This window comes from Bacillus sp. 41-22 (assembly GCF_025809295.1).
GTDB classification, from domain to species: domain Bacteria; phylum Bacillota; class Bacilli; order Bacillales; family Bacillaceae_G; genus Bacillus_A; species Bacillus_A mycoides.
This window is the reverse complement of sequence record NZ_CP084035.1, coordinates 4,874,117-5,262,101: the sequence shown is the minus strand read 5'-3', so window position 1 is coordinate 5,262,101 and position 387,985 is coordinate 4,874,117. Positions and strand designations below refer to the sequence as shown.

Sequence of the window (387,985 nt, the reverse complement as noted above, 5' to 3'; positions counted from 1 at the left end):
AGGTGTCCCTCCTTTACAAAGATGGTAAAAGAATAAGGTTGCGCAACAATTGTACAACCTGTAAATATTTCTAATGCATATTTATACGAAACGTATTTTAAAATATAAAAACGTCGTTAGTATCCGAGATAGAGTTTTCGACAAAATAACACATGTGGACAACTATTTACTCACATGTGATTTAAACTATCCACATGTTATACACAAATTGTGGATAAAATAAAGGTGTGGAAAACTTATTCAAAGTGAAAACACAACTATAATATCAAAAAAAAGCAGCTATAGCAATGAATTTAAGAAAGTTATCCACAAAATCAATACCTTGTGGAATAAACTTGTCCACAATACGATATACTGTGTAAAAGTAAAAAAAGAGTTTGTGGATACAAAAAAGAGAAAATATATTTATCCACAAGGAAATATAGGGACTGTGAAAAAGTGTGTGAATAGGTTAAAAATGAATATTTGATGAAAATTTCGAGAACCATTGACATTTTCCTATTTGATTTACTATAATTTATTAGACTGTCTTTAACAGATATTCCTCAGGGAGGTGTCATATAATGAAAAGAACTTACCAACCAAATAAACGTAAGCGCAGCAAAGTACATGGTTTCCGCAGCCGTATGAGCACAGCAAACGGACGTAAAGTGCTAGCAGCTCGTCGTCGTAAAGGAAGAAAAGTATTATCTGCGTAGACCACTGATCGTTCAGTGGTCTTTTTTTCTAATAATAATGAGTTTCCGCTGATGAAATACAGGAGTGTCAAATGATATGAAGAAAAAAAATCGTATAAAAAAGAATGATGAATTCCAGGCTGTTTTCCAAAAAGGACAATCGAATGCCAATCGCCAGTTTGTTGTATACAAATTAGATAAAGAAAAACAGCCGCATTTTCGCATTGGTCTTTCTGTTAGTAAGAAAATAGGAAATGCAGTAGTGCGTAATCGAATTAAGCGTATGATTCGCCAATCGATTATAGAATTAAAAGATGAGATAGATTCTGGAAAAGATTTTGTTATAATAGCAAGGAAGCCTTGTGCAGAGATGACATATGAAGAGTTAAAGAAAAGCTTAATTCATGTCTTTAAACGCTCTGGTATGAAAAGAATAAAAAAGTAGCGTAAGGAAATGAATTACACTATATACATACCGAAACAAGGAGGAGCAGGCTTTGAAAAAGAAAATAGGTTTATTAGCCATGGTTATTATGCTAATGGCAATTGCTACCGGCTGTAGTGAAACAAATCAACCGATTACACCGAAAAGCACTGGGATTTGGAATGAATATTTCGTATACCCGCTTTCTCAGTTAATCACGTATTTTGCAGAATTATTTGGTAGTAATTACGGTTTAGCAATCGTTGTTACAACTCTTATCATTCGTTTTGCATTATTACCATTAATGATTAAACAAACGAAGAGTACGAAAGCAATGCAGGCGTTACAACCAGAAATGGTGAAATTAAAAGAGAAATATAGTTCTAAAGATCAAGCAACACAGCAAAAACTACAACAAGAAATGATGCAGTTATATCAAAAGAATGGTGTAAACCCATTAGCAGGATGTTTACCAATATTTGTTCAGATGCCTATTTTATTCGCGTTTTATCATGCGATTATGAGAACAACAGCAATTAGTGAACATACATTTTTATGGTTCGATTTAGGACAGGCGGATCCTTTCTATATCCTTCCAGTTGTTGCAGCTATTACGACGTTTATTCAGCAAAAGCTTGCAATGGCAGGAACGGCTGGACAAAATCCGCAAATGGCAATGATGATTTGGCTTATGCCAATTATGATTTTAGTCTTTGCAATTAACTTCCCAGCAGCACTATCATTGTACTGGGTAGTTGGTAATATCTTTGGTATCGCTCAAATGTATATGATCAAAGGGCCTGAAATTAAGGCTAGTAAGGCAGGAGGATCAAGCAAGTGAGTATGATTACTGCTAAAGGACAAACAGTCGAGCTGGCAGTACAAGATGCTTTAAGACAATTAAATGCTTCGAAAGATCGAGTAGATATAAATATTATCGATGAGGGTAAGAGGGGATTCCTGGGTTTATTTGGGAATCGCCCCGCTGTTGTAGAAGTTGTATTGAAAAAAGATCCAATCCAAGAATGTGAAGAATATTTAAAAAATGTTATTCAAAATATGGGTGTGGAAGTTGAGATTAGAAAAATTGTAAAAGGACGCGAAGTTGAATTTACAATTTCTGGCGAAAATATTGGTGTTTTAATTGGTAAAAGAGGTAATACGTTGAATTCTTTACAGTATTTAACAAAGCTTGTTGCGAACCGTAATACAAAGCAATATATTGGTATTACACTGGATGCTGAAAACTATCGTAGTAAAAGAAAAAATACGTTAGAAACTCTTTCCTATCGATTAGCAAAACAAGTAGTGAGTACGAAAAAAAGAGTTGTTCTAGAACCAATGCCTTCTTTCGAACGAAAAATTATTCACCAAGCATTATCTAATCATCAAAATATCATTACAACTTCTGAAGGGAAAGAACCACATCGGTATGTTGTAATATCTTCCAAGTGACCGGTTACTCAATTGAGTGCCGGTTTTTTTGAGGAGAAAATAAATGTGGATAACTAAAAAACACTAAACTTATCCACTGTGAATAAGTTTAGTGTTTTTTACATAAGGACATAATAAAATGAGTTATTATTCTTTTGTAGATAGGTTCGTTATGGTATCCTAATAATTTAGTGACGGAAAAAATTCATGTTGAAATAGAGATAAATAAGCAAGTGAGGTGAAAGGACATGGAATTTGATACAATTGCCGCAATTTCCACAGCACTTGGGGAAGGTGCAATTGCCATTGTTCGAGTAAGTGGGGATGATGCGATTGAGAAAGTCGATCGTATTTTTAAAGGGAAGGATTTAACACAGGTTTCTTCTCATACAATTCATTATGGTCATATTGTCGATTTAGATACAAATCAAGTTATTGAAGAAGTTATGGTGTCCATTATGCGTGCACCAAGGACTTTTACGCGTGAAAATATAGTAGAAATTAACTGTCATGGTGGACTTGTTTCGGTAAATAAAGTATTACAGCTTATTTTAGCGCAAGGAGTACGACTGGCAGAGCCTGGTGAATTTACAAAACGTGCTTTTTTAAATGGACGTATTGATTTATCACAAGCAGAAGCTGTTATGGACTTAATCCGTGCGAAAACAGATCGTGCTATGAATGTAGCGATTAACCAAATGGAAGGACGATTATCTAAATTAATCGGCCATCTGCGTCAAGAAATATTAGAAACATTAGCTCATATTGAGGTGAATATAGATTACCCAGAATATGATGATGTAGAAGAGATGACGCATAATATTTTAATTGAGAAAGCTACACATGTCCGTGCTGAAATTGCAAAGATATTAGAAACATCGAAGCAAGGAAAGATTTTACGTGAAGGCATTTCTACCGCGATTATCGGTAGACCTAACGTTGGGAAATCATCGCTATTAAATAGTCTTGTTCAGGAGAAAAAGGCAATTGTAACTGATATTGCAGGAACAACTCGTGATGTTATTGAAGAGTACGTTAATGTGCGTGGTGTACCACTTAAACTTATAGATACAGCCGGAATTCGTGAAACGGAAGATATTGTTGAACGAATTGGTGTAGAGCGTTCGAAGGAAATGATGAGCCAAGCAGACTTAGTGTTAATTGTAGTGAACTATAGCGAGGCTTTAACAAATGAAGATGAGGATCTATTCCGTGCTGTACAAGGAAAAGATTTCATTGTCATTGTAAATAAGACAGATTTACCGCAAGGAATTGATATGGAACGTGTTACAGATTTAGCGGTAGGCAATCGTGTTATTACAACATCTTTAATTGAGGAGCAAGGAATAGATGAGCTTGAAAAGGCAATAGCTGATTTATTCTTTGAAGGAACAATTGATTCTGCGGATATGACATACGTGTCTAATGCGAGACATATCGGATTATTAACACAAGCAGGAAGAACAATTAACGATGCAATTGAAGCGATAGAAAATGGTGTTCCGATTGATATGGTTCAAATTGATTTAACAAGAGCGTGGGAAATACTTGGTGAAATTACTGGTGATACTGTCCATGAAAGTTTAATTGACCAATTGTTCTCTCAATTTTGTTTAGGAAAATAAAGTAAAACTTTAATCAGAGATGATTTAGTAAGATAGAGGTTATTAGGAGGAATAAACAATGGGATACAATGCCGGTTCATATGATGTCATAGTAATCGGTGCAGGTCATGCAGGATGTGAAGCTGGTCTTGCGGCAGCACGAATGGGCTCAAAAACATTAATGTTAACAATTAACTTAGATATGGTAGCGTTCATGCCATGTAACCCTTCTGTTGGTGGACCAGCAAAAGGGATTGTTGTTCGTGAAATTGATGCATTAGGCGGAGAAATGGGACGCAATATTGATAAAACACATATTCAAATGCGTATGTTAAATACGGGTAAAGGACCAGCTGTACGCGCGCTTCGTGCACAAGCTGATAAATTCTCTTACCAGCATGAATTAAAGAAAACAATTGAAGAAACACCAAACTTAACGTTGTTTCAAGGTCTGGTAGAGCGTTTAATTATTGAAGATGGTGTATGTAAAGGGGTAATTACGCAAGCTGGTGCTGAATACACAGCGAAAACAGTTGTAATTACAACGGGAACATTTTTACGTGGTGAGATTATTATGGGAGATTTAAAATATTCAAGTGGTCCAAATAATCAGCAACCATCTATTACATTATCTGAACACTTAGAGGAACTTGGTTTTGATCTTGTTAGATTTAAAACAGGTACACCTCCGCGTGTAAACAGTAATACGATTGATTATAGTAAAACAGAAATTCAACCAGGTGATGATAAGCCACGTGCTTTCTCTTTTGAAACGACAAAATTTATTATGGATCAAATTCCATGTTGGTTAACGTATACAAGTACAGAAACACATCGTTTAATAGATGAAAACTTACATCGCTCAGCTATGTATTCTGGTATGATTAAAGGAACAGGGCCTAGATATTGCCCTTCAATTGAAGACAAGGTAGTAAGATTTAATGATAAACCACGTCATCAAATTTTCTTAGAGCCAGAAGGACGTAATACACAAGAAGTATATGTACAAGGCTTATCGACGAGCTTACCAGAAGATGTACAGCGTGCAATGCTTAGAACAATTCCTGGCCTAGAAAATGTTGAAATGATGCGTACGGGTTATGCAATTGAATATGATGCGATCGTACCAACTCAACTATGGCCAACACTTGAAACGAAAAAAATTAAAAATTTATATACAGCAGGACAAATTAACGGAACTTCTGGTTACGAAGAAGCAGCAGGACAAGGGCTTATGGCTGGGATTAATGCAGCGTGTCGTTCTTTAGGTAAAAAAGAAGTTATTTTAGGTCGTGCTGATGCTTATATTGGTGTCTTAATTGATGACCTTGTAACGAAAGGTACAAATGAACCATATCGTTTATTAACGTCTCGTGCAGAATATCGCCTATTATTACGCCATGATAATGCTGACCTTCGTTTAACTGAAGTTGGTCGTGAAATTGGCTTAATTAAAGAAGATCGCTATGAGCGATTTACAAATAAAAAGTTACAAATTGAACAGGAGAAGGAACGGTTAGAGAGTATTTTTATTAAACCGCGTCCTGAAGTTCAAGAATTAATTCGTAGTATTGGCGGAAGTGAATTGAAAGATGGAATACGTGCAAGTGACTTATTACGTCGTCCAGAGGTGACATATGAGCATATTCATCTTTTAGTACCAAGTGAAGTACCATTAAGTGATGAAATTACGGAACAAGTTGAAATTCAGACCAAGTACGAAGGATACATTGAAAAATCTTTACAGCAAGTAGAACGTATGAAGAAAATGGAAAACAAAAAAATTCCTGTGGATATTGATTATGATGCGATTTCTAGCCTTGCCTCAGAAGCGAGACAGAAATTGAAAGATGTTCGTCCGCTTTCAATGGGGCAAGCTTCACGTATTTCTGGCGTAAATCCAGCTGATGTTTCCATTTTGCTTATTTACATTGAACAAGGAAAAATTGCACGAGTATCGAACCAATAACATAGTAAGGAGATATTGCTAGATGAACATAGAACAATTTCAATCTATGCTAGAAGAGAAGGGTATTTCCCTCTCTTCTAGACAGTTAGAGCAGTTCGGAATCTATTTTGAAACATTAGTAGAGTGGAATGAAAAAATGAACTTAACGGCTATTACGGAGAAAGAAGAAGTATACTTAAAACACTTTTTTGATTCTGTTACAGCGGCTTTTTATTATGATTTTTCGAAACCATTTTCTATTTGTGATGTTGGAGCAGGAGCTGGATTCCCAAGTATCCCTTTAAAAATCTGTTTCCCACACTTAAAAGTAACAATTGTAGATTCATTACAAAAACGTATTAATTTCTTAAATCACTTAGCGCAAAAGTTAGAATTAAGTGATGTTGCATTTTGTCATGATCGTGCTGAAACATTTGGAAAAAAAGAAGGTGTACGTGAAGCATACGATATTGTAATGGCACGTGCAGTTGCACGTCTTTCTGTATTAAGTGAGCTATGTTTACCACTTGTAAAAGTAGGGGGAACATTCATTGCAATGAAAGGTGCAGCGGCGAACGAAGAAATCGAAAATGGCAAATATGCTTTAGAGGTACTTGGCGGAGAATTGAAAGAAATGTCTACGTTCCAATTACCGTTTGAAGAAAGCGAGCGTAATATTTTATTAATCGAGAAAAAGCGCAAGACACCAAAGAAATATCCACGCAAACCGGGAACGCCCAATAAATTACCTATTGAAAAATAAATCTTATTAGACGTAAGATTAAATTATATAAATGAAAACGTAAATGTTTCATAGGAAACATTTTATGTAGAACAGTCAATAGGCCTAAAAGGTGGTGGAATATGTATGAAAAATACGTTTTCTCGTTTATTTGGCTTTGGAGATAAAGAGAGCGAATTCGAATTACAAGACGAAAGCCATGAAGAAATAGCTAAAAAGGTATATGAAGAAATACAGGAAATTCCGATAGTAAACATTACCCCTAACCGTTATCAACCACGAACAGTTTTTGACGATGCACGTATTGAGGAGCTAGCATTAACGATTCGTACACATGGGCTTATCCAGCCGATTGTTGTGAGACAGTATGAGGATGATAAGTACGAGATTATTGCCGGGGAAAGGCGTTTCCGCGCAGCAACAAAGTTAGGGTGGGAAAAAGTTCCTGCAATAATAAAGAATTTAAATGATACTGAGACAGCTTCTGTAGCGTTAATTGAAAATTTGCAACGTGAGGAATTAACAGCAATTGAGGAAGCTGTGGCATATCAAAAGCTGATTGAGTTACATAATTTAACACAAGAAGCATTGGCACAACGACTTGGAAAAGGACAATCGACAGTCGCAAATAAATTGCGATTATTAAAATTGCCTGAAGAAATCAAAAGTGCATTATTAGAAAAAAGTATTACAGAACGGCATGCTCGCGCCCTTATTCCTTTGAAGAATGAGGAATTACAACTGAAGGTTTTACAAGAGATTGTGGAGAAGCAATTGAATGTAAAGCAAACAGAAGAACGAATTGCAAAGTTATTAGAAGAAGTAAAACCAAAGCGCAAAGCGAAGCAAAAAGCAGTAAGTCGAGATGCGAGAATTGCTATGAACACGATTAGACAATCATTACAAATGGTTGCTAATAGTGGTTTGAATGTTAATTCTGCGGAAGAAGAGTTTGATGAATACTATCAAATTACGATTAAAATTCCGAAGAAAAAATAATTACGTGCTAGAGACCTTATCCTATTGGAGAGGTCTCTTTTACTATATTTTCTTGTTAAAGCAAGAAGGAGTTTAGAAATAAATTTTGAAGTTTAATAAGGACGTAAAAGAAAAACTTTTATTTCATGTTACAATAAACGTAATTGTTTCTAGAATAAGAAAGAAAGGTTGAAAGTAGGTGACATCATGGGAAAAATCATTGCTATTGCTAATCAAAAAGGCGGTGTTGGAAAAACAACAACATCCGTTAATTTAGGGGCTGGATTGGCACAAGTAGGAAAAAAAGTCCTTCTCGTAGATATTGATGCTCAAGGAAATGCAACGACTGGTGTAGGGATTGAAAAGTCTGAATTAGATCAATGTATTTATAATGTTCTTGTAGAAGATGCAGATGTTCAAGGTGCCATACGGAAAACCGCAACTGAAAACTTAGATGTTCTACCCGCTACAATTCAATTGGCTGGTGCTGAAATTGAATTGGTACCAACCATTTCCCGGGAAGTACGCTTGCAAAGAGCGTTACAGCCAATTCGTGATGAATATGAGTATATTATTATTGACTGTCCCCCATCCTTAGGGTTATTAACGATCAATGCATTAACCGCAGCAGATTCTGTTATTATTCCTGTACAGTGTGAATATTACGCGCTGGAAGGGTTAAGTCAGCTATTAAATACAGTTCGACTTGTGCAAAAGCATTTAAATAAAAATTTAGCAATTCAAGGTGTATTGTTAACGATGTTGGATGCTCGTACAAATTTAGGAATTCAAGTTATAGATGAAGTGAAAAAATACTTTAGAGATAAAGTATATCGTTCGATTATTCCTCGTAATGTTCGCTTAAGTGAGGCACCAAGTCATGGAAAACCAATTATGCAGTATGACGCTAAATCAAGAGGAGCAGAAGTATATTTAGATTTAGCAGAGGAAGTGATTGCAGGTGGCTAAGGGATTAGGAAGAGGAATCAACGTGTTTTTTCCAGATTTAGATGTGAAAGAAGAAGAAACAATTCAGGAGATTATAGTAACTGAATTAAGGCCGAATCCATATCAACCACGTAAATATTTCAATAAAGAAGCGATTCAGGAATTAGCGGCTTCTATTAAAGAGCACGGTATATTGCAACCTTTAATTGCTCGAAAGAGTATTAAAGGATATGAAATAGTTGCAGGTGAAAGAAGATATCGTGCTGCTAAAGAGGCCGGACTTGAGAAAGTGCCTGCTGTCGTAAGGCAATTAAATGAGCAGCAAATGATGGAATTTGCTTTGCTTGAAAACTTACAACGAGAAGATTTAAATCCTATGGAAGAGGCAATGGCATATCAGATGTTAATGAACGAGCTAAATGTAACACAAGAACAATTAGCAAAACGTCTTGGTAAAAGCAGGCCTTATATCGCAAATTATACTCGTTTGTTAAGCCTCCCTTCATTCGTTCAAGATATGATTGCAAACGGTCAACTTTCAATGGCTCATGGAAGAACTTTACTTACAATAAAAGATGAAGAACAGTTGAAATCTTTATTGAAGCGAATTGAAAAAGAAGGACTGAATGTTCGCCAATTGGAACAAATTGTCCAGGAAATTAATCAACGTGTTTCACGTGAAACACAACAAGTGAAAAAAGAAAGAAATATATTTTTTGTAGAGCGCGAAACGTTCTTAAGAGAAAAGTTTGGTACAGATGTAAAAATTAAAGAAACAAAAAAAGAAAAAGGTAAAATTGAAATTGAATTTTTCAATAAAGAAGATTTAAATCGTATTTTAGAATTATTATCACAGAAAAACTAAAAAGCAAACCATCTTATTATTTATAGATGGTTTGCTTTTTTTAACGCAGATAATTTTTGATCCGTTTCTTTTATACTTTGTGCAATTACATCAGCCATTTTCATGACTAAACTTAATCTTGTATTTTGAAGAACAAAAAACTCCATAAAACCATTTAGATTGACGATGCCGTGTATATGCAAATCACCAACTGCAGGTAATTTCTTATTCATCGCAGCTCCAGGTTTACTAGGTCCCTTTCCAGTAGTGATTGAACCGATACTTTGAGATTTTCCTAAGCATGCATCAACAGCAATTATAAAAGAAGTAGGATTTTCTTTCTGTATATTCTGAATTTTCTCTTCTAAATTTAACGCATGTATTGGTTCATCTAGTGTGCCGAATACTTGGAAGTTTTTAATTTCTACTTGTTCTAGTTTAGTGCCAACTAATGGGCCGAGTGCATCACCGGTGGAACGATCTGTTCCGATGCAAACGAGAATGAGTGGTATGTTAGTTTTAATGGGAATATGGGAAAGTAAAAAGTTACTGATTGTCTCGGAGGCTTCTAAGTCTTGGTGCATAACATTTTGAGTTTCTTTTTCGAAAAAAGGTAAGCGAAAACTTCCAATATTCATGAAGCACCCATCCTTTTAATAAATTTTCAAAATATGTTATACGTTGAGTAAAATGGAAAACTATAAGTGCGTACTTTTTGCAAAATGTGAGTGAAAACGGAAATAATAGTACTAGTATATATATATTCGCTCCATTTTATACCTGGATAGAAGTTAACAAATGGAATTAAAGTCATAAAATTTTTTCAGAAATCAGAGAGACTTCTGATACAATGAGAAGGATAACTAAAAAGAAATTTTAGCTGGAGAGGTAGAGGTACATGGATTTAGCGTTGAAATGGTTTGAGTCCATTGATTGGACGAATATAGGTGTAAAAACACTAAAAATAGTCGTTATTTTAATACTTGGTGCAATCATTGTGCGAGTTGCAAGGGCAGTTGTACGAAATGCGTTTCGCATGGGAAGTCGTTCGCCAATTCAAATTTCAGAACGTCGTACAGTTACAGTAGCGAAGTTACTTGAAAATATTGTGGCATACGTTGTTATATTTATTATGTTGATTGCGATTTTAGGCGTGTTCAATATTAATGCATCAGGTCTATTAGCTGGTGCCGGGGTTATTGGTTTAGCAGTCGGATTTGGTGCACAAAGTTTAGTGAAAGATGTCATTACAGGACTATTTATTTTGCTAGAAGATCAGTTTTCAGTTGGTGACTATGTAAGAATTGGTCAGTTTGAGGGAGTTGTTTTAGAAATTGGACTTCGTACAACGAAACTAAAGAGCTGGACAGGGGAAATTCATACTTTACCAAACGGAAGTATTATTCAAGTTACTAATTTTTCGGTTAGTAATAGTGTAGCATTCGTTGATGTATCTATTTCGTATGAGGCCGATATAGCAAAAGCAGAGCAAGTAATTGAAGAGTTATTAGTAGAATTACCTGCAAAGTACGAGAAGATGGTAACAACGCCTCAATTGTTAGGTGTACAAACATTAGCTGCATCAGAAGTTATATTACGTGTTATTGCTGAAGTGGAGCCGATGCAACATGCAGTTATTGCAAGAGCTCTTCGTAAAGAGATTAAAACTCGTCTGGATTTACATGGAATTGAAATTCCATATCCACGTATGGTTTTATATAATCGTGAAGAATTGGTTAGTGGAAAAGCAATTTAGTATGGAGAGGGGTTTGGAGAGTGGAGCAAAAGCAATATAACTTGTACGATGTTGTGGAAATGAAGAAAGCCCATCCATGTGGTGAAAATCGCTGGAAGATTATTCGTATGGGAATGGATATCCGCGTTAAGTGCGAGGGATGTGACCATTCGGTAATGATTCCTCGAAGAGAGTTTGATCGTAAGGTAAAAAAAATACTTGTGAAGCATGAAGAATAGTGAAAAAGCAACAGCTGCAGTAGACAGCCGTTGCTTTTTTTCATTTGGTGGAAACTTGTCATTTTTTTCGTTACTATCTATAATGATGAAAGATTGAGACATAGGAGTGAAAAATATGGGATTAACGGCTGGAATTGTTGGATTACCTAACGTAGGGAAGTCCACTTTATTTAATGCAATTACACAAGCAGGAGCAGAATCTGCGAACTATCCATTCTGTACAATCGATCCAAACGTAGGGATTGTAGAAGTACCAGATGAGCGCTTAAATAAATTAACGGAATTAGTAGAACCGAAAAAAACTGTTCCGACTGTATTCGAATTTACTGATATCGCAGGTATCGTAAAAGGTGCGAGTAAAGGTGAAGGATTAGGAAATAAATTCTTATCTCACATTCGCCAAGTAGATGCAATTTGCCAAGTTGTTCGTTGTTTTGAAGATGAAAATATTACACACGTTTCAGGGAAAGTAGATCCAATTGATGATATTGAAACAATCAACTTAGAACTAATCTTAGCGGATTTAGAATCAGTTGATAAACGTATCGAGCGTGTTGCGAAATTAGCAAGACAAAAAGATAAAGAAGCAGTATATGAGCATGAAATTTTAGTGCGTTTAAAAGAAGCTTTCGAAGAGGGAAAACCAGCTCGTACTGTTGAATTTACAGAAGAGCAAATGAAGATTGTTAAAGGCCTTCATTTACTTACAACGAAAGAAATGCTATACGTAGCAAACGTAAGTGAAGATGATATTATGGATCCTTCTGAAAATAAATATGTACAAATGGTAAAAGAATTTGCTGCAAATGAAAATTCTCAAGTTATCGTTGTATGTGCAAAAATCGAAGAAGAAATCGCTGAGTTAGACGAAGAAGAGAAAAAAGTATTCCTGGAAGAATTAGGTATTGAAGAATCTGGTTTAGATCAGTTAATTCGTGCTGCATATGACTTATTAGGACTTGCTACTTACTTCACAGCTGGTGTGCAAGAAGTGCGTGCATGGACGTTTAAACAAGGTATGAAAGCACCACAATGTGCTGGCGTAATTCATACAGACTTTGAGCGTGGATTTATTCGCGCAGAAACAGTTTCTTATGATGATTTAATGACAAACGGTTCTATGACAGCTGCAAAAGAAGCTGGAAAAGTACGTTTAGAAGGAAAAGAGTATATCGTAAAAGACGGAGATGTTATGCACTTCCGCTTTAACGTTTAATTTAATATTTCCTAGGAAAAATAAAGATATGAACTTGGCAAATATATTATGTGTTTGCCAAGTTTTTTACGTATTGGTGAGTTGATTCATATAACTTACTATGATATAATCTAAACTCGTGAGTAATTACTATAAATTAATTGCTCCTTGCCCATTATGGGCCGTTTAGACCAAAAGGAGGTGAAAGTGTAATGAGAAAGTACGAAATTATGTACATCATTCGTCCTGGCGTTGAAGAAGAAGCTCAAAAAGCTTTAGTTGAACGTTTCGCAGGTGTTTTAACAAACAATGGTGCAGAAATCATTAACACAAAAGAGTGGGGTAAGCGTCGTTTAGCTTACGAAATCAACGACTTACGTGAAGGTTTCTACATGATCTTAAACGTGAACTCTAACTCAGAGGCGATTAACGAATTCGACCGTTTAGCTAAGATCAACGAAGATATCCTTCGTCATATCGTTGTTAAAGAAGAAGAAAAATAATTGATATATAAGGGAGAGTGGTTCGATTGATGAATCGTGTTATCCTCGTTGGTCGTTTAACTAAGGACCCTGACTTACGTTACACGCCCAATGGTGTTGCAGTAGCTACTTTTACGTTAGCTGTGAATCGCGCATTTGCGAATCAACAAGGTGAGCGTGAAGCTGACTTTATTAATTGTGTAATATGGCGTAAACAAGCAGAAAACGTGGCAAATTATTTGAAAAAAGGTAGCTTAGCAGGCGTAGACGGACGTCTTCAAACTCGTAATTACGATGGACAAGATGGTAAACGTGTATATGTAACAGAAGTTCTTGCGGAGAGCGTACAATTTTTAGAGCCGCGTAATGGCGGTGGGGAGCAACGTGGTTCATTCAATCAGCAACCATCAGGAGCTGGTTTCGGTAACCAAAGCTCTAACCCATTTGGTCAATCTAGTAATTCAGGTAACCAAGGTAATCAAGGTAACTCTGGATTTACGAAGAATGACGATCCATTTTCGAATGTTGGTCAACCGATTGACATTTCGGACGACGATTTACCATTTTAATGGTGTGAATCGGCTATTTTTAACAAAGAATGGAGGGAATAGACATGGCAGGACGCAAAGGTGGACGTGCGAAGCGTCGTAAGGTGTGTTTCTTCACATCTAACGGCATCACTCGCATTGACTATAAAGATGTTGATTTATTAAAACGTTTCGTTTCTGAGCGCGGTAAAATTTTACCTCGTCGTGTAACAGGAACAAGCGCGAAATACCAACGCAAACTTACAGTTGCAATTAAACGTGCTCGTCAAATGGCACTTTTACCATATGTTGGTGAATAATAGCGTATGAAATGCACAGTAGAGTCGGACTCTACTGTGCATTTTGCTATGCTTTTCTTTTTTTGAAAGAGAGGTTAGATGATGAAGAATACGAAATTTATTACTGAGGGTGCAGCACTGTTAGCGATATATGCAATGTTATTGCTTATATCTATGTATGTTCCAATTTTAGGTACAGTTGTAACGTTTGCGTTGCCATTGCCATTTATATTGCTAACGATAAGATATAGATTATCTAACGCCTTTATAGTTTTTACTGCGGCGCTTTTTATTACTGTTATTGTCAGTCAGCCGATGAACCTAGTAAAGACAACTATGTTTGGATTGATAGGTATCGTTTTAGGATATATGTATAAAAAACGAAAAAAGCCGGTAGAAACTTTAATGGCGGGGACGCTTGCGTACTTAATTGGTATTATGCTCATTTATGTTGCGAGTATAAAGTTTTTTAACATAGATTTAATGAAGCAAATGCAAAATATGTTTAATGAAAGTATGGCGCAAAGTGAAAAGATAGTTACTGCTGCGGGTATGCCTATTAGTAAAGAGCAAAAAGAATTATTTGCACAATTTAATGATGTGTTACAAACGTTATTCCCAAGTTTGCTTGTGATGGTTTCTGTATGTTTTTCTTGGATTACAGTTATGATATCAGGTAGTGTTTTGAGAAAACTAAAGCATGACGTTATACCTTGGCCTAAATTTAAAGATATACAATTACCAAAGAGTATTGTTTGGTATTACGTTATATTTATTTTGCTATCAACTTTTATAAAAGTAGAACCGACATCATATTTACATATGGTATTTTCTAATTTATATGTCATATTTGCTTTACTACTAGTACTGCAAGGTCTGACATTTATCGCTTTTATAGCGCATAGCAAAGGTTTTACGAAAGGTGTTCCTATTATTAGTTTTATTGTCTGCATGTTTATTCCGATGATGTTTCCTCTTGTAACAATCTTAGGTATAATTGATTTAGGGATTTCATTGCGTTCTAAAATAGGGGAATAAAATAATATTCCTTACACTATTTTAATTTGTTTAACTAACTGGAAAGTGAGTTAGTTTTACTTTATAGGAGTTGTATACATGCCTGAATTTTATAAGAAACAGTGGTTTTTATATCCTGTTTACGTATTGGCATTTTTTGTATTCGTGCTAATTTCACTCCTCTGTTACTTTCATTTAATTATGGGGATATCAGCCTTTTTTATCTTTTGTATTGTACTTTTTTTCGTTATACGATTCGAACTTACTTTTCAAAGGAATTTTGAAAAACATACGACAGATATGATTACAAGGGTAAAGAAAGTGAGTAATGAAGCATTTAACCAAATGCCAATTGGTATTTTGTTATACAATAAGGATTATGGAATTGATTGGGCGAATCCTTATTTATCATCATGTTTGGGGCAGCATGCATTAGCTGGTTGGCACCTTTACGATGTATCAGAAACATTACTCCTTTTTATTAAGGGGGAAACTTCTGACGATATAGTTTCTTTAAATAATCGAAAGTTTCGTGTTTTTGTAAGGAAAGAAGAAAAGCTAATTTATTTCTTTGATGTAACGGAACAAACAGAAATTGAAAAGATGTATGAAGATCAACGCACTGTTTTAGCTGTTATTTATTTAGATAACTATGATGAAGTTACACAAGGATTAGATGACCAATTACGTACGAATATAACAAGTCTTGTGACGTCACGTCTAAATGAATGGGCCGTTAAGTATGGTGCATATTTGAAACGTGCATCTTCAGAAAGATTCTTCGTTGTACTAAATGAAAGTATTTTAGCGCAAATGGAGAAAGGGAAATTTAGTATTTTGGATCAAGTGCGTGAAGAAACATCAAAAAGGAATATACCACTTACATTAAGTGTTGGTGTTGGCTCAGGTGATTTACCTTTATCAGAGCTTGGAGCGATGGCTCAATCTGGTTTAGACCTTGCATTAGGACGAGGAGGAGACCAAGTAGCTATTAAACAAGCAACGGGTAAAGTTAAGTTTTACGGTGGTAAGACGAATCCGGTTGAAAAGCGTACTCGTGTACGTGCTAGGGTTATTTCGCATGCATTAAAGGATTTAGTATTAGAAAGCAGTAATGTCATTATAATGGGGCATAGAGCTCCTGATATGGATGCGATTGGTGCAGCGATTGGTATTTTAAAGGTAGCTCAATTAAATGAGCGCAAAGGATATATTGTATTAGATGAAAATGATTCTGATAAAGGAATCAAACGTTTGATGGATAAAGTGAAACAAAATGAAGAGTTATGGTCACATTTTATTACACCAGGGCAAGCGATGGAATTTGCAAATGATGATTCATTACTTGTTGTTGTTGACACACATAAACCTTCAATGGTGATGGAGGAAAAACTGTTACACAAGATTGAAAATGTAGTAGTTATTGACCATCATCGCCGCGGGGAAGATTTCATTGAAGATCCATTACTTGTTTATATGGAGCCATACGCTTCTTCAACGGCAGAGCTTGTTACAGAATTACTTGAGTATCAACCGAAAAATTTAAAGATGACAATGTTAGAAGCAACGGCATTGTTAGCTGGTATTATTGTTGATACGAAAAGTTTTACATTCCGTACAGGCGCTCGTACATTTGATGCCGCTTCTTATTTACGCTCGCATGGCGCAGACACTGTACTTGTACAAGAACTTTTAAAAGAAGATATGGGTCAGTATTTACGAGTTGCAAAAGCCATTAAAAATGCGTACATTTATAAAAATGGAATTGCGATTGCTAAAGTTGATGGTGATGAATATTATGACCAAGTACTTATTGCACAATCAGCAGACACATTATTGACAATGACAGGTATCATTGCATCGTTTGTTATTGCAAAACGCGGAGAAAATTTCATTGGAATTAGTGGTAGATCTTTAGGTGAATTGAATGTACAGCTAATTATGGAGAATTTAGGAGGTGGCGGGCACTTAACAAATGCAGCCACACAAATGAAAAATGTTACAGTAGATGAAGCGGAGGAGAAGCTTCGATTTGTTATTGATGACTATTTACAGGGAGGCACACAATCATGAAAGTAATTTTTCTAAAAGACGTAAAAGGTAAAGGTAAAAAAGGAGAAATAAAAAACGTACCAGACGGTTATGCAAATAATTTCTTACTAAAACAGGGGTTAGCTGCCGAAGCGACAAACAGCAGTATGAAAACTTTAGATGCTCAAAAGCGCAAAGAGGAAAAAGATGCAGCAGCAGAAGTTGAGAATGCAAAAGAGCTGAAAGAAACATTAGAGAAATTAACTGTAGAAGTAAAGGCGAAATCTGGAGAAGGTGGCCGCTTATTTGGTTCTATCACGAGTAAACAAATTGTAGATGTAATGCAAAAGTCACACAAGATTAAACTTGATAAACGTAAATTTGAAATGGATGATGCAATCCGTGCATTAGGTTATACAAACGTCAATGTGAAATTGCATCCGCAAGTAACAGCAACAGTAAAAGTTCATGTTAGTGAACAATAAAAATAAATTAAGCAAGGAGGATTGCGCATGAGTGATGTAATGGCTGATCGTACCCCTCCGCATAATATAGAAGCTGAGCAGGCAGTCTTAGGTGCCATATTAATTGATCAGGATGCGTTAACGTCAGCATCGGAACTATTGGTACCTGACTCATTTTATCGAACGAAACATCAAAAGATTTTTGAAGTCATGCTTGGGTTGTCTGATAAGGGAGAACCAATCGACTTAGTAATAATGACATCAGCGATGGCTGATCAAGGATTACTAGAAGAAGTTGGTGGGGTTTCTTATCTAGCAGAGTTAGCAGAAGTTGTTCCAACAGCTGCTAATGTAGAATATTATGCACGCATCATCGCTGAAAAGGCACTTTTACGTCGTTTAATTCGAACGGCGACTCATATTGTATCGGATGGATACGAGCGAGAAGATGATGTGGATGGCCTTTTAAACGAGGCTGAGAAAAAAATATTAGAAGTATCTCACCAAACAAATGCAAAAGCATTCCAAAACATTAAAGATGTTCTTGTAGATGCTTATGATAAAATTGAACTTTTGCATAATCAAAAGGGTGAAGTTACCGGGATACCAACTGGATTTACTGAATTAGATAAGATGACCGCAGGTTTTCAGCGAAATGATTTAATCATCGTGGCGGCGCGTCCATCGGTAGGAAAAACTGCATTTTCACTAAATATCGCACAAAACGTAGCGACGAAAACTGATGAAAATGTAGCGATTTTTAGTTTAGAGATGGGCTCTGATCAGCTTGTTATGCGTATGCTTTGTGCAGAAGGAAATATTGATGCACAAAGACTTCGTACCGGTTCATTAACTTCTGATGATTGGGCGAAATTAACAATGGCGATGGGTAGCCTTTCTAATGCTGGTATATATATTGATGATACACCAGGGATTAAAGTAAATGAGATTCGAGCAAAATGTCGTAGATTAAAGCAAGAGCAAGGTCTTGGGATGGTTTTGATTGACTATTTACAGCTTATTCAAGGAAGTGGGAAATCAGGAGAAAACCGTCAGCAGGAAGTATCTGAGATTTCTCGTACATTAAAAGGGATTGCACGTGAATTACAAGTACCTGTCATCGCCTTGTCGCAGTTATCTCGTGGTGTAGAATCCCGTCAAGATAAACGTCCGATGATGTCTGACATTCGTGAATCAGGAAGTATCGAGCAGGATGCTGACATTGTAGCCTTCCTATATCGTGAAGATTACTATGACCGTGAAACAGAAAATAAAAATACAATTGAAATTATCATTGCAAAACAACGTAATGGTCCGGTAGGTTCAGTAGAGCTTGCGTTTGTTAAGGAATTTAATAAATTCGTCAACTTAGAACGCCGCTTTGAGGATGGACATGCACCGCATGCATAAAGGCAGTATAAAAAAGAAACACATTTCTTATAATAAGATGTGTTTCTTTTTTTTTATATAAAAGATAGGGCTTTCATAAGGTGAATATGTAATTCTTACGAACGAAAACGTTTTTCGGTAAAAAAATGTTCGCTTTTTGGTTGACTTCTCTTTCTGTTTTGGTACAATTATATTGTTTGAATAGATCGTTTGAAAATTGCGGAGGTGCTTTAATAATGTCTTCAGTAGTAGTTGTAGGAACACAATGGGGCGACGAAGGAAAAGGTAAAATCACTGATTTTCTTTCTGAGCATGCGGAAGTAGTTGCAAGATATCAAGGTGGAAATAACGCGGGACATACAATTGTTTTCGGCGGAGTTAAATATAAATTACACTTAATTCCATCTGGTATTTTCTATAAAGAGAAAATTTGTGTAATCGGAAATGGCTTAGTAGTAGATCCGAAAGCATTACTTGAAGAGTTGAAATACTTACACGATCGTGGTGTAAGTACTGATAATTTACGTGTAAGTAACCGTGCGCACGTTATTTTACCTTATCACTTAAAACAAGATGAATTAGAAGAAGCGAGTAAAGGTGATAACAAGATTGGTACAACGAAAAAAGGTATCGGTCCTGCATATATGGATAAAGCTGCTCGTATTGGTATCCGTATGGCTGATCTTTTAGACCGTGAAGCATTTAAAGAGAAGCTTGAGCGTAATTTAGTGGAGAAAAATCGTTTGTTTGAAAAAATGTACGATACAGAAGGTTTCAGCGTAGAAGAAATCTTTGAAGAGTACTTCCAATACGGACAACAAATCGCACATTACGTATGCGATACATCTGTCGTATTAAATGATGCACTAGATAACAATAATCGTGTATTATTTGAAGGTGCACAAGGTGTTATGCTTGATATCGACCACGGTACGTACCCGTTCGTTACATCTTCTAACCCAATTGCTGGTGGTGTAACAGTTGGAACTGGAGTCGGTCCTGCGAAAGTTACTCGCGTTGTAGGTGTATGTAAAGCATATACAAGCCGTGTTGGTGATGGTCCATTCCCTACTGAACTTAATGATGAAATCGGTCACCAAATTCGTGAAGTTGGTCGTGAATACGGAACAACAACGGGTCGTCCACGCCGTGTAGGTTGGTTCGATAGCGTTGTTGTAAGACATGCACGTCGTGTTAGTGGTTTAACAGATTTATCATTAAACTCTATCGATGTATTAACAGGTATTCCAACTGTTAAAATTTGTGTTGCTTACAAATACAATGGCGAAGTTATCGATGAAGTTCCAGCTAACTTAAACATTTTAGCGAAATGTGAGCCTGTATATGAAGAGCTTCCAGGTTGGACAGAAGATGTTACTGCTGTGAAATCATTGGATGAGCTTCCTGAAAATGCAAGAAAATACGTAGAGCGTGTTTCTGAATTAACAGGAATCCAATTATCTATGTTCTCGGTTGGACCAGATCGTAATCAAACAAATATCGTTCGTAACGTATACGAAGCTTAATTGATATAAAAAATTGATTTTTTTAAGAAAAAACTCATATTTTTATGAGTTTTTTCTTATTTTTTATAAAAAAATAAAAAAAGGTATTGCAAAAATGAAAGATAGCATGTTATGATATGTCTTGTCGTCACGAAAATATGACGTTGGTGAGTATGAGCCATTAGCTCAGTTGGTAGAGCATCTGACTTTTAATCAGAGGGTCGAAGGTTCGAATCCTTCATGGCTCACCATTTTATTTTTCGTGGCCCGTTGGTCAAGTGGTTAAGACACCGCCCTTTCACGGCGGTAACACGGGTTCGAATCCCGTACGGGTCATGTTTTTTTTATGTTCATTTTTGGTCCCGTGGTGTAGTGGTTAACATGCCTGCCTGTCACGCAGGAGATCGCCGGTTCGACCCCGGTCGGGACCGCCACTTTTGTTTATACCACCATTAGTGGTTTTATATATAGTTTTGGCTCGGTAGCTCAGTCGGTAGAGCAGAGGACTGAAAATCCTCGTGTCGGCGGTTCGATTCCGTCCCGAGCCACTCTCAGGATATTAAGTGGGCCCACTTAATATCCTTTTTATTTTGTCCAGTTTTACAAATGTGGGTAGTTATTTTACAATAGAATGAGGAGCCTCTAGCAGTTGAAGCTAGAGGTTTTTCTATAGATCGTATAGGATTCTGTGTAAAAGTGGATGATACATGAGTCTATGAGAATAGAGGAGAAATACTTAGACTAAGATTGTTGTCATATAGGAACATACTATAGAAACACCAATATGTTTGAGGATTATTGATCATATTTTTATAAGGAGGAAATAGACGATGATGGGAAAGAAAATTTTAGTAGTTGATGATGAAAAGCCAATTGCGGATATTTTGAAGTTCAACCTAGAAAAAGAAGGTTTTGAAATTGTAATGGCGCATGATGGTGATGAGGCGATTGAAAAAGCAAATGAAGAACAGCCAGATATGGTTTTATTAGATATTATGTTACCGGGAAAAGACGGTTTAGAGGTATGTCGTGAAATACGTAAAAGCTCAGAAATGCCAATTATTATGCTTACAGCAAAAGACTCTGAAATTGATAAAGTATTAGGGCTTGAGCTTGGGGCAGATGATTATGTAACGAAGCCATTTAGTACGAGGGAGCTACTTGCTCGTGTGAAAGCGAATTTACGTCGCCATCAGCAGGGTGGTGCTGCAGAGAAAGAAGAAAATACCGAAATGGTTATTGGACCAATCGTTATCAATTCGAACGCTTATAGTGTAACAAAGCGTGAAGAAAGCATTGAGCTTACACATCGTGAATTTGAATTACTACATTATTTAGCGAAGCATTTAGGTCAAGTTATGACTCGTGAACATTTATTACAAACAGTTTGGGGTTATGATTATTTTGGAGATGTACGTACAGTAGACGTAACAGTACGTCGTTTACGCGAAAAAATTGAAGATAATCCAAGTCATCCTACTTTAATTGTAACTAGACGTGGAGTAGGGTATTACTTGCGTGACCCAGAACAGGAATAGTATATGAAGAAAGTTGGTTTTTTTCAATCTATTCATTTAAAATTTGTGCTCATATATATGCTGTTAATATTAATAGCAATGCAAGTAATTGGTGTATATTTCGTCAGGGAATTAGAAAAAAGCCTTGTAAAAGGCTTTCAAGATTCCTTAACGCAGCAAACAAATCTACTTTCTTATAACCTGAAGCAAGAGTTTGTAAAAGAACGTCCTAAAACAGAATCAGTAGATAAAGCTATTAATGACTCGATTCAAAAATTCGCATCAGATCGTAAGAAAGATATTCAAGAAGTAAGTGTAATTGATGCTACTAAAAAATTAATGGCAATTTCAGACGGGTCTAAGCAAAATAAGGTAGGAAGAACGTCAGCAGATACAGCTGTACAACGGGTAATGGTACAAAAGAAACCAGAGTCAAAGATTGAGAAAGATGGAAATACAGGTCATCGAGTTCAAGTTATGATTACCCCTATTCTAAAAGAGCCTGGCGGAGAGGTACTTGGTGTCATTCATATCGTTGCATCTATGGAAGATGTGTATAAACAAATGAAGGACATCAACCAAATTTTTGCAACGGGGACAGTAATTGCTTTATTAGTAACAGCTGTACTTGGAATTTTATTGGCTCAAACAATTACGAGACCAATTTCAGATATGCGAAGACAAGCAATTGAAATGGCGAAAGGAAATTATTCGCGAAAAGTAAAGGTGCATAGTCACGATGAGATTGGACAATTAGCATTATCTTTTAACAATTTATCTAAAAAATTACAACAAGCTCGTTCCTCCACAGAAAGTGAAAGACGAAAATTATCATCCGTTTTATCACATATGACAGATGGAGTAATTGCTACTGATCGAAAAGGGGATATCATTTTATTAAATGATCCTGCGGAAAAGATGTTAAATGTTTCGCGTGAAACGGCGCTAGATCAATCAGTGTTAGAAGTGCTAGGAATACAAGAAGAATTTACACTGGATCATTTATATGAAGAGCCTGATTCAGTTTTATTAGATTTTAGTACGAGAAATGAACCATATATTTTACGTGCTAGTTTCTCTGTTATTCAAAAAGAAACAGGGAAGGCAAATGGTTTAATTGCTGTATTATATGATGTAACAGAGCAGGAGCGGATAGAACAAGAGCGCCGTGAGTTTGTTGCGAACGTATCTCATGAGTTAAGAACGCCGTTAACAACGATGCGCAGTTACTTAGAAGCACTTACTGATGGAGCATGGCAAGATCCAAATATTGCACCGCAATTTTTAACGGTTACACAAGAGGAAACGGAAAGAATGATCAGGCTTGTAAATGCATTGTTACAACTATCTAAACTAGATAGTACAGAACATCGCTTAATGAAGGAATGGGTCGACTTTACGGATTTCTTTAATAACGTTATCGATCGTTTTGAAATGTCTAAAGAGCAAAATGTAAGCTTCAAACGATCTTTCTCTAAAAAATCTCGATTTATTGATATGGATACAGACAAAATTACACAAGTTTTATATAACATTATTTCCAATGCACTAAAATATTCGCCAGAAGGTGGTACAGTAACATATCGCCTACGTGACCGCGGGGAGTTATTAGAGATTAGTGTGAGTGATCAAGGAATGGGAATTCCGAAAGAAAATGTAGATAAAATATTTGAACGTTTTTATCGTGTAGATAAAGCGCGTTCGAGACAAATGGGTGGTACAGGTCTTGGGTTAGCCATTGCGAAAGAAATGATTGAGGCACATGGCGGCTCGGTTTGGGCGAAAAGTGAGGAAGGAAAAGGGACAACTATTTATTTCACATTGCCAATGGCGACAGATGAAGAGGACGATTGGGAATGAGTATGGAAAACTTTAAAACGATAGTTCTAATTAATTTGGTTGTCATTAGTCTATTTCTTACTTTTAACTTGTGGACATATGTTCCTGATTCTACTTCTATGCAAAATACAAAGTTCGTTCAAGGTAACGAAGAGATAAATACGATAAAGATTTCGGAGGTTGTTCGCCCATCCTCTGTCGTTATTCATAAAGAGAAAAATCATTATGTAAGCGAAAAGAAGGAAAATGTGGATTCGATTTATAAAATTCTTGAAAACGGAGAATTACATAATTTCGAGGAAATAACGTGGACAGTCCCTAAAGGTGATTTTCTGTCTTATGTACACGGAGAAGAAAAAATTGAATTTGTTTTTCCTACAAATATCCCGTTAGATACGATTAAAAATATGTTTAATATTAAAGATAAAAACATAGAAAGTAACAGAAGTTTTAATCGTATTATAATTGATCCTTCTAGAAGTAAGGATCAAGAAATTAAAGTTAGCTTTGTTTCCTATGATACTCCTCATAAAATATATCAAGCAACATTAAGTGGTGCTTATATAAAGGATATTATAAATGCTCAAAATCAACTTATAACAGTAGCAAGACCATATTTTGAGTATCAAATAAATGATACAAAAAAACTTTTTTTACCAGAGGGGATTACGGAATTAAGTAAGGCAGAGTATATTACAGCTAAACTAGAAGTGGATCCATTTAAAAATGCCTTATTTAGTGATCCACGTTATTTAAGTCCTATTTCTGAGAAAACAAAGGAAACATTTACAGATGGCATCCGTTCTATGGAAATTGATAAGTCGGATGCAATGTTGAAATATAAAAATTCCGCTGTACATGGTGATAAATCTACGGATAATGCGGTAATTTTACAAAAAAGTTTTGACTTTGTAAGTGGGCATAGTGGATCCTTGAAGTCCTATCGTTTTGATTATATTAATGGGAGGAAAACTTCATTCCGTTTATATGAGGATGGTTTGCCTGTATTTAATGCAAATGGAATAGCGGAATTAAAACAAGTATGGGGTTCAGGTGAAATTATGCAGTATGAAAGACCCTTTTTTGAGTTCAGTATTCCTTTGCCTAGTAAACAACAAACAACTTCTCTAGCATCAGGTCGTACAGTGATGACATCACTAGAGAATAATCCAGAAATTGATAAAAAATCAATTCAGGATGTTGGTATTGGTTATAAAATGTCATTGGAACCGTCCATCAGTGATGTGAGAATCGCTGTCTTACAGCCGATATGGTATGTAAAATGTGAAGAAGATGGTAAGCAACAAATATATGAGTGGAGTGAGGGGGGACTAAATGGATTGGGATCGAATTAAGACCATATTTATTGTGACCTTTTTTGTTTTAGACCTCTTTCTTATCTTTCAGTTCATTCAAAAGCAAGATAGTAATCAATTAGAACTTGTGACGGAAACGAAAATTGATCAACAATTAAAAGCTGAAAAAATTACTATGGGAAATTTTCCTAAAGAACCGAAAAAAGAGTCATTTATAATGGCGAAAAATAAGGGTTTCAAAGAAGAAGATGTGGAATCTTTAAAAAATCAGACAGCGCATGTGCAAGACGAATATCAAATAGAGGGTAAATTAAAAGAGCCTTTTTTAAATACAAAATCATTGTCAAAAGATAAGTATAATGAGTTTTTGAAAAATTATGTGCTGGATGGACAAAAATATGAGTTTGGAGCAATAAAGGACTCAAAAATTTACTTCTTTCAAAAGTATAAAGATAAACCAATCTTCTACAATAATCGTGCGATGATTGTTGTAGATTTAAATGAAAAAAATGAGCTTATTTCATATACACAAACAATGTTAACGGATTTGAAGGAAATGGGCGAAAGCGAAAAGACGAAAGAACAAGAAATTATTACTGCTCAAACAGCTTTAGAAAATATATATTTGAAAAATAAAATTGCAGAAAATACGCACGTGAAAGAGGCGCAGATTGGATATGCGACTCTTGCGGAGTCTTCTTCTAATATACAAGTGCTTGCTCCAACATGGAACTTAAAGACAGAACAAAAAAAGGATTTTTTTGTGAATGCAATTGAAGGACAAGTTATGGAATTAGGGGAAACTCAAGTGCCGGAAGAACATAATGGAGTGAGAAAGAATGAGCATGCATTTTAGTGTACTTGCAAGTGGAAGTACAGGGAATATGCTATATGTAGGAACAGATGAAAAAAAACTGCTTGTCGATGCAGGTTTAAGTGGTAAAGCGACAGAGGCTTTATTTAAACAAGCTGAACTGAATATAAATGACATATCAGGTATTCTTGTAACACATGAGCATAGTGATCACATTAAAGGATTAGGTGTATTGGCGCGTAAATATGATTTACCTGTTTATGCGAACGAGAAAACATGGAATGCAATGGAACATTTAATAGGTAATATCCCAACTGATCAAAAATTCATTTTCTCAGTAGGAGACGTGAAAACATTTGGGGATATTGAAGTTGAATCATTTGGTGTTTCTCATGATGCGGCGGAACCGATGTTTTACGCTTTTCATAACAATAATAGAAAGTTAGCTCTTATTACAGATACGGGCTACGTAAGTGACCGTATGAAAGGTGTTATTAAGGGAGCAAATGCTTTCGTGTTTGAAAGCAATCATGATGTGGAAATGCTTCGTATGGGACGCTATCCATGGAGCATTAAGCGACGTATTTTAAGCGACGTTGGCCACGTTTGTAATGAGGACGCTGCATTAGCGATGGCTGATGTTATTACAGATGAGACAAAACACATTTATTTAGCACATTTAAGCTTAGATAATAACATGAAAGAATTAGCGCGTATGTCTGTATCACAAGTATTAGAAGAAAAAGGTTTTGGGGTTGGAAAATCCTTTGAAATACATGATACGGATCAAAAAATGCCTACGAAAATTCAATACGTATAATTCTTCATTTTAGTAAACAATAAAGGTGAATATAGTTGTTTTCAGGAAGATAGGTGAACAAATATGTCCTTTATTGATGAAGAAAAATATCGTATTAAACGTGCAGGCAAAAAGAAACATAAAGGTATTGTCATTTCTAGCATAGCGGGGACAATTGTAGGGGCTTCATTATTTGCATTTGGAGCTCCTTTATTTTCAAATCATGCAGGTAAGCTTCCGCAAGCTGAAGCAAGTGAAAAAAATATGGCTGAAGCTCAAAGTGGAAATGTTCCTGTTAAACAGATTAGCTTTGTAGACGCTGTGGATCGTGCTTCAGAGGCTGTTGTTGGTGTTATTAATATTCAACGAGACAATTTTTCGGAGGCTGATTCGGAAGCTGGTACAGGCTCTGGTGTGATTTATAAGAGAACAGATGGACATGCGTATATTGTAACGAATAACCACGTTGTTGCTGGGGCGAATCGTATTGAAGTGAGCTTAAGTGACGGTAAGAAAATTCCGGGTAAAGTATTAGGAACCGATGTAGTCACGGACTTAGCTGTACTAGAAATAGATGCGAAGCATGTGAAGAAAGTGATTGAAATTGGCGACTCTAATACCGTTCGTAGAGGAGAACCAGTTATTGCGATTGGAAATCCACTAGGGTTACAATTTTCCGGAACTGTCACACAAGGTATTATTTCGGCTAATGAGCGTATTGTTCCTGTAGATTTAGATCAAGATGGACATTACGATTGGCAAGTAGAAGTATTGCAAACAGATGCGGCAATTAATCCAGGTAATAGTGGTGGAGCGCTTGTAAATGTAGCGGGACAATTAATAGGTATTAACTCAATGAAAATTGCAGCAAAAGAAGTAGAAGGAATTGGATTAGCTATTCCAGTTACGAGAGCTGTTCCTATTATGAATGAACTAGAAAAGTACGGTAAAGTAAGAAGACCTTACGTTGGGATTGAACTAAGATCATTAAATGAGATTCCGAGTTACTATTGGTCAAAAACATTACACTTACCAGGTAACGTAACAGAAGGAGTCTGCATTTTAGATGTGAAAAGTCCTTCGCCAGGTACGGATGCGGGTCTTAGAGAACATGATGTTATTGTGGCGGTAGATGGAAAAGCGGTGCACGATATTATTGGGTTCCGCACGGCCTTATATAATAAAAAAATTAATGATAAAATGACTCTTACGTTTTATCGTGGTACAAAACGAGCGACAACAACGGTGAAATTAGGCATTCAAAAGTATTAAAAACAGGAGGGCCTACCTCCTGTTTTCTATTGTAGAAAAGTGAGGTGAGGAATATGAATTTACCTTGTTGTTTAGAACATGTTGAATTAGCATTAGATATTATTGTGGATGAGTGTGAAGTCGCACCGGTTATTAACAATGTGGATAACTCTAAAGAAGAGAAAAAAACATGTGAATTTTGTCAAAATGAGGCGACATATGTTGTATCGAACACAGATTCTCACACAATATGTGGGTAACATTTGTGGATATGTGGATAAGTCCTGTGGATAACGTGTTTGTAAGGTGGGGAATAAATGTGAATATCTCGATTATTTCAATCGGAAAATTAAAAGAAAAATACTTAAAACAAGGTATAGCAGAATACTTAAAACGATTATCTTCTTACGCAAAAGTAGAAGTAATTGAATTGCCAGATGAAAAGGCACCAGAAAATTTAAGTGCAGCAGAAATGTTAATTGTAAAAGAAAAAGAAGGTATTCGTATACTGGATAAAATTTCTGATGATACGCATGTCATTGCGTTAGCTATAGAAGGAAAACAAAAATCATCAGAAGAATTTGCGGTAAGTATAGATCGCCTTGCTACATATGGAAAGAGCAAGATTACATTTGTAATTGGTGGATCACTGGGGCTTAGTTCTGAAGTAATGAAGCGTTCAAACGAATCTCTTTCTTTTTCGAAGATGACATTACCACATCAATTAATGCGATTAGTATTGCTTGAGCAGGTGTATAGAGCGTTTCGGATTAATCGTGGTGAACCGTATCATAAATAAATTTTTCATTTGTATATAAAGAGTAAAAAAGACCATTGGACAAAAATCACCGATGGTCTTTTAAACATTAATAGATGGTATGTAGATTTCCTAAAATAAGTATGTTTCTATTTCTAAAAAAATATGCTGTAATATGAAGAGGGAAAAAGTATAAGTAGTCATAGAAGTGAGGAATTAAAGGTGAAGAAGTTTAAGAAGTTTTACTTGGAGATTACGAGTGTATGTAATCTTGCGTGCAGCTTTTGTCCGCCGACGGAAAGGCAGAAGCAATTCATTTCTGTAGAGGATTTTGCTAAAAGATTAGACCAAATTAAACCTCACACAGACTACATTTATTTGCACGTGAAGGGTGAGCCGTTGCTCCATCCGAAAATAGATCAACTATTAGATTTAAGCCATGAAAAAGGGTTTAAAGTTAATATTACAACGAACGGAACGTTAATTAATAAGAGAAGGCATAGACTGTTAAATAAGCCTGCGTTAAGACAAATGAATTTTTCACTGCACAGTTTTGATGGACACCCAGGTTCGCAAGATAAAGAGGGCTATGTAAGGAGTATACTTTCTTTCATTAGAGAGGCAACAAGTCAATCGGATTTAATCGTTTCACTAAGATTATGGAATTTAACTCAGGATAATAAAACAAATGCTGAAATCCAAAAAAATAGGGATTTATTATCTATAATTGAAAATGAATTTGATCTATCTTATCAAATTGAAGAGAAGCTTACACCGGGAAAAGGTATAAAAATTGCGGAACGTGTCTTTATTAATCAAGACTATGAATTCCAGTGGCCGGCATTGCATGAAGAAGAGGATGATGGAAAAGGATTCTGTCATGGTCTTCGAAATCAGGCTGGAATCTTAGCGAACGGAACGGTTATTCCTTGTTGTCTAGATGGTGAGGGAATTATTAATCTTGGAAATATTAATAATGATTCATTCTCTAATATTATTGAAGGTGAAAGAGCGAACAATATTGTAGATGGATTTTCAAAAAGGGTTGCAGTAGAAGAACTATGTAGAAAGTGCGGATACCGCAAAAGATTTGGAAAGTAAATATAGAATAAGCCCTCATAAAGCGAGGGCTTATTTTTATTCTTGATAAGAACGTTCTAATTCATCAATTAAGGAACCGACGTAAGAAACGGCTTTACGGATTGCATCTGGTTTTGACATGTCTACTCCAGCGTGTTTCATTAATTCCAGTGGTTTCATTGTACCGCCTGCACGGAGTACATCAAGCCAGCGATCAACAGCAGGTTGTCCCTCTTCTTTAATCATTTGAGCTACAGCGGTAGAAGCAGTTAGTCCCGCAGAATATGTGTAAGAATATAAGCCCATATAATAGTGAGGTTGACGCATCCATGTTAAACCGGCGCCTTCATCAATTTCTACGGAATCTCCCCAGAATGTCGAAAGGACCTTCGTTTTTATTTCAGTTAAAGTTGTAGCTGTGAGTGCTTGCCCTTCTTCTGCTAGAGCGTATACTCTTCTTTGATATTCTCCCTCAAGTAGATGGGTAACGAAGTTGTGGTAATATGTGCCGAGTAGTTGCAGAATAACCCATCTGCGCATTCTCTTATCTTCAGTAGTCGCAAGTAAATGCTGGGCTAATAGTAATTCATTCATTGTTGATGGAGCTTCAACGAAGTACATAGATGGACGCACATTCATAATACGCTGATTTTTATTTGCTAAATAAAAATGACCAGCATGTCCAAATTCATGAGCTAATGTGAAACACCCGCGCATCGTACCCTGCCATGTAATTAAAATATAAGGGTGAGAACCGTATGGGCTAGAGCAGAAGGCACCTGTTGATTTTCCTACGTTATCTGCAAGGTCTACCCATCTTTCTTTGAAGCCCTTTTCGATAATGGAACTATATTCATTTCCTAATACTTTTAAAGAATCTTGAATGAGTTTGCCAGCTTCTTCGTAAGTGATTGTTGGATTAAATTCAGGATCTAACGGTGCATGTAAGTCACAGAAAAGCATTTGATCAAGCCCTAATACATTCTTTTTTAAATCTGCAAAACGGCGCATATGAGGCGCTAATTCGTTATAAATAATATCTAGTTGGTTGTTATACATTTCAAGTGGAACTTTTTGAGGCTCTAAAAGCATATGGGTAACGGACTCGTACTTGCGCAAACGAGAAAGCGCCACTTGTTTTTTTACTTCAGTAGCATATGTTGTTGCAACTGTATTTTTATATCGTTTCAATGTGGAAACAAATGATGAATATGCTTTTTTACGTATATATGCGCTTGGAGAAAATTCATATTTGCTTTCGAATAATGCAAACGATACAGGCAAATCATTTCCCTGTTCATCTTGTATAGAAGGGAAATCCATATCGGCTAATTTAGTCATGCCGTAAATTTTGTAGGGTGAACTATGAACTTCGCCGAGTGCAGCAAGAGCTTCTTCTGTTTCAGGAGAGAGAGTGTACTGCCTCTTTTTGAGTATCTCTAGTAATGATTTACGGAAAGGTTCAAGTTTTATTTCCTCAGTTAAATATTTTTCAATTATTCCCTCCTCAAATGAGAGAATTTCGTTATGAATAAAGGAAAGTGCGGTATGTACATTCGTTCCTAGAGCGGAAATTTTGGAAGAATTCGCTTGAATAACTGAATCTGTACGATCAACGGATTCTTTTAAGTTTGCATATGCGCCGAGTTTTGTTAACTTCATTAAAAGCTCTTCTTCTAAAAGTAGGCAATTTAATAAGGTAGCGGGGCTAGTGTGTAATTGTCCTTTAAATGCATCAAGTTTTTTTATATCGTCTGTTAATACAAGTAATGCAGTTTCCCACTCTTTATCAGATTCGTATAAATCAGAAAGGTCCCATGTCAATTCAGTAGAGACTTCCGCGCGAATAAGGCGTTTCTCAATTACATTTTTCATTTGTTATATCCCCCTTATTATAAGTATCTAAAAACATGATACTAGAAAATTCAGTGAAATGAAAATATTTTACATTTTTATACATGAAAAAGAAGGACAAGCATAAAAAATGCTTGTCCTTCTAGTTAAATTTATAAATTAATATACTTTGTCACCGTTGAAAATAGAGTTTTTCACGACTACATAATCTACAGTACGAATTGCGTCTAATTTTGTTCCACCAGCGTAAGAGATAGAAGATTGAAGATCTTGTTCCATTTCGATTAAAGTGTCTTCTAAAGAACCTTTATGCTCAACGAACATTTTCTTACCTTCAACGTTTTTCTTCTCACCTTTTTGGAATTCAGAAGCTGAACCGAAGTACTCTTTATAAAGTTTGCCATCTTTTTCGATTGTTTCCCCTGGAGACTCTTCATGACCTGCGAATAGAGAACCGACCATAACCATAGTTGCTCCAAATCGAATTGATTTAGCTACGTCGCCATGTGTACGAATACCACCGTCAGCGATAATTGGCTTACTTGCAGCTTTTGCACACCAGCGAAGTGCAGCTAGCTGCCAACCGCCAGTTCCAAAGCCTGTTTTAATTTTAGTAATACAAACTTTACCAGGTCCAATGCCAACTTTTGTTGCATCAGCACCAGCGTTTTCTAATTCTCTTACCGCTTCTGGAGTTCCAACGTTTCCAGCGATAACGAAGCTTTCTGGTAAATGTTTTTTAATATGTTGAATCATGTTGATCACAGCGTTAGAGTGACCATGTGCGATATCGATTGTAATGTATTCAGGTGAAAGTTGCTCAGCAGCTAATTGTTGTACGAATTCGTACTCGTCTTCTTTAACACCAACGCTGATTGAAGCAATTAATCCACGTGATTGCATATCTCTAATGAATGAAATTCGTTTCTCTGGTTGGAAACGATGCATGATATAGAAGTAATTATTTTCAGCTAAATAAGTTGCGATTCTTTCATCAATAATCGTTTGCATATTTGCAGGTACGACAGGTAATTTAAATTTATGTTTTCCTAAAGTGACAGTTGTATCACATTCAGATCGGCTATTTACAATACATTTTGCAGGAATTAATTGAATATCTTCATAGTCAAATACGTTTTCCATCATTTACACCCCTAAAATACGAATATTTTACATAGTTCACTTAAAAACGTTCGTCCAAATGATAATTTACAGTATTTTTAGTAATAAGTCAAAGGTTTTAATGTTTAATTTTAAAAAATAAAGCTTATTTAATATTTTTGGATTTATATGGCTACAATGTATTTTAATGTGTAATCGATTACTGTAGAATTATGTAGGGAGAATAATAGAGAAATATATTAATTTAGGGGAGATTTTATGGGACGATTAGTGTATATGGATTGGCTACGTGTATTAGCGACAATTGCGGTCGTTACAATTCACGTTGCTGCTGGTTATGTTTCTACGTTAGATTCAAATAACGTGTCGCGTTGGCTGGCTGGTAATTTTTACGACTCACTTTCGCGTGCTAGTGTACCAATTTTTGTAATGATTAGTGGAGCCCTATTATTAAAGGGAACAAAAGATACTTCTATTGGGGAATTTTTAAAGAAACGTGCAAGTAAAGTGATTATACCTTTTATAGGTTGGAGTGCTATATTTTACATCTATGGGGCTTGCGTAGGATATTTTCCGGCTTCTTTAAAGCAAGGGATAAAGTACTTTTTAACAAATAGTATCGGGTTACATCTATGGTTCTTATATATGATTGTAGGAATATATTTAATCGCACCTTTACTGAAAGTATTTGTGAAAAATGCTAAGAAGAGAGAGATAGAATATTTTTTAATTTTATGGCTATATGCATCTGTAATAGTTAAACTAGTAAACTATTATTATCCTATCAACTTTAATATTGAATTATTTTATGTTACAAATTATGTAGGATATTTTCTACTTGGTTATTACTTATCAAATTATGATATTGCGAAAAAATGGCGTAATATTTCTTATATTGGGGGAGTTGTAGGATGTATTGGTACATTCTTTATGACATACCATTATACATTGAAAGCAAATGGACAGCTGGATCAATATTGGTATGAATATTTTGCGCCAGGTGTTGTACTTATGGCAATTGGGTTATTTGTCTTTTTTAAATATGCTTTCCAAAATTCAGAAAGGCAATTGCCATTTTTATTACGTGGCATAAACCAAGCAAGTCTTGGGATTTATATTCTTCACTTTTTCTTATTAAATAATTATCTATACATAGTCATTCCAAAGGTGAATGCACATGTACATGCAATATTGGCAATACCTATAAATGTAATTATTACACTTGTCCTTAGTATGTTAATAACTTTAGTATTGCAAAGAATACCGGTTGTAAAAAGGCTAGTTCCGTAAAGGAAAAATCTGAAAATAAAATATTTTTCGTTATGTAGGTGGACAGGCTTATTATTAAGACTGTCCTTTATTATGTTGTTTTAAAAAACAATATAAAAAGAGTTATACTTAGGTTAAGTTGATATTTTAGCGAATTAAAAATATTAGTTTGATATATCCTCTTAGTATAATTAAATGTAGGGGAATAAAAAATATAATTATTAAATACAGAATAAAATGAGGTTATTACATGAGTAAAAGAAGTTTTACCGATTATGCATTAAGTAAAGAAATTGTAAGAGCACTTACTGGTTTAGGATATGAACATCCAACGGAAGTGCAAGGAGAGGTTATTCCAGTTGCCTTGCAAAAGAAAGACCTTGTCGTGAAATCACAGACTGGAAGTGGAAAAACCGCTTCATTTGGCATACCACTTTGTGAAATGGTGGAGTGGGAAGAGAATAAGCCACAAGCTTTAGTTTTAACACCGACGAGAGAGCTTGCGGTGCAAGTAAAAGAAGATATTACGAATATAGGTCGTTTCAAAAGAATTAAGGCCGCTGCAGTTTATGGTAAATCTCCATTTGCACGTCAAAAATTAGAGTTAAAGCAAAAAACACATATTGTAGTTGGGACTCCTGGCCGTGTGTTAGATCATATTGAAAAAGGTACCCTTTCTTTAGAGTGTTTGAAGTATTTAGTTATTGATGAAGCGGATGAAATGCTGAATATGGGTTTTATCGATCAAGTAGAGGCAATTATTGACGAATTACCTAAAAAACGAATGACAATGCTATTTTCAGCAACACTTCCAAAAGATGTTGAAAAGTTATCTCGTACGTATATGGATTCGCCAACGCATATTGAAATTAAGGCTACCGGGATTACAACAGATAAAATTGAACATACACTTTTTGAGATGAGAGAAGAGGAGAAGCTTTCACTTCTTAAAGATGTAACAACGATTGAGAATCCAGATAGTTGTATTATTTTTTGCCGTACGCAAGAAAATGTAGATCACGTATTTCAGCAGTTAAAGCGGGTTAACTATCCTTGTGACAAAATACATGGTGGTATGGTACAAGAAGATCGTTTTGAAGTTATGGACGATTTTAGAAAAGGAAAGTTCCGTTATTTAGTAGCGACAGACGTAGCTGCTAGAGGAATTGATATTGATAATATTACACATGTTATTAACTATGATATTCCATTAGAAAAAGAAAGTTATGTACATCGTACGGGAAGAACGGGACGAGCTGGTAATAACGGGAAAGCTATTACATTCATGACGCCGTATGAAAATAGATTTTTAGAAGAGATTGAGGAGTACATTGGCTTTGAAATTCCAAAGGCACTTGCACCTTCAAAAGAAGAAGTTATGAAAGGGAAAGCAGTATTTGAGGAAAAGATACATGCTAAACCAATTATAAAGAAAGATAAAAATGCAGACCTAAACAAAGGAATTATGAAATTGTACTTTAATGGCGGGAAGAAAAAGAAAATTAGGGCGGTAGATTTCGTCGGTACAATTGCTAAAATTAAAGGTGTTACAGCAGAAGATATAGGAATTATTACAATACAAGACAATGTTTCTTACGTTGAAATATTAAATGGAAAAGGACCACTTGTTTTAAAAAATATGAAAAACACAACGATTAAAGGGAAACAATTAAAGGTTCATGAAGCAATTAAGTAAACAAAAAAACTATCCACCTCTAACAGGTGGATAGTTTTTTTGTTTAAGTTTCTTTGAGGTCATCAACTAGTTTCTCTGCTAAACGTCTATACATATTACTCATAGTCACGAAGGATGTTAGTAATAAAAACTTTTCTAGCTTTGGATCTTCTAAGGAAGAAACCTCGTTTACTTCCTTAACACGGTTATTCACGTCTTGCTTAAAGCTTTCCACATTGGTGTCAGTAAGAGAAAGGTAATCTTTATATAGAGTGTTTAATTCGAATGTAGCATCGTTTATTAACGGTGCATTTATATTTTCTAAGGAGCTTTTTATATCATTAATGGAAAGAGCTCCTTTTAATTGATAAATTAAGCTGATTAAAATCATATGTTCTTTTGAATACTTTTTATTTTTGATAGGGATGAATAATTTCCCTTTTGCGTAATTGTTAATCATTGTTTTTGTTAATACTTTTTCATCATCAGTTCTCGTTGTATCCGCATAAGTATTCTCAAATAGTTGGACAACTTGGTCTACATATAAGTCGACATTTGGGATATCCTCAAGTTTAATACTTTTTTCTAAATGTAATGATTCAAGTAATTTATTTATATTTTCCACGTAGAACCCCTCACTTTTATAACTTAGTGGAACTTAATGTTTAGTATATCTTTAAATATGGTATTACGAAACAAATGAATTGTAAATGTTGACCCGCACGGATAATATGTATATAATTACATGTAGTTATGAAAACTACATGTAATTATATGAGGGGTGTTTATATGAATGTTTATGTAAGAGAACCGGTTAATGCATTTACTCACTTAGGAGGAGCTGTATTATCATTTATTGCATTATTAGCTATGCTTGTGAAAGTTTCTGTTAAGATGCCATCTGTTGCTGCAATTACAGCTGTTATTTTATTCGGTATCGGGATGATGGTCCTTTATATGGCATCAGCTGTGTATCATAGTGTCGTAGCCAGTGAACGTGTTATTTATTTCTTTAGGAAGCTAGATCATTCTATGATTTTCATATTAATTGCAGGTACATATGCACCCTTTTGCTTAATTACATTAAATTCGGCAAATGGTTTACTATTATTTTGTTTAGTTTATGCAACGGCAATTTGTGGTATTGCTTTTAAAATGTTTTGGTTTAATTGTCCAAGATGGTTATCGACAGCAATTTATCTTCTGATGGGTTGGTTAATTGTTCTATTCTTTGCACCGCTAGCTGAGAATCTAAGTACAGGAGGTATTATTTTCTTAGTACTTGGAGGCATTTTTTATACAATTGGTGGGTTTATTTACGGTGCGAAGCCAAAATGGTTGGAGTTTAAATATATGGGACACCATGAAATTTTTCATGTTTTTGTATTGTTAGGTAGTCTTGCACATTTTCTAAGTGTATATTGTTACGTAATTTGATCAAAAAACGCCACGCGATGTCTGTTATGTGGCGTTTTTTTATTACCTGATTTGAATCGTGTATTGTACTAAAAATCATGGGATAAAATGTAAGTTTCTGTGTTCGCATAATAAACATATGATAAGAAATATGTGATATACTTTGAGAAGTTTATAATGAATGAAATATGGAGGACTATAATTATGGCAATACTTGTAACAGGTGGAGCAGGATATATTGGTAGTCATACATGCGTAGAATTACTAAAAAACGGTTACGAAATTATAGTAGTAGATAATCTTTCGAATAGCTCAGTAGAGTCTATAAATCGAGTGACAGAGATAACAGGAAAACAGTTTAAATTTTATAAAGAAGATATTTTAAATCGAGAAGCACTTGATATGATTTTTGAAGAAAATACAATTGAAGCTGTTATTCACTTTGCAGGCTTTAAGGCTGTAGGGGAATCAGTAGAAATTCCGTTAACGTATTATCATAACAACATTACAAGCACACTAGTGCTATGTGAAGTGATGCAGAAGCATAATGTGAAGAAGATGATCTTCAGTTCATCTGCAACAGTGTATGGTATTCCAGAAATATCACCAATTACGGAGGAGTTTCCATTAAGTGCAACAAATCCATATGGTCAAACGAAATTAATGATTGAGCAAATTATGCGTGATGTAGCATTTGCGGATGCAGAATGGAGTATCACATTACTTCGTTATTTCAACCCATTTGGTGCACATGAAAGTGGACGTATTGGAGAAGATCCAAACGGAATTCCAAATAACTTAATGCCATATGTAACACAAGTAGCAGTAGGGAAGTTAAAGGAATTAAGTGTATTTGGAAATGACTATCCAACAAAAGATGGCACGGGTGTCCGTGATTATATTCATGTTGTAGACTTAGCAAATGGCCATGTAAAGGCGCTTGAAAAGGTACTTGGCACTACTGGGATAGATGCATACAATCTCGGTACAGGTACTGGTTATAGTGTGTTGGAAATGGTTGAAGCATTTGAAAAGGTTTCGGGCAAAGAAGTTCCTTATAAAATTACGGAGCGTCGACCTGGTGATGTGGCAGTATGTTTTGCAGATGCATCGAAAGCGAAGCGTGAATTAGGATGGGAAGCAAAACGCGGATTAGAAGAGATGTGTGCAGACTCTTGGAGATGGCAATCAAATAACAAAAATGGCTATCTAGAAGTTTAATAAACAGATAAAAAAATGACCTTTTGCGGGAGCAAAAGGTCATTTTTATTTATTTATTTCCATTAAGTTTATTAGCAAATTTAGTAAAGAAAGTTCGCCGTTTTATAGGAGTATTTGACTGACAAAACGTATAGTAATCAATATCTTTAATGTAAGTAAAGAGTCTAGAAATAGCATATAAGAATGTAATAGAAGATCCAAGTGCAAAACTAATACCGTAACCATTGAACCCAAATGGAAGTAGAAGAAGACTTAATAACAAATTTGCAGAAAAGAACAGGGCTGATGTTCGAAATGCCCCTTTACGATCTTCAAAATATAAGAGTAGTAACGTGATAACAAGGACCATCCCGTTTGCATAAGCACCAATTATAGTCAGCTGCAAAATAGAGTATTCAAGTGTTACGTTCCCAGATTGTGAACTAAACATCCATATTATAAAAATAATAAGTAAAGAAAAAATACCTTGATTACGAAGTATTCGTTCCATTTCTTGCTTTAGGACAAAGTTCATTGATTCTTTTAATTGTAAAATTGTATTTAATGTCGCCCCATTGTTAACTGAACCGAAGAACTTCTTATACCGTTCATAAAACCTTGTTTCAATGGATACTACGAAGAAAATATAGGTTGGGATAATGCTTAAATAAGCCCAGAAAACAGATGTATCATAAATTTGATGATAAATAAACGTGTTTTCAATATTTCCTCGCCCTTCTCCGAACCAAATAACAAAGTTACATACCCAAATGCCAATATTGTAAAGTAAGCTTGACCAAAATAGTTCTGGATATTTATCTAAATAAGAAAGAAAGGTAAATTGTTCAGTAGCATCACTATTTGGAAACATTCGTACAATAACTATACTTAACCACACTAATGTAATGAAAGTCCCGATTGTAAAAGAAATTAAAAGTAATAGGGCCAATCCGTGTTCTATTCCAAGTGTTGGATGCCAGTAAGCGATAAGCGCAATTCCAGATAAGGAGAAAATGGAACCAATTAAAAATGCAAGAGCGATGGACTGATAATCTTTAGCTGCTGTTAAATAAATGGATTGAATCCAAATGATGTTTAAAGCTAAAAATAAAAATAGCATCACGATTTTATAATACAAGGCTAATGGCGTAAAAATTGCAAACAAAAGCCATAAGATAATAGCTAAAAAAAGTGTGATTTTCGTCATTCCTAAAAAGGAAGAAAATACTTTATCAGCTTGTTGCTCATATAAAAGGTCGGCCACATATCTAGTTACGATGAGCTGCAAGGCACCATATATGATTTGAGAAAAAATGAAGCAGTATGAAATTGAAATTGTAAAAAGGCGCTGTTCCTCAATTGAAATAGAATGGAACAAACTTAAAATGTATCGAATAGCTGTTACTGCTAAAATAACGACTAACCAAGGACCAGCTGTAACAAATAATGAAAATCCGTACGCTTTTATTCTGGAAGAATAGTAGTCTTCTTGGAATAATTTTTGTAAACGAAATCCTATCCCTGCCATGTTTTTTTACCTCTTTCTAAGTAAAGCTTACGATAACTATCAACGACACCTGATAATTGATAGTGCGCTTCAATACGATTGCGCCCGTTATCCCCAAATTGTTGAATGGATTCAGGGTGACGATAATACCACTCTAAATGAATGGCAACTTGTTCAGGGGATACAGGTGGTACAACAAATCCACATTGTCCGTAAGGATCTTCATCTTGTCCGTAAATTAATTCCTTACAAGAGCCGACATCTGTAACAACCCATGGTAATCCTGCTGCCATTCCTTCTAACATAGCTAATGGTTGTCCTTCAGATATACTTGTTAATACGAGAATATCTGTTTGTTTTAAGTAATCTTTAATATTTACTTTGCCGGTCATTATTACATGCTCTTCTAATCCTAATTGTTGAATTAAATCACGACATTCCTGAGCATATTCTGCTTCTTCCGTATCAGGACCTAGTAAGTAAAATATAAATGGAATATCTTTTTCTAATAATAATTTAGCTGCATAAATCATTGTTTTTACATCTTTAATTGGCACAACTCGTATAATAGCGGAAATGATGAGTTTATCCGAATTGTATTTTGGTTTACGTAACCCTTTATAGTCAGATAAAGTAACGCCATTTGGAACGATTTTTAGTTTATGGGCCGGAGCACCTAATTCTTTTTGATATGCACTATTTCGGCCGAACAACGTAATTACATCAGCGGCTTGTTCATATGCTTGATGAGACAAGTGATGAAAGAAAGAAACCCATCTTTTTTTATATTCAATTGGTATCCAAGTAGATTGTAGTATTTCTTCTTCACGCTCCCGAGAATAAATACCGTGTTCAGTTAGAATAAATGGTATATCGGACTTGGCACTAATTGCAGCACCGAGCAATCCACCATACCCTGTCGATACAGAATGAATAAGATCTAATTCAGGAAAATCAATTTGTAAAATTTGAATGATTGGTGTGAACATAGATCTCCACATCCAAAAGTAATTTAAGAAGGATCCACTACTTTCTTCATATAAATAGCTTTCTTTAATGATTGCATAAAACTCACGGCTTTCGAAGAAGGAATGGAGTGTTCCTAGCTTTTGTTTATTTCCTAATATTTGTAATGCTGTTGTATCGTTAGCTTGAAATGTAAACCATTTTTGAAGTGTCTGTACTTCTTGTTTAGTTAAATTGGTTTTTATATATTTTGCTTCATTTTCTGATTGCAAAGGAATCAGAATGATGTCTTTTACATTGCTTGGAATTTCATATTGATATTCATCTTCTGTTTTTACTTGAGGGACTATCGCGAAAATCGTAAATTCATGTTCTTTAAACTGCTGGATAATCATTTGAACCCAGCTTGCTACCCCTCCACTTACAAAGGGATAGCTGCCTTCAACGACCAAACCTATTCTCATCTGTTATGCTCCTTTAATTGGAATCGTAGCGCTGGCTTTCGTTAACGTAACGCTATAAATTTGGGAATCAAGCTTTTTAACTGTACCGTAAGAGAATGAGCCAGGTTGTATTTTCTTACCTTCTTCTACACGTATAATTGTTGAAGTATGGTTTGGTAACCCTTTATATGCAATGTGAACAGCATCATCTTCATAAGAAACATCTAGGTCACCAGTTTGATAAATTTTCATAGAAGCAGTTGCTTCACTTTGGGTCATACTTTTTATATAAGGATATCTTTCTCGTATTTCTTTAATTGTCTTTTTATAAGCTTTAAATAATTCTTCCCATGTTAAATTACCTGAGCGTTTTTCATCAAGGATATCATCTGGATGGACGAAATGTGAGATAACCCCTAAATTTGCGGTAACATCAGTTAAGATAAATTGCTCTTCATCTGTGATAGCATAGCCGCTCGTAATGCGCGGGAAGTGATAAATGTTTTTATTATGTTCATCTGGTCCAAATTCTTGAATTAAACTACCGTTACTTTTACTTCCCACATATAGAGAAGCAACTGTTTCCATAGTTGGAACCGCGTCGTTTAATGCACTTAATCCAGTTGTATTTATAATATTGGATGGTGGTACATAGGTTTTTAATTTTTCGTTTGGAAAGAAGTTATACACGAGTTTTTGCAGAGCATCTAAGGAGCTCTCCATATCCTCTTTTGAATTCCATGGAACATATTCAAGTGCTTTATCTACTGGATCTGGTGGTAATAATAAAGGTTGATGGTTATAGCCATGAATGCCTATTTCCCCGCCGTGACTTAGTAATTCTCTCCCAAATAATAAATAGGTATTTCTATTTTTACCTGTGAAATCTTCAAAGGGTGGCGTTACTTTATTTTGGTACGTCCCAATGGCAACACCCGTATATTTAATATCAAGATCTTCAGAGATATCCTTCATATTTTTCCACCAATGTTTTTTATAAAATTCTTCAACAGAAATTTTTTCTTTCGTTAAGTTTTTTAGTTCTCCACTTGGAATCGGAGATGGGAAGTCATCGATATACATAATCTCCGCTCCAAGTTGTGCTGTAGCGAAATTTGGGAAAATAGTACCCAGTGATTGAACGAACATACCTCTACCTAATTTATCGTTCAATGCTGTTGTATTCCAATATAAGACTTTTCCTTCACCGTAGTCATTGGTCCAAAGGATGGGAGTATCTTCTGCTGTAATCCAAGTATTAGTTGTATTCTCATCTAGCGTAATATTCAGTGAGCTATGAGTAAACAGTGGAGAAGAACTTGAGAGATCTGGATAACCAGGGAATAAAACTTCTTCAAAGGTTAATCCTTTCGCATCTTTGAAACCTTCTTTTTTGGTAATACCAAATAATGTGTTCCAGGAAGGATCTGAATCAAATCGGTTTGCGATAATAATTCTTCCGCCCATTTGTACAAAATTTTGAATATCAGCTTGTGGAAGTTGCTCCATTATTTCACCTGTAATAATAATCCCTGTATAGGGAGAGGGAGTAAGTCCCTTAATTTCATTAGCTGTAATATCTTTATAGTGTAGGTGTGCGTAATCCATTGCTTTCTTCGTATTAAATTCGACTTGTTGCCCTAAGGTATTATCCGTTTTTAAAACGTATAATTGCATTTTTTGTCCATTTTGAGCTACATCTTTTGCTTTGAGTGTTTTAACAGTATCTGTTTCTTTAGTTTTAGGAACAGAAAACTTTTGATAAAAATTTTCTGTTCGATATATAAGGATGGATAAAATTAAGAGAAATAAAATGATACTAATAATCCCGATATATATATTAATCCCCTTTTTCAATGTGTGCGCCTCCAAACTGCCTTACAAATAATTGATATTTACGCGGTAGTATATGAACTCTTTTTGCATCTGTTAGATTATTGATTAAGTTATAGAGCTCGTCCCATAACTGTTGCTCATAATATATTTCAAGTAAACCAACGTAACCGTAATATGATTCAGGATAGAAATGAATAAGATTTAAAAATTGTTCTTCAGACTTTGCATATTGTTTTGTGTGTAGAAACAGATTTCCAAGATGGAAAGGGTAAAGAGGTTCGTTAGGGAATAGTTCTACACCTTGTGTAATAAAATTCGTAAATTCAGCGATTATTTTTTCTTTTTGCTGATTAGAAAGAAGACCACTGTTTATATATCTTAAATAGTTAGAAACCAATTCTTTTGCAATTTCATTTTGTGGATTTTGTAGAAATTGCTTATTTAAGTATTCGATTTGTTTTTCGTACCGTTCATTTAGTAAATTAATAGTAGTTGCTGCGTAATGCACAGTTTCAGGATCTTTATGGTGAATGGCTTCTTTCAATAAGCCTCCTTCATTAGCAATAGAGGAGGAGCTTAACTGTACAATGAGTTGTTTATGTAATTCAGGCTTATCTAGTTCTAATCCAGAAGAAAATGAAATTAAGTCCATATCTTGTTTTGCTGATTCCAAAATATCTTCGTAATTATCAACGTGAAAGGCAACATAATCAGAGTATTGCTGTAACCACTCGGTTTTGGAACGTCTTATATTAAGTAATAACATGATTGCTGATACAATAAGTCCGATAAGCGGGAAAAGAAGAGATAGAATCAAGCAAAATTCAATAATTCCTTTTTTATCTTTAGTAATCAAACTTTTCGTAAATCGAAATAAAAGAAAAACCAAAATAACATAAATAAAATAAAGAAGGAGTAAAATCATTAGACTATCACTCCTTTAGAAGAAAGAGCGTTTTGTATACGAGTTTGAACTTGTATACAAAACTGTTCTTCAGTGCCAGGTAATAAAATCATGATTTTCTGCTCGGTTGTACTATAACCGAATATATCGATATCTCGCAAATGGTCTTTTAAAATAGAATTTATCATTCCTAAATAATTTTGTGGAGCATTGAACTCAAAATAGGAATATGGATAAGATAGTGTTTCGTAACGTTTCTTTTCTATTTTTAGTAAATGTTCAAATTCATCTTCATAATAAATGCTTGTTTTAGGGAATGTGCGATCCTCTTGACTGGATAGCCAAAGATTAGAAGCGTTTTGTAAACGATCACCCATCCAGCGTAAATACCATGTGAAAAGTTCGAATTGCTCAGAAGTTACTTTTGAAAATTCGATTTCGTCTAATATAATGACGTATTGTACATCATCTTGGAATAGGACGGGACCAACTAAAAGTGGAGCGTCTTGAAAATCCTCATCTGTACGGAAAAAAGGTCGATTATGCGCTAGCGCATTTTTGATGACTAAGGAAGCGTTTTTAACGAAAATAGATTGAGATAATGTATTTTTACCAGTTTCAGCTCTTAATTTAATACGAAGCGATTGTTTATTGTTATCAACGTGATAGATACCAATTTTTTTTGCTCCAAAATACATTTTTAATACATTCATTCCTTCATCGAGTACAATTTCAGGATGTGTATGATTTAAAGCTTTAAACATATGATACATTTTAGATAAGTGGTTATTTGACTCAAGTACACGAGAACGTAGTGTAATACGTGTTTCATCCAATTGTTTCACGACATATTTTAATTCTTTATTTTCAGCTTTCAACTCATTATTTATCATATGTACATCTTCATAACGTTCTTTTTGTGCAGTGCTCATCAGTCCACAGCATAAACTAATAACAAGTAAGAAAATCCAACTTATCCAGTAATCTAATGAATAAAAGTACAGTAATACATCATTTTCTTTATATATACCGCTTATAAAAATATAAATCATTGCTTCCAGAAAGGCGAAAAGGGCAATAGATATGCCATACCGGCTAGAAATAATTAATGTAATAAATAAGAGTAGGAAGTATTCATACGTTGGTGTAAGAAAATCGGTTAGTATTGATAGAAAAAATAGTGCAATAAAGAGAATCGTAGGTTCAATCATCTTTTGGAATATATTAGATTGTCTATAGTGCATAAAAAACCCCTTCTTTCGTTTGCAAATTTAATTTTGAGGAATAGTACACTGAAATAAAATACATAATTTAAAAGAATTATTTTAAGATATATAATATATAAAGCCCAAATCATTTTATCAACAGAGATGTAGTAAATTCAAGTGAAATAAATTCTAATTTCTGTTAATGTATTGAATTTATTGGGATTTTTATAAAAAATCGAGTTTGAAAAAATGTAGAATGTTATGGTATTACTATATTTGTATTAACATTTAAAACAATAGAAAATTACAGTTGTATAGGGGGTAATATTATTATGGAGTGGAAACGTTCCGTATGCTTTTTAGCTATATTTTCTTTTATTTTTTCCTCAAGTACATCCGCACAAGCAAATGTTGTGGAACCAGTTTTAAAAAATGTACGAAGTTATAAAATTTATTATGGTGAAGCAAATGAGCAAGTAATTGAGAGACTTTCAAAGTATGACATGGTCATTATAGAGCCATATGCATTTACGAAAGAACAGGTTCAGCAATTAAAAAAATCAGGAACGGTAGTTCTTGGCTATGTTAGTGTTTTAGAATTAGAATCGTGGCATAAATCGCAAGTAGTTGAATCAGACTATTATTATAGAGATGGTAAGAAAATGAAGATTGAGCAGTGGGATACATATATTATGAATTTAGCTGATGAACACTACCGTGGGATTGTTGTGAATAAGGTGAAACAGCAAGTTATTGGAAAAGGAATAGATGGGGTGTTTTTAGATACAGCTGGTGATATTGATGACTATTTTTATGATCAGCCGTCTACCCAAGGGAAATTTCGAGAAGCATATGTAAATTTATTAAAAGAAATTAAAAGTGTTGATTCCAACCTGCTTCTTATACAGAATTGGGGATTTGACACAATCAAAAATACATCCTTGAATTTTATACATGGTGTATTGTGGGAAGACTTCAATAAACAAGTTATTGCGAAAGATGAATGGAGTCAAAAGTGGATGCGTTATTTTAAACAACAAAGCAATAAAATTGTAACGTTTACCGTGACCCCAGATAATGTATCTAAAAAATATAGTTCTACAAATGGATTTGTTCCTACAATAAATCCGAATGATATTTATGATAAATAGCAAGTGTTCAAAATGAGATACTATCAAGATTGACTATCACGCTTTAGGTCAGTAATACGATTATCTTATAAAGATAAATGTATTACTGACCAGCCCCTTTCACATAATAGGGGAGATTAAATGAATTCGAACGAGTTGTTTATGGTATACTGTATTACCTTCTTGGCTTGTATATGGCGGGATACTTCGCCCAAAACAATTTGCAACAATATTGGAGTGGCCAGGATAAGAAATACGAATTTCATACAAATCAATAGAGTCATCTAAATCAGCATAAAAAACTGCTAAGTGGTTGCCTTGTAAAATATATGGGAATGCTACTTCCGTATTTTCACCAATTAGTACAGGTAATTTTACAGGATTAGAATAGTTAGACCAATCCCAAACCTCTATAGTTACATGGTGTGTGTAATATGCATCTAAATTTACAATGTTTACTACTGCTGAAACAGTTGCAGGCTCTCTTGTTAATACACCTGTGGAGTGAAAAACAAAATGATTTGGATAATGAAGAGGCATAAATATCAAACCTTTCTAAATTAATATGAGTGTACGATATTCTATGCAAATAATTAATAGAATGAGATAGGGAAAATGTATCATTCTACTAATTTTTTATAGAAATTCAAAACGTAGTATTGAAAAGTATTCCAACACTTGTATCATTGTTAGAGTACGTTTATAATCAAGGAATCCTATTTCATGTTTTGATAGGGTTATTTATTATTGAAAGCGTTTTAAATTTGTTATTTTTTAAGGTAGGAAGTCTAACTTATTTAGGTTAAAAATTATGTATGTAGTTTTAAATAGGAAGAAAAATAATAAAGTGAAACTTTAATCAGTGGGTGGGGGTTGTTCATCCCCACTGATTATTAGCCTTCACCAATCGGGCTTTACGGGCAGTTGATCTCCCACTTAACTTCTTTGCTCTAGCTGAATTTTGAGGTGGGAGTTTTACTGCTCGTTAATGCGGGATAAAGCATCACTTTATATTGTGGGGAGGTTAAAAGTGTGAAAGGGAAAGATTTTCACACGAATATATATGGGTTACGTAGGATTATTACTTTCAGGTGCAGCTTTATTTTTAAATAGTCTTGTCATATTAGGCAAAGTAGAGATGAAAAGTGCAGGTGTCTTTAATTTATTTGTGGGGGCATTACAAATTATCATTCCGTTCTATTTGATTATGATTTCTGATCAAAGTAATTGGACGGTATATTCATATGCGGCTACTTTTTTATTTGGTTTAACTTATTTATATGTAGGCGTTACTTTTATTAAAGGAATGGATAGTAGTGGACTAGGCTGGTTCTGTATTTGGGTAGCAATTATTGCTTTATTTTATATGATTGTTTCATTTGTTCAATTCCACGATGTTGTTAATGCGTTAACATGGTTTATGTGGGCATTACTTTGGTATTTATTCTTTGTATTAAATGCACAAAAAAAGAATATCAATCAATATCTTGGCAGAATTGCCTTTGTACAATCATGGGTAACATTGACGTTGCCTTCACTCTTTTATTTTATGGGAGTATGGGGCGAGGGATTCATATATGAACTATGGGTTTATGTATCAGTAATTTCTATTTTATATTGCTGCTATTGTATTTTTAAATATCGAGTACGTTAATGTATCGTGTGTAGAAAAAACATGGAATCGTTAAACTGATTCCATGTTTTTTTATTTTAGCGTTTATAATAATAGAGGTAGTATTTTACAATTTGTAAAAACGGGGATGATGAAGGTGAAAAAAGTATTGGTGCTAGGGGGAACAAGATTTTTTGGTAAACATTTAGTAGAAGTACTGTTGCAAGCTGGACATGATGTAACGATTGCGACGAGGGGAGTTACTGAAGATTCCTTTGGAAGTGCAGTAAAAAGACTGATTGTAGATAGAGAAGATGAGAGGCTACTAGAAGAGCATTTTGAAGGTAAAAGTTATGATATCGTATACGATAATTTATGCTATAGCTCGAATGCAGCGAAGATAATATGTGAAGTGCTAAAAGGAAAAACGAAGAAATACATTATGACATCTTCAATGGCTGTCTATGAGCCTGCGTTAGGCCTATTAGAAGAAAACTTCAATCCGTACGAGTATACAATTACGTATGGAGGTAGGAATGATTTCAATTATAGTGAAGGTAAGCGATTAGCTGAAGCAGTTTTATTTCAACATGCAACATTCCCAGTCGTTGCGGTAAGATTTCCCGTCGTTATTGGAGAAAACGATTATACGAAAAGATTACAATTTTACGTTGAACATGTTGTGAAACAAGAGTCTATCGTTGTGGATCATGTAGATGGAGAGTTGTCATTTATACATGAAAAGGAAGCAGGACAGTTTTTAGCTTGGTGCGGGATGGAAAACATAGAAGGGCCAATTAATGCTTGTAGTAACGGGGTGGTTTCTACCAGAGAAGTTATTCGTTTCATAGAAGAGAATACCGGGATAAAAGCGCTCATTCAAGAAGTAGGAGATAATATTGCTCCTTATAATGGAGTGATTAATTGTACGTTACATAATGGAAAGGCTCGTGAATTAGGGTTCCCGTTCCGAGAGTTGAAATTAGAGATGGAAAAAGTTTTACGTTATTACATAAATACAATGAAATAATCATAAATCCCCCGGTGGCAATCCGGGGGATTCTGGAGGATTTCGACAATACTAATTTTACATTACCAAATTTACCTTATACGCATGACTAATGTGTTTGTGATTGAATTGCTTGTAAATACTTTTCATTTACCCGGTCCCAGTTCACCGTATGCCACCAGTTGGTAACAAATTCTGGACGCCGATTTTGATACTTTAAATAATAGGCGTGTTCCCATACATCGATGACGAGTAATGGAATTTTACCTTCTTGCAAAGGTGTATCTTGATTGGGTGTACTCATAACGGAAAGTTCCTCACCGTCCAGAACAAGCCATCCATAGCCACTTCCAAAACGACTAATAGCTGCTTTGGAAAGTTGATCTTTTAAGTTGTCAAAGGTATTGAAATAATAATCAATTACTTTTGCAACGTCTCCATTAGGCTCACCGCCACCTCGCGGGCTCATTAATTCCCAAAAAAGACTATGACAATAATGTCCACCACCGTTATTTCTGACAGCTGTAACAATTTCTTTTGGTAAAGTTTCTAAATTACATAGTAACTCTTCTAAAGATTTATTATGTAATTCCGTATAGTTTTCTAAAGCGGCATTCAAGTTATTTACGTATGTCGCATGGTGCTTTCCATGATGAATAGAAAGCGTGTTGCTATCGATATATGGCTCTAGTTCATCATAGTCATATGAAAGCTTTGGCAATTGAAATGAAGACATAACATTCCCTCCTTTCTTATTAAAAAAAGTTGGTCTAGGTAAAAATAATTTACCTGAGTCAAAAATACACCTATTTTTTATACAAGTCAATAGTAATCTCTTTAATTTTCTGAAAAATATTACAATAAAAGTAACACTTCGACTTTCATTTGTGACTCTTATTCTTTTTGCTTATACTGTAAAGTAGTAACGTTTTGTTGAAATAGAAGGAGATCGTTTATGAGTAAAACGAAACAATTAATAGAGGAAGCGAGTCATTTTATTACGGTTTGCTATAAAGAGCTTAATAAAGAACAATTCATAGAAGAGAGAATAAAAGAAATTCAAGTTGAGATAGAGAAGACGGGGACGTATGAGCATACATTTGAAGAACTTGTTCATGGATCACGAATGGCATGGCGCAATAGTAATCGATGTATCGGAAGACTATTTTGGAGTAAGATGCACATATTAGATGCACGTGAAGTAAATGATGAGGAAGGTGTATACAATGCATTAATTCATCATATTAAATATGCAACGAACGATGGGAAAGTTAAACCGACAATTACAATTTTTAAGCAATATCAAGGTGAAGAAAATAATATACGAATTTATAATCACCAATTGATTCGATATGCAGGATATAAAACAGAAATGGGAGTGATTGGTGACTCTCATTCCACTGCGTTTACAGATTTTTGTCAGGAACTTGGCTGGCAAGGAGAAGGTACGAATTTCGATGTATTGCCACTTGTGTTTTCTATAAACGGGAAGGCACCTATATATAAAGAAATTCCGAGAGAAGAAGTAAAAGAAGTGCCAATTGAACACCCAGAATACCCGATTTCGTCACTTGGAGCAAAATGGTATGGGGTTCCAATGATTTCAGATATGTGCTTAGAAATTGGCGGTATTTCTTATACGGCAGCCCCGTTCAATGGATGGTATATGGGAACGGAAATTGGGGCTCGTAACTTAGCGGATCATGATCGCTATAATTTACTTCCGGCTGTTGCGGAGATGATGAAGCTCGATACATCGAGAAACGGTACGTTATGGAAAGACAAGGCGCTAATTGAATTAAACGTGGCTGTTTTACATTCTTTTAAAAAACAAGGAGTTAGTATTGTGGATCACCATACAGCTGCACAACAATTTCAACAATTTGAGAAGCAGGAAGCGGCATGTGGACGGGTTGTAACAGGTAATTGGGTGTGGCTCATTCCACCGTTGTCGCCAGCTACCACTCATATTTATCATAAACCGTATCCAAATGAAATTTTGAAGCCGAATTTCTTTCATAAATAATAGCTAGTATAGTTTTTTTTCTGCAAAATATAATTTTTTTAATTACTGTTACGTAGCAAATGGAAGCCTTTACTATCAGTTATTTTTGGAAAGGACTTTTTGAACCAAGGAGTTCCTTATGTTATAATCAAATTTCTGTTTCGAAGACCTTATAGAAATATAAGGTCTTTTGTTTTGCTTTTTTATGTAATAGGAATAGAGATTTTCTTTTAAATAAGGGATTTAGCATATTTTTAGGGACAACATAAGTGTGTAGGAAATTGATGAATTATTATACTTATATAATCATTGTGTTTTGGGTGTAAACAAGAAAACATAATAAAGTTGTTTTTTTAGATTGCTGAGGAAGGAGGAAGTGTAAATGAGGATGAAGAGTCGAAAAACGGATTGGCCTGTATTTCTTATTAGTGGTGGCTCACTTTTATTATTTGTAATTGCAGTTATTTTAAATAAAAGTTACGTAGAGGGAGCCATTAATAGCAGTTTTGCAGCTTCAATTAAATATTTTGGTGCCTTTTGGCAGGTTTTATTAATTGGTACATTTGTTGTTGCAATGTGTATGGCGTTTTCAAAATATGGGAGAGTTAAACTTGGGGGGCTAGAAAAACCTGAGATTAGTACGACAAAATGGCTCGCTATTATTATGTCTACATTACTTGCTGGAGGTGGCGTTTTTTGGGCAGCCGCAGAGCCGATGTACCATTTGATGACGGTGCCACCAATACATGAAGGTATAACTGCTGGAACGAAAGAAGCGGTAATGCCGGCTTTAGCACAAAGTTATATGCACTGGGGTTTCCTGGCTTGGACGATTTTAGGTACAATTAGTGCGGTAGTTATGATGTACGGGCATTATCATAAAGATATGCCTTTAAAACCTCGAACGCTTTTATATCCTATTTTTGGAGAGAAATTGCGAAAGAGTTGGCTTGGAACAATAATCGATGTATTTGCCATTATTGCGGTAGCTGCAGGGACGATTGGTCCAATCGGATTTTTAGGACTACAAGCAAGTTATGGGTTACAAGCATTGTTTAACATTCCTGATGTGTTTACTACTCAATTAGCCATTATTGTTTGTGTAGTAGCTGTTTCTACTATATCTGCGGTAACAGGAATTGATAAAGGGATTCAAATTATAAGTAATTTAAATGTTAGGTTAGCAGTTCTATTAATGGTATTTGTATTACTATTTGGACCAGGTGGATTTATTATCGATTCATTTGTTTCTTCGTTTGGATTTTATATAAATGAATTTATTCCAATGAGCACATATCGTGGTGATACAGCTTGGTTAGGATCGTGGACAATCTTTTTCTGGGGATGGTTTATTGGATATGGACCGATGATGGCAATTTTAGTGAGCCGAATTTCAAGAGGAAGAACAATCCGAGAAATCATCGTTGCAATTGGAATTATTGCACCTATTATTACAACGTTTTGGTTTACTATACTAGGGGGATCAGGTGTGTTTTATGAGTTAATGAATCCTGGTTCTATCTCGACCGCATTAAGTGAATCTGGTATGCCAGCGGCTATGATTGCAATTACAGAGCAACTGCCACTATCTAATATTATTGGACCTGCATTTCTTTTATTAACAATTTTATTTGTAGTGACAACAGGAGATTCAATGGCTTATTCGATTTCAATGGCAGTGACTGGAGATGGAGATCCTAGAATTAGTTTGCGAGTTTTTTGGTCGCTTATTATGGGCGCAGTTGCGGCGATTCTTTTATATATGGGTGAGGGAAGTATTAACGCCTTACAATCCTTCATTGTAGTGACGGCTGTTCCGGTATCTATTCTGTTATTCCCAATGCTATGGCTAGCGCCTAAAGTTGCAGGGGAATTAGCGTTAAAACAAGGTATTGTAAAAGAAGAAGATAAAACTAGCTTCTTGTTCCAAAAAGCTAGTAAATCAAAATAAATAATTGTATTTATATAAGAAGAGGAAGCATTTCATTTGAGATGCTTCCTCTTTGCTATTTATCCAAATACTTTTCCTGAGGGGACAGTATTTGGATAAACATTTCGTACAGTTTCAATCTATTCTAATACTTTATCTTTCGTCTCTGGGACACATAATAGCATTGTAACTAAACCGATTGGATAGATAATGAAGATGAGAGATAATGCTCCCATTAAATTACCACCTGCAGCAAGTAAGCCGATAATAACAGGTCCAAATCCAGCTAACCCACGTCCTGTACCGAAAATAAAGTTCTCTGCTGTCGAGCGAGCTTCAGCAGGATAGTTTTCAGCTAAAACTGCTCCGAATCCCCCCATCATGCCATTGGCAAAGAATCCAAGCAGTGCACTTCCCCATAACAATGATGTTGAGTCTGTGAATAAGAAGAAGTAAATGAGACAGTATATAGTACCACCGACGTAATAGATTGTAAAAGTTTTACGGCGGCCAATTTTATCGGCTAGAATACCAAAAGTTGCAATTCCAATTAGCATGCCGATTGTAGAGATGAACATCCAACCGCTCGCTTTTGCTAACGTGTAATTATATTTATTTGCTAAAATAGTTGGCATCCAAGTGAAAATTCCATAATATCCGAAGTTCTGGATAAATGACATAATAATAAGACCAATGGTTGTTATCGTTACTTTTTTATTGGCAAATAACTTTCGAAGTGGGAACTTTTTTATTTGCTTTAGTTGTTCTGCTTCAGTGGTTGTTAAATTACCTTCAGCTTCTTTTTGTAACAATTCTTTTTTGTATCGTTGTTTTTGTTCCCATATTTTCGGTTCACTTAAACTTTTGCGGACGTAAACAGCTAATAGAGCGGGAATGAGTCCAAATAAGAAAACAGCTCTCCATCCAAAATGCGGGACGATAAATGCCGGAAGGAGTGAAGCGACTAGTACGCCAAATTGCCATCCAAGTGCAACAACGGATGTCGCCTTAGCGCGCATTTCTTTAGACCATGTTTCAGTTACGATGGCCATTCCAATTCCGAATTCACCACCAACCCCCATTCCAACTAAAAAGCGAAGAATTAATAATTGCCAATAATCTGTTGCAAAATAAATAAGTGCTGTTGCTAGTGAGAATAGTAAGATTGTGAAGGCCATCGTACGGATACGCCCAAATAAATCAGCAATAAATCCAAATAAATAAGACCCGGTTAGCATTCCTATTGTGGTAGCTAATGTTAAGTTTCCACCTTCAACAGGGCTTAAATGAAATTCTTTTAAAATGTAGACGAGTACGAAAGATAAGAGCAACATATCTAAACCTTCTGCTGCATATCCTAGCGCAGAACCAAACAATGTTTTATATCTTTTCTCCTTCGTTTCCTCTGTTGTTGATTGTACATCAGTAGTGACGTTCATCATTACTCCTCCTTATTTTCTTCTACAGTCGCTATGGAAGAATAACAAAAGGCCTTCTCACCTGATATGATGAGAAGGCCAAAAAAGCATACGTATCCCTAAAAAAGACCATACGTATAGTATATTCCGACTTCCTTCTCAACCTCACGGGGTTGGGTTAAAGGACTGTATTATATTACTTTATTTTTAGCACTCTTCTGTTAGATTGTCAAATAAAGAGGGGATAGTTATGTGTAAAATATTTCAAAAGATATTGCATTCTTCTTGACGCCCACTTCATTATTTTCCCATAATAAAACTAACTAATATAAAAAGGAATGAATCACAGATGCTAAATTTAGTACTTATGATGATTGAACGTGTCGGACTTATTGTTATTTTAGGATTTTTACTTTCTCATATTAAAACGTTCAGGCGCCTTCTTCATAGACAAGATGGGTATGTAGATAAGCTTAAGCTTATTTGTATTTTTTCAGTGTTTACAATTGTCAGCAATTACACAGGAATTGAAATTGCCGGGAATACAATTATGAAAGAAAATTGGCTACAAGGTGTTTCGTCATCTAGTACAATTGCGAATACACGTATTATGGGTGTTGGAATTAGTGGATTGCTTGGTGGTCCTATCGTCGGTATTGGAGTGGGATCGATTGCGGGTATTCACCGTTATATGCTTGGCGGGACGACAGCGCTCAGTTGTGCAATCTCATCAATTTTAGCAGGTGTTATAACGGGGTATATTGGATACATTTTCAAAAAATATAATCGTGTAATTACGCCTAAATTTTCTGCGATTTTAAGTGTTTTTATCGTTACTTTAGAAATGCTTATGATTCTATTAATTATAGAAGATGGACTTAGTGTTGTAAAAACAATTGCGCTACCGATGATTCTTGTAAATAGTTTTGGCAGTTTCATTTTACTTTCGATGATACTAGCTATTTTACGACAAGAAGAAAACGCAAAAGCTTTGCAAACGCATAAAGTATTACGAATTGCTGATAAGACGTTACCATATTTCCGCCAAGGGTTAACAGAAGAGTCTTGTAAACATGTGGCACAAATTATTCACCGCTTTACGGGAACAGATGCGGTATCCTTAACAGATACAGAGGAAATCTTAGCTCACGTTGGATTAGCATCAGATCATCATATTCCTTCACACAGTTTAATAACAGGTTTATCAAAAGAAGTATTAAAAACAGGGAAAATAATGAAGGCAAAATCACGTGAGATTATTAATTGTCAACATGAAGGGTGTCCATTACAAGCGGCAGTTGTTATTCCATTAACTTCACATGGAAATACGATAGGAACATTAAAACTTTATTTTAAAAACCCTAATCAATTAAGTCGTGTTGAAGAAGAGTTAGCGGAAGGGCTAGCGAAAATATTCTCCACACAGCTTGAGTTAGGTGAAGCTGAGTTACAAAGTAAGTTATTGCAAGATGCCGAAATAAAAGCGTTGCAAGCACAAATCAATCCGCATTTTTTATTTAATGCAATTAATACAGTATCAGCTTTATGCCGAACAGATGTAGAGAAAGCGAGAAAATTATTATTGCAGCTTAGCGTTTATTTTCGTTGTAATTTGCAAGGGGCACGACAATTACTTATTCCATTAGAACAAGAGTTGAATCATGTACATGCATATTTATCGTTAGAGCAAGCGAGGTTTCCGAATAAGTATGAAGTGAAGATGTACATTGAAGAGGAACTAAAGGTGACTTTAGTTCCACCATTTGTGCTTCAGCTATTAGTTGAAAATGCATTGCGCCATGCTTTTCCGAAAAAGCAGCCAGTGTGCCAAGTCGAGGTACATGTGTTTGAAAAAGAAGGGATGGTTCACTTTGAAGTAAAGGATAATGGACAAGGGATTGAGAGTGAACGTCTAGAGCAATTAGGAAAAATGGTAGTTCCATCAAAGAAAGGGACGGGAACAGCCTTATATAATATTAATGAACGACTTATCGGGTTATTTGGGAAAGAGACAATGCTTCAAATTGAAAGTGAATTAGAGCAAGGGACAAAGATCCTCTTTGTGATTCCGAAAAAAGTAGAGGAGGAAAAACGGAGTGTTAAAAGTATTAGTAGTTGATGATGAAATGTTAGCACGGGATGAATTGAAATATTTATTAGAGAAAACAAAAGAAGTAGAGATAATTGGTGAGGCGGATTGTGTAGAGGATGCATTAGAAGAATTAATGAAAAACAAACCAGATATTGTTTTTCTAGATATTCAGTTATCTGATGATAATGGATTTGAAATCGCAAATATATTAAAGAAAATGAAAAATCCACCTTCAATTGTGTTTGCTACTGCCTATGATCAATATGCATTGCAAGCATTTGAAGTAGATGCGTTAGACTACATTTTAAAGCCATTTGATGAAGAACGTATCGTACAGACATTAAAGAAATATAAAAAACAAAAGCAAATAAAGTTAGAAACAAAGCAAGATGTAAAGAGTGTAGATGTAACGGCCGAGATGCATAAATTAGCATTACCAATTGAGGAATCAATTGTACTTGTTAACATTGAAGATATTATTTATGTAGGGCTTGTAGATGGGAAAGTAACTGTAAAAACAATGAAAGAAACATATGTAACACATGATACGCTTGTCATTTTGGAAAAGAAATTACCACAAACAATTTTTATGCGTGTTCATCGTAGTTTCGTTGCTAATATTAATCATATTTCTGAGATACAGCCGTGGTTTAATTCGACTTATAACTTAATTATGAAAGAGGGATCCAAAGTCCCGGTTAGCCGTACATATGCAAAAGAACTTAAAAAGCTGCTTCGTATTTAAGAAGCAGCTTTTTGTATTTCGTCTGCCTATTTTTGTAACTAATTTTGTATATTTGACGTTCTGTTATGTAAACGCTTACAGTTTTATTTTTATCTTATACAATAAAGGTACCAAATCGAAAGAGGTGGCCAAAATGAGTACGAAAAAAGTATATAGTTTCTTATCACAAGCATTCATATTTTCAGCTATTATGTTAGTTTCTAATATTATTGCAACGCATTTACCAATTCCGATGCCTTCATCGGTGATCGGATTAGTTATTTTATTTAGCCTATTATGTTTAAAAGTTATTAAATTGGAACAAGTTGAATCATTCGGAACGGCTTTAACAGGTATTATCGGATTCCTTTTCGTTCCATCAGGTATTTCGGTTATTAATTCTCTCGGTGTAATGGGACAATATTTTATACAAATTTTAACTGTAATTGTTGTCGCAACAATTATTTTACTCGCTGTAACAGGATTATTTGCACAATTTATTTTAGGAAAAGACGATAAAGAAATAGAAGATACGAAAGAATTGAAAGTAGTAAATAAAGGACGCAAGCACGGAAAAGTTGCGTAACCAATTTAGTATATATTGTTAGGAGGGAATGAACATGGCAAGCACAATGACTCCATATTTCGGAATCGTCGTTTCATTAATCGCATACGGAATCGGAACATTATTATTTAAGCATTCAAAAGGATTCTTCTTATTCACACCATTATTCGTAGCGATGGTATTAGGGATTGTCTTTCTAAAAGTAGGTAACTTTACTTTTGAAGAATATAATACTGGCGGAAAAATGATTAGCTTCTTCTTAGAACCAGCAACAATCGCGTTTGCAATTCCATTATATAAACAAGTTGATAAGTTAAAAAAATATTGGTGGCAAATTTTATCGGCTATTGTGGTTGGATCTATTTGTTCAGTGGTTGTTGTGTTCATTGTCGCAAAAGCAATTGGTCTAGATACAGCTGTAATGAACTCAATGTTACCGCAGGCAGCAACAACAGCAATTGCATTACCAATCTCTGAAAGTATCGGTGGTATTCCAGCAATTACATCATTTGCAGTTATTTTTAATGCTGTTATCGTATACGCATTAGGTGCGTTATTCTTAAAAACATTTAGAGTGAAACACCCGATTGCTAAAGGTTTAGCGCTTGGAACAGCAGGACATGCGTTAGGGGTTGCAGTAGGTATCGAAATGGGTGAAGTAGAAGCAGCTATGGCCAGTATCGCTGTGACAGTGGTTGGTGTCGTAACGGTGGTGGTTATTCCAATGTTCATGCCGTTTATTGGATGATAAAACTTACTAAAAAAAATATAAAAGCAAGTTATTTGTAGGACGGATTTCTACTGATAGCTTGCTTTTTATGTTACAGTAGTGGTAAGACCTATTGAAGGATAAAAGTTTCCTTAAATCTTCATTAATACTACGTATAATGCGTTCTGAAATAGGTCATTGTATTGTAAAATAAGAAGTAACATAATATATAGCACAATTAACGGGTGGTTAGGGTTGAATATAAATTGCTCGCAATGGCTTTAATATTAAAGGATAATTATAAGTAGAGAATAGAGAGAGATCTACTTGTTAACGTTTTACTTTATAGGACAGGAGAGAGTACTCGTCGATTATGCAAATAAAAAACCTGTTTCAAAGCAAAGGATTTCAGAGGTTAATCGTATTAGTATTACTTGCTCTCATATTGTATGGGATGCAAAGTATGTTAAATTTAATTTTAATTACGTTTATGTTGACGTATTTAATGGATCGATTCCAAAAGTTTATTTCTCGTAAATTAGATCATTTCATGCCAATTAATCGAAAAATTATTATAGCGCTTTTATATGTAATGTTAGTGGCAGGAATTGCCATTACGCTATTTAAATATTTACCGGTATTAACAATACAAATTTCACAATTGATTTATCAATTTAATGTATTTTTAAGAAATCCACCTGATAGTGAATTAATTAAGTATGCAGTTAATGCTGTTAATCATATGGAGCTTTCTAAATATGTGGGGCAAGGCGTAGACATTTTGTATAAATCTATTACGAATGTTGGGAAATTTGGCCTTCAAGTTTTACTTTCTGTAATTTTAAGCTTATTTTTCTTACTTGAAAAAGCACGTATCGTTGCTTTTACTTCAAAATTTAAAGAAAGCCGACTTGCAATTTTCTATAACGAAATAGAGTATTTCGGAAAGAAATTTGCACGTTCATTTGGAAAAGTAATCGAAGCACAATTTTTAATTGCAATTGTTAACTGTGTTTTATCTGTTATTGCATTATGGATATTAGGATTCCCGCAATTACTAGGTTTAGCGTTAATGATTTTCTTGCTTGGTTTAATTCCAGTGGCGGGTGTTATTATCTCGTTATTCCCACTCTGTATGATTGCTTACAATATTGGCGGTATTATGTATGTCGTTTATATTGTAGTTATCGTAACAGTAATTCATGCACTTGAGAGTTATGTATTAAATCCGAAGTTTATGTCTCAAAAAACAAACTTACCAATCTTCTACACATTTATGATATTAATTTTCTCTGAGCATTTCTTAGGTGTGTGGGGACTTATTATCGGTATTCCAATCTTCATTTTCTTATTAGATGTCTTAGATGTGACAAGTGATGAAATGGAGAAGGACGTTGGAAAAAAATAAAGTGAAGTAAAGAAAAAGCATCGATGTTCGATGCTTTTTCTTTTATAACATGACGTTCCTTATGCCATACTGTAAGGAGAAGATAGAATAGGGGTGAAATAATGGCTGTAAATGAAAAGATAGGGTTAGCTACGTTTGCCGGAGGGTGTTTCTGGTGTATGGTTTCGCCATTTGAAGAGATGGAAGGGATTATACAGGTTGTTTCAGGCTATACAGGTGGCCATAAAGAGGATCCAACGTATAAAGAAGTGTGCTCGGAAACAACTGGGCATTATGAAGCAGTACAAATTACATTTGATGCAAATAAAATGCCGTATGAAGAGTTGTTAAATATATATTGGAGACAAATTGACCCGACTGATATAGGGGGACAATTCCACGACCGTGGACAGTCTTATGAAACGGTGATTTTTTATCATAATGAAGAACAACATAAAAAGGCAGAGGCTTCAAAAGAAGAGCTCGAGAAAAGTGGGAATTTTTCGAAGCCAATTGCGACAAAAATATTGCCAGCTGCTACGTTTTATCCAGCTGAAGAATATCACCAAGGATATTATAAGAAGAATACATTTCGCTATGAGTTATATCGTAAAGGCTCAGGTCGAGATGCTTTTATTAAACAACATTGGCCAAAGAATAATGCTCATTTAAAAGAAAGATTAAACGAGATGCAGTTTTATGTAACACAGGAAAATGGGACAGAACCGCCTTTTCAAAATGAGTATTGGAATCATAAAGAAGAAGGGCTTTATGTAGATATTGTTTCGGGGGAACCATTATTTACTTCTTTCGATAAGTTCGATAGCGGCTGTGGATGGCCGAGTTTTACGAAACCAGTTATGTCAGCTAGTGTGAAAGAAAAAATGGATGTTAGCCATAATATGACGCGTACGGAAGTGAGAAGTAAAGAAGGAGATTCACATCTTGGGCATGTATTTCCAGACGGCCCAGGACAAAACGGCCTTCGTTATTGTATTAATTCGGCAGCGCTACGCTTTATTCAAAAAGAAGATTTAGAAAAAGAAGGATATGGTGATTTCCTAATCTTGTTTGGGAATAAAAAATAACCTCGCAGTCAGCGAGGTTATTTTTTTATTTTACTTTTTTCTTTTTAAATTTGCTTAATGCTTCATAAACGATTGGAACAATAAGAAGTGTTAATAACGTTGAACTTGTTAATCCACCAATTACTGTTACGCCAAGTCCTTTAGAAATTAAGCCGCTACCTTCAAATCCTAATGCAAGCGGGATAAGAGCCCCGATTGTTGCAATTGCAGTCATTAAGATAGGACGCAGGCGTGTTGTACCAGCTTCTAATAATGCTTCACGTGTTGATAGGCCGTCATTTTCTTTATGAATAACACGGTCAATGAGCACGATTGCGTTCGTTACAACGATACCAATTAGCATAAGAGCCCCAATCATCGCAGATACGCTTAACGTTTCGCCAGAGATTAATAAGGCAACGAGTGCACCAATGATTGTGAATGGTAGCGAGAATAAAATTGCGAATGGTGCAAGGGCACCGCCAAATGTAACAACAAGAACGAAGTATACAATGGCAATCGCAGCTAACATCGCTAAGCCAAGTTGTTTGAATGATTCTTGAATATCTTGTGTAACACCACCCATAGAAACATCTATACCAGAAGGAAGATCCATTTTATCTACTTCTTTTTGAACAGCGGCAGATGCTTTTGAAACGTCATCAGATGTTAGTTTTGCACTAACTTCCGCATAAACACGGCCATCACGATGTGTTACTGTGTTAGAAGTTTCACCTTCTTTTACAGTCATAACATCTTTAACAGCAACTTCATTACCAAGTGGTGTTGTAATTTTACGATTTGTTAAGTCATCGATCGTTTCATAGTTTTGTTTTTCAGTTTCTACATATACATTTATATCTTTATTATCTTTTTTAATTGTTGTAAGAACAGGGCGATCATGTTGATTAGAAAGTCCCATTCCAATTTGAGCAGCAGTTAGCCCCATTTTACTTAACTTTTCTTGATCAGCGACTAAAGTATATTCTGCATATGTTTTTGCAACACTAGAGTCTATGTCTTTTAAATCTTTATTTTTCTTCATGATATTTTGAATGTCTTTCACGACAGGCTTAATTTCTTCAGAGCTATCTCCATAAACGTATAGCTTAATTTCGTTACTACCGCCACCTGCTCCGAAATCTTGGTTTTTCCATTCACCTTTTCCAGACATCTTTTGTAAATCTTTAACGACTTGTTCTTTCTCTTTTTCAAAGTTTTTCGTATCGTCATCATATTGAACGAAGAACATCGCTTGATTTGTTTGACCAGGGCTCATTGGGTTTTCGCCGCCTAATGAGAATTGAATCGTTTTGACGTCTTTTTTATCTTGGAAATGCTTTTCAGCTTTCGTTGCAATTTTTTCAACGTCGTCTAACGTTTGACCTGGCTCAGGTTTGTACGTTGCGATAATCATTTTTTCTTCTTCAGATGGTAAGAAACTGACACCGATGATTGGTACAAGTGCAAGGCTGCCTACTAATAGGAGGACTGTGATACTTGATGTAATAATTTTATGGTTTAACGCCCATTCAAGTATACGTTTATAGCCGTTTGCTAATTTGCTTGGTTTTTCCTCATGATGTACTTCTTTTTCTCTCATGCTTTCCTTCTTAAATAAGGAATGTGCTAGCATCGGCACAATTGTAACTGCCACAAGTAAGGAAGCAAGTAGGGCAAAAACAATTGTTAAAGCAAATGGTAAGAACATTTCACCAATCATACCCTTTACAAGCCCAAGAGGTAAGAATACAGCGATTGTTACAATTGTAGAAGACATAATCGGGATAAACATTTCTTTCGTAGCTTCACGAATTAAATCTTTCCCACGTAATTTCTCTTCTGATAAAGACATACGTCGGTAAATATTTTCAATAACAACAATTGAGTCATCAACAACGCGTCCAATAGCAACTGTCATTGCTCCAAGTGTCATAATGTTAAGGGTAATATCCATTTGTTTTATTACTAAAACTGCAATTAATAAAGAAAGTGGTATAGAAACGACAGAGATTAGTGTTGTTCGAATGTTTCGCAGGAACAACATAATAATAACAATCGCAAAGATAGCACCGAAAATAGCTTTGCTAAGCATTGTTTCGACTGATTTTTCAATAGGCGCACCTTGATCGAATGTTGAAATAATCTCTAAGTCTTTATATTTTTTCTCAAGGTCTTTTACTTTATCTTTAACTGCATTTACAACATCAACTGTATTCGCATCAGCAGCCTTCACAATTTGAATACCGATTGCTTCTTTTCCATTCGTTCGAGAAATGGATTCCGCTTTTCCAACTTCTTTAATATCAGCAATCTCTTCTAATGTAACCGTTGGTATGCCATTCATAGCGGCCGGATTCATCTGTGGTGCTTGTGTTCCAGCACCAGCGTTTTGGCTACCTTGACCATTCGGTGATGAAGGGATAGCTGGAATTTTTAATTCTTTTAATGCTTTAATTGTTGTAATGTTACCATCGACAACAACTGATTTTTCCGTATCTTTAAATGTATATAAGCCAAGTGGTAACGATACGTCCGAACCTTTAACCATATTTTTTACAGTATCTTCACTTAAACCTAATTCTTTCATCTTATCTTTTTTGAAGACAAGCTGTACTTCGTCTACTTGTTGACCTGCGATTTGAACAGATGCGACACCATCAAGTCCTTTTAATCCAGGAACAACATTTTTTTCTACATTTTCTGTTAAGGCAGCTAAAGATTCATTTTTACTCGCTACGCTTAATGAAATAACAGGAAAGGCATTAAAGTTTACTCGTGAGACTTTCGGGTCTTTCACACCTTCTGGCAGTTTCACGTTTGCGAGCGATTCTTTAATTTCCGTTTCGGCTTTTTCCATATTTTTATCAAAATCATATTCTACCTGAATAGAAGATGCGTTTTGATAAGATGATGAACTAACAACGTTTACACCGCTTAAATTTTGGAGTTGCTCTTCCATTGGTTTTGAAATTTTATCAGCTACTTCTTCTGGTGTAGCACCAGGATAAACCGTGGTTACTGTTACAATCGGTGTTGTAATATCAGGAATTGTCTCCAGCTTCATATTGAGTCCAGAATAAATACCCGCAATAGTAACAATAATGGTTAGTAGCCAAACTGCGAACTTATTTTTTAACGTGAAATTGATGATTTTGTTCATGTTTGCGCTCCCTTTTTATTATATTGACCAATTGGTCAGTCTAATACATAATATAACTGACCGATTGGTCAGTCGTCAATGAAAAGAGATGGTATAATAAAATCAAACTGTAAGTAGTCGGTTTCCTATTCTTTTTCTGATCATTGGCTTTTACTAACCGAATTTTATAGATGGAGAGGCTTCTATATAAACCATTTACTCCATTAAATTTTAGATGGGGAGTTTTATTTTCAGTTAATGTGGAATAAAATCAAGTTTGAATTTACATAAGATGCGAGATTAAATTTAGGAGAGAGAATATGAAAGAAAAAGAGCGCTTAATTATAGAGATGGCTATGAGGTTATTTGCAACTAAGGGTGTAAATGCAACGTCAGTACAAGAAATCGTAACCGCATGTGGTATATCAAAAGGAGCTTTTTATTTATATTTCAAATCAAAAGACGAGTTATTATTGGCCACACTTCGATATTATTATGACAAGATTCAGAAGAAAATGCTGGATATTGAAAAAGAATCTTTATTACCACGTGAAAAATTTGAAAAACAATTATATTGTCAGTTTACTGATGTGCAAAAACATAAAGAATTTATTATTATGCATGCAAGAGAAAATGCAATTCCGTTTAATAAAGAAGTAGAAGAGTTTATGATGAGGATGAAATTAGAGTCTCATGCATTTTATCGGAATAGCTTACTGTCCATTTATGGTGAAAAGGTTATTCCATACTTGTTAGATCTAGTAATTATGGTGGAAGGGATATGCCGTGGGTATTTAGAATTAATTATTTTAAATGCACCAGAAATTGATTTGTCCTATGTCTCAGCTTTTATTTTAAAAAGGATAGACAATTTAGTAGAGGGGCTTCTAGAATCTTCGGAGGAACCTGTCCTACATGAAGAGAGACTAGGAGAATTTCTTTGTAGTTCCGAGCTTATTAAGGAACAGGTGAAGGAACATTTTCTAAGTGAAATTATTGCATTTAAACGAACATTAACTGATCAATTAGAAAATGATGAGTTACTTGTAACTTTAGATGTTTTAGAAGCAGAAATGAGATTGCAAAATCCAAGAATTCCAGTCATTAGAGGTATGCTTGCTAATTTAGCGGTATATCCTAGTTTAAATGAGTTTCGATTGAGGCTTACGGCATACTATAATATAAAAAATCCTTGCATATAGAACGCAAGGATTTTCTATTATAATTAAGAATTATTTTGTGACCATTCTTCAACATTCCAAGTTTTTGTAATCCAGCCTTCATAAAATTCTGGTTCGTGACATACAAGAAGGATTGTCCCTTTATATGCCTTCAGAGCTTTTTGAAGTTCTTCCTTTGCTGTAACATCAAGATGGTTTGTTGGCTCATCAAATAGGATCCAGTTACTTTCTTCACCCATTAACTTACATAAACGAACTTTTGCTTGTTCGCCACCACTTAATTGATTTAGCGGGCGAGAGATATGCTCATTTTTTAATCCGCATTTCGCTAACATTGCACGAACTTGATGTTGGTCCATGCTAGGGAATGTGTTCCAAACATCATCAATTGGTGTTATATTATCCGCTTTTACTTCTTGCTCGAAGTATGCAGGCTCTAAGAAGTCACCAAGGCTCGTTTTACCGCTTAAAGGTTTAATTTTTCCTAAAATCGTTTTTAGTAATGTTGATTTACCAACACCATTACAACCAACGATGGCAATTTTTTCACCGCGTTCAATTGTCATTGTTAGTTTTGGTAATAACGGATGTGTATATCCGATTTCTACATCTTCACCTTCAAAGACGAAACGGCTACTTGCACGACACTCTTTAAATGAGAACTCTGGCTTAATTGCTGTTTCAGGACGATCAATACGCTCCATGCGATCAAGTTGTTTTTGACGACTTTTTGCACGACCTGTCGTTGAATAACGAGCTTTGTTCTTTGCAATAAAGTCTTCCTGCTTTTTAATAAACTCTTTCTGTTTTTCATAAGCATTTATATGTTGATTTTTATTAATTTCGGCTAACTCTAGGAATTTTTCGTATGTCGCTGTATAGCGCGTCATTTTTGTAAATTCTAGATGGAAAATAACATCAACGCATTTGTTCATAAATTCCGTATCATGAGAAATTAATAAGAATGCATGTGGATATTCTTTTAAATAATTAGTTAACCAATGAATATGTTCAACGTCTAAATAGTTAGTAGGCTCATCGAGTAATAACACTTCTGGTTGCTCAAGTAATAGCTTTGCAAGTAATACTTTTGTACGTTGTCCACCACTTAGTGCTGAAACATCACGATCTAAACCGATTGCATCAATTCCAAGACCTCTTGCTGCCTCTTCGATTTTCATATCTAGTAAATAGAAACCACCTGCTTCGAGAGCATCTTGGATTTCTGCCATCTGCTCAAGAAGGTCCTCTAATTCTTCCGGTGTTGCCGTTCCCATTTTTTCTGCAACTTCATTTAAAGCTTTTTCTTTTTCAAATAAAGGTAAAAACGCGTCAGCTAATACATCACGAATTGTGCGACCAGGTGTTAAAATTGTATGCTGGTCTAAGTAACTGTAATTTGTACCAGGTGTCCATTCTACACGGCCTTCATCATGGATAAGTTGACCAGTAATAATATTCATAAATGTTGATTTACCAACACCGTTTGCACCGACTAATCCGACATGTTCTCCTGCTAGTAAACGCATGGATACATCTTTAAATAATGTGCGATCGCCAAATGTATGGCCTAGTTTTTCTACTGTTAATAAGCTCATAGTATCCTCCGTCCAACTTGAAATAGTACCTTGAATCATGATACTAAATTATTGAGTATAATGCTATCCTTTCAAAATGTATCTTTTTGTAAGAAACTAATTGTATTTTTTTGGGGAAAGGTTATAATATTAATTGAACAGTGGTCAGTTAAATTGTGAGGTATGAAAAATGTCGCCAAGAAGGGCAGTTAAACAAGAATTAACGAGAAAAATGATTATGAATGTAGCAAGAGACTTATTTATAAAATTAGGTTATCAGCATACTTCAATGCGTAAAATTGCAACAGAACTAGGATATAGCCATGGTGCCATCTATTATCATTTTAAAAATAAAGCAGAGCTTTTCTATGCGATGGTAGAGCAAGATTTTCAATTGCTAAATCAAAAATTAGATGAGATTAATGATCAAAATTTACCACAAGAGGAACAATTGAAAGCTGTTTTATTTGGTTTTATTGAATTTGGTTTGCAAAATCAAAGTCATTATGAAATCATGTTTTTAATTAGAGATGATGAGTTAAAAGAATGTTTAGCAGATGGCCCAAATGTTAGTTACGAAAAATTTGCTACTGTTGTATCTTCTTTGTGTAATGAGAAGGTAAATGTAATGACAATATGGTCTGTTTTTCTATCATTACATGGGTTTGTGGCACACTATTGTGGGAATGATCAAACATTTGAAGAAGTAAAAGGATTAGCTAAAGTACACGTGGAGTTTATTTCAAAATCACTTCTTATGTAAGTGATTTTCTTTTTAATATTAATTGAACAGCGGTTAATTAATTTAGGGGGGATATATAATGAAAAAAGCTTTAGTGCTAGGAGCATCTGGATCAATGGGGTATGCAATTGTAAAAGAATTATGTAGCAGAGGAATTCATGTAGTGGCCTTTGCGAGGAATAAAGAGAAATTAGAGATATTATTTTCTGGAGAAGAAAATGTGAAAGTTGTAGCGGGAGATGTATTTATACAGGAGGATATAATGGAAGCCGCGAAAGGCGTTGATATTATATTTCATGCTGTAAACATTCCATATTCAGATTGGGAGAAGAAGCAACCAAAATTATTAAAAAATATATTAGAAGTAGCAATGTATTACGACAGTAAGTTAGGGATAGTTGATAATATTTATGCGTATGGGAGGCAAGGGGAAGAACTTGTAGTGGAAGAAGTTAAAAAGGCACCACATACGAAGAAAGGGAAAATTCGGTTACAGCTAGAAATGATGGCAAAACAGGCTCGTGTACAAATGTTTATTGCACATTTTCCTGATTTTTATGGTCCAAATGCAGAAAGTACACTTGTTCATCATACTTTAAATGGGGTACTTGCAAATAAGTTATCAAGCTTTGTTGGAGATAAAAAGATTGCTCGTGAATATATTTTCACACCAGACGGTGCAAAAGCAATGGTTGAATTAGCTTTACGTGATGAGGCCTATGGACAAAATTGGAACATACCGGGTTGTGGTGTCATTACAGGTGAAGAGATGATTCAACATATACAAGAATTAACGGGATATACAAAACCAGTAATGACAGTAAAAAAAGGTATGATAAATTTAATCGGACTATTTGATAAGCAGATGAAAGAATTTGTGGAAATGCTATATTTGACAGAAAATCCTGTTGTATTAAGCGGAGAGAAATATGAGAGGTATATTGGTGAGATACCTAAAACTTCTTATTATAGCGGGCTAAAAGAAACGATTATATCTATGCAAAAAAAGGTATGTAAATATTAGTATAAAAAAAGTTACTTCTACCTACAGAAGTAACTTTTTTATTATGCTTTTTGTTTGACTTCACTAACTTTCTTTTCAGCTACAATAAAATGTGGTCTACGTTTTGTTTCATAATAAATGCGACCGATGTATTCACCCATAACACCTAGGAAAATGAGTTGAATACCACCAATAAATAATATAGCGGAAATTAAAGTGAAGTATCCTGGGACTTCAACACCACCAACAATAATTTGAATAAATGTAGTAATTACGTATAAAATCCCTAAAATAGTTGTTAATAATCCAAGATATATAGATAGTCTTAATGGTTTATTATTGAATGAGATAACACCATCTATTCCGTAATTTAACAATTTAGAAAAAGTCCACTTACTTTCTCCATCAGAACGTAATACATTTTCATATCCAATAATTAGTTCATTAAATCCAATCCAGGAGAATAAACCTTTTGAGAAGCGATTGTATTCGCTTAAAGATAATAGAGAATCAACAGCTCTTCTACTTAAAAGTCTAAAATCTCCAATGCCGTCTACTAGTTCAATATCTACAAACTTATTCATCACTTTATAGTATAGACGAGAAACGAAAGAGCGAACGGGTGAATCACCTGTTCTTGTTCTTTTTGCAATAACTTGGTCGTAACCTTCGTTATATCCTTCTAACATTTCTTTTATTAGTGTAGGAGGATGTTGCAAATCGGCGTCCATAATAACAACTGCATCACCTGTAGCGTATTTTAAACCAGCTAACATAGCGGCTTCTTTGCCGAAATTCCGACTAAATGATATATAATGAACAGCTGCATCTGAATTTGCCAAATCACGTAGAATATTTAATGTATCATCTTTACTACCATCATTTACAAAAACAAATTCATAATCGGTAGTTAATTTATGAATTTCTAGAGAAGTCTCTGAATAAAAGGCTCGAAGCATCTTTTCTTCATTGTAGCATGGTACGACTATTGAAAGAGTCATTTTTGACCCTCCTTGTTTATAATGGTTAAAACGTTATTTAATATTTTTTATGAAGCTATCCGCTTTGGATAGCTTCATGATTTATTGAGTGCTCATTGCTGCTTTTTAAAAGGCAATTTTCGGCGTCCTTTTTGATTTGTAAAAACTAGTAAGGCTACACAAATAATTAGTGAAATAATTGATATAATCATACCTAATTTAAAGTAAGGTGTAACATAAGTCATTTCGATTACATGTGCTCCTTTTGTAATTGGTACGCCAATAAAGGCAGAATTTGCTTTCGTGAATTCTGTTTCTTTTCCATCAACTTTTATAGTCCAACCTTTACTATATGGAACAGATAAATATAGTAATCCATCTTTTTTTGAGTTGATTTCACCTTTTAAATAGTTGTTTTTATAATAAATATTTTGAAGTCTATTTTCAGTTAGTTTTTTTGTTTCTTTTTGTACACCTTCGTAATTTACGATATTTGCTTGTAAGTCTTCAAGTTCGTATTCACCTGGCGCATCAATAGAAATAGTTAGTTGGTCTGGGCGATCGTCTTTACCTAAATTATAAACAAATCTTTCTAAAGGATATGAGTATGCACCAGTGTCTTCACCTTTCCCCATATCTTTCCCGTTAACTACTGCATGGAATGAACCTTTATTTTTTATCTTTAATTCTACAATTAAATCTCCAGGAGTATTAGGATAATTTATAGGTACAATCATATTTCCATTGCCGTGGACAATGAGTTTATTATTCTCTTTTTCCATATTTTCTAGTTGTACTTTTTCCATATTGATAGATACCGCTTTTGAATTAAGGTTCTTTTTATCAAAATGAGTTAATGAAAAGTCTTTTCCATTATTAACGACTACAGCATGTAATAATAATTGGTCACGCTGAGCGAAGTTTAATTTAGAAAATTCTTCTTCACTTATACTAGAATCATATACATACCCTAACGGTAAAGCATAGTCATTTTTGTAAATATTATATGGTCCTACTTGTTTTAATAGTTTATATCCATATGGGATATTTTTTTGATCTGTATCAGCGCTTAGTACACGATATTTTACACCTAACATATTTTCAAGTAGTAGTCGACTATCAACTTGGAAGAACATCGAAGGAGTGTCGAACCCTTGGAATACGTTGTATTTATTTTTCATAAAGTCATGAACATAATAATTAATCAAGCTTTGGTACGTACTTGTACCATGATAACCTTGTAACATTGGTGTGTTATGGGCGCTACCTGGGTTAAGAATACGATAAAAGTCCTTATCATATTCTTGTATATAACGAATGGCAGCAATCTCATCTTTGTTATCATAGCCAGATACATGTAAAGCTTCTTTTGTAGCATTGCTTTGTCCGAAAGCGGTACTAAGTATATTATTAGCATACATGTAATTCATGGAAATTGTACTAACGAGTACGTTCACTACAACTAAAAATTGTATGAAAGGTTTAGAAAGATAACGCCATAAACATACTGTAATGAGAGAAAGAACGATAGTTCCGATTAAAATATTGTCAACTACCTGTAAAGGTTTATCACTTACATTTATATTTACTTTTCTATAAAATGCATAAATGAATAATCCTATTGATACTAATGAACTCATTATATAAGGTAATTTATGTTCTTTCTTATGAACAATCATCCAATCTAAGATGTATGCTATAGTTTGAGCAATTACAAATACAAATAAATAAAGCCATCTATATTGCATTGCTGAGAAACCATTAAATACAGAGTATGTATACGGAAGCATAAACAGAATGAACATGAAAAATGTAAAGAATACTTTATTTTTAACAAGTTTATCACGTATAAACATTCCAAATATGATTAGGAATAAAATTAAAGCTGGTAAAGCTAATTGATGATTTTCAGCATCATATACGAAGAAGATAGTTTCCATTAGATCTTTATAAAATGTATCTTCAAAGAATAAAGGTATATCAAATTTCTTCGTTAACCGATCCGCACTAAATACCGCATTGACTGATGGAATAAAGCAAACTGCAGCCAAGCCAAGTGATAGACCGTATAATAATCCAATTTTAATATAATAGGTTAGAAAAGAGACGATTGTTTTATTTTGCTGTGTGGCAAAGTATTGGAAAAATGCGTAAATGAAAATGAAAATACTTGTGATAAAAGCAAAATAAAAGTTCGATGCTAACATTAAAGTAGCAGCTACTAAGAAAAGTCCACGTTTCTTTTCTATAATATATTTATCAAGTCCCCATATTACTAATGGTAAAAATACGATGGCATCAGCCATGAAATCCCAAAGTAATGAATGGCGCATAAAAGTAATACATCCACCATACATAATAGCAGCAATAAAAGATGAGAAGATTGTTTTATTATGATAACGTAAAGAACCATACATGAATAACATAGCTAAAAAGTTTTTTAAAATACTCATGTATAATTTCATATCATAGATTTGTTCAATATTTAATTTAGGAAGTAACAGCGTAATCCAGAAGAACGGCGCTGTACTGTAATAATAACTAAACTCTCCAAATAAATCTCCACCTAATCCATAATCAAAAGACCAAAAAAGATTACCATCTTTAAAGGCATGTTGCAGGAGAAATGTAAAGAAACCAAATTGGCTTAATGCATCACCTGTACCAGAAAAGATTTGATTAGATGTTAAAAAGAAATAATGAAAAGCAAAAGCACACAATAATAATATCGGAATAATCATTATAGTTTTCTTTGAGAAAATCTTATTGTTCGGCTTTATGCTCATAAAAATTTATAATCCTCCTTCGAAAGTTGTTACATATAAAAACACACCAATTATGAAGGTGTGTTTTTTAGTTTTAGCATAAAAAATATATATTTTTGTTGTATCATATATATTTTACAAGCATTGAGTTTCATAGTTTACTTGTAATTTAGTATAAAGCATTCTCAGAAAGTAAGTCAATTTGACATGGAATATATAGCATTTTTAACCACTGAAAATTCGAGAATAATGAAGTGCAGTCTTCAGAATTTATGTTCTGTAAATGATGGTATATAAAAAGCCAAAAGCTTTTCCATTCTTAATAGGAAAAGCTTTTGGCTTTTAAGCGTTTTTACGAACTAATTTTTTATTTACAAATCCTAAAATCAACCCGCGTATTTGTGGATCAATTGCAAGGCCAATAATACCGTACAATATACCAGTAAGTGTTAGAGCTACCAGTGGTGGTAAGTTAATTAATACTGTTCGGTATAGGGCGTAACTGATTATAAATGCTAGTGTATTAAATACAATCCCTTTGAATAGTAAAGTAAATCCTTTACGAACGAATAAAGTAAATCCGATTAATAAAGTAACCTCAGTAATGATAGCAGCGACCGCAGCTCCCATCATTCCAAATTGGCTGCCTAATACGATGTAACTTACGATAGCGACAGCTAATCCAATTCCCATCGTTGTCGCACGCTTCCACTGTTGACCAATAGTTGTTAAATTATCAGCAAGTGGATAGTTGATAGATTGTAAAATAACCATAAAGGCTAAAATTGCAAGAGCATCACCGGCTGGTGCATATTGTTCACCTAATAAAGTAACAATCCAAAAACTTGGATCGGCGATAAATGGGATGGAAATTCCCATTCCTAAGAAAGACATAAGTTTTAATTCGAACTGAGATAGTTTTCTATGTTCATCAATATTCTTTTCATTTCCAAAAGCAAATAACTTTGGATAAAAGGCTGCTGCAATTACGCCCGGTATTTGATAAAGTACAGCAGGTATTTTCGATGCAGCGCCAAAGAATCCAACTTGCTCATATGTTGAGACTTTTTCTAATATAATAGGCCCTAACTGTGGTAAGAGCATAATGATAATGCCATTGATTGTGAAAATGAGCAATTGATCTAAAATGCCTTTATCCCAGCCCTTATGAACTGTTGTATGGCGAATTACCATTATAAAGGCGATAAGTCCTGTTACAAGACTAGATATCCCGTACATGGCAGCAACCATCATAAGTGACCATTTAAAGGACATTCCTAGTAGAAGAGCAGCTGCGGCTGTTACACCTTGTATTACAGAAATAATCGCTGTAAATTGCATGCGTTCTGTTACTTGGAAGTAAGCCATCCCAACACCTTGTAAAGTGGCTCCAAACATTGTCGGCAGTACAACCCAATATACCATCGCACGTAAGTAAGCATCGGGATAGAAGAACTGAGCGAAAATAGCGAAGAGCACAGAAATTACGATAGCTAATACTAAACGAATACGTAAATAACTACTAATTAGTACGCTAATGTTAGCGTTGCTTCTCGTTCCTTCACGCATAAACGTATGTGTCAAACCTGCATCTGTAAAATAACAAATAACAGCGGAAACTGCTAATGCAGTTGTAAACATCCCATAATCCTTTGGTGAAACATATCTTGCAAAGAAAATCGTCGCAATAGCAAGTACAAATCGAACAGTAATATTTCCTACAAATAGGTAGGAGGCGTTTTTAAGGATTTTATTTGTTTTCATGGAACAAGACCTTTCTATTTTTCAGGACGCACTTCGTCCTATTTGTAAATTTGATTTGTTTATGGAAAGTATGTTTAAAAGCGTATTCTTTATTTAAGAAAATATAAACTTTATTCGTACAAACCAAAGCATCGCGTATAGCTTTTTGCTTCGTTTTCCATTTTTTGAATAAATTTTGCGACAATATTTATTTATATCGCCCTTGATTAATTGAACTTGTGATTTATCTAACTTAGGGCTTCCTTTAATGTATATACAAGCATTGTTAATGACTGTATATGGGAATAGATAAGTTTCAAGGATTTCAATAAGTTCTGTAGAATCATTCACGATTAAGTCTTTTGATTTATTATGAACCCAATCTTTCATTCGATTAAACACTTCTAATTCTTTTGCTGTTTTTAATTCATAATCTTTATACTTTGAAGAAAGATTTCCTTCTGATAAGATTCGATAATATGTTAAATATTCATCTACATAGCATACATTTGTAACGCTCATTAATTTAAATAGAAATTCTAAGTCTTCTCCCCAGCTACATCCTGGTGTGAAACGAATATTATGATCCATCACGATAGATCTTTTGAAAATCCAAGTGCTCGTCTGAGCAACAACTTGATGCGTTAAGAAAGCTTTTGTCATATCACCTTTAATAAAGTTTGTCGTGTGCTCAATTTTTTCACCAGTCTCTTCGTAAAAGTTCATATAGCCACAATAACAAGCGTTCATGTTGTTTTTATGCATGCTTTCAACTTGTTTTTCGATTTTTGTTGGATTCCATAAATCATCACTATCAAGAAAAGCAACATATTCTCCGCTAGCATTTTCAATTCCTGTATTACGAGCAACAGAAACACCTTGATTTTCTTGAGGGACGTATTTTATTTGTCCTGGGTACTTTTGTACAAGATTTTTTACGATAGAAGGTGATTGATCTTTGCTTCCATCATCTACAATTACAATTTCAATGTTTTTATATGTTTGATCTAGTATTGATTGCATCGTTTCTTCAATATATTTTTCCGTATTATACAGAGGTATGACAACGGAAACGAGTTGTTTTTGTTCCATCATAGAGTTTTTATCTCCTCAAATTTTTTATGTTTTGTACCATATATACAAGCCTTTTGAAAGGAAGAAGACTACAAGAACATCTGTATAAGTTTAACGCATATAAACTTTGTAAATCAACTTTCTATTGTGGTATCTCTTATAATTAGAAAGAAATAATTTGAAATGATAAAAGCTCCTGAATTTTTCAAGCAAAATTCAGGAGCTTTTATATATTAGTATTTAGTTAGGAAGTTATTCTTTATCTGTTATCTTTAATTTTTGTTTTAATAATGCATAATCTTGCGTTAATGTTACAAGTTGATGGTGTAATTTGGAGATTTTTCTCGTCAGGTCAAAAATTAAGATAAAACAGAATAATAGTCCGAATAAGAATAAAATGGATGGAGGATATTCTACTTTTAATAGTTTTCCAATCCAATTTATAATTTTATCCGTAGAACTTAAAATAGCCATTGCAACACAAACGAAAATCCATAAAATAGCATATTTTGTTTCTAAAGTCCCACGACGAATGGAATTAATAATTAAGAAGAATAGTAATAAAATAAAGATAAATGAAAAGGTAATTATATGCATTTATTATCAACCTTTCACGATTTTTTGCATCAATATAGCAAGACTTACCTTCACCATGTAATATGCAGATTTAAGGGGAGTGATGGAAGATTGTCCACCTTGTCGCTCTTGCATATTTACAGATATTTCATTAATGCGGAGTTTTTTCTTTTTTAAATGAATAAGGACTTCTGGCTCCGGATAATCTTTTGGATAATTGTGTGCAAAAATCTTAATTACTTCTCGATTGATAGCACGATACCCAGAAGTTGGATCCATAAATGTTTGTTTTGTTAGTACTTTCAATAGAGCGGTAAAATAAAAAATACCGATTCTTCGGGAAATACTACCTTTATATGCTGTTTTTTCTGTAAAACGTGAACCAAGCACCATATCGCATTGATCCTCGGCAATAGGCTGTATGATTTTGTATAAATCATCAGGATTATGTTGTCCATCAGCATCGAACTGAATCGCAATATCATATCCGTTCTCATAAGCGTATTTATATCCAGTTTGTACAGCTGAACCGATACCTAGATTATATGGTAAATTAACAAGATGAACAGGGAAATCTTTTACGATTTGAGCTGTTTTATCTTTTGATCCATCATTAATAACGCAAATGCTTAATGCTGTAAAATGCTGTTTTAGTTCTAATAATCTTGTTAATGTATCTGCAATTGCTTCTTCCTCGTTATACGCTGGAATAATAATTAACGTTTTTGGTATTGAAATTGGTACCTCAATAGACATTACCGCACCATCCCTTATATACTTAATCGTATTATGGTTATTTTTAAACGAACATTATTTAATATACCATTAATAGTATAACAAAATAAAGGAAAAGCTGATGGGTGATTTTAGGGAACAGGCATAGAATAAAAATGCTAAGGCTTAACACTTTATTATAATAAAAAATACATGCAAGGAAGAAAAAACCTGTGCATGTATAAGATAAAATCCTAATGTTACATATTCCAAGGCTTACTTAAAGTTAACACTTCAGCCATTTCTTTACTTTTTAAACGTCCTTTTTTTCTATTTTCGGCACGCTCTGAACCAGTTGTATGTAGCCAATGTTCTTCCTCTGTTTCAGGAATTACTTGTGGTACAGATGAAGGCTTTCCGTCTTTTAATGCGACAAATGTAATGAAACACGTTGCGGCCATTCTACGCTCGCCTGCTAGTAGATCCTCTGCAATTACTTTTACGAAAACTTCCATTGAAGATTTTCCTGTATAACATACGAATGCTTCATAACAAACAGAATCTGCTTGGTGAATTGGAGTTAAAAAATCAACGGAATCGATAGATGCTGTTACGCAATGTTTGCGGCTGTGTCTCGCAGCTGCAATTGAAGCTATACTATCAATTTCTGCTAATAATTTCCCCCCGAAAAGTGTTTGGTGATTATTTAAATCGTTAGGAAAAACACGTGTTGTTTTAATTGCTTTTGATTCTCGCATGAATTTCTTTTCCATATATTCATCCCCTATTTTCTGTTTTCAATCAGAGTGACATGTGTAAGTGGAGTACCCATATTAGATATTTAATGAAGTAAAGTGTTCCAAAAGAGGATTATCCCACTATTTGCGGGCTAATAGTCAGTGGGGGATGAACAAAACCCCCGTGGATTAAAGTTTCACTTTATTGAAATTTCTGTATTTGTATTCATGTAACTGAAAGAAAATTTATCATATATAAAATGTAGTGTAAAAGAGGATTCGCTTACATTGCAAGTGAAAAAGTAATGACTATGTATTTGTCATAGAAATTCCCTATTAACCTTGTGCTTATTCATGATAGAATCATTTTGTTATGAATGGAAGTAGAGGTGCAATGGACATATGAATCATATAAGAACAAATTTTTCGTCTTTCTTCAGTAAAATAATGATTGGTGCGATGCTCGCATTTTTTGTCTATAGTTGTTGGTCGGCTTTTGAAACAAGTAAGCAATTTTTTGGAGGAAGTACAACAAGTATAACAATTGTATTAGTGATTTTTGTTATTCTTATTTTGTTAGTAGCATCAATTTTGCAATATCGTTTTACAGATAAACAATTTCTTGTTTTTCTTATGAGCATATCTACAGTTGTAAGACTTATCACAGTTCTATTTGTAGATGTTCCAATGATAGGTGATATGAAAGCTATGTATGAGTCTGCAAAGCAGATTGCAATTGGCAATAATATAGAAAATATAGCACAGTTACCTTTTATTATTTATGAATCAATCATCATTCGTATATTTGGTGATACGGTATTCGCTTTACAATTATTTAATATTTTATTTTGTACAGGAACTGCATTTTTCATTTATCGCATTGCGTCAATGGTCTTTGGAGAAGAGTGTGGTCGTATTGCATCAATGTTTTACGCTTTATATATTCCAAATATATTTATGAGTTCTGTATTAACGGCGGAATCACTCGCAATATTTTTATTTTATTGTGCTTGTTACATATTTTTATATAAGGGATTAGACCATCCTTATATGTGGGTAATTTCAGCCATTTTATTTGCGCTTAGCAATATGATTTTCCCAATGGGGTTATTTTTACCTATTTTTATAGTTGTATATGTGCTGTTAATTGAATTATTTCAATCAGCAACGAAACAAAAATTACTATTAAAAATGATGGGAATACTTATTCTGTTTTATAGTACTCATTTTGGTGTGAGCTATGGTATCAAGATGATGGGAATGTCACAGTATACGATTTCTAATCAGACTTATGTTCAATCTGTTTTAATTGGAAAAAGTCAAAATGAAGAAAAAACATCCAAAAATAAAAGTGTAAAAGAGCACATTGATCAAGAGTTAAAAGAAATGGAAGTAGAAAGATTTAAACTGTTAAAACCAGTTATTAACCAGCTTTCAGACGAGGGAATAAATTCTATTATTTTTAAATGTGAAAAGCTTATATATATAGTGGTGACATTATTTATGGCCATAGCTTTATTACATTTTCTAATTAAGAAACAGCAAAATGAAGGATATATGTTGTTTGTATTATTAATTACCGGATACGTGTCGTTAAGGCTCTTCCGAGTAGATATGGCATATTATAATATTATTATGCCAGCTTTGTTTATTTTACAAAGCTTTGGTGTTTATATGAGTTATTTTTATTGCCAAAAAATATTTTTCAGAAAATAAAAGAATCCATTTTGGATTCTTTTTTTGTAGATGGATGATAAGGATGAATGCAAAGCGGAGATGACGAATCTCCACTTTGTATCGATTTGTCTTATCGGTTTAGTTCTAGTTGTAAATTATCCGCTGTTAAGGCCATTGTTGAGGAATCGTCTTGAATACTCTTCATTACTTGTGAGATAGTCTCTAATTCATTTTCAATTTTTTTATTTTGTTCTTTAGAGTTAGACATATCTTTTACGATTTCTTGGAAATATTGATCTGTCGCATGCATACTATCTGTCCCTTCAGATACGAGAGAGCTTATTTGTTCCACGGAAGAAGAGACGTGTATAATTTGTTCATTAGTTTTTTCAACGAGTTTTGTAACGTTGGAAATTGATTCTTTCGTTTGCTCTGATAACTTTCGGATTTCTCCCGCTACGACTGAAAAACCCTTACCAAATTCGCCAGCACGTGCAGATTCAATAGCAGCATTTAATGCTAGTAAATTTGTTTGCTCGGCGATTGATTTTACAATATCAATGATTTCGTTAATTTTGTTAGAAATATCAAGAAGTTCATGAGTATCAGTAATGATAGTTTCCATATTCGTTTGGATGCTTTCCATTCGTTTGTTTTGCAGATTTAATTGTTCTTTTCCTTTATTGGCCTTTTCTTCTGATGTCGTAGCTAATGATGTACCTGTTTTTGCAATTCCTACGATACTTTCTGATTTAGATGTTAACTGTTGAATAGAAGAGCTTGTTTTTTCAGATACTGCCGCTAGTTCTGTTGCAATATGTGTAATCGTCATAGTTGTCAGTTCTTTTTCTTTTTCATGTTCTTTTTGGATTCTTTCATATTCGGATTCATAAGCCGCAATAACAAGTTCTTGTTCTAATGTGAATAATTTATTTATTACGTTTATAGAATAAGAAAAATCGTCTATCGTTGAAATTTTCGTTTGCAAAATCTTTATGACGGAGCGGAATAATTCTTGATAAGCAGCGGTATACCATTTTCTATGTAAACCAATTTGTACGTGCCTTTTTGCAATTCTAACACGTTGTTCAATAAAATCTTCATTCATATTCCCGCTGAACAATTCTTTAATATGTGTCTTTAAAGTTTGTTTTAATTTGGGAATAGAGCTGTAGCGTTCAATAACAGCAATTAAATTAGGTTGTTTTGTGATGTTGGTGTAGAATTTTTCTGTTATCCAATCTATTTCCTCATAAATAAATGGCTGTAATACTTTAACAATTTGTAAATCTTCCTTTGAAATATGTAGCATATCCATTTGAGTTTTTAGTTCAGAATTAGCAGGCACGTTAAATATGATTTGTTGGCCTTTGCTTAATTCAATTATACTGGTGTTTGTTTTATTTTTTTTAAAAACCCCAAGCATCATTCTTCCCCCTGTTTATAAAACGTTTTCATTTTTTTGTTCTAATGTAATTATATATTTTTATATACAATTACTCTATAGTATATGGAATTGCATATAAATTAAGAGAATTCTATGTAGAATTCTCTTAATGGCCTTTATTAATTTTTGCATGTGTTTTAAAGAAAACTGGGAAATGTACATTATATATTACGGTGACTACACGAATAACGAATGTTATTAATAAACAGACATAGAAAGCTAATATGTGTGCCCCCATTGCATGTGTAATTAAGAAACTAACTGCTCCTAGAATAGAAGCAATTGCATATATCTCTTTTCGGAATACATACGGGATATCTTGAGCGCAAATGTCACGTAAAATACCGCCCCCAATACCTGTAATAACTCCCATTGAAACGACTAAAAACGAGGCGTCAACGTGATGTGACATTGCTGCATTTGCACCAATAGCTGTAAATACCCCTAAACCAACAGCATCAGAAAGCATAATAACGACTTGAAGTTTATTAATGCGCTCGAAAAACATACATGTGAATAATGCTGATAGTACACTTACGAAAAAGTAAATGGGTTTTACAAATGCGACAGGAGGCAGGTTACCAATCATAATATCACGAATAATACCGCCGCCGAGCGCAGTAGCTACAGCTAAACAAAGGACACCAAATAAATCTAGATCTTTTTTTAAACCAACTAATGTACCAGAAATGGCAGCGGCGATAATGCCAAGAAACGTAAATATATCGATTAATAACATGGCTTTAATTCCTTCCTCTTAAAGATGTTCCAGAGAAAAAATATACACTAAAGTTTTGGAAATAACAATTACTTTTCGCTACATGTAGAAAAATGGATGAAATAGCTAAAGAAAGCGTTTGAAAATGCTTGATAAGTAGCAATAAAGTAAAGCGAAAAAGTGTGGAAAGATTAATAGTATAGTTTTTTGATGTAGCTTAGTTGGAGGGATGGTACAATAAGATAAGTCCGCTTTGTACATTTGTATAAAATGATAAAAAAATATTTCTGTACGGTCGAAAATAAGTGCATATGTGTTAGATAGTTTTTATAGGGATAGGGAAGGATAGCTAAAGGACAATGTTTTCGGTTACTAATAATGCTGGATTTGACTAGTTTCGGCATGAAAAATAGTTCTCAATTTAAATATGAGTTATGTTATAATTGCTAGGTGTGTTTAAACAGTAGAAAACTATGATTAAAAGATAATGTGAAGATTTTGTATGGAGGTCTTGGAATGTTAGCAAATCAAGCTAGGGTTAGATTTGAGCATTTTTTGCTCTTTTTTATTATTTTACAGCCTGTTTTAGATTTATTAACGTCTCTTAGCATCGTTTTATTAAAGTCAAATGCCACTGTTGGAATTTTGGTAAGATTTCTTATTATGGCTGTTGGTGGTATTTACATTTTAATTCAGGCAAAAGAGAAGGAAAATAGGAAGTTTTTAATTTACTTAATACTATTAGCAGTAGTTTTAGGGATAGGGTTTATTAATAATAAACTAGTTAAGAATCCTATTGTACTTGGTGAAGAAGTTAAGTTTGTTGCGAAGGCATTATATATATATATCATGCTAGGATCATACATTTTAGCTTTAAAATCATTGAAAAAGAAAGTAAATATTAGTGACAAAGTCAGAAATAGTATTGTGTATTCAACATTAATCATTAACGCTATTATGGTTATTTCTATTTCGACATCTACAGACTTTGGTAGTTATCAATGGATGAAAGTTGGTTCCCGAGGGTGGTTCTATGCAGGTAATGAACTAGGGTCAATCTTAGCTATTATTTTCCCTATTGTGGTACTATATTCTATTCAAAAAACAAAGAGCGTGAAACACGTTTTATATTGGATTCCATCGCTTCTAATGATTTACTCGTTAATTCAAGTCGGTACGAAAGTAGGGATGGGCTCAATTGGTGCTACGTTAGCAGCAGCAATCGGGATTATCGTACTACAATTATTATTTGATAGAAGAAATCCAAACAAAATGTCTCTTGTACTTAATGGATTAATTGCTATTGTCCTATTGGCTGGTGTTGTTGGAACGTTTAAAATGACGCCATTAGCACAAAATATGGGTATTCATAACAACTATTTATCAGAACAAAATGTAGCGCAGCAAGGTCAAAAAGAAAAAGAAATTAAAGAGAAAATTAAAAAAGAAGAAAAACAACATAAAGTTGAAAAACCAGAAGAAAAGGCGAAGGTAGAAGCTGAAGTTAAGAAAGAGCTTGAGAAAGAGCAAAAGAAAGAAAATCAAGAAAATCTTATTTTCAGTGGACGTCAAGTATATGAAGAGAGACATAAGCAGTTCTTTAAAGAAGCACCAATGTCACAAAAATTATTTGGAATGGGTTACGCAGGTAACTTTAAGTATAATGAACAAAAAGAGCCAGATCCGAAGCTAATCGAAATGGACTTCCATGATTGGTTTTATGATTTCGGAATTATTGGTTTTGCGTTAATGATGATTCCATTTATTTATTACGGCGTAAGAATCCTACTAGCATTTGTTACAAGATTTAAGGAAATATTTAATGTGAAATATGGAATGATTACAGCAAGCTTAGTATTAGCATTAGGTATTGCATATATTGCAGGACATATTTTGACAGCACCAGGAGTAGGGATTTACTTTGTAGTGGTGTTAGCTTGTCTAATTGTAGATTTAGAAATTGAATGATAAAAATAAAAGCTAACTTTTGTTAGCTTTTATTTTTTAGTACAGTAAAATAAAGATAGATGGAAATGTAGCGAGGATTTAAAGGAGGAAAAAATATGAGGATATTGCATATGAATGCAGGGGCAGAAGATGGTGGAGGAAAAACACATATTATTTCACTGCTCGATCAGTTTCCGGATGGTGAAGTAGAATTAGCAGTATTTGAAGATGGAATTGTTGCGAAAGAAGCAAGAGAGCTAGGAATAAAAGTTCATGTGTTTTCACAAAAATCTCGCTATGATTTATCCATTTTAAAGAACATAAGTGAATTCATTAATAAAGAAAAATTTGATGTAGTTCATACACACGGTCCTAGGGCGAATTTCTTTGTTTCTCTAATGAAGAAGAAATTCGTGGCAAAATGGGTTACGACAATTCATAGTGATCCATTTCAAGACTTTACTAAACAAGGCTTAAAAGGCTGGATTTTTACTAAATTAAATTTGAAAGCTTTAAAAAATATAGATTTATTTTTTGTTGTAACGAATAGGTTGAAAAAAAGCTTAGCCGCATTAGGTATTTCAAATGAAAAGATGCATGTTATCTATAACGGGATTGAATATGATCAGGAAAAAGCAGATGGCTATAATAAAAAGGAAATGTTTAATATTGATGAAGATGTGTTTACGGCAATCCAAGTAGCGCGTTTGCATCCTGTTAAAGGACATGAAGTTTTATTCGATGCGTTACAACAAACAAAATTGGAGAAAATTAAAGTGTTATTAGTTGGTGACGGGCCGTTAGAAAGAGAACTAAAGGCGTTAGCTACTGAAAAAGGGATTAATGATAAAGTTGAATTTTTAGGGCATCGTCAAGATGTGAAACAATTATTTGCTTCATCACATGTCAATTTGTTAACTTCCCATAGTGAAGGATTTCCATTAGTTTTATTAGAAGCGGCAAATCAACGTGTACCATCAATTGTGACTAGAGCTGGAGAAATCGAACCGTTAATTGCAGATGAAACTTATGGGTGGATTGTACCAACTGGTGATGGAAAAGCATTGGCATCGGCATTAGAAGAGGCGTATGATAAGTGGAAAACTGGAGAGTTATCAGTAATGGGCAAGCATATTTATGAGCATGCTACTATGAACTTCTCACTTCAAAAATTATATGAAGATACGAAAGAAACATATAAGCAATTAATAGCAAAAAACCTTTAATGATAGAGAGGATAGTTAATTATGGCAGTACAAACGGTTGATATTCTAGGTGTTCCTTTCTCTACAATGACAATGGATGAAACGGTCCAATATTTAAAGGAACAACTAGAATTGGAGCAAACTCATACTTTTCAGGTAGTAACAGCAAATCCTGAAATTGTTATGTGTGCAAAAAAGGATGAAGAGTTCCATAAAACATTACTAAATACCGATTTAATTACACCTGATGGTATTGGGGTTGTAAAAGCAAGTGGTATGCTTGGTACACCTGTAAAAGAACGTGTAGCAGGTTTTGATTTAATGTGTAATTTATTTGCGAAGTTATCAGAAGAGAATAAACCAGTATCTGTTTTCTTATTAGGTGCAAAACCACATGTTGTACAAGCCGCGGCTGATCATTTAACGAAGACATATTCGGCTGCATCTATCGTGGGGATACAAGATGGATATTTTAAACAAGAAGAAGAAGAGAATATTGTTTCACGTATTCAAGAGGCAAAACCAGATCTATTACTTGTTGCACTTGGCTTTCCAAGACAAGAAAACTTTATCCAAAACAATAAGCATCGTTTAGAAACGAAAATGGCTGTTGGAGTAGGCGGTAGTTTAGATGTGTGGGCTGGAGAGGTAAAGCGTGCGCCAAAATGGATTCAATCTATTCATTTAGAGTGGTTTTACAGATTATGTAGTAATCCAACACGTTGGCGTCGTCAGTTAGTATTAGCTGAATTTTTAAAAGAAGTAATGCGTTCAAAAAAGTAGCGGAACATCGCTACTTTTTTTTATTTGTTTATTTCTGATAAACATTTTACTTTTTGGGAATGATGAAGGAGAATTTTTATAAGAAAGTATTTTACTTATGCAATACACACATGTAAAATTATGTGTAAAGACACCTGTGTAAGGAGGACTTCTTGTGAGCAAGGTAAAAGAAATTTCGAAGCGAAAGCTACTGGGTATAGCAGGGCTTGGCTGGCTATTTGATGCAATGGATGTTGGAATGCTTTCATTTGTAATCGTAGCACTCCAAAAAGATTGGGGATTAAGTACTCAAGAAATGGGTTGGATAGGTAGCGTTAATTCAATTGGTATGGCAGTAGGAGCGCTCCTTTTTGGGATACTATCAGATAAAATAGGACGGAAATCGGTCTTTATTATTACATTATTACTATTTTCTATCGGTAGTGGTTTAACTGCTTTAACGACGACATTCGCGATGTTCCTCGTTTTACGCTTTTTAATTGGTATGGGACTTGGCGGGGAACTTCCAGTTGCATCTACTCTTGTATCAGAAAGTGTTGAAGCGCACGAACGTGGAAAAATAGTTGTACTATTAGAAAGCTTTTGGGCTGGTGGTTGGTTAATCGCAGCTCTTATCTCATATTTTGTTATTCCTAAATACGGTTGGGAAGTTGCTATGGTATTAAGTGCAGTTCCAGCGTTATATGCTTTATATTTAAGATGGAATTTACCCGATTCTCCAAGATTCCAAAAGGTTGCAAAAAGGCCATCTGTTATTGAAAATATAAAATCGGTTTGGTCTGGAGAATATCGTAAAGCAACAATTATGTTATGGATTCTATGGTTTTGTGTGGTCTTTTCCTATTATGGAATGTTCCTTTGGTTACCTAGTGTAATGGTACTGAAAGGCTTTAGTTTAATAAAAAGTTTTCAGTACGTGCTCATTATGACTTTAGCTCAACTTCCAGGATATTTCACAGCTGCATGGTTTATTGAACGTCTTGGTCGTAAATTTGTATTGGTTACGTATTTAATTGGTACAGCATGTAGTGCTTATGTGTTCGGAATTGCGGATTCATTAACAGCATTAATAGTGGCGGGTATGTTACTATCCTTCTTTAATTTAGGTGCTTGGGGTGCATTATACGCTTATACACCGGAACAGTATCCAACAACTATTCGCGGTACAGGTGCAGGAATGGCAGCTGCATTTGGGCGTATTGGTGGTATTCTTGGACCACTATTAGTAGGGTATTTAGTTGCTTCACAAGCTTCACTATCGCTAATATTTACGATTTTCTGTGGATCAATTTTAATTGGGGCACTTGCTGTAGTTATACTTGGTCAAGAAACGAAACAGAGGGAATTAGTATAAAGAGAAACCTTAATCAGTGGTGTTTTGTCCATCAACCACTGATTATTAGCCCGCACCAATCGGGATAAAAGAAAAGGGGAACCAAAGTGGTTTCCTTTTTTCTGTTTTTTTAGATAAATAATGGTATAGTAAGAAAAAGGGAATGTTTCTTACTAAAGCGAATGTATACAACAAGACATATGGACAAAGGAATTAGGTGGCTGGATAAATGAAAATCTTACTTATCATGGAAGAAACAGAAGAGCGAAGAAAATTAGTTGAGAACTTTACTGAAAACATTCGAAATGTAGAATGTTTTGAAGCGAAAACTGGAACAGAATCTTTGCTAATAATGAAAAAACATACACCTGATTTTGTTTTTTTAAATTCGCAATTAATGGATGGTACTGGTTTTGAATATTCGAGTTTGTTACGAGAAGTGAATTGTTATACGAAATTTATTTTTATTGGTGAGGATATAGAAGAGGCAATTACAGCTTTTCGTTTCCAAGCGTTTTATTATTTATTACGACCATTTCGTGAAGAAGATTTACAATTCATTTTATATAAAATGGGAAAAGAACAAGGTGAGAAAGCAAAGAGTCATCTGCGTAAACTGCCGATAGAAGGCCATGAGGGGATTAGATATATTCTCCCGGAGGATATTGTATATATTAGTAAAAATAAGGAAAATAAAACCGTTTCAATTTATACAACGAATAATCAGTATATTTCAACATACACACTCCAGGAATTAGAAAATAAACTAAATGCATATGATTTTTTACGTGTACATAAAAGCTATTTAATTAATATGTCATATGTACAAGAACTTAAACCTTATTATAATGGCACGTATAATTTGCATTTAGACAGGTACGATGAGCAACCGATTCCAGTAAGCCGTAATTATGTAAAACGGCTTCGAAATAAAATTGAGCTATGACAAGTAATGAGAGAATTTTAACATAATAGCCTAGAAATCCTTCATGATAAGGAGGATTCAAATTAAATATTCAGAAAATTTAGTACAATCTCCTCTAAGAAGTAGTAATGGGGGGATTGTACGTGAAAACATTGAAATCAATTTTACTTTGGGGAGTTATTGCAGCAGTAGGAGCATCTGCTTTTGGTGTAATAGCTTTATCACAAGGTGAGACAATTAATGCTGTATGGCTATTAGTTGCGGCTGTATCAGTGTATGCGATTGCTTATCGCTTTTATAGTAGATTTATAGCAAGGAAAGTTTTTGGCCTAGATAATAATAGGCAAACGCCTGCTCATACGTTAAATGATGGGAAGGATTATGTTCCAACAAATAAATGGGTTTTATTCGGACATCACTTCGCTGCGATTGCAGGGGCAGGTCCTTTAGTAGGACCAATTTTGGCGGCGCAGATGGGATATTTACCTGGGACTATTTGGATTATTGTTGGGGTAGTTATTGCCGGAGCTGTACAAGATTTTGTAATTTTATTTGCTTCAATGAGACGTAATGGTAAATCATTAGGAGAAATGATTAAAGATGAAATTGGTCCTGTTACAGGATTAATTGCGATGATTGGTATTTTAGGTATTATGATAATTTTATTAGCAGTATTAGCTTTAGTAGTTGTGAAGGCACTTGTTGGAAGCCCATGGGGAATGTTTACAATCGCAGCAACAATTCCAATTGCTATTTTAATGGGAGTTTACATGCGTTACATTAGACCAGGGCGAGTAGGGGAAGGATCAGTAATCGGTATTGTTCTACTAGTCCTATCGCTTATTGGTGGACAGTATGTAGCAGAAAATCCAACACTTGCAAGTATGTTTACTTTTAGTGGTGAAACAATTGCTATTATGCTTATCGTATATGGATTCATTGCATCGGCATTACCAGTTTGGATGCTCCTTGCACCACGTGATTATTTAAGTACATTTTTAAAAATAGGAACGATACTTGGATTAGCAATTGGTATTTTAATTGTAGCTCCAGATTTGAAGATGCCGGCAGTATCTAAGTTTATTGATGGAACAGGCCCTGTCTTCTCCGGGAATTTATTTCCGTTCTTATTTATTACAATAGCTTGCGGTGCTGTCTCTGGATTCCACGCTCTCGTTTCATCAGGTACGACGCCGAAAATGATTGAGCAAGAAGGTCATGCACAGCCAATTGGTTATGGGGCAATGTTAATGGAATCATTTGTAGCAGCGATGGCTATGATTGCAGCTTGTGTATTAACACCAGGAACTTATTTTGCAATTAATAGTCCAGCAGCGCTGATCGGAACAGATGTATCACAAGCGGCTCAAGTTATTTCTTCGTGGGGATTTGCTATTACACCGAATGAATTAAAAGAACTTGCTGTTAACGTCGGAGAACAGACCATTTTATCACGTACAGGTGGCGCACCAACATTAGCAATTGGTATGGCACATATATTTTCACAAGTAATAGGTGGAACGGCGATGATGGCATTTTGGTACCATTTTGCCATTCTTTTTGAAGCACTATTTATTTTAACAACGATTGATGCTGGAACACGTGTAGGACGATTTATGATTCAAGATATTTTAGGGCATGTGTACAAGCCGTTTGCGAAAACAGATTCCACAATAGCGAATGTGGTTGCTACAACGTTATGCGTATTAGGCTGGGGGTACTTCTTATATCAAGGGGTGGTTGACCCTCTCGGTGGAATTAATACGCTATGGCCACTTTTCGGTATTGCAAATCAAATGTTAGCGGGGATTGCACTATTACTTGGAACGACAATTTTATTCAAAATGGGGAAAAAGGCATACGTTTGGGTAACGCTTATTCCGACTATAGGATTACTTATTGTAACGATGACAGCTGGTTATCAAAAGTTATTTCATGAAAATCCTAAAATAGGATTTCTATCACATGCGAAAGTATTTCAGGGAGCATTAGATGATGGTAAGGTATTAGCTCCAGCTAAAAATGTTGCGCAAATGAAACAAATTATTTTTAATGACTATATTGATGCGGCACTTTGTGGAATTTTTATGATAGTTGTAATTGCTGTATTAATTTCTGCACTTCGAATTTGGATTCAAGTATTAAGAAATAAGCCAATGCCGTTAAAAGAGGCACCATATATTCCAAAAGATGAAAGTGAGTCGAGGAACTATGCTTAAAAATTTACGGAACGTATGGGGAAAGAGAAAGCAATTTATTAGTTTACTTGTCGGAGTTCCAAGTTATGAAACGTATGTAAATCACATGAAAATAAATCATCCAGAAGAGAAAATTCTATGTCAAAAGCAATTTTTTGCTGAGGCACAAGAAGCTAGATTTAATGCAAAAGGCGGAAAGATATCACGATGTTGTTAATGGAGGAGACGAAATTTCGTCTCCTTTTTTATTTTGCTGTTCCACGTGGAACAATAAAATAAAAAGTTTGGGAATTATAGGGATTTCGTAATACAATAACATATAGAAAGGGATAGAAGGAAAAGAAAAAGTAGGGAGATTATTTTATGTTTAGAGATCTATTTGTAAATATGACAATCATTCTGTCCTTTATCTTTGTAGGTGCTCAGCTTTTAAGAGATAAGCCATTAAAAGAAGGATTCTCTTTTTGGCAGAAATGTTTGGTCGGTATTTTAACTGGGATATTAAGTATATTATTGATGCATTTTGGTGTACATATTGAAGATATTATGTTGGATTTACGTTATTTAGCTGTTGTTTTGGCGATTATAATCGGTGGCCCGATAGCTAGTAGTATAACAGTTATGATCACTTTAATAACACGGGTATTTTTTACTGAGTATTCTTTAGCCTCTGAATTGGCTTGCTATACTATCGTGGCAATAGGGATTGGTGTTACTCTCATTTGGCGGATGAAGATTTCTATATTTACAAAATGGATATGGTTTAATGTATATAGTTTATCTATTTTAATACTACCACTTTATATTTTATTTAAGGATATATATGTAGTGGCATTATATTTAGTTTGTTGTATTGTAGCGGCATACGTCACATTTGTAAGTGCAAGTTATGTATTGCAATCCAATGAATTATTTCAAACGATGAAGCATTATGCAACGATAGATGCATTAACGAATCTAGGAAATGTAAGACAGTTTGATTTCGAGATGAATCGTCATATTGGTAGCAAGCATATGAAAAATGATTCACTTTGTTTATTACTTATCGATATTGATCACTTTAAGTATGTAAATGATACGTACGGTCATCCTGCTGGAGATGAAGTGTTAAAACAACTAGGGCGTATTTTGTTAGAAAATGCACCATTCCCAAATTTAGTCTTTCGAAAGGGTGGCGAAGAGTTTGCTCTGTTGTTACCAAAAAAGAGAGTAGCATTTGGAACTCGTATAGGGGAACAAATTCGACTAGCAGTTGAAAAGCATTCATTTCAACTGCAAAATGGGGAAAAAATTAAAATTACAGTTTCTGTTGGGCTTTCAGAATATAAAAAATCACCTGAGCAATTTATTCAATCAGCGGATGATGCGTTATATTATTCAAAAAGAAATGGTAGAAACAAGGTTAGTTCAGCATCATAGGAATTCGGGGAGTACTTTAAAAGATTTCTGTAAAGTAATTAAAACCCACAGAACAATAAATGTTCTATGGGTTTTAATCTATTTTTAAATTTATTAATAAAAAGCGTTATGTTAGACAAGTTCTTTCGGTGCAACGAATTTGCGGTATGCACCGTGATGTGTTGGTCCTACATATTCGTTAATCTTAAATGAATGACGAATTGCAGCTGTGATGAATTCTTTCGCAGTTTTTACTGCTTCTTTCACCGTTTTTCCTTTTGCAAGTTCTGCTGTAATTGCAGCAGAATATGTACAACCTGCACCATGTGTATTTGTCGTATCAATCTTTTCTGATTCTAGAAGATCGAATGTTTCGCCGTCATATAACACATCAATAGCAGTTTCTGTGCCTAGTTTGCTACCACCTTTAATCAGTACGTATTTAGCGCCTAAAGCATGGATTTTTTTTGCAGCTTCTTTCATGTCCTCAAGAGAATTAATTTTCACACCACTTAATTGATATGCTTCAAATAAGTTTGGCGTTACGACTAATGCCTTTGGAACAAGAACGTCACGTAAGCAGTCATTTGTTTCAGGATGTAACGCTTCATCCGCTCCTTTACATACCATAACAGGATCAACTACTACATTTTCGAAATTGTGCTTTTCAATTGTTTCCGCAACCATTTCGATAATTTCTACTGATCCAAGCATACCCGTTTTTAAAGCATCTACGCCAACGCCTTCAATTGTCGTTTCTAATTGTGGTTTTAATGTAGAAGCTGGGATTGGGAATACGTTATGTGCCCAACCGTTATGTGGATCCATCGTTACGATTGTCGTAAGAGATGTCATTCCGTATACACCAAGTTCTTGGAATGTTTTTAAATCTGCTTGTATACCAGCACCGCCACTTGTGTCAGAACCAGCGATAGTAAGTGCCTTATTCAATGTCATTATGAAAGCCCCCTCAAGTGATATAATGAAAACTATGTTTTCACCATTATATCAATGTTACGAATAAGTACAAAGTGAAAAGTAGATGATTTATGTTAAGTACTATTTAAAATCTTGTATGTAGGAGACGAATTATGTTTCAAGAGAATCGTACAAATGAATTAGTTATATTAAAAGAGATTGCAGAAACGTTGAATACCTCAAATGATACATATCACGTACTTCAAGCTGTGCTGGAAAAGCTGTTGAATGTAACTGGTTTAACGACAGGGTGGATTTTCCTTGCGGATGAAAATGGTAGATATACAAAATTAATTGATTACCAATTACCAGAGGGATTGAAATTCGAAAATAAACGACCGATGTGTGAGGGGAATTGCTGGTGCTTACACCGCTTTGTGGAAGGAAAACTAGAGCGAGCAGTTAATATTATTGAATGTAAGAGAATTAATAATGCGATTGAATACAACTGGGGAGATACAGAAGGGATTGTACATCATGCGACAGTACCGCTAAAAGCGGGAGAAGATGAATTTGGCGTGTTAAATGTAGCTAGCCCAGGTAAAACGCATTTTTCGGAAGAAGAATTAGTACTATTACAATCAGTTGCCTTTCAAATTGGAACGGCATTAAAGCGTACAAAACTGTATGAAAATGAAAAGAGAAGAGCTCATTATTATGTAAAGTTAGAACGCTTTATTCAAGCTTTAAGGACAATTCATAAATTTAATGCATTACCAGAAGAGATTGTAATGCAAATAGGGAGCTTATTTCTATGGGAGCAAGTTGTATTCTTTATTAGAGAAGAAAATGAACTAGCTGTGAGAGCTTCTTATAAGAAAGGTGAACTACAAGATGATTTGAGGGCAGTAGCACAGGAAGCGTTGGAAAAAGAAGAGTCTGTCTTGTCGAAGCGTCAGGTTGGTAATATAGAGCATCCCAATAGGACAGTTATCGCTATTCCGATACATATTCAAGATCATATATTTGGAGTATTAAGTGTAAGTTCTAATAATGGAGAATTTGATATAAATACGATAGATGTAGTACAAGCGTTAGCAAATCATATTTCATTAATGATAGAGAACTTAAGATTAAATGAAAAACGCCGCGAACTTGTACGAATGGAAGAGCGTAATCGTTTAGCTAGAGATTTACATGATTCTGTTTCACAAAAGTTGTTTTCATTAACGTTTATGACGAAAGGCGCTGAAGCTGTCTTAAAGGGTCAAAATGAAAAGGTAGATCAGTCTTTGTATGAGATGCGTGAATTAGCACAAGGTGCCTTAAAAGAAATGAGGACATTAATTTGGCAGCTCCGTCCGGCTGGATTAGAGAAAGGGTTATTACCAGCTTTAAAGCAATATGGTGAAAGTTTAGGATTGAAAATTCGGGAACAAGTTACAGGTGTACGTGATTTGCCGCGTGTAGTAGAAGAAGCGCTATGGCGAATTGGACAAGAAGCTTTAAATAACGTAAGTAAGCATGCGAATGTAAGAGAAGCGACGATTTATTTCAAAGTGACGGAGAAAAATGTATCATTAGAAATAGTCGATCAAGGAAATGGGTTTGTAGAAAAGGATATAAAAGAGAAGAAATCACTCGGTATGACTACGATGCGTGAAAGAGTAGAATTAGTTGGTGGAACAATTAAAATTGTAAGTAGTAAGAAACGAACGAGTATAAAAGTAAACGTACCATTATGATGTGAAAATGAGGGAAGTTTGTGAAAATAAAAGTATTGTTAGTTGATGATCATACAGTTGTTTTAAAAGGATTAGCATTTTTTCTAAGCACACAGGAAGATTTTGAATTAGTTGGTGAAGCAAATAATGGGAAAGAGGCGCTAGTGAAAGTAGGCGAAACGAGTCCAGATGTCGTATTAATGGATTTATATATGCCTGAGATGGATGGAATTGAGGCAACAGCTTGTATTAAAAAAGAATATCCAAACGTGAAAGTAATTGTATTGACTAGTTTTTCTGATCAAGCTCATGTATTGCCGGCACTAAAAGCTGGGGCGAGCGGTTATATTTTAAAAGATATCGAACCAGATCAGCTTGTTGAAGCTATTCGAAGCGCGTATAAAGGTAATATTCAATTACATCCAGATATAGCAAATGCCCTTCTTTCTCAAACATTACCACAGGAAGAGAAAGAAGAAGAACCTTCCGTTCAAGTGGATGTATTAACAGCGAGAGAAAATGAAGTATTGCAGTTATTGGCGAAAGGGATGAGTAATAAAGAAATTGCTTCTGTTTTAGTTATTACAGAAAAAACGGTAAAAGCTCATATGAGTAGTATTTTGAGTAAGTTACATTTATCCGATCGCACACAAGCAGCATTATATGCAGTGAAAAATGGAATTGTATAAGACAAAAGTCGTAAGACCTAGTTCGCCTTTAGAAGGTGGACTTTTTTTATGGAAAAATACGTCTATGTGAGGACGTAATTGTCTTGATATAAAGATAAAATGTATTTGTAAGCAACAATAATTATAAGGGAGTACCCTTTTTCGTAAGTGATATATAACAACATAAGAGTGAGTAGTAGGAGGAAAAACAATGGCAACAGTTTTATTTGTAAAAGCAAACAACCGCCCAGCGGAACAAGCAGTTAGTGTGAAATTATACGAGGCATTTTTAGCAAACTATAAAGAAGCGCATCCAAATGATACAGTGGTAGAACTTGATTTATATAAAGAAGAATTACCATATGTAGGCGTAGATATGATTAATGGTACATTCAAAGCAGGTAGAGGATTTGATTTAACAGAAGAAGAAGCAAAAGTGGTAGCAGTTGCTGATAAGTATTTAAATCAATTTCTAGAAGCTGATAAAGTAGTTTTCGGTTTCCCATTATGGAACTTAACGATTCCAGCCGTATTACACACGTATATTGATTATTTAAACCGTGCTGGTAAAACGTTTAAATATACACCAGAAGGTCCAGTTGGGCTTATTGGAGATAAGAAGATTGCGTTATTAAATGCACGCGGCGGCGTATATTCTGAAGGACCAGCAGCTGAAATGGAAATGGCTGTAAAATATGTAGCGAGCATGATGGGCTTCTTCGGCGCAACAAATATGGAAACGGTAGTTATTGAAGGACATAACCAATTCCCAGATAAAGCAGAAGAGATCATTGCAGCAGGTCTTGAAGAAGCGGCTAAAGTAGCAAGTAAATTTTAATTAAAAATATAATCGTCACTCGAAAAAACAGCATTAACATTTACATGTTAATGCTGTTTTTTTATATTAATTTGTAGTTTCGTTATGTTTAGGAAGCGGAAATGCATTCCCAATCGCTGCTGCCCCGAGCATCGGTAATAATAAATTGAGCGGGAAAAACATGAGTAATAGTAATGTTATAGCTATTGGTTTTCTTAATGCATAGCTTGAAATAGCTGTCGTGACGATGGCTACAGAAGCTATTGGATCTATAGGGATAATAGAAGCTATAGCATATCCGATACTTGATCCAGCAAATATAATTGGGAAAATATGTCCGCCGCGCCAACCCGTATTTAAACAAACGGCAGTAAGACATAATTTTAAAACTCCTGAAAGAAGTAGTACCCAAAAGGATAAATGGCTCCATTCAACGACTAAATCTTTTAATTGATGTTCCCCTGAAAATAACGTGTACGGGAGAAAAGTTCCTGTAACCCCTAATAAAATACCGCCTATAATTCCAAGTGATACCTTGTATTCCCTGAAGGGGTGGATTAATTTCTCTAATGTGAATTCTAATTTGAAGTAAAAGAAACCAACTATAGCACCAATGCTAGCAAGTGGTAGAAAGGCGATCCATTCATTAAGAGCAAGAGACCCTTCCCCAAAATCAACAATAAAGGATCCACGATTATCGAGTTTACTAAGCAATAAATAAACGGAAAAACCAGCAAAAGTGGTAGCTAAATATACGATTGCTTTTTTTCCTTTCGAAAATTCATTAATTTGCTTATCCTCATTTTCATTGGGAGCTAAATAACCGAATAATGGTGCATTAAAAATAACACTTAAAGTGGCACCAATTCCAACCTCTGTTAGTTCATTCATTCCCTTTAAAGCAAATTTAAAGCGATCTCCTACCCATGTACAAAGTCCACCGATAATTCCAACAAGTGCAGCTTCTGGTCCTAAACTAGCTCCAAATATTAAAACGATAATCGCAGTTAAAGTAGCTTTATGTACAAAACGGTATTCAATTCTACCTGTTTTTTTATATTCAGCCATCACTTCCGGCATAAGACGTGGATATGTACCGAAGTATTTTTGTGTTAAACCAACGAGGATACCACCGATGATTGTTACACAAATGGTGTAATAAGGGGGAGAAGAGAAAAGAGTAGGTAAGTATCCCCAAATAAAGTGAATTCCGATATTTATTGTGACTAAAAATGACCAGACCGTGACTCCTACTATAGAGCCTAAAAGAATGCCATATAGGACGAGTATATGGTGCATGTCTTTTTTATTTTTCATGTTCTACCTCCGTTATGTAAGTTTTCATGTAGAAAAGATTAAATATGCTAGTGTGAAATGAATTGAATATATATAGTATCTTTTTGAGAGGGTGGCTTATTCAATATATTGGGATCTCATGAAAATTTGAAACCAACGCGGTTAAACCACCTATTTAATTCTATATATGGATTGGAGTTTTTAAAAGGTCTTTTTCAAATGAATATGGAATATATTTCTTTTATTGTTTGTATTAAATTCCTTGCATTTAATTTAGAACATTCAGAAAAACTATTTGACATCAGGAAATTATTGCTATAAAATCAACGGTAATTGCATAGTCTTATCAAGAAAAGGTGGAGGGACAGGCCCGATGAAACCTTGGCAACAGCCGTATAACGGAATTGTGCCAAATCCTGCAGGTAATAATCCTGAGAGATAAGAAAGAGCCTTAGAGCGTGTTTTCAAACTGCTCCTTTCTTGTTTTCAGGGAAGGGGCAGTTTTTTATTTTGGATAAAGTGAAACTTTAATCAGTGGGGGTTTTGCCCCTCCCCCGCTAATTATTAGCCTTCATCAATCGGGCAGTTATCTCCCGCCTAACTTCCTCGCATTTGCCGAATTTGGAGGTGGGAGTCTTACTACCCGCAAATAGCGGGAGAAAAGAAAGGAGAATGAGAGATGGGAGAGTCATGGGGGAAAGGAACGATTTGTGTGCAAGGTGGCTATACGCCAAAAAATGGTGAACCGCGTGTTTTGCCACTTTATCAAAGTACAACGTATAAATACGATACGTCAGATGATTTAGCGGCACTATTTAATTTAGAGGCAGAAGGATATATATATACGCGTATTGGAAATCCTACTCTAGCTGCATTTGAGCAGAAGTTATCAGATTTAGAAGGCGGTGTAGGGGCTGTTGCAACAGCTTCTGGGCAGGCAGCCATTATGCTTGCGGTTTTAAATATTTGCAGTAGTGGAGACCATTTGCTTTGTTCTTCAACTGTTTACGGAGGAACGTTTAATTTATTTGGAGTGAGTTTGCGAAAGCTGGGCATAGATGTTACGTTCTTTAATCCTAATTTAACGGCAGATGAAATTGCGGCACTTGCTAATGATAAGACAAAACTCGTTTATGCAGAGTCGTTAGGAAATCCAGCAATGAACGTTTTGAATTTCAAAGAACTTTCAGCAGCAGCAAAAGAATTAGAAGTACCTTTTATCGTTGATAATACATTAGCGACGCCTTATTTATGCCAGGCGTTTGAACATGGGGCAAATATCATTGTCCATTCTACAACGAAATATATTGATGGCCATGCAAGTTCTCTAGGCGGGATTGTAATAGATGGAGGGAACTTCGATTGGACAAATGGAAAATACCCTGAGCTTGTCGAACCTGACCCGAGTTATCATGGCGTAAGCTATGTTCAAAATTTTGGAGCAGCAGCGTATATTGTGAAAGCACGCGTTCAGTTATTAAGAGACTACGGAAACTGTATGAGCCCATTCAATGCATATATTAGCAACATTGGCCTGGAAACATTGCATTTACGAATGGAGCGTCATAGTGAAAATGCTCTCGAAGTTGCTAAGTGGCTTGCTAATCATGATCGCATTGAATGGGTGAATTATCCAGGATTAGATAGTAATGAAAATTACTCGTTAGCACAAAAGTATTTGAAAAAAGGTGCTAGTGGAGTTTTAACATTTGGTATTAAGGGCGGATTAGAAGCAGCAAAAGAATTTATCGCAAATGTAAAGCTTGCAACTCTTGTAACGCATGTAGCTGATGCAAGAACTTGTGTAATACATCCTGCTAGTACGACGCACAGACAATTAAGCGCAGAAAATCAGCGTTTAGCTGGCGTTACATCTGATTTAATCCGTTTATCGGTCGGTATAGAAGATGTTTCTGATATTATTGCAGATTTAGAAGCGGCGCTAGTCGGAGGCAAACAACATGCCGATCATAATTGATAAAGATTTACCAGCTCGCAAAGTATTGCAGAAGGAAAATATTTTTGTAATGACGAAGGAGCGAGCAGTAACACAAGATATACGTGCTTTGAAAATTGCTATATTAAATTTAATGCCCACAAAGCAAGAAACAGAGGCGCAATTACTTCGTTTAATTGGAAATACGCCGTTGCAATTAGATGTGCATTTACTTCATATGGAATCGCATCTGTCTCGCAATGTAGCGCAGGACCATTTAACGAGCTTCTATAAAACATTTCGTGATATTGAGGATGAAAAATTTGATGGACTCATTATTACAGGAGCACCAGTTGAAACTCTTTCTTTTGAAGAGGTAGATTATTGGGAAGAGCTTGGACGTATTATGGAGTATTCAAAAACGAATGTAACATCTACGCTTCATATTTGCTGGGGGGCACAAGCAGGTTTGTATTATCACTATGGTGTGCCGAAGTATCCTCTTGCGGAAAAAATGTTTGGTGTATTTGAACATGAGGTTCGCGAGCAACATGTGAAATTGTTACAAGGGTTTGATGAAGTGTTTTTTGCTCCGCATTCTCGTCATACAGAAGTAAGAGAGAGTGATATTGAAAAGGTGAAAGAATTAACGTTATTAGCCAATTCTGAAGAAGCAGGTGTTCATCTTGCTATTGGGCAAGAGGGAAGGCAAGTTTTCGCACTCGGACATAGTGAATACAGTTGTGATACGTTAAAGCAAGAATACGAACGGGACTGCCAAAGAGGGTTAAATATTGATGTGCCAAAAAATTATTTTAAACATAATAATCCAGATGAGAAGCCACTTGTTAGGTGGAGGAGTCATGGGAATTTATTATTCTCTAATTGGCTGAATTATTATGTGTATCAAGAAACCCCTTATATATTGTAAATAATGATTGTATAACACGTGGTAGCGTTTTATTTGTAAAGATTAACCTTTATTTTTCTTAATATTCAAAATACATTGTTTTTCAGATTTTTTGTCTATATAATGGCATCTAAACACAATTTTTGAGGGGTGGACAGTATTATGAAAGACATTCAAGTGGGGTTATTAGGTCTTGGGACAGTTGGTAGTGGTGTAGTTCGTATTATTACAGATCATCAAGAACGACTTATACACCAAGTAGGTTGTCCAGTGAAAGTAACGAAAGTATTGGTGCAAAACATTGAGAAAGAGAGAGAAGTAGACGTGCCTTCTACTCTATTAACACAAGATGTGAATGAAATTTTAGATAATCCTAATATTGATGTTGTCATTGAAGTAATGGGCGGCATTGATGATGCAAAAGCATATATTTTACAAGCTTTAAAAAGCGGGAAGCACGTTGTGACTGCAAATAAAGATTTAATGGCGTTACACGGAGCGGAACTCTTAGCGGTAGCAAAAGATAATAAGGCTGATTTATTTTACGAAGCAAGTGTAGCTGGAGGGATTCCAATTTTACGAAGCATCGTAGAAGGACTTTCCTCAGATCTTATTACGAAAGTAATGGGAATTGTAAATGGAACGACAAATTTTATTTTGACGAAAATGTCAGACGAAGGGAGAGCATATAACGACGTGTTAAAAGAAGCTCAGCAGCTTGGATTTGCAGAAGCAGATCCAACATCAGACGTAGAAGGTTTAGATGCAGCAAGAAAAATGACGATTTTGGCTACCCTCGGTTTCTCTACAAATGTAGAGCTTGGAGATGTGAAGGTAAAAGGAATTACTTCTATTACAGCAGAAGATATTGAATATAGTAAGAGCTTAGGCTATACAATTAAATTAATTGGTCTTGCAAAGCGAGATGGCGAGAAATTAGAGGTTACAGTTGAGCCAACTTTACTTCCAAATGCACACCCTCTTGCGGCAGTGCAAAATGAATATAATGCTGTCTATGTGTATGGTGAAGCGGTAGGAGAAACGATGTTTTATGGACCGGGAGCAGGAAGTTTACCGACAGCGACAGCTGTTGTTTCTGACCTAGTTGCTGTAATGCAAAATATTAGGCTTGGTGTAAACGGAAATAGTGCGGTAGTCCCGCAATATCAAAAGGTACTAAAAGAGCCAGATGAAATTGTTGTGAAAAAGTTTTTAAGACTTCATGTGAAAGACGAAATTGGTGTGTTTGCAAAAATCACATCATTGTTCTCTGAGCGCGGTGTTAGTTTTGAAAAGATTATTCAAATGCCACTTGAAGAGAAAGGGAAAGCAGAAATCGTAATCGTAACGCATCGTGCTTCTCTTGCGGATTATGAGTACATTCTACATACATTGCAATCGTATGAAGAAATAGATTGTGTGAAAGCAAATTATCGAATTGAAGGAGATGCTAAGTAGTATCTCTTCTAATAAAACGAAAAAACCTATTAAGCGGCTTGCTTAATAGGTTTTTTTCTATTTAAAATTTGCGTACCAACTTGAATAAAAGCTTGAATAATCCAACCTGTTGTAAAGGATAAGATAATTGTTCCAAAATAGATTGGCCCATCTAATAAGAAGCTTAATGTTAAAAATAAAAAAGCTAATGAAATTTCTGTTCTTCTAAATGTCCATTTCTTTTTCTCAGCAACAGTTAAAACGAAAGCCTCTTGAGGTGCTGCGCAAAGGTTAGTAGAGACGTAAAGACCAATTCCGGCTCCGACGAATAGATTTCCGCAAACAAGTGTTATATATTTTGGAAGAGAGCGGATAATGTCCATAATAGTCGTAATAGAACCAACCCAATCAACAAAAAGAGAAATAAGAATCATTGTGACAATTGTGCCGATTGTAATTTGTTTTTTGTCCCAAAAGAGTACGATCAGGGTAAAAACAAAGTTAATCATGAAAATCCAAAAACCAATACTTATCCCAAAATTTTGATATAGTGCAATAAAGAAGGAATCATAAGGGCTAAGTCCAAAGGAAGTAATTGTCGTCATCATATTAATACCGATGGCGAGAATGAGTAAACCGCCAATGAAAAATATATATTCTAGTTTGAATCGAAGCATAGTTGTATATCCTTTCAAAATGTATTTGCTAAGAAAGGATATACTGTGGAAAGCTTACCAGGTCAAGCGAGAATTTTTGAGGGGAAGGGGAGAATGAGATGACTAATATAAGAAAGATTGCTGAACTTGCTGGTGTATCTGTTTCAACTGTTTCACGTGTACTCAATAATCATCCGTATGTGAATGAACAGAAACGAAAAGAGATTTTAGCGATTATTGAAGAATTAAATTATACGCAAAATGTGAATGCGATTCATTTAGTGAAAGGAAAAACGAATGTAATTGGCGTGTTATTGCCGCACGTAAATGATCAATATTACAGTGCCATTATTGGGGGGATATCAAAGGAAACCGCAAAGAACAATTATAATATGATGCTTTGCCAGACAAATTATAGCGAGGAAAAAGAGCTTGAAATTTTACATATGTTAAAAATGAAAAAGCTTGATGGAGTAATTATATGTTCACGGACAAATAGTAAGGAAAAACTTGAAGAGTATACGAAGTTTGGTCCAATTGTGATGTGTGAAGAAATAGATTCAAAATTCATTTCGAGTGTACATATTGATTACTACAAAGTATTTTTGCGCGGGATGAAAAGCTTAATAGATGCTGGTCATACACGTATCGGATATTGCATTGGAAGAAGTAATAGTATTAATAGCCAGAGGCGAAAAAAGGCGTATGAAGATTCACTTCAACAGATTGTTGTAACACCGTTAGATGCCTGGAAGTTTAAGGGCTGTTTTACGGTGGAAGATGGGCGCAATGTAGTCAGGGAATGGGCTCGTATGTCTGTAAAACCGACGGCTTTTCTTGTATCTTGCAATCATATTGCTGCAGGAATGGTAACGGAGGCGAAAAAACAAGGAATTCGTATCCCAGAGGATATTACGATTATCGGATGTGATGATCAAGAGGTGGCAAATATATTAGGTATTACGACGATTTCGCATTCTAGTAAAAATGTTGGTGTAAAGGCATTTGAATTATTATATGAAAAGATTAATGATGAGGAAATAGATGTGAAACATGTAGAGTTATTACCAGGTTTGGTAGATAGGGAAACGACATAATAGAGAAGGTGTGAAAATCGCTTTTCGAAAATTCGTTTGGTATAATTATGGACAATCTATAGGGGCTAAAAGGGGTTTTGATATGAGATCAAAATTAGTAAAAGTAATTCTACTCATTACAATTGCGTCTTTCTGTTTATTTGCATACGGTTTTGTTTCGGGTGTAAATGATGTATTAAATCCGAAAGCTTCAAAATTAATTACGAAGACTGACGTATTGGAAAAAGAGAAAAAGAAAACAGGAACGTTACAAGTAGTTAGTTTAGGTGATTCGTTAACGCGCGGCGTTGGTGATAAAGAAGGAATTGGCTATATTGGACGAATGAAAGAGAATTTACAAAAAGATTATAAACAAAAAGTTGCACTAAGCAATTTGGCAGTTAGTGGTGCGAAAATGCCTGATTTATTAAAACAAATCGAAAGCAGCGGAGCTCAATATTCAATTAAGCAAGCAGATGTAATTGTTTTAACAATTGGAGGAAATGATTTATTCCCAGGATGGGAATCGCTCGGAAAGATAGATTTAGAGACGTATCGTCCTGATACGGAAACGTTTCAAAATGAAGCGAAGAAAATTATAGAAGAAATTCGTAAATTAAACACAGATAGTCCTATTTTTTGGCTAGGTTTATACAATCCTTTTGAGGATGTAGAAGATTTAAGAGGTTCATCAAATATTGTTGTTGATTGGAATGCTTCTTTAGAGAAGTTAGCATTAAATGATAAAAATGTATATATTACACCGACATTTGATTTATTCCAAAATCGTGGGAAAGATTTATTATACTCCGATCATTTTCATCCGAATGAAGTAGGCTACACATATATGGCAGAGCGATTAGTCCAAAACGTCGTAAGTAAATTAAAACTAGAGCAAGGAGGGATAAAATGACGACGATACTTTCTGTACGAGACTTGAAGAAGGTAATTGGAAAGAAGACGCTTGTAGAGGACATTTCATTTGATGTAAAACAAGGAGAAGTATTTGGCTTTTTAGGACCGAACGGAGCCGGGAAAACGACAACAATTCGAATGTTAGTCGGACTGATTAAAGCGACAGAAGGTACTATTTCTATCGGTGGTTATTCTATTAAGGAAAATTTCAGAGAAGCGATGCGTCAAATTGGAAGTATAGTTGAAAACCCAGAGCTTTATACATATTTAACGGGATGGGAAAACTTAAAGCAATTTGCGCGCATGCTTGGTGATATATCAGATGAACGTATTATTGAAATTGCAAAAATGGTTCATTTAGATGAGCGTATTCACGATAAGGTAAAAACATATTCCCTTGGTATGAAGCAGCGTCTTGGAATTGCACAGGCGCTGCTTGGAAACCCGAAATTGCTCATATTAGATGAACCGACGAATGGTTTAGATCCAGCTGGGATTAGAGAACTTAGGGAATTTATACATAAGCTTGTAAAAGAAGAAAATATGAGTGTATTTATTTCGAGTCACTTGCTAAGTGAAGTGCAACTGATATGCGACCGTGTTGCTATTATTCATAAAGGAAAAATGATAACAGTTGCACCTATTGAAGAGTTGATCAAAACAGCGAGTGATCGTGTGGAATGGGTCGTTACACCGATTTCCAAAGCGAAAGACATGTTAGACGCTGCTGAAGAGATAGAGGAAGTTAGTGTAGAAGATGATCGTTTATTATGTCGTATGGATGTTGCGTCTATTAATGTTTGGAATAAGCATTTTGTAGAAAACGGGATAGATGTACATAGCGTCAAAGAGCTTGTATTTACGCTAGAAGATTTATTTATTGAACTCACAAGGGGTGAGCAACATGCGTGAATTTGCGAATCTAGTTTTAAATGAATCAGAAAAGATTTATCGTAAGAAACGAATTGTTGTTGTCATGCTTATTTTAGCAATCTTGATTCCACTTTTTGTGTATGCTCAGTATCGTGAAATAGAAACGACGCAAAAAAGGCTTGGTACGACCGATTGGAAAGTATCATTACAGCAACAAATTGTTGATTCACAAAACCGCTTGAACAATTCTAGATTGCCAGAAGAATGGCGGGATTGGTTAAAAGTAAGAGTGGAACAACAACAATATTATTTAGATCATAATATTAATCCGACTGCGCCAGGAGCACCGACATTTGTGAGGGCGTTTATTGAACAAGGAATAACGTTATTTATTCCATTGCTCGTTATGATTGTCGCCATTGATATTGTTTCAGGAGAACGAAGCGATGGTACGATGAAAATGCTTCTGACGAGGCCAATTCGGCGCTGGAAAATACTCCTTAGTAAATATGTGACGATGTTATTTTTCATTTCGCTCATATTGCTTCTTGTCGGTTTGTTTGCTTACGCATTATCAGGGCTTGTATTTGGATACTCTGGATGGAATTTACCTGTGTTAACAGGATTCGTCATTGATAAGGAAACGTTAAATACGAACTTTGTCCACCTTATTCCGCAGTGGCAATACATTTTAATGGCGTACGGACTAGCTTGGTTTGTTGCTATCGTTGTTGGAACTATATCATTTATGGTCTCTGTTTTAATTCGTAATACACCAGCTGGTATGGGCGTTATGTTAGCTGCGTTAATTGCAGGCGGCATTTTAAGTTCATTCGCAACGTCTTGGGAAGGTGCGAAATACATTTTTAGTGTCAACTTATCGCTAACGGATTATTTATCAGGAAAACTGCCTGCATTACAAGGATTATCAATGGGATTTTCTTTAATAAATTTAACGGTTTGGGCAGTAGTATCTCTTATCATTTCGTTTGTAGTATTTACAAGGCAGGATATGGTGAATTAATTGGATAGGAAGTGAAGGCATGGAAAACATTTTGCAGAATGATTGGGGACCATTACTGGGGCCAGAATTTGAGAAAGAATACTATCAAAATTTAGCTAACTTTTTAAAAGAAGAGTATGAGGAGCATGTGATTTATCCAAAGGTAGAAGATATTTTTAACGCTCTAGAGTATACAAGTTATGAAAATACAAAGGTCGTTATTTTAGGACAAGACCCATATCATGGACCGAATCAAGCGCATGGTTTAAGCTTTTCGGTACAACCTGATATTAAAACGCCGCCATCATTGCTAAATATGTATAAAGAACTTCGAGATGAATATGGTTATGAAATTCCGAATAACGGTTATTTAGTAAAGTGGGCGGAGCAAGGAGTTTTATTATTAAATACTGTGTTAACGGTTCGTCAAGGTGAAGCAAATTCTCATAAAGGAAAAGGATGGGAACATTTCACAGATCGTGTAATCGAGTTATTAAATGATCGTAAAAAACCAGTTATTTTCATATTATGGGGACGTCATGCACAGGCGAAGAAAAAGTTAATTACGAATACGAATCATTATATTATCGAGTCCGTACATCCAAGTCCATTATCAGCAAGACGAGGTTTCTTTGGAAGTAAGCCGTACTCTAAAGTAAATACGATTTTAGTTAATATGGGCGAAAGAGAAATTGATTGGGAAATTCCAAATTTATAAATAGAAAAGGTAGTTAACAGTTGTTAACTACCTTTTTATTATTGTTGTTCGTTCTTTAGTTTTGCATCTAGTACAAAAGTACCAAATGGGATAACTGATGAAACGAATGCCCCAAGTGCCCATAAAATTGATTTACGGTGTACGATTGTTACTTGAATTACCGCAAAGATGAATAGAATAAATAAAACGCCATGAGCCATGCCTGTAATTTTAACAGCTGTTGCAAAACCTGCAAAATATTTTAATGGCATTGCTACAAATAATAGTAATAGGAAAGAAATCCCCTCAATTAAGCCGATTGCTCTTAATCTTCCGATTGGTGTAGATAACATGAAGTAGCCTCCTTTAATGTATGCTTTTATATAGTAAATTTGTATTCTTTTTCAAAATGAAATAGTCTATTTTGTTTAATTATATACAAAAAGAAAGTTTACACTACGAGAATAGTGCAAAGTTCAAAATATAGTCACAAAAGCATTGCAATTTAAATAAAAACCTATTTGAAGTATTTGACTTCAAATAGGTTTTATGAATGAAAATATTAAACAAGCGCTTCGCTTTTTAGTACAAATTTCTCTACAACTTTAGCAACACCATCGTTCATATTTGTATCTGTCACATAGTTTGCGATTTCTTTAATATCATCGGGTGCATTGCCCATCGCAACGCCAAGACCAGCAAATTCAATCATCGCTTGATCGTTATAGCTATCGCCCATTGCGATAACTTCTTCGCGTTTAATACCAAGTTTTTGGATTAGTTGGTTTAGGCTTGTTCCTTTTGTAACACCATGTTCAGTAAATTCTAAGAAGAATGGTTTAGAACGCATAACGCTTAATTGGCCTTCTAGTTGTTTTTGTAGTTTCTTTTCTACTTCAACAAGACGTTCAGCTTCTTTGTTCATTAATACTTTTACTACAGGCTCTGTTACAGCGGCTTTAAAATCATCTACTACAACGATTGGCATACCAGTAATGTCGCCCTCAATTTCAGTATACGGATTATTTTCTTCCGTTACGATATCATCGCCAATATAAGTATGAATCCATACGTCTTCAGTTTTACTAATTTCAAATAGGTTGTGAACGATTTCAGGAGATAGCGTACTACTGAAGATTTCTTCATTTGTTTTACAATTAATAATTTTTGCGCCGTTAAAAGATAGAATGAAGCTACCGTATTCCTCTAAACGAAGTTCTTTTGCAACATTGCGCATACCAAACGTTGGGCGCCCAGAAGCAAGTACAACTTTAACTCCTTGCTCTTGTGCTGTCATTAAAGCCTCTTTCGTACGAGGTGAAATTGTATGGTCGTCGCGTAATAAAGTATCATCTAAATCTAAAACAATCATTTTATAAGTCATATAGAAAATTCCTTTCTTTGTTGAAATAGAAATAAATTTTTATGAAGATAGTGGGGAATATATAGTAAGACATCGAACTTCTTTGCATGAAACTAGGAGAAGTTCTGCATTATTAGTATAAATTATCATGAGCGTGTTGCCCATGATAATTTATCATTATCGTAACAACTCTAAAGATAGAGTGCAATAATGGAAGTTTTCCAATTTACGATGGTTGTTTTTCGTGCGAACGAGAAAATAATATTTCCAGCAAGATAGCCATTACAGATCCAAGAACAAGACCGTTACTTAAAAATGATGCTAAAAATGGTGGTAGCGTAGAAAACGCTCCAGCTGGAACGAACATAACGCCGACTCCTGTAAAGATTGAAAGACCCGCTACTTTAAATAATTGTTCTTTATTTTGTACAGTGTCATATTCGCGGAAAGCGAGACCAATCATGCTTGCAAATACAGGATAAATCGCAGCATACCCAACTGCAACGGGGATGGCTGCAAAGAATGAAGTAATCTTTGGGAATATACTAACAAGAATGATAAAGCTTGACCCTAACATAAATGGAAGGCGCTTATAAATATTTGTCGTTGCAATAAATCCTGCGGATCCAGAAATGGCAACAGGACCAATGGCTGAAAATAGACCGCCTAGCAATTGATTTATTCCTGTTATAATGCCAGCTTGTTTGAAGCGATTCTCCGCAGCATCTTCTTCATACTTAGAAACAACCTTTTGTACAACGCGAATACTTGCTAACATATTTGTTAGAAGTAGTAGTGTGACGAAAACTACCGTAATTGCCATGTTCCATTCAATGCGAGGCATTCCGAAAACAAACAGAGATGGAAGACGAATTATATCTGTCACAGGTGTTACTGGATTAGATAATCCGAAGCACGCAAATAATATCCAGCCGCAGACGATACTGAAAAGAACGGAATATTGTCCAATAATAGGTAGCTTCATAATGAAAAAAGATAGTAAAATAACAATGAGTGAAAGAATAAATACCTTTGGCTGTACTTCTGTATGTTGTCCATCAAGGCCAAACATGCCTTTTAAGAAGGAGCCACTAAGTTGTGCGACCAAAAGGAATAAATACGTTCCAATTACTGTCGGTGTAAAGTAACGAACTAGTTTATCAATAAGTCCAAAAACACTAAGAATAATACAAATGATGCCACTTAATAGGAAAGCGTACTGAAGGACCTTAAGTGTTTCATTGCTTGATCCAAATAATACGACGCCTAAACTTGCATACAAGGAGAAAATTCCCCACCAAAGGCCTGCAGGACCTTCTTGGATAGGAAGTTTATGACCAAATATAGCTTGCAAGAGACCAGCAAAACCGAGAACAAATAATGTTCTTTGTACAAACGCGATAGCTTCAGCGCCATCAAGGCCGTAACTAGTTGCGACACTAATTGGTACAATAAGACTTCCAGCTAAAATAAATAGTGCCCATTGTAAGGCAGAAAGAAATAGCTTCATTATATCAACCTCTTTCATAGATTCCGTTTTCTAGTATATACGTATTTCATTTCCTCTGGCAAAGATTGTAGATAGAGAAAAGAGTTGAAACATAATATGAATGTACGGAAGCAATTATGGATAGCGATTATATGTATGACTTTTGTTGTAATTCTAGGAATGCTATGATTTATGACAATTGAAGAGATTAGCCTGTTTCAAGCATTTTGGATGACGATGATTACTGTATTAACGGTTGGATATTGCGAATCCGTTAACAGTGCATTATATTGATACAGTATTGTATGGAATAGAGCAATCATTTGTAATTGAAGAAATTCAAGTTGGTAAAGGTTCTAACTTAGCTAGTAAATCGTTATTAGAGAGTAATGTGAGAAATCAATTTGGTGTAACAATTTTAGCGATTTTAAGAGATGGGTATATTATCCATAATCCAACGGGGCAGGAAAAACTGCAAGAACATGATATGATAATAGTATTTGGTTCAGTGGAGAAACTGAGGCAATTTGAGAAAGAACTACAAAGTAAGAGGTGACAAGGAATGCAAGTATCTAGCGATAAGGTTTTAAATAAAATGGCGAGTGAAATTGCAAAGGCAAAAAGTAGTGAAGGACAAAAATCAAAAGAGCATTTATTAGTTGTGCGTGCACTATGTGATTTATTATTAGATGAACAAGTTGAGCCTTCTACGTATAGAGAACCACAAGTTCAATCACAAATAATCGGATCTCAGCCTATAACAACAGTTCAACCGGTTATGCCAGTTTCTGGAGAACCTGTGTATATAAAAGAAGAAGGTGCAAATGGTAATTCTTTATTTGATTTTTAGGGATTAAATCGTTTGGATTATATGTGAAAATTGCTTATGATAAAAATAAAAAGGGGAATTAAGATGAAAATTTTCTTTTTACTAGGTTGTATTGCAGCGGGGCTATCTGTTGCATTAGGGGCTTTTGGAGCACATGGTTTAGAAAATAAAATTTCTGCAAAAATGTTAGAAGTGTGGAAGACGGGCGTTACATATCAAATGTTTCATGCAGGTGGCTTATTCGTAATTGCTCTATTAATGGACAAAATGCAATCATCACTTTTAAACACTGCAGGTTGGCTTATGGTAGCTGGGATTATTATGTTCTCAGGCAGTCTTTATGCATTAAGTACAACAGGTATTAAATTCTTTGGCCCAATTACACCCCTTGGTGGTGTAGCGTTTATTGTGGCGTGGATTTTAGTCGGAACTGCAGTTGTAAAAGGGTTATAAAAAACAAAAGCTGGCATTCGCCAGCTTTTTTTTATGGTCTTGGAGCATAAGTTGCTTGTTGACCAGGTAAATACGTAATTTCTCCTGGGAATTCTACATAATCTAAATAAATCATTAGTAGTAAAAAGCGTTTTCCAGATTTCGGCTCACTAATTACGATATGATCACGGCCAGCTGCCTCGATGATCCCTGTATAAGATTGTGTACCAAGCGAACTACCGCGTTCATAAGTCATTACAACTGTAGCTGGCTTACCCTTATTTAAACGAAGGATGTTTTCAATATACGATTGCTCTAGTGGTAACATACCTTGAGAAACTGCAAGTTGAGCCTGAGCAGCTTGTTGTTGCATCGCTTGCTGTTGTTGCTGTTGCTGCTGTTGCTGTGGGGTCATTTGTTGTGGTTGCACATAAGTTCCGGATGGTTGATAAAAACCTGTTCCATAGTATGGGTTTTGTTGCTGTGCCATTCAAAAATCCCTCCTCATTTTCATTCCTTAATATACGCCAGGACAATCTTCACCAGATGGTTGGAAGAAGCAGTGCTTTTTAAAACGTCCTGAATTTTGTTGGTTATACCAAGTTGGCGGGCAAGGACCTTCAGGCCTAAAGAACCATAAGGAAAAGTTGGCGGGCCAAAAACGTTGTCCCTGAATTGTCCGGCGGGCTAAGGCGATATCTTGTTCTCTCGCTCGTTGATAAAAATACCCTTTTTGAGTTGCTTCAAAACCACCAGGATTTTGATAAACCATCTGACGTAAATTTCGGACTTTTTTAAAGTCTAAGCAATCTCCGCGGACACGATTTACGCCGACATTTCCAACCATTAACATGCCTTGTTGTCCTTCTCCTTCAGCTTCGGCACGCATGAGTCTAGCTAATAACTTTACATCTTCTTCTGTATGCGCGATAACACCCATTATGTGTCACCTCTCTTTTTGGAATACCCTTCGGAAAGAGGTTTTTTCTAGATGAAGTGTGGAACAATTACTAGTTCATACGTATGAGAAAAAGGACGCAGATATGACAACCAAACGAAGTTTTACATCTAGAGGGGAAAATAAAAAAAGCTAGCGTGAGCTAGCTTTTCATCATTAAAATACTTTAGACCATAAATTTGAGAAGAAATCGCCAATTGAACGCATTGTTAATACGAACCAATTTGCTTTTTCTACTTCTTCAGTCGTTTTTGCAATAACTTTTATACTTTTATTTCCGTCTAAGAAACCATATTTATCAGATGGTTCTAAGACGATTGAACCTACCTTTGCATCTTTCTTAATAGGAGCAACTAAATGCTCATCTTCAGCAAGTGATTTATCTGCTTCAGTAGAAATTTTGTAAGGGGATTTGCTACCTTTTGCAGTAACTACTGTCACTTCTTTTTCTGGTGCAACTGTTACGTAGTCTTCTTTTCCTTTTACTACAGAAATTTTGTTGTTTTTATCTATTTTTAATTTCTGTTTTTCGAAGTTATTAAATCCATATTCAATTAATGCGCGAGATTCTGTGAAACGTTCGTCCATTGATTTCGTTTTAATAATAACAGATATAAGACGTAAATCACCGCGTTTTGCTGTAATGGTAAAACCATACCCAGCTGTATCGGAACTTCCTGTTTTTAAACCATCTGCTCCTTCATAAGAGAAAGCAGCACCTGGTAACATCCAGTTCCAATTTTCCATACGAATTGGTTTTGGATGATTATCTGGGAAGTTTCTAAATCTTTGTTTTGTATCCTCTAGCATTTCTGGATACTTTGTAATAATTGTTTTTGAGAGAATACCCATATCGCGAGCTGACATGGAGTTTTCTCCATTCGGATCAGTTCCTTCAGGATGTTTTCCTTTTAAATCAGCGTTATTTAACCCAGTAGCGTTTACAAATTTATATTTCTTTAACCCTAGTTTTTTCGCATGTTCATTTGCGAGATTTAAGAAGTTCTTTTCACTTCCTGCAAGTAATTCTGCTAAAGCAATACTAGATCCATTTGCAGAGAAGATAACGATAGAATGGTATAATTCTCTTACAGTATATTGACGTCCTTTTTCGAACGGCACGTTAGAGAATTCATTATTACGTGAAACTTCATAAGCGTAATCAGAAATAGTTACTTTCGTATCCCAAGTGATTTTTCCTTCTTTAATTGCTCCTAATACGGCATAAATAACAATTAATTTTGACATACTAGCGATAGCTAGTAATTCATCTGGATTTTGTTCATGCAGTATTTTTCCTGTATCCGCATCAAATAGCAGTGCAGCAGCTGCCTCTATATGTATTTTTTCTTCTGCATGGGATGTTGTTACTCCTAAGGAAGAAATTGACAATAGAGACGCTAGTAAAATAGACAAGATTTTCTTCATATACATTATCACCTTCGCATCGTTATTAGCATATAGCTCGTACCATTTTAGCATAAATTTGGATATAGAAAGGTTACAATTTTGTAAGGAAATTGAAAAGAATTTGTCGATTTTTGTTCAAATTCGCAGAGAAAAGAAGTTTTTTGTGGGTAAATATAGAGGATAATAAAAAAAGGAACGAAATTCGTTCCTTTTTCATTATTATATGTGTAAAAATTTCTCTACTTTTTCGTCTGGTAAAATGTTCCCAACGAAGAATGTACCGAATTCACCGTAACGGGCACTTACTTCATCGAAGCGCATTTCATATATAAGCTTCTTAAATTGAAGAACATCGTCAGCGAATAATGTTACGCCCCACTCGAAATCGTCGAATCCGACTGATCCTGAAATTACTTGGCGTACTTTCCCTGCGTATTGGCGACCGATTTTACTGTGACTGTACATCATTTTTTTACGTTCTTCCATAGGAAGCATGTACCAGTTGTCATCACCTTGGCGACGCTTGTCCATTGGATAGAAGCAAATATGATTTGCTTTTGGTAACTCAGGATATAAGCGAGCTAAGATTTGTGGGTTTTGGTATGGATCTTCATCAGCTGGAAGGTAGTTGCTTAGTTCAACAACAGATACGTAAGAATATGCAGGAACTAAATATTCAGCTAATGTTGTTTTATTTAATTCTGTTTCGATTTCATTTAACTCTTCCATTGTTGGACGTAAGATCATAAGCATAATATCTGCTTTTTGACCAACAACTGTATACATTGCATGACTGCCTTTTTTTGCAGTAGCTACTTCGTTCCATTTTTCAACGACATTTAAAAATTCAGACACTGCTTGTCCGCGTTCGTCACTAGATAATGTTTTCCATGCTGCCCAATCAATAGAACGTAAATCATGTAAACAATACCAGCCATCTAACGTTGTTGTTGCTTCACTCATTCTATTCACCTCAGTTAATGATATTTTACACGTTAACTATAGCATATATAGGATTAAAAACATCTACATAAAGTTTCAGCGCATAAAATTGTCACATTTAAATTTACTTGAAAATAGGAGGAGATAAGGCTTAAAGGGGCTTTATTTCTATGCTGAATTTTATGAAAATATAATCATTTTCATTTTATCTATTTTTTGGGAGCTATAAGTTTAAAATATAGAGGAAAAGCAGTATTCTTAAAGATAGAGTTTTTTAACATATGTAGGAGGGTTTATTCGTGAGCAACTTATTTACAACAGTAAAAGAAAAAGTTCAAGGAAAAGGCATTTCTATCGTACTTCCTGAAGGAACTGATGAAAGAATTTTAGGCGCTGCAGAGCGTTTAGCAAAAGAAGAGTTAGTAAAACCAATCTTAGTTGGTAATAAAGAAGAAATTAGCGCAAAAGCAGCTAGCATGAACTTAACATTAGCAGGCGTTGATATTTATGACCCAGCTACATACGAAGAAATGGATGCAATGGTAGCATCTTTCGTTGAACGCCGTAAAGGTAAAGCAACAGAAGAAGATGCTCGCAAAATCCTTAAAGACGAAAACTACTTCGGTACGATGCTTGTATACATGGGCAAAGCACAAGGTTTAGTAAGTGGTGCAGCTCACTCTACAGCTGATACAGTTCGTCCAGCACTTCAAATTATTAAAACAAAACCAGGAGTTACAAAAACTTCAGGCGTATTCATCATGGTACGTGAAGAAGAGAAGTATGTATTCGCTGATTGCGCAATTAACATTGCACCAAACAGCCAAGATTTAGCTGAAATTGGTATCGAAAGTGCGAAAACTGCTGAACTATTCGGTATTGACCCACGCGTTGCTATGTTAAGCTTCTCTACAAAAGGTTCTGCGAAATCTCCAGAAACAGAAAAAGTTGTAGAAGCAACTCGCATTGCAAAAGAAATGGCTCCTGAATTAACTTTAGATGGAGAATTCCAATTCGATGCTGCATTCGTACCATCTGTAGCTGAGAAGAAAGCTCCAGGTTCTACAATTAAAGGTGATGCTAACGTATTCGTATTCCCAAGCTTAGAAGCTGGTAATATCGGCTACAAAATCGCTCAACGCTTAGGTAACTTCGAAGCAGTAGGACCAATCTTACAAGGTTTAAATATGCCTGTAAATGATCTGTCTCGTGGATGTAACGAAGAAGAAGTGTACAAGTTAGCTTTAATTACAGCAGCTCAAGCACTTTAATTCTATAACGAATTAATATGAAAAAAGACCATCCTATTTCTTTTGAAATGAGGGTGGTCTTTTTGGTTTCTATTTTTCTAAACCAAGTGCCTTATTATTACGGTCAATAATACGTTGTAAATTCGTCTCATATAAAGGAACTTCATCTACTGTTAGCTGAGATGGTGTTAACTTTGGCGCGAATTGTTGCAACGTTTTTAAAAGGCGCATCATTAAATCTTGCACTGTAATTGTTTCGCCAAGTAATTCAGATAGTGAAGCCATCGTACTCGGTACAATTTCAGGATACGTAAATCTTGTTTCTTCGCCTTGAATTGCTACGTTGTAAAAATCACGAACGAGTGCGGCACGCTCAGATCCGCTTCCTGTCGCACATAAGTAAATTTGTACAGCAACGCCTCCGCGAATACGACGCTGAGAAATACCAGCAAATTTTTGATCGCGAATGCTCAAATCGTAGCTACCAGGACAATAAGAACCAACAATTTCTTTTGCTTCGATAGTAACATCGTAATCTTTTAACATTTCCTTAATTAAATGCCACATCGTATCGTATCCAAGGTCGATATCGATACCCTTTTCTGTTTCTTGGAATAAAAGTGATACGTTTAAAACACCTTCATCAAGTACGACAGCAAGTCCACCAGAATTACGAACGATAACATTGAAGTCGTTTTCTTTTAAAAAGGAAATACCTTCTTCTAAATGTGGTAGGCGTGAATCTTGAATGCCAAGAACAATTGTATTGTGATGAACCCAAGAGCGCATTGTTGCAGCGGATAGACCATTTCCAATACTTGTGCATAACGTGTCATCCATTGCGAATGACTGAAGTGCATGGAAAGTTGGTCCTAAACTAGACTGATCTACAATACGCCACTTTGGCTGAGATAAAATCGAACGGGAATTGCTCATATAACTAACCCCTTATTTTTAAAATGACAATCTCTATTATAGCAAAAAATGTAGAAAGGGGTTTTCTCATATATAAAGGGAAGTTTAGAGGTGAAAGAATAAAAAGGATGCATTGCATGCATCCTTTTTATTCTGCAATTTTTTCTAAGTTACCGTTTCGATCCATGCGGAAAGATGTTTGTGAGCGTTCCTCATCATCCATTACTGCTAATTTACGAGCACGGTTCATAATATTCATAAGTGTTTCGTAATCCTCTTGTACAGTATGAGATTGTTGTTCTAATTTTTCTAGTTTCTTTTCTAGTTCTTCATTTCGCAGGATTTGCGTTTTAATTTCTTGTTTCAATCTCGTATTCTCGTTTTCAAGAGCTGTTACTTTTATATTTGAAGATCCAACTGTTTGTAAAAAGTAAATAACATCTTGCATTGTTATTGAGCTTTTTGGAGCAGGGACAGTCGGCTTTTGATATGGAGTAGCTTCTGTATATTGAACAGCTGTTTCATACGGTACGTGTTCTTCATAATCAGTTATCGCCGCCGCTGAAGCTGGTGGTGTGTAAAGCAAACGTTTTTTTGTCTGTTCACCGCCCGCAGCACGCATTTTATCTTTACGATGTTTTTTTGCTAGTTGAAGAGCTTGTTCATAGCTATAGCGAACAACAGCATTCCAGCGGAAACCACAAGCAGCAGATGTGCGATTTAACTGATCTCCTACTTCTTCAAAAGCATTTAATTGAGTACTTCCTTCTCGAACATGGCGAAGCACCGTTTCAGCAAGTAATAAATCGTCCTCGTCTGTCCAAGCATCTTGTCTTACTTTCATAGATTCAACTCCCTTTCTTTTTATGAACTTCCTATTTTTATAATGGGCAAAAAAATGAGCTTTTATACAAAGCTTTTAAAAATATGGTAGATTTCAATGAAGAGAAGAAATGTGGCTATGAATGATGAAAGCTTTTGAAGGAGAAAATATAAAAAATAGGTGGCTTTATATAGGAATAGAGCTACGCCCGGAGACTTGCAACAAGCTTCAAAGAGCGGTAAAATACCATTTAGTGTTTATTTTTAAATGTACTTGTGAAAAGTTTAAAATAGAGGAAGTGTTATATATAATGGGAAACGAATTTCGTGTGTGTGATGATTGTCAGGCAACGAACGTTAAAACGTTGATTCCGAAGTTGAAAAAAGTAGATTCATGTGCAACGATTGAGGTTGCATGTCAGTCTTACTGTGGCCCTGGTCGTAAAAAATCATTCGCGTTTGTAAATAATCGTCCAGTTGCGGCTCCAACAGAAGACGAATTAATTGTAAAAATTGAAGCAAAATTAAATAAGTAAGAAAAAGAAGAGTGAACAGATTACTCTTCTTTTTTTATGTCCATAAGATAGCGTTTTGTATGAATTCGTATTTCAAAATAATGGTTGACAGTCTTTTGACGTGGTAGGTAGAATAGAAAGTGTCTGATTCTGATAATCATTATCACGAAAAAGGTCAATTCACCTAATTTTTTTATTATTATTTGAGAATAAATTTCATTTTATTAAATATATGTTGTTGGTTAGGATGGTTGAGGGATGGAAGCGAGCGCAAGGAGTATAGAACAGCAAGATGTGAATGTTAAAGAGATTAAGAGCAGACCGCTCGTTGCTTCTATTATTTTAATAGCAGGCACAATTTTGTTAGCTTTAAGTATGGCAGTTTCTATTTCGTTTGGTGCAGCAGATATTAGTTTAAAGACCGTTTGGCAAGCTGTATTTCAGTTTGATGGTTCCATAACGCACCATAACGTAATTCAAGAACTTCGCATGCCTAGAGCAATAGGGGGCGTAGTTGCAGGTGCTTTTTTAGCGGTATCAGGTGCAATTATGCAAGGTATGACACGAAATCCACTTGCATCTCCATCGTTAATGGGGATTACAGATGGTGCTGTATTCGGAATTGCAATTATGTATGCATTCTTCCCTAATTCACCTTATTTAATGTTTGTTATCGCATCTTTTATTGGAGCTGCGTTTGGAGCGAGCATTGTATATGGTATTGGGTCTTCTTCACCAGGTGGATTAACGCCTGTAAAATTAGCTTTAGCAGGTGCAGCAATTAGTGCTTTATTAGGGGCAATTTCATCTGGAATTGCATTGTATTTCAACCTTGCCCAAGAGGTAAGTATGTGGAATGCAGGCGGTGTTGCCGGAGTGAAATGGCAAAGTATTAATATGTTAGTACCGATTGGTCTTGTTTGTCTCATTATAGCAATTATGATGTCGAGATATATCACAATTTTAAGCTTTGGTGAAGAAATTGCGATTGGACTTGGTCAAAATACGACATTAATTAAATTTATCGGAACAGTACTTGTTCTTGTATTAACAGGTTCTGCGGTTTCTATGGCAGGATCAGTTGGATTTGTTGGACTTGTAATTCCGCATATGACTCGTTTCCTTGTAGGCTCAGATTATAGATGGGTTATTCCATGTTCTGCGGTCTTAGGTGGATTGCTAATTGAATGTGCAGATATGTTATCTCGCGTTATTAATCCACCATTTGAAACGCCAATTGGAGCAATTACAGCGCTAATTGGGGTGCCATTCTTCCTCTACTTAGCACGTAATGAAGGGAGAGGAAAGATGTGAGGACGAGCGTCTTAACAAAAAAGAACGTTTCTATTTTAACGATTTTAGTAGGATTAATTGTTGCTGTATTTTTAATAAGTTTAAATACAGGAACATTTAAAATTCCTCCAATAGATGTATTAAAGTCACTAGTTGGATTGGGTGCAGAAGATCAATCTGTTATTTTATTTGAATTTCGTATGCCGCGTATGGTTATTGCTATATTAGTTGGTTCTGCATTAGCTATGTCAGGTGCAATTTTGCAAGGGCTATCACGAAACCCACTTGCTGATCCAGGTATTATAGGTATTAACGCCGGAGCGGGATTAACAGTTGTTGTATTCGTCTACTTTTTCTTTGGAAAAGTTGGAACTGGTACATTTTTATCTGTATTTATCCTTCCATTCTTCGCGTTAGTTGGTGCGATATTAGCAGCGGTTATTATTTATTTACTAGCATGGAAAGACGGTGTTTCATCAACTCGATTAATTCTTGTTGGTATCGCTGTTGCAGCCGGATTTGGTGCGGTTAGTTTAATTTTCTCTATGAAGATGACATCTAACGACTTCCGTTTTGCAACGATTTGGTTGGCAGGAAGTTTATGGGGAACAGATTGGAAGTTCGTACTAAGTGTACTCCCATGGATGATTATTTTCTTACCACTTGCCATTAGTAAAGCGCACATATTAAATGTAATGAATTTAGGCGACTCTACAGCAGTTGGCCTTGGTGTAAACGTAGAAAAGGAAAGACGTAAATTATTATTTATTGCAGTTTGTTTAGCTGGTGCATCTGTTGCGGTGGCGGGAGGCATTGGTTTTATCGGTTTAATGGCTCCGCATTTAGCGAGACGCCTCGTTGGTGGTAAACATCAAATTATGTTACCAACGGCTGCATTAATAGGAACGTTCTTGCTTTTATTTGCAGATGTAATTTCAAGAAGTGTGTTACCAACTTCAGAAATACCGGTCGGTCTTGTTATTTCTGTAATTGGTGCACCATATTTCATATATTTACTTATGAGGACAAAATAAAGGGAGGCTTTTTGTATGGCAACTTTAGCAGTTGATGCGGTATCTGTTGGGTATAATGAAGGGTTAATTATAGATGGATTAACAGTTGAAATTCCGGAAGGACAAATTACAACGATTATTGGACCAAATGGTTGTGGGAAATCCACATTATTAAAAACGGCTTCTCGTATTTTGAAAGCAAAACGAGGTACTGTTTATCTTGATGGAAAAGCAATTGAGAAACAGCCAACGAAAGAAATCGCAAAGAAAATGGCGATTTTACCACAAACTGCAGAAGTGCCAACAGGCCTTACTGTGTTTGAACTTGTTTCATATGGACGTTTTCCTCATCAAAAAGGATTTGGAACATTGAAAGAAGAGGATTATCGCTACATTCATTGGGCACTTGAAGTGACGGGGATGACAGAATTCGCAAATCGTCCAGCAGAAGCTTTATCAGGTGGTCAACGTCAACGTGTATGGATTGCGATGGCTCTTGCACAAGGAACAGATTTACTTGTGTTAGATGAACCAACAACATACTTAGATATGGCTCATCAACTTGAAGTATTAAACTTACTGAAGAAATTAAACAAAGAAGAAGGCAGAACGATTGTTATGGTTATTCACGATTTAAATCATGCTTCTCGTTTCTCTGATCATATGATTGCATTAAAAGCAGGTAAGTTAATGAAACAAGGAACGCCAGATGAAGTTATGACGAGTGAAACACTTCGTAACGTATTTGAGATTGAAGCGCAAATCGTTCCATGTCCAGTAAACTGTAAACCAATTTGTTTAACATACGATTTAGCGATGATTAATAATCAATTGCGTAAAAAAGTATAATTAATAGAATTTCCCCCTCTTAAAGAGGTGAGAGGGGGAGTTCTAATGGACGTTGAGCTTCTTACCCACGGATGGGAAGTTGAACGCCCGTTAGAACGGGTTATAAACAACAATTAATAAATATATATTAATTAATTGTTGTTTTGTTTCTTATAGTTACATGCAAATTATAAGAGAAATACAGCTAGAAGGAGTCGGAATATGAAGAATTTTAAAATGGCACTATTAGCAATGGTACTAGTTGTTACTTCTGTACTATTTGCAGCTTGTTCTAACAAAGAAGAAGAAAAGAAAGCAGATGCGAAAACTGAAGAGCGCACTGTACAACACGCAAAAGGGGAAATTAAAATCCCTGCAAATCCAAAGAAAATTGCTGACCTTAGTGGTTCAACAGAAGAATTATTAATTTTCGGTATGAAACCGATTATTACTGCAAATACAACACAAGAAAAAATTGATTCACATATTGAGAAGAAATTGAAAGATGTAAAACCGGTTGGTTCTGCGTGGGGCGATAAAATTAACATCGAAGCAGTGGCTGCTGCAAAACCAGATTTAATTATTGTAAACAATCGTCAAGAAAAGATTTATGATCAATTATCTAAAATTGCACCAACAGTTATGTTAAAAACTCCATTAGACCAATGGCGTCCAAAATTCGAAGAAGTAGGTCAAATCTTCGGTAAAGAGAAAGAAACAAAAGAATGGTTCAAAAAGTATGATGAAAAAGCAAGCAAATTACATGACAAAATCGTTGCTAAAACTGGCGATGCAACATTCATGAAAATGGCTGCATATCCAAATGCATTCCGTGTATACGGTGACTACGGTTACGGTAGCGTAATCTTTGGTGATTTAAAATTACCAGCAGTTAAAGGTACACCAACTGATAAACCGTTAGTACAAATACAAAAAGAAGCTTTAATTGATTACAACCCAGATTACTTATTCGTATTTACAACTGGTGACGGTTCTCAGCGTCTAAAAGAATTCCAAGAAGAATCAATTTGGAAAAATATGAACGCTGTTAAAAACAACCATGTATTTACAATCAGTAATGAAGATGTAAACAAAGGATACTTCCCACTAGGTAAAGAAATGATCCTAGACGAAGTTACTGAGTTCATTTTAGGAAAATAATATATAAAGAAAAATCACCTTTGTTTTGGTAAAGGTGATTTTTCTTTATATAACAGGAATTAATATAGTCTTTCATTTCTTTCTGTTTCCTATATCGTTTATAATATATAGTAAGAATGCAGTAAAGAAAGGGGGATGTCGGAAAGTGGTATATTTAAACGACAAACTCAGCGAAACAAAAGTGTTTAAAGACCCAGTACATAAATATGTACACGTGCGTGATCGCGTTATTTGGGATTTAATCGGAACGAAAGAATTTCAACGCTTGCGCCGTATTAAGCAGCTTGGTACGACATTTTTTACATTTCACGGTGCTGAGCATAGTCGCTTTACTCATTCGTTAGGTGTATATGAAATTATTCGTCGTATGATTGATGATGTGTTTGATGGCAGACCGAACTGGAATGCTGAAGATAGATTGTTATGTTTATGTGCGTCATTACTTCATGATGTCGGTCACGGCCCATTTTCTCACTCGTTTGAAAAAGTATTTTCGTTAGATCATGAGAAATTTACGCAAAAGATTATCGTTGGTGATACGGAAATTAATCGTGTGTTAAGCCGTGTGGATAAGGATTTCCCGCAAAAGGTAGCAGATGTAATTGCGAAAACATCTACTAATAAATTAGCGATTAGTATGATTTCGAGCCAAATTGATGCCGATCGTATGGATTATTTATTAAGAGATGCATATTTTACTGGTGTAAAGTATGGGAACTTTGATATGGAACGTATACTGCGTGTCATGCGCCCGTACGGTAATCAAGTTGTCATTAAAAATAGTGGTATGCATGCTGTAGAGCATTATATTATGAGCCGTTATCAAATGTATTGGCAAGTATATTTTCATCCGGTAACACGTAGTGCAGAAGTAATTTTAACGAAGATTTTACACCGAGCTAAATCACTGCATGAGAAGTATTATGCGTTTAAAAATCATCCTGTTCATTTCTATTCTTTATTTGAAGAAGAAGTGACAGTAGAGGATTATTTAAAGTTAGACGAGAACGTAATGTATTATTACTTCCAAGTATGGCAAGAGGAAGAAGATCCGATTTTAAGTGACTTATGCCGTCGTTTTATGAATCGAAATCTATTTAAATATGTGGAGTTTACAGATAAGCACGGTTTAGATAATTGGATGGAGCTAAGTAGCTTATTTAAAAAGATTGGACTCGATCCAGAGTATTACTTAGTTGTGGATTCAACATCGGATTTACCGTATGACTTTTACCGCGCAGGAGAAGAAGAAGAGCGTCTGCCAATCTTACTTCTTATGCCGAACGGGGAACTTAGAGAGCTTTCGCGTGAATCGGATATTGTTGAGGCAATTACAGGTAAGAAGCGAACGGATCAAAAGCTATTCTATCCGCATGATTTAATCTATGAAGATGGAAGAAAAGGAAAATATAAAGAGAGAATTATCGAGTTGTTAGAAGGAAAGAAATAAGAAGCAGCAAAGAGCTGCTTCTTATGAAAAAACTTGAAATTATTTGTCGCTTAAGCGTTTTCCGCCAACTGCATAATGGTTTTTAGACATTTCTTCGATGAAAACAACGATGTTTTCTTCAGGAGCACCAGTTGTTTCGCTTACTGCTGCTGTTACTTTCTCAGCAAGAGCTTTCTTTTGTTCTTCTGTGCGTCCTTCTAGCATTTTCACTGTTACGTATGGCATGTATAATCGCTCCTTTTATGTAAGTTACACTCTTATTATAGCGGATTATGAGGAAGAACAATCGGAAAAACAAATAATTTCTTTTTTTGACATATGGAAGAGGAGATGAGTTATGGATCAGTTATTTAGATACCCATTGCAACAAATTCCATTGGTAGCAATGGCGATTATTATTGCGCTATCTGTGCATGAATTTGCACATGCGTATGTTGCATATAAATTTGGAGACGATACAGCGAAAAAGCAAGGACGTTTAACATTATCACCGATGGCTCATTTAGATCCTATCGGTATGATTGCTGTACTAATTCTTGGATTCGGTTGGGCAAGACCAGTACCTGTTAATCCGTATAACTTTAAAAGACCGCGTCTTGCGGGAATATTAGTTTCTATTGCGGGACCGATAAGTAATCTTATCTTAAGTGCAATAGGTTTAATTATTTGGTATAGCTTAATAACGTTTGGTGTGTTAGATGCGATGCCACTTGCAGTAGCAGATACGCTGGATCAATTTTTCCAAATTTTTATTATGCTTAATATTGTTTTACTTGTATTTAATTTATTACCAATCCCGCCACTTGATGGGTATCGCGTTGTGGAAGATTTAGCACCAGCAAATATTCGTGCGAAAATGACACAGTATGAAAAGTATGGATCAATTGCGTTATTAATTCTTGTTATTACACCGCTTAGCAATTACACAATTCAACCTATTTTCAATGTTGTTATTCCATATGTATTAGTATTTTTACAAAATATCATTGCGCCTATTTTCAGGCTTTTTTAATCATTAAGCGAGGAGGAGTTTACATATGACAGAGAAAAAGAAAAAAATCGGTTTTAATATCGTGAAAAATGATTCAACAGATGGACATGGTGGTTTTGGCGTTGGGGCATTAAGTTTAGAAAATATTTCTCCTGTATTTGTTGATGTATTAGAGAAAACTGCGTTCGTTGATATCGGTGCGATGCATGCGCGTAGTACAGTAGAAAAAGGAATTAAGTTTTTAACAAATAAAGATGAAGTTCCAAACGGAAAACCGTTTTGGCTTGTTTGGGTAACAATTGAAAGAACACCAAACGGTGCTTATTACGCAGGTGCAACAGCCTGTGAAATGACAGTTGATCGTGAAATTCGCCGCGGATATAAATCACTTCCAGAGCATGTAAATAAAATGGATAAATCCCTAAAGCGTCACATCATGATTGATCATATGGATGAATCATCTAAAAAAGTACTTGGTACATTCTTAAAAGAGCATAATGAAGCAATTTGGAACGAATCTAGTGAAGAATTGCGCCACGCATTATTAGGCGAATAAAAATAGCTGACGGATTTCCGTCAGCTATTTTTTTACCACGGGAGATATTTTTTCCACCAACCCGTCTTTTTCTTCTCTTCACTAACCTTTTCGAACTCTTCCTTATCATCAACGTGATCCATACAATACTCTGTTGGCTCTGTACCTTTTGCGAAATACATTTTCACAGAAATGGGACAATTTTTTGTAGCAATCTTACCGTTTTCAGGATTAACATCGACTGCAACAACATCTGCTGGTTGTTTAAACTCTTGTTTAGGCTGTCCATCTAATCCTTTTTCCATTGTATCGGTCCATATTTTTTTTGCGTATCCTTGTTCTGCTACGTTTGAAATGGATTTAGGTTGATCGTATCCAATCCAAACCCCTGTTACAAGTTGTGGGGTAAATCCAATCATCCAACTATCAGTTTCTGTAGAACCAGACTTTCCAGCATATGTTCTTGATAGTTTTGATAACATCGATTGACCGGTCACAGCGGCATAACTGCTTAGTTTTTTATTAAACATACCTGCCATCATTTCTTCCATCACAAAGGCTTTGCTTTTATCTAGAACTTGTTTACTTTCTAAATGAGCGTCGTATAGCATATTTCCTTCATGATCAACGATGCGCCTTATAAAGATTGGTTTTACTTCTTTCCCGCCGTTTGCAAACATGCTATAAGCATTGACCATTTCAATTGGTTTTACAGGAGATGTGCCGAGAGCAAGAGACGGAACATCTTTTAATGCGCTAGTAATACCGAATTGCTTCGCTGTTTTTGTAAGAATGTCTTCGCCTAAAAATAGATTTGTCTTCACAGCATATACGTTATCAGAAACAGCGAGTGCTTGTGCCATTGTCACAAAGTCGTCTGCATAATAGTTTTTATAATTTTTCGGTTTATATTTGGAAACACCGTCACCTAAAGTGAATACAGTATATTCGCTTTTTAAGCGCGTAGCAGGGGTGAATCCTCGTTCTAAGGCTGCGTAATATAGGAATGGCTTAAATGTAGAGCCGGGCTGACGAGCGGCTTGTGTAGCTCTGTTAAATTGACTCGTATTATAATCAGTTCCACCAACAAGGGCAGCCACTTCACCCGTTTTTGGATTCATAGAGACGAGGGCAGTTTGGATGTTTGTTGTTTCAGGTATATGATTTTTTACAGCTTGCTCTGCTACAGATTGTAATTTAGGGTCTAGCGTTGTATAAATACGTAAGCCACCTCGCTGTAAGGCTTGCTCATCTAATCCGATATCCCGAAGAAGAGAAGCTTGTACAGCATCTTGGAAATAAGGTGCGACCTCTGCAACTTTTTTCGTATCCAATGAAGCAAAAGTAAGTGTTTCCTTTTTTGCTGAGGTAGCTTGCTGTTTTGTAATATAACCTTGTTCTACCATTTCATCTAGTATGAGAGATTGACGCCCTTTAGCACGCTCCTCTTTTAAAAAGGGAGAGTAGAAGCTAGGTCCTTTCGGAATACCTGCGAGCATACTAGCTTCTGCTAATGTTAATTCTTTTGCAGTTTTATCGAAATACAGGCGAGAAGCAGCTTCGATTCCGTAAGCACCATGCCCGTAATAAATTGTATTTAAATATCCTTCTAAAATATGATTTTTATTATAGTTCACTTCAAGGCGAACGGTATACATTGCCTCTAATAGTTTACGCTTCCACGTTTTATCATGATCTAAGTATAGGTTACGAGCATACTGTTGTGTAATAGTACTAGCACCTTGTACTTTTGCCATTGCTTTTAAATCGGCAACAATGGCACCAACAATGCGCTTTATATCAAATCCATGATGTTTGTAGAATCGTTGATCTTCAATAGATAGTGTTGCCTCTTTTACATAAGGAGAAATTTCATCAAGAGATACATTATAGCGCTTTTGTGTTTCATTACTTTGTCCTATAACAGTGTCATCATTAGCGTAAAAGACACTCGTTTGCGGCACTGCAACAGGGGGAGGCCCCATAATTTTTGCAGCTATAATGATAATAAAAAAGGAAAAAACGAAAAAAAGAACACAAGAAAACATTACGGTGAAGAAAAGACGTTTATATTTTTTAAGTTTTGGATTCATAGTTTGATCCATCTTTTTCAGCCCCTCATTAATACAAGCATTATTGTATTAGTATTGAGGGTTTTCGTTTATTTTAAACAATGAAATTTTGAAAACAAAAAAGCCCCTTCAATTAAGAAAGGAGCTCAAAGGCACGTGCTGGCCAATCGGTAATGATGACATCTACACCATAGTCAATCATAGTTTGTAAATCTTTATATTCATTAATAGTGTAAGGACGAAAAACGTATCCTTGCCCCTGTGCTAATTGGACAAACTCTTTCGTTAATAATTGAAAGTTTGGATGTAATCCAGTCGCCTCGCGCCTTTTTGCTTCAGCAATAGGATCTGCAAGTGGTGTATCGTACAAAATCGCTCTTGGAATTTCTGGAGCAATTTCTGCTAATAATGAAACGGAATCGTGGTTAAATGATGAAAATACAATTTGATTGGATAGATGATATTCACGAACAAGAGCAACAACTTTTTCTTCAATATTTGGATAATGAAGAACATCTGTTTTTAATTCAATGTTAAGTTGTAAATTTGTTGTAGAGAGCCAAATAAATACTTCTCGTAATGTTGGGATTTTCGCCTCATGGAAAGAAGGATCTTTATGGCTACCAGCATCTAAAGCTTGTAATTCCTCTACAGTTTTCTCAGAAACAAGTCCCACGCCATTTGTTGTGCGGTCCACCGTTTCATCATGAATAACAACTAGTTCACCATCTTTTGATAGATGAACATCAAGTTCAATTCCGTGAGCCCCAATGCGTTCAGCCTCTTGGAAGGCAATCATCGTATTTTCTGGGTGTGTTCCTTTTACCCCGCGATGAGCGAAAATAAGTGTTTTATTCATGTGGAAATCTCCTTATCATCTCTTTTCTTTTATTATGAAACTGCTTTGAGAAAAATACAATTCATATGACAAACATTTACAAAAGTATAACAGTTGCACAAAAGTTAACGTTAACGTAAAATGTAATAATCGGTGAAGGGAGGAATACACATGTATAAAATCGATGAAGTAACAAAGCAAGTTGGTTTAACAAAGCGTACACTTCGTTATTATGAGGAAATTGGTTTAATTCATCCCCCAGAACGCAGTGAAGGGAATATTCGCCTGTATACAGACGAGGACATTGCGAGAATTAAAAGGATTGTGGAAGCGAAAGAAGTACTAGGAATTACGCTTCAAGAAATGCAACATTTCTTATCGTTAAAAGAAAGAATGGAACAAAGAAGAAATAGTGAGAATCCGCGTGACCGTGAAGTGATTCAAGAAATTAAAGAGATGCTTGAAAAACAAGTGCAAACGTTAGACGAAAAAATGGAGCAAATGCAGCGTGTTAAGGCAGAGCTAGAGGATAGTTTAAGCCGTGCAGTTACATTTTTAGAGAATACAAAAGGAGAGTAATCAAAATGGAGAGCAAACAAAAATTAGGGAGATTGATTACAGTGGTGGCTACCTTCCTTGCCTTTTCAGGTATAGGAGTAGTCGACCCAATTTTACCAAGTATTGCTGAACAAATTGGTGCTTCGCATTGGCAAGTCGAGATGTTATTTACAGCATATATTTTAACGATGGCAATTATGATGTTACCAGCTGGAATATTTGCATCAAGATTTGGTGATAAACGAATGATGACGATCGGTCTTGCGATTGTAACTGTATTTGCATTTATATGTGGTATATCGCAAACGATTGCTCAATTATCTCTTTTCCGCGCGGGGTGGGGATTAGGAAACGCGATGTTCTTTGCAACGGCGATGACATTATTAATTGCATTAAGTAAAGAAGTTCATGAAGCAGTAGGATTATATGAAGCAGCTATCGGTTTAGGGATGGCAGGTGGCCCATTGTTAGGTGGTATATTAGGTGGACATTCTTGGCGTTACCCATTTTTTGCGACGAGTATTTTAATTTCTTTAGCATTTATTTTAGTTTTCTTTTTTGTAAAAGAACCGGAGCGAAAAGTGAAGCGTAAAGCAGCAGGCGTAGGGGAATTACTTAACCTGGTGAAATATAAACCGTTTATGCAAGGTGCCATTTCCGGGATGTTATATTACTACGGATTTTTCGTCGTGTTAGCATATTCACCACTTATTATGCATTTATCTGCTATTCAATTAGGATTTGTATTTTGCGGATGGGGATTAGCATTAGCTTACGGATCAGCAATTTTAGCGCATAAGCTAGAAGGTAAATATGAACCAAAAACATTGTTAAAAGGTAGTTTACTTGTATTTGCGATTTTCTTAATTGCACTATTCTTCGTTAAAATCATGTGGTTACAAATCGTGTTAATCGTTCTATCAGGATTAGCATCAGGCTTAAATAACGCGTTATTTACAAGTTATGTAATGGATATTTCACCTTATGAAAGATCTGTTACATCAGGTGTTTATAACTTCGTTCGTTGGTTAGGGGGTGCGATTGCTCCAATTTTATCAGGAGTCATCGGTCATACAGTTTCACCACAAAGTCCGTTTTTAGTCGGTGGAATTGTTGTGTTAGTTGGTTGCGTAATGATCTTAATTCCGATTCGTAAACCGGTAGAAATAGAGACAAAAACCCTTTCTTAAGAAAGGGTTTTCTTTCCTATTACAGAGCAATCCCTTTTCACATATATGTTAGAACCCTCTGACTAAAATATATTTTCGGTATTTTTTTACTTTTAACTATACTTTTTGGATGTTTTGTTTTATTTTTGTTAGGGGACATTAATGATGTCCCTATTATAAATTTGCATTGAAAGGCGTGATTGTACGATGGAACTATGGTTCACTGAAAAACAAACAAAGCATTTTGGAATTACGGCGCGTATTAACCGCACATTACATACGGAGCAAACAGAATTCCAAAAACTTGATATGGTTGAAACGGAAGAGTTCGGAAACATGCTTATTTTAGATGGCATGGTTATGACAACAGAAAAGGACGAGTTCGTTTATCATGAAATGGTAGCGCACGTACCTTTATTTACACATCCAAACCCTGAAAACGTATTAGTAGTAGGCGGTGGCGATGGTGGTGTTATTCGTGAAGTATTAAAACACCCAAGCGTAAAGAAAGCAACTCTTGTTGAAATTGATGGAAAAGTAATTGAGTACTCTAAACAATACTTACCATCAATTGCAGGCGCATTAGATGATGAGCGTGTAGAAGTAAAAGTAGGAGACGGTTTCCTACACATCGCAGAAAGCGAAAACGAATATGACGTAATTATGGTAGATTCTACTGAGCCAGTAGGTCCAGCAGTAAACCTATTTACAAAAGGCTTCTACGCTGGAATTTCAAAAGCGTTAAAAGAAGATGGTATTTTCGTTGCCCAAACGGACAACCCTTGGTTTACACCAGAACTAATTACAACTGTGTTTAAAGACGTAAAAGAGATTTTCCCAATTACTCGTCTATACACAGCAAACATTCCGACGTATCCAAGTGGACTTTGGACGTTCACAATCGGATCTAAAAAACATGATCCATTAGAAGTAAGTGAAGAGCGTTTCCACGAAATCGAAACGAAATACTACACAAAAGAATTACACAATGCAGCATTCGCATTACCGAAATTTGTTGGCGATTTAATTAAGTAAGAGCGTTAAATTGAAATAAATAAAGTGTAAGTAACTCATTTAAGGTGTTTGTCTAGAAGGCTTGAACATGCTAGTTACTTACACTGCTACAAATGAAGTAGTCTTCTTGTGATAACAAGAAGGCCCAGGTAAATCGAGAAAGAGGAGCAATGCGCTCCAAATTTGAGAAATAGTGAAAGGTTGGGATACCTTAAGTTCCACATAAGGAGGAAAAGAATATGCGTTTTGATGAAGCTTATTCAGGTAAAGTATTTATTAAAAGTCATCCAAGTTTTGAAGAGTCAGAGGCAGTTATTTACGGGATGCCTATGGATTGGACAGTAAGTTTCCGTCCAGGATCTCGCTTTGGCCCTGCACGTATTCGTGAAGTATCAATCGGTCTTGAAGAATATAGTCCGTATTTAGATCGTGAACTAGAAGAGGTAAAATATTTTGATGCGGGTGATATCCCATTACCATTTGGGAATCCACAGCGCAGCATAGACATGATTGAAGAATATGTAACAAAACTATTAGATGCCGGTAAGTTTCCACTAGGTCTCGGCGGAGAGCACTTAGTGTCTTGGCCAATTTTTAAGGCAATGGCAAAAAAATATCCGGATTTAGCAATCATCCATATGGATGCTCATACTGACTTACGTGAGTCATATGAGGGAGAGCCTTTATCCCACTCTACACCAATTCGTAAAGTGTGCGATTTAATTGGTCCGGAAAACGTATATTCTTTCGGTATTCGTTCTGGAATGAAGGAAGAATTCGAATGGGCAAAAGAAGTAGGTATGAACTTATATAAATTTGACGTATTAGAACCGTTAAAGGAAGTATTACCGAAACTTGCAGGACGCCCAGTCTATGTCACAATCGACATCGACGTATTAGACCCAGCTCACGCTCCTGGAACAGGAACATTAGAAGCTGGAGGTATCACATCTAAAGAACTATTAGAGTCCATCGTAGCAATTGCAAATTCAAATATAAAAGTAGTCGGAGCAGACTTAGTAGAAGTAGCTCCAGTCTACGATCATAGTGATCAAACACCAATCGCAGCAAGCAAATTCGTGCGGGAAATGCTGCTCGGTTGGGTTAAATAAAAGCGTAGGCAGCTCGCTCAGAATCGCAGGTCATTGGAACGCTCGACCGAGAAGCGCTTTTGGCTTCGAACGAGAGTGTGAAATGGCCGGAGATTCTAGTTGCCGTAGCTGGATAAAATAAAAGCGCAAGCGGCTCGCTCAGAATGTGAGGGGGATGGAGCTTCAGACGTAGAGGCGTTTTTTGCCTCGAAGGAAGAAGCGAAGCCACCGATCATTCTAGCCGCTGTAGCTGGATAAAGTAAAAGTGAAGCCGACTCAAAAAGTATTTTGAGCCGGCTTCTTTTATTAATAGGTAGGTTATTATTGTCTTATTTAGTAGTTAAGTCGATATCCTTTGTCGAAACGTCGATATATGCGGAGTTGTGTTCGATATAATTTCACTTACCGTCACGCGACATAAAAAAGAGCTATTCTCAAACGATGAGAATAGCTCCCTTTCTTTACGCAACTTTCTCTTCCGAAGTAATTCCGCGAATTTCATCAGCAGAACGGATTGGATATTTGCGGAACACAATAGAACCGACGTATCCAACAATAGTGGTAACGATTCCACATAATACGGCAGCAATCGTTACTTTTATTACATCATTAAATCCGAACAGTACGAGAAGTCCTGGAATTGGTGATGCTGTCCCTGGTGCATTATTAACGAGCTGGAATAGCGACGTAATAATACCGGCAAGCGCACCGCCAACAAAGTTTGTCATATAGATAGGAATTGGATTTGCTGAGACAACATCGGCCTGTGTTAACGGCTCGATTGCCACGGCGATTGTATCTTTCTTTGAACAGATTTTTAGTCGTTTAAAGAAAATGAAGTTCATTGGGGCAGAAGCTGCTACGGCAAGACTACCAATTGCCATTGGTAAACCAGTTAATCCAAGCATTGCAGTTAGTGCCATAGAACTTAATGGAGATGTAGAAATAACTGTTATTAATCCACCAAGCATAATACCCATAATGATAGGACTTTCTGTAGTTGCAACTGAAATCATAGAACCGATTTTACCAAGTGTTGCGTTAACGAGTGGATCCATAAGCATGGCCATTCCGCGTGAAATTGGTGCAGCGATAAATAGGATTGCTAAAAACTCTACACCAGCTGGTAATTTCTTTTCGAGAAACTTCACGACGAAGGCACAAACGTATCCAGCGAAAAATCCTGGTAAAATACCGAATCCGCTAGTAGCGATACCGATTAAAACAGCGTATACGGGTGAGACACCGATTGCTAATGCGACTAAAATTGCCGCTGCGACACCGCTCATGCTACCAGAAGCTACTCCTACTGATTGTAAAAAGTCATTATGAAACATTTCTCCACCAATATAACGGTGAAATGCTTCAATAAGAAAACTTGCGATTGCTGCATTAGCTAAAGCGCCCATTGCTTTCATTCCGTAAGGCGCACGGTAACTGAAAAGTGTAAATAGACAAAGTACAACAAGTAATAGTGCTAAACCTTGCAAGATAGCCATTTGAAAATTGTCTCCTTTGATTTTTGTAATAAAAATTTGTATCATTCAATAATAATATAAAAGTTTGTTAAACGGAAAAATTTTTTATTGGGAAATCGCTGTAAGGTGAAAAACTCTTACAATAATGTAAGGAAAGTGTAAGGCATTTCGATAGAGTATAGTATGCCTTTTTTCGTATAATACAGGTATAGACATACGGCTAGTGAGAAAGCAGTGCAAACAGGAGGCGCATTTATGAAATTGGTAATTAAAGTTTTAGCTGTGTTCGCCATTATTTTAGGTGGAACAGCATATTATTTAAACACGAAAACAGAAGGTGTGCATGCTTTTGTAGACAACTTCTTTTCAAATAAAGAAATACAAGATTATTATGCTGTTATAGATAAAAGTGAGAAAAAAGACGATGAATATTTGTATACATTTAAAGGGTATACAGAAGATGGAAAGCTACAAGTTATTAAAAGAATGGTGAACCGTGAATTGCATACGGGTGCTTTTATAAAAATTTATGCAAAAGGTATGCAGGGAAAAGGATGGGCTGAAATCTCGAAAGAATCAATCCCGCAAAAAGCGTTGCAAAAAATAGAAAAACCATAAAAGGAGCGAATCGTTCGCTCCTTTTTTAGTGCGTTAAAATGGTGATAGCTGAACTTTCTTTATTAGAAATGATTTTTGCCCTTCCGCCAATTGGGAAAGTAAAGATTGGAGTTGTATGTCCGAAACTGGCATTCGCAATAATAGGGATATGAGCAAGTTCAGGCTTTGAAGCAATCATTTCTTGAATGTCCTCTATCATACATTCTGTTCCTTTTTGCATTCTTCCTATAACGATGCCTTTTACGTATTCAAAATCAGTTTGCTGCATAAGAGAATGTAAATATCGATCGAAAGTTTTAAGTGTAGCTTTTCCCGTTAAACTATCTTCTTCAAGAAATAAAACTTTATTTCTTAAGCTTGGCATATATGGTGTACCTTGTAGTAAATTCAAAGTGCTCATATTTCCGCCGATAATATCCCCTGTAGCTTCTCCTTCTTGAATCGAAACATATCCTTCATTTTTAATAAATTCTCGATTTTCTTGATCCATATACCAAGAGTCATCGCTCCAAGTTTCAGCTGGTAGTATTTCAATAGGTTCATGAGAAGTTAAGCACTTTAAAAAGTAATCGGTCGTATAATCGAGCCCTTTCTCCATTCCAAATGAAGAGAAGTGAGGACCTGAATATGTAACTAAGCCTGTTTTAGCATAAATCGCGTTACTTAAAGCGGTAATATCAGAATAACCGCAGAAAATTTTCGGATTTTCTCGAATTAAATCATAATCGAGATGTTTCAATAAACCATTAGAGTTGTATCCGCCAAGTGTCGTCAAAATGGCTTTTACATTAGGATCTCTAAATGCTTCGTGGAGGTCTTGAACTCGTGAAGAAATAGAAGAGGAAGCGAATCGATCTATCTCATCAGCATATTTTGAGAATGTAACTTGAAAGCCTATGTCGGTTAATCTTTTTATAGCAAGGTCTCTGTTTTCATTTGAGACAATACTTAAACTACAAGATGGTGAAATAACCCTTATTTCATCACCTTTTTTTAATTTTGTTAGTAGCACCAAATTCCCCCCTTTAAATGAAAGAATATTTAGATTTAAAAAATATTTTAACATATGAAATAAAGTGAAGGTGAATTATTTTTTGAAAAGGAGTTTTCCTGATTTTTCAGCAGACAGACAGAGTCTTTTTTTGATATGATAGGAAAAGTGATTTATTATAAGTAGTATTTAATATCTATAACATTTGAAGGGTGTGCAAGACGTGAAGAAACAACTTGCAGGCTTGCCGGTACACGTTCATTTCGTAACAGAAATCCGTGAAGGGGCGAGGAAGGAAACCGTTGCTTTTGAAGCAAATGGTCAATACTATGTAAAAGGTCAAGGTACATATATAACATTCCAAGAGCCGAACGAACAAGGCGAAGTGAAAACAATTATTAAAATTCAAGATGAACAAGTTCTCATTATGCGTTCAGGTGCTATTTCTATGCGTCAGACGCATGTGAAAGGTGAATGGACAACTGGTACGTATACGAGTGAACTTGGTACGTTTGCATTGCAAACGAAAACTGATAACGTTCTTTTTAAATGGTCGGATGAAAAGAAAAAAGGACAACTCTTCTTAACGTACGCATTGCTTCTAAGTGAACAAGAAGCTGGCAGATATACAATTACACTTAATTTGAAGGAGGCAAAATAATGAATTCTTTAGAACAAGTAAAAGGATTGATTAAAGAAGAAATTCAAGCTGCTGTATTAAAGGCAGAACTAGCGACAGAAGAACAAATTCCAAACGTTGTATTAGAATCTCCAAAAGATAAAACAAATGGTGACTTCTCTACAAATATGGCAATGCAACTTGCACGCGTTGCGAAAAAAGCACCTCGTATGATTGCAGAAGAATTAGTTGCAAACTTCGATAAAGCAAAAGCTTCTATTGAAAAAATTGAAATCGCTGGTCCTGGTTTCATTAACTTCTACATGGATAATAGCTACTTAACAGACTTAATCCCAACAATCGTTAATGCTGGTGAAGCATACGGTGAAACGAATACTGGTAAAGGTGAAAAAGTACAAATTGAGTTCGTATCTGCGAATCCAACAGGCGATCTTCACTTAGGACATGCACGTGGTGCGGCAGTAGGTGACACTTTATGTAACGTATTAGCAAAAGCAGGATATGATGTATCTCGTGAGTACTACATTAATGATGCTGGTAACCAAATTCATAACTTAGCTCTTTCTGTTGAAGCTCGTTACATGCAAGCTTTAGGTTTAGAGAAAGAAATGCCAGAAGACGGTTACCATGGTGCGGACATCATTGGAATTGGTAAACGCTTAGCTGAAGAGTTTGGCGATCGTTATGCAAAAGCTGATGCAGAAGAAAGTTATGAATTCTATCGTTCATACGGTTTAAAATATGAGTTAGCAAAACTTCAAAAAGATTTAGCAAGCTTCCGTGTTAACTTCGATGTGTGGTTCTCAGAAACATCATTATACAAAAACGGAAAAATTGATCAGGCTCTTGCTGTATTAAAAGAGCGTGACGAAATCTTTGAAGAAGGCGGAGCAACTTGGTTCCGTTCAATGACTTACGGTGACGACAAAAACCGTGTATTAATTAAAAATGACGGTTCTTACACATACTTAACGCCAGATATCGCTTATCACCGTGATAAATTAGAGCGTGGTTTCGATAAGCTAATCAACATTTGGGGTGCTGACCACCACGGTTACATTCCTCGTATGAAAGCTGCTATTCAAGCACTAGGTTACGATAAAGAAACACTTGAAGTAGAAATCATCCAAATGGTACAACTGTACCAAAATGGTGAAAAAATGAAAATGAGTAAGCGTACAGGTAAAGCAGTTACACTTCGTGAGCTTATGGAAGAAGTAGGCGTGGACGCAATGCGATACTTCTTCGCAATGCGTAGCGGTGATTCTCATTTAGACTTCGATATGGACTTAGCTGTATCAAAATCTAATGAAAACCCAGTATACTATGCACAATATGCACATGCTCGTGTATGCAGTATCCTTCGTCAAGGTGAAGAGTTAGGATTAGCTACAGGCGGAGACGTAAATTACAAACTTGTTACTTCTGAGAAAGAAGTAGAGTTACTGAAAAAACTTGGTGAATTCCCAGCTGTAGTTGCGGATGCAGCGCAAAAACGTCTGCCACACCGCATTACAAGCTATGCATTTGAATTAGCTGCAGCATTACACAGCTTCTACAATGCAGAAAAAGTATTAAACCAAGATAACTTAGAATTAAGTAAAGCTCGTTACGAATTAATGAAAGCAGTACGCACGACACTTCAAAATGCATTAGCAATCGTAGGAGTATCTGCACCAGAAAAAATGTAATAAAGAAAAGATGTCTATTTTTGTTTAGAATTGATATACAAGTTGATATATAAACTTCTGATCAGTCTATAGACTGATCAGAAGTCAAAGAAAGAAGAGCACCGAAAAGTCGTGTGGCTTGATAAGGGGAAGTTGAAACAGAAAAAGAGATGGCAAAGCTATCTCTTTTTCTGTGCCAATTTTCTAATCTAAATACATGTGACAAATATATGTTATGGTGATGGAGTGAAAATAGTAAAATACCAATTAACTATTGATTTTTAGGAACGATTCTAGAATAATAGACTGTTGGGGGTAAGATTATCAAAAATCCATATATGTATTATTAGTTGGTGGAATGTTACTAGAAAATGGTGTGATTGTTGTAAAAAACATTGTTACAGCTATGCCAAATACTAAAAGAACAATTCATCTAACCAAGTATTTAAACAATTAGTAATTAATCTTGAAAACTTCCAACTTAGTCAAGAAACTAGGGGTGGTATGTTTAAAATAGTACATATAGTACAATTAAAGGTTTCATGATTTGATCAAAAATAATGAAAGGATATAAATTTCTCGGTTTTGATATTATCATCATATATAAGCTCATTTTAATTCTTCGACATAGCCATGGAACCCATTAGGAAAAGGGTTTTTTCTCGACACTCATTTATATACTCCAAAAATGAAAAGGCTGAATTTCGTATTTCTATACGATTTACATGAAATCAGTTGACAATCATACTCTTTTTTAGTTACCCCCAAATTCGGTCCACTGTATTCAAATTTGGAGAATATGACTATCATCTTGCATAGGCAAACAATACTTCATCCAGAGCGTTTTTAATTATATAATGCTGGCGGTGGAACGCTTCTTGTTCTACTTGTTTCGGTGTGTAGGTCGGCTGTGTAACTAAACACAAAATGTTTTAACATATGGCCAATTTCACCTCAACTCATAATGGCAGAAAATGCATCTTCAATAACATCTTTTAGAATACGAGTATCCTAGCATGTTTCACAGTCGTAACCTTCTTCGGCTGATATGCTAAATTCGATTATAGATTGTACTTCTTGTTATTATTTATGAGGATAAGTAAGGAAGTTGACCAAATGCATATTTACTGTGAAGTAGCTCTTCCATACTTGTCGACAATGAAATTTTTGCATTTATAGAGCAAACGTTTGCGTTGGTATGGAGAAATTTCGGAAACTCTACAGCATAATAAGACAATGACCGTCATGAGTTTTATCGTGAGTGCTTGTTGAGTGGTCTTCTTCTGACTTTGAAGTTGTTTGTTCGTTCATGGGTATTTGTAATTTGAATTCCTTTATCAAAATTTGTCCTGTATCTGTTTTTGTTAAACAGTATATACGATAAATAAAATGTCGGAGAAATTAGATGAATCTATATAAAAGTCAAACTGCAATTTTTTAAGTAGTAGAAGGATTGAAAAAGAGAAAAAGATGATAATAGCTGTCAAACAAGTTTTAGTAAAGTGGCTTAATGACATTGAATAGTAGAATCTTTGTCATAGTATGCTTGTACCAGGATCTATCTATTTTTAATTTTATAGGAGGATAACATAAAATATGTATTTAAAAAGAGTTACTTCGATTTTTTCGATTATAATGATTTTTATGTTTACTATAGGTCAAAGTCTTTTACCTATAGTAGCAAATGCACAAGAGCTAAACACAGCAGGACTTGTGGATAGTTTTCAGATTGGTAAAACAAATCTAAGTACCACAGAAAGGACTAAAGTAACTGTAAACTTCAGTGAAAAAGATGGACTTAGGCTGAAGCCTGGAGACACACTAACATTAACACTGCCTCCAGAGTTAAAAGGATTAAATAGCGAGTTTCTATTAAATGACTATGGTACTTGTAAAGTTATAGCAGGTACTGTGGTATGTACATTTAATGATAAAGTGGATACATATGAAAATATTCAAGGGTATTTAAACTTTTTCGTGGAAGCTACTAATGTAGGAACGGATCAAAAGAAAGAGATTGAAACTAATTTTGGTACAACTGTAGATAAGCAGTCTGTAACAATTACCGGTCCAAGTAGTGGTGGTGGCACAGATCCTGGAAAGCCACCGTTTTTTTATAAAACTGGTGATATGAACTCAGGTAAGGACAATGAAGTACGTTGGTTCTTGAATATAAATTTAAATAAAGAAGAGTTAAGTCGTGATATTGTTGTGACTGATAATTTACAGGAAGGTCAAACACTTAATAAGGATAGTTTCTATATAAGTGTAGATGATTATCTAGGTCGTCGATCTTTAACGCTACAAGAGTTTGAAAAGCAAGGTTACGGAACGATTACCTTTACTGGAGACAGATCATTTAAAGTTATGCTTAATAAGGATAAAGCACGTCTTGCTGCCTTTACGATTGGTTATACATCTACTATAACGGAAGCTGGGAAGAAGCAAGAGTTTTTTAAGAATGATTATACGATTGATTACCAAGTCCTAAACAAAGAACCAGTTACTGAATCGGGTACTCATCCAGTCGAAAATATGACAGCTGGTGGTGGTGCTACTGGTAACAAGGTTCCAAAAGGAAAGCTGAAAATTGTTAAACATATTGAAGGAAATAAAGAAAAAGTAATTCCGAATGTTTCGTTTAAGTTGTATAAAGAGTCTGGTGAACAAGTTGGGGGCGAATATAAAACAAATGAAAAAGGGATAGTTGAAACTCCTCAATTATCACCAGGTAAATATTATGTACAAGAGGTTTCAGCTCCAGACTATATTGATTTCGATCCTCAGAAAAAAGTAGAGTTTGAAATAAAATCAGATGATGAAAATGGAGTCGAACTGGATATTCCAAATAAAGTGAAAACTACATCTGTTTCAGGAACGAAGATGTGGAAAGGCGATAACGAGAAAGATCGTCCAAGTTCAATCAAAGTAGAATTACTACAAAATGAGAAAATAGTAGACACAAAAGAAGTAACAGCGGCAGATGGTTGGAAATACAAATTTGACAACCTAGCAGTCTATGATGCAAATGGAGTGGCGTACAAGTATGAAGTAAAAGAACAACCGATAGATGGATACACAACAGAAGTAAATGGTTATGACATTACAAATACAAAAGTGGTACAAACAACCAAAGTAGAAGGAACGAAAACATGGAAGGACGGAAATGCGGAAAATCGTCCGAATATGATTAAAGTAGACTTACTACAAAATGGCCAAGTAATCGCAACGCAAGAAGTAACAGAAGCAAGCGGTTGGAAGTATGAGTTCAAAGATTTAGCGGCATATGATGCCGAAGGTAAGGCATATAAGTATGAAGTGAAAGAACAAGCAGTAGATGGATATCAAACAGAAGTAAAAGGTTATGACATCACGAATACAAAAGTAGGCAAGACGAAAGTAGAAGGAACGAAAACGTGGAAGGATGATAATGCGAAAGATCGTCCGACGATGATTAAAGTAGACTTACTACAAAATGGCCAAGTAATCGCAACACAAGAAGTAACAGAAGCAACAGGTTGGAAATATGAATTCAAAGATTTAGCGGCATACGATGCCGAAGGTAAGGCATACAAGTATGAAGTGAAAGAACAAGCAGTAGACGGATATCAATACGAAGTAAAAGGTTATGACATTACAAATACAAAAGTAGGTCAAACAAAAGTAGAAGGAACGAAAACGTGGAAGGATAACAATTCACCGGATCGTCCGAAAACAATCAAAGTAGACTTACTACAAAACGATAAAGTAATCGCAACGCAAGAAGTAACAGAAGCAAGCGGTTGGAAGTATGAATTCAAAGATTTAGCGGCATATGATGCCGAAGGAAAAGCGTACAAGTATGAAGTGAAAGAACAAGCAGTAGATGGATATCAATCCGAAGTAAAAGGATATGACATTACGAATACAAAAGATGCAAAAACAACAGTAGCAGGAACGAAAACTTGGAATGACAACAATGCATCAGATCGACCAACAACAATCAAAGTAGACTTATTGCAAAATGGCAATGTAATTCAAACACAAGATGTAACAGAAGCAACCAGTTGGAATTATACATTTGCAGACTTAGCACGATATGATGCAAATGGTGTTCCTTATACGTACACAGTAAAAGAGCATCCAGTAGCGGGATACAAATCGGAAGTAAATGGCTACAACATTACAAACACAAAAGTAGCAAAATTGACAGTAGAAGGAACAAAGACGTGGAAAGACGGAAATGCAATAGACCGTCCGGCAATGATCAAAGTAGACTTACTACAAAACGGTAACGTAATCAAAACACAAGATGTACTAGCAGTAATGGGTTGGAAATATATATTTGCAGATTTAGAAGCATACGATGCGAATGGAGTAGCTTATCAGTATGAAGTGAAAGAACAACCGATTGCGGGATATAAATCTAGCGTAAGCAGTTATGACATCACGAATACAAAAGTAGGCGAAACGAAAGTAGAAGGAACAAAGACTTGGAACGATAACAACGCAACAGATCGTCCGACGATGATTAAAGTAGATTTACTACAAAACGGTAAAGTAGTAGACACAAAAGAAGTAACAGAAGCAACAAATTGGAAGTACACATTTGAAAACCTACAAGCATACGATGCAAACGGAGTAGCTTACGAGTATAAAGTGAAAGAACAAACAGTAGATGGATATAAATCGGAAGTCAAAGGTAATGACATCACAAATACAAAAGTAGGCGAAACGAAAGTAGAAGGAACGAAAACGTGGAAGGATGATAATGCGAAAGATCGTCCGACGATGATTAAAGTAGACTTACTACAAAATGGTAAAGTAGTAGACACAAAAGAAGTAACAGAAGTAACAAATTGGAAGTACACATTTGAAAACCTACAAGCATACGATGCAAACGGAGTAGCTTACGAGTATAAAGTGAAAGAACAAGCAGTAGACGGATATCAATCGGAAGTAAACGGTAATGACATCACGAATACAAAAGTAGGCAAAACAAAAGTAGAAGGAACGAAAACGTGGAAGGATGATAATGCGAAAGATCGTCCGACGATGATTAAAGTAGACTTACTACAAAATGGCCAAGTAATCGCAACGCAAGAAGTAACAGCGGAAAAAGGTTGGAAATATGAATTCAAAGATTTAGCGGCATATGATGCCGAAGGTAAGGCATACAAGTATGAAGTGAAAGAACAAGCAGTAGACGGATATCGAACAGAAGTCAAAGGTTATGACATCACGAATACAAAGGTTGGTCAAACAAAAGTAGAAGGAACGAAGGTATGGAAGGACGGAAACGGTGAAGGGCGTCCAGAAACAATCAAAGTAGACCTACTACAAAATGGCAAGTTAATCGATACAAAAGAAGTGAGCGCAGCAAGCGAATGGAAATATGCGTTTACAGATTTAGCGGCATATGATGCCGAAGGTAAGGCATATAAGTATGAAGTAAAAGAGCAACCAGTAGACGGATATCAATCCGAAGTAAAAGGTTATGACATTACAAATACAAAAGTGGCGCAAACAAAAGTAGAAGGAACGAAAACATGGAAAGACGATAATGCGAAAAATCGTCCGAATATGATTAAAGTAGACTTACTACAAAATGGCCAAGTAATCGCAACGCAAGAAGTAACAGCGGAAAAAGGTTGGAAGTATGAATTCAAAGATTTAGCGGCATACGATGCCGAAGGTAAGGCATATAAGTATGAAGTGAAAGAACAAGCAGTAGACGGATATCAAACAGAAGTAAAAGGTTATGACATCACGAATACTAAAGTTGGTCAAACAAAAGTAGAAGGAACGAAAACGTGGAAAGACGATAATGCGAAAGATCGTCCGACGATGATTAAAGTAGACTTACTACAAAATGGCCAAGTAATCGCAACACAAGAAGTAACAGAAGCAAGCGGTTGGAAGTATGAATTCAAAGATTTAGCGGCATACGATGCCGAAGGCAAGGCATATAAGTATGAAGTAAAAGAACAAGGGATAGATGGATATCAATCCAAAGTAAAAGGTTATGACATTACAAATACAAAAGTAGGTCAAACAAAAGTAGAAGGAACGAAAACATGGAAAGACGATAATGCGAAAGATCGTCCGAATATGATTAAAGTAGACTTACTACAAAATGGCAAGGTAATCGATACAAAAGAAGTAAGCGCAGCAAGCGAATGGAAATATGCGTTTACAGATTTAGCGGCATATGATGCCGAAGGTAAGGCATATAAGTATGAAGTAAAAGAACAAGCAGTAGACGGATATCAAACAGAAGTAAAAGGTTATGACATCACGAATACTAAAGTCGGTCAAACAAAAGTAGAAGGAACGAAAACGTGGAAAGACGATAATGCGAAAGATCGTCCAAATATGATTAAAGTAGACTTACTACAAAATGGCCAAGTAATCGCAACACAAGAAGTAAGCGCAGCAAGCGAATGGAAATATGCGTTTACAGATTTAGCGGCATATGATGCCGAAGGTAAGGCATATAAGTATGAAGTAAAAGAACAAGCAGTAGACGGATATCAATCCGAAGTAAAAGGTTATGACATCACGAATACAAAGGTTGGCAAAACAAAAGTAGAAGGAACGAAAACATGGAAAGACGATAATTCATCAGAACGTCTGACGATGATTAAAGTAGACTTACTACAAAATGGCAAGGTAATCGATACAAAAGAAGTAAGCGCAGCAAGCGAATGGAAATATGCGTTTACAGATTTAGCGGCATATGATGCCGAAGGTAAGGCATATAAGTATGAAGTAAAAGAGCAACCAGTAGACGGATATCAATCCGAAGTAAAAGGTTATGACATTACAAATACAAAAGTGGCGCAAACAAAAGTAGAAGGAACGAAAACATGGAAAGACGATAATGCGAAAAATCGTCCGAATATGATTAAAGTAGACTTACTACAAAATGGCCAAGTAATCGCAACGCAAGAAGTAACAGCGGAAAAAGATTGGAAGTATGAATTCAAAGATTTAGCGGCATACGATGCCGAAGGCAAGGCATATAAGTATGAAGTGAAAGAACAAGCAGTAGACGGATATCAAACAGAAGTACATGGTTATGACATCACGAATACTAAAGTTGGTCAAACAAAAGTAGAAGGAACGAAAACGTGGAAAGACGATAATGCGAAAGATCGTCCAAATATGATTAAAGTAGACTTACTACAAAATGGCCAAGTAATCGCAACACAAGAAGTAACAGAAGCAAGCGGTTGGAAATATGAATTCAAAGATTTAGCGGCATATGATGCCGAAGGTAAGGCATACAAGTATGAAGTGAAAGAACAAGCAGTAGACGGATATCAAACAGAAGTAAAAGGTTATGACATCACGAATACAAAGGTTGGTCAAACAAAAGTAGAAGGAACGAAGGTGTGGAAGGATGGAAACGGTGAAGGGCGTCCAGAAACAATCAAAGTCGACCTACTACAGAATGGCAAGGTAATCGATACAAAAGAAGTAAGCGCAGCAAGCGAATGGAAATATGCGTTTACAGATTTAGCGGCATACGATGCCGAAGGCAAGGCATATAAGTATGAAGTGAAAGAACAAGCAGTAGACGGATATCAAACAGAAGTAAAAGGTTATGACATCACGAATACAAAGGTTGGCAAAACAAAAGTAGAAGGAACGAAAACATGGAAAGACGATAATGCGAAAGATCGTCCGGAAATGATTAAAGTAGACCTACTACAAAATGGTACAGTGATTGCGACGCAAGAAGTAAGTAAAGCAACAGGCTGGAAATACGAATACAAAGATTTAGCGGCATATGATGCCGAAGGTAAGGCATACAAGTATGAAGTGAAAGAACAACCAATCGACGGATACAAATCCGAAGTGAAAGGTTATGACATCACGAATACAAAGATTGGTCAAACAAAAGTAGAAGGAACGAAGGTATGGAAGGACGGAAACGGTGAAGGGCGTCCAGAAACAATCAAAGTCGACCTACTACAAAATGGCAAGGTAATCGATACAAAAGAAGTAAGCGCAGCAAGCGAATGGAAATATGCGTTTACAGATTTAGTGGCATACGATGCCGAAGGTAAGGCATATAAGTATGAAGTAAAAGAACAACCAGTAGACGGATATCAATCCGCAGTCAAAGGATATGACATTACGAATACAAAAGTAAGCAAGACGAAAGTAGAAGGAACGAAAACATGGAAAGACGATAATGCGAAAGATCGTCCAACAATGATTAAAGTAGATTTACTACAAAATGGTAAAGTAGTAGACACAAAAGAAGTAAGCAAAGCAACAAATTGGAAGTACACATTTGAAAACCTACAAGCATACGATGCAAACGGAGTAGCATACAAGTATGAAGTAAAAGAACAAGCAGTAGACGGATATCAAACAGGAGTACATGGTTATGACATCACGAATACTAAAGTTGGTCAAACAAAAGTAGAAGGAACGAAAACGTGGAAAGACGATAATGCGAAAGATCGTCCGACGATGATTAAAGTAGACTTACTACAAAATGGCCAAGTAATCGCAACACAAGAAGTAACAGAAGTGACAGGCTGGAAATATGAATTCAAAGATTTAGCGGCATACGATGCTGAAGGTAAGGCATATAAGTATGAAGTGAAAGAACAAGCAGTAGATGGATATCAATCCGCAGTCAAAGGATATGACATCACAAATACAAAAGTAGGCGAAACGAAAGTAGAAGGAACAAAGACTTGGAACGATAACAACGCAACAGATCGTCCGAAAGCAATTAAAGTAGACTTACTACAAAATGGTAAAGTAGTAAACACAAAAGAAGTAACAGCAGCAACAAATTGGAAGTACACATTTGAAAACCTACAAGCATACGATACAAACGGTGTAGCTTACGAGTATAAAGTGAAAGAACAACCGGTAGACGGATACAAATCTAAGGTAAACGGTAATGACATCACAAATACAAAAGTAGGCCAAACAGAAGTAGAAGGAACGAAGACATGGAAAGACGATAATGCGAAAGATCGTCCTTCAATGATCAAAGTAGACTTACTACAAAATGGCCAAGTAATCGCAACACAAGAAGTGAGCGCAGCAAGCGAATGGAAATATGCGTTTAAAGATTTAGCAGCATATGATGAGAATGGTGTAGCTTACAAGTATGAAGTGAAAGAACAAGCAGTAGACGGATATCAATCAAAAGTCAAAGGTAATGACATCACAAATACAAAAGTAGGCCAAACAAAAGTAGAAGGAACGAAGACATGGAAAGACGATAATGCGAAAGATCGTCCTTCAATGATTAAAGTAGACTTACTACAAAATGGCCAAGTAATCGCAACACAAGAAGTGAGCGCAGCAAGCGAATGGAAATATGTGTTTACAGATTTAGTGGCATATGATGCTGAAGGAAAAGCATATAAGTATGAAGTGAAAGAGCAACCAGTAGATGGATATCAATCCGAAGTCAAAGGATATGACATCACGAATACAAAAGTAAGCCAAACAAAAGTAGAAGGAACAAAAATGTGGAAAGACGATAATGCGAAAGATCGTCCGAAAGCAATTAAAGTAGACTTACTACAAAGCGGTAAAGTGATTGCGACGCAAGAAGTAAGCAAAGCAACAGGCTGGAAATATGAATTTAAAGATTTAGCAGCATATGATGCAGACGGAAAAGCATACAAGTATGAAGTGAAAGAACAAGCAGTAGACGGATATCAAACAGAAGTACATGGTTATGACATCACGAATACAAAGGTTGGTCAAACAAAAGTAGAAGGAACGAAAACGTGGAAAGACGATAATGCGAAAGAACGTCCTTCAATGATTAAAGTAGACTTACTACAAAGTGGCCAAGTAATCGCAACACAAGAAGTGAGTACAGAAAGTGATTGGAAATATGAATTTAAAGATTTAGCAGCATATGATGCTGAAGGTAAGGCGTACAAGTATGAAGTGAAAGAACAACCAGTAGCGGGATACAAATCCGAAGTAAATGGTTATGACATCACGAATACAAAAATCAAGGACGAACCAGGTGTAGATCCAAAAGATCCAAGCACAGATCCAAAAGATCCAAGCACAGATCCAAACACAAATACAGACAAAAATAGCGATTCAAAAGTTCCACCTAATAAAGAAAATGATAAGCCAACATTACTTCCTAACACAGGAGGAACATCAGCAGAAATGATTTCAATTCTTGGAGGTATGGTATTGTTCCTTTTAGGTGGAATTCTATTCGCTCGTCAGCGAATAGAATAATAAAAAAGCTTTAGATTATTGATTACATCGTAATCTGAGTAGCAGATAAATTAAAAAATTACTATTGATATTGCTCCCTTTAGGTAAGTATTCAAAAACACTTCACGATAAAGTGAAGGGAAGAATGCAACCTGAAGGGTTTTTTTTATAGAAAAAAGAGAACAGTTTCAAGTTGGACTCAATCAGCGGCCCAATAATATGGTCAGCTTTCATAGAGATAAGCGGCTCTAAAGCGATAATAAAACTGCAAGAATAATTTTTTCATAATGGAAGAGCCTCTTTATTAGATGTACTCACTATTATTACAATTTTTATTCTACATGGTAGTACCATGTAATGGATATTTTATTATGAGTATATTGCAATTTTTATTATACATGATAAGTTGTGTAATAAATATGTTATTATGCATATATTTGAATTTTTTATTCTATATGGTAATGCCATGTAATAAATATGCCTTTTTACATATTTATTTTTCCTTAATAAAAAGCTACCGATTAATCGGTAGCTTGAAATAGTGTTAAGCGGCTTTTTGTCCTGTTTTCACGGTAGGTTGAAGGCTATTATAGACACCTGTACCAATGACCTCTAATGCCATTTTCATACGTTCTGGTGAAATGTTCTCAAATACGTTATCTTGAGGCGTGTGATATACCTTTTCGATATGATAGATTAATGGATTCCAACTATCGACGCCCATCCAAATAAATAGTGCAGAAGGGATACCCACTTCAGCAAATGGTACGTGATCACTAGAGCCAAATTTTCCTTGAAGAACGAGGTTATTATTTAATTGTTTACCTGCTTGTAAGGCAGCATCTGTTACAAGGTTTGTAGAACCATCAGGAGTCATAGCATATAAATTTTTTGCTTTATCATAATTTGTTGCAACCATGTCTGCGTTAAAGACACCTAAAATTCGATCACGTTCCTTTTGGGACAGACTATTAACATAATAATCAGAGCCAAGTAAGCCAGTTTCCTCAGAACCAAAAGCAATAAAACGAATTTCTTTATCAGTTTCTACATTTTGAAAAGTACGAGCCAGTTCTAATACTAATCCTGTACCAGAAGCATTATCATTTGCCCCAGGTGCTCCAACGACACTATCGTAGTGTGAACTTACAACGACGGCCTCTTCATTACCTGTACTATTTTTTGGTTTCTTTTTAGCGATGACATTTAAGGATGTTAAATTAGATTCATGTCTCGCTTTTAGGGAAAGAATTGTTGTCTCTTTTTTAGCGATTTCTTCTTTAAATGCATTTCCTTGAGCATAAGCAAGACCGAAGACAGGGATAGCCTGTTTTTTAGTTAAGCGAGGATTGAAAGTTTGTCCATAGTTTCCGCGTCCGCCAATTAAGCTGTATAAAAGAACACCTTTTGCCCCTTTACTAACAGCATTTTCAACCTGTTTATTATAATCTGCTACTGTTGCACCTCTTTCGAATAAAACAATTTTTCCGTTTACCTCATTTGGAATATCGTCTAATTTTGTACCACCTTGAACAAAGATAAGTGGAGCTGTAACAGCTTCTGTAGAAATTAGTGCATTTGGAGCAGCACCAGCTTGCCAATTACGCTTTGTCCCTAATGGTGATTCGATAAATCCAACGTATTGATCCGGCACTTGAAAGGGCTGATACTCTACTTCATATCCCATTGATTTAAGCTTCATACCAACATAGCGAGAAGCCCATTCTTCTGATTTTGTACCACCCGGACGGGGACCGATTGTTTCGGATAAGAAACGGATATGCTCGATGGCGCGGTTTGCATCAACTTGTTTTGTAATAGGTGGAGTCTGTGTAATTTCTGACGTGGAATCAGCTTTTGCTTGCCCGATTGGAGCTAAGCTAACGGCGAGTGATACAGCAAGCAAGGAGCTTACTATTTTTTGTTTCAGTAATTTTCTCATTTTTTCCTCTCCCATTCTTCTATTCTCTCTGACTGACAAAAGAAGACGGATAACGACTATATTTTACCTTTATATATTTGAATTTTCAATAAATATATGTTGAGAAATAAAAAACGCTATATGTACATTTGCATATTTTTAGCGGATGTATGTATGCTATCATTTTAAATGAAGGATCGCTTTCTGTTTGGAAGGCTCCTACATTGCATGAATCTAGTGTACCCAAACTTTAGATTATGTAGGGAAAAGAGATCCGTTATAGGATTTCTTTTCTTTTGTTTGAATCATGTGATGATAACTATGTTTCCGCATTTCATAATTATCATCAGTGATATATGTAAGGCATCCATATGAAAATACGAGGCTGTTCAAGAGTTTTCCGTACTTTTGGACAGCCTCACCCCGTTAAAAAGGTGATACTTTGATGTATCACCTTTTTATTTTTATAAGCTTTCTGTTTATGGGGATGTTACATAATCAAAAACAGCCGCTTTAGTAGAAGGAATCTACAAAACGGCTATTTTTGATTATAGTTGAGTTAAAATAATTGGCTCGCCACGAGTGACGACAACTGTATGTTCACATTGTGCAACAAGGCTTTTATCTGGTGTAACGAATGTCCAACCATCATCACCGCGCTCAATGATATGATCAGCTTTCATAGAGATGAATGGTTCTACAGCGATAACAAGACCGTCTTTTAGAAGCGCATTATCCATTGGATCATAGTAGCTTAAGATGTGGTTTGGAGCTTCGTGTAAGCTAAGACCAATACCGTGACCAGTTAAGTTTTGAATAACGTTATATCCACTTTTATGTGCAAAGTTAGAAACAGCACGACCAATTTGATTTTGTTTTGAGCCAGCTTTTACTTTTTTCATTGCTTCCCAAAATGAGTCTACTGCTGCTTGGCAAAGTTTTTCTTTTTCTTCATCGTCACCAAGAACAAATGAGATACCTGTATCTGCATAATATCCGTCAAGTGCTGCCGATACGTCTACGTTTACTAAATCGCCTTCTTTTAATACGCGATCGCTTGGAATACCGTGAGCAACTTCTTCGTTTACACTAATGCAAGTTACACCTGGGAATTTATATTCTTTTTCAGGCGCTGAAATAGCACCGTTCTCGTCTAATACTTTTTTACCAATTAAATCAAGCTCTTTCGTTGTCATACCTGGCTTCGCTTGTTTTTTCATTTCTTCGCGTGCAAGTGCAACGATGCGGCCGATTTTTCGTAAACCTTCTAAATCTTGTTCATTACGAATAATCATGAAAACCACTGTCCTTCCTCGAATATATGTCTTATCCGATTGTATCATGTTTGTTTTTGTACTGCTACTCGCATGCGGTATGCAGGCTGATTCCTCTCATAAAGAATACATGACAATTGTCATATGGATGTCATGACGCATCATACTGTTTCCTAACTTTTCCAACGCATACAATGTAAATATAAGAAATGGCGGGGGTGGAGAGATGGAAAAGATTATTGAAGTAAATGGTGTTTCTAAAACATTTAAACATAAAAAAGCAGTAAATAACGTTTCATTTCATGTAAATAAAGGGCAAATAGTAGCATTACTCGGCCCAAATGGTGCGGGGAAAACAACGACAATTTCAATGATGCTCGGATTAAAAGATCCGACAGAAGGGAATGTTTCGATATTTGGAAAGAGCCCGAAGCATAGAGATGTTCGTAATAGCCTCGGTGCGATGTTGCAAGAAGTAAGCGTTATTGACAGCATCACAGTAGAAGAGGCAATTGAGTTATTCCGTAGTTATTATACGAATCCAGTAGCGAAAGAAACATTACTTCAGCTATCGAATTTAGAATCAGAGCGAAAGCAAAGATGTGAAAAGTTATCAGGTGGTCAAAAGAGAAGGTTGAATTTTGCACTCGCACTTGCGGGAAATCCAGATTTATTATTTTTAGATGAACCAACTGTAGGGATGGACATTACGTCTCGAAAAGTGTTTTGGGAAACGATTCGAAAGTTAGCAAGTGAAGGGAAAACGATTATTTTAACGACGCACTATTTAGAAGAAGCAGATGCGTTAGCGGACCGTATTTTATTATTCGCAAACGGAAAAATTATCGCAGATGGTACGCCGGATGAAATGAAAGCGACGATTTCTCGAAAAACGATCTCGTTTTATTCAAAAGAAAGTATCCCTACGGGCCTGCTAAAGGAATTGCCGAATGTAACAGGAGTACAGTCAAATGAAGGGCGGATTATTTTAACAACGGAGGATACCGATGCCACGTTACAAGCAATTTATCAAAAGAACTTACCTGTAACAGATATTTCAGTTGAACGTGGAAGTCTCGATGAAGCATTTGAACAGTTTGTCGCAAATCAGAAGGGGGAAATCGCATGAGAGCACTATGGATGCAATGTAAAATAGAGGTTTTACGTACGTTCCGCAATAAATTATTCATCTTTTTCTCATTATTAATGCCAGTTATGTTTTACTACATCTTTACAAATGTTGTTCAAGTCCCGCAAAACGGAGATGCATGGAAAGCACATTATTTAATTTCAATGGCGACTTTCAGTATTGTAGGGACTGCCCTTTTTAGTTTCGGTGTGAGACTTTCTCAGGAAAAAGGGCAAGGATGGACACATTTGTTAAAAATTACACCGCTTCCAGAGGGAGCATATTTAGCAGCTAAAATTATTGCTCAAACAGTAGTGAATGCTTTTTCAATCTTAGTTATTTTTATGGCAGGAATATTAATTAATAATGTTGAGTTGACGATAGGCCAATGGATTGGTGCAGGATTATGGCTATTACTAGGCGTGACACCATTTTTAGCCCTTGGAACAGTAATAGGTTCAATTAAGAAGGCGGATGCAGCAGCTGGTTTAGCCAATATTTTAAATATGAGTCTAGCTGTAATTGGCGGGTTATGGATGCCAATTGAAGTGTTCCCGAAAATATTAAGATCTATCGGTGAATGGACACCAACATACCACTTTGGAAGCGGTGCATGGGACATTGTAGCTGGAAAATCGATTGGGTGGGAAAATATCGCGGTACTAGGAGGTTATTTCCTTATATTTGTTGTAATATCAATATATATAAGAAAAAGACAGGAAGCGGTATAAATGATAGAGAAGAAGAGGTTTGAAGTTTTTCCGAAACAGATGGGTTTCTTCCCATATATGTGGCTCGTGTATTTATTATTTCCAATCTATAATTTAACGCAAGTATCAGGATGGAAGCTTGTAATAGGGATCGGTATGTTGATAGTCTTCACCGTCACATACCGTCAACTTTATTTTGTTAACAAAACGTTCATTTTGTGGGCGTGTATTCAAATGGTGCTCACATTCTCATTTGCTTTATTTTATAATCCCTTCATGATATTGTTCGGATATTTTACGGCGAGTGCGATGGGATTTGCGCCAAGTAAGAAGGCATTTCGTGTGTTGTTATGTTTATTAGTTGTAATGCTTGGAGCTTTTATATTTGTAAATGTTAATCAACTAACAATCCCGAGTTTAGTGAATATCGTTCCGATGTTTATTTTAATGCTTCTTACGCCATTTGGAATGCGTAATTTTAATCAAAAAAAGATGTTAAAGAATCAATTAAATGAAGCGAACGAGCAAATTAAAGACTTAGTAAAACGTGAAGAGCGCCAGCGAATTGCAAGAGATCTTCATGACACGTTAGGACACACATTATCTCTTATTACTTTGAAAAGTCAGCTCGTGGAGAAGTTAATTGTGAAAAATCCAGATCGTGCAAGTATGGAAGCGAAGGAAATTACACAAACATCTCGTACCGCTTTAAAACAGTTGCGAGAGTTAATTTCTGATATGCGTATGATTACAGTGGAAGAAGAACTTGAGCAAATAAAAGCGATTTTGCAAGCTGCCAATATTGAATTAGAAGTAAAACAGGAGGCTAATTCTAGCTCGTTATCACCAATTGAACAAAATATTTTAGGTATGTGTTTACGTGAAGCTGTTACGAATGTCGTGAAACATAGTAAGGCAAAGGCATGTACAGTTTCTATATTAGAATCACAAGGTGAATTGATTTTAAAAGTAGAAGATAATGGCGTCGGTTTAGAGGAGCGAAATCATAATGGAAACGGCATTCGTGGTATGAAGGAACGAATTGCCTTAATTGACGGTCTCGTGGAACTAGATACGGTTAATCCAGGGACACTGTTAACAGTGAAAGTTCCAATTGTAATTAGAACAGGAAAAGATGAGGTGAGGGCATGATTCGAATTATTATTGCAGAAGATCAACGAATGCTTCGTGGTGCATTAGGAGCCCTGCTTGATCTAGAAGATGATATTGAAGTGGTTGGGCAAGCGGCGAATGGTGAAGAGGCGTTAAAATTAATTGAATCGCTAAAGCCCGATATAAGTATTATGGATATTGAAATGCCAATCCAAAGTGGTTTAGATGTTGCTGAAATTTTAAAGAAAGAAAAATCATCTTGTAAAGTAATGATTTTAACAACATTTGCGCGTCCTGGTTATTTTGAAAGGGCAATGAAAGCTGGTGTGCACGGATATTTATTAAAAGATAGTCCAAGTGAGGATTTAGCTTCGGCAATTCGTAACGTAATGAAAGGGAAACGAGAGATTTCTCAAGAGTTAATGTTTGGCTTATGGCAAGAGCAAAATCCATTATCGGATCGCGAAAAAGAAGTGCTGTTACTTGCGAAAGAAGGAAAGACTGCAAATGAAATTGCGAAGGCACTTTATCTTTCACCTGGCACAGTTCGTAATTACATTTCTGAAGTATTAACGAAGCTCGATGCAAAAAATAGAATTGAGGCAATTACAATTGCGGAAGAAAAGGGATGGATGTGAAAAAGAAGTTTACCTATAATCGGTAAACTTCTTTTTTGCTTATTTTCCTTGTTGTACTTCTACTACTTTACTAATTTTTGCTAGAGCCTTATATCCATGTGCTTGGAAAGCCTTTTCGAATTCTGTTGCTGTCATATTACCATATAAGTCTTTTGCAGCTTGTACAATGTGAGATTGAAGTGATTCAAAATCTTCTGCTGAAGTTGCGTAGTTTTGCAATGCACGCATAACAACTTTACTTACTTTTTCATTTCCTTGTCTTTGAACAGATATACCGTTATACGTTTTACCTTCAGCTAATTGATATAATACATGGCTGATAATTCCAGAATTCACGTGAGATTCTTGATCATTTCCATCATTATAGAAATCTTTTAAGTTTGTGTATAGTTTGTTGCCGCCGTCACCAATTTCCCCTGGGATGTCACGAATTGTTAGACCACCTAACGTATCACCCATAATCCAATTTCCTTTATCTTTCTTTACGTAATATTCTATTTGTGTACCCCAAAAATCTGCTAGACCTTCATTTAGCGCAGATGTTTCAGCACTTGGATATCGCACAATTTTATTTTTCGTCGTACCACTAAATACAGCATGTCCAAATTCATGAGCTGTTACGTCAAGAGCAGAGGTTAATTTTCCATTTAGCCCGTCACCAAAGACCATTTGATTCCAACCTGGATGCCAAAATGCATTTACATAGTTTTCTTTTACACCATCACTAACTTCAGTAGAATCAAATCCGTGGACGCTAGCAACAACTTTTGAGTCTTTATTATCGTAACTTTTCAGATTATGTTCTTTCTTAAAATAGTCGTAAATATCACTCATATTTTTCATAACACCAGCTGCTTCTTTATCTAAGAAGTTAGAGTTATCGCTTGAAATAAGTGTCCCTGGATAACCAGCTTGGCTATCGCCACCAAGGGAATCAGCGTAGTTTGCGTTGTAAATATAAATACCATTTCCGCGGGATAAATCAGCTAAATAAAATTTTCCATCAGAGCCTTTCGCAATATTAAATAATACATTTTCTTGTAGCGCATTTTTCCCAGTTCCTTGTTCTTTCGCTGGTGATAGTTTAGGTGCTGTTACTTGATTAATAGTTTTATTCTCTTTATTTTTAATAAACTTTTCTTGGAAAAGTACTTCACCAGTTTGTAAGTCCATGATTGCATTTCCGTTTATAACTTGTTCATTGTTTTCATAAGTAAATGTAAGGACCGTTGCGTATGTATAGTAGCCATCTTTTTTCTTATAAACTACCGTTTCGCTAGAAAATTCTGTTTCTGTCGCATCACTTGGAATTTGAAGTATATTGCGTAATTTAGATTTTACTTCATTTTTCGACAAAAAATTTGTTATAGTAAGATTAAGTTGTTGGTCTAAATTTTGGGCAACTTTACCACTAACAGTTGTAATTACTCCATTTTTATCTACTTTTACAATGAGATCTTGACCATATACTTTATAATTTTTGTATGTTTGTGCAAGGCGTAATTCGGTTTGATTTTCTTTTGTTTCTTTATTTGTAGGTTGAAAATCGACATTCTTTTCAGTAGTAACTTGCTCTTGTTGAGCTTTAGCCCCATTTACCTCACCTTTTAAATACTTTTTAGCAATATTCTCTTTTGTATCGTTTTGAGGTTGTGTTAATTTTCCGATTGTTAAACCAGGCTGAGCAATTTCAACTTTCACTTCATTTTTATCTAATTCTTGAGCGTGAATAGCTTCTGTTGATAAAGGACAAAGAAGACCGAATGTAACGAAAGCACTAGCAAGTTTTCTATAATTCATCTATAACACTCCTAATCTTGTATTGTGTATGTGAGATGAATTGTATGAGGAATTTGCCGAATTTTATATATATTATGCATTATTTCATATCAAAAATTGTCGAATTCACATTATTGTAGTGGTATGACAACTTAAAAAAATTAGATTGTTATAATGGGATGGTGAGTAAGTATGCACGCAGAAAAATTAGGAAGTGAAATAAAGAAAATTAGGGTAATGAGAGGATTAACACAGAAACAACTCTCCGATAATGTATGTCATCAATCGGAAGTGAGCCGAATTGAATCGGGCGCGGTATACCCAAGTATGGATATACTGCAAGGTATAGCAGCAAAATTACAAGTTCCCATTATTCATTTTTATGAGGTACTCATTTATTCCGATATTGAGAGGAAAAAGCTATTTAAAGATAGAATTCAAATGTTGAGTAAGAAGAAACAATATGCTGAAATTTATAGCATTGTTTCAAATGAATTAAAAAAAGAAAAGTTTCATCCAGAATTTAATCAGTTTCTTCTTTGGTACTATTACTTATCTGCATATGTTTTACAGAAAATTAATTTTGAATATTGCATTTTAGAGTTAAAAAAAATTGTACATCAATCATACGGAGGGATAGATGTATTTCAAAATTTATATATTGAAAATTCTATTGCAAGTATTTGTGCAGAAAATAATCAATTAGATAGGGCAATAACTTCATTTCGAGCTATTTTAGAACGGTTAGAATCGCTACATAATAATGAGGCATTCACAGTTAAGGTTCGATACAATTATGCAAAAGCTTTATATTTGAGTGATCAGTTTGAAGAGGCATTGTATCAAGTAAATGAAGCGATTGAAGCTTCTCGGTATATGGGAAGTATGGAATTAATCGGTCAATTGTATTATCAAAAGGGCGAGTGTCTTGAGAAATTAGAGTATTCATCAGATGATATTAAAGAAGTGTATAAAAAAGCGTCTTTCTTCTTTGATTTATTAGATTTACATTCTTACAAAGAGACGTTATTAAAAAAAAAGAAGTATTTAAATTAAAATGATTTGGAATATGTATAGTGGTATATTTTGTAAGTTGCATCCACAAAAAGTAATTAAATATCCAAAAAATGGGTATGCATAATTGCATAAGTTGTGGATAAATTTTCATGATATATTAAAAGAAAACGATGTGGGTGATGGAATATGAAAAAACTACTTATTGGTAGTCTATTAACGTTAGCAATGGCATGGGGTATTTCATTAACAGATACAGCTTTAGAGAAAAGCCAAGTAATTTCTCATAATGATCAAGAGGTACAATTAGCTTCAGATTTACCATTTGAACATTAAAAAAACAACCGTCTTACTTAGACGGTTGTTTTTTTGTGGAGTAACCTCCAAACGTCTTTACTAGAAACAGGTTTGCTAAAGAGGAATCCTTGAATGTGGTCACAGTTTTGCTCGTGTAAAAACTTCCATTGTTCTTCTGTTTCTACACCTTCCGCAATAACCTCTAAATTTAATTCTTTTGATAGCGTAATAATGGAAGCGATAATGGCTTCTTCTAAAGGGCTATTTGTAATTCCACAAATAAATTCTCGAGCAATTTTTAATGTATTGATTGGATATTTCGTTAAATAAGCTAAAGAACTATAACCAGTTCCAAAATCATCAATTGAAATTTGAATACCGAGATTTTGAAGTTCTTCTAGTTTAGCAATTACAGAATGATTTTGATTAATCGCGATACTTTCCGTAATCTCAATATCTAGTGCTTCCGGTTTTAGTTCGGTTTCTTCCAAGACTTTTGAAATAGTTGGGATTAAATCTGAACGGTTAAATTGAACAACAGATAAATTCACACCAACCTTTAAGTGAGAAAACCCTTGGTTATGCCACTTCTTTGCTTCTAAGCAGGCTGTACGTAAAATCCAATTACCAAGTTCAATAATAAATCCTGTCTCCTCTGCTAGAGGGATGAATTGGGCAGGTGATACAATTCCGAGTTTTGGGTGTTTCCAACGAATTAACGCCTCGAAACCGATAATTTGTTTTGTTTTTGTGTTTACTTGTGGCTGGTATTCAAGGAAAAATTCATTTTGTTGTAGTGCTTTTGAAAGCTCACCTTCTAGGAAGTGTATTTCATTTTGCGCAATACTCATTTCTTTTGAGAAGAAAACGAATCTGTTTTTTCCATTTGCTTTTGCTCGATACATAGCCATATCTGCATTTTTCATTAATTCGGTTACATCGGTTCCATAGTCAGGGTACATTGCAATTCCGATACTCGGCGTAACAGAAAGTTCTTCATCTTTAATGAAGTAAGGTTTATTTAATATAGTTAAAATTTGTTCGGCTATAAAAGCAGCACTTTTTTCAGAGTACATATCTGGTAATAAGATTGTAAACTCGTCTCCTCCTTGGCGGGCAACGATATCTTTTGAACGCAAACATCCACGTAATCTTTTTGCTACTTCAATTAATAATAAATCCCCGACATCATGGCCGAGTCGATCGTTAATTTTTTTAAATCGATCTAGGTCGAGGAACATAACCGCAACGTCATTAGTGTTGTTTTGAGCTAGATTTAAAATCGTTTTTAAATCTTTTTCGAATTTCCGTCGATTCGGTAGTCCTGTAAGTGCATCATGGAAAGCCATATGCTCTACTTGCTTTTGTTTTTCATATAAAGTTGTAATATCACGTGCGATACCAAACATCCCAACAACTTCTTTATTTATAAAAATAGGGATGAATGTAATGTGAAGGTGATAATAATAGCCTTCTTTTTCTTTTGTACGAATTTCTAGAGTTTGTGGTCTACCTTCTTTTGTAATTTGTAAAGATTTCTTCAATAATTCATGATCTTGTGGATCAATGAAGTGTTGAAGAGAATAGCTTGTTACTTCACAATAATAGGCTGTAAATAAACTTTCACAAGCCTTATTAGATTGTTGAAAAATCCCGTTCATATTTAAAGAAAAAACAGCATCAGGATGATCTTCGAATAAAGATTTATAACGTTGTTCACTTTTTGATAGTGCAGATGCGCCTTCTTCAACTTTACCTTCTAGTTGTGTAGTCAACTGTTCGTACGTATCGATTAATACTTGATTATCTTTCCACATGTAAAGTTGTCGTAGGAATAATAAGATAAGTGATAATACGAGACCGATTAACATGAACTTATCATCCCAAGGTTGAATGACAATAAAGGAAAAAGTAATGATTATACTAAAATAAGGTAATATAAAGCGTACATAATCGAATCGATAATATTTAGTCTTAGTTTCATGTTGCATTGGTTTATCTAAAATGTATAGTATGGACGATAAACCGATTAATAAAATTGAAGCAGTATGTATTAAATAAGAGACTTCAGAAGAAGTTTCCATTCCTGATCTTAACTGGAACAGGTGTATATATCCGTAAACAAGTATGATAGTGAAGCCGACAATTAATGAGATTCTACTAGAAGAATACTGTTCTCTTCTATATAAGCTAATAACGGCGTAAATTACTAATGATTGTGCAATGAAATATCCAATTAAAACCCATGTATCTGTTGTTAACATACGAAAGCTTGAAATGTCTAAAATAAAGGTTAAGGTAAAGTAAATATTCATAATGACAATAAAGATGCTATCGAATGAAAATTGAGCAAGGCCTCTAATAGAGTAATGTTTTATAAACTTTATAGCAAAGCCAGAAAAGAGCAAAATATATTGTATGATGAAGAAAGGCAATGCCTTATATGAGAATATGACTTGATCATATATAGAAAGTGAATGAAGAAATAAAGTTATCTCCATAGCTAATCCACATATACAAGTGCATAGTACTAGAACCCAAAATAGTTTGTCACCGTGCTTCATCTTCTTAATTGCTTTATATAAGCAATAGCAAGAAAAGAGTGCAGCAAAACAAAATAAGAAGAGAATTCCAATTTCTTTTATATTCAAGTCCTTAGGGATAAGGAATATCCAAAGAGAAAATATAATAATATACATCATGACAAATTGTACATATTTTTTTTGATTGATCATATAATGGCTCCGTTTCAATAAAGTTGAATCACAGGGGGAAAATGCTAATTTAAATAATAGCATATAAAACAGGAGCTTTTTTACTATAAGAAATACTTTTTGAAAAAAATAGCGCAACGTTACAATTTACCATTGTATTGTTGCGCCTTTTATTCTTTTCACTCCCCTTATAGAAGAGATTTCATCTATTAACTGAAGAAGTGCTAAATCCTTTTGTTTACTTTCAATCATAATATCGAAATCATGGTCAATTTTTTTTGTAATGTGTAAAAAGGGTTTAATAAACTCTAAATCAATATAATTTGCGTGAGCCCTAAATTCTTTTACGGATTTAGGAGAAGAAATATGAACTTTAGGAAGGACATTTGTATGTGACCAAGTTTTAAATATCATAGGAAGTAATTCTTCTAGCGGTTCATTACAAAGGTTCGCTATGTGGTGATGATAATCGAACACGAAAGGGATTTGCTCTTTTTGACAAATAGCCAAAGTTTCAGAAGTTGTATATGTTTTATCGTCATTTTCAAGAGTCATTTGTCTTTTTACATGGTATGGAAGTTTTTGTATGTTTTCATGAAAACGTTCGATTGCCTTTTCCTTATTTCCATACGCGCCACCTACATGGATATTAATGTAGGAAGAATCTGCAATTCCCATAGCATTTAACACGTTATAATGATAGGTCATATCTGTAATTGCATTAGTTGTAATATGTGGTTTGTCGCTTGTAAATAGTGTGAATTGGTTTGGGTGAAAACTTACGCGTAAATTGTGTTCTTGAATTAATGCTCCTATTTTACGCCATAGTGGAGCAAATATTTGAATGTAATCAAATTCAACTTCAGGATGTGTTGCAAGCGGGACGATAGAAGATGATAAACGATATAATGGAATTTCGTGTGCAATATTGTAATGAAGGATGCGTATTGTGTGTTCTAGATTTTGCAGTGTAACATTATATAATTTATCTTCACGCTCTTGTTTTTTTAGCTTTTTCCAGCTTGTAAATGTCATTGTTTTGGCAGGCGAACAGTCCCATAATGCCGTAGCATGTGAGACATATCCAAATCGAATTATCATATGTAATGCACCTCCTTGGCCCTTGAAATTTCTCTATAAAAAGAACGCGAGTATCGTTCCTATCCATTCCTTTCCTCTATCGATAATGGAGAGGGGATTGACATCTTCAAAGGAAAGTAATAAGGAGCGTTCCAAATCTTCTTCGAATTTACGTTTTACTTCTTGTATGAAATGTTTATCGTATAAAAGGCAATTGATTTCATGGTTAATATATATACTTCTCATATCGAAATTAGCAGTTCCGATATCACAAGTATGATCGTCTACTATAATAATTTTTGCGTGGAAAAATCCTTGCTGAAAAGCGTAAATATTACAACCAGCTTGTATTAACTTTCGGCAATATGGGAATTTTGCTTCTCGAACGAGGGCGTGATCAGCTTTTTGTGGAACGAGAATAGTTATTTGAACCCCACGTTTTCGCGCTTTTAATAATGCATTCATAATTTTTTTTCCAGGAATAAAATATGGTGTACCGATAAAGAGTTCTTTTTTCGCGCTTTCGATTAAATGTAAAAATGTATTTTGTAAATAGGCACCATCAGTAGGGATGAAACGATGTAGAATGGTCCCTGGTTGTTGCATAGGAAAATAAAGAGATGAATCTAATAAATTTTGGTCTGTATCGTCGAGCCAATCATGTAAAAATTGTTTTTGTAAATCTTGTATCCCTTCTCCTGTAAGACGTAAATGATAATCTCGCCATAACCCTAACCTTTGATTATGCCCTAAATATTCTTCGCCAATGTTAAATCCACCAATATAACCAATTTTCCCGTCAATAACTGTAATTTTTCTATGGTTTCTTTGATTTGCAGAAAAGAAAGGAAAAGGAAATTTCACTTTATGACAAAATGAAAAAGAGACACCATGCTTTTGTAGCGAGTAAATCGCTTCTTTTGATAAATAATGACTTCCAAACCGGTCGAGTAAAAGTCTTACTTCAATTCCTTCTTGTGCTTTATCGATAAGTAACTTTAAAAATGTACGACTTATATCATCGTTTTTTACAATAAAAAATAAAACGTGCACATGGTGTTTAGCTTGTTTTATATCAGTAAAGAGAGCATCGTATAGATCATTTCCGTATGTATAAAGGCGAAAATCACTTTGACGTAAAGGGAAAGAACGAGAACGTACACGCTTTAAATGAACAATTCTCCCATATGAAAGGTCGATTGTAATCCAGAGAGCGCTGCCTAATAACAAGAGAGATAAGAAAAACATAAGTAAATTCCCTCCTTCACGGTCTTTTCACCATCAATTTTTTACAAATCAAAATTTCACTGTATCCCGCTATTTGCGGGCAGTAAGACTCCCACCTCGAAATTGGGTTAAAGCAAAGAAGTTGGTTTGGATTCGGACCGCCCGTAAAATCCCGATTGGTGAGGGCTAATAATCAGTAGGGAATAAACAGCTCCCTACTGATTAAAGTTTCACTTTATAGTTTCACCGAAATAAACAGCTTTATTAAAAAATGTGTTGTTGTATAACAAAAAACTGTTGACTGAATGCTCACTCATTATATAATGGGAATAGGGGATATAATTCAGAAAATTATATATTTTCGAAGATTCTAAAAAAGAAAGAGAGCTTACAAAGAGAGGGGTAGCATAAAATGAATAGCTTACTAATCATTAATTGGCTGGCTGCCATTGCTGTTATTGCTTATGCGGGGTATTTGTTTGTATATCTTATACGAACAAGGATGGCCTACATACAATTAGGAAAAAAGATTGAATTTGACCGTCGTTTTAAAGAGCGTTGGGATCTTCTTAAGGTCAATGTTTTCGGTCAGAAAAAGCTGCTGAAAGATAAAAAGAGCGGCATCATTCACGTTATGTTCTTTTACGGATTTATTCTTGTCCAATTTGGAGCAATTGACTTCGTTTGGAAAGGACTTGCACCAGGATCGCATCTTCCACTTGGACCACTATACCCTGCATTTACATTCTTCCAGGAAATTGTCACACTCGTTATTTTAATTGCAGTCTTTTGGGCTTTTCATAGACGCTATATTGAAAAGCTTGTTCGTTTGAAACGTAATTTTAAATCAGGCCTTGTTCTTATCTTTATTGGTGGCTTAATGATTTCTGTGCTACTTGGTAATGGGATGGGAATTATATGGCACGGCGAGGAGCTTTCATGGAGTGAACCTATCGCTTCTGCAATCGCTTACGTTTTCTCGGGATTAAATGAAACCGTAGCCATTTCAGTGTTCTATTTCTCTTGGTGGGTGCATTTACTAATTTTGTTAACGTTTTTAGTTTATGTTCCACAATCAAAACATGCGCATTTAATTGCTGGACCAGTTAACGTGTTTTTTGGTCGTCTTTCAAATCCGGGAAAACTTGAAAAAATTGATTTTGAAGATGAAACACAAGAAACATTCGGTGTTGGTAAAATTGAAGACTTTAGACAAAATCAACTTATCGACTTATATTCCTGCGTCGAATGTGGTCGTTGTACAAATATGTGTCCGGCAACAGGAACAGGGAAAATGTTATCACCGATGGATTTAATTTTAAAACTTCGTGATCATTTAACTGATAAAGGAGCAGCGGTAACATCAAAAGCACCGTGGGTTCCAGTTGTTGCTTTTAATAATACACAAGGAAATCAGTTAGCGATGATGGCAGCTGGAAAAGGACAACAAGAATCAGCGGCTACAGCGCTAGCGTACGACCCAAGTTTAATCGGAGACGTTATTACAGAAGAAGAGATTTGGGCATGTACAACGTGTCGTAACTGTGAGGACCAGTGCCCAGTTATGAATGAGCATGTTGACAAAATTATTGATTTACGCCGCTATCTCGTTTTAACAGAAGGAAAAATGGACGCGGAAGCGCAGCGTGCAATGACAAACATTGAGCGTCAAGGTAATCCGTGGGGACTGAACCGTAAAGAGCGTGAAACATGGCGCCAAGGTGACGATGAAGTAACAGTTCCAACTGTAAAGGAGAAATCAAAAGCTGGCGAAGAGTTTGAATACTTATTCTGGGTCGGATCAATGGGTTCGTATGACAATCGCAGTCAGAAGATTGCGATATCATTTGCGAAGCTAATGAATGAAGCAGGCATTTCATTCGCAATTCTTGGTAATAAGGAAAAGAACTCTGGTGATACACCGCGCCGCCTTGGAAATGAATTTGTATTCCAGGAAATGGCGACTAAAAATATTGAAGAATTTGAAAAAGCAGGAGTGAAGAAAATCGTTACGATTGACCCTCATGCTTATAACACTTTTAAAAATGAGTACCCGGACTTTGGCTTACAAGCAGAAGTCTATCATCATACAGAATTACTAGCCCAGTGGGTGAAGGAAGGTCGTTTAAAACCTGTCCATTCTATTGAAGAGACAGTTACGTACCATGATTCCTGTTACTTAGGAAGATACAACGAAGTATACGAAGCGCCGCGCGATATTCTAAAAGCAATTCCAGGTGTAAACCTTGTAGAAATGGCGCGTAACCGTGAAACGGGAATGTGCTGTGGTGCGGGTGGCGGCCTAATGTGGATGGAAGAAACGACAGGTTCTCGTATTAACGTTGCTCGTACAGAACAAGCGCTAGCTGTACAGCCGTCAATTATCGGTACAGGATGCCCGTATTGCTTAACGATGATTAGTGACGGCACGAAAGCAAAAGAAGTTGAAGAAACAGTTCAAACTTTGGACGTAACAGAGATTTTAGAACGCTCAGTTATCGGACAGAAGAAAGAAGCAATGTAGTTTGTAGGAATGCATTCAAATTTAGAAAGAGGTGCAATAATTGCACCTCTTCTAGGCGCAAGGATACCGAGCGAGCGCTCGGTGCTAAAAAAAGAAATGGGGGAAAGAAACATGAGTAAAACAGTTATTTTAAGTGCTGCAAGAACACCGGTTGGAAAATTTGGAGGAACTTTAAAAGACGTGAAAGCAACAGAGCTTGGAGGAATCGCAATTAAGGCAGCGCTTGAAAGAGCGAATGTTTCCTCTAGTGATGTTGAAGAAGTTATATTTGGAACGGTTATCCAAGGAGGGCAAGGACAAATTCCATCACGCCAAGCAGCAAGAGCGGCCGGCATTCCTTGGGAAGTGCAGACAGAAACAATAAATAAAGTTTGTGCATCAGGGCTTCGCGCAGTTACGTTAGCAGATCAAATTATTCGTACTGGTGATCAATCACTGATTGTAGCTGGTGGAATGGAATCGATGAGTAACAGCCCTTACATTTTACGAGGGGCAAGATGGGGATACAGAATGGGTAACAACGAAGTTATTGATTTAAACGTTGCAGACGGTTTAACATGCGCATTTTCAGGTATACACATGGGTGTTTATGGCGGAGAAGTTGCGAAGGAAGATGGAATCTCTCGCGAAGCACAAGATGAATGGGCATATCGTAGCCATCAACGTGCGGTTTCGGCACATAAAGAAGGGCGTTTTGAAGAGGAGATTGTACCAGTAACAATTCAGCAAAGAAAAGGCGATCCTATCGTCGTGGCTAAGGATGAAGCACCACGCGCGGATACAACGATTGAAAAATTAGCGAAATTAAAGCCTGTATTTGATAAGACGTCAGCGGTGACAGCAGGTAATGCTCCGGGACTAAATGATGGCGGTGCTGCACTTGTATTAATGAGCGAGGACAGAGCGAAACAAGAAGGAAGAAAACCATTAGCGACAATTTTGGCGCATACGGCGATTGCGGTAGAATCGAAGGATTTCCCAAGAACGCCAGGTTATGCAATTAATGAATTGCTGAAAAAGACAGGTAAGACAATTGAAGACATAGATCTATTTGAAATCAATGAGGCATTTGCGGCTGTAGCAATTGCAAGTACAGAAATCGCAGGGATCGATCCGGAAAAATTGAATGTAAATGGCGGTGCTGTAGCAATGGGGCATCCAATTGGAGCGAGCGGAGCACGTATTATCGTTACACTTATCCATGCACTGAAGCAGCGCGGCGGCGGAATTGGAATTGCTTCTATTTGTAGCGGTGGCGGTCAAGGTGATGCAGTGATGATTGAAGTTCACTAATTAAGATTAGAAGATATATAGTTTATTAACAATTAAGGGGGAAGAAAAAATGAGTGTACAAAAGATTGTTGTAATTGGTGCAGGGCAAATGGGTTCAGGTATCGCACAAGTGTGTGCAATGGCAGGCTATGATGTGAAAGTGCAAGATTTAAAGCAAGAGCAATTAGATAGAGGGCTAGCTGTTATTTCAAAAAATTTAGCCCGCCAAGTAGAAAAAGGCCGTATGAAGGAAGAAGAGAAAGATGCGACTTTAAATCGTCTTACATGGACGCTCGATTTAAATAGTGTCAAAGAAGCTGATCTTATTATTGAAGCAGCTGTTGAAAAAATGGATATTAAAAAGAAAATTTTTGCGAATTTAGATGAAATCGCTCCAGAACACGCAATTTTAGCGACGAATACGTCATCGTTACCAATTACGGAAATTGCAGCGGTAACGAAACGTCCTGAGAAAGTAATCGGCATGCACTTTATGAATCCAGTTCCAGTTATGAAACTCGTTGAAATTATTCGTGGTTTAGCTACAGATGATGCAGTGTACGAAACGATTGAGGATATTACGAAAAAAATCGGGAAAGTGCCAGTTGAAGTAAATGATTTCCCAGGGTTTGTATCGAACCGTATTTTATTACCGATGATTAACGAAGCGATTTATACGTTATACGAAGGAGTAGCGACGAAAGAAGCGATTGATGAAGTAATGAAACTCGGTATGAATCATCCGATGGGACCTCTTACGTTAGCTGACTTTATCGGTTTAGATACTTGTTTATACATTATGGAAGTGTTGCATGAAGGATTAGGAGATAGTAAATATCGCCCATGTCCATTATTACGTAAGTATGTGAATGCAGGATGGTTAGGACGTAAAACGGGTCGTGGTTTCTACGTTTACGAATAAAGGCCTCCCTTTATTGAAGTAGTGGTCTTACCAGATTGTTAAAAAGATATATAGCAAACGGAGGCGAAGTACATGAATTTTCACTTTACTGAAGAGCAACAAATGATGAGGAAAATGGTTCGAGATTTTGCACAGAAGGAAATAGCTCCCTTTGTTCCTAGTATGGAACAAGGGGTGTTCCCGAAAGAGATTTTGCAAAAGATGGGTGAGCTTGGACTAATGGGTATTCCAGCGCCTGCAAAATATGGCGGGGCAGAAATGGATTTTATTTCTTACATTCTAGCAATTGAGGAAATTTCAAAGGTAAGTGCAACGGTTGGTGTAATTTTAGCTGTACATACGTCAGTTGGAATGAATCCGATTTTATACTTCGGAACAGAAGAACAGAAGCAGAAATATGTTTCTAAATTGGCGACGGGTGAATATTTAGGCGCATTTGCTCTAACAGAACCGAATGCAGGATCAGATGCAGGTAGTTTGAAATCAAGAGCTGTAAAGAAAGACGATCACTACATCATTAATGGATCGAAAGTCTTTATTACAAATGGTGGTGAAGCAAGTACATATATCGTCTTCGCGTCTACAAATCCAGATGCGGGGAAAAGCGGGATTTCAGCATTTATAGTAGAGAAAGATACACCAGGCTTAATCATTGGAAAAGATGAGCATAAGATGGGTCTTCTTGGTTCTCGTACAGTGCAACTTACGTTTGAAGATATGAAAGTGCCGGCCGAGAATTTACTTGGTGAAGAAGGACAAGGATTTAAGGTGGCAATGGCGAATTTAGATGTTGGGCGAATTGGGATCGGAGCGCAGGCATTAGGAATCGCGGAAGCGGCGCTTGCATGTGCGATTGATTATGCGAAAGAGCGCGAGCAATTCGGCAAGCCAATTGCGGCGCAGCAAGGAATCGGATTCAAACTTGCAGATATGGCGACTAGCGTAGAAGCAGCGCGATTACTTGTATACAGAGCGGCATCGCTAAGAGCACAAGGGTTACCATGCGGTAAAGAAGCTTCTATTGCGAAATTATTTGCTTCTAAGACGGCCGTTGAAGTTGCGATTGAAGCGGTGCAAGTATTTGGCGGTTACGGTTATACGAAAGATTATCCAGTAGAAAGATTTTTCCGTGATGCGAAGATCACGCAAATATATGAAGGAACGAGCGAAATACAAAAGCTTGTAATTAGTCGAGCTTTATAAAAAGGCAGAGGGGGAGACGGGAATGCATTTTAAATTATCAGAAGAACATGAAATGATAAGAAAAATGGTTCGGGATTTTGCGAGGAATGAAGTAGCACCGACAGCAGCAGAGCGTGATGAGGAAGAGCGATTTGATCGCGCTTTATTTGATCAAATGGCAGAGCTTGGTTTAACCGGTATTCCGTGGCCTGAAGAATACGGCGGAATTGGAAGCGATTACTTGGCGTATGTAATTGCCGTTGAAGAATTATCCCGCGTTTGTGCTTCTACAGGTGTAACGTTGTCTGCACATACTTCACTTGCTGGATGGCCAATTTTTAAATTTGGAACGGAAGAGCAAAAACAAAAGTTTTTGCGCCCAATGGCTGAAGGGAAGAAAATTGGTGCATATGGCTTAACAGAACCAAGCTCTGGATCAGATGCTGGTGGAATGAGGACGACTGCAAAACGAGATGGAGACCATTACATTTTAAATGGTTCGAAAATTTTTATTACAAATGGCGGTATTGCTGATATTTATGTTGTTTTTGCATTAACAGATCCTGATTCGAAGCAGCGCGGCACGAGTGCATTTATTGTGGAGAGTGATACGCTAGGATTTTCGGTTGGGAAGAAGGAAAGCAAGCTAGGAATTCGTTCTTCGCCAACAACTGAAATTATATTTGAAGACTGCCGTATTCCTGTAGAGAATTTACTAGGGGAAGAGGGCCAAGGATTTAAAGTTGCGATGCAGACATTAGATGGTGGCCGTAATGGTATTGCGGCACAAGCAGTCGGTATTGCACAATCCGCTTTAGATGCTTCTGTAGAATATGCAAGAGAACGTCATCAGTTTGGGAAGCCAATTGCGGCGCAACAAGGAATTGGCTTTAAACTTGCGGATATGGCAACGGATGTAGAGGCAGCGCGTCTTTTAACATATCAAGCGGCTTGGCTTGAATCTGAAGGGCTTCCGTATGGGAAAGAGTCAGCGATGTCAAAAGTATTTGCAGGTGATACAGCGATGAAGGTAACGACTGAAGCGGTACAAGTATTTGGTGGTTATGGTTATACGAAAGATTATCCAGTAGAGCGTTATATGCGCGATGCAAAGATTACACAAATATATGAGGGAACACAAGAGATTCAAAGGCTTGTAATTTCTCGTATGTTAACGAAGTAGGAACAAAAGCGTAGGTATTTTCCTACGCTTTTTACTTCCAAAAATAATAGAGAGAGGTGAAGGGATGGTTAAACATAATGTACATGCGTCAGTGAAAGATGAAAAATTAGTTGCGTTAAGACGTGAACAAATGATTAAAGGTGCGGTGCAGCTGTTTAAGCAAAAAGGATTCCCACGTACAACAACGAGAGAAATTGCGAAAGCGGCTGGATTTAGTATCGGAACACTTTATGAGTATATTCGCACAAAAGATGATGTATTATATTTAGTTTGTGATAGTATTTATGAACATGTAAAAGAGCGGTTAGAGGAAGTAGTGTGTACAGAGAAGGGAAGTATAGAAAGCTTAAAGATAGCGATAATGAATTATTTTAAAGTGATGGATGAATTGCAAGAAGAAGTATTAATTATGTATCAAGAGGTACGTTTTTTACCGAAAGAATCACTCCCATATGTATTAGAAAAAGAGTTTCAAATGGTCGGGATGTTTGAGGATATTTTAGAGCAGTGTACGGAAAATGGGACATTTACACTAAATAAAAAGGAAATACAGCTTCTTGCACATAATATTTTCATACAAGGACAAATGTGGGGATTTAGACGTTGGGCCCTGCAAAAACTGTATACTCTCGAAGAATATACAGAAATGCAAATTAGGTATGTACTGCAAGGAGCACATATGTCTCCGAAATAAAGAATGGACAAATTATAATTTTATTGCCCGTAAATAGCGGGATAAAAGTTTCCCGTTTTTTTTGTAGCATATTTGTGCGACTTTTGTTTATAATGAATAGTATGGATTTTTTTAAGCAGACCGTTATATATAAGCTTATATTTGAAGAAAGGAAGTGCCGCATAAGTGGGTTTTAAGCAATATTCACCAGAAGAGCTAAAAGAATGTTCAATGATTGAAGTTGTACATAGTGTTTTAGGGAATAAAAGACAAGCAACGACATTCAACGAGTTGGTTCAAGAAATCGCTCAAGTGCTGGGACTATCTCAAGGGCAAGTTAATACGAAACTCGCACAATTTTATACAGATTTAAACATCGATGGACGTTTCATTAATTTAGGAGAAAATCGTTGGGGGCTACGTAGCTGGTACCCATATGAGCAAATTGATGAAGAAATTCTGCCTCAGCCAAAACCGAAGAAGAAACGCAAAGTTGAAGAAGACGGTTTTGACGACTACATTGAAGAAGATGATGTAGAAGAAGAAGCAGAAGAAGTAGAAGAAGATGTAGTAGATTTGGACAAAGTTCTTGAAGACGAAGACGCAGACGATGAAGATGATGATCTTGATGATTTAGAAGAAGATAATGAAGACTTCGCAGAAGAAGAACTTGAGTATGATGAAACTGAAGAAGAAGAAGAGGAAGAGCGGTAGTTCTTGACTTTTCATTATCGTCCATGTAGAATCATTTTTGGGCTCTTTAAAAAAAGACGATAATACTTTTAAAGTGTAAATATAAAAGAAAATTGCTCCCTACTTATTACTTTATGTGATGAGGGGAGCAATTTTCTTTTTTGTTTTTTGTTTAGAAAATAAAAAGAGCCTAACAATAAGATAGATACAGTGTTATCTACATACGTTGCGCTTTGCAACGGTGATTATATAACAACGAAGTAGAAGGGAGTATTTTCATGACTAAGTATATTTTTGTAACAGGCGGTGTAGTATCGTCTTTAGGTAAAGGTATTACAGCAGCATCTCTTGGAAGACTTTTAAAGAATCGTGGTTTAAACGTAACTATTCAAAAGTTTGATCCATACATTAACGTAGACCCAGGGACTATGAGCCCCTACCAACACGGTGAGGTATTCGTAACAGATGATGGTGCAGAAACGGACTTAGACCTAGGTCACTATGAGCGTTTTATCGACATCAACTTAAACAAATACAGCAACGTAACAACAGGTAAAATTTACTCTTCAGTTCTTCAAAAAGAGCGTCGTGGTGAATATTTAGGAGGAACAGTTCAAGTTATTCCTCACATTACTAACGAAATTAAAGAACGTGTATATCGTTCTGGTCGCGAAACAAATGCCGACGTTGTTATTACAGAAATCGGTGGAACTGTTGGTGATATCGAGTCTTTACCATTCTTAGAAGCAATTCGTCAAATTAAGAGCGACATCGGTCGTGACAATGTAATGTACATTCACTGTACGTTAATCCCGTACTTAAAAGCAGCGGGTGAAATGAAAACAAAACCAACGCAACATAGCGTTAAAGAGCTTCGCAGCTTAGGTATTCAACCAAATATTATCGTTGTTCGTACAGAGCTACCTGTTTCTCAGGACATGAAAGACAAGCTTGCATTATTCTGTGACATCGATACAAAAGCAGTTATCGAAGCACGCGATGCAGATACTTTATATGCGGTTCCATTATCTCTTCAAGAACAAAACATGGACCAAATCGTTTGTGATCACTTGAAGTTAGACAATCCAGCTGCAGATATGACAGATTGGACTGCGCTAGTTAATAAAGTACGTAACCTTTCTAAGAAAACAAAAATCGCTCTTGTTGGTAAATACGTAGAGCTTCAAGATGCATACATTTCTGTTGTAGAAGCGCTTCGTCATGCAGGTTATTCATTCGACACAGATGTAGAAGTGAAATGGGTAAATGCTGAGCACGTAACAGCAGAGAACGTAAAAGAATTAGTTGGCGACACAGATGGTATCCTTGTACCAGGTGGCTTCGGCGATCGTGGTGTAGAAGGTAAAATCGTTGCAATTCAATATGCTCGTGAAAACAAAGTTCCATTCTTAGGAATTTGCCTAGGTATGCAACTTGCATCAATCGAATTTGCACGTAACGTATTAGGATTAGAAGGAGCTAACTCTTCTGAAATTAATCCTGACACACCTTATGCAATTATCGATTTATTACCAGAACAAAAAGATGTAGAAGATTTAGGTGGTACACTTCGTCTTGGTCTATACCCATGTAAGCTTGCTGAAGAAACAAATGCTTACAATGCTTACAATGAGCCGGTTGTATATGAGCGTCATCGTCATCGTTATGAGTTCAACAATCAATTCCGTCCAGATATGGAAAAAGCAGGATTTGTATTCTCTGGTACAAGCCCAGACGGTCGTCTAGTGGAAATTATTGAATTACAAGATCACCCTTGGTTCGTGGCAGCACAGTTCCATCCAGAACTTGTATCTCGTCCAAACCGTCCACAACCATTGTTCCATGACTTCGTAAGTGCTTCTATTACGAATAAAGAGAGCAAGTAATAAAAAAAAGCGCCTGAAATAGGGCGCTTTTTTTAATATTCGTTTAACATTTCATCAATTGTAAATTTCAATCCGTGATAAGCAAATAAAGCTATAATTAAACTTGGGAACCCATAGCGGTTACCTTCATCATCTGGAATAAGACCTTTTAACAGCTTTGTATCAATATGTACATCTGTATATTGTTCCAGTGATTCAACACCTTCTTGAATAGCCGAGATTCCAACGATAGATTGGCCTTCTTCATGAAGTTTTTTCGCGGTTTTTATAATTTCTTCATCTGTCGAAAAACGACTAATAAGAAGTACGCGGTCCGCAGAAGTCACTGCCGCCGGTTCACCGTTTTCTATTAAACGTTTTGCTTGTTTCATTGGTTCGGCGCCAAATAATGCTTCTGAAACAATACCTTCCATTTCGTTTGTACCATGCAAGTAAATGAAGCCATCGCCAACTAACGCCTGGGCAAGTAGACGAGCGCTATCTTCTATATTCATTTCCTCTTTTTGAGAAATTTTGGAGAAATATCCACTTAATTGAGTCGAGAAAATTTTTAACATGTTGTTGCTCCTTTCTTTCGTGTTAGCTGGTTCTCATTATAGCTTATTTTTTTTGGAAAGGGGAAATAGTAGGGTGGCATAACAAAATAGGAAACGGTAAAATAAGAAAGAATAGGAAGGGATTTGGCAAAGAGTAGCGAAAATAAACCGATAAGATATAAGAAGCTTTAAATCTTGTACTTACACAGAAAGGTTGGGAGTTATGGAAGGGAAAATTTTAATCGTTGATGATCAATATGGCATTCGTGTTTTATTGCATGAAGTGTTCCAAAAAGAAGGTTATCAGACGTTCCAAGCAGCGAATGGATTTCAAGCTTTAGATATCGTGAAAAAAGATAATCCGGATTTAGTAGTGTTAGATATGAAAATCCCAGGTATGGATGGTATAGAGATTTTAAAACATGTAAAAGAAATTGATGAGAGTATTAAAGTGATTTTAATGACTGCTTATGGAGAATTGGATATGATTCAAGAAGCGAAAGATTTAGGAGCTTTAATGCACTTTGCTAAACCGTTTGATATTGATGAGATTCGTCAAGCAGTGAGAGATCAGCTTGCTGTAGAGGCGTAAAAAATGAATTTTTTATAAAAAATATGGAAAAAAGCGTTTACATGGACTATTGAGCAGGTGAATACAGTTGAGTTTTTGAGTACAAGTTGTTATCCTATTGAGTGTAGAAAGAAGTCCGGTATGTAAATATACATATTTTACCTTATTCTGGTCATACTACCAGCGATAAGAATTTATCGGATACAAAAAACGTTTTTTAGGAGGATTCACCATGCCTTTAGTTTCTATGAAAGAAATGCTAAACACAGCACTAGAAGGAAAATACGCAGTTGGTCAATTCAACATGAACAACTTAGAGTGGACTCAAGCTATCTTAGCTGCTGCGGAAGAAGAAAAATCTCCTGTAATCTTAGGTGTATCTGAGGGTGCAGCTCGTCATATGACTGGTTTCAAAACAGTTGTAGCTATGGTTAAAGCTTTAATCGAAGAAATGAACATTTCTGTTCCTGTAGCGATTCACCTTGACCATGGTTCAAGCTTCGAAAAATGTAAAGAAGCAATTGATGCAGGTTTCACATCTGTAATGATCGACGCTTCTCACCACCCATTCGATGAAAACGTTGAAACTACTAAAAAAGTGGTAGAATACGCACACGCTCGTAACGTATCTGTTGAAGCTGAGCTTGGAACAGTTGGCGGACAAGAAGACGACATCATCGCTGAAGGCGTAATTTACGCTGATCCAGCAGAGTGTAAGCACCTTGTTGAAGCAACAGGTATCGATTGCCTAGCTCCAGCTTTAGGTTCTGTACACGGTCCTTACAAAGGTGAGCCTAACTTAGGATTCGCTGAAATGGAACAAGTTCGTGACTTCACTGGCGTACCTTTAGTATTACACGGTGGTACTGGTATCCCAACTGCTGATATCGTAAAAGCTATTTCTCTAGGTACTTCAAAAATTAACGTAAACACTGAGAACCAAATTGAGTTTACAAAAGCTGTTCGTGAAGCATTAAACAAAGACCAAGAAGTTTACGATCCTCGTAAATATATTGGACCTGGCCGCGACGCTATCAAAGCAACTGTTGCTGGTAAAATGCGTGAGTTCGGTTCTAACGGTAAAGCGTAAGAATAAAATTCCGTTTTGGAAACCGTCTAGTCTTTTAGACGGTTTCCTTTCGTTGTATAATGAAAGCGCGAACAAGTCTAAAGATTTTATAAAGTGAATTTTTGGTTTGCAAATATAGAAAATAATGTGCATAGTCCTATTAATAAATGTGGTAAGTATCTGAATTGAGTAATTTGATTCGATGAATAGTTAATCTTCATCTATTTGTACAGCAGGGGAGCTACAGGTGATGGTTTTCTACTTATTGAGTTTCAGGATGGAAAGAGTGATTGAGATTCTTAAGGGGGAATCTTCTACTTCTTATAAAGAAGTAGAAGATAAATACATTCACAAGAAGGGAGCTCAATATGGAAAAGTTGCTAATTGAAGGCGGAAGAGCTTTAAATGGAACGATTCGTGTGAGTGGTGCAAAGAACAGTGCTGTTGCACTAATTCCAGCGACAATTTTAGCAGATACTCCAGTAACTATTGGCGGTGTTCCTAATATTTCGGACGTGAAAATGTTAGGAGACTTACTAGAGGAAATTGGAGGGAAAGTAACTTATGGGCAGGAAGAAGAGATGGTAGTCGATCCTTCTAACATGGTTGCGATGCCTTTACCAAATGGAAAAGTGAAAAAATTGCGCGCCTCTTATTATTTAATGGGTGCAATGCTTGGCCGTTTTAAAAAAGCTGTTATTGGGCTTCCAGGTGGATGTCATTTAGGGCCACGACCGATTGATCAGCATATTAAAGGGTTTGAAGCGTTAGGGGCATATGTTACAAATGAACAAGGTGCCATTTATTTAAGAGCAGACGAACTACGTGGGGCACGTATTTATTTAGATGTTGTTAGTGTAGGAGCTACGATTAATATTATGCTAGCGGCTGTACGAGCGAAAGGTAGAACTGTTATTGAAAATGCAGCGAAAGAACCAGAGATTATTGATGTAGCTACATTGTTAACGAGTATGGGAGCACGTATTAAAGGCGCTGGTACAGACGTAATCCGAATTGATGGTGTGGATTCACTGCACGGTTGTCACCACACTATTATTCCAGACCGTATTGAAGCTGGTACGTATATGATTTTAGGGGCTGCGTCAGGAGGAGAAGTAACAGTTGATAATGTTATTCCTCAGCATTTAGAATCCGTTACTGCGAAGCTAAGAGAAGCTGGTGTTCAAATTGAAACGAACGATGACCAAATTACAGTGAACGGCAATAGAAGGTTAAAAGTAGTTGATGTAAAAACGCTTGTATATCCAGGGTTTCCAACGGATTTACAACAGCCGTTTACAACGCTTTTAACAAAAGCGCATGGAACAGGAGTTGTAACTGATACAATTTACAGCGCACGTTTCAAGCATATTGATGAATTGCGCCGTATGAACGCGCAAATTAAAGTAGAAGGCCGTTCAGCAATTGTGACTGGACCGGTTTTATTGCAAGGTGCGAAGGTGAAAGCGAGTGACCTACGAGCTGGTGCGTCCCTTGTTATTGCGGGTTTAATGGCAGATGGCATTACAGAAGTAACGGGACTTGATCATATTGATCGAGGTTACGAAAATATAGTAGACAAGCTTAAAGGGCTTGGTGCAAACATTTGGCGAGAACAAATGACAAAGCAAGAAATTGAAGAAATGAAGAATGCATAAAGTGAAACTTTAATCAGTATGGGGTATCCCACGCCGATTATTAACCCTCACCAATCGGGATAAGGTGGTGATACTTCCGTTAATGGGGAGCGAAGAATCACTACTAACGGAAGTATACTTTATAGAAAAACAAGGTTCACAAAATACGGCAGAAATATAAAGACTTAAAGGAGAGGGATTATCGTGGAAAGAAGTTTATCTATGGAGTTAGTACGTGTAACAGAGGCTGCAGCATTATCATCAGCGCGTTGGATGGGGCGCGGAAAAAAAGATGAGGCAGATGGTGCAGCAACATCAGCTATGCGTGATGTATTTGATACAATTCCGATGAAAGGTACAGTTGTAATTGGCGAAGGTGAAATGGATGAAGCGCCAATGCTATATATCGGAGAAAAATTGGGTACAGGATATGGACCACGCGTAGACGTTGCAGTTGATCCTTTAGAAGGGACAAATATCGTAGCGGCTGGCGGCTGGAATGCGCTTGCTGTTATTGCAATTGCAGATCACGGCAATTTGTTACATGCTCCTGACATGTACATGGATAAAATAGCGGTTGGTCCAGAAGCAGTTGGTGCAGTTGATATTGACGCACCTATTATCGACAACTTACGTGCAGTTGCGAAAGCGAAAAATAAAGATATCGAAGATGTTGTAGCGACAGTTTTAAACCGTCCACGTCATCAAGCAATTATCGAAGAAATTCGTAAAGCTGGTGCTCGTATTAAATTAATTAACGATGGAGATGTAGCTGGAGCAATCAATACAGCATTTGACCGTACTGGTGTAGATATTCTATTCGGTTCTGGTGGAGCACCTGAAGGTGTATTAGCTGCGGTCGCATTAAAATGCTTAGGTGGAGAAATTCACGGGAAGCTCTTACCTCAAAACGAAGCTGAACTAGCTCGTTGTAAAAGAATGGGTATTGAAGATATCAATCGTATCCTTCGTATGGAAGACTTAGTAAAAGGTGACGATGCAATCTTTGCAGCAACAGGTGTAACAGACGGAGAACTATTACGAGGCGTTCAATTTAAAGGTAGCGTCGGAACAACACAATCCCTTGTTATGCGTGCAAAATCAGGCACAGTACGCTTCGTAGACGGCCGCCATAGCTTAAATAAAAAACCGAATTTGGTTATTAAATAAAAAGCGTAAGCGGCTCGTTTAGAATCGCAGGGCATTGGAGCTCTCGACCTTGAAGCGCTCTTTGCTTCGAGTGAGAGAGCGAAATGACCGGAGATTCTAGCCGCTGAAGCTGGATTAAATAAAAAGCGTAAGCGGCTCGTTTAGAATCGCAGGACACTTCAAACTCCTGACGAAGAGGCGCTTTTTGCCTCGCAGGAAGAAGCGAAACCACCGACCATTCTAGCCGCTGGAACTGGATTAAATAAAAGCAGAAATGCCTTATCTATTCTGCCTTAAAATCAGGTGAGTAGAAAAAAGAAAGAAATATGAAAAGGCGAAGACAAATTTTCTTGTCTTCGCTTCTTGTATTTGTGTTTCAACGTATTGATTAAAACTAGATAAAAGGGTTACAATAGTGAATATTATCCTACTTGAACTTATTGCCTTTCATTATTATTTATTTGCCTTCCGTATTTTTCCCTTTACCCATGTGAAAAGAGAATAAAGTTAAAGTGTGGTGTCTGAATGAATTTGTCAATTGCAGCATTAGAAAACATGAAATTAAAAGAGTTATACGAGCTTGCGAAGGAATTTAAGATTTCGTATTACAGCAAGTTAACGAAAAAAGAGCTAATCTTCTCTATCTTAAAAGCTCGAGCAGAAAAAGAAGGTTTCTTTTTCATGGAAGGCGTATTAGAAATTATTCAATCAGAAGGATTTGGATTCTTACGTCCTATCAATTATTCTCCAAGCTCAGAAGATATTTATATCTCGGCTTCGCAAATTCGTCGTTTCGATTTACGTAATGGAGATAAGGTTTCTGGTAAAGTACGACCTCCGAAAGAAAATGAGCGCTATTTTGGATTGCTACAAGTTGAAGCTGTAAATGGAGATGATCCAGACTCAGCAAAAGAGCGTGTACATTTCCCTGCATTAACACCGTTATACCCAGATCGCCAAATGAAATTGGAGACGGAAACGAAAAAGTTACCGACACGCATCATGGATTTAATCGCACCAGTTGGATTTGGACAACGTGGTTTAATTGTTGCGCCTCCAAAGGCTGGTAAAACAAGTCTGTTAAAAGAAATTGCACACAGTGTCACAACAAATCATCCGGAAGCAGAATTAATTGTACTTTTAATTGATGAGCGTCCAGAGGAAGTAACAGATATTGAACGTTCTGTTAAAGGTGATGTTGTAAGTTCTACTTTTGATGAAGTGCCAGAGAATCATATTAAAGTAGCGGAGCTTGTATTAGAGCGTGCAATGCGTCTTGTAGAACATAAAAGGGACGTTGTCATTTTAATGGATAGTATTACCCGTTTAGCGCGTGCTTACAACCTTGTTATTCCGCCAAGTGGTAGAACCTTATCGGGTGGTATTGATCCTGCTGCTTTTCATAGACCGAAGCGTTTCTTTGGGGCTGCGCGTAATATCGAAGAGGGCGGTAGCCTAACGATTTTAGCAACAGCGCTTGTTGATACAGGGTCTCGTATGGATGATGTAATTTACGAGGAGTTTAAAGGAACTGGAAATATGGAACTTCACTTAGATCGCTCATTAGCTGAGCGCCGTATCTTCCCAGCGATTGATATTCGTCGCTCTGGTACGCGTAAAGAAGACCTATTAATTCCGAAAGAACATTTAGACAAGCTGTGGGGTATTCGTAAAACAATGCGTGATACACCAGACTTTGTTGAAGGCTTCTTACGTAAACTTCGTCAAACAAAGACAAATGAAGAATTTTTACAAAACATTGTTGCAGACTCAAAAAGGTATGTAACCACTAAGTAAAGGGAAAAGATGGGGACTCGCTTATTTCGTAGTAAGCGAGTTTTTTATGTTTTTAAGGGAATATTAGAGAGAGTAATATATGGAAAAATTTGTTTTTTGAGATGGAAATCATATTTGTATTGAGAGCTTGAAGTGTCCTGCGATTCTGAACGAGCCGCTTGCGCTTTTAATTGATATCCAGTTCCGGCGGCTAGAATCTCCGGCCATTTCGCTCTCTCGGTCGAAGCAAAAAGCGCTTCTTGGTCGAGAGCTTGAAGTGACCTGGATTCTGAACGAGCCGCTTGTGCTTTTAATTGATATCCAGTTCCGGCGGCTAGCTCTTCGTGTCTAAGAACCTCCGCTACTCAAGGTAAAAAGCACCTTTTGTGCGAGAGAACCTTAGCCAGTCAGAGCTGAGCGAGCCGCCTCCACTTTTAATTTTAAAAAGACAAAAACAGGTAGTTGCAAAATGGAGTTAGCCTTGTTATAATTTCATCATATGTGTTTCATCAATATAGTTGTGTAAGCAGCTGAAGATGAAAAACTCTGTTTCGAAAATGATTCAGGGCGGAAGGAGATGAAAAGAATGAAAGCAGGAATCCATCCAAATTACAATAAAGTTGTATTTATGGACACGAACACTGGCTTCAAATTCTTAAGCGGGTCTACAAAAGGCTCTAGCGAAACTGTTGAGTGGGAAGATGGTAACACTTATCCATTACTAAAAATTGAGATCAGTTCTGATTCTCACCCATTCTACACTGGACGTCAGAAGTTTGCTACTGCAGACGGACGTGTTGACCGCTTCAATAAGAAATACGGCATCAAGTAATAAAGAACATAAAACAGGCAAGTGTATGTATTCGCTTGTCTGTTTTTTTTGCGAAAATATTAAACCTTTACCCTACTTTGGATTAGGAAAGTAGATGAAAGGAGAGCTCAATGTACTTAATGAATCAAAATGGTTGGATTGAAGTGATTTGCGGGAGTATGTTTTCTGGGAAATCAGAAGAGCTCATCCGCCGTATACGCCGTACACAATTTGCGAAACAACATGCGATTGTATTTAAACCATGTATTGATAATCGTTATAGTGAAGAAGATGTTGTATCACATAATGGATTAAAGGTTAAAGCAGTTCCTGTTTCAGCTTCAAAAGATATATTTAACCATGTAACAGAAGAAATGGATGTTATTGCAATCGATGAGGTACAATTTTTTGATGGGGACATTGTGGAAGTGGTGCAAGTATTGGCAAATCGTGGCTATCGTGTCATTGTAGCTGGATTAGACCAAGATTTCCGTGGTCTACCATTTGGACAAGTTCCTCAGCTGATGGCGATTGCTGAACATGTAACTAAATTGCAGGCAGTTTGTTCTGAATGTGGATCTCCTGCAAGTCGTACGCAACGTTTAATCGATGGAGAACCAGCGGCATTTGATGATCCAATTATTTTAGTTGGGGCTTCAGAATCGTATGAACCACGTTGTCGTCATTGTCATGCAGTACCTACAAAACAAAGATAAGTGAAACTCGCTATGTAGAGCGGGTTTTTTTCGAAAATAGATGAAGATTGGTGGCAAGCTCTTCGTGTCTAAGAACCGCCGCTACTCAAGGTGAAAAGCACCTTTTGTGCGAGAGAACCTTAGCCAGTCAGAGCTGAGCGAGCCGCTTGCGCTTTTAAATATTATCTAGCTCCAGCGGCTAGAATGGTCGGTGGTTTCGCTTCTTCCTGCGAGGCAAAGAGCGCCTCTCTGTCAGAAGCTCCAACCTCCTCCCATTCTGAGCGAGCCGCTTGCGCTTTAAATATTATCTAGCTCCAGCGGCTAGAATCTCCGGCCATTTCACTCTCTCGCTCGAAGCAAAAAGCGCTTCAAGGTCGAGAGTTCCAAATAGCCTGCGATCCTGAGCAAGCCGCTTACGCTTTTAAATATAATTTGCGTTTTTTTGATTAAGTACCATATACTATTTGTATTAGATACTAGGATGTAGAGGTGAATGGTGTGTTAGATCGTTTGCAAGCTGTAGAAGATCGTTATGAGAAGTTGAATGAGTTGTTAAGTGACCCAGAGGTTATTAGCGATACAAATAAGCTTCGTGAGTATTCAAAAGAGCAATCTGATATTCAGGACACGGTAGAGGTGTACCGTGAGTATAAAGATGTTCGTGAGCAATTACGAGATGCAAAAGCAATGTTAGAAGATAAGTTAGACGCTGATATGCGTGATATGGTAAAAGAAGAGGTTTCTGAATTAGAAGGACAAGAGAAAACATTATCAGAACGTCTGAAAATTTTACTTGTTCCAAAAGACCCTAATGATGATAAAAACGTTATCGTTGAGGTTCGTGGCGCTGCTGGTGGTGACGAGGCAGCTTTATTTGCTGGTGATTTATATCGTATGTATAGCCGTTATGCTGAGGTGCAAGGTTGGAAAACTGAAATTATCGAAGCGAGCTATACAGAGTTAGGCGGATATAAAGAGATTATCTTTATGATTAACGGTAAAGGTGCTTTCGCGAAGCTGAAATTCGAGAATGGTGCTCACCGTGTACAACGTGTTCCTGAAACGGAATCTGGCGGACGTATTCATACATCTACAGCAACTGTAGCTGTACTACCAGAGGCAGAAGAAGTAGAAATTAATATTCATGAAAAAGATGTTCGTGTTGATACGTTTGCTTCTAGTGGTCCTGGTGGACAAAGCGTTAATACAACGATGTCAGCGGTACGTTTAACGCATTTACCGACTGGTGTAGTTGTATCTTGTCAGGATGAGAAATCACAAATTAAGAATAAAGAAAAAGCGATGAAAGTATTACGCGCACGTGTTTATGATAAATTTAGACAAGAAGCGCAAGCTGAGTATGATCAAAACCGTAAACAAGCTGTTGGTACGGGAGATCGTTCAGAGCGTATTCGTACGTATAACTTCCCGCAAAACCGTGTTACAGACCATCGAATCGGTTTAACGATTCAAAAGCTAGATCAAATCCTACAAGGTAAGTTAGATGATTTCATCAATGCCTTAGTGATGGAAGATCAGGCGCAAAAGATGGAGGCAGCTGAGTAATGCGTGTCTATGAAGCCCTGAAATGGGCTTCTTCTTTTTTACAGGAAAATGGACGAGATGAAAATGCGGGAGAAATTGTCCTTTGTCATGTATTAAAGACGAACAGAACCGGAATGCTCATGAATATGCGTGAAGAAATAACTGCGGAACAAGAGGAAAGTTTTGCAGAATTTATCCACAAGCATGTAGAAGGTATTCCGATCCAATATATGCTCGGTTATGAAATGTTTTATGGCCGATCATTCTTTGTAAATGAAGAGGTATTGATACCAAGACCGGAAACAGAGGAACTTATAGTTGGAGTACTAGAGAGAATTGAGCGCCATTTCGGTAATGAGGAGCTTCACATAGCGGATATTGGAACAGGTAGTGGAGCGATTTCTATTACGCTCGCTTTAGAAAATAAAAATCTTCATGTGTATACAGTAGATATCGCACAGGAGTCGATTGAAGTTGCAAAAGAAAATGCAAAAACTTTAGGGGCGGATGTAACATTCTATCACGGCGATTTACTGTCTCCGTTTTATGAAACAGGTCAGAAGTTAGATGTTGTTGTTTCCAATCCTCCGTACATACCAGAGGAAGATTGGCGTGGTCTTTCTACTGTTGTGAAGGAGCATGAGCCGAAGCGTGCGCTTGTTGGTGGGGAAGATGGACTAGATTTCTATCGTCGTTTTATGGAGGAATTGCCGAATGTATTACAGAACAAGGCGATTGTGGCGTTTGAAATTGGTGTAGGGCAAGGTGAAGATGTGAAAGCATTATTACAGCAAACTTTCCCGCGCGCTCAAGTTGAAGTTGTATTTGATATTAATGGAAAAGATCGCATGGTATTTGCAGAGATGGAGTAAGGCATAAGCCTTACTCTATTTTTTGTATGAAAAATTCGCAACTACTCAGCCATACATTTTATTTAGAATTTTGGTAAGGGGAATTATTTCAGCGAAAATACGCACCTTATTACCTATACATAGCCAGTTCCTCTCGCCAATTAAAAAAATGCTTTTCTATCGGTTTTTTATATAGATTTTGAATTTAATAGTTTAGAAAGATGAAAGTCTGTCCACACTGTTTCTAGAGGGGACGGTGGAGGAAATGAAAAAACAAGTTATTGCTTACTTTCTTTTATTATTAATTGGTGCACAGTTACTTGTGCAGTTTGGATATATGAAAGCTGATGCAAAAGGGCCTACTGTTATTCCGAAAGAGGCCGTTCGATTACGTATTTTAGCTAATAGTGATTCCGATAAAGATCAGGCGTTAAAGCGTAAAGTACGCGATGAAGTAAAAGCGCAAATTGATGGATGGGTAGCGGATTTAACGTCATTTGAAGAAGCTCGAAAAGTAATTCAAAATCATATTCCTGAAATTGAAAAGACAGTGGCAAATACACTGAAAAGAGAAGGAAGTAAAGAGGCGTTTCAAGTGAAATTCGGTAAGAATGTGAAGTTTCCTACAAAGGTATATGGGAATTTTATTTATCCGGCAGGAGAATATGAAGCGGTACTTATTACAATTGGAAAAGGTGAAGGTGCAAACTGGTGGTGTGTATTATTTCCACCGATGTGTTTCTTAGATTTTTCAAGTGGTACAGCTGTAAGGAAAGAAGAACATGTTGTGAAAGCTGAATCTCCTGAAGAGGAGCAAGTGAGACAATTAGATGAGGAAGTAGTGGATGTACCGGAGAAGAAAGAGGATAAGGTGAAAGAAAAGAAAGTAGTAAAGCCGGAAAAAGCTGAAAAAGTAACAGCACAGGAAAAGAAAGTAGTAAAACACGAAACACAAGTAGAAGAACAGCCTGTAAAAAAAGTAGAAACAAAAACTGTGGAAAAAGTGGAGAAACCTGTGGAGCAAAAACAAGAAAAGCAAAATGAGTATGTAACAGTAGAAGAGGAAGAGAAACCAGAGGTTAAATTATTTATCGTCGAAGCTTTTACATCTTTATTCTCTAAATAGTGCTATTAATAAATCCTTCCTCATATATATCAATGAGGAGGGATTTATTATGAAGAACGTGTATTTTGCTACGAAAGCAGATGTAGAAAGATTACATTCTTTTTTCGGACAAGCTAATAAAAAAGATGATAAAATAAATGAGTTGTACGCACAATTTATGATCTTGGAAGAGGCGGGAGAAATACGAGCGGTAATTGGATATGAACAAAGTGGAGAAAATGCACTTATCCGTTCTTGTTTATTCACACCCAATGTGGATAAACAGACTTTCTTATATTTTTTCGAGATGTTTTTGCAGTATATGAAAGAAAAAGATATTCGACAATTGTACTTACTCACAAATCATCCACAATCTGTGACCATCTTTCAGTTTTTTAACTTTGTCATTATAGAGAAAGAGGAAGTGCCAGAGGAAATTCGACAGTTAGAACACTTTTGTAAAAATATAAAAGAGCTAAATGCAATAATACTAAATTGTCAGCTATTCACAAAGTTATCCACGGATTAACAAGGTTTATCCACATTTTGTGGATAAACCTTGTTTGTCTTTTGGATAAATCTCATAGTAAACTAAAAATAGACAAGTATTTCATGGTAGAAAAGGACGTGGGAAAAAATGCATACAAATATGTGGGTTGTGGATAATGTTGTGGAAAGAAAAAAATATTATCCACAATTAAAAGAAGCAGCGAGATTATTAAGAGAAAATGAAGCGGTGGCCTTCCCAACGGAAACGGTATATGGGTTAGGAGCAAACGCAATGGATGATGAAGCGATAGCGAAAATTTTTGAAGCGAAAGGGAGACCGAGCGATAATCCACTGATTGTCCACATAGGAACAAAATCTCAGTTAGATGGTATCGTAAGAGAAATTCCGCCGGTTGCAGAAAAGTTAATGGAGCATTTTTGGCCAGGACCATTAACAATCATTTTACCGAGAAAAAAAGGGATTTCAGAGAGGGTTACGGCAGGACTTAATACAGTCGGAGTGAGGATGCCGGATCATCCAGTAGCGCTCGCCCTTATTGAAGAGGCAAACGTGCCTGTTGCGGCACCGAGTGCGAATCGTTCAGGACGCCCAAGTCCAACGTTAGCTTCTCATGTGTATGAAGATTTAAATGGGAAAATTGCTGGTATTGTTGATGGCGGGGCAACAGGAGTAGGCGTTGAATCAACTGTAATTGATTGTACGAGCGAGGTTCCGACGATTTTACGTCCAGGTGGGATTACGAAGGAGCAATTAGAGGCCGTGATAGGAAATGTTTCTTTAGATCCAGCTTTAAAGGATGAGAAAGAAAAACCAAAATCACCTGGAATGAAATATACACATTATGCACCGAAAGCGCCACTTAGTATTGTTGAAGGGTCCCGTGAGTTTATTCAACGTATGGTGGATGAGAAAAAGAAAGAAGGATTTAAAGTAGGTGTATTAACGACAGAAGAGTATCAGCATGTGTATAGTGCAGATGTTGTATTGTCTTGTGGTGTGCGAAGCGATTTAGCCAGCGTTGCGACTAAGTTATATGATGTGCTTAGAACGTTTGATGCAAGTGAAGTAGATGTTATTTTTAGTGAATCATTCCCGAATGAAGGCATAGGAAATGCAATTATGAATCGTTTAACAAAAGCTGCGGGACATCAGATTATTATTGAATGATAATGTACCTTTAGCAAACAGAATATTTCTCCTCGGATAAGCATATTGTGAAGTAGCACGTCCGAGGGGGGATATGAATGACACTTGAACAATTAATACCTTTAATAATTATGGCATTTGCCCTGGGGATGGATGCATTTTCAGTGAGCCTCGGTATGGGGATGGTAACATTAAAGTTAAGACAAATCCTTTATATAGGTATGACGATTGGGATATTTCATATTATTATGCCATTTATCGGAATGGTACTAGGACGTTTTCTATCAGAGAGGTATGGGGATGTCGCAAATTTTGCAGGAGCTATTTTATTAATTGGGCTAGGGTTCTATATCGTATATTCGTCTATTTTAGAAGGGGAAGAGACTAGAACTGCTCCAATTGGAATTAGTTTATTTGTATTTGCATTTGGTGTCAGTATAGATAGTTTTTCAGTAGGTCTTAGTCTTGGAATTTACGGAGCAGAGACAATTATTACGATATTATTGTTCGGACTAATAAGTATGCTACTGGCTTGGATGGGTTTATTGCTTGGTAGCCATGCCAAAAATATACTTGGCACATACGGTGAAATAGTAGGTGGTATTATTCTTGTTGGGTTTGGATTGTATCTCCTTTTTCCTATATAATTTTATGTAGGAGGGAATTATGAACAAGCTATTGGAATGGTATGTTAAGCTTTTAACCTTCTTTCCTCGATGGCTAAGAAGACTTATAATATTGGGTGTTATTTTGCAAATTTCGATGTTAGGTTGGATTAAGTTAATTCGTGAATGGTGAGATAGTTCCTTTCTGTGCATAGTTTCGTTTGTACTATATTGATCACACTAAAAAATTACAAATATAGAAAGGATGAGATGAATGACGAGATTAAAGCAAGTTTTTGGTATTATTATTAGTTTTTTTGTTTTTTGGTTCAGTATGCTCGGTGTACAAATGTTTGCTGAGTTTTTAGATATTGAGTCATTGAAGTTTGTTGCAGGAAAATCGGAGGCGGCGCGTACTTTTTATTCTCCGTATCCGTTTTTAATTGTTTTCCTTATTACGTTACTTTCCTTATATTTCTTTGTAATAAAGCTTAGTAGATCTAAAAAAGAGAAATTCCCGTCATTAGAGGAGAAGAACGAAGAATTACGATAAAAAATTCCCCGCTTTCAGCGGGGGTTATGTTTAGATGATGGAAGTGAACGGGCCCCTTGCGCTTTTAGGGGATATATCCAGTTCCAGTGGCCAGCTAAGAACCTTCCCCACGAGAAGATAAAAAGCATCTTCTGTGAGGAAGGTTCTTAGCCACCGGGCCTGGGCAGTCGGTTCCGCTTTTAAATGTATCCAGCTCCAGCGGCTAGAATGGTCGGTGGCTTCGCGCCTTCCTGCGAGGCAAAAAGCGCCTCTACGTCAGGAGCTCCATCCCCCTCTCATTCTGAACGAGCCGCTTCCGCCTTTAGGGTGTGATATCCAGTTCCGGCGACTAGCTCTTCGCATCTAAGAACCTTCCGCCCGAAAGGCAAAAAGCGCCTTTAGGACGAAAGAACCTTAGCTGGTCAGAGCTGAACGAGTCGCCTCCACTTTTAGATAGGCCTCACTAATTCAAATTGTTCTCCTAGTTTTGCGTAGTTGTGTCCTGCTAGGCGGCTTATTGGTTTTAGTTCTTCGGCGTGAATTCGACCGTTTTCGTATAAGTGTTCAGCGACGTGAAAGCGAACGACGCGGCCGATTAGTAGGTCACAAGCTGGCGAGTCTTCGGTTCCGCCGAGTGGGATAGCGCGTTCTAATATGCACTCCATTCGAATGTTTGCTTCTTTAACCCCTGGTACTGAAATGACATCACTGTCAATCGGTGTTAGTTTTGCTAATTCGATTTCACTTTCATTAGGAGGTAGGTTCGCTGCTGTTTCGTTGATCGCTTCTACGTAAGATTCATCAGAAATATGTACGACAAATTCCCCTTTTTCTATTGCGTTTCTGGAAGTGTCTTTCGGTTTTCCTTCTTTGCGTTGTACTGAAACTGAGATAAGTGGTGGATTGGCAGCGACGATATTGAAATAACTATATGGCGCACCGTTCAATACGCCATCTTTAGTTACAGAAGTAACGAATGCAACAGGACGTGGAATGATACTTCCTGTTAGTAATTTGTAATTATCTTTTTCGGTTTGTTCGTTTGGATTAATGGATAACATGTTGTAATCCCCTTTCTAAATATGAATACTTATTGTTCCTTTACAAGATATCAATGGGAATCTCCTGCTGAAAATAATATTTTTTTGATGATGTAAAAAAAAGAGATTACCTCGATTGTACTGAAGTAATCTCTTTTTTGGTAAATATCTTGAAATAGAGATAAATATTAAAGTAAAACGTAAGCGCCAGGTCCAATTAAAGCTACACCGATAGCGACAGCGATTAACATTAAATTATATTCGAATCCGTTTTGTGTTACCCAGTAACCATTTTTTCCGTGAACTGTGAAAATTGCTACTAACATTGTTCCTACGATAAATAAAGAACCAACTACAGTGAAAATACCTGCTGCGAATAAGAAACCACCTAATAGTTCAGTTGCGCCAGCCATAAATGCCATAAATACACCAGGACGTAAGCCAATTGACTCCATCCAGCCGCCAGTTCCCTTTAAGCCGTAACCGCCGAACCAACCAAATAATTTTTGAGCACCATGACCCATGAATGTAATTCCTATAATAAGACGAATAATAAGAAGACCGATATCCATCATTTTAAAAAACCTCCTAAAAGTTATTAACTTACCTTATGTAAGTAATAATAAAATAGTTACTTACTTTAGTCAAGTAGATTTTAACGAAAATTTGAAAGGAATTTTACAAATTAACAACAAAAAATAAAATGTAGTAAAGACCTCTAGACAAGTAAGTGAAAAAAAGAGAAAATATAAGTAGAAGTTAACTTCTCATTGTTATTCAGACAATCAGAATTGACTGGAATTTTGTGAAGCGCTACAATAAGAGTCTAGTAGTAATGACATGATTTATTTCGAAAGAGTTTTTACAGTATAACATTCGAAGTATGAAGTCTTACGTGTATTTCGATCTTGAATAGAGATTGCCCTATAAACTTTTAGGTAAATTATAAGGAGGACTATCCTATGTTTAAAAAATTATTCGGTTTTGGTTCAAAAACAAATGAAGAAACAATCGTAGCTCCATTAACTGGAGCAGTGAAAAATATTGAAGAAGTACCAGATCCAGTATTCGCTGGTCGTATGATGGGTGACGGTGTTGCGATCGATCCTACTGAAGGTGTAGTTGTATCTCCAGTTGATGGTGAAATCGTACAATTATTCCACACGAAACATGCTATTGGAATTAAAGCGAAAAACGGTACAGAAATTTTAATCCACGTTGGATTAGAAACTGTAAAAATGGAAGGTGAAGGTTTCGAAGCTCACGTTTCTGAAGGACAAGCTGTAAAAGCTGGAGATAAATTAATCTCATTCGACTTAGAATTAATTCGTGAAAAAGCGAAAAGCACAATTACTCCAATCGTTATTACAAACACAGATGCAGCTGAGTCTATTAAGACAACTGTAGGTGTAACAGCTACAAAAGGTTCAACAGAAGTAATGAAAGTTACAATGAAATAATTATTTGATAGAAGGAATCCGTTTCATATGAAATGGATTCCTTATTTTGTTTCGTAGTGTGTTCATTATGTATGGTAAAATACTTTGGGCACTTGGAAATAGGGTTTCATATATGTGGATAAGGCGCATTTTTCTTAGAAAAAATATAAGAGAAATGCGCCTTTCGTATATTCACATTCCTTTTGTTCTATTCTAATGTACGCTATGATAAAGTGAAACTTTAATGAGTGGAGGGTGTTCATCCCCCGCTGATTATTAGCCTTCACCAATCGGGATAAATGTAGGAAACAGAAAAAAAGGGGTGGGTTTAGATGAAACGGGTGTTATTTGTTTGCACTGGAAATACATGCCGTAGTCCGATGGCTGAGGCTTTGCTTCGTCATTATGGAGAAGGTAAATTTGAAGTGCAATCTGCTGGTGTTTTCGCCTATCCTGGAAGCGATGTGTCGATACATGCAAAGGAAGCTTTAGCTGAAAAAGGAATTGTAATCGATCATGCCGCGCAGCAGGTAAACGATACTTTGGTTGATTGGGCGGATATTGTAGTAACAATGACGGAAAACCATAAGCAAATTGTACTTGGGTATTATCCGAGCGTGGAAAAGAAATTGGATACATTATATGGATTAACTGAGGGTGTAAGTAAGGATATTTCAGATCCATTTGGCGGATCGCTTTCTATTTATAAAGAAACGTTAGAAGAGATGGAAAAACTTGTACAAACTTTACTGAAAAAACATTCAGAAGGTTGATGTTTCGTGTATAATACGATATTGGAGATCACTTTGTTCCATTAAGGTAGCGAGTGTGAAATGAAGATAATTGATTGAAACTTCGGAGGGGTAAAAATGAAAGTAGTAGTAGCATCTGATCACGGCGGTATGAATATCCGTAAAGAACTTGTAAGTTTATTAGAAGAGTTAAATATTGAATATATTGATTTAGGTTGTGAATGTGAAGCTGGTTCTGTTGATTACCCTGATTTTGCGTTTCCAGCAGCAGAAATGGTCGCGAATGGTGAAGTGGATCGTGGTATTTTAGTTTGCGGGACAGGCATTGGCATGTCAATCGCAGCAAACAAAGTAAATGGTATTCGTTGTGCATTAGTTCATGATACTTTCAGTGCGAAAGCGACGAGAGAGCATAATGACACTAACATGTTAGCGATGGGCGAGCGTGTAATTGGAGCTGGTCTAGCGCGTGATATCGCGAAAATTTGGCTAACAACTGACTATGAAGGTGGCCGTCACGAAAACCGCGTAGGAAAAATTAAAACGTACGAAACAAAGTAATAGATTCTAACTATAAGTAGTATGAAATATAATTTGGTGAACCAACCTGTGAAAGGAAGAGGCGTAATGACAGAAATCGTAAAGGTAAGAGAACAGCTACAAATGTCGCTTTCTGATTTCCAAGAACAAGCCACGCTGCAAAATGGTCAAATTTTTGTAGTGGGGTGTAGCACGAGCGAAGTGCTAGGTGAAAGAATTGGAACATCAGGAACGATGGAAGTGGCAGAGGCGATTTTTTCTGAATTAAAACAATTTCAAGAGAGAACAGGTATTGAATTGGCGTTTCAATGTTGTGAGCATTTAAATCGTGCTTTAGTAGTTGAGAGAGATGTAGCGATGAAATATCAATTTGAAATTGTAACAGTTACGCCTGTTAGATCAGCAGGTGGTGCATTAGCGACGTATGCGTATCACAATTTTAAAGATCCGGTAGTAATTGAGTTTATTAAAGCAGATGCAGGAATGGATATCGGCGATACATTTATCGGTATGCATTTAAAGCATGTAGCTGTACCGGTTCGTACAAGTGTGAAGGAAATAGGAAGTGCGCATGTAACGATGGCGAAAACACGTGGGAAACTAATAGGTGGAGCGCGTGCTGTTTATGCGGCAAACGAAGAAGCTATTCCTTGCCGTTAAACATGAAAAATTATAAAGTCTTATAACAGCTTTATATCGAAAGGTAAAAGGTATGTAGTCTGACCTTATAATAGAAGAAAGAAAAGACCAATTTTGGTCTTTTTTTTTCTTTTATGATATAGAAAGTCATGTTAGAATGTAGTTGAAAACATGAAGGTTCGAAAGAATTACAACCTGAATTTTCGTTTTTTCTGAATAAATGAGAAAAAACTATTGGGAATTGATGTAATTCGTTCAGAAAAGGGGGATTTTGGTGAATCATTTAAAACGTCAAGATGAAAAGGTATTTGCTGCAATTGAGGCAGAACTAGGAAGACAGCGTTCAAAGATTGAGCTAATTGCTTCGGAAAACTTCGTAAGTGAAGCGGTAATGGAGGCGCAAGGTTCTGTTTTAACGAATAAGTATGCTGAAGGATATCCTGGAAAACGTTACTATGGTGGTTGTGAACACGTAGACGTAGTAGAAGATATCGCACGTGATCGCGCGAAAGAAATTTTTGGCGCAGAGCATGTAAATGTTCAACCACATTCTGGTGCACAAGCGAACATGGCAGTATACTTTACGATTTTAGAGCAAGGCGATACAGTACTTGGTATGAATTTATCTCATGGTGGTCACTTAACACACGGAAGCCCTGTTAACTTCAGTGGAGTACAATATAATTTCGTAGAATATGGCGTGGATGCTGAATCTCACCGTATTAATTACGATGATGTATTAGCAAAAGCGAAAGAACATAAACCAAAATTAATCGTTGCAGGTGCAAGTGCATATCCTCGTGTTATCGATTTCAAACGATTCCGTGAGATTGCAGATGAAGTGGGTGCATACTTTATGGTTGATATGGCACATATCGCTGGTTTAGTAGCTGCTGGTTTACATCCAAACCCAGTACCACATGCACATTTCGTTACAACGACAACACATAAAACATTACGTGGTCCACGTGGTGGTATGATTTTATGTGAAGAGCAATTTGCAAAACAAATTGATAAATCAATCTTCCCTGGTATTCAAGGTGGCCCACTTATGCACGTAATTGCTGCAAAAGCTGTTGCATTTGGTGAGACACTACAAGATGAGTTTAAAACATATGCACAACATATCATTAATAATTCGAACCGCTTAGCTGAAGGTCTTCAAAAAGAAGGACTTACACTTGTTTCTGGTGGAACAGACAATCATTTAATCTTGATTGATGTTCGTAACTTAGAAATTACAGGTAAAGTAGCAGAGCACGTATTAGATGAAGTTGGTATTACAGTGAACAAAAATACAATTCCATTTGAAACAGCAAGCCCATTTGTAACAAGCGGCGTACGTATCGGTACAGCAGCTGTAACATCTCGTGGTTTCGGTTTAGAAGAAATGGATGAAATTGCGGCACTTATTGCTTATACATTAAAAAATCATGAGAATGAAGTTGCATTAGAAGAAGCAAGTAAGCGTGTAGAAGCGTTAACGAGCAAATTCCCAATGTATACAGATCTATAATAGATTGAAAAAGACTGCTGAAACGTAATTGTTTTGGCAGTCTTTTTTGTGGACATATATTATTTTTAAAGTATGTATACAAATGATGAATAAATTTTGGCGATATAATGAAGGATACAGCTCCCATAATTGGTAAAGATACTAGATAGATTCATCGCAAAATCATGATTTTGCCAAATTTGCCCTTGAATATTAGTAGCGTTTTCTTTACAATCGTAAATAGTGTAAAGAAGCGTGTAAACGCATGAATATCATCTAAAGGAGAGATTCACATGGGAAAACTGTATGTATTTGATCACCCTTTAATTCAACATAAGATTACATATATTCGCGATAAGAATACAGGTACGAAAGATTTTCGTGAATTAGTGGACGAAGTAGCAAGCTTAATGGCTTTCGAGATTACTCGTGACCTTCCACTTGAAGACATTGAAATTGAAACGCCTGTAAGCAAAGCGACAACAAAAGTGATCGCTGGTAAAAAACTTGGTTTAATTCCGATTTTACGTGCAGGTTTAGGAATGGTTGATGGAATTCTGAAATTAATTCCAGCAGCAAAAGTAGGACACGTTGGTTTATACCGTGACCCTGAAACATTGCAACCGGTAGAATACTATGTGAAACTTCCAACGGATGTAGAAGAGCGTGACTTTATCGTACTAGATCCGATGCTAGCAACAGGTGGTTCTGCGGCTGAAGCAATTAATTCTCTGAAAAAGCGCGGTGCAAAGCAAATTAAATTAATGTGTATCGTAGCTGCTCCAGAAGGAGTAAAAGTAGTGCAGGAAGAGCATCCTGATGTTGATATTTATGTAGCGGCATTAGATGAGAAGTTAAATGACCATGGTTATGTAGTTCCAGGTCTTGGTGATGCTGGTGACCGTTTATTCGGAACGAAGTAAGACAACAGACGAGAGGGGGATTCCCCGCTCGTTTTTTTTTCGCCCTCAGCGCACGGGGGAGGGGGAGATAAATATACAGGGTATATACAACATAAGTTATATACACATCACATATAATATAGAAGTCTTACGTCTCGGGGACACTATATTATGGAAGAAAAGCGCTATATCTTAAAAATATAATAGTGACAAACTTGTGAACATTTTCTTCTATTATAAAGAGAAAACTGTTAGAAATTGCATATCTCTAACCAGTATTTAGAAGGGGAACGTTTTCATTTTTGGGAGGAAATGCCTAATACTCAAATTTTTTGATTTTTTACGATTTCTCGTTGACACTGTTAATACCCTATTGTATGCTAACAACGGGGATAGATGGTAGGGCTTTCAGTGACAAAAATGCATCTATTCCGTGACGAAAATGTAAACTTTTTATTTTGTATAGAATTTATGCAGAAAAATGAGTTATTATTAACACATCGTGAATGAGGGTTACATATTGGAGGGATGAATCCTTGCAAAAAAACGATCGCAGCCATATAAAAGCGTATGCTTTAATGTCAGGAATACTTGCTCAGTTAGTTGGTTCTATTCTTATCGGAATCTTTGGTGGGCAATGGATTGATAATAAGGTTGGAACGTTTCCGTTGTTTCTTATTATAGGGTTATTACTCGGGTTAGGAACAGGGGTATACGCAATGATTCGACTCATTCAACATTACTATTCGGGAGAGCAATGATGATAGACGTACATGGACTTGTCCAAAGACAAAAGAAATATATGTACTACTTGCTTGCGCTTCTAGTGCTAGGATGGGGAATTACCTCTTACAAGGATGTATTTCTTGGGCTGATTATCGGAACGATTTTCAGTTTTCTTAGTTTGCGCATCATTGCACGTAGAACAGACAAGCTATTAGATCGCGTAACAAATGGAGAAAACGTGAAGTTTAAGGCGACAGCGGTAAGTACATATTCAAGATTCGCCACGATTGGGTTATTAATTTTATTTGCAGCCAAATATCAAGAGTTAATTGCGATGTGGGGCTTAGGTGTAGGATTGCTGACAGGATACCTTGTCATGATCATAGATTTTCTTTATTTAGAGTATACGAGCAGGGAAGAGAGGTGAATTACTAGTGGAACACGGTAAATTAGTTGAATTTCTAGGTTTAACGTTCGATTTGTCATCAGTTATGATGGTTACTGTAGCAGCAGTTATTGTTTTCTTAATCGCTGTTATCGGAACTCGCAGCTTAGCGCTTCGCCCAACCGGGATGCAAAACTTCATGGAATGGGTGTTTGACTTCGTGAAAGGGATTATCAATAGTACGATGGATTGGAAAACAGGTGGACGTTTCTTAACGCTTGGCGTTACGCTTATCATGTTTATCATCGTATCGAACTTCCTTGGTTTACCATTCATGTATTCAACAGTTGAGGCTGGCGAACATATTGCATGGTGGAGATCACCAACGTCTGATCCAGCAGTTGCATTAACATTAGCCGTGATGGTAGTTACCCTCACCCATTATTATGGAATTAAGATGAAGGGTACGAAAGAATATGTTAAAGGTTATTTCCAACCTATGAAATTCTTATTCCCATTAAAGGTTATTGAGGAGTTTGCTAACACATTAACGTTAGGTCTTCGTTTATTTGGTAACATTTACGCAGGTGAAATCTTATTAGGATTACTTGCTAAGTTAGGCGGGGCATCATTCTTAGGAGCATTAGGTGCACTTGTACCGATGTTAGCATGGATGGGATTCAGCGTATTCGTTGGTTCAATCCAGTCATTTATTTTCGTAATGTTAACGATGGTTTATATGGCTCATAAAGTAAGCCATGACCATTAATATAATTTAAGTAAGAAAAAATTTATTTTTTTATAATACAAAGGAGGACAAATTAAATGAGTTTAGGTGTAATCGCAGCTGCAATTGCAATTGGTTTATCAGCATTAGGTGCAGGTATTGGTAACGGTCTTATCGTATCACGTACAATCGAAGGTGTTGCTCGTCAACCAGAATTAAAAGGCGCACTTCAAACAATTATGTTCATCGGGGTTGCATTAGTTGAGGCACTTCCAATTATCGGTGTAGTTATTGCTTTCATCGTAATGAACAAATAAGGGAGACTCCCCTTACATAGATGGCGAAGAGTGTTTTTCCGAACTTTCTTCGCCATTGCTTTATGAACGAAACGTATGTCTTTTTTTTTCATATGATCAATTTAGATATTTTGAAGGGAGTGAATCCTTGTGCCAACTTTATTATTAGGGGCTTCCATTCCATTTGGAACGATTGCTTATACATTGTTCATTTTCTTACTTCTATTAGTAATGCTACGCAAATTCGCGTGGGGTCCTTTAATGGGAATTATGAAAGAACGTGAAGAGCATGTTACTAATGAAATCGACGCTGCAGAAAGAAGTAATGCTGAAGCGAAGAAATTAGTAGAAGAACAACGTGAAATGTTAAAACAATCGCGTGTTGAAGCACAAGAGTTAATCGAAAGAGCGAAGAAACAAGCTGTAGATCAAAAGGATGTTATTGTTGCTGCTGCGAAAGAAGAAGCAGAATCAATTAAAACATCTGCTGTACAAGAAATTCAACGCGAAAAAGAGCAAGCGATTGCTGCTTTACAAGAACAAGTTGCTTCTTTATCTGTTCATATTGCTTCTAAAGTAATTGAAAAAGAATTAAAAGAAGAAGATCAAGTGAAGTTAATTCGCGATTATATTAAAGAAGTAGGAGAAGCGCGATGAGCAATGGGATTGTAGCAAAACGTTATGCTGTCGCTCTTTTCAAAATTGCAAAAGAAAAACACGTATTAGAAATGTTTGAAGAGGAATTACGCCTTGTACAAAACGTTTTTACAAAGAACGGAGAACTACATAGCTTTTTAACGCAACCGAACATTTCAAAAGAGCAGAAGAAAACGTTTCTTGCAAACGTATTCGCATCTGTTTCTGAATCTATTTTAAATACGTTATATATTTTAATTGATAACAAGCGTATTGATATCCTACCTGAAATTGCAAATGAATATGTTGTTCTTGCTAATGAAGAACGTAACGTAGCGGATGCAACTGTATATTCTATTCGTCTTCTATCGGAAGAAGAAAAACTTAACATTGCAGAAGCATTTGCAAAAAAAACAGGAAAAGATGCAATTCGCGTGAAAAATGTTGTGGATGAAGATTTACTAGGCGGCATTAAAGTACGTATTGGAAATCGCATTTACGACGGAAGCTTACAAGGAAAATTAGCACGTATTCAGCGTGAATTAATGAAGAATAGATAGGGGTGAAGCACATGAGCATCAGAGCTGAAGAAATTAGCGCACTGATAAAGCAACAAATCGAGAACTATCAGTCTGAAATCGAAGTTAGTGATGTTGGTACAGTTATCCAAGTTGGTGACGGTATTGCGCGTGCTCATGGTCTTGATAACGTTATGGCTGGTGAACTTGTAGAGTTCTCTAATGGCGTTATGGGACTAGCACAAAACTTAGAGGAAAACAACGTAGGTATCATTATTTTAGGACCTTACACAGAAATCCGTGAAGGTGACGAAGTTCGTCGTACTGGTCGCATCATGCAAGTACCAGTAGGAAAAGAACTAATCGGTCGTGTTGTAAACCCATTAGGTCAACCAGTTGATGGTTTAGGCCCAATCAATACAACAAACACTCGTCCAATCGAAAGTCCAGCACCAGGTGTAATGGATCGTAAATCTGTTCATGAACCACTTCAAACAGGTATTAAAGCGATCGATGCTCTTGTACCAATTGGCCGTGGTCAACGTGAGTTAATCATCGGTGACCGCCAAACAGGTAAAACAGCAGTTGCACTTGATACGATCATTAACCAAAAAGATGAAGATATGATTTGTATCTATGTAGCTATCGGACAAAAAGAATCAACAGTACGTAACGTAGTAGAAACACTACGTAAGCACGGTGCATTAGATTACACAATCGTTGTAACTGCATCGGCTTCTCAACCAGCTCCATTATTATACCTAGCTCCTTACGCTGGTGTAACAATGGGTGAAGAGTTCATGTACAATGGTAAACACGTATTAGTAGTATATGATGACTTATCAAAACAAGCAGCGGCTTACCGTGAGCTTTCATTACTATTACGTCGTCCTCCAGGTCGTGAAGCATATCCAGGGGATGTATTCTACTTACATTCTCGCTTATTAGAGCGTGCAGCAAAATTAAGTGATGCAAGAGGCGGCGGTTCTTTAACTGCACTACCTTTCATCGAAACACAAGCAGGGGACGTATCAGCTTACATCCCAACAAACGTAATTTCTATTACGGATGGACAAATCTTCTTACAATCTGACCTATTCTTCTCTGGCGTACGTCCAGCAATCGATGCGGGTACTTCTGTATCTCGTGTAGGTGGATCAGCTCAGATTAAAGCGATGAGTAAAGTATCAGGTACACTTCGTCTTGACCTTGCATCTTATCGTGAGTTAGAAGCGTTCGCTCAGTTCGGTTCTGACCTTGATAAAGCAACACAAGCGAAATTAAACCGTGGTGCTCGTACAGTTGAGGTATTAAAACAAGGATTACACAAACCGTTACGTGTAGAGAAACAAGTTATCATTCTTTACGCTTTAACACGTGGATTCCTAGATGATATCCCAGTAGTAGATATCACTCGTTTCGAAGAAGAATTCCATGCTTGGTTAGATTCAAATGCAACTGACTTATTAAGCGAAATTCGCACAACTAAGAAACTTGCGGATGACGACAAATTTGCAGCAGCAATTAACGGATTTAAAAAAGTATTCGTAGCTTCTGAATAATAAATAAAAGCGGAAGCGGCTCGTTCTGAATGTGAGGGGGATGGAGCTTCTGACGAAGAGGCGGTCTTTGCCTCGTAGGAAGAAGTGAAGTCACCGAGCATTCAAGCCGCTGGAGCTAGATAATATAAAGGCATCTCAAACTTTGAGATTGCTGACGGTTATGTAAAGGAAAAGAGTAGGTGCACCTATTCTTTTCCTTCAATCATGAGCAAGAATATCTTGCAACGTAGATTAGGAAGAGGATTCTTACTAATCGTGCCAACTTCCGGAAAAAAGGTGGTGAAAACCTGTGGCATCTTTACGCGATATAAAAGCGAAGATTAACTCGACAAAGAAAACGAGTCAAATTACGAAAGCGATGGAGATGGTATCTGCATCTAAGTTAAACCGTGCAGAACAAAATGCTAAATCTTTCGTTCCGTATATGGAAAAGATTCAAGAAGTAGTAGCGAGCATTGCGCAAGGAAGTAAAGGGATTAATCATCCAATGCTAAATGCGCGTCCTGTAAAGCGTACAGGGTACATCGTTATTACATCTGATCGCGGACTAGCAGGTGGTTATAACAGTAACGTATTACGTACAGTAAGTAACGTAATTCGTGAACGTCATAATATGGATTCAAACCAATATTCAATTATTGTGCTTGGACGACTAGGACGTGATTATTTAAAACGTCGCGGCTTTAACATTATTGATGAAGTAGTTGGATTATCTGACCACCCATCATTTACTGATATTAAAGATATTGCTTCTCGAGCAATTGCGATGTTCGCAGATGGTGCTTATGATGAGCTGTATATTTACTACAATCATTATGTAAGTAAAATTTCACAAGAAGTAACGGAAAATAAAATTTTACCGCTTACGGATGTGGCGTCTGATAAACCGACGACAGCTTATGAATTCGAACCTTCTGAAGAAGAAATTTTAAAAGTATTATTGCCACAATACGCAGAAAGCTTAGTGTACGGTGCATTACTAGACGGTAAAGCAAGTGAGCACGCGGCGCGTATGACAGCAATGAAGAGTGCTACAGACAACGCAATGGAAGTTATCGATTCACTTACACTTTCATTCAACCGTGCGCGTCAAGCAGCGATTACGCAAGAAATTACGGAAATCGTTGGTGGAGTAGCAGCGTTAGAATAGTATTAAAAAGCGTAGGTGGCTTGCTCAGAAGGGGAGGGCATTGGAACTCCTGACAAAGAGGCGTTCTTTGCCTCGTAGGAAGGGGTGAAATGACCGACCCTTCTAGCCACCGGAACTAGATTCAATAAAAAGCGGAAGCGGTTCGTCCAGAACAGGAGAGTCGCGTAAGCTATAAACTAATAAAAATTAAAAGCCGACTTCTCTTAGAAAGCTGGCTAATTAAAAGAAAGCTAGGAGGGAACCCGATGAATAAAGGGCGCGTTACGCAAATCATGGGTCCGGTTGTAGACGTTAAGTTTGATGGCGGAAAGCTACCAGAAATCTACAACGCCCTTACGGTAAAACAAAGCAACGAAAACGGAGCAAGCATTAACTTAACATTTGAAGTTGCACTTCATTTAGGTGATGACACAGTTCGTACAGTTGCAATGTCTTCCACAGATGGACTTGTTCGTGGCACAGAAGTAGAAGATACTGGTAAAGCAATCTCTGTACCAGTTGGTGATGTAACACTTGGTCGTGTATTTAACGTATTAGGTGATGCAATTGACTTAGATGGTGATGTTCCTGCGGATGTACGTCGTGATCCAATTCACCGTCAAGCGCCTGCATTCGAAGAGTTATCTACTAAAGTAGAAATTCTTGAAACTGGTATTAAAGTAGTAGACTTACTTGCTCCTTACATTAAGGGTGGTAAGATCGGTCTATTCGGTGGTGCCGGTGTAGGTAAAACAGTATTAATTCAGGAATTAATTAACAACATCGCACAAGAGCACGGTGGTATCTCTGTATTCGCTGGTGTAGGTGAGCGTACTCGTGAAGGTAACGACTTATACCACGAAATGAGCGATTCTGGCGTAATTAAGAAAACTGCGATGGTATTCGGACAAATGAACGAGCCACCTGGAGCACGTCAACGTGTTGCATTAACAGGTTTAACAATGGCTGAACATTTCCGTGATGAGCAAGGACAAGACGTACTATTGTTCATCGATAACATCTTCCGTTTCACGCAAGCGGGTTCTGAAGTATCTGCCCTTCTTGGTCGTATGCCATCTGCGGTAGGTTACCAGCCAACACTTGCAACAGAAATGGGTCAATTACAAGAGCGTATTACATCTACAAATAAAGGATCTATCACGTCTATCCAAGCGGTATACGTACCAGCCGATGACTATACGGATCCAGCACCAGCTACAACGTTCGCTCACTTAGATGCAACAACAAACTTAGAGCGTCGTTTAACACAAATGGGTATTTACCCAGCCGTAGATCCATTAGCATCTACATCTCGTGCGCTTTCTCCAGAAATCGTAGGAGAAGAGCATTATGGAGTAGCTCGTCAAGTACAGCAAACTTTACAGCGTTATAAAGAGCTTCAAGATATCATCGCTATCTTAGGTATGGATGAGTTATCTGAAGAAGATAAGTTAGTTGTACATCGTGCTCGTCGTATTCAATTCTTCTTATCACAAAACTTCCACGTAGCTGAACAGTTTACAGGTCAAAAAGGTTCTTACGTACCTGTAAAAAATACAGTTAGTGGTTTCAAAGAAATTCTAGAAGGAAAATATGATGACCTTCCAGAAGATGCGTTCCGTCTTGTTGGTAGCATTGAAGAAGTTATTGAAAACGCGAAGAAAATGATGGCGTAAGGCCTTAGGAGGGACGAATTATGAAGACATTTCCAGTCAGTATTGTAACTCCTGATGGACCGGTTTACGAAAAAGAAGTAGAAATGGTAAGCGTAAAAGCAGAGAGTGGGGAAATGGGGATCTTACCAGGTCACATTCCAACTGTTGCACCTTTAAAAATTAGTGCGGTCCGTCTGAAAAATGGTGGGCACACTGATTATGTAGCAGTAAGCGGTGGCTTTATCGAAGTTCGTCCAGATAAAGTAACTGTGTTATCATCATCTGCTGAAGAAGCAAACCATATCGATATCCATCGTGCAAATGAATCGAAACGTCGCGCTGAGCAACGTATGCAAGATAAACAAGCGCATGTTGACTTTAGACGTGCAGAAATGGCTTTGCAGCGTGCTGTGAACCGTTTAAACGTTTCAGATATGAAGTAAAAAAATCCGTAAGGGCTCTTGCCTTTACGGATTTTTTGTTATGGATATAAATAAAAAGGGGAAAAAATGCCTCTCTTTAGGTAGGAGAGAGCATTTAGCCGTCAGAGCCTTTTTTTGCCCGATGCCAAGTGAAAATCAAGAAATAAAAAGAACTGCAGGTTCGTTTTTTGTTATGCATAGATGTGTTTTATTTAAATGTCGAAACTGAAACTCAATTTAATAGATAGAATAAACTTACAAAATTGGTATAATTATATTGTTGTTTGTATAAGTAGAAAATATATAACAATTTATATTTCATAAAGGAGATGAACAAATGATCGGTGAAATGAAACGAGAAGCATTGTACTCTTTAAAGGGAAAATGGGGACTAGGTGTTGGATCAACGATTTTACATATTATTTTAAGTTATGTTGTTTCAATGGCTGCAATGCTTATACTTTTAATTCCAGGAATTATTATATTTTTCTTAGTTGTTGGTTTAGCGGGTTCAATTGAAGAGGAAGCGATATCAGTCGGGGCAGGTATTACATTTGGAATTTTTTATTGCATAATAATCATTTTGAGTAATGCATCTTATGGTATTACATCATACGGTTATACGAATGTGTTGCTACAAATTAGTAAACGAGAAGATGCTAGAGTAGATTATTTATTTGAAGGATTTCGTGGCTTTAAAAGAATGATGAAAACAATGTGGGCTATGCTTGCGATTTTGTTATATACAGGTACGTGGATTCCGATGTTGTTACTAGGTGTATTCGCGTTTTTTGGTGAGGAAGGGAATGTATCGTTAACAATTGCTTTCTTTGTACTATTAGCTATTTCGATTGTTGTAATGATTGTGATGTATTTTTCTTATGCGATGACGTATTATGTTATAGTTGAAAATCCAGATTATAGCGTTTCACAGGCGATGAAAGAAAGTAAGAACTTTATGAAGGGGCATAAACTAGATTTATTTCTTTTATGGCTTAGCTTCATAGGATGGGCTATTTTAGCAATTCTTACTCTTGGAATAGGATTTCTTTGGCTTAGTCCATATGTAGGTACAACGACAGCACATTTTTATCGCTATATTGCAAAAGGTGAATTGCAGTAGGAACATGCTATACTAATAGAATTATTACGTATTGGAGGCTAATTATGATTAGTGATTTAAAAGGAGAAGCACTAGATTCACTAGAAGGAAAATGGGGCTTAGCTGTTGGGGCAACATTACTTATTTCGATTCTTATTTCAGCTTTTAGTTTTAGTGTTGATTTCATTTTCTCTCAGGTTTGGGATTGGAAAGAAGTAGATAACTCACTTTCAGTAGATGTTATTACAATATTGATGGTAGGTCCATTAACGCTAGGTGGTTATTGTTTAGCACTATATATAATTCGTGAAAAAGAAGCGCGTATTGGGCATATATTCAGATGGTTTACGGAAGGAAGTAAGTTTATAAAGTCATTTTTATTATATATAGTAGTAAACATTTATATTTTCTTATGGTGCTTACTATTTATTATTCCGGGCATTATTAAATCATTTTCTTATGCGATGACGTATTTTATTATAAATGATCATCCTGAGTATTCAATAAATCAAGCTATTACAGAAAGTCGTCGTATGATGGCTGGACATAAGATGGAGTATTTCATTTTATGTTTAAGTTTTATTGGTTGGTTTATATTAAGTTGTATTACATTAGGGATTGGATTTTTATGGTTGATTCCATATTTTTATACAACGACAGCAGCTTTTTACGAAGAGATTGCAGAAGAATATTACGAAAAAAGAATTCCGACACTTTAAAAAACACCCAGTGTGAACTATTGGTTCATACTGGGTGTTTTTTGTAGGAATTTTATAAACTGTTTACTTGTTAGAGGTTTACTGAAATAGTAACCTTGCATGTATTTACAGTTGTTTTTTTGTAGAAACTTAAGCTGTTTTTCTGTTTCAATTCCTTCAGCAACGACAGAGAGATTTAAAGTATTTGCAAGGGAAAGGATAGTGGAAACGATGGCTCTTTCTTCAGGCCGATGATCGGCTAGTTGTGTAAATTCTTTTGGTACTTTTAATGTATCAATAGGGAAAATTGATAAATAAGCAAGAGAAGAGTAGCCGGTACCGAAGTCATCAATGGACGTTTGAATACCATATTCTTTTAATTGCTTTAGTCTCGATAATGTTTCTTTTTCATCAATCATCGCAATTCGTTCTGTTAGTTCAAGTGTTACATCTTTCGGGTCAATTTTAACGTCCTTTAGTATTTGTGAAATATTTTCGATTAATTGATTTTGTTGAAATTCTTTCGCTGATAAATTGACACTCATTTTTAAGTTTGTGTATCCAAAACTTTGCCATATTTTTAGTTGACGACAAGACTCTCGTAGCACCCAATGCCCAAGTGGGATGACCTGCGGAGTCTCTTCCACAATTGGAATGAACTCACATGGTGAAATGTCACCTAATAGTGGATGTTTCCAACGGATTAAAGCTTCGGCACCGATGATTTTATTCGTTGTAATGTCAACTTGTGGTTGATAGACGAGAAAGAATTCTTTATTTACTAAAGCAAGTGGTAAATCTTTTTCAATTCGAGCTTTTCGCTCCATTTTTTTATATAACTCTTTCGTATAAAGTGAGCTACCATTCTTTCCTTTATTTTTGGTTTCGTACATGGCCATATCAGCATGTTGTAAAATAGATAACGGATCTTCGCCTGCTTCTGGGTATATTGCAATCCCGATACTTGGCGAGATTTGTAAATGTTGATTTTCAATTTCGAATGGCTCATTCATAGATAGTACAATCATATCAGCTATTTTTTGTACATCTCTATCTTCTTTATAATCTTCTATAAGAATTGTGAACTCATCCCCAGCTAACCGAGCAAGTTTCATATTTGACGTCGATATTCGTTCTAGTCTTTTTGCTACAGCAATTAAAAGAAGATCTCCTACCCGGTGACCGAGAGTATCGTTAATAACTTTAAAACGGTCTAAATCGAGAAACATAACAGCAAAAGGTCTTTTTGATATTTTTGCTCGTGCAATTGCCTTTTCTAAATGTTGATGAAATGAACGGCGATTCGCAAGTTCCGTTAAAGTATCGTGATATGCTAGGAAATTAATTTGCTCTTGTTGCTGCTTGCTTTCTGTAATATCTTTAATCATTAAATAGGCCCCAGAAATATGTTCCTTTAAAAAGATGGGAACAGCTGTAACATGTAAGTAGTAAATATCTCTATTTTTATGATATGCCCGTATTTCTAAAGAAATAGATTTCCCTTTTTTCACGTGATGAAAGGCAGTAATGATTTCTTCTAAATCTTCTTCATACATAAGTGAATAGTATGGTTGGTTTAATAATTCATTCGTTTGATAACCGAGTAAAGTAGTTCCAGCGTTGTTCACATTGAGAAAATTACCGTACAAATCTAATGTGAAAATTGGATCTGGATGATGCTCGTATAAAGATTTAAACATTTGTTGGTTATGATATAACTCATTTTTTTGTTCTACTAAATCTTCTGTACGTAGTTCGATTTGTTTCTCGAGTTCTAAGCTGAATTGCATTTGTGCTAGCAATAATATTTTATTTTGTCTTCGAACTAACGTATGGCGTATGAGAACGAAGGCGAAAGTTACCATAAGTCCAATTACTACGATAGGTGCAAAAACATTTTCGACCAATATAAAAACAATAAGCATCACGACAGAAATATACGGTAATGATAATCGGATTGATTCACCAAATTGAGGCGTTAGTAATATTTGTTCTTGTTTTTCGGGCTCTTTTGTGTGAAGTATACAAGCGATTGCTACCAATAATAAGGTTACTTGATATAATGGAGCAACTGTGAACATAGAGTGCTCAGGCTGGAAGTATTTTATATAAGCATAAATAGAATCCGTAGTAGCATACAAAATTAAAGCACTGCCAAGAAGAGCACCAACTTGCTTTGGTAGTAAGGATAATGGTCTGAACAAAAGGTTGATTCCTATTAAAAGAAAGAGTAGATCAGCCATTGGATACGTGAGTTGAACAAACATGTCGATATATGATGTTGTAAAAATATGAATGGTTCTTTCAATAAGTAAATAGTAGCTTAAAGTAAATTGAGCAGTAACAATAATACAAATATCACATATCGTAAAAAGCTGTTCCAATAAATCTCGGCCATAAATAATTTCATATAGAAAGGCAAATGCAAAGCTAATTAAAAATAATAAGTAAAAAAAGTCTGATGGATCAACGAATGTATAGTAGTCATGCAGAATTAAGCGTTGATAAGCAACTACTATATCGCCGATGAAATAAGAGAAGGATCCGATAGTTAATGTTATCCAAAACAAACGAGATAACCCTTGTTTTATATTTGAAAAATAAAATATATAACTGCAAATTGTAATATCAATTAATATGGTACTTATTCCAGTTAATATTTGAAATGGGAGTGCGTACTCATATAAAACGGACATTGATACGTAATGAATAGCTATATACAACAATGAAATGCTTATAAGAATACTTACATGTGTTTGTTTTTTCATTTATATCACCCACTGTATATACATAAGAACCACCTTTTTGTAGTTTATGTTTTTTATGATTGCTTGAAAACATATAGAATTTCTATATTTATTTTACACATTTATAATGAGTTGTAAAAATAGATTTGCTCAGCAAGTATTAATTGTTGTTTCTGTTCCCAATATATCGACATAGGAATTTGAAGTTTGCTATAATGAATTGAATAGTTGCATTATTTAGAAAAATTTAAAAATAATAAATAATGCAAGTAAGACATATTGTTTACTATGTGAACTTGTTCTTAATTCAGGGGGGAGGGTTTCACAATGGCAAGTGTATATGAAAATAGTTATATGATCGTTTTGATTTTCTTGCTATTAGGTATATTGCTGCCGGTAGTGGCTCTTACATTAGGGAAAATGCTGCGTCCAAACAAACCGAGTGCAGCGAAAGCGACGACGTATGAGAGTGGAATTGAGCCTTTTCATGATGCAAATATTCGGTTTCATGCTCGTTATTACATTTTCGCTTTATTGTTCGTCATCTTTGATGTAGAAACTTTATTTTTATACCCATGGGCTGTTGCATATGACAAGCTTGGTTTATTTGCACTGATTGAAATGCTCATTTTTGTTGTGATGTTGCTAGTTGGATTAGCGTATGCTTGGAAAAAGAAGGTGTTACAATGGTTATAAATTTTGAGGAATTACACCCACAGGAGCGAGCGGAATTAGAAAGGAATATCTTTTTTTCTACATTGGAACAGTTGAAGGGATGGGCGCGGAGCAACTCTTTATGGCCGATGACATTTGGACTGGCATGCTGTGCGATTGAAATGATGGGAGTAGGCTCATCACATTACGATTTAGATCGATTTGGGTCATTTTTTCGGACTTCACCAAGACAATCGGACGTCATGATTGTGTCAGGAACGGTAACGAAGAAAATGGCACCTATTGTTCGGCGCCTATATGATCAAATGCCTGAACCGAAGTGGGTAATTGCGATGGGATCTTGTGCAACGGCCGGTGGTCCGTATGTGAATTCGTATGCTGTTGTGAAAGGTGTAGATCAAATTGTACCAGTTGATGTGTATATTCCTGGATGCCCTCCAAATCCTGCTGCTTTAATTTATGGAATTAATAAATTAAAAGAAAAAATTCGTTACGAGGCGAGGACCGGGAAGCAGGTGACGAATAAATGAGTGATCCAAATAAAGACTTAGAAAGTATGAAAAGAGAAGCAGCCCGTCATGCGAAAGAGGAAGCGCGAAAACGTCTTGCTGCGAAACATGGGGCGGAAATGTCTAAACTTGAAGGAGAACATCGAGAAAAAGAGAAAGCGTTACCAAAAGATAAGGGGATTAATGTAGAAGAAGCGAAGGTGGAGGCCGCAGCAGCTGCAAAAGCAAAAGCAGCGGTATTAGCGAAGCAAAAGCGAGAAGGATCAGAAGAAGTAACGGACGAAGAAAAAGCCAAAGCGAAGGCAAAGGCCGCAGCAGCTGCAAAAGCAAAAGCAGCGGCATTAGCGAAGCAGAAGCGAGAAGGATCAGAAGAAGTAACGGACGAGGAAAAAGTTAAAGCAAAGGCGAAAGCTGCAGCAGCTGCAAAAGCAAAAGCAGCGGCATTAGCGAAGCAAAAGCGAGAAGGATCAGAAGAAGTAAAGGACGAAGAAAAAGCCAAAGCGAAGGCAAAGGCCGCAGCAGCTGCAAAAGCAAAAGCAGCGGTATTAGCGAAGCAGAGGCGAGAAGGATCAGAAGAAGTAACGGACGAAGAAAAAGCTAAAGCGAAAGCTGCAGCAGCTGCAAAAGCAAAAGCAGCGGTATTAGCGAAGAAAAAGCGAGAAGGATCAGAAGAAGTAAAGGACGAAGAAAAAGCTAAAGCGAAGGCCGTAGCAGCTGCAAAAGCAAAAGCAGCAGCGTTAGCGAAGCAGAAAGCCTCACAAGGTGAGGGGGATTCTGGAGATGAGAAAGCAAAGGCAATTGCAGCCGCGAAAGCGAAAGCCGCTGCTGCTGCAAGGGCAAAGGGATCTGTAAATAAGATAGAAGACGAACTGCAGCAGGAAGAACCATCAGTTAACCAACCATATTTAAATCGCTATGTGGAGGTTGTTAAGGAGAGGGTAGGAGGATATGCATTAGTAGATTCCTATATTAATAAGCTTTCAAAAGATGTTCCAACTCTTGTGGCGGAGCCTTCGAAATATTATGAAGTGATGGAATTAATGCGATTCCATGAGGGGCTTGCTTTTGATTATATGTCAGAGCTACATGCGACAGATTTTGTGACACATATGGAAGTATACGTTCATTTATTTTCATATGGAAAGAAACAGTCAGTAGCAGTGAAGGTAAAGCTGGATAGGGAAGCGCCGCAAGTAAAATCGGTGACGCCGCTTTGGAAAGGGGCAGATTGGCCGGAGCGTGAAGCGTATGATTTGCTCGGTATTGTATTTGAAGGTCATCCTAATTTATCTCGCATTTTAATGCCGGATGATTGGGTGGGGTATCCGCTTAGGAAGGATTATGAACCGTATGATGTGGAGGTGTAGCTTGTGATCCGTACGGAAGAGATGCTCTTAAATGTAGGGCCGCAGCATCCGAGTACACATGGTGTGTTTCGGCTTGTGATTAAGATTGACGGGGAAATTATTAAAGAGGCTACACCGGTTATCGGATATTTGCATCGCGGAACAGAAAAGATAGCTGAGAGCTTGCAATATACACAAATTATCCCGTATACAGATCGAATGGACTATTTATCAGCAATGACGAATAATTACGTCCTTTGCCACGCTGTAGAGACGATGATGGATCTTGAGATTCCAGAGCGTGCTGAATATTTACGGGTGCTTGCGATGGAGCTTGGGAGAGTTGCGAGCCATCTCGTCTGGTGGGGAACGAACCTGCTTGATATAGGAGCGGTTAGTCCATTTTTATATGCCTTTCGTGAACGAGAGATGATTATAAATTTATTAAGTGAATTGTGCGGTGCAAGGCTTACTTTCAACTATATGAGAGTCGGCGGCGTGAAGTGGGATGCACCAGACGGCTGGATTGAAAAGGTGAAAGAGTTTGTTCCGTATATGAGAGAGCAGTTGGAAGGGTATCACGACCTTGTTAGCGGAAATGAAATTTTCTTAAATCGTGTGAAAGGCGTTGGCGTATATAGCGCGGAAGAGGCGATCTCGTATTCTTTAAGTGGCGCAAATTTGCGGTGCACGGGAGTCCACTGGGATCTTCGCAAAGATGAGCCGTATTCTATTTATGATCGTTTTGACTTTGATATTCCTGTTGGGATCTCGGGAGATGCTTGGGATCGCTACGTTTGCCGGATGGAGGAAATTGAGGAGTCATTGAAAATTATTGAGCAAGCAGCCGAGCAGTTCCCGAAAGACGGCGCTGTGCTGGCGAAAGTGCCGAAAATTATTAAAGCACCTAAGGGAGAAGCGTTCGTCCGTATAGAGTCACCGCGGGGAGAGATTGGCTGTTATATTGCTAGTGATGGAAAGAAAGAGCCGTACCGCTTGAAATTTCGTAGACCGTCTTTTTATAATTTGCAAATCTTACCGAAGTTATTGAAAGGTGAAAACATCGCCAATTTAATTACGATTTTAGGTGGGGTTGATATTGTACTTGGGGAGGTTGACGGCTAATGATTGAGACGCTCTTACAATCACCTTCAAGCTGGACGAATTTCTTCATTTTTTTCGGATTAGCGGTGCTTCTATTATTTGCAGTCCTTGGCTTCGTTACATACGGTATTTTGGCAGAACGGAAAGTGATGGGATTTATGCAAGGGCGGATTGGACCAAACCAAGTTGGGGGCCGGTTCGGTTTACTCCAAACGGTAGCTGATGTTTTGAAATTATTATTAAAAGAAGATAGTATTCCGAAAGCTGCAGATAAACCGTTGTTTATATTAGCACCTGTTATTGCATTCGCACCAGCATTTATGGTGCTTGCGGTTATCCCGTTTACTGATAAATTTCAGTTCGCGGATATTGGTGTAGGGTTACTGTATTACATTGCTGTTTCTGGGATTACGACGATCGGCGTCGTAACTGGGGGATGGGCATCAAATAATAAATATTCCCTTTTAGGAGGGATGCGTGCGGCAGCGCAAATGATTTCTTATGAGATTCCACTTGTGATGAGTGTAATTGGCGTCGTTTTGTTAGCTGGTAGTCTTAACTTGAATGAAATTGTAGCGGCGCAGGAAAAGGTATGGTACATTTTCGCACAGCCAATCGGTTTCGTCATTTTCTTAATCGCTGCAGTTGCAGAGTTAAATAGGACACCGTTTGATTTACCCGAAGCGGAGTCAGAACTTGTTTCAGGATACCATACGGAATACTCAGGTTTTCGCTGGGCGTTTTTCATGCTTTCAGAGTATGTGTATTTCTTCGGGATGTCATCTTTAATTACAGTACTCTTTTTAGGAGGCTGGAATCCAGTTATGTTCCTTGGGTTTATTCCAGGAGCCGTATGGTTTGCTTTGAAATTCAGCAGTGTGGTCTTTCTATTGATTTGGTTCCGCGTTACGTTCCCGCGCATAAGAGGTGACCAGTTAATGGAGTTTGGCTGGAAAGTATTATTACCAATCGCACTTGCAAATATTTTCTTAACGGCATTGATTAAGGAGCTATTCTTCTAATCTATAAAGGGGGTGCCAGTAAGAGATGAAAGGACTATTTAAAGGGTTAAAATATACGCTTAGTAATTTGAGTAAGAAAAAGGTGACGTATGATTATCCAAATCAACCGTTGCCATTACCAGACCGATTTCGAGGTATTCAAAAGTTTTATCCAGAGAAATGTATTGTTTGTAATCAGTGTTCCAACATTTGTCCGACAGATTGCATTCAATTAACAGGAAAAAAACATCCTGATCCTACGAAAAAAGGGAAAATTATCGACACGTATGATATTAATTTTGAAATTTGTATTCTTTGCGATTTATGTACAGAAGTTTGCCCGACAGAGGCGATTGTAATGACAAATAACTTTGAACTTGCAGAGTATTCACGTGATGATTTATTTAAAAATTTGCAGTGGCTTGACGAGAACGACGAGAACATCAGGAAGGAGAATAAAGCATGAACGGCGAGTTTGTAGCTTTCTTTATATTATCCTTGTCTGCGATTATCGGTGGCGTTCTTATGCTGAATTTAACGAAAGTAATGCATATGATGCTGGCCCTTGTGCTTACGTTCCTTAGCATTGCGGGTTTGTACTTTCTCTTATCAGCCGAATTTATCGGAGTGGCACAAATTTTACTTTACTCTGGTGCAATCACTATTATTATGATTTTTGGCATTATGTTAACGAAACATAACGCGGAAAATGAATCGCGCCTTACTCTTCGAAAATGGATTATCTTCTTTGCGGTTGTAGCATTTGGAGCAGTTATGTATTTCGCTGTTAATAGTATCGATTTTTCAAATCAAAGCACACAAGGAAGTTTACCTCTCCATGAAAATAACACACTTCAAATCGGTACACTTCTCTATTCAAAATATATTATTCCATTCGAATTAACCTCAGTTATTTTACTTGTAGCACTTGTAGGAGCGATTATCCTTGCGAAGAAGGATGAGGGAGAGGAGGATTCCCATGAGTAGCGTTCCGGCTTCTGCGTATTTAACACTTGCGATTATTTTGTTTTGCATCGGCTTATTTGGAGCTTTAACAAAGCGAAATACAGTAATTGTACTAGTTTGTATCGAATTGATGTTAAACGCCGCCAATTTAAATCTAGTAGCGTTTAGTAAATTAGGCTTGTTTCCGAATTTAACAGGACAAATTTTTTCGCTGTTTACGATGTCTGTAGCGGCAGCGGAGGCAGCGGTAGGTCTTGCAATTTTGATTGCTTTGTACCGTAATCGCCCGACAGTTCATGTAGATGAGATGGATACGCTCAAAGGATAGCATTGTGACCGAAAAGGGGGAAGGAAACAATGATCGATTATGCATGGCTCATACCGCTTTTCCCGCTTGTTTCGTTTTTGATACTTATTATGTTCGGGAAGAAAATTAGAGAGGGAAGTAGTGTACTAGGTATTTTCTTTACCTTTCTCTCCTTTATATCCGCGATAGTGGTACTAATAGAACGATTTTCATCCGAGGCAGTGAAGCATAAGTGGGTATGGCTTAGGGTAGGAGATATAGATATATCATTTGGTTTTGAAGTTACCGCATTAGGGGCTTTAATGTTGTTTATCGTTACACTTGTGAGTTTTCTTGTACATGTGTACTCAAAAGGTTATATGAAAGGTGACACCAGATTACCAACCTTTTATGCATATTTAGGGCTCTTTACCTTTGCGATGCTTGGGCTAGTTATATCGACGAATTTATTACAGCTTTATATATTTTGGGAGTTAGTCGGCCTTGGTTCGTTTTTACTCATCGGTTTTTATTTCTTTAAAGAAGAAGCGAAGGCTGCTGCGAAAAAGGCTTTTATTATGACACGCATTGGGGATGTTGGGCTATTTATTGGGATGATATTAATTTTTTGGCACGCAGGTAGTTTTGAATATGACGCGATTTTTAAAGCGATTCATACGGGCGACCTCTCTCCTTCTATGATTACAATAACGGCGATATTAATTTTTATCGGTGCGATGGGGAAATCGGGTCAGTTCCCGCTTCATACATGGTTGCCAGATGCAATGGAAGGACCGACGCCTGTTTCGGCGCTTATTCACGCGGCAACGATGGTTGCAGCCGGCGTATATTTAGTAGCGACGATGTTCCCGCTATTTTCAGCAAGTGCGGTAGCGATGCAAACTGTGGCAATCGTTGGGGCTTTCACCGCAATCTTTGCGGCCTCTATCGGTCTAGTGCAAACTGATATTAAGAGGGTTCTTGCTTACTCTACAGTTAGTCAGCTCGGGTATATGATGCTTGCGCTAGGCTCGGCTGGTTATGTAGCTGGTATCTTTCACTTAACGACACACGCCTTTTTTAAAGCATTATTGTTCCTGGCAGCAGGAAGTGTAATTCATGCAGTCCATACGCAAAACATTAATAAAATGGGCGGTTTACAGAAAAAGATGAAAGTAACCGGTGCACTATTTTTAATAGGCACACTTGCAATTAGTGGTGTTCCTCTTCTTTCCGGATTTTTTAGTAAAGATGAAATTTTAGCGGCGGCTTGGATGAATGGCAATTACTTTCTATTCGTTTTAGCAGTAATTGCGGCATTTCTAACAGCATTTTATATGTTCCGTCTATACTTTCTTGTCTTTACAGGGGAAACGAAGACGGAGGAAGAGGTGCATGAATCACCTCGCACCATGACGTATCCGATGATTGTCCTTGGTGTTCTTGCGGTAGTGGCAGGTTATATAAATACACCGTGGTTCGGGACGTTTCTTGGGGATTGGCTTACGAAAGATATAGGATTCCAGGTGAAGGAAGTGCATGGACCTGTTTGGATTATGGTTGTTGCGACGCTCGTTTCATTTGCGGGAATTGCCCTCGCATATTTCATATATGGCAAGAAATCTATCTCTAGAGATTGGGCCGGCGGAGAAGGGACGTCTTTTTATAACCTTTTGAAAGAAAAATATTATGTGGATGAACTATACAATGCGGCAGTACTTCCTATTACGAAAGGAATCGCTCATGTGCTTCGCTTATTTGAAGTATACGTTGTAGAAGGAATCGCAGTTTTAATTGCTGGACTCGTTAAAGGTATGAGTGGACTAGGATCGCGGCTTCAAAACGGGAATGTACAAGTGTATGGAACTGTAACAGCAGTTTCGCTCGCAGTGCTCCTAATTATTTTGTTATATACGGGAGGGGATTTACGGTGAATGGATTGCTATTAACGTTCTTCATTTTTTCCCCGCTTTTAGGAATTCTCTTGCTTTTATTAACGCCGAAACGAGAATCGCGTACAGTGCAGGCGCTTGGTTTATTCGGAACGGCGCTTCCATTTGGAATTGCTATCGTCCTTGCTTGTACATACTCTTCAGGAAAGAGCTTATCGATATTTGATGAAAAGGTGAAATGGATTCAATTTGGGGATTTCACAGCAGTGGACAAAAGGTGGTTTTCAATTTATTACGAGCTCGGCATTGATGGTTTATCGCTTGTAATGATGGTGCTCACAGCCCTTCTAGCGATGCTTGCAGCTATTGCGGCATTTTCTATTAAAAGAAATTTGAAAGCATTCTACATGCTGTTACTCATGCTAGAAATAGGTATGCTCGGTGTCTTCGCTGCTCAAAATTTAATGTTGTTCTTCATGTTCTTTGAGATTACGTTGCCACCAATGTTTTTATTAATTGGCAAGTGGGGGAAATTGTCGAGTGAAAAGGCTGCATATAGTTATTTAATATATAACGGTATTGGATCAGCTATTTTACTTATCGTTTTCTCGGTTTTATTTGCGAAAACAGGTACAACAAATATTGCGGAGCTTAAAGAAATATTAACGAGTGTAGGTGCTGGGGGAGGAATGGCCGTCTCAAGTAGCGTACAGTTCGGCTTGTTTCTTGCCATAATGATTGCTTTTGCGATTAAACTCCCTGTTTTCCCTTTGCATCGCTGGATGGTCAATGTACACATAGAAGCGCATCCTGCTGTAGTTATGCTTCACGCGGGGGTTTTGCTGAAGATTGGCGCGTACGGTATTGTTCGCTTCGGGAAAGGATTATTCCCAGAATATTTTCGTGATTTTGCAACGCTAATTGCGGTTTTAGGGGTAATTAATTTATTGTATGGGGCCTTTCTAGCACTCATCCAAACGGACTTTAGAAAGGTACTTGCTTACTCTAGTATTTCGCATATGGGCATTGTATTAATGGGGCTGGCGGCGTTAAATGCACCAGGTATACAAGGGGCATTGTTCCAAGTTGTGTCTCACGGTTTAATTGCGGCCTTACTCTTCTTCTTGCTTGGCATTATTGAAGAGCGTTTCGGGACTTCGGATATTACAGCACTTGGTGGACTTGCAAAAAGTGTTCCGGTGCTTAGCGGTTTCTTCCTAGCGGGCGGTATGGCATCGCTTGGAATGCCAGGGATGTCCGGATTTATTAGCGAATTCCTTGCCTTTCTCGGTTTATTCCAAGGGAAACCTGTTATCGCCGCCGTCGGTGTAATTGGAATTATTTTAACCGCTGTATACGTATTAAGAGCGACACTTCAAGTGATATTTGGTAAGAAAGAATGGGAAGCGAAATTTGATATACACGGATGGGAGTACGTCCCTGTTATAGTGCTTATCGTTTGTATTATTGCAATTGGGGTAATGCCAGAACTACTAGGGGATCCACTTCAAACTACATTGAAAACATTGGGGGTGAAGTAGGATGGATATGAACACGTTACTTAGCTTATCATGGCATCTCATGGTACCAGAATTCATTATTCTAGGGGCTGCCATCCTTCTTTCCATATGTGATTTATTTTTTAAGCTGAACCATAGGTACGTAGCGATTAGTGCAATTGCCGCTGCCCTGTTAGCAATCGTGTCATTAATTTCGCTATACAGCGAACCGGCAGGAGATATTTTAAATGGATCGTTTGTACTAGATGGATTTTCAAAAGGATTTAAAACGTTGTTATTAGGCGGAGCAGCTCTCGTTTTATGTATGGCAATAAGCGATGACAAGAAGGAGCCTATTCAAGATAAAGGAGAATATTATTATTTGTTTTTAATGGCGCTTCTTGGAGCGATGTTCATGGCTTCTAGCGTTGATTTCATCACATTGTTCGTTGGTTTAGAGTTGCTTTCGCTTTCTTCCTATATTTTAGTAGGAATCCGAAAAAGAAACCGCGCATCGAATGAGGCTGCAATGAAATATGTCATTAACGGAGGAATTGGAACAGCAATTACACTCTTTGGAATGAGTTATTTATACGGTATTACAGGGTCGACCAACATAGTGGAAATGCAAAAGGTATTTACGCAAGGATTGGCTGGGGGCATTCAGTTATTGTTAGCTCTCGCATTTCTACTACTGCTCGTTGGACTCTCATTTAAAATTGCAACAGTGCCATTTCATATGTGGGCACCAGATGTGTATGAGGGAGCGGCTACACCTGTCACTGCTTTTCTCGGAACGATTTCTAAAATTGCTGGTTTTCTACTCATTACGCGTTTGTTTCTTATGGTGTTTGCAGGTGTGGCAATCCAAGGAGACGCACAATCTTTGTACGGGCGTATGAGTATATACATTGCGGTACTAGCTAGTATTACGATGATTGTTGGGAACGTAGTAGCATTAAAGCAATACAACGTAAAACGTCTATTTGCCTATTCAGGTATCGCGCATGCTGGGTATTTGCTAGTCCCTCTTGTAGCGCTATCACAGTTTACGATGGATAGTATGTGGTTTTATATGCTTGCATATATGCTTATGAATATAGGGGCATTTGCAATCATCCACGGATTAATCTTACAAAACGATAAGGAAAATATGACTATTTTTACAGGGTTATACAAGCGATCCCCATTTACAGCTATAGTGATGACGATCTTTATTTTATCGTTAGCTGGAATACCGGGGACAGCAGGTTTCATCGGAAAAATTAACATTTTTTTAGGGGCACTTCATGTTGAACCTGCTCATTACGTATTAGCTTCTATTATGATGGGGACGACGGTTATTTCATTCATATATTATTTCCAAATATTACAGCAAATGTTTTTCCGCAAGGGAGAGACAGAAGAAAAGCTCCGATTACCGTTAAATATAAAGATTGTCATGAGTCTTTGCGCAATTTCAATTGTAATACTAGGGATTATGCCGATGATTGGTTACAATTTCTTTTATGAACATTTTCCATTAATGAAGGATTTCTTCTTCTTGGGGAACGTGGTACAATAGTGGAAATAAAAGGTGTAGAGTCCGTACTCTACGCTTTTTATTTTGGAGTAACAACAAATGAAAACGTCTATAGGTATATGTTTTCCGAGAGGAAATTACGATGTAAGATGCTTATTTGCGTTTGAAAAAGTGTGGCTCCTACTTATTTATGGTATCGTTTTTTACATTTTGCGTAAGTAGTAGCCAAGCAAAAAAAGGGGTCGATTTTTTGGCACATCTTTTAGGGCAACAAGCACTGATTGCCATTGTTTCGCATTTATTGTTTATTACCATTACGTGGTGGGCCTTACAAGGTATTCACATTGAGCGCTTAATGAAGTCTGGAAAAGTGATGCAGACGAGAGTATTACTTATCCTAATTACAATTGCAATTGGGACATCTGTAAGTAACTTTTTCCTTGATTATTTAGGCTATTCAAAGAGTTTAACGTATTTAGTAAAGTAAGTGTATAGAACCTCATATCTCCGTTAACAATGGGGATAGGAGGGGATGAAATTGAAGTTTAAAGCCATTCTTATCGTTATCGTAAGTGTTGTTTTATTTTTGGTTGGATATAAAGAGATGAAACCTATAAGCGATGAACAGAAAATGGAGAGCATGATTGCAGCTTTAGAGAAGAACGATGCAAAAGTAGAGCGGTGGTCATGGTTAGCGCGAGAAACGAAAACAATTTCTAATATACATACGTTTCAAAAATTGTTAAACGATGTGAAGGAAGAGGCAAACATCGAAGGTTGGGAATTAGAACAATCTCCAGATGGATATAAGGCTACATCCTATAAAAAATCTTCTTCACATGAAGAACGAATAGTAGTAACTTGGAGTAAGGAAAATACTAAAGAAAACACTTTTATTATTTTTGAAGTGAGCGGGGCGAAATGGGACCCGAAGTACGTTCAGAACATGGATAAAATTTTTAGTGAAAAACCTATAATTTACACTTGTGTTCAAGGTGTACTGAATGATAAGATTGAAGGTGTTTTGCAAAATAAAACCAATCAGGTTTTGAAAGATCTTTCAGCAAGAGCGATCGAACAGATAGAAGAAAGAGCATTTGTATCAGTCTCCGCATATAATAAAAAGTGGAATGACGCTCTTTCAACAAATAGAGAGAAAATAAATGTGCAAATAGCAATACGTTCTACAAACAACAAAGATACAATTGTGGTTGGCACACCGATCATAACTTCTGAGTATTGAGTGAATAGATACTGAAAAAAGGACACGGAGGGGAATAATTTGGAAAAGATCATCGTCCGTGGCGGAAAGCGGTTAAGCGGCACAGTGCGTGTTGAGGGCGCAAAAAATGCTGTATTACCTATAATCGCTGCAGCCCTATTAGCGAGTGACGGAAAGAATGTACTATCTGAAGTACCAGTATTATCTGATGTATACACAATTAACGAGGTATTACGTCATTTAAATGCTGAAGTCGTATTTGAAAATAACCAAGTAACAATCGATTCTTCTAAAGAATTAAACATTGAAGCACCATTTGAGTATGTACGTAAGATGCGTGCATCTGTTCAAGTAATGGGACCATTATTAGCACGTAACGGTCGTGCTCGTATTGCACTTCCTGGTGGATGTGCAATTGGTTCACGTCCAATTGACCAACATTTAAAAGGCTTCGAAGCAATGGGAGCGAAAGTAAAAGTTGGTAACGGATTTGTTGAGGCACACGTAGAGGGCGAACTAAAAGGAGCTAAAATTTATTTAGACTTCCCAAGCGTAGGCGCGACAGAAAACATTATGTCTGCAGCTACATTAGCAAAAGGGACAACAGTCCTTGAAAACGCAGCGAAAGAGCCAGAAATCGTTGACTTAGCTAACTTCTTAAATGCAATGGGAGCGAAAGTACGCGGAGCTGGAACTGGAACGATTCGTATTGAAGGCGTTGAAAAATTATATGGTGCAAACCACCCTATTATTCCTGACCGTATTGAAGCAGGAACATTCATGGTTGCAGCGGCAATTACAGGTGGAGACATCTTAATTGAAAATGCTGTGCCTGAACATTTACGCTCAATTACAGCGAAAATGGAAGAAATGGGTGTTAAAATTATTGAGGAAAATGAAGGTGTACGTGTTATCGGCCCAGATAAGTTAAAAGCGGTTGATATTAAAACTATGCCTCATCCAGGTTTCCCAACAGACATGCAATCACAAATGATGGCATTATTACTACATGCTGATGGAACAAGTATGATTACAGAAACGGTATTCGAAAACCGCTTTATGCACGTTGAAGAATTCCGTCGTATGAATGCTGATATTAAAATCGAAGGTCGTTCTGTAATTATGAACGGTCCAAGTAGCTTGCAAGGAGCTGAAGTTGGCGCAACTGATTTACGTGCTGCAGCAGCATTAATCTTAGCTGGTTTAGTATCAGAAGGTTATACTCGTGTAACAGAGTTAAAACATCTTGACCGCGGTTATGTAGACTTCCATAAGAAATTAGCTGCATTAGGTGCAACTATTGAACGTGTAAACGAAAAAGTAGAAGAAGTGAAAGAACAAGAAGTTTCTGATCTTCACGCTTAATTGAAGTAGTCTCTATGTCTTTTGACATAGGGGCTATTTTTTTTTGGGTTATTACTGTTATAGTCAATAAATTCCATACTTATGCACGTCTCAGTGAAAATATTTAGAAAATTTTTGTTTTATTCCACTATTTGCGGTCAGTAAAACCCCACTGATTATAGTTTCACTTTATATCGATACCCCCAAGTATGTTCTAAAAGATCCCGTATTTCCATAAGAATGAAAGGAATCCAACTTTATATTGGGGGAATAGGATGAAATTTTCAAAGCCACTTTTCATTACAGTAGCGCTCTTAATAGCGCTCGTTATCATTGTACCTGCTGCTCTTGTTATTCCGTTTGCGAAAGCAAAAGTAGGGGAAGAAGCAGCTTCTAAAACTCCTCCAGCGATAGAAAGTATACCAGCTCCAGGGAAAGTGGATACAGCGGTTCAAGTTGCTGTATATCGTGATCAACAGAAGAAGGTAGAAACATTACCTATGGAGGAGTATGTGGCCGGTGTAGTAGCTTCTGAGATGAATGCCAGCTTTGAAATAGAGGCGCTAAAGGCGCAGGCATTAGCAGCAAGAACATTTGTAGTGCAGCGTATGCTAAGCGGTGGTAAGAAAAACAATGCGGACGTGACAGATACAGTGAAAGATCAAGTATACAAAAGCAAAGAGGAATTGAAGAAACAATGGGGTAATAACTACGAAAATAATTTAAAGAAAATTGAGGAAGCCGTTTCGAAAACCGCAGGACAAGTTTTAACGTATGATGGAAAACCAATTTCAGCATCCTTCTTCTCAACGAGTAACGGACGAACAGAAAATGCAGCTGATTATTGGGGAAATGATTATCCGTACTTGAAAAGCGTAGATAGTCCGTGGGATCAAGCCTCTCCAAAATTTACGAGTGAGCAAAAATTCACAGTAGCTGATTTTCAAAAACGTCTCGGTGTGAAAGTACTAGCAAACGGAAAGGTTGGTAATATTAAAGACCTTACGGAAGGAAAGCGAGTAAAGGATGTAGAGTTCCAAGGGAAAACATTAACAGGAAAACAAGTTCGTGAAAAGTTAGATTTACGCTCCTCAGACTTTACGTGGAAACAAGAAGGGGATAACATCACCGTTACAACGAAAGGATTCGGTCACGGCGTCGGTATGAGCCAGTACGGTGCGAATGGTATGGCAGCGGAAGGTAAGAAATATACAGAGATAGTCGCTCATTACTATAAAGGCATTGAAATAAAGACGATGAATGATTATGAAGGAAAATTGATGGTGAAGAAGTAGGTGTCAGGGGTTTCCTGATACCTACTTCTTTTTTGTTTAAAATATCATAATCTTCCATTAATCATTTGGTATAATTAGGGAAAAACATTTGGAGGAGACAGAATGGCGCTACTGGAGTTGAAACAGGTAGGGAAGACGAACCAGTTACCGGCAATTGAACTGGAGGTTGAAAAAGGACAATGTGTTGTTTTGCAATGCAATAATCATACAGCTAAAGTGTTGCACCGCATCATTATCGGTGAAGAAGCAGCTTCAACTGGCAATGTACTATTTGAAGGCACAGCGATTGGAAAGAAGAATTATTCCCGCATCGGCTTTTGTTTTTTGAAAGATGAAGCATACGATCGTTTGAAGGTGAGGGAGTACTTCAAGTTTATATTAGGGCTTTATGAATCTAACATGAGTATGGAAGAAGTAGTACAATATGTCGGTCTCCTAGATAAGTTGAACGTTAAAATAGAAAAACTGTCATTTTCAGAGAAACGTCGCCTTCATATCGGGCGAGTTATGATTCATAATCCAGATTTAGTTATTTTGGAAGAGCCGGAGCAAAATGTAGATACAGAGAGTACGATTATTATTCGAAAAGCGATTATGAAAATGAAAGAGCAAGGAAAGGCGATTTTTATTACGTCATCTTTTTTATCAGATGCGCTCTCGCTAACAGAAGATGTATACATATTAAATAACAATGGTGTGAAAAAGGTAGAAATTGAGCAAGAAGAAGTGAAAGAAGTTGACGAAGAAAAGGTCATTCAAATGATTCCGCAAATGAAATTAGAAAGGATACCAGCGAAAGTGAATGATAAAATCATTTTACTGGATCCGATGGAAATCCATTTCATTGAAACACAAAATGGAGTGACACATATTCATGTGCGCGAAGGTGATTTCGTATGTGCATTAACATTAAGTGAACTAGAAGTGAGATTAACAGGATTCGGGTTCTTCAGATGTCATCGCTCGTACCTCGTTAATTTACAAAGAGTACGAGAAGTCATTACGTGGACACGTAATAGTTTTAGTTTAATTTTGGATGACGAAAGAAAAAGTTCAATCCCGCTTTCAAAAGGAAGAATGGATGAGTTAAAAGGTGTAATTGGGATATAAAAATGCTCCGATAAGCTCAAAATACGATTCATTCAACAGTAAAAATACTCCTTTTACTGGTATTTTACTGCGTAAACCCTTTGTTTTTCATATGATTGAGTCAAGAAAAGCGAAACAATCAAATCGAAACTTGCGAAAGTAAATTTCATCTATAAAAGAAAAACAAAGGGGATGACGAAATGACATTGGCAATTGAAATGAAAGATGTAATGAAAAGTTTCGATGGAAAAACGGCCCTTCGAAATGTAAATATTGAGGTAAAGCAAGGAGAAATCTTTGGATTCCTCGGACCGAGTGGATCTGGAAAAACGACAACCGTAAAAATATTAACATCTCAATTGCTTCATAGCATTGGAACGGTACGAGTGTTGGGGAAAGACATTACAGGACCAAGCAGCATCGATTACAAACGAATCGGTATTTTAACAGACAATAGCGGCTTATACGAAAGACTTAGCATTTATGATAACTTACTATTATTTTGTGACTTATACGATTGTAAAAAAGAACGAATCGATGAAATACTAGCACAAGTGAACTTATTAGATGATAAAAAAACACAAGTAAAAAAATTGTCAAAAGGAATGAAGCAGCGTGTCACACTAGCGAGAGCGATTCTTCACAAACCAGATATCCTCTTCTTAGATGAACCAACATCTGCACTTGATCCAGTAAATGTGCAAAACATTCATAAAATCTTAAAAGACTTAAATAAAGAAGGAACAACGATTTTTTTAACAACGCACAACATGGACGAAGCAGAGACGCTTTGTAACCGTATTGCCTTTCTGTGCGGCGGAGAAATTGTAGCGCTTGATACACCAGAAAACTTGCGATTAAAGTACGCGAAAGATCAAATACAAGTTGTGTTAAAAGATAAACAAAAAGAAACAGTGAAAAAAGACGAATTAGGTGCAAAACGTATTTCAGAATGGATGAACAAAGGAGAATTACTATCCATTCATTCACACGAACCAACTTTAGGTGATATCTTTATTGAAGTTACTGGGAGGGGATTGTAATGACATTTTCAATGAGACGTGTATCAGCTATTTTTAGAAAAGAAGTACAAGATTTTAAGACGAATTCACAAGTGTTGTTAATGGCATTTTTACCAATTATATTTTCATTTTTATTTAGCAGATTTGGAGCGGGAAAGGAAATGTTAGGCACTACTACTATAACGGCTTTCCTATTTGTCGCAGGCTTTGTTCAATCTATGGTAATTGCAGAAGAAAAAGAAAAACATACACTACGTGTGTTAATGTTATCCCCAGCATCATCTGTTGAAGTTCTTCTTGGAAAGAGTTTATTAACAGCGGGTCTGACGATGGTCATTTGTATTGCAAATTTATTCATTTTAGATCAGTTAAATATCAATCTTCCATTGGTAGGATTGATATTCCTATGTGGAACTATTTTATTTATCGTGCTTGGAACAATGATCGGATTACTTGCATCTTCTGTACCACAAACATCATTAATTGGAATGCCTATTTTAATGACGATGTATTTAGCTGTACAATTTGAGTCACTAGTTGAAAATAAAACAATTAAGACGATGATTGAATATCTTCCAACATCTCATATTGTAAAAGCAATTAACAGCTTAGTAGGTGGGGCAGGATTTAGTAGTATTGGTGGGCATGTATTAAATATTGCAGTTTGGCTTATCATTTCGCTTATTGCATGTTTGATCGTATATAAAAAGAAACAAATGGACTAAAAACTGAGCTGAAACGCTCAGTTTTTTCCTTTTTCTATCATTTCCTCGGAAATTTTGCAATTCCTATACATATTTTTACAGATTTTGTCGAAAAGTAATTAGTTATAGGTTGTATAGGATGAGTGAATATTGTTCAAAATGATTGCTGAGGTGATGATGGAATGCGAGGAAGAAATAGTAAAAAGTCGCAAAAAGTAGTACATTTATTTCAAAAAAGATGGGTGTTTCCGGCACTATACATTGCTTGTGCAGCGGTAATCTTAATGGTTGCGCTATGGTTCCAGGGAGCTAATCCAAAGAAAGCTCCGAACCAAGATCAAGCAACACCGTATACACAAACGGAAGATCCGGCAGTACCAGTAACAAAATCTTCAGAAGTAGTGAAAATGCCAACTGCAGCAAATGCAGAAGTAGTAGTACAGAAGAAATTCTATGAAGATGCAGCATCAGAGGCGGAACAAGAAAAAGCACTTGTCTTTTATAACAACACATATTCCCCGAATAAAGGAATTGACATTGCTGCGAAAAACGGAAAAGAATTTGATGTTACAGCTGCTTTAAGTGGTACAGTAACGAAAGCTGAAAAAGATTCACTTCTTGGTTATGTTGTAACAGTAGATAGTGGAAATGGTGTAGCAGCATCTTATCAAAGCTTAGGCAGTGTGAAAGTAGAAAAAGGTGCAAGAGTCGCGCAAGGTGAAGTGTTAGGAAAATCAGGTCTAAATGCAATGAATAAAGATGCAGGTTCTTACGTTCACTTTGAAGTACGTAAAGACAATGTGGCTGTGAACCCTGAGCGTTATTTAAATAAATCAGTAGCAGAAATTAAAGCTGATGCAGGTGCTGCAAAGGCGACGAATGCTTCTGGTAAAAAAGCTGATGACAAATCTCAAAAAGAAGAAAAGTCAACAAGCACGAAACCAGAAAGTAAAACAGAAGATAAGTCTCAAAAAGAAGAGAAATCAACAAGCGGCTCGACTAGTGAGAAAGAGACGAACGGCAAACAAGATGAGAAATCTCAAAAAGAAGAGAAATCGACAAGCGGTTCGACTAGTGATAAAGAGACGAACGGCAAACAAGATGACAAATCTCAAAAAGAAGAAAAATCAACGAATGGTTCTACAGAATCATCTAACGGTTCTTCTTCACAAGAATAATAAAGTAAAAAAATCAGTTCTCATTAGGAGAGCTGATTTTTTTATCCCGCATTAACGGGCAGTAAGATTCCCACCTCAAAATTCAGCTGGAGCAAAGAAGTTAGGTGGGAGATCAACTGCCCGTAAACGCCCGATTGGTTCAACTAATAATCAGTGGGGGATGAACAAAACCCCCTCTGATTAAAGTTTCACTTTATTTTCATATAAAAATAATCAATTTCGAGAAAAAAGTTGCAATAACAAGGAAAAATGACGAGATTCTCGAATATATATTACAAAAGGGAGGGGATACTGTGTCATTTTTATCTGTTCTGTCGATTGCTATCATTTTATTGTTTGTTTTATTCGCTTTATATTATTATATTGCCGGTAAGAAAGAAGTCCCCCACCATCAGTTGTTAGAAGAAGAGTATGAAAGAGAAGAGTGACACTCTAAGAAAGAGTGCCTTTTCTTTTGTATACCTATTGGAATTTTTAGAGCTAGGTCGTATAATACTAGTTGTGATTTTTTTACATAAGAAAACGATATTAGAATACAGTATGACTCTAAAATACTGTATTTTTTGTTGTGGTTGAGGGGGAAGTTTAATGAAAGCCAGAGAAGGCAAGGGTTCTAAAAAATTATTTATTTTAATAGCGGTAGCAGTGGTGTTAGTTGCTGGGATTGGATTTTTTATTTTTAGTAAAATGAATGGAGCGAACAAACAGGAGAAGGTACCTGTTTTACAGTATTACTATTTAGCGAATGATAAAGACAAGGAGAAAAACCCAGAATTCAAGGATCAAAAAAATATTTTATCTGTAAGTGAATTTGAAAAGCAAATTAAATATTTAGCAGATAATAAGTATCATACGTTAACATTAAAGGAGTTTAACGGATTTATAAAAGATAAGAAGCCACTTCCTGAAAAAAGTGTATTAATTACATTTGATAATTCTTCAAAATCTAATTATATTTATGCATATCCAATTTTAAAAAAATATAAAATGCATGCTGTTTCATTTACAGTATCATCTAAACTGACCGAGCAAGTTCAAAAGTTTGATCCTAAGAATATTCAAACATTGAGTAAGGTTGAGTTAGAAAAAATGAAAGATGTATTTGAATTTGGAAGTCATACACATGATCTTAATAAAGTAATTGATAATACACCCGCATTAATTAAAACGTCTAAAGAGGATGTTAAAAAAGATATTTTGGAAAGTAATAAACTATTGCAAACAAATTATTTCTCTTATCCATTTGGAAAATATAATAAAGATTCGATAGAAGTATTAAATGAATTGGGAGTAGCATTAGCTTTTACTAGTTCGCCAGGATACGCTACAGAAAATAGTAAACCATTCGAGATTAAACGTTGGTTTATTCCTTCAGGGATGACGATTGATCAATTTTCAAAAATTGTTTCTGGAAAATATGAAATTGTTAAAAAATAAAAAAAGCCATTAGAATTGAAGTGACCCAGTAAAGTTAGACAGGTTATTTCATTAGGCAACCTTTTGGGCATGGGTCCGGTATTGTACCGGGCTCATGCCTTTTAGTTTTGCCTTAATTCTTTTGTGATTATAGTACTTTATATATTTTGCTAGTTCTTTCTTGAAATTTTCTATACTCTTAAATTCTTTTCGATACAGAAATTCTGACTTCATGATGCCAAAGAAGTTTTCAATCACTGCGTTATCGTAACAGTTTCCTTTACGAGACATGCTTTGTGTAATGCCACGTTTAGTAAGGGCATGACGGTATTGTTTTATTTGGTTTTTCAGCTTGGAAGTTACGATTTAAAATATTGGGTGCAATTTTTCCAACTGTTCCTTTACAAGAGCGATATTTTTTCATACGAACAAGACATTTTAATCCCAATTCTTTCATGATACGATACACTTTTTTATGATTTACTTTATGTCCGCGATTCGTAAGTTCATCACGAATACGACGATCGAATCTTTTAACCCAATAATAATGCGTACTGCGCGGAATACCTACGATCTGAAGTAGCACCTTCACTGAAAATTCATGCCTTAATTCATAGACTACTTGGGCTTTTTCTTGTTTCGTGATTTCTCCTTGTTTTGAACTAAGACATTCAACTTTTTTAAATACGCATTTTCCATACGTAAACGCTCATTTTTCGCTTGTAGTGCCTCTATCGAACCTTCAATTATTCCTTGATCTTTAGTTGTATTTGTTTTTTTCTTTTCCATGGATGGACGTCCCTTCTTCTTTGAGTGTAGAGTATCCAATCCTCCTGTTTCATAACCTACTTTCCATTTTCTAAGTGTTTCGTAAGAAGGAATATTGAAAAGCGCCGCTGTTTCTCTGATAGATGTCCCTTGTTCGTTCATTCATATAATTAAGTACATCTAATTTATACTGGGTAGAGTAGAATGTATAGCGTTTTTCAAAAGCATTTTCACCTAAGGATTCATATTGTTTACTCCACTGATAGAGCATACTGGGATGAACACCAATAGATTTAGCAATTGTTTTTCCACCTTCAGTCCCCTCTAAATATCGTCTTATCGCTCGTATTTTTTCTTTCGAAGAAAATTTAGCCATAAAAAAGTGCACCTCCGATTGTTATTAAAATTCTAGTGGCGTTTTTATTAAAGATATGGAATGATTCTCTTATTTACTTAGAAAATGTCTTTTTTCTTAACTTAGTCCGCAAAAATAGTGAACATGTAGCATATATCAGTAGTGCGGGCAATACAATGGTATAAACCAATGCAAAGAGAGTGTTTGAGGTGAGAAATCGTGAATCATTTCATTATAAATCCAAGAATGTTTAACGCTTACAAACAGCACTCACATTTACTTCATAGTCGTATGCAGCGAGTCTCATTTCACACTTCTCACATCCAATTTAGGGAGGCGAGTGGTGTGCACGATTACATCAAAGAGAGAACTATCAAGATTGGCAAGTATATCGTGGAGACAAGAAAGACAGTGCGTGTAATCGCAAAGGAATTTGGGGTATCAAAGAGTACAGTCCATAAAGATTTAACAGAACGTTTGCCAGAAATTAATCCAGAGCTCGCAAATGAAGTGAAAGAAATTCTTGATTATCATAAGTCTATTCGTCATCTAAGAGGTGGAGAAGCAACAAAGCAAAAGTACCGAAAAGAAGATATAGAAAACCCTGTGCGCCAATAAATCTAAAATAGCAAACATTCCTTGTGAATTCGGTAATATTTTTCAGAAGAATTCTTTTTGCGAATATTACGTTTCTGTTAAATTTATGATAAAATCAGAAATTAGGTGTAAAAGAATTCGGGTGTAACCTGATTTTGAATATCGAGGAGGAAATGACGGGAATGTTTGCGCGAGATATCGGAATTGACCTAGGTACGGCTAACGTATTAATTCATGTTAAAGGTAAGGGTATTGTATTAAATGAGCCATCTGTTGTGGCAATTGATCGTAATAGTGGAAAAGTATTAGCAGTAGGTGAAGAAGCAAGAAGTATGGTGGGACGTACACCTGGTAATATTGTAGCAATTCGTCCACTTAAAGATGGTGTAATCGCAGATTTCGAAATTACAGAAGCAATGTTAAAGTATTTCATTAACAAATTGGACGTGAAGAGCTTCTTTTCAAAACCTCGCATTTTAATTTGCTGTCCAACAAATATCACATCTGTAGAACAAAAAGCAATTCGTGAGGCTGCTGAACGTTCAGGTGGTAAAACAGTATTTTTAGAAGAAGAACCAAAAGTAGCCGCAGTTGGTGCTGGTATGGAAATCTTTCAGCCAAGCGGAAACATGGTTGTTGATATTGGTGGAGGTACAACAGATATTGCCGTACTTTCTATGGGTGATATTGTTACCTCTTCCTCTATCAAAATGGCTGGCGATAAGTTTGATATGGAAATCTTAAACTACGTTAAACGTAAGTATAAGCTATTAATTGGAGAACGTACTTCAGAAAATATTAAAATTAAAGTTGGTACAGTATTCCCAGGTGCACGTAGTGAAGAGCTTGAAATTCGCGGACGTGACATGGTAACAGGTTTACCACGTACAATTACAGTATGCTCTGAAGAAATTACAGAAGCACTAAAAGAAGACGCAGCTATCATTGTACAAGCTGCAAAAGGCGTACTAGAGCGTACACCACCAGAACTATCAGCGGACATTATCGACCGCGGTGTTATTCTAACAGGCGGTGGAGCTTTATTACACGGTATCGACATGCTTCTAGCAGAAGAATTAAAGGTACCAGTATTAATCGCTGAAAACCCAATGCAATGTGTTGCTATTGGTACAGGTATTATGTTAGAGAACATCGATAAATTACCACGTCGTGCATTGCGATAGATATCGAATTAATATGATTTGAAATGCTGTAAACCTTGAACAGTTGGTTTTATTATTAACTGTTCAAGGTTTATTTATATTTGGTCAATTAATAGTAATTATTCAGATGAAAATGCCTTTTTTATTTTTTATTAATATATTCTAATGTAATAATTATGGTTATAGAAAACTAAATTATTAGGCAGAAAGGTTCAATTTTGTCAGATTTAGTGATATCCTTGTATTTGTAAATTTAAAGTGAACTTTGTAAATTTAAAACGAATTTTGTTAAAAAATAGTAAAAAAATAGAGAGTAATTAGGGAAAATAGAATGGGATAATATTTGATATAGGGGGAAGAAGGGACATAGAAAAATGAAGAAGGTGTTAGTGATAGCACAAAATTTTTATCCGGAAATCGGAAGTGCGGCGAATCGAATTAAGAATATTTACTCGGAATTAAATGAAAAAGGATATGATGTTACAATTTTGACTACTGATCCAAGATATCCAAATGAAAATTTATATAAGAAAAAGGAATTTTGGGACGAAGTATCGTTAAATAGTGAAGACATTATAAGAGTAAAACCAAAGGTAAAAAAATACACCAATAATATGTTAAGAAGGTTATTTTTGTATTTAGAAATCACAGTACTCTTTATTATGGCTATATTACGTATGGATAAAAAGTATGATTATGTATTTGTTTCAACTCCGCCTATTTTTATCGGCATAGCAGGGATTTTTGCAAAGAAAAAACTAAAGGCTGAACTATTGTTAGATGTTCGAGATTTATGGCCGGAATCATTATTGGGTGTTGGAGTTTTTGCGAATCGATTTGTTTTATCGATAGCATATGCTTTAGAAAAGCTGTTATATCGTGCAGCCGATCAGATCATTGTAAATAGCGCAGGCTTTATTCCGTATCTTGAGTTGAAAGGTGTTAAACGCGAAAGAATTTCATTTATGCCAAATTCTTTAACTGAGGAAGAATTACATATGGTAGAAAATAAGCGGATTATAACTTCCTCGACTATTGAAACAGTGGAAGTGATTTATACAGGGAATATCGGGTTAGCTCAAGACGTTCTGAAGTTGATTGATGTAGCAGAATTTCTAAAAGGAAAAGAAAATATAAAATTTAAAATAATTGGCTATGGATTTAAAAGTTATCGAGTAGCTGAAGTTATTAAAGAAAAAAAACTTTCTAATATAGAAATTATTAAAGCAAAAAGTCGTAAGAAGACTCTACAGGAAGTGGCAAAAGCACATATTGCATATGTTAGTTTAGTAGATGAAAAAGTGTTTCAAACGGTTTTGCCAGGAAAGATTATTGACTACATGTGTATGAAAAAGCCTATTGTTGGTGATGTGTCTGGATATGCGGAAAAGGTTATTAATGAAGCTCAATGTGGTTTGATTTCACATGATCGAACAGTTAAAGAATTAGGAGAGCATATTTTAAGATTAGCTGAGAATGAGATATTACGAAAAAAAATAGGGGATAACGGACATAAGTTCGCCTTCCAATATTTGAGATGGAAAAATAACATCAAAGTATTAACGAGTTTAATGGAGGAAAAAGATGCAACAGAAGAAAGTGTGTATGTTCGTATGGAACCACTTCACAAATGATGCCCGTGTGTTAAGGGAATGTACGGCTTTAGCTGAAGAGGGTCATGAAGTGGACTTGATATGTATTCACGATTGGAAACAACAGGATTTACCTAAGTGGGAGATGCGAAAAGAAGGGTTTACAGTAACACGTGTAAATAATCGCCTATCTCTTTTACAAAAAGGTTTGGGTGCAGCAAAACGAGTAAAACAGTTAATAACGAAAAATATAGTTACAATGTTTTTATTTGGAGTAATTGCGGCACTGTGTTTCTGGAAATTTCCAATAATAACATGTTTGATATTATTATTTGGTGCAGTATTTTCCGTGGCGAAGCTACGGACATTAATTGTACGCTCTTACATATTGGCTCAAATGGTCAAGGTAGGTTTGAAAAAGGAATATGATTTCTATCATTCTAATGATTTAAATACACTACCACAAGGATGGCTTTGTGCGAAAATATTTAGAAAAAGGAAATTGGTTTATGATTCACATGAGGTACAGACTAGTCGTACAGGATACAATAGTAAAATTTATGGGATTATGGAGAAATTCTTTCTTAAATATACAGATGTGATGATTATGGAAAATCATACACGTGCAAAATATGCGGAAGATTTATATGGCTTTTATCCTAAGGTCATTCATAACTATCCTTTTGTAACGCAACCAGAGGACAGTAATTCAATTAATCTGCATGAGGTGTTAGAGATTCCAAAGGAAGAACCCATCTTGTTATATCAAGGCGGAATTCAAATAGGAAGAGGATTAGAAAAGCTAGTACAAGCAGTTCCGATGTTTAAAAAAGGTACGCTTGTGTTTATTGGTGATGGGCGTATTAAACCTGAGTTACAAAAGATGGTGCTGGAGTTAGGTTTGGAGAATAAGGTGAAGTTTATTCCGAAGGTGCCTGTAAATGAATTATTGCATTATACGAAAAATGCTTATTTAGGTTTTCAGGTTTTAAATAACGTTTGTTTTAATCATTATTCAGCTTCATCTAACAAACTATTTGAATATATGATGAGCGGGGTGCCTGTTGTTGCTTGTAGTTTTCCTGAGATACAACGCGTGGTAGAAAATGAACATGTTGGGGTTTGTATAGATTCTCACAATCCTGTTTCCATTGCTGAAGGAGTAAATTACATATTAGAACATCCAGAAGAAAGAGAAAAAATGAAAGAAAATTGCTTCATCGCCCGTAATAATTATAATTGGGAAAATGAAAAAGAAATCTTTATAAACATATATAAGAGCTTGGAATAGCATAAGGGAAAAAGTTTTCTGTTTTTACGTTACCATATGAACTAAAAGATGGGAATGAGAGTTTCTTGAAGAAAGCGAAGCTAAGTGTAGTAATTACGAATTATAATAAGGAAAAATATTTAGCTCAGTGTTTACAATCTGTTATCGAGCAGACATTAAAGGGGATCGAAATTATTGTTGTTGATGATGGTTCAACAGATAATAGTATGACAGTATTGAGGCAGTATGAAAAGCAATATAATAATTTGAAAGTTTATAAGCAACAGAATGCTGGTGTGAGTGCTGCACGTAATATAGGATTGCAAAAAGCAAATGGGGAATATGTTACATTTTTAGATGCAGATGATTATGTACATTTAGCTGGATACGAGGAAATGTATGAGGTTGCCAGCGAAAATAATGCAGATATGGTTATTGCCAATATTATTTGTTTTAATGAATATAAAAATTGGCCACTTTCATACATGAAAAAATTATTTGATAAGAAACTTCCGTTAATTAGGAATGTTGCAACAAACTTAGAATTACATTTCACTCCATCCACAAGCAATAAGATATTTAAAAGAGAAATGTGTATCATCAATGGTATTCATTTTGATGAAGATCTTTGGGTAGGAGAGGACTTGTTATTTACACAAAAATGTTTGCTGGTTGCAGAAAGAGTAATCGTACGCGATATACCGCTGCTTTATTATAGAATAGTAGATAATGGTGGTAATAACCTATCTAAAAAAACAACGATTACGTTCTTTAATCAGTTAGTTATATTACAAATGAAATTAACGGCCCTGTATAGAGAGAAAGAAAGAGTTCCGTTAATTCATACTATCGAGGCAAGACAATGGAAATTCTTTGTGGATTCCATTGTTTTAAAGGGGAAAAATTTTTCAAGTGAAAAGCTTTTAGAAGTCATTCAATTAGGAAATAAGTTTCTATCAAACCTAGTTAGTTTAAAGTATGTAGAGAATTTTAATGTGCGTGATAAATTAATAACTGAAATGATAAAAGAAAATGATTGTATAAGTTTAGAAAAATTATTAAGTAGTATTCAGGATGAATTGATTTCAAAAGAACATATATACGATAATGAAAAATATTATTATTTTTATTATCAATTTTTCCCTCGATATAAAGAATTATTGCAAGTTAATAATTTAACCGTAGTTCATAAAATTGAAGGAATAAAACTTCGTAAAGAGGTTCTTACAATTAGTGGATATGCATTTATTGAAAATATATCGACCAAAAAAATAAAAAAAGAATTGGTATTTTATAAAGAAGGAACTACTAAAACAATCCAACTAAAAAACTCCTTACGTACCGATATATCATACTTATTTTCTAACAACACAATTGACTATAATGATGCGGGATTTGGAACAATAGAAGTCAATGTAAGAGATTTGTTAGAAGAGGGAGAATGGAGAATATCAATACGCCTCAGCATAGGGAATACTGTTGTTGAAGAACCGCTAAGGGTTCTGTTAGCACAGTTACGCAATAATACAAAGTATCAAAATGTAAATTCATTGGATATTAAAGTGCTATATAAAAATAGTGAAGCTACAATTCAGATTCATAAGTCTAACTATATGAAGAGAATGATGAATACATATAGTGAAATTAAGCGAGCAATCCGTTATGATGTAGGTTTATTTAAACGGAAAAATTATGAAACATTACTTGCAATTATATCCTATAAATTATTTGGAGCATATTTTCGTAGAAAAAGGATATGGTTAATTGGTGAAAGACAAGATACAGCGCAAGATAATTCTTATCACTTATTTACGTATATTCGAAAGAAACATCCTGATGTTCCAGCTTTTTATATTATTAATAAGGAAAGTAATGATTATAAAAACATCAAAGGATTGGGTAATATAATCCAATTCGGAAGTTTTAAACATACATTTTATTTGTTAATCTGTAATAAAACGATTAACAGTTATTCAGAAACAGCAAATATGTATACAGATGATTATAAACATATTTTAAAGTACTATCCAGAATGGCAGCAAAACAAGAAGATTTTTATTCAACATGGTGTTATAGGGGTCAGTCGTGTAAATCATGTGTTAAATAAAAATCGAATGGGCTATTCTCTATTTGTTGTGTCCTCACAGTTTGAAAAGGATCATATCGTCAAAGAATTTGGATATGAGGAAGACGAAGTAATTGTAACGGGGCTTGCACGTTGGGATGCCTTGAAAGATGAGAGTAAAGGGAATGAAATTTTACTCATGCCAACTTGGAGAAGTTGGATTAAAACGAAAGACCAGCTAATGCAATCTAAGTACTGGCAGACATATATGTCATTTTTACAAAGTAAAGAACTTCATCAGATATTAGAAGAACAAGACATGACATTAACTTTCTTTCCGCATTACCAGACTCAAAAATTTGGTGCAGAAATGCCTGTATTTCATGAACGAATCAAGGTCATGAAACAAGATGAAGAAACAGTGCAAAGTCTATTAAAGCGACATTCTTTACTAATTACAGATTATTCTACAGTTTCATTTGATTTTGCTTATATGAATAAACCCGTAATTTTCTATCAATTTGACTATGATGAGTTTTATTCTAGGCATTATAACGAGGGGCCAATTAACCATAAGCAAGATTTATTTGGTCCTGTGTTGACGGATTTAGATACAATTCTTCAAAGTATATTACAGTACTTTAAAGGAAGGGGATTACTTTACACTTTTCAAGGTAAAGAGAAGAAATATTTAGTAAAAGATAGAAGGCTACATTGTGAGGCAATATTCAAAGAAATATCTAGATTAGGGGAAAAGAAATTATGAAGGTTATTACCATTGGGACAGGGAGCCGGTTGTTGTTTGATTTATATAACAAACCAGGTATATCCTTAATTGATAGCATATGTAAAACAAATATAATGAGTTTAATGTCCAGTTCCATTAAAGAATTAAAGGAACAAGATACAATAAGTTTAAATCATTATACCTTAGAACAATTAAAAAAAGATTATTTAAAACGGTTATCTGAAAAGGCAAAAGAGAGTGACTATATTATTATAGACTTTTTGGATGAAATGTATAGTTCAGTAAAAAAAGATGGTAGTTTTATTACTTTAAATTATGATGTTCAAAGTAGTTCATTAATGAACACTTTAAAAGATAATGAGATTTATAAAAATGAGCTTAATGAAGCTTGGTATAGCACATGTTTATTATTGATAAATAGGTTAAAAAAGTTAATTTCTAATAAAAAGGTTATTCTTCATGAAATGTATTTGGCGGAAAAATATAAAAAAGATGGGGAACTATTAGAGTTTTCTAATGTGGAAGAGATTAAAAAAATTAATAAAATTTTAAAGGGGAAGTATGAATTTTTTAAAGGGAATTTTAAAGGGATTAATGTTATAAATATAGATCAGAACTATGCAGATGCTAATCATAAGTATTTATTAAGGCCACATTTATTAAGTATTAGTTATTATGAATGTCTGTATGATATTTTGTGGAATAATTTTGCTATGAAACAAGGGGAATATAGAAATGAAAATTTGAAAATTAAAATGTTGATATTTGGTAGCTGTGATTCCAGGGATATTTTTAGAGTATATGAGGAGCATAATGGACATCTAAAATATGAAATAATAGATTACTATGCTCGGAGTAGTTTGGCTAGTATAACAGCAAAACCAATAGCATATAAAGAAGATCAAATATCTTTGATTAGTACTTTTAGAAGAAAATCATTACATAGGGACTTAGACAAAACTTTTATAAAAAACTTAAAAGAAATTGCTAAGAAGGTCGATTACTTGGTAATAGACTTTATGGAAGAACGTTTTGATATTTTAAGGTATAACAATACGTACTTTACAAGAAGTTGGGAGTATAGAGAATCAAATTTACAAAATGAATTTAATGTGACTATATTAGATAGATTTGACTCGGGGATAACGAAGATTTGGGAAGAAAATTGTTCCAAGTTTATCGAGGAATTAAAAAAATATTTCCGTCCAGAGCAAATTATTTTAAATGAAGTTCAAATGGTAAATTCTTATTTAAAGGATAACCAGATGTATTTATTTGAAAACCAAGATTATATTTGTAAATTTAATAAATTATTAACTCATTATCATCAATACTTCAAAGAGAATTTTGAGGGGATAAATGTAATTAAACCGAAGAAAGCGGACTATTTCTACTGCGACTCAAAACATTTATGGGGATGTTTCCCATATCATTTTAATGATAAATATTACTTAGAGTTAGAAAGACAAATAGGAGAACTTATAGATTAGAAACAGTTAGAAAGGTGAGCAGAATGAATATTATCTCTTTAGGTTATGAAACAGGCACACTATTAAGTATGGTATCAAATGAAGAACTATATGTTGATATTGATTATACGCTAGGTTCTATTATAGATGTAATGTCCCCATCATTAAAAGTTGATCCTAAAAAAATACAACCAGCGGTATATAATAAACAAGTTATTCTAGCTAATGAACTCAATAAAAAAATTGTAGGAGATATAGAAGAGTTAGGAAGAAAAAAAGATTATATTGTTATTGATTTATTAGATGAGCGATATAATTTACTGAAATATAAAGATACCATGATTGTGGATAGCTGGTTATTAAAGGACAGCAATTTATATTCAGAAATACAGAAAGGTTCAAGTGTGGTTTCAAATGTTGATTTTAGCCTCTGGAAAAAATATTGTGATAAATTTGTAAAGCTTTTAAATAGTCATTTTGCTAACAGAGTAATTATTCATGAAATGTATCTATCAGAACAATATTTGAAAGATGGAGAATTTAGGGAATTTAAAAATATCAATAAAATTAGAGCGTGGAATGAGAAACTAAAGGGGTATTACAAATATTTAAAAGAAAATATTTTAAATGCTAAAGTAATTAGTATTGAAGAAGAAAATTATTCTGACATGTCTTTAATCAAGGTTTTAAATCCTGCAAAAAAGAATGAGAAGTACATTCAAAGGCTTGTAAAAGAAATTCAATGTTTATATCAAGAAAAGAAATATAAATATAATGCTGCAGTTGTTATCGCTAGCTATAATGTTGAAAATTATATTGAGGAAGCTATTCAATCTGTACTAAAACAAACAATTGAAAATGTACAAGTTGTGGTAGTTGATGATGGATCAACAGACAAGACACAAGATATCATTAGAGATATGGCAAGTAAACATACAAATATTAAATGTTATTTTTTAGAAAATACGGGGAGTCCATCAGAACCAAGAAATATAGGTATTAGTTTAGCTGAGGCAAAATACATTACATTTTTAGATGGAGATGACTATTTAGGTCCTGATGCTTGTGAGAAAATGTACTCATATGCTGAAGAACAAAAAGCAGATTTAGTGGTTGGTAAAATGATGTCCTTTGTAGGTGAGTCATTCTTTGAATCTTCTAAGGTGAATCCGAGATTTGCCGAAAGATATAAATATGAAAGTAGTATTGAAGGATATAAAGAAACTCATATTAAGCATAATCCAATTCTATATTTATTCCCAAGCTCATGTGCTAAATTTTATAGAGCAGAATTAATTCAAAGAACTAGATTTAATAGGCATATTAAATATGGAGAAGATTTCCTATTTGCAATTGAAAGCTTTTTTGATTCTAGAAAGACTATTTTAATTGAGGATTTTGTATACTATTATCGTGGTAGGCGTGAAACCGATAATGAATCTACTACGCAACAGAAGACACTTAAAAACTTATCAGATCTACAAATAGCTTTAACAACTGTGGATTCGATTATCGATAAGAATCATTTTTCTATTGCTAGGCTAGAGAAATTCCAGGATGATATTCAATATTATAGAATGTTGGAAGCAAACCAACATATTGCCAATATTCTAGATTATCCTGAAAATGAACAAATTCAAGCCTTAAAGATAATTAAGAATACTTTATTTAGTCCAAACTTTGATCAAGAAAGAATAAAAATCTTTTCTATCATAAATTATGTTAAATTGTCGCTTCTGATAAGTGAAAAGTATGGAGAGTTAATAACTTTATCACAATTACTTAATAAAGTTACGATGTATGATTATATAGATCAATTTCCTTTTCAGACTCTAAAACGTAACAATAATGTATATTTTTCTTTCATGTATAAAAAGAAAGAGATTTTAATTGATATTACACATCTTTTTGAATCTGCTAAGCTAGTAAATCGATTACTTGATATTAAATTTGTCGATAATGAATTGGTTTTAAAAGGATTAGCATATCTTAAAAATATTTCAATAACAAATAAAAAAGATATTAAACATACTATCATGATGAAGCATAGAAAGAGTAGGAGAGAATATCGCTTTACACCGGCTTATTCATATAATAATAAATTTTCTTCAGCACGTTTTAAATACGGTCATGGTGGTTATGAAGTTATTATCAAATTTGATGAAAGTATCGAACCGGGCGGATATGATTTCTTTATTGAGACTGATTTCCTAGGTTTTTCGAAAAGTATCCCACTTGGGGGAATGAATAATAATTTTATTTATAAGGCGGATAATCATTTTGTAGAAAATGAAAAGGATAGATTTGAAATTATTCCTATTGTGAAAACTAGAAGTAAGTTGGCTTTAAATTATAAGAAGTTCAATAGTAAGTGGGAGTATTTAAAAAGAAGATTAGCTTCTAATATAAGAAAAAAACAATATTCAATAAAGCAAATTAAAAATAATAATTATATTAGTAAGTCCAAGAAATTAAAGCTACTATCGGGAATAATAACAGAGGATATTTCAAATTTATTGCTTCGTAAAAAAGAGATTTGGTTAGTCGGGGAAAAATTAGGTCATTCTGCAAATGACACTGGATACTGGTTCTTTAAACATTGTAGAGAAAAATACCCTAATAAAAATGTATATTATTTAATTGATAAAAAGTCTCCTGACTATGCTAAAGTTAAAAAGCTGGGGCATGTTATCCCATTCTATAGTCTAAAGCATATTATTTATTCGATGAATGCTAAGTATATATTTAGTAGTGATAATGTAAATATATTATTACCATCAAATATTAAGCATCTAAGGAAAGCCACACGTGTATTCATTCAACATGGCATTATTCTTCCTGGACGGGTGGAGAATGTATATCATTCTAATAAAGATTTAGCGGATTATATCTTGACAAGTAGTAATTTAGAGACACAAATTATTAAGAATCATTTTGGTTATAATAATGAGGAAATTTTGAACTGTGGGCTCCCTCGATTTGATACGTTACAAAATAAGGAGAAAGAAAAACGTATCATGATGACATTTACTTGGCGTAAAAATATACAAAACTTAGATCAATTAATGGAAAGTAAGTATTTCAAGACTATCCAATCTTTATTGAATAATAGTAAATTTATAGATGTGTTGGAGATGAATGACATTATACTAGATGTATGTTTACATCCAAGGACATGTCAGCTTTTAGAAAAAGATACTTCAGGTATAGTGGAGAGTTTGAAAACTTCGTCTAATATTGAAATCCACAATTTCAATAAGGTGGATGTAAGAGAATTAATTGAGAGAAGTTCTATGATGTTAACGGACTATTCAAGTATTTCTTTTGATTTTGTATATCTCGAGAAGCCAATTATTAATTACTTGTTCCAAAATAATACACCAATTTCTGAGGGGAATATTGAAAACGTATTACCAGGGTATGTGTCTTATTCAGAGAACGATGTAATTCACGCTGTAGAAGCACATTTAGTAAAACAAAGACGACTTAAGAAAATTAGTAAGAAGCGTTATATTAAATATGATGATGGGCGTAACTGTGATAGACTTGTGAAATTTGCTAGTGGGAGTCGATAATCTGTGAAAATCTGTGTAATAGGATTAGGATATATTGGTCTCCCTACTTCCGCCATGTTTGCGAAACATGGCGTTGCAGTAGTGGGGATTGATATTAATTCAAATGTTGTAGATAAATTAAACCGAGGAGAAATTCATATTGAAGAGCCAGAACTCGGAGAAGTTGTAAAAGAAGCGGTAAATGCAGAGACATTGCGTGCTTCACTTACACCCGAAGTAGCAGATGTTTTTATTATTGCTGTCCCAACTCCTAATCAGAAAGATGAAAATAAATCATGTGACTTGACGGGAGTTTTAACGGCAGTTAAAAAAATTATCCCCTACATTAAAAAAGGGAATATATTAATTGTAGAGTCTACAATTGCTCCTCGCAGTATGGATGATTATGTAAAACCTTTGGTTGAAGAGGCTGGATTTGTGGTAGGTAAAGATATCTTTTTGGTACATTGTCCAGAGCGTGTGTTACCAGGGAAAATTATGAATGAAATTGTTTATAATAATAGAATTGTAGGGGGAGTAACCCCAGCTTGTGCTAAGAAAGCTGCACAAGTATATGGCATATTTGTACAAGGAGAAATAGTAGAGACAGATGCGAAAACTGCAGAGATGTCTAAGTTAATGGAAAATACATTCCGTGATGTTAATATTGCATTGTCAAATGAGTTGACCAAAATATGTAACAATTTAGAAATAAATGTATTAGATGTCATTGAAATGGCGAATAAGCATCCGCGTGTAAATTTACATCAACCAGGACCTGGAGTAGGAGGACATTGTTTAGCTGTCGATCCATATTTTATTGTAGCAAAGGCACCAAAACTTACAAATATTATTCAAATTTCTCGAGATACAAATGTTTCTATGCCTTCATATGTTGTAGAAAACGTTGGGAAATTACTTGAAGGAATTGAAAAAGCCAAAGTTGCTGTGTTTGGCGTAACTTATAAGGGAAATACAGATGATATGAGGGAGAGCCCAGGGCTAGAAGTTATAGACTTACTTCATGAACAAGGATACGAAGTTGCAATTCATGACCCATATATTCAGGGGAATTTCTTTAAAACACTATCATCAGAAGAGGCTGTGGAAGAAGCGGATTTACTCCTTGTATTAGCTGATCATAGTGAGTTTAGTAGCATGGATTATAATAAATTAGCTGCTAAAATGAGACAACCACTTCTTTTTGATACCCGTAACTGTATAGTAGAAAATCCAGGGATTGATATGAAAATTATTAATTTTGGAAATATATATAAGGTGTTACAGGAAAAGGGGTTATTGTATGAGAGCAATAAAAAGTGTTATTCGTGAACAATTAGATAGCATCTATTTGATGGGAAGGCTTTCTTCGTATGAACTCAAGCAACAATATGCAGCGAGTACGTTAGGAGTTATATGGGTATTTTTAAATCCATTAACACAGATTTTAGTTTATTGGTTAGTATTTGGTCTAGGTATAAGAGGCGGGGCACCTGTAGAAGGGGTTCCTTTCTTTGTTTGGATGATATGTGGTATTATTCCATGGTTTTTTATTAACAGTTCAATTATTCAGGGCTCTAATTCTATTTACGCCAAGCTTAATGCAGTGTCTAAAATGAATTTTCCATTGAGTGTCATTCCAACGTATGTTATATTATCGCAATTATATACACATATGATTTTGCTAGGTGTGCTATTAATTATTATAGTATTTATTAAAGGGTTAAGCTTTCTTAGTATAATTGGCTTGATATATTGCATATTTTCTACTTTCTGTTTCTTAATTGCATTAGCTTTTATCACTTCTACAATCTCTACCATTTCAAGAGATATACATTTGTTTATTCAATCAATTACAAGAATGTTATTTTATTTAACACCAGTATTGTGGAAACCAAGTGAACATATGAATGGTGCTTTTGCATTTTTAATGAAAGCAAATCCATTTTATTATGTGGTAGAAGGTTATAGGCTTTCATTATTACATGGTGATATTAGTTTCATATGGTCATTATATACATTATACTTCTGGGGAATCGCAATTATTTTGTTTGTGATTGGATCAATGTTTCATATAAGGTTCCGCAAGCAGTTTGTTGACTACTTATAAAAGGTGAATGATTCAATGAATTATAAAGTGAAATTCGAACATGTTACGAAAAGGTTTAAAATGTACAACAAGCCCTCTGATAAATTAAAGGATCTATTTTTTAAAAGTGACGATGGTGAGTACCATTACGCTCTAAATAATGTATCCTTTGAAGTACCAGAAGGAGAGATAGTTGGTATTGTTGGGTTAAACGGTTCCGGAAAGAGTACCCTATCCAATTTAATTGCTGGAGTGACAATTCCTAATAAAGGGAAAGTCACTATTAAAGGATCTGCAGCATTAATTGCAATTTCTTCAGGATTAAATGGACAATTAACAGGGCTTGAGAATATTGAGCTAAAAGGCTTAATGATGGGGCTTACGAAAGAACAAATTAAAGAGATTACACCAAAAGTTATTGAGTTTGCTGATATAGGGAAATTTATATATCAACCAGTGAAGACTTATTCAAGTGGGATGAAGTCTAGAATTGGATTTGCGATTTCGGTTCATATTAACCCCGATATTTTGGTAATTGATGAGGCTCTATCTGTTGGAGATCAAACGTTTACTAAAAAATGTTTAGATAAAATGAATGAATTTAAGGAACAAGGGAAAACTATCTTTTTTATTAGTCATTCACTTTCTCAAGTGAAAAACTTCTGTACAAAAGCTCTTTGGCTACATTATGGTCAATTTAAAGAGTATGGGGATGTACATGAAGTAGTTGGACATTACGAAGGATTTTTAAAGAAATATAATCAAATGACTGCAGAAGAGCGAGAAAAGCAAAAAGAAGAAGAGGCATCGAATCTTCAACACGGATTATTACAAGTAAATTCTGCAAGTATTAAGAGAAAGCCTTACCGCAAAGCAAAGAAAAAACAATTTGTTATACCTGCTATTGTTTTAACGATGATAGTAGCAGGAATTACTGCAGGAATTTATTATAAAGATACACTGTTAGGTGCTAATAAACCAGATACCAGTGCAGAAAAAGTTGTTTCAAGTAAGACTGTATCTGAAAACAAGATAAGCGAAAAAGAAAAGATACAGAAGTACGTTGTAAAGAGTAATGGGATTAGTATCCGAAAAGAAGCTAAGGTAAATGGTGATAAAATAGGTATAGCAAATTTTGGTGAGATTTTTAGTGTAGTTAATAATGATAAGAATATAGAAAAAAATGAAGAATGGCTAGAAGTTAAGCTATTAAACGGTGAAAATGGATGGATTAATGAAAAGTACATGGAGCCGTTTAAATCGGGAAATGCTATAGTTGAAGACACAAAACTAGCAGATTTAACTTATTTATTAAAGCGTGTATATGGTGCGAATACTGTAAGTGCCCCAGGATATTTAGGGAAAACAATGGATGAATTAAAATCAGAATATCCTACTTCTTTAACTTCATTGCCGGATCAAGCTGGGAAAAGAATTGTTAAAGATGGAAATATTCAATTTGTTATTTTACAAGATAAGGTTGTTGAAGTTTTGTTTCAAGATATTTCAATGTCATTTGCAAAATTACATGAAGTATTAGGTACCGAAATGATGAACAATGATAATGAAAAACATTATTTCTATGAAACTAAAAGTTATTATATTGCAGCACGTTCAGATGAAACACATAAAGAAGTTCAATCAATATCGATAGTGAAAAAACAATAGTATCAGGCTTTGTTGGAGATTTATCTTTTTTACAAAGATAAATCTTATTTTGAATGGTTAAGCAGCTGATAAAAACTAAGAAGCTTAAAATGTTGAATATATATTGAGATTTTTAAAAGAGAATAGGTGAAAGATAGATTATAACTTTCAGTAATATGGTTAAAAATAAATGTTATTAAGTAGGGATGGAATAGGAATGAAAACAGTAAAAAAAGCTATTATCCCAGCAGCTGGATTAGGAACTCGTTTTCTACCAGCAACTAAAGCAATGCCAAAGGAAATGTTACCAATTGTTGATAAACCAACAATTCAATACATTGTAGAAGAAGCGATTGAATCTGGAATTGAAGATATTATTATTGTAACTGGAAAAGGAAAGCGTGCTATTGAAGATCACTTTGATCATTCTTTTGAGTTGGAACAGAGCTTACTAGAAAAGGGTAAGCTTGAAATCCTTAAGAAGGTGCAAGAGTCTTCCAAAATTAATATCCACTATATTCGTCAGAAAGAGCCTCAAGGTTTAGGACATGCTGTATGGTGTGCACGCAAATTTATTGGTAACGAGCCATTTGCTGTATTGCTTGGGGATGATATTGTGCAAGCTGAAACACCATGTTTACGTCAATTAATCGATCAATATGAGGCAACACAATCATCAGTAATCGGTGTTCAAACCGTTCCGAAAACGGAAACACATCGCTATGGTATTATTGACCCGTTAGTACAAAAAGGTCGTAGTTATCAAGTAAGTAAATTTGTAGAAAAGCCAGCTAAAGGAACAGCACCATCCAATTTAGCAATTATGGGACGCTATGTATTAACACCTGAGATCTTCATGTTCTTAGAAGACCAACAAACAGGAGCTGGTGGCGAGATTCAGTTGACGGATGCTATTCAGCGTTTAAATGAGATACAAAGAGTGTTTGCTTATGACTTCGAAGGAAAGCGCTATGACGTTGGAGAGAAGCTTGGATTCATTCAGACAACAATTGAAATGGCATTACAGCATGATGAGTTAAAGAATGAGTTATTAGGTTATATGGAGAATTTATTAAAAAAAGAATTCGTTCATAATTAACTTTCATATGAAACATCCCTGGAATTTATTCGCAAATAAATTCCAGGGATGTTTTTTTATAATTGTTTCATTAATTCATCCGCCATTTTTTTAGAAAGTTGCTTTGTCATTTTAGGAACAAATGGTTTTATTGCTCCGTTAAAAATAAAGGCCCCTTTACCAGTTGTTTGTATTTCCAACTGACTTGTTACCTTTGTAGTAGAGGGAGAGGTTGATTCAGCATGAAAAAAGCCGCTACCAATCAACTTCTTGGTTGGCGAAGTCATTGTAAAGCTAATTTTATCTGGCATTTGCCATTCACTAATTTCGACGTTTAGACTAACGTCTCGTTTAATAAATCCCAAATCGCCGTGCAAACGCCAAGTTGAATGTTTATCATCAATAATCTTATGTTTAACATAGCCTGTAACTAGTGGAGCCCAATTGTTTATATTACTAACAAAGCTCCAAATTTGATCTGGGGAAGCCTTTAATTCTATAGTATGTATACCTTTTGCCATTTGTCAGTTCCTTTCTAAAAATAAAGGTATTTGAAGTTGAATAATTAGGTCAAAACATTGTATTCATTTTATCATAATATAAAGATAATATTTCTATTACGAGATATTTTTATTTTCATTTTGAAATTTTTTATTAAAATTCATATTTCTAAATATCACATTTAAGAGAATGTAAGGAAAATAGAGAAATCCTAAGTAAAATTAGGGAATTAATACGAAAAAGGTCGAAAATTGGGTTTTTATTTCTGATTTTTGTCATATATAATAAATCATGAATACGACATTAAGGCTTAATATATTTGATATAATTTGCCTTTCCCTAACTTGGGTATACACTCTTTTCAACCTCCGTGTCAGTAATAATATATATTGAAAAGAGTGTATACATTTTTTTATTTGGAAGCAGAATTTTGAAGTTGTTTTTTTCTAATGACAAATAAGGACTGAAATGGGATAATGATAGTATAACTTCTGGTGGTATGACCAATTTCGTTTAAGGAGAGAAGTGTATGCTAGATATTCAACAAATTAAAGAAATTATTCCTCATCGCTATCCATTTCTACTTGTGGACAAAGTTTTGGAAGTAGAAGAAGGAAAGCGTGCTATTGGAATAAAGAATGTTACAGCTAATGAAGAATTTTTTAATGGACATTTTCCAGACTACCCTGTAATGCCAGGCGTTTTAATTGTAGAAGCTTTAGCGCAAGTCGGTGCTGTGGCGATGTTAAAAAAAGAAGAAAATCGTGGCCGTTTGGCATTTTTTGCTGGTATTGATAACTGCCGTTTCAAACGACAGGTTCGCCCAGGGGATCAGCTTCGTTTAGAAGTCGAAATGACACGTGTACGAGGAGCAATTGGAAAAGGGAAAGCAATTGCCACTGTAGACGGTGAAATCGCGTGTGAGACGGAAATTACGTTTGCGCTTGGTGACAAGAAAGAATAAATATATTAAGATATATGGTAGACAAATAACGATATACAATTGTTATTTGTCTATTTTTTGTGGATTGATATATAATTTAGTTTTATTAAATTGTTTTGTGCTCTGTATAATAGGGTTTATATGTATTGTAAGTTAGGTTGACGATAGGTTTAAGAAGGAAGGTTTAAATAATGAAAAAGAAAATTTTATTTTGGGTACTCGGTATTATTGGAGTACTAATTATAGGCGGAGGAGTTTATGCTTATAATGTATATTCTTCTGTATCTAAGACATTAGAGGAAGTTCATAAACCTCTAAAGCGTGATCAAAACAACAATAAAGTTGGCGAAAAAATTAGTAACGCTGAACCGGTTTCAATTTTATTATTAGGAGCAGATGAACGCGGTGATGATAAAGGTCGTTCAGATTCTTTAATGGTTATTACGTTAAATCCTAAAAATAATTCTATGAAGACGGTAAGTATTCCTCGTGATACTTATACAGAGATTGTTGGAAAAGGAAAAAGTGATAAAATCAACCATGCCTATGCATTTGGCGGAGTAGATATGTCTGTAGCGACAGTAGAAAAATTCTTGAATGTTCCTATTAATTATTATATTGAAGTGAACATGGAAGGATTTAAAGATATCGTTGATGCAGTCGGCGGGGTAGATGTAAATAATGATTTAGAATTTACGCAGGATAAGCATCATTTCGCTAAAGGGAATATTCACTTAACAGGTGACCAAGCACTAGCATTCACACGCATGCGTAAAGAAGACCCAAGAGGCGATTTCGGTCGTCAAATGCGCCAACGTCAAGTAATGCAAGCTGTTATTAAGAAGGGTGCAAGCTTCTCTTCATTATCAAGTTATGGAGATGTGTTAACAGCAATTCAAAAGAATGTGAAAACAAACTTAACGCAAGATCAAATGTTTGATATGCAAAAGAATTATAAAAACTGCTTGAATAATAGTGAGGACATTCAAATCCCAGGTGACGGTCACAAAGCCGCTGATGGCATTTGGTACTACTATGTTCCAGATGCAGCAAAACAAGATTTAACGAATAAGTTAAAAGCACATCTTGAATTAAATCGATAATTTTAAATATCCCTCACTATTTGTAAAGGTAGTGAGGGATATTTAGTAATAGCATATTTCTATATCGAGCACGCATGGAATTGGCATCAAAAACAACCGAATGGATATTTTAAATAAATATAAAAAAAGAGAGGGTATCGTCGACAAAATATGTTCGACAATACCCTCTCTTTTTTTGTCTTATTTTTGCTATACTAAACTGTACTATAATACAGGATGGAAGGAGGAGAATGATGAAAATACTTGTAGTAGATGATGAATCGAGTATTCGTAATTTGATTCGGATGCAGTTAGAGATGGAAGGGTATGAAGTATTGACGGCGGCTGATGGGAGAGAAGCTTTAGAGAGATGGAATGAGCAGCCGGATGTACTTATTTTAGATGTGATGCTTCCTGATACGGATGGGTATGAGTTGTTACGTTTATTCAGAGAGAAGGAGCGTGATATTCCGGTGCTTATGCTGACAGCGAAGAGTCAGATGAATGATAAGTTACTTGGTCTTCAGCTTGGAGCTGATGATTATGTGACGAAGCCTTTTAATTATGCGGAGCTTATTCTTCGGGTGAAGAATATGGCGCGGCGCGTGAAGAAGAAGGAGGTTCCTTTAAATCATGAGGTGATTGGGGCTGGTGATTTACTTATTTGTCCAAAGGAACGAAAGCTTCATGTGAGTGGGCAGGAGATTCAGTTAACGTACCGAGAGTTTAATTTATGTCAGTTGTTTGTTTCGAATCCACAGCGTGTATTCATGAGAGATGAGTTACTCGAGAAGGTATGGGGGTTTGAGTATATCGGAAATACGAGAGCGGTTGATATTATGGTGCAAAGGCTTCGGAAGAAACTCGGCGCGAGCGGGGAGTATATTAAGACAATTTATGGTGTGGGGTATAAGCTTGATTGTTAAAAGGTGATGATATGTCTTTAAAACGAAATATGGTGTTTGGAATAGTTGGGTTGTTGATTCCAATTCTTGTTCTTTTGTATGCGGTTGTTTATATTGCACTGGAGAAGAATGTGTATCATAATGCGGCAGATTCCTTAGAAAAGTTAAGTGTGGAAGCGCAAATTTATACGATGAATTATTTAGAGAAGGAAGCAGAAGTAGAGACGCTAGGGCCTAATTCGCTTTTAATTGCTTCGTATTTAGCGAAGCGAATGGATGTCCGGGTGCAGATGATTGGGAAGAATGGAGATGTTGTTGCAGATACACAAAAAGGAGCGTTACTTCATCGGAATATTGACATCGAGAGTTCTTTGAAGGGAAAGAAATCGTATGTTTTCGAGGAGGGAGACCCAGCTCCAATTCTTTTGTTTTCAAGTCCGGTTTATTATGGAAACGATGTCATTGGAAGTATTCGTTTTATAAATGAGTTAACGGATGAGAAGGAAGTTTTAACAAATGTGAGTTGGACGTTTTTAATGACTTCTCTTTGTTTAGTAGCTGCTGGTATTTTCTTTGCGATTCGTTTGGCGAAGTCTCTTCATAAACCAATTGATCAGTTAAGGCAAATGGCATATCGGCTTGCGAATGGAGATTATGAAAGTAAGATTGAGCTGAATGAGTATGTGGAAATTGCGCAGCTTTCAGCGTCCTTTAATGCGATGGCTGATGGGATTGAGCTGCATATTAAGCAGCTGAAGGAAGAGAAAGAGAAACAGAAAGATTTCTTGGACCGCATTACGCATGAGCTGAAAACACCGCTAACAGCGATTATCGGTTATGTGGATTTAATTCCGAAGTTGCAGTCGAAGGAGGATGTGCAGGAGAGCCTCCGTTATGTGTCTGTAGAAAGTGAGCGTCTATTATCACTTGTAGAGGAATTACTTAAGTCTTCAAAGTACGGGAAGAGTACGTTTGAAGTGTCACCTACAGTCGTGAATATTAAAGAATTGGCAGAAGAAGCGGTTTCGATTGTGAAACTCAGGTTGCAGCAGTTTGAAATTGAAGTTATGAATGAGTTAACAGAAGTACACGTCGTTGCGGATTTTGATAAGACGAAGCAAATTTTCTTGAATGTGCTTGATAATGCGATTAAATATAGTGATGCTACGCAAGTTCGTATGAATGTAATTATAAATGAGCAGGAAGCGAAAGTTTTTGTTCATGATGATGGTATTGGTATGGATGAAGGTGTGCTTGCAGAATGGAATAAGTCTCCGGAAGGTAAGGTGCTTCCTTCAAGTTACGGGAATGGCTATGGCTTATACATTTGTCAGGAGATTATGAAGAAGCAAGGCGGAAGTATGCGAATTGAGAGTAGTGAAGAGATGGGGACTACAATATGCATTACATTTTTACTTCCGAGACGGATGGAAGACATAAAAAACTTGAAAGCGGTTAAATGATACATTTATGAAACAATTATGCGGTATTTTCGAAACAACGTTTTTTTATCTTGGAGGTAGGCAGAAATGAAAAGGCTATCATTTCAAATTCTTATGTTTGTCTTTTGTATGATCGTTTCTCTTATTTTGTTTTATGTTATTGAGAAGCAAATATATAATCGAATCACAATTGTGGATGACAAACAAGCCGTTTTACAAAGAGTGAATGAATCCCTTCCTACTGAAGTGAAAGTAAGGCATGAGAAGTGGGGAGAAATTGTTGTAACGGATGAAGTTCGTTTGCATACGATTGTTTCATTCTTTGACCGAATTCGAATAGAACCGAGAGAAGCGAGGAATCAAGAACAAGTATTTACTGGAGAAGTAACGTACTTGAATGGACATAAACGTACTTTTGCAGTAGGTGACTTGTTCCAGTACGAGGCTAATGTATACGGAAAGAATGGTACGGATCCGATGATCTCAGCATTTCAAACGTATTTGTTAAGTCTGTATTATACACCAGAGCGCATTAGTAATTTCTTTGCGGAGGCAAAGGAAGTTGTAGTGAGGCAAGGGGATGTAATACGTACTATAGATCTTACGCAAATATTTGATTCTATTCGATACGCAAAGCAAATTACAGATTACGGAGAAATTCAGAAATTATTACAATCACAGAATGAGCCGATTGCTTATATTACTGCCTATAAAACAGGCAAGCGTGTAAAGAATGAGCGGGAGGATATTCTAACTATTTCTGTGTATCCATCTTACTTTGTTGTGCAATATCTCGGTGATAATAACGGGAATGTCATGTATATGAAGGGCTCCCTAGCAGAGTTATTTGTAAAGGAGAGTGTGTCATGAGAAAGATAGCCTTTTTCTTCTTTTTGCTAGTAATCGGAGGAGCGATGTCTAGTTGCTCTCGAGATACAACCTCTATTAAATATAATAAAAGTGGTCTCCCTATTTTGGATGATCGTCATCTCGTTGCGTATGTAGCGGCCCGCGAGGAAGTTGGTGAAGCTTTGCTTTCGTCATTTTGTAAACAACGCGGGTGTACATATGAATTTATTCGTCTATCGACAGAAGAACTTCTTCGGAGAGTAGAAGAGGAAGCTGGAAATCCGAAGGCGGATATTATTATTGGCGGTACAGTAGATGCGCATCAAATGATGAAGCAAAAGAACCTTTCTATTCCTGTTACGACCCAGCATGCGAATCGTATTTCAAAGACTGTTAAAGATAAAGATGGTTATTGGTACGGTTATGAAGTGGAGAAACTGGCAATCGCGATTAATAAAGAGCGGTGGAATGAAGAAATAGCGCCGCTCGGTCTTCCATATCCATCAAGGTGGCAAGATTTATTAGATCCGGTATATACGGATAAGATTGCAATGCCTGATCCAAATGTTTCCGGCACAGCATATACTTTGTTTCAATCACTTATTGATACTTTAGGTGAAAGAGAAGCGAAAGAGTATGTTAAGAATCTTGCAAGGCAAGTTGGTGAAGTAACGGTGAATGGTTATATGCCTGCAGAACTGGTTGCGAGCGGTGAATATATGATAGGCATCAATTTTGCGGGAGATCAGAGAATGCTTCAAAAACAAGGCTTTCCTATTTTAAGTAACGAACCTGAGCAAACAGGGTTGTCCGTTAATGCGATTTCGAAACTAAAGCGTGCGCCGAGTGGTATTATTGCGGATTTATTTATTGATTATTGTTTATCGGAAGAAGCGGGGCATATTTTAGAAAAAGTTTCGTTTGGCGTACCAACGATGTTTGCGAAGAATGAGAAAGAAATAGAAGGACAGCCGGTTAGAAGGGCAAACCAAAATATATCAAATAGCGGAATAATCGAGATATGGAATAGACAGCGTCTCTCTCAGCAGTGAGAAAAGGAGACGAAAGAATATGTTTAAATGGCTTAAGCCAGCACCTGCAATTGAGAGGTTACCAGCGGATATGATCGCTAAAGTATATACATTACTGCGTATTCGTGTGCTAATGGGAATTTCAGTTGGGTATGCTGCTTATTATTTAGTTCGTAGTAACTTTACGTTATCAAGCACGTATTTAGTGCAAGAATATGGTTTTAGTACAGCTCAAATTGGACTACTAGGTTCAGTAATGGCGATTGTTTATGGATTTAGTAAGTTCTTTATGGGGAATTTATCAGATAAAGCTTTCGCCCAGCGTTTTATCGCAGTCGGATTGTTCTTATCAGGGCTTGTAAATATTTGCTTCGGCTTTGCATCTTCATTTGGGATGATTGTTACATTACTTGTCCTAAATGGTATTGTACAAGGAATGGGAGCACCACCTTGTAGTATCGTTATGACGAAATGGTTCTCGAAGAAAGAACGTGGTACGAAAACAGGTATTTGGAATATTTCACATAACGTTGGTGGAATGCTAGTGCCACCCCTTGTCGGAATTGGTGTAGGTATTTTTGGTGAAAATCATTGGCAGGGCGGGGTATTTATTTTCCCAGCGATTATCGCAATGGTAATTTCAGTTCTTGTTTGGATTAATGCGAAGGATACACCAGAATCTGAAGGTCTTCCTCCAATTGATGAGTATCGTAATGACTATGAAAATCTTGAAAAAGCAGATAATGCTAATAAGATGTCACCAAAAGAAATTTTAATGAAATATGTAGTGACAAATAAGTTCGTTTGGTATTTATGTATTGCAAATGCATTTGTTTACTTAATTCGTTTCGGTGTTATTAACTGGGTTCCGCTTTATTTAACAACAGTTAAAGGTTTTTCAAAAAATGAAGCACATGCTGCATACGCGATTTTTGAAGGTATGGCAATTCCAAGTTCATTAATCGTTGGTCTTTTAAGTGATAAATTATTTAAAGGAAAACGTATGCCATTATGTATTATGAGTATGGCTGGTGTTGTTGTTGGTACGGTTGTATATTGGCAAGCATCTAGCGTACTTGTTGTAAGTATTGCCGTTTCTATTATCGGTTGTTTAATTTACGTACCACAGTTTTTAATCGGTTTAAGTGCGATGGAATTAGTACCGAAATTTGCAGTAGGTACAACAGTTGGTATGTGTGGTCTGTTCGGTTATGTAGGCGGAAGTCTTGTAGCAAACGCAGCAATTGGTGTTATTGTTGATCGTTCTGGCTGGGATGGCTGCTTCATCTTACTATTAGCAGGCGGTATTTTATCAACAGTATTCTTATTTATCGTTCAACGTGGACATGAGAGAAAAGGTCCTAAAGTGGCGTAATAGTTTATTCAGAAAAGCGATCCAATTATTATTTTGGATCGCTTTTTTAATAATTGAAAGGACGATCATATGTAAAATTAAAGTTTTATGTGTAAATCGCTTATATATTAAATAGTACTTTCAGTTACTGAGGGGCTAGTTACTTAATATAATTTTTTTAGATTTAATAAACCGACTATATACATGGATAGACCAAAAAATCCGCCACCACAGCAGTAAAGCACAACATTAAATAAAGAAACCGAGATTTCTTCTGAACCTAAATAGGGAAGGATATAATTCATAAAAACAAACATTTGGAAGCCCCAAAGTGCACCTGCTTTTAAGCCAGCTTTTTTTAATGTCTTTTTATGTTTTAAATACTCTTCTTCTGTTGCACACTCAGTATCATTTAGGCCCTTTTTTTTCAATTTAAAGATTAAATAATTAGCATAAATCATATTAATAAGAAAAATAAATATAGTGCCTATAGATATTGTATGGTTCATAGTATCGACGAGTAACATAATAAGCATTACCAACATATTTAACCACCATAAACCAATTCCAGCTATAGCTAATTCTTTATTGATTTCTTGTTTTTGATACTCATCTCTTTCACTAATTGTTCCAATAAAATTATTATAAACTTTTTCTTTCCATTCAATTTTCATCATTTAATCTCCCTCCCAAAATAGGCTGTTTAAATCTGTTTTTAACGCTTTTGCTAATTCGATACATAAAGCTAAAGAAGGATTATATTTATTGTTTTCAATTAAGTTTATTGTCTGTCTAGCCACATTAACTTTTTTAGCTAATTCTAGCTGAGACAGGCCTTCAGATTTTCGATAGTTTTTAACGTTATTCAAATATAAACCTCCTATTAATAGTTGTAGGCTTCGTGTACCGAAGTGTCACATATATATGACACTCTACACTTGGATAAATAAAATGTCAAATATATATGACAAAAATGAGGGTGATACAATTGGGGAATTTAGTTTAATAATTCAAATTAGTAGGAAGTTCTTTAGTAAAGGAGGGAGCATGAAATTGATGTTGTGTAAGATGAAAATGTATCATCTAAATACCAAAAAACTAATTTAAATTGGATTTTTCTTTTCCTTAAAACTATCTTAAAAGATAGAATGTCATATTTCTAATCATTGGTATTTTTGTTACAATATAAATGATTGTGTAAAACTTTGTAAAATGAGTGTAACAATGTAAGTGGGGTTATAAATTTCAGAAAGTTTTATACAATTGGATATCTATTAAACTATTAAGATATAAAAGGAGAGAGAATATGTTACCTAATACGGTTCGTACTCCAAACAAGAAGAAGAAATGGATTATTATCGGAGTTATTGCACTAATTGTTATTGTAGCAGCAGTTAATATTTTTGTTATGCAAGGTAAGAAGAAAGGTACAGCGACGACTGATGCTGTGAGCTTTGAGAAAGTGACAGAGCGTAAGCTTAATAATACGAAGTTAATTTCTGGTCAGGTGAAGCCAGGGAATATTGAAAGTTTTTATGCGGATCCGACTAAAGGAAAAGTGAAAGATATTGCGGTGAAAGAAGGACAAGAGGTAGAAAAGGGAACGAAATTATTCTCTTATGATAATGAAGAAATTAATCTTCAAATGAAGCAAGCTGATCTTGATCAGAAGATGGCTGATATGCGTTACGATCAAGGGAAAAAGAAGATTGATTCATTGAAGAAAGAAATTAAGAAGGTAAAAGATAGTGGGGCTGGGAAAGAAGTAACAGACCCGATGGAAGAGCAAGTAAGTGAATTAGAAATGACACAAAAAACAACTGACCTTGAGAAGGAAAAAGGAAAGTTACAAAAAGAAGAGTTAAATAAAAAACAGAAAGAACTTACGATTTATAGTAATTTTGCTGGTGTTGTACAGAAGTTAGATAAAGATGCAGCACAAAGTTCATCTCAAGCGTTAGGTGGTCAAGGGAAAGCATTCTTACAAGTTGCTTCTAAAGACCCATTCCAAGTTCAAGGGACTTTAACAGAGCTTCAAAAGTCACAAATTCAAAAAGATCAAACGTTCACTGTAACTGCGAAAGCAAATAATAAGAAGAAGTGGACAGGTAAGATTACGGAAGTAAGCGAATTCCCAACGAGTGCAGAGATGGCTCAAGCTGCTGGCGAGGGAACTCAAAATATGTCTCAGTATACATATAAAGCAAGTCTTGATAGCCAAGATGGTTTATCTCCAGGTTATCACGTTTCTTTACAAGTAAATTTAGAGAATAAGACGATGATTGCTGTTCCAAGTAAGAGCATTGTAGAAAAAGGCGAAGATGCATTTGTTTATATTGAAGAGAAAGGAAAGCTTCGTAAACAAAATGTGAAAAAAGGTTCTACTGATGGAGACTGGACAGAGATTGTTGAAGGCGCAACAGTGGGGCAAAAGGTGGTTAAAAATCCTTCCGACGACGTGTATGACGGAATGGAAGTGAAAGAGAAATGATTACGTTAAATAATATTGCTAAAACATATTATCAAGGAAAATTGGCAGTGCCGATTTTACATGGTATTAGTTTAACAATTCAAAGCGGTGAGTTCGTTTCTATTATGGGACCGTCTGGTTCTGGTAAATCAACGCTTATGAATATTATCGGTTGTTTAGATCGTCCAACAGAAGGTGAATATATGTTGAATGATGTGAATATCTTAACAGCAGACGAGTCAAAACTAGCTTTAATTCGTAATGAATATATCGGCTTTGTGTTCCAGCACTTTAATTTGCTGCCGCGTCTTTCCGCAGTGGAAAACGTTGAACTTCCGCTCATCTACGGTGGAGTGAAGAAAGCAGAGCGTCGTCAAAGAGCTCTTGAAGCGCTTGGAAAAGTTGGATTATCAGATAGAGTAGACCATTTACCTAGTGAATTATCAGGTGGACAGAAGCAACGTGTAGCTATCGCAAGATCGATTGCAAATAATCCAACGTTCATTATGGCCGATGAGCCGACAGGTGCGCTTGATACGAAGTCTGGTGCACAAGTTATGGATATTTTCACGAAGCTAAATGCAGAAGGTACGACGATTGTTATGGTTACGCATGAAGAAGAGGTAGCAGCGTATTCTTCCCGTCGCATTGTACTGCGAGATGGGAAAGTTACAGAAGATAGAAGGTGTGCAGTATGAGTTTACTAGATAGTATGAAAATTGCCTTATCGTCTATTTTAGCTCATAAACTACGCTCAGCTTTGACGATGCTAGGGATTATTATCGGTGTAGGCTCTATTATTACCGTCGTTGCGATTGGGCAAGGCGGGGAAGCTGCACTGAAATCCCAATTTGTTGGATCAGGTAATCAAACGGTACCGATTCATTATAGTGCCGATATGAATGATCCTTTTGGTATGGCGATGGTAGAAGCACCGAAGATAACTGAAGAAGATATTTTTGAAATTAAAAAAATTCCAGATATCGCACATGTTGTAACAACAAATTCAAGTATGGAACCACTTGATATTGAAGATAAAATAGAAATGGTGAATATTACTGGATTAGACAGTGAGTACTTTGCAGTAAATAAAGTAAAGTTGTTAAAGGGACGTTCTTTACAAGAATCAGATGTGGATCAAGGTAATAATGTTGTCATGATTAGTAAACAAATGGAAGAAAAGGTGTTTAAGGATGCCAATCCAGTCGGTAAAATTATTGAAATGAAAGGTCAACCGATGCAAATTATTGGTGTCTACAAATCAGATAACGAGTTTATGGGAATGGGACCATCAGAAGCACTAGTTCCAATTTCATTATGGCCGACACTGTATGGAAAAGATGAAATTCAAAATATTTCTGTTCAAGCGAAAAATGTAGATAATTTAGAAAAAGCAGGTAAAAAAGCTGCAGATGTCTTAAATAGTCGTAAACCGAGTGATGCAACTGGTAAATACGAGGTTATGAATTTAAAAGAACTTCAAGAAGGTATTTCAAAAATGACTAATATTATGACGATGATCATCGGCGGTATCGCTGGTATTTCATTAGTCGTTGGTGGTATTGGTGTAATGAACATCATGCTCGTATCTGTAACGGAGCGTACGCGTGAAATCGGAGTGCGTAAAGCGCTTGGAGCAACACGTAGTAAAATTTTATTACAGTTTTTAATTGAAGCAGTTATGCTAACGCTTCTAGGTGGTTTAATCGGAATTGGTCTTGGGTATGGCGGGGCATATATCGTTTCCACATTTGCGAAGTGGCCACCGCTCGTTTCATGGGAAGTTGTCGTTGGGGGAGTATTGTTCTCTATGACACTAGGTATTATCTTCGGATTAATTCCAGCGAACAAAGCTGCGAAATTAGATCCAATTGAAGCACTTCGTTATGAGTAAATTATTAGTGTAGTAGAGAAGGGAGTCTCTACTACACATTACCGTTCTAGTGGGCGGTTCGTAGCCTCTAAATGAGGATGTGAACCGCCCGTTAGAACGGGTTATATAAATAGAAGGAGGCGTTATAATGGAAGCGAATTTGAATACGCAAAAGGTTGAAGGAGAGAAGCCATCATTATTTGGAATGATTACTTCTCCTGGTTTACAGTTTGAGAGAATGAAGACGAAAAGCCCGGTCTGGGGAGGATTTTTCTTATTTCTTTTAATGGGGACAATCTTATCAGCAGCGGTAGCTTATTTAGGATTACTTAATACTCCGGAGCTGGCGAAGTTGGTTAAGGATGATACGACGGGGATAATGAAATGGACTACACTTGGATTTGGGGCTTTTGGAGGTCTAGTTGGAACAGCTGTTGGTCTTTTTGTGGTAGCAGGATTTTATAAAGTTATTATGATGTTTATGAGCAATGATACTCCATATATGAAGATATTATCTATTTATATATATGCCAATGTTGTCTTTTATGTTGGTAGTCTTCTCAATGTAGCTTTAGGATATATTCTTGGTGGAAATGGCGCTGATAAATATACAAGTTTAGGGCCTTTATTTGAACAAGGAACAATTGCATATGGCATTGGTTCTGCATTTGAAGTCTTTAACATTTGGAGCCTAATTTTAACTGGCTTAGGCTTGCATATCGTTGCTGGTTTAAGTAAAAAACAAGCAATAATTTTAATTTCTATATTCTTTATCCTTACAATTGGCTTTAGTATGTTAGGCGGTATGTTCTCTGATTTTGGCGCATAACATGTTGTTTTGAAAAGGTGACTCTTCCGAGAGTCACCTTTTTTATTTTTACCCCTATTTCAAATACCCCTATTAGAATTTCAAATACTGCCTAGTGTAATTTCAGATTACGGCAGCAGTATTTGAAATTACCCACAATGAAATTTCCTTTCTCATTTTATATTGTAGAGGTACCGCGGAATACTGAAGAGGTATACCTTTTAGAAACGGGCACTGTGTGAAGCCAGCGACTTTTGCAGATACGGTTGTTTTGTATGAAGGTATGATTGTAAATCAAATAAAGAGGTTAAATATTTACCAAGATTATGAAGAGTATTATCAATGTGGTTTAATTGGTCTTTGGCATGCGTATGAAAGGTATGAGGAGGAGAAAGGGAGTTTTCCTGCTTATGCGGTGGTAACGGTACGTGGTTATATATTGGAAAGGTTGAAGAAAGAATGCGTAGTGCAAGAGAGGTATGTATGCACCGACGAGTATGAGGAACGATTTGAGTGTGAAGATGCTGGAACGAGAGCGAAGGACTTTATGAGTGTGTTAGATGAGAAGGAGAAGCACATCATTTCAGAGCGATTTTTTACAGGGAAAAATATGGGGGAGATAGCTTCTGAAATGGGGATGACGTACTATCAAGTGAGATGGGTATATCGACAAGCGCTTGAGAAAATGAGGGATAGTGTAAGGGGATAAGAATAATAAGTAGAATGGAAGGCAAAGGAAATATTGCGTTCCATTCTATTTACTTTAAGGCAGTAAATGTGGCAAGAGGTTTTTTAAGGTAATGAATCTTTCATGTTCATTCGGGATAATACATGTCCAGATTTGAAAAATTGTTGCTGTAACTTATGAGAACCTATTTGTATTGTTATGGTAGTTCCGTTAAAAAAATGAATGTTAGCTTTGTTAGTTTTTTTGTAAAACTCTATCTCATCTATATGGTTATAGAACAACCAAATGCAGCTTGGAGAAGAAGGAGATTCTGTTGGGAAAACGCAAATATATTCTTTGTGATTAATCGGAATTGGAACATTTTGTTTGAGCTTAAAGTTTATTTGGACTGCATGACGTCTACCTTGATAAGTAGAATGAACATGTGTTAGACAAGATTTCTTTATGAGTTGGATAGCTGTTTGGCAAGAGTACAGAGGGTTTCCGCTACTGTCGATAATTTTTGTCCGGTAATAAGGGTGTTTGCAAGGTTCGAGCATCATTGTAGAACTAGAAATAAAAATATCATTCTCATTATCCATGATTCTAAAATCCTCCCTTATAAAAAATTGTTATTCTGAATATAATTATATACGAATTATGTAAAATTATTATTAATCTTTTGTTTCGTATTGTAAATTTTTACGGTTCGTTTACAATCAATAGATGATAGTCTTTCTAATTTGCATCGCTTGTACATATATATGAAAATAGAAAAGAGTAGGCGGTGATATAGCATGAAGAAAAAGTATATTATTATGGCTCTAGCTGTTGTTCTCTTAGTTTATTTAGCAAACAGTAATCCGGGTAAGGGAGAATATACGGATTGGGCAGCAAAACAATTTATGAAGCGTAATGATGTGAGTAAGAAGCTAGAAGAGGTTGAGAAAGAAAACAAAGAGGGTATACTTGGCGACTTAGCATCGGCGGGAAAGAAATTAGCAAATAAGTATGTTGAACCACAAGTTGGATTATTAATTGAGCATTATACAAAGCGAAATGATTATATTTTCTTCTCAACATATACGACAGAGTTTGATTTAGGCGGAGAGAATTATAAGTATGTTTGTGTTGGTTTTTCAAACATCTTTATTCCAATTGAAATGCCGAAGAAAAAAGACGAATCTGCAAAATAATGCAGATTCGTCTTTTTGATTTACGGAGTGATTTGAACTTCAGATACGTTTTTTTCTATGAGGCGAGCCCCTTTTTTACGAGTATTTTCACTAATTGACGAAAATACAGATGAAGAAAGAATGGTATCCATTACTTGATTTACGACTAGTTCATTTACTGGTGTGATGGGATTTTCGATAGAAAAGGCAACTGTTTTTCCATCTTCTTTCACAAAAATTAACTCTAGTACTTGCATGCTTTATTCCCTCCTTTTTAATTATAGATTAGAAAGATCTGACGTGCTTATAAGTTGTACAGCGTGAAGTGATGATTGTTGTAGTGAAGCAAGAGCACGTGCTACTTCATGTACTTTTCCTAAATCTGCATTTGTTTTCACACGTTTGAATTGTTTGTTCTTAAAAACTGTTTTACCGTTTTTGTCTAATCCTCCGTTTAATACAAGGCGTAAAGTTAAATCCATTACGATTGTTTCAACTGCCATGTTTATCACCCCCTTTCACTTTATAAATAGGGTGTAAATGTCATGTTTTGGCGTGAAATTTTTTCTTTTTTTTGGTACTCTTAAAAGACTAAGAGAGGGGTTTTCGGGAGAATGAATCGTAAATGGTTATTTTGGATTCCTGTATTACTATGGATGGGGATTATTTTCTATTCTTCAGCACAGCCATATAAAAAACAGGATATGCGCTCGGATATTGAGCAATATATAAATGTTGAGTTTGTGAAAGAGCATTTTTCATGGGTATCTATCGATTATGGGGGAGGTACACCTGTTAGTATCGCAAATAAAGGTGTAGGTGGATTTGTTGAGTTTTTCCTTCGTAAAGGTGCTCATTTTATGGTGTTCTTTATGCTCGGTTCATTGACGTATTATGCTTTTCATCGATCGGGTTATTCGAGAAAAAGGTGCTTTGCATACGCCCTCCTTTTCGTTGCGGGGTATGCAACATTTGATGAAATTCATCAATGGTTTACAGGAGACCGTACACCGATGTGGCAAGATTCATTGCTTGATACGTGCGGCGGGTTAACAGGAATTATAATAAGCAATTGGTTTTGGCATAGAAAAAGGAGCTAATCTCAGTTAGAGATTTGCTCCTTTTTCATTTATCCCGCTATTTGTGGGAATAGAAACATCCATCTTATCCCGCATTAACTGCCCGTAAAAGCCTTCACTTTATACGCCAAGTAATTCTTTTAGTTCGTCGGTTGATAGTTCGGTCATCCAACTATCGCTTGTAATGACGGCGTTGTTTAATGATTGTTTTCGTTCTAACATTTCATCAATCTTCTCTTCAAGTGTTCCCGTTGTAATAAGCTTATGAACGTGAACGAAGCGTTTTTGACCGATGCGATAAGCACGGTCTGTTGCTTGGTTTTCTACAGCTGGATTCCACCAACGGTCATAGTGAATGACATGGTTGGCGGCGGTTAAGTTTAATCCTGTTCCGCCGGCCTTTAACGATAAGATGAAGATGTCATACGTTCCGTTTTGGAACTGCTCAATCATCTTGTCACGCTCTTTCTTCGGTACGCTCCCGTTTAAGAAGAGGACGCGCTGACCGAATGTTTCTTCTAACATACTTTTTAGCATGTTCCCCATGCCAATGTACTGAGTGAAGATTAAGCAACTTTCATTTTGGTCTTTTATATTTTCGATGAGCTCCATTACCGTTTTTGTTTTCATAGAGCGCTCGACGATATTTTGTGGTTCTTCTTCTTTCAAATAAAGGGCTGGGTGATTACAAATTTGTTTTAGCTTGTTCAGCATAAGTAATATAAATCCGCGTCTTTCAATTCCGCTTAATCCTTCTACATTTTGTAATGTATCTTGAACAAGTTGTTCATATAAGGAAGCTTGTTCGCCAGTTAGTGGACAATAAGCTTTCTGTTCTTGTTTATCTGGTAAGTTTAATGCGACCGTTTGATCTTTCTTCGTACGACGCAGTAAAAACGGCGAGATAAACCGCTGAACTTGCTGGATTTTTCCTTCATCGCGGTCCTTTTCAATCGGTGTGACGAAGCGGCGCTGGAATTGTCCTAAGCTTCCGAGATACCCGTGATTGATAAAGTCGAAAATAGACCAAAGCTCAGCAAGTCGGTTTTCCATCGGTGTACCGGTTAAAGCAATTTTGTGATTTGCTTGTAGGTTTCTTACTGCTTTCGACTGTTTCGTATGTGGGTTTTTTATATTTTGTGCTTCGTCTAAAATAACAGCGTCCCAGCATAACGTACTAAGTTCTTCTTCATCAAGCTGAGCTAATGCATAAGAAGTTAATATAACATCTGCTGATTGAAGAAAATCTTTAAATGACTCATCCTTAGATCGGTTACTTCCATAGTGTAACTGAACACGTAAGCTTGGTGCGAAACGCTCAAATTCTTTTTGCCAATTTCCAAGGACTGATGTTGGTGCCACAATTAATGCAGGACCTGTTTGGAGATTGTTTTCTTTAGCGTATAGTAAGTAAGTTATCGTTTGAATACTTTTTCCGAGTCCCATATCATCGGCTAATAATGCTCCAAATCCAAGCTTTCGTAAGTATAGCAACCACTCAACACCGTGTTGTTGATACGGGCGGAGTGTTGCTTGTAGCGAAGATGGTACATCTACGTTTGGAATATCTCCAATGTGCAGAAGTTTTTGGAAAAGCTCTTCGTAATATCCATCTAGTTCGATTTCAATATCGGTAAACGGACTATCGTCTTCTACAATTTCTGTTTCTGCCGTATTAGATAAATGTTGCTGCAACACATCTTTCATTTCAAGTCCATATTTATCGGCACGGTGCATTAGTTTTTTTACTTCTTCAATAAAGGCAGGATCAAGTCTCATCCATTGACCATTTAAATTGAAAAGACGTTTGTTTTGTTCAACGAGTTCAAAAAATTCGCTTTCTGATAAATCAATTCCGTCCGTTGAAATGCGCCAGTCGAAATTAACGAGCGTATTCATGCCGAAGAAAGACTGTGTTTGTGCTGTACTTTGCTTCAGCTGTACACGCAACCTCGGTTTTGTTGCTTTTAAATTTTGCCACCATGATGGTAGTAAAATTGTAATACCTGCTGCCAGTAATTCATTACTTGCTTCGGTTAAGAAGTTCCAAGCTTCCGTTTCAAAGAGTTCTTCTCGGAACTTGTCGTCCTCTTTTAGCCACGGTACGAGCTTACTGAATCCTTCTTGTGTTTCAAGGATCCGTTCTTCGTAATCGTGCCATCGTTTTGGTAAGGAATCGATACTTTCATATACATATATGCGATGTGCACCACGTTTTGGTGTAACGATTGTTTCAAGCTTCCACATTTCAAGTTCTTCTTGCGGTTCTTGTAGTCTTAAGCCGACTGTAAATGGAAGGTCATCTTCAATGTAACCAATTTTTCGAAGCCAATCCTCTTCATGTAGTGCTGCTTCCAATTGCCTTTTCGTAAAGTCGTAATGTTCGTATAGTCTCTTTGCATCTTCCCATCCGTCATTTGAGCGAGCATCTTGCAAAATACTTTCGTTCACAGCGGCAGAGAAAAGAGATGCTAACATGTCATCTTCAATTGAGGTATTCTGAACTTTCCAAGATGGCTGCTGAGACCAATGCTTCATGTCAGGTGCGAAGCCGCCGCTGACGAAAGCGTCCCATAATTCACTTGCGTCCTTTGTAAGTGCCGTAATAGGACCGTTCATTTGCATATTTGCAAATGAATTCATCGGTTTATTTGCGATGTATTCAAATGCCTGTGCATTCGTTAACATAACGCCTTGTTTTCCCTCATACGTTGCTTCTTTTAAAAACGTTCCGTAGAAAGAAGTAGAGTGCCATGCGAATGCATTTTTTTTCCAAGTTGCTACGGATAAGAGCGTACCGCTATCATCTTCTCCCCAAAGGAACCAACCTTGACTAACGTGCTGGAGCCTAATTGTTACTTCAGTTTGTATGATCATCGATTAATTTTCCTCTCCGTAATTCCTCTTGTAGTGCACGCAGACGTGAATGTAAGTTAGCGATATGAATAATGAAAGCATCCCATTCATCAGTTCGCTTCAGTCGTTTATAAAGCATACGTAATTTCTTTAAGTAACGAACGGCACGTTTATATGATTTGCGATTTCGCTCTTCAATTGCTTCCATTGCGGCATGGTGATAAAGAGGAAGTGCTGCTTCTGGCGCTTCTTTTTCAATATCTTTCAATGGTTCTTTCAAAAGTTCGATTACTTCGAATCCATATAAGAGCTGAAGTTCCGTCCATGCATGGTATTGTTTCTTCGCAAGTACATATTGTTCATAATTTGTGAAACTATACGGTAATAGTTCTTGTAAAATCATTTCTAATCCCGCTTGTTCATTCGTATGTGTTGCATATGTCTCATACATCATCACAAATAATCGAACGATATCTTGTATGAAGACGGTATTTTCTTGTTCCGTTATCGTTTCTTTTACTTGTTTATAAGTAAAGGAAAGCCAATCTTTCCCGCGGTCCCACTCCATCGCACTTAATAACTCTTCTAACCAATAGAAGTAAAGGCTCACAACAGAAGAAGGCTGTTTTTCCAGTAATTCCATTGCCGATACATCTTCACCGTTTAAAAAGAGCAGGTGAGAAGATGCTAATGCTTTGGAAAGCGGATTGATTTTAGTATCGATTCGTTTTTTTTCTTCTTGTAGCTGCTCCTCTGTTCTTAACAGTTCACCCCATACGTGACGATAAATGAAGAATCGCTCTTGTGTATAGGCATCGGTAGAGAAGAATGATTCATGTATGAGCCGCGCTGTTTCTTCTAAAATCGGTTTGGATTCTTCTGGAATCGCCTCTGTTTTTAGGTCCCTAACGGTAGATTCAACTTTATCAACGAATAGGCGAACGACGTTAACTGGTTGGTGATAAGAATATAGTTTGTTTGCTTCAAATTCTTGAATTTCTTCTAATAATTTTTGAAAGCAATAAAGTGCCGCGTGCAACTTAAATAATTCATGAATAGCAACGATGCGCGGAGCTTTCCGTTCTAATTTTGTATAGAAGTCTGTAAAAAGACTCATAAGAAAATACATTTGTTTATAAGTGAGCCGCGCTTGTTCTTTTTTAAATGATTCATATTCATTTTCAAAGTATGTTTGCCAACTTTTATAATCCATTTCTTCAAAAGCTGATGATTGCAATACTTGTCGTGCAGTTCGAATAGGAGGAAGAGAAGGTTTTGTATTATTTTTGAATAAAGTTAATACATCTCCTACTTGCCCAAAACTAGAAGCTGCAGATAGTAACACAGCAAGCATATGCTGACATTGCGTTGGCGCGAAGCAATCGCAATAGCTTTCAGTGACATTACGAATCGGAATGTGAACACTATATACACTGCCTTCAGCATTTACAGTTCCGGATAGCGTATAGCCATCAAAGTCAACGTTATAGACAACACCACTACGATATAGTTGCCGAGCTGTAGCGACATGCTCTTGATCAGCAACTTGCTGTGGATCAAGCCCTTGAACGAACTCATTCGCAATCATCATAATTTCATCTTTCGTAATTGAGTCTTGCAGCATAATATTCCTCCGTACACAGATTTCTTTCCTTTACCATTATAAACAAAAAATGCTCAAAACAGAAAAAATGAAATTCTAATTACACAATTAGAAAATCATGGTAATATATATAATGTTAATTTTGTATATTACTATGTAATTAAAAGGAGAGAATTTGTTTGTCAGATTTACAATCGAAGTTTGGTAATGGCATGAATAAGTTGCAAGAGGGAATTGAGCAAGGCAAGATGAAGTTGCAAGTAGCACAGGAAATGGCGCAATTAAAGAAGATTACACAAGAGAAGTTACAAGAAAAAACTGAAATTTTACTTGAACTTGGTCAAACGGTATATATGCAACTTCGTGATGATGAAGTTCGAATAGATTTGTTGAAAGCTATTGTAGCACCAGTGCAAGAGCTTGATGTTGCTATTTATAACACGCGCAGACAAATTTCTAATTTACAGAGACAAGAACAAAAAGGACAGTGTAGTTGCGGTGGTCCATTATCATTAAATGATAAATTTTGCGGGCAGTGCGGTAAAGAAAATGAGTTACTCCTTCAATCAAAAAATATTGAAAAAGAAGCATGTTCTTCATGTGGTGAACAAATTGCAACGGAAGCTACATTCTGTCCAGCATGTGGTATGAAGCAAAGTAAGGAGTGAGGAACATGTATTGTAAAATTTGCGGTTTAGAACAGCCGGAGGCAGTAAACTATTGTACACATGACGGCTCAAGTACGGATAGTATAGATAGCCATGTTATGTTAGTCCCGCAATCTTCGAAGTATTGCCGAACATGTGGACAGGAAAGTAAAGAATATGCTACATATTGTGAGAAATGCGGTGATTCTTTATTAGGAGTTGCCCAAAAAGAATCGAACATGAAATTACCAAATGCAGGAGCGCAATTACATGTAAATGCATCAGGAAGTATGCTGAAAAAAGGATTATTCGGTGGTGCTTTTGCAATTGTATGTATGTTCATTGCAGGCTTCATTGGCAGTTTAATAATAGATTCTGCTATAAATGATGTAGTGGAGACAGCGGTTAGAAATACGGATGGTATGTTGAATATGAATACCATTAATCAATCATTTATTGGTATAGCACCATTAATTTTAATGTGTCATTTAATAGGTATTGAAATTAGCGGGAGCGGGGCATACACGATGTCATTCCTTCTTCATATGCCATTATTCATCTTGGTAACTATTCCGGCACTTATATTAGGTGGAAGTGGATTTTTTATTGAAAGAAAAAAACCTTCAATTAGTTGGCGAGAGAAGTTCATGACATCATGTGTAATTGGCATGATATACGGTATTTTCTTATGTATTGTAAGCTTTATGGCAAGTTCTTCTACATCTATTTCTTATTTCTATCAAACGATGACTATTGATGTTGTATATTCTCATGTTGTTAGTTTATTGTTTGGTATTATATTTGGCCTATTATTCAGCTTTATTGGTATGAGTATTGAAGCAGGACCACATCGTATGCTTTCTTCTACTAGTCAGTTTGTCCCGTATGTAACGTCTATTTATTATAGTATAGTGACTGTTTTGAAAGGACTACTTATTACATTTGGTATTATACTTATTACGATTTTATTTAGTAGTTCAAAATCAATGGGTCCAATTGATTTTCCAGAGAAGGCGTATAAAGTATTACTTTCTTTAGAAGCAACACCTTTCATGTGGAATATGGCCCACCTTTCTCCAACTGAAATTGAGTGGGGGAATATGGAGAGAGAAATGCATAGATATTCAGTCGAAAAAGGGCCGCTGCATGTATCGTATATGTCAGGCATATCAATACAGGGTACGTCTTTAAAAGACCTGGAAATCGCTAATGGTGCTAGTGCTGATCGTATAAAAGATATTGATGATTTTAATTCATATTTACATTGGTGGGGATTATTAATTCTTCTACCATGTATTCTACTAGTTAGGGCTGGAATGAAATTGGCTCAATATCGTATGCGAAATATGTACGTAACTATAGCAGTGTTTAGCGCTGTTTATACAGTGACGATGCTTTGTGTAAATGGATTAGCAAAAATTCATATTACAGCTTCAGGAAGTAAGGAAATTATGAAGGAGTTCGCTGGAATTTCTGGACCGATATTATCTATTCAAAGTAACACGCTATATTTAATAGTAGGTAGTTTTCTTATTTCTTACGTATTAACATTCGCGGGTATGAAATTAGTAAAAAAATAAGGGGGAGAAATACTTGAAGTTTTGTGGAACATGCAATAAACAAGTTGCGGATCATTTGAACTTTTGTCCTGATTGCGGAAGTAAAGTAGAAGAAATTGCTGATCAAACAGCTTCTTCTCACTCAGAAATGCGGAGAGAAACAAAGTCAGTGAAAAGTAAGAAGAACATGTTTTTACTTATAGGTTTTGTCATTGTTTTTGCTATTTTGTTTGGCGCATATAAATTCGGTGCGAGCAAGTTTTCGAAGGAAAAGCAAGTAAATGCAATGATTGAAGCATTCCAAAATAAAGATGTGAATGCAATCGATGAGATTTTGAAAGTAGACGATCCAACCTTAAAGGTTAAGACAGAAGATATTAAGGCGTATATCCGTTATTTAAAAGAGAATCCTTCTTATAATAAAGAACTGTTATCATATTTGCAAAGAGAGACAGTAGATCAAAAGTTAGCAAGTGATAAAGCATCTTTTAAAGATGGGAAAATTATAGAAGACGGGAAAGAATGGTTCTTGTATCCGAAGTATAAGTTCAGCATGAAGTCGTATTACATGAATGTTAGCACAACTGCAAAGAATGCTGAAATATATGTGAATGATAAAAAAGAAACAGAGCTTTCTAGTGACAAAACTTCGAAAGAATTAGGTCCATACTTCCCGGGTGCTTATGTTGTAAAGGCAAAGGCGAAGACGGAACTTGCTGAATTAGAGACAGAAAAAGAAGTGGATTTAGCAGATGAAAAGAATGGGACAGTAGAAGTGAATTTATCACTTGAAGGAAATTATGTAACCATTTCGTCTGATGAAAACGATGCAACGGTATTTGTTAATGGCAAGAAACGCGGAAAGTTAAATTACGGAAGTTATAAACTTGGTCCTGTACCGACGGATGAAACGGTAGAAGTACATTTGGAGAAAAACGCTGAATTTGGTGTGATGAAATCTCAAAGTATTAAAGTTGGAGATCAAAGTACATATTACTTAAAGTTCCCAAAAGAAGCTTCTAGTTCAGCGGTTGGAGATTTTGTACAAAATCATATTTATAATAACGTACGTGCAATTGCATTAAACGATTTTAGTTTAATTGAAAATGATTATGATAAGAGCGGGAAATCGTATAAGGAAGACCGTGATTACTTACAATATCTACACAAAAAAGGAATTACAGAAGATTTATTGACAATGAATATTCGCAATGTAGAACGTCAAAGTGCGACGAAATATAAAGTAACGACATATGAAGAATATCATATTCGTTACGGTGACGGCTCTGTAAAATTCAAGAGCTTTAATAATGACCATATCGTTACTGTTAACGGAAATGGAAAGATATTGTACCATTCTCTTGGAGCGAATAATACGCTGAAATCAGAGGAAGTATCTGGTCCGACTCGTTAATATAAGAAAGAGGCTGTTCAATTTTGAACAGCCTCTTTCTTTAGGTAGCTTGCCGCTATTGTCAATCTTTATCGGTAAATCGATATTCCATGTTGAACCGTTGATATAATTTTCTCTACTCGTGTTCATGAAGGGAAAGTAAAAAGGATATCACCTAGTTGGAAAATCCTACTAGGTGATATCCTTTTTTGCAATTAGAAGCGGGCTTCCTTTAATATCGCTTCTACATATGGATCATTTAATATTTGCTTTATGAGCGGTAGCATTTCTTGCTCGAATGGAATATCAATAGGGAATGGTTTTTGAGAGCCTGGTTTTATTCCGTATTGTACGAGTTTGTAATGTGTATTTTCTTCAGACTTGAGCACAATTAATTTATAGCGATTGTCATCGTTTGTTAGTGAGAAGTCAATTGCGATTGCATCATATGTTACATCATCTTTATATATGTACGGCTTTGGTGTACCGACCCAGTCTACCTTAGCTTGTAAATTCATGGACGTCACCTCCTTATATGCATTATATAAAAAATAAAAGCCAGCTCTCAATAAAGAGAACCGGCTGTAATTTAGCAGTCATTGGTTATTTTAAAATTTTCACTTTAACAGTTTTGCGTCCCCATTTTTGAGCAGCGCTATCTGATCCAAGTAGGATGTCGATACGGTTACCTTTAATTGCACCGCCAGTATCTCCAGCGATAGCTTCTCCGTAACCTTCTACCCATACTTTAGATCCTAATGGGATTACTTTCGGGTCAACAGCGATCATTTTCATGTTTGGGTTCGCTGTTAAGTCATGACCCATTGCAGTTAATACACGGCCGCCGTATGTGCCACCGTTTTCACTTGGGTGAGCTGTATATGCTGTAGCTACAACTGTTAACTCACGACCACCAGAAGGTGTGCTAGTCTCAGCAGCTTTCACAGCAGGCTTAGCAGCTGGTTTTGCTTGTGCTGCAGGTGCTTGAGCTTTAGCTGGTGCTACAGTTTTAGCAGGAGCAGGTTGTTCTTGTTTCTCGATAACAGGTGCTGTACCTGTTAAGAAAGGAACGTGAACATAAGCTGTTTTCCCGTTATATTCAAATTGTAACCACTCATTTTGTACTTGGTTCGTTGTTTCGATCATATCGTCTTTCTTAAGCGTTCCAAGAATTTCTGAGTTTGTGTTCGCTTCAGCACGTACATTTAATACGTTAGCTGTTACATAGTAAGAGTTCTTTGTAAACTCTGCACTTACGAATGCGTCTTTACCATCTAATTTGATTTGTGACCATCCGTTTTCTGTATTTAGAACATCTAATTTATGACCATTCTGTAATTTACCGACAACTTTTGATTCAGTAGTAGGGTTTTCTCGTACGTTTAGTACGTCTGTTTTTACAACAGTTTCTGCATTAGCAGATGCGGTGAAAATCCCAAGACCAAAAACTGCTGCTGTTGCTATTCCAATTAATTTTTTCATGATAGCCTCCATTGCGTTTGTTTTCGTGTCCTCATTATAGCAACAGATTTTTTCGGATTTTGGGAAAACACACAATTACAAACCATTCGTAATAAGTCGTTAACACTTTGTAATATAGCTAGAATGAGAGGAAAGCGTTTTTCATTCCATATAATTAGTAGGTTTCTAGTTATATTCAAAATATTTAATACAACATATTTTTTTCGGTGTAAATAAAAATATTACAGGGGCATTACATAATGATTACTATACAGTTACATTCCTTGAGTATTTTACCGTTTTATGGGTAATATAGTTATATAAACATAAACATCTCGTTTGTGAAGTTATAAACACGCGCTATATACTAGCAAAAAACCGCATAATTGTTACAAGAAGAAAGGGTTGTAAAGAATAAATCTGCCCTTTTTTAAAACTGTAACACATCCTTTTTTGGGAAAATCTCTTCCCATCCGCATTTTTCTCACACAATTTGACAGTAGTATTCCAATCTTGTAGCTCTTGCAGAGTGGAAAGGTTGTACGGAAGGTAAGGCTGTCCATAAGAACTCTAATTGGTGAAGGCAAACTTGAGAGAGCCGAAAGAAAATCACCACAAAAAACTATGGTTTTCTATCCGATTTAACATATCGGAATTTATGATTTTCACAAGAAATGAAACATACGAAGGGGGATTTGATGAGGAAACTGACGAAAACATTTATTGTCTCATTAACATTATGTATTGCATTTACACTTTGGGGGATTATTCCCGAATCTATTATTGGAAAAGGTAGCTTAGGAAATGTAACGACTGTAATTCAAGCTGCGTTAGTTAGTAAGTTTGGATGGTTCTATATTATTTCTGTTTCTATTTTCTTAGGAATTGCTATTTTCTTAATTGTTTCTAAGTACGGTTCGATTCGTTTAGGTAAAGATGATGATGAACCTGATTATAGTTATATGACATGGTTTGCTATGTTATTTAGTGCCGGTATGGGAATCGGTTTGGTTTTCTGGGGTGTCGCAGAACCGATGAACCATTTATACACACCTCCGTTTGGAGAGAGTGCGACTGAAGAGAGTGCACGCCTTGCACTTCGTTTCTCATTTTTCCATTGGGGATTACATCCGTGGGGATTATATGCACTTGTAGCATTATGTATTGCGTATTTTACATTTAGAAAAGGAAGAGCAAGTACAATTAGTGCGGCGGTCGGTCCGCTATTTAAAGGTGGTGAACATGGCCGTATTGCCCATATGTTTGATGTTCTAGCTGTATTTGCGACAGTATTTGGTGTGGCGACATCATTAGGACTTGGGGCAAAGCAAATTGCGGGTGGTGTTAGTTATTTAACATCTATTCCAAACTCATTACCGACACAGCTAGTAATCATCGGAATTGTAACTGTTCTTTATATGCTATCTGCGCAAACGGGACTCGATAAAGGAATTAAATATTTAAGTAATGCGAATATTATTTTAGCGTTTGCACTTATGATAATTGTATTATTTGCAGGTCCAACAAACTTTATTATGAATTATTTCACTTCAACAATCGGTTCATACATTCAAGAATTGCCAAGTATGAGTTTCCGTTTAAGTCCATTAAATGAAGGCGGAAATCAATGGATTCAGTCATGGACAATTTTCTACTGGGCATGGTGGATTGCATGGTCACCATTCGTAGGTACGTTTATTGCTCGTGTGTCACGCGGGCGTACAATTCGTGAATTTGTTGTTGGTGTGTTACTCGTACCAACAGTAATTGGTGCGCTTTGGTTCTCTGTTTTCGGAGGAACAGGTATTCACATGGAGCTATTTGATGGTGCAAATATATATGGACAAATTAAAGAAATGGGCACAGAAGTAGGATTGTTTGCTATGTTAGACCAAATGGGTAGTATAGGACCGGCTTTATGTGTGTTAGCTATTTTACTTATTTCAACATTCTTTATTACATCGGCAGACTCTGCTACGTTTGTTCTAGCGATGTTAACGACACATGGTAGCTTAAACCCACCAAATCGTATTAAAATGGTTTGGGGTATTGTTCTAGCGGCGTTAGCTTCGATCTTATTGTATGTCGGAGGATTAGAGGCGCTGCAAACTGCGTCGATTATTGCGGCCTTCCCGTTCGTATTTGTTATTTTCTTTATGATTGCAGCACTATTTAAAGAGTTGCAAAAAGAAGGACGTATGAAACAACATTAATAATAGAAGAAAAAAATTCTGTATATATAAATAGTATTAGGACTGTCGAATGTCGGCAGTCCTTTTTCACTGTTCTATACTATTGTAGGAAAAGCATTACTTTGTTACGGAATACTATAGATATCGGTAATTTAAAAAGAAAAATCGATATAGTTCGACAATATCTGATATTTTACACGTTATATTCATATTTTTGACAAAAATATGTCGGAAATGTGTTGTCACTTTTCTGTATATGTGCTATATTATTTCCTGTAAGCGATTTCAAATAGTTTTAAAGCGCATTCAAGGGGGACAACTAGGATAATGAAACGTTACGAAAGAAAGTGGAAGCATATTTGTTTGAAACGTGTGGCACATCGAAATGTCCAAGAAAGCACGGAACCAAAGACTGAAACTCGTAAAGAGCATAAAGAGAAGCAATTGGTTCTACAAAAATAGCAATCACTTTTTCGTATATAAATGAAGGTCGATCGTTCGTTGGGGGATGGACGTGAAATAACTTTCAGCTAAGGGGTATTGTCTGATATATAGTATTACGGTAAAAAATAAGCACAGAGCATACGGCGCTCTGTGCTTATTTTTTAATGAAATCTATTTTTCTTTTTTAAATCGTACTGTTTTATCCCAACCAATTACTTGTTTCTTGCTCTTTGCACGTAAGTAAAGAATGAGACTGCGAATAAACAAATACGTAAAGAGCTGTGCGTACGTAAAGTACATAATGACGCTTATGAAAATATTGGTCGGTGTAAAGGTTCGTTCGACGCTCTGAGCACTAAACAATTGAGAAACATATGTAATATATGCGACATACCACATAAATAGTAATGGAATGCTATATTGAATTTGAAATATGCCGAGCAGTCCAATTATAAACCAAACGTTTGAAATGATTAGGAATAGCCAAAATACGACATACACTAAAACTTGTTGTAAGGAATGGACGAGAAGTTTCCCTTTAAAAAAGCTTAATGAAGAAAACATTTTTTCTAAAATGTATAAGTTTCCTTGAAGCCAACGTGTCCGCTGTTTTATAAGAATTTTTAAATGTTCAGGTTCTTGTTCCCATGTAATCGATTCCGGGACGATTGGTAAGAGATAGCCCTTTTGGGTAATTCTTAATGTTAATTCAGCATCCTCTGCAATTGCATAAGGATCATAGCCGCCAAGCTCTTCTAATGCGGAACGACGAAGAAGCATGTTTGTTCCGGTTAGTGAACCTGTTTGGAATAATAGCCAGCGTCCAGATTGCATAAGGAGCTGGAAAATCTGAAATTCTAATGAAATCATACGTGTAAGCCAGTTTCTTTTCTCATTTACTGTACGAACGTGTCCAACTGCTCCAACGGCATCCTTTGTTGTTTCAGCATGTTCTACGAGCATTCGCAGTGCATGTGGTTCAGGTTGATTATCTGCATCGTAAACACAGAAATATTCACCATCCGAAATGCTAAGGCCGTAGTTTAATACACGCGATTTTCCTTTCGGTTCGCCAGGTGGTACACGAATGTGATGAATATGAGCATAAGCTTTGTCGAAATCATCGCCAATTTCAGGTGTTTCATCTTGAGAGTTATCGTTTAATAAATAAACGTTTAGTTTGCCTGGGTATTCAATCTTTGCCATTGCTTCTAATGTATCTTTAATAACGACGCCTTCATTATGGGCAGGTATTAAAATATCTACACTTGGATAATGTTCTAGCGTACGATCTTTTCGTTTACTATTTCGATGAATTAAGCCCGCAATTGTTAAGAAAGAGTAATAAACGAGTAAAGCAGAGAATAGAAAGGCGGTAAAAATCAATACATATTTAATTGAAAATGTGATGCTGATCCAGAAAACAAGTACACAAAACAAAATAAATAAAAGAAGCATAACGAGTGTCATCATAATGTGATATGTCCCTTTGCATTGATTTGTTCTCGTTTTATTTTAATATCTTGAATTGCTTCAGCAGCAAGCCATTGTGCCATTTTTGGATGTAGACGGTTCATTACAATGTCAGCACCGGCTTCATTTGTATTTTGTAATAAAATAACTAATGTGTTGCTGTCATATTCAGCAGCAAGGTCAAAGTCAGCTCTGACTGTATCAACTAATAATGAAGCTACACGATCCATGACACTTTCCTTCGTATATTTACTAAAGGAAGTGAAATCAAAGAAAATGATAATGCCTGTTTCATTACGACGATTCATCGCAGTTGTTAATAAAGCTTGTCGTCTTTCGAATTCTTGTCTTGTTAATAATTTTGATTCTCCAATGTATTGCTCAAGCACTCTTACCCGTTCAGTTAACTCTTTATTTTTAAGGATAACCTTTTTTAATAGATGGGTTGAAATATAAACAATGAAGAAGTTAGCTGCCATCAGGAAGTGGGTAATAATATATTCCCATTGATCTGATGTACTCCATAAGTGAAGCCACGCTTGATAAAATAAATAGAATACTGAAATGATTGTTCCCAGTATGAAGAAAATAAATGCTGTTTTATCAGGTAAAAATAGGAATAGTACATTTATGATGACATATATAATTGTAAAAATGAGCGCGTGCTCATATTTCGTCACATGTACAGTAATAAAATAAAATAAAATTTGTAAAATCCACATAGAGAGGACTTTATAGGACTTATCTTTCACGAAACTTTCCTCCTTAAAAATAATTCGTGCTGGATATTTGTAGTATGCACAATTATTAAGAAATGACCATGTAGCTGGAAGTTTTTTGGGGCGAGATACATCAAGTAGTATCCCTCTTTTATAAGAAAAAATAAACAGACATACTAATTATTGTAACATATCATCTATACATCTAGACATGAAGGATTTAATATATATGAAAATTATATTTAAAGTATATAAAAAAACCTCCTCTTTAAAAAGAGGAGGTTTTATATAAAATTATAGGAACATCATACCTGCGACTGCTGCGTTTAAGAAGTTCGCTAGTGTACCAGCGATAACTGCTTTAATCCCTAATTGTGCAATTTGTTTACGGCGAGTAGGAGCTAACGTTCCTGTTACACCTAATTGAATTGCGATAGAAGAGAAGTTTGCAAAACCACAGATTGCAAATGTTAAAATCATATTTGTTTTTGCAGAGAACTCTGCCATGTGTGGTCCTAAGTTTGCGTATGCAACGAATTCGTTGATTGCAAGTTTTTGACCGATAAAGCTTGCTGCTTGGATAGCTTCACCTGGAGAAACCCCGATTAAGATTGCAAATGGTGATAATAAGTAACCGAAGATTAAATCAAGGCTAAGTTTAATATCGAACCAAGAACCAACCCATCCTAATAAGCCATTTAATAAAGCGATTAATGCAATGAAGGCCATTAGCATTGCAGCTACGTTAATAACAAGTTGTATACCTTCAGATGCACCGCGTGCAGCTGCATCGATAACGTTTGCGTCTTCACGCTCTGTTGAAAGTTGAACGTTATTATCTACTTTTTCTGTTTCTGGCATAATTAGTTTTGCGATTAATAAACTTGATGGAGCTGCCATAATTGCTGCTGCTAATAAATGTTCTAATGGAATTCCCATTGCTGCATATCCGACAAGAACCGATCCGGCAACAGCTGTCATACCACTTACCATAATAGTGAAGAATTCACTGTTAGTTAAACGTGCTAAGTATGGTTTAATTAAAATTGGTGCTTCTGTTTGTCCTAAAAATACAGTTGTTACTGCATTTAAGCTTTCTGCCTTAGAAGTTCCAAGAAGTTTACTTAATGCACCACCAACGATACTAACAAATTTCTGCATAATACCTAAGTAATATAAGATTGCAACTAATGAACTAATAAATACAATTGGAAGTAGTGCTTGAATAACGAAAACAAATCCCCAAGGGCCTTTTGCGTTGACTAAATCCCCAGCAACGAACCTAATTCCCTCGTAAGAAAAATTAATTAATCCTTGAACGCCGTCAGCAGCAACTTTTAAGCCTGCTTTTCCAGCATCCCATCGCAATACGATAAATGAAAATGTCATTTGTAATGCTAGCGCGATTAAAATTGTGCGCCAATTAATAGCTTTGCGGTTAGAAGATAGTAAGAAAGCAATTGCTAATACTCCAATCACGCCGCCAATTCCCCATAAAACATTCATGCAGTGTATGCTCCTTCCTCATAGTAAAAAAGTGTATAAACCAGTTGTCTATACTTTTGCGAATATAACATCTTAAGTAACTTATCATAATGGACATCGGAGGTCAAACGTCTAACGAAAAGTTTAAATAAAAAGAAAATTCTTTGAAAAAACACATATAAAATGAATAGACATGAAATAGGTTATGTTTTTTGTTGAAATATATTCATTATGATAACGTTTTGGGCAATTTCAATAGAATATAGTGTATGAAATAGGAGAATGAACGCATAATTTTTTCGTAGAGAGAATGAAAGGGGATTACTATGTTGAGTCTTTTAAAAAGAGCCTTCTAGTAAACTAGAAGGCTCTGAAACTATAACTTAAGGTGCTTTCGTATACCCTAAGAAATGGCTTTTCCAATAAGAGTTGTTTAATGAAGCGATTGCTACACCTTTATCTCCGGATTGGATGAATGATCCCCCGCCAAGGTAGATACCCATGTGAGAAGGACCTGCTTTATAAGTATCTTTGAAATAAATTAAGTCTCCAGGTTGTGGACTTGAAGTTTGTGGTAAGCTGCTCCAATATCCAGCAACACTTTGGCGGCTAATGTTATGACCAAATTTCTTAAATACGTGGTAGATGTAACCACTGCAGTCAACACCATTAGCAGAAGTACCGCCCCAAACGTATGGTACGCCTTGCATAGATTTCGCGTATGCAAGTAGAGAAGAACTGTCACCGCTATTATTAGTATTATTATTGTTGTTATTATTTTGATTGTTATTTTGGTTGTCGTTAGGCTTATTATCTACTGCGCCACCAACTGGTGTTTTAGATAGGAAACGTGTTCCGATGTAACCAGTTTGACCGTTGTAGTTAATTTTGCTCCATCCAGAGTTTTCAGAGATTACTTGAACCTTCTGTCCTTGTGGGAGTGCGCCTATGATTCTATAATTTGTACCTTCGCCGCTACGTACATTTAGTGCAGAAGCATTAATGTAGTAGTCGCCAATTGCACCTTGATCAGGTTGTTTTGGCTGTTCAGGAGTAGCTGTGCCACCTTTAACGAATTTTACAAATTCGCTACTAACATAGCCTGTTTTTCCTTGGTAGTTTACTTTAAACCAGCCGTTTTCAGATCCAACTACGTTTAATGTTGTACCATTTAACACGCCGCCAATTACACTATGGTAAGCTGCAGGGCCTGTACGAACACGTAGAGATGTTGCGTTAACAACGTAAGTACCACCAGTTTGAACAGTTCCATTATTATTTTGCTCTTGGTTGTTACCTTGAGTGACGTTTTCGTTAGAACCGCCTTTTGTTACGTAGTCCTTGCTTAAGTAAGCAGTTTGTCCCGCGTAATTGATTTTGAACCAATCTTGAACTTCGCCTACAACTTGTACTACTTGTCCTTGTTTAACAGAACCTACAGTTGGATGAGAAGTGCTAGGACCTGTACGAACGCGAAGGGAAGATACATTTACTGTATAGTTTCCACTTGCTGGTTGAACAGTTGCTTCATTGTTACTATTGTTGTTATTGCTTGTAGAGCCAGTATTTGAAGAAGCGCCTGATACAAATTGGCTACTAACATAACCAGTTTGTCCGTTATGGTTGATTTTCACCCAACCATTTTCTTCTCCAATTACGTTTAAAGTTTGTCCTTCATATACACGTCCTGAAACAGAACTAGAAGTGTTAGGAGCTGTACGTACACGTAATACATCAGCAGTAACTTTATTGTTTCCACCTGTGCTTACATTGTTATTCGTTGCTCCGTTTTTTGATACAAACTCGCCACTAACAAAACCAGTTTGTCCATTAACGTTAATTTTGAACCAACCATTTTCTTCTCCAATTACGTTTAATGATTGACCATTATAAACGCGAGAGATGACGTCGTGAGAAGTACTTGATCCTGCACGAACGTGTAGTACGCTAGCATTCACCGTATATGATGAATTGTTTGATGCGGAAGCTTGGACAGTTTGTGTAGCAGCTTTTTGTGTATTTTGTTCAGGGGCAGCTTGAACGCTATCAAGTGTAGGGGCTGCTCCTCCTGCTACAGACACTGCCGCAAGACCGGCAAGGTATTTTTTCATAATTTGTCGATTCCTTTCTGTCTGTAATGTAGTGAAGAAATATTTACCAACTGTTAAAAATTCTAAAGAGCATGTCGATTACTGTCAAGACTTATGTGGTAATCTGAATATGACAAAAAGGTTACAAAAAAAAAATCAAGGTATAAATCTGCACCTTGATTTCCATTTAAATACATATATTTGATGTGGAAAATGAGAAGATTATTCGTATTTAGGAAGATGTGCTGTTGGATGGATTTTAAAAGGCTTTGAGAAAATGACCTTTGTAGTAATTTTGGTGATAGGGCCAACTTGACCATCTTGAATCGCAGTTCCATCGAGATGGGTCATCGGTAAAATTTCAATAGTCGTTCCCGTAAAGAAGCATTCATCTGCTTGATAAACATCGCGAACGCTGAAAAGCTCTTCCTTTACAGGAAGTTGAAGAGTGTTAGCTAAAGAAAGGACGTACTGACGAATAATGCCGTTTAAAATAAGGTGATTGGCTGGATGCGTATACAGTGTTCCGTTTTTTATAAGAAAGAAGTTAGAGTGGCTACCTTCAGTTACAATACCATTTCGTACGAGAAGTGCTTCTTTACAACCTTTGCGTTCAGCTTTCGTATAAGCTAATACATTTGGTAATAAATTTAACGATTTAATATCACAGCGGAGCCAGCGTGTATCAGGTTCTGATATAGCACGTACACCGTATTCAATCCATAAAGATGGTCTTTCTTTTTTTGAAATATAAGCATAGATTGTCGGAGATATGTCATATGAAAATGCATGTGCTCGAGCTTGTACACCACGAGATACTTGTAAGTAAATTGTTCCGTCTTCGTGGAAATTATTGTTTTCAATTAATTTGTAGAGTAAGATGATGAGTTCGGCTTTTGAGAAAGGAAGTGATAATTCTATTTCTTCAAGGGATCGATATAATCTTGTTAAATGTGGGTCTAATAAGTGAAAGTTTCCGTTATAAAGGCGAATAACTTCATAGACGCCATCACCAAATTGTAAACCTCTTTCTTCAAGTTCTATGTACGCGCGATGTTTTGTTGTATCAATAACTGCATCATTCCATAGTACAAATCTTTCGTATGCCAATTTTCGTCCCATCCTTTCGTTAGTACATGAATAAAAATCACTATAGTAATTTTTATGTAAGCAATTCTATACATATGACGTATATGTATTTTGTAAATCACAGAGAAGTAGTGGTGATTTATCCTGCATTAACTGCCCGTAAACGCCCGATTGGTGAGGGCTAATAATCAGTGGGGGATGAACAAAACACCCACTGATTAAAGTTTCACTTTATAGCATTTTGTATATACAAATTCGGAAATGAGAAATAAGAATCCTGCTTTTTGAAAAAAAAAAGCAACATTCGTATGGAATGCTGCACAAGGAGGGTAGCTATCATTCATAGGGACATCGTCTTTAAAGGTTTCATTTATGCAAACAAAACACTTGGAAAGACAATTATAAGAAAGTTGAAAACAAATGATGCACACATTTCTCTAAGGGATCTTATTGAAGATGAGAGATAAGAAATATGTGGAACCTTGTTTACATATTTTATTATAAAGATGTTTCGTTAATGTGGTGTAAATATTAGGTGAAGGTTATGTAATTTTAAAGTTAATGAATAGGAGAGGAAGGATAGCAGAAAATAAAAAAAGAGGCTGAGATTACTCAGCGCTCTTCTTTTCTTCTTTAATAGCTGTCTTTACTTCACCAGTTTTGATCTTGTTACTTTCAGAGAAGCGAAGTAAGTCACCTTCAATGATTTTGTCAGACATGTTTAGCTCGTTTTGTGCACGATCAATAAGTGGTTGAGCTTCTTCTTTCGGTAACTGCAGAACTTCACCAGTGTGGCGATCGTAGAATGTACTGTTCGTGTACATGTACTTATCTGTAACGAAGCTACCGTCACGAAGAACAACGAATCCTTTATTTTCTGGTGAGAATACATCATGACCGAATTGAATTTGATTCGTAGAATCTACACCAAGTAAGTTTAGAATTGTTGGCTTAATGTCAATTTCACCAGTTGGTTTTGAAATTGTTTTACCTTCTTTTTGACCTGGAACGTGAATAAACATCGGTGTTTTTTGTAAGTTCATATGGTCAAATGTAGTGATTTCTTCTTTTCCTAAGAACTGTGCCATTGCACGGTTATGGTTTTCAGAAATACCATAGTGATCACCGTAGAATACGATAACTGAGTTGTCGTAAATACCTTCTGCTTTTAGACGCTCAATAAAGTGTTTCATTGCTTCGTCTAAATAGCGAGCAGTTACCATGTAACGGTCAAATACGCCATCACCAGAATTGTATTCATCGATTAATTTCGTACTGTCATCATAAGTGAATGGGTAATGGTTTGTTAAAGTAAGGAAGCGAGTATAGAACGGTTGCTTCACTTGTTTTAACATATCGATAGATTGATCGAAGTATTCGATATCTTTTAATCCCCAATTTAATTTTGTTTCTGGCGTAATTTTGTAGTCAAGCTCGTTGTAGTAACGATCATAACCAAGTGCCGGATACATAATGTTACGGTTCCAGAACGTTGCGTTATTCGCGTGGAATACTGATGTGTGATATCCTTGCTGACGCAAAATTTCTGGAGTTGCTGTATATTCGTTATTACCGTGTGTGAAGAATACAGCACCACGGTCTAGTGGATACATTGAAGTATCTACTAAGAATTCAGCATCAGACGTTTTACCTTGCCCAGTTTGATGGAAGAAGTTATCGAAGTAATAACTTTCTTTCGCAAATTGGTTTAGGAATGGTGTAACTTCTTGTCCGTTAACTTGCGCACCAATTAAGAATGTTTGTAATGATTCAAGAGAGACAACAATTACGTTTTTCCCTTTTGCAGTACCAAACATATTTGGATCTGGTTTACTTTGTGTTGTTTTCACGTAGTTTTCTGTTTCTTGTAATTTACTACCATCAGCAAACGCTTTTTGTGAACTTGATTTTGCTTGTAAGCCAAGATCGTATGCTTGGTGTACATATAATCCTAAGTTTTTAACAAGCATAACGCGGTCGAATGAACGTGTTAATAGTTCTGGACGCTCAGCTTCTGCAAATCCTAGGTTTACGCAGAAAATAGCAACCGTTGACACGAAGTATAGGGAACGCATCGGACGCGCTACACGTTCTGTCGGTGCAAAATCTTTCTTCTTCTTCAATAGAACGAAGAATACGATAATATCCGCAAATGCAAGGATGATTTTGTAGTTAAATAATTCTTTCACACTAGAACCTAAACTTCCGAAATTAGACGTTTGTCCTAGTACTGGTAAAGTAACGAAGTCATTGTAGAATCCGTAGAACATTACGTTACCAACAAGAATGAACGTTAAGATAAAGTTAATTCCTAGTGCTATATAGTTACGTTTTTTCCCTTTTGCAAATAATGCAAGACCCACAAACAGTAATGATGCTGCTAATGGACTAATGAATAAAATGAATTCTTGCATGAAAGATTCAAGTTTTAAATCGAAGCTAGTGCGTGTAATGATGTAGGATTTTAGCCATACGGCCAAAGCTACGAATAAAGTAAAACGCACATTTTGAAATTGTGATTTCATGGTTTCTTTCATTCATTTCCACCCTTTCTCTATCAGGCTTGGTCGATTTTGGAGCGAAAAATGTTAAAATAAAAAATACATAGTTTTATTGGCCATAATTAGAGTTTCTATATTCACCCATATACGACTTTAACTATGCATACCCTTTTTGGTTTCTTGTGCTGCTCATAAGCATAACGTCATTTCTGTATTATACAACAAAATTCATTTCTGAGAAACACTATAACGTTTTACATTTTTTGTATGTGATTTGTCACTACCAGAGAAAACTTTAACATTCGTTTATATGCCCGTCAACTAGAAAATATAACAAAAATAGAAAAGAATGTTAAGCGGAATTGAAAGTTTTTTGGTTGAGAAATATGGAATAGAAATCTTTAAGTGGTTGTCTAGAAAACTATTATATGAAGGAAAATATGAAAAAATTAACGAACACTTGTTCTTTTTGGTTTTGTTTGTTACAATGAAATTTCATTGATAGATTATGTGTAATTTTGATGAACTTTTACTGATAACATAACATATTGTAGCTTATTTCTTTTGAAAATAGGGAGGCTTTTGAATGAAACAAAAATTTTCAGTTGAAGCGTTTTGGAAGAAAATAAAACATGTTGCGAAGCAGGCAGGGCAGTCGGTAATCTATGCGAGTTTATTGTTGTTTTACGTGTTGCAAAGACCGGATGTTCCAAAACGAGTGAAAATTATTGTAATCGGAGCACTTGCTTATTTCATTGCACCGATTGATGCCATTCCAGATTTCATTGCTGGAGTCGGTTATACGGATGATTTAGGTGCGTTAATGGCCGCACTATTACAAGCATCGATATACGTAAATGAAGATGTGAAAGATAAGGCACGAGTGAAGTTGGCAGAATGGTTTGGTTCGGATATAGACACATCATTTATCGATCAAAAATTAGATCAATAGGTGAGAACTGTCATAGGATGACAGGGCGAACGTAAGCGAGGAAGTGCATTATGCCATCAGGAAGAACGCATACGAAAATAAACTTAATATCCCTTCCGGTTGTTTTGTTTATGCTCTTTTCGTATGGATTAACAAGTTTTGATTTTTTATTAACTTTTGCAATTGGCTTTTTAGTAGGTACTTCATTTCTAACACCGGATTTAGATACGTATAGTAATGCGTATAATAAATGGGGATTCCTCCGCATTTTTTGGTATCCATATAGGAGCGTAATGCCCCATCGTTCCTTCTTCACACATACGATTATAATTGGTGATATTATTCGTATTGCATACATGTTAATCGTGTTTTCTCCGTTTTTATTCCTATTAAATATAATCGCATTCGGTGGAAATTTAATAGAAATTGCGAAGGAACACGAGGTTGAAATTGTAACGTTTGTAATGGGGATTGTTGTGGCGAGTACGCTCCACATTATAGCGGATAAAGCGAATACGCGCCGAAAGAAAATGATGAGAAAAAAGAAGAAACGCAGAAGATAAAAAAACCGTCCCAAAAGGTATTTTGGGACGGTTTTTTTGTTATTAATAGGTAGGTTATTCTTGTCGTATTTTGTAGTTAAGTCGATATTCCTTGTCGAATCGCCGATAAAATTTCATTTACGATCATGCGACATCAATTTTTGGACAGTTCCTTTTTAATCAAACGTTTGTTTAAAACTAAGCTTTCAGTACCTTAATACCTTTCACGATATTCCAAATAAAGTAGTATAAGCTAATGATCCCGCAAATACATAAGACGATGATTGCTCCAATTCCAAGTGTTACGTCTGGTTGATCAGATCCGATGCCCATAATTCCTAAAATAACTAATCCAATAAATGTTGCGATACTTGGAATAATGTGTGTCCATAGAGCACGTTTTGCATGTGGTTTCGTTTCAGAATCGCCCACAATCCACACGATAATAGGGAATAAGATAGGCGCAAATAATACACTAAAGTATGATAAAGCTGCTAATATTTTGTTTCCGTTCATATATATCACCTCATAAGTAATGTTCGTTGTTATACCTTTAGTATGCAGTAGATTTGGCGAGCTTCCTATCGATTAACATTACAAGAACGTGACGTTTTTGTAAGATTTTCTGTTTTAAATGATGAAATTTTCAAAAAAATCTTTTTAAATGAAAATTGTTGTGATAAAATTATTGAAAACGTTTTCTTGAACGTTTTGTATTTTTTAGACTTAAAGGTATGATGACCCGGTAGTCTATTGATAAGGTTATATCTTATTTAAAAGGGGATTCTTTAGGGGGAGAGAACAATGAACATATGGACACAAGTTTACGATCCGTTCGGTAACATTTGGATTTCGGCAGCAGTCGCACTTATTCCAATCATCTTTTTTTTCTTAGCTTTAGCGGTTTTCCGCATGAAGGGGTATGTGGCAGGATTTATTACAGTTGTATTAACGATTTTGGTGGCGTTATTTGCGTATAAAATGCCATTCACAATGGCAATGGCAGCGACCGGATACGGTTTCTTATACGGATTATGGCCAATTGCGTGGATTATCATTATGTCAGTATTTTTATATAAAATTTCTGTGAAAACAGGTCAATTTGATGTCATTCGTGCATCTGTATTATCCATTACGAATGACCATCGTTTACTCGTTATTTTAATTGGATTTTCATTTGGAGCATTTTTGGAAGGGGCAGCAGGATTTGGTGCACCAGTAGCGATTACGGCAGCGCTTCTGGCAGGCCTTGGGCTAAATCCTTTATATGCAGCAGGTCTTTGTTTAATCGCAAATACTGCACCAGTAGCGTTCGGAGCGATGGGGATTCCGATTACAGTTGCTGGACAAGTGACAGGCATTGATCCGCATAAAATTGGACAAATGGCTGGGCATCAATTACCGTTCTTATCTTTATTTGTTCCGTTCTTTATCGTATTTTTAATGGATGGCTTTAAAGGAGTAAGACAAACGTGGCCTGCTTTATTTGTAGCGGGTAGTTCATTTGCAATTACACAGTTTATTACAGCGACGTTTTTAGGACCAGAACTTCCGGATATTACGTCAGCGCTTGTAAGTTTAGTAAGTTTATCGCTATTCTTAAAAGTTTGGCAGCCGAAAGAAATTTATCAAACTAAGCAAGCGAATAGTGAAGTAGCAGCAACGACGACGGCGACATCTATGCCGAAACTAACGGTAGGAAAAGTAGTAAAAGCGTGGTCTCCGTTCATTATTTTGACTGTGATGGTAGTCATCTGGAGCCAAAGTTTCTTTAAAGCGTTATTCGCTCCGGGCGGCGCTTTAGAAAGTCTCGTATTTAAATTTGAAGTTCCAAGCTTGCACAATTTAGTAATGAAAGCAGAGCCTATTGTAAATAAACCAACACCTTATGAAGCAATCTTGAAATTAGATATTTTATCAGCGACTGGAACAGCAATTTTAATTGCTTGTATCATTTCTATCTTTATTTTGAAAATGAGTGCAAAAGATGCAGTAGCAACATTTAAAGAAACGTTAAATGAACTAAAAATGCCAATTCTATCTATTGGATTCGTATTAGGATTCGCATTTATCGCAAACTATTCTGGTCTATCTTCTACATTAGCGTTAGCACTTGCAGGAACTGGCGGATTATTCCCGTTCTTCTCACCATTCTTAGGATGGATTGGCGTATTCTTAACAGGATCAGATACGTCAGCGAACGCACTGTTCTCGAATTTACAAGCAATTACAGCGCAGCAAGTCGGTGTATCTGAAGTGCTTCTTGTTGCAGCAAATACAACGGGCGGTGTAACAGGTAAAATGATTTCTCCGCAATCAATTGCGATTGCTTGTGCGGCAGTTGGACTTGCTGGGAAAGAGTCAGATTTGTTCCGTTTTACATTGAAGCATAGTTTATTCTTCGTTACTATTGTTGGGATTATGACGTATGTGCAGGCTTATTATTTAACTTGGATGATTCCGTAAACAACAAAAGAAATAAACTTTGCATTTTTCAGATTATAGTGTATGATGGGAAAGTATTGAAAATTAAATCAGTGATAAACTAGGGGTGCCTAACGTATGCGTAGGCTGAGAGAGAAGCGTGTGAACTTCTTAACCCTTTGGACCTGATCTGGCTCGTACCAGCGTAGGGAAGTTAACGGCTTTACATAATTATGTCTTTATGAGCCAGGTCCTTATTCTTTTATGGACCTGGCTCTTTTTATTTTGGCATGCGCTGGCCATATCTCGTCCTTGTCACGAACAGGGGGGCAACAAAAGTTATGAAACAGTCTGTTTCAGCTGAGCAAATTGAATTGAAATCGAGTTTACCAGGAAGTAAGAAAGTGTATGTGGATGGAACACGTGAAGGTATGAAAGTACCAATGCGCGAGATTGAACAAAGCGATACGAACGGTGTTCAAAATCCGCCAATCCGTGTGTATGATACGAGTGGACCTTATACAGATCCAGAGTATAAAGTGGAGCTGGAAAAAGGGATTCCAACGCCGCGCCACTCTTGGACCTTGGGGCGTGGTGATGTGGAAGCTTATGAAGGACGCGAAATTAAACCTGAGGATGACGGTGTGAAAGTAGCTTCAAAACATACACCTGTTTTCCCGCAAATGGATCGTAAGCCGCTTAGAGCGAAGCAAGGTGCAAATGTTTCGCAAATGCATTATGCGCGTAATGGCATTATTACGTCTGAGATGGAATATGTTGCGATTCGTGAAGGGGTAGAGCCTGAATTTGTTCGTAAGGAGATTGCAGAAGGTCGTGCGATTTTGCCGGCGAACATTAACCATCCTGAAGCGGAACCGATGATAATTGGACGTAATTTTCACGTGAAGGTAAATGCAAATATCGGAAACTCTGCTGTATCGTCTTCTATTGCAGAAGAAGTAGAGAAGATGACGTGGGCGACTCGCTGGGGTGCAGATACGATTATGGATTTATCTACAGGTAAAAACATTCATACAACACGTGAGTGGATTATTCGTAATGCTCCGGTACCAGTTGGAACTGTGCCAATTTATCAAGCGCTTGAAAAAGTAAACGGAATTGCAGAGGATTTAACGTGGGAAGTGTATCGTGATACGTTAATTGAGCAGGCGGAGCAAGGCGTTGATTACTTCACGATTCACGCTGGTGTATTACTTCGTTACATTCCAATTACTGCAAAGCGTATGACAGGTATTGTTTCGCGCGGTGGTTCAATTATGGCGCAGTGGTGTTTATTCCATCATAAAGAAAACTTCCTATATACTCACTTTGAAGAGATTTGTGAAATTATGAAGCAGTACGATGTTTCATTCTCTCTTGGAGATGGATTACGTCCAGGTTCTATTGCAGATGCAAATGACGAAGCGCAGTTTTCTGAGCTTGAAACACTTGGTGAATTAACAAAAATTGCTTGGAAACATGATGTGCAAGTTATGATTGAAGGACCTGGGCATGTACCGATGCATTTAATTAAAGAAAATATGGAGAAAGAACTTGATATTTGTCAGGGTGCGCCGTTCTATACACTTGGGCCGTTAACGACAGATATTGCACCAGGTTATGATCATATTACTTCAGCGATTGGTGCTGCGATGATCGGCTGGTTTGGAACGGCGATGCTTTGTTATGTAACCCCGAAAGAACATTTAGGTTTACCGAACAAAGATGATGTTCGCGAAGGGGTTATTACGTACAAAATCGCTGCGCATGCAGCCGACCTTGCGAAAGGGCATAAAACGGCTCATCAGCGTGATGATGCACTTTCAAAAGCACGATTTGAATTCCGTTGGCGCGACCAATTTAATTTATCTTTAGATCCTGAACGCGCGATGGAGTACCATGATGAAACGTTGCCAGCAGAAGGGGCGAAAACAGCGCATTTCTGTTCAATGTGTGGCCCAAAGTTTTGTAGTATGAGAATTTCACATGATATTCGTGAATATGCGAAAGAAAATGACTTAGAAACGACAGAAGCAATTGAAAAAGGAATGAAAGAGAAAGCGGTAGAATTCAAAGAAACTGGTAGTCACTTATATCAATAACACGTTACACCTCTTTACTTGATTGATCACACTGTACCTAACTTAAATATAGAAGAAGCCCCCTTTGCTAAGACGGTAGCAAAGGGGGCTTCTGTCGTCTATCCCGCTATTTGTGGGCAGTAAAACTCCCACCTCAAAATTCGGCTGGAGCAAGGAAGTTAGGTGGGAGATAAACTGCCCGTAAACGCCCGATTGGTGCGGGCTAATAATCAGTGGGGGATGAACACCTACCCACTGATTAAAGTTTCACTTTATAAGGTGAAGAATAATTGTACCCAGTAGTATAAGAGGAATAATGTGACGACTGTTGTGAGTGGGATTACGATGAGAGATACGCTTAAATAATCTTTCCATTTCACTTTAATTTTGTTTTGTCTTAAGATATACATCCAAATGAGGGAAGCTAGTGTACCGATTGGTAATAATAGTGAACCGATGTCACTACCGATGATATTTGCGAGATAGATAGTTTTTAATGTGACTGGATCTAGTCCCATTTCTGTTAATGTGATTGTACCAATCATAAGTGCAGGGTGGTTATTGAAGACGTTAGAGAGGAGGGAAACGAGTCCGCCCATTGCAAAGCTGGCATAGAGTAGATGCTGACTTACAACTGGTTCGAGCCAACTTACAAGTGCCGCTGTTAACCCTGCGTTATGAAGCCCGTAAATAATTACATACATAGAGAAAGCGAAAATTAAAATGTGCCACGGTGTCTTTTTCAAAATATCGACTGGGTTTGTTCGTAAGTAGTACCATCTCCAGATGAGAAGAACGAGTGAACCGAGTACGGCAACGATTTCGATTGGAATCGATAAGAAGGATGCAACGAATAGAAGACAGCGCATAAGGAAGACGAAGCCTAATACTTTTAACATGAATTTCGTACGTTTTTGTTTCGTATTAACAGAATTTTGTCCTTTTAACGGATGGAAGTTTTTCGTGAAGAAAATTTCTTCAATATCATATGAAGAAACAGGCAATCTTTCTGGAATTTTTTTCTTTAAAACTGTATACATGAGCCATGACATAAACAGTAGCCCTAATGTCGCAGGTACAAACATCATAGCTGTATGCATATAAAGAGTCATATTAACAATATTTAATGCGATTAAGTTTACGATATTACTTACACCGATTGGTGCACTAGATGCAGTGGCAATTAAAGCACCGCTTAATAAATAAGGGATTTGTTGATGAGGTTTTAATTGAAGGTTTTTCAGAAGTAAAATCAAAATCGGTGTTGTAATTAAAATACTACCGTCATTATTAAATAAAAGAGTCATAAGAAAACATAGTAATTGAATGTACCAGTATAGGCGTCGTCCGGAACCTTTCGCTAAATTTGCGAGCTTCGCTGCGGACCAGTGGAAGAAGCCGAAGCTTTCTAATATAACCGCCATAACGATGGTCGCTAATATCGTTATAGAGGCACCGCCGATTTTACTTATAATGTCCATGACGTCTGGTTTTGATACAAGTCCAGTAATGAGGATAATGCTAGCGCCGACTGCTGCCGGCCACGCCTCATTTAAACCGCGAGGTCGCCAAAAGATAACAATCATCGTTAAGAAGAATACAATAATAGTAATCCATATTTCAATGCTCATATTTAACCTACCTTTCTATTTTCCCTTGAACAAATGTAGCTTGTCTCAAGTTTATATAGCATTATATTCAAAAGAAAATAAGAAGAACTAGGCATCTACCTTAATCTAGTGAATATGTGTATTTAGAGCAATAAGGCAAGTATAAGGGGTAGTGTAATAACTATTAGGAGAGGAGTCTAATAAATTAGGGGCATTCTATGTGTGAATGCCCCTAATTTACTATTTTTCCTTTAAAAATGTTCGATCTTTTAAGAATAAATTCCAGAAGAAAATAAATCCTGGTAGTAAAATTGCAATCCCGATTGCGTAAAGAATAAGAAGTGCATAGAATGTTTCGACCGTCGTAAAGCTTGTAAATACAGTTACGTCCGGGTAAATGATATAAGGTAAATGGGCGACGCCGTAAGCGTAGCTTGCAAATGCATATTGAGCGACGACAGCTAAAACTGCAATGCGAGGAAAGCCTAGTGTGCCATATTTCTTATTTGTCCACCAAAGGGAAGAGTATCCGATAACAAATAAAATGATAGAGACTGTAAACCATGGGAATTGCTTTATTAGTCCTTGCATAAGCCAGTGTGTTTCAGGGTCCATTACAACGAGAGCGATAATAGCAGTCACGAGCGTTGCAGGACCAAGTATGATGGCATTTCTTCTATAAATTCGGTACGTATCTTCAGAACCTTGTTCCCTAGCAAAATCAGCAAGAAAGAGAGATGATAGAAATAGTTCCGAAGTTAGTCCGAAGAGCATATAACAATAAATAACGGGACTAGAAAGAAGTTTTCCGTAAAGGAGCACTTCTTTTCCTTCAGACATCGTAATATAGGCACCTTCTGTAACTGGCAGAACGGTAATTAATAGAGCTGGGATTAAGAGCCCGGTAATACCTGAAATAATCCGAAGAAGGTGTTGGTATTTTGGCAGGGAGTAAGCAAATACCATAAATGTACTACGAATCGCAACGAGTACTAAAATTAACATAACTGGTACAAACATAACGGTTGCAAGGGTAAAGGCCGCTTTTGGGAAGAAACCGAGAAAAGCAACGACGACAAAGACAAGAAACGTATTTGTTACTTCCCAAGTAGGTGATAAGTACCGATTAGCAAGCTTGGCAGCAAGCGTCGGGTGTTTAGCGTATACCATGCCCCAAAAACCAGCTCCAAAATCAATAGACCCTAGTATGCTATATACGAAAATAAGAGCCCATAAGATGATGATTGCAATGCTTTCCTCATGCACGAGAATCGCCTCCTTCGTGATGTAAATCATTCTTTAACGGATGTTTCTTAAAGAATGTCCGTAGTACAAAGACTGTTAAAATACCGAGTCCGATATATAAAATGATGAATAAAACAAATAAAGGACCGACGAAATCAGCGCGCGTAGAAGCATCTACCGTGCGTTGCATGCCATAAATTGTCCATGGCTGACGACCACTACAACTAAAAATCCATCCGAATTCAATACCGAGCAACATAACGGGTCCACAGGCGGCAGCTCCCCAAAGAAGCCACTTCGGTAACTCTACTCCTTTTTTTCGGTAAACGAAGTACCAATATAAGAGGGCAATAGCTGCAACTGCAAAGGTAAAGGCAGCGGTGCCGACCATTAAATTGAACAGTGTATGTGTGTAAAATGGTGGCCATGTTTCTTGCGGGAATTCCTTTAGACCTTTTACAACGGTGTTAGGGTCTAGTCCCACTAATAAGCTAAGCATGTTCGGAATTTCAAGGGCATAGTTTAGTTCAAGTGTGTTAGGGTCCACAACCCCGCCAATCGATAAAGGCGCGTGTGATGTCGTTTCAAACAAAGCTTCAGCAGATGCTAGTTTTTCAGGTGAATGTTTATGTAAGGCAATAGCAGATTCGTGTCCTGAAAGCCACATCGTAGCACCTGTGATAAATGTAACGACAAGCCCTAACAGTAATCCTTTTTTATGGTAAGCAATTTCACGAGCACTTAAATTTTTCTTTAATAATTTAAATCCAGCGATAGAAGCAATAACAGCTGCTCCAGTTGTATAGGCCGTAATAACGACGTGGAATGCACTTGTGCCAAAGCTCGGATTAAAGAAAGCTTTCCACGGATCAACGTTAAAAACTGAGCCATCTGGATTCATTGAAAAGCCCGCAGGTGTATTCATCCATGTGTTTGCCGATGTAATAAGCACGGCAGATGCAGTGGCGCCAATCATAACGAAAAATAGCGAGATTAATCTCATAACTGGAGGTAGTTTATCAGCCGCATATACGTAAATAGACATGAATAAGGCCTCTAAAAAGAAGGCGAAAATCTCAATTTGAAACGGAACGGAAATAACTTGCCCAACAATTTTGGCGAAACCAGGCCAAAGAAGTGAAATTTGTACACCAACAATTGTTCCAGTTGGAATTGCTACACCGAGAAGGATAGCAAAAGCCTTTGTCCATCTTTTTGCCATAATGGCATAGTCGGAATCTTTCTTCCAGTGATAGAGTATTTCACTTATAAAAATCATTAAAGAAAGCCCGACTCCAAGCGTTGCAAAGATAATGTGGAATGCTAATGAAGAACCAAAAAATGCCCTTGCTAATGTTACGGTATCCATATGTATACTCCCCTTCTTTTTGCCATTATTTTCTGATTGAATTGGAAAATTTATTCAAAAAACTACCAAAAATATATATGTATTTAAAAAATGAGTACGGTAATATAATATTTAAATATTCTAAAGAGAAAGACATTGATATTTGGTAATATTTTATTTGTTTTTTAGGGCTGAATCTTTTATAATCTTTTATGCGAACGTAAGTTCTATTTCCAGGATGAAGAAGTTTATGTGAAATGGAGAGGGTGTTTTATGTATCCTGAAGTCATTAAAAAGATGGCATTTTCAAGAGAGCATAGAGATTTATTATTAAAGTTGTATAATAAAGAAATTACGCGTCGTGAATATGATCGACTTGTGGAATCGCTATATAGGCCTGCTAAAGAGGCTTGCGAAGGATAAGGTGGGAGAGACAATCTAAAGGATTGTCTTTTTTATATTTGCGTATGTTCTGGTAAAATTAAGGTTAGCCTTAAAAGGAGGTGAAAAGCTTGCGAAAACGTTTATATATAGGGATTGGGGTTATTCTCTTAATCGCTTTAGGTGGAGTTGTATTTTGGTCAGCTTTACAAGGAAATCGTACCGAGCATTTTGTTTTACGACATATGGTGAATGAAAATGGAACACTTGCAACGTATCGCTTAGAGGATACAAAGGCAGGTAAGGGTGAAGCGAAGGGTCGTGAAGCTTTATCAGAATCTGCAGGGTTATGGCTACAATATACACTTGATAAAGATGATCAAGCTTTATTTGATGAACAAGTGAAGGTTATTCAAAATAACTTTGTACACAAGGATCGCATCGTTATATGGAAAATCTCTGAAAAGGGAGAAATGCAGTCAGCTACTAATGCACTTATCGATGATCTTCGTATTATAGAACAATTATATCGTGCTTATGAAATGTACAAGGAAGATCGCTATAAAAACCTTGCAGATCAATTGAGTGATTCTGTACTTCGTTATAATAAAAAAGGTAATTATTACGTTGATTATTACGATGCAGATACAGGGAAACAAAATAACTTTGCAACAACATCTTACATAAATCCGCATGCATTCTCTTATATGAAAAAGTATGGAAAAATTTCTGCACAGCAGTATCAGGAAGTTGTTCAGTTTTTAGCGGATTATCCAAGGCAGGGCTGGGCATTCCCGAAAGAGTATAAAGATGATGGGACATTTACGTACGATAAAGAAGTGAATCTTATTGATCAATCATACGTCGCTTATCATCGTAGTTTAGGCGGTCTTTCATCAGATGCTTATTTGGAATTTATAAAGAAGAAATTTCGCGAAGACGAAAAGTTATATGGTCGTTATAACTTAGAAACGGGAAAACAAGCTGTGAACTATGAATCACCAGCATCTTACGGATTAACAATTTTGTACGTACTACAAACAGGTGATACAAAGTTTGCGAAGGAATTGTATGAGCGGATGACTACATTCCGAAATGATAATGTATTTAGTAGATATTATGGTGGATATGTAACAGGTGAGAATAATAATACACATATTTTCGATAACGTATTGCCGCTTTTAGCGGAAATGGAATTGGATAAGAGTAAAAAATAGAAGGTGCCACCCTATGGGGATGGTACCTTTTATTTGTGTCTTTATTTGTTTGTAAAGCGATATAATTTTACGCCCTAATATTGGAGAAGTAATCAATCACGAATTCACGAAATTGCTGGGCGGTGTTTGATAAATAGCGCTTCTTCGACCAACTTAAGCCGATAGTTCGTTCGCAATTAGGTTCAATAATACGTAACTTATTTGATGCTAAAGTAGAGTTTTTTAATAAAGTTAAACTTGGGACAAAGGCGATGCCAAGACCTTGCTTAATGAGATCGCTAATCACGGTTGGTTCATCTACTTCAAAAGCGATATGTGGAGTGAAACCAGCTTTTTTACAAAATTCATCTGTTAAGTGCCGAAATCCGTAACCAGTGTTCATACTAATAAACGATTCGTCTTTTACTTCATGCAAATAGATACTTTCGCGGTTTGATAACCGATGTCCTGAAGGAACAGCTAAGAAAATTTCTTCTGTGATAAGTGGTTCCCAAACCATTTCCTCGCCTTCAATTGGTACAGAGGAGATACAAAAATCAATTTCCATATTATCTAGTTGCCGCTTCATAGAAGGAGTAGATGCGAGAAATTGTTGGAATCGAACGTTAGGATGTTCTAGTAAAAAAGAACCGAGTAGCTCGGGTAATATTCTTGGAATAGAAACTGCAAGTGTAATAGAGCCTTGTTGTAATTCAGCTAAATCTTTAATTTCGCGTTCCCCTTCACTTAATTCATGAAAAATGCGTTCTACTCGTTTTAAAAATACTTTGCCGAAAGAGTTTAATGTAATCTGTCGACCTTGGCGATCAAATAAGGGGACGCCTAAGTCCTTTTCTAGTCTAGCGATTGTTTTACTGAGTGAAGGCTGCGCGATATGCAATTCTTCAGCTGCTTTTGTCATATGTTCTAGTCGTGCGACTGTCTGAAAGTATTTTAATTGAAGAAGTTCCACTTCGAATCTCCTTTCTATAGACCAAAAGGAATGAATTGATAATTAAAGATGTATTATACAGTATGGAAAGTGACGTGTATAGTAAATCTGTTAAACCATTCGAAGGGTGTTAAATTAGGAGAAGGAGTATGTTTCATGAAGGGAATTCAACTTATATTTAAAGATTGGAAGGCGATGTGGAACCATAAACATGGACGTATCGCTTTAATTTTTTTATTAATCGTTCCTTTAATTTATTCAGGATTCTTCTTAGCTGGATATTGGGATCCGTACGGAAAATTAGATAAATTACCTGTTGCAGTTGTTAATTTAGATAAGGGTGCTGTGATGGATGAAAAAACAATCCAGGCTGGAGACGATTTTGTTAAAAATTTAAAAGAGAATAAGGAATTGGCGTTTCATTTCGTATCAGAAAAAGATGCTGATGAAGGGCTAAAAGAAGATAAGTATTATATGGTGGTTACGATTCCGGAGGAGTTCTCTAAAAAGGTAAGTACACTAATGGATGAGAAACCAGAGCCGGCACAATTGCAGTATAAAGTAAATCCAGGTAAAAACTTTGTAGCAGCTCAAATTGGAACGACAGCTGTTGAAAATATGAAAACAAAAATCTCAAATAGTATTACGAAATCTTATACAGAAGGTGTCTTTTCAAAGTTTCAAGATTTGGCACAAGGGTTGAGTGATGCAAGTAATGGCGCTGAGAAGTTACATGAAGGAACGACGGATGCAAAAAATGGGGCGAATCAGCTTACAGATGGTATTCATCGTTTAAATGATGGAACAGTGAAGTTAAAAGAAGGAAGTGATAAGCTTGCCTCTAGTCAATCGGCCTTAACTGGGGGAGCAAATGAGCTTAGTCAGGGAGCGACATCACTTCATAATGGTATGGAGCTGCTAGCACAGGGTGAGAAGTCTTTACAATCAGGAGTTAGTGAATTAAGTGCTGGTACAAATGAATGGGTGAACGGAAGTGAGAAACTTGCTGAAGGGCAAGTGAAAGCGGACAATGCAGCAAATAGTGTAAAACAACAATTAGAAGAGTACGTGAAAAGTCATCCAGAAGTGCAGCAAGATCCTGCTTTTCAAAAGATCATTGCTACTTCTAACGGATTAGCTAAAGCAACAAACACTTTAAATAATAGCCAACAACAATTGACACAAGGTGCGCGGAAGCTTACTGATGGTCAGCATAAGATTGAGGAAGGCATGAATACATTCGGAGTTAAGTTAAACGAAGCTACCGCTGGAACGAAAAAGATAGCAGATGGTACTTCGAATTTAGCTGATGGATTTACGAAGTGGGGAAATGGATTTACATCATTACAAGAAGGTGTAAATCACCTTGCGAGTGGCGGAACAGAGCTGAATCATGGTGCTGATAAGTTAACGAACGGACTTGTTAAACTTGACGATGGTGCGAAAGAACTTTCTACGAAATTGGGAGAGGGCGCAGAGAAGATAGCGGATGTTCGCAATGATGATGCACGCAATACGATGTTCTCAGAGCCGGTTCAATTAGTGAAGTCGACAGTTTCTGATGTGCCTAACTACGGTTCAGGTATTGCACCATACTTTTTATCACTGGCATTTTATGTTGGCGGAATTATGGCATCGAATATTTTACCTCTTGGCCGTAGACAAAATATGAAGGTAAGCGGAACAGTACATTTTATTAATAAACTAGGATTAGTATATTTAATTGGACTCATTCAAGCACTACTTGTAGATGTGGTAGTGTTAGGAGTTATGAAATTAGAAGTTGCAAGTGTATCACTCTTTGTTTTATCAAGTATTGTTATTTCCTTTACGTTCATGACATTTATTCTTATGTTAGTAACGGTATTCGGCATTGTTGGGAAGTTCGCAGCGGTAACGCTTCTCGTTCTTCAATTAGCGACGAGCGGAGGTACTTTCCCAGGAGAATTAAATATAGCTGTTCTTAGCAAAATTGGACAATTTCTCCCAATGTCTCATTCTCTTAGAGGGTTACAAGATGTGATTTCTTTGGGCGATTGGTCGCAATTACAAATGCAAATTTTAATATTGTTATGCTATCTCGTTGTTGCTGGCGGAATCACATGGGTTACGAGTCATATACAGCATAAGGAAACGAATGCAGAGCAAGTTTCTTAATAAAAGAAGCTATCCGAATAAAAGGTTTTATTATGACCTTTTCGGATAGCTTTTTCTTATTTCTTTTCCATAACTGCAAAGTAGTTATTTTCATTATCAGCAAAGTTGAATGCTCTACCAGTAGGTAAATCTACAACTTGTCCAACTGTAACACTTTTCTCAGAAAGATCTTTATACAGTTGATCTAAGTTATTAGAGAAGAACATAAGTGAAGGGGTATTTAAGTTTAATTCAGGTTGCATCTTCGCAATTAACGCCTTATCGTGAAGGACGATGCTTGTTCCAGCTTCTTTTGCCGGCGCAATTTCAATCCAGCGAAATCCTTGACCGTTATTTTCTTCTGCAACAATTTGGAATCCTACTGTTTCTGTCCAAAATTGTACTGATTCATCTTGGTTATTTACATATAACATAATTTGTCCAATTTGATTAATCATAGGTGTGTCCTACTTTCTTTTCTTGTATGGAATTCTATCCCGCATTAACGGGCAGTAAGACCCCTACCTCAAAATTCAGCAAAAGAAATGAAGTTAGGTGGGGATCGGGCTGCCCGTAAATGCCCGATTGGTGAGGGCTGATGATCAATGGGGGATGAAGAACCCCTCCACTAATTAAAGTTTCACTTTATTATATCAAAGATATGGTTTGAATACCTTTTCGTGATTTTTTCGAATGGCAATCTTCGCCCATCTCATATTTGTCGTAGGGGAAGGCCCTGTAACCCACGTGTGAAATGGTAGTATGCTACCAATGACCATTGCTGAAATAGAGATTGTGGTCGTTAATATAAATAGTAATAGGCTATATAATATTGTGTTTTCTTGCAATGCGAATAAGGAAAGAAATTTTGTACATAGTTGCAAGAAGAAAAAATGAGCTAAATAAGCGCCATACGTGTAATTCCCGATAAAACGTAAAGCTTTATATAAGAAACCACGTCGCTGTACAATTGTAATAGATAACACGTACAGTATCATAATTTCACAAACAATATATAAAAACATGGACGGTTTTAAATAAGTAGAAACCGTTAAATGAATAGAATTGGCGCCGTAAAAACTAAATAACTCATAATTGATGAATAAAAATAAGATGAAAAATAGTATTGTGATAAGCGGAACATGTTTCATGACAAATATACGCCAAGTTTTTAATGCTACAGCAGCTATTCCTCCCATGACGAAATAGAATGAGTAGAAGAAGAAGGAACGATCTGTATAATGTAAAATGGTTGAACTAGTCAGTTTCTCTCCATTAAAAATGTAGTGAGAAGAGTACCACATTAAGAAGAAATATAGACAAGCGAAAATGGTCATATATTTATATATGTCTTTTTTATTTTCTGTTCGTTTTTGAAACCAATAAAATAGTGTGCATAGTAACGGGAATAATAAGTGAATTTGGAACATCATAATAACGTACCAAAGATGAGGTGCAGCTGTTCCGAGTAATAAACTTTTTATTCCGCCTTGTAGTGTAATGACATCGTTTGTTGTTAATAGGTAAAGAATAGACCAGAAGAAATAAGGAATGAGTAAATGTGCGGCTTTTTCATAAATATATTCTCTGTAAACGAGTTGCTTCGTATATAGCCGAATTAAATGGAAGCCGACGATAAATATGAATGCAGGTGCTGAAAATTTTGCAAGATTAAATAGCATGCCCATAATGAGGGATTGCTCGAGTAAGACATTTCCTTGATTCATTGTATATAATAAGGAACTTTGCAAAACGACAGCAAGAAATGCAATGCTTTGCAAAACTTTGAATTCTGGTGCGCTTTGAGTCATTGTATCCATCTCCTTTTCCATACATGATTATAGTACGGAGAATGGATAATGGATGTGGAATATTTGTGAAGATTATAACAAAATTGTGGCGGGATGGGATTATATCGACGTTTCGACAAATAACAACAAAAAAGAGGATGCTCCACCGAGCATCCTCTTTCTATATATTAAGCAAATTTATTTTTGATCCAGTTTTTACCTTCTACAAGGCGAGCTGTCATTACGGCACAAGCGTTATCTCCTGTTACGTTTAACACTGTTGCAGGAGGATCGATGATTGTACTAATTGCTGCGATAATTGGCAATGCTTCTGGTGGGAATCCGTATAGAGAAACGATTAACATTTCACCAATCATACCTCCGCCCGGAATAGCACCCATTACTGTTCCTACTAATAGAGAAACAACAAGTGCAATTGCTAATGTTTTCGGTCCTTCGAATTCCATGTTGAAAATACCGAATAAGAAAGCAATTTTTAATACCCCGCCTAAAACAGATCCGTCTTTATGAAGTGTAGATCCAAGAAGGACAACTGTTTCACGAACGTCAGAAGAAATACCCATTTTCTTCGTTGCTTCTAAGTTCGCTGGAATACTTGCGGCACTACTACAAGTTGCAAGTGATGTAACTGTAGGAGAGACCATGTTCTTCCAAAATACTTGTACACCTTGTTTGCGACCTGCAAGGTACGCATAGAATGTAAAGAATACAAAGAAGTAAATAAGAGAAGCTGGATAGTATACCATTGCTGCTCGGAAGTAAGTTCCAAGAAGTTGTGGTCCGAATTCACCAACTAATGCTGCGAAGTAGGCAGCTAGTCCGATTGGAGCGTAGTACATAATGAAAGATACGACTTTCATTGAAATTTCTGCACCAGCTTGTAGGAATGTAGCGAATGGTTTCCCTTTTTCACCAACTGCTGAAGTTGCAACCCCCATTAAGATAGAGAAGAAAATAAGAGCTAGCATGTTCTCGCGAGATAGTAACTTTGAAAAGTCTGATACTGTTATGATACCAACAATTTGATCAGCAACACTAACTGCTTTTTCAGCTTTATCAGGCTGCGTTAGTTCTAATACAACACCTTGTGCTGGCGGGAATACTTTCACGATAATAATCATAAAAATAGCAGCTAAAATACTTGTAAATAAGAAAGTTCCAGCCATACTAGACATAATTTTACCGAAACGTTTTAATCCATCCATATTAGCAATAGATGACGCGATGCTAAAGAACACTAACGGTACAACAATCGTAAACATTAAGTTTAAGAAAATGTCACCAAGCGGCTTTAAAGCAACTGCATCGGCACCCATGAAATAACCAATGAAACCACCAATTAGGATAGAAGATAATAAAATAAGCGGAAAGCGATATGCCTTCATAAATATATCCTCCTATCGATTATAAAAAATCATACTGAATCATTATAGCGAGTTAGAGACTTCTTTACTAGGAAAATACGGATAGATGGAATAGCGTGAAAACCGAGAAATTTTTGTTTTTAAGCTCGGCATACAGTTAGAAATCTAGACATATATATTTGTAACCTAGTGGTGGCAAGGGCTACACCATAACTTAGGTTTGGAAAAAGGGGGAGGGGAGCGAGATGAATATTTTACTTTGCTGTGCAGCGGGAATGTCTTCCAGTTTGATTGTTACAAAAATGGAGAAAGCAGCAGAGGCAAGAGGGATACAGGTAAAGATTTGGGCAGTATCAGGTTCAGAAGTGCGAAATCATATTGATACTGCAGATGTACTTTTACTTGGACCGCAAGTACGTTATTTATTACCGAAAATGAAAGAATTATGTAAGGACAAGGGAATACCTGTTGATGTCATTCAATCTGTCCATTACGGGCTTTGTAATGGAGAAGCTATCTTGCAAGCAGCTTTGTTAATGAAACCATGAGGAGTGTGGGATAGATGATAGGGTTTTTAGAGAAATATGTGATGCCAGTGGCAGGGAAGGTTGCAGAACAGAGACATTTGCAAGCGATTCGTGATGGAATTGTTTTAACGATGCCTTTCTTGATTATTGGATCATTTTTCCTTATTATTAGTGCATTACCAATACCAGGATATAATGATTTTATGGCAGGTTTATTTGGTGAGAATTGGCAGAGGGCTTTAGGGTATCCAGTTAGTGCAACTTTTAATATAATGGCTTTAATAGCTGTTTTTGGAATCGCTTACAGACTTGGAGAATATTATAAAGTGGACGCTTTAGCATCCGGAGCATTGTCGCTTGTGACGTTTTTACTTGCAACTCCATTTCAAGTTGCATATATTATACCAAGCACGAAGGAAAGTGTGATTGTAGATGGAGCAATCCCAGCGGCGCTAATGGGAAGCCAAGGTTTATTTGTAGCGATGATTATTGCAATTATATCTACTGAACTTTATCGGTTTATTGTACAAAAAAAGATGATTATAAAGATGCCGGAGACAGTTCCACCAGCTGTGACACGTTCATTTGCGGCACTTGTTCCAGGTTTTATTGTTGTAACGGTTATTTGGATTTTGCGCTTAATTATAGAAAATACTTCTTTTGGCAGTATCCATAATATTGTGGGGCAAATTTTACAGGAACCACTTAGTGTACTTGGTGCTAGTCTTTGGGGCGCAATAATAGCAGTTATTCTCGTTCATGTTCTTTGGTCGTGTGGAATTCATGGTGCTACTATTGTTGGTGGTGTAATGAGCCCCGTTTGGTTGTCGTTAATGGATCAAAACCGAGTTGCTTTCCAAGCAGGGCAAGATGTACCGAATACGATTACTGCACAGTTCTTTGATTTATGGATTTATATGGGCGGTTCTGGTGCAACACTCGCTTTAGTTGTAGGAATGTTACTATTTGCGCGAAGTCAGCAATTAAAAAGTTTAGGGCGATTGTCAATTGCACCAGGTATTTTTAATATTAATGAAATGGTGACTTTCGGTATGCCGATAGTAATGAACCCGCTTTTACTTATTCCATTTATACTTGTACCAGTTGTGTTAACGGTTGTTTCTTACTTTGCAATGGAATGGGGATGGGTCGCACGTCCGAGCGGAGCGGCTGTACCTTGGACGACACCTATTCTTTTTAGTGGATATTTAGGATCAGGCGGGAAAATTTCAGGTGTTGTTTTACAACTTGTTAACTTTGCACTTGCATTCTTTATTTACTTACCGTTCTTAAAAATATGGGATAAACAAAAAGTAGCGGAAGAAAAGGGGGAGTAAAGAACTAAAATGGATACGATAGAGACGAAAGCTTTTCACTTAATTTTGCATGGTGGTAATGCGAGAAGCTGCTCAATGGAAGCAATTGATTGCGCAAAGCGCGGTGAATTTCAGGAAGCAGAAGCGAAACTACAAGAAGCTTTAAATGAATTGCAAGAGGCGCATCGTTTACAAACAGAGCTCATACAGAAAGAGGCTGCCGGGGAAAAAACCGAAGTTACCCTTTTGATGGTGCATGCACAAGATCATTTAATGAACGCAATTACAGTGAAGGAATTGGCGAGTGAGTTTGTAGAATTATATAGGAAGATGTCGGTGGATGAATGAACCTTGCTTATGCGAGGTTTTTTTATGTTTTGCAAAGATACTGTTATGACGAAAAGAAGACCACTTACGCATGATTTTATTTATTATTTCCAAGTTTATGTAAAAATGAAAGTGTAAAGGGAGCTTCATTATATGGTTTATGATGACTTTATATCGGAAACGAAAAATAGCAAAATTAAATCGTCAATTAAGATAAAGTGAAACTTTAATCAGTGGGAGTTTTACTGCCCGGCGAATAGCGGGGTGAATAGACTATGTATGTGTGCTTACCATCAGTGGAGTGTTATAAGTTCCACTGATGGTATTTTTATATTAACAAACCTCCTTATTTGTGGATAAATATGGATGAGAATTAATCGATAGTAATAAATTCTCCTACACCACGAATTAATTTTTTTATATGCATACGTTCTGGTTTTAATACGCTTAGTATAGAATCAATGGCTTTTTGAGGATCGACAGATGTGCCGCAAGTATAACAATCAATTGCTGCAAATTTCTTTTCAGGATAAGTGTGAATAGAGAGATGGCTTTCTGATAATAAAATTAATACCGTAACTCCATATGGGTGGAATTCCTTTTTACTTACATTTAAAACGTGGGCACCAGAGCGATTCGCAGCGGAAACTAAATGATGTTCTAAAAAATGAATATCATTTAATAGAGAAAAGTCCACGCCCCATAAATCTACTATTATATGCCGACCAAATGTAGAATAGTCCATCTACTTGTACCCCCTTTGTTAAAATATCATCAAAATTGCATTTCTTGTTGATAGCAATGATGTAGGGTAAGGTCAGATTCTAAATTTAAAACGGCATTGTTACGGTGATCTAAATGTTCTTCTTTAAATTGAAATAAAGGAGCAAGAAGAGACGGTAATGTGCGAGGAGTTGGTACTACGTATAGTTGTTCAATTTGATTGAGTACATGTGAAGAGTTAGCAGCAATATGAAATCCCCAGTCAGTTCCGAAAGAAGGAACAATTATATGATAGTTTTTTACAGTTAATCCGGCATTTTCAATTGTATTACCGATACTCCAATATACAAGAGGTGCATCAGCAGGTGAATTAGATTGGCAAACAAATGCGCCATCCTCTGTTAGGAACGTAGCTATAAGGGCAAAGAGTTCACTTGTATATAAAGTGCTTAATACTTCTGTCGCTGGATCCGGAAAATCAATAATAATTACATCATATAAAGAGGAAGGAGATTTTAGGAATTCTTTTGCGTCACATACATGTACATTTGCACGATCATCAAAAAATGCGCGTTTGTTTAAAGCAACTAATTCTGGAACATTGCGAGCCATCTTAATCATTTCTTCATCTAAGTCGACGAGGTCTACATGAAGAACCGTTTCATATTTTAAAACCTCTCTTAAAGCAAGACCATCGCCACCGCCTAATATGAGAACACGCTTTGGATCTATTACCTTTGACATAATCGGATGAACTAGTGCTTCATGATAGATTTGCTCATCAACGGAACTAAATTGTAGTTGTTTATCCAAATATAAACGAATATCGCTTACTTGGAGTAAGTTAATGTTTTGATAATTACTTTTTTTTTCAAATAAACTTGTATGTTCGCCAGCTTGTATTTCTTTTAGCGAAATTTCATCCCATACATCTAAGCTGTGCGAATCTGTGGGTACTATTATTACATTTTCCGATTGTACTTGTTTATCGTGTTTGTCCTGTTTATCTGGTTTGTCTTGCTTATCGTGTTTATCTTGCTTATCGTGTTTATCTTGCTTATCGTGTTTATCTTGCTTGTCGTGTTTATCTTGCTTGTCGTGTTTATCTTGCTTGTCTTGTTTATCTTGCTTGTCTTGTTTATCTTGCTTGTCTTGCTTGTCTTGTTTATCTTGCTTGTCTTGTTTATCTGGTTTGTCTTGTTTGTCTTGTTTGTCTTGTTTGTCTTGTTTGTCTTGTTTGTCTTGTTTATCTTGTTTATCTTGTTTATCTTGTTTATCTTGCTTGTCTGGTTTACCTGGTTTACCTGGTTTGTCTTGTTTATCTTGCTTATCTTGTTTGTCTTGCTTATCTTGCTTGTCTTGTTTATCTTGCTTGTCTTGTTTATCTTGCTCGTCTGGCGTATCTTCAGTGTCCTGTTTGTCTAGTTTATACGTGTTTGAATCTAATTCAGAACCTTCTTCATGTTTATACCATTTATTTTGAACCTGTATTCTATAAATCTTCATTCTATTCTTTTTTCTATGCTTTGGCATTGGAATCCCCTTTCAAAATACTTTATTTTATTCTATTCTATGTAATTTAATAGAGTTTGACTGGACAATAACTAGACGAGTGTCTTGAATAGGTATTTGTTTTGATTTGAGTTGAAATATTATATTTTTTGGTACTATATTTTCACACTTTTAAAAAAATTAGTGTTTTTTTGTTTTAAACACAACTAGACAACTAAACACTAATCTATTTTCATACAGTTATGTGTTAAAAGTGAGGTGTTTTATAACACACTGTGTGTTTTTTTGGGGACACACTGATTGAAAGCGGTAACACACAAAGAAATCACTCGAAAAAACGCTGATTTTAGGCGTTTTGAAAAGTTGGCGCGGTAATTGCATTAATAAATAGCGTAAAGAAAAATAAAAAACATAAATTTTTTATACAACACAAGGGGGATTTATAAATGAATATTTTATTATGTTGTTCAGCAGGGATGTCTACAAGTTTACTAGTTACAAAAATGGAAGCGGCTGCAAAAGCTCGTGGTCTAGAAGGTAAGATTTGGGCTGTATCTGGGGATGCAGTAAAAAACAATATCGATCAAGCAGACGTACTATTATTAGGACCGCAAGTTCGTTACATGCTTTCTACAATGAAAACGCTTGCCGATGAGAAAAACGTTGGAGTCGATGTTATTAACCCAATGCACTACGGCATGATGAATGGAGAAGCAGTTTTAGATCACGCATTAACACTAAAAAAATAATTAGGGGGGAAGCGAAATGCAAAAATTTATTGCATTTATGGAGAAATATTTAGTTCCAGTCGCAGGAAGAATCGGATCGCAGCGTCATTTAGTTGCAATCCGTGATGGTTTTATCGCAGTTATGCCTCTTATTTTAGTTGGATCGTTTGCAGTACTTATAAATAATCTACCGGTTGATGCATTCCAAAAACTTATGAAGGGTGCATTTGGGGATGTTTGGAAAGATATCGGCGGTGGTATGTGGACAGGGTCCTTTGCAATATTAGCCCTCATAGCCGCAGTTGGGATAAGTTATAATTTAGCGAAATCTTACGGTGTAGACGCGTTGTCAGCAGCAATTATTACATTCGGTGCATTAATTATTATATCTCCGACAACGCCAAAAGAAGGCGGTATTGATTTAGCTTGGACAGGATCACAAGGTTTATTCGTTTCTATCATTGTAGCTCTTCTTGTAACCGAGGTATTCAGGTTCTTTGTTCAAAGGGATATTACAATTAAGATGCCAGATGGTGTTCCACCAGCAGTAATGAAATCCTTTGCAGCATTAGTACCAGCATTTGTTATTTTAATCGCAACAGCAAGTATTCAATTAGCTGTGAAATTAGCGGGAACAAGTATTCATAAAATCGTATTTGAAACAATTCAATTACCATTACAAGGTTTAGCAGGTACATTACCAAGTGCAATTATTGTTGCTCTACTTATTCACGTATTATGGTTCTTCGGATTACATGGCCCTAATATTATTGGTGGTATTATCGACCCAATCTATTTACCAGCACTAGAAAAGAACATTAAATTATTTAACGATGGTATGTCTGCATATGATGTACCGCACATTTTCACAAAGCCATTCTTTGATGTATACGTATACATCGGTGGATCAGGTGCAACATTAGCATTTTTAGTAGCAGTAATGCTTGTTGCAAAGAGTGCGCAACTTCGTGGTGTAGGTCGCGTATCTATCGGTCCTGGTTTCTTCAATATTAACGAACCAGTTATTTTCGGTACACCAATTGTATTAAACCCAGCGTTAATCATTCCATTCGTACTTACACCAGTTGTATTAGTTATTACTTCTTATACAGCAATTTCCTTAGGATGGGTGCCAAAAACAGTTGCTTTAGTTCCATGGACAATGCCACCAATCTTTAGTGGTTATCTTGTAGCAGGTGGAAGTATTGCTGGTGCTGCATTGCAGCTAGTAAACTTTGCAATCGCGGTAGTTATTTACTATCCATTCGTATTAATGTGTGACCGTACGTATGTACAAGCTGCGAAAGCTGAAACAAAAGGAAACGACAATTCAGTATCACTTTAAAAAGTGTTGTTCTGACGAGTTTTTATAGCTCGTCAGAACAACTAACTTTTATATCATGTTCAGAAAGATGAGACCCATCTACAAGAACACCAAACTATCATTAATAAAATAATAATTTAATAGAAATGTTCAAACTGAAGGGGTATTTAAATCGGTTGAACCATAATAGAGAGGGCGGTAATTATGATGACTACAGCAGAACAAATTCCATTCCAATTGATTTTAAATAGTGGTAATGCACGAAGCTTTGCAATGGAGGCACTTCAATTTGCCAAACAGGGGAAAATGGCAGAAGCTGATGAAGCGATGGTAAAGGCGAAAGAAGCGATTAATGAAGCGCATCATTTCCAAACAGAGCTCATACAATCAGAAGCAAGAGGGGAAAAAACAGAGATTAGTGTTCTTTTAATTCATGCGCAAGATCATTTAATGAATTCTATTACGGTAAAAGAATTAGCGGCAGAATTTATTGACCTTTATAAAAAGCTAGAAGCGAAAGGGGAATAAAGCATGACTGGAATTAAAATTGCTACAATCGGCGGTGGCTCTAGTTATACACCAGAGTTAATTGAAGGATTTATTAAACGTTATGACGAGCTTCCTGTTCGTGAAATTTGGTTAGTAGATATTGAGGCAGGAAAAGAGAAGTTAGAAATCGTTGGTGACTTAGCGAAACGTATGGTGAAAAAATCAGGTTTACCAATTGATATTCATTTAACACTTGATCGCCGTGAGGCATTAAAAGGTGCTGACTTCGTAACAACGCAGCTTCGCGTTGGTTTGTTAGAAGCACGTGCAAAAGATGAAGCAATTCCATTAAAATATGATGTAATTGGTCAGGAAACGAATGGTCCTGGTGGTTTGTTCAAAGCGCTGAGAACGATTCCTGTTATTTTAGATATTTGTAAGGACATGGAGGAACTTTGTCCGAATGCATGGTTAATTAACTTCGCAAACCCGGCTGGTATGGTAACAGAAGCTGTACTTCGCTACACGAACATTCAACGAGTAGTTGGTCTATGTAACGTTCCAATCGGAATTCGTATGGGTCTTGCAAGATTACTTGAAGTAGATGCAAGCCGGGTACACGTTGATTTCGCTGGTTTAAATCATATGGTATACGGATTAGATGTATACTTGGATGGCGTAAGCGTAATGGATCGTGTATTAGAACTTGTAACAGATCCAGAAAAGCAAATTACGATGGAAAACATTGCTGCGCTTAACTGGGAGCCAGACTTTATTCGCGGTCTTCGTGCAATTCCGTGTCCATATCATCGTTACTACTATAAAACACGTGAAATGTTGGAAGAAGAGAAAGCAGCTTCGATTGAAAAAGGTACACGTGCAGAAGTAGTAAAACAATTAGAAGATGATTTATTCGAGCTATATAAAGACCCGAATTTAGATATTAAGCCACCACAATTAGAAAAGCGCGGCGGAGCTTATTATAGTGACGCAGCATGTAGCTTAATTACGTCTATTTACAATAATAAAGGTGATATCCAGCCTGTTAATACACGAAACAACGGAACAATTGCAAGCTTGCCACATGATTCGGCTGTTGAAGTGAACTGTATTATTACGAAAGAAGGTCCAAAACCAATTGCGGTCGGAGATCTTCCAGTACCAGTTCGTGGTTTAGTACAGCAAATTAAATCATTTGAGCGCACAACAATTGAAGCTGCTGTTACAGGGGATTATCATAAGGCGCTGCTTGCTATGACAATTAACCCACTTGTACCATCAGATAAAGTTGCAAAACAAATTTTAGATGAAATGTTGGAAGCACATAAAGAACATCTTCCACAATTCTTTAAGAAGATAGAGAAATAAGAAGCGGCGCTGTTTAGCCCGCTTTTTTTAATTCTAGTAGGAGGTATTGCGATGATTAAACTAATTGTAAATGCAGATGATTTCGGTCTTACGGAAGGTACAAATTACGGAATTATTGATGGACATAAAAACGGGATTGTAAATTCAACGACGATGATGATGAATATGCCAGGGACAGAGCATGCCGTACGCTTAGCGAAAGAGTATAAAACGTTAGGGATAGGAGTTCATCTCGTATTAACGGCAGGAGAACCGCTTCTTAAAGACGTTCCATCACTTGTAAGTAGCGATGGATTGTTTCACAAACAAAGTGTTGTATGGGAAGGAAATATAAATCCAGAAGAGGTAGAAAAAGAATGGACTGCTCAAATTGAGAAGTTTTTATCTTACGGATTAACACCAACTCATTTAGATAGTCATCATCACGTGCATGGATTACCGCTTTTACACGACGTTCTTGAGAGATTAGCAAGTAAATATAATGTTCCAATTCGTCGTTGTGAAGAAGAGCGAGCGGTGCGCCCATTTTCAGATGTGTTTTACAGTGACTTTTACGCTGACGGTGTTACGGAAGATTACTTTGTGAAGTTAAAGGAAAGAGTGAAGGACGAGCAAACGGTAGAAATTATGGTGCATCCAGCTTATATTGACCCAGAGCTTGTGAAACGTTCTTCTTACGTAATGGATCGCGTGAAAGAGTTGCGTATTTTAACGGAGAGTGAGCTGCCTGAGGGAATGGAGCTTGTGAAGTTTTAATAGGAAAACGACGGCTAAATGGGGCCGTCGTTTTTTGTGCTTACAAAATGGATAGAACATATCCACCGAAGGCCCCGATTATAACGATAATCCAAGGTGGTGTTTTCCAAAAAGCGAGTAAGCAAAATAGAAGAGAAGCAAAAACGAAATCTACAGAATTCATAATTGTACTCGTCCAAATTGGATCATAAAAAGCTGCAAGTAAAACGCCGACAACGGCTGCGTTTACTCCAAGTAGTGCACCTTGTATGTAAGATACTCTCCTTACACTGTCCCAAAATGGTAAAACGCCAACAACGAGCAGGAAGGCAGGAAGAAAGATAGCGATCGTTGCAACAACTGCTCCGGCGGTTCCATTTAGCGCTGCTCCTATATAAGAAGCGAATGTAAATAGTGGCCCTGGCACTGCTTGTGTTAATCCGTATCCAGCAAGAAATTGTTCTTTTGTCATCATCCCGTTTTGTACAAACTCACTTTCAAGAAGAGGAAGTACGACATGCCCTCCGCCAAATACAAGTGCACCAGAGCGATAGAAGCTGTCAAATAAAGAGATGAAATAAGAGTATGGTCGTAACATCGGTAACAGTATTAATAGTCCGAAGAATAAGACGAGACAAGATATGGCTACCATTTTTGAAATAGGTACGTTTATTTTATGAGCTTGGCTAACTGGCCGGTCACGATATAAAAACCAACCGATGAAACCAGATACTATAATGAGAATTACTTGTGTCCAGCTACTTGGCCATAATAGGGCGATTGCGGCAGTTGCAATTGCGATTGTTGCACGGTTTCGGTCTGGTGTTAACTTTTGAGCCATTCCCCATATTGCATGAGCGACAATTGCGACCGCTACAAGTTTCAGTCCGTGAATCCAGCCAGTACTTCCAAGCTCGAATTGGTTAAGAAATGAAGCGAAGAAAACTAAAACGAGCACAGATGGGAGAGTGAAGCCGATCCATGAAATAATGGCTCCTAATAATCCGCCGCGCAATAAGCCAACTCCCATACCGACTTGGCTGCTAGCAGGGCCAGGAAGGAATTGACATAGCGCTACTAAGTCTCCGTAACTTCGTTCATCCATCCATTTTCTTTTTTGCACGTATTCATGATGAAAATAACCAAGATGGGCGACGGGACCACCAAATGAAGTAAGTCCTAATTTAAATGATACGAGAAAAATCTCTATTAATGATTGGAAAGAGTAGTTATTATTTTTCAAAATTTCCTCCTAGACTGTTTTTCTAAGTGCATTATACAAGAGGGAGTAAAGCAAAAGAAACGATTTTAATGTAAAGATTGTGTGAATCTTTTCTTCGTAATTAAAATTTGAAAAAGTCATAAATGATTATGTCTAAACCATAAAGTAGTAGAAGTAGTGCTGGGAAATTTATATGAGGAGAATGCCCGTATGACAACACATTTCTTTGCTAGGTTAACAGGGAAGAGGGAAGTACCTCCTGTAAATACAGAAGCTTACGGTGTAACAGAGCTCATTTTTAGTGAAGATTTAAAGAAGTTGCAATATCGGGTCATATTAAAAAATATAAAAAAAATCACGTCATGCCAAATTCATTTAGGAAAAGCGAATCAAATTGGTCCAGTTATTTTAAGTTTGTTTGGTCCGTTAGAGCAAGGAATTAGTGTGAATGAAGGAGTCGTTACTGGTGTAGCTAGAGTAGAGGATTTTGAAGGGCCTTTACAGGGGAAAGCATTTGACAGCTTGTTTCAAGAAATAATGCAAGCAAATGTATATGTAAATGTTAATACGAAATCTAATAAAAAGGGAGAAATAAGGGGGAGAATAAGGGAAGTAAAGAAGTAAGCGAAAAGGCTGTCCAAAAAACATTTTGGAACAGCCTTTTCTAATTATATAGAGTGCTACAATATCGCCTAGTTTAATTTTTTACAGGCTGATTTTTAATGAAGAAGTCCATTATATAAAATACTTCGTCATCTGGGATTTGTATTTCAAATGTATTTTCAATAGGTTGCAATGCTTTTTTCACTTTCATATACATCCAGTACTCATCTTGTCTTCGTTTCTCTTTATCAGGATGAGGGAGGAGACTTTCACCTTTTTGAAGACGGTCAACCATGCAGCTCATATGCAAAATCACACCCATTAAACTGTCGGGAGTTAGCTGTAAAGAAATCAATTCTTGAATTGTATTTAATGCATAACGAATTGTTTTAATAAGTAATGCTCCATCGTTACGCTGCATTTGTTGTTCAAGAATATCAGCCATTTTTGCATATGTTTCTTCATACGTAATCAATTCTTGAATTGGTTGAATAGCTGTGTAGTTCACAATGTCTTGGAAATGATATGTTAAGCAAGGTATTTGCATATCGAAATTCGTGACGATACAAATGATATTACGCTCTTTTTTTATGTTCTCGATCATTTTCGTTAAATCTTTTTCATGAACGATGCTAATCGGAATAATTTCAATTAAGTCTTTATCAAAGCGTAAATAGTTCTCTAACATTTTTTGAATTGCTAAAGCACTTCCTTCGCCGGTTAAACAAGCTGTTAAAATCACGGATTTCATTGGCGATAGTGGCTTTTTCTTTTCTTCCTGTACGTTTAAATAGAACGGCGTTAAGTTCTTAACTGTTTCGTATAGTGCATCTAATGAATAGCCAAGCTGAGCTTTTCGAGCTGCTTCTAGTGCGTGTGGTGTACTCGTCATGGAAAGAACACGTACAGGGATTTTGAATTCAGTTTCTAATATATCACCAATATAAGCGAGAGATCCCATATCAACAAGTAAAAGAAGCCCGTTTACATTTTGAAGTGTTTTCATATACACTTTAACACGCTCTAAGAAGTCTTTTGGTGATTCATGCAAGGGCATATCGATACCAGTTACTTCATCAATACCGAGAAGTTCGTTTGCAACGTTTGCCATTTCTGTTGCGATGCCATTACCGTGTGCTAATATTAATACTTTTACTTCTGTTTGTGAGGCAGGAATTGGATCAACAACGAAGAACATTGTTAAAAAGCCAGCTTCATCAATAGGTATTGTTATTTGTAATTCTTCTTCTAATAGCTGAATACATTGCATAGCTACGGAAAAAGCTTCTTTATATTTCGTACGAATTTGATTTAATTGTGGGTGGTGAATTTGTTTCCCGCCCTGTAAACGTTGTAGAGTTGTCTGTACATGTAAACTTAAAGCGAGAAATACTTTTTCATCGAAAGTTTTAGATAAATATTTTTCAGCTAGTTCCGCAATTTTTTCACATACGGAAACGATATTACGATCCACAATTTTAAAAACATTTTCATGACTTGTTTTTTTAGATATTTGGTTAAAGTATTGGACGAAAAAGCTTTGAATATCATTTTCTATTAGTAATTCTAATTCTTCCTCTTCAATGCCGCGTGCTTGAAGTTCTTCATATTTATAATCAATATAATCGTAAATAGAAGAGCGACTTCCTTCGGGTTTTATTGTATGTTTACTCCAACCTTCATCACCTGTAAATACAAATGTTTCATTTGGTATTTGATATAGATGACGGCTCTTTCTTTCAATAAATAATCCTTCTTTCATATACCAAGGTAAATCTGTACTTGAAACACAGACAGAATCACGTTTTTTTGTTACGAAATCAGAATAAGCTTTCGCACAGGCAATTTGTACGTCCGTTTTCAATTGGCCGATGTTATTTGGACAATTGTAAAAGACGAAAGCACGCATTGTATTTGGACTAACATGAATCTCTTTCCTTAGACGAATTGCTTCATTTGTGAAAAATAGCTGTAGTAAAGCAAACCGTTCTTTATGTGTTCGCTCACGAAGTGGTGGAAGCGTAACGGTCATCGGAATACGTCTTGTAAATGTTTTTAATAAAAATGAATTTGGTTCTTCGGTTGTTGCAGTAATAATCAACACTCGTGCCTTACGTTCATTTTCCGTTTCTCCAAGGCGGCGGTATACTCCGCGATCAATAAATGTGAAGAGCATCTCTTGTCCTTCTGGAGGAAGGCGATGTACTTCATCTAAGAAGAGGATTCCTTCATGTGCTTTTTCAATTAACCCTTTTTGATCACTGGCACCTGTGTAAGCTCCTTTTTTTATCCCAAATAACTGTCCAAGTAGTAGTTGTGGATTGTTTGCATAATCAGCACAGTTAAAGACGATAAAAGGTGCATCTTTTGGAAGTTGTTCCACTTCAATTGCGTATTCGTGCATTAAAGAAGCGAACATCGATTTTCCGACACCTGTTTCTCCAAGTAGTAAAGTATGCATACCGTTTGGAGGATAGAGAATAGAAGCTTTTGCTTTTTCAATTGCAATTTTTAGGCTTGTATTTTCAATAGCAAATGTATCTAATGAAGTGCCCTTTGTTGAATGCGTTTCCAATGAAGTGTTCGTTTCTATATAAAAACGGACAGGGCGTGTACTCGTTTTTAATAAACGATTATCTTTCACAAGCTTGTTTAAATCGCTACTAACATTTGCACGGTCTAGCTGTAGAAGTGTAGCGAGTTCTGATGCTGTTATACCTTCTGTATAATTCCCTTTTTGTATTGCGTTAAAAATGAGATCTATTCGTTTCATTTCTATTCACCTCGAAACTTCATCACTATTTAAAATTCTACACAAAAATGAGAAGTGTGGGAAGAGAAAAATAAAACAGCTTTAGTACATAGGCACTAAAGCTGTTACAATCTTGTGTCTTTCCAAAAATTCACTTCGAGATGGGAAGATGGATTGTAGGGAAGTAGTTTATATCCTTGTGAGTGTAAATAATCAATTACTTTTGGGAGTATTTGCACTGTGACACTAGAATCATGCATTAAAATAACCTCTACTTGTTCATCGCTTTGATTTCGTACCCTTTCTAGTATTGCGGAAGGATTATCATAGCTTTTCCAGTCATATGTATCAATTGTCCAATCCCACATTTTATACTGGGCAGATACGAGTGCATCACGGTAATTCTTTTTTAAGTAAGGCATGCTACCGTATGGGACCCGAACGAGATGTGTATTTAAATGTGTAACTTGCTGGACAATGTTTTGGGTTTGCTCCATTTCTGCAATTAAAACAGATGGATCGCCAGTATAAAGACGTTTTACATCATGCGACATACTATGGAGACCGATATAATGTCCATCTTTAATCAATCGCTCCATCGTTTTTTTATAATGTGGCACCTTTCCGCCAATAACGAAGAAAGTTGCTTTTCCGTTCTTCTCTTTTAAAATATTTAAAATTTGTGGTGTGTATTTATTTGGTCCGTCATCAAATGTTAAGTACGCAATTTTTGTTGTAGGAGAGGTAGTTTGAATACTTTGGTAATCTTTTACTTGAATGTCTGTAGTTGCTTTTGTATTCGATGATGCGTACATAGTAATAGTTAAAAATAAAATTATACATTGAAGTAATCGCTTGATCATAACATTCACCCTCAGTTTGACAATCAAGATGTAAAAATGAAAATTTGATACTTTTTTCGTTATACGTATATCTTTCTCCAATAGAGGCACTCTCAAACAATCTATATTTTGGAAATGGGGAATAAGGATTAAAAAATAAAAAATAGCATCCTCTTATGAAAAGAGGATGCTATTTGAATATTTCATAATAGTAAAGGCTATACTACAATTAGTCTTCGCGTTTTTTCACTTTTTTATAGAAGGAAATAATTGGTTTGTAACGTTCGTGTACAAGACCGATTACTTCAGCAATTATTTCTGTAAAGAAGATTAAAATGAAAAGAAGAATAATGGATAACCATAATGTTGCACTACTGAAAATAATTGCATTTACACTAAAGAAAATACCCAATGCGTAAATAATTAGTACCGTTTTACGATGAGAGAATCCCATTGCAAGCAAACGGTGATGTAAATGCGATTTATCAGGTGCTGAAATAGGCTTTTTATTTACGATACGGCGGATAATTGCAAATGTCGTATCGAATATAGGTACACCTAAAATGATGATTGGAACGATAAAACTGAATAACGTTACGCTTTTGTATAATCCAAGTAACGATATAACAGAAATACAGTATCCTAAAAATAGTGCTCCTGTATCTCCCATGAAAATTTTTGCTGGATGGAAGTTGTAGAATAAAAATCCAATTGTACTTGCTAATGTAATCAGTGCTAGAGGTAATATAATAGCTGCTCCAGTACCCCATGGGCTAGTGAAGGCCATATATGCTAGCGTTGCAAGTACGATAGATGAAATCCCTGCGGATAATCCATCTAATCCATCAATTAAGTTGATGGCATTTGTAATACCTACAATCCAAAATACAGTAATTGGATAAGCAAGCCATCCGAGTTCAGTATCTCCAAGAATTGGAATATATAATACTTGCACTAATAATCCACTTTTTACAATCATGATGGCAACTAATAGTTGTCCACCGAATTTTACCTTCGCAGATAGTTCGTACATATCATCTAAAATCCCGATGATAACAATGATGATAGCACCTAAAGTTATCGATAACATTCTTTGTTCGTACAATCCACCGACAACAAATCCTACGGCTACACCGATGAAAATTGCTAACCCGCCAAGACGAGGCATAATTTTTTGGTGTACTTTACGCGCATTTGGCTTGTCTGTTGCTCCTATTTTGAAAGCTAATTTAATAACTAAAGGAGTAACGACGAGTACAGTGATGAAAGATGCCAAAATGGCATAAATCACTTGTGAGTCCATTAATACCCCACCCTTTATAGTTTAACGTAATTTTTCTAATTGTATTTATCTGAAAATTATGATGTTTATTTACAGGCTCATAACATATGGTATCACAAAAAGATTAGAATTCAATCTTTTTTTCTTTCGGCTGTAAAGGGGAGTGAATAGAATATATGACAATTGGATATGGAATGTTGTGTCCTTAGAGAAGGTTGATCTCATATTGTGGCTTGTAATGTGACATTGTACTTCCCTCTCATATAGCGATGACTTTTGTTTCAGTATTATAAGTGTTGCACGTAAAATTGAGTAAGTTCCGTGTTAAAATGTGGGAATTTACATTTTGTATATATTGCATCATTTAACTTTACAAAATCTTAAAAAATAATAAAAAAACAATTCATATAATAAAGAAGTGAAAGAGTTTTCTCATTTTTAGTGTGAGAGGGGGAAGCACAGGGAGAATTCTGTGTATTCGTATATTTTCTTATGTATATTCCTGTGCGAAAGGAAAATGAAAATTACGATAATAGGTACCGGATATGTTGGATTGATTACGGGAGTAGGATTGGCGAGATTGGGACATTCAGTCACATGTTTCGATATAAATAGTGAAAAAATTGAACGGATTAAACAAGGCGAGTTACCTATTTATGAATGTGGATTAAGTGAATTAATAAATGAAGCATACGAGAATAATCATTTAACTTTTACAGCAAGTAAATCAACGGCATTTAATGATGTAGAGTTTATATTTATTGCAGTTGGAACGCCATCTTTATTAGATGGAACAGCAGATTTAACGTATATTCGTAGCGCTTGTGATGATATTGGAATATATGTGAATAACGATATTATTGTTGTTACGAAAAGTACGGTTCCTGTAGGGACAAATGATGTAATGAGAGAATGGATTGAGGATAAACTACAAGGTAGACATGAATTATATATTGTATCGAATCCAGAGTTTTTAAGAGAAGGTTCTGGTATTTATGATTTTTTTCATGGTGATCGTATCGTAATTGGAGCATGTAGTGAAGAAGCTGCAAGGAAAGTAGAGAATTTGTACAGTAAATTAAGCTTACAAACGTATATTACAGATATTCGAAGTGCTGAGATGATTAAATATGCATCTAATGCTTTTTTAGCTACGAAGATTAGTTTTATTAATGAAATTTCTAATATATGTGAGCAAGTGGGTGCAGATATAGTAGATGTAGCTACAGGGATGGGGATGGATAAGAGAATTGGTGCATCTTTTTTAAATGCAGGCATCGGATATGGAGGATCTTGTTTTCCAAAAGATACGAAAGCACTTGTGCAAATTGCAGGGAATGTTTCTCATGATTTTCGCTTGTTGAAAGCAGTCATTGAAGTGAATAATAAACAACAGTTGTTGTTAGTTGAAAAAGCGAAGAAAATTATAGATATGAAGAAGAAGCTAATTGCGGTTCTTGGTGCAGCATTCAAACCGAATACTGACGATATTAGGGAAGCGCCATCTCTTATTATAATAGAGGAATTAATTAATATAGGTGCGGATGTGGTTTTATATGACCCGCAAGCTATTCAAAATGTAAGAAGTTTATTTGGAAATACGATACGATACACTGAGTGTATAGATGAATCGATTAGAGAGGCGCATGCAGTTTTTATCGTAACAGAATGGGAATCAATTCGAAATTATCCGCTAGAAAAGTATGCACAGCTTATGAGGGAACCTATTCTATTTGATGGGAGAAATTGTTATACTAATGAGGATGCCGAGAAGCATGGATTAGATTATTACTCAGTTGGGCGAAAAGGCGCCTGTAATAGTAATGTTTCTCAGGTGCGTTAAAAAGTGTATTTTCACATGCATATTTTTATATGCGATAATAGAAGTTTTAACTAGTGAAAGAAAAGAGGCAATGAAATGACTGAACGTTTAAAAGTAATGACAATTTTCGGGACACGACCAGAAGCAATTAAAATGGCACCTCTTGTATTAGAGTTGCAAAAGCACCCAGAAAAGATTGAATCAATTGTGACTGTAACAGCACAACACCGTCAAATGTTAGATCAAGTATTAAATATCTTTGGAATTACGCCAGATTTCGATTTGAATATCATGAAAGATCGTCAAACGTTAATCGATATTACAACACGTGGTTTAGAAGGTTTAGATAAAGTAATGAAAGAAGCGAAGCCTGATATCGTACTTGTGCATGGTGATACAACGACGACATTTATTGCAAGCTTAGCTGCTTTTTATAATCAAATTCCAGTAGGACATGTTGAAGCAGGACTTCGTACATGGGATAAGTATTCTCCATATCCAGAAGAGATGAATCGCCAACTAACAGGTGTAATGGCGGATCTTCATTTCTCACCTACAACAAAATCAGCAACGAACTTACAAAAAGAAAATAAAGATGAGTCACGCATTTTCGTAACAGGAAATACAGCGATCGATGCACTGAAGACAACTGTAAAAGAAACTTATAGCCATTCGGTGTTAGAGAAACTTGGAAATGATCGTCTTGTACTTATGACAGCACACCGTCGTGAAAATTTAGGAGAACCAATGCGCAATATGTTCCGTGCAATTAAGCGTCTTGTTGATAAGCACGAAGATGTACAAGTTGTATACCCTGTTCATATGAATCCTGTTGTTCGCGAAATAGCGAATGATATTTTAGGCGAGCATAGCCGTATTCATTTAATTGAGCCGTTAGATGTAATTGATTTCCATAACGTTGCAGCTCGTTCATACTTAATGTTAACTGATTCTGGTGGTGTACAAGAGGAAGCACCATCACTAGGTGTGCCAGTCCTTGTCCTTCGTGATACGACGGAACGCCCAGAAGGTATCGAAGCAGGTACGCTGAAATTAGCAGGAACAGATGAAGAGACAATCTTTGGTCTTGCTGATGAGTTGTTATCTGATAAAGAAGCTCATGATAAGATGACGAAAGCATCTAACCCTTACGGCGATGGTCGTGCATCTGAGCGTATTGTAGAAGCGATTTTACAACACTTTAAGAAGTAACAACAATTGCGTGAAATAAAAAGAGCCAAATCGTATACGATTTGGCTCTTTTTTTATTCATGATTCCTCATAATCCACTCTGCATGAGCATTTGTAGAAGGGGGAGGAGGCGGTGGTGTTTTGTTCTCACTCGGCTCCTTCTTTGCTTTTGCGCTGGAGTTAGAATTTGAATCGGAATTTGTATTCTCATTTTTCGTAGTCTCTGTTGGAACTTTTGCTTTTTCTCCTATTTCCTTTTCAATTTCGTTACGTACAGTCTCTACACTGATTGGATCTGGAAGGAAGTAATAAATACCGCCAATTTTTCTGTCTTCTCCTTCAAGTTTTAACGTTTGTATTGTAGAAGGGTCGAATCCAGAGATTTTATTGTAAAGAGCAAGTCCGTCTGAAATAGGAATATCGGTTTTTATATATTTTCCAACTACCTTTGTTAAATCTTTAATTTTAAATACGGTAGAAGCAGAGTTTAGCTTTTGGGCAACAGCAGCCAGTACTTGTCTTTGTCTAGCAGCTCGACCATAATCACCGTTAGGATCTTGCTTTCGCATACGGACGTATGCGAGTGCTTCTTCACCATTTAAGTTCTGTTGACCTTGTTTAAATTGGATTTTTTTATAGTAATCCACGTCAGAGCGTTCCCAGAAATCGAAGGGGACATCAACGGTAATACCGTCAACAGCATCAACGATACCTTTAAATCCTTGGAAATCAATTTTAATATAATGATCAACAGGAACTTTTAAAAACTCTTCGACGGTGTCGATTGCCATTTTTTCTCCACCGTAAGCATGGGCAGCGTTAATTTTGTCTTCTTTATTTTTGCCAACAATCTTAACACGAGAATCGCGTGGGATACTCATAAGTGAAACCTTTTTTGAGTTTGGATTAACTGTCGCGAACATGAGTGAATCTGTTCGGCCGTTTTGACCATCTGTTGCGTAATCCTCAATACCCATAATTAGTATTGTGAAAGGTTTTTTTGTGATTTCCACATCTTCTGCTCGTAATTTAGATTTTTCACGGCTAAATCCACTGTACATCCCCATGAGAGAAGTGTAGGAATTTAACATATAAAGTCCTACGCTACCAAATAAAAATGCGAAAATAAGAAAGAAGAAAAACTTTCTTCTACGTTTCTTTTTTATTCTGCTATTTTGGAGATGATAATAACGTTCTTCCATATATAATCTCCTTATTCATTTGTAGGGAATTAATTCACTACATTAATCTTTAAAGGCGATACGTTAGCTATTCTTAGATAACGTCTTGTTCTAAGTACAACATATCTCCTTCTTTAATTGTACACTTCCCGTTTGTTAATTCAATCATCCAATCTGTAAATGTTTGTTTTCGATTTTCTTCTACATACGCATCGAATGTGACGTTTTCTAGATAATGTATATCTTTAATGTTATATTCTGAATTACGTAATTCATTTTCAACTTTGCCAAGCAATGTGTAATCAATTTCTGTTTCCATAACGCGCATTAGTTTTCGCTCAACAACGCCTACGTGATTAAGACCTTCACTTGTACACTTTCCATATGCACGAATTAATCCGCCAGCACCAAGTTTAATACCGCCAAAATAGCGCGTAACGACGACGACAGTATCTTTTAGACCTCGCTTTTTTAATACCTCTAACATAGGTACACCAGCTGTGCCGCTCGGTTCGCCGTCATCGTTTGCCTTTTGAATTTGATCTTGTTCACCGATTAAATATGCGGAACAATTATGTGTTGCATTCCAATGCTGTTTTTTTATTTTTTGTATAAATGCTTGAGCTTCCTCTTCCGTTGTGGCGCGATTCACATAGCAAATGAATCTTGATTTTTGAATCACAATTTCGTGCTCTCCATAGCCTTTTATTGTTAAATATTGTAATAACAATGGTATACGCCCCTATCTTTCAAAATAACTAGTACTTTACATTTTAAAAGCGAGCGTTTTTATATTCAAACATTTTTTACAAATATGTTGAAATTTTTGGTGAGTATTTTATCTTTTTGTTGTAATTTGTCGAGCGAGTGATTGTAGTTTCTAGCCGGCATTTTTATGTATGGATGCACCTTTTCTAGTTTTCGTGTAAAATTAGGGGATAAAAATTTTTTATAAGGCAGGTACGAAAATGAAAACAGCTATTGTTACCGATAGTACAGCATATATACCGAAGCATATTCGTGACGAACTCAATATATATATGATTCCATTAAACGTTGTGTTTGGAACGGAATCTTATCAAGAAGAGGCTGAAGTTTCAGCAAATGATTTTTATATAAAAGTACGTGAACAAGAAGAACTTCCGAAAACTTCGCAACCAGCAATTGGAAAGTTTTTAGAGTTATATGAAGAGTTATCTAAAGAATATGATGCAGTTATTAGCATTCACCTTTCCAGTGGAATTAGTGGTACATATCAAACAGCAACGGCAGCTGGACAGATGGTAGATGGTATTGATGTATATACGTACGACTCTGAAATTAGTTGTGAAGTACAAGGGTTTTACGTGCGTGAAGGGGCGAAATTAGTAAGTGAAGGGAAAGCCCCAGAAGAGATTATCGCTCGCTTTGATGAAATGAAGCAAACGATGGATGCTTATTTTGTAGTGGATGATTTACATCATTTACAACGTGGTGGAAGATTAAATAGTGCACAAGCTTTCATCGGTAGTTTGTTACAAGTAAAACCAGTATTATACTTTAGAGATAAAGTAATTATTCCATTCGAAAAAATTCGTACGCGTAAAAAAGCGTTAAAGCGTATCGTTGAAATCTTTGATGAGCAGGCAAATAAAGGTGTGCCTATGGAAGCTGTTATTATTCATGCGAATCGTGAAGAGGAAGCTAATGAATGGAAACAAGAATTAGAAGAGATATACCCTCATGTTACAATTCGTACGAGTTATTTCGGAGCTGTAATTGGGACGCATTTAGGTGAAGGTGCGCTTGGTTTAGGTTGGTATACGAAGTGATAAAGATATAAAAGCTCTCTTACTTGAAGAGGGTTTTTTTACGGGGATTTGACAAGTTAATATTTGGAAATGGTAAAATGTATGTAAAATTAAATAATGAGGAAAGTTTTATTACTTACTTTTTACAAGAAACTATATTATAATAGAAGAGAGGTGAAACATATGGAGCATAATTCTTGTTTATGTCCAAAGTTTGAGTCAGCTTTTACAATGCTTAGTAAGAAATGGACTGGCTTAATTATTAAATCTTTGCTCGAAGAGCCGAAACGTTTCAGAGAAATCGCAGATATTATACCGAATATGAGCGATCGTATGTTGTCAGAACGTTTAAAGGAATTAGAAGGCGAAGGTATTGTAGTTCGTAATGTTTATCCAGAAGTACCAGTTAGAATAGAGTACGGTGTAACTGATAAAGGGAAAGCGTTGGAAAGTGTTATGGATGAGGTCCAAAATTGGGCTGAGAAATGGATGAAGTAACGTTTCTATTTCATTCATATTGGAGTATTTTCAAAACGTAAGGGGTTCCCTTACGTTTTTTTTCAATCCTATAAAAAACGGTGTAAGGCTCTTAAAATTCTACATATATATACAAATTTAGATATACTTTGCTATAGAGATAAATGTAATATTACATTTATTTTACAAAACCGTAACATTAGCAAAAAAACTCCCGAATTATGGTATAAATTTTAATAGGTTATATACGGAAAATGAAAAAAGAAAGCGGTGTAAAAAATAAAATGAAAAAGCTAAAAATGGCATCTTGCGCATTAGTTGCAGGGTTAATGTTTTCAGGGCTAACACCAAATGTATTTGCAGAAGATAAAATTTCTGACGTGAAATCACAAATTAACACACAAAATGATACTTTACATAAACAACAACAAGAACGTGATGAATTACAAAAACAAATGAATGACTTAAACAAAACAATCCAAGGTTTGGATAAGTCTGTTCAAGAGAACGCTTCAAAACTTGATGAAACAACAAAAAAAGTTTCTGATACTGAGCAATTAATCGAAAATAAAAATAAAGATATTGCAGAACTACAAACAAAGATTGCAAAACGTGAAGAGTTATTAAGAAAACGTTTAGTTGCACTACAAGAACAGCCAAATACGAACATTGTAACAGAAGTTCTTGTAAACTCTAAAAACGTTGCAGATTTAGTTGATCGTTTAGCTTCTGTGTCTAAAATTATGGAATCTGACGAAGATATCATGAAAACACAACAAGAAGATCAAACGAACGTGAAAAAAGATGTTGAGACAGTAAAAGAAAAACAAAAAGAATTAAAAGAAGCACAAGCTCAAATTGAAACTGCTAAGAAAGAACTTGACGTTGAAAAAGAGAAAAAAGCAACAGCAGTAAACGATTTAAGCGGTAAAATGGATACAGTTGTAACTACAATGACAAGTACGGAAGGTCAATTGAAAGAGCTTGAACAACAGGCATTAAAATTACAACAAATCGCTGAAAAAGAAGCGCAAGAAAAAGCTGCACAAGAAGCTGCTGCTCAAAAACAAGCAGAACAAGCTGCTAAAGAAGCACAAGCACAACAAGCTGCGCCAGCGCCAGTACAAGAAGCTGCACCAGCAAACAATGCTGGACAAGCTCAAAAAGAAGAGCCTAAAAAAGAAGAGCCTAAAAAAGAAGAGCCTAAAAAAGAAGAGCCTAAAAAAGAAGAGAAAAAGCCAGCACCACCAACTCCACCAACTGATGGTGTGATTGGTAAAGCACAACAATACTTAGGTTTACCATATGTTTGGGGGAGTGCATCTCCATCAAACGGTGGTTTTGACTGTAGTGGATTCATTTCTTACGTATTTGGTGTAGGTCGTCAAGACGTTGCAGGTTACTGGAACTCAGTTTCTAAAGTAAGTAGCCCACAACCTGGAGATTTAGTATTCTTCCAAGGTACTTATAAAGCAGGTCCATCTCACATCGGTATTTACGTTGGTAACGACCAAATGATTCATGCTGGTGATAAAGGGATTGCTTACGCTAGCTTAAGCAGTAGCTACAACCAGAAACATTTCTTAGGATACGGTAGATTCTAGGATTTATAACTGAATAAAAAACGTGTATAAAGTCGATAGCTTACTATTTTATAAGTAGGTTATCGGCTTTTTTGAGTTTTTACGAGATAAAGAGAAGGATTTATAGTAGTGCTGGAGGTGGCTATTGATGATGTTAGCTGGTAGACAGTTACTGTTAGAAGAACTCTCTTCAGATTTGCAGAATAAATTGGATCATCTGAAAAAGCACCGAGAAGTCGTTTGTGTGCAAGGGGTAATTAAGAAGTCTTCAAAATATATGTGTCAGCGCTGCGGAAATATAGAGCAGCGACTATTTGCGTCATTTTTATGTAAGAGGTGCAGTGAAGTATGTGCGTATTGCCGTAAGTGTATAACGATGGGAAGGGTCAGTGAATGTGCTGTACTTGTGCGCGGGATTGCTGAAATACAAGGAGAAAGTTATTTGAATCCGTTACAGTGGGAAGGCATTTTGTCTGACGGTCAGGAGTTAGCTGCGCAAAGTGTCGTTGACGCTGTTAAGCAGAAAGAATCATTTTTTATTTGGGCGGTGTGCGGGGCTGGAAAAACAGAAATGTTGTTTCGCGGAATTGCAGAGGCACTACAAAAGGGAGAAAGAGTTTGTATTGCAACGCCGAGAACGGACGTTGTACTTGAATTAGCACCAAGATTACAAGAAGTGTTTCCAAATATAAATGTAGCTGCTTTATACGGAGGGAGTTTAGACCGAGAAAAAGATGCGGCGTTAATCGTTGCAACTACACATCAATTGTTACGTTATTATAGGGCGTTCCATGTCATGATTGTAGATGAGATAGATGCTTTTCCGTATCATGCAGATAAGATGTTGCAGTATGCAGTAAACGAAGCGATGAAAGAGAAGGCAGCACGTATTTATTTAACTGCAACTCCAGATGAAAAGTGGAAGCGTAAGTTGCGAAGTGGTAAGCAAAAAGGGGTTATTATTTCAGGGCGATACCATCGTCATCCATTGCCAGTTCCGATATTTCGGTGGTGCGGAAATTGGAAAAAGGGTCTTATACATAAAAAAATTCCTCGTGCTTTATTACAATGGTTAAATCTGTACTTATCGAAACGATACCCCATTTTTCTATTTGTTCCTCATGTGCGATATGTAGAAGAAATTAGCCAGTTATTAAAATCATTAAACAATCAAGTTGACGGTGTGCATGCAGAAGATCCGGCGAGAAAAGAGAAGGTAGCAGCTTTCAGAAAAGGAGAAATCCCTTTATTAGTTACAACGACGATTTTGGAACGGGGAGTAACTATTAAAAATTTACAAGTTGCAGTTTTAGGAGCTGAGGAAGAAATATTTTCAGAAAGTGCTCTCGTTCAAATTGCAGGGCGTGCTGGCAGAAGCTCTGATGAACCGCATGGAGATGTTATCTATTTTCATTATGGAAAGACAGAGGCGATGGTGCGTGCGAAAAAACATATTCAAAGTATGAATAAGAATGCTAAAGAACAAGGATTGATAGATTGATGCATTGTCTACTTTGTGATGAGTATATTTCATATGCGATTAGTTGGTACACTTTTTTTGTTAAGCTTCATAAAAAGTATATATGTGATAGATGTGAACAAAAACTTTCCTATATTATAGGAAATATTTGCAAGGAGTGTGGTCGGCATTTAGAACTCGTACCAGCTGAATATAAAAACGGGGATATTTGTATGGACTGCATAAGGTGGACGAACGAGCAGGGGTTTCCGTCTCTCATAAATCGTTCGTTGCATATGTATGATGAAGGGATGAAAGAAATATTAGCACAGTTTAAATTTCGAGGAGATGCTGAATTAGTGCATATTTTTCATCAGCCTTTTCGAAGTCTTTTTCAAAAATATTTTGCGAATGTTTCAGTTGCCATTCCGGTCCCTCTTAGTGAAGAGCGAGAATACGAGCGTGGTTTTAATCAGGCGGAGTTACTAGCTTCTTGTTTGCCTATCAAAATGTTTTGTACATCATTAAGAAGAATAGAAACAGAAAAACAAAGTAAGAAGAAGCGTAAAGAAAGGATATCGGGAGTTAATCCTTTTTATTTTCAGGGAGAAGAGATGTTTCATGAGCAACACGTTTTAATCGTGGATGATGTGTATACGACAGGAATTACTGTTAGGCAAATTGGAAGCCTTTTGTATGATCGAGGAGCGAGAGAGGTTTCTTGTTTGACGCTTTGTAGAGGTTAATATGTGAATGTCGAAAGGAGTAATAAAAAGACGACAGGTCTTCTTTGACTTACAGTCTTGTCATTCGCTATAGTCAGAATATGGGGCGAATGCCCTGATTTTAAGAGTGAAGGGAATGGAATGAACATGCAAGGACGAGTAAAATGGTTCAATGCAGAAAAGGGATTTGGGTTTATTGAGCGTGAAGATGGTGACGATGTGTTTGTTCATTTTTCTGCTATTCAACAAGATGGGTATAAGTCGTTAGAAGAAGGTCAACAAGTGGAGTTTGATATTGTTGATGGAGCACGTGGGCCACAAGCGGCTAATGTTGTGAAACTGTAAAAATTAAGTTTTTGGAAAAGATAGAGCTGTATTTTTAGCAGCATTATATAGATGGCGAAAGCTCTTGCTCGTAACAAGGGCTTTTTTGTTTTAGAGGAGTTGTCAAAAAGTTGTTTCTTTTCTGTAACTAATTGTCCACAGTTACATTCGTTATTCACGATGTTAATAGGATAAAATAAAGATAGAAACGATGCATCTTTTCATTTCAACAAAAAACGATAAAAAAATCGCAATTCCACTAATTTTTTAAAAAAATTAGAAGGAGTTTTTAAGCCAATGTCGAAATTATAGTACATAGGCTTGAAAGGAGGAATTCATCTATGAAATTCAACATTCGTGGTGAAAATATTGAAGTAACTCCAGCATTAAAGGAATATGTAGAGAAAAAGCTAAGTAAATTAGAGCGTTATTTTGATACATTCCCAGAGATTAAGGTTAATTTAAAAGTATACTCTGACAAGCAACGTATTGAGGTAACAATTCCATTTACAGATTTATTACTTCGTGCAGAAGAAACAAATAGCGATATGTACGCTGCGATTGATTTAGTAGTTGATAAAATTGAGCGACAAATTCGTAAACATAAAACAAAGGTAAACCGTAAATTACGTGAGAAAGGTTCTATGAAAACTAACTTTATCCTTCCGGAAGCAGTAGCTGTTCTGGATGCGGTAGAAGAGGATGAATTAGAACTTGTACGTACAAAACGATTCGATTTAAAACCGATGGACGTTGAAGAAGCGATCTTGCAAATGGATATGCTAGGACATAGTTTCTTCGTCTTCACAAATGCTGATACAAATGAAACTAATGTTGTATATGGCCGTAAAGATGGGAAATATGGTTTAATCGAAACTAAATAATCATTCAAAAGCGCAGCCGAAATGGCTGCGCTTTTTTTATACGTTTTAGTGGTTGTATTGAGATTTTGAGTGTGATTATCTCTACAAGTATTTCCTTGCCATGAGCATACTAATTTTGTTTAATTTAACAAAATTTTATAATTGTAAATAAAATGTTAAGTCTTCTGAAATTAATTGATAGTGCATTTTGGTTTTGATATCTTAATATTGTATTATAAGGATTTGCTTTATTCCTTCAGTGAAAAAATAAAATCAATATAATGCTACAAATTATCGGAGGTGTTTTTAGTGAGTATTAAGAAAAAAAGTCGTTTTATGTTTGGGTCTGTTTTATCTTTAGGTATTTTAGCTAGTACTTTTGCTTTAACCGAACCGGCCAAGGCTGATACTAAGGCTAATACAAGGGATGATCATGTGGAATTTACCTTTAGACTTTGGAATGCATATGATTATACTAATGCACGTCCTAAAGAGAATGATACTTCTATGTATATGCGTGTGAAGAGCAGTGAGAAGGGCGGTGGTTCTTTCAATGTTTGGACAGAAGCGGATAAAAATAAAAATGCAGAAAATAGAAAATGGGTAAATGTTTCAGGTGATTCAGGTAAGCATGAAGGAGAAGTGCAACCAGGTAAAACATATCTTTTCAAAAATTATGCATATGAAAACTATGGGAAAAATGTTCCTGTTAGATTTGGTGGTTATTCTAGAGAAAATAATGCTTATCCTACTGCTTGGAGCCCTGATAGTGTAAGACCTAATGGACCTTACATCGAATATTGATTTAGAAATTATAAATTGAAATTATTTATTTTGTAGCGCTAGAAAAAGTCGTATAGTTTCTAATCTAGATTATACGACTTTTTCTGCTATTTAATTTTTAAAAATAGGAGGAGCTGTAATGAAACTTATTTCAAAATATATTTTAGTTTGTTTTTTTATATTGAGTATTAGTTTCTTAGTTTCTTGTCAAAAGAAAGTAGATGAACTTATTGTAAATATTGAAGATACTTTAACGGAAAAAGGAAATTTAAAAAGTATTCAGTTGCAAGAAATTAAGAAAAATACTATTTATGAACAAGTATTTTTTGGGAATGAAAATGGTAATGATTTCTTTCAAGGTCAAATAGATAGAAATGATATTGCAATAGAAGATAAGCTTTTAGATAAAAATTTAAAGTCAGGAGTTATACCAGAAAATTATTATGTTTTTTTAACGGGTGTTACGAATAAGAAAAAACCAACGTATCTTTTGGGACGGATTGAACAAATTGATGGAAAAGTAATTCAGTGGAAACAAGAAGTTAAGAGTGTACAAAGAAAAGATGCAAATGGTGTTTATCAGTATGATGTTTATCAGTATGAAGTTGAGTTTCCTAAATTTGAAGGAGAGAGAGCAAATGTTTCTTTTCGTTACATTTGGTTAAATAAAGAAAATAAATGTTATGGTGTTGCGGATCAATTATTCATATTAAAAAAGATTTAAATTTAATTAATGGTTTATGGAGGAGCTATAGATGAGTTACTTTTTAGGAAGGATTTTAAAAGGTAGGATGTTTTGGTTGTCTTTATTTATTATGTTAATAATTGTTATTGCTCAATATATTGCTATGTGTGTAACAACTAAAGGATTTAACGATGATGGGATTATAAAGGTATCCCCATATTTGTCTAATATTTTACATTTTAATAGATTATCGTTTTATTGTGAGTTTTATCTACTTATATTTCCTATGCTTTCCGCGATGGCTGTAGCCGGAATTTACAGAACTGATAAAAATTATGGGTTTATTTATCCTGTTATTTCTAAAATGGGAACAGGTTATTATTTTAAGCTACTTTATTTTATTAATTTTATTGTATCTTTTTTTATTATAAGTTTCCCTTTACTATTTAATTTTTATTTATATGCAATGACTTATCCAACAGTTGCTCCGCATCCAATATTAAATTATATGGCTGCTACTGTTTCGCCAACAGCTCAATTTAATACGGTTTATTATGAGTACCCTACTTTATATTTTCTAATGTATGTATTCTTAAATGGTTTATACGGTGCGGTTTTTTCAAGTTTGGCTTTATCAATTTCGTTTTTTATAAAACGAGTTTATTTTATTTATTTAGTTCCATTTATTTTACATATTTTTTGGCTTGGTATTGGAAAAGGGATTCTCAATCCTAAGGATTATTTAATTAAAGATTTCGGCTTTTTTGAATTACAAATTTTTCTTAGTGTACTGTTATGTATTTGGTTTTGCTCTGTAGTTCTTTATTTACGGGGGAGTAGGAAGCATGTTCTTTTATAATGTAATGAAAGAAACTATAAGGATGAAATATGTTTGGTTAAGTATTCTCTTTTTACTTAATGTCAGTATCATTGGTTGTTTGTTCAATTATTTTGAACCTGGAATTGTAAAAGAGAAAATGAATGAATTGGAAACTTTGTATAAGGTTATGTCGTTTTATAATTTATCAACTATATTTATTCCTTTAACAATCGTTTTTTCTGTATATTCTATGTCGAATTTTTTTAGTATTTATGTTGTTTATAGAGTGAATAATGCATTGAAATTAGTTTCTATATATTATTTAAAATTATTAGTTTTCGTTTATTTTTTTGCGGGGAGTATGATTTTACAGTTATTTTTGATGTCAAATATGATGGCTGTAAACAGTATTTCTGTGAATTATCCATTATTATTTTGCATTCAATTATTTGCGAATATTTTCATATGTATGATAAGTGCTTTGTTGCAATTATTTTTACCTAGTTTACTTGCAATAATATGTATGATCACTGCTGTTTTACTAGATAGATTTATATTACATGGATTTTTATTTACAAATGTTTTTTATATAAATGTGTTTGAAGATGCTACGGGTTTATTTATACGTTTATTTGGATGTTTTTCTATCTTTTTTATAAGTGTATGGATTTTATCTAAAAAAAGTTATATTTCTATGAATGATGAAACAGAGGTGATCTAGTTTACATTATGATTTTATATCATTTGTTAAAAAGAGATTTACATGTAAGGTTTAGAGATTCCATCAAGATAATGGCTTTTTTATTCTTAATTTACGCTATGATTGTATTTACTTTTTTATACAATCAGTCTCTTATTAATGGTAAAGAACCTGGATTAGTAGATGTTACCTTTTATCGATTTTTTCATGGAGTAGACTTTGTTGATTTATCTCACTTTTATAAGGAGGGGCGATTTTCTATCCCTTTTTATTGGATTTTTTTTCAAATCACTCCTTTGTTGCTTGTAGGGAATTTTGCTTTTTCAGATATTCAACAGAATGGTGTTTATTTATTTCCTCGTGTTAAAAAGAAGCATTTTCTTTGGTTAACGAAAATACTATCTTTGGTCTTTTATATAATTAGTATTTGGATTGTTATGTATTTTCTTTGGTTTACTGTTTACTATTTGCTTTCTTTTGGCGAGTATTCTTTTTTAAATTTATATAGTCAATTTTCTTATAAAATATTAGGTACTATGCTAATTCAAATAATCATAAGCTTTTTATTAGCTTTAATTTTTGAGTTTTTAACGTTTTATATACCAATAACTATTGTTTTTGTACTGATGTTGATGTACCTATTTATGTCTATTTTCTTTCATAATATTTATTTTTTAGGCTCTTTTGTTATGCCAAATCGCTGGTATTTTGTTGATCACAGTTCAATTCAATTGACTTTAGGTAATAATCAATCTATTCAATGTAATGATTTACTTTTAATAGGAGTAGTAATTGTTGTTGTAATGATTTTATTAGGTAGTTTTTGTTTTAAAAAACTAGATGTGATAGGTGAATAATTTATGGACAATTATATTAAATGTGAATGTATGATGAAAAAATTAAAAGGAAATATTGTGTTAGATAATATTAGTTTATCGATAAAAAAAGGCGAGTTTTTAGTTTTGAAGGGGCATAATGGCTCTGGTAAAACGATGATTTTACGAGCTATATCAGGGTTAATGCGTTTGAATTCTGGATTTGTTTATATAGATAATAAAATGATCGGGAAACAAAAGCAATTTCCTGATTCTATGGGAATATTGATTGAATATCCAAGTTTTATTCCAGGGTATACTGGTTTTCAGAACTTGAAATTTTTAGCATCGATTAACAATAAAATTTCTGATGAGGAAATTTATAATATTATTCAAAGGGTTGGACTTGATAAAGCAGATAAGAGAAAGTATAAAAGATACTCTTTAGGTATGAAACAACGTTTAGGGATAGCGCAAGCTTTAATGGAACGACCAAAATTATTGTTATTAGACGAGCCAACTAATGCTTTAGATAGTGATGGGATAAAAGATGTTTTAGATATTTTGGAAGTAGAAAAATCTAAGGGAACGACTATTATTGTAGCTAGTCATGATGTGCATGTTCTAAATAATGGAATAGTAGATCGTATTGTACATGTTAATAATGGAAAGTTGGTAGATTAATAGTGACAAGAAAACATGTCTTAATAATCATTGGATTGTGTATGTTGCTATGTACATTTGCTAGTTTGTTTAGATTTAAAACATTAAATCAAAATAATGAATCTTATAAAGTGGTAAAAGATGAGTTTTTATCTAATAGAACTTTTGATGATGGACAAGGAGTGAAGTTTCATGCACTTGAGCCTCTTGATCCTACAAAAGTTTATGATCCTTATGAAGACCGTGAAGTAGTGACGTATGTGTTACTTTTAAATATTACAAATACAACAAATCGGGATATTAACTTATTTAGTAATAAGTCTATTTCTAATACAATGTTTTATTCTAAAATAGGGGAGTTTTATAATTTAGTTCCTTATTCAATGGAATTACCTGAAAAATATCAGTTTGATCCTGTAATACCTGCTGGTAAAACAGTACGAGGATATATAGGGACAAATTATTTTATAGGAGATGACCCTTATAAAAATTATAAAAACTTTTCAAATGAATCAACTAAGGTGAAATTCATTTCTTTTATGAAGGATAAGAAAGGGAAATATCATGAATTAGAAATACCAATAAATTAATAACATTTATTAGTAGTATTAATTTGAAGTGTAATTGTAAAAAAAGAAAAAGTTCTATATAAAATGTATTAAGTAGAGTGTCTTTTTCTTCTTTATTGATATCTATATATTTTAAGTTTATTTTTGAGTTGCTGTGGTTGAGTATATCTTGCAATATAATGATAGATATTGTTTATAGAAATCAAAAGCTGAAGGTTTTGCGCATTGTGTGAGTATCTATGGATGCTGCACCGGCAAAATCTTTGGCTTTTGTAATTGTCGATTTGAATCTTACTAATATGTTCATTCCAGCTACTCTCTTTAAAGGGAACGGGAAAGAATATTATTTAGAATTAATATGAAATTTGGAATATGAAATTTGGAATATGAATTTGAAATAGAGAGGTAGGGAAAAGAATTATTAATTTGTTGAAACGAATAAAATAAAAACTTTTTCTGAATCTACGGCTCGACATTTGGACGATTGTTGTCATAGTTATAAGACAAGTGTTACAATTATCATTAGGTTTATACATTTTAGTTTTTTAATTAGGAGAAAAATTGGCATAACATAAATTTGATTTTTATAACGACTGATTGTAAAGAGAAAAAGAAAGCAATCGGAAGTTTTATTTTAATAAAAGAGGAGCGTATTTCCTATGATCGGTATTTTAAAAAAGGTATTTGATGTCAACCAACGCCAAATTAAACGTATGCAGAAGACAGTGGAGCAAATTGATGCATTAGAATCATCTATTAAGCCGCTAACTGATGAACAATTGAAAGGAAAGACGATTGAATTTAAAGAACGTCTAACAAAAGGTGAGACAGTAGATGATCTACTTCCTGAAGCTTTTGCGGTTGTTCGTGAAGCAGCGAATCGTGTTCTTGGAATGCGTCCATATGGCGTACAGCTAATGGGTGGTATCGCCTTACATGAAGGAAATATCTCTGAGATGAAAACAGGTGAAGGTAAAACGTTAACATCTACTTTACCTGTATATTTAAACGCATTAACAGGAAAAGGTGTTCACGTTGTTACAGTCAATGAATACTTAGCGCAACGTGATGCGAGCGAAATGGGACAACTTCATGAGTTCCTTGGCCTAACTGTAGGGATTAACTTAAATAGTATGTCACGTGAAGAGAAACAAGCTGCTTATGCTGCTGATATTACGTATAGCACAAATAACGAGCTTGGGTTCGATTACTTACGTGACAACATGGTGTTATATAGAGAGCAGTGCGTTCAGCGTCCACTTAATTTTGCTATCATCGATGAAGTCGATTCTATTTTAGTTGATGAAGCACGTACGCCGCTTATTATTTCGGGACAAGCTCAAAAATCAGCAGAGCTATACATGTTTGCAAATGCATTCGTTCGTACATTAGAAAATGAAAAAGAATATTCATTTGATGTGAAAACGAAAAATGTAATGTTAACAGAAGATGGTATTACGAAAGCTGAGAAAGCTTTCCATATCGATAACTTATTCGATTTAAAACATGTAGCACTTCTTCACCATATTAATCAGGCGCTTCGTGCACACGTTGTTATGCACCTTGATACAGATTATGTTGTACAAGAAGGCGAAATCGTAATCGTAGACCAATTCACTGGTCGTCTTATGAAAGGTCGTCGTTATAGCGAAGGTTTACATCAAGCTATTGAAGCAAAAGAAGGCGTAGAAATTCAAAATGAAAGTATGACGCTTGCAACAATTACGTTCCAAAACTACTTCCGTATGTACGAAAAATTATCTGGTATGACTGGTACAGCGAAAACGGAAGAAGAAGAATTCCGTAGTATTTACAATATGAATGTTATCGTAATTCCAACGAATAAAGATATTATTCGTGATGATCGTGCTGATTTAATCTTCAAATCAATGGAAGGTAAATTCAATGCAGTTGTTGAGGATATTGTAAATCGTCATAAGCAAGGGCAACCTATTCTTGTTGGTACAGTTGCAATTGAAACGTCAGAACTTATTTCAAAAATGTTAACACGTAAAGGTGTACGTCATAATATCTTAAATGCAAAAAACCATGCGCGTGAAGCAGATATCATTGCAGAAGCTGGTATGAAAGGCGCTGTAACAATTGCGACGAATATGGCTGGTCGTGGTACGGATATTAAGTTAGGCGAGGATATTAGAAACGTCGGTCTAGCAGTTATCGGTACAGAGCGTCACGAAAGCCGTCGTATTGATAATCAGTTACGTGGTCGTTCTGGTCGTCAAGGGGACCCTGGTGTAACACAGTTCTACTTATCAATGGAAGATGAACTAATGCGCCGCTTCGGTTCTGACAATATGAAAGCGATGATGGATCGTCTTGGTATGGATGATTCACAGCCAATCGAAAGTAAAATGGTTTCTCGTGCTGTAGAATCTGCACAAAAACGTGTGGAAGGAAATAACTATGATGCACGTAAGCAGCTATTGCAATACGACGATGTACTTCGTCAACAACGTGAAGTAATTTATAAACAGCGTCAAGAAGTAATGGATTCAGAGAACTTACGCAGTATTATTGAAGGTATGATGAAATCTACGATAGAACGTGCTGTTGCACTTCATACGCAAGAAGAAATCGAAGAAGATTGGAGCATTAAAGGTCTTGTCGATTACTTAAATACAAACCTTCTTGAAGAAGGAGATGTAAAAGAAGAAGAGTTACGTCGCCTTGCTCCAGAAGAAATGAGCGAATCAATTATCGCGAAATTATTAGAGCGTTATAACGAAAGAGAGAAGCTTCTACCTGAAGAGCAGACGCGTGAATTCGAAAAGGTTGTTGTATTCCGTGTTGTAGATACGAAATGGACAGATCATATCGATGCAATGGATCACCTTCGTGAAGGTATTCATTTACGTGCTTACGGACAAATCGATCCACTTCGTGAATACCAAATGGAAGGGTTCGCAATGTTCGAGTCGATGATCGCTTCTATTGAAGAGGAAATCTCTCGTTACATTATGAAAGCTGAAATTGAGCAAAACTTAGAGCGTCAAGAAGTTGTTCAAGGTGAAGCTGTTCATCCATCAAGCGATGGCGAAGACGCGAAGAAAAAACCGGTTGTAAAAGGTGACCAAATGGGACGCAACGATTTATGTAAATGTGGTAGTGGCAAGAAATATAAAAACTGTTGTGGCATTGGGCAGTAATAAGAAACTGTAGTTTTAGACTGCTTTGCAAATTTTTACATCAAAAATGTATAATGAAAAGGATTAAACTCTCTCCGTAATAAGCGGAGAGAGTTTCCCTTGTTTTCATATGAAAGTAACAGCAATTACATAGAGGTGAAGGAAATGGAATTAGTAGAAATTAGGCAAGAATTAGAAAAAATGGCTAAGAGATTAGCGGCTTTTAGGGGGTCTCTTTGACCTTCCTACTAAGGAAAAACAAATTGCAGAATTAGAAGAAACGATGATGGGCGCAGGATTTTGGGATGACCAACAAGGCGCACAAGCTGTAATTAATGAAGCGAATGCGCTGAAAGATATGGTTGGAAGGTTCCGTCAGTTAGATGAGACGTTCGAAAACTTAGAAATGACGCATGACTTACTTAAAGAAGAGTATGATGAAGATTTACATGAGGAACTAGAATCTGAAGTGAAAACTTTAATTCAAGAAATGAATGAGTACGAGCTGCAGTTACTATTAAGCGATCCTTATGATAAAAATAACGCTATTTTAGAATTACACCCAGGTGCAGGTGGAACAGAGTCACAAGACTGGGGTTCTATGTTATTACGTATGTACACGCGCTGGGCTGAAAAACGTAGGTTTAAAGTAGAAACGGTTGACTACTTACCGGGCGATGAAGCTGGTATTAAGAGTGTTACATTATTAATTAAAGGTCATAACGCTTACGGTTACTTGAAAGCGGAGAAAGGTGTACATCGTCTTGTACGTATTTCACCGTTCGATTCTTCAGGTCGTCGTCATACATCGTTCGTATCTTGTGAAGTTGTACCTGAATTCAATGATGAAGTTGAAATTGAAGTGCGTACAGAAGATTTGAAAATAGATACGTATCGTGCAAGTGGTGCAGGTGGACAGCACGTTAATACGACAGATTCAGCAGTTCGTATAACTCATCTACCGACAAACACGGTTGTAACATGTCAGTCAGAGCGTTCTCAAATTAAAAACCGTGAGCATGCGATGAAAATGCTAAAAGCGAAATTATATCAAAAGAAATTAGAAGAACAACAAGCACAATTAGATGAGATTCGCGGAGAGCAAAAAGAAATTGGATGGGGCAGCCAAATCCGTTCTTACGTATTCCACCCGTATTCTCTTGTGAAAGACCATCGTACAAATACAGAAGTTGGTAACGTACAAGCAGTTATGGATGGAGAAATTAATCCGTTTATTGATGCGTATTTACGTTCTCGTATTTAATAAGAGAAAAAGCCAACAGAATTGTTGGCACATGCTGAGGTCCAAGAGGATATAAAGAGGCTTATCTTATTTATATTGATGAAATAAAGAGGAAGAGAAGTTGGAAACGACAACTTCTCTTTTTGATGAGATTATATGTAGAATACAATGCCGTATATTGTTTTGTAAAAGGTAGAGAATAGTAAAACAAAGTGGTAATAGAGTAGGACTTTATATAGAATTTCTCAGTTTTGATTGGAGAAAAAGGCTCTTTATAGAACTTTCTAAGGTGTTCACAGAATTGAAACAATTTATGAAAGCTTATTTTATTAGGCTTCTCACTATATTTGTGAAAAATATGAAATACACCTTAGTTTTTCTATATAAAGATAATGCTTATAATGAATATTGAATGTGTTATGAAAACTATTGCCTAGTTATGAATGAAAAGAATATCAACAATGGGGAGCGATAGAAGTGAAAAAGAAATTGTTGGCTATTACGCTGGGGACGTCAGTCGTTTTTGCTTTAGGAGCATGTGGAAATAAAGAAGAGAGTAAACCATCAAAACAATCTGCAAGCACAGATAGCGCAGAGCAAATTTTCCAAAAAAGTTGTATAGGTTGTCACGCTAAAGATTTATCAGGAGCAACTGGACCAGATTTACGAAAAGTAGGACAGAAATATGACGCAGCAGAGATTGAAAAGATTATTGAAAAAGGCCGCGGTTCAATGTCACCAGGAATTATTCAAGGTGAAGATGCGAAAAAAGTAGCTGAATGGTTAGCGGAGCATAAATAAGAAACGTAATTAATAAACGAGCTGATTGTATAACTTGACCGAAAAGTGCTTCGAGTTAAGTAATTACATGAGCTCGTTTACCTTTTATTAGGATGTAACATAACTGTAACAAAATTGTATCCGAATTGGAAACCGATTGATGTTACAATGGGGTTTGTAGAATTTTGATGAAATATATTACATAGAGTAGCATTGCTAATAAAAAGTATGTATGGAAGCTACCTTCAACAAGAATGGTCGAATGAAAATAAAGGTTTTTCTTTTATTTTCAAATGTACAGAAAAGTATTTCTAAAAAAATCATTAAGTATTGGGTGATAAATAATGATAAAAATGACGAATGTTTATAAGGAGTACCCAAATGGTATGAAAGCCATTGCTGGTCTCACAGTTAACATTAAACAAGGTGAATTCGTATACGTAGTTGGACCGAGTGGAGCCGGAAAATCTACATTTATTAAAATGATGTATCGTGAAGAGAAGCCATCTACAGGATCAATTAATGTAAATGGACTTGTAATTGAAACATTAGCAGAAAGAGATGTTCCATATTTCCGTCGTCAATTAGGCGTGATTTTCCAAGATTTTAAATTGCTACCTAAATTAACGGTATATGAGAATGTTGCGTTTGCTTTAGAAGTAATTGAAGAAGAGAAGGAAGCGATTCGTGAGCGCGTTACAGAAGTGTTAGGTCTTGTTGGTCTTGAAGAGCGTGCCGATGCACTTCCAAATGAGCTTTCGGGCGGAGAGCAACAACGTGTGGCGATTGCAAGAGCGATTGTAAATAAGCCAAAGGTTGTAATTGCCGATGAGCCAACAGGTAACTTAGATATTGAAACAGCTCTTGATATTATGAAGATTTTTAAACGTATTAATGAGCGTGGTACAACGATTGTTATGGCGACACATAACGCAGATATCGTAAATACAATTCGTCATCGTGTAATTGCAATTGAAGGCGGAAAAATTGTTCGAGACGAGATTGAGGGAGGATACGGATATGAAGGCTAAAACCCTTAGTCGACATTTGCGAGAAGGTGTGAAAAATCTATCCCGTAACGGATGGATGACATTTGCTTCTGTAAGTGCAGTAACAGTTACATTATTACTTGTAGGTGTCTTTTTGACAGCGATTATGAATATGAACCATTTTGCGACGAAAGTAGAGCAAGATGTAGAAATTCGTGTGCATGTTGATCCAGCAGCAAAAGAAGCTGATCAAAAGAAATTAGAAGAAGATATGAGTAAAATTGCGAAAGTAGATTCTATTAAATATTCTTCTAAAGAAGAAGAGTTGAAACGTTTAATTAAAAGCTTAGGCGATAGTGGAAAAACGTTCGAGTTATTTGAGCAAGATAACCCACTGAAAAACGTATTTGTTGTAAAGGCGAAAGAACCAACAGATACGGCAACAATTGCGAAAAAGATTGAGAAAATGCAGTTTGTAAGTAATGTTCAATACGGTAAAGGTCAAGTTGAAAAATTATTTGATACTGTAAAAACTGGTCGTAACATCGGGATTGCGTTAATTGCGGGTCTTCTATTCACAGCGATGTTCTTAATCTCTAACACAATTAAAATTACAATTTATGCTCGTAGTACTGAGATTGAAATTATGAAACTTGTTGGTGCAACAAACTGGTTTATTCGTTGGCCGTTCTTGTTAGAGGGATTATTCCTAGGAGTATTAGGATCAATTATTCCAATTGGCCTAATTTTAGTTATGTATAATTCGTTGCAAGGTGTGTTTAATGAAAAACTTGGCGGAACAATTTTCGAGCTTCTACCATACAACCCATTCGTATTCCAATTAGCTGGTTTATTAATGTTAATCGGTGCATTAATCGGTATGTGGGGAAGTGTAATGTCAATTCGTCGCTTCTTAAAAGTATAAAAAGTTGCAAACATAATTCGTACAAGCTTATCATATAGTAGAAATAGGTAAAGGCATCACACATCGTGTGATGCCTTTTGCTACACCACCTGTGTGTTCTGGAAAGGGGAATTCCGCATTGAAACGTAGAGTTGCAATTATTGGAATGGTTGTTGCATTTTTAATTGGTGCTGGCGGGATGTTTGGTGGTATGTACTGGTTTGGGATAAACCCAGCGTATGTAACGCAAACAGTATCGAATGGTAATGCTGGCACAGCGCAAGGGAATTTGGTAAAGATTAATGAGGCGTATGCACTAATTGATTCACGTTATGTGGAAGACGTGAAAGACGACAAATTAGTCGAAGGTGCGATACAGGGAATGTTGTCTACGCTGAAGGACCCTTATTCCACGTATATGGATAAAGAAACGGCAAAACAGTTTAGTCAGTCATTGGATCCTGAACTTGAAGGGATTGGAGCTGAAGTGAACAAGACGGACGGTAAGCTTATTATCGTATCGCCAATTAAAGGTTCACCAGCAGAAAAGATAGGAATTAAACCGAATGACCAAATTTTATCTGTAGATGGAAATAGTGTGAAAGATTTATCACGTGAAGAAGCAGTATTAAAAATTCGTGGTAAAAAAGGAACGACTGTTGCAATTGAAATTAAGCGCGCAGGAGTGGCTGATCCGATAGAATTTAAAATTAAGCGTGAAAAGATTCCGATTTTCACTGTATTTAGTTCCGTAAAGCAAGATAGCGGAAAAGATATCGGTTATATGCAAATTACTTCTTTCGCTGAAAATACTGCGAAAGAATTTAAGGATCAGTTAAAAGAGCTAGAGAAGAAAAACATAAAGGGCTTAGTTATTGACGTGCGTGGTAATCCTGGCGGTTATTTAAATAGTGTAGAAGATATACTAGGAGACATCATGACAGATAAAAAGCCAATGCTACAAGTAGAACAGCGAAATGGTGAGAAGAAGAAATTCTCTACGGAACTGAAAGAGAGAAAGTCATATCCAATTTCAGTATTAATTGATAACGGAAGTGCTTCTGCTTCAGAGATTTTAGCTGGTGCGCTAAAAGAAGGAGAAGGATACGATTTAATTGGTGAAAAAACGTTTGGTAAAGGTACTGTTCAACAGGCTGTTCCATTTAAAGATGGCAGCAACATTAAATTAACAATGTTTAAATGGTTAACACCAGATGGCAATTGGATTCATAAAAAAGGAATCGCGCCAACTGTAGAAGTGAAGCAACCAGATTATTATCATGCGACACCAATTCAAATTGAAAAGACACTTTCATACAATTCAAATGATGTACAAGTAAAACACGCGCAAGAAATGCTTAAGAGCTTAGGATATGTACCAGGACGTGAAGATGGATACTTTAGCAAAGAGACAGAATCAGCACTAAAAGCATTCCAAAATGCGAATGAGATGGAAGCAACAGGACAACTTGATAAAAAGACAGCTGAAGCGATTCAAACTAAAATCATTGAAAAAATCCGTTCTGGAGAAAATGATTTACAATTACAGACGGCATTGAAATTAATAGCGAAATAAGAAAGAATACAGGCACTTTGATGCCTGTATTTTTTTATGTGTTAAATATGATAAGATAAAAAGAAAGAATGATATAAATGGTGGTGAATGAATTCGTGGAGGCATGGCTTTTTGAAATACTACGAGCAGTTGGACGTTTTTTCTTACACCCTGCTGTCTATGTATTTTTAATTAGTAGTATCTTCGTTGGATACTTACGTATATTACGAGAACGAAAAGATTTTTCTTTTAAAGTATATGATATTTGGTTTGAACTACGAACAACTCTATTTGCAGGTATTGGGTACGGATTAATCGTATCTATTATTACGATTGGGCTTGGGCTTGTTGTTTCAAAAGCGAGTTTATGGGCAATTTTACTTTGGACGTTATTATTCGGATTAACTGCTATGTATCGATATTTATCTGTAGCTTATACTTTCGGAATCGCGATTGCACTCGTGTTGTTATCGTCTAAGATGCCAGTTTCCTTCTTACAGCTTGGAGAAGGTGAAGAGGGTACGATTGTATCCCTTGCTATTTTACTAGGCGTTATGCTCGTTGTAGAGGGTTTATTAATCTCTAAAAATGCAGTTCGTTATTCTACGCCGAAAATTAACAAAGGTAAGCGTGGGCTACGAATTGGACTACATGAATCCAATCGTTTATGGCTTGTACCAGTATTTATTCTTATACCAGGAGACGCGGTGACAGGATTTATTTCTTGGTGGCCTGTCGTTTCAATAGGTTCGACTACATACTCTTTATTCCTCGTTCCATTTTTAATTGGATTTATGAGAAAGGTTAGAAGTTATGAGCCGACGGAAGCTTTATTATTTACAGGAAGACGTGTCTATGGTTTAGCGGGGCTCGTACTCGTTTTAGGTATCGCAAGTTACTGGTGGCACGTATTCGCAATTATCGCGATGGGAGTCGCAATGCTTGGGCGCTTTACAATCTCGATGCAAGAGAAAATTGCAGACGAGAAAAGACCAGCATACTTTGCAGCACGTAATGATGGACTTGTTGTGTTAGATACAATTCCTAATACAATTGGGGCAGAGATGAATTTAAAGCCTGGAGAAGTTATTACGAAAGTAAATGGAATCATTCCAAGAAGTACCGAAGAGTTTTATGACGCGCTTCAAACGAAGACGACAGGAGCGTTTTGTAAATTAGAAGTAGTAGATACAAATGGTGAGCTTCGTCTTGCTCAAACGGCATTATACGCCGGGGGACATCATGAATTAGGTGTTGTATTTGTTCAGCAAGAGCACGAGTGGGATTCGGAAGCTATATAAAATAAAATGGAAACCTTCATCAAATATAGATGAAGGTTTTTTTAGTTTCATAGACGGATAACTTGAATAATTATTTGATAATGGTTATCATTTAGAGAGTCTTTTAATTTGGAAAAGGGAGGAAAGATATGCTACGTAAATTTTTTTCTTACTATAAACCGTACAAAGGTTTATTCGTACTCGATTTTTCCTGTGCAGTTATCGCAGGTTTACTCGAACTTGGTTTCCCGCTTATCGTAAATCAATTTATTGATAAGTTATTACCAGGACAAAACTGGACGCTTATTTTATGGGCTTGTTTCGGTTTGTTCGTAGTTTATGTGTTAAATGCAGGTTTGCAATATGTCGTTACATATTGGGGACATATGCTTGGGGTTAACATTGAAACAGATATGAGGCAGAAATTGTTTGATCACATTCAAAAGCTATCATTCAGATTTTTTGATAATAATAAAACAGGTCATTTAATTTCACGTCTTACAAACGATTTAATGGAAATTGGGGAAATTGCTCACCATGGACCAGAAGATTTATTCATTGCCATTATGACTTTAGTTGGAGCATTTTCATTTATGATGATGATTAACTGGAAGTTAGCACTTCTAACATTCTTCGTAATCCCGTTCTTATTATGGTTGGCACTTTACTTCAATAAAAAAATGACAGGTACGTTTAGACGTTTATTCTCAGACGTTGCTGATTTCAATGCATGTATCGAGAACAATGTAGGTGGTATCCGCGTTGTACAAGCATTCGGAAATGAAAAGTTTGAGAAAGAGCAATTTGCTGTAAATAATGCTCGTTTCCGTACAACAAAATTAATGGCGTATAAAATTATGGCGTTAAATTCATCGATTAGTTATATGCTGATGCGTCTTGTAACACTCTTTGTATTAATATGTGGTACATGGTTTGTTCTGCAAGGTGAATTAACGTACGGTGGATTTATTGGATTCGTTTTATTAACGAATATTTTCTTCCGCCCAATTGAAAAAATTAATGCGGTTATTGAAAGTTATCCGAAAGGAATCGCTGGTTTTAAAAGATATGTAGAACTTCTGGAAACAGAGCCGGATATTGTAGATTCTAAAGATGCAATAGAAGTTAAACATGTACACGGCGATATTCAATACAATAACATCACGTTTGGATATGAAAATAAAGAGCCGATTTTAAACGATATTAGTTTGAAAATACATGCAGGTGAAACAGTTGCTTTCGTTGGACCATCAGGGGCAGGGAAAACAACACTATGTAGTTTATTACCTCGTTTTTATGAACAATCATCTGGATCAATTCAAATTGATGGCATTGACACCAAAGAGATGACGTTATCGTCACTTCGTAAGCAAATCGGAATTGTACAGCAAGATGTTTTCTTATTCTCAGGAACAATTCGTGAAAATATCGCTTACGGAAACTTAAAAGCTTCAGAATCTGAAATTTGGCAGGCGGTAAAACGTGCTCAGCTAGAGGACTTAATTTACTCGCAACCAGACGGTTTAGATACAGTTATTGGTGAGCGTGGTGTGAAACTTTCAGGAGGACAAAAGCAGCGCTTAGCAATTGCCCGTATGTTCTTGAAGAACCCGCCAATTTTAATTTTAGATGAAGCAACTTCTGCGCTAGATACAGAGACAGAACTTGCTATCCAAAAATCACTTGCAGAACTATCTGTTGGCCGTACAACATTAGTTATCGCTCACAGGCTTGCAACTATTAAAAATGCAGATCGCATCGTCGTTGTAAATAAAGACGGTATTGCAGAACAAGGTTCACATGAGGAACTAATTAAACGAGGCGAGGGTTACAGCCGATTGTATGAGGCGCAGTTTAGTTCGTAAATATAATTTCTGCTGAATTAGTGCACCATAAGTAAGTGGAAATCTTATACGGGAGGCTATCAATCATGATTGTAACAACAACTTCTACAATTCAAGGAAAAGAGATTATTGATTATATCGATATCGTCAATGGCGAAGCAATTATGGGGGCGAATATCGTGCGTGACCTTTTCGCTTCTGTCCGCGACGTTGTCGGTGGTCGCGCAGGCGCTTACGAAAGTAAATTAAAAGAAGCGCGCGACATTGCAATGGAAGAGATGAAAACTCTCGCAAGACAAAAAAATGCGAACGCCATTGTTGGTATCGACGTGGACTACGAAGTAGTTCGCGAAGGAATGCTAATGGTTGCGGTGAGCGGGACTGCTGTCCGTATATAAAGTGAAACTTTAATCAGTGGGGGGTTCATCCCCCACTGATTATTAGTTGAACCAATCGGGCGTTTACGGGCAGTTGATCTCCCACCTAATTTCTTTGCTCAAGCCGAATTTTGAGGTGGGAGTCTTACTGCCCGTTAATGTGGGATAAAGTGAAAAGCCGTGCTGGTGCACGGCTTTTTGTTGTTATTGTGTCTAACATGATAGGTAGGGTGATATTCTATGTCGAAGCCTCGATATTTCTTGGGAAATGTGGAAGGTCCCGTCGATATATGGGGAAGACATTAGAGCGCTTCTTTACACTGCCGAATTCGAACTAATAATTTTTCGTATTCTTGTTCGAGAAATGTGATGTCATCATGCTGATTTGGGATAGAAATCCGGCTGATGATTTCTGTTAATTTTGTTTGTAATCGTAATAATTCTTGTTCAGTAACGTTTACAGAAGCTTGGGTGGTTCTTTTTGTGTATTGCTCGTAATTGCCGTGGAATATTCTTGGTTCGCTCTCATCTACTTGTAGAATATGGTTTGCAACAGAACGAATAAAGGCACGGTCATGGCTAATGAAAAGTATTGTACCAGGATACTCCTGTAACATGCTTTCTAATTCTTCTTGCGTTGCCAAGTCTAAATAGTTTGTCGGTTCGTCGAGCAGAAGCATATTATAGTTTCCTAAAAATACTTTTGCGAGTGCAACCTTCATGCGTTCTCCACCACTTAAGATGTGCACAGGTTTATGAACATCTTCACGGCGGAATAGGAGCCGTGCAAGTATTGTTCGAACGAACGATTCTGTATAGTTTGTTTCTTCTAGAACGTTTTCTAAAATTGTTTTATCTGTTTTTAAAATAGATAATGTTTGTTCAAAGTATCCAATTTTACAACTTTTCGAAAGCTGAATGCCACGCTCGTTCGCGAGAAGCATTTTGAACAAAGTTGTTTTTCCGCTTCCGTTTGCCCCTAAAATAGCAAGCTTTGCCCCAGGGACAATTGTTCCATTCATATTTTTAAATAATGTGCGATCCCCTATTTTCTTCGTTGTTTTATTAAACTGAACAACTGCTTTACTATGAATTGGTGTGTGGTATTGTACGTCAAACTGAGCTTGAGAAAAGTCCTTCGGTTTTTCTTTCTGTTCCAACTTTTCAAGGCGTGTTTCTAGTGCTTGCGCTACTTTGCTAACATTTTCTTGCCCATGAGCCCCGCTGCACTTATAAAGTTTAGATTCAGATGAACTGAACCGTGTTGGGATTTTTGTCATGCTAGAAGCACGTTGCTTTCTTTGTGAAATTGACTGTTCTAACCGATTTTTTTCTTGTATATATTGATCATATTCTGCCTGCTTTTGTATTCGCTCACGTTCTTTTTGCTTTCGATAGTTTGAATAATTACCTTTATATTCTTGAATAGTACCGTCTTCAACTTCGATGATTTTTGTACATATGGCATCTAAAAGATCACGATCATGCGATATTAAAACAAGTGCACCTTTATAAGATAAAAGTGCCTTTTCTAATTGCTCTGTACCGAACATATCTAAGTGACTTGTTGGCTCATCAGCAAATAGAATGCCTGCATTTTGTTCGAGGGCATGGGCGATCTTTAGGCGCATTCGTTCACCGCCGCTCATTGAATTTGCGACGTTTGAAATATTCCATTTGCCCTTAGCGAGGGAAGAAGCGGTTTCTGGTATCCCCTCGCTAAGCTGTGGAATGATGGCGATAGAACTATGATGAGTTACTGTGCCTTTGTCAGCTTCTATTTCTTTACTTAATATTTGTAATAACGTAGATTTTCCAGCTCCGTTGACTCCGACAATTCCTATACGATCGTTTGCTTGAATTTCTAGTGATGGTAACGTAAATATGGTGCGATCACCAAAGCTCTTTTCGATATTACGTGCGATTAAAATAGTCATAAAAAAACCTCCCTAGTTTCACTAGAGAGGATAAATGTCGCCCTTCAATGTAAAAATCGTACATAAATAAACGATTTTTTACATGATCGTATCGAAAGAAAGTATCGACAAATGGACAGACTAATCCTCTGCTAGTTTTCATCATTTTTGTTCACTATTTGTGATGGATGAAATAAATAAGAGAATTAGAACTTCATTGGTCAAAGTACCTTCCTTTCATAATATTACTTTTATTGTATGCGCATACAAATGGATTTGTCAAACTTATTTCTGTGTGCTATTTTTGAATTTATTATTATACAATTGTGCTTTTGCCAGTGCCTCAGCATCGTTCTTGATTTCATCTAGTCCATTCGCATCCCCAATAATATACCCTTCAAATGATGAACCGACAAAATCAAAGATATATTGAAACTGGGCGATAAGCGGCAATGCTTTCAGTTTTGGACTGTCTCCGCCAACGATGACAACGTACATTTTTTTGCCTTTCATTTTTTCTTTGAAATGAAGAGATTTATTACGCAAGCTTTGTGACCAGCGATCAACGAAGTTCTTCATGTGGCCGCTCATTCCGTACCAGTATAGCGGTGTAGCGAAGATAATCGTGTCGTGCTCTAGCATGCGTTTGGTTAACTGCTCGTAGTCATCATTTACAGGTTGAAATCCTTCTACATCATGGCGCTGATCTATGATTGGGTGGACGATATGATCACGCAAGTAAATTTGTTCTGTTTCAATCCCATCAATCACCATATGTGTTAAAGCTTCCGTATTTCCGTTTTGTCTTGAACTGCCATGTATAACAAACATGTAATCATCCCTTTTCTTTTGCTTGTTTTAGGAGTGAAACGTGTTTTTGTAAATTCGTTTGAATGTTGGAAAGTAATGTGATTTGCTTCGTTACCTCATCAAGTTTGTCTTCGTAAAGTGCAAGGATACTACTACACGGATTTTCGTAAAGATGTGGCTCGATTTCAAGGCAACGTAGCATTCGTTCTGTTTCTTCTAAATTTAAGCCGATTTGCAAGTACATTTGAATCAGCTCTACTTTTTCGATTGCACTTTCATCAAAATCACGGTAGCCATTTGCTAGGCGTTTCGAAGGGAGTAATCCCTTTTCTTCATAATGTCTTAGTGCCCTTTCGCTAACCCCAGTTTCTTTTGATAACTCTCCAATTCGCAATGCGTTTCACTCCTTTTACATGTATTGTAAACCTTCACACTAATGTGAAGGTCAACTCTGTTTTTTCGCAAAAGAATCTACGTGTTTTAAAAAGACTTGAATAGCTTTAGACGGGATAAAATATTTGCCGCGCACGATGGAGAATGGACGGATTAGCTCTTCGTTCGGAACAGGGATGTGGAATAGTTCTTTTGCTAATAGTTCTTTTCGAACAGTCCAATCTGAAAGGATGGCGATGCCAAGACCGGCTGCAACGGCTTCCTTCACGCTTTGAATACTGCTAAATGTAAAGAAGCGCTTCATTTTTAAATGATGTTGGTGTATAAAGCGATCGCTATAGGCACGTGTGCCAGAGCCGCTCTCCCTTAATACCCAGACTTGATCTTGCAATGTATTTTCGTTAATCCCCTTGATATGGAGCAATGGGTGGTTTGGCGGGACGACGAGTTTCATTTCATCTTGCATAAAAGTTTCAACATCTACGTCAGCGTATACGACTTGGCCTTCCACTAAGCCGATATCAATTTGATTAGAGCGGAGGCTTTGCAAAACTTCTTCCGTATTGGAGATAAATGTATGAACTTCGACGTGTGCATTTTCATTGGCAAAGCGCGCAAGTATTTTTGGAAGTAAGTATTCGCCAATTGTAAAGCTAGCGCCGATGCGAAGTGTCCCTGTTACGACGTTATGCAGCGCATTAATTTCCTGTTTTGCATCTTCATAAAGTGAGAGCATCTGCTTTGCGTGTATGTATAATATGTTTCCAGCTTCCGTAACTTGGACGTGCTTTGGGGAGCGCTGAATAAGTGTAGTCCCAAGTTCATTTTCCAGGTTGCGAATGTGCATACTAACGCCAGGTTGTGAAAGGTTTAATAGTTCCGCAGCACGCGAAAAATGTTTTTGTTCAACGACAGTAACAAAGATCTTTAAAATGTCGACGTTCATTTGTTAGGCCCCTTTATTTTTACTTTTATTTTATCATAAGTATTTCTGATGATAGGTATTCAATATTGATATTAAACTTATTATTAAAACTCTCTTATAATGTAACTAGAAAGAACATGCATGTTCCAATACGATTATTGGGGTGGTACAAAGTGGAACAAACACTTGTTATACAAAAGAAGAAGGGCTTTGGATTTTCGCAAGGTATTGGGATTACGTTATTAATCGCAATCGCCGCGAAATATTTAGCAGAGCTTCCATTTTTAAATATTATGGGACAATTAGTAATCGCTATTCTAATCGGGATGGTTTGGCGCGCGGCAATCGGGATTCCTCAAGAAGCGATAGCGGGAACGAACTTTGCGAGTAAGAAGTTGCTACGCTTTGGGATCATCTTACTCGGAATGAGGTTAAATCTTGTAGATATTGCGAAGGCGGGGCCGAAAGTATTGGTCATCGCAGCGGTTGTTATTACATTTACAATTTTCGTTGTATATGGACTAACGAAAGTATTTAAAGTAGAACAGAAACTTGGAATTTTAACAGCATGTGGGACGGCAATTTGCGGAGCTGCAGCGGTCGTGGCAATTGCACCGCAAGTGAAAGCGAAAGATGAAGAAACAGCAGTCGGGGCAGCAATTATTGCAATTTTAGGTACAATATTTACACTTATTTATACGCTATTATACCCAGTGCTTGGCTTCTCACCCTACGGTTACGGGGTGTTCTCAGGGGCGACGCTGCACGAAATCGCTCACGTTATCGCGGCTGCAGCGCCAGGAGGTAGCACGGCTGTAGACATCGCGGTTATTGTGAAGTTAACGCGCGTAGCGATGCTTGTGCCAGTAGCGATTTTAATTGGATTATGGTTTGGTAAGAGCGAGGAAAGCAAGGGAAAAAGATCGTGGCGCGACCTTCCGATTCCTTGGTTCATCTTCGGATTTTTAGCAATGAGTGCGGTGCATTCGCTTGGGATTATCCCAGAAGTTGTTGCCGGATATATTGTAGTAATTGCGTACATGCTTATTGCAATGGCAATGGCAGGGCTCGGTTTAAATGTAGAGTTTAAAACGTTCCGCAAATTAGGAAGTAGGGCATTTGTGGCAGGGTTGATTGGCTCGGTTTGCTTATCTGTTCTTGGGTACGTTCTTGTATATGCATTAGGATTTATGTAGCAAAAAAAGAGGCATCTTATAGATGTCTCTTTTTTTTACCTTTTTTTGTAAAGATATCTTTACTTGGATTTGGAAAATATTTATAATTAAAGTAAAGATATCTTTACTTTCGAAGGTGGAGCCTATGGGTGTGAAAAATAAAATTAAAGAATTGCGAAAACAACATCATATAACGCAAATTGAAATGGCAAAGGCGATGCAAGTGACGCGGCAGACAATCGTGGCGATTGAGAACCACCACTATAACCCAAGTCTAGAGTTATCCCTAAAAATCGCCAAATATTTTGGAATGAAGGTAGAGGAAATATTTACGCTGGAGTAAGGGGAGAGAAAATGAACGATACTAAAAAGTTGTATATCGCTACGGTCTTAGGATTATGTGGAGGGGGACGTTTTAGTTCGGATTATGGACCCATCCATACCGACGTTATCGCTTATAGTTAGTAACATTTTAGCAATTGTATTTCTGATATTGTATACGAATTACAAAAAGCGGAAGTACAAAAAAGAAGAACTTCCAGATATAGATGAGCGGGTAAATGAAAATATAAAAAAGTATGTAAATGTCTCATTTATATTCGCATTTCTTTTGCTTATTGTTTATATTGTTGCAAGCAAAGCGATAGGGCGAATTACTATACCGATTCCAGAAATATTCATTGTATGTAGTTTCTTATTTGCTGGTAGTCTCATCATAGGAGTAATGGCGGGAAAACGAGCATAACGATAGGAGGAATGAAAATGCAAGATGAGTTTGAGAGATTTCAGTCGGATAAAGCGTTTAAATATTTAGGGTTGTTTTTAACAATGAGTTTAGCGGTATGGAGTTTGTATAATTTAATTGTTTATGGAAATGCGGGCATGCCGTTTGTTTTATTTGTATTAGGACAGTTTGTTTATTTCTTTGTGAACTATTGGCCGAAATGGAAATATAGAAATCAAAAAGAGGCTGATCATGTATGAGTAAGCAAGATATTATACGGTTCATAGGAAGTTTGTTTTTAGCGGGTCTTGTTTTAAATGTGAGTTTAATGATTTTAAGTATTTCGTGGGGAACGATCTTCATATCGAATGTAGCACTAGTCATTTTATATGGCATTTAGGAATATAGAGAACAGAAGCGTTTGAAAGAAGAGAGAGTACCGTCAATTGATGAGCGAGTTGTGAACAATATGAAGTCATATTTTACGATTTGTATTACAAGCTGCGTTTTTTTGTTCATTATGTATCTTTGTGTAAATAAGTATTTAGATAGGCAAGTAGTACATGTAAATGAGTTATTATATATTGCTATTTTTGGTTTATTAATAAGTATGGCATCGACGAGTGTGTTAGCAACAAGGAATAGATAGAAAAAGGGGAACTGGGATGGGATTACCGGTATTATGTGTCGCTACGGCTATTTTTGCTTTGTTTTGGGGAATACAAAACTTCTCTCGTAATCCAGTGCCAAGTGTATGTATTATGATTGGTGCTGTAGGTTTATCATACTATTTATTAATTTTAGCGCATTATCATAAAACAGCAACAAGTGTTGTTGTAGGGGCAATTATTTTATTTTGTGGTCGTGCTATACAAAAGGGGTTATTTCCATAACAGCTGTTTATACAAAAGGTATAAACAGCTTTTTGTATTTTTTTTACAAACTACTTGAAAGTTACGTTACGTCATCTTTTATAATGAAGGAGAAGAGGTGATGGAGTTGATTTCAATTCAAGAACTAACGAGGGAAACAGGGGTTACAGTAAGGACGTTACGTTATTATGATCAAATTGATTTATTAAAGCCGAGTGGGAAAACTGATGGAGGACATCGGTTATATAGCGAGAGAGATGTTGTTCGTTTGCAGCAAATTTTATTTTTAAAAGAAATGGGTTTTTCATTAAAAGAGATTACGAATATGTTAATAACGGATGAGCTCAATTTAAAAGTATCGCTTGAAAAGCAACTTAGATTTGTACAGGAAGAACAGAAAAAATTTAATCGAATGGAACGTATTTTACAGGCAGTTGTTTATTCAGTAGATGTGGAGGGAGAACTGGATTGGAAAGTTATGTTTGAACTCATTCAGCTTTCGAAACAGTCTCCGCGAATACGTGAGATGTTTCAAAATGAAGTTTTTTCTAAGGGAGAACAAAAGTTGCTTCATAATTTGCCGAACATGAGTGAAGAAGATCCGAATGTTTTAGAATGGGTAAATTTATTGAAGCAACTACGTAACTTTATGAAAGACGGTAAGGAAGCATCATGTGATGAAGTACAAGGCGCAACAAAGAAATTAATGCAGAAGTGTTTAGAGATGGCAAATGGTGATGAAGCATTTTTAGATAAATTGTGGGAAGTAAGAAAGTCAAAAGAAGATTCACAGAAAATGAGTATGTATCCAATTGAAGAAGAGCTTCTATTATATATGGATGAGGCTTTTCGTATATATGACGAAAGGGAGAGGGATAAATGAGTATACTTGCAGAATATCGTTGGTATTTTTTAATTGGGGCAGAGATTGTATTTTGGTTATCAGCTATCGGATTCTTTTTACTAAGGTATGGATTTCGCTTGAAAAAGGCAAGTTTTATTATGGGGATTGTGCTACTTGTAAATGAAGTGTTTATTTTAACTTTAGGAGTAGTGGACTACTATCAAACAGGGAAGTTCTCTAATTTTCAAATCATTACGGTAATCATTTTATTATATGCAGTTTTTTATGGGAAAAAGGATTTGAAGAAATTAGATATATATGTACAAAAATTAGTTGCGAAGTGGCGGAATGAACCGGCGCCTATTATCGAAGAACCACTTGAAGTAACAGGGATGGCGCATGCGAAGCAGGAAATAAAAAATTGGGTTTTACATCTTATTTTGTTTATTGCGGTTCATATATTCTTTTTCTTCATGTATGGGCTTATTCCAGTAGAACAGTGGGGGAATTGGTTAGAGTCAGGAATCGTTTTAAATAAAACAGCAAGCCGTGTAAGCCAAGTATGGGCTATTATTCTTTTAGTGGATACTGCGATTTCATTTTCATATGTTATTTTTCCGAAGAAGGAGAAAGGAAACAAGAAGCTACTTTCATAGAGGAAAGTAGCTTTTTTCTAGTATACCAATAGTTTGTATAGGAGAGGATAACAATAGGGAAAAGAACAGGTTTTATATGCTTATTTCTCTATAGTTTAGTAGCATGTTCACAACCTAACAGTGCAATTGATAAGAAGAATGATGTCGTTGCAAAGGGGGCAGAAATTTCTAATCTAGATAAATTCGAGAAGTTCATTTGGAATGTGGAACAAGGGAAAGTTGATAAAATAAGAATTGTACAGTATACACATGAAGGTGATCCTGTTTTTCAAACGTTAGAGCATAGTGAGAAAGATATACTTTATGTGTTAGATAATAGACAAGATCAATTTGCTGGTGACCATAAAGGGTTACATAAAGATAGTTGTAAAAGGATTGTTAAAGAGCAACGTGAATCAGAAACGGCATATAGGTTAATAGATTGTACGAATGAAAATGGGCGCAATGGATATGACTTATTATATGTACTTGAAAAATAGAGTTAGTAGAGGAAGGAAGTATTTATTCCTTCCTTTTTCTATATATAACTTGTCGAAAACTTTACCGAATATCTGTTCGTTTTTTTAGGTTTTTTATGGGCATTCGTGGTAAAATAATAATACAGATTTTTATGAGGAGGTCGGTTTTTAGTTGGAACATCCATTTGAAATTATCTCAGAGTATTCCCCGCAAGGTGATCAGCCGGGAGCGATAGAGAAGCTTGTAGAGGGAATTAATAGTGGAAAGAAAAAGCAAGTGTTGCTTGGAGCGACAGGAACGGGTAAGACATTTACGATTTCAAATGTCATTAAAGAAGTGCAGAAACCAACACTTGTAATGGCTCATAATAAAACGTTAGCAGGACAGTTATATAGTGAGCTGAAAGATTTCTTTCCTAACAATTCTGTGGAGTATTTTGTTAGTTATTACGATTATTATCAGCCGGAAGCGTACGTACCACATACGGATACGTTTATTGAAAAAGATGCGCAAATTAACGATGAAATTGATAAATTACGCCACTCGGCAACGTCTTCTTTATTTGAAAGAGATGATGTTATTATCGTTGCGAGTGTTTCGTGCATATACGGTTTAGGTTCTCCGGAAGAATACCGCGAGTTAGTTGTTTCGCTTCGAGTTGGTATGGAAAAGGACCGCAATCAATTGCTTCGTGAACTTGTTGATGTACAGTATGGACGTAATGATATTGATTTTAAGCGTGGTACATTCCGTGTGCGCGGAGATGTAGTTGAAATCTTCCCCGCATCACTTGATGAGCATTGTATTCGAATTGAATTTTTTGGGGATGAAATAGATCGTATTCGAGAAGTAAATGCATTAACGGGTGAAGTATTAGCAGAACGTGATCATGTAGCAATCTTCCCGGCATCTCACTTCGTTACACGTGAAGAAAAGCTGAAGGTCGCTATTGAAAATATTGAAAAAGAATTAGAAGAGCGTTTAAAAGAATTAAATGATAACGGTAAGTTGTTAGAGGCGCAGCGCATAGAACAGCGAACGCGTTATGATTTAGAAATGATGCGCGAGATGGGCTTTTGTTCAGGGATTGAAAACTATTCCCGTCATTTAACACTTCGTCCAGCAGGCTCAACGCCATATACTCTTTTAGATTATTTTCCAGAGGATTTCTTAATCGTTATGGATGAGTCGCACGTATCGGTTCCGCAAGTAAGAGCGATGTATAACGGGGACCAAGCACGTAAGCAAGTGCTTGTTGATCATGGATTCCGTCTGCCATCAGCTTTAGATAATAGACCGCTCACGTTTGATGAGTTTGAAGAGAAAACGAATCAAGTTATTTACGTTTCGGCAACGCCAGGACCGTACGAGTTAGAGCAGTCACCGAAAGCAATAGAACAAATTATTCGTCCAACAGGGCTTTTAGATCCACCAATTGATATACGACCAATTGAAGGACAAATAGATGATTTATTAGGAGAAATCCATGACCGGATTGCGAAAAATGAACGTGTATTAATTACGACTTTAACGAAGAAAATGTCAGAGGATTTAACGGACTATTTAAAAGATGTAGGAATTAAAGTGAATTATCTTCACTCTGAAATTAAAACATTAGAGCGTATTGAAATTATCCGTGATCTTCGCCTTGGTAAGTTTGATGTACTTGTCGGTATTAACTTATTACGAGAAGGATTAGATATTCCAGAAGTATCACTTGTAGCTATTTTAGATGCTGATAAGGAAGGGTTCCTACGTTCAGAGCGTTCATTAATTCAAACAATTGGTCGTGCGGCGCGTAATGCAAACGGCCGCGTTATTATGTACGCAGATCGCATAACGAGATCGATGGGAATTGCAATTGAAGAAACACAGCGTCGTCGTAGTATACAAGAAGCTTACAATGAAAAGCATGGTATTACGCCGAAAACGATTCAAAAAGGAGTACGTGACGTTATTCGTGCGACAACAGCAGCTGAGGATACGGAAATATATGAAGCAACACCAGCTAAGAAGATGACGAAAAAAGAACGTGAAAATACAATTGCGAAGATGGAAGCAGAGATGAAAGAAGCAGCAAAGGCATTAGATTTCGAGCGTGCAGCTGAATTAAGAGATTTACTATTAGAATTAAAAGCGGAAGGGTGAAAAGAGTGAGTAAAGATTTTATTGTTGTAAAAGGTGCTAGAGCGCATAATTTAAAAAATATTGACGTAACCATTCCGAGAAATCAGCTTGTTGTTGTGACGGGATTGTCTGGTTCGGGGAAATCATCGTTAGCATTCGATACGATTTATGCAGAAGGGCAGCGTAGATACGTGGAATCTTTATCTGCGTATGCGCGCCAGTTTTTAGGGCAAATGGATAAGCCGGATGTTGATATGATTGAAGGTTTATCTCCAGCGATTTCAATTGATCAAAAAACGACGAGTCGTAATCCTCGTTCAACGGTTGGAACGGTAACGGAGATTTATGATTATTTACGTTTATTATTTGCACGAATTGGTACGCCGATTTGTCCGAATCATGGAATTGAAATTACATCACAAACAGTGGAACAGATGGTAGACCGTGTTCTTGAATATCCTGAACGTACGAAGTTGCAAGTGCTAGCGCCTATCGTGTCAGGGCGTAAAGGTGCGCATGCGAAAGTATTAGAAGATATTAAGAAGCAAGGTTATGTTCGTGTGCGCGTTGATGGAGAGATGCTGGATGTATCGGAAGAGATTACTTTAGAAAAAAATAAGAAGCATTCAATTGAAGTTGTTATTGACCGTATTGTTGTGAAAGAAGGAATTGCAAGCCGACTTGCAGATTCACTAGAAAGTGCTTTAAAGCTTGGCGGGGGCCGAGTTTTAATCGATGTAATGGGAGAGGAAGAACTTCTATTTAGTGAACATCATGCTTGTCCACATTGTGGTTTTTCAATCGGAGAATTAGAGCCGCGTATGTTCTCGTTTAATAGTCCGTTCGGCGCGTGTCCTTCTTGTGATGGACTTGGATCGAAGTTAGAGGTAGATTTAGAACTTGTTATTCCGAACTGGGATGTATCATTAAATGAACATGCGATTGCTCCTTGGGAACCGACAAGTTCACAATATTACCCGCAATTATTAAAATCCGTGTGTAATCATTACGGCATCGATATGGATATGCCGGTGAAAGATATACCGAAGGATTTATTTGATAAAGTGCTGTACGGAAGCGGGGAAGAGAAGCTTTATTTCCGCTATGTGAATGAATTTGGTCAAGTAAAGGAAAATGAGATTTTATTTGAAGGTGTTATTCCGAATATTGAGCGTCGTTATCGTGAGACGAGTTCTGATTATATTCGTGAGCAAATGGAGAAATATATGGCAGAGCAAGCTTGTCCGAAGTGTAAAGGTGGACGCTTAAAGCCTGAGAGTTTAGCTGTTTTCGTTGGTGATAAAACGATTGCCGATGTAACGAAATATTCTGTTCAAGAAGTACAGGAGTTCTTCTCAACTGTTGAGTTAACGGAGAAACAACAAAAAATTGCTCATTTAATTTTAAGAGAAATTCAGGAACGTGTCGGGTTCTTAGTGAACGTCGGTTTAGATTATTTAACGTTAAGTCGTGCCGCAGGAACTTTATCAGGTGGTGAGGCGCAGCGTATTCGTTTAGCGACACAAATTGGTTCTCGCCTTACTGGCGTACTTTACATTCTTGATGAGCCTTCTATCGGTTTGCATCAGCGTGATAATGATCGTCTTATTCGTACATTGCAGGAAATGCGTGATTTAGGAAATACGTTAATTGTTGTTGAGCATGATGAAGATACAATGATGGCTGCTGATTATTTACTTGATATCGGACCTGGTGCAGGTATTCATGGTGGTCAAGTTGTATCAGCAGGTACACCAGCTGAAGTTATGCAAGACGAGAATTCATTAACTGGGAAATATTTAAGCGGTAAAGAGTTTATTCCGGTACCACTTGAAAGACGTAAAGGTGACGGACGTAAAGTGGAGATTGTCGGTGCGAAAGAAAATAACTTAAAGAATGCGAAAATGTCATTCCCCCTAGGAACATTTGTAGCAGTAACAGGCGTATCTGGCTCTGGAAAAAGTACGATAATTAATGAAGTACTATACAAATCATTAGCTCAAAAGCTATATAAAGCGAAAGCAAAGCCAGGGGCTCATAAAGAAATTAAAGGTCTTGAGCAGTTAGATAAAGTTATTGATATTGATCAATCACCAATCGGGCGTACACCACGTTCAAATCCGGCGACATACACTGGCGTATTTGATGATATTCGTGATGTATTTGCGCACACGAATGAAGCGAAAGTACGTGGGTATCAAAAAGGACGTTTCAGCTTTAACGTAAAAGGCGGCCGTTGTGAAGCGTGCCGCGGTGATGGAATTATTAAAATCGAAATGCATTTCTTACCAGACGTGTATGTTCCATGTGAAGTTTGTCACGGTAAACGTTACAACCGTGAAACGTTAGAAGTGAAATATAAAGATAAGAATATTTCTGAAGTGTTAGGGATGACAATTGAAGATGGGGTAGAGTTCTTTGCTAATATCCCGAAAATTAAGCGTAAACTTCAAACGCTTGTAGATGTAGGGCTTGGTTATATGAAATTAGGACAACCAGCTACGACGTTATCAGGTGGTGAGGCGCAGCGTGTGAAATTAGCTTCTGAATTACATCGTCGTTCTACAGGGCGTACGTTATACATTTTAGATGAGCCAACGACTGGCTTACATGCACATGATATTGCACGCCTTCTAGAAGTGTTGCAACGTCTTGTTGAGAGTGGTGAGACGGTACTTGTAATTGAGCATAATTTAGATGTTATTAAAACAGCTGATTATATTATTGACCTTGGACCAGAAGGGGGAGACAAAGGCGGACAAATTGTTGCTTCGGGAACGCCAGAGCAAGTGGTGAAAGAAGAGCGCTCTTATACAGGTAAGTATTTAAAAGAGATTTTAGATCGTGATAAAGCAAGAATGAAAGAGAAAATAAAAGAAGTAGAGTTATCACAATAAGTTGTTAATAAAAACCGAGTGGGAATTGCACTCGGTTTTTATTTCACTAAGGGAAACTGGTAAGAATGTTAGTAGGTATACAAGTATAAAGAATAGAATAAATTGGTATAAGTGTTTGCATGTTACTTGCGTTTATTATCTATTAGCGTATGATGAAATATATATGTTAAAAGGATGTGTAAGGAAATGAGATGGATTGTATCACTTCTTGTAAATAGCGTTGTGTTAATCGCTGTATCCGGACTTTTAAAAGGGGTTGCACCAGACGCATTTTACATAGCAAATATACAAACTGCAATTATTGCGAGTATTATATTGGCGATTTTAAACGTATTTGTAAAGCCGCTTTTAATTTTAATTACGCTACCGATTACTCTTGTAACTTTCGGTTTCTTCTTAATTGTTATTAATGCGATTACGTTAAAGATGACGGATTCGTTATTAGGGGACGCCTTTAATATATCTGGATTTGGTGTAGCGATTGTTGCGGCAATTTGTATTTCTATTTTTAATATGATAATTGAAAAAGTAATTGTTGAACCATTACATGAAAAAAAGAGGAAATGACAAAAAGAAAAACATTTCATGACTCATATGAAATGTTTTTTTCTATTTATTAGAAACCGAGTTTCTTGTTTCCAGAAAAAAATGGTACAATATCCGATAGAATGGAATTTTACATCAAATGAGACTGAACCCGCAGCGGAGTGGAGGTTTATACATATGCCGAAAGTAAGGACAAAAGATTTAATTGAACAATTTCAATTGGAGTTAGTAAGTGGTGAAGAAGGGATTCATCGTCCGATTGATACGAGTGATTTATCGCGACCTGGAATTGAAATGGCAGGATTTTTTACATATTATCCAGCAGATCGCGTGCAGCTTCTTGGGAAAACGGAGCTTACGTTCTTTGATACGTTAACGACAGAGCAAAAGCAAGAGAGAATGAAAGCGCTTTGTACTGAGGAGACGCCTTGTATTATTGTAACTCGTAATCAAGATGTACCGGATGAGTTATTACAAGCATCACGTGAATCAGGCGTGCCTTTATTACGTTCTGCTCAAACGACGACGAGATTATCAAGTCGTTTAACAAACTATTTAGAAGGTAAGTTAGCGCCAACAACAGCTGTTCATGGTGTGCTAGTAGATATTTATGGTGTTGGTGTTTTAATTACAGGTCAAAGTGGTGTCGGGAAAAGTGAGACAGCGCTTGAACTTGTAAAGCGTGGTCACCGCCTTGTTGCGGATGATAGCGTAGAAATTCGTCAAGAAGATGAAGATACATTAGTAGGGAGCTCACCTGATTTAATTGAGCACTTATTAGAAATTCGTGGTCTAGGTATCATTAACGTAATGACGTTATTCGGTGCAGGGGCAGTACGAAATTATAAACGTATTACACTTGTTATTAATCTTGAAATTTGGGATCAAAAGAAAAATTATGATCGCTTAGGTCTTGATGAAGAGAAGATGAAGATTATTGATACAGAACTTACGAAGATTACACTTCCAGTTCGTCCTGGTCGAAACTTGGCTGTTATTATTGAAGTAGCAGCGATGAACTTCAGATTAAAACGTATGGGAGTCAATGCGGCACAACAGTTCTCTGAACGATTAATGAGTGCGATTGAGTTAGGAAATCAAGAGTAGACTCTGGAGAGGGAGGTCATATACATGCTGTTAGGTTCTGTACCACAGCTTGACCGTATAGCAGTCCAACTTGGGCCGTTCCCTGTTTATTGGTATGGGGTTATTATCGGTACAGGTGTGCTATTAGGTCTTTGGCTAGCAACTCGCGAGGGAGAAAGGCTTGGTATTCACAAAGATACATTTATCGACCTTGTATTAATCGCAGTACCAATTGCCATTCTTTTTGCGAGAATGTATTATGTCATTTTTGAATGGGAATATTATTCGCAAAATCCGAGTCAAATTATTAATATTCGTCAAGGTGGTTTGGCGATTCATGGTGGTTTAATCGGGGCTGTTATTACAGGAATCCTTTTTGCGAAACGACGCGGGCTTTCATTCTGGAAGTTAGCGGATATTGCTGCGCCGAGTATTTTACTAGGACAAGCAATTGGCCGATGGGGAAACTTTATGAACCAAGAGGCGCATGGTGATGAAGTAACGAGACAGTTTTTAGAAGGTCTTCATTTACCAGATTTCATTATTAATCAAATGTACATTGATGGTGTGTATTATCACCCAACGTTTTTATATGAATCATTATGGAACTTTGCAGGTGTTATTTTACTACTCGCGTTACGAAAAGTGAATTTACGCCGTGGTGAATTATTCTTCACATATTTAATTTGGTATTCAGTGGGACGCTTCTTCGTAGAAGGTTTGCGTACAGATAGTTTAATGTTAGGACCACTTCGTATTGCACAAGTAATGTCTATTGGAATTGTTGTTATTTCTATCATTTTCATTATTGTGAGACGAAAAATGGGGCAAGCTGATAAAAGATATTTAGAAAATTAGAGAAAAGTAGCATCTTATAGAAGATGCTGCTTCTTTCATATTCAGGTAATGAAAGGATTAAGGACGATGAAAATAAATACAGTGTTATTTGATTTAGATGGAACGTTAATTAATACAAATGAACTTATTATCTCTTCTTTTTTACATACGTTAAATCACTATTATTCTAATCAGTATAAGCGTGAAGATGTATTGCCATTTATCGGTCCATCTTTGCATGATACTTTTAGTAAAATTGATGCAAGTAAGGTTGAAGAGATGATTACATGTTATCGTCAATTTAATCATGAGCATCATGATGAATTAGTGGAAGAGTATGAAACTGTATATGAAACGGTTCAAGAATTGAAGAAGCAAGGTTATAAGATCGGCATCGTTACAACGAAAGCGAGACAGACGGTTGAAATGGGATTAAAGCTTTCGAAACTTGATCAGTTTTTTGATGTTGTCGTGACGATTGATGATGTGGAACATGTGAAACCACATCCAGAACCACTTCAAAAAGCATTGAAATTATTAGATGCAAAGCCAGAAGAAACATTGATGGTTGGTGATAATCATCATGATATCGTCGGTGGACAAAATGCAGGTACGAAAACAGTAGCGGTTTCATGGACATTGAAAGGTAGAGCGTATTTAGAAGCGTATAAACCAGATTATGTGCTAGATAAAATGAGTGATTTACTACCGATTTTGTCCCGCATTAACGGGTAGTAAGATTCCTGCCGGTTAAAGTGTCACTTTTATATAAGTAGAGGAGAGAGTTCAGTGCGACGGACAACGCGCTATCCTGTTTCAGGAGAAAATTCATTGTGGAATGTGTATAAAACAGTTTCTTTTTGGAAGGTAATGAAAAATTTTATTATCATCCAAATCGCACGTTACACGCCATTTTTATCCGTAAAGAATTGGTTATATCGCACGTTTTTACGGATGGAAGTAGGAAAGAAAACGTCGTTTGCACTTATGGTAATGCCAGATATTATGTTTCCAGAAAAGATTACTGTGGGAGAAAATTCAATTATCGGCTATAATACAACGCTTTTAGCACATGAATATTTAATTCGTGAGTATCGACTTGGAGAAATCGTCATAGGGAATGAAGTTATGATTGGAGCGAATACGACAATTTTACCAGGTGTGACAATTGGAGATGGAGCTATCGTTTCTGCAGGCACACTTGTCCATAAAGATGTACCAGGCGGCGCTTTCGTAGGCGGAAATCCGATGCGTATTATTTATACGAAAGAGGAAATGGCCACTAGAGAAGGTTGATGTTAAAAATGTAACATTTCCCTTCTCTTTTTATGAATAAAAAGGAAATAATTGATTATAATATACTGTTTTGTTTTTTACGGAATCGTTTATACTTATAGATAGAAGAATGTGTGAACGAAGAAAACAAAAAACTGGAGGATATATGGGGAAAAATCAAAGAATATATAAGGAGAACGGACAAGTTATCTCTTTTAATCAGTTAGCGGACTTCTTTTATAAAAAAGGGATGAGGGCTTATAAAGGGCAAAAATTGCAAGATGCAATTAAATATTTTCGAAGAGCAGCACAAAGCGAGAAGGAGCCGTTTATTTTATGCCAACTAGCAATAGCATTATCTGAATCTGGTGAATATCAAGAGTCGAATCAGATATTTCTAAAGCTTGTTAGATCCAATCCTGAACTTGAGCAATGCTATTATTTTATTTCAAATAATTATGCATATATGGGCTTGTTTCAACAGGCGAAGAAGTATGCAGAGCGATATTTAGAAGTTGCGGAAGAGAAGGAATTTGTAGAAGATACATTAGAATTGCTTGAGATTATGGAAGAAGATGCAATGGGTGCGGAAGAGATTGAGGATGAAGATGAGCTAATTGTTATGCAAGAAGAAGCGAACCGCTACATTCGTAACGGACAATTAGAAGAGGCGATTGCTACACTAGAAGTTGTTACGAAAGAATATCCAGAATTTTGGTCAGGACATAATAATTTAGCGATTGCACATTTTCAATCAGGTAATGTAGATCAAGCGCTTAAGTTAACAGAAATGATTTTAGAGAAAAATCCTGGTAATATGCATGCGCTTTGTAATACTCTTATTTTTCTATATTCAATTGGAGAGCATAAGCAAGTAGAGTCATTAGCGGGGCAGTTAGTATCGGTATATCCAATTTCATTTGAGCATCGTTTGAAACTTGGAACAACGCTTGCAACAATTGGTCATTTTGAACCTGCATATAAATGGTTCAAAGTATTAAAGCGTCAAGGGTACGAAGGAGACGTCAGTTTTTATTACTGGTTTGCATACTCTGCGTATATGGTGAAGGAACAGCAAGTAGCTGAAAAAATGTGGCAACATGTTGTAGAATTGCATCCTGATAAAAAAGGAAAAGAACCGTGGAATGCACTGAATTTAGCAGATGAAGGACAAAATCTTTTATTTGAAGAGTTACGAAAATCATTTCAGCAAAGTACGACGCTAGAAGAGAAAATGCTAGCTTTATATTTAATGAATGAATTGTCAACACCAGAGAAGGTTGGATTCTTCTTTGATGTAACGCAAGCGAAAAATGGTGTTCCAATCGTATCGCAACTTGCAAAATATTTCTTTTTACTTAATAGTCATAAAAGCATCCCAGCTGATTTACAGCAATTTGAACAGTGCGTACGAATCGCGGATGCATTATACAATTATACGAAAAAAGATGATGAATTAATCGAAGAGTGTTTAAATTTTTGGTTTTGCACGTTCATACGTTTATATACATCTGGAGCGACTTTTACAAATGTGTACGGTTGGTCAGCGGCAATTGAATATATTGTGCGCGGCGAACAAAGAAATAAGATGACACAGGCAGAGCTTGGTGATGTATATAATGTATCTGTAGCGACTGTACGAAAGTATGTGCAGGCTGTTAAGCGCACGCACACGTAGGGTAGGCAAATCATTGGGAAAAAAATGATGCTAACAGTATAATGAGGGTAACTTAATGTGTATGAATGAATGGGAGTGAATAGTGTGTCAGAAGAAAAAATTTATGATGTCATTATTATTGGTGCAGGACCAGCTGGTATGACAGCTGCGGTATATACATCTCGTGCGAATTTAAGCACACTGATGCTTGAGCGTGGTATTCCAGGTGGACAAATGGCAAATACAGAAGATGTAGAGAACTATCCAGGTTATGAGTCTATTTTAGGACCAGACTTATCAAATAAAATGTTTGAGCATGCGAAGAAATTTGGTGCTGAATATGCATACGGTGATGTGAAAGCAATCATCGATGGTAAAGAGTACAAAACAATTATTGCTGGCAAAAAAGAATATAAAGCACGTGCAATTATCGTTGCAAGCGGTGCAGAGTATAAAAAAATTGGTGTGCCAGGTGAAACAGAACTTGGCGGCCGCGGTGTATCATATTGTGCAGTATGTGATGGTGCATTCTTTAAAGGGAAAGAACTTGTTGTTATTGGCGGCGGAGATTCTGCTGTTGAAGAGGGTGTGTTCTTAACACGCTTCGCATCAAAAGTAACGATCGTTCACCGTCGTGACACTCTTCGTGCACAGAAAATTTTACAAGATCGTGCTTTCCAAAATGAGAAAGTAGATTTCATTTGGAATCACACTATAAAAGAAATTAACGACGCAAATGGTAAAGTAGGAAGCGTAACACTTGTAGATGTAAACAGCGGAGAAGAACAAGAAGTTAAAACTGACGGCGTTTTCATATACATCGGTATGTTACCACTATCAAAACCGTTTGTTGAGCTAGGTATTACAAATGAAAATGGTTATGTTGAAACGAACGAGCGTATGGAAACGAAAGTTCCTGGTATTTTCGCAGCTGGTGATGTTCGTGAAAAAATGCTTCGTCAAATTGTAACTGCAACAGGTGATGGTAGTATTGCAGCGCAGAGTGCACAGCATTATATAGAAGAGTTAGTAGAAGAATTAAAAACTGTAACAGAAAAATAAGGGGTAATATACCTTTTGAGAAGAAAGCTACCGATAGGAGCTTTCTTTTTTTTGTGAAAATGTCAAAGTTTTGTCAAAAACAATTAGGATTATAAGATTTCTTATTGATATACTGGACTTTACGGAAAAAATCACTATAAGAAATGAGGAATTTATTCAGTATGGAATGGCGTAATATATATCGTGGATTTTGTATGGGCGTTAGTGATTTAATTCCTGGTGTGAGCGGCGGAACAATCGCTGTTGTGTTAGGGATTTATGAACAATTGCTCGCAGCAATTAGCGGATTCTTTAGTCGTGAATGGAAAAAACATTTAGCGTTTTTAATCCCACTTGCAGCTGGTGTAGCGGCGGCTTTTCTAACGTTAAGTCACGTTATTAAATATTTATTAGCAAATCATTATGAACCGACTCAATTTTTCTTCCTCGGTTTAATTATTAGTATATTACCGATGTTAATGAGAGAAGCTGATGCAAAGGCAACGTTTAAAGGTAGTCATATTGCCTTATTAATAATTGCAGCAATTCTTGTTGCAATAACAGCATTCTTTAAACCAGATAAGGCAGCGGATCCAATTACGACGTTAACAATTTTAAATGCAATTGGTTTATTTTTCGCAGGATGGATGGCTAGTATGGCTATGCTTCTTCCTGGAATTAGTGGATCGTTTATTTTATTAATTATTGGTGTGTATCCAACAGCAATTAACGCTTTAACTACACTCAATTTACCGTTAATCGTGGTTATCGGTGCCGGCGTGATGGCCGGATTTGTTGTAAGTAGTAAAGGAATTAGTTATTTGTTAGATCGTTATAAAAGTATGACATTTGCGGCAATTATTGGGCTCGTTATCGGGTCGATTGTCATTGTGTTCCCTGGCATTCCGACTGGTGGCATTTCAATTGTAAGTTCAATTATTACTTTTATTTTAGGATTTGCGGTTGTTACTTATTTCGGTAAGAAATAAGTGTTTTAATCCCCTTAACGATAAAAATCGTTAAGGGGATTTTTATGTGCTATTCATAGGAAGTAAGGTATTTTGATTGCTTGTTATAGAAAGAATTTTTACAATTGCTTAGCGAAAGGGGACTGGCACCTTCGTTGTAGCAAACTGTTTTTGATAGTATAATGAAATGAGTATGCAGTGAGAAATCTTGCTGCAAGTAGCTGAGGTGAAGAAACATGCAAAGAGTGACAAACTGTGTGTTAATTAGAGATAATGAAGTACTCTTACTCCAAAAACCTCGCCGAAATTGGTGGGTTGCACCGGGCGGGAAAATGGAGCGTGGTGAGACAGTAAGAGATTCCGTTGTTCGCGAGTATCGTGAAGAAACAGGTATTTATTTAAAGAATCCAGCATTAAAAGGGGTCTTCACTTTTGTCATCCAAGAAGGTGATAAAGTTGTTTCTGAATGGATGATGTTCTCCTTTTTAGCAACAGATTTTGCAGGAGAAAACAAATTAGAGAGCGAAGAAGGCATCATTGGTTGGCATACATTTGATAAAATTGATGATTTAGCAATGGCACCAGGAGATTATCACATTATTGATTATTTAATTAAAGGGAATGGTATAATCTACGGTACATTTGTATATACCCCAGATTTTGAGTTGCTTTCATATCGATTAGATCCGAGTTAAACCTGCAAGGAGAGGATACGATGACAGAGAATAATGATATAAAAATGGTAATTATTACAGGGATGTCTGGAGCTGGAAAGACGGTAGCGTTACAAAGTTTCGAAGATTTAGGATATTTTTGTGTAGATAATTTACCACCGATGTTATTGCCGAAGTTTATTGAACTTATGGCAGATTCAAAAGGTAAAATGAATAAAGTGGCACTCGGTATTGATTTACGTGGCCGAGAGTTTTTTGAATATTTATGGGGAGCGCTTGATGATTTATCAGAACGTACATGGATTATTCCTCATATTTTATTTTTAGATGCGAAAGATAGCACACTTGTAACTCGTTATAAAGAAACGAGACGTTCGCATCCACTTGCGCCAACTGGCTTGCCGTTAAAGGGAATTGAAGCTGAGCGTGGTTTATTAACTGATATGAAGGCAAGAGCGAATATTGTGCTTGATACATCTGATTTGAAACCGAAAGAATTACGAGAAAAAATTGTTCACTTATTCTCAACAGAAACTGAGCAAGCATTTCGTGTAAATGTTATGTCATTTGGATTTAAGTACGGAATTCCAATTGATGCTGATTTAGTATTTGATGTTCGTTTTTTACCAAATCCATATTATATTCCACATATGAAGCCATTAACAGGACTGGATGAAGAAGTTTCGTCGTATGTGTTGAAATTTAATGAAACACATAAGTTTTTAGAGAAATTGACGGATCTTATCACTTTCATGCTGCCTCATTATAAAAGAGAAGGTAAGAGTCAACTTGTAATTGCGATTGGATGTACAGGTGGGCAACATCGTTCTGTTACGCTTACAGAGTACCTTGGGAAACATTTGAAACCAGAGTATAGCGTTCATGTATCTCATCGTGATGTGGAGAAGAGAAAGGGCCATTAAGGGATGAAAAAAGAGAGAAAACCTAAAATTGTTATCATGGGAGGTGGAACTGGACTTTCTGTTTTATTAAGGGGATTAAAACAATATCCTGTTGATATTACAGCAGTTGTAACAGTAGCCGACGATGGAGGCAGTTCAGGTAGACTACGTGATGAGCTAGAAATTCCACCTCCAGGTGATATTCGTAACGTACTTGTTGCGTTATCGGATGTAGAACCATTAGTGGAGGCTTTATTTCAGCACCGCTTTACAACTGGAGACGGACTGAAAGGGCATGCGTTAGGAAATTTACTATTGGCAGGTATGACTTCGATTACAGGAGACTTTTACCACGCGATTACGGAAACGAGTAAAGTATTAAATGTCAGAGGACGTGTATTACCAGCAGCGAATCAAAGTGCGGTACTTCATGCAGAATTAGAAGATGGAGAAATTGTAACAGGTGAATCAAAGATTCCTCATTTCGGGAAGAAGATTAATCGTGTCTTTTTAACTCCAGAAGATGTAGAACCGTTATGTGAAACGTTGACGGAAATTAAACGAGCTGATTTGCTTGTTTTCGGTCCAGGAAGTCTGTACACAAGTATATTACCGAATTTAGTTGTTAACAAAATTGGAGACGCTGTTCTTGCTGCAAAAGCGAAGAAGGTATATGTATGTAATGTTATGACGCAAGCGGGCGAAACGAAGGGTTATACTGCATTTGATCATGTGCAGGCGTTACATGATCATTTAGGTAAACCATTTATCGACACTGCGATTGTAAATAATCGTGATATTCCTCGTGAATTACGTAAGTTATATGAGGAAGAGATGTCGGAACCAGTTGCACTGGATACAAATCGTTTTGCTGAACATAATATCGAAATCATTCAAGATAGATTAGCGAAATATGATGATCGTGTTGTAAGACATGATACATTAAAGTTAGCTTCTATTTTATATTCATTGTTATAAATGTGCGTTGCCTCATTTGAGGTAACGCTCCTCATTCATATAGGACAAGATTTTTGTTCCAAAGTAATAGTATAAGGAGGTGTTGACTGTGTCATTTGCATCAGAAACAAAGAAAGAGTTGACCAACCTTGAAATGAAGGAATGCTGCGAGAAATCAGAATTATCGGCGTTGCTTCGAATGAACGGATCGCTTTCTTTTTCAAACCGTCGCCTATCTATCGATATTCAAACGGAAAATGCAGCAATTGCAAGAAGGATTTATACGCTTTTGAAAAAAGGATATGATGTGACGGTAGAATTACTTGTTCGTAAAAAAATGCGATTGAAGAAAAATAATGTATATATCGTGCGGCTTGTTGAGAAATCTCGCGAAATATTAGCAGATCTTCACATTGTTCGAGATGACTTTTCGTTTATTCGAAATATATCGCAGGAATTAATCGAGAAGAAATGTTGTAAACGATCGTATTTACGCGGTGCATTTTTAGCAGGTGGTTCAGTAAATAACCCAGAAACATCATCTTATCATTTAGAGATCTTTTCGTTATATAAGGAACATAATGATTCTATATGTGAACTGATGAACGGATTTGATTTAAATAGTAAGACGTTGGAAAGAAGAAAAGGGTACATTACGTATTTGAAAGAAGCTGAAAAAATTACAGAGTTTTTAAATATTATAGGTGCTCATAATGCACTTTTAAGATTTGAAGATATTCGAATTGTTCGCGATATGCGTAATTCAGTAAATCGTTTAGTTAACTGCGAAACAGCTAATTTAAATAAAACAATTGGTGCAGCGCTAAGGCAAATTGAGAACATCCGCTATATTGATGAGACGGTTGGGCTTGATATTTTGCCAGATAAATTAAGAGAAATTGCACAGTTACGAAGAGATTATCAAGATGTAACATTGAAAGAGTTAGGTGAGATGGTATCCGGGGGGAAAATTAGTAAATCGGGTATTAATCATCGTTTGCGTAAAATCGATGAAATTGCAGAGAAATTACGCGCGGGGGAAACAGTAGCAAAAAAATAAAAGGTTAAAGGGGAAATGGAGCTGTGGTTCAAAAACTGGTTAAAGTGGCATTAAAAAACGGCTTACAAGCACGTCCGGCTGCGTTGTTTGTACAAGAGGCAAATCGCTTTCATGCGGATATCTTCATCGAGAAAGATGGAAAGACAGTGAATGCAAAGAGCATAATGGGGATTATGAGCTTAGCAATCGGAACTGGTAGCATGATTACAATCACAACAGAAGGTTCAGATGCAGAAGAGGCTTTGGAAGCATTAACTGCATATGTACAATAAAGGGTTATCGCGAATGTGCGATAGCTTTTTTTATTTTTCTGTTTGTGGGGTGCGTGGTTGGTGTGGTAACGAATGATCGGTGGGTATATAGCTGGTTCGCGCTTGTCGGAAATTGTCGGTAAGTCGATAAGTTGTGGTCGATAAAATTGAAAAATCACCGATATATTGGATTAGATACTAGGTGGGGTATGTGATACCCTTGTACATAATAAAAAAGCGCCCTGTAGTAGGGCGCTTCCGCTTTTAAGTATTAACGATTTGTAAAGATCTTATCGATTAAGCCGTATTCTAGAGCTCTTTCTGCTGTCATGAAGTTGTCGCGATCTGTGTCGCGTTGTAGAACTTCAAGTGGTTGACCTGTGCGGTCAGCAAGAATTTGGTTTAATTTTTCACGTAAGAATAGGATACGTTTTGCAGCGATTTCGATTTCAGTCGCTTGACCTTGTGCACCGCCAAGTGGTTGGTGAATCATTACTTCACTGTTAGGAAGAGCGAAACGTTTTCCTTTTTCACCTGCTGCAAGTAAGAATGCACCCATAGATGCAGCCATACCGATACAGATTGTTGATACTTGTGGTTTAATAAACTGCATTGTATCGTAAATTGCCATACCAGCTGTGATAGAACCACCAGGGCTGTTGATGTAAATGTGAATATCTTTTTCTGGATCTTGAGATTCCAAGAATAAAAGCTGGGAAACGATTGAGTTTGCTACATTGTCATCAATTGCGCTACCAAGCATAATGATGCGATCCTTTAATAGTCGAGAGTAAATATCGTAAGCGCGTTCTCCACGATTTGTTTGTTCAATTACTGTAGGAATTAAATTCATCTGTTATTTCCTCCTTTAAAAGCTTTCTTAGTCTTATAATACAATTATGGTCAATGAAGGTCAAACGAAACCACTTTAAATCAAAAAATATGTAGTTGTATCATGATTTATTCGCTATGTTTTTAAAATTCCCTGCTTATGTATCTTCAACATCATAACCGAATTACATAAATTTAAACGTGATTAATGGTGTGGAAAAGGCAAAAGAACGCCTTTTGTATAGAAGCGTTCTTTCATTTTTTATTCTTTTAACAGATAGGTTACTTTATTTAAGATTTTCTCGATTTGTTTTGCGTTTTTACTATACATATCACTCGCTGATTTTGATTTCGTTTCTAAAGAGAATAATTCAAGATCAGCATTGCATTTCTTTAAGGATGCTAATAATAAAGGCTTGTTTTGAGGAGAAGGCATTTGGAGTTTATCATTATAGATGTCGATAGTAAGTTGTCCGTATGAATCAACTTGACCAAGAAAGACATTTTCAATGACAACACCGAGTTTTTCTAGCTCAGAATGTAACCAAGCGCGATTATGTCCGCTAGCAGAAAGAGGTTCATCTAGTACATTTCCATCCATAATAACAGTTTGCGGTTCTTTTTCGTTTGGCACTTTTAGGCTGATATCTTTTGCTGTAAGTGGTTGGCGATCTTTCTTTAATAATACATTTAATTCACCGCTCGGTTCTAGTACAGCAAATTCAACATCAGCTACGCTGAACGCATTTTTTCCTCTGAGAAGCTCAAGTAATTCATCACTTGTATACTTTTCTTTCTTTAAATTATCTTCAAGTATTTTGCCGTCTTTTATTAATACGGTAGATTTTCCTTCAAAAAAATCTCGAGCTGTTTTGTTCTTTAAAGAGAGGATTCCAGTGAAAAAAGGTACCACAGCGAAAATGAGTATCGCAAAGACGCCGTGGAAAAATTTTGAATCAAGCCCTGTAGATACTTGGGCAGCGATGTCACCGATTGTCATTCCGGCTATGTATTCAAAAAAGGAGAGCTGAGAGATTTGTCTTTTTCCTAACCATTTCGTAATAGCGAATAAAATAATTAATATGAATACAGAGCGAAGAATGACAAGTGTCCATTCCGGCAGGTGAGACATAGTCATTTCCTCCAGTCTACTTAAAACCCTTTATATTGAGGTTCTTCACGTTCTAATACTGAAACCCTATTCTGTAAATCAGCGATGGTGCTGTCCATTTCTAACATACATTCATGAAATACACGTTTTGATTCCGCGTCCTGTGAATTTAGTGAAAGGGAGCTTAAACTTGCTTGAGCGCCCCTTACACTGGCAAGGCAGGTTTTAACGCTAGCGATAACTGTCATACGAACACCTTATCCTTTCGGTTTGAATAGCAATGCTCCAATGAAGCCGAAAATAATGGCAGCTGATACACCAGCACTCGTTACTTTAAACATGCCGGTAATAACGCCGACGATGCCATGTTTGGCTGCTTCCTCCATCGCGCCATGAACGAGGGCATTACCGAAACTTGTAATAGGTACAGTTGCCCCAGCGCCTGCAAAGTCGATTAATGGTTCATACAGATTGAATCCATCTAATATAGCTCCAGCAACAACGAGTGTTGCCATCGTATGAGCGGGGGTTAGTTTGCCGACATCAAACATAAGCTGTCCGATTACGCATATGAGTCCACCAATGACGAAAGCCCAGAAAAAAATCATTGCGTTGCACCTCCAAATTCAATCGAAACAGCGTGAGCGATACACGGAATCGTTTCTTCTTGTTGGAATGTAAGTGGAGATAGTAAAGCGCCTGTCGCAACGACAAGTATTTTTTTGAATTCTCCTCTTTTCATTCGGTTTAATAAATGTCCGTATACGACTGTTGCTGAACAGCCTGGACCACTTCCACCAGCTATGACAGGTTGACCTTCTCTATAAATGATGATTCCGCAATCTTGAAATTGCTCGCTCTTTACCTTTGTTCCATGTTTATGTAGTAGGTCGTAAGCGATTTCGCGACCGACATGTCCAAGGTCACCTGTTACGATTAAGTCGTAATAAGAGGCGTCAATTTGTCGTTCGCGTAAATGAGCTTCAATCGTATCGACAGCAGCTGGGGCCATCGCACCACCCATATTAAAAGGATCTGTTAGTCCCATATCAATAACTCGTCCAATGGTGGCCGATGTTACTTGTGGACCATATCCAGTGTCGCTTAAAATAGCCGCGCCTGCACCGGTCACTGTCCACTGAGCCGTAGGAGGTTTTTGACCACCATATTCAGTTGGATAGCGGAATTGTTTTTCTACCGCAGCGTTATGACTTGATGCCCCAGTTAATAAATACTTTGCACCTTTTGCATTTACGATACTTGCACCGAGTGCTAAGCCTTCCATAGAGGTAGAACAGGCGCCGAATAAACCGAGATAAGGTGTTCCGAGTGTGCGGCATGCAAAGCTCGTTGGAGTTATTTGGTTAATTAAATCCCCTGCGAGTACGAATTGAATATCGTCTTTACGGAGCTTTGCCTTTTCGGTAGCGCGGCTACAAGCTTCTTCAAATAAAATTTTATGCGCCTTTTCGTAAGAATCTTGTCCGAGCCATAAATCTTCATGCAGGGTATCGAAGTCTTCAGGAATTTTTCCATTTGCCTCAAATGGGCCACCGACTACACCTGTTGAGATGATAACTGGTTTGTTTTCGAATACCCATGTTCGGTGTCCTTGTAACATTTACAGCCCTCCCCATTGAAAGAGAATCGTTTTAATAAGAGCGATGACAAAAGCTGAAAATACGCCAAATAAGATGACCGATCCTGCTAGTTTAAACATGTTACCACCAACGCCGAGAACGAACCCTTCTGTACGGTGTTCAATACATGCGGCAATAACAGAGTTACCAAATCCAGTAACGGGAACTGCGGTACCAGCACCAGCAAATTGTCCGAGGCGATCGTAGACGCCAAATCCCGTCAGTAGCATGGAGATAAAAATAAGAGTTGCAACGGTAGGGTTCCCGGCAGATCTTTCAGTGAAATCAAAGTACGTAATATAAAAGGTGGAAATCAGTTGGCCTATTAGACAAATTAATCCCCCGACGAAAAAAGCTTTCATACAATTTTTTAAAACGGGGCGCTTCGGTTCGCGCTGTTGTTCGAATTTTTTATATTCTTGTTGCACAGGTGTTAAATTTTTATCTTTACTAGACATTTGAATCCTTCCTTCTCTTTTAGAAAGCTTAAATATTAGATCCCATTTCTGATTGAATGAGTTTTAACTGTTCTTTAATGTCATCCTTACTCACTTTCTTTTTCTTAATTTTGTTTTCAAGTTCTTCTATGAGCATAAAAATCTTTTTGTCTGTACTTACACGAATATCGAAAGTAGGGTTTTCATCACTTAGCTTCTTTTTTAATTTACTTCGTAAAGGTTTTAAACCAAATCTTTCGTGATGTTCAGGTTTAACGGCTATGTAAAGATCTAAATTTGTATTAACTGCGGTAGCTTCTATAATTCCCTCCATAGCAAGAGCTTTTTTCTTAGCGTCTTGCGATATAGATTGATTAAAGGATTCTGTACTCATTTTTGTTAATTTAGGGCCCTTTTTCTCATCTGCCCGCTTAGCTTCTTCTTTCTTTACTTTTTTATCTAACGGGCTATTATCACATCCGGTAAGTGAACCGAATAGGAGCATAAATAACGCGGTTATGATTCCAAGTTTTCGCATTATAATCATTCCATTTCTATTGCATTATGTAATTTGAGAAAAAAGGATGATTGCATATCACCCTTTTTCTCAAATTGTGTACCATTAGATACAATGGCACCTTTGGTTATTGCTGTGTGTATTGTGGTTCTTCTTGCTGGACTTCTTCAACACGCGGGTTTAAAGAATCGATAATTGTTTGTGTTTGCTGCGCAGCTGTTTGGAAAAGTTGCTTTGCTTGTTGGTTATCCGTATCAAGAGCGAATCCCTCTAAGCTAGCTTGTGCACTTTTTAATCCAGAAACAGTTTGCTTTAGTTTTGTAATTACAGTCATTGAATGAAGCCCCCTTTGGAATATCAATTCAAAGATTATAATTTGTGAGTTGGGGTGAATTTATGATTGGAAAATTTAGGTTTTTGAAGTTAAAGCTTTGATTCAAGCGTCAATGAATTCTGTGTTATAGTGGCGCTTTATAAGATGGAAGAGGATAATATGTAATTCATGATGTAGGTATGTTACCTGTTGAAGATTAAAAAGTAACTGAAAATTACACGAGGTTAAATTTCTAATTATTCACAAAAAACATATCAATAAAATATATATTTCTATTCTTGTAGTTATTTTTAATTTAAAATAAAATTTTCTTGTATAGTAAAAAAAAGGATGTGTTCAGTTTTAAAAAAATAATATCTTCATTATCTTATTCGTTCAATCGAAGTCATTCACGAAAGAAGAACGTTATTAAATCAACGTTTCTTTTAATGCATAAAACATTTACGAATTGTTTTGTTCATCGAAAGTCTTGCGAATTCTTTTAAATCAACGTTTAGAAGAGAAAGTCGAAAGTAACAAAAGTCATTTATGTTGTATTCGTCATTCATCAAAATGAATACGCTATTCACCACAAGCCAACCCAAACGAAAATTTTCCGAACCCTCCAAGCCACCCCGCTGAGCCGTCGCAGGAGTCCCTTAGAGATAGTATTTGTGATTTTTGAATCAGGGGGTTGATCTCTCGCGAAGTCCTGACGCAGCCCAGCGAATTGTCTTTTACCCAATCCTCGCCGAGTTTCTACTATCAAAGAAAATAACGTTTCTAATGCGATTGGGCAGCCGTTATCGGAACTTACCCCCGACAGTGTGTTAAAATTAATCGAAGCGGAAAACGAGGATCTCCAATTGACTGAACGTGTGATCGGTTGGACAGTTTAAGAGGGTTGTATAAAAAGGGAGATGGCGCAAAGATGGTGAGATCAAAAGAGAATGATTTAACGGAGAAATTGGCAGAAGGTCACCGAGAATATGGTGACGGCAACTTTACAGTACAGAACATCGGTGATGAAACTAACCCGAATTGGACTGTCGTAAAAAATGTGAGGAAGGGATCGGCAGGCATTCGTGAAGGGGAAGATATATTTAGCCTGCGATCAAAATATATAAAATAGTGCGGAGATGGGCGGGCATCACTTCGCCTGTCTTTTTTTTATAGACTATATGCGAAAAGTGCGATGCCGAGAGATGCAATTCTAGACGATTAGATTTAATATGATGAAGTATGAGCCTATATGCGTTCTATTTCGATTTAAGTAGATTAAGGGGGAACGAAAGAAGGAAAACTGCGCGCTAAAGCTAGTGTAGAAGAGGTTTTTATGCTTGCGTATTAGGTTAGCGTCAGGATATAATATCCATATGTAAAGAAGCGAACGTCTACGTGTTGGTGTTCGTATCCTACGTTTAACTTTCGGTAAGAACAAGTCGGAAGAAGACGGAGGCAAACCGTTGATATTATCGTAATAATCATGCGCCCATAGCTCAGTCGGATAGAGCGGTGGTTTCCGGTACCACGTCTGCCGGGGGTTCGAATCCCTCTGGGCGCGTTATGTATTGTTGTTGTGATGTGTTCTATTTAAAAGTATTGAGTAAATAGCACATAATAGCGTGAAGAACGTGTTGAAAATTAATAGTAAATCTAAAGAAACCCCTTGTATGTGATTAGAAATAATCGTGTATAGGGGGTTTTTCGTTATGAAAAGAATTAAAGAGTGAAATGCAATTCAAATCAGAACAGATTTTAGCACTAAAAGAAATTGTAACGAGATATATTGCACAAGCGTATTGTTAAGTTGCTGAACGAAGATATGAAACGTAAGATAGTAGTGATTCACAAAGCAATAGGGACAGGCTAGCCGTCTTTGCCAGTAAGCTGAAGTTTAATAAAAGTGATCATCTTTCGTTGGCATTATCGGACTTTCTTGACCGTTATGAAGGAGAAGAAGAATGAAAAAAGGTTCTCGCAAGCTATTTGAAATAAAATCGTTTCTTACATGTATTGAAGAAGAGGAGTGCGGAGAAAAGGTCTATTATGTAACGATGGAACATCATAACAGTAGTGTGACTCGTCACAAGATAACGAAAGATGATGCATTCGAAATGTTAGTTGCGTATGCAAAAGGAATACCTGAAATCATGGAGGGCTTCATGGAAGATGAAAATTTCAATGAAGTTTATAAGATAACGGCATCGCTAGGTATTTATTGCAGTTAAGTAAAAAGTACATGTCATAAATGTTGTTCACTTGTAAGAATAGACCCTGGAAAAATAACTCAGAGGTAATCCAAGTCACAATTCGAAAATTACACAAAGCAGATAAACAAGAAAGTATCTTTATAGCAAATCGCAACGCTGTGAATTTGGTGCGTGTGGTACTCGTAGAGGATACGAACGGAATTAATCTATCAAATGAAAATGCGACAATGGTGAAGAAACGTGTAATATTCGATATGTACTCGCCATTGTAAAAAAGGTCTGAACTTACAAGTATAAGTTCAGACCTTTTTTTATTATCACTTGTTATATCTGATAATAAGATTTACTATTAGTATGTGGTAATAACTTTTATGCGTTATTATTTTCTTTCAATATTATTCAAATTTAGGTTGTAAGATGTAAATCTCATTAATACATATAAATTAATAATATTTTGGAATGGGTGTCTGCGATAGGATTCTCCTTTTACCAAACTTATTGTACAATAGAAACAAGGGGGAGATTAGTTTGAAGGCAAGTCTTTTACAAGAACAAAGCTTACGTTTGGCAATGACACAAGAGTTAAGGCAAGCGATTACAATGCTCCAGTATAATGTACAAGAATTATCGGAGTTTTTGTATGAGCAATCGTTAGAGAATCCCCTTATTGAGTTAGGTGGTTTTGAGAGGGAGAAGAAAAAGAGCTCTAACACAAGTAAAAGTACCCGCAAACAAGTCGAGAATCAAATGGAAATCTACAGTGTGGATTCTACAACGATTCAGCAACATTTATTAAATCAACTACAGTATTATAAAATAGATGAAGAAGAGCGAAAAGCAGCTTCTTTCATTATTATGAACATGGATGGAAATGGTTATTTACAAGAAACAAATGAAGAGTTATCAGAGCTTCTTTCTGCGCCAATTGATGTAGTGGACTGTTCCGTGGAGCTTGTTCAATCGTTAGAGCCAGCAGGGGTAGGTGCGCGTAATATTCAGGAATGTCTATCAATCCAATTGAAGCGCTTACAAAGAAGAAATGGGTTAGCGGAAGAAATTATAGATGATCATTTTAATTATTTCGTTAAGAAAGATTGGCGAAAGCTCGTTCAAGTGTTGAAGTGTACCAACGAGGAATTACAGGATGCGGTGAACTGTATTACATCATTGCAGCCGAAACCAGGTCTTGCATTTTCTTCTGATAAACCACTTTATATTGTGCCTGATATGGCGGTAAAAAAAGATGGCGATCATCTCGTTTTACAGATGAATGAGAGAAATATGCCAAGAATTGAAATTCACTCTGAGTATAGTGCGTTACTAAATAATAGTGAAAGTGAAGTGGCTTCTTACGTATCGGAGAAGTATCAGCATGTGCAATGGATTATGCGCAGTTTGAAACAGAGAAAACAAACACTCTTACAAGTGATGAATATTATTATGGAAAAACAGCATGATTTCTTCTGGGGAGGTCCAGAGTATTTAAAACCACTTGCATTAAAAGAGGTGGCGGAAGAGTTAGGTGTGCATGAGTCTACAATTAGTCGTGCAACGCGTAATAAATATGTGCAAACGCCGTACGGTTTATTTGAGATGAAATCATTCTTTAGTAATTCTATTTCTACGACGGAAGATGAGGCGGTTTCTACAAAGCGTGTGAAACAATTCATTCAAACGCTTGTTGGAGCAGAAAATAAGAAAAAGCCACTTTCGGATCAAAAGATTTCAAAATTATTAGAAGAAGAGCATGAAATCGTTATTTCTCGAAGAACGGTTGCGAAGTATAGAGAACAAATGCATATTCCTGCTTCGTCTCTAAGAAAAACAATTGGATAGGTGAAGAAGATGAAGGTTGTACTATATACAAAAAAAGATTGTGGTCTTTGCGTGAAGGCGAAACAAGTTTTAAAAGAAGTACAATATGAATATTCTTTTCAAATTGAGGAAATAGATATATATGAAGATAATGACCTTTTAGAGAAATACCATCTAATGATTCCTGTTGTAGAAATAGGCGGAAGACAAGTAGAATATGGTAACATTCACAAAGGTGTCATAATAAACTATATAAACAATGCAGTTAAGAGTTGAATAAGTTTCTGTCTCCTGTTACAATAATACACGTAGCAGGGATTATTTTTTTAACCTAAGTGGGACACAAAATGTCACTACGGGACATAAATTGACCACGAAGGGAAATGAACCGATGTAGTGAGGAGAAAAGATATGCGCTCATGGATTCAGAACACAAAAAAATTATTACCTGATCTGCTACCTGTTATGCAAACGAGAATGCAAGTGCTTCAGTACATTAGGCTTATGCAGCCGATTGGAAGAAGAAACTTATCTGCAAGTCTCGGTATGACAGAACGAGTATTGCGAAGTGAAGTTCAAGTTTTGAAAGAACAAAACTTAGTTCACGTCGCTTCTTCTGGAATGACTTTGACAGAAGAAGGAACAGCTTTAGTTCTTGCTTTGGAAGACTTTATGAAAGAAATTTCCGGGTTAAAGGTTTTAGAAAAACAACTTAAGGAAACATTAGACTTGGATGAAGTTTTCGTTGTCCCTGGTGATAGTGATGAATCACCTTGGGTCAAACTGGAGATGGGCCGTGCTTGTGTGACTTGTATAAAAGACCGTCTGACAGTGAATAATATCGTTGCTGTGGCTGGAGGAACTACGCTAGCTGCTGCTGCGGACATGATGCAACTTGATTGCAAAGATTTACATATGCTATTTGTCCCAGCACGTGGTGGAATTGGAGAAGGTGTCGAGTTAGAAGCCAATACCATTTGCGCCAAAATGGCACAAAATACGATGAGTAATTATCGCTTATTGTATGTTCCAGATCACGTTAGTAGCGAAGCATATGCGTCTATTGTAACCGAGCCCTCCGTGAAAGAAGTTCTTGAGTTGATTCGATCTTCCAATATCGTCATTCATGGAATTGGTGATGCGTTAACAATGGCACGTCGCAGAAATACTTCAGAAGCAGATTGGTTAAAGATTCAGGCAAGCGAAGCAGTTGGCGAAGCTTTCGGTTACTACTTTAATGAACAAGGAAATGTTGTTCATAAAGTAAGAACAGTTGGTATGCAACTTGAAGATTTACAACATGTATCTCACGTTGTCGCAGTCGCTGGAGGTTCTTCAAAAGCAAAAGCAATACAGGCTGTAATAAAGCAAGGGCACACTTCAATTCTAATTACAGATGAAGGTGCAGCAAAACAATTAACAAAGGGTATTACCCTTTAATATAATCCCCCAAGGAGGAAATTTAAATGACTAAAATTGGTATTAATGGATTTGGACGTATCGGACGTAACGTATTCCGCGCAGCTCTTAACAACTCTGAGGTAGAAGTAGTAGCAATCAACGACTTAACAGATGCTAAAACATTAGCTCACCTTTTAAAATATGATACAGTTCACGGAACTTTAAATGCAGAAGTATCTGCTAACGAAAACAGCATCGTTGTTAACGGTAAAGAAATTAAAGTTATCGCTGAGCGTGACCCAGCTCAATTACCATGGAGCGACTACGGAGTAGAAGTAGTAGTAGAATCTACTGGCCGTTTCACTAAAAAATCAGACGCTGAGAAACACTTAGGTGGATCAGTTAAGAAAGTTATCATCTCAGCTCCAGCTTCTGACGAAGATATCACTGTAGTTATGGGTGTTAACCATGAACAATACGATGCAGCTAACCACAACGTAGTATCTAATGCTTCTTGTACTACAAACTGTCTAGCTCCATTCGCTAAAGTATTAAACGAAAAATTCGGCGTAAAACGCGGAATGATGACAACAATTCACTCTTACACTAACGACCAACAAATCTTAGACTTACCACACAAAGATTTACGTCGTGCTCGTGCAGCAGCTGAAAACATGATCCCAACATCTACTGGTGCTGCTAAAGCTGTAGCATTAGTATTACCAGAACTTAAAGGTAAATTAAACGGCGGCGCTGTACGTGTTCCAACTGCTAACGTTTCTCTTGTTGACTTAGTTGTTGAACTTGACAAAGAAGTAACAGTTGAAGATGTAAACGCAGCATTCAAAGCAGCTTCTGAAGGCGAATTAAAAGGTATCCTTGGATACAGCGAAGAGCCATTAGTATCTATCGACTATAACGGATGTACAGCTTCTTCTACAATCGATGCATTATCTACAATGGTAATGGAAGGTAACATGGTTAAAGTACTTTCTTGGTACGATAACGAAACTGGTTACTCTAACCGCGTAGTAGACCTAGCTGCATACATGACTTCTAAAGGTCTTTAATTCTTAAGTATATAAGCAATCAATGACAAAACGAGGGAGAGGGTTTGTTCCCTCTCTCTCTTCTTTCGTTTTAGAAGCAAATGTGTTAAGCTTTTGAATGGGTTTTGTCAATCCTAACTAGTAGTCGGAGGGAAATCCAATGAACAAAAAATCAATTCGTGACGTAGATTTAAAAGGTAAGCGTGTATTTTGCCGCGTTGATTTCAACGTACCTATGAAAGAAGGCAAAATTACAGATGAAACTCGTATCCGTGCAGCTCTTCCTACAATTCAATATTTAATAGAGCAAGGTGCGAAAGTAATTTTAGCAAGTCATTTAGGCCGTCCAAAAGGTCAAGCAGTAGAAGAATTACGTCTTACTCCAGTAGCAGCACGTTTAGGCGAGCTTCTTGGTAAAGATGTTAAAAAAGCGGACGAAGCATTCGGACCAGTTGCACAAGAAATGGTTGCAGCAATGAACGAAGGCGACGTATTAGTTCTTGAAAACGTACGTTTCTATGCGGGCGAAGAAAAGAACGATGCAGAACTTGCGAAAGAATTTGCAGCTCTTGCTGATATCTTCGTAAACGATGCATTCGGTGCAGCTCACCGTGCTCACGCTTCTACAGCAGGAATCGCAGACTACCTACCAGCAGTATCTGGTTTATTAATGGAAAAAGAGTTAGATGTATTAGGTAAAGCACTTTCTAACCCAGAACGTCCATTCACAGCTATCATCGGTGGTGCGAAAGTAAAAGATAAAATCGGTGTAATTCGTCATCTATTAGACAAAGTAGATAACTTAATCATCGGTGGCGGACTTGCTTACACATTCGTTAAAGCATTAGGTCATGAAATTGGTCTATCTCTATGTGAAAACGACAAAATTGAACTAGCTAAAGAATTTATGCAACTTGCAAAAGAAAAAGGCGTAAACTTCTATATGCCAGTTGATGTTGTAATCACAGAGGAATTCTCTGAAACTGCAACAACTCAAATCGTTGGTATCGACTCTATCCCTTCTACATGGGAAGGCGTGGACATCGGTCCTAAAACACGTGAAATTTATGCAGATGTAATTAAAAACTCTAAGCTTGTTGTATGGAATGGACCAATGGGTGTATTCGAAATGACTCCATTCGCAGAAGGTACAAAAGCAGTAGGGCAAGCATTAGCAGATGCAGAAGATACATACTCTGTTATCGGCGGTGGTGACTCTGCAGCAGCTGTTGAAAAATTCGGTATGGCTGATAAAATGAGCCACATTTCTACTGGCGGCGGTGCGTCATTAGAATTCATGGAAGGTAAAGAACTTCCAGGTGTAGTGTGTCTTAACGACAAATAAGTAGCAGCCAAAGAAAAAGGACGGTGCAAAGCATGCGTAAACCAATTATCGCAGGTAACTGGAAAATGAATAAAACTCTATCTGAAGCAGTTAGCTTCGTAGAGGAAGTTAAAGGTCAAATCCCAGCAGCTTCAGCTGTTGATGCAGTAGTTTGTTCGCCAGCTCTATTCTTAGAGCGCTTAGTAGCAAAGGCTGAAGGAACTGACTTACAAGTAGGTGCACAAAACATGCACTTCGAAAAAAATGGTGCATTCACTGGCGAAATTAGCCCAGTAGCACTTAGCGACTTAAAAGTAGGCTACGTAGTACTTGGCCACTCTGAGCGTCGTGAAATGTTTGCTGAAACAGACGAGTCAGTAAATAAAAAGACTCTTGCAGCATTTGAACATGGTTTAACACCAATCGTTTGTTGTGGTGAGACTTTAGAAGAGCGCGAAAGCGGAAAAACATTTGATCTAGTAGCAGGTCAAGTAACAAAAGCACTTGCAGGTTTAACAGAAGAGCAAGTTAAAGTAACTGTTATCGCTTATGAGCCAATCTGGGCTATCGGTACAGGTAAATCTTCTTCTTCTGCAGATGCAAATGAAGTATGTGCGCACATCCGTAAAGTTGTTGCAGAAGCTGTTTCTCCAGAAGCTGCAGAAGCTGTTCGTATTCAATACGGCGGTAGCGTAAAACCAGAAAACATTAAAGAGTATATGGCACAATCTGACATCGACGGTGCTTTAGTTGGCGGTGCTAGCTTAGAGCCTGCTTCGTTCTTAGGTCTTCTGGGGGCGGTAAAATGAGAAAGCCAACAGCTTTAATCATTCTTGATGGTTTCGGACTACGTGAAGAAACTTACGGGAATGCTGTAGCACAAGCTAAGAAACCTAATTTTGATGGTTACTGGAACAAATTCCCTCACACAACGCTTACAGCTTCTGGTGAGGAAGTAGGTCTTCCAGAAGGTCAAATGGGTAACTCAGAGGTTGGTCACTTAAATATCGGTGCTGGCCGCATCGTATATCAAAGCTTAACACGCGTAAACGTTGCAATTCGTGAAGGTGAGTTCGATCAGAATGAAACTTTCCAAAATGCAATTAAAAGCGTGAAAGAAAAAGGTACTGCTCTTCATTTATTCGGTTTACTTTCTGATGGTGGTGTGCACAGTCACATGAACCATATGTTTGCTCTTCTTCGCTTAGCAGCAAAAGAAGGCGTGGAGAAAGTATATATCCATGCATTCTTAGATGGCCGCGATGTTGGACCACAAACAGCAAAAGGTTATATCGATGCAACAAATGAAGTAATTAAAGAAACAGGAGTAGGACAATTCGCGACTATCTCTGGTCGTTATTACTCCATGGACCGTGACAAGCGCTGGGATCGCGTAGAAAAATGTTACCGTGCTATGGTGAATGGTGAAGGCCCTACTTATAAATCAGCAGAAGAGTGTGTAGAAGACTCTTATGCAAATGGTATTCATGATGAATTCGTATTGCCGTCTGTAATTGTTAACGAAGATGACACGCCAGTTGCAACAATCAATAATGATGATGCAGTTATCTTCTATAACTTCCGTCCAGACCGTGCAATTCAAATTGCTCGTGTATTTACAAACGAAGACTTCCGTGAGTTCGATCGTGGTGAAAAAGTACCTCACATTCCTGAATTCGTTTGTATGACACATTTCAGTGAAACTGTAGATGGTTACGTGGCATTCAAGCCAATGAACCTTGATAACACATTAGGTGAAGTTGTTGCGCAAGCGGGATTAAAGCAACTTCGCATCGCGGAAACTGAAAAGTATCCGCACGTTACATTCTTCTTTAGCGGTGGTCGTGAGGCTGAATTCCCAGGAGAAGAGCGTATTTTAATTAACTCACCGAAGGTTGCAACGTATGACTTGAAACCTGAAATGAGCATTTATGAAGTAACGGACGCTTTAGTAAATGACATTGAAAATGATAAACATGATGTTATCATTCTTAACTTTGCAAACTGTGATATGGTTGGCCATTCTGGGATGATGGAACCAACAATTAAAGCAGTAGAAGCAACTGACGAATGTTTAGGAAAAGTTGTAGAAGCGATTCTTGCAAAAGATGGTGTAGCACTTATTACTGCTGACCATGGTAATGCCGATCAGGAGTTAACTGCTGAAGGTGGACCAATGACAGCTCATACAACTAACCCGGTTCCTTTCATCGTTACAAAAAATGATGTAGAGCTTCGTGAAGGTGGTATTTTAGGAGATATCGCCCCAACAATGCTTACACTTTTAAATGTGGAACAACCGAAAGAAATGACAGGTAAAACAATTATTAAATAATTTGCTTATATAAAAAGGAGAGAATTTATTATGTCAACAATTATTGATGTTTATGCTCGCGAAGTCCTTGACTCTCGTGGTAACCCAACTGTAGAAGTAGAAGTTTACACAGAAAGCGGCGCATTCGGACGCGCTATCGTACCAAGTGGTGCATCTACTGGTGAGCACGAAGCAGTAGAATTACGTGACGGTGACAAATCTCGTTACCTTGGTAAAGGTGTTCTTAACGCAGTAAACAACGTTAACGAAGCAATCGCTCCAGAAATCGTTGGTTTCGACGTAACTGACCAAGCTGGTATCGACCGTGCTATGATCGAATTAGATGGCACTCCAAACAAAGGTAAACTAGGTGCTAACGCTATCCTTGGTGTATCTATGGCAGTAGCTCACGCAGCAGCTGACTTCGTAGGTCTTCCATTATACCGTTACCTTGGTGGATTCAATGCAAAACAATTACCAACTCCAATGATGAACATCATCAACGGTGGTTCTCACGCTGATAACAACGTTGACTTCCAAGAGTTCATGATCTTACCAGTTGGTGCTCCAACATTCAAAGAATCAATCCGTATGGGTGCTGAAGTATTCCATGCACTTAAAGCTGTATTACATGACAAAGGTCTTAACACTGCAGTAGGTGACGAAGGTGGATTCGCTCCAAACCTTGGTTCTAACCGTGAAGCATTAGAAGTAATCATCGAAGCTATCGAAAAAGCTGGTTACAAAGCTGGCGAGAACGTATTCTTAGGAATGGACGTTGCTTCTTCTGAGTTCTACAACAAAGAAACTGGTAAATATGACCTTGCAGGCGAAGGCCGTACTGGCTTAACTTCTGCAGAAATGGTTGATTTCTACGAAGAGCTTTGCAAAGACTTCCCAATCATCTCTATTGAAGATGGTTTAGACGAAAACGACTGGGATGGTCACAAATTATTAACTGAGCGTATCGGTGATAAAGTACAATTAGTTGGTGACGATTTATTCGTAACTAACACTCAAAAACTTGCTGAAGGTATCGAAAAAGGTATCTCTAACTCAATCTTAATTAAAGTTAACCAAATCGGTACTTTAACTGAGACTTTCGAAGCAATCGAAATGGCTAAACGTGCTGGTTACACAGCAGTTGTATCTCACCGTTCTGGTGAAACTGAAGATGCTACAATCGCTGACATCGCAGTTGCAACTAACGCTGGCCAAATCAAAACTGGTTCTATGAGCCGTACTGACCGTATTGCTAAGTACAACCAATTATTACGTATCGAAGACGAGCTAGGCGAAATCGCTGTTTACGCTGGTTTACAATCTTTCTACAATATCAAACGATAATTGTAGAAAATAACGACAGACCGTGAGAAATCACGGTCTGTTTTTTTTGGCTAAAATTGTTCGTCTGTCATAAGTGACATGAAGTATTTAAAGAAGAGATTATAATCAAAATCGATAGCAATTTGCTGCGAGGGCCGATTGGTGAATGGGTTTGATCCTACTAAAGAGCGGAAATCACCGATGCTTGCTCCTTGAGCGTAAGATTCGGTCATGACGGTAATTGGTGATTTGTAGTAGGTAAACATAGAATTATCAAGTAAAGCTAATATCGGTATCGTGTCATGAAAAGGGCAGCCTTTTAATTGTGGTAAAATTTTTTCGTAATATCCATAGTAGTAATGATCGAATAGAGGTTTGACGAGAGAAGCCTTTCCTTTCGCCTCAATATATTCAGCCATATCAGGTGTAACGATGGAATACTGAGTTACATTTAACGGGTATATGTACATGTTGGATGCAGATTGTAATACAATGTTAGCCGCGATTGGATCGCCATAAAAATTCGCTTCTGATACGGGAGTTACATTGCCTGGGTGCAGAAAGGAACCACCCATTACATAATAAGATTTAATTTGCTGCATTAAGTTTTTACATAAAATAAATAAAGCAGCTAGGGAAGTGAGTCGCCCTAAACTTACAATGATTAGTTCGTCTTTATACTGCTCGATAAGAGGGATAACTTCAAAAAAATTCTCCATTTCTCCGTTTTGTAACTTTTCATTTGGGATGATTGGCCCTAACCCTTCTTTACCGTGAATATTAGTAAAAAAAGCGGGTGAACCTCCATTGAGAGGACGGTCTGAACCACCAAATATTTTCATATCTCTATTTCTTGATTTTTGTTTAAGAAAATGAGCATTTTGTACGGCCATTTCTTTTGGAACATTGCCGTAATCAGCGACAATCCCAACAATTTCAATTTCATCGATAAAGAATGCGAGGAGGAGGGCTATCGCATCGTCGATTTCAGGATCACAAAAAATGAGAATTTTTTTAGACATACGTTCACCACCTATCTTTATATATATATGTGTGCTAGAGAGAAGGCAGAATAAAAATGGAGTGAAGGATTTTGTTTTATTAAAATAATAACCATCAAAATTCAGAAAATATAAACTTTATATATTAGGTCAAGGTTTTTGACGTAAATTACATTAGGAAACGCAGTCATATCAAGGGTGTAAGCGTATAATATAGTGGGTTTTCGTTGTCGATTTGATAAATTGCAGGTTTTTACAATTTATACTATGATAAGGATATTAACAGAAGATCGTATAAACATGAGGGATGATGAACATGAAACTTACAAAGATTCTTGTCCAAATTGCTGCTCTTTATGTATTTTATATCGTTGGAAATTGGGTGCAAGAAATGTTGAATCTTCCGATTCCAGGAAGTTTGATTGGGATGTTCCTCCTACTTGTTTTGCTTAGCCTAAAAGTACTTCCAGTGAAATGGTTTGATTTAGGAGCAGAAACACTCGTTGCTATTATGCCGTTTTTATTAATTCCGCCAACGCTTGGCTTAATGAATTACGGTGCTTTTTTTATGAGTAAAGGAATTTCCCTTTTCATTACAGTTGTAGCGAGTACGTTTTTAATTATTATTGTCGCAGGACATACAGGACAATATCTTGCGAATAGAAAGGAAAAAGAGACACAATGAGCCAAATATTAATCGGAATCGGTTGGGTTCTTTTTACGGTGCTATTATATCAATTATCTAAAAAAATCTACAAATTATTTCCAACACCATTTACCATTCCAATGCTTGTTGCAACAGGATTAATGGCTTTCTTATTTATAATGCTTGATATACCATATCAAAATTATATGGAAAGTGGTGGTGGCTGGATTGCGAAGCTACTAGGACCAGGTGTTGTAGCATTTGCAATCCCGCTTTATAAACAACGTCATGTTCTACAAAAATATGTTGTACCAATTGCTGGTGGTGTATTAGTAGGTACAACAGTTGCTATTGCAAGTGATTTCGCTATCGCCACACTTATGGGAACAGATAAAAGCTTAATTTTATCTTCTTTACCAAAATCAGTGACAATGCCAGTTGCGATGAGTGTATCTGAACAAGTTGGTGGTGTCCCGTCCTTAACAGCGGCATTCGTCGTTATCGCAGGGATTACTGGAACGATTTCAGGACCAATTTTATTAAAATGGAGCCGTGTTACAAACTCAGTTGGTAAAGGGATTGGCTTTGGATGTGCGTCTCATATTATGGGTGTTATGAGAGCGATGAAAAATAATGAGCATGAAGGTGTTATTGGATCGGTAACAATGACATTAACAGCAATTTTGACATGTTTGCTTGGACCGTTATTCGCAATGATGTTCATGTAATAGAAGAAAAGCGAGAGCGATTCTATAGCTCTCGCTTTTCTATAGGATTTATGCTACATTTAAAATAACTGAATCTTTGTAGGAGGTACGCCAAGTGCATACGTTATTATCAGTTTTACTTATTATTGTATCGATTTTAATGATTGTTATGGTACTTATGCAGTCTAGTAATAGCTCAGGCCTTTCAGGCGCTATTTCAGGTGGTGCAGAGCAATTGTTTGGTAAGCAAAAAGCACGTGGAATTGAAGCGGTATTAAACCGTGTTACAGTTGTCTTAGCTGTACTATTCTTCGTACTAACAATTGGTGTTACGTACTTAAATTTATAAAATTAAAAGAAGAAGCGTTAGCGGATTAT

Annotated in this window: 357 protein-coding genes, 5 tRNA genes, 8 pseudogenes and 2 riboswitches; of the genes and pseudogenes, 272 read left to right on the top strand and 98 right to left on the bottom strand. The window is 36.3% G+C overall.

Annotation, left to right across the window (positions count from 1 at the left end; translation table 11 throughout):
• Nucleotides 1–563: 563 nt before the first annotated feature.
• The 10 genes from rpmH (at nt 564) to spo0J (ending at nt 9,620) form a co-directional block, all read left to right on the top strand.
• The gene (gene rpmH / locus LCF45_RS26995) at nt 564–698 is read left to right on the top strand and encodes a 50S ribosomal protein L34 (protein ID WP_000831901.1); all 135 of its coding nucleotides are present in this window, start codon (nt 564–566) and stop codon (nt 696–698) included.
• Nucleotides 699–774: 76 nt separating this feature from the next.
• A complete protein-coding gene (gene rnpA / locus LCF45_RS26990; RefSeq protein WP_002089963.1) occupies nt 775–1,122 on the top strand; it encodes a ribonuclease P protein component in 348 nt (115 codons plus the stop codon).
• A gap of 52 nt (nt 1,123–1,174) precedes the next feature.
• Nucleotides 1,175–1,942, top strand: coding sequence for a YidC family membrane integrase SpoIIIJ (gene spoIIIJ, locus LCF45_RS26985; RefSeq protein WP_002130197.1), 768 nt, complete (start codon nt 1,175–1,177; stop codon nt 1,940–1,942).
• Nucleotides 1,939–2,556: an RNA-binding cell elongation regulator Jag/EloR gene (gene jag / locus LCF45_RS26980; protein ID WP_002130196.1), complete on the top strand. Its 618-nt coding sequence runs from the start codon at nt 1,939–1,941 to the stop codon at nt 2,554–2,556. Before spoIIIJ ends, jag begins: the two co-directional genes overlap by 4 nt.
• A gap of 227 nt (nt 2,557–2,783) precedes the next feature.
• The gene (gene mnmE / locus LCF45_RS26975; protein WP_002130195.1) at nt 2,784–4,160 is read left to right on the top strand and encodes a tRNA uridine-5-carboxymethylaminomethyl(34) synthesis GTPase MnmE; all 1,377 of its coding nucleotides are present in this window, start codon (nt 2,784–2,786) and stop codon (nt 4,158–4,160) included.
• A gap of 58 nt (nt 4,161–4,218) precedes the next feature.
• A complete protein-coding gene (gene mnmG / locus LCF45_RS26970) occupies nt 4,219–6,108 on the top strand; it encodes a tRNA uridine-5-carboxymethylaminomethyl(34) synthesis enzyme MnmG (protein WP_002130192.1) in 1,890 nt (629 codons plus the stop codon).
• A 22-nt stretch (nt 6,109–6,130) separates the two neighbouring features.
• Nucleotides 6,131–6,850 (top strand): 16S rRNA (guanine(527)-N(7))-methyltransferase RsmG, encoded by a 720-nt coding sequence (gene rsmG / locus LCF45_RS26965; protein WP_002016472.1) that lies wholly within the window; start codon nt 6,131–6,133, stop codon nt 6,848–6,850.
• A 105-nt stretch (nt 6,851–6,955) separates the two neighbouring features.
• The gene (gene noc / locus LCF45_RS26960; RefSeq protein WP_002016471.1) at nt 6,956–7,828 is read left to right on the top strand and encodes a nucleoid occlusion protein; all 873 of its coding nucleotides are present in this window, start codon (nt 6,956–6,958) and stop codon (nt 7,826–7,828) included.
• Nucleotides 7,829–8,014: 186 nt separating this feature from the next.
• A complete protein-coding gene (soj, locus tag LCF45_RS26955) occupies nt 8,015–8,776 on the top strand; it encodes a sporulation initiation inhibitor protein Soj (RefSeq protein WP_002016469.1) in 762 nt (253 codons plus the stop codon).
• The gene (gene spo0J, locus LCF45_RS26950; protein ID WP_175491564.1) at nt 8,769–9,620 is read left to right on the top strand and encodes a stage 0 sporulation protein Spo0J; all 852 of its coding nucleotides are present in this window, start codon (nt 8,769–8,771) and stop codon (nt 9,618–9,620) included. The genes soj and spo0J overlap by 8 nt, the downstream gene beginning before the upstream one ends.
• Before the next feature lie 20 nt (nt 9,621–9,640).
• Here the strand turns inward: spo0J and yyaC are convergent, their stop codons facing one another.
• The gene (gene yyaC / locus LCF45_RS26945) at nt 9,641–10,237 is read right to left on the bottom strand and encodes a spore protease YyaC (protein WP_001020734.1); all 597 of its coding nucleotides are present in this window, start codon (nt 10,235–10,237) and stop codon (nt 9,641–9,643) included.
• 260 nt (nt 10,238–10,497) lie between these two features.
• Between yyaC and LCF45_RS26940 the strand changes: the two genes are divergently transcribed.
• The 24 genes from LCF45_RS26940 (at nt 10,498) to LCF45_RS26825 (ending at nt 29,876) form a co-directional block, all read left to right on the top strand.
• Nucleotides 10,498–11,355 (top strand): mechanosensitive ion channel family protein, encoded by an 858-nt coding sequence (locus LCF45_RS26940; RefSeq protein ID WP_000362302.1) that lies wholly within the window; start codon nt 10,498–10,500, stop codon nt 11,353–11,355.
• A gap of 20 nt (nt 11,356–11,375) precedes the next feature.
• A complete protein-coding gene (locus LCF45_RS26935; protein ID WP_000436054.1) occupies nt 11,376–11,573 on the top strand; it encodes a DUF951 domain-containing protein in 198 nt (65 codons plus the stop codon).
• A gap of 115 nt (nt 11,574–11,688) precedes the next feature.
• Nucleotides 11,689–12,789, top strand: coding sequence for a redox-regulated ATPase YchF (ychF, locus tag LCF45_RS26930; RefSeq protein ID WP_000524661.1), 1,101 nt, complete (start codon nt 11,689–11,691; stop codon nt 12,787–12,789).
• A gap of 191 nt (nt 12,790–12,980) precedes the next feature.
• The gene (rpsF, locus tag LCF45_RS26925; protein WP_001233782.1) at nt 12,981–13,271 is read left to right on the top strand and encodes a 30S ribosomal protein S6; all 291 of its coding nucleotides are present in this window, start codon (nt 12,981–12,983) and stop codon (nt 13,269–13,271) included.
• Between the two features lie 26 nt (nt 13,272–13,297).
• A complete protein-coding gene (ssb, locus tag LCF45_RS26920) occupies nt 13,298–13,819 on the top strand; it encodes a single-stranded DNA-binding protein (protein ID WP_000981963.1) in 522 nt (173 codons plus the stop codon).
• A 44-nt stretch (nt 13,820–13,863) separates the two neighbouring features.
• Nucleotides 13,864–14,097, top strand: coding sequence for a 30S ribosomal protein S18 (gene rpsR / locus LCF45_RS26915; RefSeq protein WP_000918874.1), 234 nt, complete (start codon nt 13,864–13,866; stop codon nt 14,095–14,097).
• Between the two features lie 81 nt (nt 14,098–14,178).
• Nucleotides 14,179–15,114, top strand: coding sequence for a YybS family protein (locus LCF45_RS26910; RefSeq protein ID WP_002130187.1), 936 nt, complete (start codon nt 14,179–14,181; stop codon nt 15,112–15,114).
• Nucleotides 15,115–15,192: 78 nt separating this feature from the next.
• The gene (locus LCF45_RS26905; RefSeq protein WP_002016460.1) at nt 15,193–17,166 is read left to right on the top strand and encodes a DHH family phosphoesterase; all 1,974 of its coding nucleotides are present in this window, start codon (nt 15,193–15,195) and stop codon (nt 17,164–17,166) included.
• Nucleotides 17,163–17,609: a 50S ribosomal protein L9 gene (gene rplI / locus LCF45_RS26900; protein ID WP_002130186.1), complete on the top strand. Its 447-nt coding sequence runs from the start codon at nt 17,163–17,165 to the stop codon at nt 17,607–17,609. The genes LCF45_RS26905 and rplI overlap by 4 nt, the downstream gene beginning before the upstream one ends.
• 27 nt (nt 17,610–17,636) lie before the next feature.
• Nucleotides 17,637–18,998 carry a replicative DNA helicase gene (gene dnaB, locus LCF45_RS26895; protein ID WP_002016457.1) on the top strand — a complete coding sequence of 454 codons (1,362 nt, stop codon included), beginning with the start codon at nt 17,637–17,639 and terminating at the stop codon, nt 18,996–18,998.
• A 215-nt stretch (nt 18,999–19,213) separates the two neighbouring features.
• Nucleotides 19,214–20,503 (top strand): adenylosuccinate synthase, encoded by a 1,290-nt coding sequence (locus LCF45_RS26890; protein ID WP_263894404.1) that lies wholly within the window; start codon nt 19,214–19,216, stop codon nt 20,501–20,503.
• A 154-nt stretch (nt 20,504–20,657) separates the two neighbouring features.
• A tRNA-Lys gene (locus tag LCF45_RS26885) sits at nt 20,658–20,733 on the top strand.
• Between the two features lie 13 nt (nt 20,734–20,746).
• Nucleotides 20,747–20,818, top strand: a tRNA-Glu gene (locus tag LCF45_RS26880).
• Between the two features lie 22 nt (nt 20,819–20,840).
• Nucleotides 20,841–20,916, top strand: a tRNA-Asp gene (locus LCF45_RS26875).
• 41 nt (nt 20,917–20,957) lie between these two features.
• Nucleotides 20,958–21,030: transfer RNA gene (locus LCF45_RS26870), tRNA-Phe, on the top strand.
• A gap of 282 nt (nt 21,031–21,312) precedes the next feature.
• A complete protein-coding gene (gene walR, locus LCF45_RS26865; RefSeq protein ID WP_000971867.1) occupies nt 21,313–22,020 on the top strand; it encodes a cell wall metabolism DNA-binding response regulator WalR in 708 nt (235 codons plus the stop codon).
• Between the two features lie 3 nt (nt 22,021–22,023).
• Entirely contained in the window at nt 22,024–23,859 is a 1,836-nt protein-coding gene (gene walK / locus LCF45_RS26860) for a cell wall metabolism sensor histidine kinase WalK (RefSeq protein ID WP_002130184.1), read from the top strand.
• Nucleotides 23,856–25,193 (top strand): YycH family regulatory protein, encoded by a 1,338-nt coding sequence (locus LCF45_RS26855; protein ID WP_002130183.1) that lies wholly within the window; start codon nt 23,856–23,858, stop codon nt 25,191–25,193. Before walK ends, LCF45_RS26855 begins: the two co-directional genes overlap by 4 nt.
• Nucleotides 25,174–26,010: a two-component system regulatory protein YycI gene (locus LCF45_RS26850; RefSeq protein ID WP_002130182.1), complete on the top strand. Its 837-nt coding sequence runs from the start codon at nt 25,174–25,176 to the stop codon at nt 26,008–26,010. Before LCF45_RS26855 ends, LCF45_RS26850 begins: the two co-directional genes overlap by 20 nt.
• Nucleotides 25,994–26,788 carry an MBL fold metallo-hydrolase gene (locus LCF45_RS26845; protein ID WP_002130181.1) on the top strand — a complete coding sequence of 265 codons (795 nt, stop codon included), beginning with the start codon at nt 25,994–25,996 and terminating at the stop codon, nt 26,786–26,788. The genes LCF45_RS26850 and LCF45_RS26845 overlap by 17 nt, the downstream gene beginning before the upstream one ends.
• A 63-nt stretch (nt 26,789–26,851) precedes the next feature.
• The gene (locus tag LCF45_RS26840; RefSeq protein WP_002035000.1) at nt 26,852–28,039 is read left to right on the top strand and encodes a S1C family serine protease; all 1,188 of its coding nucleotides are present in this window, start codon (nt 26,852–26,854) and stop codon (nt 28,037–28,039) included.
• Nucleotides 28,040–28,092: 53 nt separating this feature from the next.
• Nucleotides 28,093–28,278 carry a CxxH/CxxC protein gene (locus LCF45_RS26835; protein WP_002035001.1) on the top strand — a complete coding sequence of 62 codons (186 nt, stop codon included), beginning with the start codon at nt 28,093–28,095 and terminating at the stop codon, nt 28,276–28,278.
• 59 nt (nt 28,279–28,337) lie between these two features.
• Nucleotides 28,338–28,817 (top strand): 23S rRNA (pseudouridine(1915)-N(3))-methyltransferase RlmH, encoded by a 480-nt coding sequence (gene rlmH, locus LCF45_RS26830; RefSeq protein WP_002130178.1) that lies wholly within the window; start codon nt 28,338–28,340, stop codon nt 28,815–28,817.
• Between the two features lie 180 nt (nt 28,818–28,997).
• Nucleotides 28,998–29,876, top strand: a complete 879-nt coding sequence (locus LCF45_RS26825) for a radical SAM/SPASM domain-containing protein (protein ID WP_002016446.1) — start codon at nt 28,998–29,000, stop codon at nt 29,874–29,876.
• A 36-nt stretch (nt 29,877–29,912) separates the two neighbouring features.
• Here the strand turns inward: LCF45_RS26825 and pepF are convergent, their stop codons facing one another.
• Together pepF and guaC are read right to left on the bottom strand one after the other, a co-directional pair.
• Nucleotides 29,913–31,730, bottom strand: a complete 1,818-nt coding sequence (pepF, locus tag LCF45_RS26820; protein ID WP_002167285.1) for an oligoendopeptidase F — start codon at nt 31,728–31,730, stop codon at nt 29,913–29,915.
• A 138-nt stretch (nt 31,731–31,868) separates the two neighbouring features.
• Nucleotides 31,869–32,852, bottom strand: a complete 984-nt coding sequence (gene guaC, locus LCF45_RS26815; RefSeq protein ID WP_002068771.1) for a GMP reductase — start codon at nt 32,850–32,852, stop codon at nt 31,869–31,871.
• A 237-nt stretch (nt 32,853–33,089) separates the two neighbouring features.
• Between guaC and LCF45_RS26810 the strand changes: the two genes are divergently transcribed.
• The gene (locus LCF45_RS26810) at nt 33,090–34,121 is read left to right on the top strand and encodes an acyltransferase (RefSeq protein WP_002130174.1); all 1,032 of its coding nucleotides are present in this window, start codon (nt 33,090–33,092) and stop codon (nt 34,119–34,121) included.
• Nucleotides 34,122–34,350: 229 nt separating this feature from the next.
• A complete protein-coding gene (locus tag LCF45_RS26805) occupies nt 34,351–35,796 on the top strand; it encodes a DEAD/DEAH box helicase (RefSeq protein ID WP_002130172.1) in 1,446 nt (481 codons plus the stop codon).
• A gap of 43 nt (nt 35,797–35,839) precedes the next feature.
• Here the strand turns inward: LCF45_RS26805 and LCF45_RS26800 are convergent, their stop codons facing one another.
• On the bottom strand, nt 35,840–36,400 hold the full coding sequence (locus LCF45_RS26800) for a DUF1836 domain-containing protein (RefSeq protein WP_002130171.1): 561 nt from the start codon (nt 36,398–36,400) through the stop codon (nt 35,840–35,842).
• 164 nt (nt 36,401–36,564) lie between these two features.
• On the opposite strand from LCF45_RS26800, the gene trhA reads away from it, so the two are divergent.
• Together trhA and galE are read left to right on the top strand one after the other, a co-directional pair.
• Complete coding sequence (gene trhA, locus LCF45_RS26795) at nt 36,565–37,212, top strand: PAQR family membrane homeostasis protein TrhA (RefSeq protein ID WP_002016441.1); 648 nt, start codon at nt 36,565–36,567, stop codon at nt 37,210–37,212.
• 183 nt (nt 37,213–37,395) lie between these two features.
• The gene (gene galE / locus LCF45_RS26790) at nt 37,396–38,412 is read left to right on the top strand and encodes a UDP-glucose 4-epimerase GalE (RefSeq protein ID WP_063226011.1); all 1,017 of its coding nucleotides are present in this window, start codon (nt 37,396–37,398) and stop codon (nt 38,410–38,412) included.
• 49 nt (nt 38,413–38,461) lie between these two features.
• Here galE and pelG read toward each other — a convergent pair whose 3' ends face one another.
• From pelG to LCF45_RS26765, 5 genes are read right to left on the bottom strand one after another with little or no spacing between them, the layout of a single operon-like run.
• Nucleotides 38,462–39,919 carry an exopolysaccharide Pel transporter PelG gene (pelG, locus tag LCF45_RS26785; protein ID WP_263894403.1) on the bottom strand — a complete coding sequence of 486 codons (1,458 nt, stop codon included), beginning with the start codon at nt 39,917–39,919 and terminating at the stop codon, nt 38,462–38,464.
• The gene (gene pelF / locus LCF45_RS26780) at nt 39,907–41,328 is read right to left on the bottom strand and encodes a GT4 family glycosyltransferase PelF (RefSeq protein WP_263894402.1); all 1,422 of its coding nucleotides are present in this window, start codon (nt 41,326–41,328) and stop codon (nt 39,907–39,909) included. Before pelF ends, pelG begins: the two co-directional genes overlap by 13 nt.
• Before the next feature lie 3 nt (nt 41,329–41,331).
• On the bottom strand, nt 41,332–43,164 hold the full coding sequence (locus tag LCF45_RS26775) for a DUF2194 domain-containing protein (RefSeq protein WP_002130164.1): 1,833 nt from the start codon (nt 43,162–43,164) through the stop codon (nt 41,332–41,334).
• A complete protein-coding gene (locus LCF45_RS26770; protein ID WP_078203722.1) occupies nt 43,148–44,068 on the bottom strand; it encodes a tetratricopeptide repeat protein in 921 nt (306 codons plus the stop codon). The genes LCF45_RS26775 and LCF45_RS26770 overlap by 17 nt, the downstream gene beginning before the upstream one ends.
• Entirely contained in the window at nt 44,068–45,291 is a 1,224-nt protein-coding gene (locus tag LCF45_RS26765; RefSeq protein ID WP_263894401.1) for a GAF domain-containing protein, read from the bottom strand. The genes LCF45_RS26770 and LCF45_RS26765 overlap by 1 nt, the downstream gene beginning before the upstream one ends.
• A gap of 296 nt (nt 45,292–45,587) precedes the next feature.
• On the opposite strand from LCF45_RS26765, the gene LCF45_RS26760 reads away from it, so the two are divergent.
• Nucleotides 45,588–46,406, top strand: a complete 819-nt coding sequence (locus LCF45_RS26760) for a glycoside hydrolase family 191 protein (protein WP_002130160.1) — start codon at nt 45,588–45,590, stop codon at nt 46,404–46,406.
• A 99-nt stretch (nt 46,407–46,505) separates the two neighbouring features.
• Here LCF45_RS26760 and LCF45_RS26755 read toward each other — a convergent pair whose 3' ends face one another.
• Nucleotides 46,506–46,925: a hypothetical protein gene (locus LCF45_RS26755; RefSeq protein ID WP_002167290.1), complete on the bottom strand. Its 420-nt coding sequence runs from the start codon at nt 46,923–46,925 to the stop codon at nt 46,506–46,508.
• A 523-nt stretch (nt 46,926–47,448) separates the two neighbouring features.
• Between LCF45_RS26755 and LCF45_RS26750 the strand changes: the two genes are divergently transcribed.
• Together LCF45_RS26750 and LCF45_RS26745 are read left to right on the top strand one after the other, a co-directional pair.
• Complete coding sequence (locus LCF45_RS26750) at nt 47,449–48,039, top strand: AmiS/UreI family transporter (protein WP_002068662.1); 591 nt, start codon at nt 47,449–47,451, stop codon at nt 48,037–48,039.
• Nucleotides 48,040–48,082: 43 nt separating this feature from the next.
• Nucleotides 48,083–49,027: an NAD-dependent epimerase/dehydratase family protein gene (locus LCF45_RS26745; RefSeq protein ID WP_170935217.1), complete on the top strand. Its 945-nt coding sequence runs from the start codon at nt 48,083–48,085 to the stop codon at nt 49,025–49,027.
• A gap of 88 nt (nt 49,028–49,115) precedes the next feature.
• Here the strand turns inward: LCF45_RS26745 and sodA are convergent, their stop codons facing one another.
• Nucleotides 49,116–49,742, bottom strand: coding sequence for a superoxide dismutase [Mn] (gene sodA, locus LCF45_RS26740; RefSeq protein WP_002068665.1), 627 nt, complete (start codon nt 49,740–49,742; stop codon nt 49,116–49,118).
• Nucleotides 49,743–49,961: 219 nt separating this feature from the next.
• On the opposite strand from sodA, the gene LCF45_RS26735 reads away from it, so the two are divergent.
• Nucleotides 49,962–51,032, top strand: coding sequence for a nitric oxide synthase oxygenase (locus LCF45_RS26735; protein ID WP_002089906.1), 1,071 nt, complete (start codon nt 49,962–49,964; stop codon nt 51,030–51,032).
• A 361-nt stretch (nt 51,033–51,393) separates the two neighbouring features.
• Nucleotides 51,394–52,962: a BCCT family transporter gene (locus LCF45_RS26730; RefSeq protein ID WP_033731133.1), complete on the top strand. Its 1,569-nt coding sequence runs from the start codon at nt 51,394–51,396 to the stop codon at nt 52,960–52,962.
• A gap of 119 nt (nt 52,963–53,081) precedes the next feature.
• Here the strand turns inward: LCF45_RS26730 and LCF45_RS26725 are convergent, their stop codons facing one another.
• On the bottom strand, nt 53,082–54,380 hold the full coding sequence (locus LCF45_RS26725) for an MFS transporter (RefSeq protein ID WP_002167291.1): 1,299 nt from the start codon (nt 54,378–54,380) through the stop codon (nt 53,082–53,084).
• 328 nt (nt 54,381–54,708) lie between these two features.
• On the opposite strand from LCF45_RS26725, the gene lytS reads away from it, so the two are divergent.
• The 7 genes and pseudogenes from lytS (at nt 54,709) to msrB (ending at nt 60,924) form a co-directional block, all read left to right on the top strand.
• Nucleotides 54,709–56,478 (top strand): two-component system sensor histidine kinase LytS, encoded by a 1,770-nt coding sequence (lytS, locus tag LCF45_RS26720; RefSeq protein ID WP_078203725.1) that lies wholly within the window; start codon nt 54,709–54,711, stop codon nt 56,476–56,478.
• On the top strand, nt 56,456–57,196 hold the full coding sequence (locus LCF45_RS26715) for a LytR/AlgR family response regulator transcription factor (RefSeq protein ID WP_002130151.1): 741 nt from the start codon (nt 56,456–56,458) through the stop codon (nt 57,194–57,196). The genes lytS and LCF45_RS26715 overlap by 23 nt, the downstream gene beginning before the upstream one ends.
• Before the next feature lie 133 nt (nt 57,197–57,329).
• The gene (gene lrgA / locus LCF45_RS26710) at nt 57,330–57,761 is read left to right on the top strand and encodes an antiholin-like murein hydrolase modulator LrgA (RefSeq protein WP_002138935.1); all 432 of its coding nucleotides are present in this window, start codon (nt 57,330–57,332) and stop codon (nt 57,759–57,761) included.
• 34 nt (nt 57,762–57,795) lie between these two features.
• Entirely contained in the window at nt 57,796–58,488 is a 693-nt protein-coding gene (gene lrgB, locus LCF45_RS26705) for an antiholin-like protein LrgB (RefSeq protein ID WP_000168872.1), read from the top strand.
• A gap of 334 nt (nt 58,489–58,822) precedes the next feature.
• Nucleotides 58,823–59,857, top strand: a complete 1,035-nt coding sequence (locus LCF45_RS26700) for an AI-2E family transporter (protein WP_002016425.1) — start codon at nt 58,823–58,825, stop codon at nt 59,855–59,857.
• 101 nt (nt 59,858–59,958) lie between these two features.
• Nucleotides 59,959–60,426 (top strand): annotated as a pseudogene (gene msrA, locus LCF45_RS27205) (peptide-methionine (S)-S-oxide reductase MsrA); the annotation flags it as partial.
• Between the two features lie 45 nt (nt 60,427–60,471).
• Nucleotides 60,472–60,924 (top strand): peptide-methionine (R)-S-oxide reductase MsrB, encoded by a 453-nt coding sequence (gene msrB, locus LCF45_RS27200; protein WP_370458379.1) that lies wholly within the window; start codon nt 60,472–60,474, stop codon nt 60,922–60,924.
• Nucleotides 60,925–60,949: 25 nt separating this feature from the next.
• On the opposite strand, the gene LCF45_RS26690 is transcribed toward msrB, so the two are convergent.
• Nucleotides 60,950–64,066, bottom strand: coding sequence for an efflux RND transporter permease subunit (locus LCF45_RS26690; RefSeq protein ID WP_050000795.1), 3,117 nt, complete (start codon nt 64,064–64,066; stop codon nt 60,950–60,952).
• Between the two features lie 299 nt (nt 64,067–64,365).
• On the opposite strand from LCF45_RS26690, the gene LCF45_RS26685 reads away from it, so the two are divergent.
• A complete protein-coding gene (locus LCF45_RS26685; RefSeq protein ID WP_263894400.1) occupies nt 64,366–65,247 on the top strand; it encodes a TetR/AcrR family transcriptional regulator in 882 nt (293 codons plus the stop codon).
• A 23-nt stretch (nt 65,248–65,270) separates the two neighbouring features.
• Here LCF45_RS26685 and LCF45_RS26680 read toward each other — a convergent pair whose 3' ends face one another.
• On the bottom strand, nt 65,271–66,824 hold the full coding sequence (locus LCF45_RS26680) for an ABC-F family ATP-binding cassette domain-containing protein (protein WP_002130147.1): 1,554 nt from the start codon (nt 66,822–66,824) through the stop codon (nt 65,271–65,273).
• 169 nt (nt 66,825–66,993) lie between these two features.
• Between LCF45_RS26680 and LCF45_RS26675 the strand changes: the two genes are divergently transcribed.
• Both LCF45_RS26675 and LCF45_RS26670 read left to right on the top strand, forming a co-directional pair.
• Nucleotides 66,994–67,566: a TetR/AcrR family transcriptional regulator gene (locus tag LCF45_RS26675; RefSeq protein WP_263894399.1), complete on the top strand. Its 573-nt coding sequence runs from the start codon at nt 66,994–66,996 to the stop codon at nt 67,564–67,566.
• Nucleotides 67,567–67,624: 58 nt separating this feature from the next.
• Entirely contained in the window at nt 67,625–68,569 is a 945-nt protein-coding gene (locus LCF45_RS26670; RefSeq protein ID WP_002167296.1) for an SDR family NAD(P)-dependent oxidoreductase, read from the top strand.
• Between the two features lie 41 nt (nt 68,570–68,610).
• On the opposite strand, the gene LCF45_RS26665 is transcribed toward LCF45_RS26670, so the two are convergent.
• The 7 genes from LCF45_RS26665 to LCF45_RS26635 all read right to left on the bottom strand — a co-directional run bounded on the left by LCF45_RS26665 (nt 68,611) and on the right by LCF45_RS26635 (nt 77,173).
• Nucleotides 68,611–69,549: a glycosyltransferase family 2 protein gene (locus tag LCF45_RS26665; protein WP_002130144.1), complete on the bottom strand. Its 939-nt coding sequence runs from the start codon at nt 69,547–69,549 to the stop codon at nt 68,611–68,613.
• A gap of 92 nt (nt 69,550–69,641) precedes the next feature.
• Complete coding sequence (locus LCF45_RS26660) at nt 69,642–72,314, bottom strand: YfhO family protein (protein ID WP_263894398.1); 2,673 nt, start codon at nt 72,312–72,314, stop codon at nt 69,642–69,644.
• A 321-nt stretch (nt 72,315–72,635) separates the two neighbouring features.
• Entirely contained in the window at nt 72,636–74,057 is a 1,422-nt protein-coding gene (locus LCF45_RS26655) for a flippase (RefSeq protein ID WP_002034968.1), read from the bottom strand.
• A gap of 93 nt (nt 74,058–74,150) precedes the next feature.
• Nucleotides 74,151–75,131, bottom strand: coding sequence for a glycosyltransferase family 2 protein (locus tag LCF45_RS26650; RefSeq protein WP_263894397.1), 981 nt, complete (start codon nt 75,129–75,131; stop codon nt 74,151–74,153).
• A gap of 231 nt (nt 75,132–75,362) precedes the next feature.
• Nucleotides 75,363–75,707, bottom strand: a complete 345-nt coding sequence (locus LCF45_RS26645; protein ID WP_002016417.1) for a DUF2304 domain-containing protein — start codon at nt 75,705–75,707, stop codon at nt 75,363–75,365.
• 6 nt (nt 75,708–75,713) lie between these two features.
• Complete coding sequence (locus LCF45_RS26640; protein ID WP_000021472.1) at nt 75,714–76,442, bottom strand: glycosyltransferase family 2 protein; 729 nt, start codon at nt 76,440–76,442, stop codon at nt 75,714–75,716.
• A 218-nt stretch (nt 76,443–76,660) separates the two neighbouring features.
• Nucleotides 76,661–77,173 (bottom strand): acyl-CoA thioesterase, encoded by a 513-nt coding sequence (locus tag LCF45_RS26635; protein WP_000412118.1) that lies wholly within the window; start codon nt 77,171–77,173, stop codon nt 76,661–76,663.
• 366 nt (nt 77,174–77,539) lie between these two features.
• Here LCF45_RS26635 and LCF45_RS26630 point away from each other — a divergent pair, with 366 nt between their 5' ends.
• Nucleotides 77,540–78,853, top strand: a complete 1,314-nt coding sequence (locus tag LCF45_RS26630; RefSeq protein WP_002130138.1) for an ArnT family glycosyltransferase — start codon at nt 77,540–77,542, stop codon at nt 78,851–78,853.
• Nucleotides 78,854–78,944: 91 nt separating this feature from the next.
• Here the strand turns inward: LCF45_RS26630 and LCF45_RS27195 are convergent, their stop codons facing one another.
• From LCF45_RS27195 to LCF45_RS26620, 3 genes and pseudogenes are all read right to left on the bottom strand, one after another.
• Complete coding sequence (locus tag LCF45_RS27195; protein WP_370458378.1) at nt 78,945–79,751, bottom strand: methyl-accepting chemotaxis protein; 807 nt, start codon at nt 79,749–79,751, stop codon at nt 78,945–78,947.
• A pseudogene (locus tag LCF45_RS27190) lies at nt 79,749–80,126 on the bottom strand (protoglobin family protein); the annotation flags it as partial. The pseudogene LCF45_RS27190 and the gene LCF45_RS27195, both read right to left, overlap by 3 nt.
• Before the next feature lie 241 nt (nt 80,127–80,367).
• Entirely contained in the window at nt 80,368–81,000 is a 633-nt protein-coding gene (locus LCF45_RS26620; protein WP_002016412.1) for a trimeric intracellular cation channel family protein, read from the bottom strand.
• Nucleotides 81,001–81,495: 495 nt separating this feature from the next.
• Here LCF45_RS26620 and LCF45_RS26615 point away from each other — a divergent pair, with 495 nt between their 5' ends.
• From LCF45_RS26615 to LCF45_RS26580, 8 genes are all read left to right on the top strand, one after another.
• Nucleotides 81,496–82,947, top strand: coding sequence for an O-antigen ligase family protein (locus LCF45_RS26615; RefSeq protein WP_002167300.1), 1,452 nt, complete (start codon nt 81,496–81,498; stop codon nt 82,945–82,947).
• A 95-nt stretch (nt 82,948–83,042) separates the two neighbouring features.
• Nucleotides 83,043–84,152, top strand: a complete 1,110-nt coding sequence (locus LCF45_RS26610; RefSeq protein ID WP_078178096.1) for a glycosyltransferase family 4 protein — start codon at nt 83,043–83,045, stop codon at nt 84,150–84,152.
• A 21-nt stretch (nt 84,153–84,173) separates the two neighbouring features.
• Nucleotides 84,174–84,914 carry a WecB/TagA/CpsF family glycosyltransferase gene (locus LCF45_RS26605; protein WP_002016406.1) on the top strand — a complete coding sequence of 247 codons (741 nt, stop codon included), beginning with the start codon at nt 84,174–84,176 and terminating at the stop codon, nt 84,912–84,914.
• A gap of 154 nt (nt 84,915–85,068) precedes the next feature.
• Entirely contained in the window at nt 85,069–86,268 is a 1,200-nt protein-coding gene (locus LCF45_RS26600) for an MFS transporter (protein ID WP_002016404.1), read from the top strand.
• A gap of 208 nt (nt 86,269–86,476) precedes the next feature.
• A complete protein-coding gene (locus LCF45_RS26595; protein WP_002089871.1) occupies nt 86,477–87,193 on the top strand; it encodes a LytR/AlgR family response regulator transcription factor in 717 nt (238 codons plus the stop codon).
• A 122-nt stretch (nt 87,194–87,315) separates the two neighbouring features.
• The gene (cstA, locus tag LCF45_RS26590; protein ID WP_002089870.1) at nt 87,316–89,391 is read left to right on the top strand and encodes a carbon starvation protein CstA; all 2,076 of its coding nucleotides are present in this window, start codon (nt 87,316–87,318) and stop codon (nt 89,389–89,391) included.
• The gene (locus LCF45_RS26585) at nt 89,384–89,587 is read left to right on the top strand and encodes a YbdD/YjiX family protein (protein ID WP_002130134.1); all 204 of its coding nucleotides are present in this window, start codon (nt 89,384–89,386) and stop codon (nt 89,585–89,587) included. The genes cstA and LCF45_RS26585 overlap by 8 nt, the downstream gene beginning before the upstream one ends.
• A gap of 146 nt (nt 89,588–89,733) precedes the next feature.
• Entirely contained in the window at nt 89,734–90,789 is a 1,056-nt protein-coding gene (locus tag LCF45_RS26580; protein WP_002192230.1) for a GGDEF domain-containing protein, read from the top strand.
• Between the two features lie 111 nt (nt 90,790–90,900).
• On the opposite strand, the gene pdxK is transcribed toward LCF45_RS26580, so the two are convergent.
• Nucleotides 90,901–91,725 (bottom strand): pyridoxine/pyridoxal/pyridoxamine kinase, encoded by an 825-nt coding sequence (gene pdxK / locus LCF45_RS26575; RefSeq protein ID WP_002016397.1) that lies wholly within the window; start codon nt 91,723–91,725, stop codon nt 90,901–90,903.
• Between the two features lie 134 nt (nt 91,726–91,859).
• On the opposite strand from pdxK, the gene LCF45_RS26570 reads away from it, so the two are divergent.
• The 3 genes from LCF45_RS26570 (at nt 91,860) to LCF45_RS26560 (ending at nt 94,916) form a co-directional block, all read left to right on the top strand.
• Entirely contained in the window at nt 91,860–93,431 is a 1,572-nt protein-coding gene (locus LCF45_RS26570; protein ID WP_002130130.1) for a GAF domain-containing sensor histidine kinase, read from the top strand.
• Nucleotides 93,432–93,451: 20 nt separating this feature from the next.
• Complete coding sequence (locus LCF45_RS26565; RefSeq protein ID WP_002016393.1) at nt 93,452–94,099, top strand: response regulator; 648 nt, start codon at nt 93,452–93,454, stop codon at nt 94,097–94,099.
• A 190-nt stretch (nt 94,100–94,289) separates the two neighbouring features.
• Nucleotides 94,290–94,916, top strand: coding sequence for an FMN-dependent NADH-azoreductase (locus LCF45_RS26560; RefSeq protein WP_002167303.1), 627 nt, complete (start codon nt 94,290–94,292; stop codon nt 94,914–94,916).
• 66 nt (nt 94,917–94,982) lie between these two features.
• On the opposite strand, the gene LCF45_RS26555 is transcribed toward LCF45_RS26560, so the two are convergent.
• Nucleotides 94,983–96,212, bottom strand: coding sequence for a chloride channel protein (locus tag LCF45_RS26555; protein WP_263894396.1), 1,230 nt, complete (start codon nt 96,210–96,212; stop codon nt 94,983–94,985).
• A gap of 319 nt (nt 96,213–96,531) precedes the next feature.
• Nucleotides 96,532–96,636, top strand: a riboswitch (SAM riboswitch).
• Between the two features lie 234 nt (nt 96,637–96,870).
• Here LCF45_RS26555 and LCF45_RS26550 point away from each other — a divergent pair.
• The 3 genes from LCF45_RS26550 (at nt 96,871) to LCF45_RS26540 (ending at nt 100,495) form a co-directional block, all read left to right on the top strand.
• On the top strand, nt 96,871–98,169 hold the full coding sequence (locus tag LCF45_RS26550) for a bifunctional O-acetylhomoserine aminocarboxypropyltransferase/cysteine synthase (RefSeq protein ID WP_002068601.1): 1,299 nt from the start codon (nt 96,871–96,873) through the stop codon (nt 98,167–98,169).
• Entirely contained in the window at nt 98,153–99,058 is a 906-nt protein-coding gene (gene metA, locus LCF45_RS26545) for a homoserine O-acetyltransferase MetA (RefSeq protein WP_002143920.1), read from the top strand. Before LCF45_RS26550 ends, metA begins: the two co-directional genes overlap by 17 nt.
• A 141-nt stretch (nt 99,059–99,199) precedes the next feature.
• Nucleotides 99,200–100,495, top strand: a complete 1,296-nt coding sequence (locus LCF45_RS26540) for a homoserine dehydrogenase (protein WP_002130122.1) — start codon at nt 99,200–99,202, stop codon at nt 100,493–100,495.
• 29 nt (nt 100,496–100,524) lie between these two features.
• Here LCF45_RS26540 and LCF45_RS26535 read toward each other — a convergent pair whose 3' ends face one another.
• Nucleotides 100,525–101,151 carry a YczE/YyaS/YitT family protein gene (locus LCF45_RS26535; RefSeq protein ID WP_002130121.1) on the bottom strand — a complete coding sequence of 209 codons (627 nt, stop codon included), beginning with the start codon at nt 101,149–101,151 and terminating at the stop codon, nt 100,525–100,527.
• Nucleotides 101,152–101,249: 98 nt separating this feature from the next.
• On the opposite strand from LCF45_RS26535, the gene LCF45_RS26530 reads away from it, so the two are divergent.
• From LCF45_RS26530 to LCF45_RS26510, 5 genes are read left to right on the top strand one after another with little or no spacing between them, the layout of a single operon-like run.
• Complete coding sequence (locus LCF45_RS26530) at nt 101,250–102,227, top strand: LacI family DNA-binding transcriptional regulator (RefSeq protein ID WP_002167305.1); 978 nt, start codon at nt 101,250–101,252, stop codon at nt 102,225–102,227.
• 10 nt (nt 102,228–102,237) lie between these two features.
• Nucleotides 102,238–103,119: an SGNH/GDSL hydrolase family protein gene (locus LCF45_RS26525; RefSeq protein ID WP_002167306.1), complete on the top strand. Its 882-nt coding sequence runs from the start codon at nt 102,238–102,240 to the stop codon at nt 103,117–103,119.
• Nucleotides 103,116–104,033 (top strand): ABC transporter ATP-binding protein, encoded by a 918-nt coding sequence (locus LCF45_RS26520; RefSeq protein WP_263894395.1) that lies wholly within the window; start codon nt 103,116–103,118, stop codon nt 104,031–104,033. The genes LCF45_RS26525 and LCF45_RS26520 overlap by 4 nt, the downstream gene beginning before the upstream one ends.
• Nucleotides 104,026–105,018: an ABC transporter permease gene (locus LCF45_RS26515; RefSeq protein ID WP_002089839.1), complete on the top strand. Its 993-nt coding sequence runs from the start codon at nt 104,026–104,028 to the stop codon at nt 105,016–105,018. The genes LCF45_RS26520 and LCF45_RS26515 overlap by 8 nt, the downstream gene beginning before the upstream one ends.
• 19 nt (nt 105,019–105,037) lie before the next feature.
• Nucleotides 105,038–105,715, top strand: a complete 678-nt coding sequence (locus LCF45_RS26510) for a uracil-DNA glycosylase (RefSeq protein WP_002130117.1) — start codon at nt 105,038–105,040, stop codon at nt 105,713–105,715.
• A gap of 38 nt (nt 105,716–105,753) precedes the next feature.
• Here LCF45_RS26510 and LCF45_RS26505 read toward each other — a convergent pair whose 3' ends face one another.
• The 3 genes from LCF45_RS26505 to LCF45_RS26495 all read right to left on the bottom strand — a co-directional run bounded on the left by LCF45_RS26505 (nt 105,754) and on the right by LCF45_RS26495 (nt 108,567).
• Entirely contained in the window at nt 105,754–106,047 is a 294-nt protein-coding gene (locus LCF45_RS26505; protein ID WP_000953390.1) for a DUF3817 domain-containing protein, read from the bottom strand.
• Between the two features lie 209 nt (nt 106,048–106,256).
• A complete protein-coding gene (locus LCF45_RS26500) occupies nt 106,257–107,078 on the bottom strand; it encodes a Cof-type HAD-IIB family hydrolase (RefSeq protein ID WP_002130116.1) in 822 nt (273 codons plus the stop codon).
• A 205-nt stretch (nt 107,079–107,283) separates the two neighbouring features.
• Nucleotides 107,284–108,567, bottom strand: a complete 1,284-nt coding sequence (locus tag LCF45_RS26495) for a purine/pyrimidine permease (protein ID WP_002167308.1) — start codon at nt 108,565–108,567, stop codon at nt 107,284–107,286.
• A 171-nt stretch (nt 108,568–108,738) separates the two neighbouring features.
• Between LCF45_RS26495 and LCF45_RS27185 the strand changes: the two genes are divergently transcribed.
• The 4 genes and pseudogenes from LCF45_RS27185 to LCF45_RS26480 all read left to right on the top strand — a co-directional run bounded on the left by LCF45_RS27185 (nt 108,739) and on the right by LCF45_RS26480 (nt 109,828).
• On the top strand, nt 108,739–108,840 hold the full coding sequence (locus tag LCF45_RS27185) for an ion channel (protein WP_002130114.1): 102 nt from the start codon (nt 108,739–108,741) through the stop codon (nt 108,838–108,840).
• A pseudogene (locus LCF45_RS26490) lies at nt 108,809–109,102 on the top strand (cation:proton antiporter regulatory subunit); the annotation flags it as partial. The gene LCF45_RS27185 and the pseudogene LCF45_RS26490, both read left to right, overlap by 32 nt.
• A 6-nt stretch (nt 109,103–109,108) precedes the next feature.
• Nucleotides 109,109–109,396, top strand: a complete 288-nt coding sequence (locus tag LCF45_RS26485; RefSeq protein ID WP_001198367.1) for a YwdI family protein — start codon at nt 109,109–109,111, stop codon at nt 109,394–109,396.
• A gap of 63 nt (nt 109,397–109,459) precedes the next feature.
• A complete protein-coding gene (locus tag LCF45_RS26480; RefSeq protein WP_002130112.1) occupies nt 109,460–109,828 on the top strand; it encodes a DUF423 domain-containing protein in 369 nt (122 codons plus the stop codon).
• Nucleotides 109,829–109,859: 31 nt separating this feature from the next.
• Here the strand turns inward: LCF45_RS26480 and gerQ are convergent, their stop codons facing one another.
• The 4 genes from gerQ to hemQ all read right to left on the bottom strand — a co-directional run bounded on the left by gerQ (nt 109,860) and on the right by hemQ (nt 113,138).
• Nucleotides 109,860–110,297 (bottom strand): spore coat protein GerQ, encoded by a 438-nt coding sequence (gerQ, locus tag LCF45_RS26475; RefSeq protein WP_002068595.1) that lies wholly within the window; start codon nt 110,295–110,297, stop codon nt 109,860–109,862.
• A 27-nt stretch (nt 110,298–110,324) separates the two neighbouring features.
• Complete coding sequence (gene cwlJ / locus LCF45_RS26470) at nt 110,325–110,747, bottom strand: cell wall hydrolase CwlJ (protein ID WP_002068596.1); 423 nt, start codon at nt 110,745–110,747, stop codon at nt 110,325–110,327.
• Nucleotides 110,748–110,921: 174 nt separating this feature from the next.
• Complete coding sequence (locus LCF45_RS26465; protein WP_116746633.1) at nt 110,922–112,199, bottom strand: serine hydrolase; 1,278 nt, start codon at nt 112,197–112,199, stop codon at nt 110,922–110,924.
• A gap of 195 nt (nt 112,200–112,394) precedes the next feature.
• Nucleotides 112,395–113,138: a hydrogen peroxide-dependent heme synthase gene (gene hemQ, locus LCF45_RS26460; RefSeq protein ID WP_001287592.1), complete on the bottom strand. Its 744-nt coding sequence runs from the start codon at nt 113,136–113,138 to the stop codon at nt 112,395–112,397.
• A 278-nt stretch (nt 113,139–113,416) separates the two neighbouring features.
• On the opposite strand from hemQ, the gene pta reads away from it, so the two are divergent.
• On the top strand, nt 113,417–114,388 hold the full coding sequence (gene pta / locus LCF45_RS26455; RefSeq protein ID WP_000067219.1) for a phosphate acetyltransferase: 972 nt from the start codon (nt 113,417–113,419) through the stop codon (nt 114,386–114,388).
• Nucleotides 114,389–114,457: 69 nt separating this feature from the next.
• Here pta and LCF45_RS26450 read toward each other — a convergent pair whose 3' ends face one another.
• Together LCF45_RS26450 and LCF45_RS26445 are read right to left on the bottom strand one after the other, a co-directional pair.
• The gene (locus tag LCF45_RS26450) at nt 114,458–115,303 is read right to left on the bottom strand and encodes an octanoyl-[GcvH]:protein N-octanoyltransferase (RefSeq protein ID WP_078203733.1); all 846 of its coding nucleotides are present in this window, start codon (nt 115,301–115,303) and stop codon (nt 114,458–114,460) included.
• A gap of 127 nt (nt 115,304–115,430) precedes the next feature.
• Entirely contained in the window at nt 115,431–116,126 is a 696-nt protein-coding gene (locus tag LCF45_RS26445) for an RsfA family transcriptional regulator (RefSeq protein WP_002016365.1), read from the bottom strand.
• A 289-nt stretch (nt 116,127–116,415) separates the two neighbouring features.
• On the opposite strand from LCF45_RS26445, the gene LCF45_RS26440 reads away from it, so the two are divergent.
• From LCF45_RS26440 to LCF45_RS26415, 6 genes are all read left to right on the top strand, one after another.
• Nucleotides 116,416–116,640: a YuzB family protein gene (locus LCF45_RS26440; RefSeq protein ID WP_000526075.1), complete on the top strand. Its 225-nt coding sequence runs from the start codon at nt 116,416–116,418 to the stop codon at nt 116,638–116,640.
• Nucleotides 116,641–116,877: 237 nt separating this feature from the next.
• The gene (locus tag LCF45_RS26435) at nt 116,878–117,933 is read left to right on the top strand and encodes a FecCD family ABC transporter permease (protein WP_000388282.1); all 1,056 of its coding nucleotides are present in this window, start codon (nt 116,878–116,880) and stop codon (nt 117,931–117,933) included.
• Nucleotides 117,930–118,946, top strand: a complete 1,017-nt coding sequence (locus LCF45_RS26430) for a FecCD family ABC transporter permease (RefSeq protein ID WP_002130107.1) — start codon at nt 117,930–117,932, stop codon at nt 118,944–118,946. Before LCF45_RS26435 ends, LCF45_RS26430 begins: the two co-directional genes overlap by 4 nt.
• A 15-nt stretch (nt 118,947–118,961) precedes the next feature.
• Nucleotides 118,962–119,774, top strand: coding sequence for an ABC transporter ATP-binding protein (locus tag LCF45_RS26425; protein ID WP_263894394.1), 813 nt, complete (start codon nt 118,962–118,964; stop codon nt 119,772–119,774).
• Nucleotides 119,775–119,975: 201 nt separating this feature from the next.
• Complete coding sequence (locus LCF45_RS26420; protein WP_002138981.1) at nt 119,976–120,914, top strand: ABC transporter substrate-binding protein; 939 nt, start codon at nt 119,976–119,978, stop codon at nt 120,912–120,914.
• A gap of 145 nt (nt 120,915–121,059) precedes the next feature.
• Entirely contained in the window at nt 121,060–122,364 is a 1,305-nt protein-coding gene (locus tag LCF45_RS26415; RefSeq protein ID WP_002130105.1) for an HD domain-containing protein, read from the top strand.
• 39 nt (nt 122,365–122,403) lie between these two features.
• Here LCF45_RS26415 and LCF45_RS26410 read toward each other — a convergent pair whose 3' ends face one another.
• Nucleotides 122,404–122,589: a 2-hydroxymuconate tautomerase gene (locus LCF45_RS26410; protein ID WP_001147171.1), complete on the bottom strand. Its 186-nt coding sequence runs from the start codon at nt 122,587–122,589 to the stop codon at nt 122,404–122,406.
• A gap of 112 nt (nt 122,590–122,701) precedes the next feature.
• Between LCF45_RS26410 and LCF45_RS26405 the strand changes: the two genes are divergently transcribed.
• Together LCF45_RS26405 and LCF45_RS26400 are read left to right on the top strand one after the other, a co-directional pair.
• A complete protein-coding gene (locus LCF45_RS26405; RefSeq protein WP_002016358.1) occupies nt 122,702–123,376 on the top strand; it encodes a site-2 protease family protein in 675 nt (224 codons plus the stop codon).
• 25 nt (nt 123,377–123,401) lie between these two features.
• Nucleotides 123,402–123,911: a YwhD family protein gene (locus tag LCF45_RS26400; RefSeq protein ID WP_002016357.1), complete on the top strand. Its 510-nt coding sequence runs from the start codon at nt 123,402–123,404 to the stop codon at nt 123,909–123,911.
• A 32-nt stretch (nt 123,912–123,943) separates the two neighbouring features.
• Here the strand turns inward: LCF45_RS26400 and LCF45_RS26395 are convergent, their stop codons facing one another.
• Both LCF45_RS26395 and LCF45_RS26390 read right to left on the bottom strand, forming a co-directional pair.
• Nucleotides 123,944–125,995 carry a transglycosylase domain-containing protein gene (locus tag LCF45_RS26395; RefSeq protein WP_002167313.1) on the bottom strand — a complete coding sequence of 684 codons (2,052 nt, stop codon included), beginning with the start codon at nt 125,993–125,995 and terminating at the stop codon, nt 123,944–123,946.
• Nucleotides 125,996–126,095: 100 nt separating this feature from the next.
• Nucleotides 126,096–126,821, bottom strand: coding sequence for a glycerophosphodiester phosphodiesterase (locus LCF45_RS26390; RefSeq protein ID WP_078203735.1), 726 nt, complete (start codon nt 126,819–126,821; stop codon nt 126,096–126,098).
• 150 nt (nt 126,822–126,971) lie between these two features.
• Here LCF45_RS26390 and LCF45_RS26385 point away from each other — a divergent pair, with 150 nt between their 5' ends.
• The 4 genes from LCF45_RS26385 (at nt 126,972) to speB (ending at nt 130,653) form a co-directional block, all read left to right on the top strand.
• Nucleotides 126,972–127,379, top strand: coding sequence for a MerR family transcriptional regulator (locus LCF45_RS26385; protein ID WP_002016353.1), 408 nt, complete (start codon nt 126,972–126,974; stop codon nt 127,377–127,379).
• 5 nt (nt 127,380–127,384) lie between these two features.
• Nucleotides 127,385–128,548, top strand: a complete 1,164-nt coding sequence (locus LCF45_RS26380) for an MFS transporter (protein WP_002016352.1) — start codon at nt 127,385–127,387, stop codon at nt 128,546–128,548.
• Nucleotides 128,549–128,734: 186 nt separating this feature from the next.
• Complete coding sequence (gene speE / locus LCF45_RS26375; protein WP_000424693.1) at nt 128,735–129,562, top strand: polyamine aminopropyltransferase; 828 nt, start codon at nt 128,735–128,737, stop codon at nt 129,560–129,562.
• A 218-nt stretch (nt 129,563–129,780) separates the two neighbouring features.
• Entirely contained in the window at nt 129,781–130,653 is an 873-nt protein-coding gene (speB, locus tag LCF45_RS26370; RefSeq protein ID WP_002016350.1) for an agmatinase, read from the top strand.
• Nucleotides 130,654–131,093: 440 nt separating this feature from the next.
• On the opposite strand, the gene LCF45_RS26365 is transcribed toward speB, so the two are convergent.
• Nucleotides 131,094–132,131, bottom strand: a complete 1,038-nt coding sequence (locus LCF45_RS26365) for a PTS sugar transporter subunit IIC (protein ID WP_002130098.1) — start codon at nt 132,129–132,131, stop codon at nt 131,094–131,096.
• A gap of 234 nt (nt 132,132–132,365) precedes the next feature.
• On the opposite strand from LCF45_RS26365, the gene LCF45_RS26360 reads away from it, so the two are divergent.
• Complete coding sequence (locus tag LCF45_RS26360) at nt 132,366–132,728, top strand: YxeA family protein (RefSeq protein ID WP_002130097.1); 363 nt, start codon at nt 132,366–132,368, stop codon at nt 132,726–132,728.
• A 25-nt stretch (nt 132,729–132,753) separates the two neighbouring features.
• Here LCF45_RS26360 and LCF45_RS26355 read toward each other — a convergent pair whose 3' ends face one another.
• Complete coding sequence (locus LCF45_RS26355; RefSeq protein WP_078203737.1) at nt 132,754–133,794, bottom strand: S66 family peptidase; 1,041 nt, start codon at nt 133,792–133,794, stop codon at nt 132,754–132,756.
• 148 nt (nt 133,795–133,942) lie between these two features.
• On the opposite strand from LCF45_RS26355, the gene LCF45_RS26350 reads away from it, so the two are divergent.
• The 3 genes from LCF45_RS26350 (at nt 133,943) to LCF45_RS26340 (ending at nt 146,256) form a co-directional block, all read left to right on the top strand.
• Nucleotides 133,943–134,380 (top strand): YwiB family protein, encoded by a 438-nt coding sequence (locus tag LCF45_RS26350; protein ID WP_002089794.1) that lies wholly within the window; start codon nt 133,943–133,945, stop codon nt 134,378–134,380.
• Nucleotides 134,380–136,050, top strand: a complete 1,671-nt coding sequence (argS, locus tag LCF45_RS26345; protein WP_002016342.1) for an arginine--tRNA ligase — start codon at nt 134,380–134,382, stop codon at nt 136,048–136,050. Before LCF45_RS26350 ends, argS begins: the two co-directional genes overlap by 1 nt.
• A 1,575-nt stretch (nt 136,051–137,625) precedes the next feature.
• The gene (locus LCF45_RS26340) at nt 137,626–146,256 is read left to right on the top strand and encodes a Cna B-type domain-containing protein (protein ID WP_263894393.1); all 8,631 of its coding nucleotides are present in this window, start codon (nt 137,626–137,628) and stop codon (nt 146,254–146,256) included.
• 523 nt (nt 146,257–146,779) lie between these two features.
• Here the strand turns inward: LCF45_RS26340 and LCF45_RS26335 are convergent.
• Both LCF45_RS26335 and map read right to left on the bottom strand, forming a co-directional pair.
• Nucleotides 146,780–148,177: a M28 family metallopeptidase gene (locus tag LCF45_RS26335; protein ID WP_078203626.1), complete on the bottom strand. Its 1,398-nt coding sequence runs from the start codon at nt 148,175–148,177 to the stop codon at nt 146,780–146,782.
• 527 nt (nt 148,178–148,704) lie between these two features.
• Nucleotides 148,705–149,499 carry a type I methionyl aminopeptidase gene (map, locus tag LCF45_RS26330; protein WP_016121123.1) on the bottom strand — a complete coding sequence of 265 codons (795 nt, stop codon included), beginning with the start codon at nt 149,497–149,499 and terminating at the stop codon, nt 148,705–148,707.
• 157 nt (nt 149,500–149,656) lie between these two features.
• Here map and LCF45_RS26325 point away from each other — a divergent pair, with 157 nt between their 5' ends.
• The 4 genes from LCF45_RS26325 to LCF45_RS26310 are packed head-to-tail and all read left to right on the top strand — an operon-like array spanning nt 149,657 to nt 153,020.
• Nucleotides 149,657–150,559 carry an ABC transporter ATP-binding protein gene (locus LCF45_RS26325; RefSeq protein ID WP_002034877.1) on the top strand — a complete coding sequence of 301 codons (903 nt, stop codon included), beginning with the start codon at nt 149,657–149,659 and terminating at the stop codon, nt 150,557–150,559.
• Complete coding sequence (locus LCF45_RS26320) at nt 150,556–151,290, top strand: ABC transporter permease (RefSeq protein WP_078203577.1); 735 nt, start codon at nt 150,556–150,558, stop codon at nt 151,288–151,290. The genes LCF45_RS26325 and LCF45_RS26320 overlap by 4 nt, the downstream gene beginning before the upstream one ends.
• Complete coding sequence (locus LCF45_RS26315) at nt 151,291–152,421, top strand: sensor histidine kinase (protein WP_078203578.1); 1,131 nt, start codon at nt 151,291–151,293, stop codon at nt 152,419–152,421.
• The gene (locus LCF45_RS26310; protein WP_002130086.1) at nt 152,418–153,020 is read left to right on the top strand and encodes a response regulator transcription factor; all 603 of its coding nucleotides are present in this window, start codon (nt 152,418–152,420) and stop codon (nt 153,018–153,020) included. The genes LCF45_RS26315 and LCF45_RS26310 overlap by 4 nt, the downstream gene beginning before the upstream one ends.
• 39 nt (nt 153,021–153,059) lie before the next feature.
• Here LCF45_RS26310 and LCF45_RS26305 read toward each other — a convergent pair whose 3' ends face one another.
• A complete protein-coding gene (locus LCF45_RS26305; protein ID WP_012262054.1) occupies nt 153,060–154,820 on the bottom strand; it encodes a M4 family metallopeptidase in 1,761 nt (586 codons plus the stop codon).
• A gap of 171 nt (nt 154,821–154,991) precedes the next feature.
• On the opposite strand from LCF45_RS26305, the gene LCF45_RS26300 reads away from it, so the two are divergent.
• Nucleotides 154,992–155,855, top strand: a complete 864-nt coding sequence (locus LCF45_RS26300) for a helix-turn-helix domain-containing protein (protein ID WP_002130082.1) — start codon at nt 154,992–154,994, stop codon at nt 155,853–155,855.
• A gap of 147 nt (nt 155,856–156,002) precedes the next feature.
• Complete coding sequence (papR, locus tag LCF45_RS26295) at nt 156,003–156,149, top strand: quorum-sensing peptide PapR (protein WP_000734740.1); 147 nt, start codon at nt 156,003–156,005, stop codon at nt 156,147–156,149.
• 17 nt (nt 156,150–156,166) lie between these two features.
• Here the strand turns inward: papR and LCF45_RS26290 are convergent, their stop codons facing one another.
• From LCF45_RS26290 to cls, 3 genes are all read right to left on the bottom strand, one after another.
• Nucleotides 156,167–158,845 (bottom strand): DUF4084 domain-containing protein, encoded by a 2,679-nt coding sequence (locus tag LCF45_RS26290; protein ID WP_078203579.1) that lies wholly within the window; start codon nt 158,843–158,845, stop codon nt 156,167–156,169.
• A 126-nt stretch (nt 158,846–158,971) separates the two neighbouring features.
• On the bottom strand, nt 158,972–159,925 hold the full coding sequence (gene uvsE / locus LCF45_RS26285) for a UV DNA damage repair endonuclease UvsE (RefSeq protein ID WP_002130079.1): 954 nt from the start codon (nt 159,923–159,925) through the stop codon (nt 158,972–158,974).
• A gap of 33 nt (nt 159,926–159,958) precedes the next feature.
• Entirely contained in the window at nt 159,959–161,152 is a 1,194-nt protein-coding gene (cls, locus tag LCF45_RS26280) for a cardiolipin synthase (protein ID WP_002089773.1), read from the bottom strand.
• 391 nt (nt 161,153–161,543) lie between these two features.
• On the opposite strand from cls, the gene LCF45_RS26275 reads away from it, so the two are divergent.
• From LCF45_RS26275 to pyrG, 8 genes are all read left to right on the top strand, one after another.
• Nucleotides 161,544–163,655 (top strand): (Fe-S)-binding protein, encoded by a 2,112-nt coding sequence (locus tag LCF45_RS26275; RefSeq protein WP_002130078.1) that lies wholly within the window; start codon nt 161,544–161,546, stop codon nt 163,653–163,655.
• Between the two features lie 9 nt (nt 163,656–163,664).
• The gene (locus tag LCF45_RS26270; RefSeq protein ID WP_263894391.1) at nt 163,665–164,948 is read left to right on the top strand and encodes an acetyl-CoA C-acetyltransferase; all 1,284 of its coding nucleotides are present in this window, start codon (nt 163,665–163,667) and stop codon (nt 164,946–164,948) included.
• Nucleotides 164,949–164,997: 49 nt separating this feature from the next.
• A complete protein-coding gene (locus LCF45_RS26265; RefSeq protein WP_002016322.1) occupies nt 164,998–165,849 on the top strand; it encodes a 3-hydroxybutyryl-CoA dehydrogenase in 852 nt (283 codons plus the stop codon).
• A gap of 72 nt (nt 165,850–165,921) precedes the next feature.
• Nucleotides 165,922–167,052: an acyl-CoA dehydrogenase gene (locus LCF45_RS26260; RefSeq protein WP_002130075.1), complete on the top strand. Its 1,131-nt coding sequence runs from the start codon at nt 165,922–165,924 to the stop codon at nt 167,050–167,052.
• A 22-nt stretch (nt 167,053–167,074) separates the two neighbouring features.
• Nucleotides 167,075–168,214 carry an acyl-CoA dehydrogenase AcdA gene (gene acdA / locus LCF45_RS26255; RefSeq protein WP_002016320.1) on the top strand — a complete coding sequence of 380 codons (1,140 nt, stop codon included), beginning with the start codon at nt 167,075–167,077 and terminating at the stop codon, nt 168,212–168,214.
• A 64-nt stretch (nt 168,215–168,278) separates the two neighbouring features.
• On the top strand, nt 168,279–168,908 hold the full coding sequence (locus LCF45_RS26250; RefSeq protein WP_002034889.1) for a TetR/AcrR family transcriptional regulator: 630 nt from the start codon (nt 168,279–168,281) through the stop codon (nt 168,906–168,908).
• Nucleotides 168,909–169,073: 165 nt separating this feature from the next.
• Entirely contained in the window at nt 169,074–169,601 is a 528-nt protein-coding gene (gene rpoE / locus LCF45_RS26245; protein ID WP_002130074.1) for a DNA-directed RNA polymerase subunit delta, read from the top strand.
• A gap of 257 nt (nt 169,602–169,858) precedes the next feature.
• The gene (gene pyrG, locus LCF45_RS26240; RefSeq protein WP_002016314.1) at nt 169,859–171,466 is read left to right on the top strand and encodes a CTP synthase; all 1,608 of its coding nucleotides are present in this window, start codon (nt 169,859–169,861) and stop codon (nt 171,464–171,466) included.
• A 32-nt stretch (nt 171,467–171,498) separates the two neighbouring features.
• Here the strand turns inward: pyrG and LCF45_RS26235 are convergent, their stop codons facing one another.
• Nucleotides 171,499–172,023: a DUF2529 domain-containing protein gene (locus LCF45_RS26235; RefSeq protein WP_002034892.1), complete on the bottom strand. Its 525-nt coding sequence runs from the start codon at nt 172,021–172,023 to the stop codon at nt 171,499–171,501.
• A 202-nt stretch (nt 172,024–172,225) separates the two neighbouring features.
• Between LCF45_RS26235 and spo0F the strand changes: the two genes are divergently transcribed.
• The 15 genes from spo0F (at nt 172,226) to LCF45_RS26160 (ending at nt 186,026) form a co-directional block, all read left to right on the top strand.
• Nucleotides 172,226–172,594, top strand: a complete 369-nt coding sequence (gene spo0F, locus LCF45_RS26230) for a sporulation initiation phosphotransferase Spo0F (protein WP_000398592.1) — start codon at nt 172,226–172,228, stop codon at nt 172,592–172,594.
• Nucleotides 172,595–172,805: 211 nt separating this feature from the next.
• Entirely contained in the window at nt 172,806–173,663 is an 858-nt protein-coding gene (locus LCF45_RS26225; protein WP_002016312.1) for a class II fructose-bisphosphate aldolase, read from the top strand.
• Nucleotides 173,664–174,010: 347 nt separating this feature from the next.
• Nucleotides 174,011–175,300: a UDP-N-acetylglucosamine 1-carboxyvinyltransferase gene (murA, locus tag LCF45_RS26220; protein WP_002034893.1), complete on the top strand. Its 1,290-nt coding sequence runs from the start codon at nt 174,011–174,013 to the stop codon at nt 175,298–175,300.
• A gap of 183 nt (nt 175,301–175,483) precedes the next feature.
• A complete protein-coding gene (glpX, locus tag LCF45_RS26215) occupies nt 175,484–176,449 on the top strand; it encodes a class II fructose-bisphosphatase (RefSeq protein ID WP_002016310.1) in 966 nt (321 codons plus the stop codon).
• A 504-nt stretch (nt 176,450–176,953) separates the two neighbouring features.
• Nucleotides 176,954–178,225, top strand: coding sequence for a transcription termination factor Rho (gene rho / locus LCF45_RS26210; protein WP_002016308.1), 1,272 nt, complete (start codon nt 176,954–176,956; stop codon nt 178,223–178,225).
• 565 nt (nt 178,226–178,790) lie between these two features.
• Nucleotides 178,791–179,036, top strand: coding sequence for a type B 50S ribosomal protein L31 (locus LCF45_RS26205; RefSeq protein WP_000643447.1), 246 nt, complete (start codon nt 178,791–178,793; stop codon nt 179,034–179,036).
• 110 nt (nt 179,037–179,146) lie between these two features.
• Nucleotides 179,147–179,731: a thymidine kinase gene (locus LCF45_RS26200; RefSeq protein WP_002016305.1), complete on the top strand. Its 585-nt coding sequence runs from the start codon at nt 179,147–179,149 to the stop codon at nt 179,729–179,731.
• A gap of 477 nt (nt 179,732–180,208) precedes the next feature.
• Nucleotides 180,209–181,276: a peptide chain release factor 1 gene (prfA, locus tag LCF45_RS26195; protein WP_002113060.1), complete on the top strand. Its 1,068-nt coding sequence runs from the start codon at nt 180,209–180,211 to the stop codon at nt 181,274–181,276.
• On the top strand, nt 181,276–182,127 hold the full coding sequence (gene prmC / locus LCF45_RS26190; RefSeq protein ID WP_002034895.1) for a peptide chain release factor N(5)-glutamine methyltransferase: 852 nt from the start codon (nt 181,276–181,278) through the stop codon (nt 182,125–182,127). The genes prfA and prmC overlap by 1 nt, the downstream gene beginning before the upstream one ends.
• 244 nt (nt 182,128–182,371) lie before the next feature.
• Complete coding sequence (spoIIR, locus tag LCF45_RS26185) at nt 182,372–183,232, top strand: stage II sporulation protein R (protein WP_002130069.1); 861 nt, start codon at nt 182,372–182,374, stop codon at nt 183,230–183,232.
• A gap of 49 nt (nt 183,233–183,281) precedes the next feature.
• Nucleotides 183,282–183,740, top strand: coding sequence for a GNAT family N-acetyltransferase (locus tag LCF45_RS26180; RefSeq protein ID WP_002016300.1), 459 nt, complete (start codon nt 183,282–183,284; stop codon nt 183,738–183,740).
• Between the two features lie 108 nt (nt 183,741–183,848).
• Nucleotides 183,849–184,889 (top strand): L-threonylcarbamoyladenylate synthase, encoded by a 1,041-nt coding sequence (locus LCF45_RS26175; protein ID WP_263894390.1) that lies wholly within the window; start codon nt 183,849–183,851, stop codon nt 184,887–184,889.
• A 77-nt stretch (nt 184,890–184,966) separates the two neighbouring features.
• The gene (locus LCF45_RS26170) at nt 184,967–185,515 is read left to right on the top strand and encodes a manganese efflux pump MntP (RefSeq protein WP_002016298.1); all 549 of its coding nucleotides are present in this window, start codon (nt 184,967–184,969) and stop codon (nt 185,513–185,515) included.
• A gap of 19 nt (nt 185,516–185,534) precedes the next feature.
• Complete coding sequence (locus LCF45_RS26165) at nt 185,535–185,666, top strand: hypothetical protein (RefSeq protein ID WP_002139014.1); 132 nt, start codon at nt 185,535–185,537, stop codon at nt 185,664–185,666.
• Between the two features lie 81 nt (nt 185,667–185,747).
• On the top strand, nt 185,748–186,026 hold the full coding sequence (locus LCF45_RS26160) for a DUF3935 domain-containing protein (RefSeq protein WP_002016297.1): 279 nt from the start codon (nt 185,748–185,750) through the stop codon (nt 186,024–186,026).
• A 428-nt stretch (nt 186,027–186,454) separates the two neighbouring features.
• Here the strand turns inward: LCF45_RS26160 and LCF45_RS26155 are convergent, their stop codons facing one another.
• Entirely contained in the window at nt 186,455–187,066 is a 612-nt protein-coding gene (locus tag LCF45_RS26155) for a flavin reductase family protein (RefSeq protein ID WP_002034901.1), read from the bottom strand.
• A gap of 167 nt (nt 187,067–187,233) precedes the next feature.
• Complete coding sequence (locus tag LCF45_RS26150) at nt 187,234–187,620, bottom strand: DoxX family protein (RefSeq protein ID WP_002068579.1); 387 nt, start codon at nt 187,618–187,620, stop codon at nt 187,234–187,236.
• A 387-nt stretch (nt 187,621–188,007) separates the two neighbouring features.
• Here LCF45_RS26150 and LCF45_RS26145 point away from each other — a divergent pair, with 387 nt between their 5' ends.
• From LCF45_RS26145 to LCF45_RS26055, 19 genes are all read left to right on the top strand, one after another.
• Complete coding sequence (locus LCF45_RS26145; RefSeq protein WP_002016294.1) at nt 188,008–188,505, top strand: PTS sugar transporter subunit IIA; 498 nt, start codon at nt 188,008–188,010, stop codon at nt 188,503–188,505.
• Nucleotides 188,506–188,816: 311 nt separating this feature from the next.
• On the top strand, nt 188,817–189,257 hold the full coding sequence (locus LCF45_RS26140; protein WP_002130066.1) for a low molecular weight protein arginine phosphatase: 441 nt from the start codon (nt 188,817–188,819) through the stop codon (nt 189,255–189,257).
• A 96-nt stretch (nt 189,258–189,353) separates the two neighbouring features.
• Nucleotides 189,354–189,797 (top strand): ribose 5-phosphate isomerase B, encoded by a 444-nt coding sequence (gene rpiB, locus LCF45_RS26135; RefSeq protein WP_000869917.1) that lies wholly within the window; start codon nt 189,354–189,356, stop codon nt 189,795–189,797.
• A 66-nt stretch (nt 189,798–189,863) separates the two neighbouring features.
• On the top strand, nt 189,864–190,436 hold the full coding sequence (locus tag LCF45_RS26130) for a TIGR01440 family protein (RefSeq protein ID WP_263894389.1): 573 nt from the start codon (nt 189,864–189,866) through the stop codon (nt 190,434–190,436).
• Nucleotides 190,437–190,689: 253 nt separating this feature from the next.
• Nucleotides 190,690–191,931, top strand: coding sequence for a serine hydroxymethyltransferase (gene glyA / locus LCF45_RS26125; protein ID WP_263894388.1), 1,242 nt, complete (start codon nt 190,690–190,692; stop codon nt 191,929–191,931).
• Between the two features lie 272 nt (nt 191,932–192,203).
• Nucleotides 192,204–192,833, top strand: a complete 630-nt coding sequence (upp, locus tag LCF45_RS26120; protein ID WP_002034907.1) for a uracil phosphoribosyltransferase — start codon at nt 192,204–192,206, stop codon at nt 192,831–192,833.
• A 375-nt stretch (nt 192,834–193,208) separates the two neighbouring features.
• The gene (locus tag LCF45_RS26115) at nt 193,209–193,322 is read left to right on the top strand and encodes a DUF4024 domain-containing protein (protein WP_000232963.1); all 114 of its coding nucleotides are present in this window, start codon (nt 193,209–193,211) and stop codon (nt 193,320–193,322) included.
• A gap of 26 nt (nt 193,323–193,348) precedes the next feature.
• Entirely contained in the window at nt 193,349–193,573 is a 225-nt protein-coding gene (locus LCF45_RS26110) for an AtpZ/AtpI family protein (protein WP_002089742.1), read from the top strand.
• The gene (locus LCF45_RS26105; RefSeq protein WP_002016288.1) at nt 193,573–193,965 is read left to right on the top strand and encodes an ATP synthase subunit I; all 393 of its coding nucleotides are present in this window, start codon (nt 193,573–193,575) and stop codon (nt 193,963–193,965) included. Before LCF45_RS26110 ends, LCF45_RS26105 begins: the two co-directional genes overlap by 1 nt.
• Nucleotides 193,966–193,972: 7 nt before the next feature.
• Nucleotides 193,973–194,692 (top strand): F0F1 ATP synthase subunit A, encoded by a 720-nt coding sequence (atpB, locus tag LCF45_RS26100; RefSeq protein ID WP_000399874.1) that lies wholly within the window; start codon nt 193,973–193,975, stop codon nt 194,690–194,692.
• Between the two features lie 56 nt (nt 194,693–194,748).
• Complete coding sequence (gene atpE / locus LCF45_RS26095; protein WP_000052064.1) at nt 194,749–194,967, top strand: F0F1 ATP synthase subunit C; 219 nt, start codon at nt 194,749–194,751, stop codon at nt 194,965–194,967.
• A gap of 129 nt (nt 194,968–195,096) precedes the next feature.
• Nucleotides 195,097–195,603 carry a F0F1 ATP synthase subunit B gene (gene atpF / locus LCF45_RS26090; protein ID WP_002016287.1) on the top strand — a complete coding sequence of 169 codons (507 nt, stop codon included), beginning with the start codon at nt 195,097–195,099 and terminating at the stop codon, nt 195,601–195,603.
• Nucleotides 195,600–196,142 carry a F0F1 ATP synthase subunit delta gene (atpH, locus tag LCF45_RS26085; protein WP_002130060.1) on the top strand — a complete coding sequence of 181 codons (543 nt, stop codon included), beginning with the start codon at nt 195,600–195,602 and terminating at the stop codon, nt 196,140–196,142. The genes atpF and atpH overlap by 4 nt, the downstream gene beginning before the upstream one ends.
• 11 nt (nt 196,143–196,153) lie before the next feature.
• Complete coding sequence (atpA, locus tag LCF45_RS26080; RefSeq protein ID WP_002016284.1) at nt 196,154–197,662, top strand: F0F1 ATP synthase subunit alpha; 1,509 nt, start codon at nt 196,154–196,156, stop codon at nt 197,660–197,662.
• Nucleotides 197,663–197,951: 289 nt separating this feature from the next.
• Entirely contained in the window at nt 197,952–198,812 is an 861-nt protein-coding gene (gene atpG, locus LCF45_RS26075; protein ID WP_002016283.1) for a F0F1 ATP synthase subunit gamma, read from the top strand.
• 245 nt (nt 198,813–199,057) lie between these two features.
• Nucleotides 199,058–200,467, top strand: a complete 1,410-nt coding sequence (gene atpD, locus LCF45_RS26070) for a F0F1 ATP synthase subunit beta (RefSeq protein ID WP_002016281.1) — start codon at nt 199,058–199,060, stop codon at nt 200,465–200,467.
• 20 nt (nt 200,468–200,487) lie between these two features.
• Nucleotides 200,488–200,889 carry a F0F1 ATP synthase subunit epsilon gene (gene atpC / locus LCF45_RS26065; RefSeq protein ID WP_002016279.1) on the top strand — a complete coding sequence of 134 codons (402 nt, stop codon included), beginning with the start codon at nt 200,488–200,490 and terminating at the stop codon, nt 200,887–200,889.
• A gap of 316 nt (nt 200,890–201,205) precedes the next feature.
• Nucleotides 201,206–201,991 (top strand): DUF975 family protein, encoded by a 786-nt coding sequence (locus LCF45_RS26060; protein ID WP_263894381.1) that lies wholly within the window; start codon nt 201,206–201,208, stop codon nt 201,989–201,991.
• Between the two features lie 44 nt (nt 201,992–202,035).
• Entirely contained in the window at nt 202,036–202,689 is a 654-nt protein-coding gene (locus LCF45_RS26055; RefSeq protein ID WP_002016276.1) for a DUF975 family protein, read from the top strand.
• A 17-nt stretch (nt 202,690–202,706) separates the two neighbouring features.
• Here LCF45_RS26055 and LCF45_RS26050 read toward each other — a convergent pair whose 3' ends face one another.
• Entirely contained in the window at nt 202,707–205,436 is a 2,730-nt protein-coding gene (locus LCF45_RS26050; protein WP_263894380.1) for an EAL domain-containing protein, read from the bottom strand.
• A 306-nt stretch (nt 205,437–205,742) separates the two neighbouring features.
• Between LCF45_RS26050 and nuoA the strand changes: the two genes are divergently transcribed.
• From nuoA to LCF45_RS25945, 21 genes are all read left to right on the top strand, one after another.
• Nucleotides 205,743–206,111 carry an NADH-quinone oxidoreductase subunit NuoA gene (gene nuoA, locus LCF45_RS26045; protein ID WP_000179270.1) on the top strand — a complete coding sequence of 123 codons (369 nt, stop codon included), beginning with the start codon at nt 205,743–205,745 and terminating at the stop codon, nt 206,109–206,111.
• Nucleotides 206,102–206,620 carry an NADH-quinone oxidoreductase subunit NuoB gene (nuoB, locus tag LCF45_RS26040; RefSeq protein WP_002089729.1) on the top strand — a complete coding sequence of 173 codons (519 nt, stop codon included), beginning with the start codon at nt 206,102–206,104 and terminating at the stop codon, nt 206,618–206,620. Before nuoA ends, nuoB begins: the two co-directional genes overlap by 10 nt.
• On the top strand, nt 206,617–207,966 hold the full coding sequence (locus LCF45_RS26035; RefSeq protein ID WP_318668856.1) for an NADH-quinone oxidoreductase subunit C: 1,350 nt from the start codon (nt 206,617–206,619) through the stop codon (nt 207,964–207,966). The genes nuoB and LCF45_RS26035 overlap by 4 nt, the downstream gene beginning before the upstream one ends.
• A 3-nt stretch (nt 207,967–207,969) precedes the next feature.
• Complete coding sequence (nuoD, locus tag LCF45_RS26030; protein WP_033731107.1) at nt 207,970–209,070, top strand: NADH-quinone oxidoreductase subunit NuoD; 1,101 nt, start codon at nt 207,970–207,972, stop codon at nt 209,068–209,070.
• A complete protein-coding gene (nuoH, locus tag LCF45_RS26025; RefSeq protein ID WP_002068471.1) occupies nt 209,070–210,071 on the top strand; it encodes an NADH-quinone oxidoreductase subunit NuoH in 1,002 nt (333 codons plus the stop codon). The genes nuoD and nuoH overlap by 1 nt, the downstream gene beginning before the upstream one ends.
• A gap of 25 nt (nt 210,072–210,096) precedes the next feature.
• Nucleotides 210,097–210,516: an NADH-quinone oxidoreductase subunit NuoI gene (gene nuoI / locus LCF45_RS26020; RefSeq protein WP_002016193.1), complete on the top strand. Its 420-nt coding sequence runs from the start codon at nt 210,097–210,099 to the stop codon at nt 210,514–210,516.
• Nucleotides 210,513–211,037, top strand: coding sequence for an NADH-quinone oxidoreductase subunit J (locus LCF45_RS26015; protein WP_001012819.1), 525 nt, complete (start codon nt 210,513–210,515; stop codon nt 211,035–211,037). Before nuoI ends, LCF45_RS26015 begins: the two co-directional genes overlap by 4 nt.
• Nucleotides 211,030–211,344: an NADH-quinone oxidoreductase subunit NuoK gene (nuoK, locus tag LCF45_RS26010; RefSeq protein ID WP_000100081.1), complete on the top strand. Its 315-nt coding sequence runs from the start codon at nt 211,030–211,032 to the stop codon at nt 211,342–211,344. Before LCF45_RS26015 ends, nuoK begins: the two co-directional genes overlap by 8 nt.
• 29 nt (nt 211,345–211,373) lie before the next feature.
• Nucleotides 211,374–213,236 carry an NADH-quinone oxidoreductase subunit L gene (nuoL, locus tag LCF45_RS26005; protein WP_263894379.1) on the top strand — a complete coding sequence of 621 codons (1,863 nt, stop codon included), beginning with the start codon at nt 211,374–211,376 and terminating at the stop codon, nt 213,234–213,236.
• Complete coding sequence (locus tag LCF45_RS26000; RefSeq protein WP_263894378.1) at nt 213,233–214,735, top strand: NADH-quinone oxidoreductase subunit M; 1,503 nt, start codon at nt 213,233–213,235, stop codon at nt 214,733–214,735. Before nuoL ends, LCF45_RS26000 begins: the two co-directional genes overlap by 4 nt.
• 7 nt (nt 214,736–214,742) lie before the next feature.
• Complete coding sequence (gene nuoN / locus LCF45_RS25995) at nt 214,743–216,257, top strand: NADH-quinone oxidoreductase subunit NuoN (RefSeq protein ID WP_412838331.1); 1,515 nt, start codon at nt 214,743–214,745, stop codon at nt 216,255–216,257.
• Nucleotides 216,258–216,465: 208 nt separating this feature from the next.
• On the top strand, nt 216,466–216,702 hold the full coding sequence (locus tag LCF45_RS25990; RefSeq protein ID WP_002016201.1) for a DUF1146 family protein: 237 nt from the start codon (nt 216,466–216,468) through the stop codon (nt 216,700–216,702).
• A 51-nt stretch (nt 216,703–216,753) separates the two neighbouring features.
• Nucleotides 216,754–217,458 carry a YwmB family TATA-box binding protein gene (locus LCF45_RS25985; protein WP_002130043.1) on the top strand — a complete coding sequence of 235 codons (705 nt, stop codon included), beginning with the start codon at nt 216,754–216,756 and terminating at the stop codon, nt 217,456–217,458.
• Nucleotides 217,459–217,497: 39 nt separating this feature from the next.
• Nucleotides 217,498–218,802 carry a UDP-N-acetylglucosamine 1-carboxyvinyltransferase gene (murA, locus tag LCF45_RS25980; protein WP_002068497.1) on the top strand — a complete coding sequence of 435 codons (1,305 nt, stop codon included), beginning with the start codon at nt 217,498–217,500 and terminating at the stop codon, nt 218,800–218,802.
• 254 nt (nt 218,803–219,056) lie between these two features.
• Nucleotides 219,057–220,076: a stage II sporulation protein D gene (spoIID, locus tag LCF45_RS25975; protein WP_002035202.1), complete on the top strand. Its 1,020-nt coding sequence runs from the start codon at nt 219,057–219,059 to the stop codon at nt 220,074–220,076.
• Between the two features lie 102 nt (nt 220,077–220,178).
• The gene (locus LCF45_RS25970) at nt 220,179–221,186 is read left to right on the top strand and encodes a LytTR family transcriptional regulator DNA-binding domain-containing protein (protein ID WP_002143852.1); all 1,008 of its coding nucleotides are present in this window, start codon (nt 220,179–220,181) and stop codon (nt 221,184–221,186) included.
• A 179-nt stretch (nt 221,187–221,365) separates the two neighbouring features.
• On the top strand, nt 221,366–222,208 hold the full coding sequence (locus LCF45_RS25965; protein ID WP_002167336.1) for an ABC transporter ATP-binding protein: 843 nt from the start codon (nt 221,366–221,368) through the stop codon (nt 222,206–222,208).
• A complete protein-coding gene (locus LCF45_RS25960; RefSeq protein WP_002167337.1) occupies nt 222,208–222,912 on the top strand; it encodes an ABC transporter permease in 705 nt (234 codons plus the stop codon). The genes LCF45_RS25965 and LCF45_RS25960 overlap by 1 nt, the downstream gene beginning before the upstream one ends.
• 161 nt (nt 222,913–223,073) lie before the next feature.
• Nucleotides 223,074–224,069, top strand: coding sequence for a stage II sporulation protein SpoIIQ (locus tag LCF45_RS25955; RefSeq protein ID WP_263894376.1), 996 nt, complete (start codon nt 223,074–223,076; stop codon nt 224,067–224,069).
• A gap of 293 nt (nt 224,070–224,362) precedes the next feature.
• Nucleotides 224,363–224,497, top strand: a complete 135-nt coding sequence (locus tag LCF45_RS25950) for a hypothetical protein (RefSeq protein ID WP_002016211.1) — start codon at nt 224,363–224,365, stop codon at nt 224,495–224,497.
• A gap of 160 nt (nt 224,498–224,657) precedes the next feature.
• Nucleotides 224,658–225,506, top strand: coding sequence for a polysaccharide deacetylase family protein (locus LCF45_RS25945; RefSeq protein ID WP_063225617.1), 849 nt, complete (start codon nt 224,658–224,660; stop codon nt 225,504–225,506).
• Between the two features lie 51 nt (nt 225,507–225,557).
• On the opposite strand, the pseudogene LCF45_RS25940 reads toward LCF45_RS25945, so the two are convergent.
• Nucleotides 225,558–226,629, bottom strand: a pseudogene (locus tag LCF45_RS25940) (helix-turn-helix domain-containing protein).
• A 324-nt stretch (nt 226,630–226,953) separates the two neighbouring features.
• Here LCF45_RS25940 and spoIIID point away from each other — a divergent pair.
• The 11 genes from spoIIID to galU all read left to right on the top strand — a co-directional run bounded on the left by spoIIID (nt 226,954) and on the right by galU (nt 243,901).
• Nucleotides 226,954–227,226 (top strand): sporulation transcriptional regulator SpoIIID, encoded by a 273-nt coding sequence (gene spoIIID, locus LCF45_RS25935; RefSeq protein ID WP_033709588.1) that lies wholly within the window; start codon nt 226,954–226,956, stop codon nt 227,224–227,226.
• A 161-nt stretch (nt 227,227–227,387) separates the two neighbouring features.
• The gene (locus LCF45_RS25930; RefSeq protein ID WP_002089713.1) at nt 227,388–228,389 is read left to right on the top strand and encodes a rod shape-determining protein; all 1,002 of its coding nucleotides are present in this window, start codon (nt 227,388–227,390) and stop codon (nt 228,387–228,389) included.
• Between the two features lie 353 nt (nt 228,390–228,742).
• On the top strand, nt 228,743–230,002 hold the full coding sequence (locus tag LCF45_RS25925) for a glycosyltransferase family 4 protein (protein ID WP_063225616.1): 1,260 nt from the start codon (nt 228,743–228,745) through the stop codon (nt 230,000–230,002).
• The gene (locus LCF45_RS25920; RefSeq protein WP_263894374.1) at nt 229,953–231,251 is read left to right on the top strand and encodes a glycosyltransferase; all 1,299 of its coding nucleotides are present in this window, start codon (nt 229,953–229,955) and stop codon (nt 231,249–231,251) included. Before LCF45_RS25925 ends, LCF45_RS25920 begins: the two co-directional genes overlap by 50 nt.
• A gap of 65 nt (nt 231,252–231,316) precedes the next feature.
• Complete coding sequence (locus LCF45_RS25915) at nt 231,317–234,061, top strand: bifunctional glycosyltransferase/CDP-glycerol:glycerophosphate glycerophosphotransferase (protein ID WP_063225614.1); 2,745 nt, start codon at nt 231,317–231,319, stop codon at nt 234,059–234,061.
• A complete protein-coding gene (locus LCF45_RS25910; RefSeq protein ID WP_263894373.1) occupies nt 234,058–235,533 on the top strand; it encodes a DUF6270 domain-containing protein in 1,476 nt (491 codons plus the stop codon). Before LCF45_RS25915 ends, LCF45_RS25910 begins: the two co-directional genes overlap by 4 nt.
• Before the next feature lie 23 nt (nt 235,534–235,556).
• Complete coding sequence (locus tag LCF45_RS25905) at nt 235,557–239,087, top strand: bifunctional glycosyltransferase/CDP-glycerol:glycerophosphate glycerophosphotransferase (RefSeq protein WP_263894372.1); 3,531 nt, start codon at nt 235,557–235,559, stop codon at nt 239,085–239,087.
• 3 nt (nt 239,088–239,090) lie between these two features.
• A complete protein-coding gene (locus tag LCF45_RS25900; RefSeq protein ID WP_263894371.1) occupies nt 239,091–240,398 on the top strand; it encodes a nucleotide sugar dehydrogenase in 1,308 nt (435 codons plus the stop codon).
• The gene (locus tag LCF45_RS25895) at nt 240,370–241,176 is read left to right on the top strand and encodes an ABC transporter permease (RefSeq protein ID WP_063225610.1); all 807 of its coding nucleotides are present in this window, start codon (nt 240,370–240,372) and stop codon (nt 241,174–241,176) included. Before LCF45_RS25900 ends, LCF45_RS25895 begins: the two co-directional genes overlap by 29 nt.
• A gap of 15 nt (nt 241,177–241,191) precedes the next feature.
• Entirely contained in the window at nt 241,192–242,823 is a 1,632-nt protein-coding gene (gene tagH / locus LCF45_RS25890) for a teichoic acids export ABC transporter ATP-binding subunit TagH (protein ID WP_263894370.1), read from the top strand.
• Between the two features lie 196 nt (nt 242,824–243,019).
• On the top strand, nt 243,020–243,901 hold the full coding sequence (gene galU / locus LCF45_RS25885) for a UTP--glucose-1-phosphate uridylyltransferase GalU (protein ID WP_263894369.1): 882 nt from the start codon (nt 243,020–243,022) through the stop codon (nt 243,899–243,901).
• A 56-nt stretch (nt 243,902–243,957) separates the two neighbouring features.
• On the opposite strand, the gene LCF45_RS25880 is transcribed toward galU, so the two are convergent.
• The gene (locus LCF45_RS25880) at nt 243,958–244,401 is read right to left on the bottom strand and encodes an SRPBCC family protein (RefSeq protein ID WP_078421813.1); all 444 of its coding nucleotides are present in this window, start codon (nt 244,399–244,401) and stop codon (nt 243,958–243,960) included.
• Between the two features lie 509 nt (nt 244,402–244,910).
• Between LCF45_RS25880 and fabZ the strand changes: the two genes are divergently transcribed.
• From fabZ to LCF45_RS25845, 7 genes are all read left to right on the top strand, one after another.
• Nucleotides 244,911–245,345, top strand: coding sequence for a 3-hydroxyacyl-ACP dehydratase FabZ (gene fabZ, locus LCF45_RS25875; RefSeq protein ID WP_000884318.1), 435 nt, complete (start codon nt 244,911–244,913; stop codon nt 245,343–245,345).
• Nucleotides 245,346–245,515: 170 nt separating this feature from the next.
• Nucleotides 245,516–246,427: a polyisoprenyl-teichoic acid--peptidoglycan teichoic acid transferase TagU gene (locus LCF45_RS25870; protein ID WP_263894368.1), complete on the top strand. Its 912-nt coding sequence runs from the start codon at nt 245,516–245,518 to the stop codon at nt 246,425–246,427.
• Between the two features lie 233 nt (nt 246,428–246,660).
• Nucleotides 246,661–247,332, top strand: coding sequence for a response regulator transcription factor (locus LCF45_RS25865; RefSeq protein WP_002166430.1), 672 nt, complete (start codon nt 246,661–246,663; stop codon nt 247,330–247,332).
• Between the two features lie 11 nt (nt 247,333–247,343).
• Nucleotides 247,344–248,774: a HAMP domain-containing sensor histidine kinase gene (locus LCF45_RS25860; protein ID WP_263894906.1), complete on the top strand. Its 1,431-nt coding sequence runs from the start codon at nt 247,344–247,346 to the stop codon at nt 248,772–248,774.
• Between the two features lie 66 nt (nt 248,775–248,840).
• Complete coding sequence (locus LCF45_RS25855; RefSeq protein WP_263894367.1) at nt 248,841–249,623, top strand: DUF3919 family protein; 783 nt, start codon at nt 248,841–248,843, stop codon at nt 249,621–249,623.
• Entirely contained in the window at nt 249,620–250,654 is a 1,035-nt protein-coding gene (locus tag LCF45_RS25850) for an ABC transporter substrate-binding protein (RefSeq protein WP_016102279.1), read from the top strand. The genes LCF45_RS25855 and LCF45_RS25850 overlap by 4 nt, the downstream gene beginning before the upstream one ends.
• A 19-nt stretch (nt 250,655–250,673) precedes the next feature.
• Nucleotides 250,674–252,008, top strand: coding sequence for an MFS transporter (locus tag LCF45_RS25845; protein WP_002130007.1), 1,335 nt, complete (start codon nt 250,674–250,676; stop codon nt 252,006–252,008).
• A 143-nt stretch (nt 252,009–252,151) separates the two neighbouring features.
• Here LCF45_RS25845 and LCF45_RS25840 read toward each other — a convergent pair whose 3' ends face one another.
• Together LCF45_RS25840 and LCF45_RS25835 are read right to left on the bottom strand one after the other, a co-directional pair.
• Nucleotides 252,152–252,664 (bottom strand): DUF3278 domain-containing protein, encoded by a 513-nt coding sequence (locus LCF45_RS25840; RefSeq protein ID WP_061688702.1) that lies wholly within the window; start codon nt 252,662–252,664, stop codon nt 252,152–252,154.
• Nucleotides 252,665–252,856, bottom strand: coding sequence for a helix-turn-helix transcriptional regulator (locus tag LCF45_RS25835; protein WP_002089683.1), 192 nt, complete (start codon nt 252,854–252,856; stop codon nt 252,665–252,667).
• Nucleotides 252,857–253,293: 437 nt separating this feature from the next.
• Between LCF45_RS25835 and LCF45_RS25830 the strand changes: the two genes are divergently transcribed.
• The 5 genes from LCF45_RS25830 to LCF45_RS25810 all read left to right on the top strand — a co-directional run bounded on the left by LCF45_RS25830 (nt 253,294) and on the right by LCF45_RS25810 (nt 257,847).
• A complete protein-coding gene (locus LCF45_RS25830) occupies nt 253,294–254,478 on the top strand; it encodes an efflux RND transporter periplasmic adaptor subunit (RefSeq protein ID WP_263894366.1) in 1,185 nt (394 codons plus the stop codon).
• Complete coding sequence (locus tag LCF45_RS25825) at nt 254,475–255,155, top strand: ABC transporter ATP-binding protein (RefSeq protein ID WP_078206544.1); 681 nt, start codon at nt 254,475–254,477, stop codon at nt 255,153–255,155. The genes LCF45_RS25830 and LCF45_RS25825 overlap by 4 nt, the downstream gene beginning before the upstream one ends.
• Complete coding sequence (locus LCF45_RS25820) at nt 255,152–256,351, top strand: ABC transporter permease (protein WP_078206543.1); 1,200 nt, start codon at nt 255,152–255,154, stop codon at nt 256,349–256,351. The genes LCF45_RS25825 and LCF45_RS25820 overlap by 4 nt, the downstream gene beginning before the upstream one ends.
• A 127-nt stretch (nt 256,352–256,478) precedes the next feature.
• Complete coding sequence (locus tag LCF45_RS25815) at nt 256,479–257,159, top strand: YknW family membrane protein (RefSeq protein ID WP_061688705.1); 681 nt, start codon at nt 256,479–256,481, stop codon at nt 257,157–257,159.
• Between the two features lie 217 nt (nt 257,160–257,376).
• A complete protein-coding gene (locus LCF45_RS25810; protein ID WP_078206542.1) occupies nt 257,377–257,847 on the top strand; it encodes a sigma-70 family RNA polymerase sigma factor in 471 nt (156 codons plus the stop codon).
• An 83-nt stretch (nt 257,848–257,930) separates the two neighbouring features.
• On the opposite strand, the gene LCF45_RS25805 is transcribed toward LCF45_RS25810, so the two are convergent.
• Complete coding sequence (locus LCF45_RS25805) at nt 257,931–258,407, bottom strand: competence protein ComK (RefSeq protein WP_254841771.1); 477 nt, start codon at nt 258,405–258,407, stop codon at nt 257,931–257,933.
• A gap of 195 nt (nt 258,408–258,602) precedes the next feature.
• Between LCF45_RS25805 and LCF45_RS25800 the strand changes: the two genes are divergently transcribed.
• Nucleotides 258,603–259,001, top strand: coding sequence for a DUF4359 domain-containing protein (locus LCF45_RS25800; RefSeq protein ID WP_002034805.1), 399 nt, complete (start codon nt 258,603–258,605; stop codon nt 258,999–259,001).
• 20 nt (nt 259,002–259,021) lie between these two features.
• On the opposite strand, the gene LCF45_RS25795 is transcribed toward LCF45_RS25800, so the two are convergent.
• Nucleotides 259,022–259,237 (bottom strand): DUF2922 domain-containing protein, encoded by a 216-nt coding sequence (locus LCF45_RS25795; protein WP_002034804.1) that lies wholly within the window; start codon nt 259,235–259,237, stop codon nt 259,022–259,024.
• 21 nt (nt 259,238–259,258) lie between these two features.
• The gene (locus tag LCF45_RS25790) at nt 259,259–259,483 is read right to left on the bottom strand and encodes a DUF1659 domain-containing protein (RefSeq protein WP_078206541.1); all 225 of its coding nucleotides are present in this window, start codon (nt 259,481–259,483) and stop codon (nt 259,259–259,261) included.
• A gap of 111 nt (nt 259,484–259,594) precedes the next feature.
• Between LCF45_RS25790 and LCF45_RS25785 the strand changes: the two genes are divergently transcribed.
• Nucleotides 259,595–260,080, top strand: coding sequence for a VanZ family protein (locus LCF45_RS25785; protein ID WP_002068432.1), 486 nt, complete (start codon nt 259,595–259,597; stop codon nt 260,078–260,080).
• A 99-nt stretch (nt 260,081–260,179) separates the two neighbouring features.
• On the opposite strand, the gene LCF45_RS25780 is transcribed toward LCF45_RS25785, so the two are convergent.
• Entirely contained in the window at nt 260,180–262,936 is a 2,757-nt protein-coding gene (locus tag LCF45_RS25780; protein WP_078206540.1) for a DEAD/DEAH box helicase, read from the bottom strand.
• The gene (locus tag LCF45_RS25775) at nt 262,920–264,539 is read right to left on the bottom strand and encodes an SWIM zinc finger family protein (protein ID WP_002129991.1); all 1,620 of its coding nucleotides are present in this window, start codon (nt 264,537–264,539) and stop codon (nt 262,920–262,922) included. The genes LCF45_RS25780 and LCF45_RS25775 overlap by 17 nt, the downstream gene beginning before the upstream one ends.
• A 158-nt stretch (nt 264,540–264,697) precedes the next feature.
• Between LCF45_RS25775 and LCF45_RS25770 the strand changes: the two genes are divergently transcribed.
• From LCF45_RS25770 to LCF45_RS25760, 3 genes are read left to right on the top strand one after another with little or no spacing between them, the layout of a single operon-like run.
• Entirely contained in the window at nt 264,698–265,186 is a 489-nt protein-coding gene (locus LCF45_RS25770; RefSeq protein WP_002034798.1) for a zinc ribbon domain-containing protein, read from the top strand.
• A gap of 5 nt (nt 265,187–265,191) precedes the next feature.
• Nucleotides 265,192–266,745: a hypothetical protein gene (locus tag LCF45_RS25765; protein WP_263894364.1), complete on the top strand. Its 1,554-nt coding sequence runs from the start codon at nt 265,192–265,194 to the stop codon at nt 266,743–266,745.
• Between the two features lie 13 nt (nt 266,746–266,758).
• Nucleotides 266,759–268,138 carry a zinc ribbon domain-containing protein gene (locus LCF45_RS25760; RefSeq protein ID WP_263894363.1) on the top strand — a complete coding sequence of 460 codons (1,380 nt, stop codon included), beginning with the start codon at nt 266,759–266,761 and terminating at the stop codon, nt 268,136–268,138.
• A 194-nt stretch (nt 268,139–268,332) separates the two neighbouring features.
• Here LCF45_RS25760 and LCF45_RS25755 read toward each other — a convergent pair whose 3' ends face one another.
• On the bottom strand, nt 268,333–268,635 hold the full coding sequence (locus LCF45_RS25755; RefSeq protein WP_002016266.1) for a DUF3910 family protein: 303 nt from the start codon (nt 268,633–268,635) through the stop codon (nt 268,333–268,335).
• Nucleotides 268,636–268,720: 85 nt separating this feature from the next.
• Nucleotides 268,721–269,599: a cell wall-binding protein EntA gene (locus LCF45_RS25750; RefSeq protein ID WP_002129985.1), complete on the bottom strand. Its 879-nt coding sequence runs from the start codon at nt 269,597–269,599 to the stop codon at nt 268,721–268,723.
• 677 nt (nt 269,600–270,276) lie between these two features.
• On the opposite strand from LCF45_RS25750, the gene LCF45_RS25745 reads away from it, so the two are divergent.
• Both LCF45_RS25745 and LCF45_RS25740 read left to right on the top strand, forming a co-directional pair.
• Entirely contained in the window at nt 270,277–271,791 is a 1,515-nt protein-coding gene (locus LCF45_RS25745) for a glycine betaine transporter OpuD (RefSeq protein ID WP_002129983.1), read from the top strand.
• Between the two features lie 306 nt (nt 271,792–272,097).
• Nucleotides 272,098–272,232: a hypothetical protein gene (locus tag LCF45_RS25740; protein WP_002034792.1), complete on the top strand. Its 135-nt coding sequence runs from the start codon at nt 272,098–272,100 to the stop codon at nt 272,230–272,232.
• 153 nt (nt 272,233–272,385) lie between these two features.
• Here LCF45_RS25740 and LCF45_RS25735 read toward each other — a convergent pair whose 3' ends face one another.
• The 6 genes and pseudogenes from LCF45_RS25735 to LCF45_RS25710 all read right to left on the bottom strand — a co-directional run bounded on the left by LCF45_RS25735 (nt 272,386) and on the right by LCF45_RS25710 (nt 281,607).
• A complete protein-coding gene (locus LCF45_RS25735; RefSeq protein ID WP_078203610.1) occupies nt 272,386–273,687 on the bottom strand; it encodes a glycosyltransferase family 2 protein in 1,302 nt (433 codons plus the stop codon).
• Nucleotides 273,684–274,439 carry a diguanylate cyclase domain-containing protein gene (locus tag LCF45_RS25730; RefSeq protein WP_078203611.1) on the bottom strand — a complete coding sequence of 252 codons (756 nt, stop codon included), beginning with the start codon at nt 274,437–274,439 and terminating at the stop codon, nt 273,684–273,686. Before LCF45_RS25730 ends, LCF45_RS25735 begins: the two co-directional genes overlap by 4 nt.
• A 261-nt stretch (nt 274,440–274,700) precedes the next feature.
• The gene (locus LCF45_RS25725) at nt 274,701–275,912 is read right to left on the bottom strand and encodes a NupC/NupG family nucleoside CNT transporter (protein WP_002016182.1); all 1,212 of its coding nucleotides are present in this window, start codon (nt 275,910–275,912) and stop codon (nt 274,701–274,703) included.
• A gap of 362 nt (nt 275,913–276,274) precedes the next feature.
• Complete coding sequence (locus LCF45_RS25720; RefSeq protein ID WP_002129976.1) at nt 276,275–278,002, bottom strand: C40 family peptidase; 1,728 nt, start codon at nt 278,000–278,002, stop codon at nt 276,275–276,277.
• A gap of 233 nt (nt 278,003–278,235) precedes the next feature.
• Nucleotides 278,236–279,103: pseudogene (locus LCF45_RS25715) on the bottom strand (D-amino-acid transaminase); the annotation flags it as partial.
• Nucleotides 279,104–279,678: 575 nt separating this feature from the next.
• Entirely contained in the window at nt 279,679–281,607 is a 1,929-nt protein-coding gene (locus tag LCF45_RS25710; RefSeq protein WP_002129972.1) for an LTA synthase family protein, read from the bottom strand.
• Nucleotides 281,608–282,157: 550 nt separating this feature from the next.
• Here LCF45_RS25710 and LCF45_RS25705 point away from each other — a divergent pair.
• Both LCF45_RS25705 and LCF45_RS25700 read left to right on the top strand, forming a co-directional pair.
• Nucleotides 282,158–282,523, top strand: coding sequence for a YkvA family protein (locus tag LCF45_RS25705; RefSeq protein ID WP_002016186.1), 366 nt, complete (start codon nt 282,158–282,160; stop codon nt 282,521–282,523).
• A gap of 50 nt (nt 282,524–282,573) precedes the next feature.
• Nucleotides 282,574–283,065 carry a metal-binding protein gene (locus LCF45_RS25700; RefSeq protein WP_002089644.1) on the top strand — a complete coding sequence of 164 codons (492 nt, stop codon included), beginning with the start codon at nt 282,574–282,576 and terminating at the stop codon, nt 283,063–283,065.
• Nucleotides 283,066–283,242: 177 nt separating this feature from the next.
• Here the strand turns inward: LCF45_RS25700 and LCF45_RS25695 are convergent, their stop codons facing one another.
• Nucleotides 283,243–283,560 carry a magnetosome magnetite crystal formation protein family gene (locus LCF45_RS25695; protein ID WP_002016181.1) on the bottom strand — a complete coding sequence of 106 codons (318 nt, stop codon included), beginning with the start codon at nt 283,558–283,560 and terminating at the stop codon, nt 283,243–283,245.
• A gap of 288 nt (nt 283,561–283,848) precedes the next feature.
• On the opposite strand from LCF45_RS25695, the gene lldP reads away from it, so the two are divergent.
• Together lldP and thiC are read left to right on the top strand one after the other, a co-directional pair.
• Nucleotides 283,849–285,510 (top strand): L-lactate permease, encoded by a 1,662-nt coding sequence (lldP, locus tag LCF45_RS25690; protein WP_078203612.1) that lies wholly within the window; start codon nt 283,849–283,851, stop codon nt 285,508–285,510.
• A gap of 71 nt (nt 285,511–285,581) precedes the next feature.
• A riboswitch (TPP riboswitch) is annotated at nt 285,582–285,697 on the top strand.
• 112 nt (nt 285,698–285,809) lie between these two features.
• Nucleotides 285,810–287,570, top strand: a complete 1,761-nt coding sequence (gene thiC / locus LCF45_RS25685) for a phosphomethylpyrimidine synthase ThiC (protein ID WP_002016178.1) — start codon at nt 285,810–285,812, stop codon at nt 287,568–287,570.
• Nucleotides 287,571–287,821: 251 nt separating this feature from the next.
• On the opposite strand, the gene LCF45_RS25680 is transcribed toward thiC, so the two are convergent.
• The 3 genes from LCF45_RS25680 to cydA form a co-directional block, all read right to left on the bottom strand.
• Nucleotides 287,822–289,180, bottom strand: coding sequence for an arsenic transporter (locus LCF45_RS25680; RefSeq protein WP_002129967.1), 1,359 nt, complete (start codon nt 289,178–289,180; stop codon nt 287,822–287,824).
• A gap of 219 nt (nt 289,181–289,399) precedes the next feature.
• The gene (locus tag LCF45_RS25675) at nt 289,400–290,425 is read right to left on the bottom strand and encodes a cytochrome d ubiquinol oxidase subunit II (protein WP_002089640.1); all 1,026 of its coding nucleotides are present in this window, start codon (nt 290,423–290,425) and stop codon (nt 289,400–289,402) included.
• Nucleotides 290,418–291,773, bottom strand: coding sequence for a cytochrome ubiquinol oxidase subunit I (gene cydA / locus LCF45_RS25670; RefSeq protein ID WP_002034780.1), 1,356 nt, complete (start codon nt 291,771–291,773; stop codon nt 290,418–290,420). Before cydA ends, LCF45_RS25675 begins: the two co-directional genes overlap by 8 nt.
• Nucleotides 291,774–292,025: 252 nt before the next feature.
• Between cydA and LCF45_RS25665 the strand changes: the two genes are divergently transcribed.
• Together LCF45_RS25665 and LCF45_RS25660 are read left to right on the top strand one after the other, a co-directional pair.
• Nucleotides 292,026–292,175, top strand: a complete 150-nt coding sequence (locus tag LCF45_RS25665) for a hypothetical protein (protein ID WP_002129963.1) — start codon at nt 292,026–292,028, stop codon at nt 292,173–292,175.
• Between the two features lie 89 nt (nt 292,176–292,264).
• Complete coding sequence (locus tag LCF45_RS25660) at nt 292,265–293,350, top strand: hypothetical protein (RefSeq protein ID WP_002129962.1); 1,086 nt, start codon at nt 292,265–292,267, stop codon at nt 293,348–293,350.
• Nucleotides 293,351–293,417: 67 nt separating this feature from the next.
• Here the strand turns inward: LCF45_RS25660 and LCF45_RS25655 are convergent, their stop codons facing one another.
• On the bottom strand, nt 293,418–294,302 hold the full coding sequence (locus LCF45_RS25655) for a LysR family transcriptional regulator (RefSeq protein WP_002129960.1): 885 nt from the start codon (nt 294,300–294,302) through the stop codon (nt 293,418–293,420).
• A gap of 135 nt (nt 294,303–294,437) precedes the next feature.
• Between LCF45_RS25655 and LCF45_RS25650 the strand changes: the two genes are divergently transcribed.
• Nucleotides 294,438–296,438 carry a YhgE/Pip family protein gene (locus LCF45_RS25650; RefSeq protein ID WP_033731079.1) on the top strand — a complete coding sequence of 667 codons (2,001 nt, stop codon included), beginning with the start codon at nt 294,438–294,440 and terminating at the stop codon, nt 296,436–296,438.
• Nucleotides 296,439–296,494: 56 nt separating this feature from the next.
• Here the strand turns inward: LCF45_RS25650 and LCF45_RS25645 are convergent, their stop codons facing one another.
• From LCF45_RS25645 to LCF45_RS25635, 3 genes are all read right to left on the bottom strand, one after another.
• Nucleotides 296,495–296,875, bottom strand: coding sequence for a VOC family protein (locus LCF45_RS25645; RefSeq protein ID WP_002034775.1), 381 nt, complete (start codon nt 296,873–296,875; stop codon nt 296,495–296,497).
• Between the two features lie 195 nt (nt 296,876–297,070).
• Nucleotides 297,071–298,228: an acyltransferase gene (locus LCF45_RS25640; protein WP_199626993.1), complete on the bottom strand. Its 1,158-nt coding sequence runs from the start codon at nt 298,226–298,228 to the stop codon at nt 297,071–297,073.
• A gap of 167 nt (nt 298,229–298,395) precedes the next feature.
• Nucleotides 298,396–299,613 carry a dicarboxylate/amino acid:cation symporter gene (locus LCF45_RS25635; protein ID WP_002016167.1) on the bottom strand — a complete coding sequence of 406 codons (1,218 nt, stop codon included), beginning with the start codon at nt 299,611–299,613 and terminating at the stop codon, nt 298,396–298,398.
• A 224-nt stretch (nt 299,614–299,837) separates the two neighbouring features.
• Between LCF45_RS25635 and LCF45_RS25630 the strand changes: the two genes are divergently transcribed.
• From LCF45_RS25630 to LCF45_RS25620, 3 genes are read left to right on the top strand one after another with little or no spacing between them, the layout of a single operon-like run.
• Nucleotides 299,838–300,140, top strand: coding sequence for a PTS sugar transporter subunit IIB (locus LCF45_RS25630; RefSeq protein ID WP_002016166.1), 303 nt, complete (start codon nt 299,838–299,840; stop codon nt 300,138–300,140).
• 14 nt (nt 300,141–300,154) lie between these two features.
• Nucleotides 300,155–301,456, top strand: coding sequence for a PTS cellobiose transporter subunit IIC (gene celB, locus LCF45_RS25625; RefSeq protein ID WP_002016164.1), 1,302 nt, complete (start codon nt 300,155–300,157; stop codon nt 301,454–301,456).
• Between the two features lie 9 nt (nt 301,457–301,465).
• The gene (locus LCF45_RS25620; protein WP_002016162.1) at nt 301,466–301,783 is read left to right on the top strand and encodes a PTS sugar transporter subunit IIA; all 318 of its coding nucleotides are present in this window, start codon (nt 301,466–301,468) and stop codon (nt 301,781–301,783) included.
• Between the two features lie 352 nt (nt 301,784–302,135).
• Here LCF45_RS25620 and speD read toward each other — a convergent pair whose 3' ends face one another.
• Together speD and LCF45_RS25610 are read right to left on the bottom strand one after the other, a co-directional pair.
• Nucleotides 302,136–302,507, bottom strand: coding sequence for an adenosylmethionine decarboxylase (speD, locus tag LCF45_RS25615; RefSeq protein WP_002129953.1), 372 nt, complete (start codon nt 302,505–302,507; stop codon nt 302,136–302,138).
• A gap of 29 nt (nt 302,508–302,536) precedes the next feature.
• Complete coding sequence (locus LCF45_RS25610) at nt 302,537–304,018, bottom strand: polyamine aminopropyltransferase (protein ID WP_263894362.1); 1,482 nt, start codon at nt 304,016–304,018, stop codon at nt 302,537–302,539.
• A gap of 425 nt (nt 304,019–304,443) precedes the next feature.
• On the opposite strand from LCF45_RS25610, the gene LCF45_RS25605 reads away from it, so the two are divergent.
• The 5 genes from LCF45_RS25605 (at nt 304,444) to chbG (ending at nt 308,662) form a co-directional block, all read left to right on the top strand.
• Nucleotides 304,444–304,746 (top strand): PTS sugar transporter subunit IIB, encoded by a 303-nt coding sequence (locus tag LCF45_RS25605; protein WP_001023565.1) that lies wholly within the window; start codon nt 304,444–304,446, stop codon nt 304,744–304,746.
• A gap of 16 nt (nt 304,747–304,762) precedes the next feature.
• Nucleotides 304,763–306,070 (top strand): PTS cellobiose transporter subunit IIC, encoded by a 1,308-nt coding sequence (gene celB, locus LCF45_RS25600; protein WP_002129949.1) that lies wholly within the window; start codon nt 304,763–304,765, stop codon nt 306,068–306,070.
• A gap of 183 nt (nt 306,071–306,253) precedes the next feature.
• Nucleotides 306,254–306,577: a PTS lactose/cellobiose transporter subunit IIA gene (locus LCF45_RS25595; RefSeq protein WP_000989054.1), complete on the top strand. Its 324-nt coding sequence runs from the start codon at nt 306,254–306,256 to the stop codon at nt 306,575–306,577.
• A gap of 3 nt (nt 306,578–306,580) precedes the next feature.
• A complete protein-coding gene (gene celF, locus LCF45_RS25590; protein WP_002129947.1) occupies nt 306,581–307,906 on the top strand; it encodes a 6-phospho-beta-glucosidase in 1,326 nt (441 codons plus the stop codon).
• Between the two features lie 51 nt (nt 307,907–307,957).
• Nucleotides 307,958–308,662: a chitin disaccharide deacetylase gene (gene chbG, locus LCF45_RS25585; RefSeq protein WP_002034745.1), complete on the top strand. Its 705-nt coding sequence runs from the start codon at nt 307,958–307,960 to the stop codon at nt 308,660–308,662.
• Nucleotides 308,663–308,702: 40 nt separating this feature from the next.
• Here the strand turns inward: chbG and LCF45_RS25580 are convergent, their stop codons facing one another.
• Nucleotides 308,703–309,884 carry a chromate transporter gene (locus tag LCF45_RS25580; RefSeq protein WP_050000994.1) on the bottom strand — a complete coding sequence of 394 codons (1,182 nt, stop codon included), beginning with the start codon at nt 309,882–309,884 and terminating at the stop codon, nt 308,703–308,705.
• A 189-nt stretch (nt 309,885–310,073) separates the two neighbouring features.
• Here LCF45_RS25580 and exsM point away from each other — a divergent pair, with 189 nt between their 5' ends.
• Nucleotides 310,074–310,487, top strand: coding sequence for an exosporium regulatory protein ExsM (gene exsM, locus LCF45_RS25575; protein WP_002129944.1), 414 nt, complete (start codon nt 310,074–310,076; stop codon nt 310,485–310,487).
• A gap of 73 nt (nt 310,488–310,560) precedes the next feature.
• Here the strand turns inward: exsM and LCF45_RS25570 are convergent, their stop codons facing one another.
• The 3 genes from LCF45_RS25570 to LCF45_RS25560 all read right to left on the bottom strand — a co-directional run bounded on the left by LCF45_RS25570 (nt 310,561) and on the right by LCF45_RS25560 (nt 315,363).
• Nucleotides 310,561–313,239: a sigma-54-dependent transcriptional regulator gene (locus tag LCF45_RS25570; protein ID WP_002034748.1), complete on the bottom strand. Its 2,679-nt coding sequence runs from the start codon at nt 313,237–313,239 to the stop codon at nt 310,561–310,563.
• Nucleotides 313,240–313,343: 104 nt separating this feature from the next.
• Nucleotides 313,344–314,081, bottom strand: a complete 738-nt coding sequence (locus LCF45_RS25565) for a polysaccharide deacetylase family protein (protein ID WP_002129943.1) — start codon at nt 314,079–314,081, stop codon at nt 313,344–313,346.
• A gap of 208 nt (nt 314,082–314,289) precedes the next feature.
• On the bottom strand, nt 314,290–315,363 hold the full coding sequence (locus tag LCF45_RS25560; protein ID WP_000378307.1) for a glycosyltransferase family 4 protein: 1,074 nt from the start codon (nt 315,361–315,363) through the stop codon (nt 314,290–314,292).
• Nucleotides 315,364–315,814: 451 nt separating this feature from the next.
• Here LCF45_RS25560 and LCF45_RS25555 point away from each other — a divergent pair, with 451 nt between their 5' ends.
• Nucleotides 315,815–317,185 carry a UDP-glucose dehydrogenase family protein gene (locus LCF45_RS25555; protein ID WP_318668820.1) on the top strand — a complete coding sequence of 457 codons (1,371 nt, stop codon included), beginning with the start codon at nt 315,815–315,817 and terminating at the stop codon, nt 317,183–317,185.
• A gap of 75 nt (nt 317,186–317,260) precedes the next feature.
• Nucleotides 317,261–318,376: a non-hydrolyzing UDP-N-acetylglucosamine 2-epimerase gene (gene wecB, locus LCF45_RS25550; RefSeq protein WP_002034751.1), complete on the top strand. Its 1,116-nt coding sequence runs from the start codon at nt 317,261–317,263 to the stop codon at nt 318,374–318,376.
• A 53-nt stretch (nt 318,377–318,429) separates the two neighbouring features.
• Here wecB and LCF45_RS25545 read toward each other — a convergent pair whose 3' ends face one another.
• Together LCF45_RS25545 and LCF45_RS25540 are read right to left on the bottom strand one after the other, a co-directional pair.
• Nucleotides 318,430–319,557: an LCP family protein gene (locus LCF45_RS25545; RefSeq protein WP_002016146.1), complete on the bottom strand. Its 1,128-nt coding sequence runs from the start codon at nt 319,555–319,557 to the stop codon at nt 318,430–318,432.
• 73 nt (nt 319,558–319,630) lie between these two features.
• Nucleotides 319,631–320,266: a YigZ family protein gene (locus LCF45_RS25540; RefSeq protein WP_033731072.1), complete on the bottom strand. Its 636-nt coding sequence runs from the start codon at nt 320,264–320,266 to the stop codon at nt 319,631–319,633.
• A 238-nt stretch (nt 320,267–320,504) separates the two neighbouring features.
• Between LCF45_RS25540 and LCF45_RS25535 the strand changes: the two genes are divergently transcribed.
• From LCF45_RS25535 to LCF45_RS25470, 14 genes are all read left to right on the top strand, one after another.
• Nucleotides 320,505–321,347, top strand: coding sequence for a DegV family protein (locus LCF45_RS25535; protein ID WP_002016143.1), 843 nt, complete (start codon nt 320,505–320,507; stop codon nt 321,345–321,347).
• A gap of 162 nt (nt 321,348–321,509) precedes the next feature.
• Nucleotides 321,510–321,824 carry a winged helix-turn-helix transcriptional regulator gene (locus tag LCF45_RS25530; protein ID WP_002089608.1) on the top strand — a complete coding sequence of 105 codons (315 nt, stop codon included), beginning with the start codon at nt 321,510–321,512 and terminating at the stop codon, nt 321,822–321,824.
• A 233-nt stretch (nt 321,825–322,057) separates the two neighbouring features.
• Nucleotides 322,058–323,407, top strand: a complete 1,350-nt coding sequence (locus tag LCF45_RS25525; RefSeq protein WP_199626989.1) for a C40 family peptidase — start codon at nt 322,058–322,060, stop codon at nt 323,405–323,407.
• A 130-nt stretch (nt 323,408–323,537) separates the two neighbouring features.
• Nucleotides 323,538–324,887 carry an ATP-dependent helicase ComFA gene (comFA, locus tag LCF45_RS25520; protein WP_078206576.1) on the top strand — a complete coding sequence of 450 codons (1,350 nt, stop codon included), beginning with the start codon at nt 323,538–323,540 and terminating at the stop codon, nt 324,885–324,887.
• Complete coding sequence (locus tag LCF45_RS25515; protein ID WP_078177895.1) at nt 324,887–325,591, top strand: ComFC family protein; 705 nt, start codon at nt 324,887–324,889, stop codon at nt 325,589–325,591. The genes comFA and LCF45_RS25515 overlap by 1 nt, the downstream gene beginning before the upstream one ends.
• Before the next feature lie 126 nt (nt 325,592–325,717).
• Nucleotides 325,718–325,915, top strand: coding sequence for a cold shock protein CspC (gene cspC, locus LCF45_RS25510; protein ID WP_001990088.1), 198 nt, complete (start codon nt 325,718–325,720; stop codon nt 325,913–325,915).
• Between the two features lie 320 nt (nt 325,916–326,235).
• The gene (gene hpf / locus LCF45_RS25505; protein ID WP_002089603.1) at nt 326,236–326,778 is read left to right on the top strand and encodes a ribosome hibernation-promoting factor, HPF/YfiA family; all 543 of its coding nucleotides are present in this window, start codon (nt 326,236–326,238) and stop codon (nt 326,776–326,778) included.
• Between the two features lie 288 nt (nt 326,779–327,066).
• Nucleotides 327,067–327,561 carry a hypothetical protein gene (locus LCF45_RS25500; RefSeq protein WP_002184661.1) on the top strand — a complete coding sequence of 165 codons (495 nt, stop codon included), beginning with the start codon at nt 327,067–327,069 and terminating at the stop codon, nt 327,559–327,561.
• A gap of 118 nt (nt 327,562–327,679) precedes the next feature.
• Nucleotides 327,680–328,264 (top strand): hypothetical protein, encoded by a 585-nt coding sequence (locus tag LCF45_RS25495; protein ID WP_263894360.1) that lies wholly within the window; start codon nt 327,680–327,682, stop codon nt 328,262–328,264.
• A 31-nt stretch (nt 328,265–328,295) separates the two neighbouring features.
• Nucleotides 328,296–329,084, top strand: coding sequence for a hypothetical protein (locus tag LCF45_RS25490; protein ID WP_016121052.1), 789 nt, complete (start codon nt 328,296–328,298; stop codon nt 329,082–329,084).
• On the top strand, nt 329,071–329,766 hold the full coding sequence (locus LCF45_RS25485) for a hypothetical protein (protein ID WP_002129924.1): 696 nt from the start codon (nt 329,071–329,073) through the stop codon (nt 329,764–329,766). Before LCF45_RS25490 ends, LCF45_RS25485 begins: the two co-directional genes overlap by 14 nt.
• A gap of 71 nt (nt 329,767–329,837) precedes the next feature.
• Nucleotides 329,838–330,602, top strand: a complete 765-nt coding sequence (locus LCF45_RS25480) for a hypothetical protein (protein WP_002129923.1) — start codon at nt 329,838–329,840, stop codon at nt 330,600–330,602.
• A gap of 3 nt (nt 330,603–330,605) precedes the next feature.
• Entirely contained in the window at nt 330,606–331,244 is a 639-nt protein-coding gene (locus LCF45_RS25475; protein ID WP_002129921.1) for an ATP-binding cassette domain-containing protein, read from the top strand.
• A gap of 41 nt (nt 331,245–331,285) precedes the next feature.
• Entirely contained in the window at nt 331,286–331,813 is a 528-nt protein-coding gene (locus tag LCF45_RS25470) for a hypothetical protein (RefSeq protein ID WP_002167386.1), read from the top strand.
• A 55-nt stretch (nt 331,814–331,868) separates the two neighbouring features.
• On the opposite strand, the pseudogene LCF45_RS25465 reads toward LCF45_RS25470, so the two are convergent.
• Nucleotides 331,869–332,069, bottom strand: a pseudogene (locus tag LCF45_RS25465) (integrase); the annotation flags it as partial.
• A gap of 382 nt (nt 332,070–332,451) precedes the next feature.
• Between LCF45_RS25465 and secA the strand changes: the two are divergent.
• From secA to LCF45_RS25420, 9 genes are all read left to right on the top strand, one after another.
• Nucleotides 332,452–334,959, top strand: a complete 2,508-nt coding sequence (gene secA / locus LCF45_RS25460) for a preprotein translocase subunit SecA (RefSeq protein ID WP_002129917.1) — start codon at nt 332,452–332,454, stop codon at nt 334,957–334,959.
• 144 nt (nt 334,960–335,103) lie between these two features.
• A protein-coding gene (gene prfB / locus LCF45_RS25455; protein WP_100248371.1) for a peptide chain release factor 2 occupies nt 335,104–336,202 on the top strand; the annotation gives its coding sequence in 2 pieces (ribosomal slippage) (nt 335,104–335,175 and nt 335,177–336,202; 1,098 coding nt in all).
• A 456-nt stretch (nt 336,203–336,658) separates the two neighbouring features.
• Nucleotides 336,659–336,982 (top strand): cytochrome c551, encoded by a 324-nt coding sequence (gene cccB, locus LCF45_RS25450; protein WP_002124013.1) that lies wholly within the window; start codon nt 336,659–336,661, stop codon nt 336,980–336,982.
• 323 nt (nt 336,983–337,305) lie between these two features.
• Nucleotides 337,306–337,992, top strand: a complete 687-nt coding sequence (gene ftsE / locus LCF45_RS25445; protein WP_003192357.1) for a cell division ATP-binding protein FtsE — start codon at nt 337,306–337,308, stop codon at nt 337,990–337,992.
• A complete protein-coding gene (gene ftsX, locus LCF45_RS25440; protein ID WP_002089596.1) occupies nt 337,982–338,875 on the top strand; it encodes a permease-like cell division protein FtsX in 894 nt (297 codons plus the stop codon). Before ftsE ends, ftsX begins: the two co-directional genes overlap by 11 nt.
• A 70-nt stretch (nt 338,876–338,945) precedes the next feature.
• Complete coding sequence (locus tag LCF45_RS25435) at nt 338,946–340,430, top strand: S41 family peptidase (RefSeq protein WP_002016124.1); 1,485 nt, start codon at nt 338,946–338,948, stop codon at nt 340,428–340,430.
• Nucleotides 340,431–340,525: 95 nt separating this feature from the next.
• The gene (locus tag LCF45_RS25430; RefSeq protein WP_016121049.1) at nt 340,526–341,710 is read left to right on the top strand and encodes a PDZ domain-containing protein; all 1,185 of its coding nucleotides are present in this window, start codon (nt 340,526–340,528) and stop codon (nt 341,708–341,710) included.
• Nucleotides 341,711–341,838: 128 nt separating this feature from the next.
• Entirely contained in the window at nt 341,839–343,554 is a 1,716-nt protein-coding gene (locus tag LCF45_RS25425) for an ABC transporter ATP-binding protein (RefSeq protein WP_002034767.1), read from the top strand.
• A 65-nt stretch (nt 343,555–343,619) separates the two neighbouring features.
• Nucleotides 343,620–343,931 (top strand): YbjQ family protein, encoded by a 312-nt coding sequence (locus LCF45_RS25420; protein ID WP_002112849.1) that lies wholly within the window; start codon nt 343,620–343,622, stop codon nt 343,929–343,931.
• A 281-nt stretch (nt 343,932–344,212) separates the two neighbouring features.
• Here the strand turns inward: LCF45_RS25420 and abc-f are convergent, their stop codons facing one another.
• The 4 genes from abc-f to LCF45_RS25400 form a co-directional block, all read right to left on the bottom strand.
• Nucleotides 344,213–345,847: a ribosomal protection-like ABC-F family protein gene (abc-f, locus tag LCF45_RS25415; RefSeq protein WP_078177898.1), complete on the bottom strand. Its 1,635-nt coding sequence runs from the start codon at nt 345,845–345,847 to the stop codon at nt 344,213–344,215.
• Between the two features lie 264 nt (nt 345,848–346,111).
• Complete coding sequence (locus LCF45_RS25410; protein ID WP_002016115.1) at nt 346,112–346,657, bottom strand: flavodoxin family protein; 546 nt, start codon at nt 346,655–346,657, stop codon at nt 346,112–346,114.
• Nucleotides 346,658–346,661: 4 nt separating this feature from the next.
• Nucleotides 346,662–347,030, bottom strand: coding sequence for a MerR family transcriptional regulator (locus LCF45_RS25405; protein WP_002016114.1), 369 nt, complete (start codon nt 347,028–347,030; stop codon nt 346,662–346,664).
• Nucleotides 347,031–347,081: 51 nt separating this feature from the next.
• Complete coding sequence (locus LCF45_RS25400; protein ID WP_002129909.1) at nt 347,082–347,975, bottom strand: LysR family transcriptional regulator; 894 nt, start codon at nt 347,973–347,975, stop codon at nt 347,082–347,084.
• A gap of 152 nt (nt 347,976–348,127) precedes the next feature.
• Between LCF45_RS25400 and LCF45_RS25395 the strand changes: the two genes are divergently transcribed.
• The 24 genes and pseudogenes from LCF45_RS25395 (at nt 348,128) to LCF45_RS25280 (ending at nt 368,983) form a co-directional block, all read left to right on the top strand.
• On the top strand, nt 348,128–349,150 hold the full coding sequence (locus tag LCF45_RS25395) for a YeiH family protein (RefSeq protein ID WP_142273900.1): 1,023 nt from the start codon (nt 348,128–348,130) through the stop codon (nt 349,148–349,150).
• A 124-nt stretch (nt 349,151–349,274) separates the two neighbouring features.
• Nucleotides 349,275–349,472 carry a helix-turn-helix transcriptional regulator gene (locus LCF45_RS25390; protein WP_002016109.1) on the top strand — a complete coding sequence of 66 codons (198 nt, stop codon included), beginning with the start codon at nt 349,275–349,277 and terminating at the stop codon, nt 349,470–349,472.
• Between the two features lie 11 nt (nt 349,473–349,483).
• Nucleotides 349,484–349,874 (top strand): annotated as a pseudogene (locus tag LCF45_RS25385) (hypothetical protein).
• A 17-nt stretch (nt 349,875–349,891) separates the two neighbouring features.
• Nucleotides 349,892–350,113, top strand: a complete 222-nt coding sequence (locus LCF45_RS25380; RefSeq protein ID WP_002089582.1) for a hypothetical protein — start codon at nt 349,892–349,894, stop codon at nt 350,111–350,113.
• A pseudogene (locus LCF45_RS25375) lies at nt 350,110–350,502 on the top strand (ATPase). Before LCF45_RS25380 ends, LCF45_RS25375 begins: the two are co-directional and overlap by 4 nt.
• A gap of 16 nt (nt 350,503–350,518) precedes the next feature.
• Nucleotides 350,519–350,746 (top strand): hypothetical protein, encoded by a 228-nt coding sequence (locus tag LCF45_RS25370; protein WP_002034710.1) that lies wholly within the window; start codon nt 350,519–350,521, stop codon nt 350,744–350,746.
• A gap of 100 nt (nt 350,747–350,846) precedes the next feature.
• Nucleotides 350,847–351,608: a MerR family transcriptional regulator gene (locus tag LCF45_RS25365; protein ID WP_002034711.1), complete on the top strand. Its 762-nt coding sequence runs from the start codon at nt 350,847–350,849 to the stop codon at nt 351,606–351,608.
• Nucleotides 351,605–352,225 (top strand): hypothetical protein, encoded by a 621-nt coding sequence (locus LCF45_RS25360; RefSeq protein WP_078421832.1) that lies wholly within the window; start codon nt 351,605–351,607, stop codon nt 352,223–352,225. Before LCF45_RS25365 ends, LCF45_RS25360 begins: the two co-directional genes overlap by 4 nt.
• Before the next feature lie 47 nt (nt 352,226–352,272).
• Complete coding sequence (locus tag LCF45_RS25355) at nt 352,273–352,704, top strand: DUF4362 domain-containing protein (RefSeq protein WP_263894901.1); 432 nt, start codon at nt 352,273–352,275, stop codon at nt 352,702–352,704.
• A gap of 151 nt (nt 352,705–352,855) precedes the next feature.
• Nucleotides 352,856–354,832 carry an excinuclease ABC subunit B gene (gene uvrB, locus LCF45_RS25350; RefSeq protein WP_002016097.1) on the top strand — a complete coding sequence of 659 codons (1,977 nt, stop codon included), beginning with the start codon at nt 352,856–352,858 and terminating at the stop codon, nt 354,830–354,832.
• A 5-nt stretch (nt 354,833–354,837) separates the two neighbouring features.
• On the top strand, nt 354,838–357,708 hold the full coding sequence (gene uvrA / locus LCF45_RS25345) for an excinuclease ABC subunit UvrA (RefSeq protein WP_002016096.1): 2,871 nt from the start codon (nt 354,838–354,840) through the stop codon (nt 357,706–357,708).
• A gap of 186 nt (nt 357,709–357,894) precedes the next feature.
• Complete coding sequence (locus tag LCF45_RS25340) at nt 357,895–358,275, top strand: phage holin family protein (protein WP_002089574.1); 381 nt, start codon at nt 357,895–357,897, stop codon at nt 358,273–358,275.
• A 156-nt stretch (nt 358,276–358,431) separates the two neighbouring features.
• Nucleotides 358,432–359,361 carry an HPr(Ser) kinase/phosphatase gene (gene hprK / locus LCF45_RS25335; protein WP_002016091.1) on the top strand — a complete coding sequence of 310 codons (930 nt, stop codon included), beginning with the start codon at nt 358,432–358,434 and terminating at the stop codon, nt 359,359–359,361.
• A gap of 24 nt (nt 359,362–359,385) precedes the next feature.
• Nucleotides 359,386–360,198, top strand: a complete 813-nt coding sequence (gene lgt, locus LCF45_RS25330; RefSeq protein ID WP_002034719.1) for a prolipoprotein diacylglyceryl transferase — start codon at nt 359,386–359,388, stop codon at nt 360,196–360,198.
• A gap of 66 nt (nt 360,199–360,264) precedes the next feature.
• Nucleotides 360,265–360,912, top strand: a complete 648-nt coding sequence (gene ppaX, locus LCF45_RS25325; protein WP_002089567.1) for a pyrophosphatase PpaX — start codon at nt 360,265–360,267, stop codon at nt 360,910–360,912.
• A gap of 54 nt (nt 360,913–360,966) precedes the next feature.
• Nucleotides 360,967–361,473, top strand: coding sequence for an acyltransferase (locus LCF45_RS25320; RefSeq protein WP_002129892.1), 507 nt, complete (start codon nt 360,967–360,969; stop codon nt 361,471–361,473).
• Between the two features lie 145 nt (nt 361,474–361,618).
• The gene (locus LCF45_RS25315; RefSeq protein WP_002129890.1) at nt 361,619–363,130 is read left to right on the top strand and encodes a tetratricopeptide repeat protein; all 1,512 of its coding nucleotides are present in this window, start codon (nt 361,619–361,621) and stop codon (nt 363,128–363,130) included.
• Nucleotides 363,131–363,214: 84 nt separating this feature from the next.
• Entirely contained in the window at nt 363,215–364,171 is a 957-nt protein-coding gene (gene trxB, locus LCF45_RS25310; protein WP_002089563.1) for a thioredoxin-disulfide reductase, read from the top strand.
• Nucleotides 364,172–364,332: 161 nt separating this feature from the next.
• A complete protein-coding gene (locus LCF45_RS25305; protein ID WP_002016085.1) occupies nt 364,333–365,139 on the top strand; it encodes a DUF368 domain-containing protein in 807 nt (268 codons plus the stop codon).
• 215 nt (nt 365,140–365,354) lie between these two features.
• Nucleotides 365,355–365,813 carry an NUDIX hydrolase gene (locus LCF45_RS25300; RefSeq protein ID WP_001190080.1) on the top strand — a complete coding sequence of 153 codons (459 nt, stop codon included), beginning with the start codon at nt 365,355–365,357 and terminating at the stop codon, nt 365,811–365,813.
• Between the two features lie 20 nt (nt 365,814–365,833).
• The gene (rapZ, locus tag LCF45_RS25295; protein ID WP_002016084.1) at nt 365,834–366,715 is read left to right on the top strand and encodes an RNase adapter RapZ; all 882 of its coding nucleotides are present in this window, start codon (nt 365,834–365,836) and stop codon (nt 366,713–366,715) included.
• Between the two features lie 3 nt (nt 366,716–366,718).
• Entirely contained in the window at nt 366,719–367,672 is a 954-nt protein-coding gene (locus tag LCF45_RS25290; protein WP_002016083.1) for a gluconeogenesis factor YvcK family protein, read from the top strand.
• 88 nt (nt 367,673–367,760) lie between these two features.
• A complete protein-coding gene (whiA, locus tag LCF45_RS25285; RefSeq protein ID WP_002016082.1) occupies nt 367,761–368,711 on the top strand; it encodes a DNA-binding protein WhiA in 951 nt (316 codons plus the stop codon).
• Between the two features lie 23 nt (nt 368,712–368,734).
• Nucleotides 368,735–368,983 (top strand): HPr family phosphocarrier protein, encoded by a 249-nt coding sequence (locus LCF45_RS25280; protein ID WP_002016081.1) that lies wholly within the window; start codon nt 368,735–368,737, stop codon nt 368,981–368,983.
• A gap of 250 nt (nt 368,984–369,233) precedes the next feature.
• Here LCF45_RS25280 and clpP read toward each other — a convergent pair whose 3' ends face one another.
• The 8 genes from clpP to LCF45_RS25240 form a co-directional block, all read right to left on the bottom strand.
• The gene (gene clpP / locus LCF45_RS25275; protein ID WP_001049156.1) at nt 369,234–369,815 is read right to left on the bottom strand and encodes an ATP-dependent Clp endopeptidase proteolytic subunit ClpP; all 582 of its coding nucleotides are present in this window, start codon (nt 369,813–369,815) and stop codon (nt 369,234–369,236) included.
• A 240-nt stretch (nt 369,816–370,055) separates the two neighbouring features.
• Nucleotides 370,056–370,925 carry a DUF421 domain-containing protein gene (locus LCF45_RS25270; protein WP_002016080.1) on the bottom strand — a complete coding sequence of 290 codons (870 nt, stop codon included), beginning with the start codon at nt 370,923–370,925 and terminating at the stop codon, nt 370,056–370,058.
• 20 nt (nt 370,926–370,945) lie between these two features.
• Entirely contained in the window at nt 370,946–371,152 is a 207-nt protein-coding gene (locus tag LCF45_RS25265; protein ID WP_263894358.1) for a DUF1657 domain-containing protein, read from the bottom strand.
• Nucleotides 371,153–371,161: 9 nt separating this feature from the next.
• A complete protein-coding gene (gene spoVAE, locus LCF45_RS25260; RefSeq protein ID WP_000575919.1) occupies nt 371,162–371,512 on the bottom strand; it encodes a stage V sporulation protein AE in 351 nt (116 codons plus the stop codon).
• Nucleotides 371,509–372,525 carry a stage V sporulation protein AD gene (gene spoVAD / locus LCF45_RS25255; RefSeq protein ID WP_000938981.1) on the bottom strand — a complete coding sequence of 339 codons (1,017 nt, stop codon included), beginning with the start codon at nt 372,523–372,525 and terminating at the stop codon, nt 371,509–371,511. The genes spoVAE and spoVAD overlap by 4 nt, the downstream gene beginning before the upstream one ends.
• Nucleotides 372,526–373,002 (bottom strand): stage V sporulation protein AC, encoded by a 477-nt coding sequence (spoVAC, locus tag LCF45_RS25250; protein ID WP_002129887.1) that lies wholly within the window; start codon nt 373,000–373,002, stop codon nt 372,526–372,528. It lies immediately after the preceding gene.
• A 28-nt stretch (nt 373,003–373,030) separates the two neighbouring features.
• The gene (locus LCF45_RS25245; protein WP_002167400.1) at nt 373,031–373,519 is read right to left on the bottom strand and encodes a YhcN/YlaJ family sporulation lipoprotein; all 489 of its coding nucleotides are present in this window, start codon (nt 373,517–373,519) and stop codon (nt 373,031–373,033) included.
• Nucleotides 373,520–373,625: 106 nt separating this feature from the next.
• Entirely contained in the window at nt 373,626–373,832 is a 207-nt protein-coding gene (locus tag LCF45_RS25240) for a DUF1657 domain-containing protein (RefSeq protein WP_000216167.1), read from the bottom strand.
• Nucleotides 373,833–374,742: 910 nt separating this feature from the next.
• Between LCF45_RS25240 and LCF45_RS25235 the strand changes: the two genes are divergently transcribed.
• The 11 genes from LCF45_RS25235 (at nt 374,743) to eno (ending at nt 385,274) form a co-directional block, all read left to right on the top strand.
• A complete protein-coding gene (locus LCF45_RS25235) occupies nt 374,743–374,943 on the top strand; it encodes a hypothetical protein (RefSeq protein WP_002129884.1) in 201 nt (66 codons plus the stop codon).
• Nucleotides 374,944–375,299: 356 nt separating this feature from the next.
• Nucleotides 375,300–375,375, top strand: a tRNA-Arg gene (locus LCF45_RS25230).
• A gap of 400 nt (nt 375,376–375,775) precedes the next feature.
• Nucleotides 375,776–376,042: a hypothetical protein gene (locus tag LCF45_RS25225; protein ID WP_016121040.1), complete on the top strand. Its 267-nt coding sequence runs from the start codon at nt 375,776–375,778 to the stop codon at nt 376,040–376,042.
• Between the two features lie 510 nt (nt 376,043–376,552).
• The gene (gene rpoN / locus LCF45_RS25220; protein ID WP_002129881.1) at nt 376,553–377,860 is read left to right on the top strand and encodes an RNA polymerase factor sigma-54; all 1,308 of its coding nucleotides are present in this window, start codon (nt 376,553–376,555) and stop codon (nt 377,858–377,860) included.
• Between the two features lie 9 nt (nt 377,861–377,869).
• A complete protein-coding gene (locus LCF45_RS25215; RefSeq protein WP_002089547.1) occupies nt 377,870–378,115 on the top strand; it encodes a glutaredoxin family protein in 246 nt (81 codons plus the stop codon).
• Nucleotides 378,116–378,250: 135 nt separating this feature from the next.
• Nucleotides 378,251–379,279, top strand: a complete 1,029-nt coding sequence (cggR, locus tag LCF45_RS25210) for a gapA transcriptional regulator CggR (protein WP_002089545.1) — start codon at nt 378,251–378,253, stop codon at nt 379,277–379,279.
• Between the two features lie 26 nt (nt 379,280–379,305).
• Nucleotides 379,306–380,310, top strand: coding sequence for a type I glyceraldehyde-3-phosphate dehydrogenase (gap, locus tag LCF45_RS25205; RefSeq protein WP_002016071.1), 1,005 nt, complete (start codon nt 379,306–379,308; stop codon nt 380,308–380,310).
• 139 nt (nt 380,311–380,449) lie between these two features.
• Complete coding sequence (locus LCF45_RS25200) at nt 380,450–381,634, top strand: phosphoglycerate kinase (protein ID WP_002016070.1); 1,185 nt, start codon at nt 380,450–380,452, stop codon at nt 381,632–381,634.
• Between the two features lie 32 nt (nt 381,635–381,666).
• Complete coding sequence (gene tpiA / locus LCF45_RS25195) at nt 381,667–382,422, top strand: triose-phosphate isomerase (protein WP_002016069.1); 756 nt, start codon at nt 381,667–381,669, stop codon at nt 382,420–382,422.
• On the top strand, nt 382,419–383,948 hold the full coding sequence (gpmI, locus tag LCF45_RS25190) for a 2,3-bisphosphoglycerate-independent phosphoglycerate mutase (protein WP_050001007.1): 1,530 nt from the start codon (nt 382,419–382,421) through the stop codon (nt 383,946–383,948). The genes tpiA and gpmI overlap by 4 nt, the downstream gene beginning before the upstream one ends.
• Nucleotides 383,949–383,978: 30 nt before the next feature.
• Nucleotides 383,979–385,274, top strand: coding sequence for a phosphopyruvate hydratase (gene eno / locus LCF45_RS25185; RefSeq protein WP_002034740.1), 1,296 nt, complete (start codon nt 383,979–383,981; stop codon nt 385,272–385,274).
• Nucleotides 385,275–385,324: 50 nt separating this feature from the next.
• Here eno and LCF45_RS25180 read toward each other — a convergent pair whose 3' ends face one another.
• Nucleotides 385,325–386,275, bottom strand: a complete 951-nt coding sequence (locus LCF45_RS25180; protein WP_263894356.1) for a nucleoside hydrolase — start codon at nt 386,273–386,275, stop codon at nt 385,325–385,327.
• Between the two features lie 286 nt (nt 386,276–386,561).
• Between LCF45_RS25180 and LCF45_RS25175 the strand changes: the two genes are divergently transcribed.
• The 3 genes from LCF45_RS25175 to secG all read left to right on the top strand — a co-directional run bounded on the left by LCF45_RS25175 (nt 386,562) and on the right by secG (nt 387,956).
• A complete protein-coding gene (locus tag LCF45_RS25175) occupies nt 386,562–386,939 on the top strand; it encodes a CidA/LrgA family holin-like protein (protein ID WP_170935229.1) in 378 nt (125 codons plus the stop codon).
• Entirely contained in the window at nt 386,936–387,628 is a 693-nt protein-coding gene (locus LCF45_RS25170; protein WP_002129877.1) for an LrgB family protein, read from the top strand. Before LCF45_RS25175 ends, LCF45_RS25170 begins: the two co-directional genes overlap by 4 nt.
• A 94-nt stretch (nt 387,629–387,722) precedes the next feature.
• Nucleotides 387,723–387,956: a preprotein translocase subunit SecG gene (gene secG / locus LCF45_RS25165; RefSeq protein ID WP_002016062.1), complete on the top strand. Its 234-nt coding sequence runs from the start codon at nt 387,723–387,725 to the stop codon at nt 387,954–387,956.
• Nucleotides 387,957–387,985: the final 29 nt, after the last annotated feature.

Bases quoted from the DNA above. Each gene is read 5' to 3' on its own strand.
- rpmH (WP_000831901.1), top strand. From the start codon at position 564: ATGAAAAGAACTTACCAACCAAATAAACGTAAGCGCAGCAAAGTACAT.
- rnpA (WP_002089963.1), top strand. From the start codon at position 775: ATGAAGAAAAAAAATCGTATAAAAAAGAATGATGAATTCCAGGCTGTT.
- mnmE (WP_002130195.1), top strand. From the start codon at position 2,784: ATGGAATTTGATACAATTGCCGCAATTTCCACAGCACTTGGGGAAGGT.
- mnmG (WP_002130192.1), top strand. From the start codon at position 4,219: ATGGGATACAATGCCGGTTCATATGATGTCATAGTAATCGGTGCAGGT.
- rsmG (WP_002016472.1), top strand. From the start codon at position 6,131: ATGAACATAGAACAATTTCAATCTATGCTAGAAGAGAAGGGTATTTCC.
- noc (WP_002016471.1), top strand. From the start codon at position 6,956: ATGAAAAATACGTTTTCTCGTTTATTTGGCTTTGGAGATAAAGAGAGC.
- soj (WP_002016469.1), top strand. From the start codon at position 8,015: ATGGGAAAAATCATTGCTATTGCTAATCAAAAAGGCGGTGTTGGAAAA.
- yyaC (WP_001020734.1), bottom strand. From the start codon at position 10,237: ATGAATATTGGAAGTTTTCGCTTACCTTTTTTCGAAAAAGAAACTCAA.
- LCF45_RS26940 (WP_000362302.1), top strand. From the start codon at position 10,498: ATGGATTTAGCGTTGAAATGGTTTGAGTCCATTGATTGGACGAATATA.
- ychF (WP_000524661.1), top strand. From the start codon at position 11,689: ATGGGATTAACGGCTGGAATTGTTGGATTACCTAACGTAGGGAAGTCC.
- rpsF (WP_001233782.1), top strand. From the start codon at position 12,981: ATGAGAAAGTACGAAATTATGTACATCATTCGTCCTGGCGTTGAAGAA.
- rpsR (WP_000918874.1), top strand. From the start codon at position 13,864: ATGGCAGGACGCAAAGGTGGACGTGCGAAGCGTCGTAAGGTGTGTTTC.
- LCF45_RS26910 (WP_002130187.1), top strand. From the start codon at position 14,179: ATGAAGAATACGAAATTTATTACTGAGGGTGCAGCACTGTTAGCGATA.
- LCF45_RS26905 (WP_002016460.1), top strand. From the start codon at position 15,193: ATGCCTGAATTTTATAAGAAACAGTGGTTTTTATATCCTGTTTACGTA.
- rplI (WP_002130186.1), top strand. From the start codon at position 17,163: ATGAAAGTAATTTTTCTAAAAGACGTAAAAGGTAAAGGTAAAAAAGGA.
- dnaB (WP_002016457.1), top strand. From the start codon at position 17,637: ATGAGTGATGTAATGGCTGATCGTACCCCTCCGCATAATATAGAAGCT.
- LCF45_RS26890 (WP_263894404.1), top strand. From the start codon at position 19,214: ATGTCTTCAGTAGTAGTTGTAGGAACACAATGGGGCGACGAAGGAAAA.
- walR (WP_000971867.1), top strand. From the start codon at position 21,313: ATGATGGGAAAGAAAATTTTAGTAGTTGATGATGAAAAGCCAATTGCG.
- walK (WP_002130184.1), top strand. From the start codon at position 22,024: ATGAAGAAAGTTGGTTTTTTTCAATCTATTCATTTAAAATTTGTGCTC.
- LCF45_RS26855 (WP_002130183.1), top strand. From the start codon at position 23,856: ATGAGTATGGAAAACTTTAAAACGATAGTTCTAATTAATTTGGTTGTC.
- LCF45_RS26850 (WP_002130182.1), top strand. From the start codon at position 25,174: ATGGATTGGGATCGAATTAAGACCATATTTATTGTGACCTTTTTTGTT.
- LCF45_RS26845 (WP_002130181.1), top strand. From the start codon at position 25,994: ATGAGCATGCATTTTAGTGTACTTGCAAGTGGAAGTACAGGGAATATG.
- LCF45_RS26840 (WP_002035000.1), top strand. From the start codon at position 26,852: ATGTCCTTTATTGATGAAGAAAAATATCGTATTAAACGTGCAGGCAAA.
- LCF45_RS26835 (WP_002035001.1), top strand. From the start codon at position 28,093: ATGAATTTACCTTGTTGTTTAGAACATGTTGAATTAGCATTAGATATT.
- pepF (WP_002167285.1), bottom strand. From the start codon at position 31,730: ATGAAAAATGTAATTGAGAAACGCCTTATTCGCGCGGAAGTCTCTACT.
- guaC (WP_002068771.1), bottom strand. From the start codon at position 32,852: ATGGAAAACGTATTTGACTATGAAGATATTCAATTAATTCCTGCAAAA.
- LCF45_RS26810 (WP_002130174.1), top strand. From the start codon at position 33,090: ATGGGACGATTAGTGTATATGGATTGGCTACGTGTATTAGCGACAATT.
- LCF45_RS26805 (WP_002130172.1), top strand. From the start codon at position 34,351: ATGAGTAAAAGAAGTTTTACCGATTATGCATTAAGTAAAGAAATTGTA.
- trhA (WP_002016441.1), top strand. From the start codon at position 36,565: ATGAATGTTTATGTAAGAGAACCGGTTAATGCATTTACTCACTTAGGA.
- galE (WP_063226011.1), top strand. From the start codon at position 37,396: ATGGCAATACTTGTAACAGGTGGAGCAGGATATATTGGTAGTCATACA.
- pelG (WP_263894403.1), bottom strand. From the start codon at position 39,919: ATGGCAGGGATAGGATTTCGTTTACAAAAATTATTCCAAGAAGACTAC.
- pelF (WP_263894402.1), bottom strand. From the start codon at position 41,328: ATGAGAATAGGTTTGGTCGTTGAAGGCAGCTATCCCTTTGTAAGTGGA.
- LCF45_RS26770 (WP_078203722.1), bottom strand. From the start codon at position 44,068: ATGATTTTACTCCTTCTTTATTTTATTTATGTTATTTTGGTTTTTCTT.
- LCF45_RS26765 (WP_263894401.1), bottom strand. From the start codon at position 45,291: ATGCACTATAGACAATCTAATATATTCCAAAAGATGATTGAACCTACG.
- LCF45_RS26760 (WP_002130160.1), top strand. From the start codon at position 45,588: ATGGAGTGGAAACGTTCCGTATGCTTTTTAGCTATATTTTCTTTTATT.
- LCF45_RS26755 (WP_002167290.1), bottom strand. From the start codon at position 46,925: ATGCCTCTTCATTATCCAAATCATTTTGTTTTTCACTCCACAGGTGTA.
- LCF45_RS26750 (WP_002068662.1), top strand. From the start codon at position 47,449: ATGGGTTACGTAGGATTATTACTTTCAGGTGCAGCTTTATTTTTAAAT.
- LCF45_RS26745 (WP_170935217.1), top strand. From the start codon at position 48,083: ATGTTTTTTTATTTTAGCGTTTATAATAATAGAGGTAGTATTTTACAA.
- sodA (WP_002068665.1), bottom strand. From the start codon at position 49,742: ATGTCTTCATTTCAATTGCCAAAGCTTTCATATGACTATGATGAACTA.
- LCF45_RS26735 (WP_002089906.1), top strand. From the start codon at position 49,962: ATGAGTAAAACGAAACAATTAATAGAGGAAGCGAGTCATTTTATTACG.
- LCF45_RS26730 (WP_033731133.1), top strand. From the start codon at position 51,394: ATGAGGATGAAGAGTCGAAAAACGGATTGGCCTGTATTTCTTATTAGT.
- LCF45_RS26725 (WP_002167291.1), bottom strand. From the start codon at position 54,380: ATGAACGTCACTACTGATGTACAATCAACAACAGAGGAAACGAAGGAG.
- lytS (WP_078203725.1), top strand. From the start codon at position 54,709: ATGCTAAATTTAGTACTTATGATGATTGAACGTGTCGGACTTATTGTT.
- lrgA (WP_002138935.1), top strand. From the start codon at position 57,330: ATGAGTACGAAAAAAGTATATAGTTTCTTATCACAAGCATTCATATTT.
- lrgB (WP_000168872.1), top strand. From the start codon at position 57,796: ATGGCAAGCACAATGACTCCATATTTCGGAATCGTCGTTTCATTAATC.
- LCF45_RS26700 (WP_002016425.1), top strand. From the start codon at position 58,823: ATGCAAATAAAAAACCTGTTTCAAAGCAAAGGATTTCAGAGGTTAATC.
- LCF45_RS26690 (WP_050000795.1), bottom strand. From the start codon at position 64,066: ATGAACAAAATCATCAATTTCACGTTAAAAAATAAGTTCGCAGTTTGG.
- LCF45_RS26685 (WP_263894400.1), top strand. From the start codon at position 64,366: ATGAAAGAAAAAGAGCGCTTAATTATAGAGATGGCTATGAGGTTATTT.
- LCF45_RS26680 (WP_002130147.1), bottom strand. From the start codon at position 66,824: ATGAGCTTATTAACAGTAGAAAAACTAGGCCATACATTTGGCGATCGC.
- LCF45_RS26675 (WP_263894399.1), top strand. From the start codon at position 66,994: ATGTCGCCAAGAAGGGCAGTTAAACAAGAATTAACGAGAAAAATGATT.
- LCF45_RS26670 (WP_002167296.1), top strand. From the start codon at position 67,625: ATGAAAAAAGCTTTAGTGCTAGGAGCATCTGGATCAATGGGGTATGCA.
- LCF45_RS26665 (WP_002130144.1), bottom strand. From the start codon at position 69,549: ATGACTCTTTCAATAGTCGTACCATGCTACAATGAAGAAAAGATGCTT.
- LCF45_RS26660 (WP_263894398.1), bottom strand. From the start codon at position 72,314: ATGAGCATAAAGCCGAACAATAAGATTTTCTCAAAGAAAACTATAATG.
- LCF45_RS26655 (WP_002034968.1), bottom strand. From the start codon at position 74,057: ATGAAAACAAATAAAATCCTTAAAAACGCCTCCTACCTATTTGTAGGA.
- LCF45_RS26650 (WP_263894397.1), bottom strand. From the start codon at position 75,131: ATGATGGAACAAAAACAACTCGTTTCCGTTGTCATACCTCTGTATAAT.
- LCF45_RS26645 (WP_002016417.1), bottom strand. From the start codon at position 75,707: ATGCATATAATTACCTTTTCATTTATCTTTATTTTATTACTATTCTTC.
- LCF45_RS26640 (WP_000021472.1), bottom strand. From the start codon at position 76,442: ATGTCTATTGAGGTACCAATTTCAATACCAAAAACGTTAATTATTATT.
- LCF45_RS26635 (WP_000412118.1), bottom strand. From the start codon at position 77,173: ATGGAAAAGAAATTCATGCGAGAATCAAAAGCAATTAAAACAACACGT.
- LCF45_RS26630 (WP_002130138.1), top strand. From the start codon at position 77,540: ATGAATCATATAAGAACAAATTTTTCGTCTTTCTTCAGTAAAATAATG.
- LCF45_RS26620 (WP_002016412.1), bottom strand. From the start codon at position 81,000: ATGTTATTAATCGATATATTTACGTTTCTTGGCATTATCGCCGCTGCC.
- LCF45_RS26615 (WP_002167300.1), top strand. From the start codon at position 81,496: ATGTTAGCAAATCAAGCTAGGGTTAGATTTGAGCATTTTTTGCTCTTT.
- LCF45_RS26610 (WP_078178096.1), top strand. From the start codon at position 83,043: ATGAGGATATTGCATATGAATGCAGGGGCAGAAGATGGTGGAGGAAAA.
- LCF45_RS26605 (WP_002016406.1), top strand. From the start codon at position 84,174: ATGGCAGTACAAACGGTTGATATTCTAGGTGTTCCTTTCTCTACAATG.
- LCF45_RS26595 (WP_002089871.1), top strand. From the start codon at position 86,477: ATGAAAATCTTACTTATCATGGAAGAAACAGAAGAGCGAAGAAAATTA.
- LCF45_RS26585 (WP_002130134.1), top strand. From the start codon at position 89,384: ATGCTTAAAAATTTACGGAACGTATGGGGAAAGAGAAAGCAATTTATT.
- LCF45_RS26580 (WP_002192230.1), top strand. From the start codon at position 89,734: ATGTTTAGAGATCTATTTGTAAATATGACAATCATTCTGTCCTTTATC.
- pdxK (WP_002016397.1), bottom strand. From the start codon at position 91,725: ATGACATTGAATAAGGCACTTACTATCGCTGGTTCTGACACAAGTGGC.
- LCF45_RS26570 (WP_002130130.1), top strand. From the start codon at position 91,860: ATGTTTCAAGAGAATCGTACAAATGAATTAGTTATATTAAAAGAGATT.
- LCF45_RS26560 (WP_002167303.1), top strand. From the start codon at position 94,290: ATGGCAACAGTTTTATTTGTAAAAGCAAACAACCGCCCAGCGGAACAA.
- LCF45_RS26555 (WP_263894396.1), bottom strand. From the start codon at position 96,212: ATGAAAAATAAAAAAGACATGCACCATATACTCGTCCTATATGGCATT.
- LCF45_RS26550 (WP_002068601.1), top strand. From the start codon at position 96,871: ATGGGAGAGTCATGGGGGAAAGGAACGATTTGTGTGCAAGGTGGCTAT.
- metA (WP_002143920.1), top strand. From the start codon at position 98,153: ATGCCGATCATAATTGATAAAGATTTACCAGCTCGCAAAGTATTGCAG.
- LCF45_RS26540 (WP_002130122.1), top strand. From the start codon at position 99,200: ATGAAAGACATTCAAGTGGGGTTATTAGGTCTTGGGACAGTTGGTAGT.
- LCF45_RS26535 (WP_002130121.1), bottom strand. From the start codon at position 101,151: ATGCTTCGATTCAAACTAGAATATATATTTTTCATTGGCGGTTTACTC.
- LCF45_RS26530 (WP_002167305.1), top strand. From the start codon at position 101,250: ATGACTAATATAAGAAAGATTGCTGAACTTGCTGGTGTATCTGTTTCA.
- LCF45_RS26520 (WP_263894395.1), top strand. From the start codon at position 103,116: ATGACGACGATACTTTCTGTACGAGACTTGAAGAAGGTAATTGGAAAG.
- LCF45_RS26515 (WP_002089839.1), top strand. From the start codon at position 104,026: ATGCGTGAATTTGCGAATCTAGTTTTAAATGAATCAGAAAAGATTTAT.
- LCF45_RS26510 (WP_002130117.1), top strand. From the start codon at position 105,038: ATGGAAAACATTTTGCAGAATGATTGGGGACCATTACTGGGGCCAGAA.
- LCF45_RS26505 (WP_000953390.1), bottom strand. From the start codon at position 106,047: ATGTTATCTACACCAATCGGAAGATTAAGAGCAATCGGCTTAATTGAG.
- LCF45_RS26500 (WP_002130116.1), bottom strand. From the start codon at position 107,078: ATGACTTATAAAATGATTGTTTTAGATTTAGATGATACTTTATTACGC.
- LCF45_RS26495 (WP_002167308.1), bottom strand. From the start codon at position 108,567: ATGAAGCTATTTCTTTCTGCCTTACAATGGGCACTATTTATTTTAGCT.
- LCF45_RS27185 (WP_002130114.1), top strand. From the start codon at position 108,739: ATGACAATTGAAGAGATTAGCCTGTTTCAAGCATTTTGGATGACGATG.
- LCF45_RS26485 (WP_001198367.1), top strand. From the start codon at position 109,109: ATGCAAGTATCTAGCGATAAGGTTTTAAATAAAATGGCGAGTGAAATT.
- LCF45_RS26480 (WP_002130112.1), top strand. From the start codon at position 109,460: ATGAAAATTTTCTTTTTACTAGGTTGTATTGCAGCGGGGCTATCTGTT.
- gerQ (WP_002068595.1), bottom strand. From the start codon at position 110,297: ATGGCACAGCAACAAAACCCATACTATGGAACAGGTTTTTATCAACCA.
- cwlJ (WP_002068596.1), bottom strand. From the start codon at position 110,747: ATGGGTGTTATCGCGCATACAGAAGAAGATGTAAAGTTATTAGCTAGA.
- LCF45_RS26465 (WP_116746633.1), bottom strand. From the start codon at position 112,199: ATGTATATGAAGAAAATCTTGTCTATTTTACTAGCGTCTCTATTGTCA.
- hemQ (WP_001287592.1), bottom strand. From the start codon at position 113,138: ATGAGTGAAGCAACAACAACGTTAGATGGCTGGTATTGTTTACATGAT.
- LCF45_RS26450 (WP_078203733.1), bottom strand. From the start codon at position 115,303: ATGAGCAATTCCCGTTCGATTTTATCTCAGCCAAAGTGGCGTATTGTA.
- LCF45_RS26445 (WP_002016365.1), bottom strand. From the start codon at position 116,126: ATGAAAGTAAGACAAGATGCTTGGACAGACGAGGACGATTTATTACTT.
- LCF45_RS26440 (WP_000526075.1), top strand. From the start codon at position 116,416: ATGGGAAACGAATTTCGTGTGTGTGATGATTGTCAGGCAACGAACGTT.
- LCF45_RS26435 (WP_000388282.1), top strand. From the start codon at position 116,878: ATGGAAGCGAGCGCAAGGAGTATAGAACAGCAAGATGTGAATGTTAAA.
- LCF45_RS26425 (WP_263894394.1), top strand. From the start codon at position 118,962: ATGGCAACTTTAGCAGTTGATGCGGTATCTGTTGGGTATAATGAAGGG.
- LCF45_RS26420 (WP_002138981.1), top strand. From the start codon at position 119,976: ATGAAGAATTTTAAAATGGCACTATTAGCAATGGTACTAGTTGTTACT.
- LCF45_RS26410 (WP_001147171.1), bottom strand. From the start codon at position 122,589: ATGCCATACGTAACAGTGAAAATGCTAGAAGGACGCACAGAAGAACAA.
- LCF45_RS26405 (WP_002016358.1), top strand. From the start codon at position 122,702: ATGGATCAGTTATTTAGATACCCATTGCAACAAATTCCATTGGTAGCA.
- LCF45_RS26400 (WP_002016357.1), top strand. From the start codon at position 123,402: ATGACAGAGAAAAAGAAAAAAATCGGTTTTAATATCGTGAAAAATGAT.
- LCF45_RS26395 (WP_002167313.1), bottom strand. From the start codon at position 125,995: ATGGATCAAACTATGAATCCAAAACTTAAAAAATATAAACGTCTTTTC.
- LCF45_RS26390 (WP_078203735.1), bottom strand. From the start codon at position 126,821: ATGAATAAAACACTTATTTTCGCTCATCGCGGGGTAAAAGGAACACAC.
- LCF45_RS26385 (WP_002016353.1), top strand. From the start codon at position 126,972: ATGTATAAAATCGATGAAGTAACAAAGCAAGTTGGTTTAACAAAGCGT.
- LCF45_RS26380 (WP_002016352.1), top strand. From the start codon at position 127,385: ATGGAGAGCAAACAAAAATTAGGGAGATTGATTACAGTGGTGGCTACC.
- speE (WP_000424693.1), top strand. From the start codon at position 128,735: ATGGAACTATGGTTCACTGAAAAACAAACAAAGCATTTTGGAATTACG.
- speB (WP_002016350.1), top strand. From the start codon at position 129,781: ATGCGTTTTGATGAAGCTTATTCAGGTAAAGTATTTATTAAAAGTCAT.
- LCF45_RS26365 (WP_002130098.1), bottom strand. From the start codon at position 132,131: ATGGCTATCTTGCAAGGTTTAGCACTATTACTTGTTGTACTTTGTCTA.
- LCF45_RS26360 (WP_002130097.1), top strand. From the start codon at position 132,366: ATGAAATTGGTAATTAAAGTTTTAGCTGTGTTCGCCATTATTTTAGGT.
- LCF45_RS26355 (WP_078203737.1), bottom strand. From the start codon at position 133,794: ATGTTAAAATATTTTTTAAATCTAAATATTCTTTCATTTAAAGGGGGG.
- argS (WP_002016342.1), top strand. From the start codon at position 134,380: ATGAATTCTTTAGAACAAGTAAAAGGATTGATTAAAGAAGAAATTCAA.
- LCF45_RS26340 (WP_263894393.1), top strand. From the start codon at position 137,626: ATGTATTTAAAAAGAGTTACTTCGATTTTTTCGATTATAATGATTTTT.
- LCF45_RS26335 (WP_078203626.1), bottom strand. From the start codon at position 148,177: ATGAGAAAATTACTGAAACAAAAAATAGTAAGCTCCTTGCTTGCTGTA.
- map (WP_016121123.1), bottom strand. From the start codon at position 149,499: ATGATACAATCGGATAAGACATATATTCGAGGAAGGACAGTGGTTTTC.
- LCF45_RS26325 (WP_002034877.1), top strand. From the start codon at position 149,657: ATGGAAAAGATTATTGAAGTAAATGGTGTTTCTAAAACATTTAAACAT.
- LCF45_RS26320 (WP_078203577.1), top strand. From the start codon at position 150,556: ATGAGAGCACTATGGATGCAATGTAAAATAGAGGTTTTACGTACGTTC.
- LCF45_RS26315 (WP_078203578.1), top strand. From the start codon at position 151,291: ATGATAGAGAAGAAGAGGTTTGAAGTTTTTCCGAAACAGATGGGTTTC.
- LCF45_RS26310 (WP_002130086.1), top strand. From the start codon at position 152,418: ATGATTCGAATTATTATTGCAGAAGATCAACGAATGCTTCGTGGTGCA.
- LCF45_RS26305 (WP_012262054.1), bottom strand. From the start codon at position 154,820: ATGAATTATAGAAAACTTGCTAGTGCTTTCGTTACATTCGGTCTTCTT.
- LCF45_RS26300 (WP_002130082.1), top strand. From the start codon at position 154,992: ATGCACGCAGAAAAATTAGGAAGTGAAATAAAGAAAATTAGGGTAATG.
- papR (WP_000734740.1), top strand. From the start codon at position 156,003: ATGAAAAAACTACTTATTGGTAGTCTATTAACGTTAGCAATGGCATGG.
- LCF45_RS26290 (WP_078203579.1), bottom strand. From the start codon at position 158,845: ATGATCAATCAAAAAAAATATGTACAATTTGTCATGATGTATATTATT.
- uvsE (WP_002130079.1), bottom strand. From the start codon at position 159,925: ATGATAATTCGATTTGGATATGTCTCACATGCTACGGCATTATGGGAC.
- cls (WP_002089773.1), bottom strand. From the start codon at position 161,152: ATGTTTTTCTTATCTCTCTTGTTATTAGGCAGCGCTCTCTGGATTACA.
- LCF45_RS26275 (WP_002130078.1), top strand. From the start codon at position 161,544: ATGAATAGCTTACTAATCATTAATTGGCTGGCTGCCATTGCTGTTATT.
- LCF45_RS26270 (WP_263894391.1), top strand. From the start codon at position 163,665: ATGCATTCAAATTTAGAAAGAGGTGCAATAATTGCACCTCTTCTAGGC.
- LCF45_RS26265 (WP_002016322.1), top strand. From the start codon at position 164,998: ATGAGTGTACAAAAGATTGTTGTAATTGGTGCAGGGCAAATGGGTTCA.
- LCF45_RS26260 (WP_002130075.1), top strand. From the start codon at position 165,922: ATGAATTTTCACTTTACTGAAGAGCAACAAATGATGAGGAAAATGGTT.
- acdA (WP_002016320.1), top strand. From the start codon at position 167,075: ATGCATTTTAAATTATCAGAAGAACATGAAATGATAAGAAAAATGGTT.
- LCF45_RS26250 (WP_002034889.1), top strand. From the start codon at position 168,279: ATGGTTAAACATAATGTACATGCGTCAGTGAAAGATGAAAAATTAGTT.
- pyrG (WP_002016314.1), top strand. From the start codon at position 169,859: ATGACTAAGTATATTTTTGTAACAGGCGGTGTAGTATCGTCTTTAGGT.
- LCF45_RS26235 (WP_002034892.1), bottom strand. From the start codon at position 172,023: ATGTTAAAAATTTTCTCGACTCAATTAAGTGGATATTTCTCCAAAATT.
- spo0F (WP_000398592.1), top strand. From the start codon at position 172,226: ATGGAAGGGAAAATTTTAATCGTTGATGATCAATATGGCATTCGTGTT.
- LCF45_RS26225 (WP_002016312.1), top strand. From the start codon at position 172,806: ATGCCTTTAGTTTCTATGAAAGAAATGCTAAACACAGCACTAGAAGGA.
- murA (WP_002034893.1), top strand. From the start codon at position 174,011: ATGGAAAAGTTGCTAATTGAAGGCGGAAGAGCTTTAAATGGAACGATT.
- rho (WP_002016308.1), top strand. From the start codon at position 176,954: ATGAATTTGTCAATTGCAGCATTAGAAAACATGAAATTAAAAGAGTTA.
- LCF45_RS26205 (WP_000643447.1), top strand. From the start codon at position 178,791: ATGAAAGCAGGAATCCATCCAAATTACAATAAAGTTGTATTTATGGAC.
- LCF45_RS26200 (WP_002016305.1), top strand. From the start codon at position 179,147: ATGTACTTAATGAATCAAAATGGTTGGATTGAAGTGATTTGCGGGAGT.
- prmC (WP_002034895.1), top strand. From the start codon at position 181,276: ATGCGTGTCTATGAAGCCCTGAAATGGGCTTCTTCTTTTTTACAGGAA.
- spoIIR (WP_002130069.1), top strand. From the start codon at position 182,372: ATGAAAAAACAAGTTATTGCTTACTTTCTTTTATTATTAATTGGTGCA.
- LCF45_RS26180 (WP_002016300.1), top strand. From the start codon at position 183,282: ATGAAGAACGTGTATTTTGCTACGAAAGCAGATGTAGAAAGATTACAT.
- LCF45_RS26175 (WP_263894390.1), top strand. From the start codon at position 183,849: ATGCATACAAATATGTGGGTTGTGGATAATGTTGTGGAAAGAAAAAAA.
- LCF45_RS26170 (WP_002016298.1), top strand. From the start codon at position 184,967: ATGACACTTGAACAATTAATACCTTTAATAATTATGGCATTTGCCCTG.
- LCF45_RS26165 (WP_002139014.1), top strand. From the start codon at position 185,535: ATGAACAAGCTATTGGAATGGTATGTTAAGCTTTTAACCTTCTTTCCT.
- LCF45_RS26160 (WP_002016297.1), top strand. From the start codon at position 185,748: ATGACGAGATTAAAGCAAGTTTTTGGTATTATTATTAGTTTTTTTGTT.
- LCF45_RS26155 (WP_002034901.1), bottom strand. From the start codon at position 187,066: ATGTTATCCATTAATCCAAACGAACAAACCGAAAAAGATAATTACAAA.
- LCF45_RS26150 (WP_002068579.1), bottom strand. From the start codon at position 187,620: ATGATGGATATCGGTCTTCTTATTATTCGTCTTATTATAGGAATTACA.
- LCF45_RS26145 (WP_002016294.1), top strand. From the start codon at position 188,008: ATGTTTAAAAAATTATTCGGTTTTGGTTCAAAAACAAATGAAGAAACA.
- LCF45_RS26140 (WP_002130066.1), top strand. From the start codon at position 188,817: ATGAAACGGGTGTTATTTGTTTGCACTGGAAATACATGCCGTAGTCCG.
- rpiB (WP_000869917.1), top strand. From the start codon at position 189,354: ATGAAAGTAGTAGTAGCATCTGATCACGGCGGTATGAATATCCGTAAA.
- LCF45_RS26130 (WP_263894389.1), top strand. From the start codon at position 189,864: ATGACAGAAATCGTAAAGGTAAGAGAACAGCTACAAATGTCGCTTTCT.
- upp (WP_002034907.1), top strand. From the start codon at position 192,204: ATGGGAAAACTGTATGTATTTGATCACCCTTTAATTCAACATAAGATT.
- LCF45_RS26115 (WP_000232963.1), top strand. From the start codon at position 193,209: ATGGTAGGGCTTTCAGTGACAAAAATGCATCTATTCCGTGACGAAAAT.
- LCF45_RS26105 (WP_002016288.1), top strand. From the start codon at position 193,573: ATGATAGACGTACATGGACTTGTCCAAAGACAAAAGAAATATATGTAC.
- atpE (WP_000052064.1), top strand. From the start codon at position 194,749: ATGAGTTTAGGTGTAATCGCAGCTGCAATTGCAATTGGTTTATCAGCA.
- atpH (WP_002130060.1), top strand. From the start codon at position 195,600: ATGAGCAATGGGATTGTAGCAAAACGTTATGCTGTCGCTCTTTTCAAA.
- atpA (WP_002016284.1), top strand. From the start codon at position 196,154: ATGAGCATCAGAGCTGAAGAAATTAGCGCACTGATAAAGCAACAAATC.
- atpD (WP_002016281.1), top strand. From the start codon at position 199,058: ATGAATAAAGGGCGCGTTACGCAAATCATGGGTCCGGTTGTAGACGTT.
- atpC (WP_002016279.1), top strand. From the start codon at position 200,488: ATGAAGACATTTCCAGTCAGTATTGTAACTCCTGATGGACCGGTTTAC.
- LCF45_RS26060 (WP_263894381.1), top strand. From the start codon at position 201,206: ATGATCGGTGAAATGAAACGAGAAGCATTGTACTCTTTAAAGGGAAAA.
- LCF45_RS26055 (WP_002016276.1), top strand. From the start codon at position 202,036: ATGATTAGTGATTTAAAAGGAGAAGCACTAGATTCACTAGAAGGAAAA.
- LCF45_RS26050 (WP_263894380.1), bottom strand. From the start codon at position 205,436: ATGAAAAAACAAACACATGTAAGTATTCTTATAAGCATTTCATTGTTG.
- nuoA (WP_000179270.1), top strand. From the start codon at position 205,743: ATGGCAAGTGTATATGAAAATAGTTATATGATCGTTTTGATTTTCTTG.
- nuoB (WP_002089729.1), top strand. From the start codon at position 206,102: ATGGTTATAAATTTTGAGGAATTACACCCACAGGAGCGAGCGGAATTA.
- LCF45_RS26035 (WP_318668856.1), top strand. From the start codon at position 206,617: ATGAGTGATCCAAATAAAGACTTAGAAAGTATGAAAAGAGAAGCAGCC.
- nuoH (WP_002068471.1), top strand. From the start codon at position 209,070: ATGATTGAGACGCTCTTACAATCACCTTCAAGCTGGACGAATTTCTTC.
- nuoI (WP_002016193.1), top strand. From the start codon at position 210,097: ATGAAAGGACTATTTAAAGGGTTAAAATATACGCTTAGTAATTTGAGT.
- LCF45_RS26015 (WP_001012819.1), top strand. From the start codon at position 210,513: ATGAACGGCGAGTTTGTAGCTTTCTTTATATTATCCTTGTCTGCGATT.
- nuoK (WP_000100081.1), top strand. From the start codon at position 211,030: ATGAGTAGCGTTCCGGCTTCTGCGTATTTAACACTTGCGATTATTTTG.
- nuoL (WP_263894379.1), top strand. From the start codon at position 211,374: ATGATCGATTATGCATGGCTCATACCGCTTTTCCCGCTTGTTTCGTTT.
- nuoN (WP_412838331.1), top strand. From the start codon at position 214,743: ATGAACACGTTACTTAGCTTATCATGGCATCTCATGGTACCAGAATTC.
- spoIID (WP_002035202.1), top strand. From the start codon at position 219,057: ATGAAATTTTCAAAGCCACTTTTCATTACAGTAGCGCTCTTAATAGCG.
- LCF45_RS25970 (WP_002143852.1), top strand. From the start codon at position 220,179: ATGGCGCTACTGGAGTTGAAACAGGTAGGGAAGACGAACCAGTTACCG.
- LCF45_RS25965 (WP_002167336.1), top strand. From the start codon at position 221,366: ATGACATTGGCAATTGAAATGAAAGATGTAATGAAAAGTTTCGATGGA.
- LCF45_RS25960 (WP_002167337.1), top strand. From the start codon at position 222,208: ATGACATTTTCAATGAGACGTGTATCAGCTATTTTTAGAAAAGAAGTA.
- LCF45_RS25955 (WP_263894376.1), top strand. From the start codon at position 223,074: ATGCGAGGAAGAAATAGTAAAAAGTCGCAAAAAGTAGTACATTTATTT.
- LCF45_RS25945 (WP_063225617.1), top strand. From the start codon at position 224,658: ATGAAAGCCAGAGAAGGCAAGGGTTCTAAAAAATTATTTATTTTAATA.
- LCF45_RS25930 (WP_002089713.1), top strand. From the start codon at position 227,388: ATGTTTGCGCGAGATATCGGAATTGACCTAGGTACGGCTAACGTATTA.
- LCF45_RS25925 (WP_063225616.1), top strand. From the start codon at position 228,743: ATGAAGAAGGTGTTAGTGATAGCACAAAATTTTTATCCGGAAATCGGA.
- LCF45_RS25920 (WP_263894374.1), top strand. From the start codon at position 229,953: ATGCAACAGAAGAAAGTGTGTATGTTCGTATGGAACCACTTCACAAAT.
- LCF45_RS25910 (WP_263894373.1), top strand. From the start codon at position 234,058: ATGAAGGTTATTACCATTGGGACAGGGAGCCGGTTGTTGTTTGATTTA.
- LCF45_RS25905 (WP_263894372.1), top strand. From the start codon at position 235,557: ATGAATATTATCTCTTTAGGTTATGAAACAGGCACACTATTAAGTATG.
- LCF45_RS25895 (WP_063225610.1), top strand. From the start codon at position 240,370: ATGAGAGCAATAAAAAGTGTTATTCGTGAACAATTAGATAGCATCTAT.
- tagH (WP_263894370.1), top strand. From the start codon at position 241,192: ATGAATTATAAAGTGAAATTCGAACATGTTACGAAAAGGTTTAAAATG.
- galU (WP_263894369.1), top strand. From the start codon at position 243,020: ATGAAAACAGTAAAAAAAGCTATTATCCCAGCAGCTGGATTAGGAACT.
- LCF45_RS25880 (WP_078421813.1), bottom strand. From the start codon at position 244,401: ATGGCAAAAGGTATACATACTATAGAATTAAAGGCTTCCCCAGATCAA.
- fabZ (WP_000884318.1), top strand. From the start codon at position 244,911: ATGCTAGATATTCAACAAATTAAAGAAATTATTCCTCATCGCTATCCA.
- LCF45_RS25870 (WP_263894368.1), top strand. From the start codon at position 245,516: ATGAAAAAGAAAATTTTATTTTGGGTACTCGGTATTATTGGAGTACTA.
- LCF45_RS25865 (WP_002166430.1), top strand. From the start codon at position 246,661: ATGAAAATACTTGTAGTAGATGATGAATCGAGTATTCGTAATTTGATT.
- LCF45_RS25860 (WP_263894906.1), top strand. From the start codon at position 247,344: ATGTCTTTAAAACGAAATATGGTGTTTGGAATAGTTGGGTTGTTGATT.
- LCF45_RS25855 (WP_263894367.1), top strand. From the start codon at position 248,841: ATGAAAAGGCTATCATTTCAAATTCTTATGTTTGTCTTTTGTATGATC.
- LCF45_RS25850 (WP_016102279.1), top strand. From the start codon at position 249,620: ATGAGAAAGATAGCCTTTTTCTTCTTTTTGCTAGTAATCGGAGGAGCG.
- LCF45_RS25845 (WP_002130007.1), top strand. From the start codon at position 250,674: ATGTTTAAATGGCTTAAGCCAGCACCTGCAATTGAGAGGTTACCAGCG.
- LCF45_RS25840 (WP_061688702.1), bottom strand. From the start codon at position 252,664: ATGATGAAAATTGAATGGAAAGAAAAAGTTTATAATAATTTTATTGGA.
- LCF45_RS25830 (WP_263894366.1), top strand. From the start codon at position 253,294: ATGTTACCTAATACGGTTCGTACTCCAAACAAGAAGAAGAAATGGATT.
- LCF45_RS25825 (WP_078206544.1), top strand. From the start codon at position 254,475: ATGATTACGTTAAATAATATTGCTAAAACATATTATCAAGGAAAATTG.
- LCF45_RS25820 (WP_078206543.1), top strand. From the start codon at position 255,152: ATGAGTTTACTAGATAGTATGAAAATTGCCTTATCGTCTATTTTAGCT.
- LCF45_RS25815 (WP_061688705.1), top strand. From the start codon at position 256,479: ATGGAAGCGAATTTGAATACGCAAAAGGTTGAAGGAGAGAAGCCATCA.
- LCF45_RS25805 (WP_254841771.1), bottom strand. From the start codon at position 258,407: ATGGATAATGAGAATGATATTTTTATTTCTAGTTCTACAATGATGCTC.
- LCF45_RS25800 (WP_002034805.1), top strand. From the start codon at position 258,603: ATGAAGAAAAAGTATATTATTATGGCTCTAGCTGTTGTTCTCTTAGTT.
- LCF45_RS25795 (WP_002034804.1), bottom strand. From the start codon at position 259,237: ATGCAAGTACTAGAGTTAATTTTTGTGAAAGAAGATGGAAAAACAGTT.
- LCF45_RS25790 (WP_078206541.1), bottom strand. From the start codon at position 259,483: ATGGCAGTTGAAACAATCGTAATGGATTTAACTTTACGCCTTGTATTA.
- LCF45_RS25785 (WP_002068432.1), top strand. From the start codon at position 259,595: ATGAATCGTAAATGGTTATTTTGGATTCCTGTATTACTATGGATGGGG.
- LCF45_RS25780 (WP_078206540.1), bottom strand. From the start codon at position 262,936: ATGATCATACAAACTGAAGTAACAATTAGGCTCCAGCACGTTAGTCAA.
- LCF45_RS25775 (WP_002129991.1), bottom strand. From the start codon at position 264,539: ATGCTGCAAGACTCAATTACGAAAGATGAAATTATGATGATTGCGAAT.
- LCF45_RS25765 (WP_263894364.1), top strand. From the start codon at position 265,192: ATGTATTGTAAAATTTGCGGTTTAGAACAGCCGGAGGCAGTAAACTAT.
- LCF45_RS25755 (WP_002016266.1), bottom strand. From the start codon at position 268,635: ATGAATTTACAAGCTAAGGTAGACTGGGTCGGTACACCAAAGCCGTAC.
- LCF45_RS25750 (WP_002129985.1), bottom strand. From the start codon at position 269,599: ATGAAAAAATTAATTGGAATAGCAACAGCAGCAGTTTTTGGTCTTGGG.
- LCF45_RS25745 (WP_002129983.1), top strand. From the start codon at position 270,277: ATGAGGAAACTGACGAAAACATTTATTGTCTCATTAACATTATGTATT.
- LCF45_RS25740 (WP_002034792.1), top strand. From the start codon at position 272,098: ATGAAACGTTACGAAAGAAAGTGGAAGCATATTTGTTTGAAACGTGTG.
- LCF45_RS25735 (WP_078203610.1), bottom strand. From the start codon at position 273,687: ATGATGACACTCGTTATGCTTCTTTTATTTATTTTGTTTTGTGTACTT.
- LCF45_RS25725 (WP_002016182.1), bottom strand. From the start codon at position 275,912: ATGAATGTTTTATGGGGAATTGGCGGCGTGATTGGAGTATTAGCAATT.
- LCF45_RS25720 (WP_002129976.1), bottom strand. From the start codon at position 278,002: ATGAAAAAATACCTTGCCGGTCTTGCGGCAGTGTCTGTAGCAGGAGGA.
- LCF45_RS25710 (WP_002129972.1), bottom strand. From the start codon at position 281,607: ATGAAAGAAACCATGAAATCACAATTTCAAAATGTGCGTTTTACTTTA.
- LCF45_RS25705 (WP_002016186.1), top strand. From the start codon at position 282,158: ATGAAACAAAAATTTTCAGTTGAAGCGTTTTGGAAGAAAATAAAACAT.
- LCF45_RS25700 (WP_002089644.1), top strand. From the start codon at position 282,574: ATGCCATCAGGAAGAACGCATACGAAAATAAACTTAATATCCCTTCCG.
- LCF45_RS25695 (WP_002016181.1), bottom strand. From the start codon at position 283,560: ATGAACGGAAACAAAATATTAGCAGCTTTATCATACTTTAGTGTATTA.
- lldP (WP_078203612.1), top strand. From the start codon at position 283,849: ATGAACATATGGACACAAGTTTACGATCCGTTCGGTAACATTTGGATT.
- thiC (WP_002016178.1), top strand. From the start codon at position 285,810: ATGAAACAGTCTGTTTCAGCTGAGCAAATTGAATTGAAATCGAGTTTA.
- LCF45_RS25680 (WP_002129967.1), bottom strand. From the start codon at position 289,180: ATGAGCATTGAAATATGGATTACTATTATTGTATTCTTCTTAACGATG.
- cydA (WP_002034780.1), bottom strand. From the start codon at position 291,773: ATGGATACCGTAACATTAGCAAGGGCATTTTTTGGTTCTTCATTAGCA.
- LCF45_RS25665 (WP_002129963.1), top strand. From the start codon at position 292,026: ATGTATCCTGAAGTCATTAAAAAGATGGCATTTTCAAGAGAGCATAGA.
- LCF45_RS25650 (WP_033731079.1), top strand. From the start codon at position 294,438: ATGAAGGGAATTCAACTTATATTTAAAGATTGGAAGGCGATGTGGAAC.
- LCF45_RS25645 (WP_002034775.1), bottom strand. From the start codon at position 296,875: ATGATTAATCAAATTGGACAAATTATGTTATATGTAAATAACCAAGAT.
- LCF45_RS25640 (WP_199626993.1), bottom strand. From the start codon at position 298,228: ATGACTCAAAGCGCACCAGAATTCAAAGTTTTGCAAAGCATTGCATTT.
- LCF45_RS25635 (WP_002016167.1), bottom strand. From the start codon at position 299,613: ATGAAGGCATATCGCTTTCCGCTTATTTTATTATCTTCTATCCTAATT.
- LCF45_RS25630 (WP_002016166.1), top strand. From the start codon at position 299,838: ATGAATATTTTACTTTGCTGTGCAGCGGGAATGTCTTCCAGTTTGATT.
- celB (WP_002016164.1), top strand. From the start codon at position 300,155: ATGATAGGGTTTTTAGAGAAATATGTGATGCCAGTGGCAGGGAAGGTT.
- LCF45_RS25620 (WP_002016162.1), top strand. From the start codon at position 301,466: ATGGATACGATAGAGACGAAAGCTTTTCACTTAATTTTGCATGGTGGT.
- speD (WP_002129953.1), bottom strand. From the start codon at position 302,507: ATGGACTATTCTACATTTGGTCGGCATATAATAGTAGATTTATGGGGC.
- LCF45_RS25610 (WP_263894362.1), bottom strand. From the start codon at position 304,018: ATGCCAAAGCATAGAAAAAAGAATAGAATGAAGATTTATAGAATACAG.
- LCF45_RS25605 (WP_001023565.1), top strand. From the start codon at position 304,444: ATGAATATTTTATTATGTTGTTCAGCAGGGATGTCTACAAGTTTACTA.
- celB (WP_002129949.1), top strand. From the start codon at position 304,763: ATGCAAAAATTTATTGCATTTATGGAGAAATATTTAGTTCCAGTCGCA.
- LCF45_RS25595 (WP_000989054.1), top strand. From the start codon at position 306,254: ATGATGACTACAGCAGAACAAATTCCATTCCAATTGATTTTAAATAGT.
- celF (WP_002129947.1), top strand. From the start codon at position 306,581: ATGACTGGAATTAAAATTGCTACAATCGGCGGTGGCTCTAGTTATACA.
- chbG (WP_002034745.1), top strand. From the start codon at position 307,958: ATGATTAAACTAATTGTAAATGCAGATGATTTCGGTCTTACGGAAGGT.
- exsM (WP_002129944.1), top strand. From the start codon at position 310,074: ATGACAACACATTTCTTTGCTAGGTTAACAGGGAAGAGGGAAGTACCT.
- LCF45_RS25570 (WP_002034748.1), bottom strand. From the start codon at position 313,239: ATGAAACGAATAGATCTCATTTTTAACGCAATACAAAAAGGGAATTAT.
- LCF45_RS25565 (WP_002129943.1), bottom strand. From the start codon at position 314,081: ATGATCAAGCGATTACTTCAATGTATAATTTTATTTTTAACTATTACT.
- LCF45_RS25560 (WP_000378307.1), bottom strand. From the start codon at position 315,363: ATGGACTCACAAGTGATTTATGCCATTTTGGCATCTTTCATCACTGTA.
- wecB (WP_002034751.1), top strand. From the start codon at position 317,261: ATGACTGAACGTTTAAAAGTAATGACAATTTTCGGGACACGACCAGAA.
- LCF45_RS25545 (WP_002016146.1), bottom strand. From the start codon at position 319,557: ATGGAAGAACGTTATTATCATCTCCAAAATAGCAGAATAAAAAAGAAA.
- LCF45_RS25535 (WP_002016143.1), top strand. From the start codon at position 320,505: ATGAAAACAGCTATTGTTACCGATAGTACAGCATATATACCGAAGCAT.
- LCF45_RS25530 (WP_002089608.1), top strand. From the start codon at position 321,510: ATGGAGCATAATTCTTGTTTATGTCCAAAGTTTGAGTCAGCTTTTACA.
- LCF45_RS25525 (WP_199626989.1), top strand. From the start codon at position 322,058: ATGAAAAAAGAAAGCGGTGTAAAAAATAAAATGAAAAAGCTAAAAATG.
- comFA (WP_078206576.1), top strand. From the start codon at position 323,538: ATGTTAGCTGGTAGACAGTTACTGTTAGAAGAACTCTCTTCAGATTTG.
- LCF45_RS25515 (WP_078177895.1), top strand. From the start codon at position 324,887: ATGCATTGTCTACTTTGTGATGAGTATATTTCATATGCGATTAGTTGG.
- cspC (WP_001990088.1), top strand. From the start codon at position 325,718: ATGCAAGGACGAGTAAAATGGTTCAATGCAGAAAAGGGATTTGGGTTT.
- hpf (WP_002089603.1), top strand. From the start codon at position 326,236: ATGAAATTCAACATTCGTGGTGAAAATATTGAAGTAACTCCAGCATTA.
- LCF45_RS25495 (WP_263894360.1), top strand. From the start codon at position 327,680: ATGAAACTTATTTCAAAATATATTTTAGTTTGTTTTTTTATATTGAGT.
- LCF45_RS25490 (WP_016121052.1), top strand. From the start codon at position 328,296: ATGAGTTACTTTTTAGGAAGGATTTTAAAAGGTAGGATGTTTTGGTTG.
- LCF45_RS25485 (WP_002129924.1), top strand. From the start codon at position 329,071: ATGTTCTTTTATAATGTAATGAAAGAAACTATAAGGATGAAATATGTT.
- LCF45_RS25480 (WP_002129923.1), top strand. From the start codon at position 329,838: ATGGCTTTTTTATTCTTAATTTACGCTATGATTGTATTTACTTTTTTA.
- LCF45_RS25475 (WP_002129921.1), top strand. From the start codon at position 330,606: ATGGACAATTATATTAAATGTGAATGTATGATGAAAAAATTAAAAGGA.
- LCF45_RS25470 (WP_002167386.1), top strand. From the start codon at position 331,286: ATGTTGCTATGTACATTTGCTAGTTTGTTTAGATTTAAAACATTAAAT.
- secA (WP_002129917.1), top strand. From the start codon at position 332,452: ATGATCGGTATTTTAAAAAAGGTATTTGATGTCAACCAACGCCAAATT.
- ftsE (WP_003192357.1), top strand. From the start codon at position 337,306: ATGATAAAAATGACGAATGTTTATAAGGAGTACCCAAATGGTATGAAA.
- ftsX (WP_002089596.1), top strand. From the start codon at position 337,982: ATGAAGGCTAAAACCCTTAGTCGACATTTGCGAGAAGGTGTGAAAAAT.
- LCF45_RS25435 (WP_002016124.1), top strand. From the start codon at position 338,946: ATGCCTTTTGCTACACCACCTGTGTGTTCTGGAAAGGGGAATTCCGCA.
- LCF45_RS25425 (WP_002034767.1), top strand. From the start codon at position 341,839: ATGCTACGTAAATTTTTTTCTTACTATAAACCGTACAAAGGTTTATTC.
- LCF45_RS25420 (WP_002112849.1), top strand. From the start codon at position 343,620: ATGATTGTAACAACAACTTCTACAATTCAAGGAAAAGAGATTATTGAT.
- abc-f (WP_078177898.1), bottom strand. From the start codon at position 345,847: ATGACTATTTTAATCGCACGTAATATCGAAAAGAGCTTTGGTGATCGC.
- LCF45_RS25410 (WP_002016115.1), bottom strand. From the start codon at position 346,657: ATGTTTGTTATACATGGCAGTTCAAGACAAAACGGAAATACGGAAGCT.
- LCF45_RS25400 (WP_002129909.1), bottom strand. From the start codon at position 347,975: ATGAACGTCGACATTTTAAAGATCTTTGTTACTGTCGTTGAACAAAAA.
- LCF45_RS25390 (WP_002016109.1), top strand. From the start codon at position 349,275: ATGGGTGTGAAAAATAAAATTAAAGAATTGCGAAAACAACATCATATA.
- LCF45_RS25380 (WP_002089582.1), top strand. From the start codon at position 349,892: ATGCAAGATGAGTTTGAGAGATTTCAGTCGGATAAAGCGTTTAAATAT.
- LCF45_RS25370 (WP_002034710.1), top strand. From the start codon at position 350,519: ATGGGATTACCGGTATTATGTGTCGCTACGGCTATTTTTGCTTTGTTT.
- LCF45_RS25365 (WP_002034711.1), top strand. From the start codon at position 350,847: ATGGAGTTGATTTCAATTCAAGAACTAACGAGGGAAACAGGGGTTACA.
- LCF45_RS25360 (WP_078421832.1), top strand. From the start codon at position 351,605: ATGAGTATACTTGCAGAATATCGTTGGTATTTTTTAATTGGGGCAGAG.
- LCF45_RS25340 (WP_002089574.1), top strand. From the start codon at position 357,895: ATGAGATGGATTGTATCACTTCTTGTAAATAGCGTTGTGTTAATCGCT.
- hprK (WP_002016091.1), top strand. From the start codon at position 358,432: ATGCCGAAAGTAAGGACAAAAGATTTAATTGAACAATTTCAATTGGAG.
- lgt (WP_002034719.1), top strand. From the start codon at position 359,386: ATGCTGTTAGGTTCTGTACCACAGCTTGACCGTATAGCAGTCCAACTT.
- ppaX (WP_002089567.1), top strand. From the start codon at position 360,265: ATGAAAATAAATACAGTGTTATTTGATTTAGATGGAACGTTAATTAAT.
- LCF45_RS25315 (WP_002129890.1), top strand. From the start codon at position 361,619: ATGGGGAAAAATCAAAGAATATATAAGGAGAACGGACAAGTTATCTCT.
- LCF45_RS25305 (WP_002016085.1), top strand. From the start codon at position 364,333: ATGGAATGGCGTAATATATATCGTGGATTTTGTATGGGCGTTAGTGAT.
- LCF45_RS25300 (WP_001190080.1), top strand. From the start codon at position 365,355: ATGCAAAGAGTGACAAACTGTGTGTTAATTAGAGATAATGAAGTACTC.
- rapZ (WP_002016084.1), top strand. From the start codon at position 365,834: ATGACAGAGAATAATGATATAAAAATGGTAATTATTACAGGGATGTCT.
- LCF45_RS25290 (WP_002016083.1), top strand. From the start codon at position 366,719: ATGAAAAAAGAGAGAAAACCTAAAATTGTTATCATGGGAGGTGGAACT.
- clpP (WP_001049156.1), bottom strand. From the start codon at position 369,815: ATGAATTTAATTCCTACAGTAATTGAACAAACAAATCGTGGAGAACGC.
- LCF45_RS25270 (WP_002016080.1), bottom strand. From the start codon at position 370,925: ATGTCTCACCTGCCGGAATGGACACTTGTCATTCTTCGCTCTGTATTC.
- LCF45_RS25265 (WP_263894358.1), bottom strand. From the start codon at position 371,152: ATGACAGTTATCGCTAGCGTTAAAACCTGCCTTGCCAGTGTAAGGGGC.
- spoVAE (WP_000575919.1), bottom strand. From the start codon at position 371,512: ATGATTTTTTTCTGGGCTTTCGTCATTGGTGGACTCATATGCGTAATC.
- spoVAD (WP_000938981.1), bottom strand. From the start codon at position 372,525: ATGTTACAAGGACACCGAACATGGGTATTCGAAAACAAACCAGTTATC.
- spoVAC (WP_002129887.1), bottom strand. From the start codon at position 373,002: ATGTCTAGTAAAGATAAAAATTTAACACCTGTGCAACAAGAATATAAA.
- LCF45_RS25245 (WP_002167400.1), bottom strand. From the start codon at position 373,519: ATGCGAAAACTTGGAATCATAACCGCGTTATTTATGCTCCTATTCGGT.
- LCF45_RS25240 (WP_000216167.1), bottom strand. From the start codon at position 373,832: ATGACTGTAATTACAAAACTAAAGCAAACTGTTTCTGGATTAAAAAGT.
- LCF45_RS25235 (WP_002129884.1), top strand. From the start codon at position 374,743: ATGGTGAGATCAAAAGAGAATGATTTAACGGAGAAATTGGCAGAAGGT.
- LCF45_RS25225 (WP_016121040.1), top strand. From the start codon at position 375,776: ATGAAAAAAGGTTCTCGCAAGCTATTTGAAATAAAATCGTTTCTTACA.
- LCF45_RS25215 (WP_002089547.1), top strand. From the start codon at position 377,870: ATGAAGGTTGTACTATATACAAAAAAAGATTGTGGTCTTTGCGTGAAG.
- cggR (WP_002089545.1), top strand. From the start codon at position 378,251: ATGCGCTCATGGATTCAGAACACAAAAAAATTATTACCTGATCTGCTA.
- gap (WP_002016071.1), top strand. From the start codon at position 379,306: ATGACTAAAATTGGTATTAATGGATTTGGACGTATCGGACGTAACGTA.
- LCF45_RS25200 (WP_002016070.1), top strand. From the start codon at position 380,450: ATGAACAAAAAATCAATTCGTGACGTAGATTTAAAAGGTAAGCGTGTA.
- tpiA (WP_002016069.1), top strand. From the start codon at position 381,667: ATGCGTAAACCAATTATCGCAGGTAACTGGAAAATGAATAAAACTCTA.
- gpmI (WP_050001007.1), top strand. From the start codon at position 382,419: ATGAGAAAGCCAACAGCTTTAATCATTCTTGATGGTTTCGGACTACGT.
- eno (WP_002034740.1), top strand. From the start codon at position 383,979: ATGTCAACAATTATTGATGTTTATGCTCGCGAAGTCCTTGACTCTCGT.
- LCF45_RS25180 (WP_263894356.1), bottom strand. From the start codon at position 386,275: ATGTCTAAAAAAATTCTCATTTTTTGTGATCCTGAAATCGACGATGCG.
- LCF45_RS25175 (WP_170935229.1), top strand. From the start codon at position 386,562: ATGATGAACATGAAACTTACAAAGATTCTTGTCCAAATTGCTGCTCTT.
- LCF45_RS25170 (WP_002129877.1), top strand. From the start codon at position 386,936: ATGAGCCAAATATTAATCGGAATCGGTTGGGTTCTTTTTACGGTGCTA.